Source organism: Mesorhizobium sp. C416B (assembly GCF_030323165.1).
Taxonomy (GTDB): domain Bacteria; phylum Pseudomonadota; class Alphaproteobacteria; order Rhizobiales; family Rhizobiaceae; genus Mesorhizobium.
The window spans coordinates 2,438,685-2,900,057 of record NZ_CP100471.1 but is presented as its reverse complement, the minus strand read 5'-3'; the positions used below and the strand labels follow the sequence as shown (position 1 = coordinate 2,900,057).

Annotated in this window: 365 protein-coding genes, 86 pseudogenes, 2 riboswitches and 1 other annotated feature (2 of these 454 running past the window's edge); of the genes and pseudogenes, 262 read left to right on the top strand and 189 right to left on the bottom strand. The window is 58.9% G+C overall.

Features of this window, described 5'->3' with window-relative positions; translation table 11 throughout:
- Positions 1-190, bottom strand: the beginning of a protein-coding gene (locus NLY43_RS14195; RefSeq protein ID WP_023699174.1) for an OmpA family protein. The gene continues 587 nt to the left of window position 1, outside the view; 190 of the gene's 777 nt are visible here — the first part of the coding sequence; its start codon is at positions 188-190; its stop codon lies off the left edge, out of view.
- An 85-nt stretch (positions 191-275) separates the two neighbouring features.
- On the bottom strand, positions 276-3,578 hold the full coding sequence (locus tag NLY43_RS14190) for a DUF6212 domain-containing protein (protein ID WP_023723636.1): 3,303 nt from the start codon (positions 3,576-3,578) through the stop codon (positions 276-278).
- Between the two features lie 128 nt (positions 3,579-3,706).
- On the opposite strand from NLY43_RS14190, the gene NLY43_RS14185 reads away from it, so the two are divergent.
- On the top strand, positions 3,707-4,720 hold the full coding sequence (locus NLY43_RS14185) for a glycosyltransferase family 2 protein (RefSeq protein WP_027049390.1): 1,014 nt from the start codon (positions 3,707-3,709) through the stop codon (positions 4,718-4,720).
- Between the two features lie 36 nt (positions 4,721-4,756).
- On the opposite strand, the gene NLY43_RS14180 is transcribed toward NLY43_RS14185, so the two are convergent.
- Positions 4,757-4,996: a hypothetical protein gene (locus NLY43_RS14180; RefSeq protein ID WP_023670631.1), complete on the bottom strand. Its 240-nt coding sequence runs from the start codon at positions 4,994-4,996 to the stop codon at positions 4,757-4,759.
- 201 nt (positions 4,997-5,197) lie between these two features.
- Positions 5,198-7,762 (bottom strand): DUF6212 domain-containing protein, encoded by a 2,565-nt coding sequence (locus NLY43_RS14175; protein WP_198022487.1) that lies wholly within the window; start codon positions 7,760-7,762, stop codon positions 5,198-5,200.
- Positions 7,763-8,098: 336 nt separating this feature from the next.
- Here NLY43_RS14175 and NLY43_RS14170 point away from each other — a divergent pair, with 336 nt between their 5' ends.
- From NLY43_RS14170 to NLY43_RS14160, 3 genes are all read left to right on the top strand, one after another.
- Entirely contained in the window at positions 8,099-8,617 is a 519-nt protein-coding gene (locus NLY43_RS14170; RefSeq protein WP_023746383.1) for a hypothetical protein, read from the top strand.
- Positions 8,618-8,892: 275 nt separating this feature from the next.
- Positions 8,893-11,379, top strand: coding sequence for a sulfatase-like hydrolase/transferase (locus NLY43_RS14165; protein ID WP_023713783.1), 2,487 nt, complete (start codon positions 8,893-8,895; stop codon positions 11,377-11,379).
- 229 nt (positions 11,380-11,608) lie between these two features.
- The gene (locus NLY43_RS14160; RefSeq protein ID WP_023699168.1) at positions 11,609-12,178 is read left to right on the top strand and encodes a DUF995 domain-containing protein; all 570 of its coding nucleotides are present in this window, start codon (positions 11,609-11,611) and stop codon (positions 12,176-12,178) included.
- Between the two features lie 64 nt (positions 12,179-12,242).
- Here NLY43_RS14160 and galE read toward each other — a convergent pair whose 3' ends face one another.
- The 3 genes from galE to NLY43_RS14145 all read right to left on the bottom strand — a co-directional run bounded on the left by galE (position 12,243) and on the right by NLY43_RS14145 (position 15,569).
- Positions 12,243-13,322, bottom strand: a complete 1,080-nt coding sequence (galE, locus tag NLY43_RS14155; protein ID WP_023713087.1) for a UDP-glucose 4-epimerase GalE — start codon at positions 13,320-13,322, stop codon at positions 12,243-12,245.
- Positions 13,322-14,359, bottom strand: coding sequence for a UDP-glucuronic acid decarboxylase family protein (locus NLY43_RS14150; protein WP_027049395.1), 1,038 nt, complete (start codon positions 14,357-14,359; stop codon positions 13,322-13,324). The genes galE and NLY43_RS14150 overlap by 1 nt, the downstream gene beginning before the upstream one ends.
- 769 nt (positions 14,360-15,128) lie before the next feature.
- Positions 15,129-15,569 carry a hypothetical protein gene (locus tag NLY43_RS14145; RefSeq protein WP_023713089.1) on the bottom strand — a complete coding sequence of 147 codons (441 nt, stop codon included), beginning with the start codon at positions 15,567-15,569 and terminating at the stop codon, positions 15,129-15,131.
- Positions 15,570-15,810: 241 nt separating this feature from the next.
- On the opposite strand from NLY43_RS14145, the gene NLY43_RS14140 reads away from it, so the two are divergent.
- The 8 genes from NLY43_RS14140 to NLY43_RS14095 all read left to right on the top strand — a co-directional run bounded on the left by NLY43_RS14140 (position 15,811) and on the right by NLY43_RS14095 (position 20,361).
- Entirely contained in the window at positions 15,811-16,368 is a 558-nt protein-coding gene (locus NLY43_RS14140) for a hypothetical protein (protein WP_245264083.1), read from the top strand.
- Positions 16,369-16,385: 17 nt separating this feature from the next.
- Positions 16,386-16,796, top strand: coding sequence for a phage holin family protein (locus tag NLY43_RS14135; RefSeq protein WP_023713090.1), 411 nt, complete (start codon positions 16,386-16,388; stop codon positions 16,794-16,796).
- Between the two features lie 4 nt (positions 16,797-16,800).
- On the top strand, positions 16,801-17,436 hold the full coding sequence (locus NLY43_RS14130; RefSeq protein ID WP_023699163.1) for a hypothetical protein: 636 nt from the start codon (positions 16,801-16,803) through the stop codon (positions 17,434-17,436).
- Between the two features lie 31 nt (positions 17,437-17,467).
- Positions 17,468-18,052, top strand: coding sequence for a hypothetical protein (locus tag NLY43_RS14125; RefSeq protein ID WP_156935604.1), 585 nt, complete (start codon positions 17,468-17,470; stop codon positions 18,050-18,052).
- A gap of 36 nt (positions 18,053-18,088) precedes the next feature.
- Entirely contained in the window at positions 18,089-18,583 is a 495-nt protein-coding gene (locus NLY43_RS14120) for a YidB family protein (protein ID WP_023682271.1), read from the top strand.
- Between the two features lie 55 nt (positions 18,584-18,638).
- The gene (locus NLY43_RS14115) at positions 18,639-19,049 is read left to right on the top strand and encodes a DUF4112 domain-containing protein (protein WP_023713092.1); all 411 of its coding nucleotides are present in this window, start codon (positions 18,639-18,641) and stop codon (positions 19,047-19,049) included.
- 324 nt (positions 19,050-19,373) lie between these two features.
- Positions 19,374-19,643, top strand: a complete 270-nt coding sequence (locus NLY43_RS14105) for a hypothetical protein (protein ID WP_023746390.1) — start codon at positions 19,374-19,376, stop codon at positions 19,641-19,643.
- A 526-nt stretch (positions 19,644-20,169) separates the two neighbouring features.
- Positions 20,170-20,361 carry a hypothetical protein gene (locus tag NLY43_RS14095; RefSeq protein WP_023712870.1) on the top strand — a complete coding sequence of 64 codons (192 nt, stop codon included), beginning with the start codon at positions 20,170-20,172 and terminating at the stop codon, positions 20,359-20,361.
- A 533-nt stretch (positions 20,362-20,894) separates the two neighbouring features.
- Here the strand turns inward: NLY43_RS14095 and NLY43_RS14090 are convergent.
- The 5 genes from NLY43_RS14090 to NLY43_RS14070 all read right to left on the bottom strand — a co-directional run bounded on the left by NLY43_RS14090 (position 20,895) and on the right by NLY43_RS14070 (position 23,528).
- Positions 20,895-21,188 carry a helix-turn-helix domain-containing protein gene (locus NLY43_RS14090; protein ID WP_084561206.1) on the bottom strand — a complete coding sequence of 98 codons (294 nt, stop codon included), beginning with the start codon at positions 21,186-21,188 and terminating at the stop codon, positions 20,895-20,897.
- A gap of 396 nt (positions 21,189-21,584) precedes the next feature.
- Positions 21,585-21,788, bottom strand: a complete 204-nt coding sequence (locus NLY43_RS14085) for a CsbD family protein (RefSeq protein ID WP_023673385.1) — start codon at positions 21,786-21,788, stop codon at positions 21,585-21,587.
- Positions 21,789-22,293: 505 nt separating this feature from the next.
- Positions 22,294-22,485 carry a hypothetical protein gene (locus tag NLY43_RS14080; RefSeq protein ID WP_023697149.1) on the bottom strand — a complete coding sequence of 64 codons (192 nt, stop codon included), beginning with the start codon at positions 22,483-22,485 and terminating at the stop codon, positions 22,294-22,296.
- Positions 22,486-22,564: 79 nt separating this feature from the next.
- Complete coding sequence (locus NLY43_RS14075) at positions 22,565-22,864, bottom strand: DUF1236 domain-containing protein (RefSeq protein WP_023669226.1); 300 nt, start codon at positions 22,862-22,864, stop codon at positions 22,565-22,567.
- A 379-nt stretch (positions 22,865-23,243) separates the two neighbouring features.
- Complete coding sequence (locus tag NLY43_RS14070) at positions 23,244-23,528, bottom strand: hypothetical protein (protein ID WP_156033689.1); 285 nt, start codon at positions 23,526-23,528, stop codon at positions 23,244-23,246.
- 813 nt (positions 23,529-24,341) lie between these two features.
- On the opposite strand from NLY43_RS14070, the gene NLY43_RS14065 reads away from it, so the two are divergent.
- Complete coding sequence (locus NLY43_RS14065) at positions 24,342-24,887, top strand: recombinase family protein (protein WP_023713768.1); 546 nt, start codon at positions 24,342-24,344, stop codon at positions 24,885-24,887.
- 46 nt (positions 24,888-24,933) lie between these two features.
- Here NLY43_RS14065 and NLY43_RS14060 read toward each other — a convergent pair whose 3' ends face one another.
- The 4 genes from NLY43_RS14060 to NLY43_RS14045 all read right to left on the bottom strand — a co-directional run bounded on the left by NLY43_RS14060 (position 24,934) and on the right by NLY43_RS14045 (position 29,637).
- Positions 24,934-25,917, bottom strand: coding sequence for a hypothetical protein (locus NLY43_RS14060; protein WP_023712874.1), 984 nt, complete (start codon positions 25,915-25,917; stop codon positions 24,934-24,936).
- Between the two features lie 896 nt (positions 25,918-26,813).
- Positions 26,814-27,914 carry a hypothetical protein gene (locus NLY43_RS14055; protein ID WP_023713770.1) on the bottom strand — a complete coding sequence of 367 codons (1,101 nt, stop codon included), beginning with the start codon at positions 27,912-27,914 and terminating at the stop codon, positions 26,814-26,816.
- Between the two features lie 6 nt (positions 27,915-27,920).
- The gene (locus NLY43_RS14050) at positions 27,921-28,232 is read right to left on the bottom strand and encodes a hypothetical protein (RefSeq protein WP_156935600.1); all 312 of its coding nucleotides are present in this window, start codon (positions 28,230-28,232) and stop codon (positions 27,921-27,923) included.
- A 550-nt stretch (positions 28,233-28,782) separates the two neighbouring features.
- A complete protein-coding gene (locus NLY43_RS14045) occupies positions 28,783-29,637 on the bottom strand; it encodes a DUF3616 domain-containing protein (protein WP_348531823.1) in 855 nt (284 codons plus the stop codon).
- A gap of 143 nt (positions 29,638-29,780) precedes the next feature.
- On the opposite strand from NLY43_RS14045, the gene NLY43_RS14040 reads away from it, so the two are divergent.
- Positions 29,781-30,689 (top strand): IS1595 family transposase, encoded by a 909-nt coding sequence (locus NLY43_RS14040; protein WP_032997009.1) that lies wholly within the window; start codon positions 29,781-29,783, stop codon positions 30,687-30,689.
- A gap of 591 nt (positions 30,690-31,280) precedes the next feature.
- Complete coding sequence (locus NLY43_RS14035) at positions 31,281-31,781, top strand: hypothetical protein (RefSeq protein ID WP_156935599.1); 501 nt, start codon at positions 31,281-31,283, stop codon at positions 31,779-31,781.
- Between the two features lie 383 nt (positions 31,782-32,164).
- On the opposite strand, the gene NLY43_RS14030 is transcribed toward NLY43_RS14035, so the two are convergent.
- The 14 genes from NLY43_RS14030 to NLY43_RS13965 form a co-directional block, all read right to left on the bottom strand.
- Positions 32,165-33,520 carry a ComEC/Rec2 family competence protein gene (locus NLY43_RS14030; RefSeq protein WP_023712881.1) on the bottom strand — a complete coding sequence of 452 codons (1,356 nt, stop codon included), beginning with the start codon at positions 33,518-33,520 and terminating at the stop codon, positions 32,165-32,167.
- Entirely contained in the window at positions 33,520-35,139 is a 1,620-nt protein-coding gene (locus tag NLY43_RS14025) for a gluzincin family metallopeptidase (protein ID WP_156935598.1), read from the bottom strand. The genes NLY43_RS14030 and NLY43_RS14025 overlap by 1 nt, the downstream gene beginning before the upstream one ends.
- Positions 35,140-35,412: 273 nt before the next feature.
- Positions 35,413-36,189: a hypothetical protein gene (locus NLY43_RS14020; RefSeq protein ID WP_023712884.1), complete on the bottom strand. Its 777-nt coding sequence runs from the start codon at positions 36,187-36,189 to the stop codon at positions 35,413-35,415.
- A gap of 918 nt (positions 36,190-37,107) precedes the next feature.
- Entirely contained in the window at positions 37,108-38,187 is a 1,080-nt protein-coding gene (locus tag NLY43_RS14015; protein WP_156935597.1) for a hypothetical protein, read from the bottom strand.
- 43 nt (positions 38,188-38,230) lie between these two features.
- Positions 38,231-38,815: a recombinase family protein gene (locus NLY43_RS14010; RefSeq protein ID WP_286460938.1), complete on the bottom strand. Its 585-nt coding sequence runs from the start codon at positions 38,813-38,815 to the stop codon at positions 38,231-38,233.
- Between the two features lie 180 nt (positions 38,816-38,995).
- Positions 38,996-39,760 carry a hypothetical protein gene (locus tag NLY43_RS14005; protein ID WP_023712887.1) on the bottom strand — a complete coding sequence of 255 codons (765 nt, stop codon included), beginning with the start codon at positions 39,758-39,760 and terminating at the stop codon, positions 38,996-38,998.
- A 135-nt stretch (positions 39,761-39,895) separates the two neighbouring features.
- Positions 39,896-40,813 (bottom strand): Kiwa anti-phage protein KwaB-like domain-containing protein, encoded by a 918-nt coding sequence (locus NLY43_RS14000; RefSeq protein ID WP_023712888.1) that lies wholly within the window; start codon positions 40,811-40,813, stop codon positions 39,896-39,898.
- Positions 40,806-41,393, bottom strand: a complete 588-nt coding sequence (locus NLY43_RS13995) for a KwaA family protein (protein WP_031199754.1) — start codon at positions 41,391-41,393, stop codon at positions 40,806-40,808. Before NLY43_RS13995 ends, NLY43_RS14000 begins: the two co-directional genes overlap by 8 nt.
- 184 nt (positions 41,394-41,577) lie before the next feature.
- The gene (locus NLY43_RS13990) at positions 41,578-42,969 is read right to left on the bottom strand and encodes a hypothetical protein (RefSeq protein ID WP_023713774.1); all 1,392 of its coding nucleotides are present in this window, start codon (positions 42,967-42,969) and stop codon (positions 41,578-41,580) included.
- 46 nt (positions 42,970-43,015) lie between these two features.
- The gene (hxsC, locus tag NLY43_RS13985; RefSeq protein WP_023712891.1) at positions 43,016-44,179 is read right to left on the bottom strand and encodes a His-Xaa-Ser system radical SAM maturase HxsC; all 1,164 of its coding nucleotides are present in this window, start codon (positions 44,177-44,179) and stop codon (positions 43,016-43,018) included.
- Between the two features lies 1 nt (position 44,180).
- Complete coding sequence (gene hxsB, locus NLY43_RS13980) at positions 44,181-45,638, bottom strand: His-Xaa-Ser system radical SAM maturase HxsB (protein WP_023712892.1); 1,458 nt, start codon at positions 45,636-45,638, stop codon at positions 44,181-44,183.
- On the bottom strand, positions 45,631-45,963 hold the full coding sequence (gene hxsD / locus NLY43_RS13975; protein ID WP_023712893.1) for a His-Xaa-Ser system protein HxsD: 333 nt from the start codon (positions 45,961-45,963) through the stop codon (positions 45,631-45,633). The genes hxsB and hxsD overlap by 8 nt, the downstream gene beginning before the upstream one ends.
- Positions 45,963-46,223, bottom strand: coding sequence for a hypothetical protein (locus tag NLY43_RS13970; RefSeq protein ID WP_127218519.1), 261 nt, complete (start codon positions 46,221-46,223; stop codon positions 45,963-45,965). Before NLY43_RS13970 ends, hxsD begins: the two co-directional genes overlap by 1 nt.
- Before the next feature lie 154 nt (positions 46,224-46,377).
- Positions 46,378-48,024, bottom strand: coding sequence for a RecQ family ATP-dependent DNA helicase (locus tag NLY43_RS13965; protein ID WP_245269860.1), 1,647 nt, complete (start codon positions 48,022-48,024; stop codon positions 46,378-46,380).
- Between the two features lie 113 nt (positions 48,025-48,137).
- Here NLY43_RS13965 and NLY43_RS13960 point away from each other — a divergent pair, with 113 nt between their 5' ends.
- On the top strand, positions 48,138-49,169 hold the full coding sequence (locus NLY43_RS13960) for a DUF4238 domain-containing protein (RefSeq protein ID WP_023712895.1): 1,032 nt from the start codon (positions 48,138-48,140) through the stop codon (positions 49,167-49,169).
- A gap of 79 nt (positions 49,170-49,248) precedes the next feature.
- On the opposite strand, the gene NLY43_RS13955 is transcribed toward NLY43_RS13960, so the two are convergent.
- Entirely contained in the window at positions 49,249-51,924 is a 2,676-nt protein-coding gene (locus NLY43_RS13955; protein ID WP_023712896.1) for a DUF927 domain-containing protein, read from the bottom strand.
- Positions 51,925-52,343: 419 nt separating this feature from the next.
- On the opposite strand from NLY43_RS13955, the gene NLY43_RS13950 reads away from it, so the two are divergent.
- Positions 52,344-52,793, top strand: coding sequence for a DUF6998 domain-containing protein (locus NLY43_RS13950; protein WP_023712898.1), 450 nt, complete (start codon positions 52,344-52,346; stop codon positions 52,791-52,793).
- On the opposite strand, the gene NLY43_RS13945 is transcribed toward NLY43_RS13950, so the two are convergent.
- Both NLY43_RS13945 and NLY43_RS13940 read right to left on the bottom strand, forming a co-directional pair.
- Positions 52,790-54,505, bottom strand: coding sequence for a DUF6538 domain-containing protein (locus NLY43_RS13945; RefSeq protein WP_023712899.1), 1,716 nt, complete (start codon positions 54,503-54,505; stop codon positions 52,790-52,792). The two genes, NLY43_RS13950 and NLY43_RS13945, sit on opposite strands and share 4 nt — an antisense overlap.
- A 416-nt stretch (positions 54,506-54,921) precedes the next feature.
- A complete protein-coding gene (locus tag NLY43_RS13940) occupies positions 54,922-55,332 on the bottom strand; it encodes a patatin-like phospholipase domain-containing protein (protein ID WP_023712900.1) in 411 nt (136 codons plus the stop codon).
- A gap of 483 nt (positions 55,333-55,815) precedes the next feature.
- Here NLY43_RS13940 and NLY43_RS13935 point away from each other — a divergent pair, with 483 nt between their 5' ends.
- Positions 55,816-56,562, top strand: a complete 747-nt coding sequence (locus NLY43_RS13935; protein WP_023699539.1) for a Crp/Fnr family transcriptional regulator — start codon at positions 55,816-55,818, stop codon at positions 56,560-56,562.
- 397 nt (positions 56,563-56,959) lie between these two features.
- Here the strand turns inward: NLY43_RS13935 and NLY43_RS13930 are convergent, their stop codons facing one another.
- The 4 genes from NLY43_RS13930 to NLY43_RS13915 form a co-directional block, all read right to left on the bottom strand.
- Positions 56,960-57,244 carry a PilZ domain-containing protein gene (locus NLY43_RS13930; protein WP_286460937.1) on the bottom strand — a complete coding sequence of 95 codons (285 nt, stop codon included), beginning with the start codon at positions 57,242-57,244 and terminating at the stop codon, positions 56,960-56,962.
- A 182-nt stretch (positions 57,245-57,426) separates the two neighbouring features.
- Complete coding sequence (locus NLY43_RS13925; protein WP_023669677.1) at positions 57,427-57,669, bottom strand: DUF982 domain-containing protein; 243 nt, start codon at positions 57,667-57,669, stop codon at positions 57,427-57,429.
- On the bottom strand, positions 57,669-57,899 hold the full coding sequence (locus NLY43_RS13920; protein WP_023669678.1) for a hypothetical protein: 231 nt from the start codon (positions 57,897-57,899) through the stop codon (positions 57,669-57,671). Before NLY43_RS13920 ends, NLY43_RS13925 begins: the two co-directional genes overlap by 1 nt.
- Positions 57,900-58,104: 205 nt before the next feature.
- On the bottom strand, positions 58,105-59,022 hold the full coding sequence (locus tag NLY43_RS13915) for an NADP-dependent oxidoreductase (protein WP_286460936.1): 918 nt from the start codon (positions 59,020-59,022) through the stop codon (positions 58,105-58,107).
- A gap of 242 nt (positions 59,023-59,264) precedes the next feature.
- On the opposite strand from NLY43_RS13915, the gene NLY43_RS13910 reads away from it, so the two are divergent.
- Positions 59,265-59,474 (top strand): DUF3072 domain-containing protein, encoded by a 210-nt coding sequence (locus NLY43_RS13910; RefSeq protein ID WP_023712903.1) that lies wholly within the window; start codon positions 59,265-59,267, stop codon positions 59,472-59,474.
- A gap of 16 nt (positions 59,475-59,490) precedes the next feature.
- Here NLY43_RS13910 and NLY43_RS32825 read toward each other — a convergent pair whose 3' ends face one another.
- A complete protein-coding gene (locus tag NLY43_RS32825; protein WP_245264092.1) occupies positions 59,491-59,607 on the bottom strand; it encodes a nuclear transport factor 2 family protein in 117 nt (38 codons plus the stop codon).
- Between NLY43_RS32825 and NLY43_RS32820 the strand changes: the two genes are divergently transcribed.
- The 5 genes from NLY43_RS32820 to NLY43_RS13885 all read left to right on the top strand — a co-directional run bounded on the left by NLY43_RS32820 (position 59,551) and on the right by NLY43_RS13885 (position 62,736).
- Complete coding sequence (locus NLY43_RS32820; RefSeq protein ID WP_023713853.1) at positions 59,551-59,751, top strand: hypothetical protein; 201 nt, start codon at positions 59,551-59,553, stop codon at positions 59,749-59,751. The two genes, NLY43_RS32825 and NLY43_RS32820, sit on opposite strands and share 57 nt — an antisense overlap.
- 98 nt (positions 59,752-59,849) lie before the next feature.
- Positions 59,850-60,002, top strand: a complete 153-nt coding sequence (locus NLY43_RS32580) for a GNAT family N-acetyltransferase (protein WP_352496840.1) — start codon at positions 59,850-59,852, stop codon at positions 60,000-60,002.
- A 486-nt stretch (positions 60,003-60,488) separates the two neighbouring features.
- Positions 60,489-60,722, top strand: a complete 234-nt coding sequence (locus tag NLY43_RS13895; protein ID WP_050591009.1) for a hypothetical protein — start codon at positions 60,489-60,491, stop codon at positions 60,720-60,722.
- Between the two features lie 664 nt (positions 60,723-61,386).
- Positions 61,387-61,629, top strand: coding sequence for a hypothetical protein (locus tag NLY43_RS13890; protein ID WP_156936204.1), 243 nt, complete (start codon positions 61,387-61,389; stop codon positions 61,627-61,629).
- 732 nt (positions 61,630-62,361) lie between these two features.
- A complete protein-coding gene (locus tag NLY43_RS13885) occupies positions 62,362-62,736 on the top strand; it encodes a VanZ family protein (protein WP_245267889.1) in 375 nt (124 codons plus the stop codon).
- 711 nt (positions 62,737-63,447) lie between these two features.
- Here the strand turns inward: NLY43_RS13885 and NLY43_RS13880 are convergent.
- Positions 63,448-63,672 (bottom strand): hypothetical protein, encoded by a 225-nt coding sequence (locus NLY43_RS13880; protein ID WP_023712906.1) that lies wholly within the window; start codon positions 63,670-63,672, stop codon positions 63,448-63,450.
- Between NLY43_RS13880 and NLY43_RS32575 the strand changes: the two genes are divergently transcribed.
- From NLY43_RS32575 to NLY43_RS13870, 3 genes and pseudogenes are all read left to right on the top strand, one after another.
- Complete coding sequence (locus NLY43_RS32575; protein ID WP_348626047.1) at positions 63,615-63,830, top strand: glycosyl hydrolase 108 family protein; 216 nt, start codon at positions 63,615-63,617, stop codon at positions 63,828-63,830. The genes NLY43_RS13880 and NLY43_RS32575 overlap by 58 nt on opposite strands.
- Before the next feature lie 163 nt (positions 63,831-63,993).
- Complete coding sequence (locus NLY43_RS32570; protein ID WP_023712907.1) at positions 63,994-64,194, top strand: DUF1515 family protein; 201 nt, start codon at positions 63,994-63,996, stop codon at positions 64,192-64,194.
- Positions 64,181-64,429: pseudogene (locus NLY43_RS13870) on the top strand (helix-turn-helix domain-containing protein); the annotation flags it as partial. The gene NLY43_RS32570 and the pseudogene NLY43_RS13870, both read left to right, overlap by 14 nt.
- 581 nt (positions 64,430-65,010) lie before the next feature.
- Here NLY43_RS13870 and NLY43_RS13865 read toward each other — a convergent pair.
- Together NLY43_RS13865 and NLY43_RS32815 are read right to left on the bottom strand one after the other, a co-directional pair.
- Positions 65,011-66,054 (bottom strand): annotated as a pseudogene (locus tag NLY43_RS13865) (IS256 family transposase); the annotation flags it as partial.
- Positions 66,055-66,578: 524 nt separating this feature from the next.
- On the bottom strand, positions 66,579-66,812 hold the full coding sequence (locus NLY43_RS32815; protein ID WP_084561226.1) for a Y4oE-related protein: 234 nt from the start codon (positions 66,810-66,812) through the stop codon (positions 66,579-66,581).
- 25 nt (positions 66,813-66,837) lie between these two features.
- Here NLY43_RS32815 and NLY43_RS13860 point away from each other — a divergent pair, with 25 nt between their 5' ends.
- From NLY43_RS13860 to NLY43_RS13845, 4 genes are all read left to right on the top strand, one after another.
- A complete protein-coding gene (locus tag NLY43_RS13860) occupies positions 66,838-67,047 on the top strand; it encodes a hypothetical protein (protein WP_023713153.1) in 210 nt (69 codons plus the stop codon).
- Positions 67,048-67,181: 134 nt separating this feature from the next.
- Positions 67,182-67,373 (top strand): hypothetical protein, encoded by a 192-nt coding sequence (locus tag NLY43_RS13855; RefSeq protein WP_023672259.1) that lies wholly within the window; start codon positions 67,182-67,184, stop codon positions 67,371-67,373.
- Positions 67,374-67,413: 40 nt separating this feature from the next.
- Positions 67,414-67,767 carry a hypothetical protein gene (locus NLY43_RS13850; RefSeq protein WP_155922557.1) on the top strand — a complete coding sequence of 118 codons (354 nt, stop codon included), beginning with the start codon at positions 67,414-67,416 and terminating at the stop codon, positions 67,765-67,767.
- Between the two features lie 1,341 nt (positions 67,768-69,108).
- Complete coding sequence (locus tag NLY43_RS13845) at positions 69,109-69,477, top strand: sunset domain-containing protein (RefSeq protein ID WP_023750018.1); 369 nt, start codon at positions 69,109-69,111, stop codon at positions 69,475-69,477.
- Positions 69,478-69,486: 9 nt separating this feature from the next.
- Here NLY43_RS13845 and NLY43_RS32810 read toward each other — a convergent pair whose 3' ends face one another.
- From NLY43_RS32810 to NLY43_RS13765, 15 genes and pseudogenes are all read right to left on the bottom strand, one after another.
- Positions 69,487-69,891 carry a PIN-like domain-containing protein gene (locus NLY43_RS32810; RefSeq protein ID WP_502882169.1) on the bottom strand — a complete coding sequence of 135 codons (405 nt, stop codon included), beginning with the start codon at positions 69,889-69,891 and terminating at the stop codon, positions 69,487-69,489.
- Entirely contained in the window at positions 69,888-70,490 is a 603-nt protein-coding gene (locus NLY43_RS13830) for a hypothetical protein (RefSeq protein WP_023713149.1), read from the bottom strand. Before NLY43_RS13830 ends, NLY43_RS32810 begins: the two co-directional genes overlap by 4 nt.
- 509 nt (positions 70,491-70,999) lie before the next feature.
- Positions 71,000-72,313, bottom strand: coding sequence for an HlyD family type I secretion periplasmic adaptor subunit (locus NLY43_RS13825; RefSeq protein WP_023713843.1), 1,314 nt, complete (start codon positions 72,311-72,313; stop codon positions 71,000-71,002).
- Complete coding sequence (locus tag NLY43_RS13820) at positions 72,300-73,835, bottom strand: type I secretion system permease/ATPase (protein WP_502882168.1); 1,536 nt, start codon at positions 73,833-73,835, stop codon at positions 72,300-72,302. Before NLY43_RS13820 ends, NLY43_RS13825 begins: the two co-directional genes overlap by 14 nt.
- Before the next feature lie 445 nt (positions 73,836-74,280).
- Positions 74,281-75,072, bottom strand: a complete 792-nt coding sequence (locus NLY43_RS13815) for a calcium-binding protein (protein WP_023713184.1) — start codon at positions 75,070-75,072, stop codon at positions 74,281-74,283.
- A 369-nt stretch (positions 75,073-75,441) separates the two neighbouring features.
- Positions 75,442-75,672 (bottom strand): annotated as a pseudogene (locus NLY43_RS13810) (HlyD family type I secretion periplasmic adaptor subunit); the annotation flags it as partial.
- Positions 75,647-77,362 carry a type I secretion system permease/ATPase gene (locus tag NLY43_RS13805; protein WP_286460934.1) on the bottom strand — a complete coding sequence of 572 codons (1,716 nt, stop codon included), beginning with the start codon at positions 77,360-77,362 and terminating at the stop codon, positions 75,647-75,649. The gene NLY43_RS13805 and the pseudogene NLY43_RS13810, both read right to left, overlap by 26 nt.
- A 398-nt stretch (positions 77,363-77,760) precedes the next feature.
- Complete coding sequence (locus tag NLY43_RS13800; RefSeq protein ID WP_023703124.1) at positions 77,761-78,735, bottom strand: LysR family transcriptional regulator; 975 nt, start codon at positions 78,733-78,735, stop codon at positions 77,761-77,763.
- A 64-nt stretch (positions 78,736-78,799) separates the two neighbouring features.
- Complete coding sequence (locus NLY43_RS13795) at positions 78,800-79,588, bottom strand: ABC transporter permease (protein ID WP_023687364.1); 789 nt, start codon at positions 79,586-79,588, stop codon at positions 78,800-78,802.
- A gap of 3 nt (positions 79,589-79,591) precedes the next feature.
- Positions 79,592-80,503: a nodulation factor ABC transporter ATP-binding protein NodI gene (gene nodI / locus NLY43_RS13790; protein WP_023685034.1), complete on the bottom strand. Its 912-nt coding sequence runs from the start codon at positions 80,501-80,503 to the stop codon at positions 79,592-79,594.
- A gap of 55 nt (positions 80,504-80,558) precedes the next feature.
- A pseudogene (locus NLY43_RS13785) lies at positions 80,559-80,792 on the bottom strand (carbamoyltransferase N-terminal domain-containing protein); the annotation flags it as partial.
- 37 nt (positions 80,793-80,829) lie between these two features.
- Positions 80,830-81,459, bottom strand: coding sequence for a nodulation methyltransferase NodS (nodS, locus tag NLY43_RS13780; RefSeq protein ID WP_023713711.1), 630 nt, complete (start codon positions 81,457-81,459; stop codon positions 80,830-80,832).
- Positions 81,460-81,472: 13 nt separating this feature from the next.
- A complete protein-coding gene (nodC, locus tag NLY43_RS13775) occupies positions 81,473-82,831 on the bottom strand; it encodes a chitooligosaccharide synthase NodC (protein ID WP_023687361.1) in 1,359 nt (452 codons plus the stop codon).
- Positions 82,832-82,844: 13 nt separating this feature from the next.
- Complete coding sequence (gene nodB / locus NLY43_RS13770; protein WP_023672235.1) at positions 82,845-83,504, bottom strand: chitooligosaccharide deacetylase NodB; 660 nt, start codon at positions 83,502-83,504, stop codon at positions 82,845-82,847.
- Entirely contained in the window at positions 83,501-84,094 is a 594-nt protein-coding gene (locus NLY43_RS13765) for a NodA family N-acyltransferase (protein ID WP_023694280.1), read from the bottom strand. The genes nodB and NLY43_RS13765 overlap by 4 nt, the downstream gene beginning before the upstream one ends.
- Positions 84,095-84,331: 237 nt before the next feature.
- Between NLY43_RS13765 and NLY43_RS13760 the strand changes: the two genes are divergently transcribed.
- On the top strand, positions 84,332-85,357 hold the full coding sequence (locus NLY43_RS13760; RefSeq protein ID WP_023712679.1) for a LysR family transcriptional regulator: 1,026 nt from the start codon (positions 84,332-84,334) through the stop codon (positions 85,355-85,357).
- An 80-nt stretch (positions 85,358-85,437) separates the two neighbouring features.
- On the opposite strand, the pseudogene NLY43_RS32805 reads toward NLY43_RS13760, so the two are convergent.
- The 3 genes and pseudogenes from NLY43_RS32805 to NLY43_RS13750 form a co-directional block, all read right to left on the bottom strand.
- Positions 85,438-85,665: pseudogene (locus tag NLY43_RS32805) on the bottom strand (IS1634 family transposase); the annotation flags it as partial.
- A 291-nt stretch (positions 85,666-85,956) separates the two neighbouring features.
- Positions 85,957-86,988: a LacI family DNA-binding transcriptional regulator gene (locus NLY43_RS13755; RefSeq protein WP_023672231.1), complete on the bottom strand. Its 1,032-nt coding sequence runs from the start codon at positions 86,986-86,988 to the stop codon at positions 85,957-85,959.
- Between the two features lie 304 nt (positions 86,989-87,292).
- Positions 87,293-88,621, bottom strand: a complete 1,329-nt coding sequence (locus NLY43_RS13750) for a dicarboxylate/amino acid:cation symporter (protein WP_023706359.1) — start codon at positions 88,619-88,621, stop codon at positions 87,293-87,295.
- A gap of 1,157 nt (positions 88,622-89,778) precedes the next feature.
- Between NLY43_RS13750 and nifA the strand changes: the two genes are divergently transcribed.
- The 3 genes and pseudogenes from nifA (at position 89,779) to NLY43_RS13735 (ending at position 94,048) form a co-directional block, all read left to right on the top strand.
- The gene (gene nifA / locus NLY43_RS13745) at positions 89,779-91,545 is read left to right on the top strand and encodes a nif-specific transcriptional activator NifA (RefSeq protein ID WP_023713710.1); all 1,767 of its coding nucleotides are present in this window, start codon (positions 89,779-89,781) and stop codon (positions 91,543-91,545) included.
- A 235-nt stretch (positions 91,546-91,780) separates the two neighbouring features.
- Entirely contained in the window at positions 91,781-92,920 is a 1,140-nt protein-coding gene (gene hisC / locus NLY43_RS13740; protein WP_023712677.1) for a histidinol-phosphate transaminase, read from the top strand.
- A gap of 88 nt (positions 92,921-93,008) precedes the next feature.
- Positions 93,009-94,048: pseudogene (locus tag NLY43_RS13735) on the top strand (LLM class flavin-dependent oxidoreductase).
- 554 nt (positions 94,049-94,602) lie between these two features.
- Here the strand turns inward: NLY43_RS13735 and NLY43_RS13730 are convergent.
- From NLY43_RS13730 to NLY43_RS13650, 17 genes are all read right to left on the bottom strand, one after another.
- On the bottom strand, positions 94,603-96,495 hold the full coding sequence (locus NLY43_RS13730) for an ABC transporter ATP-binding protein (protein ID WP_023712676.1): 1,893 nt from the start codon (positions 96,493-96,495) through the stop codon (positions 94,603-94,605).
- Complete coding sequence (locus NLY43_RS13725) at positions 96,495-98,363, bottom strand: ABC transporter ATP-binding protein (RefSeq protein ID WP_023712675.1); 1,869 nt, start codon at positions 98,361-98,363, stop codon at positions 96,495-96,497. Before NLY43_RS13725 ends, NLY43_RS13730 begins: the two co-directional genes overlap by 1 nt.
- Positions 98,364-98,448: 85 nt before the next feature.
- Positions 98,449-99,342, bottom strand: a complete 894-nt coding sequence (locus NLY43_RS13720; protein ID WP_023712674.1) for an SIR2 family NAD-dependent protein deacylase — start codon at positions 99,340-99,342, stop codon at positions 98,449-98,451.
- Between the two features lie 32 nt (positions 99,343-99,374).
- Entirely contained in the window at positions 99,375-99,587 is a 213-nt protein-coding gene (nifT, locus tag NLY43_RS13715; protein WP_023672220.1) for a putative nitrogen fixation protein NifT, read from the bottom strand.
- Complete coding sequence (locus NLY43_RS13710; RefSeq protein ID WP_023703134.1) at positions 99,584-99,904, bottom strand: nitrogen fixation protein NifZ; 321 nt, start codon at positions 99,902-99,904, stop codon at positions 99,584-99,586. The genes nifT and NLY43_RS13710 overlap by 4 nt, the downstream gene beginning before the upstream one ends.
- A gap of 98 nt (positions 99,905-100,002) precedes the next feature.
- Positions 100,003-100,197: a 4Fe-4S dicluster domain-containing protein gene (locus NLY43_RS13705; RefSeq protein ID WP_023672218.1), complete on the bottom strand. Its 195-nt coding sequence runs from the start codon at positions 100,195-100,197 to the stop codon at positions 100,003-100,005.
- Between the two features lie 31 nt (positions 100,198-100,228).
- A complete protein-coding gene (gene nifB / locus NLY43_RS13700; RefSeq protein WP_023703135.1) occupies positions 100,229-101,707 on the bottom strand; it encodes a nitrogenase cofactor biosynthesis protein NifB in 1,479 nt (492 codons plus the stop codon).
- A 373-nt stretch (positions 101,708-102,080) separates the two neighbouring features.
- Positions 102,081-102,395 carry a hypothetical protein gene (locus tag NLY43_RS13695; RefSeq protein WP_023672216.1) on the bottom strand — a complete coding sequence of 105 codons (315 nt, stop codon included), beginning with the start codon at positions 102,393-102,395 and terminating at the stop codon, positions 102,081-102,083.
- Between the two features lie 51 nt (positions 102,396-102,446).
- Positions 102,447-102,746: a ferredoxin family protein gene (locus NLY43_RS13690; RefSeq protein ID WP_023712673.1), complete on the bottom strand. Its 300-nt coding sequence runs from the start codon at positions 102,744-102,746 to the stop codon at positions 102,447-102,449.
- A gap of 11 nt (positions 102,747-102,757) precedes the next feature.
- The gene (locus tag NLY43_RS13685) at positions 102,758-104,065 is read right to left on the bottom strand and encodes an FAD-binding protein (protein WP_023712672.1); all 1,308 of its coding nucleotides are present in this window, start codon (positions 104,063-104,065) and stop codon (positions 102,758-102,760) included.
- A gap of 10 nt (positions 104,066-104,075) precedes the next feature.
- Positions 104,076-105,185: an electron transfer flavoprotein subunit alpha/FixB family protein gene (locus NLY43_RS13680; RefSeq protein ID WP_023685019.1), complete on the bottom strand. Its 1,110-nt coding sequence runs from the start codon at positions 105,183-105,185 to the stop codon at positions 104,076-104,078.
- Between the two features lie 17 nt (positions 105,186-105,202).
- Entirely contained in the window at positions 105,203-106,054 is an 852-nt protein-coding gene (locus tag NLY43_RS13675) for an electron transfer flavoprotein subunit beta/FixA family protein (RefSeq protein WP_023672212.1), read from the bottom strand.
- A gap of 183 nt (positions 106,055-106,237) precedes the next feature.
- Positions 106,238-106,618: a nitrogenase stabilizing/protective protein NifW gene (nifW, locus tag NLY43_RS13670; protein WP_023687348.1), complete on the bottom strand. Its 381-nt coding sequence runs from the start codon at positions 106,616-106,618 to the stop codon at positions 106,238-106,240.
- Positions 106,615-107,823: a homocitrate synthase gene (gene nifV, locus NLY43_RS13665; RefSeq protein WP_023712671.1), complete on the bottom strand. Its 1,209-nt coding sequence runs from the start codon at positions 107,821-107,823 to the stop codon at positions 106,615-106,617. Before nifV ends, nifW begins: the two co-directional genes overlap by 4 nt.
- Before the next feature lie 25 nt (positions 107,824-107,848).
- Positions 107,849-109,015: a cysteine desulfurase NifS gene (gene nifS / locus NLY43_RS13660; protein WP_023685015.1), complete on the bottom strand. Its 1,167-nt coding sequence runs from the start codon at positions 109,013-109,015 to the stop codon at positions 107,849-107,851.
- A 15-nt stretch (positions 109,016-109,030) separates the two neighbouring features.
- Positions 109,031-109,402: a hypothetical protein gene (locus tag NLY43_RS13655; protein WP_156935585.1), complete on the bottom strand. Its 372-nt coding sequence runs from the start codon at positions 109,400-109,402 to the stop codon at positions 109,031-109,033.
- Between the two features lie 55 nt (positions 109,403-109,457).
- Complete coding sequence (locus NLY43_RS13650) at positions 109,458-109,778, bottom strand: HesB/IscA family protein (protein ID WP_023672207.1); 321 nt, start codon at positions 109,776-109,778, stop codon at positions 109,458-109,460.
- 500 nt (positions 109,779-110,278) lie between these two features.
- Between NLY43_RS13650 and hemP the strand changes: the two genes are divergently transcribed.
- The 6 genes from hemP (at position 110,279) to NLY43_RS13615 (ending at position 116,275) form a co-directional block, all read left to right on the top strand.
- Complete coding sequence (gene hemP, locus NLY43_RS13645; RefSeq protein WP_023687345.1) at positions 110,279-110,419, top strand: hemin uptake protein HemP; 141 nt, start codon at positions 110,279-110,281, stop codon at positions 110,417-110,419.
- A 30-nt stretch (positions 110,420-110,449) separates the two neighbouring features.
- Positions 110,450-111,541, top strand: coding sequence for a hemin-degrading factor (locus NLY43_RS13640; RefSeq protein ID WP_023712668.1), 1,092 nt, complete (start codon positions 110,450-110,452; stop codon positions 111,539-111,541).
- 844 nt (positions 111,542-112,385) lie between these two features.
- A complete protein-coding gene (locus NLY43_RS13630) occupies positions 112,386-113,603 on the top strand; it encodes a cytochrome P450 (RefSeq protein WP_023727121.1) in 1,218 nt (405 codons plus the stop codon).
- A 40-nt stretch (positions 113,604-113,643) separates the two neighbouring features.
- Positions 113,644-113,835, top strand: coding sequence for a ferredoxin (locus tag NLY43_RS13625; protein WP_081725572.1), 192 nt, complete (start codon positions 113,644-113,646; stop codon positions 113,833-113,835).
- 329 nt (positions 113,836-114,164) lie between these two features.
- Complete coding sequence (locus tag NLY43_RS13620; RefSeq protein ID WP_023687343.1) at positions 114,165-114,776, top strand: nitrogen fixation protein NifQ; 612 nt, start codon at positions 114,165-114,167, stop codon at positions 114,774-114,776.
- A 1,001-nt stretch (positions 114,777-115,777) separates the two neighbouring features.
- Positions 115,778-116,275, top strand: coding sequence for a hypothetical protein (locus NLY43_RS13615; RefSeq protein WP_023715661.1), 498 nt, complete (start codon positions 115,778-115,780; stop codon positions 116,273-116,275).
- Between the two features lie 269 nt (positions 116,276-116,544).
- On the opposite strand, the gene NLY43_RS13610 is transcribed toward NLY43_RS13615, so the two are convergent.
- The gene (locus NLY43_RS13610; RefSeq protein WP_023702834.1) at positions 116,545-116,787 is read right to left on the bottom strand and encodes a hypothetical protein; all 243 of its coding nucleotides are present in this window, start codon (positions 116,785-116,787) and stop codon (positions 116,545-116,547) included.
- A gap of 22 nt (positions 116,788-116,809) precedes the next feature.
- Between NLY43_RS13610 and NLY43_RS13605 the strand changes: the two genes are divergently transcribed.
- Positions 116,810-117,478, top strand: coding sequence for a hypothetical protein (locus NLY43_RS13605; RefSeq protein WP_023702833.1), 669 nt, complete (start codon positions 116,810-116,812; stop codon positions 117,476-117,478).
- 55 nt (positions 117,479-117,533) lie between these two features.
- On the opposite strand, the gene NLY43_RS13600 is transcribed toward NLY43_RS13605, so the two are convergent.
- The gene (locus tag NLY43_RS13600; protein ID WP_023698275.1) at positions 117,534-117,737 is read right to left on the bottom strand and encodes a DUF6471 domain-containing protein; all 204 of its coding nucleotides are present in this window, start codon (positions 117,735-117,737) and stop codon (positions 117,534-117,536) included.
- A 90-nt stretch (positions 117,738-117,827) separates the two neighbouring features.
- Between NLY43_RS13600 and NLY43_RS13595 the strand changes: the two are divergent.
- The 6 genes and pseudogenes from NLY43_RS13595 to NLY43_RS32565 all read left to right on the top strand — a co-directional run.
- Positions 117,828-118,307, top strand: a pseudogene (locus NLY43_RS13595) (transposase); the annotation flags it as partial.
- A 284-nt stretch (positions 118,308-118,591) separates the two neighbouring features.
- On the top strand, positions 118,592-120,025 hold the full coding sequence (locus tag NLY43_RS13590) for a hypothetical protein (protein WP_023706372.1): 1,434 nt from the start codon (positions 118,592-118,594) through the stop codon (positions 120,023-120,025).
- A gap of 55 nt (positions 120,026-120,080) precedes the next feature.
- A complete protein-coding gene (locus tag NLY43_RS13585; RefSeq protein WP_023709441.1) occupies positions 120,081-120,836 on the top strand; it encodes a hypothetical protein in 756 nt (251 codons plus the stop codon).
- Entirely contained in the window at positions 120,836-122,149 is a 1,314-nt protein-coding gene (locus NLY43_RS13580) for a hypothetical protein (protein ID WP_023712786.1), read from the top strand. Before NLY43_RS13585 ends, NLY43_RS13580 begins: the two co-directional genes overlap by 1 nt.
- Positions 122,146-123,186, top strand: coding sequence for an OmpA family protein (locus NLY43_RS13575; RefSeq protein ID WP_031198374.1), 1,041 nt, complete (start codon positions 122,146-122,148; stop codon positions 123,184-123,186). Before NLY43_RS13580 ends, NLY43_RS13575 begins: the two co-directional genes overlap by 4 nt.
- Before the next feature lie 59 nt (positions 123,187-123,245).
- Positions 123,246-123,392: pseudogene (locus tag NLY43_RS32565) on the top strand (DUF4236 domain-containing protein); the annotation flags it as partial.
- Between the two features lie 1,037 nt (positions 123,393-124,429).
- Here NLY43_RS32565 and NLY43_RS13565 read toward each other — a convergent pair.
- A complete protein-coding gene (locus NLY43_RS13565) occupies positions 124,430-125,317 on the bottom strand; it encodes a thermonuclease family protein (RefSeq protein WP_084561205.1) in 888 nt (295 codons plus the stop codon).
- 476 nt (positions 125,318-125,793) lie between these two features.
- Here NLY43_RS13565 and NLY43_RS13560 point away from each other — a divergent pair, with 476 nt between their 5' ends.
- From NLY43_RS13560 to NLY43_RS32800, 5 genes and pseudogenes are all read left to right on the top strand, one after another.
- Positions 125,794-131,382, top strand: coding sequence for a DUF3320 domain-containing protein (locus NLY43_RS13560; RefSeq protein WP_023702828.1), 5,589 nt, complete (start codon positions 125,794-125,796; stop codon positions 131,380-131,382).
- Between the two features lie 71 nt (positions 131,383-131,453).
- Entirely contained in the window at positions 131,454-132,713 is a 1,260-nt protein-coding gene (locus tag NLY43_RS13555; RefSeq protein WP_023702827.1) for a metallophosphoesterase family protein, read from the top strand.
- Entirely contained in the window at positions 132,710-136,180 is a 3,471-nt protein-coding gene (locus NLY43_RS13550; RefSeq protein WP_023702826.1) for an ATP-binding protein, read from the top strand. Before NLY43_RS13555 ends, NLY43_RS13550 begins: the two co-directional genes overlap by 4 nt.
- Before the next feature lie 304 nt (positions 136,181-136,484).
- Positions 136,485-139,364 (top strand): DEAD/DEAH box helicase, encoded by a 2,880-nt coding sequence (locus NLY43_RS13545; RefSeq protein ID WP_023702825.1) that lies wholly within the window; start codon positions 136,485-136,487, stop codon positions 139,362-139,364.
- Between the two features lie 115 nt (positions 139,365-139,479).
- Positions 139,480-139,721 (top strand): annotated as a pseudogene (locus NLY43_RS32800) (recombinase family protein); the annotation flags it as partial.
- A gap of 202 nt (positions 139,722-139,923) precedes the next feature.
- Here the strand turns inward: NLY43_RS32800 and NLY43_RS13535 are convergent.
- The 3 genes from NLY43_RS13535 to NLY43_RS13525 form a co-directional block, all read right to left on the bottom strand.
- Positions 139,924-141,138, bottom strand: coding sequence for an MFS transporter (locus NLY43_RS13535; protein WP_286460933.1), 1,215 nt, complete (start codon positions 141,136-141,138; stop codon positions 139,924-139,926).
- A gap of 57 nt (positions 141,139-141,195) precedes the next feature.
- Positions 141,196-142,632 (bottom strand): RNA polymerase factor sigma-54, encoded by a 1,437-nt coding sequence (gene rpoN / locus NLY43_RS13530; protein WP_023713580.1) that lies wholly within the window; start codon positions 142,630-142,632, stop codon positions 141,196-141,198.
- 69 nt (positions 142,633-142,701) lie between these two features.
- Positions 142,702-143,235: a peroxiredoxin gene (locus tag NLY43_RS13525; protein WP_023702821.1), complete on the bottom strand. Its 534-nt coding sequence runs from the start codon at positions 143,233-143,235 to the stop codon at positions 142,702-142,704.
- Between the two features lie 1,640 nt (positions 143,236-144,875).
- Here NLY43_RS13525 and NLY43_RS13520 point away from each other — a divergent pair.
- The 9 genes and pseudogenes from NLY43_RS13520 (at position 144,876) to fni (ending at position 154,804) form a co-directional block, all read left to right on the top strand.
- Complete coding sequence (locus NLY43_RS13520; protein ID WP_023712792.1) at positions 144,876-146,078, top strand: cytochrome P450; 1,203 nt, start codon at positions 144,876-144,878, stop codon at positions 146,076-146,078.
- A 91-nt stretch (positions 146,079-146,169) separates the two neighbouring features.
- Positions 146,170-147,459, top strand: coding sequence for a cytochrome P450 (locus NLY43_RS13515; protein ID WP_023715665.1), 1,290 nt, complete (start codon positions 146,170-146,172; stop codon positions 147,457-147,459).
- Positions 147,443-147,586 (top strand): annotated as a pseudogene (locus NLY43_RS32560) (ferredoxin); the annotation flags it as partial. The gene NLY43_RS13515 and the pseudogene NLY43_RS32560, both read left to right, overlap by 17 nt.
- A 168-nt stretch (positions 147,587-147,754) precedes the next feature.
- Positions 147,755-148,597 carry an SDR family oxidoreductase gene (locus NLY43_RS13510; protein WP_023715666.1) on the top strand — a complete coding sequence of 281 codons (843 nt, stop codon included), beginning with the start codon at positions 147,755-147,757 and terminating at the stop codon, positions 148,595-148,597.
- The gene (locus tag NLY43_RS13505; protein ID WP_023702815.1) at positions 148,597-149,940 is read left to right on the top strand and encodes a cytochrome P450; all 1,344 of its coding nucleotides are present in this window, start codon (positions 148,597-148,599) and stop codon (positions 149,938-149,940) included. Before NLY43_RS13510 ends, NLY43_RS13505 begins: the two co-directional genes overlap by 1 nt.
- A gap of 147 nt (positions 149,941-150,087) precedes the next feature.
- A complete protein-coding gene (locus NLY43_RS13500) occupies positions 150,088-151,077 on the top strand; it encodes a polyprenyl synthetase family protein (protein ID WP_023715667.1) in 990 nt (329 codons plus the stop codon).
- Positions 151,078-151,222: 145 nt separating this feature from the next.
- Positions 151,223-152,773: a hypothetical protein gene (locus NLY43_RS13495; protein WP_023702813.1), complete on the top strand. Its 1,551-nt coding sequence runs from the start codon at positions 151,223-151,225 to the stop codon at positions 152,771-152,773.
- Positions 152,770-153,672: a terpene synthase family protein gene (locus NLY43_RS13490; RefSeq protein ID WP_023702812.1), complete on the top strand. Its 903-nt coding sequence runs from the start codon at positions 152,770-152,772 to the stop codon at positions 153,670-153,672. Before NLY43_RS13495 ends, NLY43_RS13490 begins: the two co-directional genes overlap by 4 nt.
- Positions 153,673-153,757: 85 nt before the next feature.
- Complete coding sequence (gene fni / locus NLY43_RS13485) at positions 153,758-154,804, top strand: type 2 isopentenyl-diphosphate Delta-isomerase (RefSeq protein WP_031198378.1); 1,047 nt, start codon at positions 153,758-153,760, stop codon at positions 154,802-154,804.
- Positions 154,805-155,751: 947 nt separating this feature from the next.
- Here fni and NLY43_RS13480 read toward each other — a convergent pair.
- A complete protein-coding gene (locus tag NLY43_RS13480; RefSeq protein WP_023727169.1) occupies positions 155,752-156,462 on the bottom strand; it encodes a toll/interleukin-1 receptor domain-containing protein in 711 nt (236 codons plus the stop codon).
- Between the two features lie 863 nt (positions 156,463-157,325).
- Here NLY43_RS13480 and NLY43_RS13475 point away from each other — a divergent pair.
- The 29 genes and pseudogenes from NLY43_RS13475 to NLY43_RS13350 form a co-directional block, all read left to right on the top strand.
- Positions 157,326-158,196 (top strand): annotated as a pseudogene (locus tag NLY43_RS13475) (IS3 family transposase); the annotation flags it as partial.
- 213 nt (positions 158,197-158,409) lie between these two features.
- Complete coding sequence (locus NLY43_RS13470; protein WP_023690557.1) at positions 158,410-158,736, top strand: helix-turn-helix domain-containing protein; 327 nt, start codon at positions 158,410-158,412, stop codon at positions 158,734-158,736.
- Entirely contained in the window at positions 158,711-159,967 is a 1,257-nt protein-coding gene (locus NLY43_RS13465; RefSeq protein WP_023715669.1) for a type II toxin-antitoxin system HipA family toxin, read from the top strand. Before NLY43_RS13470 ends, NLY43_RS13465 begins: the two co-directional genes overlap by 26 nt.
- A 472-nt stretch (positions 159,968-160,439) precedes the next feature.
- Positions 160,440-161,333 (top strand): nitrogenase iron protein, encoded by an 894-nt coding sequence (gene nifH, locus NLY43_RS13460; RefSeq protein ID WP_023712801.1) that lies wholly within the window; start codon positions 160,440-160,442, stop codon positions 161,331-161,333.
- A 98-nt stretch (positions 161,334-161,431) separates the two neighbouring features.
- Positions 161,432-162,934 carry a nitrogenase molybdenum-iron protein alpha chain gene (nifD, locus tag NLY43_RS13455; RefSeq protein ID WP_023712802.1) on the top strand — a complete coding sequence of 501 codons (1,503 nt, stop codon included), beginning with the start codon at positions 161,432-161,434 and terminating at the stop codon, positions 162,932-162,934.
- Between the two features lie 126 nt (positions 162,935-163,060).
- Positions 163,061-164,602 carry a nitrogenase molybdenum-iron protein subunit beta gene (gene nifK / locus NLY43_RS13450; RefSeq protein ID WP_023712803.1) on the top strand — a complete coding sequence of 514 codons (1,542 nt, stop codon included), beginning with the start codon at positions 163,061-163,063 and terminating at the stop codon, positions 164,600-164,602.
- A 56-nt stretch (positions 164,603-164,658) separates the two neighbouring features.
- Entirely contained in the window at positions 164,659-166,146 is a 1,488-nt protein-coding gene (nifE, locus tag NLY43_RS13445; RefSeq protein ID WP_023712804.1) for a nitrogenase iron-molybdenum cofactor biosynthesis protein NifE, read from the top strand.
- 9 nt (positions 166,147-166,155) lie between these two features.
- Positions 166,156-167,537: pseudogene (nifN, locus tag NLY43_RS13440) on the top strand (nitrogenase iron-molybdenum cofactor biosynthesis protein NifN).
- Positions 167,503-168,000, top strand: coding sequence for a nitrogen fixation protein NifX (gene nifX / locus NLY43_RS13435; protein WP_023715670.1), 498 nt, complete (start codon positions 167,503-167,505; stop codon positions 167,998-168,000). Before nifN ends, nifX begins: the two are co-directional and overlap by 35 nt.
- Before the next feature lie 17 nt (positions 168,001-168,017).
- Positions 168,018-168,497 carry a NifX-associated nitrogen fixation protein gene (locus NLY43_RS13430; protein ID WP_023713585.1) on the top strand — a complete coding sequence of 160 codons (480 nt, stop codon included), beginning with the start codon at positions 168,018-168,020 and terminating at the stop codon, positions 168,495-168,497.
- A gap of 27 nt (positions 168,498-168,524) precedes the next feature.
- Complete coding sequence (locus tag NLY43_RS13425) at positions 168,525-169,304, top strand: response regulator transcription factor (protein WP_023712808.1); 780 nt, start codon at positions 168,525-168,527, stop codon at positions 169,302-169,304.
- 98 nt (positions 169,305-169,402) lie between these two features.
- Positions 169,403-170,284, top strand: a complete 882-nt coding sequence (locus NLY43_RS13420; RefSeq protein ID WP_023712809.1) for a universal stress protein — start codon at positions 169,403-169,405, stop codon at positions 170,282-170,284.
- 193 nt (positions 170,285-170,477) lie between these two features.
- Positions 170,478-170,681: pseudogene (locus NLY43_RS13415) on the top strand (thioredoxin domain-containing protein); the annotation flags it as partial.
- 278 nt (positions 170,682-170,959) lie between these two features.
- On the top strand, positions 170,960-171,406 hold the full coding sequence (locus NLY43_RS13410) for a hypothetical protein (RefSeq protein WP_023723595.1): 447 nt from the start codon (positions 170,960-170,962) through the stop codon (positions 171,404-171,406).
- A 1,658-nt stretch (positions 171,407-173,064) separates the two neighbouring features.
- A pseudogene (locus NLY43_RS32550) lies at positions 173,065-173,268 on the top strand (thioredoxin domain-containing protein); the annotation flags it as partial.
- A gap of 278 nt (positions 173,269-173,546) precedes the next feature.
- The gene (locus tag NLY43_RS32545) at positions 173,547-174,221 is read left to right on the top strand and encodes a hypothetical protein (RefSeq protein WP_353621255.1); all 675 of its coding nucleotides are present in this window, start codon (positions 173,547-173,549) and stop codon (positions 174,219-174,221) included.
- A 207-nt stretch (positions 174,222-174,428) separates the two neighbouring features.
- Positions 174,429-174,876: pseudogene (locus tag NLY43_RS13400) on the top strand (NifX-associated nitrogen fixation protein); the annotation flags it as partial.
- A 24-nt stretch (positions 174,877-174,900) separates the two neighbouring features.
- Positions 174,901-174,993, top strand: a pseudogene (locus NLY43_RS32540) (CCE_0567 family metalloprotein); the annotation flags it as partial.
- 105 nt (positions 174,994-175,098) lie between these two features.
- On the top strand, positions 175,099-175,416 hold the full coding sequence (fdxB, locus tag NLY43_RS13395) for a ferredoxin III, nif-specific (RefSeq protein WP_023713036.1): 318 nt from the start codon (positions 175,099-175,101) through the stop codon (positions 175,414-175,416).
- A 29-nt stretch (positions 175,417-175,445) separates the two neighbouring features.
- Positions 175,446-175,769 (top strand): exopolysaccharide production repressor protein, encoded by a 324-nt coding sequence (locus NLY43_RS13390; RefSeq protein WP_023713037.1) that lies wholly within the window; start codon positions 175,446-175,448, stop codon positions 175,767-175,769.
- 101 nt (positions 175,770-175,870) lie between these two features.
- Positions 175,871-176,081: pseudogene (locus NLY43_RS13385) on the top strand (1-aminocyclopropane-1-carboxylate deaminase); the annotation flags it as partial.
- A 1,073-nt stretch (positions 176,082-177,154) separates the two neighbouring features.
- Positions 177,155-179,056, top strand: a complete 1,902-nt coding sequence (gene ectB, locus NLY43_RS13375) for a diaminobutyrate--2-oxoglutarate transaminase (protein WP_023716404.1) — start codon at positions 177,155-177,157, stop codon at positions 179,054-179,056.
- 10 nt (positions 179,057-179,066) lie between these two features.
- Positions 179,067-179,459, top strand: coding sequence for an ectoine synthase (locus NLY43_RS13370; protein WP_023713040.1), 393 nt, complete (start codon positions 179,067-179,069; stop codon positions 179,457-179,459).
- A riboswitch (glycine riboswitch) is annotated at positions 179,449-179,535 on the top strand. Its footprint overlaps the gene before it by 11 nt.
- 52 nt (positions 179,536-179,587) lie before the next feature.
- A pseudogene (locus NLY43_RS13365) lies at positions 179,588-180,837 on the top strand (D-amino acid dehydrogenase).
- Between the two features lie 121 nt (positions 180,838-180,958).
- Positions 180,959-181,222, top strand: a complete 264-nt coding sequence (locus tag NLY43_RS32535) for a hypothetical protein (protein ID WP_353621248.1) — start codon at positions 180,959-180,961, stop codon at positions 181,220-181,222.
- Positions 181,179-181,443 (top strand): annotated as a pseudogene (locus NLY43_RS32530) (hypothetical protein). Before NLY43_RS32535 ends, NLY43_RS32530 begins: the two are co-directional and overlap by 44 nt.
- 223 nt (positions 181,444-181,666) lie before the next feature.
- On the top strand, positions 181,667-181,894 hold the full coding sequence (locus NLY43_RS32525) for a hypothetical protein (protein WP_050592978.1): 228 nt from the start codon (positions 181,667-181,669) through the stop codon (positions 181,892-181,894).
- Between the two features lie 825 nt (positions 181,895-182,719).
- Positions 182,720-184,210 carry a M81 family metallopeptidase gene (locus tag NLY43_RS13355; protein WP_023713046.1) on the top strand — a complete coding sequence of 497 codons (1,491 nt, stop codon included), beginning with the start codon at positions 182,720-182,722 and terminating at the stop codon, positions 184,208-184,210.
- Positions 184,211-184,580: 370 nt separating this feature from the next.
- A complete protein-coding gene (locus tag NLY43_RS13350) occupies positions 184,581-186,071 on the top strand; it encodes a M81 family metallopeptidase (RefSeq protein ID WP_245264086.1) in 1,491 nt (496 codons plus the stop codon).
- 967 nt (positions 186,072-187,038) lie between these two features.
- On the opposite strand, the gene NLY43_RS13345 is transcribed toward NLY43_RS13350, so the two are convergent.
- Positions 187,039-187,287, bottom strand: a complete 249-nt coding sequence (locus NLY43_RS13345) for an Lrp/AsnC family transcriptional regulator (protein WP_156935606.1) — start codon at positions 187,285-187,287, stop codon at positions 187,039-187,041.
- A 314-nt stretch (positions 187,288-187,601) separates the two neighbouring features.
- On the opposite strand from NLY43_RS13345, the gene NLY43_RS13340 reads away from it, so the two are divergent.
- From NLY43_RS13340 to NLY43_RS13325, 4 genes are all read left to right on the top strand, one after another.
- The gene (locus NLY43_RS13340) at positions 187,602-188,231 is read left to right on the top strand and encodes a hypothetical protein (RefSeq protein ID WP_023723653.1); all 630 of its coding nucleotides are present in this window, start codon (positions 187,602-187,604) and stop codon (positions 188,229-188,231) included.
- 663 nt (positions 188,232-188,894) lie between these two features.
- Entirely contained in the window at positions 188,895-189,950 is a 1,056-nt protein-coding gene (locus tag NLY43_RS13335) for a GHMP family kinase ATP-binding protein (RefSeq protein WP_023713052.1), read from the top strand.
- A gap of 10 nt (positions 189,951-189,960) precedes the next feature.
- Positions 189,961-191,016: a cysteine synthase family protein gene (locus NLY43_RS13330; RefSeq protein ID WP_023713053.1), complete on the top strand. Its 1,056-nt coding sequence runs from the start codon at positions 189,961-189,963 to the stop codon at positions 191,014-191,016.
- Positions 191,016-193,709, top strand: a complete 2,694-nt coding sequence (locus tag NLY43_RS13325) for a lyase family protein (protein WP_023713054.1) — start codon at positions 191,016-191,018, stop codon at positions 193,707-193,709. Before NLY43_RS13330 ends, NLY43_RS13325 begins: the two co-directional genes overlap by 1 nt.
- Before the next feature lie 199 nt (positions 193,710-193,908).
- Here the strand turns inward: NLY43_RS13325 and NLY43_RS13320 are convergent, their stop codons facing one another.
- Positions 193,909-194,079 (bottom strand): hypothetical protein, encoded by a 171-nt coding sequence (locus tag NLY43_RS13320; RefSeq protein ID WP_023723662.1) that lies wholly within the window; start codon positions 194,077-194,079, stop codon positions 193,909-193,911.
- Between the two features lie 404 nt (positions 194,080-194,483).
- Here NLY43_RS13320 and NLY43_RS13310 point away from each other — a divergent pair, with 404 nt between their 5' ends.
- Positions 194,484-194,960 (top strand): Lrp/AsnC family transcriptional regulator, encoded by a 477-nt coding sequence (locus NLY43_RS13310; RefSeq protein WP_023723661.1) that lies wholly within the window; start codon positions 194,484-194,486, stop codon positions 194,958-194,960.
- 637 nt (positions 194,961-195,597) lie between these two features.
- Here NLY43_RS13310 and NLY43_RS13305 read toward each other — a convergent pair.
- A pseudogene (locus NLY43_RS13305) lies at positions 195,598-195,890 on the bottom strand (integrase core domain-containing protein); the annotation flags it as partial.
- Between the two features lie 147 nt (positions 195,891-196,037).
- On the opposite strand from NLY43_RS13305, the gene NLY43_RS13295 reads away from it, so the two are divergent.
- Positions 196,038-197,174: an aminotransferase class IV gene (locus NLY43_RS13295; RefSeq protein ID WP_502882167.1), complete on the top strand. Its 1,137-nt coding sequence runs from the start codon at positions 196,038-196,040 to the stop codon at positions 197,172-197,174.
- Here the strand turns inward: NLY43_RS13295 and NLY43_RS13290 are convergent.
- Positions 197,151-197,357, bottom strand: a complete 207-nt coding sequence (locus NLY43_RS13290) for a hypothetical protein (protein ID WP_023715285.1) — start codon at positions 197,355-197,357, stop codon at positions 197,151-197,153. The genes NLY43_RS13295 and NLY43_RS13290 overlap by 24 nt on opposite strands.
- Positions 197,358-197,460: 103 nt before the next feature.
- Between NLY43_RS13290 and NLY43_RS13285 the strand changes: the two genes are divergently transcribed.
- Together NLY43_RS13285 and NLY43_RS13280 are read left to right on the top strand one after the other, a co-directional pair.
- Positions 197,461-197,862 carry a hypothetical protein gene (locus tag NLY43_RS13285; RefSeq protein WP_156935610.1) on the top strand — a complete coding sequence of 134 codons (402 nt, stop codon included), beginning with the start codon at positions 197,461-197,463 and terminating at the stop codon, positions 197,860-197,862.
- Between the two features lie 343 nt (positions 197,863-198,205).
- Complete coding sequence (locus NLY43_RS13280; protein ID WP_023715284.1) at positions 198,206-199,441, top strand: ATP-grasp domain-containing protein; 1,236 nt, start codon at positions 198,206-198,208, stop codon at positions 199,439-199,441.
- 120 nt (positions 199,442-199,561) lie between these two features.
- On the opposite strand, the gene NLY43_RS13275 is transcribed toward NLY43_RS13280, so the two are convergent.
- Positions 199,562-200,629 (bottom strand): D-alanine--D-alanine ligase family protein, encoded by a 1,068-nt coding sequence (locus tag NLY43_RS13275; protein ID WP_023713062.1) that lies wholly within the window; start codon positions 200,627-200,629, stop codon positions 199,562-199,564.
- A gap of 153 nt (positions 200,630-200,782) precedes the next feature.
- Entirely contained in the window at positions 200,783-201,205 is a 423-nt protein-coding gene (gene panD / locus NLY43_RS13270; protein WP_023713063.1) for an aspartate 1-decarboxylase, read from the bottom strand.
- 440 nt (positions 201,206-201,645) lie between these two features.
- On the opposite strand from panD, the pseudogene NLY43_RS13265 reads away from it, so the two are divergent.
- A pseudogene (locus NLY43_RS13265) lies at positions 201,646-201,904 on the top strand (transposase); the annotation flags it as partial.
- A 106-nt stretch (positions 201,905-202,010) separates the two neighbouring features.
- Positions 202,011-202,271, top strand: a pseudogene (locus NLY43_RS13260) (IS30 family transposase); the annotation flags it as partial.
- A gap of 71 nt (positions 202,272-202,342) precedes the next feature.
- Here the strand turns inward: NLY43_RS13260 and NLY43_RS13255 are convergent.
- Positions 202,343-202,468, bottom strand: a pseudogene (locus NLY43_RS13255) (IS481 family transposase); the annotation flags it as partial.
- A gap of 150 nt (positions 202,469-202,618) precedes the next feature.
- On the opposite strand from NLY43_RS13255, the pseudogene NLY43_RS13250 reads away from it, so the two are divergent.
- A pseudogene (locus tag NLY43_RS13250) lies at positions 202,619-203,596 on the top strand (IS110 family RNA-guided transposase).
- 396 nt (positions 203,597-203,992) lie between these two features.
- On the opposite strand, the pseudogene NLY43_RS13245 reads toward NLY43_RS13250, so the two are convergent.
- The 3 genes and pseudogenes from NLY43_RS13245 to NLY43_RS13235 all read right to left on the bottom strand — a co-directional run.
- Positions 203,993-204,165 (bottom strand): annotated as a pseudogene (locus NLY43_RS13245) (transposase); the annotation flags it as partial.
- Positions 204,166-204,234: 69 nt separating this feature from the next.
- Positions 204,235-204,423: a hypothetical protein gene (locus NLY43_RS13240; protein WP_023713836.1), complete on the bottom strand. Its 189-nt coding sequence runs from the start codon at positions 204,421-204,423 to the stop codon at positions 204,235-204,237.
- Between the two features lie 1,747 nt (positions 204,424-206,170).
- A pseudogene (locus NLY43_RS13235) lies at positions 206,171-206,364 on the bottom strand (IS110 family transposase); the annotation flags it as partial.
- Between the two features lie 63 nt (positions 206,365-206,427).
- Between NLY43_RS13235 and NLY43_RS13230 the strand changes: the two are divergent.
- A pseudogene (locus tag NLY43_RS13230) lies at positions 206,428-206,837 on the top strand (transposase); the annotation flags it as partial.
- Here the strand turns inward: NLY43_RS13230 and NLY43_RS13225 are convergent.
- Positions 206,812-207,174: a hypothetical protein gene (locus NLY43_RS13225; protein WP_156935607.1), complete on the bottom strand. Its 363-nt coding sequence runs from the start codon at positions 207,172-207,174 to the stop codon at positions 206,812-206,814. The pseudogene NLY43_RS13230 and the gene NLY43_RS13225 sit on opposite strands and share 26 nt — an antisense overlap.
- Positions 207,175-207,223: 49 nt before the next feature.
- On the opposite strand from NLY43_RS13225, the gene NLY43_RS13220 reads away from it, so the two are divergent.
- The 4 genes and pseudogenes from NLY43_RS13220 to NLY43_RS13205 form a co-directional block, all read left to right on the top strand.
- Positions 207,224-207,679: an Lrp/AsnC family transcriptional regulator gene (locus NLY43_RS13220; protein WP_023713070.1), complete on the top strand. Its 456-nt coding sequence runs from the start codon at positions 207,224-207,226 to the stop codon at positions 207,677-207,679.
- A 328-nt stretch (positions 207,680-208,007) separates the two neighbouring features.
- Entirely contained in the window at positions 208,008-208,967 is a 960-nt protein-coding gene (locus NLY43_RS13215) for an aminotransferase class IV (protein WP_286460929.1), read from the top strand.
- Positions 208,968-209,032: 65 nt separating this feature from the next.
- Positions 209,033-210,217 (top strand): glycine C-acetyltransferase, encoded by a 1,185-nt coding sequence (locus tag NLY43_RS13210; RefSeq protein WP_286460928.1) that lies wholly within the window; start codon positions 209,033-209,035, stop codon positions 210,215-210,217.
- Positions 210,218-210,353: 136 nt separating this feature from the next.
- Positions 210,354-210,579: pseudogene (locus NLY43_RS13205) on the top strand (IS481 family transposase); the annotation flags it as partial.
- A 596-nt stretch (positions 210,580-211,175) separates the two neighbouring features.
- Here the strand turns inward: NLY43_RS13205 and NLY43_RS13200 are convergent.
- Complete coding sequence (locus NLY43_RS13200; protein WP_198025550.1) at positions 211,176-211,496, bottom strand: hypothetical protein; 321 nt, start codon at positions 211,494-211,496, stop codon at positions 211,176-211,178.
- A 41-nt stretch (positions 211,497-211,537) separates the two neighbouring features.
- On the opposite strand from NLY43_RS13200, the gene NLY43_RS32795 reads away from it, so the two are divergent.
- A complete protein-coding gene (locus tag NLY43_RS32795; RefSeq protein ID WP_245264088.1) occupies positions 211,538-211,846 on the top strand; it encodes a hypothetical protein in 309 nt (102 codons plus the stop codon).
- Positions 211,847-211,985: 139 nt separating this feature from the next.
- On the opposite strand, the gene NLY43_RS13190 is transcribed toward NLY43_RS32795, so the two are convergent.
- From NLY43_RS13190 to NLY43_RS13175, 4 genes are all read right to left on the bottom strand, one after another.
- A complete protein-coding gene (locus tag NLY43_RS13190; protein ID WP_023713097.1) occupies positions 211,986-212,168 on the bottom strand; it encodes a hypothetical protein in 183 nt (60 codons plus the stop codon).
- A gap of 346 nt (positions 212,169-212,514) precedes the next feature.
- Entirely contained in the window at positions 212,515-213,681 is a 1,167-nt protein-coding gene (locus tag NLY43_RS13185) for a mandelate racemase/muconate lactonizing enzyme family protein (protein WP_023713099.1), read from the bottom strand.
- A 111-nt stretch (positions 213,682-213,792) separates the two neighbouring features.
- Positions 213,793-216,210, bottom strand: coding sequence for a GcvT family protein (locus tag NLY43_RS13180; RefSeq protein ID WP_023713100.1), 2,418 nt, complete (start codon positions 216,208-216,210; stop codon positions 213,793-213,795).
- Positions 216,211-216,221: 11 nt separating this feature from the next.
- Positions 216,222-217,766 (bottom strand): trimethylamine methyltransferase family protein, encoded by a 1,545-nt coding sequence (locus NLY43_RS13175; protein ID WP_023715282.1) that lies wholly within the window; start codon positions 217,764-217,766, stop codon positions 216,222-216,224.
- Between NLY43_RS13175 and NLY43_RS13170 the strand changes: the two genes are divergently transcribed.
- A complete protein-coding gene (locus NLY43_RS13170) occupies positions 217,733-218,818 on the top strand; it encodes a LysR substrate-binding domain-containing protein (protein ID WP_156935608.1) in 1,086 nt (361 codons plus the stop codon). The two genes, NLY43_RS13175 and NLY43_RS13170, sit on opposite strands and share 34 nt — an antisense overlap.
- A 185-nt stretch (positions 218,819-219,003) precedes the next feature.
- Here the strand turns inward: NLY43_RS13170 and NLY43_RS13165 are convergent.
- Positions 219,004-219,413, bottom strand: a pseudogene (locus NLY43_RS13165) (transposase); the annotation flags it as partial.
- Here NLY43_RS13165 and NLY43_RS32790 point away from each other — a divergent pair.
- Positions 219,414-219,850, top strand: a pseudogene (locus tag NLY43_RS32790) (IS701 family transposase); the annotation flags it as partial.
- A 215-nt stretch (positions 219,851-220,065) separates the two neighbouring features.
- Positions 220,066-220,518, top strand: a pseudogene (locus NLY43_RS13160) (transposase); the annotation flags it as partial.
- Positions 220,519-220,727: 209 nt separating this feature from the next.
- Here NLY43_RS13160 and NLY43_RS13155 read toward each other — a convergent pair.
- A pseudogene (locus NLY43_RS13155) lies at positions 220,728-221,674 on the bottom strand (IS256 family transposase); the annotation flags it as partial.
- 97 nt (positions 221,675-221,771) lie between these two features.
- Between NLY43_RS13155 and NLY43_RS13150 the strand changes: the two are divergent.
- Both NLY43_RS13150 and NLY43_RS13145 read left to right on the top strand, forming a co-directional pair.
- Positions 221,772-222,053 (top strand): hypothetical protein, encoded by a 282-nt coding sequence (locus NLY43_RS13150; protein ID WP_023716378.1) that lies wholly within the window; start codon positions 221,772-221,774, stop codon positions 222,051-222,053.
- A gap of 437 nt (positions 222,054-222,490) precedes the next feature.
- A pseudogene (locus tag NLY43_RS13145) lies at positions 222,491-223,589 on the top strand (IS630 family transposase).
- Here NLY43_RS13145 and NLY43_RS13140 read toward each other — a convergent pair.
- A protein-coding gene (locus tag NLY43_RS13140) for an IS5 family transposase (RefSeq protein WP_502882166.1) occupies positions 223,586-224,351 on the bottom strand; the annotation gives its coding sequence in 2 pieces (ribosomal slippage) (positions 223,586-224,057 and positions 224,056-224,351; 768 coding nt in all). The pseudogene NLY43_RS13145 and the gene NLY43_RS13140 overlap by 4 nt on opposite strands.
- Before the next feature lie 105 nt (positions 224,352-224,456).
- On the opposite strand from NLY43_RS13140, the gene NLY43_RS13135 reads away from it, so the two are divergent.
- Positions 224,457-224,774 carry a DUF2251 domain-containing protein gene (locus NLY43_RS13135; protein WP_023712915.1) on the top strand — a complete coding sequence of 106 codons (318 nt, stop codon included), beginning with the start codon at positions 224,457-224,459 and terminating at the stop codon, positions 224,772-224,774.
- Between the two features lie 48 nt (positions 224,775-224,822).
- Here NLY43_RS13135 and NLY43_RS13130 read toward each other — a convergent pair whose 3' ends face one another.
- The 3 genes from NLY43_RS13130 to NLY43_RS13120 all read right to left on the bottom strand — a co-directional run bounded on the left by NLY43_RS13130 (position 224,823) and on the right by NLY43_RS13120 (position 227,002).
- Positions 224,823-225,536, bottom strand: coding sequence for a class I SAM-dependent methyltransferase (locus tag NLY43_RS13130; protein ID WP_023712916.1), 714 nt, complete (start codon positions 225,534-225,536; stop codon positions 224,823-224,825).
- Positions 225,537-225,735: 199 nt separating this feature from the next.
- A complete protein-coding gene (locus NLY43_RS13125; RefSeq protein ID WP_156935580.1) occupies positions 225,736-225,963 on the bottom strand; it encodes a hypothetical protein in 228 nt (75 codons plus the stop codon).
- 301 nt (positions 225,964-226,264) lie between these two features.
- Complete coding sequence (locus tag NLY43_RS13120) at positions 226,265-227,002, bottom strand: methyltransferase domain-containing protein (RefSeq protein ID WP_023712917.1); 738 nt, start codon at positions 227,000-227,002, stop codon at positions 226,265-226,267.
- Between the two features lie 236 nt (positions 227,003-227,238).
- Between NLY43_RS13120 and NLY43_RS13115 the strand changes: the two genes are divergently transcribed.
- Both NLY43_RS13115 and NLY43_RS13110 read left to right on the top strand, forming a co-directional pair.
- Positions 227,239-227,520, top strand: coding sequence for a hypothetical protein (locus tag NLY43_RS13115; protein WP_156935581.1), 282 nt, complete (start codon positions 227,239-227,241; stop codon positions 227,518-227,520).
- A 146-nt stretch (positions 227,521-227,666) separates the two neighbouring features.
- Positions 227,667-228,221: pseudogene (locus tag NLY43_RS13110) on the top strand (transposase); the annotation flags it as partial.
- A 20-nt stretch (positions 228,222-228,241) separates the two neighbouring features.
- Here the strand turns inward: NLY43_RS13110 and NLY43_RS13105 are convergent.
- A pseudogene (locus NLY43_RS13105) lies at positions 228,242-229,154 on the bottom strand (IS630 family transposase).
- Positions 229,155-229,232: 78 nt separating this feature from the next.
- Between NLY43_RS13105 and NLY43_RS13100 the strand changes: the two are divergent.
- Together NLY43_RS13100 and NLY43_RS13095 are read left to right on the top strand one after the other, a co-directional pair.
- Positions 229,233-229,738: pseudogene (locus tag NLY43_RS13100) on the top strand (transposase); the annotation flags it as partial.
- A 20-nt stretch (positions 229,739-229,758) separates the two neighbouring features.
- Positions 229,759-230,025, top strand: coding sequence for a hypothetical protein (locus NLY43_RS13095; protein ID WP_023712922.1), 267 nt, complete (start codon positions 229,759-229,761; stop codon positions 230,023-230,025).
- A 305-nt stretch (positions 230,026-230,330) separates the two neighbouring features.
- On the opposite strand, the gene NLY43_RS13090 is transcribed toward NLY43_RS13095, so the two are convergent.
- Entirely contained in the window at positions 230,331-231,419 is a 1,089-nt protein-coding gene (locus tag NLY43_RS13090; protein ID WP_023716376.1) for a D-alanine--D-alanine ligase family protein, read from the bottom strand.
- Positions 231,420-232,126: 707 nt separating this feature from the next.
- Here NLY43_RS13090 and NLY43_RS13085 point away from each other — a divergent pair.
- Positions 232,127-232,350: pseudogene (locus NLY43_RS13085) on the top strand (DUF6429 family protein).
- Here the strand turns inward: NLY43_RS13085 and NLY43_RS13080 are convergent.
- The 5 genes and pseudogenes from NLY43_RS13080 to NLY43_RS13060 form a co-directional block, all read right to left on the bottom strand.
- Positions 232,331-232,654 (bottom strand): hypothetical protein, encoded by a 324-nt coding sequence (locus NLY43_RS13080; RefSeq protein WP_031198720.1) that lies wholly within the window; start codon positions 232,652-232,654, stop codon positions 232,331-232,333. The pseudogene NLY43_RS13085 and the gene NLY43_RS13080 overlap by 20 nt on opposite strands.
- 60 nt (positions 232,655-232,714) lie before the next feature.
- Positions 232,715-232,826: pseudogene (locus NLY43_RS13075) on the bottom strand (transposase domain-containing protein); the annotation flags it as partial.
- 113 nt (positions 232,827-232,939) lie between these two features.
- Positions 232,940-233,395 carry a tyrosine-type recombinase/integrase gene (locus NLY43_RS13070; protein ID WP_198025537.1) on the bottom strand — a complete coding sequence of 152 codons (456 nt, stop codon included), beginning with the start codon at positions 233,393-233,395 and terminating at the stop codon, positions 232,940-232,942.
- Positions 233,396-233,761: 366 nt separating this feature from the next.
- Complete coding sequence (locus NLY43_RS13065; protein ID WP_502882183.1) at positions 233,762-234,055, bottom strand: site-specific integrase; 294 nt, start codon at positions 234,053-234,055, stop codon at positions 233,762-233,764.
- Positions 234,056-234,951: pseudogene (locus tag NLY43_RS13060) on the bottom strand (transposase); the annotation flags it as partial.
- Positions 234,952-235,438: 487 nt separating this feature from the next.
- On the opposite strand from NLY43_RS13060, the gene NLY43_RS13055 reads away from it, so the two are divergent.
- The 4 genes and pseudogenes from NLY43_RS13055 to NLY43_RS13040 all read left to right on the top strand — a co-directional run.
- Positions 235,439-236,938, top strand: coding sequence for a M81 family metallopeptidase (locus NLY43_RS13055; RefSeq protein ID WP_198025538.1), 1,500 nt, complete (start codon positions 235,439-235,441; stop codon positions 236,936-236,938).
- 84 nt (positions 236,939-237,022) lie between these two features.
- Positions 237,023-237,190: pseudogene (locus tag NLY43_RS13050) on the top strand (IS630 family transposase); the annotation flags it as partial.
- 519 nt (positions 237,191-237,709) lie between these two features.
- A complete protein-coding gene (locus tag NLY43_RS13045; protein ID WP_023712933.1) occupies positions 237,710-238,045 on the top strand; it encodes an IS110 family transposase in 336 nt (111 codons plus the stop codon).
- 668 nt (positions 238,046-238,713) lie between these two features.
- A pseudogene (locus NLY43_RS13040) lies at positions 238,714-238,836 on the top strand (IS110 family transposase); the annotation flags it as partial.
- Between the two features lie 314 nt (positions 238,837-239,150).
- Here the strand turns inward: NLY43_RS13040 and NLY43_RS13035 are convergent.
- A pseudogene (locus NLY43_RS13035) lies at positions 239,151-239,441 on the bottom strand (transposase); the annotation flags it as partial.
- Between the two features lie 401 nt (positions 239,442-239,842).
- Between NLY43_RS13035 and NLY43_RS13030 the strand changes: the two are divergent.
- The 8 genes and pseudogenes from NLY43_RS13030 to cuyB form a co-directional block, all read left to right on the top strand.
- Positions 239,843-240,026, top strand: a pseudogene (locus NLY43_RS13030) (IS3 family transposase); the annotation flags it as partial.
- Positions 240,027-240,361: 335 nt separating this feature from the next.
- Positions 240,362-241,957 carry an ABC transporter substrate-binding protein gene (locus NLY43_RS13025; RefSeq protein ID WP_023716375.1) on the top strand — a complete coding sequence of 532 codons (1,596 nt, stop codon included), beginning with the start codon at positions 240,362-240,364 and terminating at the stop codon, positions 241,955-241,957.
- The gene (locus tag NLY43_RS13020) at positions 241,957-242,898 is read left to right on the top strand and encodes an ABC transporter permease (protein ID WP_023712937.1); all 942 of its coding nucleotides are present in this window, start codon (positions 241,957-241,959) and stop codon (positions 242,896-242,898) included. Before NLY43_RS13025 ends, NLY43_RS13020 begins: the two co-directional genes overlap by 1 nt.
- 1 nt (position 242,899) lies before the next feature.
- Entirely contained in the window at positions 242,900-243,781 is an 882-nt protein-coding gene (locus tag NLY43_RS13015) for an ABC transporter permease (protein WP_023716374.1), read from the top strand.
- 1 nt (position 243,782) lies between these two features.
- Positions 243,783-244,790 carry an ABC transporter ATP-binding protein gene (locus tag NLY43_RS13010; protein WP_023712939.1) on the top strand — a complete coding sequence of 336 codons (1,008 nt, stop codon included), beginning with the start codon at positions 243,783-243,785 and terminating at the stop codon, positions 244,788-244,790.
- On the top strand, positions 244,787-245,824 hold the full coding sequence (locus NLY43_RS13005; protein WP_023712940.1) for an ABC transporter ATP-binding protein: 1,038 nt from the start codon (positions 244,787-244,789) through the stop codon (positions 245,822-245,824). The genes NLY43_RS13010 and NLY43_RS13005 overlap by 4 nt, the downstream gene beginning before the upstream one ends.
- Before the next feature lie 69 nt (positions 245,825-245,893).
- Positions 245,894-247,330 (top strand): CapA family protein, encoded by a 1,437-nt coding sequence (locus NLY43_RS13000; protein WP_023712941.1) that lies wholly within the window; start codon positions 245,894-245,896, stop codon positions 247,328-247,330.
- A 45-nt stretch (positions 247,331-247,375) separates the two neighbouring features.
- On the top strand, positions 247,376-248,245 hold the full coding sequence (gene cuyB, locus NLY43_RS12995; RefSeq protein ID WP_084561214.1) for a cysteate racemase: 870 nt from the start codon (positions 247,376-247,378) through the stop codon (positions 248,243-248,245).
- 273 nt (positions 248,246-248,518) lie between these two features.
- Here cuyB and NLY43_RS12990 read toward each other — a convergent pair.
- A pseudogene (locus NLY43_RS12990) lies at positions 248,519-249,714 on the bottom strand (IS256 family transposase).
- A 165-nt stretch (positions 249,715-249,879) separates the two neighbouring features.
- On the bottom strand, positions 249,880-251,373 hold the full coding sequence (locus tag NLY43_RS12985; RefSeq protein WP_023712945.1) for a M81 family metallopeptidase: 1,494 nt from the start codon (positions 251,371-251,373) through the stop codon (positions 249,880-249,882).
- Positions 251,374-252,070: 697 nt separating this feature from the next.
- On the opposite strand from NLY43_RS12985, the gene NLY43_RS12980 reads away from it, so the two are divergent.
- The 4 genes from NLY43_RS12980 (at position 252,071) to NLY43_RS12965 (ending at position 254,441) form a co-directional block, all read left to right on the top strand.
- A complete protein-coding gene (locus tag NLY43_RS12980; RefSeq protein ID WP_023712946.1) occupies positions 252,071-252,220 on the top strand; it encodes a hypothetical protein in 150 nt (49 codons plus the stop codon).
- Between the two features lie 303 nt (positions 252,221-252,523).
- Entirely contained in the window at positions 252,524-253,486 is a 963-nt protein-coding gene (locus tag NLY43_RS12975) for an aminotransferase class IV (protein WP_023715650.1), read from the top strand.
- 291 nt (positions 253,487-253,777) lie between these two features.
- Complete coding sequence (locus NLY43_RS12970; RefSeq protein ID WP_023712948.1) at positions 253,778-254,074, top strand: transposase; 297 nt, start codon at positions 253,778-253,780, stop codon at positions 254,072-254,074.
- Positions 254,075-254,165: 91 nt separating this feature from the next.
- Entirely contained in the window at positions 254,166-254,441 is a 276-nt protein-coding gene (locus NLY43_RS12965; RefSeq protein ID WP_502882176.1) for a transposase, read from the top strand.
- A 30-nt stretch (positions 254,442-254,471) separates the two neighbouring features.
- On the opposite strand, the gene NLY43_RS12960 is transcribed toward NLY43_RS12965, so the two are convergent.
- Entirely contained in the window at positions 254,472-255,236 is a 765-nt protein-coding gene (locus NLY43_RS12960; RefSeq protein WP_286460925.1) for a helix-turn-helix domain-containing protein, read from the bottom strand.
- Between the two features lie 76 nt (positions 255,237-255,312).
- Between NLY43_RS12960 and NLY43_RS12955 the strand changes: the two are divergent.
- The 3 genes and pseudogenes from NLY43_RS12955 to NLY43_RS32785 all read left to right on the top strand — a co-directional run.
- Positions 255,313-255,450 (top strand): annotated as a pseudogene (locus NLY43_RS12955) (IS110 family transposase); the annotation flags it as partial.
- A gap of 468 nt (positions 255,451-255,918) precedes the next feature.
- A complete protein-coding gene (locus tag NLY43_RS12950) occupies positions 255,919-256,332 on the top strand; it encodes a porin (RefSeq protein WP_502882175.1) in 414 nt (137 codons plus the stop codon).
- A pseudogene (locus NLY43_RS32785) lies at positions 256,260-256,412 on the top strand (porin); the annotation flags it as partial. The gene NLY43_RS12950 and the pseudogene NLY43_RS32785, both read left to right, overlap by 73 nt.
- On the opposite strand, the pseudogene NLY43_RS32780 reads toward NLY43_RS32785, so the two are convergent.
- Positions 256,395-256,685, bottom strand: a pseudogene (locus NLY43_RS32780) (hypothetical protein); the annotation flags it as partial. The pseudogenes NLY43_RS32785 and NLY43_RS32780 overlap by 18 nt on opposite strands.
- A 14-nt stretch (positions 256,686-256,699) precedes the next feature.
- Positions 256,700-256,897: pseudogene (locus tag NLY43_RS12940) on the bottom strand (transposase); the annotation flags it as partial.
- A 588-nt stretch (positions 256,898-257,485) separates the two neighbouring features.
- Between NLY43_RS12940 and NLY43_RS12935 the strand changes: the two are divergent.
- Positions 257,486-257,821, top strand: coding sequence for a hypothetical protein (locus NLY43_RS12935; protein WP_245264054.1), 336 nt, complete (start codon positions 257,486-257,488; stop codon positions 257,819-257,821).
- Positions 257,822-257,915: 94 nt separating this feature from the next.
- Positions 257,916-258,413 (top strand): ThiF family adenylyltransferase, encoded by a 498-nt coding sequence (locus NLY43_RS12930; RefSeq protein WP_198025539.1) that lies wholly within the window; start codon positions 257,916-257,918, stop codon positions 258,411-258,413.
- 1,229 nt (positions 258,414-259,642) lie between these two features.
- Here the strand turns inward: NLY43_RS12930 and NLY43_RS12925 are convergent.
- On the bottom strand, positions 259,643-260,884 hold the full coding sequence (locus tag NLY43_RS12925; protein ID WP_023715652.1) for an ATP-grasp domain-containing protein: 1,242 nt from the start codon (positions 260,882-260,884) through the stop codon (positions 259,643-259,645).
- 535 nt (positions 260,885-261,419) lie between these two features.
- Here NLY43_RS12925 and NLY43_RS12920 point away from each other — a divergent pair.
- Positions 261,420-262,001, top strand: a pseudogene (locus tag NLY43_RS12920) (integrase core domain-containing protein); the annotation flags it as partial.
- 26 nt (positions 262,002-262,027) lie between these two features.
- Here NLY43_RS12920 and NLY43_RS12915 read toward each other — a convergent pair.
- The 6 genes from NLY43_RS12915 to NLY43_RS12890 form a co-directional block, all read right to left on the bottom strand.
- Complete coding sequence (locus NLY43_RS12915; RefSeq protein WP_023712958.1) at positions 262,028-263,002, bottom strand: GlxA family transcriptional regulator; 975 nt, start codon at positions 263,000-263,002, stop codon at positions 262,028-262,030.
- Positions 263,003-263,647: 645 nt separating this feature from the next.
- Entirely contained in the window at positions 263,648-264,040 is a 393-nt protein-coding gene (locus NLY43_RS12910; protein WP_023712959.1) for a cupin domain-containing protein, read from the bottom strand.
- A 186-nt stretch (positions 264,041-264,226) separates the two neighbouring features.
- Positions 264,227-265,225, bottom strand: a complete 999-nt coding sequence (locus NLY43_RS12905) for a GlxA family transcriptional regulator (protein WP_023712960.1) — start codon at positions 265,223-265,225, stop codon at positions 264,227-264,229.
- Positions 265,226-265,274: 49 nt separating this feature from the next.
- Positions 265,275-266,513, bottom strand: coding sequence for an NAD(P)/FAD-dependent oxidoreductase (locus tag NLY43_RS12900; protein WP_023712961.1), 1,239 nt, complete (start codon positions 266,511-266,513; stop codon positions 265,275-265,277).
- Positions 266,510-268,201, bottom strand: a complete 1,692-nt coding sequence (locus tag NLY43_RS12895; RefSeq protein ID WP_023712962.1) for a hydantoinase B/oxoprolinase family protein — start codon at positions 268,199-268,201, stop codon at positions 266,510-266,512. The genes NLY43_RS12900 and NLY43_RS12895 overlap by 4 nt, the downstream gene beginning before the upstream one ends.
- Positions 268,198-270,252, bottom strand: coding sequence for a hydantoinase/oxoprolinase family protein (locus NLY43_RS12890; RefSeq protein WP_023712963.1), 2,055 nt, complete (start codon positions 270,250-270,252; stop codon positions 268,198-268,200). The genes NLY43_RS12895 and NLY43_RS12890 overlap by 4 nt, the downstream gene beginning before the upstream one ends.
- 409 nt (positions 270,253-270,661) lie before the next feature.
- Between NLY43_RS12890 and NLY43_RS12885 the strand changes: the two genes are divergently transcribed.
- The 7 genes from NLY43_RS12885 (at position 270,662) to NLY43_RS12845 (ending at position 280,328) form a co-directional block, all read left to right on the top strand.
- Complete coding sequence (locus NLY43_RS12885) at positions 270,662-272,137, top strand: aminobutyraldehyde dehydrogenase (protein WP_198025540.1); 1,476 nt, start codon at positions 270,662-270,664, stop codon at positions 272,135-272,137.
- A 55-nt stretch (positions 272,138-272,192) separates the two neighbouring features.
- Positions 272,193-273,758, top strand: a complete 1,566-nt coding sequence (locus tag NLY43_RS12880; RefSeq protein WP_023715655.1) for an ABC transporter substrate-binding protein — start codon at positions 272,193-272,195, stop codon at positions 273,756-273,758.
- 2 nt (positions 273,759-273,760) lie between these two features.
- On the top strand, positions 273,761-274,711 hold the full coding sequence (locus NLY43_RS12875; protein WP_023712966.1) for an ABC transporter permease: 951 nt from the start codon (positions 273,761-273,763) through the stop codon (positions 274,709-274,711).
- A 9-nt stretch (positions 274,712-274,720) separates the two neighbouring features.
- Positions 274,721-275,545 carry an ABC transporter permease gene (locus NLY43_RS12870; RefSeq protein WP_023712967.1) on the top strand — a complete coding sequence of 275 codons (825 nt, stop codon included), beginning with the start codon at positions 274,721-274,723 and terminating at the stop codon, positions 275,543-275,545.
- Positions 275,545-277,230 (top strand): ABC transporter ATP-binding protein, encoded by a 1,686-nt coding sequence (locus NLY43_RS12865; RefSeq protein WP_023712968.1) that lies wholly within the window; start codon positions 275,545-275,547, stop codon positions 277,228-277,230. Before NLY43_RS12870 ends, NLY43_RS12865 begins: the two co-directional genes overlap by 1 nt.
- 1,275 nt (positions 277,231-278,505) lie before the next feature.
- The gene (locus NLY43_RS12860; RefSeq protein WP_023712969.1) at positions 278,506-279,480 is read left to right on the top strand and encodes a threonine ammonia-lyase; all 975 of its coding nucleotides are present in this window, start codon (positions 278,506-278,508) and stop codon (positions 279,478-279,480) included.
- A gap of 392 nt (positions 279,481-279,872) precedes the next feature.
- Positions 279,873-280,328, top strand: a complete 456-nt coding sequence (locus tag NLY43_RS12845) for a RidA family protein (protein ID WP_050589770.1) — start codon at positions 279,873-279,875, stop codon at positions 280,326-280,328.
- 92 nt (positions 280,329-280,420) lie between these two features.
- Here the strand turns inward: NLY43_RS12845 and NLY43_RS12840 are convergent.
- The 4 genes and pseudogenes from NLY43_RS12840 to NLY43_RS12825 form a co-directional block, all read right to left on the bottom strand.
- A pseudogene (locus NLY43_RS12840) lies at positions 280,421-280,741 on the bottom strand (DDE-type integrase/transposase/recombinase); the annotation flags it as partial.
- Positions 280,742-281,035: 294 nt separating this feature from the next.
- A pseudogene (locus tag NLY43_RS12835) lies at positions 281,036-281,582 on the bottom strand (IS110 family RNA-guided transposase); the annotation flags it as partial.
- 1 nt (position 281,583) lies between these two features.
- A pseudogene (locus tag NLY43_RS12830) lies at positions 281,584-281,763 on the bottom strand (IS6 family transposase); the annotation flags it as partial.
- Between the two features lie 161 nt (positions 281,764-281,924).
- Entirely contained in the window at positions 281,925-282,854 is a 930-nt protein-coding gene (locus NLY43_RS12825) for an isopenicillin N synthase family dioxygenase (RefSeq protein WP_023712972.1), read from the bottom strand.
- 652 nt (positions 282,855-283,506) lie between these two features.
- On the opposite strand from NLY43_RS12825, the pseudogene NLY43_RS12820 reads away from it, so the two are divergent.
- Positions 283,507-284,039, top strand: a pseudogene (locus NLY43_RS12820) (transposase); the annotation flags it as partial.
- 864 nt (positions 284,040-284,903) lie between these two features.
- Here NLY43_RS12820 and NLY43_RS12815 read toward each other — a convergent pair.
- Entirely contained in the window at positions 284,904-285,296 is a 393-nt protein-coding gene (locus NLY43_RS12815; protein WP_023713573.1) for an MFS transporter, read from the bottom strand.
- Between the two features lie 29 nt (positions 285,297-285,325).
- On the opposite strand from NLY43_RS12815, the gene NLY43_RS32775 reads away from it, so the two are divergent.
- The 11 genes and pseudogenes from NLY43_RS32775 (at position 285,326) to NLY43_RS12765 (ending at position 292,525) form a co-directional block, all read left to right on the top strand.
- Positions 285,326-285,643, top strand: a complete 318-nt coding sequence (locus NLY43_RS32775; RefSeq protein WP_502882163.1) for a hypothetical protein — start codon at positions 285,326-285,328, stop codon at positions 285,641-285,643.
- Between the two features lie 62 nt (positions 285,644-285,705).
- Positions 285,706-285,949: pseudogene (locus NLY43_RS12805) on the top strand (transposase); the annotation flags it as partial.
- Positions 285,950-286,761: 812 nt separating this feature from the next.
- The gene (locus NLY43_RS12800; protein ID WP_023715660.1) at positions 286,762-287,979 is read left to right on the top strand and encodes a cytochrome P450; all 1,218 of its coding nucleotides are present in this window, start codon (positions 286,762-286,764) and stop codon (positions 287,977-287,979) included.
- A gap of 39 nt (positions 287,980-288,018) precedes the next feature.
- The gene (locus NLY43_RS12795; protein WP_023713636.1) at positions 288,019-288,252 is read left to right on the top strand and encodes a ferredoxin; all 234 of its coding nucleotides are present in this window, start codon (positions 288,019-288,021) and stop codon (positions 288,250-288,252) included.
- A 174-nt stretch (positions 288,253-288,426) separates the two neighbouring features.
- Positions 288,427-288,985, top strand: a pseudogene (locus tag NLY43_RS12790) (nuclear transport factor 2 family protein).
- A pseudogene (locus NLY43_RS32515) lies at positions 288,964-289,914 on the top strand (SDR family NAD(P)-dependent oxidoreductase); the annotation flags it as partial. The pseudogenes NLY43_RS12790 and NLY43_RS32515, both read left to right, overlap by 22 nt.
- Positions 289,915-289,970: 56 nt before the next feature.
- A pseudogene (locus NLY43_RS32510) lies at positions 289,971-290,051 on the top strand (hypothetical protein); the annotation flags it as partial.
- 223 nt (positions 290,052-290,274) lie between these two features.
- The gene (locus NLY43_RS12780) at positions 290,275-291,327 is read left to right on the top strand and encodes an LLM class flavin-dependent oxidoreductase (protein WP_023712665.1); all 1,053 of its coding nucleotides are present in this window, start codon (positions 290,275-290,277) and stop codon (positions 291,325-291,327) included.
- 107 nt (positions 291,328-291,434) lie between these two features.
- A pseudogene (locus tag NLY43_RS12775) lies at positions 291,435-291,616 on the top strand (ferredoxin family protein); the annotation flags it as partial.
- Positions 291,617-291,956, top strand: a pseudogene (locus tag NLY43_RS12770) (DUF269 domain-containing protein).
- 434 nt (positions 291,957-292,390) lie between these two features.
- Entirely contained in the window at positions 292,391-292,525 is a 135-nt protein-coding gene (locus NLY43_RS12765) for a hypothetical protein (RefSeq protein ID WP_280800306.1), read from the top strand.
- Between the two features lie 94 nt (positions 292,526-292,619).
- Here NLY43_RS12765 and NLY43_RS12760 read toward each other — a convergent pair.
- A pseudogene (locus NLY43_RS12760) lies at positions 292,620-293,334 on the bottom strand (IS630 family transposase); the annotation flags it as partial.
- A gap of 528 nt (positions 293,335-293,862) precedes the next feature.
- Between NLY43_RS12760 and NLY43_RS12755 the strand changes: the two are divergent.
- The 7 genes and pseudogenes from NLY43_RS12755 to NLY43_RS12725 all read left to right on the top strand — a co-directional run bounded on the left by NLY43_RS12755 (position 293,863) and on the right by NLY43_RS12725 (position 304,203).
- Positions 293,863-295,023: pseudogene (locus NLY43_RS12755) on the top strand (redoxin family protein).
- Between the two features lie 1,126 nt (positions 295,024-296,149).
- Positions 296,150-296,388 (top strand): annotated as a pseudogene (locus tag NLY43_RS12745) (IS110 family transposase); the annotation flags it as partial.
- A gap of 520 nt (positions 296,389-296,908) precedes the next feature.
- Positions 296,909-298,972, top strand: a complete 2,064-nt coding sequence (locus NLY43_RS12740; protein ID WP_031198309.1) for an oxidoreductase — start codon at positions 296,909-296,911, stop codon at positions 298,970-298,972.
- A gap of 330 nt (positions 298,973-299,302) precedes the next feature.
- On the top strand, positions 299,303-299,743 hold the full coding sequence (locus NLY43_RS32770) for a DUF6650 family protein (RefSeq protein WP_023713639.1): 441 nt from the start codon (positions 299,303-299,305) through the stop codon (positions 299,741-299,743).
- A gap of 345 nt (positions 299,744-300,088) precedes the next feature.
- A complete protein-coding gene (gene ectB / locus NLY43_RS12735; RefSeq protein WP_023712657.1) occupies positions 300,089-301,348 on the top strand; it encodes a diaminobutyrate--2-oxoglutarate transaminase in 1,260 nt (419 codons plus the stop codon).
- Positions 301,349-301,570: 222 nt separating this feature from the next.
- Positions 301,571-302,632 carry an agmatinase gene (gene speB / locus NLY43_RS12730; protein WP_023712656.1) on the top strand — a complete coding sequence of 354 codons (1,062 nt, stop codon included), beginning with the start codon at positions 301,571-301,573 and terminating at the stop codon, positions 302,630-302,632.
- Between the two features lie 326 nt (positions 302,633-302,958).
- Entirely contained in the window at positions 302,959-304,203 is a 1,245-nt protein-coding gene (locus NLY43_RS12725) for a LysR substrate-binding domain-containing protein (protein WP_198032067.1), read from the top strand.
- On the opposite strand, the gene NLY43_RS12720 is transcribed toward NLY43_RS12725, so the two are convergent.
- Positions 304,182-304,958 (bottom strand): methyltransferase, encoded by a 777-nt coding sequence (locus NLY43_RS12720; RefSeq protein ID WP_023715599.1) that lies wholly within the window; start codon positions 304,956-304,958, stop codon positions 304,182-304,184. The two genes, NLY43_RS12725 and NLY43_RS12720, sit on opposite strands and share 22 nt — an antisense overlap.
- 971 nt (positions 304,959-305,929) lie before the next feature.
- Between NLY43_RS12720 and NLY43_RS12715 the strand changes: the two genes are divergently transcribed.
- The 14 genes and pseudogenes from NLY43_RS12715 to NLY43_RS32755 all read left to right on the top strand — a co-directional run bounded on the left by NLY43_RS12715 (position 305,930) and on the right by NLY43_RS32755 (position 315,647).
- The gene (locus tag NLY43_RS12715; RefSeq protein WP_023712653.1) at positions 305,930-306,346 is read left to right on the top strand and encodes a ParB N-terminal domain-containing protein; all 417 of its coding nucleotides are present in this window, start codon (positions 305,930-305,932) and stop codon (positions 306,344-306,346) included.
- A 10-nt stretch (positions 306,347-306,356) separates the two neighbouring features.
- Positions 306,357-307,721, top strand: coding sequence for a type III PLP-dependent enzyme domain-containing protein (locus tag NLY43_RS12710; RefSeq protein WP_023712652.1), 1,365 nt, complete (start codon positions 306,357-306,359; stop codon positions 307,719-307,721).
- Positions 307,708-308,724: a PLP-dependent cysteine synthase family protein gene (locus NLY43_RS12705; RefSeq protein ID WP_031198314.1), complete on the top strand. Its 1,017-nt coding sequence runs from the start codon at positions 307,708-307,710 to the stop codon at positions 308,722-308,724. Before NLY43_RS12710 ends, NLY43_RS12705 begins: the two co-directional genes overlap by 14 nt.
- 216 nt (positions 308,725-308,940) lie before the next feature.
- The gene (locus NLY43_RS12700; RefSeq protein WP_023712650.1) at positions 308,941-309,738 is read left to right on the top strand and encodes an SDR family NAD(P)-dependent oxidoreductase; all 798 of its coding nucleotides are present in this window, start codon (positions 308,941-308,943) and stop codon (positions 309,736-309,738) included.
- 354 nt (positions 309,739-310,092) lie between these two features.
- A pseudogene (locus tag NLY43_RS12695) lies at positions 310,093-310,336 on the top strand (IS110 family transposase); the annotation flags it as partial.
- Between the two features lie 131 nt (positions 310,337-310,467).
- Positions 310,468-310,869: an IS66-like element accessory protein TnpA gene (gene tnpA, locus NLY43_RS32765; RefSeq protein ID WP_502882162.1), complete on the top strand. Its 402-nt coding sequence runs from the start codon at positions 310,468-310,470 to the stop codon at positions 310,867-310,869.
- On the top strand, positions 310,866-311,216 hold the full coding sequence (gene tnpB / locus NLY43_RS12680; RefSeq protein WP_023712647.1) for an IS66 family insertion sequence element accessory protein TnpB: 351 nt from the start codon (positions 310,866-310,868) through the stop codon (positions 311,214-311,216). Before tnpA ends, tnpB begins: the two co-directional genes overlap by 4 nt.
- 69 nt (positions 311,217-311,285) lie before the next feature.
- Positions 311,286-311,699: an IS66 family transposase gene (locus NLY43_RS12675; RefSeq protein WP_023712646.1), complete on the top strand. Its 414-nt coding sequence runs from the start codon at positions 311,286-311,288 to the stop codon at positions 311,697-311,699.
- A 36-nt stretch (positions 311,700-311,735) separates the two neighbouring features.
- Positions 311,736-312,353 (top strand): annotated as a pseudogene (locus tag NLY43_RS12670) (transposase).
- Positions 312,354-312,547: 194 nt separating this feature from the next.
- Positions 312,548-312,871, top strand: coding sequence for a cupin domain-containing protein (locus tag NLY43_RS32505; protein ID WP_084627237.1), 324 nt, complete (start codon positions 312,548-312,550; stop codon positions 312,869-312,871).
- Between the two features lie 492 nt (positions 312,872-313,363).
- Positions 313,364-314,092, top strand: a complete 729-nt coding sequence (locus NLY43_RS12665; protein WP_023712644.1) for a LuxR family transcriptional regulator — start codon at positions 313,364-313,366, stop codon at positions 314,090-314,092.
- A 90-nt stretch (positions 314,093-314,182) separates the two neighbouring features.
- Entirely contained in the window at positions 314,183-314,809 is a 627-nt protein-coding gene (locus tag NLY43_RS12660; RefSeq protein WP_023712643.1) for an acyl-homoserine-lactone synthase, read from the top strand.
- A gap of 135 nt (positions 314,810-314,944) precedes the next feature.
- Positions 314,945-315,061 (top strand): annotated as a pseudogene (locus tag NLY43_RS32760) (hypothetical protein); the annotation flags it as partial.
- Positions 315,062-315,215: 154 nt separating this feature from the next.
- Positions 315,216-315,647 (top strand): DNA -binding domain-containing protein, encoded by a 432-nt coding sequence (locus NLY43_RS32755; RefSeq protein ID WP_050589768.1) that lies wholly within the window; start codon positions 315,216-315,218, stop codon positions 315,645-315,647.
- 8 nt (positions 315,648-315,655) lie between these two features.
- Here NLY43_RS32755 and NLY43_RS12650 read toward each other — a convergent pair whose 3' ends face one another.
- Entirely contained in the window at positions 315,656-315,934 is a 279-nt protein-coding gene (locus NLY43_RS12650; protein WP_023712641.1) for a DNA -binding domain-containing protein, read from the bottom strand.
- A 92-nt stretch (positions 315,935-316,026) separates the two neighbouring features.
- On the opposite strand from NLY43_RS12650, the gene NLY43_RS12645 reads away from it, so the two are divergent.
- Together NLY43_RS12645 and NLY43_RS12640 are read left to right on the top strand one after the other, a co-directional pair.
- Complete coding sequence (locus NLY43_RS12645) at positions 316,027-316,353, top strand: helix-turn-helix domain-containing protein (protein ID WP_353621226.1); 327 nt, start codon at positions 316,027-316,029, stop codon at positions 316,351-316,353.
- Between the two features lie 125 nt (positions 316,354-316,478).
- Complete coding sequence (locus tag NLY43_RS12640) at positions 316,479-316,694, top strand: helix-turn-helix domain-containing protein (RefSeq protein WP_023712639.1); 216 nt, start codon at positions 316,479-316,481, stop codon at positions 316,692-316,694.
- A gap of 670 nt (positions 316,695-317,364) precedes the next feature.
- Here the strand turns inward: NLY43_RS12640 and NLY43_RS12635 are convergent.
- Positions 317,365-318,514: pseudogene (locus NLY43_RS12635) on the bottom strand (IS110 family RNA-guided transposase).
- Positions 318,515-318,868: 354 nt separating this feature from the next.
- On the opposite strand from NLY43_RS12635, the pseudogene NLY43_RS12630 reads away from it, so the two are divergent.
- A pseudogene (locus NLY43_RS12630) lies at positions 318,869-319,060 on the top strand (ArdC-like ssDNA-binding domain-containing protein); the annotation flags it as partial.
- A gap of 380 nt (positions 319,061-319,440) precedes the next feature.
- Here the strand turns inward: NLY43_RS12630 and NLY43_RS12625 are convergent.
- Complete coding sequence (locus NLY43_RS12625) at positions 319,441-320,121, bottom strand: OmpW/AlkL family protein (protein WP_031198690.1); 681 nt, start codon at positions 320,119-320,121, stop codon at positions 319,441-319,443.
- A 64-nt stretch (positions 320,122-320,185) separates the two neighbouring features.
- On the opposite strand from NLY43_RS12625, the gene NLY43_RS12620 reads away from it, so the two are divergent.
- From NLY43_RS12620 to NLY43_RS12600, 5 genes are all read left to right on the top strand, one after another.
- Complete coding sequence (locus NLY43_RS12620; protein WP_156935588.1) at positions 320,186-320,437, top strand: hypothetical protein; 252 nt, start codon at positions 320,186-320,188, stop codon at positions 320,435-320,437.
- An 847-nt stretch (positions 320,438-321,284) separates the two neighbouring features.
- Positions 321,285-321,425: an iron-sulfur cluster assembly accessory protein gene (locus NLY43_RS12615; protein ID WP_198025542.1), complete on the top strand. Its 141-nt coding sequence runs from the start codon at positions 321,285-321,287 to the stop codon at positions 321,423-321,425.
- 292 nt (positions 321,426-321,717) lie between these two features.
- Positions 321,718-322,980 carry a lysine N(6)-hydroxylase/L-ornithine N(5)-oxygenase family protein gene (locus NLY43_RS12610; RefSeq protein WP_245264065.1) on the top strand — a complete coding sequence of 421 codons (1,263 nt, stop codon included), beginning with the start codon at positions 321,718-321,720 and terminating at the stop codon, positions 322,978-322,980.
- Positions 322,981-323,485: 505 nt separating this feature from the next.
- Positions 323,486-324,265, top strand: a complete 780-nt coding sequence (locus NLY43_RS12605) for a phytanoyl-CoA dioxygenase family protein (protein WP_023712632.1) — start codon at positions 323,486-323,488, stop codon at positions 324,263-324,265.
- A gap of 322 nt (positions 324,266-324,587) precedes the next feature.
- On the top strand, positions 324,588-326,591 hold the full coding sequence (locus NLY43_RS12600) for a class I tRNA ligase family protein (RefSeq protein ID WP_023712631.1): 2,004 nt from the start codon (positions 324,588-324,590) through the stop codon (positions 326,589-326,591).
- An 800-nt stretch (positions 326,592-327,391) separates the two neighbouring features.
- Here NLY43_RS12600 and NLY43_RS12595 read toward each other — a convergent pair.
- From NLY43_RS12595 to NLY43_RS12580, 4 genes are all read right to left on the bottom strand, one after another.
- Positions 327,392-328,849, bottom strand: coding sequence for an NAD-dependent succinate-semialdehyde dehydrogenase (locus tag NLY43_RS12595; protein ID WP_198025543.1), 1,458 nt, complete (start codon positions 328,847-328,849; stop codon positions 327,392-327,394).
- A 171-nt stretch (positions 328,850-329,020) separates the two neighbouring features.
- Entirely contained in the window at positions 329,021-329,314 is a 294-nt protein-coding gene (locus tag NLY43_RS12590; RefSeq protein ID WP_245264066.1) for an insulinase family protein, read from the bottom strand.
- Positions 329,315-329,401: 87 nt separating this feature from the next.
- The gene (locus NLY43_RS12585; protein WP_023713645.1) at positions 329,402-329,605 is read right to left on the bottom strand and encodes a hypothetical protein; all 204 of its coding nucleotides are present in this window, start codon (positions 329,603-329,605) and stop codon (positions 329,402-329,404) included.
- 1,067 nt (positions 329,606-330,672) lie between these two features.
- A complete protein-coding gene (locus NLY43_RS12580) occupies positions 330,673-330,927 on the bottom strand; it encodes a hypothetical protein (protein ID WP_023671853.1) in 255 nt (84 codons plus the stop codon).
- Between the two features lie 344 nt (positions 330,928-331,271).
- On the opposite strand from NLY43_RS12580, the gene NLY43_RS12575 reads away from it, so the two are divergent.
- A complete protein-coding gene (locus NLY43_RS12575; RefSeq protein ID WP_023671852.1) occupies positions 331,272-331,484 on the top strand; it encodes a cold-shock protein in 213 nt (70 codons plus the stop codon).
- 227 nt (positions 331,485-331,711) lie between these two features.
- On the opposite strand, the gene NLY43_RS12570 is transcribed toward NLY43_RS12575, so the two are convergent.
- Positions 331,712-332,185, bottom strand: coding sequence for a Ros/MucR family transcriptional regulator (locus tag NLY43_RS12570; protein WP_023693512.1), 474 nt, complete (start codon positions 332,183-332,185; stop codon positions 331,712-331,714).
- 1,083 nt (positions 332,186-333,268) lie between these two features.
- On the opposite strand from NLY43_RS12570, the gene NLY43_RS12565 reads away from it, so the two are divergent.
- Entirely contained in the window at positions 333,269-334,351 is a 1,083-nt protein-coding gene (locus NLY43_RS12565; RefSeq protein WP_198026379.1) for a glycosyltransferase family 10 domain-containing protein, read from the top strand.
- Between the two features lie 136 nt (positions 334,352-334,487).
- On the opposite strand, the gene NLY43_RS12560 is transcribed toward NLY43_RS12565, so the two are convergent.
- Entirely contained in the window at positions 334,488-334,841 is a 354-nt protein-coding gene (locus NLY43_RS12560; RefSeq protein WP_023671848.1) for a hypothetical protein, read from the bottom strand.
- Positions 334,842-335,756: 915 nt separating this feature from the next.
- Between NLY43_RS12560 and NLY43_RS12555 the strand changes: the two genes are divergently transcribed.
- Positions 335,757-336,812 (top strand): cytochrome-c peroxidase, encoded by a 1,056-nt coding sequence (locus tag NLY43_RS12555; protein ID WP_023712626.1) that lies wholly within the window; start codon positions 335,757-335,759, stop codon positions 336,810-336,812.
- A gap of 433 nt (positions 336,813-337,245) precedes the next feature.
- On the opposite strand, the gene metE is transcribed toward NLY43_RS12555, so the two are convergent.
- From metE to NLY43_RS12525, 5 genes are all read right to left on the bottom strand, one after another.
- Positions 337,246-339,594, bottom strand: coding sequence for a 5-methyltetrahydropteroyltriglutamate--homocysteine S-methyltransferase (gene metE / locus NLY43_RS12550; RefSeq protein WP_023723603.1), 2,349 nt, complete (start codon positions 339,592-339,594; stop codon positions 337,246-337,248).
- 91 nt (positions 339,595-339,685) lie between these two features.
- Positions 339,686-339,885: riboswitch (cobalamin riboswitch) on the bottom strand.
- Positions 339,886-340,290: 405 nt separating this feature from the next.
- Positions 340,291-341,283, bottom strand: coding sequence for an adenosine kinase (locus NLY43_RS12545; RefSeq protein WP_023697198.1), 993 nt, complete (start codon positions 341,281-341,283; stop codon positions 340,291-340,293).
- 108 nt (positions 341,284-341,391) lie between these two features.
- The gene (metK, locus tag NLY43_RS12540) at positions 341,392-342,567 is read right to left on the bottom strand and encodes a methionine adenosyltransferase (RefSeq protein ID WP_023693516.1); all 1,176 of its coding nucleotides are present in this window, start codon (positions 342,565-342,567) and stop codon (positions 341,392-341,394) included.
- A gap of 53 nt (positions 342,568-342,620) precedes the next feature.
- Positions 342,621-343,958 carry a serine hydroxymethyltransferase gene (gene glyA / locus NLY43_RS12535; protein WP_023712858.1) on the bottom strand — a complete coding sequence of 446 codons (1,338 nt, stop codon included), beginning with the start codon at positions 343,956-343,958 and terminating at the stop codon, positions 342,621-342,623.
- Between the two features lie 622 nt (positions 343,959-344,580).
- Entirely contained in the window at positions 344,581-344,925 is a 345-nt protein-coding gene (locus tag NLY43_RS12525; protein WP_023690648.1) for a recombinase family protein, read from the bottom strand.
- Between the two features lie 391 nt (positions 344,926-345,316).
- On the opposite strand from NLY43_RS12525, the gene NLY43_RS12520 reads away from it, so the two are divergent.
- Together NLY43_RS12520 and NLY43_RS12515 are read left to right on the top strand one after the other, a co-directional pair.
- Positions 345,317-345,619, top strand: a complete 303-nt coding sequence (locus NLY43_RS12520; protein WP_023671839.1) for a hypothetical protein — start codon at positions 345,317-345,319, stop codon at positions 345,617-345,619.
- The gene (locus NLY43_RS12515; protein WP_023685624.1) at positions 345,616-346,092 is read left to right on the top strand and encodes a type II toxin-antitoxin system VapC family toxin; all 477 of its coding nucleotides are present in this window, start codon (positions 345,616-345,618) and stop codon (positions 346,090-346,092) included. Before NLY43_RS12520 ends, NLY43_RS12515 begins: the two co-directional genes overlap by 4 nt.
- Positions 346,093-346,893: 801 nt before the next feature.
- Here NLY43_RS12515 and NLY43_RS12510 read toward each other — a convergent pair.
- The 4 genes and pseudogenes from NLY43_RS12510 to NLY43_RS12495 form a co-directional block, all read right to left on the bottom strand.
- A complete protein-coding gene (locus NLY43_RS12510) occupies positions 346,894-347,388 on the bottom strand; it encodes a MaoC family dehydratase (protein ID WP_031198759.1) in 495 nt (164 codons plus the stop codon).
- An 864-nt stretch (positions 347,389-348,252) separates the two neighbouring features.
- Positions 348,253-348,797: pseudogene (locus NLY43_RS12505) on the bottom strand (thiamine phosphate synthase); the annotation flags it as partial.
- A gap of 21 nt (positions 348,798-348,818) precedes the next feature.
- Positions 348,819-349,068, bottom strand: a pseudogene (locus NLY43_RS12500) (thiazole synthase); the annotation flags it as partial.
- 33 nt (positions 349,069-349,101) lie between these two features.
- On the bottom strand, positions 349,102-350,244 hold the full coding sequence (locus NLY43_RS12495; protein WP_023712854.1) for a porin: 1,143 nt from the start codon (positions 350,242-350,244) through the stop codon (positions 349,102-349,104).
- 838 nt (positions 350,245-351,082) lie between these two features.
- Here NLY43_RS12495 and NLY43_RS12490 point away from each other — a divergent pair.
- From NLY43_RS12490 to NLY43_RS12480, 3 genes are all read left to right on the top strand, one after another.
- Complete coding sequence (locus NLY43_RS12490) at positions 351,083-351,631, top strand: type IV toxin-antitoxin system AbiEi family antitoxin domain-containing protein (RefSeq protein WP_245264068.1); 549 nt, start codon at positions 351,083-351,085, stop codon at positions 351,629-351,631.
- A gap of 485 nt (positions 351,632-352,116) precedes the next feature.
- On the top strand, positions 352,117-352,899 hold the full coding sequence (locus tag NLY43_RS12485) for a hypothetical protein (protein WP_023712852.1): 783 nt from the start codon (positions 352,117-352,119) through the stop codon (positions 352,897-352,899).
- A gap of 501 nt (positions 352,900-353,400) precedes the next feature.
- A complete protein-coding gene (locus tag NLY43_RS12480) occupies positions 353,401-354,243 on the top strand; it encodes an N-acetylmuramoyl-L-alanine amidase (protein WP_023712850.1) in 843 nt (280 codons plus the stop codon).
- A gap of 567 nt (positions 354,244-354,810) precedes the next feature.
- Here NLY43_RS12480 and NLY43_RS12475 read toward each other — a convergent pair.
- From NLY43_RS12475 to NLY43_RS12460, 4 genes and pseudogenes are all read right to left on the bottom strand, one after another.
- Positions 354,811-355,722, bottom strand: a pseudogene (locus NLY43_RS12475) (IS256 family transposase); the annotation flags it as partial.
- A 161-nt stretch (positions 355,723-355,883) separates the two neighbouring features.
- Positions 355,884-356,570 carry a hypothetical protein gene (locus NLY43_RS12470; protein ID WP_023713160.1) on the bottom strand — a complete coding sequence of 229 codons (687 nt, stop codon included), beginning with the start codon at positions 356,568-356,570 and terminating at the stop codon, positions 355,884-355,886.
- Positions 356,571-356,801: 231 nt separating this feature from the next.
- Complete coding sequence (locus tag NLY43_RS12465) at positions 356,802-356,996, bottom strand: hypothetical protein (protein ID WP_023713161.1); 195 nt, start codon at positions 356,994-356,996, stop codon at positions 356,802-356,804.
- A 50-nt stretch (positions 356,997-357,046) separates the two neighbouring features.
- Entirely contained in the window at positions 357,047-357,358 is a 312-nt protein-coding gene (locus NLY43_RS12460) for a hypothetical protein (protein WP_023713816.1), read from the bottom strand.
- Here NLY43_RS12460 and NLY43_RS12455 point away from each other — a divergent pair.
- On the top strand, positions 357,353-357,715 hold the full coding sequence (locus NLY43_RS12455) for a hypothetical protein (RefSeq protein WP_023713817.1): 363 nt from the start codon (positions 357,353-357,355) through the stop codon (positions 357,713-357,715). The genes NLY43_RS12460 and NLY43_RS12455 overlap by 6 nt on opposite strands.
- 432 nt (positions 357,716-358,147) lie before the next feature.
- Here NLY43_RS12455 and NLY43_RS12450 read toward each other — a convergent pair whose 3' ends face one another.
- Together NLY43_RS12450 and NLY43_RS12445 are read right to left on the bottom strand one after the other, a co-directional pair.
- On the bottom strand, positions 358,148-358,369 hold the full coding sequence (locus NLY43_RS12450) for a hypothetical protein (RefSeq protein ID WP_156935605.1): 222 nt from the start codon (positions 358,367-358,369) through the stop codon (positions 358,148-358,150).
- A 552-nt stretch (positions 358,370-358,921) separates the two neighbouring features.
- Positions 358,922-359,425, bottom strand: a complete 504-nt coding sequence (locus tag NLY43_RS12445; protein WP_156936505.1) for a hypothetical protein — start codon at positions 359,423-359,425, stop codon at positions 358,922-358,924.
- A 168-nt stretch (positions 359,426-359,593) separates the two neighbouring features.
- Here NLY43_RS12445 and hemN (NLY43_RS12440) point away from each other — a divergent pair, with 168 nt between their 5' ends.
- Positions 359,594-361,009: an oxygen-independent coproporphyrinogen III oxidase gene (gene hemN, locus NLY43_RS12440; protein ID WP_084627289.1), complete on the top strand. Its 1,416-nt coding sequence runs from the start codon at positions 359,594-359,596 to the stop codon at positions 361,007-361,009.
- 182 nt (positions 361,010-361,191) lie between these two features.
- Positions 361,192-361,398, top strand: coding sequence for an isopentenyl transferase family protein (locus NLY43_RS32495; protein WP_084561227.1), 207 nt, complete (start codon positions 361,192-361,194; stop codon positions 361,396-361,398).
- Positions 361,399-361,579: 181 nt separating this feature from the next.
- Here NLY43_RS32495 and NLY43_RS12435 read toward each other — a convergent pair.
- From NLY43_RS12435 to NLY43_RS12415, 5 genes and pseudogenes are all read right to left on the bottom strand, one after another.
- A pseudogene (locus tag NLY43_RS12435) lies at positions 361,580-362,121 on the bottom strand (transposase); the annotation flags it as partial.
- A 182-nt stretch (positions 362,122-362,303) separates the two neighbouring features.
- Positions 362,304-362,737, bottom strand: a pseudogene (locus tag NLY43_RS12430) (PfkB family carbohydrate kinase); the annotation flags it as partial.
- A gap of 191 nt (positions 362,738-362,928) precedes the next feature.
- Positions 362,929-363,120: a hypothetical protein gene (locus NLY43_RS12425; protein WP_023679698.1), complete on the bottom strand. Its 192-nt coding sequence runs from the start codon at positions 363,118-363,120 to the stop codon at positions 362,929-362,931.
- A gap of 932 nt (positions 363,121-364,052) precedes the next feature.
- Positions 364,053-366,587, bottom strand: a complete 2,535-nt coding sequence (locus NLY43_RS12420; protein ID WP_031198732.1) for a two-component system VirA-like sensor kinase — start codon at positions 366,585-366,587, stop codon at positions 364,053-364,055.
- Between the two features lie 641 nt (positions 366,588-367,228).
- A pseudogene (locus NLY43_RS12415) lies at positions 367,229-367,605 on the bottom strand (type IV secretory system conjugative DNA transfer family protein); the annotation flags it as partial.
- A gap of 696 nt (positions 367,606-368,301) precedes the next feature.
- Here NLY43_RS12415 and NLY43_RS12410 point away from each other — a divergent pair.
- Complete coding sequence (locus NLY43_RS12410) at positions 368,302-377,181, top strand: Ulp1 family isopeptidase (protein ID WP_286460914.1); 8,880 nt, start codon at positions 368,302-368,304, stop codon at positions 377,179-377,181.
- A gap of 152 nt (positions 377,182-377,333) precedes the next feature.
- On the opposite strand, the pseudogene virG (NLY43_RS12405) reads toward NLY43_RS12410, so the two are convergent.
- Positions 377,334-378,048 (bottom strand): annotated as a pseudogene (gene virG / locus NLY43_RS12405) (two-component system response regulator VirG).
- Positions 378,049-378,127: 79 nt separating this feature from the next.
- On the opposite strand from virG (NLY43_RS12405), the gene NLY43_RS12400 reads away from it, so the two are divergent.
- A complete protein-coding gene (locus tag NLY43_RS12400) occupies positions 378,128-378,403 on the top strand; it encodes an acyl carrier protein (protein WP_023679571.1) in 276 nt (91 codons plus the stop codon).
- A 114-nt stretch (positions 378,404-378,517) separates the two neighbouring features.
- On the opposite strand, the gene NLY43_RS12395 is transcribed toward NLY43_RS12400, so the two are convergent.
- The 3 genes and pseudogenes from NLY43_RS12395 to NLY43_RS12385 all read right to left on the bottom strand — a co-directional run bounded on the left by NLY43_RS12395 (position 378,518) and on the right by NLY43_RS12385 (position 380,027).
- Entirely contained in the window at positions 378,518-379,126 is a 609-nt protein-coding gene (locus NLY43_RS12395) for a hypothetical protein (protein ID WP_023707739.1), read from the bottom strand.
- Complete coding sequence (locus NLY43_RS12390) at positions 379,126-379,305, bottom strand: hypothetical protein (RefSeq protein ID WP_031194388.1); 180 nt, start codon at positions 379,303-379,305, stop codon at positions 379,126-379,128. Before NLY43_RS12390 ends, NLY43_RS12395 begins: the two co-directional genes overlap by 1 nt.
- Positions 379,302-380,027: pseudogene (locus tag NLY43_RS12385) on the bottom strand (IS6 family transposase). Before NLY43_RS12385 ends, NLY43_RS12390 begins: the two are co-directional and overlap by 4 nt.
- Positions 380,028-380,321: 294 nt before the next feature.
- Here NLY43_RS12385 and NLY43_RS12380 point away from each other — a divergent pair.
- The 3 genes and pseudogenes from NLY43_RS12380 to NLY43_RS12370 all read left to right on the top strand — a co-directional run bounded on the left by NLY43_RS12380 (position 380,322) and on the right by NLY43_RS12370 (position 381,857).
- Entirely contained in the window at positions 380,322-380,699 is a 378-nt protein-coding gene (locus NLY43_RS12380; protein ID WP_023690673.1) for a hypothetical protein, read from the top strand.
- A 234-nt stretch (positions 380,700-380,933) separates the two neighbouring features.
- Positions 380,934-381,097, top strand: a pseudogene (locus NLY43_RS12375) (DUF1403 family protein); the annotation flags it as partial.
- Between the two features lie 50 nt (positions 381,098-381,147).
- Positions 381,148-381,857, top strand: a pseudogene (locus tag NLY43_RS12370) (IS6 family transposase).
- Positions 381,858-381,985: 128 nt separating this feature from the next.
- Here NLY43_RS12370 and NLY43_RS12365 read toward each other — a convergent pair.
- Positions 381,986-383,905, bottom strand: coding sequence for a potassium transporter Kup (locus NLY43_RS12365; protein WP_286460912.1), 1,920 nt, complete (start codon positions 383,903-383,905; stop codon positions 381,986-381,988).
- A 197-nt stretch (positions 383,906-384,102) separates the two neighbouring features.
- Here NLY43_RS12365 and NLY43_RS12360 point away from each other — a divergent pair, with 197 nt between their 5' ends.
- A complete protein-coding gene (locus NLY43_RS12360; protein ID WP_023703136.1) occupies positions 384,103-384,252 on the top strand; it encodes a hypothetical protein in 150 nt (49 codons plus the stop codon).
- A gap of 155 nt (positions 384,253-384,407) precedes the next feature.
- Positions 384,408-385,298 (top strand): annotated as a pseudogene (locus NLY43_RS12355) (IS3 family transposase); the annotation flags it as partial.
- Positions 384,659-384,775: a sequence feature (AL1L pseudoknot), on the top strand. Its footprint overlaps the pseudogene before it by 117 nt.
- On the opposite strand, the pseudogene NLY43_RS12350 reads toward NLY43_RS12355, so the two are convergent.
- From NLY43_RS12350 to NLY43_RS32750, 3 genes and pseudogenes are all read right to left on the bottom strand, one after another.
- A pseudogene (locus tag NLY43_RS12350) lies at positions 385,277-386,410 on the bottom strand (IS30 family transposase); the annotation flags it as partial. The pseudogenes NLY43_RS12355 and NLY43_RS12350 overlap by 22 nt on opposite strands.
- Complete coding sequence (locus NLY43_RS12345; RefSeq protein WP_023713123.1) at positions 386,365-387,357, bottom strand: IS481 family transposase; 993 nt, start codon at positions 387,355-387,357, stop codon at positions 386,365-386,367. The pseudogene NLY43_RS12350 and the gene NLY43_RS12345, both read right to left, overlap by 46 nt.
- Positions 387,358-387,412: 55 nt before the next feature.
- Positions 387,413-387,740 (bottom strand): annotated as a pseudogene (locus NLY43_RS32750) (IS30 family transposase); the annotation flags it as partial.
- A gap of 43 nt (positions 387,741-387,783) precedes the next feature.
- On the opposite strand from NLY43_RS32750, the pseudogene NLY43_RS12340 reads away from it, so the two are divergent.
- The 3 genes and pseudogenes from NLY43_RS12340 to virD4 all read left to right on the top strand — a co-directional run.
- Positions 387,784-388,086 (top strand): annotated as a pseudogene (locus NLY43_RS12340) (integrase core domain-containing protein); the annotation flags it as partial.
- A 535-nt stretch (positions 388,087-388,621) separates the two neighbouring features.
- Positions 388,622-389,164, top strand: a complete 543-nt coding sequence (locus NLY43_RS12335) for a hypothetical protein (RefSeq protein ID WP_245264091.1) — start codon at positions 388,622-388,624, stop codon at positions 389,162-389,164.
- A 247-nt stretch (positions 389,165-389,411) separates the two neighbouring features.
- On the top strand, positions 389,412-391,157 hold the full coding sequence (gene virD4 / locus NLY43_RS12330) for a type IV secretion system ATPase VirD4 (RefSeq protein WP_023727267.1): 1,746 nt from the start codon (positions 389,412-389,414) through the stop codon (positions 391,155-391,157).
- Between the two features lie 692 nt (positions 391,158-391,849).
- Here the strand turns inward: virD4 and virG (NLY43_RS12325) are convergent.
- Positions 391,850-392,575: a two-component system response regulator VirG gene (gene virG / locus NLY43_RS12325; protein WP_023685159.1), complete on the bottom strand. Its 726-nt coding sequence runs from the start codon at positions 392,573-392,575 to the stop codon at positions 391,850-391,852.
- Positions 392,576-393,869: 1,294 nt separating this feature from the next.
- Here virG (NLY43_RS12325) and NLY43_RS12320 point away from each other — a divergent pair.
- The 14 genes and pseudogenes from NLY43_RS12320 to NLY43_RS12255 form a co-directional block, all read left to right on the top strand.
- Complete coding sequence (locus NLY43_RS12320; RefSeq protein ID WP_023713024.1) at positions 393,870-394,655, top strand: type IV secretion system lytic transglycosylase VirB1; 786 nt, start codon at positions 393,870-393,872, stop codon at positions 394,653-394,655.
- A gap of 74 nt (positions 394,656-394,729) precedes the next feature.
- Complete coding sequence (gene virB2, locus NLY43_RS12315; RefSeq protein ID WP_023673707.1) at positions 394,730-395,035, top strand: pilin major subunit VirB2; 306 nt, start codon at positions 394,730-394,732, stop codon at positions 395,033-395,035.
- The gene (locus tag NLY43_RS12310; RefSeq protein ID WP_023673706.1) at positions 395,035-395,361 is read left to right on the top strand and encodes a type IV secretion system protein VirB3; all 327 of its coding nucleotides are present in this window, start codon (positions 395,035-395,037) and stop codon (positions 395,359-395,361) included. The genes virB2 and NLY43_RS12310 overlap by 1 nt, the downstream gene beginning before the upstream one ends.
- The gene (virB4, locus tag NLY43_RS12305) at positions 395,361-397,730 is read left to right on the top strand and encodes a type IV secretion/conjugal transfer ATPase VirB4 (protein ID WP_023713023.1); all 2,370 of its coding nucleotides are present in this window, start codon (positions 395,361-395,363) and stop codon (positions 397,728-397,730) included. Before NLY43_RS12310 ends, virB4 begins: the two co-directional genes overlap by 1 nt.
- A 13-nt stretch (positions 397,731-397,743) precedes the next feature.
- Positions 397,744-398,427 carry a TrbJ/VirB5 family protein gene (locus NLY43_RS12300; protein WP_023673704.1) on the top strand — a complete coding sequence of 228 codons (684 nt, stop codon included), beginning with the start codon at positions 397,744-397,746 and terminating at the stop codon, positions 398,425-398,427.
- A gap of 58 nt (positions 398,428-398,485) precedes the next feature.
- Entirely contained in the window at positions 398,486-399,373 is an 888-nt protein-coding gene (locus NLY43_RS12295; protein WP_023673703.1) for a type IV secretion system protein, read from the top strand.
- A 27-nt stretch (positions 399,374-399,400) separates the two neighbouring features.
- A complete protein-coding gene (locus tag NLY43_RS12290; RefSeq protein WP_081731114.1) occupies positions 399,401-399,559 on the top strand; it encodes a type IV secretion system lipoprotein VirB7 in 159 nt (52 codons plus the stop codon).
- Positions 399,556-400,269, top strand: a complete 714-nt coding sequence (locus tag NLY43_RS12285; RefSeq protein WP_023685154.1) for a type IV secretion system protein VirB8 — start codon at positions 399,556-399,558, stop codon at positions 400,267-400,269. The genes NLY43_RS12290 and NLY43_RS12285 overlap by 4 nt, the downstream gene beginning before the upstream one ends.
- Complete coding sequence (locus NLY43_RS12280) at positions 400,266-401,150, top strand: TrbG/VirB9 family P-type conjugative transfer protein (protein WP_023713022.1); 885 nt, start codon at positions 400,266-400,268, stop codon at positions 401,148-401,150. Before NLY43_RS12285 ends, NLY43_RS12280 begins: the two co-directional genes overlap by 4 nt.
- A complete protein-coding gene (gene virB10, locus NLY43_RS12275; RefSeq protein WP_023679589.1) occupies positions 401,143-402,282 on the top strand; it encodes a type IV secretion system protein VirB10 in 1,140 nt (379 codons plus the stop codon). The genes NLY43_RS12280 and virB10 overlap by 8 nt, the downstream gene beginning before the upstream one ends.
- Positions 402,266-403,306 carry a P-type DNA transfer ATPase VirB11 gene (virB11, locus tag NLY43_RS12270; RefSeq protein ID WP_023673699.1) on the top strand — a complete coding sequence of 347 codons (1,041 nt, stop codon included), beginning with the start codon at positions 402,266-402,268 and terminating at the stop codon, positions 403,304-403,306. Before virB10 ends, virB11 begins: the two co-directional genes overlap by 17 nt.
- Positions 403,307-404,029: 723 nt before the next feature.
- Positions 404,030-404,716, top strand: a complete 687-nt coding sequence (locus tag NLY43_RS12265) for a response regulator (RefSeq protein WP_023673698.1) — start codon at positions 404,030-404,032, stop codon at positions 404,714-404,716.
- Positions 404,717-404,893: 177 nt separating this feature from the next.
- Entirely contained in the window at positions 404,894-405,055 is a 162-nt protein-coding gene (locus NLY43_RS12260; protein ID WP_023713020.1) for a hypothetical protein, read from the top strand.
- A 172-nt stretch (positions 405,056-405,227) separates the two neighbouring features.
- Positions 405,228-405,386, top strand: a pseudogene (locus NLY43_RS12255) (ATP-binding protein); the annotation flags it as partial.
- Positions 405,387-406,072: 686 nt separating this feature from the next.
- Here the strand turns inward: NLY43_RS12255 and groL are convergent.
- The 11 genes from groL to NLY43_RS12200 all read right to left on the bottom strand — a co-directional run bounded on the left by groL (position 406,073) and on the right by NLY43_RS12200 (position 418,062).
- Entirely contained in the window at positions 406,073-407,737 is a 1,665-nt protein-coding gene (groL, locus tag NLY43_RS12250; protein WP_286460910.1) for a chaperonin GroEL, read from the bottom strand.
- A 63-nt stretch (positions 407,738-407,800) separates the two neighbouring features.
- Complete coding sequence (gene groES / locus NLY43_RS12245) at positions 407,801-408,097, bottom strand: co-chaperone GroES (protein WP_019863563.1); 297 nt, start codon at positions 408,095-408,097, stop codon at positions 407,801-407,803.
- A 431-nt stretch (positions 408,098-408,528) separates the two neighbouring features.
- The gene (gene bioZ, locus NLY43_RS12240; RefSeq protein WP_023694886.1) at positions 408,529-409,512 is read right to left on the bottom strand and encodes a 3-oxopimeloyl-[acyl-carrier-protein] synthase BioZ; all 984 of its coding nucleotides are present in this window, start codon (positions 409,510-409,512) and stop codon (positions 408,529-408,531) included.
- Positions 409,509-410,774: an adenosylmethionine--8-amino-7-oxononanoate transaminase gene (locus NLY43_RS12235; RefSeq protein WP_023713017.1), complete on the bottom strand. Its 1,266-nt coding sequence runs from the start codon at positions 410,772-410,774 to the stop codon at positions 409,509-409,511. The genes bioZ and NLY43_RS12235 overlap by 4 nt, the downstream gene beginning before the upstream one ends.
- Entirely contained in the window at positions 410,774-411,409 is a 636-nt protein-coding gene (gene bioD / locus NLY43_RS12230) for a dethiobiotin synthase (RefSeq protein ID WP_023673640.1), read from the bottom strand. The genes NLY43_RS12235 and bioD overlap by 1 nt, the downstream gene beginning before the upstream one ends.
- Positions 411,406-412,557: an 8-amino-7-oxononanoate synthase gene (locus NLY43_RS12225; protein ID WP_023685573.1), complete on the bottom strand. Its 1,152-nt coding sequence runs from the start codon at positions 412,555-412,557 to the stop codon at positions 411,406-411,408. Before NLY43_RS12225 ends, bioD begins: the two co-directional genes overlap by 4 nt.
- Positions 412,554-413,567: a biotin synthase BioB gene (gene bioB, locus NLY43_RS12220; protein ID WP_031198739.1), complete on the bottom strand. Its 1,014-nt coding sequence runs from the start codon at positions 413,565-413,567 to the stop codon at positions 412,554-412,556. Before bioB ends, NLY43_RS12225 begins: the two co-directional genes overlap by 4 nt.
- A 92-nt stretch (positions 413,568-413,659) precedes the next feature.
- A complete protein-coding gene (gene nadC / locus NLY43_RS12215; RefSeq protein ID WP_023713016.1) occupies positions 413,660-414,514 on the bottom strand; it encodes a carboxylating nicotinate-nucleotide diphosphorylase in 855 nt (284 codons plus the stop codon).
- Positions 414,514-416,055: an L-aspartate oxidase gene (locus NLY43_RS12210; RefSeq protein ID WP_023713015.1), complete on the bottom strand. Its 1,542-nt coding sequence runs from the start codon at positions 416,053-416,055 to the stop codon at positions 414,514-414,516. Before NLY43_RS12210 ends, nadC begins: the two co-directional genes overlap by 1 nt.
- Positions 416,052-417,026: a quinolinate synthase NadA gene (gene nadA / locus NLY43_RS12205; protein WP_023713014.1), complete on the bottom strand. Its 975-nt coding sequence runs from the start codon at positions 417,024-417,026 to the stop codon at positions 416,052-416,054. Before nadA ends, NLY43_RS12210 begins: the two co-directional genes overlap by 4 nt.
- Before the next feature lie 67 nt (positions 417,027-417,093).
- Positions 417,094-418,062 (bottom strand): NUDIX hydrolase, encoded by a 969-nt coding sequence (locus NLY43_RS12200; protein ID WP_023673634.1) that lies wholly within the window; start codon positions 418,060-418,062, stop codon positions 417,094-417,096.
- Between the two features lie 162 nt (positions 418,063-418,224).
- Between NLY43_RS12200 and panB the strand changes: the two genes are divergently transcribed.
- The 7 genes from panB to NLY43_RS12170 all read left to right on the top strand — a co-directional run bounded on the left by panB (position 418,225) and on the right by NLY43_RS12170 (position 423,500).
- Complete coding sequence (gene panB / locus NLY43_RS12195; protein ID WP_023707031.1) at positions 418,225-419,085, top strand: 3-methyl-2-oxobutanoate hydroxymethyltransferase; 861 nt, start codon at positions 418,225-418,227, stop codon at positions 419,083-419,085.
- Positions 419,082-419,945 carry a pantoate--beta-alanine ligase gene (panC, locus tag NLY43_RS12190; RefSeq protein ID WP_023713013.1) on the top strand — a complete coding sequence of 288 codons (864 nt, stop codon included), beginning with the start codon at positions 419,082-419,084 and terminating at the stop codon, positions 419,943-419,945. Before panB ends, panC begins: the two co-directional genes overlap by 4 nt.
- 93 nt (positions 419,946-420,038) lie before the next feature.
- Entirely contained in the window at positions 420,039-420,764 is a 726-nt protein-coding gene (locus NLY43_RS12185; protein WP_023673631.1) for a LuxR family transcriptional regulator, read from the top strand.
- Between the two features lie 92 nt (positions 420,765-420,856).
- Positions 420,857-421,489: an acyl-homoserine-lactone synthase gene (locus NLY43_RS12180; protein ID WP_023707030.1), complete on the top strand. Its 633-nt coding sequence runs from the start codon at positions 420,857-420,859 to the stop codon at positions 421,487-421,489.
- 22 nt (positions 421,490-421,511) lie between these two features.
- Positions 421,512-421,886 carry a transcriptional regulator domain-containing protein gene (locus tag NLY43_RS32490; protein ID WP_352461172.1) on the top strand — a complete coding sequence of 125 codons (375 nt, stop codon included), beginning with the start codon at positions 421,512-421,514 and terminating at the stop codon, positions 421,884-421,886.
- 58 nt (positions 421,887-421,944) lie between these two features.
- Entirely contained in the window at positions 421,945-422,355 is a 411-nt protein-coding gene (locus NLY43_RS12175; protein ID WP_023713010.1) for a DUF2285 domain-containing protein, read from the top strand.
- Positions 422,356-422,534: 179 nt separating this feature from the next.
- On the top strand, positions 422,535-423,500 hold the full coding sequence (locus NLY43_RS12170) for a hypothetical protein (protein ID WP_023713801.1): 966 nt from the start codon (positions 422,535-422,537) through the stop codon (positions 423,498-423,500).
- A gap of 538 nt (positions 423,501-424,038) precedes the next feature.
- Here NLY43_RS12170 and NLY43_RS12165 read toward each other — a convergent pair.
- A complete protein-coding gene (locus NLY43_RS12165; RefSeq protein WP_023731597.1) occupies positions 424,039-424,794 on the bottom strand; it encodes a Crp/Fnr family transcriptional regulator in 756 nt (251 codons plus the stop codon).
- Between the two features lie 1,136 nt (positions 424,795-425,930).
- Positions 425,931-426,245 carry a hypothetical protein gene (locus NLY43_RS12160; protein WP_023707027.1) on the bottom strand — a complete coding sequence of 105 codons (315 nt, stop codon included), beginning with the start codon at positions 426,243-426,245 and terminating at the stop codon, positions 425,931-425,933.
- 1,017 nt (positions 426,246-427,262) lie between these two features.
- Between NLY43_RS12160 and bluB the strand changes: the two genes are divergently transcribed.
- The 5 genes and pseudogenes from bluB to NLY43_RS12135 form a co-directional block, all read left to right on the top strand.
- Positions 427,263-427,898 carry a 5,6-dimethylbenzimidazole synthase gene (bluB, locus tag NLY43_RS12155; RefSeq protein WP_023713007.1) on the top strand — a complete coding sequence of 212 codons (636 nt, stop codon included), beginning with the start codon at positions 427,263-427,265 and terminating at the stop codon, positions 427,896-427,898.
- 126 nt (positions 427,899-428,024) lie between these two features.
- Positions 428,025-428,267, top strand: coding sequence for a hypothetical protein (locus NLY43_RS12150; RefSeq protein ID WP_198025552.1), 243 nt, complete (start codon positions 428,025-428,027; stop codon positions 428,265-428,267).
- Positions 428,268-428,779: 512 nt separating this feature from the next.
- A complete protein-coding gene (glmS, locus tag NLY43_RS12145; RefSeq protein WP_023707023.1) occupies positions 428,780-430,600 on the top strand; it encodes a glutamine--fructose-6-phosphate transaminase (isomerizing) in 1,821 nt (606 codons plus the stop codon).
- A 451-nt stretch (positions 430,601-431,051) separates the two neighbouring features.
- Positions 431,052-431,306, top strand: a complete 255-nt coding sequence (locus NLY43_RS12140; RefSeq protein ID WP_031197535.1) for a helix-turn-helix domain-containing protein — start codon at positions 431,052-431,054, stop codon at positions 431,304-431,306.
- A 700-nt stretch (positions 431,307-432,006) separates the two neighbouring features.
- Positions 432,007-432,881 (top strand): annotated as a pseudogene (locus tag NLY43_RS12135) (IS1380 family transposase); the annotation flags it as partial.
- Between the two features lie 318 nt (positions 432,882-433,199).
- Here NLY43_RS12135 and NLY43_RS12130 read toward each other — a convergent pair.
- The gene (locus NLY43_RS12130; protein WP_023707447.1) at positions 433,200-434,405 is read right to left on the bottom strand and encodes a beta-ketoacyl-[acyl-carrier-protein] synthase family protein; all 1,206 of its coding nucleotides are present in this window, start codon (positions 434,403-434,405) and stop codon (positions 433,200-433,202) included.
- A complete protein-coding gene (locus NLY43_RS12125) occupies positions 434,406-434,681 on the bottom strand; it encodes an acyl carrier protein (RefSeq protein WP_023673543.1) in 276 nt (91 codons plus the stop codon). It abuts the gene before it with no gap.
- A 573-nt stretch (positions 434,682-435,254) separates the two neighbouring features.
- Between NLY43_RS12125 and NLY43_RS12120 the strand changes: the two are divergent.
- The 3 genes and pseudogenes from NLY43_RS12120 to NLY43_RS32740 all read left to right on the top strand — a co-directional run.
- Positions 435,255-435,356 (top strand): annotated as a pseudogene (locus NLY43_RS12120) (LysR family transcriptional regulator); the annotation flags it as partial.
- A gap of 174 nt (positions 435,357-435,530) precedes the next feature.
- Positions 435,531-436,126 (top strand): annotated as a pseudogene (locus tag NLY43_RS32745) (transposase); the annotation flags it as partial.
- A gap of 50 nt (positions 436,127-436,176) precedes the next feature.
- A complete protein-coding gene (locus NLY43_RS32740) occupies positions 436,177-436,440 on the top strand; it encodes a transposase (RefSeq protein WP_023708069.1) in 264 nt (87 codons plus the stop codon).
- 147 nt (positions 436,441-436,587) lie between these two features.
- Here the strand turns inward: NLY43_RS32740 and NLY43_RS12110 are convergent, their stop codons facing one another.
- Positions 436,588-436,752, bottom strand: coding sequence for a hypothetical protein (locus NLY43_RS12110; protein ID WP_023685557.1), 165 nt, complete (start codon positions 436,750-436,752; stop codon positions 436,588-436,590).
- Between the two features lie 56 nt (positions 436,753-436,808).
- Positions 436,809-437,198 carry a hypothetical protein gene (locus NLY43_RS12105; RefSeq protein ID WP_023673549.1) on the bottom strand — a complete coding sequence of 130 codons (390 nt, stop codon included), beginning with the start codon at positions 437,196-437,198 and terminating at the stop codon, positions 436,809-436,811.
- Positions 437,199-437,759: 561 nt separating this feature from the next.
- Between NLY43_RS12105 and queC the strand changes: the two genes are divergently transcribed.
- From queC to queE, 3 genes are read left to right on the top strand one after another with little or no spacing between them, the layout of a single operon-like run.
- Positions 437,760-438,458, top strand: coding sequence for a 7-cyano-7-deazaguanine synthase QueC (queC, locus tag NLY43_RS12100; RefSeq protein ID WP_023685556.1), 699 nt, complete (start codon positions 437,760-437,762; stop codon positions 438,456-438,458).
- The gene (gene queD, locus NLY43_RS12095; protein ID WP_023673552.1) at positions 438,458-438,814 is read left to right on the top strand and encodes a 6-carboxytetrahydropterin synthase QueD; all 357 of its coding nucleotides are present in this window, start codon (positions 438,458-438,460) and stop codon (positions 438,812-438,814) included. The genes queC and queD overlap by 1 nt, the downstream gene beginning before the upstream one ends.
- Positions 438,811-439,545 carry a 7-carboxy-7-deazaguanine synthase QueE gene (queE, locus tag NLY43_RS12090; RefSeq protein ID WP_023713158.1) on the top strand — a complete coding sequence of 245 codons (735 nt, stop codon included), beginning with the start codon at positions 438,811-438,813 and terminating at the stop codon, positions 439,543-439,545. The genes queD and queE overlap by 4 nt, the downstream gene beginning before the upstream one ends.
- A gap of 236 nt (positions 439,546-439,781) precedes the next feature.
- Here queE and hemN (NLY43_RS12085) read toward each other — a convergent pair whose 3' ends face one another.
- Positions 439,782-441,131 carry an oxygen-independent coproporphyrinogen III oxidase gene (gene hemN, locus NLY43_RS12085; protein WP_023716336.1) on the bottom strand — a complete coding sequence of 450 codons (1,350 nt, stop codon included), beginning with the start codon at positions 441,129-441,131 and terminating at the stop codon, positions 439,782-439,784.
- A gap of 152 nt (positions 441,132-441,283) precedes the next feature.
- On the opposite strand from hemN (NLY43_RS12085), the gene NLY43_RS12080 reads away from it, so the two are divergent.
- The 13 genes from NLY43_RS12080 to NLY43_RS12020 all read left to right on the top strand — a co-directional run bounded on the left by NLY43_RS12080 (position 441,284) and on the right by NLY43_RS12020 (position 455,447).
- Positions 441,284-442,030: a Crp/Fnr family transcriptional regulator gene (locus tag NLY43_RS12080; protein WP_023708062.1), complete on the top strand. Its 747-nt coding sequence runs from the start codon at positions 441,284-441,286 to the stop codon at positions 442,028-442,030.
- A gap of 554 nt (positions 442,031-442,584) precedes the next feature.
- On the top strand, positions 442,585-444,195 hold the full coding sequence (gene ccoN / locus NLY43_RS12075) for a cytochrome-c oxidase, cbb3-type subunit I (RefSeq protein ID WP_023716337.1): 1,611 nt from the start codon (positions 442,585-442,587) through the stop codon (positions 444,193-444,195).
- Positions 444,196-444,206: 11 nt separating this feature from the next.
- Complete coding sequence (gene ccoO, locus NLY43_RS12070) at positions 444,207-444,938, top strand: cytochrome-c oxidase, cbb3-type subunit II (RefSeq protein ID WP_023716338.1); 732 nt, start codon at positions 444,207-444,209, stop codon at positions 444,936-444,938.
- A gap of 11 nt (positions 444,939-444,949) precedes the next feature.
- Entirely contained in the window at positions 444,950-445,099 is a 150-nt protein-coding gene (locus NLY43_RS12065) for a CcoQ/FixQ family Cbb3-type cytochrome c oxidase assembly chaperone (RefSeq protein WP_023690689.1), read from the top strand.
- A 2-nt stretch (positions 445,100-445,101) separates the two neighbouring features.
- Complete coding sequence (gene ccoP / locus NLY43_RS12060) at positions 445,102-445,965, top strand: cytochrome-c oxidase, cbb3-type subunit III (RefSeq protein ID WP_023713180.1); 864 nt, start codon at positions 445,102-445,104, stop codon at positions 445,963-445,965.
- Positions 445,966-446,093: 128 nt separating this feature from the next.
- Positions 446,094-447,653, top strand: a complete 1,560-nt coding sequence (ccoG, locus tag NLY43_RS12055; RefSeq protein WP_023716339.1) for a cytochrome c oxidase accessory protein CcoG — start codon at positions 446,094-446,096, stop codon at positions 447,651-447,653.
- The gene (locus tag NLY43_RS12050; RefSeq protein WP_023713188.1) at positions 447,650-448,147 is read left to right on the top strand and encodes a FixH family protein; all 498 of its coding nucleotides are present in this window, start codon (positions 447,650-447,652) and stop codon (positions 448,145-448,147) included. Before ccoG ends, NLY43_RS12050 begins: the two co-directional genes overlap by 4 nt.
- Positions 448,144-450,432 (top strand): heavy metal translocating P-type ATPase, encoded by a 2,289-nt coding sequence (locus NLY43_RS12045; protein WP_023716340.1) that lies wholly within the window; start codon positions 448,144-448,146, stop codon positions 450,430-450,432. Before NLY43_RS12050 ends, NLY43_RS12045 begins: the two co-directional genes overlap by 4 nt.
- Positions 450,429-450,599 carry a cbb3-type cytochrome oxidase assembly protein CcoS gene (gene ccoS, locus NLY43_RS12040; RefSeq protein WP_023685546.1) on the top strand — a complete coding sequence of 57 codons (171 nt, stop codon included), beginning with the start codon at positions 450,429-450,431 and terminating at the stop codon, positions 450,597-450,599. The genes NLY43_RS12045 and ccoS (NLY43_RS12040) overlap by 4 nt, the downstream gene beginning before the upstream one ends.
- A 66-nt stretch (positions 450,600-450,665) precedes the next feature.
- Complete coding sequence (locus tag NLY43_RS12035) at positions 450,666-451,433, top strand: CBS domain-containing protein (RefSeq protein ID WP_023711850.1); 768 nt, start codon at positions 450,666-450,668, stop codon at positions 451,431-451,433.
- 80 nt (positions 451,434-451,513) lie between these two features.
- On the top strand, positions 451,514-451,645 hold the full coding sequence (ccoS, locus tag NLY43_RS12030; protein ID WP_081740647.1) for a cbb3-type cytochrome oxidase assembly protein CcoS: 132 nt from the start codon (positions 451,514-451,516) through the stop codon (positions 451,643-451,645).
- Between the two features lie 416 nt (positions 451,646-452,061).
- Entirely contained in the window at positions 452,062-453,243 is a 1,182-nt protein-coding gene (ubiM, locus tag NLY43_RS12025) for a 5-demethoxyubiquinol-8 5-hydroxylase UbiM (protein ID WP_023672363.1), read from the top strand.
- 293 nt (positions 453,244-453,536) lie between these two features.
- Entirely contained in the window at positions 453,537-455,447 is a 1,911-nt protein-coding gene (locus NLY43_RS12020) for a putative bifunctional diguanylate cyclase/phosphodiesterase (RefSeq protein ID WP_023711849.1), read from the top strand.
- A 94-nt stretch (positions 455,448-455,541) separates the two neighbouring features.
- Here the strand turns inward: NLY43_RS12020 and NLY43_RS12015 are convergent, their stop codons facing one another.
- A complete protein-coding gene (locus NLY43_RS12015; RefSeq protein ID WP_081731646.1) occupies positions 455,542-455,823 on the bottom strand; it encodes a DNA -binding domain-containing protein in 282 nt (93 codons plus the stop codon).
- A 104-nt stretch (positions 455,824-455,927) separates the two neighbouring features.
- Here NLY43_RS12015 and NLY43_RS12010 point away from each other — a divergent pair, with 104 nt between their 5' ends.
- The 7 genes and pseudogenes from NLY43_RS12010 to NLY43_RS11980 form a co-directional block, all read left to right on the top strand.
- Positions 455,928-456,161 carry a helix-turn-helix domain-containing protein gene (locus tag NLY43_RS12010; protein ID WP_023708050.1) on the top strand — a complete coding sequence of 78 codons (234 nt, stop codon included), beginning with the start codon at positions 455,928-455,930 and terminating at the stop codon, positions 456,159-456,161.
- 539 nt (positions 456,162-456,700) lie between these two features.
- Positions 456,701-457,663: an ArdC family protein gene (locus NLY43_RS12005; protein ID WP_023697813.1), complete on the top strand. Its 963-nt coding sequence runs from the start codon at positions 456,701-456,703 to the stop codon at positions 457,661-457,663.
- A 247-nt stretch (positions 457,664-457,910) separates the two neighbouring features.
- Positions 457,911-458,331 (top strand): annotated as a pseudogene (locus NLY43_RS12000) (DUF2958 domain-containing protein).
- A 192-nt stretch (positions 458,332-458,523) separates the two neighbouring features.
- Positions 458,524-458,793, top strand: a complete 270-nt coding sequence (locus tag NLY43_RS11995; RefSeq protein ID WP_352590764.1) for a ParB/RepB/Spo0J family partition protein — start codon at positions 458,524-458,526, stop codon at positions 458,791-458,793.
- Positions 458,736-459,563, top strand: coding sequence for a hypothetical protein (locus NLY43_RS11990; RefSeq protein WP_023830479.1), 828 nt, complete (start codon positions 458,736-458,738; stop codon positions 459,561-459,563). Before NLY43_RS11995 ends, NLY43_RS11990 begins: the two co-directional genes overlap by 58 nt.
- A gap of 1,103 nt (positions 459,564-460,666) precedes the next feature.
- Complete coding sequence (locus tag NLY43_RS11985) at positions 460,667-460,990, top strand: DUF736 domain-containing protein (RefSeq protein WP_023672372.1); 324 nt, start codon at positions 460,667-460,669, stop codon at positions 460,988-460,990.
- Positions 460,991-461,161: 171 nt separating this feature from the next.
- Positions 461,162-461,373: the 5' portion of a helix-turn-helix transcriptional regulator gene (locus NLY43_RS11980; RefSeq protein ID WP_023672373.1), read on the top strand. 58 nt of this gene lie beyond the right edge of the window; only the first 212 of its 270 coding nucleotides appear in the window; its start codon is at positions 461,162-461,164; its stop codon lies off the right edge, out of view.

Here is a 461,373-nt window from a genome sequence, read left to right as displayed (position 1 = left end):
TGACGAAAGCCGCAAGGGCCTTCGCGGATTCCTCGGATATCTTGCCGTCACCTTTTTTGAAGAGGACGCGATGTGCATTCCACTGCGTGCATTTAGACCCCACGTCGCGTTCCTGGGCGGCCGCGCCGAAAGACATTGCGCATCCGGTAATGACAATAAATGCCAGAACAAGGCCCAGCGATTTCTTCATTGTCTTGGCGCCTCCACGCGGACTTAATCTACTACCGCACTTAAACGTCGACAAGGCGCGACCGCGTCCCGACAACCCGCGCCCCTCAGTCCCACACCAGCAACAGCTTGCGCCAGAAAGCATTGGACGGCATCGGCTTCGAGCCGGATGGCAGCCGGATTGCCAGGTAGATCGTCAGCCACTTGCGATCGACCTCCCGGGTCGAAACTTTCAGGTCATGCAGTTCGAACGGTCTCGAGACGCGCGTCCATCCCGAGAATGACAGCGCGCCGACAGGTGCATCGTGTTTCCACACAAGTTTTTCTTCTTGCCTGCCGAGCGCCATGGCGAACTCGAATGGGGATGCTTCATCGTGGGCGATCTCCACTGTCGCGATGACACTTCTGGCAAAGGCCGGGAACGCCGAATTGAGGGCGGCAACAACCGGACCGTGCGTGTTCGGCCGCAGGAATATACCGCCATTGTCGCCCGCGATGAGCAGCGTCGGCAGCTCGGAGGGATAATCCGTCACAAGCGCCGCACGCTTCAGATCATCATTGGTCATTCGGCGCGTGCGTTGGCGCTGTTGGGGTGCGTTGAGGCGCGGGCGCCTGGCATCGTTCGAAACGACATGGCGGATATGGACGCTGGAAAAGCCGCCGAGGACGCGCGCCTCCGGGCGGCTGCCGCCGCATTTGACTGCCAACAACAAATCGCGTCGGCCGGTTGCCGGCGAACTGACCATCGCCCCTATCTCACGCGCCTCGTGCCGTCGGCTGACATCAGCCCAACCGCTCCCGCTGCCAACCTCAAGCAGCCGGGCGAGATTGCTGAAGGTCTGGTTTTCTGCGTCTACGATCGCGAGCTGAAACTGCGCAGAGCCCGTCAGTTCCTCGTCGAGGTAAACCCAACACGTCGCGCCTACGGTGCCCGGCGGGCAGACTCCCTTCAGCAAAGCCATGGTGACATTGCTGCCCCTGGCTTCGAGGAACAACTGGTCTGGAGACTGTTCGACATAGCTCAGCAGGTCCGGATCGGCATCCGGATACGAACCGACATGAGCCAGGCGCATGGGCTCGGCGGAAAGATACTGCTCGCGGTACAGCGAGGAATTCAACTCGGGCACCGTCTCTCCGGTCGCAGCGTTGAGTATTTCAACCACACCCACAGCAAAGTCGCTTCGCCCTGCACGGGCGAGAAGCGAAATTGCGGTATCCGCCCTGCCTTCGCGTGCCGCGATCTCGGCCAGCAACTGCATGGCGTCCGCGGTATTGGCGGGACCTGTACTCAACCTGAGATACCGCTCGTCGTTAACCCGCAGCTCCAGATTCCAGAGATTGAGCTCCTTCTCATGATTGTCGGTGTTCGAGCTGATGGCCAGTTGCACGAACATTTCCGTTTTCGCGAATCGATGCTTTCGAAAGACAGCGATGATCGGCTTGCGATTCCTCAGCCACTCGGCATTTCGATTCATGCCCGTCGGTGCCGACCGGTACCAATAGAGCGGCTCCGGGACAGGGACGATCTCCAGGCCTGCCAGATCCGCGCGAAGGAAAAACTCCCAGTCGCTTGCGGAAAACCCCCGCTCTTCGTTGAGGTAACCTATCTTGTCGAACACCTCACGCCGGAACATCGCATTGGCATCGCCATACGGATTGTTGAGCATGGCGATGTCCGTCGGCCCGCCGACCGGGAAGTAGAGCACATAGCCGCTCCTGGTGTCCGGCGGCACGAAGGGCTCGTTGAGCCACTTGGCGAAGGTCGTGCAGATATCGGCGCCGGAATTTTGCATGCCGGCGACGAACGTACTGACGGCGTTTGGGAACAGCACGTTGTCGTCGTCCAGGAACAGGATCAGCGAACCCCTGGCGGCGCGGATACCGGTGTTGCGCGCCTTGCCGAGGAAGCCGTTCTTCTGCTGGATGATCCGCCATCCTCGCTGCTCGAACTCCGGTTCGAGTTCCGCCAACAGGTTGATTGCATCGGGATCGGTGCTGCCGTCATCGACGACAATCAATTCGATGTTGGGGTAGTCCTGGCGTCGAACCGAGGCAATCGCCTGCGGCAACAGGTGCACCCGGTTGTAGTGCGCAGTGATGATCGAAACGAGCGGCCGTTGGCTCCGCCTGCGACTGGAGACCTTGCCGGGTTCGCGGGAGAATTTCGCGTGCAGCCCGCTCCAGGCTTTCTCGAGCGCTTCCCGCTTTTGCAGGGGCTTTGCCGGACGAAACGATCGGCTTTCCAGCACAGACGCAATTTTGGCCGCGATGGCGGAGGCCGACGCATCCATCAGGACGGCATCGGCCGACTTCGGATGGAGCACGTCACGAATGCTGCCGACATCTGTCGCAATGAACGGGATCTCTTCGTTAAGGCACGTCATCACTTCCAGCGGCAGCTGAGCCGCTGAGTGCGTCATCGCCACCAGAGCATGACTCTGCCGCAGGTATCTATAGATGTCAGGCTCATCTCGAATGGGCAGGAGCTTCAATTTGAACGGCCATTGCCGCGCACGCCGAACGATCATGCCACCCGAATGCTCGCCCAGGACATGACCAAACGCGCCGACTACCGTCACTGTCAGATCGGTGACGCCGCTGTCGGCCAGACGATCGAGCGCATCGCAGAACAGCGTCAGCCCATCGCGCGCCTCTGTGCCTGAAAAATGAATCACTTCGGCGGTTGGCCGATCCCGCGGCCTGTAGTGATCGACAGCGAAGTTGGAACGCCACTCCTCCGGCTCGAGGGGCGCAGCAATGTGATGGCTGGTGGGCAGCTTCCATCCCGCCTTGGCCATCCAGTCGAGCAGCGACTGGCCAGCGATGACAAGATGGTCGCACGTCTCGGCCGACCTCTTTTCCATGTGCGCGACGGTCATCTGCTCCTTGCGTTCGACCGCCCGTGAATTGGCTTCCAGCTTCCACACAAGGGTCTCATGTGCGAGCACGATGATCGTAGGAGGATCGGGAAAGACACCTGTGCGCTTCGCAAGGGTGGAGAAATGCGCCAGTCCGCCTTCAAGCGCAAAATAGACGACGTCGAATGCATTCTGCTTGAGGTAGTGGTAGGCGGCCAATGAGTTCTTGTCGCAGGACTCCGTGCCGCGCAGCAACTCGGGCGAGGGCGGCAACAATTCGAGCCGCACCAGGAAATTGTCGAAGCACCATTTGCCCAGCCTGACTATTTCCTGATCATCGGGCTGGCTGCCGAGCGGGCTCGGCGCCCAAAGCAGCGTCACGGTATCGCCCGTTCCGGCCAGATGCTGCGCCAGCGCGTAGGTTACCGACCCGTGATCGCCAGTCGCCGTCGAGCCGAACTCAACCTCCGAAACGACACACACATTGCGAGGCTTCTGGCTTGCCTGTCGCTTGCCCGTGGGCATGGCGCCTGCCTTGGAACCAATGCTCAATGCCCCCCCCTTGTCAGCCTGCTTCGTTCGAAACAGTCTTGCCAACAGTTGGATAACACTTTGATAATCGTTTCGCGGGACTCTCAGCAGCGTACCTGCCTTTCGCGTAAACTGGTTGATGACCTCGGATGGTTGAACTTCGATCCCCAAAACATCTCGCGCGACTGGACGACCGGCCCATTGACGTGACCGATGGCGAGATCTTGTGCTTTGTCGGACTGCGCAACGAAGCCCAATTGCTGCGGCAACTTCTCGACCACTACCGCGGCCTGGGCGTCGATCGGTTCTTCTTCCTGGACAATGGCTCCACGGATGGGACCCGCGAATTGATCCTGGAGCAGCCGGACAGCCACTGCTTCCACACGGAAGGATCGCATTTCGCTGAAAACATCGATCCGCCGCGATGGATCAACACGCTCATGAATGTGTTCGGCACCGGCCATTGGTGCCTTTCGATCGACGCCGACGAACTTCTCGTCTATCCCGATTTTGAGCGGGCAAATCTCCAGCAGCTTTGCAGCTACCTCGATTCGACCGGCGTCGACGCTGTCATAGGCTCCATGATCGACATGTACGCCGATGGCCCGTTGGCCGAATACAGCTATGATGGCAAGATCCCGCTTGTTGAAGCTTCACCCTACTTCGACCCGGAGCCGGGATGGCTGCGCCCGCGCGACGGTATGTACCCACCCGAGCAGATGTTCGGTGGCGTGAGGGAACGGGTCTTCTGGCACGGCCGGTTCAAGCAAACTTTTCCCCCGTGCCTGACAAAGGTGCCGATCGTGAAATGGGGGCGCGGCACGCGTTATCACGTCGCACAGCACACGATCAGCAAGGTCCGATTCAGCGAACTGCGCGTCGCATTGCTGCACTTCAAATTCGTCTGGGGATTCCGCCAGAAATCAGCGTCGTCTCTGAGTGAAAATGCGCAGCTCAAGGAAAAGACGCTTGAGGAGCGCGCTGCCTACATGGAGGCCTTGGAGCGCAATCCGAAACTCGCGCTTCGGAACCAAAGCTCCGTCTGCTATCGGGGTGACGGCGCGCAACTCGTCGAACTCGGCTGGATGAAGACCTCGGAGCCCTTCGCCGGTTTCGTTTCGACCCTGGCCATGCAACACCAGCGCAGCGACTACGCCACCTGATGTGCTCGAACTACTGAGGGAAAATCCGGCTGATGCTTATCCGCCGTAGCGGCCGCCGCCTTCACCGTGGCCTTTGCCCTCTTCACCGCCCGCAAACTGGCCCAAACTGTTGAGAGCAAGCGCCTTGCAGGCTGTCGGAGCGTTCGGGTACCGGTGCAGATAATCCTCAAGTGCCTCGATGGTGCCGGTTTTAAGGGCCTGCTCGCAGGCAAGCTCGGCTTCCTTGACGCCAACTTCGGTCTTCGCCTGCGCCGCGTCAGAAAAAGCGACGCTCAACCCCAGCAGACTAAGTCCACCCAACAGTAGAGAATGAATCCTACGCATAACGCACCCCACCTACTCAACCCACTGAAACATTAGCGTCTGTTAACGTTTTGTCAACCATTCTTGGAAGGTTCCACCAACGTGGTTAACGCGCACGACCGATGAACGGGCCTGGCTTGGGCTCGGATCTCCCTTGCCTGGTTGGATCGACGTTTAGTCGCTGAACAGTGTCAGCGTGCGGAAGAACGCATTCGTGGGAAAACCGTTGGAAGTTGCGGTGAAACGAACGGCGAGAACGATTGAAAGCAGCATCTTCCTTCGTGTGCGAAGCGTTGCCACCAAGTGATGACGCACAAATCTGTCTTCGATGCTCATCCAGCCTGAGAAGGCGATCGTTTGCTTGCCGATGTCCTGTTGCCAATCTATGGGCTGGTCGGGTCGAGCAAGGGCGAGAGCAAAATCCATCGCCGGCGCATCGGCATGAGCGATTTCGACGGATGCTTCAACCTTCCGGAAGAAGGCTGGAAAATGATGATCAAGCGATGCAGCGACCGGGCCGTCCGCATGCGGACGCAAGAACACCCCGCCGTCGTCCGGTGCGACAAGCAGCAGCGGGAGAGCCGAGACGCGCGGTGTAAGCAACCGCGCACTCCGCAGCATGTCGTAGTCGAGAATGATAGAACCGCCGCCGACATCAGGACGGTCGGCGGCATTGTGGTCTGTGGCGGGGCGCCCAAGCAAAGTGGCACCCGTATCGGGGCGGCCGATCGACCCAGCAATGCTGGCAAGCTTCTCTATGGCCGCATCGCTGTTCGGCTCGATGTCGCAAAGCTCCAGATATTTCCGATTGCCGGGGGTATATTTCAGGTTTTCGCGGGCACTTTCAATTTCAGACCGGTGCGCGTTCTGGGCAATGGGCAAATGATGCAGCAGGCGGGCGCCATCGGGCAGGCTCGACCTGAACGCCTCCAGGATGGGAAGCCGGTTGTCGTACCAGTTCGACGTCCGAAACATGCCATCCGGTTTCGAGCGATACCAGTATAGCGGCTTTGGAATCGTCCTGATCTTGAGACCGGCGAGAGAGGCTCGAGCAAAGAATTCCCAGTCGTGCATGGCGTAGCCCGGCTTTTCGATCAAGAACCCGATCCGCGAGAAGACAGACCGGCGCATCATCGCATTCGCGTCACCGTAGACGTTATGGATCAGGCCGAGCGCGTCGGGACCACCCAGAGGCAGGTACTGGATCAGCCCGTCGGCGCGATCTTCGGGCACGAAATCCTCGTAGAAGATCAGTTGGAACGCAGTGCAGATGTCGGCACCCGATGTAGCCATCGCACGCACGAAATGATCGACGGCCTCTGCAAACAGCGCGTTGTCGTCGTCGACGAACAGGATCAGCTCGCCATGCGAAGCGCGGATGCCGGCATTTCGCGCCGCACCGAGGTGCTTGTGCGGTCGGCGCAGAATCTTCCACCCGCGCTGACGGAAGGTCGGTTCCAGCGTATCCAGCAGTCGCCTGACTTCATCCAGGTCGCTTCCGTCGTCGACCAGAACCAGTTCCAGGTGATCATAGGTTTGCGCTTCGATCGCAGCGATTGCCTGTTTAAGATAGAGCGGCCGGTTGCGATGGGCCATGACAATAGAGACCAGGGGTGACGACCCGGCACTTTTGTCGACGCGCCAGCGCCTAGTTGGCGTCGGCAAGTTGCGCGTATCCAGCCAGGACTGCCGACATTGGCTCAGGCTGTCGACAGGCAGTGGGCGAGGCGGGTCGTCGAGCGCCGCCGAAATGGCCTGCGCCAACGCGGCGGCGTCAGGATCGACCAGCCGCGGCTGCCTCGCCTGCGCACTCCAGCGCTCGGCGTTCGCGTCGACATTGGTCGCAACGAAAGGCAATCCCGCCTCGATGCATGCGGCAACGGTGCCGCCCGTCGATGCGGCGTGGGCGGGGATGACGGCAATCGCGCCGGCCCGCGCGACGTAGTCGAGCTTTGCGGCGGGGCTTGCGTGCGCCAACAGGTTGACCTTGAACGGCCACCGCTCGGCGCGTCTCAGCAGCAGTCCACCGCTGTGCTCGCCCATGATCTTTCCAAATGGACCGAATGCGGTGACCGTCAGCCCTTTTGGCGCCATTGGCGCTATGATGTCGAGCGCGTCGCAAAGCAGCGTCAGGCCATCGCGGAAGCGCCATCCGGCCAAGACGGCAAGTTCTCCGCCCGTCGACGATCGCACACCGGCTGGAGCGAGACGATGCTGCAGCGGCAACATCGGCGTCACGATCGCCTTCTTCACCTTCCAACCCTTCGACAACATCCAGTGTCGCAAGGCTGCGGACACACAGATCGTCCGGTTCGCCATCTCGGCGCAGTATTTCTCCATATAGGCGACGGCAATCACCTCGGCGCTGTCGAAGAACGCCTTGTCGGCTTCATGTTCCCATTCTTCCGGAGCGTGAGCGACGACCACGATCGGCGGCGCGGCAAAAGCCGCAGTCTCGACAGCTAGCAGCGTGTAGTAAGGCAGCCCGCCCTCAAGGGGCGCGTAGACCAAATCGTGGCCGGACCGTTCGAGATAATGCAGCACAGCGGCGGACCGGCTCTCGGGTGTCGTCAGCCAAGGAAGCAGCTGATCGGACTTGTCGAGAATGACCAGCCGCACCGATGCGGCCTCCAGCTCGCGGTGGCGCGCGGCCTCCTCCGTTGGAGCATCCCTGCCTGGAACCCATAGCAGGGTGACGTCGTCCCCCTCTTCGGCAAAAAGCCTGGCCAACTCGACCATGGCGCCATCTTCGCCGCCATGGTCGATTGCATTCGTCACGACGCAGACGCGGCGAGGCTTGCCTTCCTTTGACCTCCTCCGCTCCTTGCCACCAACGGCCATCCGACTTCCTCTGATCCACATCCGCCGATTGCGCTACGCAGCACAGTCATCTGCAATGATGCCTGCGACAGGTTTACTTTTCAGTGATCATGCTTCTGCGTCATTGGTAAACCAAATCGTCAATCAGGTTCTAAAACGACTGCATAATCGATCGACTGATTCAAATTTAGCGACACGGAATATTCAATTTTTACGCCTCCCAGCTAGTCATTGACGGCATAGCAGGAGGCGCAAATGAAAACGACAATGAAGTTTCTCGGTGCGCTCGGTTTGATCGGCGCACTGGTCTCGGCAAGCTCCGCAGGAGAATTGCTGCGTCCGCGCATCAGCCTTGGCACGGCCAACGTCAAGACCATCAGTGGCGATCGCGGCGGCTATGTGATCGACTATGCCATTCGTGCGCTAAAAATGCGTCGCAGTGGCACTTTTGTGCGGTTCAACGGTTCGTGCGACTCGGCCTGCACGCTTTATCTGTCGATGCCCAAGAGCAAGGTGTGCATTACGCAGAGCGCGTCGTTCGGCTTTCACCTGCCGTATGGCGTTTCTGCGCGCGGCAATCAGGTGGCCGCGAATTTCATGATGAAAAACTACCCTGGCTGGGTTCGCGGCTGGATCGCCAAGCGTGGGGGGCTAAAGAGCTCCATCGCGACCATGACATACGCGGATGCGAGCCGCTTTCTGCCGACGTGTCCTTCCCAACAGCAGGGCATGACCGTCGCGAGCCTGAGCCCAACGCGTCTGCGCGGCGGCTGATTGCCTGCGCAGTACTGAAACGTCATGACGGCGGGCGGTCGACGGCGCCCGCCGTTCGTCAATTCATATGGCGGGTGCCCAGTTGATGGAACAGCTCACCTGGGCACAACGCCTCGCCGATTATCGCGTGGATTAACCAGTTCTCAAGAGACGTGGTTAACGCAAGCTCCATTTCATTGACTCTTTTTTAGCGCAAGCCGATTCTGCGGGTGGGGGTTTGAAGGCTGTCGGCCATTGTTTGGGGCCGAAGCGCAAACTGGCGGCGGGTAGTTTGTATGAGCATCGGCGGCAGTAGGGGGTCGGCGAGCCGACCTGAGAGCGGCCTTACGCAGTCGAAGGCGGGGACCGCTTCGGCGAAGAATGTGCGCTTCCGGCGCAGGAGCCTGCGGGTCATCTGCACGGGCCTGTTGTCGTGGCTGCTTTTGGGTGTCTACCGCGGCGCAATCATTGATCCGCAAACCACGGTTTTAGGCCTTTTGGCGGCCGTCCCCAAGGGATTGGCATCGAGCTACTATGACCTGATTGTCGTTACGTCCCTGACTGTGACGACTTTGATCCTGCTGTTCCTGGCAAAGGCGAGCCGTCTCGGCTCAGCAATCGTCGTCTTGCTCTTCTATGTTGCTATCGTGGTCTCTCTGGGCTGGGGATTTGCCAACATCAATCTCGTCAAAATGCTGGGCGAACCGTTCACGTTCCAGTGGCTGGTCTATGGCGACTTCCTGCAGAATGCCGATGCCAGGAACGCGATGGGCGACGCGCTCAACATCAAGGACTTCGCTACCCTTTCCGGGTCCGTCATCCTGGTGCTCATTCTTGGCTATGCCGCGGCCAGTTTGTGCCAGCGGCTGAGCGCCGCTGGCTACGGGGCCTTCCTGGGCGTGCTCGTTGTGTGTGTCGGCGCTGCCATCGCCGGTAGTGGACACCACGTACGTGCGGAAGCGCTGCCGGCGGCCGAGATCGACAATCCGATCCTGTATTTTGTTAAATCGGCCCTGCTCAATCCAACGCCGGTCGTGCTGACGATGAATGCCAGCACCAATGACCCGGATGTCGCCAGCGTCGGCGAGCGACCGCCGGAGACGTCGACCTTCAAGGCGCCGACGCCGAACCCAATCAAGAACGTGCTGATTTTCATGATGGAGTCGGTGCCATCCAAATACATCGAGACGTTTGGCGGCAAGTATCCGGTCACGCCGAATATGAAGAGGTATGCAAAGGACTCGATACGATTCGACAACATATATGCGCACGCACCGTCCACGCATTACTCGATATTTTCTCTGCTCACCTCGATGTACAACGACATTTCATATTATGGCATGACGGCAAGGTATCCCTATCTGCCGCTGGACTCGATCTCCAACACCTTGTCCAAGAACAATTTCCGCACAGGGTTTTTCTGGAGCGCGGATTCCCGATTCCAACGGGTCGATGAGTTTTTCCTCAACAAGGGACTGGATGTGGTCCAGGACTACCGGGGGCAGAAATGCGGCACCCCGACCTTCAAGCTCAGCTCCGAGCAGTGGAAAAACATGGACTACAACAGTGACCTTTGCACGGCGCAGTCGATCATCGATTGGATGAAAAAGGACGAGGCAAAACCTTTCTTCGGCATCATGTTCACGGCGATGACCCATTATCCCTACATCACCGACAGCCCGATGTTTTCAAAGATGGCGCCTTCCTCCGATGGCAACACGCTGGTCCACTACTCGGACGACCAGAAATTCAATGCCTATCTCAACGCCCTGAAGGTCGGCGATACGGCCCTTGGCGAGATCCTTGAATCGCTCAAGCAGTCTGGCAAGCTCGATTCGACGCTGGTGGTCATATTGGGCGATCACGGCGAAGCGTTCGGGGAGCATGGCGACTACATTCATGCCAGCGCGATTTACGAGGAAAACATCCACATCCCGCTCATCATGATCAACAAGCATCTCTTTCATGATGAAGTTGCTCACCCGGTCGGCGGCATCGTAGATATCGCCCCGACGATCTTCGACATACTCGGACTTGCGCTGCCCAAGCAGTGGCAGGGGCGCACTTTGTTCAGCGAGCAACGGCCAAACAAGACCTTCTTCTTCAATCCCTGGGCCGGTTTCCTGTTCGGCTATCGCGAGAACGATCGAAAGGTCATCTTCAACGCGACCACCGGCAAGGTGGAGGAATACGACCTCAAGGCCGATTCCGATGAGCGAACCAACCTCTTCACTGATGCCGGCGATCGAAACGCGCTGCTGCAGCCCATCGCCGGATGGGTGCAATCGCAGAGAGAGCGCGTGGCCGACCTGGTGGCCGCCGCGGCGAAAGAGACAGGACGTTGCGCCATCACCAGTCTGGAGGTAGACGCTGCCGGCATTAATCTCCGGGGCGCGCCTCGGTTCGACGTCGTGGTCGACGGAAGGACCACTGCCGAGATCGACGTCCCGGGCAAGGAAAGCGTCGCTTCGACGCCGGAAGCCGCCATGGCGGAGCTGATGCAGGCGTCAACCCTGGCCAAGCCGTTCCACATCGATCTCAGCAGCGTGCCTAACCCGAAGACGATCGAGCTTCGCTACAGCAACGACCTGTGGGGCGGAGACGGCAAGGCAGGTGATCGCAATCTGTTCATCAAGAGCGTCAAGGTGAACGGTCAGTTGGTGCCAAACACCAGGCTGCGTGTCGACGAGCAATCGCACGGCTACACCGACGACAACGGGACCGCCATGTACAGCAACGGCTCGCTATGGGTTAGCGGCCCGTTCGTCGAGGGATGTCTATAGCGTGCCGCGTGGCAGACCGTCGTCCTCGATTTGCAGCCCGTGCGCGCCGCGACAGACACTGACCGTCCTACCGGTTGACATCTTCGAGGGGTACTCACTAGCATGCGAAACACTGACGGTTGCAGCGTGGAGCCACTTGTCAGCGCAGGACGGACCGGGCCCGTTCTTGCGGTATGCTCGGCTGGTCGACGCCCGCTTGGGAAGCGAACATTGAATGCGACCGCTCAGCATGACGAACAGGACCGGATTGCCATTTGAGTCAGCGAGCCGGGCGAGGCGCCATCGACTTGCCATCTCGCTTGCGCCCGTCCTGGCCATTTGGTGCCAGATGGCGCTTTGCGGAGCCGCGCACGCAGCTGGTCCCAAAGACAGCGGCCCTGCAGATGCCGTTGCCGTTCCCACGGCTTTCCAACTTCAGCTTGTTTATGCTGACCGCACGTGGATATGGGATAACGGAGCGGCCTATTTCGGACAGAAGGATCGACCGGTCCGGGCCTGGACCTCCGAGCAAGACACGGCTTCTGTCGGCGAAGGCAGATGGCATCTGAGCAACGATGGCAAGATGTGCATGGATCTCGTCTGGCGGTCCAAGACCTACGCCGCAGCGCCGATCCGCACGTGTTTCAGCCACCGCTTCCGGAGTGGGACCCTCGAACAGCGCAAGGATCCGGACGGTGTCTGGTACAGTTTCCGGCACTCTCCGGGAGACCCTTCCGACGAGCAACGAAAGTTCGAGGAAGGCGATACAAAGGGCGCGCAGTTCGACAAGATCCGTACCTCGATCGATTCCAAAAGTTGAGGCTCGCCGAGAAGCTCACCCACCTCAATGAGCCCACGTCCCCGACAACGACAAACAGGGACGACTACCAGCTTTGCGAGCTGGTGATGTCCTCCAATGCATTTGGCATTCCTGGCGCAGTTGACCGGCGGCGCCTCGCCGTCGGCATCGGAATTGTGAACGCGGTGGCCTCCAGCCCGAAGAACGGGGCGGCTGTCCTGACGATGGTATCGATGTCGGAAAGTTCCGGCACGAAGCCCAGGTGTTCGCGCGCTTTGATCGGGTCCGCATAGAGCTCCGCCGGGTCTCCCGGGCGCCCGGGCCGGAAGACAACCGGAACCGATTTTGACGTCATCCGGGTGACCGCCTGGAGAATCTCCTTGATCGAAACCCCGCGCCCGGTGCCGAGATTGACCGACAGGTTTTCGCCACCCGCCTCCAGATGCATGAAAGCCCTCAGATGCGCGCGGGCCAGATCGCTGACATGGATGTAATCGCGCACGCAGGTGCCATCCGACGTGTCGTAGTCTGTGCCGAAAACCTCGATCTCGTCGATGGTGCCTGATGCGGCCATGAGCACGCGCGGGATCAGGTGCGTTTCAGGCGAGTGCCACTCACCGAGCTCGCCGTCGGGATCGGCGCCGCAGGCGTTGAAATAACGCAGGATCGCATATTTCATTCCGTAGGCGCTGGCATAGTCGCTGATGATCTGCTCGCCCATCAGCTTGGTTCGCCCATAGGGGCTGATTGGATTTTGCGCCGAGGTCTCTCGAATGGGCAGTGTTTCGGGCACGCCGTACGTCGCGCAGCTGCTTGAAAAGATAATGTTTTCGATAGAACTCGAGCGTGCCGCATCAAGCACCGCGATGGTACCCGACACATTGGTCGAATAATACTCTGCGGGCTCGTGAACAGACTCGCCCACATAAGCGAGCGCAGCAAAGTGGATGATCGCTTGCGGCTGGTAGGTGCTGATCGCCTGCTGTAGCGCCTCCCGGTCCCGGATATCGCCGACAACAAGCGGCCCCCAGGCAACGGATCTCTCATTGCCACGGCTCAGATTGTCAAAAACGACGGGCAGGTAGCCGGCAGCTGACAACAGCTTGCAGGTGTGGCTGCCGATGTAACCGGCCCCACCCGTCACCAGGATTGCCGGGCGGCTCATTACATCGCAGCTTCTTTGACGCGCCGGTTCGGGTAGAGAAGGGCGTCAAAATACGCCGTGGTATGCGCGAGCCCCTGGCTCAGGCTGATCTTTGGCTCCCAGCCAAGATTTTCCCGGGCAAATGAGATGTCCGGCCGACGCTGCTTGGGATCGTCGACCGGCAGCGGCCGATGCACGATCTTCGAACGTGAGTTGGTGTATTCGAGCACCTGTGTCGCCAGTTCCAGAATGGTGAATTCGGCAGGGTTGCCGAGATTGACCGGGTGCTGCGGTGCGCTCGGTGCGTTCATCAACTGGATAAAACCTTCGATGAGGTCGTCCGCGTAGCAGAATGAACGGGTCTGCCGGCCGCTGCCGTAGACGGTCAGGTCGTCACCGCGCAAAGCCTGGACGATGAAGTTCGACACGACGCGGCCATCGTCTGGTTGCATGCGGCGGCCATAGGTGTTGAAGATCCGTGCGACGCGGACATCGAGGCTATACGTTCTCGAATAATCGAAGAACAGCGTCTCGGCCGAACGCTTGCCCTCATCATAGCAGGATCGCGGACCGTGCGGGTTGACGTTGCCGAAGTAGCCTTCCGGCTGCGGATGTACCAGGGGGTCGCCGTAGACTTCGGACGTCGAAGCCTGAAATATCTTCGCATTGTTCCGCCGCGCGAGTTCGAGCAGGTTCAGCGAACCAAGCACGCTTGTTTTGAACGTATGGATCGGATTTGCCTGGTAATGCGGCGGGGACGCCGGACAGGCGAGATTGTAGATTTCATCGACCTGGAGATCCAAGGGCAGTGGGTCGACGATGTCGTGCTCGATGCACGTAAATCGCGGATCGCGCACGAGGGCGTTGAGATTGTATCTTTTGCCGGTGTGGAAATTGTCCAACACGACAACGTCGTAACCATCCCGCAAAAGACGCTCGCACAGATGCGAACCCAGGAATCCTGCCCCACCGGCAACCAGCGCGCGACCCCGATTGGAATTCGCGCCCCTTCGGGTGTTCCCGGCCCCGAGTTTCAGAACATTGACAGTTCTACCCATACTCCACCCCTTCGCCCTTACGCACTGCGCACACTACTGCCGGCCATAGCGTTGCCGGGCGACGTTCCTGAGAACGTCACAAACCTTCCGCTCCCGCGGAATCGTCCACTCCTGTTGTCTGTCGATTGCTTTTTGAGTTGCTGGGCGGTGCTACGCGGCTATTAGCTGCCGTTCAGCATCCGATACGCCCGAAACCGCGGTCACGCGCCTGATGCCACCATCGCCCATTGCTCGCCCAAATTGCACATCCCAACGTTTCGAAAATATACCTGTGCAAAACATAGTCAACTAAATTAGCGAATCGTTAACCGTGTTCATTCGGGAGTGGTTAATCGCGGGGCGGCAGCGCAGCCGCATAAAGCTGAGAATTGGGCTATAAATTTGAATGGACCACAGTAATATAAAGACCATTTTTCTGATTTTTCGACAGCCGATCGGCGGAAATTTGGCCATCAAGACACTCTCACCTCCGCAAAAAATAGGCAGATCTAAGACTAATACTTACTTTAGCAAAACTTATACTGACAGAGGTCTAGCATTTGAAAATATCGAAAATATTCGTACATGGGACCTTGTCAATAAAATCTTACAAGCTAATGCGGTTGGTTCCCAAAGCGTGCCGAACCCCCGCCAGGTCAGCCCTCAACTGCCCGACGAGATCTTGCGCGACGAGGCGGGCGTAATCGCAACCGATCGCCCGGGACGCCTATCTCTTTCACCGGCGGCCCGGGCTTGACGCACACAACCGCTCTCCGCAGCCGCAGCGCCTTCATTGGCAGATGCAGCATACCCAATAACCCGGTCCATTCTGAAGCGATCCGCGTATGGTTTGCGGATGTCGGAAGCAGAGATCCAGTCGAAGCCGCGCGAAAACGGTCGTCGTCCCTTCTGTCGAACGCCTTAGAAGCTGCGGTTGGGGCGTCGATCGCGCGGGACCGCTCGGCCCCGTCGCGCCGACGCCAGCCGGTCCCGTCGGCCCTGTTGATCCAGTCGGGCCGTCGCCACGCAGCAGCGCCAGGACGGCCGGAGAAAGACTGTCGACCGTTACCTTTGCGTTCGGCAGTGCCCCGTCGGCCCGCCGCACATCGGCCAGCGCGTCGATTGTTTCGTCGGCGCTGCGCACGAGCTCGGCCAAGTCGTTGTCGAGTTGCGTTCCGTAGGGCAGGTATTGGTAGCTGAAATCGATAGCGGGCTTCGTTGGATCGGGCATTTTGGTGCACCAAGAACGTCGCTTCCAAGATTGCATCGCGTGCTGGAGCAGTTCTCCGCACTCAGATTTCAGATGCTGGTTGGAAGTCCGTTGACGTTAGCCCGGCAAGATCCGAAGCGGTTGGTGCAGATGCCCGAGTTCTGCTCTGTTCCGGCAGCAGGCCAAATCGAAAATAGCATGTTAGAGCTACTAGTGAGACCTCGCGGCAGGAAAATTCGCTCTAGGCAGGAACAGGTTGCCATTGGCCGAGTTCACTTCACAACAACAGGAGTGGAAAACCGTGAACACATCAATCAGCGACGACCCCACTGGATCATCGAGCGACCTGAACTGGCTACACACTAACGATGCCGAGGTGGCCGACAGCAGCAAGGAAGCGCTCGGCAAACTAAAGTCGAGCGCTGCCGAAACCGCAGGGCATCTCAAAACCGCTGCCGCTTCGGTGACGACTGACGCGAAAAATTATGCCGGTTCGGTTGCGTCGGATGCTGCGGGCGCCTTCAAGGAAGCGGTGGAGTCGAACAAGACCGCCGGCGCCGACGCGATCGCCAACATTGCCCATTCCGTGAAGGAGGCGGCTGATGGAATCGAGAAGCAATCTCCGCAGGTTGCAGGCATGGTTCGGAGCGCGGCCGAAGGTGTCGAACGGATTTCGTCGGATATCAGGGACCGCAACGTGGGTGAACTGCTCGACTCGGTCACGAAATTCGCCCAGCGCCAACCGGCGGCCTTTTTCGGCGTAGGCATCCTGGCCGGCGTTGTGCTGACCCGGATCATGCGAAGCTCCGATCGGTCCTGACACGAAGAGCGTTCCAGATGGATGATGGTTCCAATCTCCGACCCTTGGGAAGCGTTTTCAGCGAAGGGTATAGCCATCTCGCTTCGCTGATGCGCCTCGATCTTCGTCTTCTCCAAGCCGAGATGAAGGTTAAGACGTCTACGATCGTCTCGTCAGGCGCGTGCGGCATCGCCGCACTGGTGCTCTTTGTCTTGGCTGCATTCGCCATGGTCCAGTTCCTGATCCTCGCTATGATCCACTTTGGTGTCGGTCCGATGGTAGCTTGCCTAATCGTCGCAGCGCTTCTGGGGGTAGGCGGCGTGCTGTTTCTCTATCTTGCGAAGCGAGCGCTCGCGGGATGGACCATCACACCTGTCGAAACCGTCAACCAGGTGCGCACTGACATCGCGGCATTGAAACAGGGGATGCGTTTTGGCTCAACCCAGTGAAGAGATGCGCGAGATCATGCTGCAAAGCCGCACAGAGCGGCAGGCTTTGTTTGAACCTGTCAGCGAGATAAGCCGGCGCCTGCAGCCCCGAAATCTGGTCGATGCGTCCACCCGGTACGCGAAGCAGAAGGTGGCGAAGGCGCTAGGCGGTGTGTCGGACGCCGTCAAGAATAATGGCGGCACTGCTGCCGCGGTCGCACTGGGTGCAGTTGCGGTGTTTGACGCCGGCAGGCGAAGCACGCATGGCCCGGCAGGCGCCGACGATATAGCTGTAGATAAGGTCGCCGGCGCCTCGCATTCCGACGCCGCGTCAATTCGTTATGAAGCCCATCCGCGCAAGGCGATCACAAACCTGTTTCGGGCCAAGGTGCTCGCTGGATCTGCGGGTGGCCTGCTGCTCGGCCACATAATCGGTAAGGCGTTTGAGCCCACAGCCAAGGAGCGCACCCTATTCGGCAAGGCTGGAGCTGAAGTTCAGGATGCGACGGATGCATTTATCGCCGAGCATGCACGCGGTGCGAAATTGGCCGCCGCGCAGGCCTTCGGGTTTGCCAGATATGCCGCTGCGTTCTTGGCCGTACTGGCCGCAGCTAGCGACTATCTCGTCCGCGCGGATGAGCACGAGCAGCGAAAGCACTGAGAGTGCGAAACTGAGCGTCAAAGGTATCCCCATGCATATCGTCGGAATCAACATTGGACAGGCGGCCGCGCCTTCCGGCCTGCCTCTTGTTAGAGTGGTGTTTGAGGGCCAGGGGGGTGAATCTATCGCGGTCGAAATGGCGCGAGGCGACGTCGCCGACGGCGCGCTGGGGGCAATCGACCGTGCAAAAGCCCTGCTTGTTCAGACCGCGACCTTCGAAATGCCTGTCGATAGAATTGGCGGTTTCAATAGGACACCGGAATCCGGCAATGTCCGCGGCCGGCAGAGCAATGTCTATACGTTCGAATATCGCGACGGCGACCAGGCTCGCCAGGTTCCGCCTGCCGTGATGCCAAGTTTTGAGGCTGCTCGCGCCGAAGCGATCCGTTGCGCGATCGACCTGCTCGTCCCTGCAACCCGGCGACGACGATTTGACTGGATGGCTGGTACGGATGCGCGATCAGGCAGGCAACGAGCTTTGCACGATCGACGTCGCCGAGGCCGAAGCCGCCCGGCAGGCCAACGACAACACGCCGCTTTAGGGACGACCGCTCACGTCTGTGTCGATACGCCAGCCCTTATTCAATTAGATCGTCGCCAGTCGGAACTTTTGTGATGTTGAGCCCTTGTCCATTGAACAGTGGAGGTACCAATGGCTAACCTGGGAAAATTGGCGATCGCGATGCTCGGCGTCTTGGCATACCAAAATCGCGACAAGATCGGCGACATGATCCGTGGAGCGGGTGATCGCAACCCAAATGATCCGCAAGGCGGGATTCTAGATCAGCTTTCAAAAGGCGTTTCGGGGACCGCGCTTGGCGATATTCTCGACCGGTTCAGAGGGGCAGGCGCCGGATCGAAGGTCGATTCGTGGGTAGGCACCGGGCCGAACGAGCCGATCCAGCCAAGCGAGGTGGAAGCAGCCATAGACGAAGACACCCTGACTTCCCTCTCGATGCAGACCGGCCTTTCGCGCGAGGAGCTCATTAGCCGGATCACGCGAGATTTGCCTGAGGCCGTCAGCAAAATGACGCCTACTGGTGAATTGCCCGTTGAGGCGCCGAAAAGCTCCGGTGAGACGACCTTGCTCGACGACGTGCCATCGCACAGGACGCAAGCGAATTCAGGCGGTCAAAGCGATATCTAAGGTGACGGCTATCCATCAGGGAGAGATACTAAATCGTACTGGCGCGCGAATTGGCATGATCGGGCAGGGCGGTCACGGTGGTGATACAGCAAACGCACTTGCCGAGTTGGATCTATTGGCCGCGCTACTCGATTCCCGCTGGCGCATTCCAGGCACATCAATTCGTTTTGGACTGGATGCGCTCGTAGGTCTGGTCCCCGTACTCGGAGATGCGGCGACGGGCATTGTCTCGGCCTACATCGTCTTGCGAGCTCGAAACGTCGGTGCCGGAAATGGGTTGGTCGCTCGCATGCTAGGCAACGTGCTGCTGGATACGCTCGTAGGAAGTGTCCCAATTCTCGGCTCGATCTTCGACGTCTATTTCAAGGCGAACAATCGCAACGTCAGACTGCTACGCCGGCACCTCAACAAGTACAGCGGACAGTGGCGTTCAGCAAAGTTACGAACGGCCAGCCCATCTGAGTGAGATGTTGAAGACCCTTTCAATTTCGCAATTGTGGGCACCGGTCTTAAAGCCCATGCTGTGCGGTGCGGTGCCACTCGGGCTGATTTTTGGCCTGTTGTTGTACGGCATCACTGGCTATGGCATGACAGCCCTCCGGGAACGGAGGCGCAAGCGACTGGCCAAAAAGGGGAGCCAGTTCCAGCAGCAGGAAGACATCGTTTTATCACCCCCTCTGCCCGCTCGACATCGCCGTTCTGGGGGGTGAATTGCTGGTAGGACAGCTGTGAATTGCCTCCGCTCGTCGGCAATATTTGGCGTTTACCATTGCCTTTTTAGGAGGATGCGATGGTTGCAACGCCCATAGATATCGCTCAAGCGGCCACTGCGACTACGGCTACCTTGCTGAAGTGGCAGAAGTCCATGGAGGAACGCGCCACGTTTCGCCAGAACATGGATCAATCGCGCAGGGCGATCCAAGCCTCACGCGATCTGCTGAAGCGCCTTCGCCAACGTCATCGCGACGACATGGCGGAAAGTTCGGAAAATGCCAACCCGTCTACTGCGCCGAATCGCAACGCGCCGGCAGCTAGCGGGAGGCGACCAGAGCCGATGTGAAGGAGAAAGTTTCAGTGGGCTGTTCCTGGGGTCGGCAACGAAGTTTAAGCCTTGTCAACCAGCGACTTTTTTCGCCCGCGTGGAAGTGCCACATGTCTTTCGACAAGGCGCACGTGCTCGGCCTCGACAGTCACCAATGGCCGGAGGCTGGCGGTTACCTTGTCCCCGTCGATGCGTGTGACAGGGCCGATCAATTCATATGCTGGCCAATCACAGTCTTCCAAGTCGGATCGACAACAGAATGCCGGAAGTCGTAGGAGGGGATCGTCACGCTTATGCGATCGGGCGTCACCCGGCCGCGCACAATCGCCGTGACTGCGACCTCGTCGCCAACTTTGATACTTCCCCGAGCGATGCCCAAGACTTTGGAGCAGCCGGCGCCGGCGTCAAGATGAGGGGGAGCTAATAAAACCCCTCCGCGCCGCGATGCAACATCCAGCGCTAATGCGGATTCCACCTTGAAAGATCGATTCCCCAGGTCTTATAAATCCATTAATTGTCCCGTTTGGCGGTGGAGGCAATTGCGATGGGCGGCACAGTTCAAAACACCGAAACTCAGACAGTGGTTGAGGTGGTCGAAGCCTGCGGAGAATGGTTCGTCCGCGTGGTAGAGAAGGGGAAGGAAGACAGCCGATCATTCGAGCTTGAATCCTATGCCCTGGCCTTTGCGGAAGGCCAACGGATCCGTCTGAATCTCGACAAGTTCGTGCGGATTTAACTTAACCGGTCGCGCGGCTTTGCCGGTCCTGTGCCATTCCACTGGCTGAACTGCGCGTTCTGGCCGGTGATACGAGCGTTTGAGCTGCGGCCGAGTATGGTGAGAGGCCACGGCGACGGATCGAGGGGCAAGGAACAGCTTGCCTGCCCCCGTCAACATTTGGACTTAGGTCTGATTCCTTCGCGTAAATGGCCGAGCCGCGAAACATTTCTCCTTCTACTTTGTTGCAGTGGCCGTGCCGCTGAGGAGAACATGCACAGTGCCTCTATCAAATGAACTGCGCGACGTACCTATAGAATTCCAATGCCCCTCCTGTTCGTGCCCAATGGTGAGAAGGGGATCCTGGCTGAAAACGATTGCCGGTTTCAAATGCGATAGTTGCAGGTCCAGAGTGCGGCTCGGCTACGAAGAGAAGCTGGCCATATTCGAGCGGCACCTCAGAAAGGTGAGCGCCAGCACAAAGTCAGTGAACAACCGCCCTTGTTAGCGGCCGCTTTAGAGATCGGGTGCAGAGGTACACGGGCTTTTCCCCTTTATCCTTTTTTCTCCCGGCCGCGCCACCGTCTATTATCGGCGGCTAGGCCGCTATCACCTTCTGAGCGGGTTAGCGATGGAGTGCCTTGGACGGTGAAAACGATTCCGGCATCCTCAAACGCTTTGCGGATGGCGGCCATGTTGTGGGGACGCGGTTTCCTGTATCCGTTCTCAAGATCGCTGATCACCATCTCGCTAAGATTGGCCTTGGCGGCAAGTCGCACACGCGGCCAGTTCAGTAGGGCTCGTGCCACTCTGACTTGATCTGCTGAGAGTACGGTTCGGCTGTCCATAAACAGTCGAACATTCAATATCGCTAAAATGTTCCTCTTGACCTTCTGCGATTTCTCTAACGGCGTGAGGCCGGCCTCTCGGGTAATGCGGCGGGGTTTTCGAATAACTTTGCGGAACGCTGATCTGCACGCCGCAACGTCTTCTTTTTCGGCTTAGTCTTCTCAATCAGATCTGACCTTTTCGCTATCAGGTAGTCAGCTCTGTTCGTTCGATAGTCTTCTTTGTGGATGGACATTGCTAGGACCTCCATTGTGGAGATCAACGCGGCTGGAAGCCGACACGTTCCCAAAAATCGCTTGTTCAAGGCCGAGCCGAACGGTGCACGGATGCCAAAACGCGAAAAGGGCGCGGTTCATGACGGCGCCCTTTATTTGAAAAGATTCAACTGTGGTATCCTACGAGTCTTGCCGACCATACCAGTCGTCGACGTCTCGCCGCACGCGATCCTTCTCAATGCCGTAGCGTTCCTGGATCGTACCTTCGAGCTGATCGCGGTTGCCGGCTATGCGGTCGAGATCATCATCAGTGAGCTTGCCCCATTGCTCTTTGACCTTACCTTTGAATTGCTTCCAATTTCCTTCGACGCGGTTCCAGTCCATGATGGCGATCTCCTTTCGTTGTCCTTTTGAATAACGGTCGTAGTGGCCGTCAGGTTCCGCTGCAGGTAAGCGCGCTTGCTGGTGGATTTAGCAATGGACCTAATGCCCGTCGACCGCTTGTGTGCGCCGGCCTTTTCCGTTTGGGAACACAGCCGGCCTTTTGCCGTTGGGTCCTATGGAACAGCTTCGCAAGGAAATGCACGTGCTCGCCGATCCGGGCATCTGGGTCGCGTTGGCGGCTGTGTTCATCCCTTATGGGGTCGGTGTCGCACTGCTTCTGTGGGTAGCCGGTTGACGGATCTGCCAGCTCTCGCGTCACGAGGAGCGGATTCCAATAGAAGCGTCTCAACGCTGATGTCGGGGTGCATTGCGTGGTTGCTAATGTGCATGTATCTTACGGGGCTTCAATTCCCCCGCCGCCACCGCGCCGGCCGTTTCTACGGCTGGGCAGGGTCAACGATCACATCTTGCGCCTCAGTCGCCCGCTGCAGCGAATGCGGCTCAGTCACTTAACCGTGTTGCCGACTAGGAACGATGCTGCGATCAGCTCGTCGCCGCGGCCGTCATCGATCATGGCTGCAACCTTTCGGAAGGTTGTTACATCGGCTCCAACAAGCCGTGCTGCCTGCATTCTTGCCTGGAGATCAGCCAAGCGGGCGACGAGGGCTTGCGTCGTCTCGAGTTCAGGGTTCGTCATATTCAGTTGTCCGGCTGAGTATCGTTTGAATGCACACACTCGCCACCCAAGGGTGGCGAGCGTGGGTTCGTTCGAAATCTCAGTCGTAAACTTTCACGATCTTGCGGGTGCCCGGATCGACCAGAACCGTGCGGTTGTCGACCACCACGTAACGGTATTTGACGTTGGGGACCTCGTGGATCTCCACAGTTTCCGGCAGAGCTGTCCCGACGTTCAATTCCACGCCGGGAAGGTTCACCGAAGCCAAGGGCTGCTTCTTGACATACTCACGGATGACCGTGTCCTGTTCCGGCTGGATGATAATGTCGTCAGCGGCGGCGGAGCCGATCCCCGCCAAGAGCAACATGGCTGCGGCGGTGTTCACGAAGTGCATCTTCATATCTTCTCTCCTGCAAGGACCGGCACACGACGATCATCGTCCCGCACTGCCCGGCAACCAACTTTGAACCGGGGTAAACGTTCCCGCCTACGCACCTTTGTCTAATCCGATTGGTCTAAAGTCCGACCGTACAACGCAATGGTCTTACCTTTGGACTAGGCGGAACGGATTAGGGCTTCAGGTTGTTGGTTCTCCACAACGGGAGAGAACAAATGGATCAAAGTGTTGGCCAGGCGCGATGGTTGCTCGCACCGATTTTTGCAACAGCCGTTACCTTTCTGGTAATGGCGGTCGTCCTTAGCTGACATGTCTTGGATCGGCGCAGCCAGGTCCCTTCCTGCGCTGATAGGATTCGCGAGTTGCTTGGCTGGCGAATCCTCTATTTTACCGTGCGCTGGGCCTGCTCCTTCAGCAGGCGGGGCGCTTCGTTCAGCTCATGTAACTTGGGAGGTTTACTATGGATCGGCGATCCTTTTTGACAGCGATATTTGGCGTTGCAGGGGCAGCAGCCTTTGCAAGCGCGGTCCGGCCTATCAACGCATTGGCCGGTGTTCCAGCGGCCAAAAGCGGCATTCTCGAAGAACTCGACGCGCCAGACGCCTTCGACAACGAAGGTACTCACGCGGAAGTGGAGCCGGTCAACCATCGGCGATACTTCGACCAAGATTACGACCCAGACTACTACCACCGGCGCCGCCGCCGCCGGCGGGGCTGGAGAAGAGTCTGCCGTAGTTACTGGCGACACGGGCGCCGTCGGGTCCGGTGCTATCGCCGACGTGGTCCTTCGGTCGTCTTGCGATTTTAGCCAGTTGGCTGTTTCTGCCCATGGCCCGTTCCGGCTGACGTGCTGAGAACGGGCCGGTACGACTCCTTTTTGGTGGCAAACGCAATCCATCTGTCCAAGGGCACTCATCAGCAGGGGCCGACTGGACCTGACTTAGAGCTTGGTGGTGTCGCTGTGGTGCCCCAGGGGGTCTTGTGCAGCGCTTCGGCTGCCGCCAGCCTGGGAAAGCTTTTCGGAAGGTTTGGTTCGGCCACCACGGGGCCAAGCTTAGCCATCAGGACACCCCGCAAGCGATGAGGAACGGGCCGGGTAAAGCCCGGCGACGTCCTTTTGACATACGGGGAAACCAAGAAGGGCGCCGAGCCTTACCGGCGCTGCTTTGAGGGAGACGACGCCGGACTGCTACGGTTTCTAACGCAACGCTACTGATGAGACGACAGGGACCAGCACGACAGGGACTAGCTCTCGTCGCGACACGTTGACAGAATTGACGGCATCGAACGGCAAGGGCAGGGGCACCATCAAGCGAATTTCAAAACCGGTGCCTTAGCCGAGGGGTGGGTAGTCGCTGATAACATCAGGGTATACCCCTACGTGACGTAACCGAGCGCTGACACGTCGGCGTAACATCTGGGTTGACATCGACTATTTGTGACAAGGTAGCCTCGAGCCTAAACCTCGAGGTGACAGGCCATGGCTCGCATTGGTTACGCTCGCGTCAGCACTATTGATCAAGATCTCGAAACGCAAATCGCCAAACTGAAGGCCGAAGGGTGCGGCATCATCCGATCGGAGAAGGTCTCTGGGGCCAGCCGCGATGGCCGGGCCGAACTGGCGACCATCATCGACTTTCTACGGCCGGGGGATGAACTGGTCGTGACCAGGCTGGACCGGCTCGGCCGCGACACCCGCGACGTCCTCAACCTGATTTACGAGTGTGAGCAACGAGGAGCATTTGTCACCGTGCTCGACCCTCATGTCTCGACCCGTGGCGAGATGGGCCACATTGTCCTGACCGTTCTTGGCATGGTCGCCCAGATGGAACGGCGGTTCATCAAGGAGCGGCAGCGTGATGGTATCGAAAAGGCCAAAGCATCAGGTGTCTATAAGGGTGGCAAAGGTCGCCTTGGCCGAACCCGGATGGCCGAAATGCACAGTGCGGGCATTGGGGTCTCCGAAATAGCGGGATATGTTGGATGCTCAAGGATGCAGGTTTACAGAGTAATTAAGGAAATATAATGCGGTTCTAACTGAATCTCTGCAATTTTGCCTGCGCCACTCGTTTTCACTTCTCTCCCCAGATATAGTACGATGCCGCAAATTCTATTAGACTGAAGTCGGAGATATCTTCGTTGGATATTACAACCATAAATGGGTGCATCGATTTTGCTCTGTCACAATTGAAATCCGTTATCTTAACATCTCCAAAAACATCGGCGGGACACCCCTTCTGCGTGTTACCGTCGTCGTCATTCAATTCAAATACGTTGAACAAAAAATCGAAATTTTTGTACCCGCCCGGCCGCCCATAATAGGCAGGGCCGACGGGGAAGTACCCAAAGCGCGCATCTATACGTAGTAGTGCAGCAGAAGAAGTATCCATCTGACTTATTGTATCGGGTAACGTGATGTCATTGAAGGATCCGAGATAAGTTATCGGACCAGCTATTTGCGGTGGGCTAGATTCGTCCTCATCCGCAACGATACCGTATGCGAGGTATTTCGCGCTCCCGTCAAGAAACACGAAAAGACGAACTCCTGCAGCCTCGAAAGCATCAAATTTCTTTGCCTTCCCGAGCTGACTGCCCTTTGCATCTTCGTCATCGAAGTTGTCAATCTCGCCTACCGGCTCGCCAAACACCTCCACAATTTTCTTCAGCGGGGTCGAATCGCGAAAATTCGATACGAATGCTTCTACCTCTTCTCTTTTCTTTACACCATCGTCGCTTCCCGACAGGAGTTTCTGCACACACTCGACATATAGTCGGTAGCCTTCCATCTTCATATTGTCTGGCAAGGACTGAAGGAATTGGGACTGTATCTCCAGATCAGCCTTTCCCTGTATCTTGTCTTTATTCCCTTCGTAGATGTCATTTATTGAACCTATTAAATCGGCCGAAAATCTTGTATTAGCGCCCGCAGCGCAGGTTGTAAGAGCGTTTCTAAACTCATTATCGGACGGCAAGGCCAATGCTGAAATACGCCAAAACCAAGCAAAAAGAAGCAACAGAAAAATGGCAGTCTTTTTGACGTGAATTCTATTGCTCATGAGAGCTACTCCCTAAGAACAACCGGAAGAGCGCCAGCTGCAGCTGTGTCTGCGAATTTGAATTCAGTGCTCCCTTTGGCGGCGGCTGTCCCTGAGAGATAACCTAAGAACGACGTCAAGACCATTAAAGAGCACAAGAAGCAAAAGAGAAGCATAGGCAATTGCACCAATTTCTGGGCACCTCAAGCCGTCGCTCGTCTGCCTGCACGCGATATTTTGGATCTATCCACGACAGCAATAGCGAAGCGCGTCATTGACGTCCAGAAGCGATTGGCCAAGCCGGACTGCCGCTACTCTGCTCCCGTATCTCGCCTGTTCTGTGCTCACGGAAACGACCTCGATCAGCCCTAACTGGCTGTTCTCCTACGCAGCGGCGGTGCCGTTCACTGAAGGTGATTGTCTATGATTCTAGCCAGTCATTAGACCAGCCTCGCCCGTTTGCGCAGGCACAAAAAAGGAGATGCGTGCACGCTGGTCCATGGGCAATCTCTATAGTCCCATCACAGGCTATGAGGCGTTCTGCCGGTGCCGCGCCTTGAGTAAGATCCTGAGCAGCCTGGGCCGCCGATTGATATCTACCCCAACTAGTTCGCCCGGTGGTCCGCAACACAGCTGGGCCGTGAGCTCGAGGTTGCCAATCTACGCTGTGGAAATGCCTACACCGCTGGCGCGTATAAAGGTAACGCGGTCTCCGTCACCACGAACAAACCGAACCCGCAGTATGGGTCATTGGCGGCAGTATGTTGGGATGGGCCTCGTTGCGTGGCGCCGGCAAGCAAGCTTCGCGGAGCCCAATCCCGCGACGAGCAACAAGGACCCAGACACAGGCGTTCAGCAGAACTTCCGGTTCGCGCTTAATAAGGGCCGCCCCAAGTGAAGTCAACCAACTTCTCTTGTCAATGGGCAGCCAAATCATCAAAATCCAACGGAAACGCGCCCAAGAACAATGCTTGGATTGAAACATCGCTATCCGATACACTATATTCCGATATCGCACAGGCGCCGGTAACGTCCCAAAATAGCTTCTCAAATTTTGAGGGGTCGGTGGACAGATTTTCTCTTAGAAAGTTTATTACTTCCTGGGAAGACGCCGCGCCACTAACATCTCCTGACGCTTTATCATCTGCAACCTCTTTCATGTGAAATAGAATGTCACTCATTGTACTAATGGTCTCGGGGAGCTCACACGCAAATGCCGCAACAAAGCCGTGCATCTCCGAGCATGAAAGAACCATTTTGGGGGCTTCAAGATTCCATCCCACCGAGCCACCCGTCACGAAGGGCTGACAATTTCCGCTAGTCAGCTCGTCAAGCTTTATTGTTCCAAGCGGCTTATGAGTTCCCCACGTTGCGCAGGTCGTGTCTTTTTCGCAGCCAAACCAAACCCAATATCCATCTAGCACTAAGGGTTTACGACTTTCCTTGGGATCAAGACTGACTGAAATAGCACCTATGGTTCCCGGCGAATAATGTAATTCTCCTGTATACTCATCGTCTGCGTCGTCCTGTCCATCGATTCCTTCGGGGAAATAATATACGCGAAAAACATACCCGCCGACCGGAAAAACGGCAACGTTACCTTTAACGACTTCGTATTCAGAACGCTCATCGGTACTGGGCTCTCCGAGCCTTTGCTTTACGAATTCGATCTTTGTCTTACCCACAACGATCTTGTTTAGGATGAACGGATCGAAGTGCGACGGATCCAACGCGCTCTGAACGCAAACAGTATAAAGTTGGTAGGCCGTCTCTCTATCGGACTTAGGAAATAAGTTTAAGAAATCTGTATTTTGCTCAAGAATGGCTTCGCCATTCGTTCCGTATCCGTCATACAGACTCTTGATTGATCCTACCAAGTGCGCAGATATCGTTATCTTTAGGTTCAATGCACAAGTTGAAAGCGCGCCAATGAACTGTTCTGTACTCGGGGCAGCACTAACCGGCGGCGCAAACAGCACGATAAGCAGTAATGTTATAATGAACCGCAGCGTGCGCATCCACAATCACTTAAGTGAGAGAGTGCTTTTTATGCAGTCAGTGTAGTCGGCCAGCATAGGTGCCGATATACCCGGCGATGCAGCGCTGATCATGGCCTTCAGCGTAGGTTCTATTGTTAGAAAGGCCTTGCCATTGGTTTCAGCGCCATCATACAGCGACTTCACGGAGCCAGCTAAATTGGCATCTATTTTCAAATTAATGCCGAGTCCGCAAACGGTTAAAGCATTCATGTAATCAGAGGTCGATGGCGACGCGCTTGCAACCTGCGGCAAAGAAATACTACAGACAAACGCCGCAGCAAACAGAGCTCTTTTCATTTATTTGATCCCAACAGTGTGGACAGTGCTCCAAGTAGAGCAGCTATCGTAAGCTTGATACCATCGGCGGAGACGTCCGCCAATTTTGAGCCGACGGACGGCCCCAACAGCAGGTCGGATGCTAGAGTTAGAACAACACAGCAGACGAAAATTAAGAAATACATCGAAACTATGATGATCTGCGTCTTATTCACACTACGGCTCCTCTCACGCAAGGTGACGAAACGATATATCTGACCATAGCGAGTATCGAGTCTGCACCATGCCAGAAACCGAGCAGAAGCGCCAGTGGCCGAACTCGCCTTGCCAGAAACCCTAAGATTGCGAGTACGCGCGAGCCGTCTGGCAATTCATTGACGGTTGCAGAGCCGGCATGCAAAAGGCAGACCGTTTGACAGTCAGGCGGATTGACGCTCGATCGTCAGCCGCTTCTTGCCGTAGGGAAGCTCTAAAAGCGGAGCGACGGGCCACCACGGACAATTCTGTTCCGAGTTCATGATTGACAACTCCAGCGGCGCCCGTGCGACGGTGTGCCCCACGGTCGTGCCGCTTATTTGAACCCAACCTCGATCGACGTCGGCTGACCACCGGCCGGGCCATCGAAAAATAGAAGCGCACGTATGCTGCCGTCGCTCTCGCCGATCGGCAGCAACGCTTCCGGCTTGATCTCGTTGCCATACCCTTCGAGATCGAGAAGTTTCTCGGCACCCTCGCCGTACGAGAACACCGTGTAGTCTCCCAGTTTTATAGGTTGCCCCTTGGGCGGGTCGTTGACAGGACCGGCGAGCACCAGCAGCCTTCCTTCGTAGACGAGGAGATCGCGCACGCCACGCGCATTGCCCATGCCGTCGACCCCCAACTCAGGCCTCAGCTGGGTCGCGTCGCCCGCCCCATGGTCGAACAACACGCTGAGCGGCACAGACAGGATGATGGCCCGGTGATCCTCCAGCACCGGCCCCCGTAGTCCGGCGTATAGGAAACCATCGCGCACCGCCACACCTTCCACAGTAACGCCATTTTCCTCAAGGGGGCTTTCAGCGAAGGGTGTCAGCTGGGCTCGGATTATGCCGGCCAGTTCCAGCGACCGCGTCTTTTCAGGCTGGGCCGTGAGCTTGCCGGTCTTCATGTCGATTGATCCGGGGGCAAAGCGAATGCGGAAGAGTTGGCTGCTCGCCTTGGCCCTCGCGTCGATCTTGGCGTTGTCATCTACGCCCGATTCATGCCGCGGCCGGCCATGCGAACCGATGATATAAAAGAAGCCGTCGGCGAATGCCGCTCCCTCCGCGTCAAGCTCGAGTGGCGTGCCGGCGAAACTATCGTCGATCAGCCGCACGAAATCGCCAGCGATTAGCTTCCCATCCTCCAGAATAACGATCTGCGCGCCTTGCGTCTCATCATCGGCAATGAGGCAGATACGGGGGAAGCCGGTCGTGGTCGCGCAGGCGATGCCGCTGACATCCTTGGAATGGGACCTATATACGAGTGTGACCCATTGACTTAGGTCACACTAGTACCTAAATTATGGCTATCGGGTTTGAAGCGATGGCCGTGATTAAGCAGTTCGACAGCCTCTTCGACATGATGGAAGCCTTTCCGGATGAGCAATCCGCGATAGATCAGCTTCGCTCAATCCGCTGGAAAGACGGCGCTTTCTGCCCCTACTGCGGTTCCACCAGAGTTTACAATTTCTCCGATAATCGCACCCACAAGTGCGGCGATTGCCGCCAGCGCTTTTCGATCAAGGTTGGAACGATTTTCGAGGACTCCAAAATCCCGCTGCGGAAGTGGTTCATGGCGGTTTGGCTGATCACTTCGCACAAGAAGGGCATCGCCAGCACGACCCTCGCCCGCGATATCAAAGTCACTCAGAAAACGGCTTGGTTCATGCTGCATCGCCTGCGTCATGCAGCCCGTACCAAATCCTTCAATCGCCCGCTGGAGGGAACGGTCGAGGTCGATGAAACGTTCATCGGCGGTAAGGAAAAGAACAAGCATGAAAGCAAGCGCCAGAACGCCGGTCGCGGCGCTGTAGGCAAGGCTGTGGTGTTCGGCGCATTGGAACGCAATGGCGAGTTCCGCGCCTTCCACATTCATTCTCTCAAGGGCGTGAAGGCAGCTGTAGAGGCACACGTCAGAGAAGGCTCAATCGTCATGACCGACGAGTTTCCCGGCTACAAGGGCCTGAGCAAGTCCTATTACCACCAGACTGTGAACCATTCGGAAGGCGAATATGTTCGCGGCTTCTACTTCCACACAAACTCAATCGAGGGCGCTTGGTCGCATATCAAGCGCCAGATTTACGGCATCCATCACTGGATTTCTGACAAGCATCTGGGCAACTATCTTTCCGAGATGACGTGGCGCTACAATCGTCGCGACATCGAGGACGGAACGCGCATGAACTCGCTGCTTGCACAGAGCGAGGGCCGTCTCACGTACAGGGAGCTAATTGCATGAGCAAAAAGCTGAAACGAGCATCGGGGCTTGAAGGTATGCCATTTGGGGAGGCCCTAGAGCGATTGTTCAGGGTTGACCCAAAGGAAGTACAGGCAGAGATAGAGCGGACGAAGCGTGAAGGGGAAGAGGTGGAGCGTGACGTCAGGGCGACCGAAGAGTCAATCGATAGAGGGGCCAGAAGAACAAAGCACCGATTCCGTCTATGACTTTCTTTATCACGACGCTCGTCGTGTAGCGTCGTTTCTTTCTCAATTTGACAAATTCGGTCACCTTACAGGGCTTACACGCGGCGAGTACGCCGAGCGGAGTAAGGGTGACAGCGGCAAGATAGAGGCTTCTGGCGGGTTGCCCGCTGTATTCACCGGCGGCGGATCGCATACTCACGAAACCGGAGCGGCAACATCGCGCGAAAGCTCTCGCACGTATGACCCTCTTTGGACGAACGCGCTAACGCTGCTTGACTAGCTCGATGAGCGCCATCTGATAAATCGAGACATTAGCAACGCGCGATTGGGGCAGTTTGTCCTAGGGTCTGGCAATCTTGATGTTCGGGACCTACGGCTAATCCAGCAGGCGATGGCCCTGCCATCAATGAAAGGCCAGATGGCGCAATCTGCGCCGCTTCAGCCTAGTTTTCACAAAGGTAAGGGCAAAGGCCACAACCCAGCACCAGCGCAGCCTGCTCAAAACCCGCAATTCGGGACCGAGTTTTTGTCGCTGTTACCCCATGCTGTGCAAGCGAAACTGCTCACCACGGATTGCAATCTTTGGTGCACGTTGAATGAGGACGGTCTTGTCGTGTCTTCCAGCGACCTGTTCTTGAAGCACGGGGTGCGAGTGCCGGGAGAATGGCACATGCTAGGTGTCTTGGATGCGATGCCTTCTGCCAAAGGTGACGAAGACCCCAACCAGGTTTTCGCTGAGGCGCAGTCGGCAATCCCAGGTGAAGGCTTCGGTTCGATATTCACCATTGTGACGCAAGGTATGGGCGGACTGATCGACGGCATTGTCCCGTTCACGCGGCTTCTACTTGGCCGAAGAGACAGTGAATACGGGATCACGCCGCTGCTGATATTCCGCAAAATCAGCTAGCCGGGTCACACTCGTATATAGGTCCCCTTGGAATTCTTGCTCTCCGATCCGTCGAGATTTTTCGGCTTGCCTATCAGCTTGCCAAAGATCTTCCAAGGTTGCGGAGCAGCAGTCTGTCCAAGTACTGCTCCGCTCCAGGCGGCCGTAGCCGATAGGCACGTCGCCACAATTGCCGCGCGGAGTTTGCGAGATTCAATGGGCCATTTCATGGTGCCCCCAAACTATCGACCCATTTCCCGAAAAATGGCCAAACGTGTGACTCTGCAGGCTGGGTGCAGGGTAGAATGCTTGTCAGCAGTGAATTGCCGCGGTTTGCCGTTTCCCCATTTTGAATAGCTCGCCTCTGGTACATCTCGAGGGAGACCACTCGCCTTGTTCCCCGGTCAAAAGGCGTAGTCAATGAACAGGTCGTTGGTTGGCGTTGCGAATGGGGGGCCAAGAGGTGTTGCGATCGCCGGCGCGCCGTCCACATCCACTTGATCGCTTCTTGCAAGCTGATGGTTGGTCTTGGCGTCCAGTGCAGCCATCAAAGGTTTGCGCGGAACCTCGCTTTTGTTTTCTTCGCTGCCATAGGCATGTTCGGCCGTCGAGCACATTGCAACAACGCCGTTCTTCATCGCCTCAAGGGCGTCAATCGGCGTCGCGTTGGTGCTACCATGATGGCCGACTTTATAGAAATCGATACTCGCAAGGATGTCTTTGGCTGTTTGAGTCAGACCTGTGTGGCCCGGAGTTCCCAGAGCACCACCGAACAGAAAATTAGACCAATTCCCCCACTGCGCGTCGCCTGCGAACAGCATGGACTTGCCGTTGTAGTTGAAGAGGATGACAAGGCTCTGGTTGTTGAGCGTGTTGTCGGCCTGGGCGGCCGCCGCGTGCAACATGTCAGGTTGCATTGATCCGAGAGCCTTCTGCAGCTCTAACGGCCCACCGGCACCGAATACGCTGGGATTATAGTTGTCCGCCGAGCCTCCAAAACGGGAGTCAAACACTGCCCCTGCGTGTTCCGAAGCGCCTTCCATCAGCGTATCGAGAGCCACGAGGTACTGATGGTTCCTATTGTCCATCTGTTTGACAAGATCTGTATCTCTCGGTGGCCCGAGCATCTTTGCCTGCAGGCCGATCGCCGCGAGAGCATCCGGGAGCTTTGGAACGTCACCTGATCCGTAGTAGTCCACAGGCGTCTTCGCCCCGGCAAAGCCGCTGTGAAGGACCGCAAGGGCTCGTTCATTCGACGAGCCACCACCTGTCGCAGCCATTCCACCTGTGATGTTACTCGCCATGCTCTGATATTGCTCATCACCCGGCGTGCTGCGCGCGGCAAGCGCTAGCTGAAGCCTTTGCGCCAGTGCAGTGATCCTGGCCTGAAAGCCGATCGCTGCGGGGTCCGCCCGGTTTTCAAACCAAGGCATCCAGACGCGCCCGACCTTGAATTTCGCGAAGATTTTGCTGCCAGAATCAAATCCCGATATGTGGTCGGCATGCCGGTGGGTCATGACGATCAGCGCAAGTTCGCCGCCGGTATCAATCTCAAGTTGTTGGATGGCTCTATCAATGCTGTTTGTAGGTTTTGCGTGAACTCCGCAATCGATCAGAATATGTACCGGCGCCCCGTCTTTCGCGCGTAGCGTCAGCAGAAAGAAGTCGCCAAATCCAACCCGATACATGCGAACACGTATGCCCGCGTCACCGCCCACCAAGGCGGTCGCGCTGGTTTTCTTGTTCGATCGCCTGGCCATTATAGCGCTCCATGAACGAGGCTGAAGTCGATACGGTGATCCTTGGTCATATAGGCGCCGGCGGCATAGGCAGTGCGCTGGCGCTGGACACGTTCATCGTCAACGTATCGAGGAATGACGTAGCGCACGATCGGATCTGGCCGGTTGCCGTCACTGAGCGCCTGGCTTGCGATCATAAGCGTCACGCCGGCGTGCACCTCGAATGTACCGAGCTCCGGACCGGCCTTGTCGAACGCTATCTCTCGCGTTTGAATGAGTTCGACAACCATGTCTATTCTTAGGACGCCGTCCTCGCCCAAGCGGAACATTGGATGAAAGGACGGTACCCCAATCTCGCCGTGTTCTGGGTTGAAACCGAGCAATTTGGCGTTGGTATTCGCATATCTGCGAAGCAATGGCCCGTTGATGTCCTTTTCCTCACGCGAGAGACCGTTTGGGTCGCCAAACACTAGTCCGGTGACAGCAGGTAAAGCGTCTGACGCCACGGGCCAACGGAGTGACTCTTCCGAAAAATAAAGAGCGCCTTCCGGGACAATTCCGCGGCGCCTGAACGCCTGCATGATCGCATCGCGCACTTCATGAGCATCTACCGGATAAAGGTCAGAGTCGGCGGTAATGAGCGCGCGCAGGAAGTCACCAAACGTGATGTCCACGGGAGGGCAGTAATCCAGTGCGCGGGCGCAGATCATGAAGAACATATCGGCGGTCTTGGAGGCCCGTTCGGCAAGCAGTTGCGCGAGAGGGCCCGGCAGATCGTCAGTTTCGGGGCGGCCTCCGCCGGCGCGGAACACTTTGAACAGATCGGCGGTACGACTGACGTATGTGGTGAAGAATGCGTCGAACATGGCCGCGACAAGGATTGCCCCACGTGCATGCGGTTCGGTGACGGTACGGATGTCATTCGCGTTCGATTTGCGGTCGAGCGCGCTTCTCAGGCCGCCGCTATGGCCTGAGACCTGGCCGAACTGACGTGCGAGTTCGACAAGCGGATTGTCCGAGGTGATCTCAGCGCCGATATTGGCGTGCGACCCTGGGCGCTGTGCGTCGGCAGCCAGGCTCGGGGCATACAAGCGACCGCCGGTTCGCTGGAGTGTATCGAGAAGCGCGTCCTGGTGCGAAAAGTGACGAAACAACGCCGCGAGATCCGCGAACGCTTCATGAAAAGCGGTCACATCGATGTTCGTCGGCTCTGTAAAATGCTCACGGATGCCGTCGATAACGGCGTGGGTCACTTCGTGCGCGATGATATCATGCGACAAACATGTGAAAACGGTTTGCTTCGGAAGGAAATCGCCGTCGGCAGTTGGGCGAGCGGGGAAATATCCGAACAGGATTCCATGGACCTCCCGGCTGTAATACGCATTTGCCTCGAGCATCGCGTGGGGGTGTAGATTCAGGCAGTTAGGACCATGTTTGGCTCGGTGCCAATGGATCTTGCGTCCAAGCGCGACCTCGAAGCGTTCCAGCGTCTCAGAGGCAACGGCATAGACCATCTGCTGGTGAAACCTCGGGTCGGATTCAGTAGGGTCAAGTCCGCCCCGCAAGAGGATCGCGCTATCGTCGAGATCGACCGGCGCATAGTAGGCCTTGGCATGACCATCATAGTCTATTACCGCCAAGCTCGCTCCGACGGGTCCGGGCAGCAGAGGCTCATAGGCTACCATCAAGCTGAGATGGTTGCCCAGCATATGCCCTAGGCTCGGATCAAATGCATAGACTTTTAACGGGCGCCGGGCTGGAAACGGAATTGGGTTAGACGGCGTGCTAGCAGACATGGTTCTGATCCCTGAAACTACGCATCGTATTGGCGGCTGGTGCCCAATCTAAACGGCACTCAATCAGGCGTAGTTACCAATATCTTGGGCTACACCCGCTGAGGCTAGGCCTCCAAGTTACAAGGCTTTTATAGCGGCCAGCACAGGCACTGGAATTTTGCCGTTGTCCGTATAGAAATGGCCTTCGGTAACGCCGAGTTTGGCCAACTCGGCACCGTAGTCAGCTATCTCTTGCGGCGTAACGACGTCCACTTCGCCTGCCATGGGCACGATCATCTTCGACCCAGCTTTGGGCTTCCAGGCTTGGACGCCGCGCTTGATGGATTTCGCCGGAGTTCCACCGTTGATCCCCCCGACAACGTCTTTTTTCTTGTTCGGGTCGAAGTGTGTCCATCGCCAGTATGTCTGCGGAAGTAGGATGTCGCTTGCGGCGAAGAATTCCTTAAACGGTATGTGTGGCTTACCGCCCGCGGATGGATAGGCGCAGCCGGAAGTCGTTCCGAAGACGAAGTTCTTGCCAGCCGCCTTCCTAATCGTGTTACAAAACTGCGTGGCGAGAGGGCCTAGATCCTTTTTCGGATTATTCCAGTCATTGCTTCCAGGCCCATCCGACTCCGGATCGACGATATAGCCGTCCAATCCTGCGGGTATAAGGTTCTGCGCTACTTTATTGGCCTCAGCGAGGGCCGCCGACTGGAGGGCCGACGGCCACCGCCACCCATACACCTCCATCCCGATCTTGTGAAACCTGTCTATTGCACCCTGGAGACGACTACTTGAGGTGCGAATGCAGACGGCCGTCGCTGAAACAGCCAAGGCGTGCTTGGCGAACATTTTCTCCGCTGCTTCGGTCTTAATGTCGACTACCCAGAGCGTCTTTTTTACCAGAGCCATTGCAGAACCGCCTTTATTAAAGTGGCGCAGCGAAGCTTCATCTTGAGCCAAAGTGCAACAAAACTCAATCGGTGCGCCGCACAATATCTTGGATTTGGTCGGGTCGCCAATTTACATCATATTGACTATCCATGAACAACAGATCCTGTGCTATAATCGGCATCGACTTGGGCGACGGTCAGCACAAAATCTTAGACGTCTTCCGTCGGCAAAGTCGCGCGCGCCATGGTCAAAGGCGCGGAGACGAGGTAAAATGGCCAACTAGCACCAAAAGCGGACCGTCGAATTCCAGCCAATTTCGGTCATCCAATGGCCGCAGTGCGAAGGCGCGACGGGTGATGTCGTTGTCCCGGGAACCAGGGGCGAACACTGCCCGGGGACCCGTTCCGTTCGATGCCGCTGCTGCCAGGTGCCTTAACTTCTCGTGGGGTAGTCGGGCGTCTTTCGGTCTATACTCGGTCTTTGCCACTTGCGGAGGTAAGACATGTCCATCGACCAAAATCGTTTAGACTTGGCGCTGCTCGGAGGGCGCGCCCAGCTAGTTGGCGACTCTGTGAACATGCAACGAAAAGGTTTGCGAACGTTCCGATTTAATCAAAATTGTTCAACCGCGCTGCCCGGGCCTTCGAAATCGAGAGCGTGGTTTCCGACCCCTTCCAGCCCCTCATCATACTGATGAGGGGATCCAATCCCGACCCCTTCCACCCCATCAGGCTCGCCGGGATCAAGGCCGAGGCAAGGTGGAACATAGCATTCTGGCGCCACGGGAGGTGGCGACGGCGCAGTTCCCAACACTATTGGCTGTTCCACCACTATTGGCGGCACAGTTACCGTTGGACCGTCCTGAGCGAAAGCGAAGCCAGGCACCGCAAATGAGCAGAATAAAGCAAGATATCGGACTGCCTTCATTTTGATCACTCACTTTGGTTTTGGCTTGGGCGGAAGTATGAAACTGATAGATTTAAAGCCAAAGACGAGGGGGCGTGGGAATTTTTCCTTGGTCTCTATGCGTGTTTCAAGTCCGTCAGAATATGATGCTGACGTTGAGGCAATGTCAATCTCGGCCTGAGTGCCATGCTGCTCATCTGGCTGCTTGGTCGATCCCTTCGGCACCGCCCCTTGGGCAATGTCGGTAGTCACGTTCCAAGTCCTTGTGACGTTGAGCTGGCGAGTCATGTATACCCTATTGACCAGTACAACTTTCAGCTGCGTTGTGTATTTTCCATTCTCCTTCGACAGAATTGCAGGGCTGACTGCAGACGCAAAGATATGCCGGGCATTGTCATCGACGCAAAATTTCGCAGTGTCTTGTGCTGAGCACCACTTTTCCAATGCTTCGATAGCCTCGAGTGAAGGCGTGCCATAGGTTTCCGCAATAGGAATAGAAACATCCTCTATTTGGTCGTCGTGGCGAGACGAGTTGAAAAGTCCTTCGAGAAACGACGTCTTAATCTCAGTTTTCGTAGCAATGTGAAGGCCTGGGTATGATATCATAGTCAGATTGATTGAAGGAGTAGAGGTATCAGTGGCGGGGATCAACTCTGCTTTCATGGTTCCGTCTGCGGCTACAACCGTTGAAGAAAATGATGGCATGTTAGAGTTGATTTTTATCTCTTCGGAGAGATCAATGTGGCCCACGCGAAATGCATGATCTTGGAGGGTCTTAACTTCAAGCGGCTTTGTCTTTCTTCCACCTCCAGTAGGGGCTGCGGAGGCCACTATCCAAATGTCACCAACTCGAAAATTCTCCTGCGGCGGATATAAGGGCTGAATCCCTAGTTTTTTTATTGCTGAATTCCAAGAGTTTGCCGCGTCTGTTTCGATGCCAGTGTGTTTCGTGCCAAATGGATCTATCCAGAAAACGATGAGAAGCGAGAGCGCGCCAAAAGCAATCTTCCAAATTCTGCTATAGATCCATAAAAAAACTTCTTTCCAACGGCCCTCCGAAATGTTTGAACTGTTTGAAGCAGACAATTGCTCACCTATATCGGCGGCCATGAAAAATTGATTGCGTTATTTAAGAGCCGAGGCGGCTCCAAAGTCAACAGACCGCGCTGTCGGTGGGTTCATGTTGAAGCTTAGCCCTCCCGTCTAAAATTCGATAAACCTGCATTCGAGAACAGCCAACAGCCTTCGCAATTTCAGTCGGTTTGAGGCCGTCACTGTGGAGTTGGATCACATGGTTGTGGTCTAAGCGCTGCTGGCCACCCTTATAGACACCTGATGCTTTGGCCTTTTCGATACCATCACGCTGCCGCTCCTTGATGAACCGCCGTTCCATCTGGGCGACCATGCCAAGAACGGTCAGGACAATGTGGCCCATCTCGCCACGGGTCGAGACATGAGGGTCGAGCACGGTGACAAATGCTCCTCGTTGCTCACACTCGTAAATCAGGTTGAGGACGTCGCGGGTGTCGCGGCCGAGCCGGTCCAGCCTGGTCACGACCAGTTCATCCCCCGGCCGTAGAAAGTCGATGATGGTCGCCAGTTCGGCCCGGCCATCGCGGCTGGCCCCAGAGACCTTCTCCGATCGGATGATGCCGCACCCTTCGGCCTTCAGTTTGGCGATTTGCGTTTCGAGATCTTGATCAATAGTGCTGACGCGAGCGTAACCAATGCGAGCCATGGCCTGTCACCTCGAGGTTTAGGCTCGAGGCTACCTTGTCACAAATAGTCGATGTCAACCCAGATGTTACGCCGACGTGTCAGCGCTCGGTTACGTCACGTAGGGGTATACCCTGATGCTTCGGCTGAGCGACCCCGCCGCGTTGAACTCCAGTGGTGGAGGGACGAGTTTTTAATTCTCTCAAATACTATTATAGTCGAACCTCTGGAACCTATTGGCCTGTTGAGAAAGGACGCTCCAATCGAAATCGTATTTTTCCGCGTCCGGCCAGTCATCCGGGAACTTGATGCGAAAGAGCGAACCGATCGCAGGCTGCATCTCATGATAGGCCTGTCCTGAGATGACTATCCCTTCGCTTCCAGAAGAAAAATCCTCTGTCCCAAACTGTGATGACAGCACGATCAGAAGCCCGGCGACAGCCGAAATCAAGCTTTCCATATTGGCTTTTTTGAATTCCTCATGCCTATCATGCTTGCTGGAGTTGTAGGCTTGATACCAAGGAAGCCCACCGCTCCCAGTCCACGCTGCAAACGGCTTCCACACTTTGCGGGGTCCATTCCAAATAGGAAGGATGACATCGTAGGACGAAAGTCGATGAGTCGCGTTGAGCTTCTTGTAAACCGTCATATTATAACATGAATTGCCAGATTTCGACGTATATGTATTCTCATGAAGAATTGCTTTGAAGTTTGCCTCGATCTCGATACACGTTCTCATAAGCAATTCATGAATACGATAAGAATATGTCTTCTCGCTCTCGGGGCTCGGCTCGATGTATTCAAAGATGCGCTGCAGGTCTGACTGTATGATACTGAACGCCCTAACGTAGTGCGTCGGTGACTTGGCGTAGTCCTTGTCGCGAATGTACCCCCATCCGCTATAGCCCGCGTTGGGGCCATCTTTGATGGCTCGATAATTACGATGAAACGGCCTGTCGTGGGGCATGGCATTCAAACCAAGTTGGATCCTGCAACGAGATCAACTCGTTCAGGAGGTATTTCTAACCCAAGCGACGACTTGATGTGCAAAAAGGAGCTACCCGGAGAGACTGCTAGACTGGCAGCCTGAAAGCGTCGCGAGTTATTCTGCGGCAGACACCTTCTGGCGACCGGACGCCCGGTAAGGATCGCCGCCATTGCCAGCCAGATCGAGATGGTAACGGCGGGCATCGAGCAGCTCAATGAGCTTGGCGTGATCCTGCACCCTGCACTGAAGACGGCCATCCTCCAGCTCCCTGAATTTGATACCGTGCTGCGCGGCCAACGCTTCTATCGGTGCCCGTTGAAATGCCGCCAGATTGGGGTTTGCGGCAACCGACGCAGCCTGCCTAGCTACCCGTGGATGTCCACCTATTTGGTCTCTGATCCTCGACAGGTCCAGAAATGTGATCGTGTCATGGATTACTTGGACCTTCGCGGCTGCGGTTGCGGCAACGTTAGCAACGATATTTGCGAGGTGCTCCATCGGGTTAACGTTTAGGATGTAGACGTGAGCATCTGTAACGATCAGGTCGAACTCTTGATCGAGGCGCAATACGTCCTCCTCGATCAGAACCAGCGTGTCGTCAACAAGCCGGACTAGACGGTTGCGAGCCTTTATCGTGCCCTTGAATCGCGTGGCCTTTCTAATCCCGACGGCTCGGCGGTTCTGGTCGTCCGTGAATTCCGCGAAATAATAATCTATGTCGCCGGTGTGATGTTGGAGGTTGGCAATATCATCAAGCGCGCCCGCATCGAAGATGGCCGATAAATCAGCCATGAACTCACTTGCCCTGTTTGCGTAAATCCGTCTACGCGCACCATAATCCTCGGAAATGTCGTAGGCCTCCCAGTCCGTCTGGATTCCTCCAAAGGCAGCGACCGTATCCCGGTAAATTGCCCGCAAAGCGTCCTTCGTGCCAACGTCGGTCGGAACAAAGTACATGTTTCCATTGCTGCGCAAGCAAACTCCAAAGTTGATTGTGTCGATTGCGCCGCCGTTAAACTCTGCGTCAATCATCGCGTTCCCTGTCTACAAGTACATGGCCGCCAAGGCGGTATCCCGTCAGAGGTTCACCATCGACCAGATAATGCCTGCGGGAAATAACCGCATAGGTCACCAGCCGTTCGCTTTCCCGATCTTTCTGGGTCGTTCCGCTTCGTGCCTCTACCGTGAATATCCGATAACCCCATAGCGCAAATATCAGATTCATGTAGTGGAGGCGCATATGCCAAAACAGAAACATGATGAATAGGAAGGCAATAGACATCGCGACAATCTCCCGTACACCAGAGAGGCTTGCCTGAAACAAAGGTATAAGCATGGCGAAGAGGTAAGTTAATAGATGCTCGCGTTGGTCGCGAGATGATGACACCGATATGGTTTTCTCGTTACGATTTGCTTTTGCACGGCGAAATATTAAAAAGATAATAGCCGTTGGAAGTATAAATAGAAAGGCACATGCGGGAACCCAGACTGAATCAGAAATGGGAGCAACACCTCGCACGGCCCACAGTAGGAAAACCGGGCTCAAACTAGACCAGACCAAAACAAATCGGACGAGACCGAGCCCCTCACTGTTCACACTTTTTGCGCTCAACCAATTTCCCCCAATCGACAATATCCGCGAGGGCTGTCCACAGATAACAACGATCGAAGTCTGCCGATGCTCGCCGTACTAGGTTTCGTATAGTCGATTTCGTCGCACAAACTAGGTCAGATGGAAACGCACGTCTACTGGAGGAGTCTTTGAGCCTTAGACAGCGTGTGGAAGAAAGCTTGGGTCAATTCGAGACTCTTACAAGCACTTGCTCAGGCGTGAGTTCTTCGCCCTGATCGAGGACTGGCAAGATGTCGGGGACGGGAACGGGGTCTGGTGGTTGGTCTCGCTTCACTGCGAAGGTCACTGTCCGGCCGCTTTCTATGACGGACCGGATCAGAGCTTCTAGCGCTGCCGACTGGGTGATTGTGGTACCTACCCACGAACCGGCCACGAGCGACACAAATTCCGTTCCGCTAAGTCTGCGGCCGACATTGCTATATGTGAGGACATTCCCGCCCCGCGGTCCTTTGAGCCGTTCGCTTGCTGCCAGAACCTTCCAGAGCCCATGTGGCAGATACAAGCCCGGAAACATACCTCGGTCATCTGGGTTGAAAACAATGCGCGAGCAAAATTTCAAAAAGAATGGGTTGCTGCTGAACCGGAAACCGTCTGGGTCTTTATCGGCCTCGATTTTCGCGATCTCATCCAGAAGCTGGTCCATCCGTTCTATCTCTCCCGAGAACTGATCGCCATCCAGCCACCGAAATTCGAGCTCTTCGTCGCGCTTCTCTAGGGCCTTGTATTGGACCATCACGAACGAGCGGTATTTCTCGTTGAAATAAATGAGATCGGCCCCCGTCTGCTGTTCCAGCGGAAGGCGATTGGCCATGACAATGGTCACGCGAACGGATGAATTTGTATCGGATTGGAATGTGCGCGAAGCGATATGGGGGGCTTCGAGAATAGCGTTAAATCCGGGAAGGCTCATAAGGTCAGCGTGAAGCATTACATCCTCACGGACTTGAGCGCCCGGAAGGCCCTCGAGAAAGGAAGTTCTCTCGCTAGTGGCTACAGGGCTCCAGTCCAAGACGTCATGAGTTCCCACACCGGCAATTTCTAAGGCTGCCGAAAGGGTCTCTTTCTGAATCGCAAGATTTTCCCTCTCACGTTCGCCTAGCTCCGCAATAAGTTGTGCGCGGCTCGCTGACATCCGGATAAGTTTGGTCCCCAATGCTGGGTCCATCTGCGATAGCACATCGACGACCGCCTTGAGCGTCTTCGGCGGCAGTACGCCACCATTTTCGATGACCCTCTTGAGTGGACCCCGAAATTTCTTCGGAACGCTGCCGACAATGCGGTCAAACGAAATGGGGTGTGCGAGTGCGTCCAAAGAAAGCATGTTGAGGCGCACTAGTCGGGTTCCAGCCGACGCGCCTTTGCGAGCATCGCCGACATGGGTAAGCCGTCCATCATCGAAAGAGGCAAGCACAACAAGTGGGGCGCGCCTGCTGTGGTTGAATGTTGGGACCGGCTCAGCGGCCTGCGGGCCGTTAAACCAGCCTTGCTTCGAATTTAATAAGGTCTCCCGACGATCAGGTCGAACATTCAAGATGTAAACTGAGGCCGAAGCCATCGTGAGCTTCCTAGCTTCGGAATCGCGTTGCGGGAGAATTTTGCATTTATTGGTGGTACGCCGAAATGTGCGAGCTTCGTGCTAGGCTGCTCGATGAAAAGAAGCCGCCACACGAGGCTCGTTTCGAGCACTTTTTGCACTCGTCTACATATTCATTTTTCCAATCGCTGATCGACCGCTTTGCGTACTGATGGATCGACCCGTCAAGAAGGCAAAGCTGGTGATTGTAGACCGAAACATTGATCCTAGCAGCAGCCAGATACTGCACGGCCGCCCGGAGTTCGTTCCTATAGTCGTACGGATCCATCCAGAGCTTATCCATGTTTGCCCGCGTGAACCCAGTGATCTCAAGGCCCATGAACGTCACGTGATCGACAAAGGTCAGGTTCCTAAAAATGAAATCGGACAGGTCCGCGAGCCCTTCGTAGGTCTGCTTGTGAACGACAACTCGTATCTCAACCTCAGCCCCGACGGACTTCAGGTTCATGATCCCGCGGATGGTCTCATCGAAAGCGCCTTTGGATTGAACGACATAATCGTGCACTTCCGGGTCCGCTGAGTAGATCGGTATGCCAACGGAAAGACGAGGATGTCCGATTGCTTGATAGCGATGCGAGAAGGCCTTGTCCTTAAATGTCCGGCCATTGGAAAGAATATGAACTGGCGTAGAAGGAAGGTGGTCACGAGCCGAGGACAAAATGTCAAAAAAGTCCTCACCCACCAGTGTCGGCTCACCGCCAGTGATCCCGAGAAACGGGGTCGTTGCGGGCAGCAAGGGCAGCACATCCAAAATCTCCCGCGCCAACCAGCGATCGTCAACGTCTTTGGGTGGCTGGGAGCACATCAAGCACAGGTGGTTGCACCGCTCCGTTACGAGGAAATAGTTCGCGTTGGCATCCTTTCTGAACAGGACACGCACTGCCTTCCGATCCGGCACAAAGCGGATAACGTCTCCCTCGCTGAGGTAGTCGAACTCGTGGGGCAGAACGACTAGTCGTCGGTCTGAAAACAGTCGCTCAGCCTCCGGCCGATGCTCCTCAAAGGTGACAACCCACTGGCATTCAGAACGAAACGCCTGCCCCTTGAAAAGATACGCATCATGTTCTGGGTTAGGCGCTTGATCAGCTTGGCCCGTCACGAGTCTAAGTGCCACTCGCTGTGAGAAATCACCGACGCTTGCTGACGCAGCGAAGCCACTCAGTCGCAACATCCTAATTCGCCCAACTTAGAAAGAGTTCTCGGGCGGTGACGTCCCTCTCCATAAGGTCGATCAGCCTCTTGAAGATCGACATGTTGCGATTGCAGAATCCCGAACGCGTTTTGAGGCCAACAAAGTCGCCCTGCGTTGCAGTGTGGAATACGGGATCAGACCCACAAAAAGGCTCGTAGGCGCATTCGGCGCACATCGGAGCGGACCCGGCAAAGGACTGCTCAATAGGATCGAGGAGAGCGTCAGACCCGAAAATCTCCGCGTACGTGTTTTGGTGGACGTTCCCGAGCAGAAATGTCTTGTCGCCCATCTCAGCCAACATGCGCGCTTCGTCGGATGCGTAGACGCTGGCGTCATAGTTATAGACAACGGCGGAGATACCGATGCCTGCCGGGCTCATCAGGTCCACATATCCCGGCTCGAAAGGCGTGAGCATCTTTGTAAGGATGGTGGCAGCGTAAAACTCCTTGCAAGGAATACCGTTCCGATTCAGTTCAAGGATGTAATTCAGCCCGTCGAAGTAGAAGTCGAGCCAGTGGTCCACGTCATAGGCAGCATACGATTTCGTCTTGACCGCGAAGCCGTAAGGGGAAAGCGGCCGAAGGAATATTCCGGGGAAATCTAGCCGCACGTATTCGTCAATGATCTCGCGCACCAGTGGAAGGCTGGCTTTGGTCGTCGTCATAAGTGCGCTGACGCGTTCATGGCCGAGAGCCAGTCTGGCCTTGCCGATACCTGCCACAGCCAATTCGTAGCTGTTCTTTCCCGGGCGCGGTCGATTGGCATTGTGAAGAGTGGCCGGACCATCAAGCGACGTAGAAATTAGGACGCTGTGCTCGCGGCAAAACTCCAAGATTTCGTCTGTAACGACAGCGAGATTCGTCGTGATAACGAATTGCAGCGACCGCCCGGCGACCTTGTTGATCGCTTCAGCCCGATGCACAACGTGTTGGATCAACGGGAAATTCAGAAGCGGCTCCCCGCCTTGGAACTCGATCTTGATAGCCGGACTTGGAGACTGGAAAATGAGCGCCAACGCCTTCTCGGCAGTCTCCTCTGACATATCAAAGGCTGAACGATCTTCGCTTTGGCGAGATACCTGACAGTAGGGGCAGGAGTGCTCGCAACGCAGCGATACGACCATTATGTGAAGCGATGTGAAGTTCTCCAGCCTTTTTGCCTTGGTCCGAACCTTCAGCGCCAGCAGCTCCTTGCCGATATTGGAGGATGCATCAAAGAGAAACTGCCTGCTGCGCAGGCGGGAGTAGGCAGGGTGTGTGCTGGGAAGCTCGTGCTTGACAAACGAAGCCAGCACGGCGCGCGGCAATACCAGATATTCGCCCGCTTGGTTGGTCAGCACATACCGCTCGTCGTCCAGCTGGGAAAAACGGAAGTACGCGAGCTGATATGTGTCGTCCAACGGTCGTTGGAACTCAGTTGCCGGAGCAAACTTAGTCATCGGACTGGAGGCCCGATCTGGAAAACGCCAGCGCCAGTATCGCGTTTCTAACCGTGGCGGTTTCGGCGGCGATGCTGCTACGGAGGTCCTGATCCAAGACCTCTAGCCGCAGCCTTTCTACCGCTGCGTCGGCCGAAGTTCGCGCGGCCGCCTTGCTGAAGTTGATCGTGCATACTGCGAAGCCGCCTTCGATCGTGATCTCAACCGCAGCGTTGCCGGTTACCCGATACGCTGCGCGCTTCACACAGTCGAGGCTGAAGACTGACAGATCAAACTTGACTTGGGCAGTCTGGACGAGCTCGCTCTCGCGAGAAGTGTCCGCCATCAACAATAGCTGTAGCCAGAGCAGTGAGACCCGTGACTAGCATGGCTCGAATGGCTGGTGTGGTACGCCATGATAACGTCGGTACCATTTGAGCGGTCGAGCACCTCACCGTAGCCGAGGTCCGCCGGGACAGTGCCAGCTTCAGCGAGCTTGGCCGAAGGCTGATTTGCCGATTCGACAAGAACTGCAGCCTGAACTTGGCCGCCGAGAATCATCGTGGCCGACAAGGCCATTGGTGACAGGAAATTGCGCTTCGACATTATCCAAACCCCCGTTTGTAGGGACTCATTAGCAAAACGGGCCAAGCCGGGCAAGTACCGATTGTGGAGAAGTGCTTAAGAGATCACTAAATGTTCGGACCAAATACTGTATTGTGGTGATGACGGGGTTCCGTCTTTTGAGCACAATCGATTGTCATTTTCGCCCTAAACGCGGGAATTCACCGCCCATGACCCGCGCAACATAAGCTATCGCGCCGTGCTTTTTGATTGTTGTGGAGTCGCAGCTATCGCAGCAAGCAGTGTGGTAGGTTGGCGGCGCACGTGTTCCAAAAACCCATTCGAGGATCCGCTCTGCAAGGCTCAGTCTGTGCCGTCCCTCGCTGTCGCCGAAATAGTTGCGAATCGACTTTCGGAAACAAGAAGTCGAGCGGAGCATCCCGGCCACTTGATCGATGTTCCGGTTCCGCTGCTCCAGCATGACTGCTCTTTGGTGTTCATCCCCCGGTGCATTCGAGACAGTCATCTCGGCCATGAATTTGAGGCGTCCCGTATCACCTCTGCCCTTACCGTCGTGGAACATGACCGAGACCGACGGCTTCCCATCTCTTCCAGCGCGGCCAAACTCCTGCAACAGGTCTTCAACAGATGCTGATTGTTGCCAGTGCACCACCAGCCGCACGTTAGGAACGTCGAGGCCCATGCCAAAGGCGTTGGTGCACACAATCTGATCGACCACTGGGCGGCTCTGCCCCAAGAAGCGCTTGACGAGTTCCTGCCGCTCCCATGCGGTTCCCAGCTTTGAATGATAGAATGGGATGTCCAACCCCATCGCCGACATAGCAGTCCGCAGTTCGTCACCCACTTTCACCGTAGGGACGAAAACCATCGCCTTCTGCCCCTTCAACTGGGGCAGCGCCAGCATGGATGCTATTTCTTGCGCCCGCCGTTCAGATCGGCAATGCAGTCGCAACATTGCGATGTTTGGCCTATCCACATCGCGGACGAACACCGTTGCATCCGGAATGCCAAGCGACGCGAGAATTCGGTCCTGCATTTCCTTTCCGGCGGTAGCTGTGAATGCCAAGACTGGGGGAGCACCCAGCTTTTCGCGCACTTCGCGTAGCCGACCATACTCAGGTCGAAAGTCCTCGCCCCAGCGGTCCACGCAATGGGCCTCGTCGATGATCAGAAAGGACGGCTCGCTGCGCTTGAGTTGGCTGCGCTCCGCATCGCTGCGAACGAAGAAGCGCTCCGGCGCTACGTAGAGGAGCTTGATGGCCTTCAGGGCAAGGAGAGAAAAGCGGGTCTCCTTCTCCTCACGGCTCAGATCACTGTTGATGAACGTTGCCGGTATTTTCTTGGCCAGAAGGTCGGACACCTGTTCGGACATCAGCGCCTTCAAGGGAGAAACAACGAGGGCAACTCCGCGTCGGAGCACCGCGGGGAGCTGAAAACACAGCGTTTTGCCGGAACCCGTAGGGCTGACGACCAGCACGGATTTTCCAGATAGCGCTGCCAGTATGATCGGCAACTGACCGTGACGAAATCGCTGCAGCCCAAACAGGCGTAGAGCAGGTCCAAAGTTACCTGTGGCTTCGGTCACCACTCCTTCCCGGTCCAGCCATCTCGCGAGCCTCACGGCCCATCTCTCGATCGCCCGTCTTGCGAGACCACCGGCCAAGTTTGGGTGATGGCGCGCGTGACAGCCGTCGCAGAGCGAGACCAAGTTCGACATTTCGTCGCTTCCACCCATCGAGCGGGGGAGCAGGTGGTGAATGTCTGCACTCGTCGATTTGAGCTGGGTGCTGCAGGAGACACACCGATAACCGTCCCGTTGCAGGACCTGCTGTCGCGTAAGGGACCAACTATCCGACGGTGCGCTCAGAACATGCTCTTTTCAACTACGATTTGCGATTTGTGGCAGGCGACAGTCCGAGTTGCTAGATTGTATGGATGGCAGCCCAGAATCACCACTACGTTCCTAAGTTCATCCTGCGCCAGTTTCTTTCCGACGAGAAGAACGAGCGGGTCTCGGTATTCGATAAGCACACCGGAAAGACATTTGTCACGTCCATTCGAAACATGATGGCGGAGCGCCGCTTCAACGACTTTACCTTCGACGATGAATGGATCGCATCCTTTGAGCCAATCGCTTGTGCCGCAGAGGATCAGGTCCTGCCGAGCTACCAAAAGGTGTTGAAGGACCGGCAGCTCGATCGCAGTCCTGAGCAGAAAGCAGCGTTGGCTATTATGCTGGCGTTCCAACTTTTGAGAACGAAGGCCACCCGCGATCAATGGCAGGCGATCGAGGAGGCGCTGGTCAAGAAGGTCGAAGAGAGTGGCGGTAGAATACAGGATGTTCGAGGGTGGGAAGACTGGCAACCTATGACCGAGGACAGGCTCAGGAGAGAACACCTGCTGAGCATTCAGGGCAGCATCGGGGACTATGCCGAACTCATTGCTGCAAAGGACTTTGTGCTCGCCGAGCCCGCGCCGGGTCGCAGTTTCTATCTAGGTGACAACCCGGTTTGCCTTGCTAACGCGCTTGATTTTGGCCCGCGTGGCAATCTCGGCCTAGCCGTTCAAGGTATCGAAATCTACATGCCGCTGGCATCGGACCTTATGCTTTGCGCATTCTGTCCATCCATCATCGAAGGCTTGAGGGAAACCCACAAGCGAACAAAGGACGCTTGGCAGGCAGAGGCAGTGTCGCGTCTAATGAAAGGTCAGCTTTCAGCAGCCGGGATGAGGCAGTTTCTGGATGCGGCAAAGGCCACAAAAAGGCCAGTCGAGGAATTGCTTTCGGCGGCTACGGACGGCCACCCTGTCTCGTCGAACGATGACAATATGGACTACTATAACTCGCTGCAAACTTCATACGCCTATCGCTACGTCGTGTGCCAGCAGGCGGATTTTGCATTGGCGAAAAGTTTCAATAGCGAGAACCCCGACTTGAAGCGGGGGCGCAGAATTCAAGTTGGATAGCGACATCTGGGGGTAAGGAGCGGCCAACCAAGTCGGGCATGGGTCTTGCCAAGACCCATGCCCGGTATCCAGCGCCAGTTCAGAGGCCGAGCGCGGCCAACCTGATGGCAAGGTAACGGGACCGAGGTAACCCACGCTGCTTCACTATGCTGCTCCTCGCTCCTGTTCCCCCATCCAGCGCTGTCAGATCGACCAGTCTCTTCATGATGATGTGTTCGAGGCACCAGTCATTGTCTACAAGCCTCTGGAGGGCGTCGTATTTGATGTAGAGTCGGGGGCCGTCCTTTTCGTTGCGCCGAAAGCCGTCGGTTGCTGCCGAAGCATCGGCTGGAGCCTCTCCTTTCACTAGCAAGGGGTATTGCTCAATCCCGGCGATGAACCGGTCCCAAGCCTCGTCATCGCGGCTTGAGGCCGAGACAAACTGGCCGATGACCAAGTTGTAGAGCCGGACCAGTGCGTTCTTGATCGTTTCGCGGGACAGAGGAATCAAACCAGCCCCCGAAGCGACATCGCCAGCAGCGAGGAGCAGGCAGAAGTGCTCAGCGATACGGCGATGCGCGCCGTCACTAGCGTCGATCGACTCCATGAAGATAAACCTATGTGCCGCCACCGAGAATTGCAGCGCTGGCAACCGCATAGACGACACGTACTTGATCCAAGCAGGGAAGATCGTGCCGTGCTGCCTCTCTAGAAATGACTGAAGCGTGGCTGCCAAGGTCGAAGGAGTGTCGCTCGGCCGCCTTCGGTTGTAGATTCCCCCATCCTCCCGTTTGGGTACAGGTACATCTATCAATCTGACCGCATCACCGTCCTGATATTCCAGATTTCCTTGACCGAAGAGTTCCGACATCGGCTTCTCGCTCGAGAGAAGAGGTATGCAAAACGATGCCGCTCTTAACCCCGTGGTGGCGGGGTTCTCACGGCCTTTGCCGGTCACAGCGTTGAAGACAGTGGTCTGTATTTTCTCGGCGACCTTCGAGCCCTTCTCGCTGGCAGCCTTCAAATCCGCAAAGGGGATGGCTAGACCCCCGTAGCTTGTAAGCTTGTTCGTGAGCGTGGCCGGTGCCGTATTGAAGTTAAAAAGAGAACGTTCGCTGGCCTTCGTGAGTAGAGATTGGGCCAAAACAAGCGCAGTCGTCTTGCCAGTGGAACTCTCGCCCGCGAGGTTCAACCCGAACGATTCCGACCGTCCAAGGCGAGACGCCATGCTTGGCAAAAGCGACGCTAGATATCCAAGAACTAAGTAGTCGGACCTCAAAAGCAGGGGGCGAATTCCGGACAGAAACTCCCGCTTGGTGCCGCTCACGCTTCTCCCAACAAACAGGCTCGGATCCAGCTTTACCTTGTCGGTGTGGGTTGGGTTCCCGAACACGCCGAACGGACAAATGAAGGCGTCGCCCACCCAACCGCCTTGCCGAACGACACGGATTTCTCGTGCAGAGGAGTCGTCGAGTATAGCGTCGCACCTGTCTTTGAAATTCTCGGGCAACAATGCACCCCGCTTGAGGAGCGCGGCCTTGGCATGGCCAGCATTGGAGAACGTAGCTCTCGGAAGGACAACCTCGCCAACCCCACTGCGGCGACTGAATTTCAGCGAATAGAAATATTCGCCGTCAGGGTCGTGAATCTCGACGTGGTGAAGTCTCAGAAAGCGCTTAGGTTCAGATGTACCGGAACGGTTTGGCGAGGCAGCCGTGACACGTGCGTCGCGAGGTGTGCCCTGTGCATTCATGTTAGATATCCCTTCGATGTTGGAGTTTCCCAACGCCGTGCACGAGGGCACGGGCCGGGCTGATGACGTGGTTGTTTGATGCTTAGGGAGCGGTTGAGGTGCCCAATTTCCGGCTTGTAGTGTTGTGACGATTGCTCCGATCAGGTTCAGCCACAGCTCGTTGGGAGGCCTCTTCTCGGCATCGGCAGGGTTGTTTGAGCCATCTTCGACTTGCGACTTCGCCGACATCGATTTCACATTGGAAGTCAGCTCGAACCGTCCGTGCTTGTACTGCATCCCAGCGAACGCCAGCCGTCCTGCCGTGCCGTGGGGACCGAGATTGCAGATCAGCTCGCCAAGCTCTCGCCGATTGGGAAACTGGCGTTCCTTCCTTGGGCCTAAGCCCCAGTAGGAGTATTTCCAGAAGGGCTGCTTCATCGTGTAGGTTGCGGCCTTGCAGAAATCTTCCCACCCCGCTTTGACGGCCTCGACTCTCAGTTCAGTAGCTACAGTGCGGTCGAGGTCAAATCCGCGAGCGCACTTCTTAATTTGCTCCTCAGATCGCCCACTAATCATGAAGTGCAGATGAAACGGCTTGCCCGTTGGTTCGTTATCGTTGGTGCGCCAGACCGTCTCTATTGCACCGAACAGCATCAGGGGATCAGGCACACTCACACGGTGTAGCCTCTGGATGAACGCCTTGATCGCGGGATGAGTGCCGAGTTGTCCAAACGCTCGGACATCGCCGGGCTCCTTCGTCCAACCACGCATGTATGCCGTGACGAAGAACCACTGGTGTTTGTCGAGCCGCTCTTGGTCTAGGAACTCAACAAAACGAACTCGAAGAGCACGGATGCACAGGGGGCACAGGCCCGAATTGCAACGTTTCTTCGGGCTGCATTTTTCGGCGAGATAGTGGGTGGTGGTCGGAGCCGCAGCCAACGCCTCGCACCGATATTCGCTGCAAGCCTTTATGGTTTCAAAGTTCGGCGGGAGGATTTTCTGCGCCTGTGCCCTGTGCACCTTCGAGGGACGCGCGTTCATTGCGCATCCTCCTTGTCGGACGAACGCAGCAGGCGCCCCAGATGAAGGAAGTCGGGCTCGACAAAAAACGCGATCAGACCAAGGATAGCTTGATCCGACCCAGTGTTTGGTTTTGGCATAGCTTCGCTCTCGGTTTGAGAGCGACGACGAGGAAGATGGGGATCGAAGCACCAACTGACCATCGCCACTCCCGGTTTAAGGGTGTGGATTTGACCAGATGATCCGCAATTGCGGCGGGGCCGTTCCCCCTTGGACTGCGGCAGTCCGTTGCCGGAGGCCGAGCTCGCTATCTGATTAGAAGGCTTTTTAGGCTTCTTCTTTGTGCATGGGATTTAGTGTGTGCCCTGTGTATCATGCAAGAGGGTAGCAAAAATATTCTCGCTCAGTCCTTGGCGGGAGGCATCTCGGGAAGGTTGGCAATGCGAGTGCAACTGCCTGAACCTGTTGCAGCTATTTACAGGGCTGTGGAGCTTTTGGAGGCTTGCTATCCGGGTCGAAAATTTACTCCGGATGGGCATCTCGTTGGATCGATAGGAGAGGTGGTCGCCGCCGAGGCGCTTGGACTTACCCTATATCCGGGCTCTCACCCCGGGCATGATGCCTTCGACAAAGATGGCGATGTCCAAATCAAGATGACCGGAGCCAAATCGATTTCGCTTTACGACACCTGCAACCGGCTCGTGGTCTTGCGCGTGGTTTCGCCTGAGTTTGCCGAGATAGTGTACGACGGGCCGGGCGAGCCAGCATGGCAAGCCGCGGGACCGGTTCAAAAGAATGGGCAGCGAGTCATCCGACTTAGCAAGCTTTTGGCGATAGCAAAGATATCTGCGGCCGCAAGGGAATCTTCGGGCGAGGAGATTGCCATCTAATCGCAGGCAGATTCTTCATTTGTTCCCGAGATTGAATAGAAGGGTAATTTTGAGATTTGTCCTGCTATGGTCTTAAGTGTAACTTCGCCGTAGGTGTCGGCGACCGTCCGAGCTGCCTGACCCTGTATCGCGTCTAGAATGCGGGGAGGGATACCGGCTTCCATGCCAACTGTTTTGAAGCGGTGACGCCAACCGTGGTTGGGCGCCACATTCGGGTCTGGCACGAAGGTTCGGCCGAATTCGGCGAGGCGGTTTTTCAAGCCGCGCAGAGCCCCGCGGATGTTTTCAGACGGATCGACTTTCAAAAAGAGATGTCCACTTGGAGCCTCTTGTACAAAAGCAGGGAATCCAAGGTCGATCACCTGCTGATGAAGGGGTACCTCGCGAGCTTCATTGGTTTTGACCGTACCGGCCTCGGGGGTGATTCGAATGACCCAAACACCGCCACGCAAGGTCACATCCTGCTTTCTCAGCTGGGCCAATTCGCCGACGCGAGCACCTGTAAACGCACACAACCACGGTATCCAACGCTTCGCCGCAAAGGTCTTCGCATTCTCTTGCCCTCGCTGATGAGATAGCGCGCCAGAAAGGATCGTTTTGGCCTCTTCATCAGAAAAGCCCTTCGATCTATGGCGAGCAGGTTTGCCGACCTTCAAGGTCACACCCACAGCTGGGTTATGAGCTACGACTCCGTTGGCGACCCCCCAGCCGAAGACGACTTTCAGAGCCGAGAGATTGCTATCCTTAAACGTCTTGGCGGAAATTATCTTTCCGGTTTTCGGCGACGGTGTGCTCAGTCGGTGATCTTTGAAGGCAATAATATCCTTGGCCGTAACCTTCGATGCATCGTTGTGTTTCAGAAACCGAGCAAGATAGGCAAACGCATCTCTGTAGCTCTCATAGGTACTCGGTTTTCTGCCCGCTGCCTTGCTCTCCTTCCACCAGCCGTCCACGAGCCCAGTCAAAGTCGCTGTGTCAGTGCTCTCCTTTGTCACCGCCGTCTTACGCGATCGACTGTCGGTTGACCGAGTATCTGTCGAGCGATGAAGCCACTCGGGCTCCTCTCCGGGCTCAAACTCGCCGCGTTCAAGCTTTTGCAGCGTTAAGCTGGCTCTCTGCAGGGCGGCCCCCACTGCACGTGCCGTCTTGTCGATACTCCACGAATCGTCGCTGAAGCTATTGCCAACAAGAATGTCCTTTGCCCGGCTGACGCACCCGGCCCGCATCGACTTCCAGAGTACGTTTTCTATCGGCATCTTTCCCGGAACGGGATCTGCGATACCTTCCACGCCCGGAACAGGATCAACTGAGGGCAGGGGATACTTTGTCCACATGCCTTCGTAGAGATCGGTGTGCCAGTGAAGCTGTTCACTCGGATTGTCGCGGAACCTTGCAATCCATTCGTCATGGACGGTTTGGGCAAAAACATGCGCCTCACGGTCTGTTATGAGACGTGGTGTGCCGTCAATGCCACCGTTAGGGTCGTCTCTTCGTGTGAGGCTGCCTCCGAGACGAATCCGCGCCCACTCGCGCTCAAATTCAGCGAGCACCTCTATATATTTCCGCTTGGCCTCCTCGGGGTCTTTTGTACCAAGGGTCTTGATGGCTTCCTTGCGACCCGTCAGCGCGGTTATGTCCGCTGGTACTCGCTTTCGGAACCAGTAAACGCCGGTCTTAGGATGTTTTGTTGGACGGCTCATAGCTAGGACCATGTGTAACACCTGTGTGTATCACTCGGGTAGCCCTAAGCATTTAATTTTGCTGGTTTTTCAGCGGCATCAACACCTTAGGTGGGTGATGGTGCCCAGAGGCGGAATTCAAGTGAAGAAAATCCCGTTTTGCTTTCAGATACTTAGGCGAATGTTAGCCGCATCTGCTACCAACATAAATACCAACAAAATATTCCTGTGGATTGGTTCGGTTCCTGCTATTTCTCTCAATGCCTTGCACCTGCACCTTGTCTCTTCCGGTTTAGTCTACATCCTTCTTGGTCATACCTCATCATGCGGGGTCGAGTGAAGACCACGGCTGGCCAAGACGACTTAATCAGAACGGATGGCCATTGCGCTCAATATCGGGATCGCTTTAGGCGGTTTCTGAAAGCCGACATCGTGCGAAGAACAGGTGGCTATTTACGGGTCCTGAGACCTTGGCCCATACACCGCTTTGTAGGGTGGACGCGGCGCAACGAAAAGCGCGGCCAGCCGTTCCTCATGTTGCTTGACCAGTGAGGCAGCAATAACAGGTAACTCTGCGGCGGACCGGTGTAGTCGTCGAGGTCGATCGGATTAGACTTCATAGGTGCTCCGTCGACGCGTAGTAGACGGTCTCGTCCTACCAGCAGCCCAGCTTGGCCCAGTGCATTCTGGCTTTGCAGGCGCATGGCGGCAGAAATGATCTCGCGCCAGTGCCTGATACCGCCCTTGGCGATTTGGTCCTTGGTGAAGGCGAACTCCAATTCAACGCAGCCGAGAGACAGGATGTCGATTTGATGTCGGTCAATTGCGTAGCAGGCCATGGCATCGACCAACGCTGTCATATAACTGGCATAGTAGGATCGGCGCCTCGGAGGTGCCGGGCCACATCCCACCCGCTTGGGCCGTCCCCAAGTCTGATATCTGTCAGGAGAGCCACAACTCGCTCCGGCTCACGATCGAAAGTCGCAATCGCTTGAAGGCCCTTTTAAGCCGGCGACCACCTCGAACCCGGCCTCCCGGAGAGAGTTCTCGACGTCTCCACGATCAGCACGGAACCCGATGACATTGAAAGCCTGCTTCGTGCGCCCCAACAGTTGAACGGCTGCGAACTCTTAAGGTTCCTAGCGCGCAATAGCACTCGTTAATCCGGTGGAAAGCAGGTTGTGATCCAGCCGTTTCGAACAGGTTGCGGCAGGCGAAAAGGATTGAGGACAGCTGAACTTTGCGCGCATCATCGACGCACTGACCATTGGCCTTCGTCTCCTCTAGGCAGCGGGAACATTAGCGCCAACTAAAAGTTGGGAGCAAACACGAACAGGTTCTTGATGGCACATGATCATTCTTTCAAAATGTTGATCCGCAAGCTCCAAGCCATCTCGGAACTCGCAGAATCAGACATTGCGACCTTGGGGAACATCTCGATTCAGGAGAAGAGATATCAGGCCAACGAAGACATTCTGCGCGAGGGCGATAAGCCGAGCCTTTCGTTCGTCGTTCTTGAAGGCTTAATAGGGTCGATCAAACTAACCGGGGAGGGGAAGCGTCAAATCTCCTCCTTTTTTGTTCCGGGCGACATTCCCGACCTGCATGGTTTGCATTTGTCGGTCATGGATTGCACTTTCACCCCTCTCATGCCCGCTAGGGTGGGCTTCATGCGGCACGACGAACTTCGCGCCGTTTGCGACCAGCACTCTTCGATAACGAGAGTGTTTTGGCGCTCGACGGTGATCGATGCGGCGATCTATCGAGAGTGGGTCACCAACGTCGGTAGGCGCGACGCCTACTCGCGTATGGCTCACATTCTTTGCGAACTCATTGTTCGCCTTCGCTCGGTAGGCCGCATTGAAGATCATGTGGCCTATCTCCCCATTACGCAGGCTGCACTTGGCGACGCACTTGGCCTCTCTACCGTGCACGTGAACCGAGTGCTTCAGGACCTTAGACGCGACGGTCTGATATCCACCGTTGGCTCGCGTTTTCATGCGACCGACTGGGCAGGGCTCGTTCGCGCCGCAGATTTTGACTCTACCTATCTTCATCAAAGGGCTGCGCAGACGGGTGCCGGTTTCTGATCCTGCTGGGTCGCTCATGATCCGTTGAGCCCTCGCGATCCTCAAAACCGAATCTCCTGTAGAACCCGCACTCCAACAGGAATGTCGATCACCGCTTGAGAACTGGACCGCAGACTTACCTAGCGACGGCATGGCTTCTCAAAGATACGACCTCAGGAGGGACTCGACGAAACCTGAGCGGTGTTTGACGCGTTCACTGGCCAACCAGCCGAGGCGTGGGGCGCTCCGGCTAAATATCTGGACGGGGAATATTCCCGCGATTTTGTAAGCCTTCTGACCGTGTCGACCTCAAGCGAAGTTTCGCCGGGGGGTAATCTCTAAAGTGCGACTGCCATGGAACACGTGCCGAGCGCCGGAGAGTGTCCAATTCCCCGGTCTGTGCATCCCGGGCACAAGCTCAGCCATAGTGGAGACGCGGCTTTGGCAACGTTCCTATAAATTGAACCCCAATTCGGTCGTTCCTGCGCCACCGCAGGACTGCTTGGTAGGCAACGCCGTCGGTCGGCACGTAAAGCACGAACCGCTCAGGGACACGCGCTTCCACCGGGACTTTGAGCTCAGCTCCGCCACTGTTTTGGTTCCGAATGGTGCAACTGATCTCGGAGTTTGTGATTCCGCTGATGATTGAGGCGCCTTTAAGCACCCGCTGCCTCCGTTCGCGGCGATGCTCTTCATCAACCATGTGACCTCCATCGGTCACCCGCGGCCCTATATGGTACGCGCACCGGCGAATAACTGTCCATCTAGGTCGTCGCTCGTTAGTGTCTCACTTTAAAGTTTGACGACGGAGACGGACAGCATAAATGCCCGTTGCGCCGGTGAATTCGCAACGCGAACAGACCCGAATGGTCCCGTCCAGCGGTGTCAATCCGGCAGCAGCATCTCCTCTTCATCGGCCGCGGCCTCGAACAGCAGCCGGAAGTCGTTACCGGGCATTTTGCCATCCATCGCAGATAGGCAAGCCTCGGCCGCCAGCCGCCACTTGGGGCCACGATTGGACCACTTTAGGAGCTCCTCGGCGGCGGCATCAACCCGGTTGACACCAAGGCGAAGCCCCGGGCGCTCAGTCTTCACATAAACCGGAGGGTTGAACCAACGGTGGGGCATCACGCCTCTCGAACGTCAAAGGCGATGAACAGTCCCCAAACGGAGGCTGATTTGACGATCATTTCGACTAACTGGCAGTCAGTTTCGAGAAGATCGCCGCCGCGCTCACGGACCGCTACAATGGTCGCTTTGACGGAAATAATGTCGCCGGGCTGAGAGCCCAACAGGACCTCGCGGACCAGCTCCTTGGCCGTTTGCTGCGTAGGCCGAACAGGTGCTTGAATGTCCATCCCATCCTCCCAGAGAGATAGAACCTCAATCAGCTATTCTGTGGGTCACTTTCCGAAAAAGGCAAGAGTCGGAAACGTACAAAGTAGGTTCCCGCAAACACCGCCCTACGATGGCTAAATCCCGCGACAGGCGCTGATTTGCACCTCACCGTGTCAGCTGCCGACGCGACCATAAGGAGCGAGGGCCCGCCTCTCTCCCAAGTTCTCACGGACGAACGCGGACAACGGTCTTGCCCGCGCGTCGGTCCGTTGAGTTGAAGGTGCCGATGGCATCATCCAAGCTCGAAACCTTGCCGATGTTCGTCCGCAGTCGTCCATCGCGGATCCGCTGCACTATCTCAGAAAGCTGGGCTCGATCAGCCTCGACGACGAAGTCAACCGCCAAGCCGTCTGCAGGTCGAATGTCCGTTGGTCCAACGACTGTGACAAGGATACCTCCGGCCCGGACGAGCGTTGCGGATCGCTTCTGGACATCGCCGCCGATGACATCGAACACCAGATCGACGCCGCCGACATCTTCAAGGGTGTCTTTTGCGAGGTCGAGGAATTCATTTGCACCGAAGTCGAGCGCTTTCTGGCGGTCGGCGGCCCGCCCGGTGCCGATCACATAGGCTCCAGCCTCCCTGGCAAGCTGCGCCACCATCGAACCGACGGCACCGGCAGCGCCATGCGCGAGAACGCTCTGCCCGGCCTTGATGCGGCCATGCTGAAACAGCCCCTGCCAAGCGGTTAGGCCGGAGATCGGCAGGCTAGCGCCCACCGTAAAGTCGACATCGCCGGGCAGCGGCGCGAGGTTACGGGCCTCCATGGCAACATACTCGGCGAGGATGCCGTCGCGATGCCAGTCCGCGAGGCCGAACACCCGCTGACCGATAGAAAGCCCTGTGGTGCCGTAGCCGAGCGCAGTGACCACACCAGCCAGTTCGTGGCCGAGGATCGAAGAGGTCCGGTCACGGAAGGCTCGGTCGGCCCACGTCGAGGGCCACTCCAGTTCGGTGTTGACGAATCCTGCCGCATGAACCTGTACGACCACGTCGTTAATTGCCGCCCGAGGCTCGGGCAACTCCACCAACTTCATCCCGGCCGTTCCTGCAGTCAGGTCCGTCGCTACGATTGCTTTCATGGGGCGTCTCCTCACCGTTGGGGTAAATTGCGGGCGCGGAGGGTCTTCGATGTCTCGCGCAGAGTTGGCGTTGAGTTCATCGTTGGCGACCGCGAGCGGAAGCTAAGCAATCTCGTCGGATTCTTCCAGCACGGGTAAACTTGCGTTCGTGAACACCTATGCCCTCGCAATTTCACACACTTCAAGCATGTGGAACAAAAGCAGATCAAATACGTTGTGCCGTTCCCAACACGGAGAGCGTCATGCAAACTTCACCCCGAGCCAAAAGCGCAACTATCAGCAAGGATCCTGACGAATGGACGACTGGTGACGAGCCAATGACTCCGTCGCAAGCTTCCTACTTGAAAACATTATGTGAGCAGGCGGGCGACGACAGAAGCTACGCCGAAGATCTAAGCAAAGCCGAGGCCTCGAAGCGAATCGACGCGCTAAGGAGTGAGCTCAAGCTCTAAAGGCGCTGGGAGAGACCTACGACAGGTTGAAGGTCGCCAGTTTCGCGGTATTTGGCCTGTGATCTGGACGGTCCAAATGGTGAAGGTGGTAGAGTTTGCTAACGATCTTCCACTCTCCTGCGATCTTGAGCAGGGAAAGATAGTCGTGAACCTTGTGGTTCCAAATTCGTCCTCAACCTTCACAGTGGCTGCATCGCCCGTAATGTCGAGCGATGCGACTGTCCAGTTGGGGCTGGTGTTCGGCGGCAAGCCCGCACCCATCACCTCGCCGACATAGGCATCGACACTCAGCCATGGAGCTCGAAGAGATCGCGGCTATCTACCCGCTCTATCAGCAAACCGGGTATGGGCGGAAAGTGGGCGTAGGCCGACCATGTGGTTGTCGACGCCGAGATGCGCAGTGCTGGTATCGGCGCCAAACTGATGGGGCGGATCGAGAAGGAAGCAGCGCGTTTCGGCTGCGACATCACCCGCATCTCGATACGAGCGCACACACAAATTCTACAGCCTAAACGGTTAGGCCGATGATGCGCTCGTTCTGGTCAGCCACTGAGTGCGTGGGCCGAGGCAGAGTTCCCACAATATGCTGCGCACAAAGTAGCGACAGAGCGGGCCTAGAAGCGACATAGCGCCGGGTGTGAACGCGAACGCAGCCGGCGCCCGAATGCGTTCAGCGAGCGCCGTCGCGTCCACCTTGCCTTTCTTTGACGGCCCTGTGTTCAGCTTCCCACGGCAACGCGTGGAAGTCGGGCTGGTGCCCCGCTTCACGGTAGCCAGCCTGAGTGAGTAACTTGCTTTGTCCCGCTCCACAACGCAAACAAACGGCGGATTCCCCAAGCACCTATAAACGCCTACAGCTTTTTCCATGCGACAGGTGTGCTGCGGGTGCTCGAAGATGTCGTCCTTCATTGCGATGACAGAACAGGGAGCGAGGACAACTCTTTTTTTGATTGCAGAGAGAGTCTGAGCGGGCTTACTAGTGAGGGGTTTGCCATCGCTTTGAGGGAGGCTGCGATGGTTGCAACGCCCATAGATATCGCTCAAGCGGCCACTACGGCCACCTTGCTGATGCGCCTTCGTCAACGTCATCGCGATGACGTGGCGCGAGGCTGGGAAGATGCCGACCCTTCTACTGTTGCCGTCTCCCGTACGCCTGAGTGTCAATGGCGCGATTTAGCCAAGGCCCTGGTGCACGATTGGTTCGAGCTGATCGAAACTGGCTTGGTGGATTGGATCGTCAGCAAGTAGCCGCTGCCCGCCAGCGGCCCAGCAGCCGTCTGCGGGACTTTGCAGCGGGCGCGCTGGGCCTGACCGGTGGGGCGGTGTGGTATCCGCCGGCTGGCGAACATATGCGCCTCCTCCCAACGCCAGCGAAACATCCAAACGAACGAGGCGATCTAACAGCGATCTCACCGTCCAGCCAACACATAGGCCTACAGCAAAGGCTTATAATCGCTGAGAGAACGAAAATGGCCGACGCCATGGTTGGGGAACCCGGGTGGGTAGGCGCCGGCCACAAGCGGAACAGGCCCGCCGCGCCACACACATGGCTGATTTGTCATCACGTGGTTATGGTGTGATCGCGTAGGGCTAGACCAGCGGAACCTAGTAAACGCCGCTTATTAAGCGATCCTCGACGCGATCGTTCATCGCCACGACGACCTGGGAAACTTGACGGTTGCAGCCCTCTGCCATGTCGAGCTCAAGTCATGAACATCGGCCCTCCGATCATGAGCAGGCATGCGCCCATCCTACCATATCGCGCTGCCGGTATCGCAAGGCGCCGGCAGCAAGGGGGAGGCGACCAGAGCCGATGTGAAGGGACTAGGCAGCTAATATTCGCTTGCGCTAATTTAAATGTGCCGTAACGTCAGGCTCAGCCTTTTTGGGGAGGCACAACGTGGGGAGTATGATGAGAGTAGCTGTGTTTTGCGCGGCGATCGTGATCGCTGTGACTGGTGTCGCTGTTGCCAAGGAGAAGAAGGTGGTGGTGAGTGACGCCACGGACCTTTGCTCTACGAAGCACTCGGCCAAGAAGCAGGTGCTCGAGCTGGACTGCAGGCCGACCGGAACCGCCAAATTGCCGGCCGGTGGAACGCCGGAAAAGCCGCGCCTCGGATACGACACCGATCCCTGGCTGGTTAAAGGCCTTTAGACACTAGGCGATGGCAACACAGCGCGGCTAAGGGGATTGTGCGCTGGCGGTGAAGCCTTCTTTGTTCATCGGTGGAACATTGTCGCCTGGAAACGCTTCGGACGGTGCACTGCCCCATCAGTGCAACGTTCCCTTCCTTGTTTGCACTGGCCGGCTGCCGAAAGGTGGCCGGCTTTTTTTGTATACAAGCGCAACCTGATGTTTGGAGCTTGTTGATTGGACAGCAGCGAGTGGCCGCTGCTGGCTTAGCGTCCAGGATTAGAATCTGTAAAGGCGAGATCACCAAGGCAGGGATGACCAGACTAAATAACGGTTTCGTCTGTTAGCCGCCACGCCGACGATAATTGAATTCAGAAGGGAGTCGGCCCGGCTGCCCAACATCAGGGTGCAAAAGACAGCCGGGCCAAGGCTGGAAAGAGTTCCGCTCCAGCCCAGCCGTGCCCGGCACGATACGCATCGCACCTGGGCGCAAGCGGTACCAATGGCTCGCCTATTCCGCCGCGCCTTTTCGGCAGGAAACCCTCGGCCTCATCACAATGGAGGGCGACATTCGCAGCGCCCTATGGAACCATCCAGAGTGACATAGGCTGTTTCATGAAACTTCCTGATGACATCAGGAGGCCTGTTAAGCATGCCAGTTGTTCGCGCTCGTAGCTCAGATGCAGGTTGGAGCTCTGCCTAGTGCACCAGTATCGGAAGCGAGAACTAGGAACCGGGAGTGCTGCGGATAGATTGCCGCAGTCGAGCTTTCATCAGAGCATGGCAAGGGCTGCCTTTCTCTCCACGTTGGCGGTCGTCCTGCTGCTCGCGCTATTGCCAGACCACCTGCTGCACGCCCTCGGATTGGCCTTTACGTCTCATCACGACAAGCTCAACCACGCCGCCGCGTTCGCCACCTTGTCGGCTTTGGGTAGCCTCGGCTGGCCCCAACAGGTGGTCCGGCTGGCGGTTCTACTTGCTTTAACGGGCGCAGCGATCGAAATCCTTCAATGCGTCACAGGGCGTGACATGAGTGTCTTCGACTGGTTTGCCGACTGCGCCGGCATGGCATACGGGCTGAGAACTATGAGCTGGGTAAAGGAGATTCTGGGCGAACCGGTTATTTGATCGCCACAGGCTCCGCCTTACCGCCGCCGTCTTGGCCCCACTTGCCAGCCTCACGCCGGGGCGCCTTTCGAACCCTCGCTTTTGCCATTCAATTCCGACGCAAAGGTCAATAGCAAGGCGAATAGGTTTCAGGGCCGCTCACCATTTAGACTTAGGTCCGATTCTTTCGCGCAAATGGCCGTAGCCGGAAACATTTCTCCTTCTACTTTGTTGCAGTGGCCGTGCCGCTGAGGAGAACATGCACAGTGCCTCTATCAAATGAACTGCGCGACGTACCTTTAGAATTCCAATGCCCCTCCTGTTCACGCCCTATGGTGAGAAGGGGATCCTGGCTGAAAACGATTGCCGGTTTCAAATGCGATAGCTGCAGGTCCAGAGTGCGGCTCGGCTACGAAGAGAAGCTGGCCATATTCGACCGGCACCTTAAGCGAGGCGCGCCGGATCTGGGCCGACGACCAATGGAGTGGGATCCCGGCAACGGTTCCTGAGAGTGTGTCGGCAATTCAAGCTCCAACTGCTTGCGGTCTGCCGCAAGTCCAAGCTTTCATCTGGTCGCAAGGTCAGGAGGCTCTTTCGTCCATACGGAACCGATGATGGCGAGAGGTTTCGATGCGCTCGGAGCACCGAGCAGGTCGACACGTTTCTGGTAGCGACCACCAATCTCTAGCTGACCGCTTCCACGTTCTGACGAGGTGCGAGCAACTTGATCTTCTATAGTCTTTTTCGAGCCAGCATGCTCGCCGCCTCTGCGATACGGTCTCCGTAAGCATCGGCGACGAATGATAGCGTCGACAGGTCGATAATGAGGTCGTCGATCGCGCCCGCCAAGACACTGGACCCGCGCCCAAATTGATGCACCAGCGCCCGCACTTCCTTAAGTGCCGTCGAGGCTTCACCCGCATCCAGCAGCGCCTCGATGTCATCGAAAACCTGCATCCCGACCCTCCCGCTTTAAAACGGTGGCAATTTCGCGCGAAAAGAAAGCGCCTGCCAAGGTGCTCACGCGCGAAGGCGGCTATTCAGACAACAAGAAAGACCCTGGTGGCCCAACGATGAAGGGCGTCCATGGAGGGCGTTCAGCGAGACGCAACTGAGATTCGGCGCGACATTAAAGGACGGCGATGCTTCAGCCGCGCTCTCTTACGAGCAATCCGAGCAGCGCCCAGCCGCCAGCCAATCGAAGATGTACGCCAAGACCGATAAGCTGGCGGAGCGTTTTGCCGAGACTGAAGACGCGGTGAATCGCTCAGCGAAGACATGACCGAGGTGGAGGCGGTCTCTGCCGAGGTGACCCGGTGGAAGTTGATGGGCCTCGGCGCATTGGGCGTCACTGGCATGGCAGCGGCGGCGCTCGCCTCGCTTAGTTACGCCCTGTTGGTCTATCTGGCGCGTGCTGCGCGGCGGATGACGAGCAGGCGGCATAGTCGACAGGCTCTCAAGATGACTGGTGATGTGTGATGATCGCGTCGACGGGAACAGCTTTGCGATTACGCACGAGTTCTTATCAGTTATGCTCGGTGTCAGGCGGCCCGGCGTCACCATAGCGCTGCAAACCTTGGAGGGCCAAGGTCTGATACGCTCAATGCGAGGAGAGGTAGTCATTCTTGATCGCGCGCGTCTAATTGCGCTGGCTGATGGGTCATATGGCAGGGCTGAAGCCGAATACGCTCGGCTAGTCGGCAAACTGCATTGACGGCAGACGCCGCCCGCGTGCACAGTGCCCCTGCAACAGCGCCCGCCGGCTGAGCCACGGGTGTTTTTGCGTCAGGCGGGAACATTCCCGCTCTGAGGCTGTTTGGCTACAACCGGCTCGTTCTTCAGCGGTCCGTGCCGGTGACCAAGATGCGTCCCTCACTCGTCATGGGATGGCCCGCGCAGCCTCGGAAGCAGGCGCGGGCCATCCCATCAAGCCCTAGCCCCACGGCAGGGGCTTTTTGCTGTTCGGATCTGATGCGGTCCTGGCGGGAGTAAACACTGTCACTCCGTGCCGAGGCGAGTTCCTCCCGGAAATGGTGCATGAGCGCTCGCTCTTCCGCCAGACATGATCGGAGCGACCGAGCCATTTCGATACAAACGGACGATTTTATTGCGTAATCTTTGCTCATCGTCGCATTCAACTCGCGCTGAGTCTGATTGTTCCATGAGCAAGACCGCCCGGCTGTTGAAAACCGAGCGACTTCTTTCGTTTGCCGACTTAGCTATTGCGCAAGAGCAACACCCAAACGTGAGGTATAGCTCCCTCAGCGCCTCTGGTTGACAATCGTTTCGGCCTGAGATTCCGACGAGCTCGGTGCGCCGCTTGATCTCGCCGTTGAGACGTTCGATCGGATTCGTCGAGTGGAGCTTGGCGCGATGTTCCTTGGGGAAGGTCATGTAGGCCAGCACGTCGGGCTCGGCGTCGTCCATGATTGTCGCCAGCTTCGGCACCTTCGGCCGGATCTGGTCGGCGACGGCGCGCCATTGTACGGACGCGGCCTCGGGCGTTTCCTGGGCGAAAGCGGTGGCGATGAAGGCTGAGACGACCCTGCGGCCGCTCTTGCCGGCATGGGCCAGCACGTTCCTCATGAAGTGGACGCGGCACCTCTGCCATGTCGCGCACAGCACCTTGGTGGCGGCCCCCTTGAGGCCTTCGTGAGTATCGGAGACGACGAGCTTGACGCCGCGCAGGCCGCGACGTGTCAGCTTGCGCAGGAACACTGTCCAGATCGGCTCGGCCTCCGAGGTGCCAATCTCCATGCCCAGGACCTCGCGCCGGTCGTCCGCGTTGACACCGACGGCGATGATAACGGCGACCGAGACGATCCGCCCACCGCGGCGGACCTTCAGGTAAGTGGCGTCGATCCACAGGTATGGCCAATCGCCCTCGATCGGCCGCTCGAGGAAGGCCTTCACCTTCCCGTCGATCTCCTCGCACAGCCGCGAGACCTGGCTCTTGGATATGCCGCTCATACCCATGGCCTTGACCAGGTCGTCAACCGACCGGGTCGAGATGCCTTGCACATAAGCTTCCTGGATGACGGCGGTTAGCGCCTTCTCGGCCATGCGGCGCGGTTGGAGGAAACCTGGGAAGTAGCTTCCCTTCCTGAGCTTCGGGATGCGCAGCTCGACCGTGCCGGCCCGCGTCTCCCAGTCCCGGTCGCGGTAGCCATTGCGCTGGGCGAGCCGCAGCGGGTTCTTCTCGCCATAGCTGGCGCCGGTGGCCGCGCCCACCTCCATTTCCATCAGTCGCTCGGCGGCAAAGCCGATCATCTCCCGCAGCAGATCGGCATCCGGGGTCTTCTCCACGAGCGTGCGCAGGTTCATCATGTCGTCGGTCATCGGTGGTCCTTCCGAAATGGGTTGGCGTCAACAACCAAACCCTACCGGAAAGCGCCGATGACCACCCACACCCCGCTCGCTCGCTACAGCGCTGCTAACGGCGCGCTCGTGAGCGGCTTCGCTACCGCCGAGCTACACCACCTGATGGGACATGACCTTTCATTTGCTTTAGGAACAACGCGTAAATGGAAAAGTTGGTCCACCGCAGCGCTCGTGAGGATGCCTTACCGCTGCCGGCCGGCGGCAAAGGGTCCGGCCCGCGCTTTCATTCCTAGTGTGACGTGGCCCTGAAGGCTGCCAAGTTGTTCCTGCCTCACTGATCCAGTTCAATTGGATCGTGATCTGGTTGCTCGTGCCACATCACCTGGCGGAAATCGCGTTTGTCGACCTGCTGACCGCAGATCGGGCATGCGTGAAATCGATCGTCGCAGTCCTGCGGTTGGTGTGGCTTGCCGGGGATAGGCGGTCCAAGGTCGGCTATTCTAGCCATGCGCGACCGAATAAGATGCTGCGGCAAAGTTCCGTCAGTTTGGTTTTCTCAGTTGGTGAAAGACATCGCACCAAAAGCGGTAGTCATCTGGTCGACCGTCGAAATGCGCCTCCAAAGCGCAGTGCGCCACGGCGGTCGGTGCTTCCATCCCATAAAGTTCGATCGCAGATTGAGCGGCCTGATCTCTGTCGACGAGATCGGCAATCTTCAAAGCGGCGAAATCAGCGCTCTGGATCGCGAGCCTCCGTGGACCAAATATTCCCAACACCTAAGGGTGACTATATGATCCCCTCATGGCAACTCTGCGGTACGACGAAAGGCAGGAACCGGATGGGACGTGGACGGTATTCGACGTGTTCACCGGCCAGCCGGCTATTGTAGCGGGCCACCCATCTGTCGACCTTCCCGACATGGAGTATGCCGAAGAGCTGGCCGCCATCCTGAATGCCAACGACCTGAAGCAGAGGCTATCTCACGGTAGGTTCCCCGGAGGGTTCGCCTGACCGAAGTGGCATTAGCCCCCGGTCGTATTGCCCATCCAGGTTGGTTCGTCCGATCCGAACAAGCAATTGTTATTGATCTACCGGCTACGACGGTTTTAAGTCGACTCGCCATTGCTTTTCGTAGGGAGGACGTGATGGGCAACGTGGTGCCAATCTGCAAGGCCGCGCCTTGCGTGGAAGTGGTCGGAGCCAGTGGCGAATGGGTCGTCCGCATCATTGAAACTGACCAGGAAATTACACGCTCATTCGCCCTGGAATCGTTCGCACTGGCCTTCGCAGAAGGCCAGCGGATACGCCTGCATCTCGACAAGGTTGTGCGGCTTTAGGACCCTCCTGCGGCTGGGTACCCTCAGGGCCGCGACGGTGATGGCCGATTGTTCCATTGCTGGTGAGGCTTGCGGTGTGACGTCTCTGTCGTCAGCCCGCGCGGCCGGAAGGGCGGCAGGCTTTTTATTGGTTGAGATCGAGCGGCTCGTGATCGGGCTGCTCGTGCCACATCACCTGCCGGAAGTCGTGTCGGTCTACCTGCTGGCCGCAGATGGGGCACGCATGGAAATGCTCCGGCCAGTCAGCGTCATGTGGCTTGCCGGGCTTAGGCGGTCCAAGGTCAACAATTTTCGTCATCACCAACGAACACGGCGACCCGGCAAAAGTTCCGGGGTGTGTGTGTGCATGCGTTCGAAGGCTGACAACAAGACCCCCACGCCGGAAGGTGAATGATGATCGCGACGCTAGCCTAGCCATTCCCCAACGGCTCGGACAAATCCGGTTCCCGGCGGCGTTCCCGTCGTTCTTCAAGGAACAGCTTCGGTGTGCTCGTCCCACTCAAGGGGCGTTGTCCCGCGCTCTTGACGAAACTTTCCAAACTCCTTGCGCAGGTCGGCAAGGTCCAATGCCCAAAGATGCTCACTGCTTCCGGGGTTCGACAAAGCGCTCACCAGTTCCGTCCGCTCTCTCGGAATTAAGTTGGCTTCGCGGTTGAGCCTTCAAGGTGGCATTGCGAGATAATTTGCTCGCTTGCTAATATGCCTATATCTTAGGCAGAGGAGTGGGGGTCTCATATCTTCCCGCAGTGGCCGGTGCGGTTAAGCCCCACAAGCACCCCCAACTGCACCGGCCATCTCCCACGGCTGGGTATGGTCTTTGCGCTCGGCATATCTTTTCAAGAGCTTCCGTGAAGCCTGACGCAAATTTGTTGCTGCTGCGAGCCGCACCCCCCGTTTGGCGGAGCTTCGTATATCTCTCGCTGTACGACGATCTTATCCGAAGTGATTAGGCGAGCTAGGCGCTTCAGCGAGCTGCCACTACCTCGTAGGCGTCCAAAGCTTCTTGGTGTGCCGATGCCGAAAAGCAACCCAGCGGCCGGTCCATAAACGGCCAGCAAGTCGAAGTCCTGGGCTCCATCCGTAGGATGGGTCGACGAGCGGGTCGAACAGTGGCGCGCGCGCCCCCGAGAGGAAGAGGGAATGTCTTATAACGGAGCGTCCGCAAGTGTCGGACGCTGACCGGGCTGCCCAGCGCAACCCTGCTGAACCCGACGCTTTGGTGTCACTTCCAAGTATACCCTGATGTGCAACAACAACATATGCGCAAATCGAAAGCCGTCCGGCTTACCGGTCAAGAACGGGAGCGCCGCTAAGACGAAAAAGCATCTCGCTGTAGGGTAGCCGAGCAAGGATCTTGCCGTGGTTGGCAATTGCCGCAGCTGTCATTCCTCTACATAGGAGACTGACGCCCCCTTGGGTTCGTTGGCAGATGGCATCCGGACTGTCAACGAGATGCAGATCCGGAACCCCATATACTATGGCAGTTACACCCTCAGGAATGGCTCCGATCGGTTGAACTACCAATATGCGCACACCGAGCAGCCACCCTATGATAATGGCGGCTACGCAATAGGGCCAGGCGCCAAGCGCCACCATCAGGAGGGAAGCGGTCGTGCCGACCATGTCTCGCGCCTGAGCGTCGCGGGCGCCGCATCAAGGAAGCGGGCTACAGCGCTGCGGCCTGATACTGGACTCCCGGCTTCAGACGATGCATTCTCGCCTCGGGGAAGGGATCATGGGCAATTCTGTTCATGCCAGGAGGTTGCAGAGGCGACGGCCTTGGTGGCGCTCGCTTTTCCGCTATCGTCTCGCCGCCGTTCTGGTGATGCTCGGGGCGACTTCCGCGGGCTATCTTGCAGTCGGCGACGATCGGCACGAGCTGCCGCGCGTTCACCATGGCGGCGATTCGTCGGCCAGCAACGCGGCTGTCCGCGAGGCGGGCTGCGATATCAAGGGCAACATTAACGAGCGCGGCGAGCATATCTACCATATGCCGGGGCAGGAATATTACTCTGCTACGCGCGTCAACCCAGCTCGAGGAGAGCGCTGGTTCTGCTCACAATGGGAAGCGTGGTGGGCGGGCTGGCGGAAAGCGAAAGTGTAGCGATTGCCTTTAGACTACACCTTCAGTTGCTCGATGCGCGTGCTCCTTATTGGAAGTTCGAACATCGCGCCGCCCGCGACAATTTCCGATTGCTTTTCGATCGTGCACCAAAGGGCGAGTAGCCGCTCCATTTGCTTGACGACCGGAGCCTTGTAGAGGCCCTTCGAAAGAAAAAACCCGACGAGCCGAGAGCTTCGAAATGCAGCATATTCGACCTTGTTCCGGGTAATGCGTCGATCGCCAGAGATGACGATCCAACGCCCCCTCCGTGCTCAGCTGGGCGATCCAGGCCACATCTTTCACGCCGGGGCCGAACTTCTCTCTGATATGGACGATCTCATGCTCCCCGGCGAACAGGGCATTTAGCGAACGGGCGAGAGCGGGCGACAGGTTTTCGTCGACCAGGGCTTTCACGCGGCACTCTGAAGGCTCTCTTCGAATTTCATGGCGTCTCTAACAGCGGCAGCTGAGACATCGAAAAGGCGTGCCACCTTTTCCATGGATCCTTCGGCTTCTACAGCTTGCGCAAGCGCCTCGGTCGGGACGCCATATTTGGAGGCGATCGGCTGACCGAACGAACCATGGGGGTCGATCACGATGGACTGCTTGCCATTGAAGGGCCGCCAGCGCGCCACCGCGTCATCCTCGATATCCAGGTCTTTGAACGTCCGCTCTATGACCTGGCGGAAAACATACTGCCGCCTCTTCAGGTCGAGTAGCTTGGTTTCACCGGAACGCTCTATTCCTTCGAGGAAGATCGTTCTGCCGTCAGTCTGGAAGCGCCTGGTTGAGAACGGGCGCTCGTCATTGACACACTCACGTGCGTACTCGATGCAATTTCTAACCGCCAAAAGGCCGACGCCGGCCCCTGTGAATGCTTTGACAAAGCGGAGCTCGATCAGGTCACGGAATCCGATCTCGAGATGATTGTCGATGATCGGCCACTGCGATGACCATAGCGGCGCGATTCGATGCTCAACTTCTTCGCGGCGGAGGTGTAGCCCTTCATCCACCTCGAAATGTTGAGCGCAGACGTCCCTATCAGGCGCGCGGCCTCTCCGACGGTGTAGGAGCCTACCCCGAAGAATTCTGCGTCTTGAATGTTCTGGCGTACCGACATGCCGGAAGAGTTATCCACTTTCATAGACCTTTGCGAAGCAGTGCTGGGTCCCCATTCCCGGCAAGCACCGAAACCGAGATGCGGCTTGGGATATGTTCGAGGCGATGTCAGCCACGCGGCACTGACTGACTTTCATTCCGCAGAAGAGAAACGAACAGCCCGCTGCGGCTGGTGGCGGGTTTTTCATGTCGCGTTTCATGTCGCGTCCATCAGCCGCGCATCAGTAAAAACCGTTGGAAACCAAGGACACTCAGTTGCAACATGGTGCAACATGAGCTGAATATTACAGAAACAAGCGGTGCCCAGAGGCAAGTAGGAAATGTCTGTGCTTCCAGATCTTACCACGCACAAAGCATGCGGACAACCAACAGAAATAGCAACAATAGATTCCTGTGGGTTATTTCATTCCTCCCGGAATGTCCGACTGATTTGGTCCGACAGCGGCTTCACGAAATAGGAAAGCGCCGTACGCTCACCCGTCTGGACCATCGCTTCGGCCGGCATACCGGGCACGAGCGTCAGGCCCTTGAGCTTCGTCAGTTCCGCCTGCGGAACCGACAGGCGCACCAGGTAGTACGAAATGCCGTTTTTTTCATCCGTCGCCAGATCGGCTGCGATCCGGCTGACATATCCGTTCAATATCGGCGTGGTTCTCAGATTGAAGGCTGACATCCGCAGCACGGCCTTGTGACCAAGCTGGATTTGGTCGATGTCCTTCGGGTTGATTCGTACTTCAAGCGCAAGATCGTCGCCTTCCGGCACGATTAGCATGATCGGATCGGCGGGCGTGATCACTCCGCCGACCGTATGAACTGCGAGTTGTTGAATGGTGCCTGACTGCGGCGCGACGATATCGATCCGCCGCAGTTCCTGTTCAACCGCCACCTTGCGCTCAACATACTCCCCGACCTGCGCCTGAACCTCTCTGAGCTCCTGGCCCACTTCCGACTTGAAATCCTGATCGATCTGCGGGATCTGCAGGCGCGTTTCGGCTATGCGGGCTGCCGTCTGTGCCTGATTTGCGATCTTCTCACCGCGTTCGCCACCGAAAGTGGCAACCTGGATCTTCAGGCTGTTCAACCGTTGGTCCGAGACAATGCCTTGGTTGCGCAGCCCACTTAGAACAGCAATTTCCTTTTGGAGAACCTCGATCATTTTTTCACAGGCAATTTCCTGCGCCTTGAGTCCTTCGATCTCGTGGTGATATTGAGTAATGCGTTCCGCCAATTGCGCCTGCTTCCCGTCGCGGGATTGCCTGCGGAATTCGAACAGCAACGTCTCGCTATCTATTGCCGAAGCTACGTCCGGAACATCTCTTCGGGCGAGTAGCCAGTCCGGGAAGGGGATTTCCGCGAGATCGTCACGCTCAGCATCGAGTCGTGCCAGGTAGGCGGCCAGCTCATCAAGCCGCTTGGTGACTATGGCGAGATTAGCGCGCGCCTGGGTGGCATCGAGCCGCATGAGGATGTCGCCGGCTTTTACCTTATCGCCTTCGCGCACCAGGATTTCTCCCACCACCCCGCCAGTCGGGTGCTGCACCTTCTTGACATAGGAAACGACGACAAAGTGTCCGGACGCTACAACCGCACCGGAGAGATTCGTGAAGTTCGCCCAGGCTCCGGCTCCTCCCACAAAGATCACGCTCGCCAGAAGGCCCGCCACCAGGTGGCGGCGAATGGAGCTTGAAACGTCATTGTTCTGATCAATGCCGGACACCGGTATCCTCCATGTCAGCGCGCTCTGCCACGTTATCCTGTGTAGACTCGATGGCCTTCAGGACTTTGGAAGGCGCACCGAATGATCGCTGCAGTCCACCTTCCATCACCAACACCAAATCCACGGCGCGGATGACGCTCGGCTGATGGCAGACAACAACCGCAATGCCCTTGCGCTCGCGCACGGAGGCGATCGCCTTAGCGACTGCAGCTTCGCCTTCCGCGTCGAGATGGATATTGGGTTCATCCAGCACAACAAGGAACGGGTCTCGATAAAGGGCACGGGCAAGACCGATAAGCTGGCGCTGCCCGGCGGAAAGTGCCGCTCCGACCTCACCAATCGGAGTTTCGTATCCGTGCTCAAATCGGAGGATCAGTTCGTGCGTGCCCGCTGCTTTCGCCGCGGCGACAATAGCCTCAGGGTCAGGATCATGTTCAAAACGAGCAATGTTTTCGGCAATGGTGCCGTCGAACAGTTCAACACCTTGTGGCAGATAGCCGATATGACGGCCTAGTGCTTCCCGGTCCCATTGATCGAGGCTTGCGCTGTCGATGCGAACCTTCCCGGCGACCGGCGTCCATGCGCCGACGATGGCGCGCGAGAGTGTCGACTTGCCCGAGCCCGATGGACCGATGACCCCGAGTGCGCTTCCCGCCTGAATGGCAAACGCAATGCCGGTCACGGTCGGCTTGCTTTCGCCGGGCGGAACAATTGTCACGCTTTCGAGGCGCAGTTCGCGTTCAGGTGCAGGCATAGGCACAACAGGAGCGGTTTCAGGAACCTTTTCCAAGAGGTCCTCCAGCCGCGCCCAACTCTGGCGCGCCATGAGGAAGGGTTTCCAGCTTGAAATGGCCAGATCGACCGGAGCCAGCGCACGCCCCATCATTATCGAACTGACAATCATGACCCCGGCCGTAGCCTCCTGCCTGACGACAAGGTACGCACCGACGGTAAGAATGGCCGATTGCACCTGCAGGCGCAAATCGGCATTGCAACGCGCTGCTTGCAGCAGACCATTGCGTGCCATGTTGTGGGCAACGGTATCGCTTATCGGCCCTTGCGAGAGAGTGTTGGCAAGGAGTGTCAGAGATGTGAGACCGACCGCCCCGATAAGTGCCGTCATGCCGATCCAGAAATGAAGGAGGAAGCAAATGCCGAGATAAAACAGCATCCATGGCAGATCGAAGAACGCTGTCGGACCGTTTCCACCTAAGAAGCCGCGAACATTGTCGAGATCGCGAAGCGGCTGCAAGCCGTCGCCCGGCATGCGCGTTGAAAGCGGAAGGCGAACGATCGCATCGTGAACGCGTCCGGAAAACTGTCCATCGAAACGCTCGCCAATCCGCAGCAGCACGCGGGCGCGCAAAATGTCGAGCAGGCATTGGAACGCATAAAGCCCCGCAGCAAGCACGACGAGCCCCACTAGCGTGGATACGCTGCCACTTGCCAGAACGCGGTCATAGACCTGAAGCATGAACAGCGGCGAGATGAGCGCAAGCACGTTGACCACGCCGCTGATCAACACAATGCCCCAAATCGCGGAAGTCAGAGGGAAGGGTCTCAAAGCTGAATCCTTTAAGGAATGGTTGTCACGTAAGTCTCCGCAGCTGGCGACCCAGCTCCCTATATTGCTCCCCGACCGGCAACCGACTGCATCCGCTCGCTGTTCAGGATCAGTGCTCCCGCCGAATATGTTTGGTCCCGGCATTTAATGGAGCGGGTCAACAACACCGTCCGGCTGAAGGTTTGGAAGGGATTCATCGTGGTCGGCCGCAAGGGCCCGAACAGGCTTCCGCCTCCACACCTTCAGGAGATTTCGGTCCACGACCAGCGCGACGCGCAGGGCTTCGTCACTGTACACGCTGACTGCTCCCAGGCGCCCCGGCCCATGGCAAGTAGCGGAAACGGACGGGAAAGCGCCCGCCCGGGGGGGCGGGGCGGGCGCGGTTCCGCATGGGTTTTCTGGATCAAACGAAGGTGAAGTCGGACGCGGTCAGGCCCAGGTCTGCCACGGTGACCACACCGCCCAGGTGGGCGAACTCGTGCGCGCTGCCGTCGGCGGTGACATAGGCCAGAGTTGCGAGTCTGTCGGTGTAGCTGCTTTGGTAGACAATGATGTCGCCGGCGTGCTCGCCGGAGATCGCACTCGCCGCCTCATTAGCAGAGTTGAAAGATTCGCCAGTGATCACTACGACGTGTTCGCCGTTCGCACCCGAGGCCGCACCGCTGTAGAAGCTGCTCACCGGGTAGCCGGACTGTATGCTGGCGTTGTTGACGAAGTTCGCGCCAAAACCATCGTTGTAGAGGCCCACCGCATCGAAGGCGAACTTGTCCTCCGCCGGGTTGAAATCGGTGATAGTGGTAATGTCCGACGTCGACCCGACAACCCCAGGCACCGGATTGTGGAACTGGAACACGAACGTGTCACTGTCGCTGCCCCCGGTCAACGTGTCCTGGCCGTCACCCACGTAGAGGACATCCTGGCCGGGTCCGCCGTTGAGCCTGTCATTGTCCTCACCGGAGACGCGCGCGTTGAAGCGGCCGTTGTCGCCGGAGAGATCGTCCCAGCCATCTCCGCCGAAGATGCGGTCGTTACCCTTGCCGCCGATGGCTCGGTCACTGCCCGCGCCACCCGAGATCTCGTCGTTGCCGCCACGACCGTCAAGCCAGTCACCGCCCTGGTAACCCTCGATCCAGTCAACACCCTCGGTGCCGAGGAGTGTTTCGGAACCCGGGCCACCTTCGATAATCTTTGCCATTGAAAATACTCCTAATGATGCCCCTGCCTGAGTCGTTCATATTCGTCATCGGACAATTGGAGAAATCGATTGCTTGGATAGGCATACATTTACGAAATGGATGCATTCTCGTTCACTTCGCCCTTCTGCTGAGCAGTTGCGGGCTCGCAGGCGGCGGGGACACGCCCCAGGCAATCGGCCCGAACATTCACACTCAAAGAACGGTCCAGGAAAACTTGGCAACCGGTCGTCCTGGTTGGGCCGCCCTCGGAAGAACGGGCATGGGGCTGTGTTGCCGAGTCGCGCCGGCACTGCCCATTGCGGGCAATGGAACGTTAGGGAGCGCGTTCGCGCGAGCCGAGATCGGAACCGACAGGCGCACCAGGTAGTACGAAATGCCGGGTTCACCAGGATTTCTCCGACCACCCCGCCAGTCGGGTGCTGTATCTTCTCACTAGGAAACCACGACAAAGTGTCCGGACGCTACAACCGCACCGGAGAGATTCGTGAAGGTCGCCCAGGCTCCGGCTCCTCCCACAAAGATCACGCTCGCCAGAAGGCCCGCCACCAGGTGGCGGCGAATGGACTCGAAACGTCATTGTTCTGATGAATGCCGGACACCGGGATCCTCCATGTCAGCGCGCTCTGCCACGTGATCCTGTGTAGACTCGATGGCCTTCAGGACTTTGGAACGCGCACCGAATGATCGCTGCCGTCCACCTTCCATCACCAACACCAAATCGACGGCGCGGATGGCGCTCGGCCGATGGGCGACGACAACCGCAATGCCCTTGCGCTCGCGCACGGAGGCGATCGCATTAACGACTGCAGCTTCGCCTTCCGCGTCGAGATGGGCATTGGGTTCATCCAGCACGACAAGGAAAGGGTCTCGATAAAGGGCCCGGGCAAGACCGATAAGCTGACGCTGCCCGGCGGAAAGTGCCGATCCGGCCTCACCAATCGGAGTTTCGTATCCGTGCTCAAATCGGAGGATCAGTTCGTGCGTGCCCGCTGCTTTCGCCGCGGCGACAATAGCCTCAGGGTCAGGATCATCTTCAAAACGAGCGATGTTTTCGGCAATGGTGCCATCGAACAATTCAACACCTTGTGGCAGATAGCCGATGTGACGGCCTAGTGCTTCCCGGTCCCATTGATCGAGGCTTGCGCTGTCGATGCGAACCTTCCCGGCGACCGGCGTCCATGCGCCGACGATGGCGCGCGAGAGTGTCGACTTGCCCGAGCCCGACGGGCCGATGACCCCGAGTGCGCTTCCCGCCTGAATGGCAAACGCAAGGCCGGTCACGGTCGGCTTGCTTTCGCCGGGCGGAACGATTGTCACGCTTTCGAGGCGCAGTTCGCGTTCAGGTGCAGGCATTAGCATAACAGGAGCGGTTTCAGGAACCTTTTCCAAGAGGTCCTCCAGCCGCGCCCAACCCTGGCGCGCCATGAGGAAGGGTTTCCAGCTTGAAATGGCGAGGTCGACCGGAGCCAGCGCACGCCCCATCATGATCGAACTGGCAATCATGACCCCGGCCGTAGCCTCTTCCCTGACGACAAGGTACGCACCGACGGCAAGAATGGCCGATTGCAGCAGCACGCGCAGCGACTTTGAAATGGCACCCAGCCCACCTGCCACGTCCCCAGCTTTCCGGTTGGCGGCCAGACACTTGGCATTGGCCTTTTGCCATCGGGCAGCGATCCGCTTTCCAAGACCGAGAGCTTGCACGACCTCGGCATTGCAACGCGCTGCTTGCAGCAGACCATTGCGTGCCATGTTGTGGGCAACGGTATCGCTTATCGGCCCTTGCGAGAGAGTGTTGGCAAGGAGTGTCAGAGATGTGAGACCGAACGCCCCGATAAGTGCCGTCATGCCGATCCAGAAATGAAGGAGGAAGCAAATGCCGAGATAAAACAGCATCCATGGCAGATCGAAGAACGCTGTCGGACCGTTTCCACCTAAGAAGCCGCGAACATTGTCGAGATCGCGAAGCGGCTGCAAGCCGTCGCCCGGCATGCGCGTTGAAAGCGGAAGGCGAACGATCGCATCGTGAACGCGTCCGGAAAACTGTCCATCGAAACGCTCGCCAATCCGCAGCAGCACGCGGGCGCGCAAAATGTCGAGCAGGCATTGGAACGCATAAAGCCCCGCAGCAAGCACGACGAGCCCCACTAGCGTGGATACGCTGCCACTTGCCAGAACGCGGTCATAGACCTGAAGCATGAACAGCGGCGAGATGAGCGCAAGCACGTTGACCACGCCGCTGATCAACACAATGCCCCAAATCGCGGAAGTCAGAGGGAAGGGTCTCAAAGCTGAATCCTTTAAGGAATGGTTGTCACGTAAGTCTCCGGAGGCTGGCGACCCAGCTCCCTATGTTGCTCCCCGACCGGCAACCGACTGCATCCGCTCGCTGGTTCAGGATCAGTGCTCCCGCCGAATATGTTTGGTCCCGGCATTTAATGGAGCGCGTCAACAACACCGTCCGGCTGAAGGTTTGGAAGGGCTTCATCGTGGTCGGCCGCAAGGGCCCGAACAGGCTTCCGCCTCCACACCTTCAGGCGCGTTCATATTCGTCATCGGACAATTGCAGAAATCGATTGCTTGGATAGGCACACATTTACGAAATGGATTCACTCTCGTTCGCTTCGCCCTTCTGCTGAGCAGTTGCGAGGTCGCAGGCGGCGGGGCATCGCCATCCATGCCTCCTCTCATAGTCGAGGGGGGGGCATTTTCTCAATTTGGGGACAACTGAGACGTCCGGTGCTCTTAGGCAGAGGAATCATACGAGATCCCTCCTGCAACATCATTTCCCGCATCCACAGGCTTGCCGGATCACTATTGTGGAGCGCAGGCCATTGAACGGCCTCCGTGAATGCGGGAGGAAGTGGCGGCGGAAGTTTGACAATCCGCAGGGGTGTTGTTTTTGCGAAATGCTGCGCCAGCCGTAAGGGCATGGTCCCGATGCGGCTGGTGCCTGATACAACGGGCGGGATCAGGCTAAAGCCGTGTACGACAACTTCGATACGTCTCTCGAAACCGTGCTCGAGCAAATACCATTCCTCCATGGAGAGCTGCCGGGTGTCCCCGAATTTGAACACAACCTGCCCCATCGATAAGTATCGCTCCAATGTAAGTGGCTCTGACAGCTGCTTGTTCGTGCCGCAGCCTACGCACACGAGCATATCTTCGAACAGGGCTGCGCGAGGATGTTTCGACATGAATACTTCCGGCATAATTAGAAAATCAACGTCGCCGCGCCGGAGAAGCTCCTCGGGGTCGTCGGAAATAGGGAGACATTCAAAGCGGACGGCGGGAGCTTCCCGCGCAGCACGTTCTACGATCTTCTTAAAAAATACGAGCGTGATGTAATCGGAAAGGATAATCCGGAAGCGACGATCCGATTGGGCTGGGTTGAAGGCGTCCCAGGAAATAATCGATAGCTGGATGTGCAGCAATGCCTCCCTGACTGCTGGGGCGAGCCCCTCAGCGCGAGGTGTCAAAATGAGCTCGCGGCCGCTCATCGTAAATAGCTCATCGCTGAAATAGGCGCGTAACCGAGCAACGGCGGCGCTCATTGCCGGCTGGCTCAGGTTAATACTGCGGGCCGCCGCGGTGACTTTACGTTCCCTGACCAGAGCGTCCAACACAACGAGGAGATTCAGATCGAGTCCCTTAAAACGCATGTCTTGATCTAGGCGGCGTGTGAATGGGTTGCGACCAAACATTCAATTCGAATGGTGAGTAGCGTCAACGCATCAGCCTTCGACGAAAAAGAGCAATCGAAAAGAAGAAGGGCAAAACTGTGTATATGCAAAGCGCGCCGATATGCAGGCCCATTTTGTCAATCGGACGGCCAAGCATCGCTGGACGAATGAGGTCGATTGCATGTGCGAGCGGTAATAAGGAGGCAGCATACTGAAAAGCGCCGGGCAATTGGTTGACCGGAAACATCGCGCCGCAAAGGAACAGCATGGGTGTAATAACAAGCGTATTATAAAATATGAAATATTCATAACTGGGCGCAAGCGCCGTGACGACCATCGCTAGACTCGCGAAGGCGAGGCCATTGAGAGCGATGACTGGCAGCAAGCAGAGGATGGATGGCCACGATGCGTAGCCGAGCGTGGTAGCAACAATAGTGATTGCTGTGCCCGCCATGAGGGCCTTCGTGGCTGCCCACGCCAATTCGCCGAGTAAGATATCGCCGAGCGTCAGCTGAGTGCATAGCATTCCTTCCCAGGTGCGCTGGTCGCCCATGCGGCCGAAACTCCCGTAGACCGTTTCAGCGGTCGCCGATGCCATCACGCTTGTGGCAACCATGCCAGCCGCGAGAAACGCAATGTACGAAGTGCCCTCAACAGGACCTATCATTGTTCCGATGCCAAAGCCGAGACCGAACAGATAGATCATCGGATCGGCGAGGTTGCCGAGAACCGATGCAAGCCCGATTTTCTTCCATCCAAGATAGTTGCGGCGCCAAACCGCGACCCAATTCCACGCATTGGCGGGCATGCCCGCCGCATAACGTTCGCCCATTGTTCAGTCCTCCATCTCGCGCCCGGTTAACCGCAAAAACACATCCTCGAGATTGGGGGGACGCTGCAGAAGGCGTAGACCCGTACGCCCGCGTAGCTGCGCCAGCACCTGCTCCGGATCGGGTGCATAGCAAAAAAGCGTCTCACCGCTCACCTCGATGCGCTGTGCGTACGGCCGGATCAGCGCACCTAGTTCATGCGGATTGCCGCCGTAGACCTCCACCACGTCACAGCCGATCTGCTCGTCAATGAGTTCGGACGGGCGACCTTCGGCGATCTTGCGCCCCTCCTCCATAACGCACAGCCGATCGCACAGCCGCTCGGCCTCTTCCATGAAATGGGTAGTCAAAAGAATAGTCTTGCCCCGCGCCAGCAGCGATCGCAGCCGATCCCAGATCAGGTGGCGGGCCTGCGGATCGAGGCCGGTGGTCGGCTCGTCCATCACCAGCAAGTGCGGGTCATTGATGAGCGCACGCGCGAGCGTCAGGCGCCGCTTCATGCCGCCGGACAGTTCGGCGACGCGCGCATCCGCTTTGTTCTCGAGGCGGGCGAACTCAAGCAGCGATGGTATGACCGCATCGATCTGGCGTCTGCTCATCCGGAAGTAGCGCCCGAACACCAACAGGTTCTCGCGTACAGTGAACGCGGCATCAAGATTGTCGAACTGCGGGACCACGCCGATGCGCATACGTGCCAAACGCGCGCGCGCCGGCACTGGAGCGCCGAGCACAGTAATCTTCCCCGCATCAGGCGATGTCATGCCGAGGACCATACGCGCAATCGTGCTTTTGCCCGCGCCGTTCGGTCCCAAGAGCCCGAAGCATTCCCCCGCCGCAACGCGGAACGACAGCCTGTCGACAACGAGCTTGTCATAAGTTTTGCTTACGTCAGTAAGGTCGATCGCTATCATGGACATGGGTTCATTTTACCGAGAGGGGACGACAAAACTGGCGGTCGCTTGGTTCCCTGCCGATCTGAAACTGTGACTCGTCTTCGCCATCCCCGCCGTCGATAACGAACTGATCGACATCACAAGGATCTAGCCGCTGCTCCGCTAAAGCGGCGACAATTGCGTCGAGATTATCGATGGATTGGTAACGCGGATCGTTGTGCCGCTTTTCCTGGTCATCGCAGAAGACGAGCCGTCCATCCTGGACAAGGGCGATCGCCCCATCATGGGTCAGCTTGGTACCACAGATGCGCATAGTGTCTCCACGTTAACGGCGATAGATTCGAGATTCATCAGGAAGCGGAAATCGGGTTCCGGAAACGGACGAGCAAGCAGTCTTCGTTGACCGACTCGCCCCGACACTCAAGCCGCTCTACCTCGATCAACGTTTCGTTCAGCATGGCGATGACCGGCTCAGCACCAGCGGCGTGACCCCAGCGACGGCAATTAGCATCCCTTGCCGATCCGAAGATCAGATGCCCGCCTGGCGCAAGCACCCGCACCAGGTTTTTGACGGCCGCGCGCATCTCGGCTATGTCTCCGAGGTAGTAGAGGACCTCCGCCACAACGATCACGTCAAACAACTCGTCGGTCGAAAACTGTTGAACATCGCAGACTATCCAGTTGATGCGCGACGGCTCCTTTATCCGTTGACGTGCTCGAGCAATCGCTTGCGCCACGACATCGATGACGGTGAGCCCTTGGCAGTAGGGGGCTAGTTTTTCCGTGAATGCGCCGGCAGCGCACCCGACTTCCAGGGCATTTGTAATGGAGCCTTGGGCAAGCGCCAGCTGGAGCATTTGCGTGTGGCGCTTCCGCTCGAATGGATTGCCGTCGAGGCGCCACGGATCGTCGGCGGCCAATTCCCGATCAAGCAACTGATGATTCACGTTCTGGGTCAAACTCGTGCACCTCTCGTCCATTAGGTATTTGCGATCAATCGTCGCCGCAAATGTTGTCCGACAGGACTAATTCCGAAGAATCCCGCGCAAGACTGAGCCTGCGAAGCGGAGCCGAATGGGGCGAGAGTTCTGCCCTGCTGGAACCAGTGATCGGAGCTTGGGTGGGGGCCTGTTTTCCCCCAGTGTTCGATGTAGCGACAGCAGAGCTTCGCGACAGCCAATCGCTATTGCTCAAGGTACACAGCGCGTAGGCCTTCAACGGAAGCAAGAGAAAGACGTTGATGAACGTGTGCAGCGAAAAGCCAAGAAATCGAAATTGTCGAGCACGAAATGCTACCACGCTGCATCGGAGCATGGTCATGGACACAATCATCAGTCCTGTCCACCAAGGCACAGTGCCTGTCAGTGCGAAATGTGCGAGGCCCGTTAATACCGATAGGGCGAGGAGTAGCGCGCCGAGATTCTGTCCGACCACGTCCAACGTGAGATAGCTATTTAGGCTAGGCAGCAAGCGCAGCCCAAGCAGTGTGTCCCGGAATGTGCTTCGTGCCCAACGGAGTTGTTGGCGCAGATACGGTCCGAGTCTGTTCGGAACGACTGTGGCCGCGATGGCGCTCGGAACGTATTCGGTTCGAAAGCCTGCTTTCAGCATCAGGATAGTGAGATGGCGATCCTCACCGAAGTCGCTTGGCTTGCCCCGAAAAAATTGCGACTCGTACTGGTCCAGTAACAAAAGGAGCGCAGACCGGCGGTACATGGCACATGGGCCGCAACAGCACATAACGGCACCGAAGCGAGCCTGTGCCGCGCGCTCCTCGTTGCAAGCCAGCCAGTACTCCATGTCTATCAGCCTGGTCAGCCAGCTCTCGGTTCGGTTACTGGCCGTCAACTGACCCATGACTGCGCCGACCGCTGAATCTCGCATCTTCGGTACAAGCTTGGAAATGACGTCGGGCGCGAGTACCGTGTCTGAATCAACGTTAAGCACCAGATCCCCTGATGAGCGTCGTATCGCGGCGATCTGCGCCTTGCGCTTTCCAACATTCTCGGGAAGCAAAATGATGTCGAACCTGGGGTCGCGCGCGTAGTCTTCATGGACAGTTCCTAAGGCTTCGCGATTTCCAGAACCGTCATCAACCAAATAGACCCGAAGTCTTCCGGCGTATTCTTGGTCTGCAATGGAAGCCAGGCACTCTGAAAGCGTGCGCGGATCCTCGTTGAAGCAGGGGACGATGACATCGACGCTGGGCAGTTTGTCGGAGCCGGCGAGAACCTCCAACGCCGACGAATCCTTTGTCGGCATAGCATAAAGCCCTTGCATGCTCTTATAGGCAGTCGAGAGCAGTGCATAAAGCGAAATGGCCACAGTGCTGGTTGTACCAAGAAGAGTCATGGGATCTCGTTGTTCAGTGATGTTGAGGAAGTGAGCGGATTACAAATCCGCGCTCACGCAGTGCTGGAATCAGCCGGGACAGCGCCGTGACCGTCTGGTCGCGCATGCCGGCGTGAGCGCCCTGGCTCAACTCGCCGGGAGGGCATCCGTCGTGCAAGAGTACAATTGCGCCCGGCCGGACGGAGGCGAGCACTTTGTCGATAATCGCCTCGACTCCAGGGCGAGACCAATCTCGAGGGTCGACGGACCAATGAAGGGCCGCCAGCCCGGCGATCTGTGATGCTGTGCAGACTTCTTCGCTCCAGGCGCCGTAGGGCGCGCGAACAAAGCGGACCGAGGCCTGCGGGCACGCTCTCATGATGGCGTCGTTCGCTTCAAAGACCTCACGTTGCACTTCGCCGAAACCGCATTGGTACAGATCCGGATGAGACATCGTGTGGTTGCCTACCTCGTGCCCTTCTGCGATCATCCGTTGGATTAGATATGGGTGCTCTAAGGCGTAGGCGCCGATGACGAAGAAAGTCGCCGGCACCCGCTGCTCTGCCAGCACGTCGAGAATCTCCGGTGTGAAAAGTGGATTGGGACCGTCGTCAAACGTCAGATAAACGCTTCGACGGCCGGTGCCGTCAGAGCACTCACGGCGCACTTCGTACAAGCAATCGGACCGGCTCATAGCTCTGGTCCGTTCCGATCTATCATCGTGCCCGTGGGCCATTCGCTGATCGGCCGTCCAACTGGCAGAACAATTGTGAGTGCGTCATCGATGCGTGTGGGCGGCAGGTCGAGGCGGGCCTCTGGTCGGGTGGAGCGCACGCGAATTCCCGACAAAACGGCCATAGGGCTGTATCGCCGTCCAAACCTCTCAACATGATTCCGCAGCGCGTCCCTGACCGTTCCGAAAGCGAATGGAACGCCAAGCTCCTGCAGTATTGGAAGCATGACATGGATTGAATGGGCGATTCCCAGACCCTCAAGGTCCGGACGTACCCCGTACAGGCCCAGTTCAGCCACCAACAGGTCGACCGCGTCGACCTTGATGAAACGGCGCAGTATGCCCATGTGAGCCGCTACACCGCTTGAATCATAGGCGATTACGCGGAGTTCAGGCCTGGCTCCGGCCCAGCTTCGACTACCTTCGAACGGTTCTGCGTTGGACGCCCCAGTCGGCCCGTACGTATCACGAAAGAACTCGGCGAGCTTAACGTGATCGGAGAGCTGCAACTCGTTTTCCCAGCACAACTTCCACTGCACCTGATGGCGCATTCAGGACCTCTCTTCATATTGGTTTTTGCGGCCGCATTACTCGACCAAAGCGGCGTTGTTGGCTGCACTCAGCCGTTGTCGTTGGCGAAGGTGAGCCAGACACTCTCTCGAGTTCCGGCCCGTGTCGTCGATTTGAGCTTGACGTCGCTCACTTTCCGTTCCTCTAATGCATGGCTCGTAAATTCGTAAAATTGATTGTTTGAATGATACGCATCCACACGTTGGATAGAACATGACATGCGTTTTAAAGGGCTGGATCTAAATCTCCTCGTTGTGCTGGACGCTCTGATGAGGGAGCGTAAAGTCACTGCCGCGGCTCGCAGTATCAACCTGAGCCAGCCGGCCATGAGCGCCGCCGTTGCTCGGCTACGCGCCTATTTCAACGATGAGCTATTTACGATGAACGGCCGCGAGCTCATTTTGACGCCGCGCGCCGACGGGCTCGCCCCAGCAGTCCGGGACGCATTGCTGCACATCCAGCTATCGATTATTTCCCCCGACGCCTTCAACCCGGCCCAATCGGATCGTCTCTTCCGAATCATGCTTTCCGATTACATCACGCTCGTATTTTTTAGGAAGATAGTAGAGCGCGCTGCGCGGGAAGCTCCCGCCGTTCGCTTTGAATGTCTGCCTATTTGCGACGACCCCGAGGAGCTTCTCCGGCGCGGCGACGTTGATTTTCTGATTATGCCGGAAGTGTTCATGTCGAAACATCCTCGCGCAGCCCTGTTCGAAGATAAGCTCGTAGGCGTAGGCTGCGGCACGAACAAGCAGCTGTCGGAGCCACTTACATTCGAGCGATACTTGTGCATGGGGCATGTTGTGCTCAAATTCAGGCACACCCGGCAGCCCACCATGGAGGAATGGTATTTGCTCGAGCACGGTTTCGAGAGACGTATCGAAGTTGTCGTACAGGGCTTTAGCCTGATCCCGCCCGTCCTGTCAGGCACCAGCCGCATCGGGACTATGCCCTTACGGCTGGCGCAGCATTTCGCAAAAACAACACCCCTGCGGATTGTCCAACTTCCGCCGCCACTTCCTCCTCCTGCATTCACGGAAGCCGTCCAATGGCCTGAGCTTCACAATAGTGATCCGGCAAGCATGTGGATGCGGGAAATGATGTTGCAGGAGGCATCTCGCCTGGCGCCTTTGCCTGAAATCATTGAGCGTCTCGGGCACGCCGATCCGACCTTTCGTTTCTTGGTACCGACTGCCACCTCGAAATCGCGTGCGAAGTCCCGGAAGATGTTGAGCCCCACCTAATCACCGCCTGTAAGACAGGCTGATCAGCATGTTCGACAAGCGCCGGCGCGGCGCGTGTTACCTACGTTCTGGGGCTGATCTCAGGCGAGTTGCTCGTCGAGGATGTGTGGCAGAGTGATGCCAGCTGCCTTGATTGCCCGCTTTGGCCGTAGGTGGTGACGACGCGAGCATTCTTTTCGATGGCGGCTTCTGGAGGCGGACGCGATCGCGTAGGAGCGGTTGCCCTTCGGGCGTCGGGCCTTTGGCCCGGCAGAGCGGCGCAGTTCCTTGCTAAGTGCGAGGGGCCGGAACGAGCAGAACACACGCCCGGGCTGCTACTGAATTGACTGCCGCCTCGATTTGCGTGCGAAGTCCCAGAAGATGGTTAGCCCGGTTAAATTCCTACCTTGCCGGCTGTGCCGCGGCTTTTCACGTGCAGCCAGGCGAGGAGATGGCGGTCGACGAGGTCGACCCCAAATGGACTGTGCTGGCCTCGCTCGGCTCTTGCCGTGCGGGATCATTGACCACACCCCCTGCACGAGAACGTGGGGCATGTTGGCAAGTGAAGCCGGTGGAGGTTGACGCTGCGGATCTAGGCAATCTACCTCGCGCTTCCGCCTTCATATATTTTCCGGCAGATGGATGTCGAACGGCAGAAATGTCTGTCCGGGTGTTTCAGCGGTGCCGGTCTCGATAGCCCGTGTCATCAGCGTTATCAGCTCCTGGCAAAGCCGGCGCATTGGCGTGGCGACCGCCATCGTGACGATGTTATCTGCAAGCGCTGCCCGAGACTCAGGTGTGATTTCATTCACGATCGCGACGAGATCCCGACTTTTGCCCTCTTCTCGGAGCGCGGAGATCGCGCCCTCCATGCCGCCGCCGGCGACATAGAAGCCGACGAGCTCGGGCTCCCGCTGCATGAGATCAAGCGTTGCCTCGTAGGTGATCTGCCGCTTCTCGAGGTTCATGACCGGATCCAGCACCTCGAACGTGGGCGCGTTCTCACGGCAATAGGAGCGAAAGCCGACGTCACGGAGCTCGTGCCCCTGGAAACGATGGCTGCCGACAAACACCGCCACTTTGCCGGGCCGTTTTGCGACCTTGGAAACCATCCAAGCGGCCGTGCGCCCCACCTTGCGGTTGTTGAGGCCGATATACCCCTGTCGCACGCCGGCGGCGAAGTCGGAAAGCAGCGAGAAAACCGGAATGCCCTTGGCCTTGAGGTCCTCAACCGCTGCTGTGATTTTCGGGTGGTCCGGTGCCACCATCGCGATTGCATGGCAGCGTGCGCCCAACTCCTTGAGCGGCGCGATCAGGTCGCTCGGCATATGTGACGGGGCGAATTCGACGAGCGGAATGCCGTGGAAGGACTGGGCCAAATTGACCGATGCTTCGACCTCGCGCGCAAAATCTTGGTAGAAATGCTGGGCCGGTTTTCTCAAGATGAAGCCCAGACGGTAGTGCGGTAGGTCTCGCCGCAACCGCTGCTTGATTAGCCCGGCAGCATGATAGCCGATCGCCTGGGCGGCGTCGTGGACCCGCCGCGCGGTCTCCTCGCGCACCGGATGGCGGGCGTTCAGAACCCGATCGATCGTTGCTACGCTGACTCGGGCTTCGCGGGCGAGATCGGCAATTGTGGGGCGCTTGGTCATAGGTCCTATTCTGATTGGTTTTTGACGCGGGCCGGCTCTCTGTCCGCCTAACGCGTTTCGGTTTCGGGTGGCAAAGTGAAGACGTCCCCATACGAATGGGCACAGCGTGTTGGACGAACATCATTGCAGACGTAAACCGGCCGGGTATACTGAAAGGCTCATTCGCTTAAAGGGCGGTGACGATTTGCACTCACACATTTAGCGCTTCTGATACATGGTCCGTGAGGAGCCGTTTAGAGGCTGCGGGTCGGTCGTTCAGTTATGTGACCAGCTAAGCGACTTCACAGGTCGTGGGCCGCCCACCTTACTTGCAGGAGGGTAGCCGGTTTGATGCCTCGGTAAGCTGATGACCGCTGAAGGCAGCTTTCATCTGTGCTCGGTCCAACTCTCCTTCCCAGCGTGCGACGACGAGGGATGCCACTGCGTTGCCGACGCAATTCGTCAGCGCCCGGCATTCGGACATGAATCGGTCGATGCCGAGTATCAGTGCCATCCCAGCAACGGGAACACTCGGAACTACCGCGAGCGTAGCCGCCAGGGTGATGAAGCCCGCACCTGTCACACCTGCAGCGCCCTTGGAGGAAAGCATTGCTACGAGCAGCAGCAGCACCTGATCGCCGATGGACAGATCCGTGTTCGTCGCCTGTGCGATGAAGAGAGCCGCTAGCGTCATGTAGATATTCGTGCCGTCCAGATTGAACGAATATCCGGCCGGGATGACGAGACCCACAACCGAACGCCTGGCGCCCGCCTTTTCCATTTTCTCCATCAGCGACGGGAGCGCCGCCTCCGAGGAGGACGTTGCGAGGACAAGCAGCAGCTCTTCCTTGATGTAACGAATGAGAGAACAAATCGAAAAGCCGTTGTAACGGCAGACTGCGCCGAGAACCCCGAACACGAAGAGGAAGGCGGTGAAATAGAACGTCGCGACCAGCATCGCGAGGTTGACTACCGAACCGATGCCATATCTGCCGATGGTGAAGGCCATCGCGCCAAAAGCGCCGATCGGCGCGGCCTTCATCAGAATTCCGACGAGCTTGAAGACAGGCACAATGAGCGCCTGGAGGAAGGAAACGACAGGCTTGCCCGTCTCTCCGGCCATCGCAAGCGCCATGCCGAACAGAACCGAGAAGAACAGCACCTGCAGGATGTCGCCTTCCGCGAAGGCACCGACGATCGTTGGCGGGATGATGTTCATCAGGAAGCCGGTGACCGACTGCGCTTTGGCTTTTGCGGCATAGGTATTCACGGCCTGGACATCGAGCGAGGCCGGATCGATGTTCAGGCCGTCGCCAGGCTGGACGACATTGGCGACGATGAGGCCGACGATCAGCGCGAGCGTTGAGAAGGTGAGGAAATAAACCATTGCCTTGCCGGCGACCCGGCCGACCTTATGAAGATCGTTCATGCCGGCAATGCCGGTCGCAATTGTCAGGAAGATGACAGGCGCGATGATCATCTTGACCAGCTTGATGAAGGCATCACCCAGCGGCTTCAGGCTCTCGCCGGTCTCCGGATAAAAATAGCCAATTGCGACGCCGAGCGCGATGGCGGCAAGCACCTGGGCGTAGAGCTTGGTGTAGAAGGGTTTGCGGGGCGCGGGACTCGCGCCGCGGACTTGTGCAGCTGACACTGTTTCTCTCTCCCTGACCGGATCGAGGTGGCGTGACTTCTCCCGGGCTTCTCCCTATCGCGGCGCTCCGGTCGAACGCTGCACCAACGCCGCCGCAATACCCATGCCAGATGAATCCGCATCACCTGAACTGATGTGGGCTCGCCAATGATGGAGGAATGCGGTGTCAGACCAGCGGGCAAGGCCGCGGTCCCAACGCCCTTGATGGTCTGTGGCAGAGTGCTGCCGGTCGATCCCTCTGGCTAGCGGTTTTGCTGCACAGAGCGTGGTGGGTTCCTCGTTAGCCGGCTTTGGACCGGGCCCCATCGTTGGCGCCAGCGGGTACCAATAAGTCGCCTGTTCAAGGCCGTCCAGATGACAGGCTAACTTACCCCTTTTCGGAAGCGCTCGTTTCTAGACAGCCTACGACCATGCAGCCACTGCAATCACAGAATAAATTCGGACGGCCTTTTGGACGACCCATTTTGCAAATCAACGCCCGCAGCACGGGCAGCCGTTTTCAAGCGGTCGCATCGTAATCTGTTCAGACTTTTCGATACGCTCATTGAGTGTGCCGATTTCGGCCCCAGGCCGGTGATGGTGCTGACCACGACGATGCGATTCAGAAGTTGCGAGCACCGCCTACGAAGTCGTACTCGACGCCAGCTTCGCGCCTTCACACGCGACATCGCCGCCGCCTGATCAACTCGAGAAAGATGGGGCTTGCGGCAACGGACCAGTGCCGTTGGCTGTTATTATCGCTCCCGCCCCTCCTTCGCGGGCGCTGGTGAATGGCACGGCCCCGCATTTGCACTCCGCGCGGTCAGCCGCTCGGGCAAGGCATGGCCGGCCCAGGTATTTCTGCTTCAACGCAAAGATAGAACTGATGAATCCTATCATAGGCCGCGAGGTTTCCTTTCACAGATGAAAGAAAGCTCGATTGACTATGCCGCCTCGCTCCAGTCTTTTGAAAACAACGTGTGTTTGCCCGGGGCAAGCCAATAACATGGCCAAGCCTCGTGAGGGAGTAGCCAAGCGATGCGTCAGGCTAGACCCGCTTTGCACTCGACCACACGGCGGCGGCACGAGTTCACGTCGGAGCATTTTCGCGCGTGCCCGCGACGTCGCGGGCGCACATGCCGCCAGCCTAGATTTGATGGCGCGAGATCGAGGATCACATGCACCACAACATTAGCAAGTCAGAACAGAATGCCCGCGACTGCGGCATATCGCTGCCGAATGCGATAAAGGGTTGTCCAAAGCCCGACACGAATCCTGCGAATGTGGCATTGCACGAGCGCGCGCTAACCGGCATCTTCGAAATATCGAAAGTACTCGCCGATGCCGCCCGGCTCGAACTCAAGTTGGCCAAGGTAGTCGATCTCCTGCACTCGTTTGTGCAGATGCGGCACGGCATCATCGCTCTCTGCGGTGCCGAGGGCGGACTGGACATCACAGTGGCCAGCGGCTGCGGCACGAACGGCAATGAGCCCTCCCGGTCGCGCCTGCCGCGCAACGCCATCGATCAGATTGTCACGACCGACACGCCGCTCGTCGCCGACGACATAGCGATGCATCCGACCTTCACTGCCACTGATATCGAAGTGCTTGGGGCCTCCGACGCCGTGTCGTTCATCGGCGTTCCCATTCGTGTTGATGGGAACGCCATAGGCGCGCTGACTTTGGACCGGGTTTTGGAAAGCAGGTCAAGCTATCGGCTCGACGATGATGTCCGGCTGCTCACCATGATTGCCAACATGGTGGGACAGACAGTCAAGTTGCATCGCTTCTCCGCGGCCGACAGCGAGCGAGCGCCGGAGCTGGAACATCGGCTGCAAACGAAATTTTCTGATGTTAAGCACCCTGCACCCCGGCGCAAAAAGGTTCACGTCGAGGGGATGATTGGTGACAGTCCGGCGATAAGCGCCCTGCTGGAGAAGATCGCGGTCGTAGCGAAGGCAAAAACCACAGTTCTGTTGCGAGGTGAGTCCGGTACCGGGAAGGAGCTGGCTGCCAAGGCAATTCACGAGTTGTCGCCGCGCGCCAAGCGGCCCTTCGTTAAACTCAATTGTGCAGCGCTCCCAGAGACAGTCCTGGAATCCGAATTGTTCGGTCATGAGAAGGGTGCCTTCACAAGCGCATTCAATTCCCGCAAGGGGCGCTTTGAGCTCGCTGACAAGGGGACGTTGTTTCTGGATGAGATTGGCGAGATCTCGGCCTCGTTCCAGGCAAAGCTACTGCGCGTGCTGCAGGAGCAGGAGTTTGAGCGCGTCGGCAGCAATCAGACCATCAAGGTCGATGTTCGCGTGATTGCCGCCACGAACAGGAACCTGGAAGAGGCGGTTGCAAGGAATGAGTTCCGCGCCGACCTATACTACCGCATCAACGTGGTTCCCTTGCTGGTACCAGCATTGCGCCAAAGGCGCAGCGATATTCCGCTCCTCGCAGCTGAGTTTCTCAAGAAGTTCAACAACGAGAACGGCTGTACGCTCACCTTCGATCCGCGTGCGATTGAAGTGCTGATGAAATGTGAGTTTCCCGGCAACATTCGCGAGCTTGAAAATTGCGTGCACCGGACAGCGATCCTGGCCGAGGGACTGTCAATCGGGAGAAACGACTTTGCCTGCTCCCAAGGCCAATGCTTTGCCGAGGCGCTGTGGAAGTGCAGATCGGGCAAGGCCGCGCTGCAACCACCGCCGATCCTGTCGGAGTCAGCGAATTTGGCCACGCCGCCGGACGCGGCCGCCAGTTCGGCCGCGAGTACAGTCCCGCTTGCCGGCGCAACCCACCCAATTGGGGCGAGGACGCCGGACATAGAGCGCGTCATTGCTGCCATGGAAAGATGTGGCTGGGTGCAGGCAAAGGCAGCGCGCCTGCTTGGGCTGACCCCGCGTCAGATTGGCTACGTGCTGAGGAAATATGGCGTCGAGATCAAGCGTCTTTGAAAGCATGACCCTGGGCATGAGCTGAGCCGCTTAGCGCCTTGGCGCCGCGCAGCGATGCAGATCCGCGTCCGCGTCAACTCGATTCGACCGAGGACAGCCTGGCCGAATTCCCATCTCAGCCGGCGCTGCGACCATTGTGTGAAAGGCAACCCTGCCATCGTCAATCTCGTCCGCCATGTTGCTCTCGTTGCGAGCTCATACGGATGCCCCCTGTGTGACTGAAACGGAGTAAAATATGTCCGATGCAAAACTGCAAACTGTGCTTTCGGCTCTTTCGCAAGTGACACGACAGTTGGATGCTCTGCCGTCCAACGGACCAGCGCCGGACGGAAATTTTATCAAGCTGAATACGAATGAGAACCCGTTTCCGTTGCCGCCAATCATAATGCAAAGTGCAGTGGCGGCCCTCAAGCGCCAGTATCTATATCCGGATGACGACAACTCCAGACTGAGGGAAACAGCGTCCAGCGCCTATGGCGTTTCCAGGGATCAGGTCATCGCTGGCAACGGGTCGTCTGAACTGCTCGGACTGATCTACAGAGCTTTCCTCGCACCCGGCGACAAGGTTGCGATGATGTCGCCAGGGTTTTCGTTCAACCGCAAACTTGCCATGCTCCAGGGCGCTGAGTTCCTCGAAATCGGATGTCAAGCTCATTCCCTGCCAATGGAGCAATTGCTTTCTGGTCCGGCAAAAGACGCCAAGTTTATTATGTTGGCCAATCCAAACAATCCGACCGGAACATTCCTCCCGATAAGCGATATCGAACGCCTCGTAGCACAATCGGACCGCTTGATTGTCCTCGATGAGGCCTACGTCGACTTTGCACCCGATCACGGACTGCGCCTCATCAACCGGTATTCGAACCTTCTGGTCTTGAGGTCATTCTCGAAAAGCTATGCCGCCGCCGGCATTCGCGTCGGTTTCGGTTTCGGTCACCCTGAAATTATTGGAAGGCTGCGAAACATCCAGAACGTCTTCAACATGAACGTGATCGGGCATGCCGTTGGTATCAGCGTGCTTGAGCATCGCGGCGCCTACGCAGACAACCACAAGCACATCAAGGATGAACGAGAGCGAGTGACAGTTGCACTATCGCAACTCGGATTTTCCGTAACACCCTCCCGCGCAAATTTCTTGCTGGCCCGTGTGCCCGCGGGACAGGACGGCTCATGGTGGCAAGCAGCATTGGAGAGGCAAAAGATACTTGTCGCGTTTTTTCCGGACAAAGGCTTGGAACACTGTATCCGCGTCAGCATCGGCACAAAAGAGCAGATGGATGAATTTCTTGCTGCCGCTGGCGACATTGCTGGAAGCTTAACGGTGCCAAGCTCCAGAGGCAGGGAAGCGTCAGGCTCTGCTTCTTCGTTACGCTGACGCTAATCGGCGATCACACACATCTCTTCCGACTTGCTGGTGATCCCAGCAAGAAAACAGCCTGCTTTTAAAATCGGGGACTTAAAGAGTGACAAACGTCTTTCCTTCAAACCTGGCTTTCGGCATCTTCGATCATTTGGATGAGGATGGCCGCGATATAGGCCGGCAGTACGAAGATCGCCTGATATTAGCAGAGGCGTGCGATCAGCTAGGGTTCTATGCCTATCATCTCGCAGAACACCACTGTACTCCCCATGGGAGAGGTCCATCGCCGAATCTGTTCTTATCGAGCGTCGCCCAGCGCACCCGGCGCTTGCGTCTCGGACCCTTGGTGATGCTGCTTGCGCTTTATCATCCGCTGCGTGCGTTCGAAGAGATCTGTATGCTGGACCAGTTGAGCGGTGGCAGGCTCGAACTGGGCATAGGGCGCGGTGCTCTCCCGACCGAATTGGGCTACTTCGGGATTGGTGCGGACGCGGTGCCGGGCCGTTATGCCGAAGCCAGCGAAATTCTTATGCAAATACTTGTGAATTCGAGGGAGGTCGGCACGCTATGCTATCAAGGCCGCCATTTTGATCTCAATGACGTTCCTTTGACGCTAAGACCTCATCAGCGTCCACATCCGCCCACATGGGTCGCTGCCAATCGACCCGAGTCCACAGCTTGGGCCGCTGCGAATGGAACAAATATCGCGTGTGTAGGACCTTCCTCTTCTGTTCGCAAAACTACTGATGCGTTCCGCGCCTATCGAGAGGACAACGCAGGCGGGGGGATCAAGGGAGATTTGTCGGATTGCTCCGCATGGTCGTGATTGGGCGTTGTGACACACATGCCTATTCGCTCGCGGCACCTGCTTACGCACGCTGGCTCAAGAGCTTCCAATTCCTTTACGAGCTTAACGCTATCCCCACTCCACCAAACTTGCCGCTAACCTTCGATGCGGCAGTCGAGAGTGAATTGTGCGTGGTAGGATCAGCAGAGTCTGTGCGAAAAGCTCTGCTAGATCAGTTGGAAGAGGCAGGTGCCAACTACCTGCTTTGTCAAATGGCATTTGGAAATCTGCCGCTAGATGCTTCCCTTTACACCGCGAGGACCATTCAGTCCGAAATCATGGCTCGACTTGGCTGACCATGTGCTCGAGCTTGCACGTGGTGGGGCGGGCAATCGGGAGGAGGCCAAACTGACGACGAGCAGGCGGCACAGAATACCAGCTTGTGCGTTGGCTGGCGTCTGGGCCATCGTGTGAACATGCACGATCCTAAGGAGAGGGTAGCCGAGCGCGTCACGATGCCGGCACGCGTCTGCTCGTCGCGCTGGCGCTAGTCGTTGCCCATAGCCAGCCGCAGGAGGTTCTTCTCGCCCGGGGCGGCGTCGGTGCGGCGCCCACTAAGCCAGCTTCATCAGCGGCCCGTCGGTGGCAAAGCCGTCGCTCGCTACGGCGCTATTGAGGGCGCGCTCGCGAGCGGCTTTGCGACGCCCAGCCAACACCTCCAGCGAGCTCGCCCGATGATGGTGGTGCACCGCGGTCGGATACGATGCTGGAGGAAATCGTTCGCAGCCGGTCTTCACGAATTGCGAGGAGTGCTCGTTCTTGAGTGCTGGCTGCTGGCCGGATGCGGTGGCCTGAGTGGTCTGCCGACACGCCCGAAAGTCAACGCCACTACCACAAGGCCGCCAAGATGTCAGGTCTGAGAGCCAGCTTGGACGGTGGTATCGTGTTCGGGAAGGTCGTCGAAGGAGGCGTAGTTGAGATAGTAGAGTTTGGAATACAGGCCGCCCATGGCTATTAACTCATCGTGGTTGCCAGTCGCAATAACTTGGCCATTCTGAAGCACGATGATGCGGTCGGCCCCCCGGACCGTGGCGAGACGGTGGGCGATGACGAGGCCAGTCCGCCCTTCAAGCAGCTTGATCAGAGCCTTCTGAATCTGCAATTCCGTGTAGCTGTCGATATAGGCGGTAGCTTCGTCGAGCACGAGGATCTTGGCGTCAGCGACGAGGGCGCGGGCGAAACTGATAAGCTGGCGCTGGCCGAGAGATAAGTTGTCGCCGCGTTCGCCAAGTTGGGTCTCATACCCGTCGGCGAGGCTCATGACGAAGTCATGCGCGCCGACAGCCTTGGCCGCCTCGATCACCTTGTCGCGCGTGGCTTCCGTCTTCTGGTATCGAATGTTCTCGAAGACCGTCCCGGTGAACAGGAATGGCTCCTGCAGCACCATGGCGACCTGGCGGCCGAGCGATTCCTGGGTGAGGTCGCGTACATCATGTCCGCCGACCAGCACCTGACCCTGCTGAACATCATAGAAGCGGTGGACCAGGGCCATCGCACTCGATTTGCCAGAACCGCTCGGTCCGACTAGTGCGACCGTCTCGCCCGGATTGACCTTGAACGAGACATTTTTCAGAACCGAACGGTTCGGATCGTAGCCGAAGGTGACGTCCCTAAACTCGACCGAGCCGTCCATTTCGGGCGAAAGCACCTCGGCATTGGGTTTGTCCTTAACATCGATCTTGACGTCGAGCACATCCGTCAGGCGCTTGCCTGAGGCCATGGCGCGCTGCATGACCGAATATTGCAGGGTGAGTGAGCGGATCGGGTCAAAGAAGCGCTGGATGTAAAATAGGTAGGCTACCAACACGCCCACATCTATACGGCTATTCATGACCATCGAGCCGCCGACCACAATAACGGCGGCCAAGGCGAGGCCGGTGATGCCATCGACGATGGGCACCATGACCAGTGCATATCTGGCAGCGATCAGGTGGGTCCTGAGGTTGGCATGGGCCCGATCGTCAAAAAGACTGAAATTCACCTGCTGGCGGTCCATTGACTGTATGGTCCGCACGCCGTGAATGGCTTCGGCCAGCGCGCCATTGACGACGGAATTGGTTTCGTGTGCAGCCATGAAGGCGTCGCGGGCACGCGGCAACCAGACAATGCGGACGATCACCAGGATCGGCAGAACCGATAGCGTCAGGAGGCCGAGGCGAAAGTCGAGCCACAGCATTACGAAAACGATGCCGAAGAGAAGCGCAACATCGCCTAGGGAATATACCGAGGTTTCCAGGAACTCCTGTATGGAGTTAACGTCGCCTTGCAGGCGCGACATCAGGCGTCCGACCTCGGTCTTGTCCATGAAAGAGAGCGAAACCTTTTGCAGATGGCCAAACATGGCGCGGCGGATGTCGAACAGGACAGTTTCGGCCATTTTCCCATCCAAGGCTTCCTGCATGTAGCCGGCGGCGAAATTGACCAAAATCGCCGAAAGGAACGCGCCGACGGCCGCAAGCTGGGCTGAGCGATCGGGCCTTGCCGGGTTCATGCCGAGGTCGATCGCGTAGCGGATGATCAAGGGGATGAGAAGCTGCGTCCCGGTGAAGATCAGCATCGCGACAATCGTGACAACTACCTTTGCCCGGTAGGGATGGACGAAGCCCCAGATGCGACGGAGGATGCTCTTGTCGAAAGCCCGGCCGAACATCTCCTCCTCGATCCGGTGCGAGCCGACGACCGCGCGCGGAGGGCGTCTCCCGTCGTCAGGTTCGGCTTCGAGTTCGCCGCGGCCCTGGTCCATCAGCGGGCGCCCCCATCCTGGCTAATAATGCTATCACCCGGGCACGTCTGGAGATCGTAAAGGGCCCTGTAGCGTCCCCGCTTCGCCAGAAGCTCTTCATGCGTGCCGCGTTCTACGATTTCGCCGTTATCGACAAAAAGGATTTGATCGGCATGCTTAAGCGCACTCAGCCGGTGCGCGATGATGATCGTCACCCGATCCTTTGCGAAGCGCCGCATCGCCGCGCGAATGCGCAGCTCGGTGCCGGCATCGATCGCGGCCATCGAGTCGTCGAAAATGATGACGGAGGGGCGCAGCATCATGGTGCGAGCAATCGTGAGACGCTGGCGCTGGCCGCCAGAGAGAGAAACGCCGCGTTCGCCCACGACCGTCTCATACCCTGCCGGGAGCCCGAGGATGTAGTCGTGGAGCTGGGCGAATTCTCCAGCGCGTTCAATTCGCTGTCTCTTCGCCCAGGGATCGCCATAAGCGATGTTGTTCTCGATCGTTGTGGTGAATAGGAACGCATCCTGCTGTACAACCGCGACCGCCTTGCGAAGGCTCTCGAGGGTGACATTGCGTATGTCCTGGCCGTCCAACGTGATGGCGCCACCGGTCACGTCGTAAAAGCGGGGGACCAGATGAGCCATCGTCGATTTGCCGGAACCCGGCGGACCGACGATCGCGATCGTCTCGCCTCTCCGGGCCTCAAAGCTGAGGTTCTTCAGAATGGCGCGGTTTTCGGCGTTGGGGTAGGCAAATGAGACATTGTGGAAGCGCAGAGTGCCGTCACTTATCTCAAGCGGTCTGGCCTCGAGAGCATCCCTGATGGTGATCTCCTGATCGAGGAGACCGAAAAGCCGCGAACCGCAGCTAGAAGCGCGGGCAAACGCATTGACCATGAGACCGATCTGGCGGACTGGCATTTGCAGCATGGTCATGAAGGTCAGGAAGGTCGCCATGGTTCCGACGCTGATCTCGCCAGCGACGAGCTTGTTGCCACCGATCCCAAGCACCAATCCCATTGCGAAAAAGTAGGACAAGGTCATCGCCGACGTGTTGGGTACGTAGATGTCAACGAGATCGTTGGCGAGGTCGAGCGCGTTCTTGGAAGCGCCGTCGAACTTCAGCATCTCATAGGATTGAGCCGCAAAAGCGCGGACCACACGGATACCTGCGAGATTTTCCTTCATCACGCGGCTTAGTACCGAAAGGCGCTCATAGAGGTCGAGCCAGGTGGCGCGCAGCCTAAGCTGTGTGGTCGATGAGCGCCAAGCGACAAAAGGCACGAAGCTGAGCGCGGCCAAGCCGAGCACGGGATCGGTCGAGATCATCATGTAAGCGCCAATCCCGATCAGCATCGTCAGCAGGAGCACCCGCATGAGCCCGGTGGAAAAATACATCCGCACGCCTTCGAGATCGAGCATTCCGGCGGTTATCAGATCGCCTGAATGGGCCCGGTCGTGAAAGGAAAAGCTTAGACGCTGGATCTTGTCGTAGTAGGCGAGCCGCAATTCGTACGCGACATGATGCCCGACGGCTTCGGCAAAATAGTTCTGCGCCATCGTGAAAACGCCGCGTAGCGCGCTGACGGCGAGCAGCAGGAGAGCCGGGGCCCAGAGCGCTTGTCCTGCCGCAGCCCCCGCGACACCGCCCCCGATAGCTGTCTGGGTCTGGTCGACAGCCCGGCCGAGAAGCTGGGGAATGAGCAACTGGAGGATTGCCGCCATGATCGTCGAGCCCATAGCGAGGGCAACCTGCCACGGATGGCGCAGATTCATACGCGTGATGCGCAACAGCGTACTCAAATCCCGGCCCCAGCGCGCCGCTTCAACATGGGCCAACGAATTCAGTGCGTTCGTTGCGCCGCTGACAGCTTCACTGTTCACGGGTGTATTCCCGACTGCATTTTGCGCCTTCGAGGAAAGCCGAAGCAGACATCATCAAAGGCATCCGCCATTGTTAATCCCGTCCTCAACCTGCAGCCGTGCCCGTTCCCACAAGCCGAGCCGCCGCTTGACTTAGTGGCATGTCGATCACCGTGATTCCGCTTGCCGCAAGAAAACGCGCTTCGTTTCTGGTCAGGGTTTCCGCGTCCATTACGGTGCAATAGGGACCGCGGGAGCGCTTCATGATCTGTCTGGCGTAGGTGCGCAGCATCTGATCGTTGAAGCGGCAGCCAACGAAGAAAAATCCACGGGTGATGCGCCGTTCCTTCACAGCGTCTGGGATCGGTGTCTGGATATCAATTTCGGACAGGACTTCGACGTAGTCGGAATCTGCGACGAGAAAGTTTTGCGCGGGCGTAATACTCCCGTGAGGTGAATAGAGAACCGTCTTGGCCCCCAATCGGGGGTCGAGCTCCCTCCCGGACAAATCGTAGGTTTTCGTCCAAATGTTGCCGATTTCATTCGCGCGCGTGACGCCTTGTATCTCAACGACGTCCGTTCGGCCGGTCTCTACCAGAGCCGTGCGCATCGCGCTGTCATACCAGCTGTCGATGATGAGGGAAAGTGGCAGCCTTGCGAGCCAGGCGTGGAAGGGGGTCGGCCCCACCGGCGCTGCGAATATGTCGGTCATCCAAGCTTGAAGCGTCCGGCGATGCCGGCGCTGTTCGATGAACTGCGCAACCGACCACATATTGGTGCGGATCCTGGAAGGCGCTGGAGCCCGTGCATTGAGTGCCGCGGCAACAACCTCCGGGGTATGCGGCACAGGCGGTTCCACACAGTTCAACTCAAGAAGACCCGGACCGAGATAGGGGATCACCTCATCGGCGGCGAGCGCTCCCTTCGCCAGGTCAAGCAGCTTTTCAGCAAAACTGTCCCGCACAATGACGAGGTGGCCCGATGTCAGGATCGTGTTCATCTCGTTTCCTCGCGACGCACCTAGGGGCAGCATCAGCCCTCTTCGGAAATCTTCCTTGCCTCGACGGTGATCGGCAGACGCGTATCATGTGGGAGATCGGGTAGGAGGAGCCGCCACCCGTTCCTGAGCGTGACCGTTCCGCCCCACAACTCTTCCTTCTCGAGTTTGATGATCGGCTCTTCGAGGTCCTTTTTGGGGACATACGCTGACAAACCAGCATCGGTCCTGCGGATCATGACTTTCATCTGGCCATCCCTTCATTGGTATTGCTTTCAGCACTGCAGGGCGCCTCGGCCTCGTCGAGGCTCATCAGTTCACGCGCTCGCATACCGACTACGGTGCCACGGTCGATCCACTCGACCGCATAGATGAAGAACTGCTGGAGAAAGGTGCCAATGTCGCGCACATATCCCTCGTCCCCCTTCCGCACGAGATTTTCGCCGATCTCCCTGCCAGGATAGGTGCCGTCATTCTTTATGTGGCGAGTGGCACGTACCCGCTCTCCCGGCATGAATCGTGGAGGCCTGCGGATTTCGATCTCCTCTTCGCGTCCGAGCGACATGTCCGTTCCCTGATTTCTCTTGCGGCTGAGATTGCGAACAAGGCGTTCCAGGCGTCCTGCGTAGGCAGCCCCCAACCATGTCGGCAGTCCAATGTCCGTTACGCAGGAACGCAGGTCTTCGGCACCGGACATACCGAGGCACATTGCTGCGCATCGAAGACCCCCTCGCATTCGGTGCACTTCTGTGACTCGATCACGTAGCTCTCGCCTTTGAACTTGATCGCGCCGGAAGGACATTCGAATTCGCAGGCGCCGCATTGGGTGCATTGGGATGCGATGATCTTGAAAGCCATTTTAACTCCTGGTCCGAATGAATGAGACAGCTCAGGCCGTCGCCGCGAGTGTGGGGGTCCCAGATGCGGCGATGTAAATCGCGCTGATTGCTGTCTCGATATAGTCATGGGCACAGGCGTCGGTGGCTCTGATTCCAGCCTCCGCGAGCTGATCCTGCGGGCAATTTCCAATCTTGGCGCACAGCACGATATCTATGCCTTGAAGCGCTGCGATGACGCCATCGAGGGCGGCTTCTGCGCCCCAGCCGCCAAGGCAATACTTGTCCACCTTCCGATGCCCGACGAAGCTGATCCCTTTCAGCGAGGCTTGATAAACCTGGAATTCCTTCGCATGGCCGAAATGCTCATTGACGCGGCCGCCGCCCTTGGTCGCCACCGCGAAGAGAAGGGACTTGCCGGGGCTCGCTGCCTTGACCAATCCGATCGCTTCTCTCCTAGCCTCGACGTGATCACGGCGCTCCTCCGCGACCAGCTCCCAATAGGCCTTGCGTTTGCTGGCATCGTAGGTGACCTCGCCGGGAATCCGGTCGACTGTGAATTCCTGGCCACGATCTTCTCCGAGCAGGCCCACGGCATCTGCCCGGCACTGCCGGCAGTGGCGCATCAACTGGGCGCCGTTTTCGACACGATCCTGAAGAGCCTTCATCTCCATTGCGTTTGGGCCGCGCTGCCCGCTCAGACCGTAGTGCGTGCCGTGGGCCGGGTCCGAAATCAGCGGCATAAGGTTGTGCAGGAACGCGCCTCGCTCCTTAATCCATCTATTCACCTCGATCAGATGCTCATCATTCACGCCCGGGATCACCACCGAGTTGATTTTGGTGAGGATGCCCCGCGCGGTCAGCATCTCCAGGCCCAACATCTGCCGCTGGTGCAGGATCCGGGTGGCTTCAATGCCGACGTAGCGGCGATGATCGTGAAAGATCCAAGGATAGATCTTTGCACCGACCTCAGGGTCGACCATGTTGATCGTGATCGTCACGTGATCGACATTCATGTCAGCAAGCTCATCGACATGGTCGGGCAGCGCCAGCCCATTCGTGGATATGCAAAACTTGATGTCTGGGATTTCCCTGGCGACCCTGGCGAAGGTCGCCTTCGTCTTCTTCCAGTCGTAGCAGGCGTCGCCCGGTCCGGCGATGCCGAGCACGGAAAGCTGCGGCACCTCATTGGCGACCGCGATCACCTTGCGTAGCGCCTGATCGGGCGTCAGCTTTTCAGAGGCCACCCCAGGCCGGCTTTCATTGGCGCAGTCATATTTGCGATTGCAGTAGTTGCACTGGATGTTGCAGCCCGGCGCGACCGCGACGTGCATACGCGCGAAATAGTGATGAGCCTCTTCTGAAAAGCAGGGGTGATCCTTGATCTTCTCCCAGACAGCCGGATCCGTGTCGTCGGGCTTTGTCGACGAGCCGCAGGACGAAGACGCGCAGCCCCCGAGTTTCATGGTGCCAAGCAACTGGTCACCGAATGTCGTGCTGAGGCTCTCAAGCGAAATTGCCGGTGCAGACATGAACGGCTCCGTTGCTGCGTGATGTCGCAGTTCAAAGCGCAAGAGCTATGCCAGCCCAAAGAGCTGTTTCGGTTCATGAATAGGCTTCCCGTGTCACATTCCTTCGGATTGCTCCGACACACCTGTCGGGCTTACGACAGTGGACAGGCAAATAGGGTCGCGAGGCTAGCAGCCTCGGGCGCGCAGAGTGTGAGCGAGACCACTCCGGGCTGCTTACGCTTGACGTCATCACGACGTCCCGAATTTCTTAACCTTGATACCATGCCGGCGCAGGGCGTAGCCGATTATCCAGGGCGTGAGGCCAGGGATACGAGCCGCCCTGGCAAAACCCAACCGGCCTTGTCAATCGCGTCGATCAGCCACTAGCGTTCCGTCAGATGCGGGCGACAAGCGGCATGGTTCGGACGCCGGCCGTAAGGGGAGATACCTTGCTGCGGAGGCGCCGATGCGACTGGCCGGCAGCCGCAATCCGCTCGATCTGGTACAGCCTGTGGTATGAGGCGGCGAGTGCCTGATTGAGGTGCGTGGGTGTTGCCGGCAGTGGCGGCAATCTCCGGCTCTCCTTCAGCGTCCAGACGACGACTTCTCCATCACCCGTCTGCAGAAACGTGGGCAGGACGTTCACGACAATTGCCCAGCGTATGGCGAGCGTAATCTCCAGCTCGCTTGGCGCGGTCAGCACCTTCACATATCGTAGAGTCCCTGAGCGCGGTATCTGCTTAGGGCATGCGTGCGCCGGTCATCCGAATTTGAAGAGGATTCCGAAACCGCCGCGTGGATAGTTCCACTCGATCTCACCAGTCGTCCCGCACAAAATACGGCAGGTGCCGCACTCCATGCAGCCGTCGGCAGTGATCTCCACTTGACCCTTGTCGTTCAACTCATAACATTTCGCCGGGCAGACGTGGGTCAGCGCGAGCAAATTCGCGCTCGGCTTCTGGTGCGGTCGCACTTTGATGTGCGGGCGGCCGGAATCCACCAAGTAGCGGTTCTGGTAAAGCTTGTCCTCGACACGTGACTTCGTCGCTGCGCTGCTCATTTCGTCTCCCCTCAGCGCCACGCCAATGCAAGGCGGACCGCGTCGCTGACCAGCCCCCAGCGCGAGCGCGCCTTGATGAAGGCCGCCGTGGTCGCCTTTTCCTTCTCGATCTTCGGCGTGCCGTCGACACGCATGAAGTTCTGCGCAGCTTGCGACATCAACCGCGGATAAGTCGTGAAATAATTGCATGAATTGGTGTGGAGCAAGGCCGGCATGTCTTTGTATTTCCTCAGGTCCTTGACCACGAAGGACTTGTCCAGCATGGCTTTGTAAAGGGCGAGATTCCGTTTGTTCATCGGACCGTTGCGGCTCTTGACCTCGACGATTGCCTCAGCCGCAATGCGGCCGGAGGTCATGGCGAGGTTCGAACCCTCGCGGTGAATGGCGTTGTTCAGTTGCGCGGCATCGCCGACCACGACCCAACCATCGCCAAAGAGCTGCGGAATAGCCTTGTAGCCGCCTTCGGGAATGAGGTGTGCGGAATATTCTTTCACTTCCGAGCCGGCGATCAGCGGCCGGATCGAAGGATGGCTCTTCAAGGCATCAAGGAGAACGTAGGGGCTCTCGACCATCGCCGCAAAATCGGAGACGAGGCAGCCAATGCCCAGTGAGATGGACTCCTTGTTGGTATAGAGGAAGCCGAGCCCGGCCATGCTGCGGGAGGTCGTGCCCACCGCCTCGATCACGCAGCCCTCATCGCCCTTTACGCCGAACCGCTGCTCAATGACCTCTTCGGGCAAGAAATGCATTTCCTTGACGGCGAGGGCCACGGTTTGCGGCTTTGGCATCTCGCGCAGGCCGGCTCGAGTGCCAAGCAGTCCGCAGACACCTTCTGCGAGAACGACCACGTCCGCGTAGATGGCTCCGCCCGCCCGGTCTGTGCGGACGCCGATCACCCTGTCATTGGCATCACGGATGAGTTCCGTCACGGTCGTCTCGCACAGAACGGTCGCGCCGGCCGCGCGCACCTTACGCGAAAACCATTTATCGAACTGGGCACGGATGATCGTGTACCGGTTGGGCTTCGCCTCATTGAAGTCGTCCGACCTATAGTGAATCCCTGTATGGGATGTGTCGTCCATCACCCAAAGCCGCTGTTCAACCAAATGCCGCTCGAGAGGCGCATCATCCCGGAAATCCGGGATGATCTTCTCCAGCATGTTCGCGTACATGATGGCACCCTGGACATTCTTGGAGCCCGGATATTCACCCCGCTCCAACTGCAGCACCTTCAGGCCATGGCTGGCCATGGTGTAAGCAGCTGCGTTTCCGGACATGCCTGCCCCAACAACAATGGCGTCGAAGTTTTCCTCGATCATGTCCATCCCCTTAGCTCGAAAGCTTATCGCGACTGTGGGGCGACAGCCGCCGGGTGAAGGCTTCCGTCAGTGCGGGCAGGAAGCGGATCGCGTCGGTGACGATTCCGAGGTGAGCGAAATCGAAAATCGGCGCGTTCGGGTCGGTGTTGATGGCCACGATGAGATCCGCCCCCTCCACGCCAACCCGATGCTGGACGGCGCCGGAAATCCCGGCCGCTATGTAAAGCTTCGGCCGGATCGTCTTGCCAGTTTGGCCGATCTGCCGATCAGCTGGCATCCAGCTCTTCTGGACTAACGGACGCGAACAGCCGTGCTCGGCGCCGATTGCTCGTGCGAGGTTCTTCACAAGCTGCAGGTTCTCCGCCGCGCCAAGACCAAGGCCTCCCGCAACCACGACGTCGGCATAGGCAAGGTTTGCCTTCGCCGACTGATTGTCCGGCAGGAAGCCGAGGACTTTGGTAGCGATCTCGTCCTCGGCAAGCGAAAGCTTGTGCCGGATGACACGCCCGACCGGTTTATCCGTCCGCTGCGGCATGGGCATGACCCTCGGCCGCACGGTCGCCATCTGCGGGCGGAAATTGAGCGTATAGATCGTGCACAACAAGGAACCGCCGAAAGTCGGACGCGTGGCGGCGAGCGAACTGTCGGTATCTACATCGAGTTCGGTGCAGTCGGCCGTGAGCCCCGTTTGCAAGGTCGTCGCCACGGAGCCGGCAAGATCCCTGCCCAGTGTGGTGGCACCGAGAAGAAGGATTTCGGGTTTGTGGGTATCGACCAGATCCGTCAACGCCTTGGTGAAAGGTTCATTCCGATAGTCGGCGAGCAGGGGCGCCTCGGCGATGTAGACAAGGTCAGCGCCATACGCGAATGCTTCGGCAACGGCGTTCCCCACGGCCTCTCCCGGCGGTCCAAGCACGACACCTGCAAGCTGGACCTGAAGCTTGTCTGCTAAGTTGCGGCCTTCGCCGAGCAGTTCGAACGATACCGGATGGACCTCGCCACGTTCGAGCTCGATGAAAACCCAAACGTGCCGATAGTCCTTGAAATGGGCGGGCAATTCCTTCTTTATGCCGGCGCGGCCGGCGGCAGGGCGAGGGGTTTCTCCGTTCGCGGTCGACATCGTTTTGCTCCTTGCCGTCACGCGCCGCCGTTAAAGGCGAGCTCATGTTCCAGCGCCGGCTGGCGGGTGAAGATTGCGGTGATGAGTTCGTCAGCGACATCGCGCAAGGCCTTCTCGGCGGTGTCGATTTGTGCCGCCTTTTCAGCTCGAGCAGGAGGGGCGAAAACACGTTTGACGACCGTCGGTGAACCGCGCAGGCCGCATTTGGTGAGATCCTCAATGCCGGCGTCGGCCGCGCTCCATTTCAAGACCTGGCTGCGCGCGGCGCACAAGGCGTCCTGGATCGAGCCCCGGCGGATCTCGTTTGTGCCTTCCAGCATGGTGATGAGGCAAGGGAGCCTGCTCTTCAGCATCTGTGTGCCGCCTTCGGAACGGCGCTCGACCTTGATCTCGCGTGCAGCAAGGTCGACAGAAGGGATCTTCGCGACATAGGTCAGTTGCAGGAGTCCGAGGCGCTTGGCGATGCCGGGCCCGACCTGGGCGGTGTCGCCATCGATCGTCTGCTTGCCGGTGAAGACGAGGTCTGGCGTGCCGAACGTCTCGCCAATCTTCGCGATTGCCTGGGAAAGGGCGAACGAGGTTGCCAGCGTGTCGGAGCCGGCAAAATAGCGGTCGGTCAAGAGCACCGCTCGGTCGGCGCCGTAACCGAGCGCCTTGCGCAGCGCGTCCTCTGCCATGGGCGGACCCATGGTGAGCACAGTGACTTCGCCGCCATGTGCGTCGCGCAGTCTGAGCGCTTCTTCGAGGGCGAACAGGTCGTAAGGGTTGATGATGGTCGGAACACCCTGGCGCATGATCGTGTTCGTGACCGGATGGACCCTTATCTGTGCCGAGTCCGGCACCTGCTTGATGCAGATTACGATGTGCATTGGCGGTTTCTCTAGGCTCCTGTCCGGGTCCGGCATTGCGGTTTCTCCTTTGTCCGCATTATTCGTGCCAAGTCTCTTGCGCTCCCCTTTCCTACAACTTCGGCTGGTTGCTTCTGACGGCGCTGTGGTGATGACCGCATTTGGCGGCTGCTCGACATTGTCGCGTCGCACCCTTGTCGCCGATCATTCCCGTCCGAACCGCTTCAGTACCGAGTCGAACGGAACAAAGGTGTGACCCGGCGCGGCAGGTTTGTTCGGATCGTGGTCCTTGAGCACCTTGAAAATCCGATGCGTGAGCGGCGAGGAAATCGCAAAGTCCTCGTAAGCTCGTTCGAGCGTCGCGCGCACCCTCGCGGCAATCACCTGGTCGGGCAGACCGGAGAAATCTTCTTCGGCGAGGTATTGGCCCACACGCTTCATGATATGGAGCCGCGAGACATTCAGTACCTTCGGGTCATAGGCGACGCCTAGGACTGAGAAGAATTCCTCTGCAGCCGACAAGCGCTTCAGTCGTGCGAGGATGTCGGTGACATCCATGGGGCGGCTGTCAGCGGAACAATTCATTGCATTCTTCCTGGTCGCAAAACTGTGGCCTCTGTGCGCTCGCGCACGGCTGACTTGGACCCGCACAGCTCGATGAGGGATGGCTCGCTGCACATTCCATCGTAGAGCTCGACCAGTCGAGTTGCAGTGACGGTCGATTTGGTCTCGGCCGCCTCGCGTCGGACGCGGGCCACCATCGCGGCTGCCAGATCCGGGTCGAGATCGCGACCGCTTTCGCTCAGCACATGGGCAATCGCAGTGGCGCCGGAATGCTTGCCGATGACGATCCGCCGGCAGCGGCCCACGAGAGTCGGATCGAGCCCCTGATAAGTACGCGAGTCCTTCAGCAGCCCTGCGACGTGAATGCCGGATTCGTGGGTGAAAACATCGGCGCCGACGACCGGCTTAGTGGCTGCGGTCTGCCGGCGGGCGGCCCAAGCCACCTGGGCGGCGAGGCCGGGCAATGCGGTCAGCTCAATGCCGGTGTCTGCGCCGTCGAAGACTGCCATTGCGGCGGCCACCTCCTCCAGCGCGGCATTGCCCGCACGCTCGCCGAGCCCCAGGACGGTGACGGAGGCATGGCGCGCGCCTGCGCGGATCGCCGCCAGCGTGTTGGCGCCAGCAAGTCCGAGATCGTTGTGCGCATGAAATTCAAGGTCGATTGGAGACTGCACCACGAGCTGGGCGACAAGTTCGAAGGTCGAAAACGGGTCGAGAACACCGACTGTGTCGGCCAGCCTCACGCGGCTTGCGCCGGCGCGTGCGGCCGTCTCGATGACGCGGGCGAGATGATCCCGATTGGCCCGCGAGGCATCCTCGCAGCCCACCGCGACGAAGAAGCCGGCATCGGCGGCGCGCCTGACCATATGATCGATGACCTGGAGCGCTCCCGCCTTGTCGAGGCCGAGCTTGGCGGCAAGTTGGATGTCCGACGCAGGCAGCGACAAATTGACCGCTTGGACGCCGCTCTCGATCGCTGCATCGAGATCCAACGACGTCATCCGGCACCAGGCCATGAGCCGAACCGGAAGACGCCGCGCTACCACGGCGCGAATTGTTTCCATCTCGTCGACGCCCATGACCGGCGTGCCGATCTCGATCTCTGTCACGCCAGCCGCCGCAAGAGACTCAGCGATCTCCAGCTTTTCCGTCGTGGTGAAGGCGACGCCCGGCGCCTGCTCGCCATCGCGCAAGGTCGTATCGTTGAGGGAGACATGACCGGTCATGACAGGCAGCCTGTTCTTCTGCGGCTCACGCATAGACCGGACTACCCGGCCCAGAACCGGAAAAGCTGCGCAGCTTCCCCACGATTCCCGGCATGACCTCGAGCACCCGGTCGATGTCCTCTTCGCTGTTGTCCCGCGCCAAGGAGAAGCGGACTGCCGCGTGTGGCGTTTTCATCGCGCTTAGGACATGGCTTGGTTCCAGAGAGCCGGAGGTGCAGGCCGAGCCAGAGGAACACGCGATGCCAATGCGGCTGAGGAGAAGTGGAATTCCATCACTTTCGACATGTTCGAAGGAGATGTTTGCGGTGTTGGGCAACCGTTGCAAGGGATCACCAGTGACACAGGTGCTTGGGATGCGCTGGAGGATCCCGCCCTCCAGGCGATCGCGGAGCGACTTTACCCGTGTGGTCTCGTCGTCCATGAATTTCAAGGCGAGTTCGGCCGCCGTGCCGAGCCCGGCTATGCCGGGCGTATTCTCGGTTCCAGCACGCCGGTTGTGCTCTTGGTGACCCCCCTTGATCAGCGAATGGAAATCGACGCCACGTTTTACGAAAAGCGCACCGATCCCTTTCGGCCCGTGCAGCTTGTGGCCGGAGAGCGACAGCATGTCGATTGCGGTCGACTTCAGGTCCATCGGAAGCTTGCCGACCGCCTGCACAGCATCGGTATGGAATAGGGCGCCCACTTCCTTGGCCAACTCGGAAAGCCTTGCCACGGGGAAGATCACACCAGTCTCGTTGTTCGCCCACATTATTGACACGATTGCAACCTGTGGGGTGAGGGCGGCCATATAGGCGTCGAGATCGAGCCGACCACGGCAATCCACCGGGATCCTGTGCACCTTGAGGCGGCGGGTCTTCTCAAGATGCGCGCAGAGCGTCAGCACGGCGGGATGCTCGACCGCGGACGTCACGATCTCGGTTCGGTTGGGCGCCGCCTCGAGCGCTGAAAGAAGCGCTGCATTGTCGCTTTCTGTCCCACCCGAGGTGAAAGTGATCTCATCCTCGAACTCCGCGCCGATCAGAGCTTGCAACTGCCTCCGCGCCTTTCTCACCGCCGCACTGACTGAGGCGCCAAGAGCGTGTGCCGACGAAGGGTTGCCGAATTGATCCCTAAAGAACGGCAACATCGCTTGCACGACCTCAGGATCGACCCGTGTGGTTGCGTTGTTGTCGAGGTAGACAGGCTTCATAGGTGCGATCCTCAGTTAAACAGAATGACGCGAGCGGTAGACCGACTCGTTGAGCCTCTGGCGCATGCCGTTGATGATCATTTGAACTGGCAGCGCGCGCAGGCGCCCGGAGTGTTTGACGTAAACCGGATCTCCGTCGATATGGACATGTTCGCAGTGGCCGTAGGTCAGCCCGCAGGTAAGGACGCCCGAACGCGATAACGCTACCGATGAGCCGAATTTGGCGCAGCGGCGCGATTTGTCCGCAAGCAGCTCGGGTGCCACCAGGAACCGAGCTGCTTCGGGAGGCGACGTTCTTTGAATCCTACTGGGAGCGAATGGCGGTCCCGAGATCGGCTTTGACCTTGTCTTTTTTTTTAGGACGGGGACATCTGTTGTGCCGGCCATATAAGTCTCCTCTGCCGCAAAATCACTCTGTCGGCCGCACAGACGCTTCGGGCGTTTAACTGAAGGACTTGCCGCAGCCGCACTTTTCGCGCGCATTGGGGTTATCGAAGACAAAACCGGAAGATTGGAGCCCGGTGAGGAAGTCGACGGTCATGCCGGCTACATGGGGTTGGGAGCCCGCGTCCACGAACAGCTTGACCCCATCTGTGTCAGTGATCGCGTCGCCCTCGCGCGACACGCTCTCCAGGCCCATTAAGTATTTGAAGCCTGCGCAGCCGCCGGCCTCGACCATAATGCGAAAGCCTTCCGCCGGCTCGCTGGCACGGCAAAGAGCAGTCTTGAAGGCGGCAACAGCGTTGTCGGTGAGCGTAATCATGGCTCCATTCTCCTCAGTCCGCGACCTGCTTGCCCATCACGTTGCATGCACCGTGCCAAAGCCAAAAAACGTTTCAACACAGCGCGGCATCTCTCGCACTGGTGCCTCTTGATTGCTGATAAGGTGTCGGCCAATCGACACGTGCTGTCGGGTTTGTCGGGTCCGGCACGAGGGATGTTGGCCTGAGTTCTTGGGTGAACTCACATCACCAAGGACAGAACTTCTTCTGAGCTTGCCTCGGCGCAATTGGCACGGTTTTTGAAGCTCCGTTTGGCGAGACGGCAAGAGCATGCCGATCCACAACCATGCCGTGGGTGCCATCGCGATGGATGGGGCGAAGCAAGGGAGTAACATGTCAGGACCGTGGTCAGATACGCGTTGTTGGCAAAGCAGCGCCGCTCGTGGCATCCGAATGCCCGCTTGGCCGATTGCGACAACATCCATACTGGCTCACCACCGCCCAGTAGCCGCCGACCGGCTCGATGGGATGCCATCGGCATGTGGCTGCTCGCCGGTTTTCGCATTGGTGCGACGCCGTGCGCACGCTGTCCAGCGACACCTTGTTCATGGGCCAGCAGCAGATCAGGATCGAGCATTTCGGCGCGCCTTATCGGCTGAAGGTTCCCGGGCAGGGCAGATGATCCTCACACGTCGTAGAAACAGGGGTAAGCATGGACCAACGCGAGAAACCGTCGCCCGACGAAATCCGGCGGGCGTGCAAAGACAATCCGAAGATCCGGGAGCATGATCTCGCCGCTCGATTGGGCATTTCGGAAGCCGAGTTGGTCGCGGCGCATTGTGGTCACGGCGCGGTGCGCATCGAGCCGCGCGTCGATGATCTGCTGACCGGCCTCGAAGCGGCCGGCGAGGTGATGGCGGTCACCAGCAACGAAAGTGCCGTGCACCAAAAGATTGGCGTCTACGGCAAAGTGGTCACCGGCAACCAGCATGCCATACTGCTCGGCGACGAGATCGACCTGCGCATCTTCCCGAAAGCCTGGGCGTATGGCTTCGCCGTCGAGAAGCGCGAGGGGGCCGAGATCCGCCGCAGCCTGCAATTCTTTGATGCCACCGGCGAGGCGATGCACAAAGCTCATCTCACGCCCGCCTCGAACCTGCAGGCCTATCAGGATCTGACGGCAGAGCTTGTATCCCCCGACCAGGAGCCGATCATATCGCTCGAGGCGAGCGGGGCGCGCGATAACGCAGTGAGTCCAGACCACGCCACCACGGTCGACGACCTACGCGAGCACTGGGGCCGGCTAAGCGACGTGCATCAGTTCTACCATATGTTGAAGACACTGAAGCTCAGCCGCTGCCAGGCGATGCGTATGGCCGACGAGGATGACGCCTGGCTACTCGACAATGATGCCATTGGCGCCCTGTTCCAACAGGCGGCCGAAGACGAGATGCCGATCATGTGCTTTGTCGGCAATCGTGGTTGCATTCAGATCCATTCCGGCCCGATCAGGTCGGTCAAGCAGATCGGGCCGCGGATCAATGTGCTCGAAGAGACCTTCCATCTGCATCTTAGGACCCATCGCATCCGCGAGGTCTGGGCCGTGCGCAAGCCGACGAGGGATGGTCACGTTACGTCCATTGAAGCCTATGGCGCGGACGGCAAGATGATCATCCAGTTCTTCGGCACGCGCAAGGAAGGCGAACGTGAGGGCAGCGACTGGCGGTTTCTGGCCGAGAGTCTGCCACGCGTTCCCGGTCCGACCTCCAGGGGTGTGTTGACTACCGACAGGTCCTCGGATTGAATTGGCCGCGATAGGACTCAGCACCACGTTCCGACAGCGGCTCGCGAGCAAATCTAGGTCCATGAGCGGAAAGGATGCCGTCGTAGCGCATGCGCATGGTCAGGTGATGCACGCCGGAATGGACCGCATCTATACAGTCAAGCTGGTCGCCGGTCGGCACCGGTGCGCACGAGTGCATCGCCGTCTGCCGGAAAAGCCTTGCAGCGCCTGCGAGCGATAAAACGCATACGCCATCAGCGCCGAACCGAAGCGCGGCTTGACCTTTTTGATATTTCCGATCGTCTCGCGCAAGCGCCGTCGGGTCTTCTCGGACCGCACCCGATCCTTGCGCTGGATCGCGTCATTGCTCAATCCGGGCCGTGCGAGCGATCTACTCGCTCGTCGACCGGCAGGCTGTGCAGCAACAGCCAAGCCGAACAGCCCGATGTCGCGGGCTCGACAAAACCGACCACGGATGTCGGTTGTCGGACGTTGTCATAAGAATGATGGACAGGTGATCATCAGCGGCAGACCCAGCGCAGGCTGGCATTGCTTGGTGCACCGCCATGGCTACCCTATCCGGCACGCGACTTGCTTCGACAATTTGATCAGCAGGGCAGAGGTGATTGACCAGTCTCTCAACCCTAACGGGGAAGCAGCCGCTTTGCTTCATGACCGGAGCGCGGCGGAGATGCCCCTCTGATCGACTTCGCAACCCATCTCATCCGCGCTGGTGCAGGTGGGCTGTATCAGGCGACAGAATCTAGAAGGCGCCCGACAAGAGACGTGCCCATGCTGGAAATCGACTTTATGAACAGCGGTGCAATCTCAATTGAGCCATGAACGCCAATGTAGAGAAAACAAAATGGCGACCAACCCCGTTCCAGATCATGTCCCGCCCGAAATGGTGAGGGACTTCAGCCTGTTTACATCGCCAGGGATGCCACCAACACCCAACGGGGATCCACACGCAGCTGTCGCTTGCGTACATGACGGGCCTCCGATCTTTTACTCCCGCTACAACACGCAAGATGGCCGGGGTACCTGGGTCATCACCCGTGCCGCGGACCAGCGGAAGGTGCTGCAGGACGCAGAGACTTTTTCCAGCCATCGCAGCATCTTCTCCTCCATACTGGGTGAGAACTGGCCGACGATCCCGCTTGAGCTCGATCCACCGGCCCATGGCGTCTTTCGCTCACTGCTTAATCCGCTGCTTTCGCCAAAGCGGGTGTTGGCTTTGGAACCGGCTGTCCGCGAACGGGCGGTCGAGCTGATCGAAAGGATCGCCGCGTCGCGCACAAGCTGCGACGTGATGAAGGATTTTGCCTTTCCTTTCGCGGTGAGCACCTTTCTTCGCTTTCTGGGGTTGCCTGATGACCGACTCGATACATTCGTCGGCTGGGGGAAAGATCTGCTCCACGGCGACGATAAGGAACGACCTGTGGCTGCCCGGACGATCGTGGCATTCATCGACGAACTTGCAGCCATGCGCCGCGATGAGGCGGTTGACGATTTCATGACCTTTATAGTGCAGGCACAGGTCGAGGGCCGCCGGCTGACTGACACCCAAGTCCGCGGCATCGGCGTGCTTGTCTTCGTCGCTGGGCTCGACACGGTCGCAGCAGCTATAGGCTTTGACTTGGCGTACCTCGCACGCAACCTCAAAGATCAGCAATTGCTGCGGAGCGAACCGGACCGCATCCCGCTCGCAACCGAAGAATTGCTGCGGGCCTATCCGCCCATTCAGTTGATCCGCGTGGCCACGAAAGATATCGACTTCGAAGGCGCGCCGATCCGGAAGGGGGACTATGTTTCCTGCGCCACGATGATTGCCAATCGTGACCCGGCGGAATTCGAATGCCCCAACACGATTGATTTGGAGCGGGAGGACAACCGCCACGCAGCGTTTGGCTATGGTCCCCACCGTTGCCTTGGCTCACACCTTGCCCGGCGCGAGATTGTCATTGGCCTGGAGGAGTGGCTGGCGCGCATCCCGGCTTTCAGGATCAAGCAGGGTACGGCGCCGATAACTTCTGGCGGCCATGTGTTCGGGATCGAAAATTTGATCCTGGACTGGTCTTAGGCCCGCCCCGAGCCCGGGCACAGACAATGGAGGCAGCGCCATGCGCATCATCGTCCAAAAGGCCAAATGCCAGGGCCACGCGCGATGCGCGGCGCAAGCGCCGGACATCTTTAAACTCGATAATGACGGTTACATCCTGCCTGGTGACATTGAAGTTGCGGAAGGGGAGGAACTGCCTGCATCACGAGGCGCGCGATCCTGTCCTGAACGTGCGCTGGAACTCACCCGCTGACGCTCTGGATGAGACGGCATTCAACCGTGAGTCTGGCTTGAACCATGTGGCCGCACTCAGCACGCGACCTCTGTCCCGCACGGTTCACGTCCAACTCTGCGGGGCAAATTCCGGCGCCAGTGTTCCCCGTGAGGCGCAAACGGCAGGGCCGGGGTTCGCGAACCTCTTCGAATCACAGAATTTGCGCCAGAGCCGATGGACCAGACGAGAATTGCCGAACTACTCGACGCGAGGCGACCCGGAGTGCCGTACCGAAGAACTGCCCGACCCATGTTGCGGCAGGCCGGGTCTCTGCATGATTTGATAGGGCGAAACCAGGAGAACGCACCATATTTGCCCAACATTATGCCCGGCTCAGCACCGGCCAATGGCCGCAGCTGGAGAGAAGGTTCGACCAGCATGTGCTTGCCTGTGTGCTTTCACGTGCGCTCGAGGAGATCGAGGCCGGCGAGGCGACGGCGACGGAGGCAACCGGACTTTCGCGCGCCGAGTTGCGCGATGTCCTGTCCCGCTGTTTCCCTGCTTTTCCTATCAACGCGTTTGCCTTGGAAGAGGGGAGCGAGCCTGAGCCGGATCTGGAAGAAGAACTTCTGCGCGGACTGCTGCTGGCGCATGCCCGGCCCGACGACAAGGCAAGCGCCCGCTTCGCCAAGATCATCGCCCGGCGTGCCATGCGCAATGACCACCTCTGGCAAGACCTTGGCCTTTTTAGTCGAAGCGACCTCGGCCGCCTGCTCGCCTCGCATTTTCCGACGCTGGCGGCCGGCAACACCCAAAACATGAAATGGAAAAAATACTTTTACCGAAAGCTCTGCGAGGCCGAAGGCTTTTCGCTGTGCAGCTCCCCCAGTTGCCGGGACTGCAATGATTTCGAAAGCTGCTTCGGCCCGGAGGAAGGCGAAAGCCGCCTCACACGGACCAAGGACAACGCCCAGGATTGAGAGCCGCTTGCGTCAGTCGTACAGCGTCAGAGCTCGCGCCGCGCCATCTGTCTGTTGTCAAATCTCGACGGACGCCTTGGGGGATTTGAATACTGTGCGCTCGCGATGCTCGCTTCGGCGGGTCGTCGTCATGGCAGGCGCGAGTCGAATGTTTGTTAGATGCCGCCACAACCTAAGCCGGCATCATCAATCGCTACAAGCGCAAGGAGTTGAAGGACACGTTGCGCGATCTTGAGCAGGCCGGACTTGGTGACCAGCTCGTTAGGTTTTCCAATTCATGAGTGGCTAGAGCGATGGCTGTACTGGCGTTCGATCTCGTTTATTTTTCCGGCCTGACGGCAGACCAACTGCTAGGCAGCGTCATCTCACTTCTGGCGTGTTTGCTCCTTTATAACGCTCTGGCTCCGGACCGAGTTAATCGATAGGTCGGCGGCCGCTCGGCGTCACTGCTAATGCCCTGATACGATTTTAGGAAACGGGGTCTGCAGTGTTTTCTTCCGCTTCGGCGCCACATAGCTTTCAACCAGGCGAAATGCTCGACGTCGACAGTTACCAGCGGCCGTAGGTTGATGGTCACCGTGTTTGGCGCTCAGAACTTCCTGCGTGCTAGTCAATGGCGAGCATCGGAAGCGATTTTGCAGGTTTTGCGCTGACGGGATTCTGGCTCGGCCCGCCGGTCGGGTTCGTCAAAAGGTGCTAATATAGCGTTGTATGTCCGATCGGCGGTAGTAGCCGCTTACTGATCGCCGGACGGTCATCCCTGAACCTTGTTGCACCGCACCTGGAGTGCTTAGGGAATGATATTATTTGACAAATGGAAAAATCACGTAGGAGCCAAAGTAAAATTTTATTATATCTGACTCCTGAGAATTACCAAGTACTGATCCAAGAACGAATCTTTCGCGGGCCGTTAAGTTGTTTTTCAACTCTAGTGCGTCACTATGGGGTCCGTAGGTCCCAAAAAATGTCCCATCCTTTGCAGGGCAAAAAGGAGGCGTACTATGGCAAGAATTTTTGAAATTCTTACGGGCAGTCTGACTGCCGGATCTGTTCTCGTAATTCTTTGCATGCCAGCGACTGCAGCTGGAATTAATGTCGGAGGCGTCGGCGGGGTATCCGTCGGCAGCGGAGGCGCCAGCGCTAATGTGGGCGGCAACAGCGGCGCTACGGCTAGCGTATCCCTAGGCGGTTCTGGGGCAAATGCCGCAGCCTCCGTCGGCGGCACTGGCGGAGCGACTGCTTCCATCGGCACCGGCGGCGCCAATGTCGGTGTCGTCACCGGGGTCGGTACCGACGTAAATGTCGGCGTTGGAACCAATCCAGCCGCCAACCCCAGCAACCCGACCGCTTCGAGCAACCCGAATCTGGCTAGCGTTGTCGGCGATATGTCGAACGCCCAGGTCACTCGGATGAAGAAGCGCTGCGTCGAAGTGCTTAGCAACGAAGATACCTATGATCGTGAGCTGCGCCGGCTCTGCTTGCTGATCTCGCGCCGCTAACCAGCGACCCCTTTCCGACCTGTCGGGGCTGTCGACATGACACTCTCCAGTTCCGGCAGTGGAAGCCCGCCCGCCGAAAGGTTGGCGGGCTTTTACAGTCAGCGTTTTTCCATCCGCAGCAGGCAGGATTTTTAGGCACTTTCGCGTATGTAAACGTTGACACTTAAGGCGCTTTCGCCTCGTAGGCAAGTTGTGTAACGCCTTGTTCTTGAACAAAAAATGTGAGAACGCCTAGTTGCTTAAGCGAAAAGCGCCTTACCGAGCGGATATCAAAAATAAACATTGTAGCGATCTTGCAACCGCCCGAGGCCGCTTTTACGCGTTCGGAGCAAGTCTAAGGCCGATAAGTCATCGTTTTGCTTATGTTTCTTCACGTCACGGTGGCGGTAGGTGTAGCCGGGAATGTCCTGCAAATGGAACGTATTGCCGGGAGGCGAGTAGCGGTAGATAAATCCGAATTGGTCGGTGATCCCGTTGACGCTCGAATAAGTGATCTCGCCATACAGATACATATGGAAGGGAACCCGCCCCTATGTGAGTATCGGACAGGAAAAGCTCATTCAGCACATTGTTTGTGATAGGGCCGCCGCGATCAAAAGCTGCAGGGCTAAGAGCATCGTCTGCCCCGAGCACCCGTTCAACGTCATTGATTTCTCCGGGATGGTAATGCGGAGTTGGCGGCAAGTTGCAAAGCCGGAGGCTCGCCCGAATCTCGTTTATGATGGCAGGAGTGCGTCCGAAATTCTTGATCGAGTATGCCGCTTCCGGAATTGGTCTTTTGTTGTCGGGCTTGTCAGCCCAATCGTGCGTCACCCCCACCAACGGTTTGGTGGCGGTGACGAACAAATACGGGCGCTCGATATCGAGCAAAGCCTTTTCGGCAATGTCGGCGCTGCGCTGGGTGTGCCTAGCAGCCTCTTTGGCGTAGTAAGCAGCGGCCATAGCAGCGGCGAGCGTGAAAGCACCCACGATAGCGCCAATGGTGGTCCAGTTCGCCGACTGTTGGGCAGCGTCGGCAGCGTTCCACTGGGCACACAGATCGGAACTGCGATCATCGTGACCTGCTTGGCATGGGTTAGTGTAACTTGGGGGTTCATTTGCCTGTTGGACTGGCGGAGGGCTTGCCGCAACAGGGTTGCCTATGGTCTCTTGATGCTGTTCGGAATGTTGGGGCTGAGTGCTCTTGCGCTCGTCTGGCGGTAAAGCCGCCCCGAGTAAAACTACTCCGAAAGCCGCAATGAGGATGCCCCGATAGCGTCTAAGCATTGCAGTAAGAACGCAGCGCTAAAGCCCCCGGGCTTATTTTGTTGTTCAAAATACGCTCGGTTTCGTGAATGTCCATAGTCGCCAATTTTTCGGCGAGTTGGGCATAGGTAACGCCCTTCCGCTTCAACTCTGACTTCAAAAGGTTCTTGGCTTTCGTCTCGTATTCGACGGTCTGCGGGTCGTCCTTGCCTGCCATAGCCTCGCCTCAAAAAATATCATCACAGTCGGTGGTACAGGCCCCTGTATTTGGCGATACAAGCCCCGCATATAACCGGATATGATGACAATAGCCCAACACTTCCTCCTTTCCGCCGAAAGCCGCTCCCTTTCTCTGAAAGAGATTTACAAGGGTGGCGAGGAAAAGGCTTACGACGCGTTCAAGCGCCTTCGCTGCGCTTCGACTCAAGGCGAGCCTGTTTGCCGGAAATGCGGGTGCCTGGATCATTACGACATTCCGACCCGTCGCAAGTTCAAGTGCGCCGCTTGCGGGGGCGCAGTTCTCGGTTACGAGGGCACGATCTTCGCCTTGGCGCAAGCTGTCGTTTGTCGATCTGCTCGCCGCGATCTGCCTGTTTGTTAACGGCGCGAAGGGCATGTCGGCGGTCCAGTTCTCTCGCGATCTGGACGTGCAGTACAAGACCGCCTTTGTGCTGGCTCACAAGCTGCGCGAAGCCTGTCGGCTGAAACCAAGAACGAAACCCTTGAAGGCGAGGTCGAGATTGACGGCGCTTACTTTGGTGGCGTGGTGCGCGCCGAGGGCGCGCGCTTCTGCTACTGCGCGAACGCCTCTGGAGTCGATTTTTAGCAGCTCATTGGCGTGATCTTCAGTTCCTTCGCCACAAAGCCCGGCGGAGAAGAGTATGCTGCCTGGCCTATTCATTGGCCCAAGTCCGCTTGCCACGGCAGCTATCGTTGTCATTTTTACATCAGACGATCGTCTCGTGAGCAGTGGACCGCAAAGTTGCGAAGACGCAGTTGCCCTTTGCTTCTACTGTGCATAGAAGCCATTTGTGCGGGCAGAGGTAAAAAAATGGGTGCGGTGCTGTGGGAATAAAATTCGAAAAGCTAAATAAACTGCGGGAGTCTCTACTAGAGGCAAATCACGATTTCCGCGCCAGCACCCAATTGTTCAATAGCTTGGATGTCGCGAAAATTGATCGCGAAATGGATCTTGAAGGTCGTGGAACGCAGCGAGGCGAGGCTAACCAGCCCCCGAAAACGGCCAAGAATTTCGACGATATAGAGCACACAGTTATCGAGAGGGTCGAGGACGAAAAGAAGGCCGCACATCACACACTCGAAGACAGCCTACAGCTACTCTCCGGCCGATTGGCTGGCCTCGACTTTGAAGAGCAGTTTGGTCTGATCCGTCAGGCGAACGCCGCCAGTGTTTCCGATTTCAAGGCCTCGATCGCGGTGGGCCTGGACGAACTTCACGGATTGCGCAAATCGCTCAACGATGCGGAGAAAGAACACGACTGGTTCAAACAGAAGCACGGGCTTGTCCGGGCTGTGAGGGTTCAACACGGAGCGGCCCATGTTTTCCGAGTGTCCCTGCTAATCTTCCTGTTCCTCATTGAAACGGCGATGAACGGAAATTTCCTCGCAAAGGGAAATGAACAGGGATTCTTTGGCGGGCTCCTCGAAGCCGCCGCTTTCTCGTTTTTGAACATCGGCGCCGCTCTGCTGTTCGCAATATTCTGTGCACGCCTGGTGACTCACAGATCGCTTTTTGTGAAGTTGATCGGCGCGCTGTCGATAGTGGCCTATATCGGCTTGGCATTGACCATAAACCTAGCGCTTGCGCATTACCGCGAGGTTAGCGGGTCCTTTGTGGACGGAGCCGGCGTCGAGGTCGTGCGCAGCATGCTCGCCAATCCGGCTGGCCTTATGGACGTGAAATCCTGGCTTCTGTTCGGCATTGGTCTCATGTTTTCGATCTTTGCGTTTATCGACGGCTGGTTCGTTCTCGACCCATACCCGGGCTATGCGGGTGTCGAAAACAGATTGGTGGCTCGCCGGGAAGACTACATCGAGCGCAAGAGCGAGCTCATCGAGGCTCTGCAAGAGGTGCGCGATGAGCACAACGAGAAGGTGGAGGACATCGTCAAGCGGCTGGGGAGCAGACGCAGGGAGCATCGAGCGATCATCGACCATCGGTCGAGGCTGCTGACGCTCTTTGCGCAGCATCAAGACCAGCTGGAGCGAGCCTGCAACCAGCTTCTCTCAAAGTACAGGGAGGCCAATTTCCAGGCCCGCACAGAGCCAGCGCCAAAACATTTTGCCACACCCTACAAACTTGAGCGCATAAAACCCCTGATATCGTCCGACGATGAATGGAGCGAGAAGGACCTGGGCGCCTCAATTCGTGACGCGCAGGAAGAACTCAACGCTCAGGTGCGGCTCATCGGGCTGGAATGCGAGCGCGGGATCGAACAGTACCGAGATCTCGACAAGCTTCATCCGGATAGCGTGAATGGCTAGGCGGGGTCGCAGAAGAAAGAAAGGCAGTGGCGGCACAATTGTCGCAGCAGCCGGATTGGCCGTACTGTCGGCTGTGATGCTGGCCGGTTTTGTTTGGATGTGGTCGAGATCCGGGAAGGACCAAATCGACATCAGCACGAATTGCCCACTGAACGGACCTGTGAGCCTGACAGCGGTCTTGATCGACGCCACCGACCCGATTTCGCCGATAACCATGGCGGATCTGAAGAATGAATTCCGCAAGACCATTGGGCGCGTCGAGCCTGGCGGCTATCTCAAGATATTGACGCTGGGCGCGAGGCCCGGCGACCTGACTGTGATGTTTGATGGATGCAATCCGGGCGACGGCTCGACGGTCGACAGCTGGACGAACAATCCGTCTCGGCGGCAGAAGAAATGGGAAGATGCGTTCGAGGACCCTTTGACGAACCTTCCCGACCAGATTCCCAATGGAGAATCCGCGAGCCAATCTCCGATCATGGCCGGAATTCAGAAAATCAAACTGTCGCTATTCGATAGCAGTTTGGCGAAAGAGAAGACCGCTAAGCGAATAATAGTCGCGTCAGATATGATCGAACATACGGCGCTGTACTCACAATATCGTTCGGGTCTCGATTATCAGAAGTACCTTGATAGCGCGGCTGACAGGACTTACGGGACATCGCTCGATGGCGTCGGGTTTACGATACTCTACGTCGATAGGGCGAAGAAGCCATTTGGCTCTTTCGAACATGCAGAGTTCTGGACCCGGTGGGTTCAAAGCCATCATGGTGATTTTGAGAAGCTGGTAGGGTTGGAGGGGTTAAACTAATGGCCAAGAAGCGAGGGGAGTCGTTCTTAGGACATCCGAGCCTGCCCCTTTTCGTCTTTGCGACGCTAACCCTGGGTGGCTGCGTGTTCATCGCAATAGCCAAGCTGTCGGGCGTAGACCCTATAATGGCGGCGAGCGCACCGGTGTGCCTGATGCTCATCTATCTTGCCGCGTCCGTCTTCACCGGCAAGCTACGGCTCCACGATGAGCAAACAGGCGACAATCTCTACTACATGGGTTTCCTGTTTACGTTGACGAGTCTCGGCGTATCGCTGTTTCAGTTTGGTTCCGAAGGATCCACCGACACAATCGTGAGGAACTTTGGTATCGCGGTGACGTCGACGATCACGGGCATTGCTTTGCGGATCTTTTACAATCAGATGCGCCGCGATCCTGCCGACATCGAACGGACGGTCAGGCACGAACTCGCGGATATGACGCGGCGTGTAAGAGCCGAGATGGAAAGTGTAACCAGGGAATTCGCTGACTTTCGCCGCGTAAGCAATCAGATGTTGGAGGAGGGTTTTGCCGAAATCGCCGTTCAAGCGGAGCGGAACGGAGAGCACATAAGATCGGCCCTGGATAAAATCGCGATGGAATCGATCAGACCAGTTCAAGAGGCCTCGGGAAAGCTCAGCAATGCTTTGAGCCACAATTTTGGGCAGATCGAAAGTCAGTTCTCGTCGATCGCACAGCGCGTCGAGGCGGCAGCCGATCTGCTCGACAAAGCCAACAGCTCAATGTCCTCTTCAGTTGGCAGACTGGGTGAACAGGCCGAAAGCGTAGCCACCAAGTTGGAGAAGGTTGTCGTCCCTGATGAGGTCCTTAAGAACGATCTGGCGCCGATGGTGAAACTTCTTGGCAGCGCGGTCGCTCAGTATGCTGTCAAAACAGAGACGGCTTCGCAGGAACAGCAAGCCCGCATGGCGGGCCTCGTTGATGCTGTGGCTAAAGTGGCCGCAGGTGTGGAAAAGGCTGTGGCAGCCGCAGAGCAAACAGCGGAGAGCGTCCAAGCGCAACAACGCTTGACCCAGGCGCTTGCCGCAGTGGTGCAAAAGCAAAGCAAGGACACCGGAGACCTTGTCGCAACCTTGGCAGGAAGAACCCTTCACGCGCCGAGGCCTGTTCCCCCTCTCAACGCTCCTATCGCGATTGAACAGCCACTGGCAGATCTGGCCGCAAATGACACCGTCGAGAGCGCACCAATTCGGGTCGAGCCTGAGCCCCAACCAGACGCTTTCCAAACTCTGGGAAGCGAGCCTCCCGCCGAACGAACGGAACCGCCTAAGCGAACCAGTTGGTGGGGCAGGTGAGTGACGCTGGCGGGACTTCGGTCGCCTTCGAGCGCAAGGGTTTTGGCCGCGGTTTGATACTGGGCCTGACCATGGCCGAGACGATGCTGCTTTTGGTGTTCTGCCTGTTGCTAGCAGCCGGTGCTATCATCACGAAAAAGCAGAAAGAGACCGATGAGGCACTGCGAGCCACTCAATCAAACAAGGAAAACGTGCAGAGGCTCGAAGCCGAGAACAAGCGGCTTCTGGCTCAGATAAAAGCGGTGTTTCAGCCCACGAGGGGAGGAACCGTTCCCGACGAACAATGGCGCGAGCTGGTCCTGGCCAAGGATGCTGTTAAGTCGGTCAAGGAAGCAGGTATTTCTCTGGAGGAGGTCGTGCGAAATGCCCCTGTCGCGAAAGTCCTTGCGGACAACGACATAAGCATTGATCAGACCAAGGCCATGATAGATGCGGCGAAGGTTTTGAGAGAATTCGGTTACGCCGGCACCGACAAAGGGCTGCAGGATCTGGCTGATGTGCTCAAGGAGGCTGCAGAGCCGACGCAAGCAGCAAAACCTCACGATTGGCCGCCGATCATCAGTCTCAGCGAACTGGATGGCTATAATTTCGATACCGGAAGCGCAGAGCTTTCGAATGCCTTCAAAACAAAGTTGCGCGATCTTGCGAAGACCATCGCCGGGACTGCGACCTCGTACGGTGTCGACGTGATTGAGGTAATTGGACACACGGACGAACAGGCAATGGCGGGCGAATCCTCCAACATGGACAAGGGGCTCCAACCGGTCCTGTCAGGGAAAGTGGAAATCGGCTCACTCCATCCCGCCGACAATGCCGGTCTTGGGCTGGCCCGCGCGATTTCAGTTACAAGTGTGCTCAGTGACATGCCCGCATTAAAGGGGTTTACGATTTTGCCGATGTCTGGTGGTCAGCTCATCCTGCCCGGCGATCATCTCACCGACGGAGCGCAGATTGGCGATGTACGGGCTCGAAGGCGCATCGAGATTAGGGTGAGGCAGCGATCAAAATTGGCGCCGGTTGGTGGCGCCAAGCCATGAATGGGGACGAGAGACTGGCGCCTTAGTCGGTACGGCAGTTGAGTTGGGGGGATTGGGCTATGGGGTTTTACGTTCGAAAATCGATCAGTGCGGGACCATTCCGCTTTAACTTTTCGTCCGGTGGGGTTGGGGCTTCCGTTGGCGTGAAGGGCCTCCGCATCGGCACTGGGCCAAGAGGTCACTACATCCACGCCGGCGTGGGTGGGCTCTACTATCGTGGCACTTTAGGCAAGGCCAGCGCGAAGAAGGTAGTTCAGCTCTCTCAGACCCCATCTGCGCCGCAACCCCGTCCACAATCCTCGCGCCCGGAATACGTCTCTGACGGCGTCGTGATGAGAGAAATCGAGTCCCGCGATGTGGTGGAAATGCGTGACGAGACATTCGCCAATGTGCTCGATGAAATCAATGCCAGGCAATCGCAGACGCGGCTGTCCGTAGCACTCGCGGTTTTGTTCGGGATTGCAGGTTTCCTTGTGGGGACCAAGCTCGGAGGTGCCGCACCGGTGCTGGGCATCTGTGCCTTTGTGCCGGGTATGCTCATTGGCAAATGGTTTGACAGTTACCGCCGGGTGAGCGTGCTCTATTACGATCTGGAAAAAGACGCGGAGGCCGCCTACGGGCGACTTGTCGGCGCGTTCGAAACTCTCACCGGCTGCGCAGGGAGATGGCATGTCGCTGCCGGCGGCAAGATAGAGAATCTGACTGCTTGGAAGCGAAATGCCGGGGCCAGCATGCTGGTCGACAAAAAGCCCACGACACTTACAAGCTCCTTGCCGAAGGTTGTACGCAGCAACGTTACTCCTCCTTCAATCCATGTGGGTCGGCAGGTGCTCTTCTTCATGCCTGACCTAGTGCTGGTGAAGGACGGAAACCGATACGGCGCAGTCGGATATGCCGATCTGCAGACCCAATTCGCCCCGAGTAATTTTATCGAGACCGGCAAAGTTCCATCTGATGCGGAGATCGTGAGCTACACCTGGGCTCACCCAAACAAAAACGGCGGGCCTGACAAGCGCTTCAAAGACAATCGGCAGATCCCTGTATGCCGCTACGAAGCGTTGCGGTTTTCTAGCCCGTCCGGACTTAACGAGTTGGTGGAATTTTCCAAGACAAACGTCAGCCAGCCCTTTTGCCAGGCTCTATCGGCACTCGCGCAATTGCATCGAAGCTCCGACCGCCAATTCATAACGCTACGCACACTAGGGAGTGATGGTTGGGGATGGGCTCAAAGCGTGAGCCCAGGTCAGCAAACGCCTTCGCACGGAATCCCGTCGCTATCTCGATCCAACTTGCTCCCCCATGAGCAGTTGGCGAGATACCAACGTGCTTCTTCGCAAGATGAAATCTGCGTGCACAAGCGGCGAGGTTGGCATGAGTAGCTCTGTGCTACTTGGCGACGGCTGACAAGCCCAAGGGGGCTTTTGGTTGGGCTCGCAGATTCGGCATGTTGTTCGCGCCAATCCCAAGGGTTGTCAAACGTCCCAATCCAGATTCCAACCTTTGCGGTTTCAGCATAAGTTTGCTGTTGCGCATAGGCGCCGTGGCTATAGCGGGGCCAGTCCAAGGCTTGGCCATGTTCGACCATCCAGGACGCGACGCTGACACCGTCCGCGCGCCGACAATCACCGACGAAGCGACGGTACCGATCCCATGAAACAAATGTGCATTGGACAGGCTGCGAAGCCGCAAGGAAATTTGCCAATGCTTCGGCCGCCCGGCGCCCGCAGGGGTATTGATGTGCGCTAGCGTCATTGCAGTATTGGCGGCTTTCGGGTGCATCGATGCCGTTGAACCGGACGCGCTGCCCGTGGATCTCTATCGTGTCTCCATCAATCACCGATGCTATGCCTACTATCGGCGCCCGTCTCAACCCGGCCGAGTTTGCTATATCGAGACCACGTAACTGGTCACCCGAGCCTGTAAAATAGTGGGTCGCGTAAGCAGCCAAGGCCACCACGATCACCAGGATCAGAGGCAAGCGCACATCTGGAGAGAAACGTCTGCGGACGATTGGTTCAGCGCCGCGCCTTGGTCGCGCGCGGCGACGATGAGAATAGCGATTGTTATTCAATTTCCGATCCTTTGCGAAACGCAAGCTGCATGATTTGTAACGTGCCTCTGCACCATTCATAGGCGCCTTTTTCGCTGGCGCTGGTTTGCCTTGTAGTTCGGCGCTTTGAACATCATGGTGCCTTCGCAGATCAGCCCGAAGTCACGACTTTGTAGTTACCTTTTCCGTAAACACGACCATCTTTCCGCGCTGGAGCCTACAAGTTTTCTCGGAATGAAATTAGGAGGCCGATTCAAAAAGAAGTCGGCTTGTGCGCCAGTTGGTCGTGGCCGGCGAGGCGGATGCCAGAGCTGCCAACACCTCGTCCACACGTATGATGGCATTTTGTCCGAAAGGGAACCTCGAGATCAAGGTGGGGATGCGAAGTGTTCGGAACATTAAACAAACATCCGCAATTTTTCCACCAAGCCGCAGTGCTCACAATACTAAACGATTGAAGTGTTGGTGGTTGCCATTCGAGGTTGAAAAACCAGCATTTTATGTTGCGGACAGCCCTTGTCTAGGCTCTATGTGTCCAGCCTATCAGGGGGGTGTGAGTGTCGGAAGTTGAAAAATCGGTCTTTCAAAGCGATCTGCCTTTAAAGGAAAAGCTCGAGCGAGCCAGGATGGAATTGCTCGACCTTTCTGCTCGCAACCGACTTTTGAATGTGCCACGGTTTTCAAAGAGCGCGAAGACGATCGATATTGTCGACGAGAGGTCGTCTGAGATCTATCGATTGCTGGTGAGCGAAGGAAAGGCTTTTACCTTCCTGGCCGGCAAGCCGGATCGGCCGAAGGCAGGCCAGGTTGAAAGCAGCCCTCCAGACGAGGAAATCGACTATTCCCCCGTTGCTCTTGCTCAGCCTGAGGACGAAGGATTCGACGATAGAGGGGTATCTGCGCGACATTCTGACACCAAGCTTCAGACGAGGATGACCCCAACGGGGCTGCAGCGCCGGCTCCTTGATCTCTACCACGATGCCCGCACACTTGAGGAAGAGCAGGGCGTCAATATCCTCTTTCTGGCCCTTGGCATGCTGAAGTGGATTGACCCGAGCAACAAAGAAAACATCCGCCAGGCTCCTCTCATTTTGGTCCCGGTACGGCTGGAGCGAGGGGCCGCTGGAGAAAAGTTTCGGCTGCGAGCTCGTACGGAAGATCTTACCGCAAACCTCTCCTTGGAACTCTATCTCGACCGCATTCACAAGCTCGCCCTGCCGCGTTTTGAAGTAGGAGACGACTTCGACGTCTCGGCCTATCTCGATGCCGTTGCCGAAGCAGTGTCGACCAAAGAGGATTGGCAGGTGCTTGCCGATGATATGGTGCTCGGCTTCTTCTCGTTCGCTAAGTTCTTGATGTACCGTGACCTGGATCCGGATCTCTGGCCGGATGGCGCAAAGATTATCGAACAACCGAAGATCCGCTCGCTTCTTTCAGATGGTTTCGAAACACGCGAACCGCTGATGTCGGACGACATTGCGATTGATCCGCATATCGCGCCTGCCGAAATGTTGCATATCGTCGACAGTGACAGTTCTCAGACGCTGGCGATCCATGATGCAAGAAAGGGTCGCGACCTCGTTATCCAAGGTCCTCCCGGGACAGGAAAATCGCAGACGATCGCAAACATTATCGGGTCGGCCGTTGCCGATGGAAAGACCGTGCTGTTCGTTGCGGAAAAAATGGCCGCACTTGAGGTCGTGAAGCGACGGCTTGACACTGCGGGGGTGGGGGACGCCTGCCTTGAGCTCCATAGCAACAAGGCAAACAAGCGCATGATGCTGGAGGAGTTGCGGCGCACCTGGCAACTCGGATCGCCTCGCGGACAGCTTGCTTCTTCCCTTACTGAACGCCTGCTGGAGGCTAGGGACAAACTCAATGCACATGCTACAAGGATGCATGTTCCATTTGGAACGTCCGAACTCACTCCATACCAAGTTCTTGGCCAGCTAACCCGACTAAGGCAGAACGGGCAAAAGCCAGTTGACATTGAACTTGAGGATGCCACCGCTTGGACGAATGACGGTGTCTCGCAACGTCGCAAACTTCTCGATGACGTGTCTCAGCGGATCAACGAGATCGGCTTGCCGATCCACCACCCATGGCGGGGAGTTGGCCTGGATGTCGTTCTACCAACGACCATTGAGAGGCTCGTCCCACGCATTGCGTCGTCGCTGGATCAAGCAAAGGCTCTGCACGCCAAACTGGCCGATATTGCTGAGCGGATCGAGGCGAAGCCTCCGCAAATCCTCAGCGACAGCGGCGAGGTAGAAGATCGCGCTGAGCTTCTCGCGTCCGCACCTGGACTTCCTGCCGAGGCGCTAGTCTCGCCGGTTTGGGATGAGCGTCCAAAGGACATTGCATCGCTTCTCTGGACAGGAACAGATTTCAACCGCAAATCCGAGGAACTGTCGGAGCAGTTGGTGGCGACGGCTATCGACACGCCACTTGAAGGTCTCGAGACAGAGCTTGCTAAGCTTCCTTCAGACTTTCCGAAAGATGGTTTCGTTCGTGCGCGCCAGCTAACCGTGTTGCTCCCACGCTTAAGAGAAGAAGCTGAGCGGCTAAATCAAGAACTGGGGTCTACGGTTTTACCGGACACGCTTGCAGGACTCCTCAGGTTAGTGATGACCGGCGAGAGAGTTGCGGCAGCCCCCGATGCGAGCCCTGAGGCATTCGCAGCCACAGTTTGGGACTCCGGGCTGGAACAGGCTGGTGACCTTGCCGACAGCGTAGCAACGCTAGAGACTGCTAGAGCCGAGCTTCAGGGCAAAGTTGTTGATGCCGCGTGGAGTACCAACGTGGCCGCGGCGCGGCAAGCGCTCGCCGAGCACACGGGAATATTGAAAGCATTGAATGGCGACTACCGTCGTGCCACTGCACTTGTGCGGACTATTTTGGTGGCCCCTAGCGCGCCTGCGGCGGAGATAGTGGGTCTCCTCGACATTCTAATGAAGGGCCAAGCGGCCGCAGCAAAAGTGTGCGAAGGCGACGCCTTTGGCGCTTCCGCCTTCGGAGCCGATTGGCGCGGTGAGAGATCGTCTTCGGCACCACTCCAGGCCTTAGTGGAGTGGATGCGCACGCTGAGGGGACTTGGCTCGGAACCGCGAATGATAGCCGGGCGGATGGCGGAGCGCTCTGAAGCGGGCGCGCGTGCGGTCCGAGTTCGTAAGGTGATCGACATCGGTCAGCCGATTATCGAGGGGTTTTGGAACGATTTAGGCCACCTTGCGTCGTCCATGCAAGGTGACGTGGCTTCCGCCGAGCGGGCCTCGCTGCAAATGATGGAAGCGAAGGCAAGCACTGTAGCTCAAGCCGATGACGCGTCACGACAGGTTCTGACTGACGTTCCAGATCTGATCAGTGAGCGGGTGGAGATACTGCGCCGACTAGGCAGACTACAAGCGCTTGATCAAGAGATCGAGGATGGGGAAAGCCTTGGCAAGTTCGCATTCGGCTCGTCGTGGCTCGGTCGAGGATCCGATTGGGCCGCTCTCGCGCAAGCCGAACTTTGGCTGAGAGAAAATGGCTCAATCCGGCATTTGGCTGCGCGGTTGCCTGAAAGAAAAGAGATCGCAAACTTGGCGCGTTCAGCGCGTGAAGCGGCCCAAGCGGCAGCGCGGGAATTGAAGGCGCTTGCAGGGGATTTGAAGGCCGATGCTCCCTCCTTGTTTGGAGTAGACGATTTTCCAGACGTCGCGATAGTCGAGGTTGTTTCTCGGCTGGAGGGGTGGCTCGATCATCAGGAACAGCTCTCGAAATGGGTTGCCTATGGAGAGCGATCCGAAACAGCCCGAAAGGCTGGACTGGGACAGCTGATAGACGGCCTGGCCGACGGCCAGATTACAACAGGATCGGCGCGATCAGTCTTCGATATGGCCTACTACGAACGAATGTTTCTAGCGATGGCGACCGATGAGCCGGAGCTGGCAAGGTTCGACGGGGAATTGCATTCCAGGGCTGTACGTGACTTCGCGGATCTGGACCGACAGAGGATCAAGGCCGGTGCCATCGAAGTTGTGACGGCTCATCACCGAAAAATTCCTTCAAGAGACGGCGGAGCTGGACCAGTCGGACTGCTTCGTTCTGAGATGGCGCGCAGACGGGGCCACATGCCTATCCGGCAGTTGATGCAGAAGGCAGGGCCTGCCATCCAGGCACTCAAGCCAGTGTTCATGATGAGCCCGCTTTCGGTGGCCCAATTCCTGTCGCCCGGCAGGATGTCCTTCGATCTTCTTGTGATGGACGAGGCGTCTCAGATACAGCCTGTGGACGCGCTCGGCTCGATCGCCAGGGCCAATCAGGTGGTCGTTGTTGGCGACGAACGCCAACTGCCACCCACGACATTCTTCGCCAAGGTGACAGGCTCGCAGTCTGAAGATGACGAGGGTGAGGGCGCGCAGGTCGCCGACATCGAAAGCATCCTCGGCCTGTTCACGGCCCGCGGCTTGCCGCAGCGTATGCTCCGCTGGCACTACCGTAGCCGTCACCAATCTCTGATCGCCGTATCGAACAGCCAGTTCTACGAGAGCCGGCTTTTCATCGTGCCAAGCCCCTATACCCAAGAGGCAGGCATGGGGTTGCGGTTTCATCATGTGCCAGAGGGGGTCTTCGATTCCGGTGGCACAGGAACCAATCCGGTAGAGGCGAGAGCAGTAGCCGAAGCGATCATCCGTCATGCGAAGGTGAACCCGCGAGAGACTCTAGGCGTTGCAACATTTTCGGTTAGCCAACGCCGCGCGATCCAGGATGAACTCGAAGGGCTGCGGCGACTAAATCCCGATACGGAGGAGTTCTTTCACGCGCACCCCAGCGAGCCATTCTTTGTCAAGAGCCTTGAAAATGTTCAAGGCGATGAGCGCGACGTGATCATGATCTCAGTGGGGTATGCCAAGAATGCGCAGGGGTACATGGCCATGCGTTTCGGCCCTCTTGGTGCGGAAGGCGGCGAGCGTCGGCTCAACGTCCTCATAAGCCGCGCCAAGCGCAGCTGCGAAGTATTCGCGTCCATCACAGACGAGGACATCGACCTGGAGCGTGGCAAAGGGAAAGGCATCTTCGCCTTCAAGCTCTTCTTGCACTACGCGAGAACAGGGCGAATTTCGCTTGCCCAGGCCACGGTTCGCGAAATGGATTCAATCTTTGAAGAGCAGGTAGCCAACGCGCTGATCGGAAAGGGTTACCAGGTTCATGCTCAGGTTGGCATTGCAGGCTTCTTCATCGATCTCGCGGTTGCTGATCCGGAGAGGCCAGGCCGCTATATTCTTGGCATCGAATGTGATGGCGCAGAATATCATTCATCGCGCTCGGCCCGAGATCGAGACCGGCTACGGCAGTCTGTTCTGGAAGACCATGGTTGGATAATCCATCGCATCTGGAACGCTGACTGGTTTCAGAGGCCACGCGAGCAGCTGGAGCGAACCATATTAGCGATTGAGGCTGCGAGAAAAGAGCTCGATGAGCGGGCCGAATTGGGGGTCCAGAGAAATCGTGCTGTAGCCGTGCAGGTTGTTACGGTCGACAGAGGCAACGTGACGGAAATCGGTCTCGAAAGCACAAAGGGATCCGAGATACCCAATCGAGCCTACGAAGAGGCCGAACTAAACCGACCGGGATCGTTCGAACTCCACGAGACGCCCAGCGGAATCATGGCCGGACTGGTCGAGCAGGTGGTGGCTATAGAAACACCAATCCATGTCGACGAAATAGTTTCGCGTATTCGGGGCGCGTGGGGTCTGCAGCGGGCCGGTGGCAGGATTCAGGATGCAATCGAGCGAGGGGTAGGCCTAGCGCAGAGAGGTGGTGCAGTAGCCCGTCGAGGCAGCTTCTGCTTCAAGCCAGGTGCTCCTGTTCGTCTCAGGGATCGCAGCGGCGTCGTGTCCGCTGGATTGCGCAAGCCCGAAATGATTGCGCAGGACGAAGTCGCCCAAGGCGCCATGGAAGTCGTGAAATCCAACCTCGGTGCGACGGAGGAAGAAATCGCAATAACCGTTGCGAGAATGCTGGGCTTCAAAGCCACAAGTGCACAATTGCGGCAGTTGATTTCAGCTGGGGTCGCCGATTTGATTGCCAAGGGCTTGCTGCGGCCCCAAGACGGTTTGTTGGTGGCCGGCGAGTCCGCGAGCGAGGCATTAGCTGAAGTGTGACCGGGCATTGTAGAGCCCTCGTTGCAATCTCTGTTGAAGCTCGGAACACCTCTTTTGCTGGCGGAGGCCGAATGGCATTTCGATTCGTACACACGGCCGATATTCATCTCGACTCGCCGCTGCGTTCGCTCGCGATGCGTAATCCCGATCTTGCCGGGCTCGTGGGCGACGCCAGCCGCCAGGCATTCGTTTCGATAGTGGATCTCTGCCTAGAGGAACGCGTGGATGCGTTGGTAATAGCCGGCGACCTATACGATGGTGATCAAACCTCGATGAAGACGGCGCGGTTCCTGGCAGCGCAGATGACACGCCTGCACCAGGCCGGCATCAGGGTTTTCAAGATCCGCGGCAATCATGACGCCCTGTCGCGGATTTCCAAACAGCTGGTGTTTCCTGACACCGTGACCATTTTTGGCGGTCGTGCTCAGTCGGTATTGCAGACAGCCGGCGGTGTGGACGTCGTTTTCCATGGTTTGAGCTTTGCGAACCCTAAGGCGCCGGACAGCCTGCTGCCCAAATATCCGGCTGCTCGCGAAGGAGCCGTCAATATTGGCATCATGCATACCAGTCTGGCCGGATCGCCCGGTCACGACGTTTACGCGCCCTGCAGCATCGCTGACCTGCACGCCCACGGTTTCGACTATTGGGGGCTTGGCCACATTCATCTTCGCCAAGTCCATTCCGGCGCAAGCACGGTGGTGATGCCGGGAATACCGCAGGGGAGGGATATCAACGAGGCCAGTGAGAAATCAGTCACCCTTGTGACGGTGCGAGACGACCGTTCGTTGGAGATCGAGGAAAGGCTGACCTGCGTTGCGCAGTTCGAAAGGGTCAGCGTCGACCTTACGGGAGCAGTGGAGTGGTCCGAGGCCGTCGCGCGTGTTCGAAACGCACTCGAAGAGATGCGGGCCGCCGTCCGGTCGCGTCATGCTGTGGCCCGCGTTGGCCTAACAGGAACATCACCATTGTTATGGGCGCTGATCCGCGACAGAGATCTCCTTCTTGCCGAAGCCGAACAGGCTGCGGAACAGCTAGGCCATACGTGGGTGGAGAAGCTCGAGCTTGACCTCGCGCCACCTCGGGCGGAGACGGCCGAGGATATTGCTGATCCGATTTTCGAACTCGAGCAATCCATGCGCGCCGATGCCACCTCGGATGCCTTCCGCGCCGAGGCGAGGGCGTTCGTCCAAAGGATGGTCGCCGACCTTCCGGCCGACGGACGGGATTTTGCTGGGAAGGACGAAGCCGGGCTGGAACGGTTCCTCGATCAGGTGCTTTCCAAGGGCGCAGACTTGGTGACTTCCCGCCTTAAGTCCGGTGGAGCGTCATGAGGCTGCAGCGCCTTGACCTCATTCGCTATGGAAAGTTCACCGATGGTACGATCGACTTCGGACCCAAACCGGAATCCGGACCTGATCTGCATATCGTGTTTGGCCTGAATGAGGCCGGCAAATCGACAGCGCTTTCCGCCTATCTAGATTTGCTGTTCGGCATCGAGGAACGGAGCCGCTACAACTTCCTGCATGAGTACAGCGCCATGCGCATCGGTGGGGTGCTGGAACTGGCCGGCTCCGAGCACACGTTCACGCGTACGAAACAGCGTACTAATTCGCTATTGAACGCGACGGGCCAATCGATGAGCGAGGTGGCGATCACGGCGCATCTCGCCGGACTGTCGCGTGACGCTTACACGACTATGTTTTCACTCGATGACGAGACGCTGGAAGCCGGCGGAAAATCGATCCTGGAATCGCGGGGCGACCTCGGCAAGCTCCTCTTCACGGCCAGCGCCGGTCTTGGGAACGCAAGCGATACGTTGAACGCCCTCGAGGCCGAAGCAGACGCGCTGTATCGGAAGCAGGCGCATGGCACCGAACTGGCGCTGCTGAAGAAGCGCCTTGTTGACGTGAAGTCGCGCAGGGATGCGATCGACACACTTGCATCGACCTATGAGGGGCTGGAGGCCGAACGTCTCGATGCATCGCAGCAGTACGGCCGAACCATCAGCGATCGGGCGGTGCTGGTGGCCAGGCTGGATACCATTGCTCGTTACGTACGTGCTGCGCCGATGCTGGCGGATATGCGCCGCAAGATTGCCCGGCTGGATCAGCTGCCGGACATCACCTCCCCAGCCCGGACATGGACGGGAAGTGTCACCGAACTAATCGAGGACGATGCCAGCCTCAGAACGCGACTGTCCGCAAACATCGATGAGGTCGAGCGGCTGTCGGCAAAAGTCACTGCGGTCGACGAGGACGAACGGATCCTGTCGATTTCCGAACGCATTCGCAGCCTGGCGGAGGGCAAGGTGCGCCATACCGCGGCTGGCTTTGACTTGCCCACTCGCAGGATGGGGCTGCAAATCCTCAACAACACCGTGGCAAGCTGCCTTGCCGCCTTGGGCCGGTCTTCCGAGCCGGATCCTGCCGCACTGCTTCTGCCTGCCGTCACAGTTGGCGTCGTTCGCGCTATGGTCGAGCAGAGGTCCGGTATTGCTACGGGCGCGCGCGCCGCCCGCGACGAGGCGGCGGCAGCACTCGATGCGTTGCAGGTGGCAAGGCAGCGGGTCGGCGAGGAAAGGGCGGTGCCCGAACCCGCCAGGGCAAGGCTGGGCTCGGCTTTGTCGAAAGCGCGAGCAAGCGGACACAAGGCAGAGATCAAGACGGCTCGCGAGGCGGGAGATGCGGGAACAATCCGATGGAAGGCATCGCTGGCTCGCTTGCGTCCATGGAACGGAGATGCCCTCGCTCTCGTCAACGTTGCGGTTCCGAGCGCCGGGCAGATTGCCGCCTGGAAGACAGTAGCGTCAGTACTGGCAAGGAACACCGCGGTACTTGCCGAACGCCTCGCCGAATACGAGGGCCACCATGCAATGCTCGCCGCACGATTGGATGCCCTTCGAGCCTCGGTCGACGTTGTCGACGATGAAGCGGCTGCCGCCATCCGCCGTCTCCGCGATGATGCGTGGGCAACGCACCGCGCAGTGTTGACTGGTGACACCGCTGACGATTTCGCCGTGGCACTGACGCGCGATGACGTTGCCAGCGCAGGCCGGCTGGCCGGCGCGGCGGATCTGGCCGAGATCCGGGCAATGACGCGTGCCCTGGCCGAGGCCACGGCCAACCTGTCACGAAACGGCATCCAAAGCCAACAGCTCGTCAAGGATGCGGATACCCAATTGTTGGAAATCCGTGTGGCCGCCAGCGACCTCCTCGGAGAAGCCCTGGAACCTTCGTCTGAGCGCCTGATCGAAAGGATCGAGGATCAGATCGAGGCGCGCAGCGATGCGCTCGCTGCTTGGGAGCAGATCGAACTTGCTCGCTTGAAAGCCGAGCGAGCCGCTGACGCCGGCGAGCAGATACACTTGGAAATGAGAGCGGCGCTGGAAAGTGTCGGCATAGTATCAGAGCCCGGCGACACCCTCGAAGCAATCATGGCCATCGCGGAGCTGTTTCTGGACCGGCAGCGCAAGGTGGACGCCGAGTATGCCGAGGCGCTCAGGATGGTGAGTTCCAAAGAAGAGGATCTAGCTGCCCGACGGGTTGCGGTAGGGGTGGCGGAGCGTCGCGAGGAGGAATGGCTGGCCGGCATTACCGAAGCGCTCAAGGGAACGTGGCTCGAAAGCGGTCTGTCCGCGTCAGGCGTTGGCGCTGTGCTCGATCAATTGGCCGAACTGTCAAGAAGCCTGCAGGAACGGGAGGATCTGCAGCTGCGTATCGACAAGATGGAGGCCGACAGGGCCAATTTTCTGGTCGAGGTCATCGCCGTTGCGGTCGAAGCCGACGAGCCGACGAAGGATGGCGAGCCGGAGCAGTTGGCCACCCGCCTTGCCGAGCGCCTGGAACGTGCCGAGCGGACACGTGAAACGAAGGCAAGCCTCGGCAACGAGCTGAAGCGCCTCAAGGAGGCGCGCGAAATCCTCGACACCGAGATTTCGGCACACGAACGCCGCAAGAATGAAGTGCTGGGCGTCTTTGGCGTCGCCACTCTGTCCGAGGTAGTCGAACGCGACGAGCTGCTGCGTGAGCGCGACGGCTTGCGCACTACCGTCGCCGAACTTGAGGAACGGGTAGTGGCGGAACTCGCAGTCGATGGATTCGACCAGGCACGCTCGATCCTGGAAGCGATCGATTTCGACAGCCTCGCGGTCGAGAAGGCTGAGGGCGAGCAGCGGCTTCGCCAGTTCGATGAAATCATCCAGCAACAGCTGATCCGACAGACCCGCGCGGCAGACAAGTTGGACGCCATCGGCGGTGACAGCGCGGTTGCCCGCCTGGATGCCGAACGGCGCACAACCCTGTTGGAAATCGAGGAGAAGGCCGTTCGCTACATTGAGCTGAAACTTGGTATCATGTCGGCTGGAAATGCTTTGCGGATCTACCGTGAGAACCACCGTTCGGGGATGATGGCGCGTGCATCGGACGCATTCAAGCTAATGACCGGTGGGCAGTATTCAGGCCTTACAACCCAGCCCGTGAAAGGCGGGGAGGTTCTCATCGCGGTGCAGCGCGACGGGCAATCCAAGCTCGCTGACGCGCTTTCGAAGGGCGCGCGCTTTCAGCTCTACCTCGCACTGAGGCTCGCCGGTTATTACGAGTTCGCGCAATTCCGGCCCTCGGTTCCCTTCATCGCCGACGACATCATGGAAACCTTTGACCATATTCGCTCGGAGGAGGTTTTCAGATTGTTTGGGGAGATGGCGAACACAGGTCAGGTCATCTATCTCACGCACCACAAGCACCTATGTGAGATCGCCAAGACTGTTGTGCCAGCATCTACCATCCACCAGCTGGGATAGGCTCGATTAGAATTCGCCTCAAACGATGCGGTTCAACTAACCAACTCGTCTGACATAGGAACTTTCGATCGAATTCCGTCTGACGTCCTTCGATAGAGGTTGAGAAATGCCTATCTTGGTCTGCCTATGTTGCGCGAGGCCATCCGTACCTTCGACACGACGGCGTTCCCGCTTCCCAGCTCACCTGTTAGCTTAGGTGCCACGGAGGTGCCGGGGGAATGCCCATTGTCCCCAGACAAATAACGAACCCGACTGGTTAAAGTTGAAGGGGCTGGTTATAGTCCGCCGATATTTGGGGGATAACATGCAGACGACGATTCCAGAAGATCACGGGCTCTCTGACAAAGTTTTAGGCAAGCCGGAACTTCTACCCGAAGCGGGTCTCATGCCGCTTCTTACGGATATTCAGTTTGAAGCGCTAGAAGCCGGAGTAGCTCGTGGCGAAAGCGTTCTGGTTAGTGCTCCGACATCTACCGGCAAGACGCTGATTGGTTGGTGGACTGTAGCCTCGGCTATTGAGGCAGGCCATACCGCCGTTTATCTCGTGTCTCACAGGGCATTGGCCAAACAGAAATTTGAGGAAGCGAAGAGGCTATTTCTAAACGACTTCCTAGAAAATGATCGATCTGCCATTGTCTGCGCGACAGGAGACAGTGTTGAAGATGCGGCAGGCAGGAAGACAAATGCCCCCCTTTCTTCGGTTATATTAGTTGCCACATACGAAAAATTTCTTGGCTGTCTTTCGGTTGGCGGACCGCCTCGCGACCTTACCAACATCTGCTTCGTTTGCGATGAGGTACAGTTGGTGGGGGACAAACAGCGCGGTCAAAATGCTGAGCTACTTCTCACGTTGATGCGACGAGCCGGGTGGCGACAGTTTGTTGGCTTATCGGCGGTTCTGAGCCCCGGTGACGGGCAGGCGCTAGCTAACTGGTTGGGCATACGGTTGCTCAGAAATCCCAATCGCGAGAAGGTATTGACGCTAGAGTGTAGGACTTCCTCGGCAACGTTGTCGGTGTCATCTGGCCCCGGCTTCGAAGGGTTGCGACAACACGAGCCAGCAAATCGAAACCGCGACGTGACGGCAATCGTCGGAGAGTTGCTTCAACAAAAGCGGAACCCCGTTATCGTATTTTGCATGAAGATCGATGACACTTATGACTTCGCAAGAGCGTGGGCGCAAAATCGTCCGACGATACAACTGGATGCGCCGGCGGGAGTGGACATCGAACAGCCCCTTCTAGAAGCGCTGCGCAGGCGAACAGCATATCACAACGCTGAGCTAACGGAGGACGAACGACTATTTGTTGAGGATCGCCTAGCTATGGGCGGCGTCGATGTCGTCTTCGCAACTTCAACACTCGCTGCCGGCGTCAACTTTCCCTTGGGGAGCGCGGCGTTTGCCAGCTGGAAAAGATGGGATTTTGACCGCCGAATGCATGTGCCAATTGACCGAGCCGAGTTTCAAAACATGGCTGGCCGTGTGGGCAGGATGGGGCAAGCTGCCGCTCAAGGTCATGTTGTGCTTGTGGCGGAAGGGATTCAGGATACCAAGCAGGCCCAGGTACTCATGGATCTTTCCACACAATCCCCACTGGGCCTCGGCATCACGCCAGAAGATTTTGGGACCCTTACGCTTCAGGTTTTCGCTGGGAAGTTGTGCACCAGTCGTGAGGACGCATTTGATCTAATTGGGTCCACACTCACAGCATCCAGAGAGCGCGAGCGGAATCGGAGTGGGATCGATCATTGGCGAGACAAGCTATTCGGCCAAATAGACCGACTTGTTGATATCGGCTGCCTTATAGAACTGCATGGCCAAATCACGGTGACCACGTTTGGTGTTGCCGTTGCGCAATCTGGTCTAAAGCCGGAAACGGCGATGTTCTTTATTGAGGGCCTGAAGAGGTCCGCCGCGCAACTCACGCAACTAATCGACCAAGCTGGTAACAGTGTAAGCGAAGACGATTTCGCCTTTGTGCTCAGCCATGCAGCAATTCGATCCCCGGAGTTCAACATAATTGGTGGTAAGGCCACGCGTAAACTCAACTGGCGCATAGGACAGAATGGTCCGGTGCCGAACCCTTATGCGACGAGATTGAACTCAATCTTGTTTGATCAGCCGTGGGTGGCGGATGCGGGAGCTGCCAATGGGGCCCTGCAGTTAACGGAGTGGGCCGCTGGAACGGTTCGGGGCCAAATTGAACGGATCGTAGCAGGTGTGAGATTAGGAACCGTTCAAGGGGTTGCTCGCGATGTGTCGTGGGTTCTCACAGGAGTGTCTGAAATTATCGCAAGCGTTACATCCCCCACTTTGGCAGATGAAAGCAAACCAGTCGCGCTCCGAGGAGACGCCGAAGACGTTCAAGCCGTGAGGCGGCTTGCCCGCGCTATCCGCCGCCAGTCGCTGAGGCTGGGAGTAGGGGTTCCCAGCGATGTGCTTTGGATGTCTGAATTACGGCTGCCCGGCCTTCAGGCACGTCTCCGGCGCGATGATATTATGAGCTTGAGAAGAGCAGGTCTTTGTAGGCCTCTAGATTTGATGGATGGTAGCGATCAAGCCGACGAACGCCGCCGTATTGCACTTGGGCTCAAAGAGCGTGGTGGCATAGCCAACCTCATTCGGAATGCCGCGCGGGCTTGGCGGCAGGACGACCGAGCCCACTCAAAAACGCTGCACCTTCGGCGGGCTGATCGGTTGATGAAACGCGATCAGATAGCAGCGCTGTATGAAAAGCGAGGAACCGATCTTGAGCATGCGTTCAGTATTTCGCTAGCGGGGCTTGGGATACCCTGTCAGGCACTCGATCAAACTGGTCGCCAAGGCTATCCCGACTTCCTCGTATCCGTTGAGAACTACATTCCGATTGTAGTCGAGGTGAAGTCCAAAATAAGCGAGGAAGAGACGGTTCCTTTAAACGCTGCTACCGAGGTTCTGGCGGCTTCAGAACTAGCCGGCCTTCGGAACAACCCTTGCGTCACTTTATGCAGCCCCGGTGTCGACCCCAGCGTTCCAACGTTTATCGAAGCAGCCAAGCGTCTTAGCGTCGTTGACATTTCCGATCTCAGCGAAGCCATCCTGCGATTGCACGAGGGGACGCTTACGAGGGGTGGGTTTTATAACTGGCTGACAACACCCGGCGTTGCGCTAGCCGAAACCTTACCTTCGCCAGCGACCCGCTAGCGGTCATTGGGAGACGCGATTTCGAAAGAGGATGCAGTCTTCGCGCGGATAGGCGCGGCTGCTTGGTTCTTAATAGCTATTCACAAATTGCCTGCCCTCGTTAGACTGTTTGGGAATAGCTCAGGAGCGAACCCGTGTCCAACACCGTCACCACCCCCTCTTCGTGTCCTATCTGCGCGTCTCAACGGCCCGCCAAGGCGCATCAGGCCTCGGCCTTGAGGCCCAACGCGAAGCTGTAGCCGCCTACATCCGAAGCCGCGCAGGGCCGCCGCTGAGCCGTTGAGGGAGTATGTCGAGGTCGAGAGCGGAAAGGCCAACGACCGGCCCCAGCTTCAAGCAGCCCTGCGCCACGCTAAGCATGATCAGGCTATGCGCGAGCCTCTAAGGTGGCTGTACGTTGGTTTTAACGGTGCGGCAGATGCCGGTGTCGGCCGCCATGGCCCGGAGGTGAAGCCGGCGAAGCGCTTCCGCTGGTCCATGCAAGCGGAGGATCGCGCCGCGCCGTGCATCGCATCTCTTGTCCCGCTGCGCTGCTGAGACCTCTCTCCTGTCAGGCGGTCTAGGTTTCGCGCTTCGGGCCGAGCACGAACACTATGAGGGCAGCGACGAACGTGGCAACAGCACTGTAGGCAATGGCGCTGGTAATCCCCGCATTCTCCACCAATAGTCCGCCGAAAATCGCGCCGGCGGCGATTGCCACTTGGAATACTGTGACCAGCAGCACACCGGCGCTTTGGGCCTGCTCGGGAACAGCCCTCCGTACCATCCACGTCTGCAATCCCACTGGCACCGCGCCGAAGGCAAACCCCCACGCGGCAACAGCAATCGCCGAGGCCAAGGCCGATGCTCCCGCCGTCAGCAGCGAAACAGCGGCTATCGCTATGAGCAGCGGTGCAAGGGCCGCGACTGCCTTGAGACTGTACTCGGCCAGAAGCCCGCCGGCCAGATTGCCGAAAAATCCGCCGATGCCAAAAGCAAGCAACACAAGCGAGATCGTTTCTACATCCAGCGCGGGAATCTTCTCGAGGAAGGTGCGGATATAGGTGATTCCGGCGAAGTGGCCGGAAGCGACCAGCAGGACGACCAAAAGCGCAATTTTGACCATCGGGATCTTGGCTACATCCAGCAGGCTGCGGAAGCTAGCCACTCCAATCGGAGGCAGTCTCGGAATGGTTATGAGTTGCACCAGCAGTGTAGCGGCGGCGCCGGCTGCGGCGAGCATGAAGGCGCTTCGCCATCCCCAGATATCGCCGACATAGGCGCCGATTGGAGCTGCGCAGACGGTAGCTACGGAAACGCCGGTGAGGATGATCGACATAGCGCGCGGCAGGAGGTGGCTTGGAACGAGCCGCATCGCCAGTGCTGCCGACATTGACCAGAAGCCTCCGAGCGCTATGCCGAGCACGACGCGTGCAGTCAGGAGAACCGCCAGCGACCACGCGCCGGCCGCCAGAACGTCCGACAGGATCAGCAGCAGCGTCATGGTCCACATGACGGTCCTGCGGTCCAGGCGCTTTGTGATGATGGCCACCGTCGGCGCCGAGATCGCCCCGACGATAGCTGTCGCCGTCATCGCCTGTCCAGCCGCTCCCTCGCTGATACCGAGATCACGCGCGAGGGGCGTGAGCAGGCTGACAGGCAGAAACTCTGCCGTGACCAGCCCGAAGGTGCCCAATGAAAGCGAAATGACCGCACCCCATGCGGGACCAGACGGTGGGACGGGCTTTTCTGGGTGCAGAACAGCGTCCATGACACCTGCTGCGGATTGGGTCATGAACGAAGTCTCCACTTTGATGCAATGCAACGTGATGTTGGCTGCCTTGACCCAAATCTAAAAACACAAGCGCATTTCCCGGCGGCGTTGCACGGAGGAGGGGATGTTCATTGCTTCGCGATATTTTGTGACGGTGCGGCGCGCAACATCGATGCCGGTTTCCTTCAGCCGGACAGCGATGTCCTCATCGGAAAGCACGTCGCCGGGAGATTCTGCGGCAATGATCGCTTTGATCCGATGCCGGACAGCTTCGGCGGAGTGCGCATCGCCGCCTTGGCAGGACGCGATCGCGACGGTGAAAAAATACTTCAGTTCAAAGACTCCGCGCGGGGTAAGCATGTACTTGTTCGAGGTCACCCGGCTTACCGTCGACTCGTGCACGCCGATCGCGTCAGCGACGGTTCTAAGATTGAGAGGCCGCAGGTGGGCGACGCCATTTTCCAAAAAGGCATCCTGCTGACGCACGATTTCAGCCGCAACCTTGACAATGGTCTTGGCGCGCTGATCGAGGCTGCGGATTAGCCAGTTCGCATTTTGTAAGCATTCGTCGAGAAATGCTTGATCTTTCGAATTTTGGGCAGTTTGACGCGAGACTTCGGCATAGTAGCTTTGATTGATCAGCAGCTTTGGCAGCGTGGCGGGATCAAGTTCGATCTGCCACCCGCCTTGCGGCGAGGGCGTGACCCAGACGTCGGGTATGATTGATTCAGACGCACCGGATTGGAATCGGTTCCCAGGCTTGGGATCGAGCGCCCGAATCTCATGCATCATGTCGAGAAGGTCTTCTTCATCGACGCCGCAATGCTGCTTCAGTGCCTCAAAATCGCGTCGTGCAAGCATTTCAAGATTGGCAACCAAAGCTGCCATTGCCGGGTCGAGCCGATTTCGCTGGCGCAACTGGATCTCGAGGCATTCTCTGAGACTTCGCGCAAAAACTCCCGGTGGATCAAATTGCTGCAAGGTTCCGAGAACCCGTTCCACAATAGCCTCATGGATATTCAGGCTCTCGGCCAGCTCCAACAGGTTTGCCCGAAGATAGCCAGTGTCTTCTAGATCGGCGGCAAGCTGGCCAGCGATCAGCCGCTCCTGTGGTGTGAACGCAGTGAGGGCGATCTGACGAGCGACATGGTCGTGCAATGTTTCGGCGAGGGTGGCAAACTCGTCGAGGGAAGGGCCACTGCCCGGCGGGTTGTTGGTCGTGTTGCGAAGTGATTTCCATTGCCCGAGCCGTTCAGGCGAGCCTGCCCCGGTCGGTCCTTCAACGGCGTTTGTGCCAGGGCCGACAGGCTGATCCGCTCCCGAAATCGAAACGTCGTCAAAAGGCCCGCCATCGCTTGATGCAGATTCCAAAAGCGGGTTCTTCTCGATTTCCCGCTCCACGAACTGATGCAGTTCAGTATGCGCCAGTTGCAGCAGGCGAATCGACTCAATGAGTTGAGGCGATGCGACCATGGATTGCTTCTGGCGCTGAAGCAGGCTTGCTGAGGATTGCATGGTGAGCGCGATAATCCTGTCGAGGAGCCTCTTGGGGCCGGCAATGGCACCAGTGAGACGTATTCTAGGTCATGCGGCGGCTTTCAGCGTTTCGAGAACGTTTTGCGGGGACGAGACGCCATAGGGATCGGCCTCGCAGTTGTCGGAGAAACCTTCCTCCTCGAACCAGTGCTCCACCACGCCATTGTTGATCAGGGCGGCGTAGCGCCAGGAGCGCATCCCGAAGCCGAGATTGTCCTTGGCGACCAGCATGCCCATTTTGCGTGTGAACTCGCCTGAGCCATCGGGGATGAGCTCGACCTGCTTCAGGCCCAAGGACTTCCCCCACGCATTCATGACGAAGGCGTCGTTGACTGAGAGGCAGTAAATCGCGTCAATTCCCTCCTTCTCAAACTCATCATAGAGCTCTTCGAACTGGGGCAATTGGTAGGTCGAGCAGGTTGGTGTGAAGGCGCCAGGCAGCGAGAACAGGATGACCCGCTTGCCGGCAAAGTAGTCGTTAGATGTCTTTTCTTCCCAGCGATATGGATTTGGCCCCTGGACTGACTTATCGTGAACGCGCGTGAGAAAGGTGACGAAGGGAACTTTCTTTTGATCTGTCATCAAGTTGCTCCTAAAGAAGAAAACTGGCGCTGAATTCTGGCAGAGGCTGGCGCAATTCCGAGCAAAGGCTCGTATGCTCGGGCACGGAATGAGGGCCTCGGCGGCTCGCAACCTCCTTTTCCCTCGCGACGTATGGGAACGTCTTGGCGGCTGGTCTTGGCCACCCGAACGCAATCGATCTGAGCGAGCTGGACACCGTCGAGCCGCTTGCTTTCCACGGCTATGGCGCCGGAAGCGGGATCGGTCACCCGCGATCGTGCCCGGGGAAAAGGGATAGCGGCCGGAAGTAGCCAATATCGCAAGCATGTGGGGGCCTGAAATGTCACTTCACGCAACAGACCCGCGTCACTGGACTGGTTCAGCGTGTTGTCGATATGTGGCAGTGACCCGCCGGCCTTGGCTTGGGTGACCCTTTGACGGGGCTCTTGGGCACTCACATGATGAACAGAACCGGTAAACGGCATTTGCGCGAGCGGCCCGTGTTGGCGTGCCGGCATCGGACCAGCCATGCGCAAAGCGGCCACCGAGAACGGACTTCCGGAGGAGACGATGTCCCGATGTTCAGCGGGAACGGGCAACGTCTCCTCAGGCCACTGTCTAGAGCTTCGCGCGTCTGGCATGGTTCAAGTCGCTTTCATCGTGATTTGATGGTGCTCTAACCAGGAGCAGCAAGCGGCGTGCCATTTGGAATAGAGGGGCTGTTGGACCGCCCCTCCTTCTCGAAGGCCGTGTCTTAGAAGATCGGGCGGGCGCTATAACCGCCTCGTCACACAGGCAACAACGATGCTGTATGGTGCGGATATTCGGCGCTTCAGCCCCGGCTGGGCAAAGACGAACCGGAAGCCGAGCCGATGCATTACCTGAGCCTGGAGGGCACTCCAGTCATTGCGTAACGTGTGGCGCTAGCGTTCATTGGTGCGCCGGCACGGCTATCGCGAACATGCGCCTGTCGCAGCGACCATGAGCGGGCGCTCTTGGGCAAGCGCCTTGGCCCCGTGAGGATCGAATTCCCCAATCGTGTCTGTTCGCCGCCTCTTATGTTCGAAACTGGACCAGAATGTCGCAAGCCCGACCTAAAGGTCGCCGAGGCGTTCTGTCCGACACTTTTCCGTCGCCTTTGTTGGCCCGCGACACCGGCCTATTTCGCCTAGCTCTTCTCTGGCCTCAGGCTAAGCCCCTAAAAGCATCACAGATTTTTTCTTCGGTTGGCCAAATTGGCACGAGTTTTGAAGCCGCTTCGTTGCGGGCCGGGAGCCGCCGACCGACTTTCATTTCGTGGATGGCACGAATGGAACGAAGAAAGAAAAGCAAAATGTCAAATCCGCGTCGGATAGCGTCTATGGGCATGGGGTCCTCGGCGAAACCGCCCTTACCCAACAGCTCGCCGCTCTTGTCGACCCTTGCGCAGGAAATCTTGGCCGGCGGCGAGTCAAAGGCCCACCACACCGACTTTATCCTGACCTCGAAGGTACAGGATAACGTTCTGCATCTCGCCGCGCGTTTGCCTAGGCAGTTAAGCGTTAGCCGATCCTGATAATCGGTCTGCCTTCCGACGACGTCGTCTACATGCCGTCTTAGGTCTTCTCTACCGCAGCGCCCGCCGGTCACCTTCCGCCCTCGCTATAGAGTGAAGTGCCACCATGTCCGAACAACCCTTGCCGACGCTGCCGATGTGGCGCGTCGATCACATTGAGCCATCCCCCGAGATGTTGGCGCTACGCGCCAATGGTCCGATCCACCACGTGCGCTTCCCGTCCGGGCACGAAGGCTGGTGGGTCACAGGCTATGACGAGGCCAAGGCGGTATTGACCGACGCGGCGTTCCGGCCCGCGGGAATGCCGCCGGCGGCATTCACCCCGGATTCGGTGATTCTCGGTTCGCCAGGATGGCTGGTCTCGCACGAGGGGGGCGAGCATACGCGGCTACGCACGATCGTGGCGCCGGCCTTCAGCAACGGCAGGTTGAAGCAGCTCGCGCAGCAGGTGGAGGCGATCGCCGCGCAGTTGTTCGAGACGCTGGCGGCCCAGCCCCAGCCCGCCGATCTGCGGCGCCACCTCTCCTTTCCGCTTCCTGCGATGGTCATTGGCGCGCTGATGGGCGTGCTCTACGAGGATCACGCCTTTTTTGCAGGGCTGTCCGACGAGGTGATGACGCACCAGCATGAAAGCGGCCCGCGAAGCGCGTCGCGCTTGGCCTGGGAAGAACTCCGCGCCTACATTCGCGGCAAGATGCGGGACAAGCGCCAGGATCCGGGCGACAACGTGCTGACGGATCTGCTCGCGGCGGTCGACCAGGGCAAGGCGACCGAGGAAGAGGCGATCGGCCTGGCGGCAGGCATGCTGGTGGCGGGGCACGAGAGCACCGTGGCACAGATCGAATTTGGCCTGCTGGCCATGTTCCGCCATCCGCAACAGCGCGAACGCCTGGTGGGCGATCCATCCCTGGTGGACAAGGCCGTGGAGGAAATCCTGCGCATGTACCCGCCGGGCGCCGGCTGGGACGGCATCATGCGCTATCCGAGGACCGACGTGACCATCGCGGGCGTGCATGTTCCCGCAGAGAGCAAGGTGCTGGTCGGCCTGCCGGCGACGTCGTTCGATCCGCGCCATTTCGACGACCCGGAAATCTTCGACATCGGACGTGACGAAAACCCGCACCTGGCGTTCTCCTACGGGCCGCACAGCTGCATCGGCTTGGCGCTAGCCAGGCTGGAACTAAAAGCGGTGTTCGGTTCGATCTTCCAGTGCTTTCCCGCGCTGCACCTGGCGGTGGCGCCCGAAGAACTGGAGTTGCGCAAGGAGATCATCACTGGCGGGTTCGTGGAGTTCCCGGTGCTCTGGTGATGCGCGGACGCCACGAGGAATCGCGATGTCCTCGAATTGCCGGCGCCCCTGCCGCGCGCCGATCAGATCAGCCAACCAACAGGTGACCAAGATGGACGTGCAAGAAACCACGGCAGCATGCCGGGACGCCTTCGCCGAACTGGCGTCGCCAGGGTGCATTCAGGACCCGTACCCATTCATGCGGTGGTTGCGCGAGCACGATCCGGTACATCGCGCGGCGTCGGGCCTCTTTCTGTTGAGCCGTCACGCCGACATCTACTGGGCGCTCAAGGCCACGGGCGATGCTTTTCGGGGACCGGCGCCGGGCGAACTGGCGCGCTATTTCCCGCGTGCGGCGACCAGCCTGTCGCTAAGTTTGCTGGCGTCCACTTTAGCGATGAAGGAACCACCAACGCATACGCGTCTGCGCCGGCTGATCTCGCGCGATTTCACCATCGGCCAGATCGACAACCTGAGGCCGACCATCGCTCGCATTGTCGCAGCGCGCCTGGACGGCATGGCGCCCGCGCTGGAGCGCGGGGATGCGGTGGACCTGCATCGGGAATTCGCGCTGGCCTTGCCCATGCTGGTTTTCGGCGAACTGTTCGGCATGCCCCGGGACGACATGTTCGGGCTCGTCGCCGGCATCAGCGCCATTCTGGAAGGCCTGAGCCCGCACGCCAGCGATCCCCAACTCGCCGCGGGCGACGCGGCCAGCGCCAGGGTGCAGGCCTACTTCGGCGACCTCATACAGCGCAAGCGCACCGATTCCAGCCACGACATCGTGTCAATGCTGGTCGGCGCACACGACGGCGATGCCGAGATACTGTCGGATGCGGAATTGATCAGCATGCTGTGGGGCATGCTGCTGGGCGGCTTCGCCACCACTGCCGCGGCCATCGGCCATGCGGTCCTGGCGATGCTGGCGTATCCCGAACAGCGGCATTGGCTGAAGGGAGATGCCGTGGGGGTGAAGGCATTCGTCGAAGAAGCTCTGCGCTACGACGCGCCCGCGATGTTCAGCTCCATTCCGCGTATCGCCCAGCGCGACATCGAACTGGGCGGCGTGGTGATCCCGAAGAACGCGGACGTGCGCGTGCTGATCGCCGCCGGCAATCGCGACCCGGACGCCTTCGCCGATCCCGATCGCTTCGATCCCGTGCGGTTCTACGGCACCAGTCCTGGCATGTCGATCGACGGGAAGATCATGCTGACCTTCGGCCATGGGATCCACTTCTGCCTTGGTGCGCAACTGGCCCGGGTGCAGTTGGCCGAGAGCCTGCCGCGGATCCAGGCGCGCTTCCCCACGCTGGCATTGGCCGAGCAGCCGACCCGGGAGCCCTCCGCGTTCCTTAGGACATTCCGCGCGCTGCCGGTACGGCTGCATGGGCAGGAGGGCTGAGATGCGCGTCGTGGTCGATCAGGATCTGTGCGGAACGACCGGGCAGTGCGTGCTGACGCTGCCGGGCACCTTTCGCCAGCGCGAACCGGACGGCGTGGCCGAAGTGTGCGTGGCGACGGTCCCGCAGGCGCTGCACGCCGCCGTGCGGCTTGCGGCCAACCAGTGCCCGGTCGCCGCCATTCGTGTCATCGAAAGCGACGCTGGCCATGACGAGCGCGCCAGCGCCGACCCTGCGCCCTCTCCGGTGGAGGCCGAGCGGCATGCTGCGAAAGACCAATGCAATTCAGGAGACACGATGGGACGGTTTGAAGGCAAGGTGGCCGTGGTGACCGGCGCCGGCGCCGGCATCGGCAAGGCATGCGCTCTCGCCATCGCGCGCGGGGGCGGCAGAGTGGTGGTGGCCGACATTGATGGCTCGGCGGCCATCGCCTGCACTGCGCAGATCGCGGCCGAAGCAGGCCACGCGCTGCCCATAGCCATGGATATCGCTGATGAGCAGGCGGTGGCAGCGCTGTTCGAGACGGCGGAGCGGCACTTCGGGGGGGTCGACCTGCTGGTGAACAATGCGAGCGCCGTGCATCTGACCCCGCGCGACCGCGCCATCCTCGAGCTGGACCTGGCGGTATGGGACCAGACCATGGCGACCAATCTGCGCGGCACGCTGCTCTGCTGCCGGCAGGCCATCCCACGGATGATCGCCCGCGGCGGTGGCGCGATCGTCAACATGTCGTCGTGCCAGGGGCTCAGCGGTGACACGGCGCAGACGTCCTACGCCGCGTCGAAGGCAGCGATTAACATGCTGTCGGCCTCGCTCGCAACCCAGTACGGTCACTCTCAGATCCGCTGCAACGCGGTTGCGCCGGGTCTTATCATGACCGAGCGTCTCCTCGCCAAGCTGGACGAGTGCATGCAACGCCATCTGCGTCGGCACCAGCTCCTGCCGCGCGTCGGCCGTCCCGAGGACGTTGCCGCGCTGGTGGCGTTCCTGCTCTCCGACGATGCTGCGTTCATCACCGGCCAGGTCGTGTGCATCGATGGCGGCATGCTGGCGCATGTGCCGACATACGCCGACGGTGGCAACAGCTGCGCCGCGCGCCCTGCCGGCGACACCGGATCGGCGGCGGCGGCGCGCTGCTGATGGACATGCTGCTCAACCCACTCAACCGTCGGCACCGGCTGCGATGCGACATCCCGGTCATGCCTGGCGCTTTCCCCCTGGTCGGGCATCTTCCTGCCATTGTCTGCGACCTGCCGCGCCTGCTGGAGCGCGCAGAACGGACGCTGGGCAGCCACTTCTGGCTGGATTTCGGCCCTGCCGGACATCTGATGACCTGCGTGGATCCGGATGCATTCGCACTGCTCAAGCACAAGGACGTGTCCTCGGCGCTGATCGAAGAGATCGCGCCCGAATTGCTTGGCGGAACGTTGGTTGCCCTGGACGGCGGCGCGCACCGGCAGGCGCGCGATGCCATCAAGGCAGCGTTCTTGCCCAAGGGGCTGACCCAGGCCGGGATCGGCGACCTGTTCGCGCCCGTCATCCGGGCGCGGGTGCAGGCATGGCGCGCTCGCGGCGAGGTACCCATCCTGCGCGAAACCGGCGACCTGATGATGAAGCTCATCTTCAGCCTCATGGGAATCCCCGCGCAGGACCTGCCGGGATGGCATCGCAAGTACCGGCAATTGCTGCAGTTGATCGTCGCGCCACCGGTCGACCTGCCCGGACTGCCTTTGCGGCGCGGCCGCGCCGCCCGCGACTGGATCGACGCGCAGTTGCGCCAGTTCGTCCGCGACGCGCGCGCGCATGCCGCGCGCACCGGGTTGATCAACGACATGGTGAGCGCCTTCGACCGCAGCGACGGTCCGCTCTCCGATGACGTCCTGGTCGCGAATATTCGCTTGCTGCTGCTTGCCGGTCACGACACCACTGCCTCGACGATGGCCTGGATTGTAATAGAGCTGGCGCGGCAGCCTCTGCTGTGGGACGCCCTGGTTGAGGAGGCGCAACGCGTGGGCGCGGTGCCAACCCGGCACGCGGACCTGGCGCAGTGTCCGGTCGCCGAGGCGCTGTTCCGCGAGACACTGCGCCTGCATCCGGCGACCACGCTCCTGCCGCGTCGCGCGCTGCAGGAATTGCAACTCGGCCAACGGCGCATTCCCGCGGGCACCCACCTATGCATTCCGCTGCTGCATTTCTCGACCTCGGTGCTGCTGCACGAGGCGCCTGATCAGTTCCGCCTGGCGCGGTGGCTGCTACGCACAGAACCGATCCGGCCCGTGGACATGCTGCAGTTCGGTACCGGCCCACACGTCTGCATCGGCTACCACCTGGTATGGCTGGAAATGGTGCAGTTCTGCATCGCCTTGGCGCTGATCATGCACAAGGCCGGGGTGCGGCCGCAGTTGCTGAGCGACGTCGAAAAAGGCCGGCGCTATTACCCGACCGCACATCCGTCCATGGCAATCCGCATAGGCTTCTCATGAGCTGGCATCGCATGCCCTGTGTGGCAAGGCAGCGGCGCCGGCGGGGCGCGGCATTGCTGCACTCAGCGCACGCACTCGTGTGACGCCGGCAACACCGTGACGACTTGCGCTCGCCGTGGCCATCTCAGCTACAAGGACATCAACAACATGCAGACCGGTTCCACTCCACGCGACCGAATTGGCGTTTCCACATTCGGCGGATTGGGCGCGCAGGCGCGCGGCGCCTCTGGCGGGCTGCTCCCGGAGATCTGGATGCACGACGGCGCAAAGCGGGTCGAACAGGCTCTGGGGCGTCTGCTCTGCGCCAAAGACGACGGTAAGACAGAGCTGATGGCGGCCATGCGCTACGCCACCTTGCATGGCGGGAAGCGCACCCGCGCCTTGCTCTGTCTGGCTGCCGGCGCACTGGCGGGCACGCCGGCGCCCATGCTCGACGACGTCGGTGCCGCGATCGAGATGATGCACGCCTGTACCCTGGTCCACGACGACCTGCCCGCGATGGATGACGACGTGCTTCGCCGCGGCCTTCCGACCGTGCACGTAAAGTTCGGCGAAGCCACTGCGATCCTGGTCGGCGATGCGCTGCAGGCCCACGCCTTCCTGACCCTGACGAGCCTGGATGCGCCGGGCGACAACCGTATCGCGCTCGTGCGCGAACTAGCGCAGGCGGTGTCCGCCGAGGGTGCCGCAGGCGGACAGGCAATGGATCTGTCCCTGGTCGGAAAGCACGCCGGGCTGGACAGGATCCTAGCGATGCACCGGATGAAAACCGGAGCGCTAGTGCGCGCGTCGGTTCGCATGGGCGCGCTATACTCCATCACGGAGGATGCCGCGCACGCTACGCTTTACTGTGCGCTCGATCGATACACCGCCTGTTTTGGCCTGGCGTTGCAGGTGGCCGACGACATTCTCGACGCGACGGCGGATACCGCGACTCTTGGCAAGACCCCCGGCAAGGACGCGGCGGCGCAGAAGCCGACCTGCGCGTCAATCATGGGGCTGCAGGCAGCGCGCCAGTTCGCGCTGTATTTGTTGCACGACGCCGGGGAGGCCATCGCCCCTCTGGGGCCGCGTGCGGAAGGGCTGGCTCAGATGCTGCAGCGGGCCAACGTCTATCTGTCCGCGCCATACGCATGAGCGCCCCATCCGTAAGTACTCGCCCCTGTGCTGGTGCGATCGGCCGGCGGGCGCTGCATGCTGCACTGTGTCCGTGTCGGCGGCGACGTGCGCGGCGTCTGCCCGTTTCTGTTCTCGTTAGCCCTCTGCAGAAGGAACATCCCGCGTGAACGCGCTGTCCGAACAGATCCTTTCCGAATTGCGCCACCTGCTGAACGAGATGAGCGACGGCGGCAGCGTCGGCCCGTCCATCTACGACACGGCGCGAGCTCTGCAGTTCCACGGCAACGTCACCGGTCGGCAGGACGCGTACACCTGGCTCATCGCGCAGCAACAGGCCGATGGCGGATGGGGAAGTGCGGACTTCCCGCTGTTTCGCCATGCGCCTACGTGGGCGGCGCTGCTGGCATTGCAGCATGCCGATCCTCTTCCCGGGGCTGCCGACGCAGTCCAGGCTGCAACCCGGTTCATCGAGCGCCAGCCCGATCCCTACGCGCATGCGGTGCCGGAAGACGCGCCCATCGGCGCGGAGCTGATCCTGCCGCAGTTGTGCGACGAGGCCGCATCCTTGCTGGGCGGCTTGTCGTTTTCGCGCCACGCGGCGCTGTTGCCGTTGCGGCAAGCACGCCTGTTCAAGCTGGGGGCTGTGGCGACGTTGCCGAGCGGCCATCCGTTGCTGCACTCCTGGGAAGCCTGGGGGACGTCGCCGGCCACCGCATGCCCGGACGACGACGGCAGCATCGGCATCAGTCCGGCGGCCACCGCCGCGTGGCGTGCGCACGCCGTCACACAGGGAAGAACGCCGCACGTCGGGCGCACGGGCGGGTATCTGCAGGCGGCATCGCGGGCGACGCGCACCGGCATCGAAGGTGTCGTTCCCAACGTCTGGCCAATCAATGTGTTCGAGCCATGCTGGTCGCTGTACACCCTGCATCTGGCCGGTCTGTTCGCGCATCCCGCGCTCGCCCAGGCGGTGCAAGTGATCATCGCGCAGCTCGACGCCCGCCTGGGCGTGCGCGGTCTGGGCCCTGCCTTGCACTTCGCGGCCGATGCGGACGACACCGCCGTTGCGTTGTGCGTCCTTCGCCTTGCAGGCCGCGACCCGGCGGCCGACGCCTTGCGCCAGTTCGAAACCGGCGAGCTCTTCGTCACCTTCCCCGGTGAGCGCAATGCCTCGGTGTCGACCAACATCCATGCCCTGCATGCGTTGCGAATGTTGGGAAAGCCCGCCGCCGGCACCAGCGCCTACGTCGAGGCCAATCGCAACCCGCACGGTCTATGGGACAACGAAAAATGGCACGTTTCGTGGCTATATCCCACCGCGCATGCGATTGCTGCGCTCGCGCAAGGCAAGCCCCAGTGGCGCGAGGAGCGCGCGCTGACAGCGCTGCTGCAGGCGCAGCGCGATGACGGCGGCTGGGGCGCCGGTCGCGCGTCCACATTCGAGGAAACCGCCTATGCGCTGTTCGCGTTGCACGTGATGGACGGGAGCGAAGAGCCGGCAGGACGCCGGCGCATCGCGCAGGCGGTGGCGGGTGCGCTGAAGTGGATGCTCGCCCGCCACGCAGCGCACTCACTGCCCCAGACACCGCTGTGGATCGGCAAGGAACTGTATTGCCCCACCCGGGTGGTGCGCGTGGCCGAACTCGCCGGGTTGTGGCTGGCGCTTCGTTGGGGGCGGCGCGTCTCGGCCGAGGGAGCAGGAGCGGGGCCATGATCCCGACCCATCGCGCGCTGCAACAGGTGCTGGAGTGGGGGCGTTCCCTGACCGGGTTCGCCGACGAGCATGGCGTGGAAGCAGTCCGGGGCGGCCAGTACATCCTGCAGCGCATCCAGCCGAGCCTGCGCGACACCAGCGCCCGCACCGGCCGCGACCCGCTGGACGAGACGCTGATCGTGGCGTTCTATCGCGAACTGGCGCTGCTGTTCTGGCTGGACGATTGCAACGACCTTGACCTGATCGCGCCGGAGCAGCTCGCCGCGGTGGAGCAGGCGCTGGGGCAGGGCGTGCCGTGCGCGCTCCCCGGATTCGAGGGCTGTGCCGTGCTGCGCGCTTCGCTCGCCGCGCTCGCCTACGATCGTCGCGACTATGCCCAGCTTCTCGAGGATACCCGGTGCTACTGCGCGGCGCTGCGTGCCGAACACGCGCAGGCGGCAGGGGCGGAGCGATGGTCCTACGCCGAGTACTTGCAGAACGGCGTGGACTCGATCGCCTACACGAACGTGTTCTGTTGCCTGTCGTTGCTGTGGGGGCTGGACATGGCGACCTTGCGCGCGCATCCGGCGTTTCGCCAGGTCCTGCGGCTCATCTCCGCGATAGGGCGCTTGCAGAACGATCTGCATGGACGCGAAAAGGATAGGTCGGCCGGCGAGGGAGTTAACGCGGCGATCCTGCTGCTGCAGCGCTATCCGGCTATGCCTGTGGTGGAGTTCCTCAACGACGAGCTGGCCGGCCATACGCGCATGCTGCACCGGGTGATGGCGCAAGAACGCTTTCCCGCGCCGTGGGGACCGTTGATCGACGCCATGGCGGCCATCCGAGCGCAGTACTACGAGACCTCAACCAGCCGCTACCGCAGCGACGCTGCGGAGGGAGGCCAGCGTGCGCCGGCCTGAACGCGCGGGAAGCGGCGGCTTGCGCGCGCTCCCGTCGGTCCGATCCGACGCAACGCCGTCGCCCGATGCGGCGGATGGAGCGAGCATCAGCGACACCAACCTGAGCCGGCGCAAGGACGACCACCTGGACATCGTGCTGGATAGTCGAACGGCACGGGCCAAGGCCGCCGGCTGGGAGTACATTCGCTTCGAACACTGCGCATTGCCCGAGTTGGATCTGACGCAGATCGACCTCAGCGCCTCGCTGCTGGGCAAGACCATGCGCGCGCCTCTGCTGATCAGCTCCATGACCGGCGGCATGCCACGCGCCGAGGCCATTAACCGGCATCTGAGCGAGGCAGCGCAAGCCTTGGGGATCGCCATGTGCGTCGGTTCGCAGCGCGTGAGCCTGCAATCCCGCAACTCCCAGGGGCTGACGCGCGCGCTGCGCCGCCTCGCCCCAGACGTTCCCTTGCTGGCCAATATCGGCGCCGCGCAACTGCGCCAGCCCGACGGCCTGGACCTTGCCCGCCGGGCGGTGGATGCACTGGAGGCCGATGGACTCATCGTCCATCTCAATCCGCTGCAGGAAGCGGTACAGCCGGAGGGCGACCGCGACTGGCGCGGCGTCCTGGCCCAGATCGCTCGCGCCGCACGTAGCGTCGGCGTGCCGGTCGTGGCCAAGGAAGTGGGGTCGGGCCTCTCTCCCTCGGTGGCTTGTGCGCTCGTTCAGGCGGGCGTGGCGGTGATCGATGTCGCCGGCGCCGGCGGCACCAGTTGGGCCGCGGTGGAGGGCGAGCGCGCCCGCGATGCCGCCGACCGCGCAGTGGCGATGGCGTTCGCCGATTGGGGGATTGCGACCCCGGCCAGCGTGCAGGCGGTACGTCGGGCGCTGCCAGCGGTGAAGCTGATCGCGTCGGGCGGGATCAGCGACGGCGTCGACGTAGCCAAGGCTATCCGCCTCGGCGCGGACATCGCCGGGCAGGCAGCCGGCGTGCTGCGCGCGGCTACGGTATCCACCGAGGCAGTTGTCGCGCATTTCGAGATCGTCATCCGCCAGTTGGCCGTCGCCTGCTTCTGCACCGGCTCGGCTGATCTGGGGGCGTTGCGCCAGGCCCGCTTATTGCCCTCGGCCCATCTGCCCGCCGGTTGATGCCGGCGTAGCCCGCAGGTGGCGGCGGGCGCATAGCCTTACTGAGTGAGAAAGTCTCGGAAGCGGGGACACGCTGGTCACGGGCTTGTTCGGGTGCTGCTTCGTCATCAGGGAAGCGCCCCGCCACGCCCGACTGGACAGCCGAGAGTAAAGCGGTATTCGACGGCTATGTCGATGCTTGATCAGGGTGGTCACGCCGATCGAGCCGAGCCCCTGAAAGGGCCGGAACACCAGGTGCGGCGGGAGACCGGCAGGAGCAGATGGCGCAAATCCATTGCAATGAAGGAGTATTCCTGCAAGCAACGGAGAAGGTAAGCCAGCCTCAATCCCTTGTGTTTGCTTGGCGTTACGCCAATTAGGCACCGATCCACATCTGCCCCGGTAGTGTGCTGAGAGTTCTGCAAATTCGCTGAGAGGGGGCGGTCATGGCAGGCTGGTGATTGTTCACGTCACCTGATTTCCCGCGAAGGAACGCCACCGTGACCAAGACTGACTAAGACCGCCGGCGCTTGCTGTCAAAGACATTTTGCTTTCGAACCCGGATGGATTGCACGAAGTTCTCCGTGCGGTGATGCAGGAGGTGCTCGAGGCCGAGATGGAATGCCGGGTGTTGGGCTGGGCTCCGAGAAACTCGTCACAGGCACCACACAGCGATGCTCAACCCCAACGGTACTGCTGCCAATGGCCGTATTGTGGGTTGCGGATATTGGTCGTGCCGTAGTCGGCCTTGCCCTTGACCCGTTCGAGCGGTGTCGGCATTCCCCAAATCAGGTTGGCGACTTCACGTTGCCCGTCTGCCGCATTGCGGACCACCGGACCGGGCTGGTTGGGGGCTGGTTGGGGTAGATGTCGATGGACGGTTCAGGTTGCCTGAGATGGTCGCGCAGAGCCCTGGTGCACTGGCGTATGGCTTCTTGCGACGTGGTGATGTTGTGCAGATTGCACATCTAGGAAGGAGCAACCCCGTTCTTTTTGGCAAGCATGGAAAGGGCTTTTTCCTTGATATCTGCCGCGACCAAAGTCAGAGCTTCGTCGCGGTCCTTGAAACTTGCGATCGATGTACCCTTGAGGGTCGCCTGAAAAGACCCGAAGAGCTCTTCCTGCCACAGGCAATTTCTCGCGATCACTGGAATAACAACCGTCGTGTTGTTGGCCTCTCTCTCCATCGCGTGAGTTAGCTCAATCTGGTTGCAATAACGCGAGTTGATAAAGTCAACGCTTATCAGGAGGATGATAATGTCGGCGCTCTCTAGATTGCCCTTGATGGCGTCCGCCCATTTGTCGCCAGTCTCGATTTCGCCATCGTGCCAAGCCTCGACAAGACCAAGTCGGCTCAGCGGCGTAAGGTGCTTTAGAAGGTCAACCTTGATAGCCGCATCTGCATGCGAGTAGGAGATAAACGCCTTGAGAGGCTTGGGACTGGGGCTAGCCGCATTTTGGGGGAGGGACATAGTCCCACCGGGACCTCCTCTTATCAGTCCATTCTTCCTCAGGCGGTCCTTAGTTGTCGTGTAACGTTCTTCTATCCAACCCAGTTTATTGAAAAGGGCTGCGTTCTTAACGCTCACTTTTCCGCCCCCCGACAATTCTCTAACGGCGTCCATAAACCGGTCTTCTAGAGTTCCAACGCGCTTCCGCGATTTTGCCTTGCTTGCCATTTTATGGAGCCCCCCGAATCTAGGTCGACACTTCCAGCGAAAGTCTTTTGCAGTCAAGTCGACGCTGGAAATTAAGCCGGGAAATCCTCTAATTGGGGAGCCGGCTTGTTGCCAGCAATAAACTCGAACGGGGCGTTGCGTCTTTGTGTTAGCTTGTCGGGTCGGAGGTCTAGCCAGCCTGAGTTAGAGCCTTCTCAAGCGCCGGTCTGGGCACCTCAAGCTGCGCCTTGTCGCCACCCCGTAGTCGTCCCCGACGCTGCGAGCCGTCCAAGGGTTATCAGCTTTGGTGATGCTGACACGGGGCCTAGCCTACGCGCTTACCGTCATCTCAGCCCCTGTCGGTTATGTCCAGGCCAGGGCATCGATATTCCGTCGAATTGCTCTCCCAGGTCGCACCGCTCCTTGGCTCATATCGCATCACCAAAGACTATCTCTGGAACCAGATTGACCGACCCGGGAACGCTCCAGGCCGATCCGAGCTAACCGGTCAATCCAAACAACTTCGAATTACCTTAGCGGGTATTATTCTAAAAATGCCCACGGTGCCCCGGTTGAAGGCAGCCCGCGAACGCGGGCGAAAGGGTGGACGCCGTCCGAAACAAACCCAATCAGCGCTCCGAAATCACTCGACTCAGCTAAATGAAGGCTGTGCGGCATCTGAAGCAGCCCGTCTCTTTAATAGGACCACCGTCGAGCGCATCGGCGCCGAGGTCAAATAGCCGTTGGCTGAATGTTCTTTCAGTTGGCCGTCTGCAGCGACGCATGCACTAGGCCTATTACGAAGAAAAGCCGGTGGACGGTGGCCACAGCAGCTGTATGAACCGTGCTCGCCGGCGTGCCTTCGGACGTGGCAACCGCATCGGGTCGAGCCGATCTGGAAGGTGCTGCCGATCGCCCCGTCGAGCTACCACGACCATGTCGCCAAGCGCATCGATCCTTCCCGGCTGTCGGCTCGGGCGAAGCGGGATGAGGCCCTGGCCTTGAAGGATGAGGTCCGACGCGTGTTCGAGGCCAACTTCCGCGTCTACGGCGTTCGCAAGGTCTGGCGGGAGTTACAGCGTGAGGGCTCGACGTCGCCCGCTGCACGGTTGCCCACTGATGAGGGCCATGGGTCTTGAGGGCATCATCCGCGGCAAGCCGATCCGCACCACGGTGAGCGACAAGGCCGCACCTTGCCCTCTCGATCACGTTAATCGCCAGTTCCATGCCCCGGCGCCGAACATGCTGTGGGTCTCCGACTTGACCTGCGTCGCGACCTGGACGGGCTCCGTCTATGTCGCCTTTGTCATCGACACCTATGCGCGAAGGATCGTCGGCTGGCGGGTGAGCCGGACGGCGCATGCCAGCTTCGTTCTAGACGCTCTGGAACAGGCTCTCCATGATCGGCGGCCCGTGCAGGGGGGCAGGCTGATCCATCACAGCGATAGAGGCCGCCCAATACGACTCTATCAGATACACCGAGCGCCTGGCGGAGGCCGGCGTTGAGCCTTCGGTAGGCAGCGTCGGCGACAGCTACGACAATGCTCTCGCCGAAACGATCAACGGCCTTTACAAGGCCGAGGTGATCCATCGACGCGGACCATGGCGCAACTTCGAAGCCGTCGAGTTCGGTAGCTCGATTGGGTCGATTGGTTCAACAATCGCCGGCTGCTGGAGGCCATCGGCAACATTCCGCCGGCCGAAGCCGAGGAACGCTACTACGCCATTCTGTATGACCCAGCCATGGCCGCGTGACTCAACGAAACGGCCTCCGGAAAACCCGGTGCGGTTCAGTTCTCGGAGGAACGACGTTGCCGCGCGGCGCTAAAGAGAGAGGAAGATTGAACTCTTTCCATATCATTTTCTTCACATATGATATGTAAACAGATCATAGAAGCATTGACTGCTCGCTGGATGAGATACCTTTGCGTACCATCGCGCATTGGAATAGATCGTATAGGTTGCGTTATGGACTCTCAATCGGAAATTCTTCGGGAAATCGGTGGGTTTTTCAGGCAGGCGAGGTTGGCCGCTGCGATGACGCAGGAGCAGGTCGCCGATTTGGCGGGTATATCCCGTCCCCGATATCGCGACATCGAAAAGGGAGCCGCAGCCGCGCGTGCGACGACGCTCATGAATATCGCTCGCGCGCTCGGTCTGGAAATGATGCTGGTTCCGCAAGCCATGGTGCCGGCTGTCCAGGCTCTATTGCGTCCGCATGATGATGACGATCGACCCGCCTTTGTTTCTCAACCTGACGATGACGATCATGGCTCCAGTCTTTCGCGCACCTAAGACGATCCCGTCACTGGACGTGCTCTTGAATGCAGTGAAGATCGGCACAATCGTCAGGACGCCGGGCGGTTTCAATGCGTTCAACTTCGATGACGCCTACCGCGCGACGGGCGGCTTTCCGGTTCTCAGCCTGTCGTTCCGGGCAGCGACGGGAGGATTGCGGAAAGATCCAAAGCCTCTGGCAGGCGCCTTGCCCGCTTTCTTCGCGAACCTCCTGCCGGAGGAGAAATTGCGGGAGGCGATGGAAAGGCATCACGAAGGCAATGTGCGGCCAGGCAATGATTTCGATCTTTTAGCGGCACTGGGCGCCGATCTGCCGGGAGCCGTACGGGCGTTGCCCAGTGACGGCGCGATAACGGTTTCGAAGGATGGCTCAAAGGATCACCCCAAGGCACGGTTCTCGCTTGCCGGCGTGCAGATGAAGCTGTCGGTCATGAAGAACATTGGAAAAGGCGGCGGCCTTACCTTGCCGATGGACGACGAGCAGGGCCGGTACATCGCCAAGTTCCCGTCGACGGCCTTTCCGGACGTTTCCGAGAACGAATTCGCCAACCTGGCGCTGGCAGCAGCAATCGGCATGCAGGTTCCTGAATGCGAACTGGTCGAGAAGTCCGATTTTGAGGGCGTTCCCGAAGAATTCAATACGCTGTCGGAAGGCAAGGTCCTTCTCGTCAAACGCTTCGATCGCGGCGCCGGTGGCGGGAGGATACACATCGAGGATTTCGCTCAGGTCTTCGGTGTCTACCCGTCGCGCAAATATGAGGGGGCTGCTTATCACGACATAGCCTTGGCTCTTGGTGTCGCCGTCTCGCCTACGGCGGCTCTCGAGTTCGTCCGCCGCCTGGCACTGACCGTCATCACCGGCAATGGCGACATGCACCTGAAGAATTGGTCTTTGATCTATCCGGGTAACGGCGACAAGCCGGCGCTTGCACCAATCTACGACGTCCTGTCCACCGTGCCATACATTCCCGCCGACGCCTTGGCGCTGTCGCTTGGAGGAGAGCGCTCGTTTAAGGCGCTAGCAGCACCGCGATGGAAAGCATTTGCGAACCGTGCACGGCTTCCGGAGCCGGCAGTCCTGAAGGCAGTGGTCGAGACGGTCAAACTCGTCAACGAACACTGGTGGCATCTGCCTGAGCGCGACCTTGTCGCTGCGAAAGTGCTCGAGCGGATCGACGAACATGTGAAGGCGATGACGCCGGTACTGAACTCCTGTGCCGACAAGTGAGCCGAGACCCCTCGGGTTGCTGATATAGCGGGACTATCCGCCTGTGGGACCGGATGAGTGGCCGCGGACCGATGGTATGCCGTCGCGCGCAAGATTCTACGCAGTGTCGACGAGGACACGAGAGACGAAGCACGTCAGCTCGCCGGAACAGAAGAGTTCGCAGCATCCCGCAGAGGGTCGAGATGCTGTTCCTCCACCTCAATACAACGATGCGGTTCAACCGAATGCGGTGACTGAGGATCGCGATCCGACGCTTTGTGTCGCCAATGTCGCGTCCGCTACACGGGCTGTTCCGACGATCTTTCTTGGAACTCAAGCTAAACCCCTGAAAAGCAACCTGAAATTATTCTTCGGTTGGATCAGGCAAATTGGCATGAGTCTTGAGATCCTTAGGTGCGAGGCGGCTAGAGCTGCCCGACCGGCATTCATGTCGCGGCAGCCGCGATGAATGGAACGAAGGAAGGAAAGCTACATGTCAGGTTTGCGTCAGATCGCCTTTTACGGCAAGGGCGGCATCGGCAAGTCCACCACCTCCCAGAATACGCTCGCCGCCCTTGTCGATCTCGGGCAGAGAATCCTCATCGTCGGCTGCGATCCCAAAGCCGACTCCACCCGCCTGATCCTGAACGCGAAGGCGCAGGATACGGTCCTGCACCTCGCGGCAGAGGAAGGTTCGGTGGAAGACCTGGAACTCGCGGACGTGCTCAAGGTCGGCTACAAAGGAATCAAATGCGTGGAGTCGGGCGGCCCTGAGCCGGGTGTCGGCTGCGCCGGCCGCGGCGTGATCACCTCGATCAACTTCCTCGAGGAGAACGGCGCCTACGACGACGTCGACTATGTCTCCTACGACGTGCTCGGGGATGTGGTGTGTGGCGGTTTCGCGATGCCGATCCGAGAGAACAAGGCCCAGGAAATCTATATCGTCATGTCCGGCGAGATGATGGCGCTCTATGCCGCCAACAACATCGCCAAGGGTATCCTGAAATACGCCCATTCGGGCGGCGTGCGGCTCGGCGGCCTGATCTGCAACGAGCGCCAAACCGACCGCGAGCTCGACCTCGCCGAGGCGCTTGCTTCCAGGCTCAATTCCAAACTTATCCACTTCGTGCCGCGCGACAACATCGTCCAGCATGCCGAGCTCAGGAAGATGTCTGTGATCCAGTATGCGCCGGACTCCAAGCAAGCCGGGGAATACAGGGCGCTGGCCGAGAAGATCCATGGGAATTCGGGCCAGGGCACCATCCCGACCCCGATCACCATGGAGGAGCTCGAGGACATGCTGCTCGACTTCGGCATCATGAAGACGGACGAGCAGATGCTTGCCGAGCTTCAGGTCAAGGAAACGGCTAAGGCGGCCGCACAGTAGCGACCGCTGCCGACATGAGGCGCCGCCTGATCTGGTGCGTCTTTCAAAGAACGGCGCCTCGTCGGTGAGGCGTCACCCTGAACCTTGAAAGGGGTCCCATGAGCCTGGAATACGAGAATGACGGTGGCCTCCATGCGAGGCTTATCGAGGAAGTGCTGTCGCAATATCCTGACAAGGCGGCGAAGCGCCGCAAAAAGCACCTCAGCGTCGCAAAAAGCGGCGACGAGGCTGGCGAGGAAAGCGAGGTCCTTTCCGAATGCGAGGTCAAATCGAACATCAAGTCCATCCCCGGCGTGATGACAATTCGCGGCTGCGCCTATGCCGGCTCGAAAGGCGTGGTGTGGGGTCCAGTTAAGGATATGGTCCATATCTCGCACGGCCCGGTCGGATGCGGGCAATATTCCTGGTCTCAGCGCCGCAACTACTACGTCGGCACGACCGGCATCGACACGTTCGTCACCATGCAGTTCACCTCCGATTTCCAGGAGAAGGATATTGTTTTCGGCGGCGACAAGAAGCTCGAACGGATCATCGACGAGATCGAGGAACTCTTTCCGCTGAACAAGGGCATGACTGTGCAATCCGAATGCCCGATCGGCCTGATTGGCGACGACACCGAAGCTGTGTCCCGCAACAAGGCCAAGCAGCACGAAAAGACAATCGTGCCGGTGCGCTGCGAGGGCTTCCGCGGCGTCTCGCAATCCCTCGGCCACCACATCGCCAACGACGCGATCCGCGACTGGGTGTTCGAGACGAAGGACCTCGAGTTCGAGGCCGGCCCGTACGATGTCAATGTGGTTGGCGACTACAATATCGGCGGCGACGCCTGGGCTTCGCGCATCCTGCTCGAAGAGATGGGTCTGCGCGTGGTCGGCAACTGGTCGGGCGACGCTACCCTGGTCGAAATAGAGCGAGCGCCAAAGGCGAAACTCAATCTCATCCATTGCTATAGGTCGATGAACTACATCTGCCGGCACATGGAGGAAAAGTATGGCATCGCCTGGATGGAGTACAATTTCTTCGGGCCCTCCCAGACCGAAGCCTCTCTGCGCAAGATAGCCAAGCACTTCGGGCCGGAAATCGAGGCAAAGGCCGAGGCGGTCATCGCCAAATACCGGCCGCTGGTCGAGGCGGTCATAGCCAAGTACCGGCCGCGCCTCGAAGGCAGGACGGTGATGCTCTATGTCGGCGGGCTGCGCCCCCGTCACGTCGTCACCGCATATGAGGACCTGGGCATGGTGATCGTCGGCACTGGCTATGAATTTGGCCATAACGACGACTATCAGCGCACCGGCCACTACGTGAAAAAGGGCACGCTGATCTATGACGACGTAACTGGTTACGAGCTGGAGAAGTTCATCGAGGGGATCCGTCCCGATCTCGTGGGCTCCGGCATCAAAGAAAAGTACCCGGTCCAGAAGATGGGCATACCGTTCCGTCAAATGCATTCCTGGGATTATTCCGGCCCGTATCATGGCTACGACGGCTTCGCCATCTTCGCGCGCGATATGGACCTGGCCATCAACAACCCTGTCTGGAATCTCTACGACGCCCCCTGGAAGAAAAAAGCCGAGCCGTCGGCGGCGATCGCAGCCGAATGAAACCCTGGCTTCCCGGAAGCCGGGAGGCCGCGAACGCCTGTGGCCGCTTGTCCGCGGGAGACCTGAAAACGTTTCGACGTCCCTGTGCCGCCGTATGGCGGGCCAGATGGAAAGAGGTAACCACCCATGCCGCAGTCGGCTGAAAAAGTTCTCGACCACGCGCCCCTGTTCCGCGAGCCGGAATACAGGCAGATGCTCGCCGAGAAGAGGCTGAATTTCGAATGTCCTCACCCGGACCAGATCGTTACCGACCAATACGAATTCACCAAGACGTGGGAATACCGCGAAAAGAACCTTGCTCGCCAAGCCCTGGTCGTGAACCCCGCCAAGGCCTGCCAGCCGCTCGGCGCGGTGTTCGCGGCCGCAGGCTTCGAGCGAACGATGTCCTTCGTCCACGGCAGCCAGGGCTGCGTGGCCTATTACCGCTCGCACCTTTCGCGCCATTTCAAGGAGCCTGCTTCGGCGGTTTCCTCCTCGATGACCGAGGACGCGGCAGTGTTCGGCGGCCTGAAGAACATGGTCGACGGGCTCGCCAACACGTACCAACTTTACAACCCGAAGATGATCGCCGTCTCGACCACTTGTATGGCGGAGGTCATTGGCGACGACCTGCACAGCTTCATCGAGAACGCCAAGGACGAAGGCTCGGTCCCGCGCGACTTCGACGTGCCCTTCGCCCACACGCCGGCCTTTGTCGGCAGCCATGTCGACGGCTATGACGTTGCGGTCAGGGGCATTTTGGAGCATTTCTGGAAAGGCGAGGAGCGAACGGAAGCCGAGGGGACCATCAACGTCATTCCGGGTTTCGACGGCTTCTGTGTTGGCAACAACCGGGAACTCAAGCGCCTGCTCGATCTGATAGGCGTGTCCTATACTTTCATCCAAGACGCCTCTGACCAGTTCGACACGCCGTCCGACGGCGAATACCGCATGTACGACGGCGGCACGAAGATCGCAGACGTGAGGAAGGCACTCAACGCCGAGGCGACACTTTCGCTACAGCATTACAACACCCGAAAAACACTGGAGTATTGCGAGGGGGTAGGGCAGGCGACTGCCTCCTTCCATTACCCGCTCGGAGTTCAGGCGACCGACGACTTCCTGATGGAGGTCTCCGCGATTTCCGGCAAGCAAATCCCCGAAGCACTCCGCCTGGAGCGCGGCCGACTTGTCGACGCCATGGCGGACAGCCAATCCTGGCTGCACGGTAAAAAATACGCCATCTACGGCGATCCGGACTTTGTCTACGCCATGGCCCGCTTCATCATAGAGACGGGCGGCGAGCCGACCCATTGCCTCGCGACCAACGGCACCTCGGCGTGGGAAGCGGAGTTGAAGGAGCTGCTTGCATCATCGCCCTTCGGCAACGGTGCTCAAGTCTGGGCGGGCAAGGACCTCTGGGCGATGCGCTCGCTGCTCTTCACCGAGCCGGTGGACCTGCTGATCGGCAACTCCTATGGCAAGTATCTGGAGCGCGACACGGGCACGCCGCTGATCCGGCTGACGTTTCCGATCTTCGACCGCCACCATCACCATCGGTTTGCGCTCATGGGCTACCAAGGCGGATTGCGCGTCCTGACGACGATCCTCGACAAGATCTTCGACAAGCTCGATCGCGAGACAAGCGAGACGGGCGTGACGGACTACTCGTATGACCTCACCCGCTAAGCATGACGGTCGGCTTTGGCCGGTCGTCTTCCCGAGGGACTTTGGAGACCGACGCAATGTCCTTGCTCAGAGCCAAAATCCAGGATGTCTTCAACGAGCCCGCCTGCGAGCAGAACCGCGGCAAGGATGCCAAGGCGCGCAAGGAGGGCTGTTCGAAGCCACTGACCCCCGGGGCGGCGGCCGGCGGCTGTGCCTTCGATGGCGCCAAGATCGTACTGCAGCCGATCACCGACGTCGCACACCTGGTCCATGGGCCGCTCGCCTGCGAGGGCAATTCCTGGGACAACCGCGGTGCGGCTTCGTCCGGGCCAACGCTGTGGCGCACGAGCTTCACGACCGACCTCACCGAACTCGATGTTGTGATGGGGCGGGGCGAGCGGAAGCTTTTCAAAGCGATCCTCGAGATCAAGGAAGCGTATGGGCCGCCTGCGATCTTCGTTTATCCGACCTGCGTGACGGCGCTGATCGGCGACGACATCGAGGCCGTCTGCAAGCGCGCGGCGGAAAAGTACGGCTTGGCGGTTGTACCGGTCAATGCGCCGGGCTTCGTCGGCTCCAAGAATCTCGGCAACAAGCTTGCCGGCGAGGCGTTGCTCGAGCATGTCATCGGCACGCTCGAGCCCGACGATGCCGGCCCTTACGACATCAACATTCTTGGCGAATTCAACCTCTCGGGCGAATTCTGGCTGGTGAAGCCGCTGCTGGATCGGCTCGGGATCCGGGTGCGCGCCTGCTTTCCGGGTGACGCCCGTTACGTCGACATTGCCTGCGCGCACCGCGCCCGGGCGGCTATGGTGGTGTGCTCGACCGCGCTCATCAATCTCGCCCGCAAAATGGACGAGCGCTGGGACATCCCGTTTTTCGAGGGCTCCTTCTACGGCATCACCGATACCTCGGATGCACTCCGGAACATCGCTGAGCTGCTCGTAAAGCAGGGTGCTGATCCGGAGATCCTCGGCCGCACCGAGGTATTGATTGCAGAGGAAGAGGCGATCGCCTGGAAGAAGCTAGCGGCCTACCGGCCGAGGCTCGCAGGCAAGCGCGTGCTGCTCAACACCGGCGGCGTGAAGTCCTGGTCGGTCGTCCATGCGCTGATGGAGATCGGGATCGAGATCGTCGGCACCTCTGTCAAGAAGTCGACCGTCGAAGACAAGGAGCGGATCAAGCAGATCCTCAAGGACGACAACCATATATTCGAGCAGATGGCAGCGCGCGAGCTTTACGCCATGCTCTCAGAACGCAAGGCCGATATTATGCTGTCGGGCGGGCGCACGCAGTTCATCGCCCTGAAGGCCAAGACACCATGGCTCGATATCAACCAGGAGCGCCAACACCCTTACGCCGGCTATGACGGCATGGTGGAACTCGTACGCCAGATCGACATCGCCATTCACAACCCGATCTGGGCGCAGGTGCGGGAGCCGGCACCATGGGATTGCCAGCCTGCCAGGGAGGAACGGCCGCGCACGAAAAGCGAGACCCCGACCTTGCATGTTGTCCAGGAATTCGCCGGCACGACGGCCGGTAATTTCGGCGATTGTTGAGGAAAGCCGATGGTCCGCATCCTTCCCCAGACCAAAGCGGCGGCGGTCAATCCGCTGAAGTCATCGCAGCCATTGGGTGCCGCCTTGGCCTTTCTTGGCGTCGACGGCGCGATGCCGTTGTTCCACGGCAGCCAAGGGTGCACCAGCTTCGCGCTCGTGCTCTTCGTGCGACATTTCAAGGAAGCCATTCCCTTGCAGACAACCGCGATGGACGAGGTGGCGACGATCCTCGGGGGGCAGACCATCTGGAAGAGGCGATCCTCAACCTCAAGGCCCGCACAAAGCCAACGCTGATCGGGGTTTGCACGACCGCGCTGGTGGAAACCCGGGGCGAAGACTGCGCAGGGGATGTCGCCAATATCAGGCTGAAGCGCATGGAAGAACTCGCGGGTACGGAGGTGGTGCTAGCCAACACACCGGATTTCGACGGCGCGATCGAAGAGGGCTGGGCCAAGGCTGTCACCGCTATGATCGAAAGGATTACGCGGCCCGGCGAGCAGGCGCGGCAGTCGAAGAAAATCGTGATCCTGCCTAGCTGGAGCCTCACTGTGGCTGACATCGAGCATTTGCGTGAGATGGTTGAAAGCTTTGGACTGAAGCCGGTGATTCTGCCGGACATCTCCGGCTCGCTCGACGGTACGGTGCCCGACCGCTGGGTCACGACCACCTATGGGGGCACCAGCGTCGAGGATATCCGCGAGCTTGGCACGGCCGAGCAATGTATCGTCATCGGTGAGCATATGCGCCGCCCGGCCGAGCTGCTGCGGAGGTTGACCGGCGTGCCTTACGTGCTGTTCCGGTCGCTGACCGGATTGAGGGACGCCGACCGGTTCGTCTCCCTGCTGTCCGCAGTTTCGGGCGAGGCGGCGCCGGCTGAGGTGCGCCGTCGGCGGGCGCAGTTGCAGGACGCGTTGCTCGACGGACATTTCCACTTTGGAGGCAAGAAAATTGCGATCGCTGCTGAACCAGACCAACTCTACCAACTCGCGAGCTTCTTCATCGCCATGGGCTCCGAAATCGCGGCGGCGGTCACAACGGCCGCTATGTCGAAAATTCTGGAGGAAGTACCGGCGCAGTCGGTTCAAATCGGCGATCTTGGCGATTTGGAAGCGCTTGGCGCCGGCGCTGATCTTCTCGTTACTCATTCCCACGGCCGCCAGGCGGCGCAGCGCCTCGGCATTCCGCTCATGCGGGTCGGCTTCCCGATCTTCGACCGGCTCGGGGCCCAGCACAAGCTCACAATCCTCTATCAGGGGACCCGCGACCTGATCTTCGAGGTTGCCAACATTTTCGAAGCCAACCGGCGCGCGCCCACGCCTGGGGCGCTTGATCCACTTCGTAAGCGAGAAATGCCAGATGAGCTCCGTCCGTCGCCTCTCGCTCGTCACTAACGAGGTTCACGTACCGACGCCGGAACGCCAAGCGGGCGCATTGCGCGTGGCGATCGCCACGCAGGACATGAAGAACCTCAACGCCCATTTCGGATCGGCCAGGCGCTTTGCTGTCTACGACGTGATGCGCGAGGAGTGGAATCTCGTGGAAGCCGTGGCCTTCGATGACGTTTCCGACGAGAGCGGGAAGCATCGAACTGAGGGCGATGACCGCATCACCCCGAAGGTGGAGGCGCTGAAGGGCTGTCATCTCCTGTTTTGTCTGGCGATCGGCGGACCTTCGGCAGCCAAACTTGTTTCCGCAAAGATCCAGCCGATCAAAGTGCCGCAGCCCCAGACCATCCAAGAGGTGCTGTTGCGCACGCAGATGATGCTCAGGACGTGCCCTCCCCCTTGGCTGCGCAAGGTGCTGGCGCAGGCAGGTGTCGCTGAACAGAAACCCTCCTTCGAGGACGAAAGCTGAAATGAGGAGTGGGCGAAATGTTTGAAGCCGCTGTTAGCCCTGCCGCCACCGAGGACGAGGCGGCCCTTGCCACCCCGTTCGTCAAATGCCTCGTGCGGCTGATCCGTGCCAATGATTCCCACGGGTCATGGGAAGGCAAATCGGACGCCGAGCTGCTGGGCGACTTCATCATCACCAGGGAACAGCGCCGTGCAATTCCAATCATCGGCGATCCCGATCCGGACGTGCTGTGGAGGCTCGATAAGTTCTACACCGCCGTCGGGCTTGCGATTGAGGAACGCTCCGGCCTGATGGCATCGCCGATGATTGAGATAAGCCACGAGGGCTTCGGGCGCGTGCTCTTCACGGCCGGGCGACTGGTCGTTCTGTCAAAGACCCTGCGCGACGTCCATCGGTTCGGCTTCGAGACGTTCTGGAAACTCGCGGCGGCCGGTACCCAACTGGCCGGCGATGCCACCGCAGCCATTGAGGCTTATCCCGAGGTGGCGCGGGCGTGATGGAACCGATTTTCGATCGAGGGGATCATGTCAGGCCTTGAGGACATGCGAGCCCTCTCAATCGAGGCGGTCGAGGCCGATGTGGTTCTTGGGGTAGCGCTGATGAAGCCAGTGGTACTGATCTGTTCGCAAGATGCGGAGTTGTATCTGTTCCTAAGCCACATTCTGGGGGTGGACGGCTTCACGAGTGAGCCGGCAGGCGGCGTGAAGGAAGCACTTGCATTGGCCCATCAACGGGAGCTCCAGGCGGTAGTCCTGGACTGCGGGCCAGCAAGCGCGGCAGGCTCCACAATCTGCGCCCGGTTGAAGGGGGAGCCCCGGACCGGCCGCCTGCCCGTCATTGCGTTGATCGCGCCCGGCGCCGAGAACCAGCACCTCGATCTCTTGAAGGCAGGTGTTGACGAGAGCTTTGTGCGGCCCTTCGCACCGGCCAAGCTGCTTGACTGTCTACGCACGAAGTTGGCGCTGCCACAGCCGGGTTCAAACGGGATAAAAAACGGCAGCTGGCTCTGTTGCGGCAGCCTTGAGATGAAGCTCGATGCTCACCGCGTTCGAGGTAATGGCCACGACATCCATCTCGGACCTCTCGAATTCAACCTGCTGCGGCAATTTCTTGAGGCTCCCGGCAAGGTCTTCAGCCGAGACGAGCTGATCGACGCGGCCTGGCCGGACAATATCCATGTCGGTGAACGCACTGTCGACGTCCATATCAGCCGGATCAGAAAGGCGCTGAAGGCGGCCTCGCCAGGTAGCGTCATTCATACTGTCAGGTCTGCGGGCTACTCGCTCGAGAAGCTGGACGACTGAATCGCGAACGGACGGTGTGCCACTCTCGATCTTCGTTGGAAGGCAAGTCTGCGGTTCGAAACGCGCACGGGCGCGGCATCTCAGGGGGAAGCAGTCAGATGGCCTTCAAGAAAATACTCAGTGTGACGGGAGCTGACCATTCCGATCAGGACGTCGCAATAGCTGCTCGCTTGTGCGCCGAGGTCGGCGCGTATCTTTCCGTATTAATTATATCGCCTCCGCCGCTCCTGATGTCGCCACCGGTTATTGGGTCCCCTCTGCCGTTGGGCGGTGGCATCGCCGAGTGGTCTACACATCGCGCACACCACATTGCCGCACGGGAATTTTCACAGGACATGGCCAACCTGGAAAAGACATCGAGGGAAATTCACAAAGTGCTGAGAGCCACGTGGCGCTGCTATGATGTCGACACCGAACACTGCGACAAGGCTGGCGTCGGTGACGCGGTGCGACAGCGGGCGCTCTGCACCGACCTGACAATCGTCGGCCCCGCACTTCTCAACGAGACTAGTCTCGGACCCCTTGTTATCAACGGCAGCTTGTTCGACACGGGAAAGCCGGTGCTTGTCGTACCGGAGGGCGCTGAGGCGACTCTGTCTCCACGGCGCGTGCTGGTCGGCTGGGATTCGCGAGTCGAGGCGTCCCGTTCGATTCGAGAAGCGCTGCATCTGCTAGCCGGTGCTGAGGAAGTTCGTGTCGCAGTCGTCGATCCGGAGGCGACCTGCACCGGAAACGGCGCCGAGCCGGGAGCCGACATCGCTGCCTATCTCACTCGGCACGGTGCTCGGGTTTGGGTCGACCGGCTGGCGAGCCGCGGCAAACCGGTGGCCAAGGTGCTCGCGCAGCACGCAATCGACACCTCTGCCAACATGATTGTCATGGGTGCCTATGGCAGCCGCCGGCTGCCCGAGCGGCTCTTCGGTGGCGTGACGAGATGGATAGTTGGCAAGCCGCCATTGCCGCTGTTTTTGGCTCGCTGAAACAAGCTCGCGCATAAAGTCGCGCAGCCTTTGGCGATAGCTTTGGAGAACAACATGACATTGCAGATGGAGTCACCGGCTTCTTCGATCCAAGTGGAGGACTGGCTGCGTGGCGAGCCCCTCACGAACTTCCAGCCCGGCAAAGTGTATATCGTCGATTTTGGGAACTTGGTGCGGACCATGTCTGGCGACGATGTCCCTTCTGGTGCAGCTCCAGGAGAAATACAAGGACAGCGGGCTTGAGGTCGTCGGAGTCGCCGCCGATGAACATTCTCCAACGGCCGTCGAGGCCCAAACCAGATTGGACGCGTGGTTGACCGAAAAGTGCTTGAATCTGAACTTTCGGATCGCGTTCAACTCCACAGGCGAAATCGACAAGCTTTGGATGGAACCCAGCTTTTCTCTTGGGATACCGACCTCGTTCGTGGTCGACCGAGACGGCCACATCGCCTTTATCGGCGAGCCGAGGCAATTCGATGAGGTTTTGCCAAAAGTCCTTAACGGCAGCTGGCGCACCAGCGATGAAGCGAAAGCCGCCGATAAGGAGCGGATTGCCAAAAGCGAACCCATAGCGCGCGAACAAGCGTTGAAGAAGCCGATCAATGACAGATTTGGGCGGGCGGTGGACGCAGAGGTTGGAAGACGGCGCTCTCGGCGATCGGAGAGGGCATTGCCTTGTTGCCGGACAACTTCGGTTTCTGCGTGTCGCATGCGCATCTGTTGCTTCACAGAATGCGCGACATGTGGACCGGTTTGCCCCTCATGCATCAACTGGTTCGCGACGCGATCGACAGAAACTCCGAGGACTGGATGGTCATGGCGCTAGGCCAACTCTTCCATCCGACCAATGACCATTCGCCCTTTCCGGCTGCTGAGCGCTTCGCGATGGGCAAAGAGCTGTCCGAACACATCCTGGCACTGAATCCCCCGCAAGGTGACGGCCCTAAGTTACGGTCTTATCCGGCGATCGCTCGGTACTACCACGAGAACAGCAACAAAGGTCGCGCGATCGAGTTGGTCGAGCTGGCAATTAAGTCGCTGATGATCCGGAGCCCATCCCGGACGAACGGAAACAGAACCTTCTACGGCATTTCTGCAGGTTCTGGCCAACTACAAGGGTGAGAAGGTTTGTTACGGCGCTCACTGTGCGGTTCCGCATCCCGAAGGTGCCAAAGCGGGGCCGGACGAGGAGGAAAGATAAAAAGGTTAAGCAGCACGCAATCGACACGTCTGCCGACATGATTGTCATGGGGTGCCTATGGCAGCCGCCGGCTGCGCGAGCGGCCCTTCGGTGGCGTGACGAGATGGATAGTTGGCAAGCCGCCATTGCCGCTGTTTTTGGCTCGCTGACGGGTTCTGAAGTAGCACCGATGCTGTTCGAGGCTCTACTCCCTAGTCACTGACCGTGATGCGAAGTCGGAGAAAGGTCGAGGCAAACGAGCAGGTTTCGCGAAGCTCCTCGAGCAACTTGCAAGCGCCGTCGCGAAGACGTTCCCCGGCGCCTCTAACGCGCGGTCGGGGTCTCGCTCGCCGAGCCAATCCGTAACGCGCAGACCAACGGCCTGCCCCGGCGTCCTCAATGCGCTCAAACACCGAAACTCGGGTCGGCGTCAGGTCGAGAAAGAGAGTCGTTCAGCGCTGCAGGCCGCGTTCGGGCCGTAGCCGCATCGTATTGGCGTTATCACGATGTCCCTGACCACTGGCCGGGAGCTGAACACGGCAACGACGGTGCAGCGGCCAAGGCGCTGACCTTCGAGTCGGGCGGTCGGGCTCTTGGCGGCCTCGGCGCGAACGATGGCATCAATCTCCTTGTCATCGCCTGGGGTGGTAGCCGGGTCAGCGGCGATGGCGGCCGCATCTTCGGCGTTTTAAGTCTGCCCGGCCCACCGCCTGGCGACCGAGCGGCCCTTGAGGCTGGTCAAATTCCGACAACGCTCGCATTCGCACCAGGCGGTCCCTTTAGCGCCTGAGCACAGGGAACACAGAAAATATAGGCAGAAAGCAGGAACCCTGGAGAGCTCACCAGCCGCACATGCCGGCACTCATCCTGATGGCGGTATTGGCGAGCCGAAGCTGGACCGGCTTATTCGTAAAATTCCGTGTCGCCAGCCAGTTCAATCGCAAGGCGGGCGAGGGAGCACATGCCGCGCTCGGATGGAGCAGCCCTTTGCAATCGCAAATGGCGAGATCCGCCGCCTGAGGGCCGGAACGGCAAGACGCTCAGGCCGGTGGCGTGAAGCGGACGATGATGACGGGCCTGGCGGCAGCCAACGCAGTCATGATGTCCATCTGCTCGGTCCCTCGGCCCGAATACATGTGGAGTTGTCCGTGGCCAGGCTTTCGTGCCGGCCCGAAGCGCCAAGGGCATGTCCAACACCGGACAGCGGCAGGAAAACATGTCGACTTCAATACAAACGGCCATCTTGGATTGGAGCTTTTCTAAGCCATTAATGCGCTTACTGCCCGCTGAGCGCGCTGGCACGGCCTTTGCGAAGTGTGATTCGGCAACACCGAGTGAAGGCTGGCTGCACGCAGACGCGCGTGACTCTCCTTTGCTTGAACCCGTGTGCCCCTCCCAGAGGGGGGAAACAAGCTCGCGCATAAAGTCGCGCAGCCTTTGGCGATAGCTTTGGAGAACAACATGACATTGCAGATGGAGTCACCGGCTTCTTCGATCCAAGTGGAGGACTGGCTGCGTGGCGAGCCCCTCACGAACTTCCAGCCCGGCAAAGTGTATATCGTCGATTTTGGGAACTTGGTGCGGACCATGTCTGGCGACGATGTCCCTTCTGGTGCAGCTCCAGGAGAAATACAAGGACAGCGGGCTTGAGGTCGTCGGAGTCGCCGCCGATGAACATTCTCCAACGGCCGTCGAGGCCCAAACCAGATTGGACGCGTGGTTGACCGAAAAGTGCTTGAATCTGAACTTTCGGATCGCGTTCAACTCCACAGGCGAAATGGACAAGCTTTGGATGGAACCCAGCTTTTCTCTTGGGATACCGACCTCGTTCGTGGTCGACCGAGACGGCCACATCGCCTTTATCGGCGAGCCGAGGCAATTCGATGAGGTTTTGCCAAAAGTCCTTAACGGCAGCTGGCGCACCAGCGATGAAGCGAAAGCCGCCGATAAGGAGCGGATTGCCAAAAGCGAACCCATAGCGCGCGAACAAGCGTTGAAGAAGCCGATCAATGACAGATTTGGGCGGGCGGTGGACGCAGAGGTTGGAAGACGGCGCTCTCGGCGATCGGAGAGGGCATTGCCTTGTTGCCGGACAACTTCGGTTTCTGCGTGTCGCATGCGCATCTGTTGCTTCACAGAATGCGCGACATGTGGACCGGTTTGCCCCTCATGCATCAACTGGTTCGCGACGCGATCGACAGAAACTCCGAGGACTGGATGGTCATGGCGCTAGGCCAACTCTTCCATCCGACCAATGACCATTCGCCCTTTCCGGCTGCTGAGCGCTTCGCGATGGGCAAAGAGCTGTCCGAACACATCCTGGCACTGAATCCCCCGCAAGGTGACGGCCCTAAGTTACGGTCTTATCCGGCGATCGCTCGGTACTACCACGAGAACAGCAACAAAGGTCGCGCGATCGAGTTGGTCGAGCTGGCAATTAAGTCGCTGGATGGTCCGGAGCCCATCCCGGACGAACGGAAACAGAACCTTCTACGGCATTTCTGCAGGTTCTGGCCAACTACAAGGGTGAGAAGGTTTGTTACGGCGCTCACTGTGCGGTTCCGCATCCCGAAGGTGCCAAAGCGGGGCCGGACGAGGAGAAGACAAAAAGGGGTGATGGTCGGGTTTACTGGCCAATTCCTCCGTTTCGCTGGCGTGACCACAGCAACGAGGGTCCATGCAGCACTTGGTCGATCGCTTGCAGCAGGATCGAGGCTCGAATCTGCATGGCCTGCGGCCGCCTTGCGGCGGAGGTGATGTTCCGCGCGAATTGGCGTGGAAGACTGCGCAGTCAAGGACGTGTTCAAGGTCGGCCAGAGGGGCATCTTGCGTGGAATCAGCCCGGCCAAGCCGGACGTCCGCTGGGCAAGTGTGCCCGAAGCAGGCGTCCCCGAAAACAGACATCGTGCTTCGAGGAAGAGGACTGAAATGAGGACAAGGCGAAATGTCTGACACCGCAATTAGCCTGCCGTCAACGAGGACGAGGCGGCCCTTGCCACACCGTTCGTCAGATGCCTCGTGCGGCTGAACCGTGCTCAAGACTCCTACTGGCTCGTGGGAAAGCAAATCGGACGCCGAACTGCTGGCCGACTTCATCGTCACCAGGAAACAGCGCCGTGCGATGCCGGTCATCGGCAATCCCGAGCCGGACGTGCTGTGGAGGCTCGACATCACACCGCCGTCGGGCTCGCGATCGAGGAGCGCTTCGGCCTGATGACATCGCCTATGACAAAGATGAAACCCATGGGGGCTTCGGACGATTGCGTTTCACGGCCGGGCGGTTGGTCGCTCTGTCGGAGACATCTACCGGTTCGGCTTCGCGACGTTCAGGAAGCTCGCGAGGCCGGTATCAAACTGGTCGACGATGCGACTGCAGCCATCCGAAGCCTATCCCGACGCGGCGCGGGCGTGAAGAAACCGATTTCGAGGAAGGATTATGTCAAAGCTAGATGAGATGGGGAAGAAAGTCCGAAAGCTTCAGCTGCGCGCGGCAATTGCCAAGATGAATTTGCGCGACCGTGCAGAGAATTTCCCGGGAAAATGGACGGAGATAGTGGAAGTTGCCGAGGAAACGTCGGCGGCTTGCCGAGTTGGATGGTGCCAAGAGAGAGTTCGCTGCGATGAAGAAGTTACGATGACGAGCACATTTACCACCCGCGACGGCTCTGGATGGGTGCCGGAATATCTCACCGCTATAGACGGCACGACCTGCATCGGCTGCGGCCGCTGTTTCAAAGTCTGCTCGCGCGAGGTCATGCATCTTTACGGCGTCGATGACGCGGGTGAAATCCTCGGCGCCTGCGACGGCGAAGACGATGATTTCGACGGTGAGCTCAATCGCATGATCATGGTCGTCGATCATGCCGGCCGCTGCATTGGCTGTGGAGCCTGCGCCCGCGTCTGCCCGAAGAACTGCCAGACCCATGTTGCGGCCGACCAGGTCGCAGCGTGAACTGAGGAGACAAAACCAGGAGAACGGCGTTGCCCTTTAGAATGTTTTGTCGCGTCCTCGGGCTGGTGCTGTGCAGCACCGCACTGACTGTCTACTTCGCTTCTCATTCCTTCGGCACAGTAGTCGTCACGACGCTGGCTTGTTCGATGCTCCTTCAGCTGGCGTATTTCGCAAGCGTGCTCTTTATGATCTGGCGGTCTGGCTCCGTTAGTCCAGTTGGCCAAAGGGCTGAGCATTTCGGCAGTTGCAAGGAAGTTCGATCCGAGCCGCCAGACCTTGATGAGGTGACGAATGAATCCGCAGATTTGCTCCAGCGCGATCAAATGCTGGCCATATCGCTGCTGCTGCCTTGAGGCCCCATGACAAGGTCAGTGCAGGACAGCGCCACTTTGGACCGACCATCAACAATGAGCAGATATTAGAAGGAATACTATGCTCGAGAAGTCGATGGTGACGCCTCTCCAAGCATCTGCGGGCAAGGTGGAAATCTACGCCAAACGCTAGGACTGCAACTCGGTCTCGCGTTCGGCGGAAACAAGCTCCGCAAGCTCGAATACATCATCCCCGACGCGATCGCGTCAAATGCTGATACGCTTGTCTCCGTCGGCGGCGTGCAGTCCAACTACACGCGGATGGTCGCCGCGACCGCCGCTGCCCATGGGGTGCCGAACACGTACTCAATAAGGCGGTGCTCGCACAAAAGGGACCCGCACCTGGACACCCAAAGCCATGCTCATCTGGTCCTTGTGGTCGAGCAACGTCGCAGGTTTCGTCATCATTTGGCTTCAACGAGTTGACGGGCTTGTCCAGGAGCCCTGCGCAGATCGAAGACGCATCTGGCGCACAAGTGCTGCGGCATCAGTTCGGTCGAGTCGGAGCAGGCAACCCCGCTTTGATGCGCCAACGAACCTTGCGATAGGCTCGATCAACATGGACTTTCGAGCCATGACATTGGAACATGTGCGGGCGATATAGTCGCCGAGTTGAGCGGCGCCGCGGCGGCTGAAGATCTTGCAACGGTGCCCGGGCGGATCGCTTAAGCTCTCCTACGTATACCAGAATGTACGCTCCCCGCGGTAGCGTCATTGGGGACAACCTCCGGGCGCAGGCAAGGAGAGGTCGGAGCGCGCGGGGTGAGGGGACGCGTAACAGCGAAGTATTCGATGAAGTTCTGGAACGATTGCGCCCCCGATCGACTCATTGGCTCCCTTTCAACCTTCACCAGCTCGAAGAGGATCTGCCTGGCCGTGGAACGGATGATTTTCCCACGAAATAGTGGATCTCACCAACTCTTTTGGGTGCGGCGCGGAGTGCACCAGCCTGCCAACTTGAACCTGCGATACCAACGTCATTTGCATGCAACTAGTCTAGATCGTCGCGCTACGCCCCCCATTCATGGTAGGACCCGTCGCCAAGCGCCAATGTGTCGCGCATCTGCATGCTACGATGGGGCTATCGGAGCGGCGGGCCTGCTGAGTCGTAAGCGCCGATCGGCAAGACGATCCGCTACCAGCCTAGTTGTTAAACCCTCGCCATTCCTGACCGGGACCGACTGTCGTGTTTGTCGAATCCGCGACACATTGCTTTGGGCCTGTCTGCCTGCTGCAGTCAGGGTCAAGTCATTGAACAAACTCAGAAAAATATTTTAAGCCTTCCTCGGCGCAGCTGGCATAACTTTTGAGGAGTCTTCTTCGCGAACCGCGACTCGAGGCGACACTGGTGTTCGCGGGGGGTTCGAATGGTCAGTGATAGCCAAAGCTTCTCGTTGCCACGCAACGTTCCGTTGCCGCGAGTGACATTCCGCAGCCCGACCGAGATTGATGCAGCAGTCGTATGGGACCTCATTGCGAAGTGCCCGCCACTGGACCGCAACTCGCTGTACTGCGAGCTCCTGCTCTGCACCGATTTCGCCGACACCTGCGTGCTCGCTGAGCGTGCCGGGGCGGTGGTTGGGTGGATGTCGGCTTATCGGCGGCCGAGCGAGCCCTCGACGCTCTTCATTTGGCAGATTGCCGTGCATCCTGAGAAACGCAGCACCGGGGTGGGCAAGGGCATGATCATCTCAGCCCTCAACAGGCCATCTTGCGAGAGCGTGACGCACATCAAGGCCACGGTGACGCTCAGCAACCGGGCGTCCAAGTTGCTCTTCGCAGGTGTGGCGCGGGATCTGCGCGCGCCAATCCGGCAGGCTCTGTGCTTCGACCGAGACTTCCATTTTAAGGGACAGCATGAGAGCGAGCACACGATAGCCATCGGCCCCATTGGACGCTCCATCTGCCCTGCCGGCATTCCCGCCGGTCTGCCTAGCCAATATCTAAATATGGAGGCAACGATGACTGATCGAAGCACACCAGATGGAGATGAGGAACTCGCGATCTTCAACCATCTCGAGTCCGAAGTTCGCAGCTACGCCCGCAGCTTTCCCGTTGTTTTCGCGAGGGCACGAGGGGCTCAGCTGTTTGCGCGAGATGGGACAGCCTATCTCGACTTTCTCATGGGCTGCTCAAGTCTAAATTATGGGCATAACCCCCCTGAGCTGAAGTCCGCGCTCGCAGACTACATAGCGTGTGACGGCATCACCCATGGCCTCGATCTGTATAACGAAGCCAAGGAGTCTTTTCTGCGAGAATTCCACGAGACGATCCTTAGGCCGCAACAACTAGACTACGTCGTGCAGTTTCCCGGTCCGACCGGTGCTAATGCGGTTGAGGCTGCTCTCAAGTTAGCACGCAATATCACTGGTCGGCCCAACATCATAGCCTTCACCAATGGCTTTCATGGCGCGAGCCTTGGCGCTCTTTCCTGCACCGGCAACCGATATCACCGCGCAGCCGCCGGCCAGCAGCTCGGTGGCGTCACACGGCTACCCTACGACGGCTATCTCGGATCCGCTGTAGACACTGCCGATTACCTTGATCAGCTACTCTCGGATCCCTCTAGCGGCGTGGACGCCCCGGCGGCGGTGATTCTCGAGACTGTTCAGGGCGAAGGCGGCTTGAATGTCGCCGGCACGGAGTGGCTGCGCAAGATGGCAGCCATTGCGCGCAAACACGGAACTCTGCTGATCGTAGACGACATCCAGGCCGGTGTTGGCCGGACCGATGCGTTCTTCAGCTTCGAAGCAGCGGGGCTCCGTCCGGACATCGTCACAATGGCCAAATCTATATCGGGCTATGGCCTGCCTATGGCCCTCGTCCTTATTGATCGACAACTCGACAGGTGGGAGCCCGGAGAGCACAACGGAACGTTCCGCGGCAACTGCCATGCTTTCATCACCGCGCGCGCAGCCCTGAAGCACTTCTGGCGAACGGACAGCTTGGCAGCGTCCGTCAGCCATAAAAGCAACCTGCTGAAGAGTCGCCTTGATCAGATCGCGCTGAAGTACGACCCAAGCCGAGTGTCAGCCAAGGGTCGTGGCATGATGCGGGGCATCGATCTCAAGTCTGGCGAGGTTGCGGGCCAGGTCATCAGAACCGCCTTCCAGAGGGGCCTCATTGTCGAGACCTCTGGTCCCAAAGACGAGGTCGTGAAGTGTCTGCCACCCCTCGTCATTGGGGAGGATCAGCTTAGCCAAGGCCTCGACATCCTCGAGGGCGCTATCGATAGCGTAATTGACGGCAAAGTGAACACGGCGGCTTGAGAGGTGACCCATGATCATCAGGGATTTCAATGAAGAGAAACTGACAGCCCGGCGGGTCCAGACGACGAGCTGGGAAAGCGTGCGGTTGCTCCTCAAGAACGATGGGATGGGCTTCTCCTTCCATATCACCACGATCCATTCGGGCGCCCGGCTCAAGATGCACTATCTGAACCACCTTGAGGCGGTCTACTGCATCTCAGGAACGGGCGCTATCGAGGATTTGCAGGCAGAGGAGGTCCATGTCGTGCGACCGGGCATCATTTACGCGCTCGACAAGCATGATGCTCACCTGCTGTGTGCCGAGACGGAATTGGTCCTAGCCTGCGTCTTCAACCCTCCGTTGACCGGCCGCGAGGTGCATGATGAGACAGGCGCCTATCCTCTGGACTCCGAGGCGATTTGATGTCGCCCAGGAGCGTCCACCGAAGGGGAAAGCCGGGCCACCCGGTTAAGCTCTCAGGTACAGTGACAGATTTGGGGAAGAGCCGCGGGTCGACTGGCCCAAACCCATTGACCTGTCTGGAGAGCGAAATGCCCAAGGTTGCTGTGATTGGTGCCGGCATTACCGGCGTGTCGACAGCCTATGCCCTTTTGGAACACGGCTATGACGTAACCGTGCTAGAGCGTCAGCGGTATGCCGCAATGGAGACCTCATTTGCAAACGGCGGCCAGCTCTCGGCGAGCAATGCGGAAGTCTGGAACCACTGGTCGACGATCTTAAAGGGCATCAAGTGGATGACAAGGCGCGACGCGCCACTCCTCCTGAACCTGGCGCCGACATGGCACAAGTACAGCTGGCTTGCGGAATTTCTTCCCAAATCGCGAAGTACCGTGAGAATACTGTTGGCACCACTCGTGTGGCTATCGCGGCGCGCAGGCACATGTTTGACATCGCTGTGCGTGAGGGCATCGGTTTCGACCACGTTTGTCGGGGGATTCTTCATGTCTATTGGGACAAGGCGGGCTTCGACCACGGCACGAAAGTCAATCAACTCCTCGTCGAAGGAGGCCTTGACAGGTGGCCGGTCACGGCTGGCGAGATCTCGTCCATTGAGCCGGCCTTGAAGGGCGCTTTCTATGGTGGGTTCTACACACCTTCGGACTCAACAGGTGACATCCACAAGTATACCACCGGCTTGGCCCGCGCATGCCAACGTCGTGGTGGAAGTTTGTTCTGCGACGCGTCGGTGACAAAGATTGAGCGACGCGGCCGCTTCCGGCTGGCATACTCGAGCCAAGCTGCCACGGCGCAGGTTATCGAGGCCGACGCGATCGTCGTATGTGCGGGCTCGAACAGCCGTGACTTCGCGGCGATGCTGGGCGATCGCCTCAACATCTATCCTGTCAAGGGCTACTCGGTCACGGTCCACCTGGAGGACAATGCGGCGCGGGAAGCCGCTCCATGGGTGAGCATCCTCGACGACCGGGCCAAAATCGTGACCAGCCGGCTTGGGGAAGCGCGCTTCCGAGTGGCCGGCACCGCAGAGTTCAACGGCCAGAACCGGGACATAAGGGATGACCGGATAAGACCTCTGGTAGACTGGACGCGCCAACTCTTCCCGGGCGTCAACACGAACCGCGTTGTGCCATGGGCTGGCCTCCGTCCTATGATGCCGAACATGATGCCGCGTGTCGGCAAAGGGAAGGCGCCGGGCGTTTACTATAACACCGGCCACGGGCACCTTGGCTGGACACTGTCTGCTGCGACATCAGCCATGTTGGCTGAGGCCGTCGCAAAAGATCTTCCTGTCGACAATCGTCTGGTGGCCTATGGGGGATGAGGTGGACAACCAGCAGCTAAACGTTGCCCGCGTCTAGATTGCCGGAGAAGATCGCTCGGGAGTTGCACGACTTCTTGCGTGACGAGGCGCTACCGGGCACGGGCACCGGCAATTCAGCCTTCTGGACGTCTTTCTCGTCGATCGTGCACGATCTCAGCCCCACAACCGGGAGCTGCTGGCATTCCGCGACGAGATCCAGGAGAAGATCGACCACTGGCATCGCCGAAACGGCCCGCCGGCGGATTTGGCGAAGTATAGGGACTTTCTGGCGGAGATCGGCTATCTGGTGCCGGAAGGGCCAGACTTCCGCGTTTCGACGACAAACGTCGGTCCAGAGATAGATCGCCTGGGCGCGCAAATTCCTCGACGAGAGCGTTCCGCTTAGCGGCGCTAGCTGGAGATCGCGCTGCGGAGGGCGCGCTGGCGCTGACGACAGTCGATGGCAAGGCGGTGAAGCTGAAGAAGCCGGAGCAGTTCGCCGGCTATCTGGGCGAGGCGGACACGCCGAGGCATTTCCTGCTGAAGAACAACCCAATCCATATTGAGATCGTCATGACCCGACCTCGCCTATCGGCAAGGCCGATGTCGCCGATATCTCCGACGTAAGTCGGGAATCGGCGATCTCCGCGATCATAGATTGCGAGGATTCGGTTCGGGCTGTGGACGCCGAGGACAAGGCCGCGTTCTATCGCAACTGGCTCGGCCTGATGACGGGCGACCTGACGGAGAAGTGACTGAGGCGGGCGGGCGGACATTCACGCGCACCTGTCGCCGGACATATCTATACCGCTCCAGCCGCTCGAAGTTCTCGCTTCGCCCCCGCTCGCTGATGCTGGTGCGCAATGTCGGCCACCAGGTGCCCGAAGAGCATCATGGACGCGATGACGGCGGCGATCGCGCTCCACGATATCGGCATAAGGGCGGGCGTCGGGCGAACTCGCCGGCCGGCTCCATGTATGTGGTCACGCCTAGGATGCATGGGCCGGCGGAAGTGGCCTTCGCGGTGGAGCTATTCAGCCGAGTCCAACAGGTGCTGGGCATGATGTTACTCCTTTAAAGAAGTGTCTCTGTGCCCACCGAATAATCCAGCTGCTATGTCGCCGTACCGGCGGCTCGTTCCCAGTCTGTCTTTCTCGCCAGGAGCTGGGTCGCCCGGTCGCTATGGGGAACGACATCAGGCCGTCCATGACCCGCATGACGACGTGGTGAAGCTGCGGCTGTAGCCGGCGATGATGCCGATCAGAACCCCGGGACAAGAGCCGCGCATTCCGCCGACAGCAATTCGACGATGAGGGCGGGCACCGAAAATCGTTCGCGCGAACACGTCCCGGCCCAGATTGTCGCTCACGAAACATATCTCGGCGGAACGGCGGCTGGAGGCGTTTACCCGAAGAGCAACAGTCGATGATTTCCTCGGGCTCAAAGCTGGCCGAAGACATCCGCTATGATCTCGCTCACTTGGGAACGGGCCGCTCGCTTCCGCGAACTGGACACCCACCTGGTCGAAACCTCATCCGGCCCGTATGCTTGACCAGAAAAAATGCCCTGCAAGCTACGAGCGGCTGAAAATTTGGAGTCGCTCTCATCCGTCGTGGCCACTTGCGGGCTTAACGACGTCAACGCCATCGCCTACCTTGCCGAAAACCTTGACGACGTAAGGCCTGCATTTTTGCAAAGTGCCTTTTCCGTCGGTATAGGCTTGGTGAGTGTCTCATTTCAAACCGCGCCGGTTTGCGCAATCAGCACTTCAACGAACAACACGTTTCGGCGCAAACTTTCCTCGCTTGGGTAGTATCAATCACCCGTTGTTGTCAAAACTAACGCCAAGAGTTTCCCCTCCCCCGGACCCTTGTCTCGGTCGCCATTCATCGAAGAGGTTCTCATGGGCTACCGCATCCTGACTGGCTACATCAACCAGGAGACAAACACCTTCAACAAAATACCGACCACGCTCGAACACTTACGGGCCTCGGGATTGCTGCGGGGCGACGAGATTCCGCCGGCGTGGCGCGGTACGCACACTTCACTGGGCGCTACATTCGAGGCGGCAGAGAAATTCGGCTGGACGCTGTCTCATCCGCTCGTCGCCTATGCGAACCCAGGGGGCATAGTGACGAAGGAAACATTTGAGCAGCTTTGCGACTGGTTCCTTAGAGGGGCCAAAGGCTGCGATGGAGCGCTCTTCGAGTTGCATGGGGCTATGGTTGCCGAGGGCTGCGAAGACCCGGAAGGCGAGATCCTTGCACGACTGCGTACTGTGCTCGGGCCGGACGCGCCGATCGTCGCTACGCTCGACCTGCACGCCAACGTCACGGCAAAGATGGCGGCAAACGCCTCAGCGCTGATTGCCGTGCGGACGTATCCTCACATTGACTATTATGAACGCGCCTGGCAGGGCGCAGAACTGCTCGACCGCGCTCTGCGCGGTGAGATTCGTCCCCGCACGGTCATCGCCAAGCGCCCGATGGTGTATGGTCTCGATGGCGGGCGTACTCAGGTAGGCCCGATGCGCGAGCTGATCAACCGCGGCGAGGCGTTGGAGGCCTCCGGAAAGGCACTGGTAGTCAGCGTCTGTGCTGGATTCGAGCTGAGCGACATTTACGATGTCGGGCCCAGCGTCACCGTTACTGCTGATGGCGACACCACCGCGGCGCAGCGCATTGCAGAGGAATTTATGGATTACGCATGGGAGACACGTGAGTTTGTCTCCTCCCCTTGGACATCAGCCACCGCTGTCCAAGCAGTGGAGCAAGCAAAAGCCGGCGAATTGCATGCCAAAAAGCCCTTGGTGCTCGCTGATAGCAGCGACAATCCGGGCGGCGGTGCATACGGAGACGCTACGGATCTGCTGCGCGTTATGATCGCAGCAGATCTGCGAAACGCGGCCTTCCATGCGATCTTCGATCCGGCGGCGGTTCAGGCCGGCATCGCCATCGGTGTGGGGAACAGGGGTCGGATCGCTCTTGGTGGCAAACATGCCCCTGAGATGGGCGGTGGACCGCTCGAAGTCGAAGCGCAGGTGGTATCAATAACTAGCGGACATTTCCGCTGCTATGGTCCTTCGTTTCTTGGCGGGGGCGTGTGGAACAGTTTCGGGCCCAGCCTGATGCTCCGTGTGGGCGGCATCGAAGTCGCGGTAATCTCGCGGAACAGCCAAGGAGTCGACCTTGCGCAACTTACCTCTCTTGGCGTGGACCCGCTTCACTGCGCGACTATCGCGCTCAAGTCGTCTCATCATTTCCGCGCGGCCTTCGAACCGATCGCGCGCGAAGTGCTCATGGTAGACGGGGGTGGGATGTTGGGTTCGGAACTCCTGTCAAGGTTGCGCCATGTCCGCCGTCCGATCTGGCCACTTGACGACATCAAACTCTAGGATATTGGCGAATTAAACTGGCCGCCAGAGCAGAGTTTGTCAGAAACGAACGAAAGAAAATTTGGGATGGTCGACTTCCACGGGCAGCGCTATTTTGACGGCCGCGTTTCCGATCCAAACGAACTCCATTGGATGCGCGGCACGCCGCCCCCGACGACAAGCGCATCACTTTCGAGTGATGTGGGACGTGATCTTGCCTCCGCCCGGACTATTCCCCAGCTACCGCTTCGAATCGGGATTTTCGCGGTCCTGCAAAGGATCTCGATAGTTTTGCGGGCCGCTACGCCTGACCGGATGGTTCATAAATCCTGCTATTTAGCAACAGGTTGGCAGGAGAGGCTGACCGAACGCGGAACTATTCGGAGACCGTATGATGCGCATTGTCATTGCTCGTCTTAATCATGAAACTAATACATTCTCACCCGTGCGAACCTCACTGGCTTCCTTTGATCCCAAATGGGGCGAGGAAGCTCGCGCCTTCGGCAGCGGGTCGAATACGGCGCTAGGCGCCTTTCACCATTATGCTCTTCAAAAGGGAGCGGAGGTCGTCACGCCGCTCGCGGCCACCGCCAATCCCAGCGGAATTGTAGAGGACGAGGCTTTTGAGCAAATGGCCGCCGCCGTTGTTGCCGCTGTCGAACGTGGATGCGACGCGATTCTTCTCGATCTGCACGGGGCCATGGTGACGCGCAGCTTCGATGACGGCGAGGGAGAACTGCTGGCACGCGTCAGAAGGGCTGCCTCTGACGTTCCTCTCGGGGTGGCGCTCGATCTGCATGGTAACATCACGCAGCGCATGGTGGACAATTGCGACTGCATGGTCGGTTTCAAGACATATCCCCATATTGACATGTACGCGACCGGCCAACACGTGGCGCGAATCATAGATGCAATGCTTAAGGATGGTTTGCGTCCTAGGCAGGCCTGGAGCCATCCACCAATGCTGGCGGCGACGCTGAAGATGAATACCAACGAAGATTGCGCGATGTCCGATCTGGTCAATCGAGCTCGCGCGGCCGAGGAGCGAGATGATGTGTACGCCGTTACCGTGTTTGGCGGCTTTGAGCTTGCCGATCTCGCCGAAACCGGCGTTTCCGTGGTGGCGGTGGCAAGGGACAAGGCAACCGCGCGCGCGGTTGCCAATGAAATTGCTAAGGAAGCTTGGAGGAGGCGCGAGGAATTCCTCTATTTGGAATTGCCGCTGGAACATTCCCTTTCCTCTGGGCGGGAGGCGGCTGGCGGGCCAGTGACGGGGCCGGTTCTGCTCCTTGACCATGGCGACAATTGCATGTCGGGCGGCACCTGCGACAACATAGATGTCCTTGCGGCCGCGCTTGCCTCAGGTTTGGACGGAATCGTTGCCGGTCCCATCTGTGACCCGCAAGTCGTCGCCGAATTGATCGAGGCCGGCGTCGGTGCGACAGCAACGATCAATCTGGGAAACAAGGTTACAGCGGACGGATTTGCGGCACCGCGCACTCCCGTACGATTGCGGGGCAAGGTTGTTGCTGTGAGCGATGGCAACTATGTCGTGTCCGGACCGATCTATTCCGGTCAGCTTTGCCATATGGGGAGGGCCGTCAAGTTTCAAACTGACGCGGCGATCGTGCTCATCACTGAACGTCCCCACGAGCCTTGGGATCTTGGCGTCTTTCAGTGTGTGGCAATAGATCCGCTAAAGGCACGCTACCTCATTCTGAAGTCAAGAATGTATTGCCGGCCTGTATTTGAAAGACACTGCAAAGGAGTCATAGAGTGCGCAAGCGGCGGCGTGACCAGTTCGAATCACAATCTGTTTTCTTTTCGGAAACTCGCCCGGCCGATCTATCCGCTCGACGGCGAAATTCACTGGGAGCCGTAGGACAATTTGCTTCTTCATGGAACCGGTCGGAAAGGCCTGAAGATCAAGCGCATAAAACTGTCGGGATCTCCCGGGAGAAGATGGCACCCGGCTGCCGAACGAACGGGCGCTCATGCAGCATTACGACTGCGCTAAAGGGCACGATACGCGAAAGCGTTGAAATGCCCGGAAGTGGAGGGATAGCTCGCTATGCTGCTCGCGCCCAACAGCGTACCCGAGATCCAGCCATTGTCGCCCGACGTCGCGTGCAGCAACTGCGGGACCAAGCGCTTGATCTCGCCCAGTTCACCTCCTGTTGACCCATTTCATTGCGCGACCATCGCGCTGAAGTCCTCTAATCGTTTCCGCGCGGGAGAGTGATTGGGATATTCATGGTGCCGGGCGCGACCGGCTGAGATGCTTGATGCTGACGCTTGGACAGATCCTGTCCGCATAGCCGCAGGCGCGCAGGCTCGAGTCATATCAGTCCATATCCTGCGACAGTGAAGTTCCTTTCTGCATTCTATGGGGAGACGAGATTGCAGATTTCGCCGACGGCCTATACAGGGCGTCATTGGTTGAGCGCAGCCATGCGCTCTTGGCACGAATCGCAGCTCGGGGACCGGACTCTCGTGGGCAGATTGTCGAGGATGACTACATCGCTGCGTTTTGACGTAGGTCTCGAAGATGCGCCATTTTCCTCGGCGTGTCGACGACCAAGGGGCGATGTGGCCATGGCAGCGTAGCCCGGCGATGAAGGTCCTTTGAGCGCAGCCCTTGGCCCTTCAGTCAGCGACACCCGCCGATACCAAGCCGCATCGGTTCAGGTAGAAGCTGGACGCGCAACGGGCACTTCAACAGCGGCTAGACCATGACTTCAGCGAAATCCGCCAAAAGCTATACTGTGGTCCTTTGCTCGAACTTGATATGATCAAGATTGATTATGCTCTTAAATTTTCGCACGTTGGGGTCGTTATAGAACTTGTTCTTACGAAGTCGTTAAGGCCTCGACGTCCTCGACAGTCATGATGAGGACGAAATCCACTTCGCCTGTAGCCATGTAGCATTGCGTGACCTCCTTGGCCGCGTGCATCGCGCGCCTGAAGTGGTGGCCAAGCTCCAGACGTTCTCGATCGAGCTCTACTGTCATAACAACGGTAATCGATTTGCAAAATGTTTTCGAATCGATCAGGGGCATATTCGAAACAATAACATCTTCAGCATGGAACTTGTTCACTCGATGGGTTATATAGAGAGACCGAAGAACCGAGTGCAGATTGTTTCTGTCTGGTCGGTTCTGTCAGGCACCAGCATACTGCTTCTGGAGCCCCTCCAAGTTGGCATCGTAACTCAAGTGCGGCGGCAACCCGGTTGCAGATCGGCTCCGCCTTAGCAGTAATCACGCCCCGACGCTGCGGCGTCTCCGTAGCGTCACTGTACAGGAACTACCGAAGTCACTGTACAGAACCTACCGAAAAAGATCCCATGAGATGACGGGCTGCGGAATTCAGGTAACGTTTCAGGATCGATACGTAACGCTGGAGACGTCTCATGAATCTCTCATCCGTTCCTCTGCCGTCCGTCGGAAAGAAGACTGCAATGATCTTCTTGGCGACGGAATTGAGCAAGTCGGCCTGGCTTAGCGCCCTGCGTTCGCCAGCAGCCGACAAGATCAGCCTGCATCGCCTGCAAGGCGGCGACACCGAAGGGCTTATGACTATGATCATACACAAGCGCGAACAGACGCAGGCCGCGCTGGCGCGTCCGGTGCGGGTGATGACGTGCTACCAGGGCGGCTACGACGGCTTCTGGCTGCATCGTTTCCTGTGCAACCACGGCATCGACAATCAAGTTCTGGGTGCGGCCAGCATCCTGGTTGACCGCCGGGCCAAGACGGATTGCCTCGATGCGGCGGGGGTGAATGCGCACGCTGATGGCGCCGGAACGCGGCGAGCCGAGGGTTTGCCGGGTTGTGCGAGTGCCGAGCCTTGGGCAGGAGAACGATCGCCGTCGCAGCGGGGAACGGGCTCGCAACGAACGCGGCCAGCATTCGAGCCGCATCAAGGGGCAATTGATGACCACAGGGCGTCCCTGACTTCAAACCGGCCAGACGAGACTGGCTCGAGGCGCTGGGCACGGCCGACGGGCGAAATCTGCCACCCTGCCTCAAGCGCGAGATAGAGCGCGAGTGCCGCCGCTTTTGGCAACTGATCGAGATTATCGCGGAGGTCGATATCGAACAGCGCCAAGCCGCCGAGTCCACGGCCCCGGACGTTCAGCTGAGCCAGCTGCTTGGCGTCGGCCTGACGATCGCAAGCGTGCTGACGAATGAGGTCTTCTTCAGCGATTTCCAGAACCGGCGTGAGGTCGCCGGCAATCTCGGACTTGCATCGAGTCCCTGGAGGCAGTGGCGAAGTCAGCCGCGATCAAGACATCCAGAGATCGAGCAACCCGCGTGCGAGGCGAACCGCCATCGAGCTTGCTTGGCTGTGGTTGCGCCACCAGCCTGATAGGGGTCTCGCGCGCTGGTTCCAAGAGCGCGCGGGCGCCGGGCACATCGGCCCGCCGGAGAGCGCCACGACGCCAAAATCGTCCCTTGAACGTCGCACCCACGTCGCCCTGCGCCCCAGTCATCAAACAGTGTAACAGATCCTACAAGTAACTTCACAGAATTTTTGCAACAGCTAATCCTGACCAATGTTACGTTCACCCACACTCGGGCTTAGGCAATCGGCATCCGGTTACTAGTAACTATCTCGAATGAAACATGAGGCGTGCTCTGATGGGCCAAGTCCTCGTGTCCTTGCAGCAACTCACATATCCAGCGCACCTAAGGAAAGTGACATGCCGACCCAGTATTACGCCAGTTCCATCGAGCCTGCAGGAGTCAGGGCAAGCAGCGCAACTAGAGAAATTAAAGAAGCGGCCGCCGATGAAGTTTGGAGGCCGCAGATGTATCACCAGACGTTCGATGGCGCAGATGCAACTGAGATTGTTGACGAGGACGGGCAGCAGCCAAGGATTCATTGCAGCGACGCTCTTTGTTGCGGCACATTCGGTGAGTTGCTGCAAGGCCAGTTGCCAATCGGCTCCCTTCCCCGTGACTCCCACTTCTTGGTCACGATGCCCATCGCGCTCTTTGCGCGAGCCCACTTCATGCCTGTCGCAGGGACACAATCCGTAACCGTTTGTCCATCACATAAAGTCAAAGCAAAACGACTGGCTGAGAATCTCGTGATTGCGCTCGGCGCCTCGGGAGGAATCCTCCTTTTGCAATCCGAGCTCCCCGAAGGCAAAGGGCTGGCGAGTTCGTCTGCGGATCTCGTTGCAACTGCACGGTCAATCGCCTGCTGCTTCAAACGTAGGGTCCGGACATCGTTGATCGAGAAGCTAATGGCGGAGATCGAGCCATCCGACGGGGTGATGTACCCAGGAGTGGTCGCATATCGGCAGCGAGCATGTAACCTTCTCTCGTTCCTTGGGCAAATGCCGCCGCTTGCAATCGTCGGTATCGATGAAGGAGGGACAGTCGAAACCGTCGACTATGATCAACGGCGAGGTGAAACCTCCGCCACTCACAGAGCAGAGTATCAGGAATTACTCCACCGCGCTCGCATAGCAATTCCACGCGGTGACACCGCCACGATAGGCAGAATAGCCACTGCCAGCGCCCGTTTGCATCAGGAGCGAGCTCCAAAGAAGCATCTGAACTCAATGCTGAAAGCATCCGAGGCCACTGACGCTCTCGGGGTCATCGTCGCGCACAGCGGCACAATGATTGGGATCCTGCTTGATCGAATGGCGGCTGACTTTCCACTGAAGCTTCGGTCCGTGCTCGCCCATGTATCGCCGTTCGGCAACTCGCCAAATATATATCTGACAATGACTGGCTGCCGGTGAGGTGCGCAATATGGACACTCTTCCAAAACGCCTGCCATTCTCCAGCTATTCTGATGCCTATGCGCTTCCCAGCATTATTAGGTGTGAGGCAAACCTTTATGTTGCGCAGTTCACGTTCATGAAGCTTCTCCCTGCGATGCACATCATTAAACAAGCGCTGGCGCGAGGGACTTTGACGCATGGCATGAAAGTTCTCGAGACCTCGAGCGGAACTTTTGCACTGGGTTTGGCCGTAGTTTGCCGGGAAGGTGGATTTCAACTCGAAATCTTCACAGACCCAGTGATGGACAAAGGCCTGGAAAACAGGTTGAACTCCTTGGGAGCTGACGTCTGCATCATTACTGAAAAGGCGAGGGAGGGTGGTTATCAAAGAAGCCGCCTAGATGCATTACACGCTAGGATGAGACAGTTGGGCCACTCCTGTTTCTGGCCCCGGCAATACGAAACACCGGACAACCCCGCAGCCTATAAGCTCTTCGCCGATCAGATATCGGGGATGTTGGACGCCGACGTAACGTTGGTCGGTTCCGTGGGGTCAGGCGGCTCTACCTGCGGAACAATAGAGCGCCTCCGCCAAAAAGCCCCTGGCGCGCGCCTGATTGGAGTGGACACCTTCAATAGCGTTATTTTTGGCCAGCAGGATGGCGAACGGAAATTGCGGGGGCTGGGGAACAGTCTTGTCCCCAAGAATGTGAAGCATGAGCTTTACGATGAGGTGCATCTCATCTCGGCTTCGCTCGCATTTGCTGCAACGCGAAGCCTCCACGAGCGGCACGCCATTTTCGCCGGTCCGACCTCCGGTGCGAGCTACATCGTGGGGCGCTGGCGCGCTCGGGAGCATCCAGAAGAGACCGTAGTCGTCATATGTCCTGATGAAGGCCACCGCTACGTCGAAGCTGTCTACGACCATAAGTGGCTCGTGCAGAACGAATCTCTAAATGCAGGTGTGCTCCTGGACGCGCCGGCAACCGAAAATCATCCCTCAACCGCCCTCCCTCCATGGAACCGATATCATTGGGATCGGAAAAGCCGGGAAGCTGTCCTAAGCCTTTTGGAGCAAGTGTGATGAATCGAGGCAGCTTCCTTTTCGTGGAAAGCAACACGACGGGCACTGGCGAATTATTGATGAAGCGGGCCCGTCTCCTGGGCTTTGAGACCTACCTCGTTACCCGCGATCCTGCGCGCTATCCGTTTCTTAAGGACTCTGTCGCGCAAGTGATCGAAGCTGAAACGCGTAGTCCGGACGAACTCATCGGTGTCGCCGTCAAATTAAGAAGCCTGGCAGGAATATACTCATCGTCGGATTATTTTGTGGAAGCAGCCTCAACTGCCGCGATGGCGATGGGGCTACCAGCAGCGAATCCGGAGCCTATAGCCACATGCCGCAATAAATGGAAGCAAGCGGCCGAGTTACAACGACAATCAATCGCCATACCTGAAACACGGCTGGCCACTTCCATCAGAGACGTCGAGAATATTCTTGCCCAGGCCACTCTACCGGTGGTCGTCAAGCCAGTGTCCGGAAGTGGTAGCAGCGGCGTAAGGTTGTGCGATAGTGCCGCCGCCGCCATCAAGGCCTTTGAGAGCGCAAGGGGCGCACTGCTCGATCAAGTAGATCTGCCGAGTCCCGACATCCTGATCCAGCAATATGTTGAGGGTAAGGAATACTCCGCAGAGATCATCGTGTATGATGGGACGCTGCACTGCCTGGGAATTCTTGCCAAGCATAAGGGACCGGCTCCTTGCTTCGTGGAGGTAGGGCACGACTTCCCGGCCCCGCTTCCCGAGGCATCCCTCCAGGAACTGGCCTCTTTTGCCGCGGGCGCGGTGTCGGCGCTAGGCCTGGAGTTCGGACCGGCTCATGTAGAGTTTGTGATATCCGAGCGGGGCCCCGTCATCATTGAGGTCAATCCCAGGCTGGCTGGAGGAATGATTCCAGTCATGCTCTCGCACGCCTTGGGTACGTCAGTCCTGGACATGGTAATCAAACTTTACGCGGGGGAAGCGTTCACGCTCTCCCGAGCGAGCGCCGCAAGGGCGGGAGCCATCCGGTTCCGACTTGCTCACACGTCCGGGAAGCTCAAACGTCTCGGCTTTTCTCGAAATCCGGACCCGACGGTGCCCGAAGCGGGGCTAATGAAATCTGAGGGAGACGAAGTTCAAATAAATGGCGACTTCAGAGACCGAATAGCCTTCGCCGTGGGCGTCGCTGATGAACTCAACGCCGCCGCCGCGGCAGCGCAACGGATGGTCGATTCCATTGTGATCGATATCGAGACAGCTGCTGGCGAACCGGACAAGCAAGACGCCAGCGAGGGCAGGTGGACCCTGCATCCCGAAGCGATGAAGTTGCTCGCTCCCCCTATCGAAATCACGCGCGATGGTCGCCTTCTGCGATACCAAGCGGCCATAGACGAAGCTCATCTGGTGATGCTTGCGGACCAGGGCTTGGTCAGCGAGGCAGGCGCGGCCGATCTCCTCAAGCACATCGTCGACCTCCAAGATGAGGGCTTTCAGTCTTTGGAGGGCCGCGATGCTCCGCGTGGCCTCTATCTGGCCTATGAGGCCGAACTTGCTGCCAGAGCTGGCCCGGAACAGGCCGGCTGGCTGCATCTGGCGAGATCTCGCAACGACTTGAACGCGACTATATCTCTTCTGGTCCTTCGGGAGGTCGTATGTTCCATCTCGCGAGAAACAGAGCTTTTGCAGGATACTCTCCTGCAGCGAGCGGAAGAGGCATCGAGACTTGTGGCTCCGCTGTACAGTCAATACCAGATCGCACTCCCGGGATCGCCAGGGCACTACCTGCTTGGGGTCTTCTTCGCTCTGGGGCGCGAGCGTCAGCGCCTCCATTGCCTCATGGAAGAGATTAGGAACTGCCCTATGGGAGCTGGTGCCGGCGGAGGCACCAGCATCCCTATAGATCCCTTGAAGACAGCAAGTCTTCTGGGCTTCGAACTGCCGTCGTTCAACTCACTTGATTCGGTCGCGAGCCGCGACCATCACCTACACGGGCTTTCACTCTTCGCTGGCGTTTCAATTCTGCTCAGCCGTGTGGCCCAGGACCTGCAGGTTTGGACGACGCGCGAGTTCGCGCTCATCGAGGTCCCTCCCAATCTTGCTGGGGGCTCTTCCATGCTGCCGCAAAAGAAGAATCCGTTTCTGCTTGAACACATCAAGGGGTCAGCAAGCACCGTGATTGGCGCATACGTTTCTGTGGCAACGGCAACCTGCAAATCGCCTTTCAGCAACTCGATCGAAGCGAGCAACTACGGCTGCTCTCCACTAGGGCTTGCGGAAGATGCCCTGAAGAGGGCCATTACCCTCACATCGCTCATTGTAAAGTTCATGTCTTTCAACGTGAAGTCGATGCGGGAAAATCTGGAAGACGGTTCAGCGATGACGGCCGTTGCCGCAGAACGGATGGCGTTGCGAGGCATCCCTTTCAGGAAGGCCCACACACAAATTGGCGAGATCGCTCAGCTCCTGTCTCAGGATAGCTGCGTCGCGCAGCGCCGAAGTGAGCTTGCCAGCCAACTCGCTGATGTGTTGCCGGCGAGTCTTGAAGAATGCAGGGACGCTCTGCAGTTCGGAGGAGGACCCGGAAAACGATCAATCGACGACCAGCTTTCCTTAGCAAAAACGGTTTTTCGGGACATGCAACTGAGATGCGCCGAGATATCGGAACCCTGGGTGCACGCTGAGGTGCACTGCAAAGGGAGGGTGAAAGGACTGATCGATAAACACCGATCCACTTGAAGGAGTGGAGTATGTGGTATGTGGCCAAAGTCAGGCGGGTTTCCAAGCGCCGGACAGGGGTTGCGGCCCAGAGCGTAACCCGACCTGATTGTATCGGGATTGAACGACGCCGCTGACTGGGGTGAGGAGAGCGGTCGCGATGATCCAGGCCTGGCCGCGGCACGTAGATTGGCCAAGGCCAGCCTTTGAGTTTAAGCGGTCAGCCCATGGCGTCAGGCTTGAAGCTCCAGGGCATGAGCGCTTCGGTCTCGGATACTGGCCTGCCTTGAGTGATGCGGGTCAAGGCCTGTGAGATCTCAATCCGCGTATGCATCAGTCGGGCCTCGGCGCCGCACATCATGGCCGGATCAGCAAGATCGGACGTAGCCATGCTCGCGATGCTCGTGGAAGCCGGCTGAGGAGTCGCCAAGGCGTTGGGTCCGTACAGTGTTCTTCGTCCCTATCCGGCCCAGGCGCGGCCTTCGGGTTTCTCAAACTGCTCGTAATTGCGGCGATGAACTCGCCGATCGACTTTTCGTCGTGTGTAGAGACCGCTTGCCATAGTATGCGGGGCGCCAACTTCCCATCGGCTGGACATCCTCTGCGACGCTGATACCAAGGGGCCGACAATGACGGACATGCTCCGCCTCTTGCCTGTCGACCTGAATGCGATTGTTTGTGTTCCTTTGAATGCTCCAATTCGAGCGCCTCCTTGCCGACCAGGCGTTCCAGGGCGACTTACTATTATGGCTCAGCATTTGCATTGAGAGCTATGTATAGGAGGAGCATGCCTACATGATGAAGGCTGGCAAAACGCGGCTGGACGATTTCGACATAAAACTCCTGCAAGTGGTGCAGTTCGACAACCTTTTGCAGCCGCGCGAAATTTCCAACCGTGCTTGCCTCCCGGCAGCGGCGGGCGCAAGACGTCGTAAACGGCGTCGTTCCGCCGAGATAATCAGAAAGGACGTTTCTAGCTTGAACGAGAGAGTGGTTGGGTGCCCTCAGACGGTCATCGTCGAGGTGACGGCTAAAAACGGAAAACTGGATCTGCTCGACGGGTTGAAAAGACGGTTCCTGAACTGCCCTCAGGTGCAGCAATGCTACCACGTTACTGGCGAGGCAGACTTCATCCTTATCATTAATACCAGAGACATGGACGAGTATGCGTCTCTTACGCGCCAGTTATTTTTCAAGAAAGGAAACGTGAAGAGCTTCCGAACTTGCGTCATAATGGAAAAGGTCAAGTCCGCTGGCCCAATCGCGCTGTAGCGATCGCTGTTTGGCGCCTCGGCTTCAGCTTCGCTGCTTCACGCTCAGGGCACTGGGTCAGTTGGAGAGTGTGAAAGGGTATTGCGAGAACGATCTGACCGCCGCGATGATCAGGCAACCGCCGGCAAAGGAAGCCACAATAGTCACAAATTCAGACGTGACCTACCTCGCGTGCAAGAACATTTTGCAAGCCAAACCTTTTGTCGTAGAAAGTAGCACCAGTGTCAAAAGCCAGAGGTTAGATAAAATCCCTAGCCCTTACATTATAGTCTTCAACAGTGGGCATCAGGCGCCTGACAGATGGACGGCTTGTCGAACTCCATTGAGAGACAATTCCAGTTGCCATTTTCCATATCTGTTGCCTTGGTATTCTAGCCAAACGCGAAGCTGTGCAAGTAATCATGCTTGGTGGGCTCATTCAGGCAAGGACGCTTTTTCACGTAGGACCAAGAAGCAAACTGTCTAATGGCTGGCTACGGTCAAATGGGTGCTCCAGGTCGGGGGCGCCCGTTCCCGTCAAGCTGGGAGAACACCAATTCCAAAGTCGACAAACTGTTCTTGCTCGGGCTCAAGCTCAAGTGGGCGACGTGGGCTCGATCAAAATGAGATAAAGTTTTCAGCGTCGCATGCATGCTAGCTACATAGCTGTGGAGCTCAACAGGTTGTCCAGGGTTAGAGCGAGGCGACTGATAGCTGTTTTGGACCGCAGGCTCCCGTGGGGGCGGTGGCAATTGTGCGATGCAGCCAGACCGGCAGCTCTGCGGCGCGGTGATCTGAAGTCGGATGGGCGATGGCATAGGCTTATTCGCGCAGCGCCGTCTGGATGACGCGTTCGGCCTTGCCATTGGTGTTGGGCGTGTAAGTCCTGACATGCTTGAGACCGTGATCGCGGCAGGTCTTTGCGAAGGCCTTCGATCTGTAGCAGGAGCCATAGCATCTAAGGAATGAAGGAGTGGCGGCAGCCGAGACAGCGGTGCGCTCAGCTTTTCGCCGCAGGCGCGCCGGTCGAGGCCGCCATGGCCAGTCAAAGTTTCTCTAGAATGTGAATGTTCACAACCCATTCCGGAGAGGCCAACCATGGCCACTTCAGATTCTACACCCGCCGCCGCTGTGCTGGTAGCGATCGACATTGCCAAGGTGCGCAATGAAGTTCTGATCGAAGCATCAGCCCACAAGCGCCGGCGTCGCCTTTTGGTCCTCAACACCCGTGCTGAGCACGACCATCTGATCGAAGTGCTGCAGGCGTACGGCCGCCCTGTGGTCTGCGCCTTTGAGGCGACCGGGAACTATCACCGGCCGATAGCATGGCGCCTGGCTGAAGCGGGTTTTGAGGTGCGGCTGGTGTCGTCGCTGGCGCTGGCGCGAACACGAGAAGCGTTGCAGCAACGGCACCGGGATCCACGGCATTATCCTCATGGCGTAGCCTTCATGGATGGTCAGTACCTGCCGATGTCCGAAGCCAAGGTGTCTGTCCTGGACTGGGGCTTTCTGCATTCCGATGCCACTTACGATACCGTTCATGTGTGGGAGGGGAGGTTCTTCAGGCTGGACTTGCACCTAGACCGGTTCTTCCGAGGGATGCAAAAGCTCCGCATGAAGCTTTCCTTCAACCGCACCGAGATCGAAATGATTCTGTCCAATTGCGTGGCGCTATCAGGGCACAGCTCGGCCTACGTCGAAATGATCTGCACGCGAGGTGGCTCGCCCACCTTTAGCCGTGACCCACGCGAGGCGGAGAATAGGTTCATGGCATTTGCGGTGCCTTTCGGCTCGGTCGCCAACAAGGAGCAGCTTGAGCGCGGCCTGCATGTCGCCATCAGCAACACCGTCCGGATCCCGCCCAAGTCGATCGATCCGACGATCAAGAACTATCACTGGCTCGATCTGGTGAAGGGCCTGTTCGATGCGTATGACTACGGTGCCGAAACTGCATTGATCGTCGACATCAACGACAACATTGCCGAAGAGCCTGGATTCAACGTTTTCACCGTTAAAAGCGGTCGCTTGAAGACACCGGCTTATGGCGTCCTTCCCGGCATTACCCGACAGACCGTATTTGATCTATGCGGCGAATTGGGCCTCTCCGTCATCGCCGGCGACATTCATCGTGACGAGCTGAAGGGTGCCGATGAGGTTTTTATCACGTCCACAGCGGGCGGATCATGCCAGTGTCCAAAATTGACGACACTATTATTCCTCAGTCTTCCTGAGTGACTTCTTTTGCCGCCTCATCGCTCGCTTGAAGTCGTCGACGAGGTCTAAGCGCTCGCGGTCGAGCTTGCTGCTTCGGCGCCCGAACTGTGAGCAGTCGAGCCTTTCAGTGACCACGACTGCCTCCTCGTGGAGCACGATTTTACCGGGCTCGTACTCCAAGGTAGGCTCAATGCAGAGCACCATGCCCGGCTGCAACACCGTATTGTCCTCCAGTCGGGGTGGCAGGCTAAAATGGACCTGAAAAACGTCTGATTAGCAGGAGGCCTCGCGCAGAATTGCGGGATGAATGGGCTCATTGCTGGCACCAAGAAATTTGAGAAAAAGTTTTGCCCACCTGCGTCGCATGATGGTGGCGCGGGGAGTTACCCTCTACATAGCCAGTCAGCAGCGAAAAGAAAAAGAAACTACTGGATCTTCAATTGCCAAGAAGAGGATCCTGGATGCAGGCAAACCCATCACGGAACAGCAAGCGAGGTTATACATGAGATTAAATACACCGCCGGAAAACGGCGGCAGCGATGTCTGGCTTAGCGTCCGTACTGGCTCTCGGCTTGCACCCCATGGCAGGCTTTCAATTGCGCACCATGCCCTTCAAGGGTTCAGCACGCCGGTATCAGTCCCCGTTCGGGATACTCGGCAGCCCGTCGATCGCGCCGCAAACCTTGCTCATGAAAAAACGCTCGTCTAGCACCGGAGGGTGTCTGCGTGAACCGGATTTACAAGTAACCAACCTTTCCGCCATCGGGTCAAGATCATGCAGGCCAGAGACTGGACTGGATAATAGGGCATCATTATGCAGGATCATTGACAAAAACAGGCGTCATTTGATATTCGCCGACAGGCTCTGTACCACACGGTCAATGTAAAAACTTCGCAACAATTCCCTCGACTATCTTTCACAAAATCTTTGCGACTGCCGATCGCGAATTAATTGTACCTTTACCACAGAGTCTGAGGTCAGGCCCGATAAACAGCTGATGCCGATTGACGCTCAGACCGCCACAGCACGGAAACACCGGAGTCAGCAGCCAATGGCAAGAAGAGCACTCATCCTCGTTGAAGGTCATAGCCGCCTCGGTCTGCAATACGTACAAGCCGCCCGGCGTCTTGGTCTTCATCCAATTACCCTGTCTGCTGATCCAACTCAGTACGACTATCTAGCGACGGAAAGCATTGAGGCCATCCGCATCAATACAAACAATCTCGATGCGCTGATCCACAAATGTTCCCGACTATGCGCGACCTATGACATTGCTGGCATCATTGGCTTTTCGCGCGCCGACGATTCGGCCTGTGTGACGGCTGGCAAGCTCTGCCGGTACTTCGAGCTACCGGGACCGAACCCTACATCGATGGAACGATGCTGCGACAAGTTTACTCAACGTCAACTCCTTGAGGGCGCGGGCGTTCCAGTACCTGCTTATCGCTTGGCAGCGAATGCGACTGCGGCTGAAAGCTCTGCTGCGGAGATCGGCCTCCCAGTGATTCTAAAGCCAGCGGTAGGCAGCGGCAGCAGCGGCGTCCGATTGTGCCGCAACCTCGATGAGCTGGCCGAACACACAACGTATCTGTTAGGCGGCAAGCATGTATGGCAGTCTTCGCCGAGGATACTGGTCGAAGAGTTCGCACAAGGTCCTTTCTACGTTGCTGATATAATGGGAAATGACGTCCTTGCGATTGGTGCCGCCGAGTTCGGCTCCCCACCCGATTTCGTCTTTCGTGAATTCACCTTTCCGGCCCCGCTGAATGATAACGACTATAAACGTGTCACCGACGTCTCGCTGAGCTGTTTGCGAGCTCTCGGCCTTGGCTGGGGACCAACGAACATTGAATTCCGGTGGACCAAGCGAGGCCCGGTCGTTATTGAAGTCAATCCACGTGTTCCTGGCACGCCCGATCCTGAGTTGGTTCAACTGGCTTACGGTGTTGATCTCATTTCCGAGCACATCAAGCTTGCCATCGGCAAGAAATGTGATTTGCGCAGAAAGCATTCCCACACTGCAGTCGCGCGTATGCTAGTTCCTGATCAAGATGGCACCCTAGATTGGATCGAAGGCGACGGTCGAGCGGCTGCTGTACCTGGCGTCGCCGAGGTCAAATTGTATGTCGAACACAACACGTCGATCCTCAGAAAAGGCGATTATCGGGATTTGATCGGCCATGTCATCGCCGCCTCGCCAAGCCCTGTTCAGACCAAGGCGATAATTCAGCGCGCCGTCGACTCGATCGATTGGGTGATCACTCCATTTCCGACGCTTGGAGAATAGGAATAGCCTGCGGCATTTACGAATGAAACATCTCACTTGGCGACCAAGCGGCGGCGCTGCCTGCTAAAACAGACGGCGGGCGAATTCGCGGAATATGATCACACCGCTAGGCTGCAGTCCCTAGCAGATACGGCTGGTCTCGATCTTGCGAATTTCCTCTCTGTGCCTTTGATACGCCTCGTTGGAGGCAGCTAACCTAATTACGTGGGGCAGGTCAAAGCCGGCTTTTGCGAGCATCTTAATGAACATGCTGCTTGCTGAGAGCCCTGGGACCACGTTGACCTCGAAGAAGTGAACACGTTGCTGCTCATCAACGATGAAATCAAGGCGACCAAATGTGTGAAGCCTAAAGTCCCGAGCAATCTTGGTCGAGATCGAGGCGATACGAGTGCGAAGCATGTCCTCTACGTTCTGGAAGCCAACAGAGACACCTTGCTTCTTCTGATCGTACCCGAGAAAGCCCGAGGGATTGTTGATTCGCGCAATCGGAAGCGGCATAATCTCATGGTGGTCAATTAAGATGCCGCAGGTGTATTCCGTTCCAATAATTCGCTGCTGGACCAAAAACGAGGCGTCATACGGAGAGATCCGTTTGGAATAGGAGCGGAGGCCGTGCTCTGAGAGTTCGTCGGTGCACTCGGTGAGGAAGGATTCTCCGAGCGTGTTCGGTTTGAGTACACACGGGCCAGCAAGATGGCGCAGGGCTTCTGTGATGCCGACTTCGAGATTGCCTGGCGAGACGTGGACCGTCGGGATGGGAGTTAACTCGGGGCAAAGTCGATTGGCAACTACGCCCTGCAGATACTTGTCTGCCGAGAGCATGGCCGCAGTCTTGTCGCCGAAGCTACCCGGAATGTCGTGGAATTGGGCAACAGCCTGAATTTGGCCATCCTCGCCGTCCTGGCCCTGAAGAAGTGAAAAGACGAAAAGGCCTTCGCTCTTGAGTAGGTGAGCAAGAGAAGTGAGTGGATGCTTTTCAGCGCGAGTTGTGAACTCCTCGTGCCTGGGAAGGCGATCCCGGTCAAGTGCGAGCCTGAGCAGATCCCCGGATCGGGAGATGTAGTAGATGGACACCGGTGAAATATTCGCATCGGATGCATTGTTGAGGACGTCGGCAAGGTGGTTGTACATCGCAATGGACCCGCCGTGCTCTACCGAGCGGCCGCCATACAAGAGCGCCAATTGCATCTTTGAATACCTTTCAGAATGAACTGCGGGTCAGCTTATGGCGGGTTTGGAACACAAAGAGCATCTGGATTAAGCGGGATGAGTAGGTTGGTGTCCTTCGCCGTCCAGTCCGGCCCGTGCGCTATCGGCGAATTGACAACTGGGATCGCTACGTCACCGCGAGGGAGAGCCCTCGCGAATCTCGAACTGCACCGTTCCATCATCCCTTATGCAGGCATCGTAGAACATCCGGTCACGGACAGAATTGTCCCGATCGAACGTCATCACTCGCGGCTTAATCTCTGTGATCTGATGTTCCTCAATATAAGTAGAGGCGCAAATTATCATCTCATCTCCGACCTGACATGTACGAGCAGCGGCTCCGTTCAGCACGCAGCAACGAGAACCCCTCTCGCCGTAAATGACGTATGTGCTGATTCGAGCGCCTGAAGACCTATTCCAGATTTCAACGAATTCCAGCGGAAGAATACCCACCTCATCGCAATGATCAGGGTCCAGAGTGATTGATCCGTGGTAGTTCAGATCCGAGCCGGTGACAGTGATGCCATGAAGCTTGGCCGCAACGAATTTTCTCATCTACAGGTTGCCTCTTCTTATCGTGGATCGCTAAGCCGCAGAACGAGGGCAGTGGCCTTTAACGCAGTGACAGGGCTTGGGCCACGTGCCGCAGCAAGTCGAGGAACAGACTTTCAGAAGGGAGCGGCGAAGTGGTTGTGAGCAGCATCATGCGATTTCTCCTCAGTTTGTGACGCATTTGCGGACAACCTCGCATGTGTCGTGCCAAATAAGAAAACCATTTAAACCATCTGAGATATTGAATCTGTGACGTTGCTTACCCGGCATTGTCGGACATTGGACAGCGCCGAACACGGTTGAAGGCATGAATCAGCTTTTCCCGCGAAAGAAGTTCTGCCGAGCGACTCAACACCGTTGAGCTTGCAGGTTCATGCCGACCCGCCGAACTATGCCGAGTGGCCTGCTGCCGGATTCGTGTTTGACGAAACTGGAGAGTTGGAATGCAGAGAAGGAAGTTCAGCCGAGAGTCCAAGCTTAAGGCGACGAGAGTGGTGAAGGATCGAGGCGTTGCGCTTGCGCCGGCCGGCCCGCGATCTTGATCTCCATGAGAACGTGCTGCCCAAATGGATCGGCGAGACGAGCGTTGATCCGCAGCATGCCTTTTCCGGTCATGGAAAGATGAAGCCGGAGCAGCTTGAGATAGACCGACTGCGCAAGGAAGTCGCAAAGCTGAAGTCGGAGCCCGACACCCTAAAAAGGCCGCAGCTTATTGCGGCCACGGCGAAGCTCCGCGCACGAAGAACGGGCCTGCGCTGGCGCGACACGGAGCTGAGGCAATGCGCAAATCACGCGCCCCATCAACGGCTTGCCCGAAGAACTGCGCCTTTCGCTGACTTGGCATCTGGGAGCTGAAATGGCTCAGCATGATTGTCTCAAGATTGATGCGGGTATCCTGGTCTACTTCTGCGATCCGCAAAGCCCATGGGCAGCGCGGCACCAACAAGAACACCAATGGACTGCTGCGTCAGCACTTTACGAAAGGCACCGATCTGAGCATGCACAGCGCCGGGGAGTCGCCGCCGTAGCGGCTGCCCTCAACGGCAGGTCGCGAAAAACACTGGACTAGGAGCGCTTGACGAATCGCTCTGTGGGTGGTCGCAATCATGGTTGCGACGACCGTTTCAACCTGCCCAATATCGAGAGCACCGTCGATCTCGGTTCCTTCGGACCAGTCGGTAGATCGGCGACCGAAGCTCGCCTCTTCCACTTTGCGACCGTCTTCTGGTTGATCCCCTAGCGCTTGGCCAGCTTCCTCAGGCTCTCTCGATGGGGTGGACGGCGCCCGCAACGGCATCATCCTCGTGAGTGGCGTGCCAAGATGGCTGCTGTCGAGCACTCATCTGAAGGAGCACCGTCCATGGAAAAGACTAACACCGATCTCAAACTGTAGCCACGATCGGCCTCGATCTGGCCATGCACGTCTTCCAGGTCCACGCAGTCGACGCTGCCGGCCGGGTCGTCACGAACCGAGGCTTAGGTGCAAAGATGTGCTGGCATTCTTCGAACGTCTGCCGTCATGCCTGATCGGCATGGAAGCAGCGGCTCGGCCCATCATTGGGCTCGCGAACTGGCAAAGTTCGGCCATGACGTGCGGCTGATGCCGCCAGCGTATGTGAAGGCCTATGTGCGTCGTCAGAAGAACGACGCCGCTGATGCAGCTGCCATCTGCGAGGCGATGACGCGGCCCTCCATGCGCTTTGTACCGGGTTCGATCGGTCGAGAACCAGGCTGCGCTCGTGCACCATAAGGTGCGCGAACCTTTGGTGGCACAGCGTACGAAACTGCTCCGCGCTGCGCAGCCATCTGGCCGAGATCGGGATCATCGCTGCACAGGGACCGAACAATGCCCGTGCTCTGGCGGTTCTCATCATGGAAGGCAACGACATGATCACGGCGATCGTACGCTCGGCGCTGTTGCCTGCTGTGCCCGGTTGAATGAACTCGATAATGAGATTAGGCAGAGCGATCAGGCGATTATGACCCTCGCCAAAGCTGATGAAACGGCACGCCGTCTGATGAGCACTCCGGGCATCGGTCCCGTTACCGCCTCTGCGCTTGTCGCAAGTATCAGGATTTCTCCGCGTTCTCAGGCCCGCGTGAGTTCGCGGCCTTCCTTGGGCTAACTCCCCGGCAAAGTTCATCAGGCAAAAATGAGCGGCTGGCGCGCGTTTCCAAGATGGGAAACCGATATCTGCGCAAGCTGCTCGTTTCGGCGCTCACGCGGTCCTCTTCCATCGCAGACGTTGCAGCGATGCGTTGAGAAGCTGGGCCGATCGCCTGATGGAGACCAAGCCGTTCAAGCTTGTTGCCGTGGCGACGGCCAACAAGCTCGCCCGCATCGCCTTCGCGCTCATGCGTGATGACGCACACTATGCCGGTACACCGGGGTAACGGAAAACGGCTGAGGCTGCGATCCAGAATCGAGGGTGACAATGATGTGATGGGAACAGACAAGGACATTATCCAAAAGCCTGCAGCATAGTCGCAGCTTCGAGCTCGTTCTCTTGATCAGGCCAAACGATCAGCGGACACCATCAGGGCCAGCGGTCACAGTACCGCAACAACAGGCCGGAGACATGTATGCTGTATCGCGCGACGGACCGCCTCTGTCGTTGTGGCGCTCCCATGCAGAACTTTGCCCATAGCGCATCCTTTGATTCGGAAGATAAGGATGCTCCATCAAAGCCTGGGATCAAACATCTAGGTGCGTCAAGTTCTTGTGTGGATGCCTGCCGTTTGCAAGGAAGACCTGAAGCATTGGACATGTGATCGGGTGCGGCCATGTGTCAGGACGTGCGGAGCGCGGCTCGACTTCTGCCGAGGGACCAGCCCGAGCAAGGCGGCGAAATCGCGACCGCACTTGAAGGCTTCCGTAGGTGGCGCAAAGGCTTCAATGGCAAGGGCAGCATAGGGCCGACACCGGGCATGGTTTGCAAGCACCGAGATGTTGCAGCTTGCTTGTACAGCATGGGTACGCCATCACAGCCGGGAACGGGCTCGCAACGAACGCGGCCAGCATTCGAGCCGCATCAAGGGGCAATTGATGACCGCAGGGCGTCCGTGACTTCAAACCGGCCAGACGAGACTGGCTCGAGGCGCTGGGCACGGCCGACGGGCGAAATCTGCCACCCTGCCTCAAGCGCGAGATAGAGCGCGAGTGCCGCCGCTTTTGGCAACTGATCGAGATGATTGCGGAGGTCGATATCGAACAGCGCCAAGCCGTCGAGTCCACGACTCCGGACAGTGCTTGATCGAATGGCGGCTGATTTTCCACGGAAGCTTCGGTCCGTGCTCGCCCAGGTGTCGCCGTTCTATAATTCGCCAAAAATATATCTGACCATGACTGGCTGCCGGGAAGGAAACAATATGGATGCTGTTCGCAAACGTCTGCCATTCGCCGGTTATTCTGATGGCCTATGCTTTCCCTCATTATTAGGTTTTGGGACAAACCTTTACTTAGCGCAGTTTGCGTTCATGAAGATTCTGCGTTCAAAATACATCACTGAACAAGCGCTGGCTCGAGGGACCTTGACGCACGCATGGAAGTTCTTGATACTTCGAGCGGAACCTTCGCGCTGCGTTTGGCTGTAGTTTGCCGGGAGCGTGGATTCCAGCCCGAAATCTTCACAGACCCAGTGATGGACAAGGCTCTGGAAAACAGGTTACGCTCCTTGGGAGCCGAAGTGTTCATAATAGCTTAAAAGGCGAAGCAGGGTGGCTATCAAAGAAGCCGCCTCGATGCATACACGCTAGGATGAGAAAGTTGGGGCCTCCTGTTTCTGGCCCCAGCAATACGAAACACCCGACAACCCCGCAGCGTATAAGCCCTTTGCCGGTCAGATATCTGGGATGCGGAACGACTGTCATAGGATGGCTGCGTCGCGGAGCGCCGAAGCGAGCTGACCAGCCACCTGGCTGATGTGTTGCCGGCGAGTCTTGAAGAGCCCAGGGATGCTCTGCAGTTCGGAGGAGGACCCGGAAAAAGATCAACCTCTACTTAGTAGCAAAAGCGCTGTTTCGGGACATGCAGCTCAAATGCGAGGACATACGGGAGCGCTAGGCGCGCGCTGAGATGCATCGCAAACAGAAGGTGAAAGGAACTCATTGATAAATATGGGTCCACTTGAAGGAGTGGAGTATATGGACAAATTCTGACGGGTTTCTGGGGGCCGGACAGGGGTTGCGGACCAGAGCGCGACCTGATTATATCGGGATTGAACGACGCCGCGCCGCACATCATGGCCTGATCAGCAAGATCGGACGCAGCCGCGCCCGCGCGATGCTGGTGGAAGCGCTTGGGCAACCGCCGAGGCATCGGGCCCGTTACAGCGTGCGTTCTTCGTCCCTATTCGGGCCAAGCACCGCCATTAGCGTACGCCTTCTGCTAGCGGTTGGGCAATGTCGCTCCCGAAGGCTTGCGCGATTTTCCGCGCGGTCGTCTCCAGTTGGGTCTCGGCGAAGTCGTGCAGGGTAGGGGCCAACGCGAGGACTGTTCCTGCCAGTTCGACTTCGTCGGCAATCGCATGTCTGGACGCCCCGACGAGTGCAAGAAGAATCTTTGGTGCAGGCTGCTGCGCGTGTTCGGTGCTGCCGAGTGTTCGGCCTCTCATCGCGGCCTTCTCATGGCCGCGCGCCCGTATGGGAGTTCGAGGATCAGGTTCACATCACCGGAACGCGCGCTCGAAGCGCTGCCATGCGCCTGGTTCTCCTGATCCCGCCTCTCCGACTTTGCGCCATACCTGTCCTTCGACCTTCTCACGCCCTCCCGACAGCCTTGACCGCTTCCCGCACTCAGGCGGCGACGGTCGAAGCTCGGTAGACTCCCCTTCGTCATCAGAGCCCATGCGATGCGCGCGGTCTTGTTGGCCAGCGCCACAAACACTAGCATCGGTGGCTTGCGCGCCAACATTCTATGAAGCCACGAGCCGGATTGCACGCCTTTGCGTTTGCCCAGCGAAACACGGCGATCTCGCGACCCCGGTAGTGCGCGACGGGGCAGGCCTCCATAGCCACAAGGCATGGCGGCTGCGCGGCGAAACAGGCCGGCACCTGCTCGCGCCGCACCTTCCTACGGAACACGACGTGCCGGCGGCATCTGCGCCATGGGCCTGGAAGATGTTCTTGGCCAAGTCCAGGCCAATGGTGGTAACTTGTGACATGGACGCCATCCTCCGGTGGTCAACGTTACCACCCTGGCACATTGATGCTGTCAGGAGCGTCCACCCCATCACTGGAAGACCACGACCTTCACCGGCGCGCTCAGGCTGACCGGAATGACCGGGCCCTTCGTCTACGACGGCGCCAACGGGGTCGTGTTCCCCGCCCATGTCAAGCAGGTGCTAGCGCCAACCGCTGGCGCCAGGCGACGTCGTCGCCATGGACAATTTGCCGGCGCACAAGTCCGGGGGCATGCGCGAGGCGATCGAAGCCGCCGGTGCAAGGCTGATCTTCCTCCCGCCCTACAGTCCCGACTTCAACCCCATCGAAAACGCCTTCGCAAAGCTCAAGGCGCTCCTGCCGGCGAGGGCCGAGCGGACAATCCCGGTCCTATGGGGCATCGTCGGCGCGCTCGTCGACCTTTACGCCCACAGGATGCGCAAACTACTTCAAGGCCGCAGGCTATGAACCGGATTTAGCCGGACGTGCTGAAGCTTGTCCGCAACGAACCGGGCAGTCAAATGCACAGCAAAGTCGAGATCGGGATGCAGATGAAGATGCCGGCGCCAGACTGTAACGTCGGCTAGTGATAAACCTTCTCGACTGAGTGCAGGCTGAGTCCATTCATCGATGTCTGGTAGCCGTCGTAGGGCCATGCGGCTGACTTCATGGGCAGAATTTGCCGAGAGCGTTTGGAAGAGTTCGGGCAAAACCCGCATTTGGGTGAAATGAAACAGTCTCGTTTCCGTGGCGATTGCGATAATAGCGCCTGTTGGATGGGCTAGCGTTTCATTGAGCGGATATTCTTGCAATGAACGTTCCAGATTGCTAATACGACGATGGTTTCGCATAGGTGCAGGTATGATAGATGATCTCGACCGGCGGATACTTGGCGCCCTTCAAAAGAACAACAGGCTGTCATTCTCCGAACTCGCGGATCTCGTTGGTTCGTCTGCCGCTTCATGCATGCGCCGTGTCAATAAGTTACGTACCGAGGGCGTTGTCACCGCTGATATCTCCCTGGTCGACCCGAAGGCGCTCGGGAAGTCGCTGACCGTGGTCGTAGCGGTGGAGCTCGATCGCGAGCGTTTAGATCTTGTCGATGACTTCAAGCGAGCGATGAGGGCGGCAAAAGAAGTCACTCAATGCTATATGATCACGGGCGATGCCGACTTCGTTCTTGTTGTAGCAGTGGAGGACGTCGAGGCCTTTGACGTCTTTGTAAAGACCAAACTCTACACAAATCCGAACGTACGTAAGTTCAAGAGCATGATTGTGTTGGACCGAGTGAAGTTTGAGCCCCGGGTGCTTGTGTAGCCGTTTTTTTGGCTGAACGTTTCCGCCACTCCCCTCGCGTTTTTGAAGCGCGCATTGCGGCCGGAGTGCCACTTTGATCGCAATCAGCGCACCGAACTCTGCCATTTAGTTGGATCGCCGGGTGACCGGCTGACCGCCACCAAAAGGCCTGTACCCTCGTTCAGGCGGCAATACATCGCGCTAATGACATCTTTCACGCGCGGCGTGCTGGCAGTCTGAGGTGCGCCACATTCGAACTGCCGGGACGTGGACTGCGGGGCGGTTTCCCGGAGGCAAATCGTAACCGGGTGTGCGGAGCGCCTGGATTGCGAGATTTGGAGACTCAGAGATGACACTTGATGCAACCGAACATGCAACGGCTCTCCCAGCAATAGAGCAACGGCACCGGGATCCACGGCATTATCCTCATGGCGTAGCCTTCATGGATGGTCAGTACCTGCCGATGTCCGAAGCCAAGGTGTCTGTCCTGGACTGGGGCTTTCTGCATTCCGATGCCACTTACGATACCGTTCATGTGTGGGAGGGGAGGTTCTTCAGGCTGGACTTGCACCTAGACCGGTTCTTCCGAGGGATGCAAAAGCTCCGCATGAAGCTTTCCTTCAACCGCACCGAGATCGAAATGATTCTGTCCAATTGCGTGGCGCTATCAGGGCACAGCTCGGCCTACGTCGAAATGATCTGCACGCGAGGTGGCTCGCCCACCTTTAGCCGTGACCCACGCGAGGCGGAGAATAGGTTCATGGCATTTGCGGTGCCTTTCGGCTCGGTCGCCAACAAGGAGCAGCTTGAGCGCGGCCTGCATGTCGCCATCAGCAACACCGTCCGGATCCCGCCCAAGTCGATCGATCCGACGATCAAGAACTATCACTGGCTCGATCTGGTGAAGGGCCTGTTCGATGCGTATGACTACGGTGCCGAAACTGCATTGATCGTCGACATCAACGACAACATTGCCGAAGGGCCTGGATTCAACGTTTTCACCGTTAAAAGCGGTCGCTTGAAGACACCGGCTTATGGCGTCCTTCCCGGCATTACCCGACAGACCGTATTTGATCTATGCGGCGAATTGGGCCTCTCCGTCATCGCCGGCGACATTCATCGTGACGAGCTGAAGGGTGCCGATGAGGTTTTTATCACGTCCACAGCGGGCGGGATCATGCCAGTGTCCAAAATTGACGACACTATTGTAGGTGACGGCAAGGTTGGTGCTCTGACCCGCCAGCTGACGAACTTCTATTGGGACAAGCATGCCGATCCGGCATGGTCGACGGTGGTAAAGTACGCATAGTACCGCAATATATGGTCGAGAGGTGCTCCCCAGCGTGTGGAGTCTGTGCTGCCGTGAGTTTGCCAATGACCGACGCCTTCATTTCTCATCTCTCGAACCAACTCGCCGGCCTGAAATCCGCCGGGCTCTACAAATCCGAGCGGGTGATCACCTCGACCCAGTCGGCTGAGATCGAGGTCGGCGGCGACAAGGTGCTGAATTTCTGCGCCAACAATTATCTCGGCCTCGCCGACAGCGCCGAATTGCGTAACGCAGCCAAAGGCGCGCTGGACCGCTATGGCTACGGCATGGCGTCGGTGCGTTTCATCTGCGGCACGCAGGAAGAGCACAAGCAGCTTGAATCAACGATTTCATCTTTCCTCGGCATGGACGACACCATCCTCTACGGCTCCTGCTTCGACGCCAATGGCGGCCTGTTCGAGACACTGCTCCGTGAGGAGGATGCGATCATCTCCGATGCGCTGAACCATGCCTCGATTATCGACGGCGTGCGACTGTCGAAGGCAAAACGCTTCCGCTACGCCAACAACGACATGGCTGATCTCGAAGCGCGGCTGAAGGAAGCGAAGGATTGCCGCTTCCGCCTGATCGCCACCGACGGCGTGTTCTCCATGGACGGCATCATCGCCAATCTGAAAGGCGTCTGCGACCTCGCGGAAAAATACGACGCCATGGTCATGGTCGATGACAGCCATGCCGTCGGCTTCGTCGGCAAAAACGGCCGCGGCTCGGCCGAGCATTGCGGCGTCGAGGGCAGGGTGGACATCATCACCGGCACGCTCGGCAAGGCGCTGGGCGGCGCGTCGGGCGGCTATACCTCGGGCAAAAGCCAGGTGGTCGACTGGCTGCGCCAGCGCTCGCGGCCCTATCTCTTCTCCAACACGCTGATGCCGGCGATCGCCGGCGCCTCGATCAAGGTGTTCGAGCTGATCCGAAATGGCGATGCGCTACGCGAGCGCCTCTATGCCAATGCGGCGCGCTTCCGATCCGAGATGGGCAAGCTCGGCTTCACGTTGGCCGGCGCCGATCACCCGATCATCCCGGTGATGCTGGGCGATGCCAGCCTGGCGCAGGAAATGGCGGTGCGCATGCTGAAGCGCGGCATCTATGTGATCGGCTTTTCGTTCCCGGTGGTGCCGAAAGGCCAGGCGCGCATCCGAACGCAGATGTCGGCGGCGCATTCCACCGCCGACATTGACCGGGCGGTTGAAGCTTTTGCGGAAGTAGCAAGGGAACTTTCGATCATATGACCTGCGGACTCTAACTACCGCACCGCCAAACGGGCCTTCTGACGAAAGCCTAGAACCCACATCAGCGTATATGCGCCAGATGTTTGATCTCGGGCTTTGATGGTTCGTCATCGTCGTCCAAATCAAAGCATGCGCTATAGGCCAGGTTCTGCATGGGAGCGCCATGACGACAGAGGCGGTCCGTCGAGCAATACAAGATAGTCAAGCGAGCATGAGAACGCTTTCGAAGCGCTACGGCATCAGCCCTAAGACGGCCGCGAAATGGAAGAAGCGGAGTTCGACCCGCCGATCTGCCCACCGGCGCCAGGGAGCCGAGTTCGACCGTTCTGTCTGTCGAGGAAGAGGCCGCTTTTGGCAAGCATCCGGTAGGGTTGGCGGAGGCCCTACCGGATGCTTACGGTTTGCAGCCGATGGGAGGCTTTCAATTGCCGCACGGCGCCATTCAAGGGTTCGGCGCGCCGGTATACCGTTCGGGACTCAGCAGCCCGTTGGTCGATCGCGCCGGAAACATTGCTCATGAAACCGCTAGCAAGGGCAGGCGGATCAATCGGACGGGCAAATAACAAAGCTCTAAGGGATCACTTCTTCAAGATCGCAGGCTATAGACTGAGTCACAACTGCGTCCTTTGATATATATGCCGGCGAGAAGGTCATTATTCTCGATCCGACGGACTGGCACGAAGCAGACAATGCCTCTCAGCTAGCGGCGGCGCTACAGAAGATTGGGGTCAACGCTGAGCTCGCGCCGGTATATTGGGGCACTCTCCACGTTCCGGGCAAACAAAGAGCTTGCACGCAAGAGGCAAGGGATCTGGCGGGACTTCGTCGGCGATGTGAGGTTGGGAAAATACATTCGCCGATCGCTCGCGGTTTGTTCTTTTCGGCTTCCAGGGTAAAGGGCACACTGATATCAGCGCCGACGTCGTCGGCTGTGTCTTCTGACGCTCTCGTGTAAGCGTCAAGGGTGTTTTTGCTGCTGTCCAGCCATAGGGATGACGATGACCTTCAAGCTGCGTTTCATATCGCATGCGATGGCGGTGTGGCGAATTTGAACGCCTGCCTTTGCAAGCCCATGCCATCGCATCCGGCGAAGGAGCTTCGTTTCCAGGTTCCGAATATCTTCGATCCGGCCACGAATGCAGTGGATTAGCTGGTTCCAGGCCCCAAGCCGTGCCAGTGTTTCGGCTTCATCCCGTCCCCACATACCGGAGGCGACGATGCGTGACGTCCCACCCTTGGCACGCACCGCGTCGCCGAAATGGTTGCCGCGAATAGGCAAGCATCTCGCCGGGGTTGTCAGGCAGAGCATCGGGACAAGCCTTGCCGTCGTCGATGTTGGCGGGCGTGATGGCGATCTCCTCGACCATAGCTGCACTGGGTGTCGGCACCGACATGGGCCTTGAAGCCATGGACCGCTGGTCGGCCCTTATGCTTGACCCAATGGCCCTCTTCGTCATCCTCACTGGCCGAGGCGATGATTGCCGCATCGACAAGTGTACCGGCCTTCATCTGAATCGCCTTGGCCTTGAGCTGGCGGGTGATCTCGTCGAACAGCGTCTTGTCAGACCATGGGCCACAAGGGCCATTCGAAAACGCACGAAAGCCGTTCGCTCAGGTGTTGGCTCTTGAACCGAAAGCCCGCAGAACCGTCGGAACGATCTCTGTCGTCCAGCGCCTTGACAAGCTGACGTCGGACAAGTCGTACCAGATCGACAGCTCGGCGACCTGGTCGCCAAGGCCGGCAACCTTCAGTTGGCTTGCTCCCTCATCACCGCGGTCGGTCGGTTGCCGGCCGTAACGGACGGGCAAGCACCGCTTCCAGCTCCGTCTCGAGCATCGTTTCGATGAAGCCGCGCACCCGCTCGCGCAGGCCAACTTCGATCAGATCAAACCAGTTGTCGAAAAGATAGTTCGTCGCCTCATCCCCAGGATGAACGGCTTCGGCATTCATGTTAGTCCTTTGTCAGGCGTGGTCTCCTGTCCGGCGCTCCAACGCCGGATGATTCGAGGTTAATCACCCCGGAGACTACGCCGACTCCCAATTCCAACCACTCCCGCGGCGGCAACAACGCCGGGCCATGATCGTCACCAGTCAGCTGCCCCAGATCATGTCCGCGGCTTTTGACCCAACCCTAACCATCATGGCTCTTCTACCACAGCAGCTTGGGCTGGTTGAGACCCGCTCCTGAAAGCCGATCCCGAGGGGCCCTACCCTCATCTTTCACGCAGCTTCTCATCATGTTGTCAGTTCAACATTGAACCTCCTTATGCTTGCTGCAGCACACTATGCACGGGAACTAGTTTAGCGGTATCCTGCGGTGTCGGATGGGAGATAGCGGGTCATTGAAATGATCGATCGGACCATGATCGGCGAAATGGCTACTCCAGTGACGGAGCGCCGCCTCGTCGATAGTGACTCCTAGACCGGGACCCTCGGGGACAGGAATCACGTTGTTTTTTTGACGGAATGGTCCGCCTTCGATGACATCCCCCACCTGCCAGCGGAACAGAGACTGGCTCGGCTCGCTGATCCACTGGGTTGCCGCTGAGACGTGCAGATATGCGGCCGTGCAGACTCCAGCGTCGCCCGAATAGCACCAGAAGCCGACCCCCATTGCCTCGCAGGCCCCGATAAAGCGGATTGCCCGGCCGATGCCGCCGAGCACCGCAAAATTGGTGACGATAAAATCTGGCGCGCCGAGTGCGACCGCACGGCGAATATCTGGAACATGCGTCGAAAAAGGAATGGCTGAATGCTGTCGAAGTGCCGCCATTTCCTCAAATGTAGCGACCGGATCTTCGTAGTTGCGGATGTTGAATGGTTCGAGTTCCCGGAGCACACGCCGCGCGGTCGTCAACGACCATTGCATGTTCGAGTCGAGACGCAACATGGCTTTCCAGCCGAGTTTCTCGCGGAGCGCCTTCACCGTCTCGATCTCAAGGTCCGGGTCGCCCAAGATGAGCTTGCCTTCAAAGAACGTGCTGCCATGCTCTTCTCTCATCCGCACGCAATAGTCGGCTACGGCTTCCGCGGTTTGCTCGCGGCCCGGTCGGAAGCCGAAATACTCGGTGAAGGGAATCTCGCTGCGCACCTTGCCGCCCAGAAGCTGGTAGAGCGGTTGATTCCATGCCTTGCCGCGGATATCCCAAAGCGCGATCTCAATCGCGCCGAACGCCTTCACCACCCGGGAATCATCCGTATTCTGAACAATCTGCCAGGGTGGAACGCAAACCCGCTCGCAGGCCGCGATGTCGAGCGGGTCAAGACCTGTCAGGGCCTCGCCCATGGCGGTAATCATCTCGACCACATCGGTGCTTGGCGCCTCGCCAAATCCGACAATGCCCTCGTCAGTAAAGACCTGGACGATCGTCTTGGAGGTGCCGGGATACAGACCGCCGGTCCACCACATTGGCGCTTCGAGCGGGATATTGACCGGGGTCGCCGTAATCGATCGGATCTGCATGGTCTGTTGCTCTGGAGGTGAGGAAGGTCAACGCGACGGCTTCCCTGTCGCCGGGCCTTGAGGCTGCGATAGTAAGCGCCGCTGCCAAGTTTAATGTTTCGACATCCTGATTTAGGCCCGCATTTTTGTACCGTCCGGGTCATACAGGGCTTGGGCCGTGACCTCGGCGTCGTAGAAATGACCGAGAAGTTCGACTTGTAGTTTCGTGCCGTCACCGGCGAGAGCCGCCGGCACGTAACCCATTGCGAGGCTCTTCCCGACGGTATGGCCGAAGCCACCGGAAGTGACGTAACCGACACATACGGCGTCGTGGAAAATCGGCTCGTCAGCGACGCAGTCGAGGTCTGCCGTCTTGACCACTAGCGTTACCAGCTTCTTGTTCGGTCCATGCTGGCGCTCAGCCTGCGCTGCCGCCTTGCCAACGAAGTCGGCCTGCTTATCGAATGCGACATAGGAGTCGAGGCCAGATTCCGCGGCGGTAAAATCGGGGCGAAAGTCCGTCGTCCAGACACCCCAGTTTTTTTCCAACCGCATGGACATCAATGCACGTCCGCCATAGGCGCGCAGCCCCAGATCCGCGCCCTCCCGCTCCAGAGCTTCGTACAAGGCGAGCTGAAAATGGGGCGCGCAGTAGATCTCATACCCGAGTTCGCCCGAGAAGGAGACGCGAGCGACCATGGCCGGGATATTCCCGACGACCATATTCCGGATATCGCGAAACTTCAGTGTTGTATTCGTGACATCGGCTCGGGTCAGCCGCGCCAAGAGCTCGCGGCTGCGCGGACCGGCAATTGCTATTCCGTGAAATTTGTCAGTTCGGTTCCGATACGCGACGCCGTCTGGCGGAACGTGCATCTCGAACCACCGTCGATGCACGTTCTGGGCTGCGCCGGATCCGAACAGGTAGAAGGTCTCGTTGTCGAGCCGGGCGACCGTCAGATCACCGTAAAGCTTGCCTTTCGGCGTCAGCATCGGCGTCAGCGCGATGCGGCCGTGCTGCGGCAAGCGGTTTGCCAGCATCCGGTCGAGGAAGACTTCCGCCCCCGGTCCACTGATCTCATGCTTGGAATAGTTTGCAATTTCGATGAAGCCTACAGCTTCGCGAACTGCGCGAACCTCTTCCGCCACATGACTGAAGGCATTCGAGCGGCGGAAGGTCGGGGTCTCGACCGCTTCGACAGGTGATCGCGCGAACCAGAGTGCATGTTCGAGGCCGTAGGACACGCCCATGACCGCTCCCTTGCCAACGAGCCGGTCATAAAGAGCGGTAGTCTTCTGCTTGCGTCCTGCCGGCAGAGTCTCGTTAGGATAGGTCAGGATGAACCGGCGCGAATAGTTTTCGGCCGACTTAATCGTGCCCCAGTCACGTGTTGCGAACTCGCCAAACCTCGCTATGTCCATCCCCCAAACATCAATCGACGGTTCGCCATGTACCATCCACTCTGCCATGCAGAGCCCGACACCGCCCCCTTGGCAGAACCCGGCCATGACGCCGACCGCCGTCCAGTAATTCCTGAGGCCTGGTACGGGACCTATGAGGGGGTTGCCGTCGGGACCAAAGGTGAAGGGCCCATTGATGACCTTTTTTACTCCGGCGCGGCCGAGCTCCGGCATGCGGTCAAACGCCATTTCCAAGCGTTCGGTGACGCGTCCCAGATCGTCCTGCAGCAGCTCATGCCCGAAATCGAGCGGTGTTCCAGCCACCGCCCAAGGTACGCAGTTCGACTCGTATGTCCCGAGCAAAAGCCCGTCATGCTCCTGCCGTGTGTAGGCATTACCTTCGTAGTCAACTGTGACGGCAACTTCCTTGCCGTGGTCGCGGACTTCGGGGATCGTTTCGGTGATCAGGTAATGGTGTTCCATGGGCTGCACGGGCAGATCAATGCCGGCGAGCCTTCCCACCTCGCGCGCCCAAAGGCCAGCCGCATTGACGACAATCTCGGCGTGGATCGTTCCGGTCGGGGTCACGACGTCCCAGCCTCCATCAGGCCGGGGATTTGTTTCGAGCACGGGCGTATTGCGATGAACTTTCGCGCCGTAATGGCGGGCGCCCTTGGCGTAGGCGTGCGTCACCCCTGACGGATCGACGTGTCCGTCCATCGGTTCGAACAGCGCCCCCAGATATTTGGAGGGATCGATCAGCGGGTTGAGGTCACGGGCGTGCTCGAGCGAGATAAAATCCGTCTCGAGGCCCATATAGCGGGCCTTGGCGCGCTCCTGTTTGAGATAGTCGAGCCGCTCGGGCGTGGATGCGAGGTAAATGCCGCCGGGCCGGTGGATGCCGCAGGACTGGCCGGTAAGCTCTTCGAGTTCCTTGTACAGGTTGATGGTGTAGCCCTGCAGCCGGGCGATATTCGGGTCGGAGTTGATGGTGTGGATGACCCCCGCGGCATGCCACGACGACCCCGAGGTGAGCTCGCTACGCTCCAGCAGCACGACATCGTGCCATCCCAGTTTCGCCAGATGATAAAGGATGGAGCAGCCGACGACTCCGCCGCCGATGACTACGACTTTTGCATGCAATTCCATGATGTCTTCCCTCAGTACCACTGGTCCGTTTGCTGGGACTTCTTCCGCGCGCAAAAATCGGCCAGCTCATGGTCGATGGCCGGATCAAGAGGGGGCGCCTCGTACTCTGCAAGCAGCTTCTTCCAGCGCGCGTTCGCGCGCACCAGGGCATCTTTTTCCCCCGCGTCGCGCCATTGCTCGAAGCTGTTGTTATCAGCAACTTCCGATTCCCAGAACGCCGTTCGGTAGTTCGCTATTGTGTGGCCGCATCCGAAGAAATGCTTCCCCGGCCCTACCTCGCGGAAAGCGTCGAGTGCCAGCTGATTGGGATTGACGGAGAGGCCTGCCATGTAGACATGCAGAGCACTGCAGAAGTCGGCATCCAGGATCAGCTTCTCGAAGCCCATAGTCAGCCCGCCTTCGAGCCAACCTGCCGAATGCAGGATGAAATTGGCGCCGCACTGGACCGCGGCCTGCATGGCGACCGCGCTTTCCACCATAGCCTGGGCGTCAGCCAACTTTGACGACGTGAACGCTCCCGAGCAACGCAGCGGCAGGCCCAGCCGCCGGGCGAGCTGGCCCACAACCAGCGATCCCAAAGCCGGTTCCGGCGTGCCGAAGGTTGGTGACCCAGTACGCAGGTCGGTCGATGACAGAAAGTTCCCGAAGATGGTGGGGGCACCAGGGCGCACGAGCTGGGTCAGGGCGCAGCCCACCATGGTCTCGGCAAGCGACTGGGCGATGGCGCCGGGCGTTGTCACCGGACCCATTGCGCCGCCCAGGATGAAAGGCACGATCACCGCCCCCTGGTTGGCACGGGCATAGACCTTGAGCGCGCCTGTCATGGTAGTGTCGAAAACAAGCGGAGAGTTGGCATTGATATTCGCAAGGATGACACAGTTCTGGTCGACGAACTCTCGGCCAAAGACGATGCGGGCCATCTCGATCGAGTCTTCGGCCCGTTCCACCGAAGTGACCGAGCCCATGAAAGGCTTGTCCGAATAGCGCAGATGGGCGGACACCATATCGAGGTGCCGCTTGTTCACCGGAATGTCGACTGGCTCGCATACCGTTCCGCCCGAATGGTGCAGCCAAGGGATGGAATAGGCGAGTTTGACGAAGTTTTGAAAATCGACGAGCGCACCGTATCGGCGTCCACCGTCCAGATCCCGCACGAAAGGTGACCCGTAGGCTGGCGCAAACACGACGTGCGGGCCGCCGATTCTCAGGGAACGCGCCGGGTTTCGGGCATGCTGCGTGAAAGTCGACGGTGCACTTTTCAGAATCGGGCCAAGCATCCCTCGTGGAAAGCGCACCAGCTCGCCATCGACCTGGGCGCCTGCGGCCCGCCACAGGTCTAACGATTCCGGATCGTCGCGGAATTCAATGCCAATTTCTTCCAAAATCACCGCGGCGGCGTCTTCGATTGACAGCAGGCCTTCCTCGGAAAGCAAATCGTAGGGCCGAATGCGACGCTCGACGCCGGCGAGGACAGCCGCTGCCTCGTGCCCCCCGGCTGGAGTACGTCGGTTCGAGCGGCCTCGTGCTCGAGTTGTCGGCGCCTCTGGCTCGGACATGCTTTTACGTCTTCCCTTTTTCTTTTCCTTCTATAAGTTTGATTGGTAAAAACATCTGGGTAAACCGCAATTATTCTGATGTCGGCATAAGTGGAAGTTATGCAATGCCTCGTTTAAGCATTCCGAGCCCCACCGGCCTGATCACCTTTGAGGCCGCGGGGCGGCATCTGAGTTTCACCAAGGCGGCCGAAGAGCTTCGCGTCAGCCAAGCCGCTGTGAGCTCGGCCATTAAATGCCTAGAGGGGGACCTTGGCGTTCACCTGTTCGTGCGGCAGCACAAACGGGTCGCTTTGACGGAAGCCGGCCAGCGCTTTTACAGCGATGTTGCGATGGGTCTCGGCCATATTGCCCGATCGGCCGAGGCTGTTAGGCGTACAACTGAGGACAAGCATGTTGTCTTGTCGTCTTCGACAGCGTTCGCCAGCCACTGGCTGATCCCGCGACTGCCCATTTTTCGGGCGCAGCATCCGGAAATCGAAATCCGCATCCAGACGGCGGATCGCGACACCGATTTGGGGCCGGACCCCTATCTAATAGGCATCCGTCGTGGGCTGGGCGATTGGCCAAACTACCGCGCGTTCCGTTTCGGCGGCGAGAACCTTATCCCGGTCTGCAGCCCCACCTACCTGACGCAATGCGGCCTGCCGCGTGATTTGCTAGATCTCACCAGGCGGACACTCATTCACTTGGATGAGCCTCACCGGCCGCGGCCGGCATGGAAGGAATGGTTTGCCCATTTTGGAGTTGAATTCGAAGACGGCGGTGAGGGCCTCCGTCTCAATGATTACAGCCTGGTGGTGCAAGCAGCCATCGCAGGGCAGGGAATTGCGTTGGGATGGACGCACATCATTGACTATCCGCTGAGCGAAGGATTGCTTGTCCCCGCGCTTGCCGCTAACTGGGAAACTGGGTATGCATTCTTCGTCGTCAGCAACCGTTCGGTCGACCTCGCTTCTGAGGCAAAGGCTGTGAAGGACTGGGTCCTGTGCGCGCGGGTGATCCCGTCTTCGCCGGAAAGCGCTCTTTATTCCATCCAGGACGAACCTATCTAGCCGCCTTGATGCATGGCGATGAGCTTATGGTGGCCTCAAGCGGCGATCTGGCCGCCGCTGCGGTGCTTTTTGGCGAGCCTCGTCAGGCGCCGGCGGTGATCCGTCGTGATGGCAGGCGGGGTCTGCAGGTTGCGGTCGGCGGGTTCGGTTCGGGGCGTCTGCGCCCCATCTTTATGTCGCGAGTTGGGGGGGCGATCGAGGACGATGCGCAGAATACGCTGGTCGGGGCACAATGTCGGCAGGTGCAGACGGATCTGGTTTCATCTCGACCACCGGCGCGGCGATTTTTGATGAGGCGCAGTCGCAGCGTGTCGAATCGGGCGACGGCAAAGCTCGAGCGCCTCGGCACCGCGGCCCGCAAGCCCCGGTTGGCCGTCGGTCTGGTGCAGGATGTGCGGTCGGCGGAAAGATGCGTCTTCCAAGACTTGATGTGGTTCTCGGCAGCGGCGCGCCGGCAGTAGGCATCCTCGTAGAGCGCCTTGGCCTAGGTGACGACGAAGCGGGTATCGGCACCTTGGGCGCCGACCTCGACCCGCGCGATAGTGCGCTCGACGCGGCTCCAACTGGCGGCGCTGTGAATGAACTCCTTGAAGCGGAAGCTCGCGAGCAGCCCTATGTCTTGGCGGGTCGAGGCGCTCACTTCATGCGCCGTGGAGGGATCGTCGGTTTGAGGGAACCTCGCCCGAGGAACTGGCCAGCGAGCTCGCGCCCGAGGACTGGGTCTGTCATGCGGCAGGTGAAGGTGCCAAAGGGCCTCGGCGCTACGACTGGGCACACATCCGCCGCCCTTGGACCTCAAAAGGCGGCTTTGAGCATTGGTCCGCCGCAAGCGATCGACATCCGGAGAAGAAGCCTACTACATGGTCTTCGCTCCGCCCGGTTCCTCCTTGGCCGAATTGGCGGCAGTGGCCGGCCTACGCTGGGCGGTCGAGGAGTGTTTTGAGCACGCCAAGGATGATTTCGGACTTGATCATTGCGAGGCTCGGTCCTGGGCACGGATGGCATCGCCATATAAGCTCGTCCCGAGCGTCCCCGAGATCCACTATCTCCTCGCCCCAATCCAGCCCGTCATCATCGCCTGGTCGTTATGGCGACGACGACATCAGGCTGCGCCACCATCTGTCACTACAAACGGCATGGGCATCCGCAACAGTAGTACTAGAGCACGTCCTGTGATCGATGAATCGATTGTGATGTGACGGGTGCGTTTTGTGCTGATTCAACATCCACCTCGATTGAGGTGGACGATGGGAAGAACATTGAGCCGGGATTTTCGGTCGCGAGTCTTGAAGGCTTCGGACGAGGGCATATCGGGGCGGCAAGCGGCGCAGTTAGGCGTGGGAGTGTCCAGCGCGATCCGCTGGATTGCGCGGGCGAAGATCGGCGAACTGGCGCCAGGCCCGCAGGGCCGCCGCCGCGCCTCCAGCCCCGATGCGCATGACGCCTTCATCGTCGGGCTGATCGAGGAGCGCAAGGACATCACGCTCAACGAGCGGCTCAGCGCCGAGCATTCGGTGCGGATCAGCCGCAGCGCCTTGAGCGCTGGCTTCGCGGCTACGGCTGGACATTCAAAAAAAGTGTGCGCACGCACTAGAGCAGGACGCCCCGACGTCCTGAAGCGGCGCCGGGACTGGTTCGACGGCCAGCTCGATCTCGATCCGGCGAAGCTAGTGTTCATCGACGAGAGTGTGCTGCAGAGTAGCAGAAGGAGTTCAACATGAACTAAGACCGAAGCGCAAAGCTGTGTGAATGATGGGACGGCCCTCCGGGATCGGCTTTCAGGAGCAGGTCTCAAACAGTCCAAGCTGCTGCGGCAAAGAGCCGTGGTGGTGAGCGTTGGGATCGTGTCCCGCGGCGTGGTGTAGCTGGCGGCATTAGTCGCCGTGCTCTCCGGCATGGGCCGGGCTGATCAGCGCGCCACGGCTGGCAGGCTGATCAGGGGATCATCGCTCATCTGGCTGATCGTTTCCAGAGTCATATCTCTGGCCCGCTGCACTGCCCATTCATCGTTCTGTTCGAGCAGGATTGCGCCGACGAGGCGCACGATCGCATCGTCGTTCGGGAAGATTCCGACGACCTCGGTGCGCCGCTTGATCTCGCCGTTGAGACGTTCGATCGGATTCGTCGAGTGGAGCTTGGCGCGATGTTCCTTGGGGAAGGTCATGTAGGCCAGCACGTCGGGCTCGGCGTCGTCCATGATTGTCGGCAGCTTTGGCACCTTCGGCCGGATCTGGTCGGCGACGGCGCGCCATTGCGTGCTTGCGGCCCCGGGCGTTTCCTGGGCGAAAGCGGGGCGATGAAGGCTGAGACGACCCTGCGGCCGCTCTTGCCGGCATGGGCCAGCACGTTCCTCATGAAGTGGACGCGGCACCTCTGCCATGTCGCGCACAGCACCTTGGTGACGGCCGCCTTGAGGCCTTCGTGAGCATCGGAGACAACGAGCTTGACGCCGCGCAGGCCGCGACGTGTCAGCTTGCGCAGGAACTCTGTCCAGATCGGCTCGGCCTCCGAGGTGCCAATCTCCATGCCCAGGACCTCGCGCCGGCCGTCCGCGTTGACGCCGACGGCGATGATAACGGCGACCGAGACGATCCGCCCACCGCGGCGGACCTTCAAGGTAAGTGGCGTCGATCCACAGGTATGGCCGATCGCCCTCGATCGGCCGATCGAGGAAGGCCTTCACCTTCCCGTCGATCTCCTCGCACAGCCGCGAGACCTGGCTCTTGGATATGCCGCTCATACCCATGGCCTTGACCAGGTCGTCAACCGGGTCGAGATGCCTTGCACATAAGCTTCCTGGATGACGGCGGTTAGCGCCTTCTCGGCCATGCGGCGCGGTTCGAGGAAACCTGGGAAGTTCCACGAGCGTGCGCAGGTTCATCATGTCGTCGGTCATCGGTGGTCCTTCCGAAATGGGTTGGCGTCAACAACCAAACCCTACCGGAAAGCGCCGATGACCACCCACACGCCGCTCGCTCGCTACAGCGCTGCTAACGGCGCGCTCGTGAGCGGCTTCGCTACCGCCGAGCTACACCACCTGATGGGACACGACCAGCGTTTGGATGAAAAGTTTGGACGAGATCCGAGCAGGTGGCTGTCCGAAAGACGAACGAAAGTGAACCCTTCGAAGACGCCTCGTTATGAACGTAAGTGTCGCCGAAACCAGGACCGTATCGTCATCCTGGGACAAGCCCGCCGGGTGCCTGATGACAGGGCGGGCGGCGACCGGCGTTGAGGGGGCGAGAGTCGGCCACAGGCTTTCACGCGGAAGTGCAGGAACCAGGCTCCTGATGCAAAGGGAGAAGCTCAAGCGGGCCAACTCGCAAGGCGAGAGTACCGATGCAGGAGACTGGGGCGGACCGGCCCGTATGAGCGTTGAAGGCGCTGTAATGGGCCGGAGCAAAGGGGTCGTATAAGGTGGTCGTATTGTGGAACAACTGGAAAGAGAGGATGCCTTCGGAGAATACGACAGACAAGCCGTTTCGAATTGTGAAACGACAAGTGTACAAAGCTTACAAAGCGGTCAAAGCCAACCAAGCAGACGAAAGTGAATCATAAAACAAAGCCAAATGCGGCTTTTGCAGCAGCCTGTTAAAGCTCACACCTAGTCACCTGGAACCAAAGTAAGGTTCATTTTGTTCGGCTTCTGTCACAAGAGCAGGAGTTTGATCGATGGTTGGCAGGCAGGCGGACGTCGTCGTTCTGAGCGACGCGGATAGAAGTTTTCTGGAATCTCAGGTGCGCCGGCATAGAGCGCCACGCTCCTTATCGGATCGATGTCGGATGATCCTTTTGTGCGCGCAGGGCTTGCAAAGCAAGGACGTTGCCGAACGCCTGGGTGTTCACGAGCACACGGTTGGCAAGTGGCGCCGCCGGTTCGTACAGGATGGTATTGAAGGGCTGACAGATGAATATCGTGCGGGTCGACCGCGAACTGTCTCCGATACCCAGGTTGCCCAGGTCGTCGAGCGTACGTTGAACACCACTCCTAAGGATGCCACGCACTGGTCCATCCGTTCGATGGCAGCCGACAGCGGCCTTTCGCATACCACCATCCGTCGGATCTGGACCGCGTTTGGCCTACAACCGCATCGTGCCGAGACATTCAAGCTTTCCTCTGATCCGCTCTTTGTCGACAAGGTGCAGGACATCGTCGGTCTTTACATGTCGCCCCCGGACCGGGCGGTCGTGCTTTGCGTGGATGAGAAGTCGCAAATCCAGGCCTTGGATCGCGAGCAGCCTGTGTTGCCCATGGCGCCGGGCGTCACCGAACGGCGCACCCATACCTATGTCCGCAACGGCACGACATCGCTGTTTGCCGCGCTAGATGTTGCCACCGGGGCGGTGATCGGTCAGTGCTACAAGCGTCACCGGGGCCACCGAATTCCTCGATTTCCTGAAGCGGATCGACGCCGAAATGCCCGATGGGCCGGACGTGCATCTGGTGATGGACAACTATGCGACCCACAAGACGCCGAGGATTAAGGCCTGGCTCGCGCGCCGCCCACACTGGCATGTTCACTTCACGCCAACGTCGGCATCCTGGATCAATCAGGTCGAGCGGTGGTTCGCCGAACTGACGCGAAAGCAGTTGCAGCGCGGCGTACACCGTTCCACCGCAGAACTGGAGGCCGACATCGACGCATTCATCGAAACCCACAACGAAAACCCCACCCCATACAAGTGGGTCAAATCCGCCGACCAGATCCTCGCATCGGTCAAGCGTTTCTGCCAGAAGACAATGAACCGAACTTCAGATTCAGGTGACTAGGCCGTAGACTCATAAGCGCGGAGCCACAGGCGCATTGAGGCGAGCTGGATCATGGCGAGGAAGTTGGCGGCGAGTTTGTCGTAGCGGGTCGCGACGCGGCGGAAGTGCTTCAGCTTGGAGAAGAAGCGCTCAATGAGGTTGCGCTCGCGGTAGAGCCGCTTGCTGAAGCAGGGCTTCCAGCGCCGGTTGCTTTTCGGCGGGATGTTGGGCGTCGCGCCCTGCTCCTGAATCAGTTCGCGGATGCGATCGGCGTCATAGGCTTTGTCGGCCAGCACGATGGTGCGCGGGCCAAGATGATCGAGCAGCCGGTCAACGACCTGCCCATCGTGCGTCTGCCCGGCGGTCAGGCCGAGCCGGATCGGGAGGCCCTGCGCATCGACGACGACGTGAATCTTGGTCGTGAGCCCACCGCGTGATCGACCGAGACAGTGATCTGGACCCCCCTTTTTGCCGTCGCTGCCTGCTGGGGGGGCGAACGGAGGTACTGTCGATCATCTGGATGGCGCCGTCGTAGGCGGCAGTGATGGCGTCCATCAGCCGGTCCCACACGCCTGCCTTCCGCCATCGCACGAAGCGGTTGTAGCAGGTGGTGCGCGGGCCATAGCGCTCGGGTAGGTCCCGCCATGGTGCGCCCGATCGCAGCACCCAGAAGATGCCGTTCAGCACGCGCCGGTCATCGACGCGCGGTACGCCTCTGGATTTGTTGGGCAGCAGCGGCTCGATCACACGCCACTCGACGTCGGTCAGATCATATCGGCTCATGCGAACGCTGAATCACAATCTGGCTCGCTTTGAAAGCGGCCTATCGGTGAACATCCAGCTTGCGAACATTCGTCGCGTTGGCCAAGTTTGCGAGGAGGAGCAGCTATGATCGATGTCTACGAAAGCGCGACTGACGACCTAGGGCGGTTCGGCGCCGTATTCGAAAGAGATGACGAAACAGCATACTTCTATTTGCTCGACATGAGAAAGCAGGAGGGCAAACGGATCGTCTCCGCTTTCAATGCCAAAGCTGTGACCGACTTGCCTGCTGACACGCCCGTTTCGATCCGGTGGAGCTCATCTGTGGCCGCAGTCGGGCTGTTCGTTGACGGCGTATTGTCAGCCATCTTTGATCTGCGCACAGCTGATCCGATAGGCAGCTGGGCCGATCTCGAGGATACTCACCTTTTCGCGGTGCATTGAACCAGAGCCTTCCGGGGCCGGCCGTCTCCCGTTTTACGAGTTCACGACCTAAGTCGAGCGGCGGCCCCTGATATCCGAGGGGATGAGGTCGCCGGAATCGAGCGCTGCCTGACGGCCCTTGGCACTGGCGACCATGCCCTCGGCCATTTCCGCGCCGATTGTCGCCGCAAGCGTCTGGCGTGCCGAACCCTCGAGCAGCGCTACCTCCTCGCGGTTGGCCTCTTGCAGTTCCTTACGGAAATCGTTGACGGTAGGTTCGGCGAAACCAGCGTCGATGAGCGCCTGGAGGGCGGTCGCAGGCGTCGTGAAGGCGAAGCCCGGTTGCGATCTCGAGAGCCATGCGTGCACGACGCGGCTCTCGGCGGCGCCCTCGGACCAGAGCCAATCCGCGCCAATGAACCAGCCGCCGGGCTTCAACACGCGCAGGATCTCTGCATAGATTGCTGGTTTGTCAGCCATGTGCACCATCGAGTCTTTGGAGAAGACCAGGTCGAAGCTGGCATCCGCAAACGGGAGCTTTCCCGGTGTGACCAGTTGGAAGATGACGCGTCCGGCGAGCCCCTTCTTCGCCGCCAGGTCGCGAGCTGATGTGATCAGTTGCGGCTCGACATCGATGCCGATGACCGAGGCCGCGGCGTGGTTGGTCGCCAGCAGCACGTCAATGCCGCCTAGGCCGGAACCGATGTCCAGCACGCGGTCGCCAGAAATGTCGATGCCCTCCAGCATCTGGGAGACCCTTATCAGTCCGCCCGGCGAAAGCATGCCTTCGCCCCAAATGAGTTCTAGGGCATCAGTCCACTGCTTAGGATACTGCATAGATTGCCTCTCCAGGAAGTTAAGAATTGGGTGATTTGTCTCGCCAGGCAGTATTCCGCGCAGCCGCCCAATAGAGTCTCGCTCGCTGGGGACGCGGACAGCCAGGTCAGAGCTGCGCCGAGGCGTCCATACTCCAGGTGACACGTCACAGATCAGGGCATCGCTCAGGGCCCGTGTCGGGCCCAAGACGCCTCGGCCTTTTTATCCAAGCGGGTTCTCCGACCGGGGACTTGAAGAACGGCAGCTGGATGTCGCTCAGCGGCACGTCGAGCGGAAATACGTACTTGCGTTTCGGTGCAATTTCTATCACGAATTCTTTATTCGCTGCATGCGGCGCGAAACGACGCTTGCCTTCAGCCTGTACAGCAGTCATTAGGATTCTCTCGTAAGCGATGGCAGTTTTACTTGACGTGCTACGTCGCTGGAGACTGCTATCCTGTTCGACGAAAAACATGGTAGTGAGCCACCTTGCTGGAATTATGCGCAGATCTGGCTATCTGAGCCCCACGGCGCGGTGAAGGTGGCCTGTCACTGACCATCGTTCACCTGATCCTCCACTCAACTTGAGTTCGCGTAAATAGAGAGATCGCAAAGCCATCGACGTTCTGCGAGTCACTGGCTTCTCTTCGCGGTCGGGGCCGGCCCCCGCATGACCTGCCTCGGTACGAGGCGAATTATAGGCCGTTTCTTCGGTAAACCGAGACATGACGTTTGGACTTCTCGGTGAACGCGCCTCCTGCCCAATCTTCCCAGCGCTCGGATAGCTTGAGCCCTACGCATTCGGCCATAGTGTCCAATTCCTGATGATAGACGTAACGCACGCGATGTGGCAAACGTTTGACGGGCGTACCAGAAAACCAGAGAAGTGTTGAGGTCAAGTTTTGCTTTATTGGATCATGGACATCCGCGATGAGGATTGTGTTCTCGTCATCCAAGAGGAGTGTACTGACTTTCTGGCCATTGACTATACCATCCAGCTCCGGCACAACGATTTCGATCACCAGGACCCCTTCACTGGATAACGCATCTGCGGCAGATCGGAGACAACATAGTTGACCTTCGCGCGTGTCAACAAGTGTAAAAGTGTTATATATGCAGAACACCAATCCGTAGCGTTGCTCTACCTGAAACTCAGAAATATTTCCTTTCCAAGCGTTGACCAAATCGGTGCTCTCAGAGAGAAGTTTCAACATGCTATTCGAGTTATCGATCCCATCAACCTTAACGCCAAGCTTACTCAACGGAACTGCTACACGTCCGTCACCAATGCCAAGTTCAAGAGCATTGCTTTCGCCCGCGTATCGATGAAGGAAAGTGACAGTCTCGTCCACTTCAGCGGTCCTCCCCCGTATACCGGTATATTTCTTGTAGATCGGAGCCCATTCTTCGCCCCACATTACCTCACCAGACATTGTCGGATCTCCTGTCGTAGAGTTCATCTTGCTAGTATCTTGACTATTGGCGAGTTTAACAATTCGTCATGGTCTTGACTGCCGCGGCATGCATTCATGGAATGCACGCCACTCTAGAGCCGGATCCTATCTCTGCTGACTGTGCGTCATCGATGATCACTCGACAAGCTCAGTGGGGGCATGTACGCCGAATTAGCAGTAAACGAGCCGATGCAGGACCTCCGCTGGTGCGATAGATGTCGCAGGTCAACTTGCAAGTGCTATGCCAAAAAAAGCATGTTTTAGTTCAATGTTTTTGGATTTACTGTCCGACCTTACGTGTATTTGCTGCGACACAGTTTCGTCAGGTTAATGACAATGATGACAGAATTGAGTGCGAAAGGCACCACGAGCGCGAAGAGGATTCCGGCGCGCCGGCGATGTCTCTTGCCGCTCGTGGTGTTGCTGATGTGGCTGCGTCGCTGACGGTCGGAGCTGTCCGGGCGGCCGGGCGGGGCAAGCCGACAGTAGTGTCGTAGCACCGGGAATTATCATAGTAAGCGAATGCAACCCGCCGCTACGCAAACCGACAGGCTCATCCTGACATAGCAGTCTGTTTAAAAAGTCACCCGCCGCCGAGCGATGAGCGTGATTCATTGGCTCCGAAGGGATTCGGAGGTGAAGGGTGCCAAGGCGACGAACTGGCGAGCTGTTCAGCTACGTGGACCTTGAGGCGCGGGTGCGACGAGATCATCCGTTGCGAGCCATTAGTGCGATCGAACGACGCGCTGTCGGCGCTGGACGGGAGTTGGCGGCGCTGTATTCGCCGAGCGGGCGGCCTTCGATCCCGCCGGAAAAGCTGCTGCGAGCAATGCTGCTGCAGGCGTTCTAATCGATCCGATCGGAGCGGCTTTTGATGGAGCGGCTGGAATACGACGTTTTGTTCCGCTGGTTTGTCGGTATCGGCGTCGACGACGCTTCGGTGTTCTCAAAGAACCGCGACCGGTTGCTGGAAGGTGACATCGTGGCTAAGGTCTTAGTTGCGGTGCTGGCGACAGCCCAAGGTAAAAAAGCTTCTGTCTACGGACAACTTCTCGGTCGATGGCACACTGATCGAGGCGGGGCGTCGATGAAGAGCGTTAAACCGAAGGACGGCTCGGGCGAGCCGCCGGCTGAAGGCGGCGGGCGAAACGCGGAAGCGGACTTCCATGGCCAACAGCGCTCGAACGACACACATGCCTAAACTAGAGCACGTCCGGTTTAATCCGGTTCATAGCCTGCGGCCTTGAAGTAGTTTGCGCATCCTGTGGGCGTAAAGGTCGACGAGCGCGCCGACGATGTCCCATAGGACCGGGATTGTCCGCTCGGCCCTCGCCGGCAGGAGCGCCTTGAGCTTTGCGAAGGCGTTTTCGATGGGGTTGAAGTCGGGACTATAGGGCGGGAGGAAGATCAGCCTTGCACCGGCGGCTTCGATCGCCTCGCGCATGCCCCGGACTTGTGCGCCGGCAAATTGTCCATGGCGACGACGTCGCCTGGCGCCAGGGTTGGCGCTAGCACCTGCTTGACATAGGCGGGGAACACGACCCCGTTGATGGCGCCGTCGTAGACGAAGGGCCCGTTCATTCCGGTCAGCCTGAGCGCGCCGGTGAGGGTCGTGGTCTTCCAGTGGCGTGTGGCACGCCTGCCCGGCAGCGTTCGCCGCGCGGCGCTCTTCCGCGCAGGCTAGCCATCTGGTCGACAGCCCGGCCTCATCGATGAAGACGAGCTTTGCCGGATCGAGGTCGAGCTGGCCGTCGAACCAGGCACGCCGGCGCTTCAGGATGTCGGGACGATTTGCTCCAGTGCGTGTGCGGACTTTTTTTAAACGTCCAGCCGTGTCCCCGCAGAGGCCGATGAGCATGAACCGCTCGGCCAAGAGCTGCTCCACCTCGTTCAGCGTGATGTCCTTGCGCTCTTCGATCATCCCGACGATGAAGTCGGCATCGGCGTCGAGACGCGAGCCGCGCCGTCGTCCCTCCGGTCGCGGCGTCGTCTCGCCCCTCCGGCCTCTGCCTATCCAGCGGATCGCGCTCGATATCCCGACACCCAACCGAGCCGCCGCCTGGCGGGCCGATGCTCATTCACCCGCCTTCACGACACGTGACCGCAGATCCTCACCAAGTGCTCTCGCCATCGTCCAAAGTGGGCGTTCAACCAGTCAAACCGATTCGCGTCACATCACAATCGATTCATCGATCCCCGGACGTGCTCTAGCGACCCGGATGCCCGGTTTATCGGAAGGGCGAAGGGAAGGAAACCAAGTTTGCTCATGGGTCATGGTTTGATGGAGAACCGCCATGGCTTTCTGGTCGACGCCTGCCTGAGACTGGCTGACGGGCATGCCGAACGGGGTAGCCGCACCGCACATGATCGTGTTGTCGGCGCCGAGCGTGATCGCCTGTGGCCGGTCGGCGCGAGGCAACGACGCGGAAGACTTCGTCAATGAGCTGCGCTCGATGAGGGGTGACGCCGCACGTGGCGCAGAACATGAGCGGCCGCAGTTCCGCGATCGGCGGGCGCACCACCCGGCATAGCGGCTATGTTGTCAGCCAGCGCATCAGGAAGCGCATGGAAGAGGCATTCGGTTGGATCAAGGTCGTGGCGGGCTAGCACAAGACCAGGTTCCGCTGCCGCGTCCGTGTCGGATGGGCCTTCACCTTCGCAGCCGCTGCCTACAATCTGGTGCAACTGCCAAAGCTCATGGTGGTGCCGACATAACTGCGCCCGCAGGCTGCCAGTTGATCAGCCGCGGGTGCATCGTCGAAGCCGATCTGTGGGATCGCAGCTATCTTAACCTCGGCGGCCTCACCATGATCACCATCGGCGGCGACAACAATGGCAAGATCGCCATTGGCGCCCTGCAGGCCGGCCTAGATCTCAGCTACAGCCCTTCGATGTTCACTTCACATGGGCCGGATGTGACCAGATGGACGAAGTCACGGACGACTGCCACGCCGAACTGCTCGACGACGGCTCGATCCAGATCGAGGCCGAGTGACGGTTGAGTGCTCAGCCATTCTAGCATGCATGAGCCGCCTGGCCTCCTGACGTGACGGGTCGTGGTCGAATAGCTCAGCCATTCGGCTTCGCCCTCACAGATCCGGGCGGGCGGATTTCCCGCACCAAATGTGTTCGATGCGTAATGTGGCTTCGGTAGAGATGTGGCGCCGGCCGCCGCGAGCCAGAAGCGGCAGGCCGGTGGGATACCGAGCGGTTCCTAAAAATAGGTGATCGGATTTTCCAGCTCGCTGGCGGGTCCGAGGCATGTTCGAGGACCTATTTGTGATTTTCATAGAACGAGGGCCCTGTTTTAAACCCGAATATGATCTTTTGCGCCGAATAAATTCGGGCTATTCAATATATAAGCGATCATATCTATCACCGTCATCCCGGCACCTTGTAGCATAGTCGGGAAAATTCCTCCCGTTCCCAAACCCGGAAGATAATTACACTCGAGAAAGTACACCTCGGACTCATCGTTAACTCTAAAATCAAATCGCGCTATATTATATAGGTCAACGGCACCCGCGATCTTATTGGTAATATCTTTTACCTTAACTGAGATTGGGTCACTGTCGTCCACAACCCTCAGACCATAAAGGTCGCTGCAATTTTTTTCTTTGCTGCCAAAGAAGCGCCTTTGTGTCTGAATTTCGACGACTGGCAGTAGCATTATGCCGGACGCATTCACTATACATCCGCAAGAATACTCGGAGCCAGGAATGTACTCCTGCAGCAACGCAGCTCTGTCGTATCTAAGTATTTCGCTAATCATCTCCGACATGTCGTCCTGAAGCGCGACCGGATCATCAAAAACTTCTGTAAGTATTGACGAGCCGAGTGAATTCGGCTTCACCACGACAGGACCTTGGATTGAGTTCGCAATCGGAATTTCGTGTTCTACAGTTTTGGGTTTTATTAACCTTGTCTTTGGAATTCTCACGATGTCAGGGGAAAGCTGAGAGGAGACAAATAGGGACATTGCATGCTTATTCATCGTCAGCGATGCAACGTGTGGGTCGCCGAATGTACCCTTCAATCCTAAAAGCGCCGCAAGCCACTGAATCCCTCCGTCTTCGCCGAACTGACCATGCAGTAAATTCACCAGATACTCTCTGCACGGGTCAACCGAACCAATAGTGCTTAGGAGTGGACCGCCGAGCGCGGCCACGTTACTTTCTATATATGCGTCGATATTTCGCGCATCAGAAACACCACTTAACGGTATCGTCCTGATAAGGCCGTCTTCCCTATTAAGGTGATAAATATTTTTTACGCCAAACGGTCTTTTGTTAACTGGAAGTTCTAAGTATGAAGAAATGATATTTCTTAAGGATGAGACCGACGAATCGTACTCGGTCGAGATGCCGCCAAATATGAACGAAACTTGTAGGCCCATTTTAGCGTCTCCTTGCTGCTGGTGGGATCGCTCCTGCACGAGCGAATACGTCAACGCAGGCAGATGAGCTCGATCATGCTCCCAAACTTCCGTACGTTGGGTAGTGTTCTGCTTAGGAATAAGTGCTTTGAAAGAGTCGGCGTCATCTCCCTTCCAACTACTATGACTCGGCACTGCTCGTGGTCCGGCAACACTGAGTTACTTTGCAACAGCTTGCATCCAGCGCTTGAATCTTTAGACAAGATCAAGAGACATTCGATCAAGTACCACTAGCACTCGACGAACATTTGCTGCCTCGGGCAAAATGTCCGCAACAACCTGCATTCTTGCCATGATGTTCTCTCCTACTATTCGGCAGCCCATAGACTACGCCGCTTGCGCCAAGCGGCATGATGGTGCAGACGCTCTGCTAAGAGCACTGCATTTGTTGTGCCAACGAGAACATTGGGAAATGGCACGATTGCTTCCGACACACTCCTGGCTCGGAGCTGACATTGTCGCATTTCGGACAGACGGGTCAGCGACCGCAAGCACGCGAGAATTACCTCTCGCCCATTGGCAGAGGATGGGTGCGATCGGCATCGCCTGGTTGTCCGGTGCCGGAATTCTTCCCATCGACATGGCCCACCGCGGAATGGTACGTGTGTCCATCTGGTCTGGCCCGGTCTGGGCCGCGGCAGACACCGTTTCCGTGCTAAACTGCGTTCATGGAGATCGACACCGACAAGATCGATGATGCTGCTCTGGGCTTGCTTTGGCTAACCCTGCATGACGCGCGCTTTGAAGGGTCTGGATTGGATGCGCTTGACTTGCACCAGAAGGGGGTGATCGCGAATCCTGCAAACAAGGCGAAGTCGGTGGTCTGGCAGATGAAGACCTGCGGCGTGCGGAGTCACTGTTCCGCACCCTGTTCATGCGGCGGGCGCCATGAGCGCTGGGCAGGCGTTCCAATTCCACGGCAAGCATCGCGCAGTGCCATGGACCCGGGGCCGCGGTTTACGATTTGGGGCGATGGTTCTTTGCGGTGGACAATATGCCGAAGAGTTTTCAATGCCGTCTTCGGTGAAGACCACGATGGTTTCGCTAAATTCAGACGCGGGATAGTCGTCGTAGGCGCTCAGGCAACTGTCTTCAGAGAACATCTCGATCGAGCAATCGCGCAAGAACTCTTCGGCTTCGTCGAGCATCTCGGCAACATATTTGGGCCTATAGAGAGCGGAGTTGCGGTATCCCATCGGACGTCTCATCTTCTGGTGAAGGCCCGGATCAGGCAGCTTTATCTGCTGCGATCGTCGGCTCCAATTCCACGGAAGTAGGTTCTCAAGCCGTGTGGTTGGCATGATCGGCGATGCGGGAGAGGACATTGGCAAGCCAGGCCTGCGGATCGACGTCGTTGAGCTTGGCAGTTTATGCGACCGCCGAACTATGCCGAGCGCCTCAGCCAATCATGGCGGCATGAAGCGCTTTGCCCGCCATTTCGACCGAGAACCGGTCGTTGACACTCGGCATAGTTCTCATGCTCAGAGGCGTAGGAATTCAAGAAGCCGGTCGGTTGGTCGAAATCGTTCGGCCCTTGCGCGTTCGTATGGCTTCAGCTTGGCAAGTGCGGATTCCTTCAGCCCAAGATGTGCGTGAAGATAGGTCAGCGTCGTTTCCACCGTCTCATGGCCCAGCCATAGGACGATGACCGAACAATCGACGCCCACCTGCAGCAGCTCCATGGCAGCGCCGTGCCTCAAAACATGAGGCGACACCCGCTTCGAGCGGAGGGGGACGCAGTGTTCGCGAGCTTGGCGACATATTTGTTCAGCAGCGCCTGCACGCTGTCGGCGCTCAGCCTGCCGCCGTGCATATTCGGAAAGAGAGCCGTTGCGCCCCCCTTCCTGGGCTCGTTGAGCCAGCCCCCAAGGGGCTTGCTGTGCAACCTTCGTGAGCGGCGTACTTCGCTCCTTGCAGCCCTTGCCAACCCATCGCACGTATCCGGACAGGCCAGGATCGCTTCAATCTCGGGCCTGGTGAGAAACTGAAGCTGTCGCTTGTCGCATCCTCGAACGACGCATATCTGAAGAAAGACCGAATGGCCGTGAGGCGGAGATTCCGGGTCCTCACTGAGGCGGACCGCAGTGTCTCGAGTTCCTCTAGGGAGGCCCGATGAAAGCGCGTCTAAATCCCGCGGTGTCAACTGCGACGGAGACCTGCCAAGGTGTGTCTGCGGGAACGCGAACAGGAGCCGGAAGGTGTCGCGGTAGGAGGCGATGGTGTTGGAGCTTACGCCTCTCGATGCCGCATGAGCCGATCGATGAACCACCGCTCGATCAGCACGGCCAGGTCGTTCGAGGCGCTCATGGGCGAGCCTCCCACCGCTTATCCAGCAGTCGCGCGGCATGGGTCATTAGCTCCGGCGCGGCGGATAGATACCAGTAGGTGTCGCGAACATTGGCGTCGCCGAGAAAGGTCGAGAGGACCGGCAGTCCCCGCTCGACATCTTCGCCCGCACGATACCAGTTGGTCAGGGCCTGGACAGCGAAACGGTGACGAAGATCGTGAATCCGCGGACCATTGCGCTGCCCGCGCTGCCGCAGACCGATCTGTCGCGACAGCTGCCAGAACACCCGGTGCACGTATTGGTGCAGCAATCTGCCGCCATAATAGAGTGCCGCCGGCGGAGCATGTCCGCCGAACGGCCGGTCATCCCTCAATAGGTCCAGATGCGGCCGGTGTCGGTCTTGCCCTTCGCCAGGATCGACACTGTGGTGTCATCGCCATGCATACGTTCGCCGGCAATCACATGCGCCTCGATCAGGTCATGCAGCGGCTTGAGCGCCGCGGCACAAGCACCGACCCTGGTCAGCCAGTGTGGAAAGGCTGAGGTCGATGTCCTCGCGGCCATAGCGCTCGCTCTGCCGGTTCAGCGGCTGATGCTGGGCAAAAACTTCGGGAACAGGATCATCGCCAAAAGGTTCAGCCCGGCAAAGCCACACGGCGCTACGTGGAAGGGCGCGGGCGGTTGCGTGATCTTCTCGCATTCGCGGCAACTGAACTTCTCGCTCACGGTCTGGATCACCTTCACTGGCGCGGGATCACCTCCACCGTCTCGGTAACGTCCTCGCCAAGCTTCGTCAGCTTACCCAAACGCAGCAATGGTTCGGCGATGACAACACGCTCGCGCGGCAGATGCTCAGGAAAAGGCTTCCTTGACGGAGGCCTGCGCGCTCGAAGGCTCTGACGATCGATGACCGCGCCGCCATCTCCGCCGCCATTTCGTCCTGGCTGGCGTCAGCCTCCAGCTCCTCGAGCTGCAATTCCATCTGCTCGAGAAGCCGGGCCTTGCGCTCCGAGCTGCTGCCATGGATCTCGCGCTTCAGCTTCTCGATCTCCAGCCGGAGCCGCGCGATCAGCGCATCCGAGTGCGAGTTCACGGCCTGCGCACGGGCTGCGAGTGCTAGCGCCTCATTGGGGCGGCACGCTCGGCCAGGATCATCGCGTGCGCGCTGGCAAGGTCGTCGGGAAGCTGATCGGCCGCATCGGTCATGGCGCGACGGAATCGTATTCGATCCCGCCATGCGGGCACGCCGATGAGGCCCGTGAGGGTCTCAAAAGCAACGCATGATGCTTCCGCGTACAGGTCTCTTAAGACGGCTGGGAGGGTTCCGCTGGGAGGTTGGTCGAGCTTGGCGACACGCGCTGGTGCGTCGAAGCCAGTCACGCCGCATGCCTCGGGACTGTTTCCAAAAGCTGCTGCGCAAATATCTGCCACCGTGCCGACTGACGACATCCGCATCCAGATGCTCGGCTCACCGACACAACTCACGATAGGAGCCGTAAGCGGCAATGCCGCACATACGAACTGACGCGGGGCGATGGGTAACGATCGTTCCTACCGGGACCAAAAGAATGACGGCACGTACTTCATTGGAAAGGGGATAAAATTGCAAACAACCCAATTCCACGAAATCTGCATTGCAGCGAAGGCAGTATTTAGACGGACATCGTTCCTCGGCCGGCGCTAGGTTTAGCCCTTGGATATTTCTCTAGGGAGATCGCTTTTGATGCGACTATTTGCTGCAACGCTTGGTACTGAAACTCATAGCTTTTCCCCGATGCCGACCGGCATTGCAGATTTCAAAGAGGGAGCCTTTCTTCGTCCCGGCGAGCTTCCCGAAGAGGCGCCAATCTGGTGTGCCGAGCCCTTGTGGGTCGCTCGCCGTAGGGCGGAGGCTGACGGCTTCACTTTGATCCAAGGTAGTTGTTTCTTTGCTGAAGCTGCGGGCCCGACAAATCGCCAAGATTACGAGTTCATGCGCGATGAGATCCTAGATCAGGTTAAAGAAGCGCTGCCTTTGGACGGCGTACTGCTAGGTCTTCACGGCGCAATGGTCGCATATGGCTATGACGACGTGGAAGGCGACCTGCTGGAACGGGTCCGATCACTTGTAGGTCCCAAGTGCGTCATTGGGGTTGAGCTGGATTCGCATTGCCACTTGACCATAAAGCGCGTCAACGTCGCGGATATCATAATTCTTTACAAGGAATACCCGCATATCGATCAGATCGAGCGTGCTCACGAGCTACTCGACTTGGTTCTGCGAACCATCCGAGGAGAAATCCAACCGGTAATGTCATTGTTCGATTGCCGGCAACTTCATTGGTATTTGTCAGAGACACCGCGGATGCGAAAACTTATAGATCGGATCCAGGATATGGAGGGCAAAGGCGGTGTACTGTCCGTTTCCCTTGGTCATGGGTTTGCGCTTTCAGACGTACCTGAGATGGGGAGCAGAGTCCTTGTCGTTACGGACAACGATAAAGCAACAGGAGATTTGCTTGCGAAGGAAATTGGCGTGGAATTTGTTTCGATGCGAGCAGATGCGCCCGATGCACCGATGTCAATTGCCGATGGCGTCACCTCTGCGATTTCTATGGTGGGTGCTCCCGTTGTCATAGTAGATGACCACGACAACGCCGGTGGCGGAGCTAGTTCAGACAACACAGATGTTTTGAAATATCTTATTGAAAATCGAGTGGAAGGCGCTGCTCTAGGTCCGTTGTGGGATCCTATCGCTGTGCGCCTCTGCTTTCAAGCGGGCGTGGGTGCCAGCTTTCCTCTGCGTATTGGTGGAAAAATCGGTATTATTTCAGGAGTGCCCATTGACGCGAATGTGTCGGTAATTGGACTGAAGCGGAAATGCTGGCAATATAGTGGCCCCACCCGAGCCTCGCTCGGCGACTGTGCCGCAGTGCGCATTGGTGGAGTAGATGTCGTGCTATCCAATGAACGAACGCAAGCGCTCGGTCTAGAGTTGTTCACCAACGTGGATATTGATCCCCTGTTGAAGAAGATCATCGTGCTAAAGACGAGCACCGCGTTTCTGCCGGCGTATGGTCCAATCTCTCAGAAGGTGATTTATGTTGCCAGTAGCGGATTGTTAGGCATGGGGGTCAAGGACCTTCCATACAAGGCTGTGAACCGGCCTATTTGGCCGTTAGACTATAACGCCACTCCGACCCTTCTTATCTAGAGCACGTCCGGTAATCAGTGAACTCGATTGTGATGTGACTGCTGCGTTGTGCTGGTTCAACATCCACCTCGATGGAGGTGGACGATGGGAGGAGCATGGAGTGAGGATCTTCGGTCGCGGGTCTTGAAGGTCGGACGAGGGCATGTCGGCTCGGCAGCGCGTTTTGGAGTGAGAGTGTCCAGCGCGATCCGCTCGATTGCGCGGGCAAAGATCGGCGAATTGGCGCCACGCCCGCACCAATGCTGGGATAGAGGTCGACCTGCGTGTGGCGACATGGGATTGTCAGGAATTCCGTGCGGGCGAGCGGTTGAACATTACGGCATTTTCTAGTCTTTCTCCGATCGGTTCAAGATCCGGTAGAGCAACTTGGTTGCCGCATCGCCTCTATTGAGTTCGTAACCGGTATGATCATAACGGTGCCATCTGATCCCCCGCTGGAGATGAGCGATTTTCGGCGTATGGTGCGACCATCCGGGACAGGGGCACCGGGAGCACGCCAAGTGCGGGCAGCCCGATGTATTTCGATGAGCTGCGAGCTCGCGTTAGTAGCTGGCCGCCCCTGCGACCTGCGCGGTTGCGCCGAGAGCGCGTATCCGTAGGTGTCGCGTCGCCGCCGGCTCCTGAGCGTTTGAGGAGGAGCGGATGAGACGATTGGCAGGTGCTTCCCGACGACGAGCGGGCTGCTATCGCTCGCCACTTCCGCGAGATCGACCGCCTGGCCGAGGATCTGACTGACCTCGATCGCGACATCTCCGGGAAGCGGTTGGTGATGTGCAAGTCCCGCGGCTTCAGACGATCACCGGCGTCAACGCCATCGTCGCGAGCGGTATCATCGCCGCCGACGGGGACATCCGGCGGTTCTGCGAACCACAGAAGCTGGTGAGCTACTTCGGCCTCAATCCGCGTGTGCGCCAATCCGGTCTTGGCATCGCCCAGTATGGCCGGATCAGCAAACATGGGCGTTCCCATGCCCGCGCCATGCCGGTCGAGGCCGCCTGGGCGGCGGCGAAGGCGCCCGGGCCGCTCAGGCTTTCTTCCTGCGCATCCGCAACAAGCGTGGTCATCAGGTCGCAGCCGTGGCGGTCGCCCGCAAGCTCGCCGTGCTGATCTGGCATCTGCTGACAAAGGAGCAGGACTACTTCTGGGCTCGCCCGGCGCTGGTGGCGGCAAAGCAGAGGCAGCTCGCTCTCAAGGCCGGCGCCGGGCGAGCGCGGTGTCCGTCGCCGCGGTTCGGCTTGCGCCTACAACGTGAAGGAGTTGCGAAACAGCGAGAAAGCCGCGGCCGAGAATGCCGAGCGTGCCTACCAGTTGATGGTTCGGTATTGGCGGCCACGCGCCGAAGCGGCGCACGGACGCCACAAAGGAGGAACGACTATAACGGCTGCGTGGCGGCACTCTCATCCTCTAGCACCACTCTTTGCCACGTGGTCGTCCGTGCCGGACAAATATAGCACAAGGAAATCTGCCGGCACGACCGCCGCCTCGGTCCGCTCCAGACTGGCGCAGTGCTCGATGCCGTCAAGGCGTGGCCCGGAAACCTCGCAGCCCGCGGTGCCGCCATCGCTCCGGCCAGCCTTGACCGCGTCTTGACATGCCCGCACGGAAATCCTGTGGGCCGGGACGAAGAAAACACACTCACCTGAGCCGAACAAAGAAACGCAATAGGAGTCGAAAAGCCGAACTCGGGCTTGTCGGTCTCATCCGTGGTGTAAATGATCCGACGGACGTCGTCAGGGAACGCGAAGAATGGAATGACCTCGCACGAACGCGTGATGCGCAAGCAGGGGCGCCTCCAAAAGACAACCATCGTCGCCCTTGCAAGGAAGCTGCTCGTGGCGCTGTGGAAATACGTGACTGCGGGCGTCGTCATCGAAGGTGCTGTCATGAAGGCCGTCTGACGAGATCACACCGGTACACTCATCCCTCGAGGCCTGATCAGCTCGGCGGATCCAGGAGGCGACCGAGATCCCAGCTGGCTAGAATGCGGTATCAAAGACGTGTCTCGCCTTCTAGCCCCTGCCGCAGCAAGCGGGATATTGGTGCAGCCGTCTCAAGCGGCGACCGTATGTGAGTTTGATTAGGCTCCATTGACCGAGCCGTGTCACGCAATCGAGCCCAGCTCTGGACTCCGCCATCAATAGGGATACGATGCCGCCCTAACACATCGCTTGACCTCAGCATCGTCACGTGAGCCTGGAAACCGGCGCTGCTACTTGGCAATCAGCTGCGGATCGAAACTCGACTGGCGGTCGCGCGGAACATCGATCTCCATCTGGCCGGTCTCGGTCGTCACCGTCTTGCGGCCATAGCCGTTACGCGTATTGCCAGCGTCTTCGCCGCTCGCCAGATGGTGGTCCATTTCCGCGTTCAGCGCGCGCTCTGTCAGAGCCTTCTTGAGCGTATACAGCAGGCCGCCCTGTTCGAAGGCAGCACTGGCTGCGCCTCCTGCCAGCAGTTGGTCGAGAAGATCATTCGGCATTGCGGATTCTTTGGGTCGGGCCATAGTGGGCATCCTTTTTACCCATTATGCCCGCCGGCACACAGAAATCCTGACAGTCCCGGCGACATCGTCGCGCGCCAGTTGGATAAACTCTTCGTTCAGCACCCCATCTTCGCGTCGAACTCCTTCCATTCGGGTCGCAGCCCACCAATCAGCTGACGCATGCGGGGCGACAAGGTCTCAAGGTCTCATTGCCCTCCGCAAGCATGCCATCCAAATCAAGCTCAACTTTCGCCTGCCAGCCGGGAAGGTCACCCAGCGTTCCAGCAAGATCGCTCGCAACTGGTTGAGGAGGTTGTTTCTTTCGGCTACCAGGCGCGAACGCACTCGATATATTGTCTGGAGTTCAACTGCTCCTGGCTCTCGAGCGCGTTGACGGTCGTGGTGGCGGCCTCGGCGATCTTCGGGCGAGCATCGTCTGGGATAATGCGGCCATGTAAAGCTTCTTCTCTCGCTCAAGACAGTGCGCACAGTTTACAGGACCCGAGATGCCGCCGGGGTCGATGTCTCGACTAGATCGAGCGCTTCTACAATCCCCGACGGCACTCGACACTGGGCTATCTGAGTTCGAGCAACGAGCCATGTTAGCTGCTGCGGCGCCGATCGGCGTCTCTCATAGGCCGCCCAGCGTTGCTCCCGAGTGCATGTGCAGGTTTTGTTCTGGCCCGGATACGAGGCTAAATGGCTTGAGACATCGAGTGGCTTGAGTGTCGGGGGACGAGCCGCCGATTGCGTTCCAGAGCGCCAAGACATTTCAGACCACGCGGCTTGGTGCGGCTCGCATTTCAGCAGCCGTCCCGTTTTGACGCAAATTTTCTCACCCAAGTGGTAGCATTCCCAGTATGTCGCCGCCAATTGTGGCATCGGCAGACGCAACAATTGGCGAATCAACCGCCAATGGCTCTAAAAAGGGGAATTGAAAGATGACGATTTCTCGACGCAATCTCTTCAAGGCGGGTATCGCCGTCGGAACTGCTTTATCGTTCCCGCCGGTCCTGCGGGCACAGACATCGCCAAGCGCCGATCGGACAGTCCACATGGTGAAGGGTGATTTGACCATCTTCGATCCGGTTGTGACCACGAGCAACTTAACCTTGGACCATGCCTTAGCCATTTACGATACGCTGTTCTCAAACGACTCCACGTTCGTGCCGCAACCTCAGATGGTGGGAAAGTGGGGCGTTTCGGATGACAAGAAGACCTATACGTTCGAGTTGAGGGATGGCTTAGGCTGGCACGACGGCGCCTCTGTCACGGCGGCCGATTGTGTTGCGTCGATCCATCGTTGGGGGGAAGTCAAACCCGGTGGGCAATTACTCATGACGCGTGCAAGCGACATTTCCAAAAAGGACGAGAGGACGTTCAAGATAGTCTTAAAGGAGCCTCTGGGGTTACTTCCCACTATTTTGACTCAAGATCTCTATGTAATGCGAGAAAAAGATGCCTCTACACCGGCAACCGACCCAGTGAACGCGAACATCGGATCAGGGCCTTTTGTCTTCAATCATGCCCTGGCGAAGCCCGGGGTCAGTGTTGTCTATGACCGGAATGAAAAATACGTGCCACGCAGCGAGTCCTCTGACGGGTTCGCTGGCGGGAAGATCGCAAAGGTCGATCGCATCATCTGGGATGTTATCGCCGACCAGCAGACCGCTTTGGCGGCTTTGCAGGCGGGCGAGATTGACTACCTTGAGGCGCCACCCGCCGATCTTTACCCTGTCATAGACAGTGATCCGAATTTGGCGCTCCAAGTTCTCAATGCATCTGGCTGGGCTTATTTCCTGCGTATGAATTGTCTGCAAAAGCCGTTCGACAATGTCAAAATGCGCCAAGCAGTGCTTCACCTTGTAGATCAGGAAGCTTTTCTGCAGGTCATTTCCCCCGGCCCTCAATTCGCGAGTACCGTCAAGTCATTCTTTGGCGGCGGTAACCTCGTATCTAATGACGAAAATACCGGATGGTTCAAAAAGGGAGGCAATCCGGAGAAGGCGAAGCAACTCCTTAGCGAGGCTGGTTATACAGGCGAGAAGGTTATCATTCTGCAGCCGACAGACTGGGCAGAGGCAAGCAACACCTCCCAAGTTTTGGCGTCCGAGTTGCGGAAGATCGGCGTTAATGCTGAGCTTGCCGCGATGGATTGGGGTACGCTCGTCACACGCCGGGCAAATAAAGGCCCAGTCAACGAAGGTGGCTGGAGCATCTTTATTACAAGTGAGTCCGACTTCTCGCGGGGGGATCCGATAGGTACAGCTGATCTCTCTATGAATGGGGAGAAAGGTTATTTCGGTTGGCCGAGCAGCGACGAATATGAGGTTCTTCGCGCGAAATGGGCCGTTGTCCAAACGATGGAGGAGCGCAAAACGCTCGCAGGCAAAATGCAGCAAATTGCTTGGGATCTCGTTCCTGAGGTCCTTCTAGGGCGGGTTGTTGCCCCAATCGCACGCCGCCAGACGCTTAACGGCCTTATCGGCATGCCGGATTATGTTCCGATGTGGAACATGCAGAAAGCCTCTGCCTGATGGGTGCGTACATCCTTCGCAGATTGGTTTCGACCATCGCTGTCATGGCGATGGTCGGGATCTTCGTCTTCCTGCTTCTCAGGCTGGCGCCAGGCGATCCAGCGGCGATTATCGCCGGCAAGTCGGCCACGGCGGAGATAGTCGCCGGCATCCGCGAAAAGCTGGGCCTGAACGATCCCATGCCGGTTCAGTTCATACGTTGGGTGCGCGACATGCTCAGCGGCGATTTCGGCACCTCGATCTTTGCCGGGCGACCGGTTCTCGAGCTCATGTCGCAGCGGCTTGAGCCGACTCTATCCCTATCGATCTTGACGATGGTCCTCTCGGTGACGGTGGGGGTCTCATTCGGCATCGTTGCCGCGTGGCGAACAGGCGGGCTCGTCGACCGCCTCCTCGCCGCCTTTTCGGCACTTGGTTATTCCGTCCCTGTCTTTGTCATCGGTTATTTTTTCATATATTTCTTCGCCATCAGGATGCATTGGCTGCCGGTCCAGGGATACGTCCCGATCGATGGTGGCCTCGGCCCTTGGTTTGTGCACCTGATCCTGCCAACCGTAGCGTTGGGCCTCGGCTACATTGCGTTCATCGCGCGGGTTACGCGGGCGAGCATGCTTGAGGTGTTGTCGGAAGACTACATGCGAACGGCCGCCGCCAAAGGCGCTTCATCCTATGCCATGCTTTTTCACCATGCCTTGAAGAATGCCGGCGTCCCGATCCTGACCGTAATCGGCATAAGCTTCGCCTATCTGATCGGCGGGGTTGTCCTCACCGAAACGGTGTTCAACATACCCGGTATCGGTCGTCTGGTCGTCGATGCGATCAACAATCGCGACTATCCCATAATCCAGAGCGTACTCATCCTGACTTCGGGTCTGTACGTCCTTATCAATCTCGCGGTCGATCTGGCCTATACGCTTATCGATCCACGGATACGGTACTGATATGAGCCTCATCTTCGCACCAGCTGAATCCGTGCCGATGGGTCGGCTCCAGCTATCCGACCTTCCACGCCTGGCAAGGCGGCACCCGCTGGTCCTGGTCGGCGGCGGCCTGTTGGCGCTCCTGATCATTCTGGCGCTCGCCGCCCCCCTTTATGCCGGAGATCCGGTGAACATGGATCCATTCAAGCGCCTCCAGCCGCCTTCCGCCGAGATGTGGTTCGGGAGCGACAATCTGGGCCGGGACGTGTTTGCCCGAACGATCTTCGGTGCTCGAATATCCCTCATGGTCGGATTGCTGTCGGCGGCATGCGCGGCTCTTGCCGGGGCTCTGATCGGTGTTATCGCCGGCTACAGCCGCAGCTTCGACAACGTCGCCATGAGGGTCATGGACGGCCTGATGTCTATCCCGACCATTCTGCTGGCGATTGCGCTCATTTCTCTGACAGGTCCCGGCATCGGCATCCTCATCGTCGCGATCGCGATCCCCGAGACGCCAGCCGTCGCGCGGCTTGTTCGTTCGGTGGTTTTGGGTGTTCGCGAGCGTCCCTATGTGGAGGCCGCGATCTGCGGCGGTGCGCGCCTGCCCAAGGTGCTGTGGCGGCATATCCTGCCGAGTACCATTCCTGCGCTGATGGTCCAGGGCGCTACTGTATGCGCCAGTGCGATCCTGACGGAGGCGGGGCTGAGCTTCCTCGGCGTGGGCGTGCCGCCAGAGATTCCGAGTTGGGGCAACATGATCGCCAGTTCGCGCCTATACCTCGCCATCGCCCCATTGACGATCTTCGCCCCCGGAATCTGCCTTGCCGTCGCGGTGCTTGCCGTCAACCTGCTCGGCGACGGCCTGCGCGACCTGTTCGACCCCCGCGCGAAGCGGAGGCGCTGACATGCAGATGCATCAAACCGTAGGGAACGATGTGCTTCTCGACGTTCGAAACCTTGAGACCCACTTTTACGGCGAAGAAAGTGTCACGCGCGCCCTGGGCGGCGTCAGCTTCCAGGTCATGAAAGGCGAGACGCTCGGCGTCGTGGGCGAGTCGGGCTGCGGGAAGAGCGTCACCGCTCTCTCCGTCCTTCGCCTGCTGCCGAAGCTGAGCGCCAGGACCGTCGGCGGCGAGGTTCGCTTCCACGGGCGCGACCTGCTTGAGCTGTCCGATCGGGAGATGCGAAAGGTCCGCGGCGACCAGATCGCCATGATCTTCCAGGAGCCGATGACGAGCCTGAACCCGGTCTATACCGTCGGTCACCAGATCGCCGAGGCGGTTCAGATCCACACCAAGGCCTCGCGGTCCGTTGCCATGGCAAAGGCCGAGGAGATGCTTCGTCTCGTCCGCATCGCGGACCCCGAGCGTCGCGTCAGCAACTATCCTCATGAAATGTCGGGTGGCATGCGCCAGCGCGCAATGATCGCCATGGCTCTTGCCTGCTCACCGGAACTATTGATTGCCGACGAGCCGACGACCGCGCTTGACGTCACCATCCAGGCACAGATCTTGCGTCTGATCGTGGATCTGAAAGAGCGCACGGGAACGGCTGTCATGTTCATTACACACGATCTGGGTGTTGTGGCGGAGACATGCCAACGCGTGATTGTCATGTATGCTGGCCGCATAGTCGAGCAAGCGAACGTGATAGATTTGTTTGCTCGCCCGGCGCATCCCTATACTCAGGGTCTCATGCGATCGGTGCCTGACCGGCGGCGTGGCCGACAGCGCAGCCTTCCGGAAATCCCCGGCATCGTGCCGAGCCTGCGCGAACCCATTATGGGCTGCAGCTTTGCTCCTCGCTGCCCGTTCGCGATCGATATTTGCCGCGAGAAGACACCCATCCTAAGTGATGTCAGGCCGGGTCACGCTGCGGCTTGCTGGCGCGCCGAAGAGGTGATAGCCGCATGAACGGTCCTCTGCTGAAAGTCGAGAGTCTGACCAAGCATTACCCGCTCGGTGCGGGAATCTTCAAGAAAAGCATCCCGGTGATCCGGGCGGTGGAGGATGTATCCTTTTCCGTCGAGGCGGGCGAGACGCTCTGTATCGTCGGCGAATCCGGTTGTGGCAAGTCGACAGTGGCGCGGCTCCTGATGCGGCTCGTGGAGCCGACGGGCGGGCGCGTGCTGATCGATGGGACCGATATTGCCGGTTTCAAGAAGGACGCGCTTCACGCGTGGCGTCGTCGGATGCAGATGGTCTTTCAGGATCCCTACTCGTCACTCAACCCGCGCCTCACCGCCGAACAGATCATCACTGAACCCGTCGAGAATTTCGAGCGCCTCAGCCGCAAGCAACGCCAGGCACTTGCCGCGGATCTTCTCCGAAAGGTCGGAATGTCGCCCGAGATGATGAACAGGCTGCCATCCGAATTGTCGGGCGGTCAGCGCCAGCGGCTCGGCATCGCACGCGCCCTGTCGCTTAAGCCCTCGCTCATAATCGCCGACGAAGCAGTCTCAGCCCTTGACGTATCCGTGCAGGCACAGATCTTGAATCTGCTTCTGGATCTCCAGCAGCAGATGGGCATTGCCTTCGTCTTCATCTCGCATGACCTTAGCGTCGTGGAGCATATCGCGCATCGCGTCGCGGTCATGTATCTGGGGCGGATCGTCGAGCTTGCGCCGTGCGACGCGCTCTTTGCCAAGCCAGTTCATCCTTATACCGAGGCGCTGATCGCGGCAGCTCCGGTTCCGGATCCGACGCAGGTTCGGCTGGACGCACCGGTCGAGGGCGAAGTGCCAAGCCCCATCAATCCGCCGAGCGGATGCGCGTTTCATCCGCGCTGTCCGCTCGCGGTCGAGCGTTGCCGCATCGACGTGCCGCCTTTGGTGCCGATAGCCGACGGACGGATCGTAGCCTGTCATGTGCGCGCTCCAGCTACAGATATCCCGAGACACCTGGCTGAAGCGAGCGATTATCCGCCTACTAGCGTGGCTCGGTTCTGATCCGGCATAGCATATCGGAAGGCACAAATATTGCGACAGGTGCAACATCCACGCGAAGCAGGAGATGATATGGATACTCACGAACATGGCCACCCTGCCATCCTGCGGGATGGTGGTTTTGATGCGGTGGGTTCAACCGAAACGAACGTTGAAGACGGTTTCACCGTGGCTGCAACCGGCGACCTTCTTTACGCGCGGCCCGTAACAAATGGCTATTATCCGGGCTTTGCCGAGGTTCTCAGGCTCTTCGACGGAGCTGACGTGAAATTCGGCAACTTGGAAACCAACATCTTGGACGTTCATTCTAAGGGCTGCCCGCAGGCCGAGTACGGCGGTGCGTATTTGATCGGTGCTCGGGAATTAGGACCTGACTTAAAGGCCATGGGCTTCAACATGGTCAGTCGGGCGAACAACCATACGCTTGACTGGGGCGTCGAAGGTATGCGCGAGACGACCAGGGCGCTTGATGAGAACGGGATCGTTCATGCAGGTGCGGGCGAGAATCTCGCGCAGGCCCGCTCCGCTCGCTTTTTGGAGACCCCTCGCGGCCGGGTAGCGTTGGTGTCCTTTGCCACGACGTTCGAGCCTATGGCACGTGCATGCGACCCGGCCGGCGAGGCGCCAGGCAGACCAGGACTCAATCCCCTTCGCTTGGCAAAAAGCATCGTGGTTCCACCAGAGATACTTGAGAACTTGAGGCAGATGCGCGAGATGCTTCCTTGGTATGCACCTCCCCCGAAAGATGCATCCCGTGTAGCAATTGGCGAGATAGTCTTCGAAGTAGGTGAGAGACCAGGATACAGCTTTAAACCCAATCCGCGCGACGTTGACGGTATTCTGCACAACGTGCGTTGCGGCAAGCAGCTGTCTGATTTCTGTATCGCCACGAATCACGGGCACGAGCCGGAGGAATTCACCAACCAACCGCCGGATTATGAACAAGCGTTTGCGCGGACGACCATCGATGCCGGAGCAGATGCATATATAAATCACGGGCCGCATCATGTTAGGGGCATCGAAATCTACGATGATCGGCCCATCTTTTACGGCTTGGGGAATTTCTTCAATCAAGACCTGAGAACCCCGGTCGGGGCTGACATGTTCGACGCACACGGCAAGGATCCGCGGGTCGATACGGATGCGGACGTAACAGCTCATGAAATGGCAATAGGCTATCCATACCCAGAAGGATTTATACCACTCTCGGCCTCAGTTTATTATGAGAGCGTCATCATCGTGGGTCGGTTCGAGAAAAACCGCCTTGCTGAATTGAGGCTCCATCCTATTGAACTTCGCCGCTCGGAGAGGTTAGCAAATCGGGGAGTGCCGCGCCTGGCTCCCGCGCCGCAAGCAAAGGCCATTCTGAAGCGGATACAGAAGCTGTCGAAGCCATTTGGCACCCAAGTCGAGATTGAAAACGAAGTTGGAGTAATCCATGTCCGGCCCAGCTCGGCGACTCCGGTATGTAGCGAGACCAGCACTGCCCCGGCATCTAATGCGAGGTGAGGACGACGGATGGGAGCTGCCGTACAATAAGGACAGAGTGCCACCATGGCCGCGCATCCAATTGGCCGCCTTTCGCTGCCGCCTTGGATGCTGAATCCCCTTTCCTCGATGTCGCGTACCGGCGTTTCGGCGGTGAAATGCAAAGGTGAGTATTCGGGCGGCAACAGAGCGCGCTCCCGGCGTCCGGTCGTGTCCATAAGACTTCGAGGTTTTGTTATGTCGCCAAAAACGGTCGGAATTATCGGCGGGCTCGGTCCCATGGCCACCGTCGCCTTCATGAATTCGGTTCTGGAGCATACGCCGATAAAGAGCAATCGCGACCATCTGCACATGATCGTCGACTGCAATCCCAAGGTTCCTGATATTAACGCGGCCATCCTCGGCACCGGGCCGAGTGCGGCCGCTGCACTTGCCGCGGGCGGTAGGCGCCTCGAAACAGCTGGGGCCGATTTAATAGTTATGGTTTGCAATGCTGCTCACGTTTATGAGGACGAATTGCGACGGGCAGTTGCGGTTCCCTTCATCAGCATGATCGAGGAGACAGTGAGAACAATCCGATCCGATACGCCGCAGTGCAGGCGTGTAGGATTGCTGGCGACAGACGGCTGCCTTAGGTCTAACCTTTATCAGGAACGTCTTGCCAGTGTTGACCTAATCCCGGTTTTACAAACGGACGATGAGCTTGGCCGGTTGATGCTCGCTCTCAGCCGGATCACCGCTGGCGACATAAGTCACGCAATCCGATTCGAGATCCTGAGCCTCATCGATGCGTTGGCAGAGCGGGGAGCGGAAACCATCGTCCTCGCCTGCTCGGAAATTGCCCTTGTCGGCCTGGATGCAGGAATCGATGTACCGGTGATTGATCCTTGCCTTGTGTTGGCTAAGACGACCGTTCGTACGGCGCTAGGCGGATAATAACGACGCGCCGCTTGTTAGTCTAAAGATTCCCTCCGAAATGCCATGTTCCCCGCCGTCACGAGCTGCAGCCCGATGAGCGCCGCGCCGTCACATGCTATGAGGAAAGCGCAAGGATTGCGCAATGGGTTTTAAAAGGTCGGCGGCTAGCAATATAGGGCGGATCATCCTCCGTGGCGAGTGGATGAGGTGCCCGTTTCTCCTTCGGTCGTCATGGAGGAGAAACGGGGTTGTGTGCGTCAAGTTCTGCAAAATGGGCGATCATGAAACTGGTCATGCGGCTTGGCGTAGAGCGAGCTTCTTGTGCTCGCGCAGATCATCCATGTTGATATAGCGGTTGGCCTCCATCCAGTTTTCGTTGGTTTCGACGGCCAGCGCCCTGACTAGGCGCAGGCAGCTTTCGGCGTTCGGGAAGATGCGCACGACATAGGTGCGCCGGCGGATTTCCTCGTTGAGCCGTTCAAGCATGTTGGTGGACTTGAGGTGCTTGTGATGCTGACGCGGCAGCCGGAAGAAAGTCAGCGTCTGTTCTATGGCTTCTTCCGCCCAGGTGGTCAGCCGCGGGTAGCGGGCGGACCATTTGGACAGCCACGCGGCGAGATCGGCCTTGGCCTCGGCGAGATCGCGCCGGTCGTAGAGCCAGCGCAGTTCCTGCAGACAATCGTCGCCGTGCTTCCTGGGCAGGTGATCGAGCGCGTTCCTGAGGAAGTGGACGTAGCAGCGCTGCCATGCTGCTTCCGGGATCACCTCGCCGATCGCCGCGACCAGGCCGGCATGGTCGTCGGACACGGCCAGTTCGACGCCCTTGAGACCGCGTCGTTTCAAGCCGACGAGGAAGTCCTTCCAGGCCGAGCGGCTCTCGCGATTGGCCATCTCCACGGCCAGGATCTGCCGCGCCCGTCCCAGTCGATGCCGATCGCGATCAGCACCGCCTGGCTCATCACGATGCCGGCTTCGCGCACTTTCTCGTAGCGGGCATCGAGAATGAGGTAGGGGAATGGCTCCTGAAGCGGTCGTTCGGCAAACGCCTTCAGGCTCTCGTCCAAGCGCTTGTTGATGGCCGAGATCGACGAAGCCGAGAACGCATGACCGCACAGCTCTTCCGTGATCGCCTTGACCTTGCGGGTCGACACGCCCTGCACATACATCTCCGCAAGCGTCGCAACCAAGGCCCGCTCCGAACGCTGGTAGCGCTCGAACAGCTCGGTGGAGAAGTGACCCGCCCGGTCCTGTGGAACCCGCAGCTCAAGCTTGCCCACCCGGGTGACCAGGGTGCGGCCGTAGTAACCCGAGCGATACCCAAGGCGCTCAGGCGTGCGTTCGCCCTTCGAAGCACCCAGCGCCTCCTCCATCTCGGCCTCGAGAACCTCCTGCATTACCGCACGGATCACTTCGTGCAGCCCCTCCGGGTTCGAAAGCAGAATGTCTTTGACGGCAGCGCTGGTCGATTTACCTTCTGTCTTGGTCATGGTGGCGTTCCTTCCAGGGAATCGGTGACGTTGAACATCACCAGCCTGCCATGACCGCCCTCTCTCAGCGAATTTGCAGAACTCTCAGCACACTACCAGAAACGGGTGCGTCGGCGCCTCTGTGCTTGGTATTTGGGGTGTATTTGGGGTGAGGCAGTACCCGACTCAAATGCGCATGTCGCGATCAAGTGGGAAGATTGGCCGCGGCACATTCTGATAGGGCAGTTTTTCCCAATTCGGTGTGGTGAGAGCGCCACTATCGCAAACAATGACTTTGCCGGCAATTGCCTCGAAGGCAGCGCGGAAATGCTGCATTGACTTCAGGCCGACTACAGTCTTTGCGGCGGGATCAATCCCAAATGCACGAAATTGCTGCAGGTCCAGTATTTGAGCTGGCTCGCTCACCACGAGAATGTCGATTCCCTTGACGCGCAAGACTGCAGTTCGACCCCAGGAAAAACTCAATCCGCCTTGCATCTCGCCGTCGCAAGTATAGGAACCATTGCTGATCAGGCAAATCTCGCCTTCGATTTCCAAGGGCCCCCCCCCGAAGCGCGGATCGAACTTACCGCCCAGCTTTACCTGCACACGGTCGCCCACTGTGTTGCCATGCAGCTTCTTAGCTGTTTCTGCATCAACCATTGGTCCAAAGGCCGCGTCGGTAATTCCGGCGTCCATCAACGCCTTCAACAGATTTGTCGAATCGCCATAGCCACCACCACCGGGATTGTCAGCATAGTCGGCTATGATTAGGGGGCCTGCACCCCGCCCGTAAGCCTTTGCGAAATCCGCCGCCTCCTCGACCGAGATATAGGAATTCAAAACTTCAAAACGCTTTTGCCATATATCATCGGCGATCGCCTCAGCGAAGGCGCGGTGCTTGGCCTCGTTGCCCTCATAGGTTATCGTGACCGTCGGTCCGATCTCGCGAATATCGGCTTCGGCGAACCCGGTATTGATGCTGACTGCGAAGACACCAGGCTCTTTCTCATAGGCAATGGATTTGGCTATCCTATCGACCATCGGACCGACATCGGTGCGGCCGCAATTCACTTCTTCCAACATTGGACGGTGTACCCGCAATGTGCGTGGTCGAATTTCTCCCTTCATAGTGCGGTGAAGAATCGCGCTGGCATGCCGACCGCACTCGCGCATATCTAAATGGGGATAAGTCTTGTAAGACACGATTATATTGGCAAGCTCACACATCTTCCGCGTCACGTTTCCATGGTGATCGAGCACGATTGCAATAGGCATGTCCGGTCCGACCACTGGACGCAGCCGCTCCAGCAACTCGCCTTCTCCGTCCTCGCAAAACTCGGTGACCATGGCGCCATGTAGCGCAAGCAGGATGCCATCCAACTTCTCCCTGTGTTGACCGGCGGCTTTTACGATGGCTCCGCCCAAGCGATCAAAAGCATCACGAGTTACGGCACCGGCCGGTTCGGCGGCAGCGCTCAGAACATGCGTTTGCTTCCAACCGAAGTCGCGCGCGCAGTCGCAAAAACCGGCCAGCTCGGTATTAACTTGGCCGCGCTCCTTGATGGCGTCGTCGCCGAAATAGACGAAGCACCTCTTGAATGCCTCGTAGCCGGTGGGGTTCTTGTTGAAGGTATTGGTCTCGTGGCTGAACTCGGCGGTAAGAACACGGTATGACATGATAAGCCCTTGTTGGCATATTCCAAATTACCGAGCGCAGCTCTAATAGATGCGCTCGAATTCCGAAGGTTAAGGTCGTCCCCTACCGCTTAAGTATCGTCGAACAGATTTGGCTCCTGCCAGGTGCATTTCGAGAACGATGGTCTCGCTCGCCCGAAGGTCTCGGGGCCCCGGCATGAGCAGTCCGTCGAGGCTCGCCGTCGCAGGATCGAACTCCCCCGCCGGCGATTGCAGCTGCGCGGCTACCGGCGATTGTTCGCTTGGGCCCTGAGGCGAACCACACTGGCCTTCCCGGAGTCGGGCTAGCTATAGGGTGGTATGCTATCTGCAAGTCACGCGCTCTTTGAAGCAAACGATCCGGCTTAACGAAATGGCAGAGCAGAATTTGCGACTTCTTTGCAATAAAGGCACCATTCGCCCCACCTCACAGCGCCTCCGGCATGACGCAGCTTCGACCGCATCCTCTAGACCAGTCGACAATCATCGGCTCCAGATGATTGCGGCGGCGAGAGACATGAAACATAGCGGATAGTCTGCAATCGAAGCGTGTGCGAAGCGCCGGAAGTGTTCAGCTTGTCGAAATATCGTTCGACGAGATAACGCCGCTTATAGACCGATGCGCTGAACGGGAAACTGCCTGTCCGGGTTTCCTCGACGGGATGTCGCCCATGTCTTGCGCTCTGCCGCCAGCACTCGAATGACATTGCTGGCAGTCCGCGAGCAGGATCGCATCGGGCTGGAGAGCGTGCTGGCAAACGCGGAAGGAGCTGTCGATCATGATGATCTCGCCGTCATATTGGCGGTCGTCAAGCTGTATTCAATTTTCTTGTTTGCAGAATCCGATTGATGCGTTTTCATCAACCCGAGCACTCTTTTGAAGCGCGTTTTGCGTGTGCAGCGTCTCTTTGATCACATTCTATGCGCAGATACTGCGATTACTTCTGCGCGGCCAACTTGCACGTCTGGGCGGAAAAATTTGGCTTAAGTCTGCCGGTGTGGACAGGCTGGTAATTTATATCGCGTCCGAGTTAGGGGAACTGTACCGACACTCTACGTGACGACCTTCGAAGGCTGAAGAGCCTTCAACGCGGGGCTGCAGGATGACCGGGTGCCTGGACCGGCCAACCCAACACGGATTGAAGGATGAGAAATGACACTTGCAGCAACCGAACCCACAATGGATTTGCCGGTCGTCGAGGAGCGTCACCGAGACCGCCGGCAATACCCCAACGGTGTGGCTTTCATGGACGGACAGTATCTGCCGATGTCCGAAGCCAAGATTTCCGTTCTGGACTGGGGTTTTCTACACTCCGACGTTACTTACGATACCGTCCACGTATGGGACGGTCGGTTCTTTAGGCTCGACCAGCACCTCGACCGCTTCTTGCACAGCATGAAGCGGCTGCGCATGAAACTGCCCTATGATCGGGGCGAGATTGCGGCAATCCTTGCGAACTGTGTCTCCCTATCGGGACATAACTCCGCTTATGTCGACATGATCTGCACGCGTGGTGCATCGTCAACTTTTAGCCGTGACCCGCGCGAAGCCGAGAACCGCTTCATAGCTTTCGCGTTGCCATTCGGGTCGGTCGCCAACAAGGAGCAACTCGAGCGCGGCCTGCACATCGCAATTAGCGAGACTGTGCGCATTCCCCCGACCTCGATTGACCCGGCGATCAAGAATTGCCACTGGCTGGACCTTGTGCAGGGGTTGTTCGAGGCATACGATTATGGCGCGGAAACAGCGTTAGTCGTCGATACTAACGGCAACATTGCTGAGGGGCCCGGCTTCAATGTGTTCGCCGTCAAGGATAGCCGTCTCAGGACCCCGGCACACAGCGTCCTACCCGGCATAACGCGCCAGACTGTTTTCGACCTCTGCAGTGAACTTGGCATGTCCGCCATGGCCGACGATATCGGGCCCGGCGAGATTAAAGCTGCGGACGAGGTGTTCATCACCTCCACCGCCGGCGGGATCATGCCGGTGACGCGAATCGATGCCGCATTGATCGGAGACGGAAAAGTCGGATCTGTCACACGGGAATTGACTAGCCTTTATTGGAAGAAGCACGCCGATCCTAGCTGGTCTACTTTAGTTACCGCCTTAGTTTAATGCAAGATTTTCACACGTTGCTGATGCCGGCTCCTCTCCGCCTCAGGGAGGCAAACAAAAGTCGATCAACGCAGATGAACTGCTAGGAAGAAAAACAGGTAGTTTCTTCCATGTCTTTAGGGAGCGTCGCAGGGGCGGGTCACTGGTCGAGCCGGAGGGGATCGGCACCCTGCTTCGCGCGATTGGCGGCCCCTACAAGCGCGTCGGCCTTGAGGCCGGTCCACTCTCGCAATGGCTCTACAGTGGCCTGTCGGCCGCAGGCTATCCGGTGATCTGCGTCGAGACGCGCACATGAAGGCCGCGCTCTCGGCTCAGATCAACAAGACCGATCGCAACGATGCCCCCGGCATCGCACAGATGATGCGCGTCGGGCTCTACAAGCCGGTTCATGTCAAGAGCGTCCGGAGCCAGGAGATCCGGATGCTGCTCACTGCGTGCAAGTTCGTGCAGACGAAGATTCTCGATGCGGAGAACAACCTGCGAGGCCTGCTGCGCAACTTTGGCCTCAAGGTCGGAGCCGTGACCCGGCTCAGTTCGAGCGGCGCATTATCGAGTTGCTCGAACAATCCCCGCATCTGCACTTGGTGATCGGCCCCCTGCTGGAAGTCCGTCACGTTTTGAGAGAGCAGTTCCAGCGCCTACACAAGGCAATGGAACGGCTGGCCGAGAGTGACGACACCTGCAAACTGCTCATGACTGCCCCGGTGTCGGACCGATGGTCGCCCTGAGTTTCCGAGCGGGCGTCGACGAGCCGGCGCGGTTCAGCCGGTCGCGCTCCGTTCCAGCCCACTTCGGATTGACGCCCTCGCGCTATCAATCCGGCGAGATCGATCAGGATTGCGGCGATGCCGGGATTCGATGGGTATTGATTGAAGCCGCCGGGATTCAACTGCGAATCTCGAAGCGGAGTTCGCCACTGAAGGCGTGTCCAGCCGATAGATGGGTAACACTTTGAACCGGATACATAGGTGACACTTCTCTCCCCCTATGCGTCCGCCGCAGCGCCAAGCGGATTGGTTGGCGCGGCGCTGCGGCGGACAAGCTTCATGTGCCGTGTGTCGATGATGCCGAGCGGGTGGGCATGGAATGAGAGTGTCCATTGTCCGTCTTCGGTCTCCAACGCAGCGACCGGTTCGCCCGCCAGCGCTTGCGAGACATATATGAAGCCGCCATTCCATCGGATCTCGCCATTGTGGCGCACGCGGCGGACCGAGGCCTCGGCCGGATAGCGGCTCGATGCATCCATCACCGTCAAGGGTTCGCAACGGCACCCGTCACGGGTCCGAAACCAGCCCTTGTGATCGCCAGTCCACACCGCGTTCGGCTCCAGCGGCTGTGGCCATGGTCCATTGCCGCAGGCCCGTAGCCGTGGCCGCTTGCGGGCGCTGACAAGCCCATGCCGCGCAAGGATCGCGCCGACCGTCGAGGCTGAAGGCCACATGAACTCGGGAGCCGTGCGCCTGAGCCGTGCCACGATCTTCTTTGGACCCCAAAGCGGATGCAGCTCCTTGGCCGCCAGAATCCGCTCAACCAGGTCCTGAGCTGTTGCACGGCCTTGATTGAGCGGTGCTCGCGGCAGGTCGTGCAAACCTTCCGGGCCGAACTCCCGATAACGTCCGAGCCATTTGTAGCCGTTCTTGCGTGAGATCCCGTAGGCCGCACAAAGCGCAACCATCGTCTCATCCCCAGAAAGACACTCCACAACAAACCGTAGCCGCTCGTCCATGATGCCAGTCTCTCGCCAAACCATCGCCGGTCCTCCGGCGAACAAGAAAACTGTCACCCATGCTATCGGTCCATTCTGTTACCAATCTATCCGGTTCGGACAGGCGTGGGGTCTCTCCGTCGCTTGCCGGCGAGGTATGGCGAAGGCTACCGTGGCGGTGGCACGGCGTCTGGCGATCATCCTGCATCGGATGTGGGTCGACAACACACCCTATCGCTGGGAGGCCAATGCCGCCTGAGAGATCGAATTAAGGGTTCCGCGTCGCCGCGCGGATAGAGGTCCCGTTCAGGGACGAGTGGGTAGGCAATCTCGAGGCGGGCTTGGACGTCAGCTCGGACTGATAGTTTCGCAAAAAAGATTGAGATGCCTCTCCATCCGACCCGATCATGAAGCGGTCACGCGCCGACTTGAAGAGAAGCCAGACCCCTGGCGGGCACTCATCATCTCCGGCGCATCAAAACCGTTACGCATCAGCCATCCAGGCGACGACCAACGCCGCGCCTGCTATCCACGGTGAGTACCCCTTTGCTTGACAAACCCAGCCCCAAAAGAGAAGTCCCGCCGGAACGAACCGGCGGGCGAGACGGAAAGAAACGGGCCTAACTGGAATCAGGCGGCCTGAACGGAACTCAGTTCGACCAGGGCGTAGCCAAGCTGCGACGTTTACGGCTCGGGCTACGTCTACATTTTAGGCACTGATACCTGCGTGCGCATCGGCGGCTATGTCCGTTACGACGTCGGCTTGGGCCATGTCGGATTGTTTGACCACGCAAGAACCTCGGATGTGAGGACTGGTGAGGATCAGGGCACATCGCAAAAAAACACGCGCTTCACATTGAAAACTTGGACCGGCCAGGAGACCGAACTCGGCACGTTGAAGACCTATACCGAAACCCGCGTGAACTTCGGCAACCGAGACACTTCGGTTTCCGACAGTTCTCGGTCCTATGCCTTCAATGGAGGCATCACCTTGACTTCCGCCTGGTCCAGCCTGGTGGCCTGCGAGTTGGTAAGGACTGGTCGGCCATCGGCGACTTCAATGCAAACGTGGTTCGGTATTACATTGACGCGAGTGATGGCTTTTCGACTGTGGTTTCACTCGAAGAAAGCTCGGGCGTAGTCGGCACTATCGACAGCTATGTTCCGCACGTAGTCGGCGGCGTGAAATACACGCATGTCTGGGGCGCGATCACCGGCGTTGCCGCTTATGATAGCAACCGCGAATCGTTGGCCGCCAAGTTCCGTGTCGACATCAATTTGCCAACGCTGGCCGCCAGCTTCGGCACCTTCGGGCCGGATCTGGTCGGCGACCGCGCGCCACTGGGCACTGGCGGCTTTGGGGGTCTCTCCTGCGCGAAGGCGGTGGCGATGAGCCGAGACGACGCGGCGGCCGCTCTTACCGGCGTGCACCAGCACGTTCCTCATGAATCGGACGCGGCAGCGCTGCCATGTGACTGAGAGTACCTTGGTCACGGCGGCCTTCAGACCTGGATGACGGCTGCCAGCGCCTTCTCAGCCATGCGGCGCGGCTCCAGGAAGATGGCGAGTAGGAGCCCTTTCTGAGCTTGGGGATGCGCAGTTCGACCGTTCCGGCCCGCGTCTCCCAGTCCCTGTTCGCGGTAGCCATTGCGCTGGGCGGTCCGCAGCGCGCTCTTCTCGCCGTAGCCGGCGGTGCCCGTCGCGGCACCACAGGAGATCGGCATCGGGGGTCTTCTCCACGAGCGCGCGCAGGTTCATCATGTCGTCGCCCATCGGTGGTTCCTTCGAATCAGATTGGTGTCAGCAACCCGACCATAACGGAAGAACATCGAGACTACCGCTGCGCCGCTCGCGCCAAGCCGCATGACCAGCATCATGGCCGCCCCATTTTGCAGAACTTGACGCACACAACCCCGCACGCTCCGCCGAGACCAGTTGGCTCTGCATGATCCCCTACGCCGATCTTAAATCCCAAGAGGTACCGAAATGGGAAGAAAACCCAGTCAACCGCAATCGTATGCGGGCCGAATTTGGATCATCTTTTCCATTTCGTCGGTAACACACTTCTTGTCGATGAAATAGCGTTGGTGCACGGCGTGCTCCATGTCGAGTTTCAGTGGCCTCTGCCGGACGGGCGCGTAATCGACCTCGAAGCAATATACCCGGACTCTTACCCGCGGCTTCGGCCTCACGTGATGCTCCGGTGCGATCCAGAGCAATATCCGTCGCGTCACTGTGCCCCCGACGGCAGCCTGTGTCTGCTCGGTCGCGAGAGCGGCTTATGGCAGAGCAGGATGACTTTGTCCGACATCTTGTATTCCAATCTGGCCAAGGCGCTTGACGCTTCGACGGATGAGGACCCTCAGGGTGAGCCAGCGGAGGTGTGGTGGAACGAGACCGCCGATCGGAGTAGCGGCAACTGTGTGCTGGTTGACAGCTCCTGGAACTTGGCGGGTTTCGATCAGGGCTTGTTTGAGATCGAATTCGCAGTGCATTGGGGGAAAGACCGTCCGGCGATCCAGGCTGCCGTTTTAAAGGTGTGGAGCGACACCGAAGAACTGCTCCACCGTCCCAATCACCGTTGGTCGAAGAAGGGAAGCTGCGGTATTTCCTTGGAAGCGGGACGATGACCTTCCAATGGCGACGCAGCAGGAGCTACCGAGCCTGATGAAGCGTCTCGGTCCCGGAGCGCGGTACGTCAGTACGTCCGAGGGTGATATTCGCATGTCTGCCACGCTCAAGAAATCAGAATTGCAGTTCCAGAAGTATGGCGACGCGTGGGTGTTCGTGCTGACATATAGAAAGAACGTCCTTCGGCGCACCAGGAAAGGCTTTCAGAAGGCCAAAGAGGCTGCATTCGTCCTCCCTACATACCGAGCCGGAGCTAACGACATTGGTAGCCGTGTTCCATCTGTTGCAGCCCTGGGAAGCAAGACCGTTGCTATAATTGGACTCGGATCTCTAGGTTCGCCGGCGGTCGCCGAGTTGGCCAAGAACGGTTGTCGAAAGCTAATCGTGTGGGATTGCGATTATGTTGAGCCGGGGAACTCCATCCGCTGGGCTGCAGGTGCTTCAGCCTGGGGCAGACGAAAAACGGAGTTCATCAAGGAAAATATCGAACTTGAATACCCTTGGACCACGGTGCAACCATTTTTCACAGGATTGGCGGCGCCTATCCAGGTGCGGATGGCGTCGGAGACCACCAGCTACTTACCGCCTTGATGGAGGCAACGGATCTGGTGATCGATGCTGCCGCCTCGACGCGGAGTGTCGTTTCTGCTGGCGGATTGGTGCCGAGACTACAATGTTCCCATGATATCGGTCTATGGATCGACAACGCTGAAGGGAGGGGTCGTCGCCTACCATCATCCGGAATCCGGCTGCCCAGTCTGCAAAGAGATTGCCCACGCCACTGGCGCAATCGTTCGAGCGCCCGGCAGCGGGGTGCCCAGGGGATCATCCAGCCGCCGGGTTGCTCGGAGGCAACCTTCATAGGTGCTTCGTTCGATCTCTAGGAACTTACCCTAGAAGCCGTTCGGATGGCCGTCGACGTTCTTTCCCGCCCACAGGACTTCGTGGTTTCGCTCGTTCATACCCTCACATTGTATGATGGCGCGAAGCGGATGCCGCCAGCTTGGAAGGTTAACTAACTGCATCCCAGTCCGGAGTGTGGCGCTGCAGTTTTCTCCCGAACCAAGATTGGCAGCAGGCCGAACTCGCAAAACAGTATCATCGATCAGGCAGGCTCGACGCCTACCTCGGCGACTGGCATACTCACCCGGACTGACCGGCTGAGTGGAACAGACCGAGCCTGTATTAGGAATCTCATCAAAACTTCGTCTGCACGGGCTTCCACCCCTATCATGATGCTGGTGTGCGGCAAGTCAGCCAATTGGATACTTCACGGCTGGGTGTGCGAACTGAGGCCACGTTTCGGCTGGTTCAAAGGCCTATGCGAGTGGGAGGCCGATGTCGCGGTTTATGGCTGAAACGGTGATTGGCTCGGCAACAGATTGATCGTGCCATTCCTCCACCATGTCCTGAGCCGCAGGGCGCGTGGGCGTAAAGAGCCGGCAGAAAGCGTCACTTTGAAAATTGGGAAGGTCCTCACAAAACAGAACGATCCGTGTACCGCTGATCAGCCGGCCCGCGACCGCGCGGCGGATCCTTTCGAGGGCGCAGATGTGGTTAGAATTTGCAGACTATAGCGCTTCTGCTTGCCCAGGGCGGCAATGTGTTGATGGCGGCGAACTTCACTTCCAGCCAAGTCGTTCTCGTCTGATCAAGAGATGACGTCTCGGCCAAGGCGTCCGCCGCAAGTTGGGCCGGTGAGCAGGATAGTGTGGGGCAGCATCGCCAGGCCGCTCGGCCAGCCTGTTCGTCTGCACGCCCGAGCAAGAATACGGCCATCCTCACGCGCTGGTGTGGAGAAGGAGAAAAAGTGGCGCAGGCTATTCCGTTTCGCCAAGGGCTGGAAATGGAGTGATCGCCCAATCGATCGACTCAACGGCGCGCTGAAGTATCGCCTCGGTCTCGGCGCGGGTGGCTGAAACGGCTATCACATGTCCGATAGTGTCTCGGTAATCGCCTTTTCTGACGATCGGCGCCTTAGGTTCAACATAAAATTTGACCTCGGCGACACCAGGTATGGCAGCCGCCCGGCTATCGCCGTCAATCCAATCGAGGGTGCCATCGCGATCAGGATTTAGACACCGCGCGGCCGCGGTCTGCGAATGCATTCTGCGTAAATCGCATTCTTCGCCGATGACAAGTTTGATGTGCTCGGTGATGAGATCGACACCGTAAGCCAGCTGAATCAGTTGGGGAGTGGGCGCGCCATGAAGCCGCGGATTGACTTCAATGACGACTGGACCACGCGTGGTCCATCGGAATTCTATCCCCGTTGGCCCCCAGCCAAGTGCCAGAGCTCGCAAACAGCTCAGCGAAAGATCGGCGATACGCTCATGCTCGTCATCATTCAGAGGGGCTGGAATGGTCGCTTCACGAGAGACGAAATGCGGTGGAGGGCCGAAGTCCCAGGTGCCAATCCCAATCACCTCATTTCCCATCATTTCAACGGTATACAGAGGGCCTTGTGCGAATTCTTCGACAAGTATCCTTGGCGAGGGCTGCCGTATGTGCTTTCCGCACAACAGATAGGTCGTATGCTCGGCCAACTCATCAACGTTGCGGCACAATCGGATGCCGATACTGCCGCTGCCTATGGCTGGCTTAAGAACCACCGGCAATCCGATCACCGCGGCAAAGTTTTCTACTTCTGTCGCATTCGCTGCCAGGCGATAAGCCGGTGTTGGAATGCCGGCCTGCGCAAGGAGCTGACGCTGAGTGAATTTGTCGCAGCATCGTTCAATCGATGTAGGGTTCGGTCCAGGTAGACCGAAATGCCGGCACAGCTTGCCAGCCATCACACAGGCCGACTCATCAGCGCGCGAAAACCCAATAATGCCAGCAATCTCATAGGTTGCGCATATTCGGGAACATTCGCGGATCAGCGACTTGAGATTGTCCGTATCGACACGAATTGCCTCAATGCGTTCCGCCGCAAGATAGTCGTACTGAGCTGGATCAGCCGACAGGGTAATTGGATGAAGACCAAGACGTCGGGCTGCTTGGACATATTGCAAACCCATGCGGCTATGACCTTCAACGAGGATAAGTGCTCCTTTTGCCATTGCTGCCGACTCCGATGTTCCGCGCTATGCCGTGGTCTGACCGTCAACAGCATCAGCTGTCATTCGTGCCTGATCTCGGACTTGTGGTAAAGGTACCATTGTTCACAATCGGCAGTCGCGAAGATTTCGTGAAAGATAGTTGAAGGAATTGTTGCTAATTTTTGACATATACTGTGTGAGGCGGGTCATTCGACGAAGATCGAAAAGGACGCAATTTGACCAATAACTCTGCACCGTACAGTCTTTAGCCTGCGTGAGCTTTAAGATGTGGGAGCTGATCGTTGCTGGTCCGATTAATCCACCTGTCCTTGCAAACGTTTTTCATGAGTAATGTTTGCGAAGCGATTGATGAGCAGAGCCGCTGAGTATCCCGAACGGGAGGTGATATCGGCGCGCCGAACCCTTGAAGGGCGCGGTCCGGCAATGGAAGCAAAACCCCTCGCCTGTACTGACGCTGAAGCCAGACATCGCCGCCGTTTCCCGGCGGTATGCCCTGCCGGGCGATGTAACGTTCGAGCATGGGGACTGCCGTGCCTGGGCGATCGAGAACCAGGGGTATTCGCAGCGTCGGTCCTGCGGGCTCGGGGGCATTGAGCCGCGGGTCCACCGCTACTGTCCATCGCGACCAGATGAGCCGGTTTGCGGAAGCGGCTGCGGAAGTTTCCGCCGAACGCCGGCGCTTTGGCTACCGTTGGCTGCACCTGCTCCTGAAGCGCTGGGCACCAGGGCACCGATAGCAGTCCGCAGGGCGCCAACCAGCGCTGGAGCTCGACTTCGTCTCCGACACGCTGACCGATGGCCGCCGCTTCCGGGTCCTATGTATCATCGACGACTTCAGCCGGGGGTGCCTGGCCGTGGTCGACAACTCGACTCTCGGGTGAGCGTGTCCGGGAACTCGACATCATCGCCGAGCATCGCGGCTACCCCTGTATGATTCGTGTCGGATAATATGGCACCGAGCTGACCTCGAATACCTGGTGCGGCAGGAGGATCGGCATCGAATGGCACTACATCGCACCGGGCAGGCCGATGCAGAATGGCTTCGTGGAAAGCTTCAATGTCGGCTACGCGATGAGTGCCTAAACGAAGGCTCTTCACCAGCTATCGGCACGCCCGCCTTGCCGATCCGATTCACCTCAACTATTACTCCACCGACTCAAGCTGCAGCCTTAGGCTGCTTGGGGGATACCCGAAGTACTCCCGGAACGATCGCGAAAAGTGTGATGGGTTATCGAAGCCTGTCTCGATTGCAATTTCAAGCATCGATGCTTGCGTCTCAAGAACGAGCCGTTTCGCACGCTCCAAGCGCAGTATCCGGTAAACCGCCGCAGGTGAAGAGTGTAGTTTTGTATGGAAAAGGCGTTCGAGCTGGCGCCTGGATAATCCGATCTCCGCAGCCAAACGCGAAATTGACACGGCATGTTCGGTGTAGCTTTCCATGAAAATGAGAGCTGCCTTGATCCGCTGATCAGTGCCGCCATAAAGCGGCGGACTTCCAACTTGTACGTGAGAAGCGGGTCTTGTTCTGTCGATCTGAAGAAAGTTCAGGGCGTTCCGTTCCGCCCTCGCGTTGATGTGTCGCCTCACTATTGTTGCGGCCATGTCGACGACACCACTTCCACCAACACATGAGCCTCTCCGCCGATCTAAGTGGAATAGGCGATCTGGACGCGCCTGTTGATCCGGGAATCGCATCTGGAACTCGGCAAAGTGGAGCCAGCTCACACAGGTGCTATGGTCATGCAAGAGGCCGGCTTCCGCTAATATGAATGTTCCCGTGCATATGCCGATTAAGGGGATCCGAGCATTATCAGCCTGCTTTAGATAATCTATGGTCGCAGCATCAACAGGTTCCGCCACTCTGAGAAGACCCCCCACCACAACTATGTAGTTGAATTTGGTAGGATCCGTGAACCGGGAGGTGGGGGTCACCTCGACCCCGCAGCTCGAGATGATCGGGTTCCTCATGTTCGCCAGCACCTCCCAGTCGGCGTAAACCCGTCCGGATTTATCCAGAACATCACTTGCTAGGCGAAGTGTATCCACAAACAAGGCAAAGGCCGAAAGAGTGAAGGACCGGGATAGGATAAAACCTACAGTCAATTTTGACTTTTGCATCCGGCGCGGTCCTATTCAGCACGTCAATGTCGCTTCAGCAAGTCTAAACAGTAATAACGGTGAGTTCAGTTGTGGGTCAGGATGTTATCAGAAACGGCGAACGTCGATATGCAGTCGGGATTTGCTAGCCCGTCCCGAGCCCTACCTACGATGTTTACTTGGAACATCCATGCATCTGGTATCCCGAAACGAGTCGAGCATTCAACTGCTGCGTTTCCTCCCTCGCGGATCGAGAGTTCCATTAGCCGATGCATTGCATGACGAAGTCCAATAATCGCCTGGCTTTCCATCGTCGAATGAACCTGATTTTCGCGCATGGTTCGCGTCCCGTTCTTGAACTCGGCTATTGAGACGACCAAGCCGGACCCCCCTTATTGCTGCGAATTCCCCTGATTCAGAGTTTCTCCCGAAGGCGCACCTCACCTGCGAAAAAGCTCCTGCCAAAGAATTCGCGACGATGAAAGACTCCACCGGCGCGGAACAGCAAGTAAGACGTGCAATTGGGCGAGTTACACCGGCAAAATGAACAGCAACAGACTGGGGACGAACACATCGGTTCTGACTGCAATACGAACTGCTGCGGAGCCGATGCCAGATTGTCTATAATACAAATACCAGGCGTCTGACCCGCGTCCATCCGATCATTCAGCCCCCCACGGATTCATCAAAAACCATAAAGTATTTCTTTATTGTCTCAGTCTGCTTCCAGACGCCGTTGAATCCAGATGGCATGAAGAAGCTATCTCCAGCCACGAACGTTTCTTCCCGTCCGTCATCATGGATGATGGTGACGGATCCTTCGATCACATGCATGAACTCGTCCTTCGGATAGCTATCGATCTTCTCGCTGTACGCAGTAGCTTCCGAAACCCCGACGCGTACCTGTCCCCCTGATCGATCGCCGACAAAAAACTTGTGTCTGCGAACCTTTGCTTCTTTCCCCGCAAGCACGCGGCGAGCCGGAATATCTTCCCAATCAGAAAGGCCCTGGACATCGTCCCCGTCGGGTGAGAGACGGATAACGCGAAGATTTGACATGCTAAGCTCCTTTGTAATTTCTAGCGCAAGATAAGGGCTAGGACGGTAGATTTGGCGAGCACGAACTGTTTAACGCGCCCGACGGGCGCGTGTAGACGTTCCCGATCGATCCGAACGAGTGTTTCTTATCCTCGCGTTCGCGAATACGCTGTAATCGGCCAGTTAGTGGCACTATTCTGCCAAACTTCAGAGAGTAACGCTCTGACCGATGACGTTGACGATCAACGAGGCACTGGGCTGAAAAAACATCGCCAAACGGTTGACGGAACGGGATTTGCCCGTCGCGAGTCGCACGCGTTCTTCCAATGGTGTAATTCCATAAAACGACTTGTAGGCCTTGCCAAACCACGACGCTGACGAGTATCCGCACGCAACTGCTATGTCAGAGAGAGGGAAGGCAGAATTCAGCAGCAGCGACTGAGCTTTCTGTAGCCGTAACGCAGTGTAAAACTTTCCCGGCGAAACTCCAAATTCGGCTTCAAATTTGCGATGCATTTGCCTGAAAGATATGTTCGCCCGCGCGGCAATGTCCTCTAGTGGCAGGACGACGGATGTTGCCTGGCGCATGGCATCCACAGCTGCGAACAGCCGCTTGTCGCGAACCAGGAGACTGGTATCTGCGTCTTTGAGAAAGAAATGTTGCCGAACAAGTTGCGCCACTTCCTCACCTTGATATTCAGACAAAAATTCGAGCGTCATATCCAGTACGGCCATACCGCCACAGCAGGTAAAAATTCGCCCGCTTCGTTCGATGCCAGAGCCGCGAAAGTCGACGTCCGGAAAGAGCTCTCGCGCGCTTTCAAGGTCATCCCAATGGATTGTAGCCCGCTTACCCATTAGTAAGCCCGCCTCGGCAAGTAGCAAAGGTGCAGTATCGACCGCAAGTATCCACGCGCCATGCCGACGAGCAGATCGCAGCCAGTTAAAGAGCTTGTCAGACCGAGCCTCCTCGGGAAAGTAAGATACATTCAAAAAAACAATTTCAGCGGGCGCAACAAGCCCGTCAATTTGCGACTGAGCTTCTAGCGTGAAGCCATTACTAGCGCGGGGTGAACCAGACTGAACCCCTTTGATCTTCCAGTCGAAAGCCCTCCGGCGATGGACCAGGTTGGCAAACCGCAACGCTTCAAGAAAGAGGGTGGCTGTCAACATAGAGAAGCCATCCGCTAAGACGACATCAACCATGGTGCTCTTATTCGTTAGCTCTGTCTGAAGACGGTTTTCCATTCGCAACCTAGATGAAACGGCGAGAGCTGAACGGTGTTAGATCGTAGCTACTACGGCCCATAACAATCAAGTCGCACATTGTCTTTCCGATGATCGGCCCTATGCCAAAGCCGTGGCCACTCAGACCTGCAGCGACAAACAGACCACTCGGGTGCTGCAATTCATCCAGGACCGGCAGCTCGTCAGGCATGTAGTCAATAAAACCAGCCCACGCTCGATCATAGGAAATAGGGCCAGCCCCAGGATATTCCTCCAGGAAAAGTCTAGCTGCCTTCCAAAGGCCCCTCAAGTCTGGTTTAGGATCAAGGGTGCGATGAGTTGTGAAGTCGGAAAACTCTCCTGTGAGGCTCTGCAGCAGCGGTTTGCCAATACTGAACCGAACATTTCGCCAGTTGCGTCGTGCAAGCGGCAGAAACCTGAAACCAGTGGTCAGGCTTTCTAGCATGAGATCATGGAAGCCATCTTCTGCAACTGCAATATTCAAGCGGCCGTCGGGACGTTGACGATAGGCGCACTTGCCCCAAACGACGAGCTTCCGCATTTCGATAGGAAGCACACCTGTTCGGCCCACAGAGCCGCGTATCCATAGGCTGGGGTGGAAGACGCCAAGAGGTTTCAAAAGGCGACTAGTCCACGCTCCAGAGGCTAGGAGGATTGTCTCGCTTTCTAGTCGACCCTGCTCTGTTTCCACTGCACACACCGCCCCGTTTGTGGTCTCGATCGCCTTGACCGCAGTGTAGTCCATAATGACAGCGCCGTTTCTCGCAGCCCCTCGCGCGAAGGCTGGTGCCGCCTTTTCGGGCTCCGCATTCCCATCTGTTGGTGTGAACATGGCTCCGTCGCATTTGCTGGCATCAAAATGTGGCAGCAAGTCACCAACTTGGCCCCTGGTAAGGAGTTCGGTCGTGAGACCGAACTCCTTAGCTATGGGAAGGAAAGCTTCAGATCGTTCCCTCATCTCTTTGTCGTAGATGACCCGCATCTGTCCCTGCTGTCGCCAGTCGACGCTTTCGCCCAGCTCCTTTTCGATGCCTCTCCAGATGTCAAGGCAGTCGAGCATCATCGGAATCTCACTCGCATCACGCCCTTGGCTCCGAACAGCCCCCCAGTTACGGCTGGATTGCTCTCCCGCTATCCGCCCTTTCTCCAAAAGAGCAACGCGCTTACCAGCCTTGGCGAGATAGTAAGCGGCCGTCGTACCAACAATGCCGCCACCCACCACTACGGCGTCATACTGGGCCTTCATTGAGCGGCCGCCTTACAGGCTGACTCCGGATAGTGCTCGTCAGCGAAGCCACGCGAGATGAAACCATCCCGTACACTGCAGTTAACTTCAGTTCGTGAGCGTTCTTCGGGCGGGCCGAATCCAGCGCCACCCGGCGAAATAAGTCGAACGGCGTCGCCCTTAGCCATGATCCTGTCAACGACGAACATTTCAAGTTCTTCGACTTCTCCATCGGCTCGATGATATTCGAGCGAGGAGCGCCCACCATCCCCACCCCCGAAGATGCCCGGGGCGGGGCTCTTCTTGCCGTCGGCCTTGGTCGAGACCGACACCCCGTCCACTAGCGAGCCGATGTCCCGGATTATGGCAGCACCTCCCTGGGTTCTACCGGGGCCGACGGTGTCCGTGGCAAGACCATATTCACGGACGATAAGCGGGAATTCGATTTCCAGTGACTCTGCTGGAGTGTTTGAAGTGTTGGTGGTCCCCACCTGTGTTCCGTGCATGCCATCCTTATGAAGGGTGGCGCCTACGCCGCCCGCTACGGTTTCGACGTAAACAAATGGCTCACCGGACTTACGCATCCCGTAAAATGCCATCCCAGTGTTAATATCGGCCGATGGAGCGACTGCACGATCTCGAGGCAGTACCTGTGCAAAGGCAAGAGTGATTGCACGAACAACGCGTTGCGCGGTATATTCGCGGTTGCCAATAGCTGCTGGAAACGTCGGATTTAAGATTGTTCCCATTGGCGCGTTGATACGAACAGGTTGAAACATACCAAAGTTTGCAGGAATGCTCGGATCAACCATCATGTTGATACCGCAGAAGGCTGCCGCCAAGAGAGGATACTTGCCCATATTGATAGCGCCTTTGGCTTGTGTGTCTGTGCCTTCGAAGTCTAGGGTAAGGTCGCCATCTAGAATCCGAACCGTAAGGCAGATTTTCTTCCGCGGACCGGGGACGCCTTCATCGTCAGTCCAAGCAATAGATCTGTACTCACCATTCGGTAGCTCTTTCAGCCGCTGGCGCATCCGCCGTTCGGTGTACGTCAGAAGATCGGCCATGCTTTTCTGTACACGTGCAAGGCCGTATCCGTTCGACAGCTTGCGCAGACTCTCCGCACCTTGGCTATTTGCAGCAATTTGTACCTTGAGATCGAGAATTCGCTCCATAGGATCGCGCGTATTGTGGGCGATCATATAGAGAAGATCTTCATCAAGTTGACCTTCCCGCACGATCCGAACATGAGGGATGCGAATCCCTTCAGCAAATACGCTTGTCAGGATGTGGTCCGTGGAACCAGGGATAACTCCCCCAACGTCCGAATGGTGACCAATGTTGCCAATGAAATATTCAATCTTGCCTTCGATGAATACTGGGGTGATGATCGCAATGTCATTATTGTGGGAACCGCCAGCGAGGTAGACGTCATTGCATATGAACACATCACCCTCACGAATATCCTCCAACTTGCGGGTTTTTAGCAGCGTTTCAACGCCTCCCATCACGCCAGACAGAAGCATCGGAATGTAGAGAGCTTGGCAAATAAGCCGGCCCTTCTTGTCGAAGATCGCCACGGAAGCGTCTTTGCGCTCCTTGATGTTCGTCGAGAACGAAGAGCGGATGAGAGTATTCATGACTTCGTCGGTTATCGACAAAAGGCGATTGTTGAATACTTCCATGTCAATTGCATTGATCTCAGTCATGCGTCCAGCCTTTTCCGGGTCAGAATGATGTTGCGCCAATTGTCGACTCTCGCGGTCCAGGTGGCAGGTAGGACCGTTGTGGCCGTAAGTTCTTCGATAATGGCAGGGCCACTAATCGTCGCGTCGACCGGGAGGCGAGCGCGGTCGAACACCACTGCCTCCGTCCACCCGCCATTGTCGTCGCCCATGTGCACGGACCTCGTGCCAAGTGTTGCGTCCTCGACGGTAGAGGTGACTACCGGCGGCTCTTCAAGCGGGTTCGCTATTTTTCCGATTGCTTCGACGCGCGCATTGACAATCTCGATGTCACGATCTTCAACGTGGTAGCCATAAACGTCATCGTTTACACGGTAGAAGGCGCGGATGAAGGCTTCTTTGTCGTCCGTGTCCGCCTCTACGCGAACTTCGAAGTTCTGTCCGATGTACCGGGCTTCAATTACTCGTATGTATTGTCTCAGCTGATCCGGAACTCCTTCGCTGACCAACCACTCTTCTGCTTCAGCGGTCAGTCGCGCGGCTTCCTTAAGGACTTTCCCCCAGCTTTCCTCGGACAATGCGATCACGTGTGACTTAACAAAACTGCGCGAAACGTCCGAAAGCAGCACCCCGCGAGCACACATCGTTCCTGGCGCCTCAGGCACGAGCACGGTTGGAATGCCCACCTCGTCCGCCACGAAGGTCGCATGCAATGGACCCGCCCCACCAAAGGCGACCAGAGCGAAGTCCTTCAGGTCGCAGCCGCGCTCGACCGAAATCGACCGGATAGCGCGCGCCATATTTGCCACCGCAATACGCAGGATGCCATCAGCTGTCTCGTCGGCCGAGGCACCTATCTTCGCCGCGATATCCGCTATTGCCCCTTTGGCTGCTGCTTGGTCGACCGGCATGGCACCGTTGAGGAGAGCAACAGGATTCAGCCGTCCCATGTGAAGATTAGCATCGGTTATGGTCGGCTCGGTGCCTCCGAGCATGTATCCCACTGGACCTGGCACTGCCCCAGCTGAATGAGGGCCTGCCTTGAGTGCTCCAGCATCGTCAACCCATGCTATAGATCCGCCGCCGGCGCCGATGACATGGACATCGACCATAGGGCAGCGAACAGGATAGCCCGCTACCTCCCGAAGCGGCGTGTACGCTCCTCTCCCGTTAAGGATCAAGGAGACATCTGTGGAAGTTCCTCCGACGTCAAAGGTCACCGCGTTGGGAAAGCCTGCGGCTAAGGTCACCTGCGCAGATCCAACAACTCCCGCTGCTGGACCGGACAAGCATGTACGGACAGGGTATGCCTTAGCGGTGTCCATCGACATCAGGCCCCCGTTTGAATGTACCGTGTGCGGAACGGCGCGGATGCCTAATGCCTGAGTCCGCCGCATGAGACGATCGAGATAACCGGCCATCTTAGGCGTCAGGTACGAGTTCATAACGGTGGTAGAAAAACGTTCAAATTCGCGGAATTCCGGCTGCACGTCGGAGCTCAGGGAAATTGGAACGTTGGGTAGTTCCTGCTGAAGAATTTCTCCGGCCCGCTTTTCGTGCCCGTCGAACCGATAGGCGTGGACGAAGCAGACTGCAACTGCGGCTACGCCCGCCTCCCGGAATTTGGCCGCGGCCGCGCGTACCGCGTCCTCGTCGAGGGGGATTATCTCGTCGCCATCCGCAGTAAACCGCTCGGCGATCTCAAGCCTTAACCAACGTTCCACCAAAGGAGCAGGTCTGTGGATAGAATAGTCGTAAAGATGCGGCCGCTGCTGACGCGCAATCTCCAAGGTGTCTCTGAAACCCTTCGTTGTGATAAGGCCGGTCAGAGTCCCCTTCCGCTCGATTATCATATTGGTCGCGACGGTTGTGCCGTGCCCGAAGTGCGCAATGGTGGCGGGATCGACACCTGCCGCAATCACCTGCTTTAGTCCATTCTCGATCGCCTCTGACGGGTCATGAGGCGTTGAGGGAGTTTTGAAGTTGTAAACTTCACCCGTATCTTCATCTATGAGCGAGAGATCGGTGAACGTTCCGCCGACGTCAACGCCGACCCGAAATTGCTTCTGTGCCATAATAGTCCCGAACCTGATTGCAGCGCCCCAAGAAATTTGGGGTTACGCTATGATTTCCGATCCTGCAGCGAGCGACAGCACGATTCTGGCCATTCGATAGCGGAATCTGGTCGACAGTTGTCAGTGCGACGTGCAGCCATGTCCGGGGTCAACAGGTCCCTGGCGCGGAACTGCGTCCGCGCGTCGAGGCAGTAGCTATGTCTATATAATTCCATAAAATGGCAATTTACTAAGTTCCCCACCTGGTTCAGCGCGCCGAATATCCCTGACTTGAACAGGAGAAGCGGCCATGCCTGTCCGTACCTCCCTATCGAAGGGTTTGCAGGTAGCTCCTTTTCAAAATTTCAAGCGGGTGGCCAACGTTTGGTCTGAGGCAGCGTCGGGGGAAGTCATGTCTGGATCGACTAACATGACTGACGCCAAAAATAGAGCGAGAGAGGGATTCTACATGAATAATAGAGAATACGTTCGCAACTTCATCGGCGGTGAATTTGTTGAAGCAGTGAGCGGCGAACGTTACGAAATTATCAATCCTTCCGACGAGACGATTATCGCTTCCGCCCCTCAGTCAGGCGCCGCTGATGTTGAGATTGCCGCGAGGCGGGCGAGGGACGCATTCAAGGAATGGCGGGATACGACGCCGTCAGACCGTTCCAACATCCTACTCGAGTTGGCTAACCGCCTCGGCGAAGGCAAGGACCGCCTAGCTCAGCTTGAGATGTTGAATGTTGGCAAGCCCTTAGCGATGGCTAAAGGCGAAGTCGACATTGCAATCGATAATCTCAAGTTTTTTGCAGGCGCTGCAAGGGTTCTCGAAGGCAAGTCCGCTGGTGAGTATCTTCGCGGCTATACATCGATGATCCGGCGCGAGCCTATTGGTGTCATCGGGCAGATTGTTCCTTGGAACTACCCTTTGATGATGGCTATCTGGAAAATTGCCCCGGCATTGGCGGCCGGAAATACGATCGTTCTTAAACCGTCCGAACTCACTCCAATAACGACTTTTGTAATGGCAGAGCTATGCAAAGGTCTGCTTCCGGATGGCGTGCTGAATATCATCTGTGGAGACGGGGATCCTGTAGGATCTTCGATTTCCTCGCACTCCGATATCGACATGGTTGCACTGACAGGCAGTGGTCGATCGGGAAAGCATGTTGCAGCGTCTGCGGCCAACAGCTTTAAGCGCGTCCACCTTGAATTGGGCGGCAAAGCCCCTGTTTTGGTTTTTGGTGACGCCGACCTGGCCCTCGTCGCCTCTACGGTCAGGATCATGGGGCTTTGGAATTCCGGCCAGGAGTGCGGCTCTCCCTGCCGGATCATCGCCTCGGAAGGCGTTTACACGAAGCTTCTGGATCTCTTGGGAACTGAGTTGTCTTCCGTAGCCTACGGCAATCCCGTGAGTGACGAAAGCATCGCCATGGGACCAGTTATCTCGCGCCAACAACGGAATCGCATTCACGGATTTATCGACAAGGTAGACCCCAAGAACATTCTTGTGGGCGGGACAAGCGTTGCGCAACAGCGGGGATTTTTCGTTGCTCCCACCTTAATAGCGGGCGTGTCTCAATCGGATCAGATCATTCAAAATGAGGTGTTTGGACCGGTCGTCACACTGCAGAAGTTTAGCACCGAAGCCGAAGCCATCAAGTTGGCGAACGATGTCTCTTACGGACTGGCTGCGTCGGTTTGGACACGGGATGTAGCGCGCGCTCACTCGTCCATCAGGAACCTGAATTTTGGAACAGTGTGGGTCAACGATCACCTACCTTTTGTTTCGGAGATGCCTTGGGGAGGCTTCAAGCAGTCCGGATACGGCAAAGACCTGTCCCCATACTCGCTGGAGGATTACACCCAAATCAAGCATGCAATGGTTAAGTTTGCCTAATGTTTGAAGACGCCACCGAGCGTGTTCTCGTAACCAAAGTAAAAAGGGGAATGCAATGACTAGCAAGTTTCCAAATGAAATCGTCCATGGCTCAACGCGCAGGCAGTTCCTTAAAACGTCTGCGGCGTTGGGAGCGTCAGCCATGATATGTGCAGCGTTGCCAAGCATCGCGTCCGCTGGTCCCGTGCGAGGAGGGACGCTTAAGGCCGGTATGGTAGGTGGCGCGACGACGGACAGTCTTGATCCTGCTGTGTGGACTAGCAATGTGCCGACCTTTCTGGGCCGGCATTGGGCGGAGCAATTGGTGGAAGTATCCCCATCCGGTAAGGTAGAGCCTGCTCTCGCAGAAGCTTTCTCGTCTTCGCCAGACGCGATGGTTTGGACTTTCAAGATCCGCAAGGGGGTGCAGTTTCACGATGGCAAGGAGATGACGCCTGCCGACGTGGTAGCTACGCTTGAACGACATTCGGATGCCAAATCGAAATCTGGTGCGTTGGGGCTCTTGGGGGCGATCGACAAGATAAGTGCCGTTAATCAGGACGTTGTTATTTCTTTAAAAGCGCCGAACGCGGATTTTCCATATCTGATGGCCGACTACCATCTAATGATCCAGCCAAATGGTGGGAAGGACAACCCGACAGCTGGTATCGGAACTGGCCCATATCACTTTACTGTCAACGAGCCGGGGGTCCGACACGTAGGCGAGCGTTTTGCCAATTATTGGCGCACGGATCGCGGTTTTGCCGATCGGATCGAAATTATCATCATCAACGACTCCTCGGCGCGTATGGCGGCCTTACAGGGTGGAATCGTTGACATCGTCAACCGCGTCGAGCCGAAGGTCGTCGATTTGATCAAGCGTGCACCTGGGGTGACGATCCGCGACGTAGCGGGTAGAGGTCATTATTTGTTCGCTGCCCACTGCAACACAGCTCCTTTCGACAACAAGGATCTTCGTCTCGCGTTGAAGTACGCAATTGATCGCCAGGAAATGGTAGACAAGATCCTTATGGGCTACGGATCAGTTGGCAACGACACCCCAATTAACAAGTCCTATCCATTTTTCACCGACGCAGAGCAGCGATCATTCGATCCCGATAAGGCGAAGTTTCACTTCAAAAAGTCAGGATACGATGGAGCGATAACATTGCGGACATCCGACGTCGCGTTCCCCGGCGCCGTCGATGCTGCGCAGCTTTATCAGCAGAGCGCTGCGAAGGCGGGGATTACGCTTGATATCAGACGCGAACCGGGAGACGGCTATTGGGCCGAAGTTTGGAACAAACAGCCATTTTGCGCATCCTACTGGGCAGGCCGACCGACGCAGGACCAAATGTTCTCGACGTTGTATTATTCCAAGGCCGACTGGAACGAAACCCGCTTCTTCCGGGATGACTTCGATAAAATGCTGCTGGCAGCGAGAGGCGAGTTGGATCAGGAAAAGCGCAAAAAGCTCTACGCGGACATGAATGAAATCCTACGTGATGACGGCGGCGCCATCATTCCAATGTTCAACGACTTCATTGACGCGACTGGGCCAAGGGTTGGCGGTTGGGTCGATGACGGGAACCAGGAAATGATGGGAGCCTACGCTCTATCCAAGTGCTGGGTCCAGGCCTAAGCATGATCTTGAAACTGATAGCCCAGCGCATTGCGCTGGGCTTCGTTCTCCTGTTGGCCGTTTCGGTCCTGATCTTCGCCGGCACCCAGATCCTGCCCGGCGACGTCGCGCAAGCCATCCTCGGACAATCGGCGACGCCGGAGTCGCTCGCCAATCTGCGCGAGCAGCTCGGCCTCAACGATCCCGCTTATATCAGGTACTTCCACTGGCTTGGCGGAATCCTGACCGGCCATCTCGGTACCGCAATGTCGACAGGACAGGATATCGGGACCGCTATCGGGGGCCGACTTTCCAACACACTCGTTTTGGCATTCACCGCCGCAATCGTCGCCGTGCCGCTGGCAATCATCCTCGGCCTGATCGCGGTGCGCTACCGCAATGGCTGGATCGACAAGCTTATCTCCGGACTGGCGCTGGCCTCGACCTCGTTTCCCGAATTCTTCATCGGCTATGTGCTCGTCTATTTCTTCGCCGTGAAGTGGCAGATCTTCCCGGGCATCTCGACCGTCTATGACGGCATGCCGTTCGGCGAGCGCATGCAGGCGATCGCGCTTCCGGCCACGGCGCTGACACTGGTGGTGCTCGCCCATATGATGCGCATGACGCGCGCGGCGATCCTCAACGTCATGCAGTCGGCCTATGTCGAGACGGCGGAGTTGAAAGGTCTCTCGGCCTTCAACGTCATCCGCAAGCATGCCTTCCCGAACGCCCTTGCGCCGATCATCAACGTCGTCATGCTCAACCTCGCCTATCTCATCGTCGGCGTCGTCGTGGTCGAGGTGATCTTCGTCTATCCGGGCATGGGACAGTATCTGGTCGACCACGTCACCAAACGCGACGTGCCTGTCGTGCAGGCGGTCGGCCTGATCTTCGCCGCCGTCTACATCAGCCTGAACATCATTGCGGACATTGCGGCGATCGTCGCCAATCCGCGTCTCAGACATCCGAAATAGGGGGCGGGTATGCTCGATATCAAACGCATTCCCATCCCCGCCCTGATCGGCATCGTGCTGACCTCCCTGTTTGTGCTGGCGGCGATCTTCGCGCCCCTGATTGCACCACACGGCAATGGCGAGATCGTCGGCGACGTCTGGGAACTGATGTCGGCCGCACACTGGCTCGGCACCGACAATCTCGGTCGTGACCTGTTGTCGCGCATGATCTACGGCGCCCGCATCACGCTGTTCATCGCGGTGCTTGCCACCGCGCTATCGTTCTCGCTCGGCGCCATCCTCGGCTTCTCGGCGGCGGTGTTCGGCGGCTGGTTCGATACGCTGTTATCGCGACTGGTCGACCTCCTGATGTCGATCCCGACGCTGATCATGGGCCTGGTCGTGCTCTCCGTGCTGCCTACCAATCTGGTGACGCTGATCCTGGTGATGGGCATTCTGGACTCGACCCGCGTCTATCGTCTGTCGCGGGCTGTTGCTGTCGACATCAACGTCATGGACTATGTCGAGGCGGCGAAGCTGCGCGGCGAAGGCGAGGTCTGGATCATCTTTCGCGAAATCCTGCCCAATGCGCTGTCGCCGCTGGTTTCGGAACTCGGCCTGCGCTTCATCTATGCCGTACTGTTCCTGTCGACGCTGTCCTTCCTCGGGCTTGGCGTGCAGCCGCCGGACGCCGATTGGGGCGGCATGGTCAAGGAAAACAAAGATGGCATCGTCTTCGGCATAGGCGCCGCCCTCATTCCGGCGGCGGCGATCGCAGCGCTGGCGATTTCGGTCAATCTCGTCGCCGACTGGGTGCTCACCCGCACGACAAGCCTGAAGGGAGGACGCGGGTAATGGCTGACAAGCAACCGAAGCCCGGGCAACCGAAGCCCGGGCAACCGAAGTCGGGCGTGCTGCTCGACATCCGCAATCTGCGCATCGAGGCCACGGTATATCCGCCGGGTGAGGCGCCGAAGAACATCGTGCTGGTGCACGATGTCTCGCTGACGCTCGAAAAGGGCAAGGTGCTCGGATTGATCGGCGAGTCCGGCGCCGGCAAATCGACCATCGGCCTGTCGTCGATGGGCTACGGCCGCGGCGGCGTGCGCATCACCGGCGGCGAGGTCATCCTCAATGGCCGCGACATCCTGAAGGGCGGCAACGAAGGGTTTCGCAAATTGCGCGGCCGTGAGGTCTGCTATGTCGCGCAATCGGCGGCAGCCGCCTTCAATCCGGCGCACAGGCTGATGGACCAGGTGGTCGAGGCAGCACTCCTGCACGGCACGGCGACGCGGGCCGAAGCCGAAAAGCGCGCCGTGGCGCTGTTCAAGAAGCTCAGCCTGCCGAACCCCGAAAGCATCGGCGAGCGCTTCCCCCACCAGGTCTCGGGCGGTCAGCTGCAGCGCGTGATGACGGCAATGGCGCTGTGTTCCGAACCCGATTTGATCGTCTTCGACGAGCCGACCACGGCGCTCGACGTGACGACCCAGATCGACGTGCTCGCTGCGATCAAGGAGGCGATCCGGGATACCGGCGTCGCAGCACTCTACATTACCCACGATCTCGCTGTGGTCGCGCAGGTCGCCGACGATATCCTGGTGCTGCGCCATGGCAAAATGGTCGAGAAGGGCACGACCAACCAGATCATCAAGGATCCAAAAGACGCCTATACACAGGCCCTCGTCTCGGTGCACAAAATAGCGCATGAGGAGAAGCGGCCGACACCGACGCCGATCCTGTCGGTGAAGAACGTTGCGGCCGCTTATGGCAATGGCATCGTCAAGGTGTTGAAGAATCTCTCCGTCGACATCCATCCCGGCCAGACACTGGCGGTGGTTGGCGAGTCCGGCTCCGGTAAGTCGACGCTGGCGCGCGCGATCACCGGACTCCTGCCACCGCAGCAAGGGGAAATCACATTCGACGGTCGCCTGCTGTCGAACCGGCTTGGTGATCGCACCAAGGAAGATCTGCGCCAACTGCAGATGATCTACCAGATGGCCGATGTCGCGATGAATCCGCGCCACACTGTCGGGACGATCATCGGCCGGCCGCTGACCTTCTATTTCGGGATAAGGGGTGCCGAACGTGACAAGCGGGTGAAGGAACTACTCGGGGAAATCGAGATGGGCACGGGCTTCATCGACCGTTATCCTGCCGAACTGTCGGGCGGCCAAAAACAACGCGTCTGCATCGCCCGCGCGCTCGCGGCCAAGCCCAAGCTGATCATCTGCGACGAGGTGACATCGGCGCTCGATCCGCTGGTGGCCAATGGCATCCTGAAGCTCTTGCTCAATCTCCAGCGGATCGAGCAGGTCGCCTATCTCTTCATCACGCATGACCTGGCGACGGTGAAGTCGATGGCCGATTCCATCGCCGTGATGTATCGCGGCGAGGTGGTGCGCTATAGCGCGAAGAGCCAGGTGCTGACGCCGCCCTTCGATGACTATACCGATCTACTGCTGTCGTCCGTGCCGGAGATGGAAATCGGCTGGCTCGAAAGAGCGATCGCCGGGCGAAAGATGGGAAGTGCAGGGAACTAGCGATGAAACCTTGGCGATCCGCCAGTTCTATGAGGTGTCCCTGCGCCGATGACTTCCTTTACCTGCGGAAGCTTTCTGGCGGCGTTGCTCGAACCGCGCATTGGGCAGTTTTCACCTACTCGCCACCCTCTCAAAAGGCGATCGATCTCGCCTACGGCGAGCGGGCGGACGCGAACCTCGGGAGCCATATACACTGCGCTCAATTGACGGCAGCCAGCATCAGGCCGAGGTCGCCGCCCGGCACTTCTGTGACCCGACAACAAGCGGCAGGAGAAGTAACATGGCTGCGATCTCACGAAGCCCCTTCGCCGCTCGCACAAACGCATGTTCCCTGCGAACTCAAGAACGTGCTCATCCATGATTACACGCCCGTCGGTCGGACAGGGTTCAAGGAAGCAGGGACAAGGGCAAGGAGGAGTACCTCATTCTCAATGATCGCAACTCGACGAGCGAGATCTGTGGCGAATTTAACGCGTCCTCGGCTTCGGATAGTGTCAAGCCTGGTGCCGGTATGCGCTATCCGCTTCCACGGGCCGACAGTCATAGCAAAACCTTCGTGTTCCCGGTAGCGACAGGGACCGGCGCTAACGGTCTTGCGCTTGGCGCCGTGACGACCATCATATGGCACGATTTTCTGTCATGAACGCGCGCATATCGTGACGACGGAAGGCGGCGCCCCGAATTCTACAGCGCGGTGCTCGAATGACATTGCATCGGGGCGCACACAACGAGGTCCCACGGCGAATCTGGAAAAGGCATTGCGAGAGGATGGGATTTGCAATGTTCATCACATGGCAGCAAATGCGGCCAGCCTCACCCAGGCGACCGAGGCCAGTGTTATCTATTCAAAGGAAGAACTTACAGAGTGCTACATGTCCGCGCAACTTCTGAGTTTTTTCGAAAATGATTTCTGGCGTTTCAAAGGATCCAAGCGAACTGGAACAACTCTCGCATTGAAGCGGCCTAGAAGTGATGCAAGCGCGTTGTCTTCCCCCATCCCATGCAAATGAACGAGGTTTTTGTGATCCTGCCGCCGCGGCTTTCCCGAGCCCCTGCGGGAGTAGGGCATGCATCTGTGGCGGGGGGAGCTGGGGGGCGATGGTGACGAATTTCAGGATGTCGTACTGCGACAGTGCCGAAGATATCGAACTCTTGGATTTGCCGCGAGGGCGCGCTTCAGAAAATGTCGGCCAAGAAACGCCCGCTCCCGCTCAGCCTGGTTCGGATTAGCAAAAAGTCCAAATACCCCATTGCCTCAGCTCAGGAAGTAAGAAGATGCTTGATTTCGACATGATAGCCAAGGCTGCCCGCACCCTAAAAGGCGTGACGCGTGTCACGCCTTTGTTGGAGTCTGAACTCCTCAACAAACGATTCGGTTTCCGCCTCCTCGTCAAAGCTGAATGCCTTCAGCGCACTGGCTCCTTCAAGATCCGTGGGGCCTATGTAAAGATTGCTTCTTTGACCGAGGCAGAGCGAGCAGCCGGCGTCGTCGCCTTTTCATCCGGCAACCACGCCCAAGGCGTCGCTGCGGCCGCTTCGGAGCTTGGTGTCACGTCCACCATTGTGATGCCAGATGGTGCTCCTGCGGTGAAGCTGCGCAACACTGCCGAATACGGCGCTAAGGTCATCACCTATGATCGGGTCACCGGTGATAGAGCCAAGATCGCCCGCGATGTGGCGGCGGAAACGGGAGCAGTGCTTATCCCTCCCTATGACGACTACGTCTTGATGTCAGGACAAGGCACGATCGGGCTCGAAATTGCTAATCAGTTGGCGCAACGAAATACGACGGCAGATTCCCTTGTATGCCCGGCGGGTGGGGGTGGTTTGATTGCTGGCATCGCAACTGCGATGTGGGAATTAGCTCCTCAAACTCTTGTCTACTCCGCCGAACCTGAAAACTTCGACGATACCAAGCGATCGCTCATCGCTGGCGAGCGGATCGGAAATGAACCTGGTCACAACTCAATCTGCGATTCGATCGTAACGCAAATCCCAGGAGAGAAGACGTTCCCGATCAACAAGAAGCTCTTGGCTGAAGGGTTCTCCGTGTCTGAGGCGGACGTGATCTCTGCCATGCAAGCACTCGCAAACGACTTAAAAATTGTCACTGAGCCTGGGGGCGCTGCTGCTGTTGCAGCAGTTCTGCGTGATCGCGAGAGATGGAAGGGAAAGACTGTCGTGGCGGTAGTTTCCGGCGGGAATGTCGACCTCGATACCTTTTGCGAGATTCTGAAACCTCGCGCTTGATGCCAAGTGAGGCAGAGACTCTCGCGAGCTGAACCCTGATGAACCGCTGATCTGGATTCCTGTTGACCCTATCCGCCCATAATGAGCGGACGATGTCCTACAACCTTTCGAAGGTAAGCAATGACCACGTATGTCCTCACCGCAACTTATCAGTCGACAAGAGGTATCGTAGTAGCCCTCTCCGGTTTCTTGTGCGAGCTTGTACGAGATGGGTGCAATATCATCGACAGCTAGCAGTTGATGACCTGAGTACCCTTGGTCCTGGAGGCGTCGGTCCCATGAAGATCGCCATGCTTATGGCAAATACGATCACCGCATCCTATCGATCAGTGGGGCGAGAATTCGAACTTAACGGATTGTAGCACATCAAAGCTGATGGAGAGAGATCAAAGATGGGAGCGGAAGCCACGGGTGGGTCGTCTGGCGGGCGAACCATTGTGCCACATGGAAACTACGTTCTTGCTAAACGCCATCGTGACTTGGTGTTTACGGCGGGCATGACCCCGCGGAAAAATGGTATTCTAACTCACACTGGCACCTTCACCAATGACTTTGATCTGGAAGGCTGCAAAGAGACAGTAGAGCTCGCCGCATCAAATGCGCTAGCGGTAGCGCGGAGGCTGCTAACCGATAAAGAGAGGATCGACAGCATACTGTCTATGACGGTTTTCGTGTCAGCGAGCGGCGATTTCAATCAGCACTCGCGCATCGCCGACCACGCTTCAAACTACTTTTTCCAGGAGCTTGGTGAAAAAGGGATTGGCGCTCGAGCAGCAGTTGGAGTGGCGTCTCTGCCTGGCGCCGCTGTCGTTGAAATCCAGATAATCGCAACCGTGGCGGAAGACTAGCAATATATGGCATCGAAACGTGGATGAAAAGACCGCCGGGTTCCGTTGCAAAGTTTTGTCTGGTCAGAGAATTTGCCAGAGTGGTGACAACCTTATGCGGCAGCGAGGATTTCGAACTGCTCTGCGAGAGACGGGTTCGGATTGAAGGCATACCGCGCCTGTCGTTTGCGCATCATGTGGACCATCTCGATGCCCGACAGGGTGGCGGCGGCGGTGTGCGTCGATTTGAAACCGAGCATCGGCCGCACCCGGCGCTTGATGCGCCGATGATCCTGCTCGATGCGGTTATTGAGGTATTGGCTTTGGCGGATGCGGGTCGGCTTTGACCGGCGCCGGGAGCAATCCTGCAATCGACTTGTGGCATCGCAGGAAACAATGTCTTCCCGGTTGGTCTGACTGCCGTCGATGACGATGCTACGATGCGATCGGGACGGCCCTCTAATTTGATCGCCACTGGATGACAGGCCTCCGCGTGGCAAGGGCTTTCTGACATTGATGACAGGTCGGTCGGGTGCAGGCATGTATTCGGCCTTTGAGTGCGGCCTATTCATGCCGCTGGCCCTGATGAAGTCCGCGGATCGGATCCCAGACAGGTCAACGCGCTTTTTGAGCGGCACCCACTGAGCGGGTTTGTCCGATCCCGGTTCGACCGTTCACCATCACACCATCAGCACCTCACCGATCTCTGCGTATCCCTTGCGACTACGTCACGCTGCCGGCGAAGTTGCGAAGCGCTTGCCCGTAGTTATCAGCGCCCAGACGATCCGCGCCGTCTTGTTCGCAAGAGCAACGGCGACGACATTATAGGGCTTCTTCGTCAGAAGCTCGGCAGCCCAGCGGGTAGGCGCTGTTTTGCCCTTGCGGCTGAATCTGAGGACGGCATGTGCGCCAACGACAAGCAGTCGGGGTATAGGGATCGCCCTGCTTGCTGATCCGGCCGAGCCTATCCTTTCCTCCAGACGAGTTCTGTCCAAGCCAAGCCGCGAGTTGCCGGCCGGATTTGAACAGGGAGGCGTCTGTCACGGTTGCAACGATCGCGCTGGCGGTGATTGTACCGATGCCGGGGATCGTTTCCAGTGGCCGGCTCAGTTCATTCGAGCGTTGCCAGGCGTGAATCTGATGATCGAGCTCACGGACCTTCTCGTGCGCTGCCCGTAGCTGCTCGACCAAGGGAACAAGCGCATCTCGGGCAAGCGGCGGGATAAGCGCGCTATTCTCGTCTTCGGCGAGCCCGATCAGGATCCCGACGCCGGCATTTGCCGGTCACGGGGCGCTTGCGTCGGTTAAAGCGTTCTATCAGCAGCGGCGCGAAATGAACGACCCAGCGATGGATCGTTGAATGATCGATACTAATGCCACGCTCCGCCAATCATTGCTCGAAGATCACGTAGGCTTAGCCCGTAGGCCAGATACCAGCGATGCAAAGCAAGATCACGGATTGGTCGAAATGGCGCCTTTGAACATCTCAACTCTCCGGGGAACACCGGAGCCCAATGCCATGCGCCTGGTTACCAAAAACCTTGCAACACATCCTTGATTTGCGTACACCTCGTCGACGTGTGCCGCGTCGTCGCCCCAGTTTACGCACGTCTCAAACTACTGCAACTCTCGCGCACGTCCGGCGCCATTCCCGTTTTCCTGTGACGTGGCGTTGCGCAGCATCACTTCTGCGACACTGAAGGTGTACTTCCCTTGCCGCGAGATCAGCCGAGCGTCGATGTTGGGAAAGATAAAGAACGGCAGCGAAATCCTGTCGGTCGAACCGTTGTGTACGACCCGATGCGGCGTACTTTTGAATCGGTCGTCGCTCAAGGCCTGAAGCATGTCGCCCAAATTGACTACTAGACTGTCGGGCAGGCTCGGCGCCGGCGTCCAGCGCCCTTTGAACCACACCTGCAAGGAGCGCGTAGGGAGTTCCTCCTGCAGGAGTAGCGTGAAGAAGCCAGTGTCGGTATGCTTGCCGGCCACGCCGCCGCTAGCTGGATACCGGATCACCCGTTGCAGGACTGTTGGCGGGCTGAAATGGCGTTGGAACCAGCCCTGTTCCATATCGAGCAGGTCGGCAAGCGCGTTCCCAAGCTGCGGGACAACCCCGTTAAGCACAGTAGCCTGCAAAGCAAGCAGGCTTCGCGCGAAACCAGGAGCCAGGGCGTCATCCGGGAAGCGCGTGAGTCCGCCATATGGACGCCGGTCGTATTCGTCCTCGACTCCGAAGTCGAACAGTTCCTTTGGATCGGGGCCGGTGTCGGGATGTAGCACCTCGCCGTGAAACGGACTGTATCCACGGGCGGTAGCGGGGTACACGTCTTGGGCAGCTTGACCATAGCGTTCCTTGACCGACTGTGGCAATTTGAAGAACCGCCGGGAAGCGTCGATCGCTTCTGCGATCTGTTCCTTCGGGATTCCGTGCTCGATAAGGTAAAAGAACCCGTACTCCTCGCAGGTTGCGCGTAAGTGCTGTTGCTCTTCACGTCGCGTTGCATCGGCTGACAGTTTCGCCAGTGATATTTGCGGTAGCGTGGTCATAGTCACTCCTCTTTCGTGCTTTGCCCCTGTGGGGCTTCTGAAAAACGTTGTAGTGCACATTGTTGATCGCAATGTATCTTCCGTCGTCCAGACAGTGTGCTCACATAGGAACGGCCGTATGTTGCAGGCGGCTCATCTCGTCATCCAAGAACGTGGCGTCTGATAGCTGTTACGGGCACAGTTCGCCCTGATGTGTTTGGAGAGCGACTGAAATGCGAGTCTGTCGGACCTATCGCCCATCTCTTTCGTGCTCGCGGTTGGTTGAATTAGAAGTGGGGTATCACTTCCCAAGTAAGGTTATGCTCACGGTTGTATATCCGTTCTTATCTGTCCTTGCATGGCAACATATATTGTATTACTTGTGGATTCAAGGCTATAAAAATTAAGAATTGATCAATAATTATTGCAAAAGTGTTTGGACTTTTATTCCGAGATTTCACAGAAACGTCACAATTGCTTGAGCGTAACCCGTCTTATGCGCGACAGTGTGGTTGAGAGGCTGGCGGATGTAGCTTAAGCGGTTGATTTAGCGTAAGTTCGGTTGCTTAGGCATCCCTTCCACGAGATCTCGCGAGATCCTATGGGGGAGGTGGATAGCGACGGCGCTATGGCAAAGTGAGGTCGCTGAAACATCTCGCTCTGGAGGCCGAACGTGCCCGTCGCAGGTCGTCAACCCGAAGCGCCGACCGCCATCCGCACCGATCTTGGCGCAATTTTCGTCTCATTGGAATTGTCCCGCTCGAAATGGCTCGTCACGTCGCTCTCGCCGGGCGGTGGCGAGAGGATGTTCGAAGCACATGGTGGCGGTTGGCGATGTCGCCGGGCTGCTGGCGCGCTTTGCCGAGCTCAAGCGGAAGTCTGAGCTCCGGACCGGGCGATGCTTTCCGCTGGTCGTCATCCAGGAAGCCGGGCTCGACGGCTTCTGGATCCACCGGGTGCTGGAAGCCGAGGGGATCGAAAGTCACATCATCGACCCGGCCTCGATCGCCACCTCGCGCCGCCGGCGGCGCGCCAAGACCGACAGGATCGACGGCGAGGCGCTTGGTGCGCGCACTGCTCACCTTATAAAAGGGGTGAGCCGCGGGTTTGCGCGGTGCCCCGGGTTCCCACGCCGGAGGAAGAGGACCGGCGGCGTCTGGCGCCCAGCGTAAGGCCTTGACGCATGAGCGCACGCGCCACGTCAGCGGCTGCGAACGACGCTCGTTCAGCTTACCTGGCTGTGGGTACGCCATCAACCGCGCTCGGCCCTCACCTCGTGGTTCAAGGAGCGGGTGAAGCAGAACAACGGGCGGCTGAAGAAGACGCTGATTGTGGCTCTTGGCCGCAAGCTGGTCGTGGCGCTGTGGAAATAAGTCAATGCGGGAGTCGTCATCGAGGGGGGCGGTTATGACGGCCGCCTGATACGCCACTCCCACCGAATGCTGCCATCTTCCAGGAGCTGATCAGTCCTGGCGGATCCAGGTGGACGAACCGAGCCTCTGATTGGCCTCAAATGCCGTGAGTCAGAATGGTCTCGTCATTCTGAGCTCTTGTTCGCCGCAAGCGGGATGTTGGTGCAGCTGTTGTCAACAGCGACCCTATATAAGTTGGATCTGGCTGGGGGACCGAGCCGCGTCATGCCATCTGGGCTCAGACCATGGAGGGCCGTCAACAGCGCAGGAACAACCTCCGCTCCTCGCGCGGGGGGCTGGATCACCACGCTTCGTCTCCGACCGGCAAGCTTGCCGCAGTGCTCGCGCCCGTTAAGGGCACGTCGCTGCGCGATGGCCCTACGGCCACCCCTGACCGCCGCTGCGCGCGCGGCAAGCACAACCATGGGCCGGGGACGCAGGGATGGGGCGCCGCGGTCGAACATAGGGATATCCCCGCTCACCATCGCCCTATTACTGAATCTGACAGAAACAACCCAACCTCAGACAACCGCCCGAACCATCCTATTGACAATCCTCATACAAGCCATACCCGCCGTGACCGACGATACGTTGCCGCCGTTGTGTTTTCCAGCCGTCGGACGCAAGAAGATCACAGCTGCGTTTGATGGCGGACGCATCACATCGGTTGGCGGCACGTCGCCAGCGCTGCCGAAATAGACCAGAAGCCCCTCAGCGCTATGCCGAGCGCGACGGGTGCCGTCAGGAAAACGGTAGCGACCACGCGACTTCTGATAGAACGTTGGACAGGATCTGCAGCAGCGTCATCGCCCACACGACGCTCTGTAATAACGGCCATCGTCGGCGCCGAGATCGCCCCGGCGATCGCGGTCGCCGTCAGCGCCTGTCCAGCCGCACCATCGGTGACACCGAGATCATGCGCGAGCGGCGTCAGCACGCCGCCGGCAAAAACTCTGCCGTCACCAACCCGAAGGTGCCCAAGGCAAGCGCAAATACCGCACCCCATGCTGGACAAGGCCGTAATCGGGCTTTTCTGGGTCGTGGCGAACACCGTCCATGAGGCCTGTCGCGGATTCGGTCATGAATAAGCTCTCCGGGTTGGATGCGCTACAACATGAGGTGGCTGCGTTGACCCGCATTAAACTCAGAAGGGGCCGCCTTCCCGGCGGCGTTGCACGGAAGAGGGGTGTTCATCGCTTCGCGACACGTCGTGACGGTGAGGCGTGCAACATCGATGCCGATTTCCTTGAGCCGGACGAGGATGCCATCGTCCGAAAGCATGTCATCGAGCGATTCTACGGCGACCATCGTCTCGAATCAGCCATGCGCAAACAGATACCGAGCGCGACGGGAGGGACGATGTCGCGATGTTCGGCGGGAACGAGCGCGGACTGCTAAGGCCGTTTGGCATGGGAAAATTGGGGATTTCGGCGGAGGCTGGTTTGTGATTCAAGCTGTGGATGTGGACGAACAGAGCCGTGGCCGGATGGCCAAGATCGCCAGACGACCAAGCGCTCCCCGTCCGATCTGACGGATGAAGAGTGGAAACGGATCGCTCCGCTGATGCCCAAGCCTGAGCGTCGCGCGAGGCCGATTTCTGGTGATCAAGTGATCAACGCGGGTTGCGGCTGGCGGATGCTGCCGATCCATTTCGGCGCCTGGCAGGCGGTCTACCGCTGGTTTCGCGATTTGGCGCGGCGCTTTCCGAGGGCGATGCCCTGAATGGCCGTGGGGAACGATTGGCGAGGCGATCTCATCGAGAGTCCCGAACCTGCCTGTCAAACATGCGGCGGCCAGGGCGCCGACGCGAAGAGAAGCGAGCGACCTGCGGGACGGCCCAGAAAAGAGTGCAGGAGCATCTTACCAAAACGACCGCAATCAGAGAGGCCTCTTAGTTTAGGAGCTTGTAAGGAGCTTCGCGCTCACCATGGCTCCGTTTGACCTCTCTTTTGCGTCTTGATCAGCTCCAACTATGAGAGCAAGCGTGCCATGGCATTTCATTTGAAGGCACCGGATCGACCACCTTTTTCCAGACCCTTTCGGCTGAGCAGGAGCACACTGATGCAGAGACCGAGCACCCCGCGCAACCGCTGAGCCGCCTCATACCAAGCAAGCGCGCTGCCGCCATTGCTGCTCCCGCTCTTTGGAGGAAGTCTTTGAGATCTTCCGACTTCTTGAGCAAGCGCGCACCGCTCCGGACGCGGTGAGATCGCGCTCATCGCTCATCCGCAAATCTCCCTGTGTCCGAAGCCGAACAAGAATGTCGAAAGCAGACGAAAAAGGGCCGCCAAGGCCGGGGCTCCGGTGCGGGCAAGTGGTGCAACGCAGACGATGCGCCAATCGGCACGCAACTTGCTCCGACAATTTTGTCAGGGTGGACGCGTCGGCAGCGCTTGATGGAGCTCAGCGCTCATTGACCGATTGTACGGCGCCTGAGACGGCACGACCACCTTGCTGGCAGTCGAGACAGCCGTGCGATCCCAATCGAGCGCAAGACGGACGTTCAGGAGAAACCAATGGCGATTAACCCCGTTCCAGATTATGTCCCGCCCGAAATGGTGAGGGACTTCAGCCTGTTTACGTCACCAGGGATGTCACCGACGCCCAACGGGGATCCACACGCAGCTGTCGCTTGCGCCCATAACGGGCCTCCGATCTTTTATTCCCGCTACAACACGCAAGATGGCCGGGGTACCTGGGTCATCACCCGTGCCGCGGACCAGCGCAAGGTGCTGCAGGACGCTGAGACTTTTTCCAGCCATCGCAGCATCTTCTCCTCCATACTGGGTGAAAACTGGCCGACGATCCCACTTGAGCTCGATCCACCGGCCCATGGCGTCTTTCGCTCACTGCTCACTCCGCTGCTTTCGCCAAAGCGGGTGAGGGTGTTGGAGCCGGCTGTCCGCGAGCAAGCGATCATGCTGATCGATAGAATTGTCGCATCGGGCACAAGCTGCGACGCGATGAAGGATTTTGCCTTTCCTTTCGCGGTGAGCACCTTTCTGCGCTTTCTGGGGTTGCCTGATGACCGACTCGATACATTCGTCGGCTGGGGGAAAGATCTTCTCCACGGCGACGATAAGGAACGACCTGTGGCTGCCCGGACGATCGTGGCATTCATCGACGAACTTGCAGCCATGCGCCGCGACGAGGCGGTTGACGATTTCATGACCTTTATCGTGCAGGCACAGGTCGAGGGCCGCCGGCTGACGGACACCCAAGTCCGCGGCATCGGCGTGCTTGTCTTCGTCGCTGGGCTCGACACGGTCGCAGCAGCTATAGGCTTTGACTTGGCGTACCTCGCACGCAACCTCAAAGATCAGCAATTGCTGCGGAGCGAACCGGACCGCATCCCGCTCGCAACCGAAGAATTGCTGCGGGCCTATCCGCCCATTCAGTTGATCCGCGTGGCCACGAAAGATATCGACTTCGAAGGCGCGCCGATCCGGAAGGGGGACTATGTTTCCTGCGCCACGATGATTGCCAATCGTGACCCGGCGGAATTCGAATGCCCCAACACGATTGATTTGGAGCGGGAGGACAACCGCCACGCAGCGTTTGGCTATGGTCCCCACCGTTGCCTTGGCTCACACCTTGCCCGGCGCGAGATTGTCATTGGCCTGGAGGAGTGGCTGGCGCGCATCCCGGCTTTCAGGATCAAGCAGGGTACGGCGCCGATAACTTCTGGCGGCCATGTGTTCGGGATCGAAAATTTGATCCTGGACTGGTCTTAGGCCCGCCCCGAGCCGGGCACAGACAATGGAGGCAGCGCCATGCGCATCATCGTCCAAAGGGCCAAATGCCAGGGCCACGCGCGATGCGCGGCGAAAGCGCCGGACATCTTCAAGGGCTACATCCTGCCCGGTGACATTGAAATCACGGCGGGGGAGTATCTGCTTGCGACACGAGGCGCGCAATCCTGCCCCGAAAGTGCGCTGGAAGTCGACTGCGAGCCCGCCGCGCAGCCTCAACCGAACCTCAGTCAAAAGAGCGTCAGGCGGGCTTGAACCAAGGTCGACCCATGTGGCCGCACGCTGGCAAGCATGGCATGCGGCCCTCTGTTTCCACCGACCTCGTCCTCCTGCACAGACGATACCCTCCCAAGGTATCCACATGACGCGCAAACGGTAGGCGGGTTCGCGAAACACCTTCTTCCAATTTCAGCATTTGCGACAGAGCCGATGGACCAGGAAAAAATTGCCGAACTACTCGACCGTGAGGCGATCCGCGACTGTCTCTGTCGGTACTGCCGCGGGGTAGACCGTGCGGATGAGGCGGCGATCCGCAGCTCGTACTGGTCCGATGCGCATGACGATCACGGGGCAGCGCTCGGTGTCTTCAAGACCGGACCGCGAAACGTCCATCAGATCACGAACATCCTGATCGAATTCATCAGCCCGGCAGAGGCCGCGGTCGAGAGCTATTTCTCGGCAATGCAACGCGGAAAGGACAAAGATGGAGAAGTACGCCAGATGCTGCGTGCGGCCGCTACTGTGATCTGTTTCAGAAGAGGGAAGGGAGTGGCGGATTGCCGAACGGACGGTGGTCTACGATTGGCTCGAGGAGCAGATCCCATCAGCTGTCCCTAAGGCAGAACGGTTCGGGTCCCGGCAGCCGATCGGCGCACCTCATCCGGATGACCCGGTCTATGCGCTTGCGAAGGATCGCATTCCTCTTGGCCAGGAAGCCTGCAGACGTTCCGAACGGGGGAGCCGGCAATGGAGACAAGGTCTATGGTGATTTTGCAATGGTACAGCGATCCCGGTGAAAGCCTGCCCGGGAAGGACGTAGCCGAGAGGATTGCTTTTCTGCTCCGCAGCGGCCTGACCGCGACAACGGTCTGCTCCGTTAAATTTGCCGCACAGGAACAGGACTGTATTGCGCGGCAGTCTCCGAGGTCCAAGCTCGGCCGGCGGATGGGTTCGCAAAAGTGGCTTGCCCTGGGTCGCATCGCCTCTCCCCGAAGGGTCCGTCGCCTGCGTCGCCCTGCCAATCGAGAGTCGGACCGCTGCGGGAACGCACGACGGATCTGGGGCAGTAACGGGCCGTCACCAGCAGGTCGCTGTATTACCGCGGCGCATCATCCCGGCCCCCAGCGTTGGCGGGCAGAGATTGCTGAGGCTCGCGGAGAAGTTCTCATGAAACAGGCTGGACGCATCGTCATCACTACAGGTGCCGCGGGCGGGATCGGACGTGCCTTGGCCGAGATCCTTGTCGGGGATGCGGACACTGTTGTTGCTGTGGACCTCCCGGGCAGCGGCGTGGTTGAACTGGCCCGTGGCCTCGGCCACCCTCATCTCGGCCTCGAATGCGACGTCTCGCGAGAGGGGGAAGTCCGCGCGCTCTACGGCTGGGTCGAAACGCAGTTCGCACGGATCGAATTCCTCATCAACAACGCGGCTGTCGGACCGACCATGACTGCGACTGTCGACACGGGCGTCGAGGCCTTGCCGCCGCGGCCTGGTAGTAAACCTGCTTGTGCCGTTCATCATGGCCCGCGAAGCGGCGAGACGCATGGGGCCGGCCGGCGCAATCGTCAACATCGCTTCGATGGCGGGCCTGGTAGCAATCCCAAGCGAAACGCCCACGCCGCCTCCAAAGCGGGCCTGATACCGTTAACGAAATCGCTGGCTTGCGAGTGGGCTTCGCGCGGCATTGGGGTTACGGCGGTTGCGCCGGGCTGTATGTGCACGTCGATGATCGCAGAACTGGAGCGGCGGGCACAATGGACCTCGCGGCGATGCGCCACTGCATACCGATCGGGCGAATGGCGCAGCCCGACGAGATCGCCCGGGCCGTGCGCTTTCTCGCCAGCGCGCAAGCGAGCTACATTACCGGGTCGGTGCTGGCGTGCGACGGCGGCTGGATGTCATTCAACCAGCCGGGGGAGGCGCAGCGCGCGGTGCACGGGAGGCCCAGACCCGAAATCTCCTGCCAGGGCGAACGCACCGATTCAGCGGCAAAGCAATCTATGCGCACGCCGAGCGCGGCCCTGACCGGCCAACTCCACCTGGAAACAAGGAAACACCATGGAATTCGCGACCTTCATCCTGGCCGCCCAGCGCGGCTATCGCCAATCGTCCGACAGCGTCATCCGCAACTCCATCGAACAGGCGGTGGTATCGGAGCAAGCCGGCTTCAACACAGCCTGGTTCGCCGAGCACCACTTCAACAATTACAGCCTCATTCCGTCGCCCTTGATGATGGTGGCACACTGCGCCGGCGTGACGAGCACCATTCGCCTCGGCACTGCCGTCTGCGTCCTGCCGCTCTATCAACCACAGCGCCTGCTGTCCGAGATCGGCTTCGCCGACGTCGTTGCAAACGGCCGTCTCGAGCTCGGCGTCGGCGTGGGATACCAGCAATTCGAGTTCGATCGCTTCGGCGTCAATATCGATGAGGCGCTAGCCGTTTTTTCGGAATACTTGGACATCCTTCTGAAGGGCCTCAACCAAAACATCTTCGAGCATGACGGCCAGTGTGAGAAGATACCCCCGACGGCGATTTCGGTGCGCACCGTCCAGAGGCCGACCCCGCCGATCTGGATGGCCGGCGGGCCGGCGCGCATGGGTCGGGCCTATCGCGAGGGGCACAATTTCTTTGTCACAGCATTCCACGACGGCCTGGGGACTTTGCGCACGCTGCGCGAATCTATCGAGAAGGCGGCGGCTTCCGAGCGCAGGAATGTCACGGATGCCAAGATATCGTTGCTGCGCTGCTGCTATGCCAGCGACGACGAGGCAGAGATCAACAGCTATCTCAACAACGCCCGCTTCCAGCGCCGGCTGTCTGAAGCACTGCATCAGCGCCGCCAGCAGAGCCAGGACGGCTATCTGCTCCAGGAAAGTCCGACGCAGCAGGATCTGTCGTTCGAGATTATGCGCGAGAACCTGCCGATCGGCAGTGTAAATCGCGTGATTGATCGCCTGCTTGAAGAGATGGACATCTTGAAACCCGACCAGATCGCAATTCAGATCCAATTGGGGGATTTCGACCAAAAGACGATACTGCGCCAGATCGAGCTCTGGGGCGACAAGATCATTCCAGCGATCAACAAGTCGCTGGGTCATGCGCAGGTTTGAACTTCGTGACGGCTTCTACTTTTTGTCTCGGCTGCATAATGGTTTAAGCAGGATAAGCGAACGGTTCAACGGCAGGGGTATCGGGCGGAACCTCAAGCTGCTTTTCGATGAAAAGCGCTTTCGTCAGTGTGACCAGGTGCAGATGGATGCCGCAATATCTCACCGCTATCGACGGCACGACTTGCATCGACTGCGGCCACTGTTTCAAAGTCTGCTCGCGCGAGGTCATCAGCCTTTTTGGCGTCGATGACGCAGGCGAAATCCTCGGGCCTGCGAAGGCGAGGACGACTTGCCGGCGAGCTCGAGGACGAGGCGGGCCCTTGCCACACCGTTCGTCAGATGCCTCGTGCGGCTGATCCGTGCTCAAGAATCCTACGGCTCGTGGGAAGGCAAATCGGACGCCACGCTGCTGGGCGACTTCTTCGTCACCAGAAAACAGCGCCGTGCGATCCCTGTCATCGACGATCCCGATCCCAATCCCGACATGCTGTGGAGGCTCGACATCTTCTATACCGCAGACATCCACCGGTTCGGCTTTGAGACGCTTGGAAACTCACTGAACCGGTACGAAACTGGTCGACGATGTCACCGTAGCCATTGAAGCCTATCCCCCTGTGGCGCCGGCGTGATGAAACCGATTTCGAAAGGATCTGTGCAAATCCAGGAGATGCAGTCCGAGCGAGGAGTGGAGCCTCGCGGTATTGTACAACACGACGACAGAAGGCCCATTGGATCGTGGAGCACGAGCTTTTTCACCCGTGGCATTTTGGGCCGGGAGCCTGGCCCATATTCATGAGGTGGTCGAGAAGAAGGCTGGTAGAGAGGTTTTCCGTTGCAGCCTCTCTGGTCGGGGATCCGATCGGTGGCTGAAGATTCTAGCCTGGATGTTTGATCGGGCGGCTAGTGCCGCCTTGCAGATTGGCGCCGCTTCCCATGTCGATATTGTTGCGCTACGCGTCTCGGCGACGCGCTGCAGGATGTAACACCCGCTTCGGGCACCCATCGCAAATGCGAGATTCGAGCGCAGCATTGGGCTCTCACGACGCGAATCGGGGAGATGTCCATGCCGCGCCAGCTCACCACGTATCAGTTCGATCTGTCCTCCGATCCGCGCGATGTCGAGACGCCGCGGACGCCGCATTGGCAGACGCTGCCCGCCGAGACGCGCCGGACGCTGACGACGCTGATGAACGCCTGATCCTCGACCACGCCGACGGCGATCAGGCCGCACCATCTGGAGCGCAAGGCGATCCTGTATGTTCGGCAATCCTCGCCCCATCAGGTCCTCCACCGGTGAAGCGCTGATGGCGATCGGGCCAGGCACGCACCTTGGGATGCTTGTGAGCGGCGTGGTTGTCGAGGATGTCATGGACGGCCTTGCCGGCCGGCACTTCGGCGTCGATGGCGTTGAGGAAGCGGATGAACTACTGATGGCGGTGGCGCTGCATGTTCTTGCCGATCACGGTGCCGTCGAGCACGTTGAGGGCGGCAAACAGTGTGGTCGTGCCGTTGCGCTTGTAGTCGTGGGCCATGGTGCCGAGCCTTCCCTTCTTCATCGGCAGGCTCGGCTGGGTGCGTTCAAGCGCCTGGATCTGACTCTTCTCGTCGACCGACAGCACGATGGCGTGAGCTGGCGGATTAGAGGCCGACGACGTCACGCAGTTTGTGCACGAACTGGAGATCGTTGGAGAGCTTGAACTGCCGCCAGCGTTCGGGCTGCAGCCCGTGCGCGTTCCAGATCCGACGTACTGCGCTGGCGCTGATGCCGGCAGCCTGCGCCATCATGTCGGCGGTCCAGTGCGTCGTCTCATCGGGGAGGGTCTGCGCGACGCAGGTCTTGGACTTGCCGGTCTACCGCATGACTTCGATCGTGGCGGCCCCGTCGGCGCTCAACCGCACGATCTCGGCGCGCCAGACATGCTTCTGCGGGCTGTTACGGTCTTTGACCAAGGCAACCAAACGCCGATAGTCGGAAGGCGAGACGGTGAGAGATGTTCGTGTGCGCATGCGCATGACTCGCACGCGCGCAGCCAAAAGGGAATCCCGAGCCGGACTCTTATGTTAGGCGGGAACCACTAGGATCGACCGGCCCGTTGCAATTTCAACCGGCGAGACCCGTCCCCGGTCCGGATGGGCCAGAAGCCCAAGCCAGATGGCGGGCAGGGGGCGCCGATCACGAGCCTAGCGTTTGGCCAAGGTCGTCATGACGTCGTTTCCATGTTGGGTCGTCGTGGCCAAGCTTTTAGCGGCGCAAAGCACGTGGTGAGTGTCCAAAACCGGACAGGAGAGAAGACATGACGGGTTCAAGACAGACGAACCATCATGGCACATCGACCGTTTTCTATAAGCGAATCATGCGCATACGGCGCCGAGCGCGATGGCACGGCCTTTGCTAATTGACCTTTGCTGATTGAGACACGTCAACACTGAGTGAGGCTACTGCATGCAGATGCGCGACACGAGAGCCGCTCCTGTCTTGATGCGTTGTGGGCCTCTACGAAGTCGCGCGACCTGACAATAGCTTTGGAGAGCAGCATGGTATTGCGGATGGATTCACCGGCTCCTTCGATCAAAGTGGAGAACTGGCTGCGTGGCGAGCCTCTCACGAACTTTCAACCCGGCAAAGTGTATATTGTCGAATTTTGGGCAACTTGGTGCGGACCATGTGTGGCGGCGATGCCCCATCTGGTGCAGCTCCAGGAGAAATACAAGAACAGCGGACTTGAGGTCGTCGGAGTTGCGGCTGATGAAGATGCTTCAACAGCCCATGAGGCTCGCACCAAGTTGGACGCGTGGTTGAACGAAAAGTGCTCGAATCTGAACTTTCGGATCGCGTTCGACTACACAGGCGAAATGAACAAGCTTTGGATGGAACCCAGCATTTCTGTCGGGATTCCGACCTCCTTCGTGGTCGACCGAGACGGCTGTATCGCCTTTATCGGCCATCCGATGCAACTCGATGAGATTTTGCCGGAAGTGCTCAACAGCAGCTGGCGCACCAGCGATCAAGCGAAAGCTGTCGATACAGAGCGAATTACCACTCGCCAGCGCATAGCGCGCGAACTAGCGCTGACCAAGCCGATATACGCCAAACTTCGGCCGGCGATGCAGGCCGAGGACTGGACGGTGGCGCTCTCGGCTGTCGAAGAAGGCGTCGCCTTAATGCCAGGCAATTTCAACTTCCGCGAGACTCTTGCGGATCTACTGCTTCACAAAATCCGCGACATGCAGGCCGGCATGCCGGTTATACGCAAATTGGTTCGGGACGCCATCCGCAAGAAATTCGAGGCCGAGCATTGGATGGCTATGGCCCTGAACCAGCTCTTCGGTCCAGCGAAGCACAACTCCCACCTCCCCCGTACTGAGCGCTTTGCCATGGGCAAGGAGCTGTCCGAACACATCCTGGCACTGAATCCCCCGAAAGGCGACGGCCCTAAGTTCCGGTCATATCCGGCGGTCGCCCGGTAATATTACGAGAACGGCAACAAAGATCGCGCGATCGAGTTGCTCGAGCTGGCGCTGAAGTCGCTGGATAGTCCGTTACCTATCTCGGGCGAATTGAAGGAGCACCTTTTACCGGATTTGCTGCAGACCCTGGCCAATTACAAGGGCGAGAAGGTTTGTTACCGGCGCTCTCTGTTTTGCCACAAAACACCTCCTGAAGGTGCCAAAGTGCCGCCGACGGAGAATACATAAAAACGGGTCATGTCGGAATGCTTACTGATAAAGTCGCCTAATTCCCCGCGTCACGCAAGTAAATTCTATGCAGAACAAGAGAATTGTTTGGAGAAGCTCCCAGGGTCAAATCTTGGAATGACCTCCGGTTGCATCGCGGTGGAAGTGGCGTTGGACGCGAATCCACTTGTAAGGCTCCTCGTGCCCACTGGAGTACATGCTATGGAGCGAGCGGCGAGGGTGTGGCAACCTTAGGCGCTGTTGGATCCGCCATCAGAAGGAGGGCCCCCGTGTCGCAGTCTTTTGACGCGAGCCGGTACCGGGTCTCAAGCGCCAGCCCCTCAAGAAGATCGATGCTGACGCACCCTCACTGTTGAAGCTGCTGCAGCGCTGGCGCGACGAAGTCGGCCAGGCCGGGCACACGCTCCAGCGGATCCCCGTCACCTATGAGGCCGCCAGCGACGGCTTTTGGCTGGCGCATTGATTGTAGGCGCGCGACATGGAGGCCTATGCCATCCACCCCGCCAGCGTTGCGGTGTTGGGTGAGCACCGGCACGCCAAGACCGATCGTCTTCGACACCGAGCTTTTGATGCGCGCCTTTCCGGGCCGGCTGCGCGGCGAGAAACCATTGCAGTATGGCGGCAAGATATCTGCGAACGCTTCTTATCCATGGCGCGAGAGCTATTGTCGGAACGCTGTTCCGCAAGAACGTGACGCCTCGTCCATGGCTGCTTGCACTCGCGGCACGCAGACCGACGAACGTCACGGCTGTCGCAGTCGCACAAAACGGCTCGTGCATTGTGGGTAATGCTGACGCGTGATGAGAAGTACCGCAAACCAATTGCTGCGACACCGTCCGCATAATAGCTTCCAGCACTGTTCACATGGCCAGTACTGGCTTGCGAGAGTGATTGAATGTGATGGTAAGCCGGTATGATCCGGGTTCGGCAAAAGCTCATGGAATGATGCGAGTCAAATGAGCTCGCCATTTGTCTGGCCGCGATCCGCGAATACCATCAGGGCCTGCGACCGAGGGGCTCGCATAACCAGGCCGGATACACGACGGCAAGCACCGTGTCTGCCGTTATGCTCAATTTCACCTTGCAAACAGGGAGCGGTCCATACACATCATTCAAGCAGCAACACGCCGGCGAAACCGACATCCAGGGCAAGGTTAGCCGATGCGGTGACCAACGTGCTCGCACCCCGCTTTGAAGCGGCCCATACACTACTCGTACGCAGCAAGAAATGGTCAAGCTTGCGCGTGTGGGGCGTGAACATCGCCAGGCGAGGCGGCATGGCGCGAGCCCGGGTCGCAGTCGCCCGCAAGCTCGGCCGTCACCCTGCGTCGCATATGGCTCGACGCGACCGAGTTCGCCCACGGTACGGCAAACAACCGGTCTCCGCAGCGGCGACATGAAATGAAAGAACTGGAAGAGCAAGAAACACATATTCGCCCGCAAGTTGATGCCGGATCGTGACGTGGGGATGATGGGCAAGGCAATCTCGGTGAAAGACCCGAGCCTTGGAGCCTCAGCCTTCAAAGATCGTGAAACAGATTGAGACGCCTTGCTCTCCTGAACCCATCATGCGGCGGCCTAACGCCGACCGTGAAGAGAAGCGCGTGACCCGCGGGCGACACGATCCGGAAAAAAAGAACAGGATTTCTCCCGGAATAGTCTTCCTCGATCAGAGCCTCGACCCCGGTATTGCGAGCCTTTGCGTTTGAGACGCACGCGGCACACGGCATGGCGATTGCACAGCGGTGCAGGAGCCATGCACAGGTCAGTCACAATGGGGATTGCCGCGAAGTTGGCTCAGCTAATTGACTGGTGACCACGCGGTCGACCGCCGAGGCTACCAGCGGCTGCACAACTCTCGTGACCGCAAAGAGGGTAATCCAAGATGAATAGAAATTCCGCGTTCGATATCCTGTTCGAGCCGATCAAGATCGGTCCGGTAACAGCGCCCAACCGATTTTACCAAGTTCCTCATAACGCCGGCTTCGGCTATTTATATCCTAATGCATCGGCTCACTTTCGCGCCATGAAGGCCGAAGGCGGATGGGGCGTTGTTTCCACTGGCGCTTGCGACATCCACTACACTTCCGACCATATGCACAGACCCTACGACCGGCTATGGGATGATAGCGACATTCCGGCCCATGCGATGATGGTGGAACGTGTTCATAACCACGGAGCTCTTGCCTCGGTGGAACTGAATCATTCCAGCATCAACTCAATTTCGTTCTATAACCGCACGTCTAATCTGGCTGTGGCGTCACTAAAAGGCACCGCGGTGGAAGTACCTATGCAAGCCCGAGCAATGGACAGCGAAGACATCCGAAACTTTCGCGCCTGGCATCGCGATGCGGCCCTGCGCGCAAAGAAAGCGGGCTACGATGTAGTCTACGTCTATGCGGCGCATGGCGCGCAGATGCCGCGCAGCTTTCTGATGTCCGAATACAACCAGCGTACCGACGAATATGGCGGTTCGCTCGAGAACCGCACACGATTGCTGAAGGAATTGCTGCTCGACACGAAGGAAGCGGTCGGCGACAAATGCGCCATCGCCCTGCGCCTTTCCCTCGCCGACAGTTCCTTGGAAGGAGACACGTACCGGCAGGAGGTGCGCCAGCTCGTCGAGATGCTTGCCGAGCTCCCAGATCTTTGGGATGTGAATGTTGCCCCATGGTCCGACGACACCCTGTCTTGCAGATTCGGTCAGGAAGGGCATCAGGAACCATTCGTGTGCTTCGTGAAGAAGGTTACTTCGAAGCCGGTCGTCGGTGTGGGACGCTTCACCTCGCCCGACACCATGGTGGCGCAGGTCAAGCGCGGCGTCCTCGATCTTATCGGCGCCGCGCGGCCGTCTATCGCAGATCCCTTCCTGCCGATGAAGATCAAGGAAGGCAGGCTCGACGAGATCAGAGAATGCATCGGCTGCAACATATGCGCGGCGATGGACATGAGCGCTGCCCCGCTTCAATGCACGCAGAACCCGACCGTCGGCGAGGAATGGCGGCGCAAGTGGCATCCAGAGAAGATCGCGCCGCGCAAGTCCAACAGACGCATTCTCGTGGTGGGTTCTGGGCCGGCCGGCCTCGAATGCGCAACAGCCCTCGGCAGGCGCGGCTATGACGTCGCGCTGGCCGAGAAAAGCCGCGAACTCGGCGGCCGCGTCACCTTGGAAAGCCGCCTGCCAGGCCTCTCGGCCTGGGCCCGCGTCAGGGAGCATCGGCTCCAGCTGCTGCAAAAGCTCGGCAATGTAGCGATCTTCCGCGAAAGCGAGCTCTCAGCGCAGGACATCCTCGATCTCGGATATGACCACATCGTGCTGGCGACCGGCGCTGCCTGGCACAGGAACGTAGCAGGCGGATCGAGCCGGCTGGGCATTGCCGGCGTCGAAGCGGGAAAGCCCTACACGCCCGACGACGTCATGGCCGGCGCCGACCTGCCCGAGCCCGTCGTCATTTATGACGACGACCACTTCTACATGGCCAACGTGCTGGCCGACTTGCTTGTCCAGCAGAACAAAAAGGTCATCTTCGTCACACCGCTCAACGAAGTCGCATCCTGGTCGCGCCACACGCTCGAGCAACCGAAGATTTATGCCCGCCTTATCTCGTCCGGCGTGCAGGTGCATCTGCGCAAAAAGCTGACCGGCTTCGAAGATGGCGCCGCTGTCCTTACCTGCCCCTATACCGGGCAAAAGGAGCGGATAGAAGCCGCTTCCATCCTGCTGGTGACGTCACGCGAACCTTCCGACCGGCTTCATCGCGAACTTCAGACGCGCCAGACCGAATTCCAGGATCACGGGCTGCAAAGCGTAACGCCGATCGGCGATTGCGTGGCGCCAGCGCTGATCGCTACCGCCGTCTTCTCCGGACACGAATTCGCCAGGAACTTTGACGAGCCAAAACCAAACGGCCTACCCTTCCTGCGCGAACCAACAATCGCCCTCGCCTGACTACAATCGCGCGGCCGGATCGACGATGTCCTGCCGTGGGCCCGCGTCACAAAGCCAGACGTCAAGGCCGTGGCCTGAGAACAGTCCGCTGTCAAGGTTTGGGCTGCGGGTGCCCGGTCGATCCGAGGAGCGGTAGTCGCACAGGGTGGAGGCGGAACTGAAAGACATTGGTGATCAGGCTCTGATGTGCGGATTGGCTACCCCATTCCAGATTGTGCGTCCGGGGTTGGTCCTACCTTACTGCCTTACTGCGGGCATCGGCCGAACTGCCGGCGACAAAGCGTCTGACGGGCATTCTCCTGCCATGGTCTCGCCTCCGCCCCATGGGCGATGAGAATGCCAATCGGCCCTGATCAGATGGCGCGTGCCTGTGGCGACAGCCCACATGAAGCCTACAAGTTCACGGCGATTGCTGTGCACACCAACGTCGTTCGTTTACCTCGCGAGGCCAGTTGGCGGGGGAGCCATGCCCATCCGGCCTACTTTGTGGCGTTGGGAGCGTTCCGGGCTACCGTAGGGCACCAAGTGGCGGCGCTGGCAGCTCGTTACGGGATCGATGTCGAAGGCCCCGTGGCGTCCATCATGCCGACCTTGGGGAGGCGTCACAGTTGGCTGAGGAGTACCACGGCCTACGGCATCGGACCTTACATCGGCCGTGTCGGCGTTCAGCCCCGTTCCGATTTTACAGCGCCCTTTTACGCTGCCGTCACGCCCGACCTCGACAAAGGCGCGCAGTGCGCGATGCAATCAGACTGCCCTTCGGCTAGCTAAACAGGTACCCCCGGGAGCGGGGTGGCACATCGCGTTGCAACAAATCAGTCAAAATAGTTTCATAAATCTTTGCCACCGCAAAGCACTGACACTGGTAATATGTTCATCGCGAACTCGGAGTTGGGCACGGCCAAAAACTGATGCCGGTTTAAACTATAACACGCAGACCGCCGCTGAATGGAGCCATTACCGGAACTCTCGCTCCCCGCTGAACACAATGACCGGCGAGACGCGCGCACCATCGGTCGCATGCCCAAAGGTCCCGCACCAGAAGCGTACTTGTTTATTTCAACCACTAGCTGGCGGAGAGACACGATGGATAGAGTGACTGACGAGCCACGTACTATGCAGACTTTCGAAGCCCTGGAATCGAAGGTCCGCTGGTATTCACGCTCGTTTCCAGAGATTTTCATTCGAGCGAGCGGTTCCTGCATGGAAACCATGCATGGGCGAAAGGTAATTGACTTCTTCTCTGGCGCCGGGGCATTGAATTATGGGCACAATAATCAGGAAATAAAATCTGTTGTCACCGAGTATATCGAGTCAAATGCCATAATTCATGGACTTGACATGGCAACTCCTGCAAAGCTTGAATTTATGGAGACCTTCAGCTCTGTCATAAATCAGGCTAGGGGGTTGCAATACCTATTTCACTTCACGGGGCCAACAGGTGCTAACGCCGTTGAAGCGGCCCTAAAGCTCTCACGGAAACTCACAGGACGTCAAAACATCATTTCGTTTACCGATGGATATCATGGGGTGAGTTTAGGGGCGCTTGCCGCGACCGGCAATCGTCTTTGCCGTAGAGCCAGCGGCACTCCTTTGTCTGGTGTTACTTTCATGCCCTATGATGGCTATTTGGGGCCATCGGTTGATACGGCCCAGTACTTACGACAGTTACTGCAAGGCGAAAGCAGTGGAATTGATCTTCCCGCCGCCATTCTCGTTGAAACCGTTCAGGGAGAAGGAGGTATAAACGTGGCTAGCAATGAATGGCTGAAATCAATTGAGCGTATAGCAAGAGATTTTGGGGCCATATTCATAATCGACGAAATTCAGATGGGCTGTGGCCGCACTGGCGAATTCTTTAGTTTTGAGAGGTCGGCGTTGTCACCAGATATCGTGGTAATGTCGAAATCGTTAAGCGGGTACGGCTTGCCGCTGTCGATCTTGTTAATCAAGGAGGGACTCGACGTATGGCAGCCAGGAGAACACTCAGGCACGTTTCGAGGAAACAACCTCGCACTCGTAGCTGCAACCGCAGCCATAAATATCTATTGGCGCAGTCAGACGTTCTCGGAAGGAGTTCAGTGCATTGGGGAATATATGCGGCGCCGACTTGAGGCCATTGCGTCTAAGCATGGAAGCAGTTTTGCTGTTCGAGGACGAGGCATGGCGTTGGGGGTCGATTGCCAGACGGGCGAGACCGCAGAGGCTACGACACGCAGGGCATTCAAGAAGGGCTTGATTATCGACCGATGCGGCCCGCTCGATCAAGTTGTAAAATTCTTGCCTGCACTCACGATCGACATTCAAACACTAAATGATGGCCTTGAGATATTCGAGGAATCTTTGGCCGAAACACTGAATGGGGTAGGATCTTAGTGACCTGACCGACTGTTTATCCAGACGAGGCCAAAGTTGGGCTTACGATCGTCCGAACTGCGCCGAGGGATCATCGGGTGATGCCGCGGCGGCTTGCTGTCTAAGGCGGAGAGGGGGCTGCGGCGTCACTTCAAGCTGGATTGTTCGCCCCATGCCCTTGGTCCGCAGGAATTCCCCCTGCCCAGCACTGTTCATTTCCCAAAATCGATGGAGCGACTTCCCATGGCATGGAGTGAGAAAGAATTAGAAGAGCTTCTCGCGCGCTACGGCTCCGGCCATGGCGGCGGTGAGTGCATGGATCCCCGCTTCCGCAAGTTGGCTGACCGGATATTCTCCAAGGAAGGCACCTGTGCCACCCCCTATGCCGGAATCCCGACCTTTCTTGCGGCGCCTTACCTAGCGGTGGACCAGGAGTCTCCCGATTTTCGAGACCTGCAGGTGGCGATGATCGGTATGCCCATTGATCTGGGCGTCTCGAACCGGCCGGGTTCCCGGTTCGGGCCGCGGGCGCTGCGATCGATCGAACGGATCGGTCCTTATAACCACGTGCTCGACTGTGCGCCTGTCTTCGATCTAACGGTGGCCGACATCGGTGACGTTTCCTTCGCCAGCCGCTACCGGCTCGAGCAGAGTCACGAGGACATCGAGAGGCGGATCGGCCAGATCGTTTCAGCCGGGATCATCCCGCTTTCCGTTGGGGGTGATCATTCCATCACCCATCCGATTTTGCGCGCGGTCGGCAAGAAGAGACCGGTCGGCCTGATCCATATCGATGCCCACTGCGATACGGGTGCACCGTTCGACCAAACGAAATTCCATCACGGAGGCCCTTTCCGTAACGCCGTCTTCGACGGCGTACTCGACCCTACGCGCACAATCCAGATAGGCATTCGGGGCTCCGCGGAATATTTGTGGGAATTCTCCTACGACTCCGGCATGACGGTTATCCACGCCGAGGAAATTGCGAAAATGGGCATTGATGCCGTGATCGAGAAGGCGAAGGCGATCATCAGCGATGCACCAGCCTATCTATCGTTCGATATAGACAGTCTCGACCCTGCTTTCGCCCCCGGCACCGGGACGCCAGAGATCGGTGGCCTTACCACGCGCGAGGCGCAGGCGATCCTGCGCGGCATGAAGGGCATGAATTTGGTTGGCGGCGATGTGGTGGAGGTCGCGCCGCAATATGACGCCACCGCCAACACGGCCCACGCCGGCGCGCAGATGCTGTTCGAGATACTGAGCTTGATGGTCTTCAGCCCAGCGGTGACGAAAGGCAGCTGAGCTGTCGGCTAACTGAGAATGCGCCCGCCTGACGACTTGGAGACTGCGCTCATTGGTTCGCTGCGTGAAACGCTTTCCGCTCGATGGGTAGGTGAAGCCCAACGCTGCCAACAAGCTGCGTCAGCAGCACTTGGCGCATTGTCGACGCCGTTGCCCAGCACTGAGAACTAATGGGCGGGAGCGTATGCTGGTTCTGACTTCCAGGCCCCTCGCGAGGATGTCGACCGCATCATCAGCGAAGTGGTGAAGATCAGGCCGCGCAGAGTGGCGATGATCGCCCCGTGCGTGGAATGGTATCCAAGGAGACTGGAAAAAAGTCGGAGGACTTGACCGGCCACCCGAAAGCAATGAGCCATTCCGATACCGTGATCCCGGAAGCCGCCGGCTTCTGCCGGTTAGGTGCTCATGAAAATCTCACAGTAGGAGACAAAGCATATATGTCCAACGATACGTCGAAGCTCCCTCCGCTAAATTCGCTCAAAGCATTTGATGCTGTAGCCCGGTACGCCAATATGTCAAAAGCCGCAACAGCGTTGAATATTGCTCCCTCTTCTGTGACCCAACACTTGCGCAATCTCGAAGCGTACATTGGCGTAAAGCTGTTGACTCGCACGGCAAATTCGATCGCCCTAACTCAGGAAGGGAAGCGCTACTCAGCTGCCGTTCGCCCGGCATTCGACATCTTGGCTGCGGCAACCAGCTCTCTGCTCAGTCAAGACGACGATGGGCCGCTGCGCGTGAGTTGCGTGCCAACGCTGGAGAATTCGTGGTTCGCGGCACAGCTCGCGGCGCTGGAGGAGCGTATGCCAGGAGTATCCATCCAATGTGATTTTTCGCCGGTCCCACTTAACTTCGATCGCGATCACGTCGATTTTGCGATCCGCTATGGGGCCGGGACCTATCCGGACGCCGACTCCGAATTACTGTTCATAGATAAGGTGGCACCGGTCTGCACGCCTTTGACCGCACGCCTCATTAAGACCGCAGATGATCTACTAAAAATCGCGCGGCTTTCAAGCCCAGATGTGACAGCCGAGGGCCACTCGACATGGTACTATTGGGCAAACGCGTGTTATGGTTCCGAATTCGCCCAAACAATTGATGGTTTCAAGGGACTTATGCTGAACAGCTCGCGGTTTATAATCGAGGCGCTAAAGGTTGGGAAAAGCGTAGCGATAACCGACCATATAACCGCGAGTCCCGACCTTCGGCGAGGCCTACTGGTCGCTCCGCTTGGTCAATGGATTGACGCGCCGTACGGATACTACCTCTTGACGCCCAAGCGGCGGATGCCGCGGGTTGCCTCCAAGCAGCTCAAAGCTCTGCTGAAAAAGACTGCACACTTGCTGAAACCGCCACAACCTACTGAATTACCAAGCCATCTGACGACAGACGTTGCCGATAGCTGCGACTATGCCGGCGGTGGAAACGCCCTTTCTCATTCCTCCCAAAGAGCGATCAGCATCCATAGGCCTGACGGCGGCGCTATGGGCAACCTTCTCTGCCATCGCCCCTGCACTACAACGGATTGGCGGCCGGACAACGATCCTTATGGCTCAATCACGATGTAACCGAAATCACCGTTACGGACGTGCTCGCAGCGGCTGCAGCTCGAAATCGCAGGATCTAGTCGCCACTTATCCAGATAGCCGGTCTCCAGGTAAATTCGTGAGCGCCACTGCCGATTCTGGATGGAGGCCACCAAACCCACGAGCGGGGCAACGACCCCTTCGGAATCGCAAATGGCGATCGGCGGCATCTGTTCCCTCTCCTCGAGCTCACGTGCGGAGTAATCAGCATCGCCGCCATAGGGAAGGCTGGCCACAACAAACTCAGGTTCGGCGATCGCTACGTCGTCAACAAAAAAGCTCTCGTGAAAAGTCATATCAGCACCATGTCGCATGGCGTTTTCCCTGGCAAGACACAAGGCGTTAGGATCTATGTCGCACGCCGCGACTTTAAGGTCCGGCCTCTCGCATTTCAGCGAAATCGACAGCCATCCGCAGCCGGTTCCGACCTCTAGTATCCTCCCACCGGGAGGTGCATCGCGGATGACGCGTTCAGCCAACTCCCGGGTGTAATCATCTGGGATATAGCAACGGCGGTCGAGGCGGAATTCGCGCCCAAAGAAGCGAGTATGTCCGCGCAAATAGGCGTTTGGCTCTCCAAATCGCTTTCTGATCGTCAAGCGATAAAGTCGTGCGTCATCTGGTCCCGCGAGACGTAATAATTCCTCAATTTCTGCAGCCGACACATTGTGGTTTTTCAGTATTTCCAAAGACAATTCTCGCTTATTGACTGTTTCTGGAAGTGCCTCAGCATTCATTTATATTCTCCTTACTTTTTGGACACAGCGGTGCTGGACAACAAATTAGGGGCGGCGCAGAAGAGTGCCGGCAATTTTCATTGGCTGGAAGCGCTTTCACCAACGATATGTCCCTAGTGCCGACCACGATGGCGACGAGTGTCGGGAGCCAAATTTGTGCAGCCTTTATCGAAAAGGCTCCCCATAAGTTGCTAAATCTTACTTATGCCATCACGTTGTGGATTACAGCTGCTCCTTTTGCGAATGAGCATAGGTAATATCTAATGTTGCTCCAACCTTTTCCCATGTATCAAAGAGCTGAGGCCGAACCTAGTGATGCCAGTTGAGGTGACTTAATTGAAACTCAGACGTGATGCGCGAATTGCCCTCACGAATTTCAGCAATCGCCGGTTGAACCCTGGTGTCATATTGGTGTTCGGCATGCGTGATCCTATCGCGTGGCGCGGCTACGAAACTGGTCCTCACGACTCGCGGCTCGTGCCGCTGTACGCTACGGCCATCTCCGTAGTTGCCATCCGCCAAGGGCGTTTTGGCAATATTGTCCATGTATGGAGCCATTCAGAGTCTCCGTGCAGAACGCTGGTCGAGCGATGTCTAGGGAAATCTCATCTATTCTGCTGTTCGATTCATTCAACAGCTATCGGAGGGACCGCTCGACACACGATCATTGCAGGCGTTTCGAGTTTGACCGGAGTTCACGGCGACCACAAATTCGGGTTCCACAAGCGCCTGATGCCGTCCGCTGAAAATGGCTCTCCGCTACCTGTTCGCGGCCGGAGTCCTGCCGACAAGAAGTCCCATCCCAACCGAATCGCCGCTCTGCGGTCGCAAGCGCAAACGTACACTCTCCTTCCGAGAAAATTCCCGCAGGCAACCCTGCTGGGTGGTGACGGGGAACTTAGAAGGATCGACATGTATTGCACCTTTAAACTGTCCCAGAAAAGGTGCGCCAACCGAGGCAAGGACAGAAAGTGAGCGGTAAAGCAAAACTCATCTCGAACTACACCGTCGTTAAACTGCCGGTCAGCCAACTCCGACCGAGTGAGGAGATCAATATTGACCGCGGGGGGACGCTGGCCAAGATGATCGCCGAAGAGGGACGCTGGACGCGGCCAATCTTAGTCGAACACCGCCATTTGGTGATCATGGATGGCCATCATCGCCTTTTCTGTGCCATCCGGCTAGGACTGTCGTTTGTTCCATGCGTGTTGCTTTCGTACGACGATAAAAACTTGCATGTCACCTCCTGGTATGACTCTGCGCCCTTCGCTGTGGACCGCATCATTCAGGCCGGGCTTTCCGGGAACCTGATGAGCTTCAAGATGACCCGACACAAGTTACAGGTCGCGCTGCCAAACTGCTCAGTTGATCTCGATGACCTGAGATAACGGACGCTCAATGAACCAGGAGCATTCTCCCGACGAACCGGCCCCCCTGCGCAGCGAGTGGACGGTCGATTTGCTCAACAGTGGATGCGAACTGGCCGCTTGGGTCGACGGATTCGGGTCGCCTTTGCACGTAGTGTGTCCGGACCAAGCCGCCCAAAACTACCGCCAATGGCTTAAGGAATTGCAGACCATCTATGGCGATTGTCAGGTCCAGTTCGCGTTGAAGTCCTGCAAGTCTGCTTCGCTCTTGCGTGCATTCGCGATGGCCGGCGCTGGCGCTGACGTTTCATCTGCCTATGAGATGACTGCGGCCTTCATGAATCTGGTTCCAGCGCAGCGCATGTCGATGACCGGTCCGGCCAAGTCCGATTACGAAATCAATCTCTGCATCCGCCATCAGGTCGCCATCCATATCGACTGCATCGAAGAGCTGAAACGTGTTCTCGCATTGGCGGACGCTGTAGGCGGTGTCGGTCGTCTGTTTCTTCGGACCCGTCCCCTAAGCGAACCCGGCTCTCGCTTTGGAATGACCGACGATCAATTGATAGCGTGTTTGCCGCTGCTCGAATTGGCCAAAGTGGAGCGGATTGGTGTTTCTTTTCATATAAACGACTACCAAGTCCAGACGCGCGCAGAACAATTGCGTTTCTGTATCGCATTCCTACAGTGCCTCTGCGCCAGGGGTCTCACGCCAGGCGGCATCGACATGGGTGGTGGATATCCCATGCGCTACCTCGAGAGGTTCGATTCAGCTGCATACGGTCGTGGCGTCCATTGGGGCGGCACAGCAAAGCCCGGCAACTATCCTTACGCTACTGAGATTGCTGGGGCCCGTCACGCAGCTGCGGTGATTCAGACCGCTTTAGCTAATCCGGCCGATCTTGACTTCCTCCACCGTTATCGGCTGCCGATCCTGCTGCAGCCTGGACGCTCGCTTCTCGACCAGTGTGGGCTTAGCGCTTTCTATGTGATCGACGTCAAGGACCTTGGAGACGGTCGGTTCGGGGTGGTGCTTGATGGCATGTCCTTTTCACTCTCCGAAACCTGGTTTGGTGCTGATTTCGTGCCTGCTCCTGCGATTCTGCGCCGAGAAGGGCGCGCGGTGCCGCGACACAATGCGCGATATTTTCTCCTCGGGCGGAGCTGTCTTGAATCCGATGTCATCCGCTGTCGCGGCCTAGCAGCGGAGGGTGGTGTCGCCCGGGGCGATCTCGTCGTTTTCACCAATACCGCCGGTTACCAAATGGATTCGAATGAGAGTTCATTCCACCAAATTCCCTTACCCAAAAAGCTGGCAGCGGTACGGCGCGCGAGCGGTTGGAAGATCTTAGCCGACGAAACACCTTCAAAGGGATTGCTCTATGATCGTCAATAGCATTCTTGAAACTATCGGACGGACGCCCATGCTCCACATTCCTTTACGCAGTGGGGAGGTCGACCTCTATATCAAGCTAGAAATGTTCAATCCTACGGGGTCGATGAAAGACCGGATGGCGTTGAGCATGGTCGAGCGGCTAGATGAGGCTGCTATCGCTATTGTCGAGTCCTCGTCAGGGAATACGGCCAGTGCATTGGCCATGATCTCCGCCGTGCGCAGACTCAGATTCACTGCCCTTATGGACTCCCATGCAAGCGTCGACAAGGTCCTTACTGTGCGTGCATTTGGCAGCAACGTCCGAGTCGTTGGAAGTGACGATGGCGGCCTCGCCACAGACGAGCGTGACAGGGAAGCGAGGCGGATTGCGATCGAAGAGGACGCTTACTGGACCGAACAGCACAACAATCCAGCCAACGCGGCTGGCTACATCGGGCTGGCGACTGAGTTGCTGGATGATCTTGGCCCGACAATCACGCATTTTGTGTCGGCCATAGGTACCGGTGGGTCGGTTTGCGGGACGGCGGCTCAACTGAGGCTGCGTATCCCCGGGCTCCAAGTGATTGGCGTCGAACCTGTCGGAAGCGTCATCTTTGGCGGTCAAGGTGGACGCTATCGCCAATCGGGTACTGGTACGCCCCAAGGCGCCAACGTCGGCATGGTGATCGATTACGACGTGATGGATTGGGGTCGCAAGGTGGGCGACGACGAGGCTTTCTCGATTTGCCACTACTTGGCGCGCCGGCACGGGTTGCTCGTCGGCGGCTCGACCGGCGGAGCTATCTACGAGGCACTCAGCTTGGCCCGTGAAGTGCCGGTTGGATCGCGCATCGTTGCGTTAGCCTGCGACAGTGGCGCAAAGTACCTAGACACAATCTTTGATCAGGGCTGGCTCTCGACTCATGATATCCACATAATTGACGTTGAGACGCAATTTGCCAATCTTCTGGCGAATACACCGGCTGTGCCGGATACGCCAATCTGTCCAGATCCACTTCAATGAGTGTCGGTTACCATCGCCTTGGCGCGTTTTCAGACAAGACAAGCCCGGGCAAAACTTGCGATGAACGGGCGCGACATCGTAACGACTTGCCGACAGGGCTTCTTTGCAGAGGGCAAACGACGCTGCTAGAGATCCATAGATTAGTTTGGCTAATGCGTAATGCTCTTTTTCGAACAGTGACGTCGCACATAAAGTCTTGGACGAACGGAGGAAAATGTGAAAGCGGAATTAGCGGGTCGAGTGGCCTTGGTTACAGGTGCTGGATCAAAAAACGGGATCGGCCGGACCACAGCGCTGTGTCTAGCAGACGCCGGCGCGGATGTTGCCGTTACAGATATCACCCTTTCGCCAGAGCTCGAAGAGCTGGCCTCTGAGATCAGGTCAAAAGGTAGACGGTCTACGGGGGTCGCGCTGAATGTGATGTCGAGCGTCGAAATTCGCGCCTGCGTCGATGCTGTCGCTCGTGCGCTCGGGGGCATCAACATTCTCGTCAACAACGCTGGGACCACCGTCGGTGCGCTTCCTTTTCTCGACATTTCCGAAGCCGATTTCGACCTAAGCTATTTCGTCAATCTGCGTGGGCCTGCCCTACTTTCGCAGTTATGCATCCCGATCATGCGTGCTTGCGGAGGTGGGGCGATCGTCAACAACGTGTCAACGGCCGGCCTTGGCGCGGAGCAAGGGTTTGGCGCCTACACGGCCTCGAAGCACGCCTTGATCGGCCTGACCAAGACGATTGCCGCGGAATTCGGTGCATTCAACATAAGGTGCAATGCCGTCTGCCCCGGTTATACGGCGACCGACATGCACTTGGAAGTAAATGAACGGCTTGCCTCGCAAGCTGGCGTTTCACTCGCCGAAATTGCGCGACAACGCTATGCGAAAATTGCCCTTCTCAGGGCAGCTGAGCCTTCAGAAGTAGCCGACGCAATAGTTTTTCTGGCCGGTCCGCGGTCAGCATATATTACCGGCGTCGCGTTACCACTCGCCGGAGGGAGCCCCTACGGAATCTAGTCGCCAATGGAAGCCGCTTTCTTGACATGCCTCACCGCATGCATGCGAAAGTTCGTGACAGGCGCTGGCCCCAGCCCGAGGCGCAAATCCCCATACGCAATCGTCTGCGGCCCGCGGGTTCCTGCATGAGAGACTTGCGTATAGTAATCGCGGTGAGCCGCTTCGTCTGCATACGTGATGAATAGCGGGCGACAGGTGGTTGCTCCCCGATATGATTGAAGAGACGGGCTTACGATTGGCGCCAGGCCCGGTATCGGAGGGAGAACAATTATGGGTGGGTTTATCCGGCTTGATGTACCTTTGAAAGAGCGTTTCCATTCCGCGCGCAGGCTACGCTACTAGCGGAGTTGATCCGATGTCGAACGGGTGGTGTTCGAAACCGGCCCGCTGTCAGTCTGGTTCTATCATGAACTGATCCGGCAAGGGGTGCCGGCGATCTCTATCGACGCCCGTCACGCCAAAGCGGCGCTGGACATGGCGCCGAATAAAAACTGACGCGAACGACGCCGACGGCTTAGCGCACCTGGCTGAGGTAGGTTTCTATCGGGAACTGCGGGTGAAGGGCTACGACAGCATGCTGATACGCACTTTGGTTGCTGGACTACAAAGGTAAGCGATGTTCCGACGGCACCTTTCGGGGATCGGCGTGAAGGACGATGTTCGGAGCCTTTGAGGGCTTCGACATATGACAATTCAGAGCTTACGCTTAAGTCGAACGATTTGGAGCCGGTGCGCCGGTTCGAGGTGTTCACGGGCTCCGGCCGGCGACGCGAGGGGCCTCCAGAGGAGAAGGCGCGGATCGTTGCGGAGAGCTACGAGGCTGGTGAGACGGTTTGTGCTGTAGCTCGCCGATATGCGCTTTCCCCGCAGCAACTGTTTGCCTGGCGCCGAGCTGCGCGTCAGCGCTCGGCAGAGGCGACGGCACCAGAATCTCTGTTCGTTCCTGCGGTGGTTGCAGCGTCCTTGCCGGAACCGGTGGCGCAGCGCCCAGCACGACGACGGAAGCAGAAGACGGTCCGCGACGTCGGCCTGATCGAGCTTGAGATCGACGGTGTCGCCATGCGCGTTGGCCGTGGCGCCGATTCCAAGACGGTGGCTGCGGTAATCCGCGCTCTTAAGGCAACGACGTGATCGGGCCGACGGGTGCGGTCAAGGTAATGGTGGCGACAAAGCCAGTCGACTTCCGCAAGGGTGCGGAGGGGCTGGCGGCGCTGGTGCGCGAGACGATGGGAGCCGATCCGTTCAGCGGGGCCGTCTACGTCTTCCGGGCGAAGCGGACGGACCGGCTCAAGCTGATCTTCTGGGGCGGCACTGGCGTCTGCCTCTATGCCAAGCGTTTGGAGGACGGCGAGTTCCGCTGGCCGAAAGTGCATGACGGCATGATGACGGCCGCGCAGCTCTCGGCGCTGCTCGAAGGTCTCGACTGGCGGCGCGTCCATGAGGCGCGCCGGACCCGTGTTCCAGTCCAGGCCAGCTGACCCGCGACGAAGTGAATCAGCCTGGATTCCGCTGTCGCGGGCTGTCGGCGAATATGGTCTGATCCGATCATGGCGATGACGGCGGACCTGCTTCCCGACGATCCGGACGCGCTGAAGGCGATGGTCCTGGCTCGCGACGTCGAGAACGCCCGGCTGATCCAGATCATCAAGGAATTGCAGAGCCACCGCTTCGGCCGTCGTGCTGAGACGCTGCCAGAAGACCAGCTGCTGCTGGGACTTGAGGAAGCCGAACAGATCGAGGCGGCCGGCGGGGAGGAGAACGAACAGGCTGCTCCCGCGGAGCATCAGGCGCGTGTCGCCAAGCGCCGAGCGAACCGGGGCGCGCTGCCACCCCATTTGCAGCGCGTGGAGATGGTCGTCGACATCGAGGATCAAGCCTGCCCGTGCTGCCGCAATGACCTGCACCGGATCGGCGAAGACGTGAGCGAGCGGCTCGATATCGTTCGGCGCAGCTGCGTGTGATCGTCCTGCAAATATGCCTGCCGCGCCTGCGAGGGCGTGGTGATCCAAGCTCCCGCACCCGCCCGGCTGATCGAGTGCGGGCTGCCGACCGAGGCGACGGTCGCCCTGTTGCTGGTCTCCAAATATGCCGATCATCTGCCGCTCTATCGTCAGGCGCAGATCTACGCCCGGCAGGGCATCAATCTCGACGGTGCACGCTCGCCGACTGGGTCGGCCGTGCCGCCTGGCACCTGCGTCCGGTGCACGAGCGGCTGCTTGGCCAGCTGAAGACTTACCAAAACTCTCGCCGACGAGACCACGGCGCCGGTGCTCGATCCCGGCCGCGACAAGACCAAGACCGGGCAGCTCTGGGCCTATGCCCGCGATGACCGACCATGGAATGGCGGCGACCCGCCGGGCGTCGCCTATGTCTATGCGCCGGCTGGCCCATTCCGAGAACAGACGTTGCACAGCCAAGCCATCTTGACGCGTGCGCATCGTACAGTGGAAGGGCACGTTCCCGTGCGGAAACCCGGTTGGCGATGTTCTTCCAACCGAATTCGAACCTTTTGGTCAATATCCTTGGCCAGGACGTGTCGCCTTAGGTGCGGACCACGGCCGGATACTGCCATAGATTGGCGAGTTTCGCAGTTTTTCGGCTGCGCTATGGGCTGAATAGTAGCTACGAACCGATGGAGAACAATCAAAATGTCGTAGCAACTCGCGTTATAGGTCTGACGCCGGACCGGGATCCTGCCATCGCATGAATTCCTGGGAGACAATCTCGCATGATGGAGTAGTCGCTGGCGAACCAAAAGATAGCAGACATCGTTTCTGCGTAGGTGATCGTCTGAGGCCCGGCCAAGTCCGTGTCGGTCTTTGGAAAGCAACAGCGTACATTGAAAAAATTGAACCATCCGAAGGACGAGTTTATGCATGTAATCGAGGGCTCGGCTGTTGTAGAAGAAGATGGGCGCGAAAAGACCTTTTCGAAAGGCGATAGCCTCTTCATCCCATCGGGAGTCACTAGTCTGTGGAGGCAAGAGGAACAATGGAGAAGTACTTCATGGTTTTCGACACCTCAGAAAGCAGTGACTAACGCCTTGCGCCACCTCTGGGCGGCGGGGAGGGCACAAGCGGCATGGTATAGCAAATCCGGGCCGTCGCCAGCAGGATCGGTTGTATTCGACTGAGTTGCGTCTGGGGGCTTTCTCGGTGCCTTTTGCCGTAACCGCACGATAGAGTGGGTAATGCAATGTCGACGCAAATCAGTATGACTGACCCTAAGGGCCATGAGGTCGCATTGTGGCCGTCGCCAAGGACCCCAACGATCCCCATGGTATTTTTATTTCGGGCTGCGGGGATGTGGAAGACAATATGACCATTCCTTTAAGCTGTGGCTCACAATGGAGACAGCTCAATAGGCCGCAAGCCGACACCCCTACCGTAATGAAGTGCAAACCCAAGAGGAAAACTGTGACCTGCTAAACAGATGGCTGGAATGAGGTCTCGGTGTCGATAAGAGCGCCGTCTAAGCACAATCGCCCTCCCAAGGCGCACCGGGCCCGGCACGGAACTCAGTCTCCTGCCGGGCCTTCTTCCGTGAATGGCTGCGCTTTGGTAGACCCGTCTGGGCTCCGATATGTGGGGCCAGAAGCCGTGGGCAAACTCACTGCAGTTTAGCTATGCAAGACGTTTTTCACAGATTTGTAGAGCAAATCGCAGACAGCGCTGACGCGACTGACCTGCGCAACGCTCTTGGGGAGATTGCCTCTTCGCTCGATTTGCCGTCTTTTGCCTATCTTTTCCCTTCTTCTGGCAAGGGCCGCAAGGTGCGCCTGATATCCACCTATCCTCAATCCTGGACATCTCACTACCTTCACAGTCGGTATGAAAAGATTGACCCAGTAATTCATCAAGCGCGTGGTGGTCAGGAACCATTCAACTGGGATGCGCACGGTGCTGATCTCGAACTGTCGACGCAGCAGCGACAATTGATGGATGAGGCGACGCAATTTGGCATTCACTGCGGCTTCACGATCCCGATCCATGACAGCACCGGTAATTTTGCAGCACTGACCTTCGCCTCCGATGAAAGGCGACCACCGTTCTTTCGCCTGATTAATCGATATGACCGCGCGCTCGAACTCATCGCGATCTTCTTCCATCTTCATGCCTGTCGCAAGCTGGCCGACGGCAGGACCGTGGATGGCGTTACCCTATCTCGAAGGGAAATGGAGTGTCTGAAGTGGGCGGCTCGGGGCAAGACGGCGTGGGAAATCGGCCGCATCTTGGGAATCAGTCGGAGCACCGCAGCCTATCATCGGGATAACGCCAGGAAGAAGCTTGGCGTGAAGACGGCTATCCAGGCAGCTGTTCGGCTTGCACTGTCGCGGCCATCTCTCTTCACCTGACCTCCCGGAACCTGGGCACATACACAGGTTGTTTCAACTCCAGCCTTTGCCTTCAATCGCAGGTGCTATCCATGCGAGGAGAAGGCCATCATGTTGCAGTTGATCACGCCGGGTTGTTACGCTGAGTTCAGCGACGAGCTCGAGCAGATGCATCGCTTGCGGTATCGCGTTTTCAGGGATCGACTTGATTGGGACGTTTCGTTCAGCGGCGGCTTTGAGGTCGATCCGTTCGATGCGCTTCGTCCCCATTACCTATTGCTGCGTGCGCCCGCCGGACGCATCGACGGCTGCGTGCGCCTGTTGCCGACTACAGGACCGACGATGCTGCGTGATAGCTTCTTCGCTCTTCTTGCCGACCGTCCAACGCCGGAAGATCCACGTGTTTGGGAAAGCAGCCGTTTTGCGCTTGATCTGCCGCCTTCCGCGCCCAAACAGGCGGGCATCGCAATTGGCACCTACGAGCTGTTTGCCGGAATGGTCGAGTTTGGTTTGTCACGCGGTCTGCGCAGCATCGTCACCGTAACCGATCTGCGCATAGAGCGGATTTTGCGTCGCGCCGGCTGGCCACTCGAACGGTTGTCCAATCCGCAAACAATTGGCAACACACGCGCCGTTGCCGGATATCTCGACGTCTCGAGAGAGAGCTTGGAAGCCCTCCGCCGCAATGGCGGGCTCAAGGGCCCGGTCCTGTGGACCCCGGTCATTAAGATCGCCTGAGCCTGCAATCCGACCTTTTCTGGAAATGATGCAATGGACGAAACAAAACCTGGCCCTGCTTGGCCGGACAGGGAAGATGATCGTGCCTATGTCGACCAGCTCACCAGCCGAGGCTGGGCCTGAGAATTCCTCAGGCGCAATCCGGACTTCCAAAAGGATCTGGCGAACGCGCTACGCGGTGCCGAACGCACGAACGCCCGGTCCATGCACATTATCAGCCTCGCTTCGAATACTGTTGATCTGTCGCGCTAGGGCCTTCTCTTTTGCAAGCTCAAAAGGAACTGATGCGAGCGTCTTTTGGTGCCCCTGCCAATGTCCGCATGTTTTGCCCGTTGTGGTCGAAACGGCGGCGCGGCCGCGCGGGGTCGGCTTGCTTGATCTCGCCCGGCACTCCTGCCACATCTCCATGCTCGTCACGCGGGACGGGCATCAGCACCTCCTGGTCGAGGACAGTGGCAGGAGCTTGCAGCTGGCTGCTTCCGGTGTCAGCATCCTCGAACCTGTGCGATTGACATCTTCGGTCCTCTGGTCGCCAGAGGAACTGAAGCAGCGCCTGAACGCGTTGGAATGTCTGAACAGCCTCTGTTGGACCGGCAGGCTGCAATCAGGATTCTTTCCGACCGAGCCCCGTTGCTCGCGGTTGCGCCGAGTCTTGCATGCCCTCGACGGCTTCATCGCTGGCGTATCACACCGCGAAATCGGCCTTGCTCTCTTCGGCAGAGCCCGTGTCGAGCAGAACTGGGCCGTCTCCGGTGACCATCTTCGAGACAGCGTTCGCCGTGCAGTCAGACGCGGGCGCTCGCTAATGAACGGTGGTTATAAGCGTCTTCTTCTATAACGCCACCATCAGGCCTTTTGGCGGCCAGAGAACAGCTCCTTGTACCCCGCCACCACCAGCCAGTGGGCGCGCGCGAGATGGCTGCGAACAGCCCTTTGGGCGCGCGCTGGCTCTTGCACCGGATCGATTCCCAATATCGCCTGGGCCATCTCTTCTTCGCTGGCATTGCCGGCGCATGCGTCCAAGAGCTTCAAATATGTCGTGAAGTTCTCATCGTCGTATGCGGTCAGGCTCTCCGCCCATGGGACCTCGTCGGCAACAGCAGGTTTTAGCATTCTGTCTATCATTTCATCTCTCGCTGTAAGACTTATCGCGCGCCGCGCAGATCTTTGACCGCACAATATCCTAAAATAGGATAATCCGAAACTGGGATTAGTCCATGAGCCGGTTCCTTCTTGGCCCGGTTCGTCTGATGCCGAAATCACTTCGATCAGCTCGCCAGCGCCGGCTGCTACAACGGCTGATTGCGGCGCGCAAAACCAAAGGGGCCACCCAGACCCGGGTTGCCGATATGTTGGGCCGCCCACAATCCTTCGTGGCCAAGTACGAGGGGGTGAGCGTCGGCTGGACGTCATTGAGTTTCTCGACGTCGCCGAGGCTCTCGGTGTCGATCCTTGCGAGCTTCTGGCACAATTGCGTCGCGCTCGTGACCTGTAGATGGCGTGCGTTTTGTTTGGCTGCCAAACTTCACGATTTCCGTCCCTGAGTTCACGGCTCAGGGGATTTGCCCTCGCGAAATGATGCCGTGCAGCCGCTCGCCCTTTGTTGTCTCTGATCTTTGTAGAGAATACTCCGTGGTGAAATCCTCGACAAGAGGGTGGCTTCTCGTGCATGGAAATCCGAGAGGTCTTTGCCCGCAATCTGCGTAGGTATCGTCAAAAAAAGAAATTGTCCCAGGAAGCGCTGGCGCATGAGGCTGGCGTTGACCGAACATATGTCAGCGCACTTGAGCGGTCGGTCTATGCCGCCAGCATTGATACGGTGGCGAAACTCGCCAGAGTGCTCGGAATCGATCCGGCCGATCTACTCAACCCTCATTCTGAATAAATCTGGAAGCGGGGACGAAAACGCGGTTGATGAGACTCGGCCAGAAGGTTTTCAGGCATTCATGCTGCTGACAGGAACGCCCGCGCGCCTTCGCAGCCGGTGCTCGTGAACCGAGCCCGCTTTTCTTCGGCAAGCTCAGGCGGTCTCGGCCATTCGGCTTCGCCCCTTGGCGTGGGCAGCCCTTCGGCCTGTGACGGCCGCCGCCTTTGCGGGCGGCGCGGTTTGTCTGTTGGCCTTTCGGCGGGGCGGGCGGCACTCCCTTAGACCCGCCGCGGCAGCCCGCAACCCTTCGCGTGCCGCTCAGGGTCCTCCTCTTCGTTCCGGTCCTTCGGATGCGGTCCGCCTACCACGGCGGGCCTTTCCGGTCGCGACTCGCCGCCCACCCCGCTCACATGGGGATTTTGTCGTCAAGACTGTCTTCGCATATCCACCTCAATGGGTTGTGATCCAAGGTCCGAGCCTGTCATCTTGGCGCGGTGACAACAGCGGTCCAAACTCACATACGGTCGCTGCTCTGCGGCAGCTGCACCAACATCCCGCTTTCGTCGGTAAGGCTAGGGGAACGCGACCAATCTTCCGGACGGCATTTTAGGCCAAATGGGGGGAAGGTTCGTTCGCCCAGGATCAGCCGGGAGCGATCAATCCCGGCCGATGGAGAAGAGTGCGTTGATCATGCCGGCTTCATAACAGCGCCCTCAATGACAGCACCATGATGAACGTACTTCCACAGCGCGATCCGAAGTTTTCTCGCGAGCGCAATGATGGCCGGCTTGCGGCACCTGCCGCCGTCGATCGCGACTCGCTCCTGGAACCATTGTGCCAAAGCCGATCGAGGTTGATGCAAAAGCCAGAACCACGACAATTGCACCATCACGGTCCTCAGCCTCGGATTGCCCGCCTTCGATACGCCCTGTTCCCGGCTGATCGATCCGCTTTGCCACGGTGTCGGTGTCAGACCGGCATAGGAGGCAAGCTGCCTTCGATTCGCAAATTCGCGATACAGACCCTCGGACCAAAGCACCTCGGTAAAGTCCGCTCCCACGCCGCGCAGTTGCTTGAGCATCGACATTCCATTGGCGACTTTTGAAGGCTCGCATTCTTTGCGAGCCGCTTCGTCGCTCGCTGCCTCCACGTCCTTGATTTGCCGAAGCACGAGCTCGATCCGGTCCAGTGCACGGACAATCTCCGCTTTGAGATTCGACGGTAGTTCACGACCGTCTCCGGTCCTGAGTTCTTCCAGTCGAGTGCGCCGGTTCCGCTTCAGCGGCTAAAATCCAACGATGCCCTGTGAGAACAAGAGCCCCTTGATCCGGTTCACAATCTTGATCCGCTCCGCGATGAAAGCGCGTCGCTCGCGGCTGTCGCGCTTTCGGTCCTCTTGCTCGGGCGTTGGCGGAACGACCATAGCGCATACCCGCGGCTCGCCGCGCTTGTAGGCAAGCAGGGCGCGAAGGAGGGTCTCGCCGTCCAGCTTGTCTGTCTTCGCCCGGCGTTTCCTGCGTGACGTGGCGATGGATGCCGCATCAACAACATGGCTTTCGATGCCATCACGCTCAAGGATCCGATGTATCCAGAAGCCGTCCAGGCCAGCCTCCTGGACTGCGATCACCGGCACGTCACGGCCCGTTCTGCGCCGAACTGTCGCCTTCAGCTGGCGGACAAGGTCGAACGACGATGCGCTTTGACATCTTCGCTCCGTTGCACGGCAACAAACTTGTCACCAACCAGGTCGAGCGACTGAGTTCCAGGGACAGGAAGATAGCGCCGAGCGTCGTATGGACGGCATCGGTTTCAATCTCAGTCGCGTTTTCAGCCTTCATGTGTTCTGTCCCTCCAAGTTGTTCATGAGCAATGCGTCGGTCAAAGCGAGTTGATCGCAGCTGCGGTCATCGCTTCGCGATGTGGTTTTGGTTGTTGCCTGCCCCCGCTCGCGGGGTGGGCGACGCTCCTTTCTAGGCCCGCTGCGGCAGGCCGCAATGTTCGCTCCGCTCACATCCTCCACTCCGTTCCGGCCCTTCGGGTGCAGCCTGCCTCGTTCAGCGAGCCAAGCCAGTCGCGGTCTGCCGCCCACACCACTCACGGGGCAGGCACGCGAGATCGGGATCGAGCGCTGCCTCCACACCCATGGGATCTTCCGGGGAAAGGCGCGGCGATTGGTGAGCGGAGGATAAGACATGCGTGCAAACAGCGAGCGTTGTGCCAGCACAGAGGCTGGCGCAGGCAAGGGCGGGCGCCCCGGCGCCAGCCTCTATCAGGAGATCACCGACCGCATCATTGCCGAGCTGGACCGCGGTACCGTGCCATGGGTCAAGCCATGGGGCAGCGCAAAAGCAGGCCTTGGCCTGCCGAGGAATGCGTCAGCGGGCGCCAGCCACCGCTCCTGCAGCAAAAGACCAGTAGCTGTCGCAGCAGGCTGAACAAGGCATTTTATCGGCGCCGAGGGGGGGCCGTGCTCGCCTTACGCAGGCGCATAGCTCTGACATGACGTCCGGGAGATTGATGCCGGGCAGTCCATCAACAATACCCAACAACCATCCTGATTCGAAGCGCATCTAAGCACGTCCATTTCAGGCGTTAGTCGAGGCCGCATTGACCAGGGGTACCTTCTTGGTCCGCTGGAGGTGGGCGGCCGCCCGTCGACAACGGCTTCTTCAAATGTCGCCCGTGCAGGGACGACCGTAAAAAAGGGCGCACGAGGCGCCCTTATTTCCGATCGGCGATCAGCAGCCGCCTTCACCTTTCGTTGTTAGAAGCGGTAGGTGACACCTGCGCCTATCAACCAGGGATCGAGCTCCGCCTTTCCCGTCAGCTTCGCGCCGTCGACAGTGACGTCGAAGTCTGGCTTGAGGAAAAGCTTCTTCACGTCGAAGTTGACGCCCCAGTGCTGATCCACCATGTAGTCGAATCCGACCTGCAGCGCAGTGCCGAACGTATTCTTAACCTTGAGAGCATCGGCACTGCTGGCACCCTGGTTATAGAAGATCGTGTAGTTCACGCCGGCGCCTACATAGGGCTTGAACGCGCCTAAATCGGTAAAATGATACTGCAATGTGAGCGTGGGGGGCAGCAGCCAAACCTTGCCGATATTGCCCAGCCCGCCGATCGTACCTTGGCCCCCGATGTTAGCATAGGTGGTGCCGAGTATGAGCTCGGCGGCGATGTTGTCCGTGAAGAAATAGGAGATATCGAGTTCCGGCGTCACGGTCTTCGAATACGAAAGATCGGAGCCGGGCACCGCATTGACGTAGCCCGAATCCTCAGTGACGACCCCCAACGCACGCAGGCGGATCTGCCAAGGGCTAGGCGCTTCCGTGACCGAGGCTCCCGCCTGCGGGACGCTCGCCGCTTGCGCAAGGTCCGCCGCGACGGCCTGCTGTCCCATCACAATGAGGACAACGGCCGCTGTTACTCCCCGCGCCGCGCGCATTTGGTTTCTCGCCATGATATTCTCTCCTTGCTCTTCAGAAATGTGGACTGAATTACGAAAAATCTTGCTCGAATTGCTCGATATTGGCGGAGCGCTCATGCCCAGTTTGCTTCGCGGCTGCGACCGCATGTTCGGGGCGCATGATCATGGGATGATTTCTCCTCTTTCCGTGCCGCAGCGCGTTTTGCGGAGTGCGCTGCAGGTGTCGTGCCAAATGAGAAAATCATTTCGTAACAATGCGATCACCCTGATGGCGCTGTGTCTCATGTCCGACATCGTCGAAGATGCGACAACGAAAGCAGCCGTAACCGCCTGATAGAACCTCCTGTGCCACTCGGTGGGCACTGCGGAATAAGCAGTGAAGCTCACCGCGAAACTGCCCGAGCTTTGGATCGACATCGGGGACGGGGCCATCGACGACCACTACGTCGCCGGTGTCGGGCGCGGCACAGCCTGAAGACTCTGCGGCGGCGATCTTCGAATAACTGCGTTTACGACAGGTCCATCCTGGCCCACCGGTGGGCGCGCAAAAGCTCTTTGCGGCCTCATCCCTCCGCCTGGATTGAGTCGCATGGACCGAATGGCGCACGTGGTTGTGGAACCGGCAGAGTGGTCATAACGCGATTGTCTTCCAACTCTCTTTACAGAGATTCGACAATTCAGTTGGTGAAGGTCCCATATCGCGCAATTATTGATGCGCTTAGGTCTGGGCATGAGCCCATCCGAAACCATCTGATCAAGAGCATCGATCCGACACCAACATAGAGAATTGCTTCCCCATGAGAGAGGCCTCGCTGCGTCGGGATCGAGCCAGTGCAACGGCACTTTAGGGCGAAGGATCTGGTAGCTCTTGCAACTGCCGATCTCGATGGACAAGGCATATCGCGATCTGTCCGGCAGAGACACACGGTTCTGCACTGTCCCTTCATGAAGACTTCGTGCTGGTCTTCATAAGAGAAGTATTTTTGGTGCAGAAGGTGCCCGATTAGCTATTCGGAAAAAGGGGATATCGACGTGCAAATCGGGCGCCGCCGTGAGGCGTCCCCCTCAATGTCGGATTTCCGACAGGATCGCAAATCCCACAACCCACTGTTTAATAAGTTTTTCCTTCTCTGGCACGGCCCATGCATTGGACTCTGCGAACGCTTCAGTGAGACGTCTCCATGATCATGCGCACCGAAAATGCCATCGCAGTGAAAACCGCGCTCTCGCCTGCCATCAAGCCGCCGAAAGGCCGGCGCGTCATGGTTGAGGCGGACGATTGCGCCGGCTTCAAACACCTCGGTGGGCTGCGTCTCCCGTGACGGCGACGCGGGCATCCAGACGGGCGGATAAGACATGCGTCGTTGCCCCACGTCGCCGGCCTGACCCCTCGATTGTCACCGCGCTGGAATGCTCGGGTCTACAATCGACGACGCGAACGCGCTGGACAAATTCTCGCAAACCCGGTCGGGACTGGGGGCTCCGAAAACGTCCGCGAGGGGCTCAATGGTTATGGCCGATATTCCCCGAGAACAAGCCACCTAGTGGGAAGACTCTATAGGAGGAAAGCAAGTGGAGTTATCTTGCGTTGGGGTCGGTGCTGGGCCGTCTAATTTGAGCCTTGCGTGTCAGATATACGAGCAAGTTGGGCAAGGGGCACTGTTCCTGGATCGGCAGGTCGACTTCCGCTGGCATCCAGGCATCGCATTCGATTCCTCGGAGCTCCAGGTCAGCCACTTCAAGGATTTGGTCACACTGGTGAATCCGCGATCAGCCTACACTTTCGTTAACTTCCTGCACGAGAACGGGCGTTTGTACCACTTCCTGAACGCACAGTTCGAGGCTGTGTTCAGAGCTGAGTTTGAGCAGTACCTGAACTGGGCCTTCCACAGGAACCCACTTGTCCATGGCGGCGAGACCGTGCACGAAATCCGCTTTGACGGCGCGTTTCGGGTGCGGACCGATAACGCGGTTCTCGGCGCCAGAAACGTCGTGGTCGGCATTGGCAAGCAGGCGCAAATTCCGCCTCAATTTCAGGGCTGGATTGGACGCAACCTGTTCCACTCATCGGTTTTACTGCACATCCACCCTGAGGTGCGGAGAAAGCATGTCTGCGTGGTCGGCGGAGGCCAGTCGGGAGCCGAGGTGATGTTGCACCTTGTCGGCCTGCCGAACGAACGGCGGCCTGCCTCGATCACTTGGGTCTCGCAGCGCGAAAACTATCTGCCTCTGGACAACAGCCCGTTCACAAACGAGTTGTTCATGCCCTGCTTTTCGGATCGTTTCGCGGCGATGAGCGAGTCGCAGCGTAAGCTGCTCCTGCGGCGTTTCGTGCTTGCCTCGGACGGCATTTCGGAAAGCACGTTGCGCGCGATCTATCAGGCGCTCTACCGCCACGCATTTTTCGAGCCAAACCGATCCGACATCACACTACGGCCTGGCTGCACCGTCTCGCACTGCATCAACGCCGGCGCGGGTCACAGGCTGACCCTGCAGCACGGCATGGTCGAGGTCGAAGAAGTCACGGCTGACATCGTCATCCTGGCCACCGGTTACGAGAACGCGGTGCCAGACTTCTTGGAACCCATCGCGCACCGGCTGGAGCATATCGACAGTGAATTAGCTATTCGCGAGGACTTTTCGGTGAGCTGGGACGGACCGCGTGACAGACGCATCTTCGTACAAAACGCGAGCCTCGGGCAGCGCGGCCTGGCCGATCCGAACCTAAGCCTGCTGGCCTGGCGCGCGCGCCGCATCCTCGATAGCCTTCTTGGGCGCGCGCCATGCGCGAACCCGGAGCATCCTGGCTTCATCAGCCATACCTCGATCGAGAGCTGGCCCGCCCCCGTAGCCGAAGAAATGGGCAGCGGGATATGACTCTTAAACTTCTGATCATCGGCGGTGGCATCCTGGGAATGATGTCCGCCTCCGCTGCGGCGAAGGCCGGAGGCTTCTCCGAAATCATCGTGACCGAACAAGTTCTTGGACCAAGCGGAGCATCGCATTATTCTGGGGGCGTTCATTTCCCCTACGGTTGGCAAGACCATACCAGGTCGCTCACTCGAAAGAGCGGCGTGGTCTTGGCGGCCATGGCTGGGTCGGCGGTCAGCGAATGGTGCCGGCCTTTAGCGATGCGTGTCGCGGCTGGACCGGGTGAACCGATTGATCCGGGCCAGTTTACCGAACTCCTGGATCCGGCTGAGCCTGAGATGGGAAGTCTCGCGCCGAGCTTCTGCGGACAACATCCGTCGGAGCGGAATGCACTTAGCATCCCCATCCCACATGCGTGGGACCGTCTCCGTGGACCCGCAACTTGCCCAGCGCCCGACTGCCCTAATTGGGATGTCCGACCAACCAGTCTTTCCAAAAGGAGGCCTTTCGCATGTTGACTGATACACAAAGAGACAAGTGGCAGAAAGACGGATACGTCAGGCTCGAAAGCTTCTTTGCGCCAGCGGCTCAGGAAGATATCTCTAATTTTGTCGAAGATGTGTCACGCTGGGATGTCAGCGATGATAAATGGCTCATGTGGTTCGAGAAGACGACGGGCAATCGAAAGATCATATCGAAGATCGAGAATTTTCTCGATTTTCATCATCCATTGCGTCGTTTGCTATTAGAAGATCAGCGCATAAAATCAGCGGTTGAAGAGTTGCTTGGCGAAGATTCGCGCAGGCTCAAGGAGTTGCTTATTTTCCACTACCCAGACAGCGGCGGCTATCTCCCGCATCAGGACATTTATCACATTCCACACAAACTCCCCGACCGGATGGTCCATGCGGTGGTTGCCATCGGCATCGACGATTCCGACCCGGAAAACGGCGGGCTTTTCTTCAGCCCCGGCAACCACAAAAAGGGGGTCTTTCCCATGGATGCCGGTGGGGTGATCTATCCTCAAGTCGCCGAAACGTTCTCGTGGGAACCCGTAGTATGGAAGGCTGGCGACATCTTCATCTTCGACGATTACGCACCGCACTACTCACGACCGAACAAAAGCAATCGTTCTCGGCGGACACTCTACTTGGTGTTCCAGCGTGCCTCAACCGGTGGGCCGACCCGCGCTGAATATAACGTGCTTAAGCGCGCCCTTAACCCGCCCGAGGGCAAAGTGGCCGATCTTGACAATCTCAAGCCCCCAAATGGGATCTTCTATCGCGATTGAGCTCACGCAGCCAGGCGGAGGCATGCACACGAAACTGATCGACCGCTCAAAAATGCGCGGACGGTATGGCGGTCTGATTTGCGGGCTCGCGTAGCATCGGACGCTTTGGCACGTGGCTTGTGGAGGTGGTCGCAAGCGATCTTCTGTGTGCCTACAGCCCGACTAGCGCCCCCTTGGTCGCCCGCCTGCCGGCCCAGAGCTGCACTATCCTGGCCGGGCCGCCAACGGGTCGGACTGCCGTTTCTCTCCGTGAAGTGCACTTGAGGCTGTTCGTTGGCAGCCGAAGGTCCGTCCCACTCTTCAACAGCTTAGGTTCGTTGTCATGCGCAAATACACCTTTTCTCGAACGGAGCTGTCGCGGGCGTTCGGTATCGACACAGCCACGCTTGGAACGGGCAGCGCTCGCACGGGGTTTTCGTTCGGAAAGGTTGGACCCGGGGTCACATCCGAGCCCCACCGTCACGACGAAATCGAGGCCTTCGTGGTCCTGTCTGGTGCGGGCAAGGTCACCACCGACCTTGGGGAAATCTCGGTCGGGGCCGGCGACGTCGTTCTGTTCCATCCTTTTGAAGCGCATGTGCTGCGCAATGACGGGAACAAAGACCTGGATTTCGTCGATGTCTACTGGCGGGACGGCGAGGCCGCCCTTGATGCCGCTGCAAAGACCACGGCTCCACGCGGGCCGACCTTCGTCTTCTCCGCGCCACCAACGCCAAATGGCGATCTGCATCTGGGGCATCTTTCTGGCCCCTATTTCGGCGCCGACGTCTATACCCGTTTCCTGCGCATGAAAGGAGTCGAGGCGTATCACCTGACCGGAAGCGACGATTACCAGAGCTACGTCGCGACACGCGCCGCTACCGATCAATGGACGCCTGCAAACGTGGCGCGCTACTACTCCGACGAGATTCGCGCCACGCTTGCAGTTCTCGATTGTGACGTCCACAGCTTCCAAGCCACAATGGGCGATGACGGTTACCGCGAATTTCAGGCCGCGTGTTTCCGAACTCTTCTGAGCAGCACGGCGGTAGATCTGCGCCAGAGCCCTGCGCTTTTCGATGCTGTGACAGGCCACTATCTTTATGAGCCGGATGTTAGAGGCCTCTGCCCCGATTGCGGCGGCTCCGCCGCAGGCAACATCTGCGAGGAATGCGGCGCCCCAAACCTTTGCCACGACCTGGGTGCAGCGCGGTCACGGCAGTCTGCCGAAGCGCCGCTGGTCGGCTCCCTCCGCCGTCCGGAACTTGCCCTGGACCGCTGCTACGACAATATCGACCGGCATCTAAGGGCATCAGGCGTTCCACTACGCATCTTGGATCTCTTCGCGCGCCTACGCCAACGCGGCGAATTTTCAGTCCCCATTACCCACCCCTCGGACTGGGGCCTGCCGGCCGAAGGGTTCCCGGGGCAAGTGATCTGGGTCTGGCCGGAGATGGCCTTCGGTTTTCTTTACAACATCCAGGCGCTCGGCCGCTCGCTGGGTCGCGACTGGAAGGCGGAGGTGCCCGGCAGCGACTGGCAGATTGTCCATTTCTTCGGCTTCGACAATTCCTTCTACCACGCGCTACTCTACCCCGCTCTTTACGCCGAGGTCTTCTCCCACTGGACGCCGCGCATCCACTATCACGTCAACGAGTTCTACCTGCTCGACGGCAAGAAGTTCTCAACCAGCTGCCGCCACGCGGTCTGGGGCAAGGACGTTCTGAGCCCAAAGACAGTCGACGTCGTGCGCCTCCATTTGGGCCTGACACGCCCGGAAGGGGAGCGGACGGATTTCACGCTGGACGGGCTGCGCCGCACCGAGAAGGAGGTCTTCCAAGGGATTTGGCTGAACTGGCTTGATGCGTTGGACCAGGAAATCAAGCAGGATTTTGCCGGCCGTGTACCCGATGCAGGCGACTGGAGCCCAGTCGACCGCGCCTTCTTTGCTCGGATAGAGATCTATCGCGCGGCGATGGAGCGGGCATATTCGGACGAAGGCTTCTCGGTCCGGCGCGCGGCCGCTCAGGCCTGCGATTTCGTGCGCGATTGCGTGATCTACCGTCGGGCGCGAGACTATGCGGCTGCGCGATGTTTCTACCCCGCCCGCAATCGAACTTCGCTAGCCCTTCAGACGACGGCCGCTGCGATCATGGCACCGACAGTCGCTCCGTTAATGCCCCGGTTCGCCAGAACGCTGGCGCGAGGCATCGATGGCGTCTCAACCGAAACATGGCCCCGGTCCGTCCAGCGCCTTGCACCCGGGACGCGCTTTGATCTCAGACCCGTGTTGGTGTTCTACGCCAAGTCCGGCAATCCTCATCTCGATGAGGAGGAAGCACTATGAGCCCGAAGGTGCACCAGTGAGCTGTCCCAATCTCGACCAGATTTGCGCGGCAACCAAAGCCGACCATGCCAAATATGCTGTCACTGGGGCGACCGAAGCCGCTATCAAACGGTAGAGACCAGATTAGCGGCCCTGAACCAGCGCGTCGTCGACAACCCTGGCCCGCGCCTTCGAGGACCGCTCGGCCGATCGCTTCCCAGCCCTTGCTGTTCGTGCCGCAATGCCGTGTGGGCTCGACTGCGCTGACAACCTCTGCGGCATCGGCATTCCGTCCTCCAGCCGGTCAAGGCTGTCATGCGATTCGACCCGCTTGGTCAACCTGGCGCCCTGGAACGTGCGCCGATCACCAATGTGAATGCGAATGCCTGCGTGATGCTATCTTCTATTCTGTCCGAGACCGTACCAACGCGGCATTCAGCCGAAGAACAACTGAGCTACTGACAATCGGAATGTAGCAGGTTCAAATTCGGGTCCGAAACAGGATATTGCTCACAACCAGCGTTCAGCATCCGGCATGGTGCACAAGCTTCCAATCAGACCCGCGCAACGCACAGCCCTTTGCCTGAAGTATTCGGCGAGGGCTGCCAAATCGCAAGCGTATCCTCCTTAACATTCACGAGGTCTTCGCCGAAAATGCAGACGCTTGTCGCGGGAGAGATAGATGCCTAAATTATTAGGGTGCTCCTCAGGATTGCGTGTTTGCTCCGGTATGACGGCCCTAACCGAGGAGCGATTCTACAATTTACATGTTTGGGGATCGCTCGCTAGGTACTCGGCCTGTGACCCGGCAAGCCGATGCTTCAGATGCCGCCCATGCAGAGATATTTCATTTCGAGGTAGTCCTCGAGGCCATGGCGGGAACCCTCCCGCCCGATTCCGGACTGTTTTATCCCACCGAACGGCGCCGCTTCCGAAGACATCCGGCCGGTATTTACCCCCACCATTCCATATTCCAAGGCCTCGGCGACACGCCAGACACGCTTCAGGTTGGACGCATAAAAATAGGCCGCGAGGCCGTAGATCGTTTCATTGGCATCACGCACGACCTGATCGGCATCTTTGAAGTGAATAATCGGTGCGAGCGGCCCGAATGTCTCTTCGCGCGCGACGGTCATCTCGCTGGTGACACCGGTCAGGACCGTTGGTTGGAAAAACGTGCCATTCGTGCCGATGCGTTTACCCCCGCATCGAATCGCGCCGCCTTTAGCTACGGCATCGGCAATATGGGATTCAATCTTGGCCAAAGCCTTCTTGTCGATGAGGGGTCCTATGTCCACTCCGAGCGCGAAACCGTCACCAACTTGAAGTTGGCGAGCCCGTTCAACGAATTTCTCGACGAACTCGTCATGAACGCCCGACTGGAGGTAAAGTCGGTTCGCTGAGACGCAGGTCTGGCCGGCATTGCGGTACTTCGCCTGGATGGCACCATCCACCGCGGCATCGATATCGGCGTCATCGAAGACGATGAAAGGTGCATTGCCGCCGAGCTCTAGGCTGACTTTTTTGATCTGGTCCGAGCACTGGCGCATGAGTAAGCGCCCGATCTCAGTAGACCCGGTGAAGCTGATCTTGCGGACCTTGGGATTTGTGCAAAGTTCGCGGCCGACCGCGTCACCTTCGGATGCGTAGATCAGGTTGACGACGCCTTCGGGAAAGCCTGCCTGATGGGCGAGGGCGAACATTGCTCCAGCCACCAGCGGCGTCTGTTCAGCGGGCTTGAGGACGATCGTGCAGCCCGCCGCCAAGGCTGGCGAGATTTTGCGCGCCACCATCGACACCGGGAAATTCCATGGTGTTATCGTGCCCACGACCCCGATGGGCTGCTTGATCACCAGCATTCGGCGGTCGGCCGATGGTGCGGAGATCGTCTCGCCATAGACGCGATTTGCCTCCTCGGCGTACCATTGCAGATACGCCGCAGCATGCGATATCTCCGACTTGGCTTCCGCAAGCGGCTTGCCCATCTCCGCGGTGAGAATTGCAGCGAGATCGTCGGCCTGGTCGATGATCAACTGATGCCATCGCCATAGAACGTCGCTGCGCTCACGTGCGGTAAACCCTGCCCATCCAGGCTGCGCGACATAGGCCTTGTCGATCGCAGCGCATGTCTCCTCGACACCCATATCGGGTAGTTCTGCCAGCACTTCGCCGGTCGACGGGTTGAGAACCTCAAATGTCCGCTCGCCCATCCGCGTGCCAAGTGCCGGCAGGCGATCGATGGGTCCAAACAGGTCAGGGGATCGCAGGTGACGGATCATCGGCAGGCACAGGGGCAATATCCGATTCCTCCTCAACGCGGCAGGTGTCCATAGCAGGTGCGGTGTGTATTCCGGACGTAAAGGTTCCTTATAGGGCCTCGGCCATACAGCTAGCAGACCACGGTACCCAAGTGGGAGGGAGAATACGCTACAAGACGCCTAGCGGTTCTACTAGTCGGGCTCGACCGGTCGGTTGCGCGGTGGCAGGTCCGGCCCGCGCGCAACCTTGCCATAGGTCTTCGCGGCCAGCGCCTTCACCGTCTCAGGCTCTGCGTCGCCGGCCACCACCAGCACGGCGTTGTTCGGTCGGCGGTATTCGTTGCACATCGTGAACCGATCGGTGCCGTTCAGCTTCTCCATCTCCTGCGTCCAGCCGTTCACCGGAATGCGGTAGGGCTGATTCGGCCGCAACGTCGCGTTGACCTCCTCGTCCACCAGACCTGAGGGTCCGTCTCTCTGCGCCAACGGCGCTCCTCCAGGATCACGTTTCGTCGGTCTCGATATCATCGTCGTTGAGAATGAGGTTGAACATGCGATCGGCCTCGAAGCCCATCATCTCGCCCAAAGCGATTTATAGGCAATGAGGGCGGTATTGTAGCCGCTGACTGAGACGGCTCCGTCGAACTCGCTGTCGGGGCGGTTGGGCGTCGCCCTGAAGATCAGACGCTCGAGGGAAGGGGCAAGTTCCGTTTTGCCCGGTGGCTCGTCGGCGCTGCGGACCTTGTGACATGTGAGTGACGATTTGCGCGGGGTCATGTCGACCGTTCCATGCCATCATCGAGCAGGAAATCTTGCCGCCGTCGGTGGCGGCCAGAGCCGGAGCGGTCGTCGCCAGGCCAGGGCGGTGGCAGTGAACGGCTTGCGCAGCCAGGGGGTGATCGATGGCTCCGGTTGGAAAGGCAAGTTTCGAGGCAGTGATTTGTTCCTCATTTTCATGAACGGGCTGCGTCTTCGATCCCGTGGGAGGATCGCGGGCAGGCCGAGCCAGATGAATCATGCGGCCAGGGCTCACTCGAGCCTCATCTTGGGATGAGCCCAGGAGACCGGCGGCGGTGTTCTTGGGGGGATGGTCATTGGAGGGATTTTCCTTGATCCGCGACGCCTTGCGGACGACCACGCATGCACCGTGCCAGATCAGAAAACATTCGAGGCATGTGGACAAGCCAGTCTGACATGTTGTGCATCCGACATTGTGGGCCATCGAACAGGGCTGAAGGCGACGCGAGCACGGCTGAGAATATCTTCTTCATTGGAAGACGATTGGGCGCGCTGCTGGGGAAGGGGGACGGGATGCGCTTCGAAGGCCGCTGCACCGACGGTCAGAATTGAAATGTTGTCGCTCCAGCGGACCGATGTCCTCGACAGTCAGACCGGGCGGTGCTGAAGGGTAGAGGCGTGAGCAGCGTAGCTAAGTGGGCGCGGACCCAGCTCGCGCGCGAAGACGGACCTGAAAAAAACGGCGGGTGGCGACATTCGCGTGGCGCTGGAAAACGAGGTCGTAGGACCGGGCGGGAAAAACGATGCCGTTGCTGTCTTCTGGCGTCATGGCCTGCCGCGAGGCGGTTGAACAGTGATGAGTTGCTGCGGAAAGGGGAGTGTTTTCGCGGGACCTTGGTCAACGCAAGAAACAAACGTCGAGCTCGCCTTGGATGGGGGCATGCAGCACATTTGCCGCTGCAGGACAGCAGCACGGAAGCTGTCCGCGCTTGCCGTCGTCCATGGGAACCAAACAGCAGAATTTAGCGGTCGCGATTGATTTCATGTGCATAAAATACCCCTGGTGCGCTCGGCTGCAAATGCACCCTGGCGAGTGGTCGCTTAGGTCAAGAGCATCGCGTGAGTAACAGCCTTACCTTGCTCAACCTGATGCGCGCTAACCGCCTCGCCGGATTGTGGAACTGCTCGCGGGTGGCTTCTACCACAAACAGCAAGGTCATGAAATCAAGCAGGAAGTCGTCAATCGCTTGGGCGATTGTTTCTGACTTGCCCTTGAACTGGTCCAGCAAAACGCGCGCGCTATCGATCGCTTCCACGCTGGTCGCATCGATCAACCCCTCGACCCTCTTGAAACAATCCAACTCGAAACTCCTTAAGGCGCTCCCAAGGTGTTATGCACGAAGGCAGCTCCGTGAACTACCCGGCCTTTTGACCTGGCGGCACGAGCAGCGGTCGGCCTTACGTCCCGCGCCTCCAAACACGAGCCATCGACGTGGCGCTGAGGAGCGTTGGAGGAAATTGGGCGCTTCCGGCCACGCTCGAGCGGTAGTATAGGACAGTGCTTGCTGGCGGCTACGCCCACAATGGAGTGCGCCAGCTGATCGGGGCTTAACAATTTTTCGCTTTTTGCTGCGCCCAACTCTCGGCTATGACTCGGACAGGCCTAATGGCCGCCCACGTGCATTGTAGAAGAAGGAACAAGTATATGACGACTGGAACGGTAAAGTGGTTCAACAGCACCAAGGGGTTTGGATTTATCCAGCCCGACAATGGCGGTCCGGATGTTTTCGTCCACATTTCCGCTGTCGAACGCGCGGGCCTCTCGACCCTCGCTGACGGCCAGAAGATCAACTATGAGATCGAGCAGGACCGCCGCACTGGCAAGTCCTCAGCTGGCAGCCTGAGCAAAGCTGGTTGAAATTTTCTCCTGCGAAGTCGCAAGAGTGGGCGTGTAGGCCCGGAAGTGCTCACTGCCGCTCGATAGGGACGAGCAAAAAGTGAGGGCAGCAGATTGCTGCATGGGTCGCGAATTCCTCATGAAACAAGTTGTTGGAAAGGAAGGCGGGGTTGGCCCCGCCTTTTTTATGCGACGGCCAGATTAAGCCGACGGCTGCAACGCTGCAGAAGGAATTTCAATTGCCGCAATCAAGCCGCGACCTTCTTGCGAGTTCGCTTCGTCGGCACCGGCGCTTCCGGCTCTCTCGGCGCTTTCGGTTTGCGGCCGAGCCCCATCGTTTTCGCCAGTGACGAACGCTTCGCGGCGTAGTTCGGCGCCACCATGGGATAATCCACCGGCAGGCCCCATTTGGCCCGATATTCACCCGGCGTCAGCCCATAGTGGGTCGACAGATGGCGCTTTAAAGATTTGAATTTCTTCCCGTCTTCAAGGGAGATGATGTAGTCCGGTGTCACCGACTTCCTGATCGGGACTGCAGGCGTAAGGGCAACCGGCTCTTGTGCAGAGATACCTCCGGCCGTCGCTCTCAGAGCCGCATGCACTTGGCCGATGAGGGCAGGGAGATCCCCCACCGGGATCGGATTGTTGGACACGTAGGCCGACACGACATCGGCGGCAAGCTCAATGAGGGTGTCGACGTTTTTTCCGGCTTCTTCTGTCATGAAACTCTCCAGGCGGTGAAACATAGTCAGCGAAGCGTCGCTTCATAGGGCCGGTTGCCGCTGAAAGCAACAATGTCTCTGACTGCGTTATTGCCAATGCTCGTCCAGAAGCGACATCGATGCGCCATATTTCGCGGCGTGACCGCTGAGCCACTCGTTGTTGGCGACCCTGCCGAGGTGCGTGGCGCGTGCCGCTCTAACTTAGCCCCGAAATCGCTAGTAGCCTCGAGGCTAAGCGCGCTGTTTTTGTCTCGCTTTGCTTCTTTGGACTGTGAAATCGAGCGATAGTGGTCGCTTGATGGTGGGCGTCAGGGACGATGGAACAAACGTTCATTGGCAATGGCCAAAGTGATGTAAGTTCATCGCCGGTGAGCCGCTCTTGCAAAGGGGCTGGGAACCGCCGCTGATAAACCTAGGACATCAATGTATTTCGAGGCGTTTCTTAGCCGGTCCTGGAGAGGCGGCAATGGCTGCGGATGACACCTGTTCCACGATATCAAACAGCGCGGCGACCGGCAGCTTCTCGAATCTGGAGCGGCTTCTCGCAAGTTGGCGCCGCGCCGAGAGGCCGGGCAAGGACAGTGAGCCGCCTGCATCAATCATACGCATCAACCAGCCAGCGACGCGTCCTCATACAGAATGCCGCGACCGGCCGTGTGATCTCGCCGGTAGTCGCCGAGGCCCTCTGCATGAAGCCTCCGGATGTGCTGACGATCAACCAGGCCAGAAAGGTCGACGTCCTGAAGCAGGGATGACATGAGTTTGCCACTATGCGCAGGCTTGCCTTGCCCTTCCGCGGCATTTTGCGGGGCCTGTGAGTTGGGCAAGCTCGGCACTTCGATCGACTTGGCGTCACCCGGCTCATCGCCATCACGCGTTTCGGTCTGGTCCTACGCCGTGACGTTGACTCCGTTCGCGATGCCATTGAACTGCCGTGGAGAACGGCCGAGGCGGAAGGGCTGATCAACCGCCTGAAGACGATCAAACGTACCATTAGGCAGCGCCGGCTGCGAACTCCTTAGGCACGCATGCTGCCACTCAGCCGGCCTAATCACCACACGAAGCGAGGAAGAACCTGGTCAAGTGCAAAGCGACAATTGCCTCGACAGCAGGTCCCGGAAGGTTTATGCTGCCCGATGTTACCGCAATCCTGAATGGCGATTGAGTACCTTCACGAGTGAAGGGAGTGGAACTGCTTTGTCGGCCAAATTGTTGACGGAACGCCCGGCGCCCATTGTTGCTACATGTCTAGATTCTTGGGGCGTTTTGGATGATGCAATCCACCACCTCACTCCAAAGGGCAGTGGAATCTGGAACAATGTCGCTTTTGTACGCACGACATCCTTCGTGCCCGATTGGCATATTATCTTTAACTCTGCTTCTCTTTTTGGGCTCCCTGTTGATATCGAGGCGAGCCCCAACAGGACAATTTTTGCAATCGGCGAACCGCCGACGAAAGCTCATCGTGCATTTCATGAAGGGCAGGGGAAAAATACTATCGTCCTGACGTCTGACGCAGAGCTGGTTGCTCGGCAGAATGCAGCTCGCCGATTCGTTTTGTCTCCACCGATCACTCGGTCTTGGTCTGTAAACAAGACATATGACCAACTTCTGGTCAGCGAAGTCATGGATAAGCCACTTCGGCTCTCATGGATTACCAGTAACATCGCCCTGCTTAAAGGACATCGGTATCGGCTGGCGTTTCTGGAACGGCTAAGAAAGGAGCTCGATTTTGACCTGTTCGGCCGAGGTTTTCGGCTGATTGGAGATAAATGGAACGCACTCGCACCTTATCGCTACAGTATAGCGTTCGAGAATACTCGTGCTGATTACTATTTTACAGAGAAGCTTATGGACTGCTTCGTCGCTGAAACAATGCCGATCTATTACGGCAGCCCGGCAATCACGAGGTTCTTCCCTTCGGACTCTATGGTTCTGATTGACCCAGAGGACAAGAACGTAATCCAAAAAATTCAAGAAATTATCAACTCAGACCTCTGGAAGGAACGTCGCGGCGCAATAAGAGAGGCGAAGCGGCTAGTCCTCGAGAAATACAATACGTTTGCCTATCTCGCGGGCTTCATCGAAAGCGTTCAGGATAAACCCTTACCGCCAGAAATTATACACATCGAATCGCCTGAAGTTGATTTTTCGATAGACGAATGAAGTACTCCAGCGCTCGCTCCGCGTGCCCGGCGGTTGGTGGTCTCACGAGATCGGTGCGGAACGCCCGGCGGAGAATGCCTGCTGCGCAAACGGGCCGGCACGGGCGCACAAGGTCATGCGCCCCGGCTGCCGCTAATCAGACGAACTGGGGAAGGCCAGGAACGGAATTGAGGACCTCGTCCACGAGTTCGTCGCCGGCATGTTCCTTGGCGCAGGCGATCGTCTCGTTGGCGAGGGCGGCGATCTTTGCCATGCTGAGACCCTCACTCATCAATTGCTGCCCGAGCCCCATAAGGCCGCCACCCTCTGGGTCGTCCCCATGATACTTCGCTACTAATTCCGAAGCTCCCGGAATGGCCTCGATCATGCGCGCGCCGGGACCGTCGGCCGCGTGGCTCCGCAGGAAACCCAGCATTAACCCAACGGCCTTCTCTGCGACAGCCGGGCCGATGCCGGCACCAGTGGCGATGCGCGGTAAGATTTCTTCCATGCAGGGTCTCTCTCTCTCTCTCTGATTACGTTTACAAGGGGCCGGTCCGGCGCCCCGCGCCTTTGGCCGAACCACAATTGAACTCCACAAAATAGGCCAGCGGAGGTGCTATTGCGCCTAAAACCGCCTCTGTCAACGCAAGCTGCGTCGGACGTGCGTGTTTCCCAAACCGAAGATCATTCCAATTCACTTCATTACGCACTGGCAACCGCACAGTTTGCCGTGGCTCGCTTATGAGCCAATGCCCCGCGCCCGTCAAATGATGACGACAACATGGTCATCGCCTAGGATCTGTGGATCAAGGTGTGAGGCAGTTGCAGCGGGTGGACCTGCTCAAGCGCCGCGCCATCCTCGCGTGATGGGATGTTCGTAGAAGCGGAGCTATATGCCGGTGTGACGATCGATGAAGGCAGAACGGCTATTCCGCTACGACCTCCATACTGTCGCATAGACCGTCGCTGCTTAGGTATTGAAACCGCCATCGCTGGTGACATCACAATGTGCAGTCGGCGGGTGTCGACAAGGCCGATTCACGCAATCAGCAGGTCAGGAGGAACGAATGAACCCTGACGTTTCAGAAGCTCACTTTTCGCAAGGCGTGCAGCGCATATCGTGCAAGAGATTGCCAGTCTTGCGGATGCTGTCGACTTTCTCAACCTTGGCTGGAAGATCGCAGTGACCGAATCTACGAAGCCGCCCTCAGGGCGTGCTTTGATGCATAAAACCGGTTGCCAACCAGGGATACTCCTCCTCCCTGAAGTCCAATCGAGAAGAGCGATCACTTCCAAGAGGGTCCCAGCTCAGCTGCGAAAACAGGTGTGAGACCCCGTCCTCTCCCTCAAGCTGATCTAGCTCAGGGCGTTCATGAGCCGCAGATCGCATAATGGCTGCGTGGACGACGCAGGAAGACCAATTATGAAAATCCTATTCAGTACGATGGCTGTCACCTTGCTGGCACCCACCGCCTTTGCTGCGGATTGGATCCCCACCGACCTCAGAGATACGGCATTGGCCACCTTCACGGCTTTGCCATCCACCACGCCGACAGTCGCCAATAACCCGATCACCCCGGAAAAGATCGCTCTCGGCAAGGCACTGTTCTTCGATCCACGCGTCTCGGCGTCAGGCATCTTGTCGTGCAATTCATGCCACAACCTGGCCACCGGCGGCGACGACAATCACGAAACCTCGATTGGCCATGGTTGGCAGAAGGGACAGCGCAACGCGCCGACTGTACTGAACGCTGTCTTCAATATCGCCCAGTTCTGGGATGGTCGTGCCGAAGACCTGAAGGCTCAGGCGAAGGGACCGGTCCAAGCCGGGATCGAAATGGCCAATACACCGGGCCAACTCATCGCCACTCTCAAGTCCATGCCGCAATATGTCGAGTGGTTCGATGCAGCTTTTCCGGCTGAAGCCGATCGGGTCACCTTCGACAACTTCGCCAAGGCGATCGAAGCCTTCGAGGCGACACTGGTCACACCTGCCCCGTTCGACAGCTTCCTGAATGGTGATGAGGTTGCCATGACTTCCGAACAGAAACAGGGCCTGGTGCTTTTCATGGACAAAGGCTGCTCGTCCTGCCATGCCGGCATCAACGTTGGTGGGCAAGCCTATTACCCATTCGGCCTCGTGGAACGGCCCAGCGCCGAAGTCCTGCCGGACAAAGACAAGGGCCGATTTGAGGTCACCAATGCAGCCGACGATTCCTATGTCTTCCGCGTGGCGCCGCTGCGCAACGTTGCACTCACCGCGCCATACTTTCATTCGGGCAAGGTTTGGGATCTGAAACAGGCCGTCGCCATTATGGGGACCACCCAGCTCGGCGTAGTACTGGCGGACGAAGAAGTTGACCTGCTTGTTGCCTTCCTCAACTCGCTGACCGGAGAGGCACCTGACGTCGCCTATCCCATCTTACCCTCAGAAACGGCGACAACGCCCCGGCCTGTAACGCAGATCTCAGGAAAATAAGGGCCAACTGGCCGCGGACTCGCAATCGAAAATGATTGGCGATTTTTACTTGGCGACACGAATTGCGACGTCCATCTCCGAATTGGCGGGACGCTAGCGATACCCGAACCCTGCCACCTCGCCCGTAGTCTGCGCGATCAACTGGGGGCGGACAGACGCAGCACCATATATTGTCCTGAGCGAACGCGCCAAGCAGTCTACTTTGAGAAACGACGCGTGTCCGATTTGTTCGAGGCGCGGGGCCTGTATGTCCCCAAGGAACCAATATTATAGCGTAGTGCCACATTTATATTTCTGCGGGATTAAGACACGTGCCGTAGGGAAATTGCACATTTGCGCCGAGTGGCTCATTTCCAAGAGTGTGCCGGTTTGGCATGTTCACGGCCGACAGGAGCCAGCCGGTAGCTCACCACACGGTGAGGAAGGAGAAGCCTCAGGCCACTTTCTCCCGGAGCGCGCGCGCTGCAGCGACCATGTTAATGAGGGCAGGGCGGACCTCCTCCCACTTGCGTGTTTTGAGGCCACAGTCCGGGTTTACCCACAGTTGGCCGTCGGACAGTCGCTCGCGGGCAAGCATGATTAGGTCCGAAATCTCGCAGACCTCCGGCACACGTGGTGAGTGAATGTCATAGACGCCGGGACCGATCTCGTTCGGATATTTGGAGCTCGTGAAGGCGTCCAGCAGTTCCATCTTGGAGCGCGACGTCTCAATCGAAATGACATCCGCATCCATTCCAGCGATCGCGTCGATGATCTCGTTGAACTCCGAATAGCACATGTGGGTATGGATTCGAGTCGCGTCCTTTACACCCGTTGAAGCGATCCGGAAGCATTCGACAGCCCAGTCGAGATAGGCTTTCCAGTCAGATTGGCGCAGTGGCAATCCTTCGCGAAACGCGGCCTCATCGATCTGGATCATCCTTGCGCCGGACCTTTCGAGATCCGTCACTTCGTCGCGGATGGCGAGCGCGATCTGGCGGCAGGCTTCGGAGCGGGGTACGTCGTCTCGAACAAAGGACCAGTTGAGAATGGTCACTGGGCCTGTGAGCATTCCCTTCACAGGCTTTTCCGTAAGCGACTGGGCGAATTGCCACCAGCGCACCGTCATCGGATTGCGCCTCGATACGTCCCCGAAGATGATGGGGGGACGCAGGTAGCGCGACCCATAGCTTTGCACCCAGGCATGCTGAGTGAAGGCGAAGCCGGACAGCTGCTCGCCGAAATGCTGTACCATATCGTTTCGTTCGAACTCACCGTGCACCAGCACGTCCAGCCCGATCTCTTCCTGCCAACGAATTGCTGACTCGATCTCCTTCTTCAGGAAAATCTCGTAGTCGACATAACTGAGCTGGCCCTTCGCATGAGCGGACCGCGCGCGGCGTACCTGCGGCGTCTGCGGGAAGGACCCGATTGTCGTCGTCGGGAACGGCGGCAGCCCGAGCGTGCCGGCCTGGACTCTGGAGCGCTCGCCAAAAGCGCTCTCTCGTCGTTTCATGCTATGGTCAATGCTGGCGATCCGCCCCTCAACAAGCGGGTCATGGATCTTCGTGGACGTCAAGCGAGTGGCGGCAGCCTCGGCAGAAGCTTTCAACGCGGCTGCCACCGCATCCCTGCCTTTGGAAAGGGCCCGGGCCAGCAAGACCAGCTCGTCGGTCTTCTGGGCCGCGAAGGCGAGCCACGACCTGATGTCGGCCTCGAGTTCCGTCTCCATGCGCAGGTCAATCGGCACATGCAGCATCGAGCAAGAAGGCGCGATTTCGACGCGGTCCAAGGGCCAGCCGGCGACGATCGGTTTGATGCGGTCGAGAATGGCGGGCAGGTTCGCACGCCAGACGTTGCGGCCATCGATCAAGCCGAGCGAGAGCACCAGATCCTTCGGAGCGAGCCGACCCACCATTTCCAGCTGCTCGGGAGCGCGCACGAGATCAATATGCAGGCCGGCCAGGGGCAGAGAAACCGCGGTTTCGAGATTGTCTCCCAGCGACCCGAAATACGTAGCCAGCATGATCTTCAGCTCGGGCGCGGCTTTCGACAGCTGGCCATAGGCGAATTCGAACGCAGCTCGTTCGTTCGGGTTCAGATCGAGGACAAGCGCTGGCTCATCGATCTGCACCCAGTCGGCTCCCGACAGCTTCAGCCTCTGCAGGACTTGCTCGTAAACGGGCAGCAGCCGCGGTAGGAGCGCGATGGGACCGAACCCTTCGGCACGCGATTTCGCCAGCTTGAGGAAGGTGATGGGTCCAAGGATGACTGGGCGTGTGTGAATGCCGAGAGCTTTAGCCTCGAGGAAGTAATCGACCGGCTTCGATGACGAGAGGGCGAACGTCTGATCATCATCGAGTTCCGGCACAATGTAGTGGTAGTTGGTGTCAAACCACTTGGTCATTTCCATCGCGGTTACACCAGGTCCATGAGCCTCCTCCTGGTGACCAGCGTGTCCACAATCCTCCGTCTGACCCTGGTTGCCGCGCGCCATTGCGAAGTAGATGTCAAGTGGGACCTCGCCGCTATTCCAGCCGTACCGGGATGGAATGGCCCCGACCATGGCTGCGGTGTCGAGCACATGGTCGTATAGCGAGAAGTCGTTCGACGGGATTTTCGACACGCCGCGATCGCGCTGCTCTTCCCAGCTAGCGGCTCGGAGCGCCTTCGACGTCGCAAGAAGGTCGCCAGCGGACGATGTTCCGGACCAGTAGCTTTCGAGGGCGCATTTCAGTTCTCGCCGACGACCGAAGCGCGGCACGCCGAGCGTTGCTACAGGAATTTGCTGAGAGACAGTCATGTCATACCCCGATGGTTGGGGGCGTCGGTGACAAGGAAGGCGCTAGCAGGCCGGCACGCCGGTTGCAGCGGCCACCGAGACACCCCGCCCGTGGACGTAATTCGCCGTGGCAGGTCTCTGGCTCGCGGGGTCATAGCCTCTACCCGTCTTCCCGAGGGTATTCGCCTCAGTGACATGAGTGGATTGGCTCGCCGCTAACAGTTGCGGGGGCAGCGCCGGCATCGCACCGGCTTCCCTCTTAGCTCCGCTGCGGCAGCACCGTACGCGAGAACCACAACAGCAGACAATCACAGCAACCCGCTCTTTGTCAATAACGCATAATGAAATGTTTATGTGGTTATATGGTCGCGTTTTACGCCTTTGTCTAGCATTGTGAAATATTCAGTCTGCTGCCCGCATTCGGCATCGTGGGACGTGATCGCAAGTCAAGTCCGACGGACGCCGCGAGTTCTCCGTTACCTCAGGAACCTTACTGGCCTTCCCCAAGCTGAGCTTCTGGAAAATGCTGGTGACGATCTGGATGACGGTGAATGCCGTCATGGCAAGCACGCCTTGCACCGCTCCTCCAGCGAGCTTCACGGCAGCAGCACGGGTCAGTTCTCCGAAGCGAATGGCTGTCGCTATCAGCGAGCTTTGACACAGTTCCGCCACTGCGGTCATCGCGTCAGTAGGGCGGCTGATTAGTTGCCCGCGCATCTACAGCAACCCAGCCCCTTCCGCCTCGCGGCGCAAATTCTGCCTTGGCCTTGGGCCGATCTGCTGGATCACCAGGCCGGCCGCCAGCGAGCCAAGGTCGCCGCAGGTCTTGAGGTTGCGGCCCTGCGTGTAGCCATGCAGGAAACCGGCGGCGTAGAGGTCGCCGGCGCCGGTGGTGTCGACCAACTCCTTGATGGCGGTCGCCTCGATGACCACGGTCTCGTCGCCGCGCACGATCACCGAGCCTTTTTCGGAACGGGTGACGGCGGCAATCTTGCAGTCCTTGCGGATCTGAGCCAGCGCCTCGTCGAAGGATTTTGTCTGGTAGAGCGACTTGATCTCGTGGCTGTTGGCAAAGACGATGTCGACAGTGCCCGAGCGCATCAGCTCGAGGAACTCGTCCCGGTAGCGGTCGACGCAGAACGAATCCGACAACGTCATCGACACTTCGCGTCCGGCCTCGTGTGCGAGCTTCGCCGTCTGCCGGATCGCCTCCTTGGCGCGCGGCGGATCCCACAGATAGCCCTCGAAATAGGTAACCTTGGCGCCGGATGCCTTGTCGGCCTCGACGTCTTCCGGGCCGAGTTCGACGCAGGCGCCGAGATAGGTGTTCATCGAACGCTCGCCATCGGGGGTGACGAATATCATCGAGCGCGCCGTCGGCGGCTCGCCCTTGAGCGGCCTGGTGTCGAAGGCGACACCCTGTGCATGGATATCGTGCGCATAGATTTCGCCCAGCGCATCGTTGGAGACCTTGCCGAAGAAGGCGGCGCGTCCGCCGAAGCTGGCTACGCCGGCCGCCGTGTTGCCGGCACTGCCGCCGGAGGCCTCGATCGCCGGGCCCATGCGGCTGTAGAGCAGTTCGGCGCGGCGCGTGTCGATCAGGTTCATCGCGCCCTTGATGATGCCGTTGATCTCGAGGAATGCCTCGTCGCACTGGGCGATGATGTCGACAATGGCATTGCCGATGCAAAGCACGTCATAATCCGGCATCAATGTCTCCGCCAAAAAACCCGAGCCGGCTTCTCGCCACGCCTGCCAGGCGCGGGTCTGCCCGGTGGAAATGGGCTTTCCGCTTGCCAATCCGTTCGCCGGCGGCTCTCACGGGGCGGCGAGTCCTGCCTCGCGACGCAATTCGTCCGCCCTGTCTGTCTTCTCCCAGGTGAAATCAGGCTCTTCACGGCCGAAATGGCCATAGGTCGCTGTATTGCGATATATAGGGCGTAAGAGATCAAGCATCTTGATAATGCCTTTCGGTCTGAGATCGAACAACTCAAGAATGAGGCGCTCGATCCTGCTTTCCTCAACCCTGGCTGTCCCGAACGTGTTGACCATGACGGAAACCGGACTGGCCACGCCGATTGCGTAAGCAAGCTGCACCTCGCACACGTCCGCAAGTCCGCTAGCGACGATGTTCTTTGCGACATAGCGGGCTGCATAGGCAGCCGAGCGGTCAACCTTGGACGGGTCCTTGCCCGAGAAGGCGCCGCCGCCATGACGACCCATCCCGCCATAGGAATCGACGATGATCTTGCGTCCAGTGAGACCGCAGTCGCCGCGCGGCCCGCCGACTACGAACCGCCCCGTCGGGTTGACCAGAATTCTGATGCCTTCCGTCTCCAGGTGGGTCGGCAGGACAGGCTTTATGATTTCCTCAATGACGCCCTCGCGGACAGTCTCTTGCGAGACCTGCTCGTCATGTTGCGTCGACACGACGATGGTATCCAGGGCGACCGGGCGCAACCCCTCATAGCGCACTGAGACTTGGGATTTCATGTCAGGACGCAACCAGCCAAGCTGTTGTGCCTTCCGGACATACGCCTGCCGTTTCGTCAAGCGATGAGCGAGCTGGATCGGCAAAGGCATCAGGGTATCGGTTTCGCGGCATGCGTAGCCGAACATGAGGCCCTGATCTCCCGCTCCCTGCTGGAGGTCTTGCCCTCTTCCCTCGTCAACGCCTTGGCTGATGTCGGGCGATTGCTCGGTGAGGGCATGAACGACGGAGCAACGCCGGCCGTCAAAGCCGACGGCCTCGTCGTCGTACCCAATGTCGAGAATCGTATCGCGCGCAACTTGGCTGTAATCCACCTGGGCATCGCTGGTGATCTCGCCAGCCAGAACGACTATCCCTGATTTTACCAACGCTTCACAGGCGACGCGCGCCTTGGGATCTGTGCGGAGGATGGCATCGAGGATGGCATCCGAGATGTTGTCGGCCAACTTATCCGGGTGCCCCGCGCCAACCGATTCGGAAGAGAACACGAACTGCCTAGCCATGAATACCTCGCTTCGGATGTTGGATGTGGTATGGGCATTTTGCTTGGCCCACCTTACTTGTCGGAGATGCCCGGGACCTCGAACGCAGCGCACAAGTCGGCAACGTCTCTTCGCACGCAGGCATGGAGATCTTCGTCGTCTGGCCGCTGGAGGACGGAGTCAATGAAGCCAGCAATTTGCACCATTTCCACATCGCGCATGCCCATTGACGTCACTGCTGGCGCCCCCAGGCGAATTCCGCTTGTGACCGCCGGATGCCGCGGGTCGCCAGGCACCATATTAAAGTTTGTGATGATTCCTGCCTTTGCTAGTCGCTCGGCATAGGCCTTGCCCGATAGTGGCCGATCGCGAAGATCAAGGATCAGCATGTGATTGTCCGTCCCCCCGGTAACCAGGTCATAACCTCGCTCAAGCAGTGCATGTGCCAGAGCCTTGGCATTCTTGACCGTCTGTTGGCCGTAGCTTCGGAAGGACGGGTTCGCGGCTTCGTGCAAGGCAACCGCTAGCGCAGCGATGGCATTCATGTGAGGTCCGCCTTGCAGGTGAGGGAAGACCGCCCGGTCTATTCGTCTGGCGAGATTGTATTTGCTCTTTGTATGATATAGCCGCTGATAGCGATCTTCGTTCCTTGACAAAATGAAGCCACCGCGGGGACCGCGGATCGACTTGTGGGACGTGCTGCTGACCACGTCGCAATGGCCCACGGGATTCGGGTGCGCTCCCGCGGCAATCAGGCCGCTGATGTGCGCAATGTCGGCTACGAGATAGGAGTTCGCTTCCAGGGCAATTTCTGCCATTGCCGCGTAGTCAAAGACACGCGGGTAAGCGGTTCCGCCGACCCAAATGAGCCGCGGCCGTTCCCGCTTGGCTGTCTCGCGCAAGCGGTCATAGTCAATCTGCTGTGTCTTTTCATCTAGTCCATAGGGCACGCGTTGATAGTCAGTTCCGGAAAAGTTGATGGCCCAACCATGAGTCAGATGGCCCCCTTCCGGAAGGGGCAAGCCCATGACTTTGTCACCGGGACTCAAAAGCGCACGATAGACAGCCTGGTTGGCCGGCGAGCCGGAATAAGGCTGGACGTTGGCATGCTCGCTGCCAAATAGCGTTTTCAGGCGCCCAATGGCCAGATCCTCAAGCTCATCAACGATCTCGTTTCCAGCGTAGTAGCGCGCCCCGGGGTACCCCTCGGCGTACTTGTTCGTGAAAATTGAGCCGTTCGCTTCCAGCACGGCCGAGGACGCAAAGTTCTCTGAGGCGATGAGCTTGAGGGTCGTCCGCTCCTGCCGCTCCTGTCTCAGAAGCAGCTCGTGGACGCGGCAATCAACCGCGGCCAAGGAAGACCGCCCGTGGGTGTCCGGCTGTGCGATCGCGCCGTCTGCGGAGTTGTCCATGGTAGCTTCGCGCTCCAATTGGATTGACCTATTTCACGATCAAGCACGCGGTCCCTTTCGGCCGCGTGTCTCGTACCGCTTCGAGCCGCTGCAGGTCCTGTTTATGATAGCCGTCGCGATGGGGCAGGAGATCGACCAATAATTGAACCAGCCCGCCGTCGTTGGATCCTGCGTTGAGATGGTACGAGCGCCACGGAGGCTGTTCGTTGCAGCAAAGAAAGTCGGCTCTGGCGAGCAGCCGGACGTGTCGCGCAACCCGCTCTCGACACACGCTCAGAATCTCCGCTAGCTCGCAGACAGTTAGGTCCGCATGCGCACAAAGGCCCAGGATTCGAAGGCGGTCAGGATGCGCTGCCATGCGTAGGCGACTAACCAGTGTCATCATGGCTCAGGACCAAGTCCTACCGAATTTCTCATTTCGCGTTCTCCGCAGAAGTTGCGATTTCGAAGGGTTGTCCAACGACCGGACAAATCTCGGTGGCCGTGACGACCGTCGATATCCTGTGTCGAACAAACAAATGGGCGCTCTTCTTGCCTTTAGCCGAAATTGCAAGCAGGTCGGCCAGTCGAAGACAAGCGGGGCCACGGTTTGGAACCACTGACCTCAGACGTTGCAATAAGCCTACCATTCACAGCGAGCCGGAGTTGCTAAGAGTCTATGAATTTCCTTGAAGGATCTGTTGCAACGTTTGCCCAGCCTGGCCTGCTCCCGGTTTGCAGCGGTCATGGTCAGGCGATCCATCGCCTCTGCGAGCACGATCAGGAATTTGCCCTGCATCGCATCGCTGATCAGCTCCTGAAGGCCGGGACGCAACAGCGACCCGCCGCAGATCGCGCGGTGGGTATTGCTGTCGACGACTGTCCAGCCTTGCTTTTCAGCACGCAAGCAGCAGAGCCGCAACTGATCCTCGATCGAGGCGTCTCGGTGATTGTCAGTTGAGTAGCGAGCGCCAAGCGCGACCTTCATGAGGCGGCCCCTTACTCCGGGACGCGGTCTCGCGTCTGGCTATCCGTTTCGGCTTGAACGAAATCCCGTGCGGCCTGTCGCGCCAGCAGCCGGACCAGATTGACGAAGCGTCGATCGGGCTTCGGCGACGCAGACACAGCCGATTCGCGGGCCGCGCCGGCGACCACACGAAGCTTTTCGGCTGTTGCCGTTTCGGCGCGCTATGATCGCGTTCCTGTCCTGACGCGAAATACTCCGTTTCGCGACAATGATGCCAAGTCACAGTGCTTGGACAAGCTGGAATTCTATCAATAACGCGCGTCGCGCAGGAGCCAGTGCTGGCCGATGACGGGGCACATTGTGCTCCGAAGAAGCCATGGCTATATATCCGGATAGAGAACGGAGGCACGCGATGGGCAACACTGCACAGAAGAGAGCCATCGAGAATTATCGCTCTCGCCTGGCTGAGCGCGGCATCGCGCGGTTCGAGATCCAGGCCTTCGACGCAGACCGCGATCTACTGCGAACTCTTGCCCGAAAATTAACGGAGAGCGGGCCGGATGCCCGACAGCTTCGTCGGACCATACAGCAAGCCGTGGCGGGTGAGCCACCGAAAGCGGGCAGCATTCTCGCCGCGTTGCGTCGCTCGCCTCTGGTTGGCTCCAATCTCGACCTCAGCCGGCCGCGCGAAGAGGGGCGCAAGATCGACCTGTGACGCGCTACCTTCTTCATACCAATATCATCAGCAACGTCATAAAGCCGGAGCCTTCGGGCTCGTTGCTGGCCTGGATGGGCGCGCAGAAGGACGAAGACCTCTTCATTGCTTCGCTTACTGTCGCCGAAATTCGCCGAGGCATCCTAGAGAAGCCGAAGGGGAAAAAGCGCAGCAGCCTTGAAACTTGGTTCGAGGGCTCCGAAGGCCCGCAAGCGCTGTTCGCTGGCCGCGTGCTATCGTTCGACGAGAAAGCTGGCCTCGTGTGGGCGCGGCTGATGGCCAACGGCAAAGCCAGAGGCCGTTCGCGGAGCGCCCTAGACACAATCATTGCCGCTGTAGCCGAAGCCAACGAGTGTGTTGTAGTGACCGACAATGAAAAGGACTTCGAGGACGTTCAGATAATCAACCCGCTCCGTAGCTCTGGAAGCCAAGCGGGTGATGATAGCTCCAACGGTCCGGCCGTTTCAATTTGAGGATTTCAGCGGCACGGAGTCCGAACGTCTCGTGTTCGCCTACCTTTAGCGATGGCTGGATTGATCTTACTTAGTTCGGCCAGGGACGTCTCTTCCAGTTCCGCTTTAATGCCATCCCGGTTCATCTAGTCAGCTCGATCTACCAACAGTTCGCACGCACGAGCGCCGCGAACAAGGCGCGATCGCAGGGACTGCGCGATACGCGTGTCGAGCTCGTCCATCTTACATTCGATCTCGTCTTCGAAGGCCCTCTCGCCAAACGCCACTGTAGTCCATCCCGCGTGCGCCTCGGGGGCCTTCTCATCGAGGGTTTCTCGCCACTGGTCTGGCGCGCTACCAATGGCAAGTTCGCCCGCTGGGAACTCGTCGGTCTGCACTCCCAGCTCTGGGCATCCACATCAACTGCGGAGCTCTTCATAGCCGTGTTCTTCCTTTAGCTGGCAGCTCTCGAGCTCGACGAGCAGCCGATCAGCGACATCCGCGACCTCAAGTTCGACCCGGTTGACTCGATAACACCCTATTGGCAGAGTCAGTCGGGGAGGATCTGCCCACTCCGATCACAAGCCGATCTTTCGACCCCGTGGTCGGGAATTCTCCATGGACCTTCGTGAAGAAGGAATGCAGCGCCGAAAGCCGAAGCGCTTCCGATACATCGAAGCCCCTTCCGAGTCGGAGCCCCGATTAGGCATTCCTGCCACTCTATCTAGCCGACCCCCGTGGCCGCGTTGCCGATCGGTGCGCTAGTCGACTACATCGCCCCGGCACGTTGAAGATCGTCTCTGCTGATGCTCGTTGAGCAATTCAGGCCGCCTCCGGCTGGCGTTTGATCAGCGTCAGCGTCAACCAGCGCGCGGTCAGCGCCGGCTTTTTCGAGCCCTCGATCTCAATCGTCACGCCCAGCGCCGTCTGCACCCAGCCCGACGGCCTGACCTTGACGTCGGCCAGTACGAAACGGGTGCGGATGCGAGATCCGGTTTTCACCGGCGCCAGGAAGCGCAGCGATTCGAAGCCATAGTTGACACCCATCTTGCAGTTTTCGAGCGGCCGCATGGTCTCGAAAGTCATCGCCGACAAAAGCGAAAGCGACAGGAAGCCATGTGCGATGGTGCCGCCGAACGGCGTCTCGCGCTTGGCGCGCTCCGGATCGCAGTGGATGAACTGGTGGTCATCGGTGGCCTCGGCGAACTGGTCGATCATCTGCTGCGAGACCACCCGCCACGGCGACACGCCGATTTCCTTGCCGACGCTGGCCAGAAGTTCGTCGAGACTGATCGGTTCCACGCTAATGTCCTCCATTTCAACCGTCCGAAGCGCGAGCGGCTTCATTCCGAACAGTGTCAGCCCATGCTGCACCGACTGCCGGCCATCCATCGGCAGGATGGCGCCGGTGAGATGACTGCCGTCACGGCTGTACGAATAGAACGTTCCGCCGGCAATCTCATCGGCGCACCGATGCGCCCGATCCGAACATGGCCGCAGACGGGCTGGCTTGTACCTCGGTCGCGGTGCGCGTCCTACAGGCCAACGAAACAGCTCGTCTTGCTACCGGTGATCATTCCGCCGGCGCCGCTATGCGGTATTGTCGCAGATTGATAAAATCAATTGTCTGGATAGTAACCATCCGTGTTTCGAATTTGGAGGAGTCCAGCAGACGGGGTGGCTTGTGGTCCTTGTTGAAGCGCGCCGGCCTCATTCACCGGTAGCACTGAGCCGGCAAGAAGCGCCAGTTCAATGACATTGGGTGTCGACACGGCAAAGCGGCATCAGATGCTACTTCATGATGCGGGATGGCGCTTGCTTCAAGAACGCTCGGCCTGACGTGGAAGCCAGCACCGGATCTGGATTGTCGGTGCGCGGATATTCGCGCAGCACAGCGGCAACCGCAGCGACGATCGATCTCAGCCGTTGCGAGCATGCCGATCTTGGTGGCGGCCACTCTGTTAGGCTGAAGCGTAGCGCGCATCCGATCCGCCACCGGACGGGGTTGCGTAACTTGGATTTCCAGGCGTGTTCATGGGTTTGCACCGTCAGCGCGCTGACAGCAAGGCAGGTGCGCACGCCACTGGAAGCGATCGTCTGGATCTCGCGGGCAATTCCAGCCCCCACCGCTGGTGTCTGACCCGACAGCAACGAGCACATGTGGTTCTCGCCTCGGCGCCATTGCTCTGGTCTTTCGATCCATTCTCGCGTGCGCGCTTCTGGGGCGTCGTTCAGCGCAAAGTCGGTGACCACGGCTGCGCTTTCCGCGCCAGCCTCAAAAAACGCCTTCGAGACGGTCAGGTTGAGGCCGCCGATGCAGACCAATGGGATCGGCGCGACCTGGTGCTTCCACCGCTGATCCGCTCGAGTCCTCGCGACGCCCATTCATCTTCTTGAGGCTGTTGGATAGACTGGGGCGAGCGCCACATACTCCGGTTCCGCCACTGGCGCCGTTTCCAGTTCGGTGTGATCGTGGATCGACAGGCCGAGCTTCAATCCGACGTATTTCATCGCCAGCATCGGCGGCAGCCAAATCCTTTTGACCAAGATGGACGAAGTCGCAGCCTTCCTCGATTGCCGTGCGCCAAATGTCGTTGACTCACTTGGCAACCATGGACCGCGCAGGCGTCGTTCGCGCGGCGGATTTCCGTCTGCAGTCCTTTCTCGTCCATATCCTTTATCCGGAGCTGCACCAGACGGACGCCGAGCGGCACCAGCCGGTCAATCCAGCCGGCACGTCCACGACTTCATGAGAAGACGGCCCTGCCGATCGTCGGTGGGTAGCGCCGTTCGAGCATTCCCGAGCTGAAAGCTTCACGACCGGCATCGACCGCTTTGCCGAACGCACGCGCCATGCCGACCGGATCGGCCGCCCTCGGGACCGCCGTGTTCAGGAGCACGGCGTCAAACCCGAGCTCTATGACGGTCGCCGCGTACGACGGCCGTCCGAGCCGTGCATGCATCAATCAACGGAATGTAGGGGGAATGTCCGCGCATCAACTGGACCTCGGAGCTCAACGCTTCATCGCATTAGAATGAGCGTTCGAAACGCAGGATACCGCCGACACTGCTCTTCTTGTTGGCATTGGTCCAGTTCACTTCGGAAGCTTTCACCTTTCCGACGGCGGAGCCTCCGTAGCGGTCATAGTCGAGTTCAGCCGTAACTGTGAAATCGGGAAGGAACGCATAGGCGACGTTCGCAGCGACACCATAGTTGTTGAGCTGATCACCCGAGAGCTGAAGGTTGAACGAAGCTGACTCGGTGAGCTCGTAACCGGCGCCAGCCCAGAAACCCCAGTTCCCACCCCAAGGTTTATAGAAACCGCGACCATGAGCGTCTACCGAATTCGTCGAGCCGTAGTTGAGCTGGCCATGGGAACCGTAGCCCAACATTCCGGATAGCAATAGTTCGTTGGTGACATTGATGTCGACACGGACCTTGGCGGCCACCGATTCGTAGTTGCTATCATAAGCTGCAACGCCGGTGATCGCTCCCCAGCCATGTGCGTATTTCAAGCCGCCTACTATGTGGGGAGCGTAGCTGTCGATTGTGCCGACCACGTCCGAGCCTTGTTCCAGCGAAACCACGGCCGAAAAGCCGTTCCCTGCGTCCAAGTAGTACTGAACCACATTGGTATCGAAAGCGCCGTACGGAGCCGGCGTCTGGTTCAGTACATCACCCGCGCAGCCAATAAACATGTCGAAAGCCGACCGGTCCTTACCAACTCGCAGGCCACCAAGCTGAATCCAGGCGATAGTCAGGCCGCTGCCTCCGTTCAAGGCATAGGACCGAGAACTGTCCGAAACCGATGTCTGGTGGCTGCCGAAGTTCACGCGGGTTTCGGTGTAGGTCTTCAACGTCCCGCGTTCGGTCTCCTGGCCGGTCCAGGTTTTCAATGTGAAGCGTGTGTTGTTTTGCCACGCGCTCTGATGCTCACCAGTCCTCACATCCGAGGTTCTTGAGTGGTCAAACAATCCGACGTTGTAACGGACAGAGCCGCCGATTCGCAGGCAGGTCTCGGTGCCTGAAATGTAGACGTAGCCCGAGCCGTAGACGTCGCAGATCTTGACGTACTCAGTCGGGTCAGGCTCGGCGGCGGTGCTGACGGCGCGAGCGTTGGAAACGGCAATCAGTGCCGCAGTTGAGCCGAGGAGGAGGCTCCTAATGGTCATTGTCGATCTCCGCTTTAATAATAAAGTGATGGACGCGAGTGATTCTGTGAACAGCTTTGAAACGTGCGCAGTTTTGCTGCGCCGTCAGCTAAGCCCTGAAGGAAATCCTAGAATGTACTCTGGTGATTGTTGTCCAATATTTGGTTTTAGCTGCCGATAACATAATTTTCGCCGAAATGGAGGTATGCAAAATTTTGTACAATCATCACAGTCAACTCAGCTGGTAGAGGTAGGCGTCACAAAGGGTCCTGCATTCGACCGCAAATGACGTGCCAGCCTGACGACCAGCTGCGGCTTGAAGCTCAATTGTGCGGGCGGACCTTGGTTCGCACTTCCTTGTTTTTGCCTTGCGGATCCACCCAAGCACGAACGGAAAACGTTCGGCTACAGTTCGACTGTTCGCTTCGCGACAGTTCCGTTCAATGGGGACAGCATTGTTTGTGGTGAGCCCGACGTTGAGGCATCATGCGGCGGCACCGCTCGGCACGACGCCGTCATGATGGCGAGCTGATGCTCGACAACTACGCGCTGCAGCCTTGCACCAAACAGCGCTCGGCAATAAGTCTCGACCAGCGCTCAAAGTCCCGATAGGTCCGGCCGTTAGGATGGAGTGCGCAGGCCACCCCTTCACGCTGGAATTCTTCGAATGTGATGGCGATACGCTTTATCGCGTGAAGATCATCTGTTCGCGGATTGTCGAGCAGAAGACCGAAGTTCGGTGTCGTTACAAGCGCGATTCCAAGTTCCTTTGTCCCCCTAATGATGGCGGTGCGCTGCTCGCCAAGGGTCCACCACTATGTGCGACAGAGGTTTCGCGCGTTTCGAAGTGAAGCTTCCCGTGTTTGAAATCGATGAGATCGGGCAAGCGCCAGGCGAACACTTTGCCAGCGAGCGGCGTCGTTCGACTGCTTCCATGGTAGATGAGCGGCACGATGTCCGCGCTCAATTGGGCAGAACAAACTGCCGTGCGTGGAATGTCCTCAAATCCGAAGCCGCCAACCTCGCGCATCTGCTGCACAAAGAGCTGCGGCTTATGCCGCCGCCAATGCTCACGATTGGCCAAATCTTTGGAAGTTGGCTCTCCGGGATCGATGAATCTGAGAAATACGAATTCGCCATAGCGCTACTCCGGGACGCGGCACTGCCGCATCAAATGCGAAAACGTGATCGGGACCGCGCGGAAGCGCTACACCTCGCAGGTGGGCGTCCACCATCGCTCCGGAATCGCGCCGTTGCTCTGGCGCAAGAACGCGGCGAGGTACGGACTCGCGATCTCACCGACGTCGGCATCCCACGGTGCTACCTCTCCCGGATGTGCGAGGAAGGGCTGCTCGTGAAGGTCGGCTATGGGCGGTATCGAGCCGCTGCCTACGTTGAAGCGAACTGAGCTGGCTAGGCGAGTGACTTCAGGATGACCCCGGAAGTATTATCAAAGAGATCGTTGCGGAAAATTCAGATTGGCATGTGCTCAAACGTGATCCAGAATTTCCGTTGAGCAAAGTTGGTAGTGAAAGCGCGTGACCTCGTCGGCGTGTGGCAGAAGGCGATTTCAGCTGTGATTGACAAGACCGCGCCTGCTGGTCGCTGAACGGTCAGCGACAAGAGGCCTGGCACACTAGCACACGTGAGTTCAGGGCTCATGAAAGGGTAATGCTCAACAATCCTGCTCAATGAACGTCGTAATGAATGACGAGCTTGTTCTGAGTATTTAACAGGTGAGCGATTTCAGGGGCGTGAATTCGGTTCATTCAGGTTTGAAGGTCCAAAAAGGTTGCAACTTACTACCGACACCGTCCCGTCATCGCGCAATTGCAATTCGATCTAACCGGCTTATTCTGAGCTGTCGGGGAAATGTTACAGCGGAGGGAAACCGTGAACGATTTGCTGACCAAACCGGCTACGCCCAGGTCAAGACATTTCAATCTGAAACTGGCTGTCGCAGCCGTGTCTATCACTTACGCGCTTTTCGGCGTCTACGGCAAATCCTTCGGCGATGCATTCTTCGGCATCATTCTGGCGCTCATAGCCTTCCTCGACGAGTATGGATTTGACACGAACCGTTATGTCGATGCGGCGCGGCAAAAGTTGCAAAGGTTCTATCGGCAAGGTGATAAGATCGCGCGGGTTCTCGTCTTCACTATCGGAGTCGGTGGAACCGCTCTGATCGTGGACTGGATATTCAATCTCAACGTCATCCCGATCGATGCGGTCGATCCATGGATAAAGCGTCTGGCGCCGGCGCTGGTCATTGCCGCGACAACGCTTTTTCTCGTGACTTTCTTTTCCAAGTTTTTCTATCAGCTCAACGTCACCGTCGCGGATCGAATATCGAACCGGATTGAGATCACGCTCTACCTGGCCACATCGCTCTTTATTGTTTCGAACATCGTCTTCTGGATCGGGATTAATGTCGAAAACGCGCTTCCCTCCTCCTCCACCGATCTGAACAGGTATGATCCAGGGCAATGGGCAGATATTTCTCCGTGGTGGCAGAATTTGCTTCTGTCCCTTGTCCTAATCTCCCTGGTTTGGCTGACCGCCAGCTTCATTTGGGCCTTCTCGCGCTACGCGGAATATTATTGGCGCGACGTACCGCTGAACTCCAAGCCCAAGAGGGCTCAGAACCAGGACGGCAGAAGTACGAAATCCAAGTAACAGCCGCAGGTTGGCGGCAGCGATTGATCATGCTCGACCGGAATCGCCGGTGTTAGATAGGAGTGGCTTCTTCGATGTAAAAATGAGCGAACTTCTTGTGGTTGCGTGGAGCCTGAGGTCGGTAAGGTCCGAACCCGGCGCACTGCGGGACGTCGCTGAACTCAAAGCGTGCGTCGACGGTGGGATGGACTACAGCCTCCGGATTGATCTCTCGGAGTTTGGCCTTGTAGCCTAGTTTGGCGGTCAACCATGAGAGCCACGTAGGGGTCCGGCAAACAAAGGCCTGTGATCTTGAGCCGAATCCAGGGCTTGTTGGCTCACTTGGCTTCGCCCAGTTCCAGCCTCAGCTTGTGCAGGAAGGTTTCGAGAGTGCCCTCGTCTTTCGGCCAATCCGTTGGCATAGACGGTCTTTAAGGCGGAGTCCTTGTAACGGACCGTGCGGCTACGAGCCGGCCTAGGCTACTATGCTAGTATCGGGGATTTATTTGCTAGGAGTGGGACATGGGCATTAACGATATTTCGACAGATCCATTGGCTGACCTCGAGGACGCTTGTGACCTTATGGATGGCAGTTGCGCCGGGCGCACTCACTTCATCCTCCACCAGACCGTGGACGGAAAGCTCACCTACGACACAGTGAAGCCTTGGATTGGGAAAAAGCGTAACAAGTCGCACGCGGTAATTCTCAAAACGGGAGAGGTGGTCCATTTGTGGCCATTCCAAGAGACGAACGTGTGGGCGACGAAGGCAGAGTCCGGCTTGAAGCCAAAGAACGGAAAGCTGCCTAAGTTCGACCTTAAGGGCAAGGCAATTAACATTGAAATAGACTACGAGGAGGGGGGCTCTCCGAACTCGGCGCAGTACACGAGCCTAGCGGCTTGTTATATTGGCGCTTGCCGTACGGTCGATCGAGTTCTCACGATCGTGCCACATATAGAAATCGATCGCGGGATTCCGGACGGCCACAGTGACCCGCAGAACTTCAATTACACGGGATTCTACGAGCGATTGAACGATCTGGGCGTGGACATGGATCGGGTTCCTCGGTTCGACCATAACCGATATTGGGCAAAGGAGTCGTACAAGGTCCCGTACGCGGATGATTGGTTTTCATGGCCACCGGTGCTGACCGGCGACCCGCATGCCAAACCCAAGGGGGTCGAGCGAGTGGCGAGCCCGCACGGCGATCAGCGCGAGTGGGCAGGGATGCTGTCGAAAGATGCCAGCTTTCACCTCGTTTCAACTGGCGCGATTGGGGTCAAAGAGTTCGATCGCCTTATTCGAAGACTTGAGCAGGAGAGGGAGATTCTTGCCGAGGAAACCGAGGAGCGGGATGAAAACTGAGACGACCACGCGCCACGATCTTCCAAACGCTGATCATTACTGGGGCAGCGGCATTCTGAGGCGAGCCAGTGCTCGAGAAGGGTTCGCCGTTCTGCGCGGGCAATCGGGTGTATTTTGGGAATGGGCACGAATGGCGGACGGGAGCTAGCATCTTGTGAGTCATCTAGGAATTGCTGAAACTCCGAGCGCAAAGATGCCACAGGTGGGCTGCTGATAGCTACGCCTGAAGGAGCGCACTTCAGACAGTCGCTTATCGATGTATGAAGTTAGGTCCTTGAGATAAACGCCTTTGGCACTCTTCTGGCTTCTTTCCTGCTCTGGCTAGCGGAAGCTCAATTTTTCCAGCGCTCACTGTACGAAAAAATTGGTGAGCGTCTGTTGTTCGGCAGCCATCGGCAGGCGCTCAGAGGCGCCGAAGGCGCGTTCGTCATGTTGCTCCCATCTGGGCGCCGTCGCCCGATTGCAAAGGAGCAAAGGGCGTGATCGCAAGCTAGTCGAGGCGCTCGGCAAGGCAGCTCCGCCGGTTGTGTGCGTCAAGTTCTGCAAAATGGGCGATCATGAAACTGGTCATGCGGCTTGGCGCAGAGCGAGCTTCTTGTGCTCGCGCAGGTCGTCCATGTTGATGTATCGGTTGGCCTCCATCCAGTTTTCATTGGTCTCGACGGCCAACGCCCTGACCAGGCGCAGGCAGCTTTCGGTATTGGGGAAGATGCGCACGACATAGGTGCGCCGGCGGATTTCCTCGTTGAGCCGCTCCAGCATGTTGGTGGATTTGAGATGCTTGTGGTGCTGTCTCGGCAGCCTGAAGAAGGTCAGGGTTTGTTCGATGGCATCCTCGGCCCAGCCTGTCAGGCGCGGATAGCGTGCCGACCATTTGGCAAGCCATGCGGCAAGATCAGCCCTGGCCTCTGCGAGATCGCGCCGGTCGTAGAGCCAGCGCAATTCCTGCAGGCAGTCGTCGCCGTGCTTCCTCGGCAGATGATCGAGCGCGTTCCTGAGGAAGTGCACGTAGCAGCGTTGCCAGGCGGCTTCGGGGATCACCTCGCCGATCGCTGCCACCAGGCCGGCGTGATCGTCGGACACAACCAACTCGACGCCCTTGAGGCCGCGCGCCTTGAGGCCGACGAGGAAGTCCTTCCAGGCCGAGCGGCTCTCGCGATTGGCTATCTCCACGGCCAGGATCTGGCGCCTTCCGTCCCAGTCGATACCGACCGCGATCAGCACCGCCTGGCTCATGACAACACCGGCTTCACGCACCTTCTCGTAGCGCGCATCGAGGATGAGGTAAGGAAACGGCTCTTGAAGGGGGCGCCTGGCAAAGGCAGCGAGGCTCTCGTCCAAGCGCTTGTTGATGGCCGAGATCGACGAGGCCCAGAACGCATGACCGCACAGTTCTTCCGTGATCGCCTTCACCTTGCGGGTCGACACGCCCTGGACATACATCTCGGCCAGTGTCGCCACCAATGCCTCTCCGCCGCGAGGAGGGCAGGGCGCTGAACAGCCGCGCTGCGAAGGCGAGGCCGCGTTCGAGTCGCATCGAGCACCCTAGTGCGATGGCATCAGCAAAAATCAAGGTCGCTCGGCTGCGCCTCTCGTTGCGTTTCATGATTGGAATCGCACTGGCCACGTGCAACTCACCATTAGCTCGCCGGCGGCGTTGTCCAATTGATATGCACCGCATGATGGGCCGAGGGCACGTCAGTGTGCGTGAAGCCCTTGAGAAGTGGCGCGAAGTCACGCCTTGGCATAGTCGGGTCGGACGGCATGGGCGCCAAATGTACGCGCGGGATCTCCTCGATGCGCTCCTCAATCTGATCGTTCAGCTCGGCCCTTGCGTAGCGCGGATGAAGGTCCGCTCGCAGTTGGATCACCATGCCAGAGACCGCGTACTGCCCCAGTCGAACACGATCGGGGTTCCACAGAGGAAGCCGCCCGAAACCCGATGCGGTGAATTGGGCGTCAACGGCTGTCCCAACCTGATCGCCGTAGTCGAGGGGAGTAGTCATATCTTTCTCGAGGAACTCGCCAAGCGTCAGCTTCGCAGCCAATTGAACTGCCTCGGCTGGCAAGCCCAGTCCCTCGCTGTCGCGCAAATCAAGGAGCATCGGCTCGCGCCCATGACTGCTCCAGCTGGAGAATTCCCCGATCATCTGGAACAGCGGGTTGATGTCGGGCAGCTTGTCGTCGTTGACGTCCGCCTTGTTGCGCTCGATCCGGACCCGCACGCGCGCGTAGCGCCAGGGTTCGTCCAGCACAACCACCCTCAGCACAAAGCGATCCTGCGGCTTTGGATCGGCATCGAGACCCATGATTTCGGCGGCCAGCACCGCGCCAATCCCTTGCGGCCATTGATTCTCGAGCCGCTGCGCGGCATCCGACTTGCTGGGGCGTGAAGCCGGCCACGACAGTCGTGCTGTTACCCTTCTGCGATGCTCGCTTGCCGGAGTCCACGACCGGCGGCGCCGGGACCAGGAGCCCATCGTCGGCAGTCGTTGGGGCCAGCCAGTCGCGGAGCTGCTTCTCAAGGTTAGCACGCGAGATCTTGGCGGGCTTCGGGATCACGCCGTTTGGCTTGCGACCCGCAGACGCTGGTATGCGAACCAGTCGCCGAGTTCACCCTCGACGGCGTATCTCTTTGGCGCGACGGCATCCTCGTCCACGAACGGGCTGTCGCCAATCTCGACCTCGATGCGGATGCGGTCATTGTGGAATGGGCCTTTGGAGCCCGAGGACTCCTCGTCACCCTCCAGCACGAAATAGTGCTCGGAGGCATAGCTCTCGAGATGCCACCAGCCGGGCGCGGCTAGCCCATTGCTGTCGGCTGGATCAGCCCTGTCAGGGTTGGATTGCGGCGCTTCGCTCTTAGCCCTGTGCCGCCCGAGCCGTAGGCCACCATCTTCTTATCATCGAGACAACCTTTCAGGAGGTCGGCCAGCTGATCGTTCAGGGGCCGCATGGGCGTTGTCAGATTCACCGGCAGCGGCGCGCGAGGCGGTCCGCTGTCGGCGCTGGGCTTCTGCTTCACTGGCGTCGCGGGCCGACGTCGCGAGGGCAGCAGGTAGAAGCGCCGGGTGTTCGGGGCGACCGGTTTGGTCCAGTTCGGGTTCCAATGCACGACATCGGCTTCGATCTGGCGGGCCGGGGCGAGGCCATCGTCGAAGCGATTATGCTGCTCGATGACGTCCTCGCCGCTGCGCGCTTGGGCATCGCCGCGCTGGCGCAGTTTCGCGCCGCCCGACCCAAGCACAACGCCAGGTCCGCCGCGTGTCCACAGCGGCCGCGGCGGGTCAAAAACGCTCCCATCGATCTCGAACTCGTCATCATATCGGGCGTCGTCGAGTATATCGACAACGTAACCCCCCGCCGCAGCGTTGTGGAACAGAGGAAAGAGGAAACGGTCGACATCAAAGCGCTAGCGGTCTCGCCTGGCGCGGGTGCGGGATGGATCTGCTTACGCAATTGCAAGGAGTAGAGCCGTTGGGTCCAGGAATCGGGTTCGAAGATCGCCACTCCGAAGCCCTTGGTCGTGGCGAAGAGCCCGGGGGTCGTGATGAGCAGGCTCTTCAGCGTCATCGAAAGATGGCCGGCCAGCTCTGCCGAAAGGTCCTTGACGTGTTCGAACAGCGCGTCGGTACCCGAAGCTGGGTCGTCATTGTGCACATAGGTCACCAGCGCGGCCATGCGTGCGGCCACGTCGGGCAGGAGAGCCCGCACGGTGTTGCGCAGGCCAAACGCGTCGGCGGGCGAGTCGGAGCGGCGAGCGCAGCGCGGGCGCGGCCCGGATCGCAGGCAGCCAGTCGAGGCGTTCGCGCAGTGAGGTCTTCATGCTGGCCGAGACATATTTGCCCAGCTCTGTGGCCGCCCCGTCATGCAGATCGGCAAAGGTGTCGCCTTGCAGTTCCGGTTAGATGGCGACCTCGTTCTTGTCGACTGCAAGGCCGAATCCAGGCGTGGCCTGCGGCCGCATTGGGTCGGCAATGCCCGCCGGCACCACCGCATCGCTCGGGCGCTCCAGGCGAAGGCCGAGGCGCAGCACGTCGCTGTCGTCAGTGACAGGGCTTGCGGAACCCAGTCCGCTCCATCCAGCCGGGCACGGTATCGTGATCGTCAGCCAGTCGTCTTTCACGCCAGAGGCGAAGACCTTGACGGCGGCTGGAACTTGTCGAGCGGCTGGCGCAGCAAGTCCCGAAGGATCTTGAATTCATTAGGTGAATCAGACGCTTTTAGCGCGCGCTTGTGTGTTCCAACCTTTGCCACGTTTGCGGTGAGGGCGCCGCTCTGCGACGGCACGCCCGCGCGCGGGCATCGGCCTCATAGGCCCAGCGCTGCAACACCAGTTCGGCGCTGCCGCGGTCCACGGCCAAAATCAGGTCCGCCAGCGGTTCATAAATGGAGCGGAGCGCGGTTGGCCTTGCCTCGCCATTGTCAGCCGGCGCCAGAGCCTTCTTGAGGTATTGCCGCAAGAAACCAAGTTCGAAGCGCGCAGGCGAGAGATAGAACGCCAGCCCATCAGCGGCAGTTCGCTGCCATGGTAGTCCCGCAGCGCAGCTGCGGCAGGGGTTTGGATATCGGTTGCAAGCGGCAACATCACCGTCGGGGCCGTCAACGGGTAGCGCTACGTGTATTGATGTTGCAGGTATCCGTGGAGCGTCCAAGCCAAATTGCGGGGTCAGGTAATTTATGAAGCGCAGCGTTTCGCTCGCCAGCCGCTCCGTCTCGGCGTCGCGCTCCTCGCCGCGGGCGTCCTGTGTGAAGAATGCGACAGGAAATAGCCAAAGAACCGCCCGCTCGGAGGAGGCGCTGCGACCAGCCAAGGCGCCGTGGCGGGCAGGTAGCCCGCGGAAGGCATCGGCACCGCCGCATCGGGATAGGTGAGGAAGGTCACGACACGTCCGGAACGGCTCAGTTTGGGCGCGCGGGCGATGACTTCGGGATCGTCGCTCGCCAGCGCAAGCTTCAGCTTGTTGAAGTCACTCAGCTGTGCGAGCACGGGCCGGTTTGCAGGTGCATTATACGGGGAGGGCGTGTAGGCGACTTCAAAGCGGTCGAGCACGCGATCGGTCGAAGCGCTCCATCGGCTGGTAAACGCGCCTTTCAAGATGCAGATCGGGGCTCGTTCCGCGCCACCGGTTTTGAGGGGCGCCAGTCCCCCCAGGATCCGATTGAAGAGCGGATCCGTCACGCTTGCCACCGGCAACACCAAATCAACGCTGGCGCCCTGGTCAAGGAGGTCCTTGCCCCCCCGGCGTCGGCGCGAAGTTCGAGCCCAAACGGAACGGACTGACATAGCGCAAGGACCCAGGCGGGCGCGGTGGGTAGGGTTGGTTGTTATCAGTATGGGATTGTGCCTTTGCAGACCACGAAATTTCGAGAGGCCCGGCTGCCTTGGTACACTATCTATCCGGCTGTGTCGGAGTTCTCCGGGGCGGTCGGCGCCGAGGCTTATGAGGCATGGCTCAGGAACCTGCCGGCTGAGGATCCGGTGTCACTCTATCTGCACGTTCCGTTCTGCCGATCAGCCTGCTGGTATTGCGGCTTCCCAACCACCATCACCCGCCATGATGCGCCCATCCTCAACTATCTGGCGGCGCTGCGTGACGAGATCCGTCTGGTTTGCGAGCGAGTGCCGAAGACGCTGCCCGTGAGCGACATACATTTCGGCGGCGGAACGCCGTCTCTCATCGGACCAGCCGAGTTCCTCGCTCTGATGGAGTTCCTGCGATGCCGCTTCGCCATCTCGAAAACAGCTACGGTCGCCATCGAGATCGATCCGCGCACGCTCACGCCCGAGATGGCGGAAGGCTTGGGAGCGGCCGGCGTGAACCGTGCGAGCCTGGGCGTACAGAGCTTCGATCCCATTGTTCAAAAAGCGATCAACCGAATCCAGAGCGAGGCCCAGACGTCGGCTGCCGTGGAAATGCTGCGCCGGCATGGAGTAAACCGGATCAACTTCGACCTCATCTACGGCCTGCCGCGTCAAACGGTGGAGTCGTGCGTCGAGACGGCGAGGGCGGCGGTCGCCATGCGCCCCGACCGGCTTGCCTTGTTCGGCTACTCGCATATCCCATCCCAAATAAAGAACCAGCGCCTCATCGAGGCGGAGTTTCTTCCCCACAGCGCTGCCCGCGCTGAACAGCATGCGGCTGCCGCCGTGACGCTGGTTGCCGCCGGCTACCGAGAGATCGGGCTCGACCATTTCGCCTTGCCGCACGACGAGCTCGCGCTGGCACAGGAAACAGGTCGCCTGCGACGTAACTCGTTGGGCTACTCTGCCGATACCTGCAGAACCCTGATCGGTTTCGGCGCGTCGGCTATCGGCCGCATCAGCCAGGGGTACGTTCAAAACGAAGTTACACGGGATTTCTACATCCGGCACATCGCAGCTGGCCGACTGGCGACATCGAAGGGCCATCGCCTCACAGACGACGACCGCCTGCGAGCCGCAATCATCGAGCGATTAATGTGCGATTTCGAGGCTGACGTGCCGGCAATCTGTGTCGCCCACGGATCTGATTTGATCCGTCTTCGCGGTTCAGATGAGCGTTTGGCGATGCTGGCCAAGGACGGAATAGTGGACTTCGAAAACGGTTTTGTCCGCGTACGGCGGGAGCATCGCTTTGGGATTCGCGCTGTCGCTGCCGCATTCGATGCTTTTAGGGATGGCCTTCCGTATCCCGCAGGTGAGGGCAAGCACACAACACGGAAGCTAACACAGGGAGTATCTTTTGCCGGAGAGAACGAGCTGCCATCGTGCGGTGCCCGTTAGTAGTGAAGCGCCCTAAAATGTCGACATAGGCGTTGGTGAACTGGACCGAACCACGAGAACAGCCTATCCAGTTTGTTGTCGGCAGTTAGTTCGAAAAACAAGGGCTTCTAAGCGGTAAACACATGCTAATCCATTTGATTTACGGGCCGACCTGCAGCGGCAAGACAGACGTTTCAATTTAAATTGCACGAGAGACCGGACGGCCGGTCATTGCGTTGGATCGTGTACGATGCTGTCCTCAAATCGCTACGGGCAGCGGGCGTGCCTCGGATCCCGAACTGCAATCTACCCAGCGGGTTTACTTGGATACGCCTCCTAACCGCGGGCACATCCACGCCGTGACTGCCCGTCGTAAGCTGATCATGCACGTGGATGAGCTTAGATCTTAGCCTGGGCTCACTCGAAGCCGGCTCGATCTCCCTTCTCAATTCACATGGCGCGAGTCAGCATCGGGCTGGCGCTTTCAGTGGCATGTAAGGCGGTTGCGGCTCGGCAACTCCGATGCCTTGTAGAGAGAGCAAAGCGGGTTGTGTGCGTCAAGTTCTGCAAAATGGGGCGGCCATATGCTGGTCATGCGGCTTGGCGCAGAGCGAGCTTCTTGTGCTCGCGCAGGTCGTCCATGTTGATGTATCGATTGGCCTCCATCCAGTTTTGTTGGTCTCGACGGCCAACGCCCTGACCAGGCGCAGGCAGCTTTCGGTGTTGGGGAAGATGCGCACGACATAGGTGCGCCGGCGGATTTCCTCGTTGAGCCGCTCCAGCATGTTGGTGGATTTGAGATGCTTGTGGTGCTGTCTCGGCAGCCTGAAGAAGGTCAGGGTTTGTTCGATGGCATCCTCGGCCCAGCCTGTCAGGCGCGGATAGCGTGCCAACCATTTGGCAAGCCATGCGGCAAGATCAGCCCTGGCCTCTGCGAGATCGCGCCGGTCGTAGAGCCAGCGCAATTCCTGCAGGCAGTCGTCGCCGTGCTTCCTCGGCAGATGATCGAGCGCGTTCCTGAGGAAGTGGACGTAGCAGCGCTGCCATGCTGCTTCGGGGATCACCTCGCCGATCGCTGCCACCAGGCCGGCGTGATCGTCGGACACAACCAACCCGATGCCCTTGCTTTGACGGCAGCGCTGGCGGTCTTAACTTCAGTCTTGGTCATGGTGGCGTTCCTTCGCCGCAATCGGTGACGTGAACAATCACCAGCCTGCCATGACCGCCCCCTCTCAGCGAATTTGCAGAACTCTCAGCACACTACCCCGACGTACTCACCCGGATAGTCCCGGCGATCCAGACGACCTGCTGCTGCCGTGCCGGAGCGGATCAGCTCGACGAACTCGTCGCGGTAGGGGTCGACGCAAAACGAATACGACAGCGTCATCGACACTTCGCGCCCAGCGGCATGCGCCAGCCGCGCGGTCTGCCGGATCGCTTGCTTGGCGCGCGGCGGGTCCCCCAGATAGCCCTCGAAATAAGTGACCTTGGTGCCCGAAGCCTTGTCCGGTTCGACTTCGTCGGGCCGAGTTCGAAGCAGGCGCCGAGATAAGCGCTCGCCATCGGGCGTTACGAAGATCATCGAGCATGCCGTCGGTGGTTGTCCCACTAGCGGTTCGGTGTCGAAGGCGACGCCCTGGGCGTGGATGTCGTGGGCGTAGATCTCGCCGAGCGCGTCGTTCGACACCTGCCGAAGAAGGCGGCGCGCCCGCCGAAGCTGCCTACGCCGGCGGCGGTGTTGCCGGCGCTGCATTGCCGATGCAAAGAACGTCATAGTCCGGCGTCAATGTCTCCGCTTGGGAACCCGCCGGCCTTCTTACCACGCCGGCCGCGCGCGGGTCTGGCAAGTGGGCTTTCCTTTTGCCAATGCGTTCGTTCCCGGCCTCACGGGGCGGCGAGTCCCTGCCACCTGAGGCTACATGGCGGCCGTGGAGATTACCTCAGCAGCGGCGCCCGATCGGAAACCTTAGCACCTCCGCGCTTTGGCGTGGCTGCTTGAACTCTTCGACGGCAACCGCCTCGATTAGCAGATCCAAGGCTTCGCGGCCCCTTTGACTCATCGGGTCATCCCCACAAAGGTAGTCATACGCTCGATCTAAATGCCCTCGTGCGGCGGAAAAATCGCTTGTCATATTATAGAACCCTCTCTATCCGCCCGCATTGCCGTTTACGAGGTGAAGGTAGTGCAATCGTCAATATATACAGACAAATTTGAATTAAATCGGTGATAATCAAGAGGTCAAGTCCCCGACCTGATAGCGCCATCGAGCCCGCCGACGACCACTCGCTGGCGCTCACGGGCGCGGCGCTGAGTAGTGAAGCGCCGTAAAATGTCGACACAGGCGTTGGTGAACTGGACCGAACGACGAGAACAGCCTATCCAGTGTGTTGTCGGCAGTTAGTTCGAAAGTCCTGCTACACCCGACCCGATGCCTCTCAACGCCGAGGCCGCACCTCCGTGCCGAACCCGGCCTCCCCAATGGTGGGTCGAGCCTTCGCTTACCCCATGCTTGCCTCACAGATCCGCGACCGAGAACCCAGCCTCATGCTCCCGCCCTGCCGGGGCCTAGGTCCATCAAGCATGAAAGGAACACGTCGGAACCTGGGATATCGCTTGCCCGGCCGGGCGGCGATAGCCTTGCCGGGGCAGGCGAGGAGCCGTAGCCGAGTGATGAGCGCACAGGAGAAGTCTGGCGTGAATGGGGCGATGATTGTCAAGCTTTGCTTTTCGTCAACCATCTTGCATGACCGATTGGCGACCATCTCCTCGTCCCGACCTTATATTACCCGTCGCCTGTCGCCGCCAGCGCGCAGTGACTTGTCAAGGATGGAGACCCGCAGACCCCATCGCGCGGCGACTTGTCCTTGACGGTCACGAGCACGGCGGCAGGTTTGCCGTGGTCGGGGAGCCCTTCCTTGGGCGGAAGCCGACGACAGTGTTCGAGGGGAACTCGCCATGAGCCGGGTGCGCAGAGATCGTCCGACGCTCTTGTATTTGCTGGATCCCAGCCGGCTCCGCCTCCGATTGCCTCGGTAGCTCGGTAGCCTGAGCGCGTCGGCGGCATCATGCCATTATCATCCTACGAATCGCATGCTCCATCGTCCTGGACGAGACCGGTTTGGCTAGCCAAAGGACGAAGGCCTGATTACCAGATGTGATCGGCATGGGGTCGCTTCCACCAACGACGATGATGGGCACCGTCATCAGGGTGGTACGTACGGCTTCGGGCTGTCCTGGCCCGAGGAAAGTCGCTTGATCGAAAATTAGGAGGTCGGCTGCCTTCCCGCTCTCGATCCAGTCGCAAAGACTTTCGAAGGTCGCGAAGCCGACAGGCTTATAACCAAGCGCGGCGATCTTATCGTTGTAGATCTCCAACGCTGCTGGATCGGGCTCCACGACTGCAATGATTTCTCCATTGGCAAGTGATCCATCGTATGGACCGGAAGCGCTATCAGCTCTGACCTGCTCCTCAGCGCAGGCCGGTAAGTAGAGATCGAAGCGTGTACCTCGGCCAACAGCCGAGGTGACGTCAAGGCATCCTGCGAGCGCGCTCACATGGCGGTCCACTGCAGCAAGACCCAGTCCGGTCCCGCCGACGAGAGAGCGCGTGGTAAAAAAGGGCTCAAAGATGTGCGGAAGCACCGAACTTGCGATTCCTTGGCCATCGTCGCTGATGGAGAGGAGAACGTAATCTCCCGGTTCCAGGATGCCCTTAGCCACGGGCTTCGTTTGACGGACGTGAGCGCGAGAAACGCTAATCTCGACACGGCCCTCATTCAAGAGAGCCTCCGACGCGTTCTTGCATAGATTCATAACGATTTGCTGTATCTCGGTCGGGCTGCCCTCGATCACCGTTTGCCACTCGTTGATCTTGAAGTTTAACTGAACATCCGCACGAAGTGTAACCCGCAGCAATGGCGCGAGATCCATTACACTCTCCGAGACGTCGAAAGGCATCGTCACGCGCTTCCGAGTTCGGCTTAGTGACAAAATTTGGTCAATGATCAGCTTGGCTCGGTTGCTGGCCAAGATAATTTGGCCGATGTGGCCCCGAATTCTCGAGGGGCGGCGCACAAGACCTTTAGCCATCTCTGCGTAGCCGACTATTGCTCCTAGAACATTATTGAATTCATGTGTAACGCCGCTTGCGATTGTGCCGACAGCCGTCAGCCTTTCCGCATGCTCCCATCGACTCTCAAAAAGGTTACGTTCCGTGTGTACACGTTGCATTTCAAGATGGTTGCCTAAACGCACAGTAGCGCTCGCCAGAACCAGGAGGTCGTCTGTGGAGGGTGGTGAACGATCTCCTTCAAAAACAAGGATACAAACCGCAGCCTGCTGATCGGAGGCCCGGCAACCAACAATTTGACAAACACCGGTAGTGCCTACGGCAGTCCGAACCACTTCCGACGCCGGAACGACGCGAAACACTGGCTGTTCCGGGTGTACAAGTGAGACGACTTCATGGATTAGCGTGGCGTTCCAGACGCGCATGCGCTTGTTCGCGACAAAGTACTCGGTATTCCTGCTGACACTCGGATCCACCAGAGCAAGCGCGCATTGATCCGCATCGAAAACGCATTGAATGAGTCTAAGCGCTGCTTCGGTGGAGAAGCGCCGCGAAGCCTTCGTTGCTTGACTGTCGATGAAACAAGCTTCGATCTCACTCATCGCCGCTTCAAGCTCTAACCGCCTTTCCAACCGGTTCGTCCGCACATGCAGCGTGGAGGCTCGAATGGTCGCAAACAAGCAGAGGCATATGGACACCAAGCCAAAGAAAAGTCGTGTACGCTGCGCTTGCGCGCTGGCGAAGCTGTAGGCTTTCAGATGCTCTCGCTCCAATCCGGCAGCCTTGGCGAACGTGTCGAAGGATGGGATCCGATTGACAGCGCGGTCCAACCTCAACATTGAGGACAGGATAGCGCGGCCCTCGCGGGCAACATCCTCCGTGACTTGGTCCTGGCTAGGAGGAAGTCGGCGGAGAGACTGATCGATTTGTAATGCGAGGCTGAATCCCGGTCTGGCCGAAAATTGAAGGATCAGATTGGAAAATTCAGGCCTGTTCGACACTCCCCCCCGAAGGCGATTAGCCGAGCGAGCAAAGCGTACCAGAGAGCTTTGCAGAAGCTCATTTTGCGCGGCCGAGGCCGAGATGGCAGCTTCTGTGTTTTCGAGGGAATTTTTGAGCTGTGCAACCAACCTGGAGTGCACCCCGGAGCTCTCATTGGGCGAGATCTCAACAAGGCGTTGGTAGTTTTGAAGGTTCCTTTTTAATGCTTGCCCGGTAGAAGCAACGGAACGGAAGTCCAATACCATGTCTGCGCGGGCGACGTCTCGCTGGAGCAATGCGTAGTTGATCTGAATCGTCCGCAGTTCGCTTAGGACCGCCTCGTTGATCTGGGGGTCTTGCCACTGTATCGCGACCAAGAGCGCGACCGAGGCCACTAGGGCCATTACAGAAGCTTTGTCGGTACTGAGCCATTTTTCCCAAACGAACGGCGTTTGATCCGCGGTGCGTGCCTTGCGAAGGTCCGATTTGAATTCTAGCTCCCCATCGCGTCGGTGTGCGGCCGGATGCTGCTGGAACAGGAAAGCCAAGTGTACCTCTCCCCTCAAATAGGCGGTGTAGACGCCGTTGCACTCTGCCCCCATGGCCCGCTGACCTTCCATTGATTCGCGGGCGTTTCGACCTCGACGGCGAGGCGGCAGCACAAGGCGGGCAACTGATCGCAGTTTTCGGAACTGGTCTTCCGAGAGATCATCGAAGGGGCATACAAGCGCACGCCTGCAGCAGCCGAGGATGATACCGGTCGGTCAAACGCAACTGGCGAGGGCCGGATCTGCTGTTGGCTGGCAGCTAACACTGGCGGGGCGGCGGCCTCAACTCCGGCGTGCCTAGAGCCGGCTGCTGCGAAAGCGTCCGACACGCTTCCCTTGGGGTCATCCCGTCCGGCGGGCATCCTTGGATCGCTGAAAAAAGACGAGGCGGCTTGATGATCCTGCCCTCGCTGAAGCACCTCGCGAAACCCCTTTTCCAGTCGCAGAAGCTCATCTGGACCGGTAGGCGGCTCGTCAGCTCGACCATCGAACAGCGGCCGGAGCGCCTCGGACACGTGCTGCTCAAAGCCCACTCGCCGGGCCTGGACCGCTTGCCCGTCTTCCAAGCCGGCGTCCTGCACCTGCGACAAAGCTGTTACACGGGATGGATTACTATTTCGCGGGTTCATACTAGCCTCACATCAAACTGTATCGTCAAAGTCCTGCGCCAATTCACACAGCGGGTCATCGAGTTGAGATTCTGCGGAGAGCGCCTCCTCTGCTCCCGTCAAGGGCGCCGGCTCCGGGAGGGCGCCTGTCTGGCTTTCAAAGATGCGTTTCAGAATGCGATCCGAAAATATCGCACCTTCCTCAATTTTAATGGTGGCAGACCTTTGATGAGAACAATCTCGTAGTCGTCATCGAGCAGCCGAACCTGTTCGGGACGCAATAGCGGTGCACCTTGATGTGAATTCTGAATGTTCCAATCGAACGTTCGCGCCTGGCCGTAGGAAATCGATTGGGCTTGAAATGTGAATCCACCGATAGCTTTGGAAATGTAGTTCGGAGTCTCGTCATCTACCTCGATGTTCCTAGAAGCGCGCCGGCAGCCCGGGCGGGGGGCTTGGGGTTAGACTGCCAGCGCACGCCACTCATAAAGAGCGGCCTCTTTTCGCGGTTCGGACACCCATAGTCAACCCGGCAACGTCTGGATGCCCGCTGTGCTTTTTGCAGAGCGGCGATGCCGGGCATATCGGCCGATCCTGTCTAGGATGGTGTGGCCACTCTCGTCGGCCGAGTTGATGCTCCAGCCAGTATCGCCTTGCCGACCAGCATGAGTTCGCCGTTAGCAATCCATCGTTGCGAGCCGAGACCGAGGTAAAAAGCGCGTGTTATCGACTATGTAGCTGACGCTCCCGCTGACGCAGGGTTCCCGCCATTGCCTCGAGGACTACCTCGAAATGAAATACCTCTGCACGGGCGGCATCTGAAGCATGGGCTTGCAGGGGCTCGCAGACCGGTAAACCAGCGAGCCATCTCCAAATATGTGAATTGTGGATTGCTCCTTGACGGGAGCTGAGGGGCGGCTCCGCAAGCCTTACGACGCTCTTTGCGAGCCGTAGCTGCCGAGCTGGCAAAAGGCCGGGCTACGTCGCGCCAGCGCAATCGGCGCGCAGAAAATTAGGCCTACCCGCTCCGGGACCGCGGACCTCGTCAGCTTCTCGTAAGTATGCCCGAGTAGGTTGCTCAGCTGATCTGTGGACGTGAGGCTAGCGTGAACCGGCACAAATTTGACCTATCCAATGTAACAGGTTGGCGGCAGGTGCAGCCCCCGGCAACTCAAGAGCAAGCGGCACAGGCCGGGCAAGAGGGCTTTGAGCAGCGCTCGGGCGAGGCGCGCCAAGCCGCTGCCCAAATTCCCGCCCCCGGCGTTCCGGCTCTGCCAGACCCGTTCCATCCTCATCCGTCTCAGGGAGACCTGAGCCTCATCGAAGGCGCGGCCCCATGGGAAGCGCAGCCCATGATGCAAGGGAGCGGACAAGAACACGCCGCGGCGCCGTACGCCGGAGGCAGTGGGTCGATGCTAGGTGCCTCGGTGCTGCAGCCGGGTCACTCAACGGCGCGCCATCATCATGCGCCGGATTCGTCAGTGGGTGATCTGAATCCTTCCGCACCGTTCGAGTTGCGTGACCATGCTCGTTCCCCCGTGCCGGCGGCGGTGCAGCCAGATCCTCCAGTAGTGGTCTCCGACGGTCGCGGCTGCAAGCGTCCTCTTTATTCCAACGATGCGACCGTTGTCGAAGGGCTGAGGTCACTCTACGCGGGTAAGGCCAAGGAGGAAACGGTCAAGCGCCATGTAAATTCTCTTTACGGCTTTGGTCGTTGGCTCTTTAAAAATAACAAGCCGGGATTTGCTGCTCGGCTTCACGAGGAGTCGCTGGATGAAGATCTCAAGGAGTACGAGAGCAGTGGTGGCTCCTCGACTGTGGCTGTGGCACTGCGTCGTCTCAGAGAGTCGGCGGGCGGAGTGCCAATGGTGGGCCGCGCTGTCCTGAATCCCGACCCTGCCGACGCCGTGCTCATCAAAGAGTACAAAGCGGCTCTCATCAAAGAGTACAAGGGAGCGCCTGCGACCGGGCCGAATCGCCAAACCATTCACGACTATGGAGCTACTCTTAGACGTTTCAGTGAATACCTGGTTGAAAACAACAAGCCGGGGATTGCGGCTCGGCTTCACGAGGAGTCGCTGGATGAAGATGCCAAGCGCTATAAGGACTCCAGTGGTGACCGGAGGATCATTGCACTAGCTCAACTCCGGAAGTTCCTGCCGTCCGCCGCACTCGGGCGCGAAATTGCCCTTGCTGCTCGTCCGGAAGACGCAGTCGGCATGGAGGCTCGTGCCATTGGGGACGCCGCTGCGCAGCACCGCGGGCCGCAGAAGGCATTGGGTCGGCCAGAGAAGCTCCCTGGGGAAGCTAATGAAGACGCCGCTGTTCTGCCATCGTCTTTCGTACCAACTGGGCACCATCACCAAGCCTCGGATCCCGCAGAGTCCTTTCGTCCCCTGATCTGGCGCGACGGCGACCAGCGCGCGCCGGACGAGCGGATCGCTGCACAGGACAGGAGCAACCTGCTACCAAGCGAGGAGGTGCCGCTGAGGCCACCGGAATTCGCTCCGCCCAGCTTGCGGGCGGAGAATTCCGCCTCGCCAGAGCTCTTTCCTGAGGGGATGTCCCCCGCGGTCGAAGGGTTTTTTGGTGTTTTCGGCGACCCCAGCGGGCGGGTGCTCGGCGCATTGCAATTGCTAGGCGACGAACATATCCACAGGGATTACCAGCTCCTGGAGCAGGAGTTGCAGGGGAACAATCCAGAACTCGCCGCCCGGACGCGGTTCGTGGATCCCCTCGTAGCCAATTATCATCTGCGCTTGGGCTCCGAGAGCGACAAGCTAAGCGCATTCCAGCGCATCGTCCATAATCAGAACGGTAACGACACAGCCGACTTCCTGTTCGTGCCAGTGAGCGATGGCGGTAAGACTCTTGCGGAGCGCGGCAAACATTGGTCGCTGCTGTTCGTTGATCGCAGCGACCGGGAACGGCCGGTTGCCTATCATTATGACTCCGTCAGCGGATGGCATGACAAGCTTGCAAAACACCTCGCAGAAAGGCTGGGCGCCAGCCTGGAGACCCGCGTGGACTTACCCCGCATCGCCCAGCAGAGCAACGAGTGGGATTGCGGAGTCTACGTGGTGGACGGCACGCGGGCGCTGGTTGGGCGATTGCAAAGATGGCAGCCAGACCTGCCAGACCTGCCAGACCTGAACCTCAACAACCTCGTCGTCAATCGGCAGGCACTACAAACCCGACTCATGGGTGACGATACATCTGGAACGGCAAATTATCTCACGAACTTTGAACTCATGGACCGACAGGCGCGAGACGCGGTTAAGGAAAGCCCCGTTGGGACGTTTCACCAGCGGATCAAGCGGCTCGGCCAGTCAGCGCGAGCGTTGCACGACAGAGCCCTGGCTCCAGTCGCGCCGGACCAAGGCAACCCAGACTCGGTGTTCGTACGGGACGTTGTTCCCGGGGAAACACGCCATCATCATGCGCCGGATTCGTCAGTGGTTGATCTGAATCCCCCCGCACCGTTCGAGTTGCGTGACCATGCTCGTTCTATGCCGGCGGCGGTGCAGCCAGATCCTCCAGTAGTGGTCTCCGGTCGCGACAAGCGTCCTCTTTATTCCAACGATGCGACCGTTGTCGAAGGGCTGCGGTCAGCACTCTATGCCGGTAAGGTCGGGGAGCGCACGGTCACGGACCATGTAAATTCTCTTCTCGGCTTTGGTCGTTGGCTCTTTGATAATAACAAGCCGGGATTTGCTGCTCGGCTTGACGATCCGTTGCTGGATCAGGATCTCAAGGAGTACCAGCGCGAGAGTGGCTCCTCGAACGTGGCTAGAGCACTGGGTCGTCTCAAAGAGTCGGCGGGCGGAGCGCCAATGGTGGGCCGCGCTGCCCTGAATCCCGACCCTGCCGACGCCGTGCTCATCAAAGATTACAAAGCGGCTCTCATCAAAAAGTACGAGGCAGAGCCTGCGACCGGGCCGAATCCCAAAACCACTCAGGACTATGCGGCTACTCTTAGACGTTTCAGTCAATACCTGCATGAAAACAACAGGCCGGGGATTGCGGCTCGGCTTTACGAGGGGTCGCTGGATGAAGATGCCAGGCGTTATTTGGACTCCAGTGGTAACCGGTGGATCAGTGCACTAGCTCATCTCCGGAAGTTCCCGCCGTACGCCGCACTCGGGCGCGAAATTGCCCTTGCTGCTCGTCCGGAAGACGCAGTCGGCATGGAGGCTCGTGCCATTGGGGACGCCGCTGCGCAGCACAGCGGGCCGCAGAAGGCATTGGGTCGGCCAGAGAAGCTCCCTGGGAAAGCTAAGCAGCTGAGCGAGATCGGCAATTCAGGCGCTCGCGTGCTGATGCAGGCCCCCACCCATCAAGTGGGTGCATTGCCATGGGAGGCGCAGCCCATGATGCTGGGGGACGAGCACCTGGCACCGCATACCGGAGGCAGTGGGTCGATGCTGGGTGCCTCGGTGCTGCAGCCGGGTCACTCAAGGGCGCGCCATCATGATGCGCCGGATTCGTCAGTGGTTGATCTGAATCCCCTCGCACCGTTCGAGTTGCGTGACCATGCTCGTTCTGTGCCGGCGGCGCCTGCCGGGCCAGCGTTCGCCAGGGCTGAGGAGACGCCCTCCGCGGTTGGCGAGGCCGCGGTGGCCGAAAGGTGGGCTCGGTTGCAAAAGCAAATGGACGAACCAGTGCATGATCCCGGCCCTCAAGTGGATACATCGCCATGGGAGGCGCAACTCATGGTGCAAGGGAGCGGACAAGAACACGCCGCGGCGCCCTACGCCGGAGGCAGTGGGTCGATGCTGGGTGCCTCGGTGCTGCAGCCGGATCACTCAACGGCGCGCCATCATCATGCGCCGGATTCGTCAATGGTTGATCTGAATCCCCCCTCACCGTCCGAGTTGCGTGACTCTGCTCGTTCTGTGCCGGCGGCGCCTGCCGGGCCAGCGTTCGCCAGGGCTGGGGAGACGCCCTCCGCGCTTGGCGAGGCCGCGGTGGCCGAAAGGTGGGCTCGGTTGCAAAAGCAGAAGGTCGACGCTGATTTGTCGGGATATTTCGACTCGATTCCGCACGCGGACCTTCTACGATCGCCATGGGAGGCGCAACTCATGACGCAAGGGAGCGGACAAGAACACGCCGCGGCGCCCTACGCCGGAGGCAGTGGGTCGATGCTGGGTGCCTCGGTGCTGCAGCCTGGTCACTCAACGGCGCGCGATTCGTCAGTGGTTGATCTGAATCCCCCCGCACCGTTCGAGTTGCGTGACCATGCTCGTTCTGTGCCGGCGGCGCCTGCCGGGCCAGCGTTCGCCAGGGCTGAGGAGACGCCCTCCGCGGTTGGCGAGGCCGCGGTGGCCGAAACGCTGGCTCGGTCGCAAAAGCAGATGGTCGACGCTGATTTGTCGGGATATTTCGACTCGATTCCGCACGCGGACCTTCTACCATCGCCATGGGAGGCGCAACTCATGCAAGGGAGCGGACAAGAACACGCCGCGGCGCCCGACGCCGGAGGCAGTGGGTCGATGCTGGGTGCCTCGGTGCTGCAGCCGGGTCACTCAACGGCGCGCCATCATGATGCGCCGGATTCGTCAGTGGTTGATCTGAATCCCCCCGCACCGTCCGAGTTGCGTGACCCTGCTCGTTCTGTGCCGGCGGCGGTGCAGCCAGATCCTCCAATAGGGGTCTCCGGTCCCGACAAGCGTCCTCTTTATTCCAACGATGCGACCGTTGTCGAAGGGCTGAGGTCAGCATTGGAGAGCACGGTCAAGCGCCATGTAAATTCTCTTCTCGGCTTTGGTCGTTGGCTCTTTGATAATAACAGGCCGGGATTTGCTGCTCGGCTTCACGAGGAGTCGCTGGATCCGGATCTCAAGGAGTACGAGAGCAAGAGTGGCTCCTCGGACGTGGCTAGAGCAGTGGGTCATCTCAAGACGTGGGCGGGCGGAGCGCCAGTGCTGGACCGCGCCGCTGTCCTGAATAATCCCGACCCTGCCGACGCCGCGCTCATCAGAGATTACACAGCGGCTCCCATCAAAGAGTACAAGGCAGCGCCGACCGGGCCGAATCCCGCTACCATTCAGACCTATGGATCTGCTCCTAGACGTTTCAGTGAATACCTGGTTGAAAACAAAAAGCCGGGGATTGCGGCTCGGCTTCACGAGGGGTCGCTGGATGAAGATGCCAAGCGCTATAACAACTCCGGTGGGATCAGTGCACTAGCTCATCCCCGGAAGTCCGAACTCGGGCGCGAGCTCCCTGGGAAAGCTAATGAAGACGACGCTGTTCTGCCATTGTCTTTCGTGCCAACTGGGCCCCATCACCAAGCCTCGGATCCCGCAGGGTCCTTTCGTCCCCTGATCTGGCGCGACGGCGACCAGCGCGCGCCGGACGAGCGGATCGCTGCACAGGACAGGAGCAACCAGCTATCAAGCGAGGAGGTCCTCATCAACCGTGAGCATGATACAGCGGAGTTGAGACCAGCGAAGAGGCAAAGGCCCCTGAACAGTCGTCTGCAGGACGTTGCCACTGAGCCGCAGCTGAGCGAGATCGGCAATTCAGGCGCTCGCGTGCTGATGCAGGCCCCCACCCATCAAGTGGGTGCATTGCCATGGGAAGCGCAGCCCATGATGCAAGGGAGCGGACAAGAACACGCCGCGGCGCCGTATGCCGGAGGCAGTGGGTCGATGCTGGGTGCCTCGGTGCTGCAGCCGGGTCACTCAACGGCGCGCCATCATCATGCGCCGGATTCGTCAGTGGTTGATCTGAATCCCCCCGCACCGTCCGAGTTGCGTGACCATGCTCGTTCTGTGCCGGCGGCGGTGCAGCCAGATCCTCCAATAGGGGTCTCCGGTCGCGACAAGGGTCCCCTCTATTCCAACGATGCGACCGTTGTCGAAGGGCTGAGGTCAGCTTACGCGGGTAAGGTCAAGGAGAGCACGGTCAAGCGCCATGTAAATTCTCTTCTCGGCTTTGGTCGTTGGCTCTTTGACAATAACAGGCCGGGATTTGCTGCTCGGCTTGACGAATCGTCGCTGGATCAGGATCGCAAGGAGTACGAGAGCAGGGGTGGCCCCTCGGAGTACGAGAGCAGGGGTGGCCCCTCGATCGTGGCTAGAGCACTGGGTCGTCTCAAGACGTTGGCGGGCGGAGCGCCAGTGGTCGACCGCCCTGTCCGGAATCCCTACCCTGCCGACGCCGCGCTCATCAGAGATTACACAGCGGCTCTCATCAAAGAGTACAAAGAAGCGCCTGCGACCGGGCCGAATCGCGGTACCATTCAGGTCTATGGATCTACTCTTATACGTTTCAGTGAATACCTGCATGAAAACAAAAAGCCGGGGATTGCGGATCGGCTTCACGAGGGGTCGCTGGATGAAGATGCCAAGCGCTATGTGAACTCCGGTGGTAACCGGAGGATCAGTGCACTAGCTCATCTCCGGAAGTTCGCACCCGGGCGCGAAATTGCCCTTGCTGCTCGTCCGGAAGACGCAGTCGGCATGGAGGCTCGTGCCATTGGGGACGCCGCTGCGCAGCGCAGCGGGACGCAGGAGGCATTGGGTCGGCCAGAGAGGCCCCCTGGGAAAGCTAAAGACGGGCGGGTGCTCGGCGCATTGGAATGGCTAGGCGACGAACATATCCAGAGGGATTACCAACTCCTGGAGCAGGAGTTGCAGGGGAACAATCCAGATCTCGCCGCCCGGACGCGGTTCGTGGATCCCCTCGTAGCCAATTATCATCTGCGCTTGGGCTCCGAGAGCGTCATGCTAAGCGCATTCCAGCGCATCGTCCATCAGAACGGTAACGACACAGCCGACTTCCTGTTCGTGCCAGTGAGCGATGGCGGTAAGACTCTTGCGGAGCGCGGCACCCATTGGTCGCTGCTGTTCGTTGATCGCAGCGACCGGGAACGGCCGGTTGCCTATCATTATGACTCCTACAACGGATGCAATGACACGCTTGCAAAAGAGCTCGCAGAAAATCTGGGCGCCAGCCTGGAGACCCGCGTGGGCGTATCCCGCATCGCCCAGCAGAGCAACGTGGTGGATTGCGGAGTCTACGTGGTGGACGGCACGCGGGCGCTGGTTGGGCGATTGCAATCGCAGCCAGATAACCTGAACCTCAACAACCTCGTCGTCAATCGGCAGGCACTACAAACCCGCCTCAGGGGTGACAATACATTCGGAACGGCAAATAATCTTACGAACTTTGAACTCATGGACCGACAGGCCCGAGACGCGGTTAAGGAAAGCCCCGTTGGGACGTTTCACCAGCAGATCAAGCGGCTCGGCCAGTCAGCGCCAGACGTTGCTCCCGGGGACCCATTTAAATTTCAAAGTCTTGAGAGCAAGGGGGACGCCGCTGCGCAGCGCAGCGGGCCGCAGGAGGAATACAGTTGGCCAGAGTATCTCCCCCCTGGGAAAGCTAATGAAGACGACGCTGTTCTGGCATCGTCTTTCGTGCCAACTGGGCCCCATCACCAAGCCTCGGATCCCGCAGGGTCCTTTCGTCCCCTGAGCTGGCGCGACGGCGACCAGCGCGCGCCGGACGAGCGGATCGCTGCACAGGACAGGAGCAACCAGCTACCAAGCGAGGAGGTCCTCATCAACCGTGAGCATGATACAGCGGAGTTGAGACCAGCGAAGAGGCAAAGGACCCCGAACAGTCGTCTGCAGGACGTTGCCACTGAGCCGCAGCTGAGCGAGATCGGCAATTCAGGCGCTCGCGTGCTGATGCAGGCCCCCACCCATCAAGTGGGTGCATTGCCATGGGAGGCGCAGCCCATGATGCAAGGGAGCGGACAAGAACACGCCGCGGCGCCGTACGCCGGAGGCAGTGGGTCGATGCTGGGTGCCTCGGTGCTGCAGCCGGGTCACTCAACGGCGCGCCATCATCATGCGCCGGATTCGTCAGTGGTTGATCTGAATCCCCCCGCACCGTCCGAGTTGCGTGACCATGCTCGTTCTGTGCCGGCGGCGGTGCAGCCAGATCGCCCAAAAGTGGTCTCCGGTCCCGACAAGGGTCCTCTTTATTCCAACGATGCGACCCTTGTCGAAGGGCTGAGGTCAGCACTCTATGCCGGTAAGGTCGGGGAGATCACGGTCAAGCGCCATGTAGATATTCTTTTCGGCTTTGGTCATTGGCTCGTTGAAAATAACAAGCCGGGGATTGCGGATCGGCTTCACGATTCGTCGCTGGATCGGGATCGCAAGGAGTACGAGATCTGGGGTGGCGGCCCCTCGGCCGTGGCTGGGTCACTGGGTCGTCTCAAGACGTGGGCGGGCGGAGCGCCAGTGGTGGGCCGCCCTGCCCTGAATCCCCACCCTGCCGACGCCGTGCTCATCAGAGAGTACACAGCGGCTCTCATCAAAGCGTACGAGGCAGCGCCGACCGGGCCGAAACCCCGTACCGTTGAGGTCTATGGGTCTGCTCTTAGACGTTTCAGTCAATGCCTGGTTGAAAATAAAAAGCCGGGGATTGCGGATCGGCTTCACGAGCGGTCGCTGGATGAAGATGCCAAGCGCTATATGAAAACCGCTGACATCAGTGCACTAACTCATGTCCGGAAGTTCGCACTCGGGCGCGAAATTGCCCTTGCTGCTCGTCCGGAAGACGCAGTCGGCATGGAGGCTCGTGCCATTGGGGACGCCGCTGCGCAGACCGCGGCACAAGCTCATGGCCACGCAGGAGAGCAGGGACCCATCTCTCGAGCTCAACAAGTCGCGCCAGCGCCGCTTGAACGGCACTTGGGCAAGAAGCGTGAGGCCCAGGACGGACTGACGAGTACACTTGACAGGAGCAACCTCGTGAACAGCGGGGGCGTCATCATAAACAATGAACATTACACAGCGCTGTTGAGACCGGCGAAGAGGCAGAGGACTGATAATCCGCAAAGCCGCGCCATGGGGCGGCAACTGAGCGAAGCAACCACGACGTCCATCAGCCAAGCCTCCGATCAAGCCCGAGCGGACCTAATGGCTTCCTTCAGAAGCAGGGAGCGCTCCGACGCGGGGCGTTGAGCTCCATGGCTGGGGTCAAGCAGAACAGCTCTCTTGACGACAGAGGCGCTGATGCGATCTCCGGACCGGTAGCTCTCGCTGTAATTGATCAGGCTGGTACTGTTGGAAGGCTTGATCAGCCTCGTCACCCCAATCTCCAGCATAGCTCACTGTCACGCGGCCAACGTGCCTCCGTAGCTAACATCTACGTCAGCGTTGAAGAAGTACCCTGCGGCACGGGATGTTTTGACCAGGCGAGGGTTGGCCGCATCAGCCTCCAGCTTTCGGCGCAAGCGCATGATTAGGACATCGATACTTCGATCGTACACCTCTTCTCCACGCACACGGCTCGCGAGCAAAAGCCGTTCTCTGGATAGCACGTTGCGGGGGTTCTCCAGAAATGCGATCAAGAGATTGAACTCACATGCGGTAAGCTTGACCTCGCCACGCTCCGCACAGATCAGTCGCCGCTGCTTCACGCTGAGCTTCCAGGCCCCAAAGCGAAATGAGCGCTGCTCTCTGGTTCGCGGACTAGAAATGCGCTGGCGTAGCGCTACTCGAATGCGGGCCAAGAATTCGCGCATCCCGAAAGGCTTGGGAATGAAATCGGTTGCGCCGAGCTCCAGTGCAACCACTTTTTCCGCCTCATCAAGCCGGTCGCCGCTGATCACTATGATAGGAACATCCGATTTTGTCGCCAGATTGCGGACGATCGCAAGTCCATCCTCCCGGCCTAGGTTAAGGTCAACAACCACGAGATCGACTGGCTCACGTGAAAGAACATAGTCAAACTGCTTGCTATCGTGGACTGCGGTTACCTTCAGGGCATGCATCGGCGATGAGGCGCCGCATTGCGGCATCATCGTCAATGACAAGAACATGTTTCAACGGCACACCTCGTTTTGGGGGTTGCGCCTCGATCAGGGTTGCATTACCTGAATCTGCAAGCAAAAGGCATGTATTACTGATGACATTACTTGAAATTGAACAACTGGTTCTCAAAACCCTCAACGCTCTAGTTGCCGAAAAAGTAGAGGTGTCGATGACAACCAGAATGCGGGATCTCGGCCTCGACAGCCTCGACTATAACGAGCTTGCTACGGCGATCGAGAGCCGACTTGGCTGGTTTGTCGACGATTACAAGCTCTGGCAATACGAGTCCGTAAGGCATGTCGCCGACGCCGTCGCCAGTCAGGAGTTGCGCACCGCGGAACCACCAGCAGTGCGACAAGTGCTGGAGTAGTGCTGTAGGCACAGGTTACGGTGAGGGCAGCTTGGGCGGCGGTAGCTATTGCCATTGCTCCGCTGTGGTTTCTATTCGTGACTGGTGTGTTTGAGAACTGTTGGGTCAGCCCGGTCAATGTCGCAGTGCCGATGCCCCCTTGGTGGCGTTGCCCGCAATTGCGATCGCTGCGCCCAGGGCACCAATGCTGACGGTCGTTGTCAGGCCACCCGTTGAATTGTTGTCAGAGGCAACAGTGCCCACCACACCATCCCAATTGGTGGTCGTATAGACCGACATGTAGTCACGGAACACGCTCTCACTATACGTGGTCACGATCGTTGCCGTCGTACCGGTTGGCACGAGGGCCGACCACACTGACAGATAGACCACACCAGAATTGAAGATGCTTTCCACCTGAGCGAGAAGGGTGGCAGCCACACCCCCAATCGTCATACTGTTGACGGTCACTGCACTTTCGGTGTCAGTGGTCTCAGTTGTCACGATGACACGACGATTAGCGTGTGGCGCGACAAGAAGCGGAATGCTGGTGTGGGTGTAAACGGTCGTGGCAGTCGAGTCTTCGTGAGTGCCATTGAAGACCAGATCTATCGGGAACATTTTCTCCCAGACGCCCGAGCTGCGCACATAGACCTGTCGAGCCTTGGTCCAGAGGCTTGAGATTTTCACCCATACGGCGCTAGCCGCCCCCCAGACCCCGGAGGCTTTGACGTAAAGGGCCATTACGGCTGCACCCAGAAATCACCGTCCACGCCGCCAGAAGGGGCAGCGGCCGAGATCGTGACGCTGCGATTTGCCATCGTGCCGACGCCGAGAAGCGCCTTGGTCTGGGCAATGGACTGCGGTCGACGATAATTGTCCCCGGTGCCGTCACTGGACACGCGACCGACGAAGCTCGTCACAGCGTCGGCACCTGTGGCGTAGGTCGAGCGGTACAAACGCGTCGTGATATCACCAGCGCCATCGCGCTGAGGCGATGAACATGTATGGCGAGAGCAGAACGTTTGGGGCGGGACGAAGAGGTTGCGGAGGGCTGACAAGGTCGAGACGAAGCGTTGCAGGCCTCCCGGCGATCGGACCTCTGCATCATCCGCTCCCGTTTTCGCGGCGGCACATGGGAATTCTCCGCTCCGTTGTTCAACCCCTTGTGCGACCGGTGCTTGACGTCCGGCATCACCTGTCGCTTTGCCGCTCCATACGAGCGCAGCTAGTCGGTGATCATGCGCTTCGGCGCGAGCCCCTGCTTCTTCAACGGCCGCGTCAGCAAGCGCTTGGCGGCCTTGGTGTTGCGGCGGTTTTGCACGATTTCGTCCAGCACATATCCATCCTGGTCGACGGCGCGCCACAACCAAAGCTTTTTGCCGGGCGATGGTGACGACCACTTCGTTCAGGTACCAGACATCATTCCGGCACGGCGGCTTGCGGCGCAAGCAGCGAGCGCAGTCCAGCCCGAACTTAGATGCCCACCGGCGACTTGTCTCATACGAAACCACGATGCCGCGTTCCAGCAGCATTTCCTCAACCAGGCGCAGGCTCAGCGGAAACCGGAAATAAAGCCAGAGCGCGTGGGCGATAATAGGCGGCGGAAATCGGGGGGCGTGTAGCTGACGGCGGGCGTATTCATGCCCCCCGGCGTCCATGTCGCAAATCTTGACGATTGCTTTGTGTGTCAAGCCCGCCGCAGGTCTCAACGCGTTCATATGCAGACATTGTGAAAATCGCCCTATTCCGCCTTTTTTTACCGCCCCTTAAGTCCCCCGCTCGCATGCTTGTCGATGCATTGAACTCATAGCCATCGGCCAAGGATTTTGGAAAATATGTTTCCGCTCGCAGCAGAAAACGTGAGAGTCGCTGTAGGCCTAACGTCAAGGGGAGAGAGCGGTTTGATTGGACGAAATGGGTACCGGAGTACCGAGTCATGAAGCCACGAGGTAATCTGGTCCGACTGAAGCAATTTCAGGTGAATGAGAAGCGACGACAGTTGCACCAGCTAGACATCATGATTGCCGATTTCGAACGCATGGCGCGAGAACTGGAGTTCCAGATAAACGCCGAGGAAACGAAGGGCGGCATCTCCGATGTCAATCATTTCGCTTATCCGACGTTCGCCAAGGCCGCTCGCCTACGTCGTGACAACGTCAAGAATTCGCAATCGGACCTTCTGCGGCAGAGAACCGCAGCCGAGCCATGCCTCGCCGAGGCTGAAGCAGAGCTCTCCAAGGCGCAATTGCTAGAATCGCGCAGCGGCAGAGGCCACGACCTCGAACCCGGCAACCGAAGCGCCATGATCGGCTGAGCCGGACGGCTTCAGCGCGCCTCAATTCGCGACACCGACTGGCCGTTGGCGCGCGAGAGGCGTGCGGGCACTGTAAAGATATCAGCGTCTTGATGCAGCGATAGCTGGTCGGGACGGCTGTCATGCTGCGGCGACATACGCGATTTTGTCCAGATTTGCATAGCGGCGTTACGCAGGTATGGGGGAAAGTGGAATTGGTTGGCAATCGGATCATCGGTGGAGACGAACCGCTGCCGGCGGACCGGCGCCTGGCGGCAACGCCTGGCGCTTTCGGCGGCGGCGGTAACGGCAAAGCAGGCTGGCCGCGTCGAGGATGAAGCGGCCCCTGCGTGATGCCGTTCTGCTCACGGCCGGGAGACGGGGTCGGCCCCGCCGGCCGGATGCTGCTCGCTTGGCGCGGCACCGTAAAGTCAACCGACAGCTTATGAAGATGTGCTTACATTGGGCCATGTCAGAAGTTGCTCGTGGTCCGCTCTATGATCGCCACCGCTTTCCCCCGAGATCATTGCGCACGCGGTATGGCTCTACTTTCGCTTTCCGCTCAGCCTGCGCATGGTTGAGGACATGCTGGCGGCCCGCGGCATCATCGTCACGCATCAGACCGTTCGAAGCTGCGCGGAGAAATTCGGACGGCATTTCGCCCAGGAGATCAATATCAGCCGGCTGCCTGGGCGACAAATGGCATCTCGACGAATGTGTCGTGGCTATCAGTGGCAAGAAGCAGTGGCTCTGGCGTGCCGTCGATCAGGACGGCTTCGTCCTCGAAGTGCTGGTACAAAGCCGCCGAAATGCGAAGGCGGCAAAGCGTCTGATGCGCAAGTTGCTGAAAGCTCAAGGGCGGACACCACGGATCATGATCACCGACAAGCTCCGATCCTATGATGCCGCCATGCGCGACCTCTTGCCCGGCGTCGAACACCGGTCGCACACAGGCCTGAATAATCGAGCGGAAAATTCGCACCAGCCGACCCGACGACGCGAAAGGATCATGAAACGCTTCAAGTCGGCACGCCAGCTTCAGCGGTTCGTTTCCATCCATGATCCGATTGCCGACCTGCTCACTTTCCCTGCAATGCGCTGTCATCGGCTCAACATCGAGACCTGCGTAACGCCCCCATGCAAATCTGGAACAAAATCGCGTGTGTCGCCACAGCGTGACAGCCGTCCCGGCCAGCTATCGCGTGCATCAAGCCGCTGAAACTTACAGTGCCGGGCGCGCTGCTACCTGAATTTCCTTAACGCTCATTCAATGTGACAGCACCGATTCTTCTCAACCGCGACATGCCCTAAATCGTCACTTGCGTTCCGATCTCGACGACGCGTCCGGTCGGGATCTGGAAATATTCGGTCGCATCGGCGGCCGTGCGTGCCAGGCCGATGAACAGCTTGTCCTGCCACACCGGTATGCCGGAATTGGGCGAGGCTTTGAGCGAGCGCCGCGACAGGAAGAACGACGTCGTCATGATGTCGAACTTCCAGCCCTGCTTGCGGCAGATCGCCAGCGCGCGCGGAATGTTGGGCTGCTCCATATAGCCGAAGGTCAGCGTCACCCGCATGAACAGCTCGTTGACTGTCTCCATCTTGACCCGCTCGCTGTCGGGCACCAGCGGCTGCGGTGCGGTGACCACCGACAGAATGACGTTCTGCTCGTGCAGCACCTTGTAGTGCTTCAGGCTGTGCATCAGCGCTGTCGGCGCGCTTTGCGGATCGCTGGTCAGGAACACGGCGGTGCCGGACACCAGCTGCGGCTTCTTCTTCAGCAGATTGCCGGCGAGGAAATCGAGCGGGATTTCGTTGCGCCGGGTCTTGTCGAACAGATAGCGGCTGCCGCGCACCCAGGTCCACATCGCCAGAACGATGGTGAAGGCCACCGCAAGCGACGCCCAGCCGCCCTCGAACACCTTCACGATGTTGGAGGCGAAGAAGCCGATGTCGATGAAGCCGAACAGCGCCGTCATGGCGACCGCCACCCACAGCCGCCATTTCCAGATGCGGGTCATGACGACGAACAGCAGCACCGTCGTCACCAGCATGTTGCCGGTCACCGAGATGCCATAGGCGGAGGCGAGCTTGCTCGATTCGCCGAAACCGACGACCAGCAACATCACCGCCAACGCCAGCAAAACATTGACGCGCGGCATGTAGATCTGGCCCGACTGCCGTTCCGACGTGTGCAGGATTTCGAGGCGCGGCAGCATATTGAGCTGCACCGCCTGCCTGGTCAGCGAGAAGGCGCCCGATATGACCGCCTGGCTGGCGATGACCGTCGCCGCGGTTGCCAATACCACCATCGGGATCAGCGTCCAGCCTTCGTTCATCTCGAAGAATGGATGGCCGACGTGACCGTTCTTGGCCAGCACGAAGGCGCCTTGCCCGGCATAATTGAGCAGCAGGCAGGGAAACACGATCGCCAGCCAGGCCAGCACGATCGGCTTGCGGCCGAAATGGCCGAGATCGGCATAGAGTGCTTCGGCGCCGGTGACGGCGAGGAAGATGGCGCCGACGGTGACGAAGGCGACGTCGGGCGAATTAATCAGGAAGGCGACGATGTAGTGCGGGCTCACCGCCCACAGGATTTCTGGATCGGCGATGATGTGGTTGAGACCGGAAAGGCCAATTGCCAGGAACCATACGGCGGTCACCGGGCCGAACACCAATCCCACCCCGCCGGTGCCAAAGCGCTGCACCGCGAACACCATGGCCAGGATGACCAGTGTCAGCGGCACCACATAGGGCTGGAAGGTCGGCGTGACGACGTTCATACCCTCGACCGCCGACAGCACCGAAATCGCGGGCGTGATGACCGCGTCGCCGAAAAACAGCGAGGCGCCGACGATGCCGATGCCCAGGATCACCGCCGACCGCTTGGGGAAACTGCCGCGCGCTAGCGCCATCAGCGACAGCACGCCGCCCTCGCCGCCGTTATCGGCGCGCAGCACGAACATGATGTACTTGATGGTGACGATGATAGTCAGCGACCAGATGATCAGCGACAGCACGCCGAGGATATCGCCGCGCTCGGCGACATTGCCGCCCGACGACGCCACCAGCGCCTCACGGAACGCGTAGATCGGGCTGGTGCCAATATCGCCATAGACAACGCCGAGCGCGCCTAGCATCAGCACCTTGGTGCTGTCCTGTTCGATTTCGGGATGGCTCGATTGTTCGACGGGTTCTGCCTCGCTACCAGCATTGGTAAGGGCCATGGACGACACTCCGATAAGGGGCGGCCCTCTACCTTTGCTGCACTGCAATATCAAGTGCCGCGACGTAATGGCTCCGTATGCGGACCGCATTTGTCGCCGCACCGGCGGATTGTCTCATACGAAACCACGATCCCGCTCCCAGGCCATTTCCTCGACGAGACACAGGCTCAAGGGGACCTGAAGGAGGGCCAGACCGGATGGGCGATGATCTGCGGCAGGAAACGATGGCGCTGCTTGTAGCTGACGGCATATCTTTCTCCTTTGTGTGTCTGCCAGACGAGCGGGCGGGCACGGAAGTGGTCGCGCTCTACTGCCAGACATACTCGTCCAACCTGATGAAAACCTGACTTGTACACCCAGCCCAAACAGGTGCGAGGGGTCGGTCTATTACCAAAGGCTCTGAGGGCTGATTCTCTAGGGTTCCCGCCCAGATTGATCCGTGACCCTTGTTGTGTGCCGCCCCGGGTTGATCGGAGGCTCCAACTCCTGAGAAGGTGAAACCATGACAAGCAAGGCGACCAACAAGTTCTCTCCCGCGGTCCGGACCCCCCGCGGTGCGGCTGGTTCTGGATCACGAACGCGAGCATACGTCGCGGTGGGCGGCGGTTTCATCGATCGCCGCCAAGATCGGCTGCAAGAAAGCCGAGCGTGACGGCGGCGTGCGCGCCGGAGTTCCCACGGATGCTGCGACGAAACTGAAGGCTCTGGAACGCGAGAGCCGCGAGCTTCGCAGGCCAACGAGAGCAAGGCTTCCGCGTATTTTGCCCAGGCGAAGCTCGACCGCCGGTTCAGGCCACGATCGCGTTCATCGACGATCACCGCAAGGCGCATGGGGTTGAGCCGATCTGCAAGGTGCTGCCGATCGCCCCGTCGACCTACCACGACCATGTCGCCAAGCGCGTCGACCCCTGCCGGCTGTCGGCTCGGGCAAGATGGGATACAGCCTCGAAGGATGAGGTCCGACGGTTTGAGGCGAACTTCCGCGTCTACGGCGTTCGCAAGGTCTGGCGGCGGTTGCGTCGCGAGGGCTTCGACGTCGCCCGCTGCACGGTTGCCCGCTTGATGAAGGCCATGGGCCTCGAAGGCATCGTCCGCCGATCCGCACTACGGTGAGCGACAAGGCCGCACCTTGCCCTCTCGACCACGTCAACCGCCAGTTCCACGCTCCGCGCCGAACATGCTGCGGGTCTCCGACTTCACCTGCGTCGCGACCTGGACGGGCTTCGTCTATGTCGCCTTTGTCATCGACACCTATGCCCGTCGGATCGTCGGCTGGCGGGTGAGCCGGACGGCGCATGCAGCCTTCGTTCTCGATGCCCTGGAACAGGCTCTCCATGATCGGCGGCCCGTGCAGGGAGGCGGGCTCATCCATCACAGCGATAGAGGCAGCCAAGGCGGATTCAACCGGATCGTCGCAACACCGGCATCATACTGTCCCCCAAGGAGCTGGTCGAGGAGTTCGGCAGGTGTTTTCCAGCCGAGCGTTTTGCGCGGTCTTGTGTTGATAGCATGGGCGACTGCGTCCAGTTCCCGGGCTGTGTGCCGACTGAGATCCGTGCCCTTTGGAAAGTACTGTCTCAGCAAGCCGTTGGTGTTTTCGTTGGAGTCTCGCTGCCACGGGCTTGGGGATCGCAGAAGAAAATCTCGAGCCCGGTGTCGATGCGCAGGTCGGCTGCTGCGCCATTTCCGCTCCATGGTCCCAAGTCAGCGACTGACGCAGTTGCTCGGGAAGTTTGCCCATGGATCGGGCTATGGCTCTGCGGACTGCTTCAGCGCCGTGGGCGGCAAGTGGTGGACCGTTCTTGATGCGCAGGCTCTGCTGATAGCCATGCATGCGCGGCAGGTGAAGCACGCATTGTGAAGCGTGAACTTCGTTCCACGAGCGTACGATCGCCTAGCTTCCGAGGCCAAGGATGAGGTCGCCTTCCCAATGTCCGGGGACAGCCCGATCGGCAATTTCGGCCGGACGGTCGCTTATTATAAGGGCGTCTCCAATGAAGGACTTGTTGCGAACTCGGGCCCGTTCGCGCGGTACGCGCAACGCTCGGCTAACGCAGACATGCGGTCAGTCCTGGGCGCAATGCTCCGCGTCCTTGAATGTACAAGGACTGATAGATCGTCTCGTGGCTGATCCGCATGGTTTGATCCTCTGGGTAATCGATCTGAAGCCGATTTAGCGATCTGCTCGGGGCTCCAGGCTGCCGACCACCTCCGGCTCTGTCGTTTTTTCCATACCCACCTTGGGGCCCTCGAATGAGGCGCCATTGGGGTTGGTGACTTTGCCGGCCAAGCGCTCCTCAACATATTCACGCAGAGCCGGATTGACCGCCAGCTTGCCAGGAGGCCGCCGGGACTCACGATCGGCGTGCCATTGTGCGGCACTGGCCGGTAATCCAGATTGCCGCTGCGCGTCGCGGCATTGCGCCTGATCTCCCGCGAGATTGTGCTCGGCGGCCGACCTAGTTGTTTAGTCCCAAGGTTTGATGGGTTGGATCGAGCCTGAATCGTTCGGGCTCTTTTGTCCAGATTTTGCAGATGTATTCAAAGGGCGTGAGGCCCTTGAGGGTCTTCAGTCGACGGCCGAAATTATAGGCTAAGACGAAATCGGCGAGATGCTGGCGCAGTTGGTCATGGCTCTCGTAGTAGAAGCGTTTGACGGTCGCATCCTTGATCGTGCGGTTCATGCGTTCGACCTGGCCGTTGGTCCATGGGTGCCTTGGCTTTGTCGTTCGGTGGTCGATATCGGCCTTGGCGCAAGTATGTTCGAAGGCGTGCGCCCATATGATTTCTCCCCCCGCCATGGCTTCCTTGATCAGTGGAACGGCCGAGCCGCCGGCACCTGGGGTCGTGAACTGAATGCCGTTGTCGGTAAGCACTGTGTGGATCTTGTAAGGGACAGCATCAAGAAGATGGCGCAGGAAATCGGCGGAGACCGCTGTCGTTGCCTTCTCGTGCAGCTCGACGAAAGCGAACTTCGAGGTCCGATCTATGGCCACGAACATATGCAGCTTGCCCTGCTCGGTTCGGACCTCGGCGACGTCGATATGGAAGTAGCCGATTGGATAGGCCTTGAACTTCTTCCTTGCCGGCTTGTCGCCCTCGACATCCGGCAACCTGCCTATCCCGTGACGCTGCAGGCAGCGATGCAAGGATGACCGCGACAGATGCGGGATCGTCGGTTGGAGAGCATAGAGGCAATCGTCCAGTGGCAGCAGCGTATAACGCCGAAAGGCGACGATGACCGCCTCTTCCTCAGTCGATAGCACTGTCGACTTCGGATCTCTGGGGCCAGTCGGAAGATCGGCGGCCGACGTCCGGTTCCTCCACTTCCTAACCGTCTTCTGATTGATGCCGTAGCGCTTCGCCAGCGCCCTCAGGCTCTCTTGACTATGCTGTATCGCTCGACGGATCGCCTCTGTCGTCGTGGCGCTCCCATGAAGAACCTGGCCCATAGCGCATCCTTTGATTCGGACGAAAAGTATGCGCCATCAAAGCCTGGGATCAAACACCTAGTTTACAAGCAATGGCCCGGATGCCGATTCCCTTGGCAAGCTCAAGCGCATATCCTCGCGCTCCCGAAAGAAAGATATCGCCCCGAAGGCGGCTTCGCCCACGGCGCCAAATGCGTTGGCGGCATCCCTCCTGCACTCCGAAACCAGCGCGGACCAAGAGGCGTTGATGTACCGGCATCCAGTGCGGCCTCCTCGCTCGAATGTCCCAAGGCAATAGCTTGCCAGAACCGGAAGCGATTCTCACTCTGCCAGGCAGGCGGACGCCCGGGCGAATCTAGCTTCTTTCGAGTGCACCGATCTGAAGCGCGTTGGTGAACCGTCATTGCAACCTCCAATCCCTTGGTGTTGCGACGACCGGTTGAATCCGCCCAACACGTCAGCATTCAATACACCGAGCGCTTGGCGGAGGCCGGCGTCGAACCCGCAGTGGGCAGTGTCGGCGACTCTTTCGATAATGCTCTCGCGGAAACGATCAACGGTCTTTACAAGGCCGAGGTGATCCATCGACGCGGACCCTGGCGCTCATTCGAGGCCGTCGAGTTCGCCACGCTCGAATGGGTCGACTGCTTCAACAATCGCTGGCTGCTGGAGCCCATCGGCAACATCCCGCCGGCCGAAGCCGAGGAACGCTACTACGCCATGTTGGATGAACCAGCCATAGCCGCGTGACTCAAACGAAACGGCCACCGGAATGCCCGGGGCAGTTCACATCGCATTTGGTGCCAGCTTCATCGTATTTTCTTCGGCTTGGACGGGCACTTGGCAGACCCACAGAGCTGGGAACCTTTTGCCATACTACAACTGTAACATCATATCGGTTTAGCAGGTCAAGCTTCGGTGGTAACCTCATTGGGTAGAATAACTACTTTGGAGGCGAGCAATGGATCGCGATAACAAACGGGCACGTGCAGCTGCAAGATCATCTCAAGGCGTGGGGAGCAGTAGCCTCCGTGACGTTCCAGAGGGGCCATTGAGCGATGTTGCAGAACGGCTGGTAACCGCTAACCCGCGCGATACAGCGCGAAATCTTGGGGGCTTCAAAGGCCTCGGGACGCACGAGCGAACAGCCGTTCGGGGCACTCAACCCGGGCCAGAAACTGACCTCGCGAGATTTGAAAGGCGGACCAATCGGCTTGGACGATCAGCCATCAACCTGGCCGCGACATTAACAGCCGAATTGGGGTACAGCACGGATGACATAGCATTGCAGAAAGTCGGAGCGGCCAGTAATCTAGGCGATTACCTAACGCCAGGGCTGCAAGATGCTATTGTTAATCGCATTGGCAACATGGATCCGCCGTCGCAAGCTCTCGGAGCTTATTACGTTGCGCCACACTTCAGTAAGTTTACTGACGAAAACAAATCTCGCATTCTTGATCAGGCCATTGGATTGGCTTCTTCTGATCCGGATGGCAATGTCAGAAACATGGCATCCAATGCTATTCTCAACATGTATCACCAGTTCGACGCAAATCAACAGGCCCAAGCTCACTCAGTTTTTCCCGGCATGCAAGACATCTTGCCGCACATGCCGCCGCCGCAGCATGCAGCAGAGGAACGGAGTGCGAATCTGGACGGCCACATAGCAGGTATTGAGGCTGCAGTCCGTGATACAGTAGGCCCGCAAACCTCCTATGAACAGCTGCAGCGGGGTGCTCAAGTCGGGCGGTCCATAAGCCAAGCCTACAATCACGCCCGAGAGGACCTAATGGAGGCCACCAGAAGCAGAGATCGCTCCGGCCGTTGATGTCTCGGCCATGGTACAGTGACGCTTTCTCTCCCGAATTCCGTCTACGGCCTTGCCGTTTCCAATTCGCTGGCCGTTGACGTACCTGCTTAGTGTAACTTTCAAAAACCACGTCTGCCGGGTGATGCGCTGCAAGCATCGCACCACCCACTGCGGCATCGATCTGTCGAGCGGCGACATCGCGCGACGCCGGTTCGGTCTCTGAAGCACGCGCAGCATTAGCTACGGCTAATCCGGCAATGGAACAATGCTTTCAACAAAAACGACGCCCCCCAACATAGCCATTAGCATCGCGTGCTCACTCGCCGTGGGCTTCTGTGCGGCAAGTCTTTACGCAACCTTCCGCCACGGCGGCAGCGGCGAGGCTCTGATGGCGTTTGATGTCCGTGCCTTTTGGTTTGAAACGCCCTTCTATTTGGGTTTCGCAACCCCCGTTTTCTATCGGGGCGCGGCTATCGTGCTCTCGACGTCCGCGGTCGTCTTGCTGATTCAGCAGATCGTATTGCGCCGCAAGCTCGAACACCACGGGACGGCTCGTTGGGCTCGAGTGGATGAAATGCGACGCACGGGATATCTGCGACGATACCGTGGCGTGACAGGGCCGGTGTTTGGGAAGACAAGTGGCCCTTTCTGGCCTGGCTACTTCCTGACCAATGGCGAGCAGCCTCACAGCCTCATCGTTGCACCGACCCGCGCTGGCAAGGGCGTCGGCATAGTCATTCCAACGCTACTTACATTCAAAGGCTCGGTGATAGCTCTGGACGTCAAGGGGGAGCTCTTTGAGCTCACCTCGAGGGCGCGCAAAGCCGCAGGTGACGACGTGTTTAAATTCGCGCCGTTGGATTCGGAGCGGCGCACAAACTGCTACAATCCGCTGTTGGATCTTATAGCGCTGCCTCCACAGCAGCAATTCACCGAAGCCCGCCGCTTGGCGGCAAACCTGATTACGGCCAAGGGGGAGGGCGCGGAAGGTTTCGTCAGCGGCGCGCGAGATATCTTTGTCGCGGGAATCCTTGCCTGCATCGAGCGGGGCACGCCAACAATCGGCGCCGTCTATGACCTCTTCGCCCAGCCGGGGGAGAAGTTTAAGCTCTTCGCGCGACTCGCCATGGAGACTCAGAACAAAGAGGCACAACGCATCTTCGACGACATGGCGGGGAACGATACGAAAATCCTAACCTCCTACACTTCCGTGCTCGGCGATGGCGGGCTCAACCTGTGGGCGGATCCCGCTGTAAAGGCGGCCACAAGTCGCTCGGACTTTTCGGTCTATGATCTTCGCCGTCGCAGAACGTGCATCTATCTTTGCGTTGGTCCGAACGACCTTGAGGTGATCGCGCCTTTGATACGCTTGTTTTTTCAGCAAATCGTTTCAATTCTGCAGCGGTCGCTGGCCCGCCGGGATGAAAAGCACGAGGTTCTCTTCCTGCTCGACGAGTTCAAGCACTTGGGTAAGCTTGAGGCGATCGAGACCGCAATCACGACTATCGCGGGCTACAAGGGGCGTTTCATGCTCATCATCCAAAGCCTTTCGGCACTGACGGGGGCTTATGGAGAGGCTGGCAAGCAGAATTTTCTCAGCAATACCGGACTGCAAGTGTTCATGGCCACGGCTGATGACGAGACTCCGAACTACATTTCCAAGGCCATCGGTGAATACACCTTTGAAGCAAAATCGATTTCCCACAGCCAGGCGCGAACGTTCGACTGGACCATTCAGAATTCACATCAAGGTGCACCGCTATTGCGTCCCGAACAGGTTCGGCTGCTCGATGACGACTACGAGATTGTTCTCATCAAAGGTCTGCCACCATTAAAATTGAGGAAGGTGCGTTATTTCTCGGATCGCATTCTGAAACGCATCTTTGAACGCCAGACAGGCGCCCTCCCGGAGCCGGCGCCCTTGACGGGAGCAGAGGAGGCGCTCTCCGCCGAATCTCAACTCGATGACCCGCTGTGTGAATTGGCGCAGGACTTTGACGATACAGTTTGATGTGAGGCTGGTGTGGACCCGGCGAAATAGTAATCCATCCCGTGTAACAGCTTTGTCGCAGGTGCAGGACGCCGGCTTGGAAGACGGGCAAGCGGTCCAGGCCCGGCGAGTGGGCTTTGAGCAGCACGTGTCCGAGGCGCTCCGGCCGCTGTTCGATGGTCGAGCTGACGAGCCGCCAACCAATCCAGAGGAGCTTCTGCGACTGGAACAGGGGTTTCGCGAGGTGCTTCAGAGAGGGCAGGATCATCAAGCCGCCTCGTCTTTTTTCAGCAACCCAGGGATGCCCGATGGACGGGATGACCTCAACAGAAGCGTGTCGGAGGCTTTCGCAAGCTCTGGGACGCCGGAGTTCGGGCCGCCGCCCCCAGTCTTGGCTGCCAGCCGACAGCAGATCCGCCCTTCGCCGGATGAGCTTGACCATGCAACCACCTGCCACCCGAGTGAGTAGTCCCAACAATGAACATTCCACAGCGCTGTTGTGGCCAGCGCAGACGCAGAGGGCCCTGAATGCGCCGCAAGCCGTCGCCATTCAGCAGCAGCTGAGCGAAATCGGCAATTCAGGCGGCCGCGTGCATATGCAGAGAGGGGCTGATGCGATCTCCGGACCGGTAGCTCTCGCCGTAATTGATCAGGCTGGTACTGTTGGAAGGCTTGATCAGCCTCGTCACCCCAATCTCCAGCATAGCTCACTGTCACGCGGCCAACGTGCCTCCGTAGCTAACATCTACGTCAGCGTTGAAGAAGTACCCTGCGCCACGGGATGTTTTGACCAGGCGAGGGTTGGCCGCATCAGCCTCCAGCTTTCGGCGCAAGCGCATGATTAGGACATCGATACTTCGATCGTACACCTCTTCTCCACGCACACGGCTCGCGAGCAAAAGCCGTTCTCTGGATAGCACGTTGCGGGGGTTCTCCAGAAATGCGATCAAGAGATTGAACTCACATGCGGTAAGCTTGACCTCGCCACGCTCCGCACAGATCAGTCGCCGCTGCTTCACGCTGAGCTTCCAGGCCCCAAAGCGAAATGAGCGCTGCTCTCTGGTTCGCGGACTAGAAATGCGCTGGCGTAGCGCTACTCGAATGCGGGCCAGGAATTCGCGCATCCCGAAAGGCTTGGGAATGAAATCGGTTGCGCCGAGCTCCAGTGCAACCACTTTTTCCGCCTCATCAAGCCGGTCGCCGCTGATCACTATGATAGGAACATCCGATTTTGTCGCCAGATTGCGGACGATCGCAAGTCCATCCTCCCGGCCTAGGTTAAGGTCAACAACCACGAGATCGACTGGCTCACGTGAAAGAACATAGTCAAACTGCTTGCTATCGTGGACTGCGGTTACCTTCAGGGCATGCATCGTGAGATACTCGGCGATGAGGCGCCGCATTGCGGCATCATCGTCAATGACAAGAACATGTTTCAACGGCACACCTTCAATCTTGAATCCCCTTGTCTAAACCTGTTGCCGAGCAACCCTGGGGCACCGACCTACCCAGAACAGCTGCTCCTTGATACCACTCGCCGTTGCGTGCGGCCAATGTGAGGCCGTGCTCGTCCTGTTCTTTTCATCCCCAGCGAATTGACCGCACCAAGGCAGCCCGTGGCCACCAGACAGGTCCAAGCGCCGACATGACCCTGCCGTGTGGTCCTTCGCTTTTTCGCTTCGAGCTCCCCCGTTGGTGCAGGCCTGCCAATATCACTCAAGTTCGACCTCATGGATGCCAAGTTTCCTGCTATGCCCTTGCATCCTGGTCATCCTGGAGTTTGCGGATCTGGATCATCTCGATATCCTCCGGCTCGTGGATCCAGCTCGGACACGGTTGAGCAGCGCGGCGTTTGGCTTGATCGGAGAGGCGGTCGGCGGAAGAAGACCGTGATTCGCTGCAGCGGCCTTGTGCAAATAGTGTGTCTCCTGCCAAGCCGGCTTCGTCCAAGGTGGCCGGCGGCCTCAAATGCTGTTCGGCGACCGGCAGGTCGCCGGTTGCGGTGAACGTCCGGGCTAACATTTCTCAGTTAATGCAACTCCTCCATCTTGAGCGTGTGACTATGCTTGTCCATTGCGCCGTCGGACTCCGTCAATGACGTGCGGTTATCTGCCGATTGGACTGTGCGTGATCCACCCTTTGGCAGCGGCGGCCGAACAGCTGAACGAGGCTCGCACCAGGATGGGCTGCGCCGCCACGTCTTCCCAGTTGACCCTCGCCGCCGCGGATTTGCGCCTTCGAGCCAGCTTCGCGGACGAGCTCGCGTCTCAAGCAATGATCTGAGTGTGCAGGGCCGCGCATGGCTGCTCTTTAAGGATCGGCAGCATACCGGCAAAGTTGGGCCGCTTTATCGCCTTAGTCGATTCCCCACGGTGATCCCGAGCCTGAACAAGCCCGCCAAGCTCCCCATTTTGTCCTTGGCTTGGCGCTGACAGAAGTACCATCCATGACGCCAAAGTCGTGGCCCACACTCCAGGAGCAACGGACGGCCGGGACGAGCAATCCTGTACAGGAGTCATTGTACCAAGATGCTCCGGATGTCGCTGGCTGATCGGGCCCGCGCCACCCACGCATGCGCAAGATGCTCACCCACGCTGATACGAACACGGTCTTTGCTTCAATTGAAACCGAAAAGCTGAACTTGAACATCACACAGTAACAAACCTCCCCGATAAGCGCGTGCCGGACAGGGCCAGAACCCGTCCGGCGGCTTGGAAAGGTAGGTGATAGGGAATGTTTATTGCAGCTTGGCCGCTGGCCATCGTCCTGATGACATCCATGTCACTCCCAGCCGAGCCCGCGCCACTTTCTCCGCGTGAGTTCCGCAGCCTGTCGCGCAAATGCGCCCCCTGGGTTGCGCCGTCCACCCTGGCCGCGATTGCCAAGATTGAAAGTGGCTTTGAAACGCTGGTGGCTCATGACAACACCACAGGTGAGCAGCTTCGCTGGATAGACCACCTGGAAGCCACGCGGGGCATCAAGGAACGCCTCGAAGCACAACATTCTGTCGATGTTGGATTGATGCAGATAAACAGCAAGAACTTTGCCATGCTCAATCTCACGCCGGAAAGGGCTTTCGAGCCCTGCGCCTCGCTTTCGGCTGCCGCCCACCTGCTTGAAAGCCGGTATGCCGGCGGCACCACTGCTGTGGCACAGCAACTGGCGCTTCGCCGTGCCATCTCGGCCTATAACACGGGCGACGTCACGCATGGCTTCGCCAACGGTTATGTACGCAAGGTCGAGTCGGCCGCAAAGGACATCTCAAGTCTCCTTGAGAGAACGCTGGAGCCGACTGCTCGAGATGTGCCGCACCTTGAGGCACCCGGTCGGAAAGCCGTGCCGCCTCTGCTCCAGCAGAGCCAACAGGCCAATAGAAAGAAGCAGCCCAACCAAGATTCTTGGGACATCTGGGGCTCGTATCAGCCAGACCGCTCCGGGGTCGATCCCTCCGATCCGACAGGCAGCCAGGCTGCGAAAGCACGGGAACTCGCGAACCCGAACAAACTCGTATTCGATTGAAACATGGAGATGCAATGATGACGCCACTCAAGATACTTCGTGCGCTTAAAACGCGTGTTCCTTCGCCTTTTTCCATGCTGCGCATGGCGGCTGAATATGTACCGGCCGCTGCTGCAGGCGCGGCGTGGACGGTCTTCTACAGCGGGCCAGCCGCGGCTCAGGTGACGGGAGGGACGGATCCTGCCAAGATGGTCCAGAATATCTGCACGTTCATACTTGGCCCCTTTGGACAATCACTGGCCGTGCTCGGGCTCGTAGCCATCGGTATCTCTTGGATGTTCGGTCGTGCTTCACTTGGCCTGGTTGCGGGTGTCGTTGGAGGGATCGTCATCATGTTCGGGGCCAGCTTCCTGGGCAAGGCGCTCATAGGCGGCGGCTGATGAGCGACCGGTTGGAAGTGAGCACCCTCTATGTGGCGGCGACGCGCCCCGCACTGTTTCTGGGGGTGCCGCTGACGCTGGCCGGATTGCTCATGATGTTGGCTGGGCTTGTTATCATTATCCTTCAGAACCCGCTCTACGAAATCGTTCTCGTGCCACTCTGGTTCGGAGCACGGCTGGTTGTTGAGCGTGACTATAACGCGGCAAGCGTCGTGCTGCTCTATTTGCAGACGGCCGGCAGAAGCGTGGACGGGCCGGTCTGGGGAGGCGCAAGCGTCAGCGCCAATCCGATCAGAGTGCCGAAACGCGGAAGAGGAATGGTGTAATGTTCGGCGCCAGCGGCCGGACCGAGAGGTCTGGCGAGATCTACCTTCCGTATGTTGGTCACGTAAGCGATCAGGTTGTCCTTCTGGAAGACGGATCGATCATGGCCATGGCACATGTGAACGGTGTGCCCTTTGATTTGGAAGACGCTGAGATGCGCAACTCGCGCTGCCGCGCGTTCAACACTCTCTTGCGCAACATCGCCGATGACAATGTCTCGATATACGCTCATCTTGTGAGACACAACGATGTGCCGGCGCCGGCGCCGCGCCAGTTTCAAAGTACATTCGCTGGCAGTCTGAGCGAGGCCTACGAGCGTCGTGTGCTGTCGGGAAAGCTCTTTCGCAACGATCACTTCCTCACTTTGATCGTGTCCCCCCGCACCGCAATCGGCAAGATCGGCTTGCGGATTGCCAAGGCCCGCAGACGGAATGAGCACGATCTAGCCACCCAAATGCGGAGCCTGGAAGACCTCTGGCACATCACTGCTGGCGCACTCGGCGGTTACGGTCTGCGCCGGTTGGGCATTCGTGAGAAAGGCAACGTGCTCTTCACGGAAATCGGCGAGGCGCTTCGGCTCATGATGACTTGCCGGTTTCTTCCGGTTCCGATGGTTACCGGCTCACTTGGCGCCTCGATCTACACTGACCAGGTCATCTGCGGGAAGCGGGCGCTTGAGATTCGAAGGCCCGGGGATAGCTCCGTCGGATCATTGTTTTCGTTCCGTGAATATCCGGCGACGACCCGGCCGGGCATGCTAAATTCCTTGCTGTCCGCCAACTTCCCGCTTGTCCTGAGCCAGAGCTTTTCCTTCCTCACTCGCCCACAAGCTCATGCCAAACTAAGCCTTAAGTCCAGCCAGATGACGAGTGCCGGCGACAAGGCTCTCACCCAGATCAATGAACTTGCCGAGGCAGAGGACGCACTGGCAAGCAACGAATTCGTGATGGGTTCGCATCATCTGAGCCTGTGCGTCTATGCCGACAGCCTCAATAGCCTTGCAGATCGCGCAGCAAGTGCCCGCGCACGGCTGGCCGACGCGGGCGCCGTTATCGTCCAAGAGGGCATCGGCATGGAGGCCGCATATTGGTCCCAACTTCCGGGGAACAACAGGTGGCGCACGCGCCCGGGGGCGATCACCTCACACAATTTTGCCGGGCTCGTCTCATTTGAGAACTTCCCAAGCGGTTCCAGTTCCGGCCACTGGGGCAATGCTGTTGCGCGCTTTCGCACAAACGGTGGAACTTCTTTCGACTACATCCCCCATGAGAATGACGTCGGCATGACGGCAATATTCGGGCCCGTTGGCAAAGGCAAGACGACGCTGATGACCTTTGTCCTCGCGATGCTTGAGCAAAGCTTGGTCGATCGCAATGGTGCGATCGTCTTCTTCGACAAGGATCGGGGTGGTGAACTGCTGGTGCGAGCCACGGGAGGGACATATCTTGCGTTGCGCAGAGGCGCTCCGAGCGGCTTGGCCCCTCTGCGTGGACTGGACAACACCTCCGCCTCCCGGGACTTTCTGCGCGAGTGGTTGATGGCCCTGATCGAGAGTGACGGCCGTGGTCCGATCTCGCCGGAGGAAAGCCGTCGGCTGGAACGCGGCATTGTTCGTCAGCTTTCGTTCGAACCCCCTATGCGCTCACTTGCGGGCCTGCGCGAGTTCCTATTGCACAGCCCCTCCGAGGGCGCAGGAGCACGGCTGCAGCGGTGGTGTAGAGGGGGGGCGCTTGGATGGGCCTTTGACGGCGACGTGGACGAAGTAAGGCTGGATGCCTCCATTACGGGCTTCGACATGACGCAGCTCCTGGAATATGAGGAGGTCTGTGCACCGGCCGCCGCATACCTTCTGCATCGAGTGGGCGCTATCGTCGATGGTCGTCGGTTCGTCATGAGCTGCGACGAATTTCGATTCTATCTACTCAACCCCCAATTCTCGGCCGTTATCGACAAGTTCTTGCTCACGGTCCGCAAAAACAACGGCATGTTGATACTCGCAACGCAGCAGCCTGAACACGTTCTGGAATCGCCTCTCGGAGCTAGTCTCGTTGCGCAATGTATGACGAAAATTTTCTACCCATCACCGACGGCGGACCGCTCTGCGTATGTCGATGGCTTGAAGTGCACTGCGCAGGAGTTCGAGGCAATCCGCCAGGGTATGGCAATCGGCAGCCGCAAGTTTTTGCTCAAGCGCGATAGCGGGAGTATTGTTTGCGAATTCGATCTTGGGCATATGCGCGAGTACGTAGCCGTACTCTCGGGGCGGGCCAACACAGTGCGCTTTGCCGACCAGCTTCGTAACCAGCACGGAGACGCCCCAAGTGGGTGGCTCGACAAGTTCATGGCCCGGTACCACGAAGTTCAAGACTGACGGAGGAATATTCATGAAATTTGCCAAACTTGCAGTAACGACCCTTGCTGCTTCCCTTCTGCTTCACGGACAGGCCCGTTCGCAATTTATCGTCAGCGACCCTGTAACAGAAACACAAGCGACCTTAACAGCGCTTTCCAATGCGGCGATCCTTGAGAGGTCAATCGAGACGCTCGCTACCACGATTGAAATGGTGACAATTCTAACGTCGTCATTCGCTGTCACGGGACTGCTAAGCTCACTTAACCAAGGAAATCACTACCCGTCGAGCAATAAGCTGGAGGAGCAGATGTTTGATGCTCGGGCGCCAGCTTCGATTATGGCCCGTAACATTGCGAAGGACCCAAATCGGATAGTCAACGGCACCGATTCAGAAGCGAAACTGTTACAGGGACAAATCGCCGGGGCCGCCAATGCCGCAGCTATTGCAGCCGACACTTTGGGCATGATGGACAAGCGCCTTAAGGATAACGCCGGCACGCTTGGTCAGCTTTCCCGCTCGGGAAATATTATGCAGGCCACCGTGACCAACGGTCTGGTCCTCAAGCAGATTCACGATGCGATGATCCAAAATGTCCAGGCCACGAGTCTGCTGACAATGGCCACTGCACAAGGGAGCCTTCACGCCGTGGAGGAGGCCGCCACGCAGCGTCGCGAACATCAGGACACCGCTAATATGTTTAGCATCCTCCCGTAAACCACACAGAGTTCATCAGGCTCAGCTGCGCTGATCAGGGACACATCAGGCTCACGCCATGAATTTCAAAATTCCCGCGCCATTCACGACTATACACACGATCTTTCATGGGGCCTTCACGTCCGGGCTGCACAAAGTGCTTGAAAACGTCCAAGCGGCGGTCAGTGCGCCTCTGGTTGCGTGTGTCACGCTCTGGATAATAATCCAAGGCTGTCTGGTCATGCGTGGTCAAGTCGATGCGCGCGGGGGTATCTCGCGCGTAATCATGGTGTCGATTGTCGTCGCCCTTATCTTAGGGCAGGCCAACTATCAGCAGTACATTGAAGCGCTCTTCGACGACACGATTCCGAGGTTGGCTCACGACATCAGTGGCAGCGACTTGCCCTTCATCGGAATCCCCCAGAAGCTCGATCTTATGTTTGCTTCAAGCCAGTATGTCTTTCAGCTGATTGCTTCCGAAATTGGGCCTATGAACGGCCAGGACATACTTGCTTTCGAGGGAGCGCAATGGATTTTCTACGGCGCGCTGTGGACAGCGTTCGAGATCTACGATGCCGTTGGAATTCTGACGAAGGTGCTCTTGACGATCGGCCCCCTGGTCCTTGTAGGCTACCTTTTTGATCACACTCGAGACATAGCCACCAGATGGATCGGCCAACTGCTCTCGTACGGGCTGCTGCTTCTCCTCCTCAACATCGTTGCAACGATAGTAATCGCTGCCGAAGCAGTCTCGCTGGCAGCCATGCTTTTGATGATCAAATTCTCGGGCACGACAGCAGCCAAGATCATCGGGCTTTACGAGCTCGACATGCTTTTCCTAGCTGGTGACGCTCTGATCGTCGCGCTTCCGACGATCGCCAGCAGCATCGCCGGCGGCTCTTGGGGAGGTGCGAACCGACCTCTTAACAGCCTCAATCGCCACTTTGCCAAAACGGCGGGTGCTTAATCAATCGACAAGCTCGGTGCCAAAAACATGAAATATTGCCTACTTCTGTCAATCCTCGCTTTGGCCGCCTGCAAGACGAGCCATGGGCTTGCGACATGCGCGGGTGCCCCATTCCAACTGAACGTGGGACAATGGGAAACCACCCCTGAGGATCTTCAGGTCGAATGCGCGGAAGAGCCAAAGTGAAAGTTCCTGAACATGCCCTTCTGGTGGAGAGAGAAACGCTAGCCGCCCACTATAAGAAGGTGGAAGCGTTTCAAACTTCACGAGCGAAGTCTGCGCGGCGCCTGTCAAAGGCCCTGATAGCCTTTGCCGCAGCGGCGGTCCTAGGAAATGTTGCCCAGGCATTTACCATTGCTGCCATGGTCCCGTTGGCCAAGCTCGTACCTGTGTTCCTCTGGGTCCGGCCGGATGGGACCGTCGACAGCGAAGTGTCAGTCTCTCGACTGCCGGCAACCCAAGACCGAGCCGTCATAAATGCTTCGCTGTGGGAATATGTACGCCTGCGCGAGGGGTACACAGCAGATACAGCCCAATACGCCTATGACCTCGTATCCAGTTTCAGCGCGCCGGCTGTGCGACAGCAATATCAAGATTTCTTCAACTATCCGAATCCCACCTCGCCGCAAGTCACGGTCGGCAAACGCGGCAAGCTCGAGGTCGGGCATATTTCTTCAAACGACATCAGTCCGGACGTTCAACAGATCCGTTACAAACGTTCGCTTGTTGTCGATGGGCAGATGCCGATAGTGACCACCTGGACAGCTACCATCCGCTACGAGCGCTTGACGGGTCTGCCTGGGCAATCGAGGCTCACCAATCCGGGAGGTCTACTCGTCACTTCCTATCAAAGCTCGGAAGATAGCGTATCGAACCTGGGCTATGTGCAGCCATGACAAAAAGAGCGTTTCTCGCGCTGGTCTGTTCATTCTTCTTAACGATGGAAGCGTCCGCGGAAGACACACCACTTGCCGGCAAGCACGATGCGCGCATGCGCTACCTGGCTTACCGTCCTGACGAAGTGGTGCGCCTGTCTACCGCAGTGGGGGCAACGCTGGTTGTCACATTCGCGGCCAACGAGACAGTCGCAGCCGTGGCCGTTTCCAATAGCAAAGACCTGGCTGCGCTCCCGCGCGCCAACTATCTCTTTTTTAAGGCTAGCCGGATGCTCCCGCCGCAGCCGGTCGTCGTGCTGGCCGAGAGTGAGTCCGGTACACGGAGATACGTCTTCAGTATTTCAACGAGAGCGATGCCAAAACTCGATGAGCAGCAACCTGACCTATACTACAGCGTGCAGTTCACCTATCCTGCTGATGAGGCTGCTGCTCAGAGAAAGGACGCAGAAAGGCGCTCCATTCTTGGTCAGGCCCGGGCGAAAGTGCTGCGCGACGAGAGAGTTCAGGATTTGTTGAATCGGCCCGCCGCAACTACCAGTCCGGACGAAAGCAATTTTCACTACGTCGCAAAGGGCGATCGATCGCTGGCGCCGCTGGAAGTTTTCGATAATGGCTTTACCACCGTATTTGGCTTCGCAAGCAATTCCCGCATACCCTCCCTCTACATTATCAATCCCGACGGCAAGGAAGCCGCTGCCAATTACACGGTCAAAGGAGACTATGTTGAAGTATCCGCAGTCGCCCGGGAATGGCGTCTGAGAGATGGCAATACGGTCTTGTCCATTTTCAACAGGGCTTATGACCCTGTGGGACGAGCGCCAGGGACCGGTACAGTGACACCCGACGTGTGGCGCGTTTTGAAAGGCCCGGCCGATGAATGAAACCGGCCCACAGTCGGGACATGATGTCCATGCCTCAGGATCGATGGTCTCGGAGCCGGCCCGCCGGCATGTTTCGGGATTGCAGAAGTTGGCCGTCGCTGCTCTCGTTCTCATCTCATCTCTATCGCTCATCTGGCTCGGCGGTCGTCCCAGCACACAAGACGAGCCAACTCAGCCCAAACCTCCAATTGTCGCCGACGCCGAGCCATTCCGCCCCGTGCCGATTGAGATTGCTCCCGAAGCTCCAGCACCCGTACAGGCGGCGCAGGCAGGAGATCCTGCGCCATCCACGCCGCCTCCGGCGCCAGCTGATCCGCCGCCGGAGGAAACACCAATTTTCGCCTACAGTGGCAGCGGTCAAATGCCCAACGACGGTCAGCGGAGCGAAGACAACCATAGGGATGCTCCCGCGACCTCGCATGAGATTTCAGACGCTGGCGATCTGACGGGCCGATTGAAGCCAGATATACAGGAGCCAAGCCGGGCCACACTTTTGCCGCACCCTGATCTCGTGATTACCCAAGGAACGATAATTCCCTGCATTTTGCAAACGGCAGTCGACACAAATTTACCGGGTTATGTGAAGTGCGTCTTACCTAAAGACGTCCGCGGCGCCACCAACAACGTGGTGCTTTTGGATCGCGGGACGACCGTGATTGGCGAGATCCAGCGTGGTCTCCAACAGGGGGATGCGCGTGTCTTCGTGCTGTGGACGCGCATCGAAACGCCTGACCATGCCCTCGTTTCGCTAGCGTCGCCGGGCGCTGACGAGCTCGGCCGCTCCGGAATGCCTGGCACGGTGGATAATCACTTCTGGCAGCGCTTTGGCGGAGCAATGCTCATGAGCGTCATTCAAGGCGCGTTTCAGGCCGCCGGTCAATACGCTGGCAGCTCAGGTGGAGGAAGCGGCATCAACAGCTTCCAGAGCAACGCCGGACAAGCCGTTGACACGACCCTTAGAGCAACGATCAACGTTCCGCCAACTCTGAAGAAAAACCAGGGAGATGCTGTATCCATCTTTGTGGCTCGGGACCTCGATTTCTCAGATGTATACGATCTTAGACCGATCGCCGTGGCGCCAGCCCCCCAACATCGCCAACGCCGGAGAGACAACAATGCGACCGGAGGCTGACCCTCAATTGCGTTTGCTTCTCAACCCTGTTTTGAAATGGCTTGAGGAGCCAAGGACCGAAGAGGTCGCTATCAACCGGCCTGGGGAAGCCTTTGTCCGACAGGCCGGCGTTTTCACGAAACATCCGCTGCCGCTATCTTATGACGATCTGGAGGACATCGCGATCCTCGCTGGAGCGCTGCGCAAGCAAGATGTCGGACCGCAAAGCCCCCTCTGTGCGACTGAGCTGCCGAACGGAGAGCGGCTGCAGATCTGTTTGCCGCCCGCTGTTCCCTCAGGAACAATAAGCCTGACGATACGGCGTCCCTCAAGTCGTGTGACCGAACTCAAGGAAGTTTCTTCTCGCTACGAATACTCGCGTTGGAATCAATGGCGGTCACGAAAGGAGCGCCAAGAGCGGCAGGACGAAACGATTCTTCAGCACTACGACCATGGTGACTTGGAGCAATTTTTGCGAGCATGCGTTTGCGGGCGGCTCACGATGCTGCTTTGCGGACCTACTGGAAGCGGCAAAACGACAATGAGCAAGACTTTGATCAACGCTATACCCCCGCAAGAGAGGCTGATAAGTATCGAGGACACGCTCGAACTTGCAATCCCGCACGAGAACCATGTCCGGTTACTTTATCCGAAGGACCGAGCAAGCGTAGGTGCGGTGACAGCCGAGCAACTGTTGCAAGCCAGCTTGCGCATGCGCCCTGACCGAATATTGCTTGGCGAGATGCGCGATGATGCTGCTTGGGCCTACCTTAGCGAAGTCGTCTCCGGCCATGCGGGATCAATATCAACGATTCATGGGGCGGATCCGGTCCAAGGCTTTAAAAAGCTCTTTTCACTCGTCAAGAGCAGCCCGCAAGGAGCTGCTGTGGAAGACCACACGCTTCTTGACCTGCTGTCGGCTGCCATTGACGTCATTGTGCCGTTCAGTACCCACGGCGACGTGTATGAGGTGGGGGAGGTGTGGCTCGCCGCCGATGCCCGGCGACGCGGAGAGACAGTAGCCGACCTTCTTAACAAGCACTAAGGCTAGCGCTAGAGCACGTCGGGGATCGGTAAGTCGTTTGTGATACGACGGCGTAATTTGTTCAGATTGAACGTCCACTTTGATTTGAAGGAGGTGGATAATGGGAGGAGGACTGGGCGTAGACCTTCGTTCACAAGTCTGAAGTCTTCGCGGGCCCTGTCGGCGCGGCAAGTCGCGGCACGATTCGACTGGGTGTATCGAGCGCGTCCGCTGAATTGCGCGGGCGACGCTCACCGAGCTGGTGCCGATGCCTGCTTCAAAAGCGGCATCGACACCGGCAGGTCGTACCCTTGATTTACCTAGCCGCGCGCAATGAATGTCTTCAAAGCCGCCGAACGTGGTTCGGAATGACCGGTGGTAAATCGGGAAGTGCCATATAGGGAATCCTCCTGGTATTGCCTCCAGGGGGTCCTCTCAATGAACAAAGCCGCAACCTGCCCTTGCGACCTCAGCTGGAGTTTGCGACGCAACCCATAGGAGGATCGATGCGCAGAGAAATCGCAGGCAGAGTCGGTGGCATTGTGGGCTGGCCGACCGACGGTTTCAGCCCGTCAACAGGTCTTCACGTGTTCCATCCCCGACTATTGCAGGCGTGCGGCTTGCATGCTCCCGCGATCACCCACCGGAAAGAGCGTTACGAACACTACGAAGAGTTGAGCGACTTCCGCTGTCGCCCCGGTCTTACAGTGGACGGTGACCTGTCCGACCTTGATAGGACGTGAAATGCGAACGCTGCTCATTGATCATCATGTGGATCTTACGCGCGCTGTGCGAGTTGCGCTCGGGGATAGCGGTTTTGCCGTTGATGTAGTTGGCAACCTGGAACAGGCGTCGAGGGCATTTTGTTGCGCAACCTATGAAATTCTCCTGCTGGAGTTGGCTCTGCCAGATGGCGATGGCTTGGGCTGGCTGAGACAGCTAAGGAGCAACGGGCATTCAGTTCCAACCCTCATTATGAGTAGCATCAACGATCTCGAGAAGCGGATTGCAATTTTCAACGGTGGCGCGGACGACTTTCTGCTCAAGCCCGTCTCTTTCGATGAGCTCATCGCCAGAATGAGAGCCATTCTGCGCCGGTCGACACAGGTGACCGACCCCATCGTTGTATTTGGCAATCTCAATTTCGATCCGATCGGCCGACAGGTTTCCGTCTCGGGTCATCCTCTGAAGATCGCACGCCGCGAACTATGTATTTTGGAGCATCTGCTTATCCGTGCAGGCCGCATCGTGCCTCGTGCGCAGTTGGAAGATCACCTCTATTCGTTCAACGACGAGGTATCTGCCAACGCGCTTGAAGTCGGAATCTATCGCTTACGTGGACACCTGAGAAGGTCAGGTGCAACGCCACGTATCACGACCATGCGCGGCATTGGTTACATTCTTGAATTGACTGAGGCGGCATCCGCATAGTTGGTCTAAATTGAAAGAACAGACTGCCTGCCCGTCGTCAGGGTGATCTTGTGGCCATAATGGACATCGCGGCCGCCCTTGACGATGGTGTCGGCATGCGGTTCGAACGGCTCTGTCGCAAACCTTTTTGTAAGCGAGCATGGCAAGAAAAACGCCTCAGCTGTGGAGGAGCACGTGATGTTCAAGGGCCGCCATTTCGACCAGGCTATCGGCTTCAAGTCGCATGCGAACGGCGTGGTTATCCTCTCCGGCATCGAGATGATCCACATGATGGGCAAGCGACAGGCGAGGTATGCCTACAAGGCTGTCGATCGCTGTTTCGATCTCCTCGCTGCCTGACGGACAGGCCGAAATGGCCGTTCACAACCCCATTTCCAGGTTTGCGACAGAGCCTTTTGTCGGCGTTGCCGGCTTCGAAGGGCCGGTGCGCGCCGAGCGGATCAAGATCACCCCCGGCCACCTTGCTGCGGCCACTCGCCGAGTACGAAGCGGCGGCCGGAGGGAGCTGGTGATGACGACCCTAGATCATGACCTGCTGATCGCAATCCTGGATCGGCTGAAGTTGACGGCGATCCGCGACCAGCTCGACACGCTCATGTCGAGCAAGATCGCGCAGTTCCCGTTTGTCCGCGAACTCGACGGCTTCGGCTTCGACGCGCAGCCATCGGTCTGCTTCAGCCAAACGTATTCATAGGTATGGGACAGGCTGCTATGTCCGCCACCCACGCCTGCTCCGAGGCCCTCCAGGGCAATGGTCTGAGACCTGGGCTCAAGCCCTTCGGCGAGGAGGATGAGACGCTGAGGCGTTGCGACTATCATCGCGGCGACACGCAGCTCTTGATTTGTGTGCGAAATCCTCAGCAGATCCATCGGGCTGAGCCGCTCAGCAATTATCAACGAGAATGTCCAGCGGCAGATCAAGGATACTCAGAGGAGGAAACGCTCTTGAGGCTCAGAGCGCGTCTGCTCCACTATAGATCAGGATGATTCACCGGGCCCTTCAACGCCAGCCGCCGGTTCCGACGAGAGAATTGTCCCTGATATCACGCTCGAGATGGGCGCCTTGCCACGCTCCTCAATGCCCCTCATGATTCACCGCCTATAGCTACCAACTGAATGAATCATCGTGATTGTCGCGCAGCGGAATCCTCAAGGATCGGGCAGTTCGTAGGGGGCGCCGGTTTGACCAGGTTGAGCCCGCGAATTGCTCGATCGGACAAGATCCTAATTCTCGACCATGCGGTGAGGCTCGAACGAGATCCTCGGGACGCACTCCAAGGTTTCGATCATGTTCGGCACACAAGGAAAGGGCGGCATTGCTGCCGCCCTGTCCGCTGTAAGTTGATAGGGGCTGGATTAAAAATCCATACCGCCCATCCCGCCCATGCCGCCCATACCGCCGCCGCCCATGCCGCCAGGCATGCCGCCGCCAGCTGACTCCTTCTTCGGAGCCTCCGCGATCATGGCTTCGGTGGTGACGAGCAGGCCGGCGACCGAGGCCGCGTCCTGGAGGGCAGTGCGAACGACCTTGACCGGATCGACGATACCCATGGCGATCATGTCGCCATATTCGCCGGTCTGGGCGTTGTAGCCGTAGGTCGCGCCCTTGTTGTCGAGGATCTTGCCGGCAACGATCGAAGCTTCCGCACCTGCGTTCGAAGCGATCTGACGGGCCGGAGCCTGCAGTGCACGGCGAACGATGTTGATGCCGGCAGCCTGGTCGGCATTGACGCCGGTGACCTTGATGTTGGCCGAAGCGCGCAGCAGTGCGACGCCGCCGCCTGCAACGATGCCTTCTTCCACGGCCGCACGGGTCGCGTTGAGGGCGTCATCGACGCGGTCCTTCTTTTCCTTGACTTCGACTTCCGTCGCGCCGCCGACGCGGATCACCGCAACGCCGCCGGCGAGCTTCGCCAGACGTTCCTGCAGCTTCTCCTTGTCGTAATCCGACGTGGTCTCTTCGATCTGCTGCTTGATCTGGGCAACGCGGCCCTGGATCTCGTCCTTCTTGCCGGCGCCGTCGACAATGGTGGTGTTCTCCTTGGAGATCGACACCTTCTTGGCGCGGCCGAGCATGTTGAGGCCGACATTCTCGAGCTTGATGCCGAGGTCTTCCGAAATGACCTGGCCACCGGTGAGGATGGCGATGTCTTCCAGCATGGCCTTGCGGCGATCACCGAAGCCCGGCGCCTTGACGGCGGCGATCTTCAGGCCACCGCGCAGCTTGTTGACGACCAGCGTGGCCAGAGCCTCGCCTTCGACGTCTTCCGAGATGATGAGCAGCGGCTTGGAGGTCTGCACGACGGCTTCGAGAACCGGCAGCATGGCCTGGAGGTTGGACAGCTTCTTCTCGTGCAGGAGGATGTAGACGTCCTCGAGCTCGGCAACCATCTTGTCGGCGTTGGTGACGAAGTAGGGCGAGAGATAGCCGCGGTCGAACTGCATGCCTTCGACGACTTCCAGCTCGGTCTCGGCGGTCTTGGCTTCTTCAACCGTGATGACGCCTTCATTGCCGACCTTCTGCATCGCTTCGGCGATCATCTTGCCGACCGACTCGTCGCCATTGCCGGCGATCGTGCCGACCTGGGCAACTTCCTCGGAGGTCTTGATCTTCTTGGCAGCGTTGCCGAGAGCCGCGACGACTTCGGTCACGGCCAGGTCGATGCCGCGCTTCAGGTCCATCGGGTTCATGCCGGCGGCAACCGCCTTGTTACCTTCCTGGACGATCGACTGCGCCAGAACGGTCGCGGTCGTGGTGCCATCACCGGCGATGTCGTTGGTCTTCGAAGCAACTTCGCGGATCATCTGCGCGCCCATGTTTTCGAACTTGTCGGAAAGTTCGATTTCCTTGGCGACGGTGACGCCGTCCTTGGTGATGCGCGGTGCGCCGAACGACTTATCGATGACGACGTTGCGGCCCTTGGGACCGAGGGTCACCTTCACCGCGTCGGCGAGGATGTTGATGCCGTGAAGCATGCGCTCGCGCGCGTCGCGGGAGAATTTTACGTCTTTGGCAGCCATTTTTTAGCTCCTGGCAGGGGCTTGCGATCAAGCCCGAAATTCAGTTGACGGTGAGGCCGATAATCAGCCGATGATGCCCATAATGTCGGATTCCTTCATGATCAGAAGGTCTTCGCCATTGAGCTTGACTTCGGTGCCCGACCACTTGCCGAACAGGATGCGGTCGCCGGCCTTGACGTCCAGCGGGACCAGCTTGCCGGCTTCGTCGCGAGCGCCGGAGCCGACGGCGATGATCTCGCCTTCCTGCGGCTTTTCCTTCGCCGTATCCGGGATGATGATCCCGCCGGCGGTCTTGGATTCGGATTCGACCCGGCGTACGACCACGCGGTCATGCAGCGGCCGGAAATTCGACTTTGCCATTTTTGGATTTCCTTGGTGCGGATGTTGAACGGTGCTCCGTTGCCGGAGCATGCCTAGCACTCAGCCGAAGCGAGTGCTAACGCGGCAATAGATAAGCCGCAGGCTCCTGCTAGTCAAGACGGAAGAGCAAAGAGCAAAGAGAAAAGAGAAGACAGCAAAGAGCAGCCAGCAAAGAGCGTGTAAGCATCGAGCCTTTTATGTGAACAATGTCGGGTATCCGACATATATGGGGCGGATCACCCTTTGTAATTGAGCTTTATTCAGATGGTACGATTGGTGCAACGGGTGTTGCATTTGAACTCATCCAGAGGCTCGCACGGGTCGTGCTGCGTCAGCTTGGTCATGTCGAGCTTCAGAAGGCCATTTTTTGGCATTGGTTCTGTTGCTCCTATTGCCATTCATGACCAATCCTGCGCGCGTGAGCCGGCCGGCTAGATTCCAACCACGAGAGCGCCGCCGCTGAGACCCGCACCCGCCGCCGCCAGAAGGATTTTCTCTCCTGGCTGGAATGGCTTCATCTGGTTGGCGAGCGAGAGCGACAGCGGGACCGTCGCGGCCGAAGAGTTGCCGTATTCGGCAATCGTCTTGACAATTGCTTGGTCCGCAATGCCGAGGTTTCTTCCGACCGCGCCGAAAATCCGAGTATTGGCCTGATGCGGCACAAACCGGCCGACATTGTGTGGCCGCACTCCCGCAGTGGCTAGCGCGGCTGTCGAGCAATCGGTCATCATCTCGACGGCCTTTGCGAACACTTCGGGCCCGTCGGTCATCGTCATCCGGGTCTGCCCGAGGTCGAGGTCGCCATGGAACGGCGTGTTGCTTCCTCCTGCGGGAATCTGGATCAGCCCGTAGCGCGAGCCGTCCGAAGCTACCGAGGCACCGAGAATGCCCCGATCAGCATCATCGCACTGACCGATCACCAGGGCGCCGGCGGCATCGGCGAACAAGGCTGAGCTCGCGCGCTCGGCTGGATTGATGCGGCGGCTGAGGATGTTGGCGGCGATGACCAGCGCTGGTTTGCCATGCAGGCGGGTGAACCCGTCCGCAAACATGAGCGCATAGATGAAGCCGGCGCAGGCGCCGGTCAGATCGACCGCGCCTGCGCGGCCAAGGCCAAGCTTGTGTGCGACCAGCGGCGCGCTTGGCGGCAGAAGATGGTCGGGCGTCGAGGTGGCAAGCAACAGCAGACCGATGTCGTGGCGCGCAATACCGGCGTTCACCAGCGCCATGTCGCCAGCCCGGGTGGCAAGACCCGACAGCGTGTCTTCGTCCGTTGCCCAGAAGCGCGAACGGATTCCGGTACGCCTTTCGATCCAGCCCGGCTCGAGGCCGAGATTGCTCTCGATCTCGGCATTGGCCACCTTGCGCCCAGGCACGTGATGGCCAAGTCCGAGAATGCGCGACGACTTGCTCATGGCCTTGACCCGAAGCGTTCCCCAGCCTCCTCGATGGCGTCATAGAGTCGTTCGAGCTCGTCGCCTGCGATGCAATAGGGTGGCAGAAGGTAGAGGACATTGCCGAGCGGGCGCACAAGCAGGCCGCGCTCGAGGAAGAAAGCGCGCAGCTTCGGACCAATCTCGGCGAGATAACCTGCTGAACCGGTTCGCAGGTCGAGCGCCGCGATCGTTCCCGTGGCTCGACAGTCGACAAAATATGGATTGTCCCGAAAGCGTTGCAGCCCGACGGCCTGCATCACGCTCAAGGCCGTGATCCGCCCGGCCACTGGCTCGTCGCGCCAGATCTCGACATTGGCGAGTGCTGCCGCACAGGCAATCGGATTGGCGGTGTAGGAGCTCGAATGGAAAAACGTCTTCTTCCAGTCCTCGGAATAGTGCGCCCGGAAGATGGCATCGGTGACAAGCGTTACGGCCAGCGGGATGGTGCCGCCGGTCAAGCCTTTGGAGGTGCACAGGATATCTGGAGAAATCGATGCCTGCTCGCAGGCGAACATGGTTCCGGTGCGTCCCCAGCCGGTCATCACCTCGTCGGCGATCAGCAGCGAGCCGGAGGCCTCAGTGATCTTCTTCAATTCGGCCAGAACCGATGCTGGATACATCAGCATGCCGCCGGCGCCCAGCACCAGCGGCTCGACGATCAAGGCTGCGGCTCGTCGATCGCGGGTCACAGCCTCGAAACGATCCAGCGTCTCCTGCTCGTGCCCCGCGGCCGGAAAGGGGATGATGTCGACCTCGAACAGCAAGGGTTCATAGGCGGCGTTGAACACGCCACGCGCACCGACGCTCATCGTTCCAATCGTGTCACCATGATAGCTGTGCTCCATGACGACGATGCGCGAGCGCGGCGCGCCGATGTTGCGGAAATAACCGAGCGCCATCTTCAGCGCGACTTCGACTGAGGTCGAGCCACTGTCGGAATAGAACACCCAGTCGAGTCCAGCGGGAGCGAGGCCGACAAGCGCCTTGGCCAAGCGCTCTGCCGGCTCGTGCGTGAAGCCCGCAAAGATAATCTGGTCGAGGCTCGACGCGGTTGTCTCGATTGCCTTCATGATGCGGGGATGGCGGTGGCCATGTGTGACGACCCACCAGGAGGAGATGGCGTCCAGGATGCGGGCGCCGTCGGCCCTGTGGAGATAGGCGCCCTCAGTCAGGACGATTTCTGGGATCGCAGGCTCGAGTGCGTGCTGGGTGAAGGGGTGCCACACATGAGACTGCGACATCAGTCACCTCCAGTAATCGAGGCGAAGGCGAAGCCGGCAACCATTGCGTCCCTCAGTGTTTTGCCCGTCAGCACATCGAGGTGCGGCAGCCTGCCGAGCTGCGGGGCACCGCTGAATTCCACGATGGTCCGTTGCGTATCGGCCATCTCATCGCCGATGAAAGCGATGCCCGCCAACGGGATGGAGCGGGCGCGGAGCGCCTCGACCGATAGCAAGGTGTGGTTGATGGTGCCGAGTGTGGTGCGGGCGCACAGAATAACGGGCAGCCGCCATTCAGCGAAGATGTCGATTAACCTTGTGCGCCGGTTGAGCGGCACCATTAGGCCGCCGGAGCCTTCGATGACGAGCGGCGTCGGTAGGACGGGAAAAGCAAGATCGGCAGCCTTGATCGCCACGCCGTCGATCTCGGCCGAACGATGCGGCGACAGCGGGCTCCGCAAGCGGTAGGCTTCCGGCAGCACGCGCTCTGAGGGCAAGCCGGCAAGCCGCGCGACAACCTCGCTGTCGGTCTCGCCGTCGAGGCCCGATTGCACCGGTTTCCAGTAAAAGCCGTCCAGCAAACCGGCGAGCCCAGCCGCAAACACGGTCTTGCCAACTCCGGTATCCGTTCCGGTGATGACGATGCGTTGGGTCATATCGCCTCCGGTGATGTTTCGGCGAACACCTCGACCAGCGCCTCGACCATGGCGGAAATGTCGGCTTCGCCAATATTGAGCGTCAGTGAGATGCGCAGCCGCGACGTGCCCTCGGGCACGGTCGGAGGACGAACGCCGCGTATGTCGAAGCCGCGGGCCTGCAGGCGCGCCGCCACTGCCATGGTGCGCCTTACATCGCCGATTACTAAGGGCTGGATCTGAGAGCCACTTGGTGTCACACCCCAGCGATTGACCAACCGGCCGGCGCTGGCGACGCGTTCATGCAGCTGAACACGCCGCATAGGCTCGTCGGCGAGCATTGCGAGTGCCTCGCGCGCCACGACCGCCATCAGTGGCGATGGCGCGGTTGCGTAGATGAATGGCCGGCAACGGTTGATCAGATATTCGCACAGTGCCCTCGGCCCGGTGACGAGCCCACCAGATGCGCCGAGCGCCTTGCCGCAGGTGTGGAGCGCTATGATGTTGTCGCGGCCCTCGAAAGCGGCGGCAAGCCCCCGGCCATCCGGTCCCCAGACGCCGGTGGCATGCGCCTCATCAATGACGATGAATGCGCCGTGCCGATCGGCAAGTGCGACCAGGCTCTCCAAAGGCGCGCAGTCGCCATCCATGCTGTAAAGGCTTTCCACCGCGATCCAGACGCATCCCATGCCGCCTGCGACGCGCCAACGTGTAATCGCATCCTCGACAGCGGTGGCGTCGTTGTGCGCGGCCAGCACGAACTGTGCGCGCCCGGCCTGCGCACCCTCATGCATGCTGGCATGGGCGAGCTCATCGACAACCAAAAGATCGCCCTTCTGCGGCAGGGCGCTCAGCAGAGCGAAGTTGGCGATGTAGCCGCTGCCGAAGAACAGCGCGCGGTCGGCTCCAAAGAATGCCGCCGCGTCTGCCTCGAGCTGCTCGTGTTCCGGTGCATTGCCGCGCAACAGCCGCGACCCGGTGGCGCCAACCGGCGTGCCCCGCGCAATCGCCGCCACAACCGCATCGCCAAGTCTTCTGGACGCGGCCAGCCCGAGATAGTCGTTCGACGAGAAGTCCAGCCCGGCGCGGGGCGAAAGCGTCCGCAGCCGGTCCTTGCGCGCTAGCCCCTGCAAGGTCGCATCATAACGGGCAAGCGGCGCCCCGTTCATTGCGCCTCGAGTTCCATCGGATCGATGCCAAGGCGCCGGAACAGCAGGGTATCCTTGTCCTCACCGGGATTGTCCGCCGTCAGCAGCGTGTCGCCGAAGAAGATCGAGTTGGCGCCGGCAAAAAAGCACAGCGCCTGCATCTCGTCAGTCATCGCGGTGCGGCCGGCGGACAGACGGACATGCGATTTCGGCATCATGATGCGCGCCAGCGCGATCACGCGCACGAATTCGATCGGCTCAATGGGCTTGGCGTCTGCAAGCGGCGTACCGGCGATCGGGATCAGCATGTTGATCGGAACGCTTTGCGGATGTTCCGGCAGATTGGCCAGCGTCACCAGCATGTCGATCCGGTCCACCGGCTCCTCGCCCATGCCGACAATGCCTCCACAGCAGACCTTGATGCCGGATTTGCGAACGTGGTCAAGCGTCTCGAGCCGCTCGGCAAAGCTCCGCGTACCGATGATCTCGCTATAGTAGCGTTCTGACGTATCGATGTTGTGGTTGTAGTAGTCGAGGCCCGCCTGCTTCAGTCGAGCGGCTTGCTCAAGATCGAGCATGCCGAGTGTCATGCAGGTCTCCAGGCCCAGCGCCTTGACGCCTTCGACCATCGCCACCACCGCATCCATGTCGCGCGCCTTGGGGTTTCGCCAGGCCGCGCCCATGCAATAACGGGTGGCGCCGGCATGACGCGCCTTGGTCGCTTCGGCGATGACGCGCCTGACATCCATCAGCTTGGACGCCTCCAACCCGGTTTCGTGACGCGCCGACTGGCTGCAATAGCCACAATCCTCCGGGCATCCTCCGGTCTTGATGCTGAGCAGCCGGCTGAGCTGGACCTTGTTTGGATCGAAATTCTGGCGGTGCACCGTTTGCGCCAGGAAGAGGAGATTGTTGAAGGGGGCATGGTAAAGTGCCTGAGCCTTCTCCAAGGTCCACGCTCCAGGGTCAGGGGGGTCAAGAGATTTGGCCTGTGGCGATGTCTGCGTTGAACTTGCCGTTTGCATCTCCATGCTGTTCCTCCGGTCTGTCTTGCGGGTCTTTGCTATCTGACTATGATGATCGGAAAGGACAGTTGACCCAATCCTGTTCGTTACTCAGACAATCATGAGCCCCGATGGTCGAGGCCGATATCCAGGATCGGCGCGCTGTGGATGAGTCGGCCGACCGAAATCAGATCAACGCCGGTCGCGGCAACCGCTCGCGCTGTATGCGACGTGATCCCGCCAGAAGCCTCGGTGATAGCGCGGCCACCGACCATTGCGACGGCGCGGCGAAGATCGGGGAGGGACATGTTGTCGAGCAGAACCGCATCGGGAGCGAAGCCAAGTACCTCCTCCAACTGGGCCAGAGTATCGACCTCGACTTCGATCTTGACGAGATGACCGGCCGCTCTTCGTGCTCGCTCGAGCGCTGGCCGGACGCCGCCTGCGATGGCGATGTGGTTGTCCTTGATCAAAATTGCATCGTCCAGGCCGAAGCGGTGATTGGACCCGCCACCTGCGCGCACGGCATACTTTTCGACTGCCCGCAATCCGGGCGTCGTCTTGCGGGTGCAGACGATCTTCGCGCCATATCCACGAACCGCAGCGACGATCGATGCCGTTGCTGTGGCGATGCCGCTCAGATGGCACAAAAAATTGAGTGCCGTCCTTTCGGCTGTGAGAATGGCCCGGGCCGGGCCAACCACTGATGCAATGACCTCTCCATCCACGACATTGCAGCCGTCTGCCCGCTCCACGGAGATTTCGACACCAGGATCAATCAAGCCGAAAGCGAGCATCGCCAGATCGATGCCGGCGACAACTCCGGACTGTCGCGCCACCAACACGGTTCCCGCTTGGCATTCCTTCGGGACGATGGCGTCCGTGGTCAAGTCGCCGGCTCTGCCAAGGTCTTCAAGAAGAGATGCCCGTACAAGCGGCTCAAGCAGGACCGTGGGGAGCGGTGAGAGCATCATCACTTTGCACCTTCGGAGCTTGGCGAGTGTCCGAGTTCCCGCGCAGCCGCCAAGGCGGCTTCGAGCGTGATTTCGGACCGTCGGGCGGCAGTCGCATGATGAGGAAAATCTGTCCGGTAATGAGCGCCGCGGCTTTCTTCGCGCAACAAGGCGGCAACAGCAATCATTAGCCCGACAGCCGCCGGATCCGAGACCGCATCCTTGCTTTCGGCGAGCGGCAATAAGGCACGCGCGGCTGCTTTCAACGCTTGACCATCCCGGACGATGCCGAGTGCGCGCGACAGAAAAACGCGCACGGCTATCGGAGCGGGCGGTGGGTAAACGTTCGCAAACGCAGGCCTTGTTCTGCGCGCAGGCGTTCCGGCGACGCTTTCAGCGACCCAGCGGGCGCACACGATTGCCTCCGTCAAGGAATTGCTGGCGAGCCTGTTGGCGCCATGCAGTCCTGTCGAAGCGACTTCGCCGCAGGCCCACAGCCCCTTGACGGAGGTCCTGCCCGAGCTGTCCACGGCAACGCCACCCATGTGGTAGTGTTGGGCCGGACGAATGGGGATGAGATCGCGCGCGGGATTGATGCCCGCTCCAAGGCAGGCTGATGCGATTGTCGGGAAATGTCGAGCGAATGCCGGGCCTGGCCGTTGTCGGGCATCGAGAAAAACATGGTGGCCGTCCGCAAGATGGTTCCACACGGCGCGGGCCAAGACATCGCGAGGCGCAAGTTCCGCCCCGGGCACGCTCTCGAGAAAAGCCTGGCCGGTTTCATCGATCAGGGCAGCACCTTCGCCTCGCACAGCCTCGCTGACCAGCGCCATAGGGCGTTCTGGGCCGTCAAGCGCGGTCGGGTGGAACTGAATGAATTCGAGGTCGGCTAGGACAGCTCCAGCGCGGGCCGCAAGCGCAAGGCCTTGTCCGCAACTGCCCCAAGGGTTCGTGGTGTCGAGAAACAGTCCCCCGATGCCACCGGTGGCGAGGACGACCCGCCGTGAGCCGAAGAAGAAAGGTGCGATCGAACAGCTCGCCCAGACGCCTCGGATCGCATTCTCTCGCACGGCGAGCCGGCGCGCTTCCACGCCCTCCACGACAACTATCGACGGAGTGGAACGCACAGCCGCGATCAGCGCACGCATGATCTCACGCCCGGTGCCGTCCCCATGCGCATGAACGATGCGACGTCGGCTGTGTGCGGCCTCCAATCCGAGGCACAGTGATCCTTCCGGCGTGCGGTCAAAGCGAACCCCAAAGCCCGCAAGCCCCTCTATGGCCTTAGGCGCGGCTTTGAGGATGCGGCTCGCCACGTCTCTGTCGCAGAGACCATCCCCGGCAGCAACCGTATCGGCCAGGTGCACTGCCGGATCGTCGTCTTCGCCGAAACTTGCAGCCAGGCCCCCCTGGGCCCAGGTGCTCGAGTTGTCAGCTCCCAGCAGCGACCTTGACAGAAGAAGCACCGGCTCCGGCGACAGTTGAAGCGCGGTCATCAGTCCGGCGATGCCGCCGCCGATGATGATGGGCCGCCCGAAGAAGCTGCGGGGGTCGGCGCTCAAACTGCCAGCATCCGTTCGACCGCTAGCCGCGCGCGCCCGGCGGTCCCGGGTTCGACGGTTACGACATGGTGGTTCTGCTCGAGCGCCGTGCGGATGTTGGCAAGCGTGATCCGCTTCATATGCGGGCACAAATTGCAGGGCCGGATGAACTCGACCTCTGGGTGCGCTAACGCGACGTTGTCGCTCATTGAGCATTCCGTCATCAGCACGACACGTGGCGGCCTTTGCCTTTCGACATAGTCGGACATGGCAGCCGTCGAGCCGGAAAAATCGGCTTCAGCCACGACGTCGGGCGGGCATTCGGGATGGGCGAGCACGACCACGCCGGGATGGCTTTCGCGCAACTCGCGGATGTCGGCCGGTGAAAAGCGCTCATGCACCTCACAACGCCCTTTCCAGGCGATGATCTGCACATCTGTCTGGGCGGCGATATTCTGGGCCAGATATTCATCCGGCAACATGATCACCTGGGGAACCCCAAGGGATTCGACGACCGCCTTGGCGTTGCCGGATGTACAGCAGATATCCGACTCGGCCTTCACTCCGGCGGACGTATTTACATAAGTGATGATCGGAACGCCGGGATAACGCTGGCGCATCAAGCGCACGTCTTCTGCCGTGATTGAGTCCGCCAACGAGCAACCGGCGCTGAGATCCGGAATGAGCACGGTCTTGCCCGGATTGAGGAGCTTGGCCGTTTCGGCCATGAAATGGACGCCGGCCAGCACGATGACTTGCGCCTCGACCGTCGCAGCCGTGCGGGCTAGTGCCAAGCTGTCGCCGACGATGTCGGCCACGCAGTGGAAGATCTCGGGCGTCTGATAGTTGTGCGCCAGGATGATCGCGTTGCGCTCGCGCTTCAGCGCAAGGATCGCCTCGATATCCTCGGCGAAAGCCGGCCATTCGCTCGGCGGGATCACTCGTCGGACGCGCTCGTAGAGCAACGCGGCCGTAGGCAGCATGGCGCCCATCGACCCCCTCCCGCTTATACTCTAACTGAAAATAACCAGCATATACTTGCTGTGAGTATAAGGGATGTCAACCCCGCGCCAGCGGCAATTTTGTCCCGGCGATGAGCCTATCGTCGAGAACGGCGTGGCGGAAACGGAAAAGCTTCGCTGGCCGGCCGCCGGTCTCGGTGGTGGCCTCTCCGGTCTCCTCGACCAGCTCCTGCTGTTCGATCAGTCGGCGAAAGTTCGGCTTGTGGATGAGCCTGCCGGCGAGCGCCTCCACGGTTCGCTGCAGCTGCAAAAGCGTGAAGACCGGCGGCATCAGCTCAAAGACGACTGGGCGGTATTTGATCTTGGAGCGCAGCCGCGCAATGCCGGTCGCCACGATGCGGCGATGATCGGCGACCATGGACTTGCTGGGCACCAGCGGCGGGGGTCCTGCGTCCCGCCCTCTTACGGCCTCTTGGACCAGGCCTGCTTCGTAGACTAACTCATAGCGTTGAAGCGTGAGTTCCTCGTTCCAAAGGCGGTCGTCGAAGCCAAAGGCTATCGTCGCCCGCTGCCAGCGTTCACGTCGCGTGGCCGAATCGCCAACCCCGTTTGCCCATTCGATCAGGCGCGGCCGCAGAACGTCCAGCACGACCGCAGGCGTGCCGGAGCGGTGGTCCTCCCATGGAAAATATTCATACCAACTCTGCCATCCGCACTTGGGCGAGCCCGCTGCCTGTTCCTTGCGCGTCAATGCCAGATAGCTGATGGAGATGACGCGCTGCTGGCGCTCGGCGCCGATGCGATCCCGATCCGCGAACGTGTAGAGTTGCTCAATGTACCCCAGCCGATGGCCGGTTTGCTGCTCGACCCACCCCCTCAAGCCGGATTGCAGCGATCGGTGCTCAAGCGCAAAGGGACCGGAGGGCAAGGTGTCCGCCTGGCCGATGGTGAGGACACAGGGTTGACTGCCGTTTACGGCGACCACAAAGGCGATCAAGTCCACTTTGACGTTGTCGGCCTTGCCGGCGGCTCTGTCTTTCCTGAGTCCTATTGCCTGATCGTCCATTATTTGGCCAACTCGGGGGCACCTTAATCGATTTAGTGTAAGCGTGCCAATTGGCACGTCAACACCCCGCAGCTGCATGGCCATTTTTTTGCTCTTCGCACCTGCACAAAAATGTGCCAAAGGCGACAGCCGCAGCTGGTAACGTAGGGGAAGGAGGGTCCCATGAGCGCTTATGGTGACACCAGGGCGATCACACCGCCGGATATTCGTTCGCGCAAAGGTGGGACGCCGCTCGTCTGCCTTACCGCCTACACCACCCCAGTCGCCCGGCTTGTCGATCCCCATTGTGATGTGGTGCTCGTCGGCGACAGCGTCGGCATGGTTCTCCACGGCCTGCCCTCGACGCTCGGTGTCACGCTGGAGATGATGATCACGCACGGCCAGGCGGTGCGCCGTGGCATCAAGCAGGCGCTGATGGTGGTCGACCTGCCGTTCGGTTCCTACGAGGAAAGCCCAGAGCAGGCTTTCCGCAATGCCGCGCGCGTCATGGCCGAGACCGGCTGCACGGCCGTCAAGCTCGAAGGCGGCGAAGCGATGGCAGAGACGATCGGCTTCCTCGCCGCACGCGGCGTGCCCGTCATGGCCCATGTCGGATTGACGCCGCAGGCCATCAACACCATCGGTGGATACCGCGTACAGGGCAGGGGCGGGGATGCCGAGCGCATCAGGCGCGACGCAATTGCGGTGGGCGAAGCGGGCGCCTTTGCGGTCGTCCTGGAGAAGGTTCCTGAGGCGCTCGCCCGCCGGATCACCAAGGAGGTGGCGACCCCGACCATTGGCATCGGTGCCTCGGCAGCCTGTGACGGCCAGATTCTCGTCGTCGACGACATGCTGGGCCTCTTCGGCGACTTCCGGCCCAAGTTCGTCAAGCGCTATGCTGAACTCCGGGAGGCGGCTGCGGCTGCGATCGCTTCCTATGCGCGCGAGGTGAAGGAGCGCCAGTTTCCCGCCGCAGAGCACGTGTTTGCCGATGCGCCCAAGCCCGCCGACACGGACGCCACCAAGAGCGGAGAAGCAGCGTGAGCGTGCCGATCGTCAGGAGCGTTGACCAGCTTCGCGAAAGCGTCGCCGCATGGCGCTGCGAAGGTGTGAGGATAGCCCTGGTGCCAACGATGGGCGTCCTGCATGAGGGCCATCTCAGCCTGGTGCGCGCTGCACTCGAGAAGGCAGACCGTGTGATAGTGACGCTCTTCGTCAACCCGAAGCAATTCAACAGCCAGGCCGATCTTGCCGCGTTTCCCCGCACCGAGGACGAGGATGCCGCCAAACTGGCACCGGTTGGCGCGCACCTGCTTTATGCGCCAGATGCAGAGGAGATGTATCCGGCGGGCTTCGCCACCACCGTTTCGGTTTGCGGTGTCAGCGAAGGCCTGTGCGGTACATTCCGGCCGGGGCATTTCGTCGGCGTGGCGACCGTCGTCGCCAAGCTCTTCCTGCAGACCAGCGCTGACTTCGGCTTCTTTGGCGAAAAGGACTTTCAGCAAATTCACCTGGTCAGGCGCATGGCCCGGGATCTGGATATTCCAATCACCATTGTTGCCTGTCCGACAGTCCGTGAAGCCGACGGTCTTGCGCTATCATCGCGCAATGTGCGGCTCTCGCCAGCGGAACGCGCTGTTGCTCCCAAGCTATCATCGGTCCTGCTCAAGACGGCTGAGCGGCTTGAGCGCGGCTCACCCATCCTGCCAACGCTTGCAGAATCTCGCGCAGCAATTCTGGCTGCAGGCTATCGCGAGGTCGAATACCTGGAACTTCGCGATGAGGCAGATCTGCACCCGATAACAAGCCTCGATCGACCGGCACGGTTGCTTGCCGCCGCCTGGCTCGGCGGCACACGGCTCATAGACAACGTCAGACTATTTCGGATTGGTTCAACAGATTAGCCACGTTCTCGGCACGCGCCGTATTCGTCCGGGATCATCTAAAACAAGGTCTCTGCCTGGCATTGAGCGTTACGGAGGTTACGCACAGGACACATGCATCGCGTGTTTGAGAACTTCGTCGAGCAACTGTCTGCAAGTGTTGATGCTGCCGATCTCTGTGAGGCAATGGCCTCCGCTGCAGCCGGCTTCGACTTCCCGCTATTCGCCTATTTCACCTACCCGTCAGCCTCCGGCGACGCCCCCCAATTGATTTCAAACTATCCTTCATCCTGGACGTCACGTTATCTGCAACAGCGGTACCACAGTCTCGATCCGGTCATCCTGCGCGGGCTGCAAGGCTGGGATACATTCGATTGGGGTGTGGATCGCGCTCGGCACGGTCTGCCGAATTCGCAGCAACAAATTCTAGAGAGTGCGGCTGAGTTTGGCATCTGCGGCGGCCTGACGATGTCCATGCATGATCATCTCGGCCGGTTTGCTGCCCTGACCTTTGCTTCCGACGAGTCCCGTCCGCCTCTGTTGCGGTCACTGGCACGTTACGAAAAAGCATTGCAGCTGGTGGCCATCAACTTTCATATCCATGTCCGGCGAAGGCTCGCCGATCATCGCGTGGTGGATGGTGTAACGCTCACCCCGCGGGAGTTCGAGTGTCTGAAATGGGCGGCGCGCGGCAAGTCGGCTTGGGATACTAGCCAGCTTCTCGGCGTCTCAAAGCGCACCGTGACCTTTCATCTGGAAAACGCCAAGGCAAAGTTTGGCGTTCGAACGATCAACCAAGCCGTTGCACGAATGGCTGCCTCCGGCCTGACGAGATCCTGATTCTCAGCCACGATACCTGTAAACCTCTACAGGCTGCATCGCTGTCAGCTTTGCCCTTCGATGGCGGGAACACATCCCACATGGAGGCGACCATGATGCAACTGATAGCACCAGACTTTTACAGTGATTTTGCAGGCGAGCTCAAAGAGATGCACGGGCTCAGGTTTCGGGTGTTCAAGGAAAGGCTCGATTGGGAAGTTGATACCGAAGACCAGATGGAATCCGATCCGTTTGATGCTCTCAAGCCTGTCTATCTGCTCCTCAAAGGATCCGACTGGCGAATTCGCGGTTGCGTGCGTCTTTTGCCCAGCACCGGACCCACAATGTTGCGCGACACCTTCCCGGTGCTGCTGGGTGCTGACGTCGTGCCCTCGACCACCGACATATGGGAGAGCAGTCGTTTCGCGCTCGATCTTCCTCCGTCGGCGCCCAAGGCAGCGGGCGGGCTGGCTCAGGCGACCTACGAGCTCTTCGCGGGCATGATCGAGTTCGGCTTGGCCAAGGATCTGACCCGGATCGTAACGGTGACGGACACGCGCATGGAGCGGATCCTCCGCCTTGCTACGTGGCCATTGTCGCGCATCGGAGAACCCAAGTGCGTCGGCAAAACGGAGGCGGTGGCTGGGTTTCTCGAGATTTCCCACGCGAGCCTTTTGCGCATCCGCAGCAGGGGACGTCTGAGCGGACCGGTACTGTGGCAACCGGTTCTAGGCCCGTCAGCATAGCGCCATTGTGGACACCTGTGCCATGAAGGATGCTGGTTTGCCCAAGGAAGCGACGGTCGGCCTTGTATGCTGGCCGGACTGGCGTCGCCAGGACGCTTACCACTACGCCAGACGATTGCCACGCACTGGCTGGGCCTGGGAGTTTCTTCGGCGCAATCCACAATTCCAGCGCGACCACGCCAAAATGGCACCGTCCGCCTGCTTCGTCGGAACCCAGGCCGACATGAAGATAATCGAGTTGACGACAGAATCAGCTTTCCTAAGACAATGGAGCCTCCTTTTTCGCGGACGCGCCACAGTCGGACGCTACATCGGCGAGGGTCTTTTGGGATCCGCGCGATTGCGCCTGTATTCTACGAGCGGCCGCGGAGCCGCTGGGGCTCGACCACGATTTTGAACCGCTTCACCTTTCTTCGCTCTCATGCTGCAAGGACATCCTGCTGACAGCTGCGGGCATGCAGCACGTGCTGCTGAGGGAGAACTGCCGGAGTCTGCAGATCGCCGTTTCCGGTGCGTCCGTCCTCCGCCCGTTGCGGCTATATGTCGACGCAATCCTTCAGCCGAAGCACCTCAAGTTCCATGTCGCTGCCCTTCAGTTCCTGAACGACATCAATGATTGCCGCCGCGTGTCAGCTGCTTGCTTTCCGCCGGAACACCGCGGAGCGCGTCTGCGTATTGTACTGCAGGCTTTGGATGGCTCGCTGGCGGGAGCATCTCATCAGGAGGTCGCCATTGCCTTGTTCGGGAGACGCCGTGTCGAAGAAGATTGGCGTCATCCAGGCGGCCATCTTCGCGATCAGGTACGTCGCGCCATCCAACGCGGCCGCTACCTGATGGGCGGCGGCTACAGACAGTTCCTGAGGTAATTGGAGTGGTTGCGATTGTCTTATACGAACGCGCAACCTCCATTTTCTCACTGCAATGGTGCGTTGCACAAAACGTGGCAAGCGCCTAGTTCTTCCGCGGCGAATCGGGTTTCGGCGAAACACCGGGACCCAACTTCGTCGATAAGTGCATTCATGACCTGAGGACCCCGATGACCGTTATGAACTCCGACAAAGCCGGCGCTGCAAGCCTTGAGACAATCGCGCGAAACGGCAGCATGCTGCGTCGCATAGCCGTACGCATTCCGACCTACCTGTCGGATATTCGCGAGAACCCGGCGTGGCTGCCCATGTTCATGTTAGCGCGCACCATGCCGGCACGGAGAATGCACTGGCGTGGTGCAAAGCCGGTCCGAAGGCCGCAAAGAGCCCAGGACACCATGTTTGCCGGTGTCAATTGCCACGACGTTATCGACGCGCTGCGGATGGATGGGCTTTTTCCCGGCCTTGTCCTGCCTGCAATGGTGGCTGAAGATGTAGCCGCATTCGCCAGGTGCACACCTTGTTTCGGCAATTTCGATCGCCGACTCGAGTTCATGCCGGCGGAGCATGCGGAGGCTGAGGCGCGATTTGGCCGTCCGTTGCTCAGCGGCCATTATTTCGAGCGCATTCTGGGCTGTAAGTCGGCCGTTGCCATCCAAAACGATCCGCTGCTCATGGATATCGCGGCGCACTATCTCGGCGGCCAGGCGACGCTGATCACGACGCGCGTCTGGTGGAGCTTCCCGACCGGCCAGGCGTCTGACGCGGACAAGAACCTGGCTTCGCTCGGCAAATACCACTTCGACCTGGACGACTGGCGGATGCTGAAGTTCTTTTTCTATCTGGTGCCCGTCGACGAGGGGACCGGCCCGCATATCTATGTTCGAGGCAGCCATGATCGCCGTGCCCTCAAGCACCAATTTACGCTTGTCGTCGGCCATCCAGCGCAAGAGATTCTGGACGTCTACGGCAAGCAGAGTCCGGTCACGCTGACCGGCATGGCCGGTTTCGGTTTCGTCGAGGATCCGTTCGGGTTCCATATGGGCACCGTGCCGTCGCACAGGCCACGGCTGATGATGGAAGTTGGCTTCGGCGTTTCTCCTCCATCGCGCCGCCGCTTCCATGGCGAGCCTGTGATCCGCTGATTTCGAAAAGTCCCGAAACAGCCTTCCCGTTGTGAGGGAAAGATAAGGCTATGCCGCCAATCGATCTGTTCCGGGCCAAAAGCGGTTGTCTGCACATGCCCTGAACTTGGCTGGTGCAATGAGTCTCGCCATTGCTCCAGCCAGCGCATCAGTGCCTGTTTAATCGAGGTTAGATGGCAGTGCGCCCAAGAGATCCTCCTCGATATCGCCTGCCGCGCGAAGCCTCAGATGCTCTTCGAAAACCTCCTTTACGGACCAAGTCGTCTCGGGTCTCCTTTGAGTGGCCGGAAGGTGGTGCACAGCCGTATCGTGCTTCGGGATCCTGAACGAAGGCGAGGGGCGGTTTGTTCCTCGCGGGGCGCATGCAGCGGTGCCGGCATGACAGCTTCGTCTTGGATCCCGATGCTCGGCAACGTCGGCGGTGAAGGCTCTGTCTAGGCGGCTTACGTGACTCCAATGCAGGAGATCGACCATCTCCTGTCGAGCACATTCGTTGGCGATCACCGTCGCGGCGCTACGGACGCCGCGGCGCCTGCGATCAATGCAGTTTGCCGACTAGCCGAGCGTATTCGGCTTCAGCCCTGCCATATGACCCATCTGCCAGCGCAATTAGACGCGCGCGATCAAGAATGACTACCTCTCCTCGCATTGAGCGTATCAGACCTTGGCCCTCCAAGGTTTGCAGCGCTATGGTGACGCCGGGCCGCCTGACACCGAGCATAACTGATAAGAACTCGTGCGTAATCGCAAAGCTGTTCCCGTCGACGCGATCATCACACATCACCAGCCATCTTGAGAGCCTGTCGACTATGTTCATCCGGGCATTGCTGAGCGCGGTGAAGCTTGCCTGGAGGTGAAAGTAGTGAACGTAGCGGAGCAGAAAGGTTCGCAAGGTTGGGCTTGTCAGAAGCGCCTTGGTGAAGAGGCCCGCGTCGATAACAAAGGCTCGGGCTTCTAATTGGACGTAACAATCGTGCGTTGACCGGTCATCGCCCATGATAAGCGCTGAGCCGGTCATGCCCTCACAACCAATGATTCCGATCTCAGCTTCGATACCAGGCCGCAGCTCGCCCACCACTGACCCGAGACCGCTCTCGAAGAAGTACACGGTGCTGATTGGTGACCCCGCCACTTCGAGATGCGTCTTCAGCCCAAGGGAGACGCTTTCGAAATGAGGTTGCAGCAATGCCAAATCTGCCGAGCACATTCGTAGCAGCAGCGAATTGCGATAGATCGAATTTTGGCCGGTGTCGCGTTGCGCGGCAGTGTGAGTTTGTGAACTGGAGTCTGTCATAGCTCCCTCTCCCTATTGGGGCGGAAGCATGTTGATCGCTCACAGCCGACGGACGCCCTTAGAGTTGCCGTCGATGGCACACTGTATGCCTGCCGACCGCGGATGTCCCATTTTTTAATCAATTACGTTAATCGGCCCGAGCCAAGCTTTGGCGCACCCGCTCTAACGCGGCATTCAGATGCTCCAGAAATTCGTCATCGCTTTTGGTCGCCAAGCCGACTTGTCGAGCGCGAGTTACAATGCGCTCCTGGAGTGAAACCGCTGTCTCATAGTGGTCCACGATCATCTGAAATGAAGCGCTCATTGGGGCGGATTGAAAGGGCTGTGCCATAGCACAACCCTAGCTCCACGAGGATGAGAGTTCCATGCCGGCCGCCGCTTGGGTAACAATCGTACAATATACCCAAGACTGACCGCGCTCTTTGGTTATCCTCCCAGAAATCCGGTAGCCTTGCGTGGCGCAGCTTCTCTTCGCTCTTCGACCTCCTGACCCGGCCGACCAGTCCCGGCTTCAGCCATTCCGCCTTGTCCTTCTTATGCTCATTCGGGACCGGGACGCCGACCTCGCCCTGCACACGATCCCACAGCGTTTGCCTTTTGTCGGCCTTGACGGCTAACATCGCCCGCCCTTGTAGGACCGCTTTCAGCCATGATCACCTCGGGGGCTGAACGAAGCGCGTGGTTGTCGACTCTGTCGGTCGTCGCAGACGCTTACGGAGGCCTCACCGCAGAGGGAGATGCGCACTCCGGCTCGACGACGGCTGTCGAAAATCAGACTGATGTGGATGCACTACCATCGATCGGCACTAAGATTCTCGACCTCGGCAATAAGCTCCTCTGTACAGCAAGCGACCTTCCTGCCTCGCAATATCAAAAGTCAAACCCCGCCGCAGATGCATATGCCTGGCAGCACGCGTCGGTCTTTGGCCGCGCATCTGCCAAACCGAAATCAAGTAGCCCGCCATCGCGCGACCCTCAACGCGATCTTGATCATTGCAGTGGGGCAATAACTTATCTCTTTGGAGCTTGGTGGTGATATATAGGCGCCCAAGCCAGCGCTAATATTGCATGGAGCTAAAATGCCCGCTAAGATTTCTTGGGTGTTGGCTGGCGGGTGTTTGATGCGGTTTCATCGTCTAGGCGCGGTCGCTCTGGGTCTGGCGTCCTTCATCAGCAGCGCTCATGGCCAAGAATCCTGCGACCCTAACTACACAGGCGCCTGTGTTCCAATCGCCAGCGATGTCGACTGTTCCTCCGGAAAGGGCAATGGTCCCGCATACGTACACGGGCCGGTCTCTGTCGTAGGCACCGATATCTATGATCTTGACCGAGACGGCGACGGAATAGGTTGCGAAAACGGCTAGAGGAGGAAAGTCGCCCTCCAACTTCATGACGGCACCAGCCCATCCGCTGTTGATGGTAACGGTCACCTCCGAGTTGAGGGTGAGCAACGTTCCCAGCCATTTGCATCAAATATCAGGACCTCGTAAATGCGACTTATGGCGACTCTGCGGTACGACGGTCGAACACCTTCCACGTCTCAACCGTCTCCTGCCTTACGTTTTGTCAATTGGTAGCTGATTGTAGAATGTGCCAGTAACTGGGATGCTCATCTCGTTCCACATGCGCGAGCCCTGATGCGCGTCAGTTATTTTTACTCTCCGGTCACGATTGAGACCACTGGCCCGGGCGATGTTCCCCGAGAAGAACAAAGAGGTAGATGGTGCCGGCATGGTCCCACCAATGCTCTCCCCTTGTGAACGGCATCCAAACTTTTCGGCGGGCTTGAACAGCGGCCACCTTTGGCGGCTGTCGAGGGCTGATGATAGATTCCATTCCAGCTCTTTCTAATGTGCCGTCCGAACAGTGAACGAAAGTAGAACATATAGTTCAAGCGCGAATCGACTGTGAGAGGGATGAGCTCCAATTTGGGTCATGCCTGACGCTGGTGGAAGACGAAATTGCGGTGGCGACTGGAAGCTCAGCGATGCACCAAATGGAACTGGGCAGCTGGTGCTGTCCGCTGCGGCGCTATGACGTCAGACGATGGTATCTGCCGAATGACCTGGGGAATCTTCGGGGACGTCGAGGCCGACGTGGTCGGAAGCAAACTGAGTTGCGGGCGATGCGGCAGGAACGAGTATATGCAAGCTGAGATGCCTGTCGCTGTCTCCGCGTTCCAGGCCGACGTTCTCTGCATTCGGAGGCCTGGTGAGCGATACGGGTGCGCCTGAGTGTCAATGGCGCATTTAGCAACGGCCTGGTACACGATTCACCGCGGTGCGAGCTGATCGAAACTGGCTTGGTCGATTGCATCGTAATAGCGCCGCCCACGAGGAAAGATTTTTCTATCGTTTGCGGTCGGGGTCGCATGACGCGATTGTCGGACGCAACAAGCCAGCTTGGCAATAGGCAGAGGCTGTCCACACTGTACTCCCTAATGCCAATCCATACCTAACGAGACCGCCATGCCGTCACCTCCAGATTTCACCGACGATTTTCGCGCCGAGCTGATCACGCTGCTGCGCTGGCGCAGGGATGTGCGGCGCTTCGAGCCGACGGCTCTGCCAGAGGGTACGCTGGAACGCCTGCTCGAGCTCGCCAGCATTGCGCCCTCCGTTGGCCTCAGCCAGCCCTGGCGCTTCGTAGTCGTCGAGAGCCTCAAGCGGCGCACTGCCGTGAGAGACTGCTTCGAGCGCTGCAATGCTGAGGCGCTCACGCGCTTTTCGGGAGAGCGCGCCGCACTCTATGCCCGGCTGAAGCTTGCCGGGCTCGACGAGGCGCCCTGTCAATTCGCGGTCTTCGCCGACCGCACGACCCGACAAGGCCATGGGCTCGGTCGCATGACCATGGCGGCGACCATCGACTATTCGGCCGTCATGGCAGTGCACACACTGTGGGTGGCGGCGCGGGCGGAGGGCATCGGCATGGGCTGGGTGTCGATCCTCGATGCGACCGAGATGGCCGAAATTCTCGACACGCCGCCCGAATGGACGCTGATCGGCTATTTCTGCCTTGGCTATGCCAGCGAGGAGCACGACATGCCGACCTTGGAACGCGAATGCTGGGAACATCGGCGGCCGCCGGTGGTGATCAGGCGATAGTGGGGCTGCTCATCATTCGCCTCTTCCCTGGCGATGAGCTTGACGCAGATCGGGTCGCCCTTCGCCACATTGCCATTCCAACCGAAGCCGAGGTTCGTGTTCTTGCAAAGGCCAGGAAAGAGCAGCATGACAAGCGCGACCGCAGCGAAGATGGCGCTTGCGACAACCGGGCTGAAGCCGGGCATGGAGGTGGTCGACCTCTGTTGCGGGGCGGCTGTGCCGATCGCCACGATCACCCGCCATGTCGTCGCACTACGCCGACCAGCTGGAGGCCGCGCAGCGCCGGCTGACCGGCGCCGGCGCGACCAATTGCGAATTCGTCGCCGGCTACGCGCTACGAACTCGCTACTCTGGTGTCACGCCCCGTGAGTCTTCACGGCCAACGCCTTCGACGGCGTCCCGGACCGACCGCGGCTGGCACGTGCCGTGCGCGAGGCGCTCGCCCCCGGCGGACATTTGTTATCGTCAACTGACACCGGCAGCCGCGCGAGACGACGACGGTCCTGAAGCGAACTCAGGCTGTCGCCAAGACAGACCATCGCCGATGCCCAAGTCGGCGGCACCATGCTCCTAGATGCCGACTGCCTGACAAGGGGCCGCAGGCCCGTCGTCCGTCCACTGTCCAAGGCCTCCTGGCCTTTCCGAGGCCGTGATCCTGCCGCGGGTGTGAGTCTGCGATCCTCATAAGAGCGTCAGGCGCGAATAGAAGTTTGGGTCGTGGCTCCACAGCGGCCGACCTATCCATCGGGTGGATGGTAGTTATCACAACAATCAATTTTACCAATATTATGGAATTCTACTACAAGGCCGCCACTTAAAGCGGCCGGACGGGTATCCGTCTCGCGTGGGCTGGTGCTGCCCGCAAAGATGCGGAGACGAACATGTGCGGGATTGTTGGCATCGTTGGGCAACAGCCGGTGTCGGATCGGTTGATCGGCGCGTTGAAGGGTTTGGAATATCGCGGCTATGATTCCGCCGGCGTTGCGACGATCATCGAGGGTGCCTTGCACCGCCGGCGCGCCGAGGGCAAGCTCGTCAACCTCGAGAGGCGACTGAAGGAAGAGCCGCTGAGCGGCAACGTCGGCATCGGCCACACGCGTTGGGCAACCCACGGGGCCTCGACCGAACGCAATGCGCACCCGCACTTTAGCGACGGTGTCGCCGTAGTCCATAACGGCATCATCGAGAACTTCACCGAGCTGAAGGACGAATTGGCGGCGGATGGCGCCGAGTTCCAGACCGACACCGACACCGAGGTCGTTGGGCATCTCTTGGCAAGATACCGCCGAGAGGGCATGAGGCCGCAAGAGGCCACGCGTGCCATGCTGAAACGCGTCAAGGGCGCCTATGCGCTTGCCATCCTCTTCGAAGATGAACCGTCGACCATCACGGCGGCGCGCAACGGGCCACCGCTCGCGATCGGTCACGGCGACGGCGAGATGTTCCTGGGCTCCGACGCGATCGCCCTTGCTCCCTTCACCAATGAAATTACCTATCTCATCGACGGCGACTGGGCCGTTGTCGGCAATTCGGGCGCCCATATCTTCGATGTCGACGGCCGTCCCGTCGAGCGTCCGCTCCATATCTCCACGGCCGCGGCCGATCTGGCCAACAAGGGCAACCATCGCCACTTCATGGAGAAGGAGATTTACGAGCAGCCCGAGGTCATCGCCCATGCTCTCCGTCATTACATTAACATCATAGACAGTCGCGACATGGTTCCTGGCATTGATTTCGCCAAGGTCCCGAGCTTGGCGATCTCTGCCTGCGGAACCGCCTATTTCGCCGGACTGATCGGAAAATACTGGTTCGAGCGCTATGCGCGCCTGACGGTTGAAATCGACGTTGCGTCCGAATTCCGTTACCGCGAGATCCCGTTGCCGCCGCAGTCGGCAGCTCTTTTCATCTCGCAGTCCGGCGAAACCGCCGATACGCTTGCGTCATTGAGGTACTGCAAGGAGCGTGGGCTGAAAATTGGCGCTATCGTCAATGCCTGCGAATCGACCATCGCTCGCGAGGCCGATACGGTTTTCCCGATCCTTGCCGGACCGGAGATCGGCGTCGCCTCTACCAAGGCTTTTACCTGCCAGCTTGCCGTTCTAGCAGCACTCGCCATCGGCGCCGCCAGAGCCCGCGGGACGGTCCCCGAAGACGAGCTGCAGGAGCTCGTCAGGAGCCTCGCCGAATTGCCGCGCGTGATGGGCCACGTACTCGAGAGCATCCAGCCGGAAATCGAGTTCTTGTCGCGCGAACTGTCAAAGTGTCGTGACGTCCTGTATCTCGGCCGTGGCACCAGTTTCCCGCTAGCGATGGAAGGTGCGCTGAAGCTCAAGGAGATTTCCTACATCCATGCCGAGGGCTATGCAGCGGGTGAATTGAAGCACGGGCCGATCGCCTTGATAGACGAGAACATGCCGGTGATCGTCATCGCGCCCCATGACCGTCTTTTCGACAAGACCGTTTCCAACATGCAGGAAGTGGCTGCCCGTGGAGGGCGGATTATCCTCATCACCGATGAAAAAGGGGCAGCCGTATCGAAACTCGAAACCATGCACACGCTCGTGCTGCCGGTTGTCGACGAGATTATCGCGCCAATGATCTTCTCGCTCCCGATACAGCTTCTAGCCTACCACACGGCGCTCTTCATGGGGACGGATGTAGACCAGCCGCGCAATCTCGCAAAATCGGTCACGGTCGAATGATTGTGAACCTGTACAGGTGGCGATGCGCCTCCAGGAAAGCGGTACCCCTTGTCTGGATCCGAAGCCCGGATGAAACCAGATGACCATTGTTTGCTGCAATTGCGAAACTCGGTAGCGGTTACGAGCGGGTCTTTCGCTGCCTCGCCGGTGGAGATTGCCGAAGGAAGCAGTGTCCGTGCCGAAAGTTCGAGTTGCTGTTCAAGAAAGCCATCGGCGAGAATGGTCCACGAAGGATCGCAGGTCGCATGCGCTACGCCGACCAGGCTCTCAGCACGGGCAGTCTTGATACTTGATCAGAAGCAGGTGAGCCGCCATATTCCAGCCCGGCCAATTCAGCGGCCCATCCCATGCATGAGGCCGGTTCGGCCGAATGGACGACCATTTTTTTTATTTGCTAGGTGTGCGCCTCGGGAGGAATCTCCGAGGGAGCTCCCAGTTCTTGGAGATGTTTATGAAGGATTCGCGCATTCCCGAACCAGTCTTGACGGCTATGTCCCAGGGAACCCACATCGTCCGCGCTTATCGCGAGCACCTTGGATATTCGATCGACGACCTGGCCGTCGCGTGCGGGCTGGCCGCTGAGGAAATCCAAAACATCGAGCGAGGTCTGAGGTACAGCAAGGGCTATCGGGATCGGATAGCGAAATCGCTTTCCATACCTGTGGGAATTCTTGAGTCGGAGTTGGACATTTCGGACGCCGCCTGAACAGATCGGATGATCTGCAATGGGTGGACTAGCTGTTGTGATGTGAAGCTTGCGGCTGATGTCGACGCTTGATTGATTGATGCGATGCCTTCTGGCGCAGCTCACCGAACAACAAAGCGATATAGCCGCCCGGAGTGCTACGAAACGTGCACGACGGCATCGGCTCGCGACGAAGGACTAACGGCGAACTCTTCCTAGTTCGGCAAGGCGATGCTGGCTTGAGCATCAACTCGGCCTACGAGAGTGGCTACTCCTAGGCTGAATCGTCCACCATGGCGAAGTCGCGCCGCTCTGAAAGTAACATGGCGGGCATCCTGACGTTTCCGGGTTGACTATGGGCGTTCGAACCAGGAAAAGGGGCCGCTCTTCGTGAGTGGCGTGCGCCGGCAGTCTGACCCCCAAGCCCCCCGCCCAGGCTGCCGGCGCGCTTCTAGAAAGATCGAAGTAGGGACTCGCTTGCGCTCTGCCCGCTGACACCTTGTGGTTCCTCCTGCGGGTCCAGCGGACCACCTTGGGTGTCGCCAGTTCTGGTGGTCACGCGCCTCCATTTGCGATCTCGTGTCAGTGAGTGCACCGCAAGCACCCTCTCTGCCAGCCTGAAAAATTCATGGGGGTTGGTGGATGTGGCGCAAGCCCGTTGAAATGACGTAGGATTTGGTTGCTTAAGCCGATCCGAAATTTCCCGGAGACCACACGCACCATGAACGATCTTGCGCTGCCGCTGAGCGGTTTGTCATCAGTCGGCGGCTAGTCCGTCGTCGCCCGTTTCGACGGCGGCATGCTGTCGTCCAACAGCGGCGTTCTGGCCTTGGCCGAGGTGGAAAAGCGGTTGCGGGTGGCCGAGCGTCTGGCGCGTTGCATCGACGATCCGCGCTGCCCGGACCAGGTCGTCCACAGCCTGGCGGACATGATCGACTTTCGCATGAAGATGATCGGCGCCGGCTACGAGGACGGCAACGACGCCAACCGGCTGCGCCGCGATCCGGTCTTCAAGATGGCCCAGGATGCGCTGCCGTCGGGTCGGGATCTGGCGTCGCAATCGACGCTGTGCCGGCTGGAGAACCTACCCGGGGTGCGGGAGCTGGTCGCGATGGGACGGGCGATGGTCGATCTCTATTGCGCCTCGTTCCGGCAAGTGCCGAAGCGGATCGTACTCGACATTGACGACACCTTCGACGCTGTGCACGGAGGCCAACAGCTTCGCCTGTTCAATGCCCACCATACGAGTACGGCTTCCAGCCGATCGTCGTGTTCGATGGTGCGGGACGGTTCGTCAGCGCGATCCTGCGACCGGCCAAGCGGCCGAGTGGGGCTGAGATCCGCCCCCACCTGCGCCGTCTGGTGCGGGCGATCCGGATCAACTGGCCGAACATTCGAATCCTGCTCCGCGGCGATAGCCATTATTGCAACCCAGGTCATCGACTGGTGCTGCGCGTCGACTTCATCTTTGGCCTCGCGCCCACCACGACCCTGCGCAAGCATGTGGCGGATCTGGAGGCCAGCACGACAGCACGCCTGGAAGCGTCGGCCAAGAGAGGCAAGGTCCGCATGTTCAAGAAGTTCGTTGACGGCGCCCGCGGCGCGGCCGGGCCGGCAGCACTCAGGCGACTATAACGGGCGCAGAGCCGACCCTGCGGCTTCCAGACATTGTCGTGTACAGCTTCAGACCCTCAAGCCGAGCCCGCATGGCCTCGCTTACCTTTTACGGGGCGGCGGTACGTCCAAGCCGGTTCAACAGTTAAGAATTCCGCAAAGACGATACCCCCGGATCCTCGATCTTCCGCTGCCACTTCCCGCATTCGCCGAGGCGGTCAATGACCCGCCCTTCACAAGGTTATCCGGCAAGCATCTGGATGCGAGAGATAATGTTGCCGGAAGCATCTTTCATGGCTTCTACACCTGCCTGAACGCCAGAACCGCGTTCGTGCCGCCAAAGGCGAAGGAGTTGCTCAGTGCCACGCGCACCTTGCGCTCGCGTGCCACATTGGGCGTGACGTCGAGATCGCAATCGGGGTCCAGCTCACGATAATTGGCAGTCGGCGGGACGACGCTCTCGCGGATAGCCATCACGCAGGCGATCAACTCGAGCGCGCCGGACGCGCCGAGGCAATGCGCGTGCATGGACTTGGTAGAAGAAATGGACATTGAGAAGGCGTGCTGACCGAAGACGCGCTTGATCGCCGCCGTCTCGATCTGGTCGTTGGCCTTGGTGCCGGTGCCGTGCGCGTTGAGATAGTCGACATCCTCGGCGTCCAGCCTGGCATCGGCAAGGCAGGCCCGCATTGCTGCCTCCGGCCCCTCGACAGTCGGCGCGACGATGCCGGACGCATCGGCGGAAAGGCCGACACCGGCAATTTCGGCAAGGATGGTGGCGCCCCGAGCCAAGGCATGCTCGTAGCTTTCCAGCACCGCCATGCCGGCGCCTTCACCAAGCGACAGGCCCTGGCGATCGGCCGAGAATGGCCGGCAAGTATCGGGCGAAAGCACGCGGATCGCTTCCCATGCCTTCAGCACACCCCATATGAGCGGCGCTTCGCTGCCGCCGGCAAGCATCACGTCGGCCCGGCCGAGCCTGATCTGGTCCACCGCGCAGGCAATCGCATGGTTTGCCGAGGAACAGGCGGACGTGACGCCGAAGACCGGCCCGCGCAGGCCGAGACTCATGCTGACCTGGCCGGCAGCGGCACCCGGCATTGCCTTGGGTACAGTCAAGAGAGCGGCACGCTTACCGCCCAGAAGGATGGCGCGGTAGGTTTGCTCGATCGCATCCCACCCGCAGCCGCCCACGCCCACCGTCGCACCGAAGCGATAGCTATTTCCCTCTTTGGAGGAAAGTCCGGCCTGACGCATGGCTTCGCGCGCCGCAAGCACAGCGAGCAGGCTGAAGCGGTCCATGGAGATGAGTTGCTTGCTATCGATGTCATGCTCCGGCAGGGCCTTGATCTCGGCACCGATCCTGACCCTCAATTCATGGAACTCGGAGTTGACGATTGGGCCGATGGCGGAGCGGCCTTCTCGCATCTCTGTCCAAATGGCGGCGGCGTTGGTTCCAAGCCCGCAAATCCCGCCAATCCCAGTAATCACGACGCGCCTGTCCATTCACACCCCCGTAGGGAGCAAGCTGCGCACGGCTTCCACCATGCCCCCAACGTTCTGGAGATCCGACCATGCCTCGGCCGTATTCATCTCGATCTCGATGCCGTAGGCCTGCTCCAGGTCCCAGAGAACGTCCGCCAATCCCAGTGAATCGATACCGAGCGAAGTCAATCCCGTGGCAGCCGTTATTTCGCCGCCCGTGGCAGGCGCTATGCCGCCCTCCGACGCGGCGCGCTTCTTGATCATTGCGATTATTTCGTTGGCGAGTTGATCTGCCATCTTGTTCCTTTCCAGCTTGCGTTTTCAGCGTCGTTCAAAACCCGAGTCGCGTCGCGTTGCCAAAATTGCCCCTCATAGAGCCTGTGCGCCGACCAAGCCCAATGCCCATAGGAACCGGACGAGTTCCGGCTTCTGCGGCGTCAGCCCGATGACGAAGAAAAGTCGCCGGCCTCCCGCTTTTGCGCCAGCACATCAAGAATCTGCGTGTAAATGGATAGGAACCGTCGTCAAACGTCAGCTAAACGCTGCGACGGTGGGTGCTGTCAGCGTATTCACTCGGCACCTCATATGTAATCGAGATGTTTCATAGCTCCGGACCAGTTGCGATCAACTATGTACCGGTCGCCATTCGTCGGAGAGTTCGACATGATTTGGAGCGCTGCCTCTCATTCCCAGTACAATCTCCACCGCACGCGACAGATTTCCTCTTTCGGGCTCTTCTCAAGGGACTCGCCACGCGATAGAGGCAGTGATCGGCGCACGTGAGGTCCTGCCAGGTCCATGCGACATTCCGGAAAATTGGTAAAATCGTTTGTTTCAATCAAATTCATCCACGCTATGGATAGCTAAGACATGCGTTTCAAAGGGCTCGATCTGAATCTTCTCGTCGTTCTCGACGCGCTGCTTAGCGAGCGCGGCCTCACGGCGGCGGCACGCAGCATCAACCTAACCAAATTCATGGGGGTTGGTGGATGTGGCGCAAGCCCGTTGAAATGACGTAGGATTTGGTTGCTTAAGCCGATCCGAAATTTCCCGGAGACCACACGCACCATGAACGATCTTGCGCTGCCGCTGAGCGGTTTGTCATCAGTCGGCGGCTAGTCCGTCGTCGCCCGTTTCGACGGCGGCATGCTGTCGTCCAACAGCGGCGTTCTGGCCTTGGCCGAGGTGGAAAAGCGGTTGCGGGTGGCCGAGCGTCTGGCGCGTTGCATCGACGATCCGCGCTGCCCGGACCAGGTCGTCCACAGCCTGGCGGACATGATCGACTTTCGCATGAAGATGATCGGCGCCGGCTACGAGGACGGCAACGACGCCAACCGGCTGCGCCGCGATCCGGTCTTCAAGATGGCCCAGGATGCGCTGCCGTCGGGTCGGGATCTGGCGTCGCAATCGACGCTGTGCCGGCTGGAGAACCTACCCGGGGTGCGGGAGCTGGTCGCGATGGGACGGGCGATGGTCGATCTCTATTGCGCCTCGTTCCGGCAAGTGCCGAAGCGGATCGTACTCGACATTGACGACACCTTCGACGCTGTGCACGGAGGCCAACAGCTTCGCCTGTTCAATGCCCACCATACGAGTACGGCTTCCAGCCGATCGTCGTGTTCGATGGTGCGGGACGGTTCGTCAGCGCGATCCTGCGACCGGCCAAGCGGCCGAGTGGGGCTGAGATCCGCCCCCACCTGCGCCGTCTGGTGCGGGCGATCCGGATCAACTGGCCGAACATTCAATCCTGCTCCGCGGGGATAGCCATTATTGCAACCCAGGTCATCGACTGGTGCTGCGCGTCGACTTCATCTTTGGCCTCGCGCCCACCACGACCCTGCGCAAGCATGTGGCGGATCTGGAGGCCAGCACGACAGCACGCTTCGAAGCGTCGGCCAAGAGAGGCAAGGTCCGCAGGTTCAAGAAGTTCGTTGACGGCGCCGCTAGTTGGAGCCGCGTCGAGCGCATCATCGCGCGGGTCGAGGTCGGCGCCCACGGTGGCGATATCCGCTTCGTCCCCCGCCTGCCATCACGCCGGAGCAATCCCGGCGCCTGACGAGGCGCGTGGAAAAGCACCGCAACGGCGACCACAGCGTCGCTTCAGGCCGTCAAAAGCTTATCGCCGTGCATCAAGGCGGCTAGATGGCAACGAGGCTTATGCCGCCCGAGCATCGCAGCTAAGTATGCATGAGGGGTCGTCCCTTCAAAATACTTGATACATTTGCGCTTGCGTAGCTCCTTGCATGCGCTCGATGCCAGGAGGAGACCTCTGTTCTAAACGCTCGCATCGATGCAACGCCGTTGACACCATCATCGCGGCGACCGCTTTGCCGCGGCCGCCGCAGCCCTTTTCGAGCATGACGATCATGCCGGCGCCATCGCAGTGATGCACTTGCAAATTCAGAGATGCACTCTGGCCAAATGCTAGGTGCCCAGCATATGTCCGGCATCCCGCAACGCCGCTACGAAGAGACGGGCATTGCCGTTGGCATCCATCTTGGCCTGCATCGACAGGGGCATCCTGTGCCAGCTCTCCAAGGCCGCAATGTAATGTGAGAACATACCGTTAACGATGCAATAGTGGGTAACTAGGCCGTGTCCGTCTAACGCCAGCACGCCGAATTGGCCGCCGTGATATCGGATGGCTGCGACCCGCTGGACCTGCGCGTCACCGTCGATCCGCACGTTGAAAAGCAGGCTGCCGCGGCTCCTGGTGGCTATCTCGGCGGCTTTTTCAGCGAAGCTCAACGAGAGCGAGCGGACGCTTTCGACTGCCATCTGTAAAACCATCAAGTTCAGTTCATCCACTGCCATAAGGTACCTGTGCGCAAGACATGGGTGATTGCAATCGACCACACCGCTTGTTCACAGATGTCGGCTCACGACCGGTTATTCAGGGTTCGCCGGTTATCCATTGAGGGCGTGCTCATCAAAATGATCCTGACGTGGAATGCGCTGCATCTACGAAGCGCGACGAGCAGGCCAGCCAAAGCTGTCGCGACAATTGATCTCATAATCCACCCCGATATCTGGATTTCGGCATCGCTGAACATCCCTGGTAAGTGAGCTGTTTGCGGCAAGCCCATCTCGGCTTTGTACTCCGAAACCGTTGCAATGGCGTCGCTCGGCGCTCGGGACCGACAGGCTCTGCTCGTCGAGAACTTTGTCCCCGAGAAGCGTTCGACTTTGAGCATTCCGCTGAAGGGTGACGTCTCGTCAGTCCGTGTCCTTGCAGCTCACCGCGAAGGCTTTTTGCGCATCGCACGCAAGCGCACGAATTGGTCTCCGTTCACTTCACAAAATGGTTTTCCTGAAGTACTGGAGCGCAGAGAAATCTCCGGTCGCAGCCTACCCGGTTAAAACAAGGACCCAACGATGAAGACTCTCGTCGTCTGCTCCGGCGGATTGGATTCCGTTACTCTTGCCCACAAGGTGGCAGCGGAGCACCAGCTGACCGGCCTGCTATCGTTCGATTACGGCCAACGGCATAGGAAGGAATTGGGCTTCGCCACCCTTTGCGCGGAGCGCCTGAGTGTCCCGCAGCGAATCATCGATATCCACGAGATCGGCGGCGACCTTTCCGGCTCCGCGCTGACCGACAATGTGGACGTGCCCGACGGGCACTATGCCGAAGACACGATGAAGATAACGGTGGTGCCCAACCGGAACGCCATCATGTTGGCCATTGCCTTCGGCCTCGCCGCAGCGCAAGACGCTGACGCAGTGGCGACGGCCGTGCATGGTGGGGATCACGTTGTCTATCCCGATTGCCGTCCGGCCTTCATCGACGCTTTCCAGATGATGCAGGACCACGCGCTCGACGGCTACGCGCAGATTCGCCTTTATGCACCCTATGTGAACCTGACGAAGGCGGACATTGTTACGGATGGAGCCACATACGGCACGCCGTTTGCGCAGACCTGGTCCTGTTACAAGGGCACCGAGCGTCATTGCGGGAGGTGCGGGACCTGCGTCGAGCGGCGTGAGGCGTTTCACATCGCTGGGCACCCGGACCCAACCGAGTATGAGGACTCCGACTTCTGGCTCGGAGCGCTGCGAAGGACCACCGCGTAATGTTCCGCATCACCAAGGAATTCCACTTCTCAGCCTCGCATCAGCTCACCTCATTGCCACCCGATCACCAATGCGCGCGCCTGCACGGACATAACTACATCGTCGAAGTGGAGCTTTCAGCGGATGGACTGGACGATCACGGCTTCGTGCGCGACTACCACGACTTGGCGCCATTCAAACGCTACATCGACGAGAGCTTCGACCACCGGCATCTCAACGACGTGCTGGGACACGAGCAAGTCACGGCGGAATATCTGGCCAGACATTTCTACGACTGGTGCAAGGCACGCCTGAGCGAAACCGCGGCCGTGCGGGTGAGCGAAACGCCGAAAACCTGGGCGGAATACCGGCCATGACGAATACTCATCCCGCAATCCGCGTTAGCGAGATTTTCGGGCCGACGATCCAGGGCGAGGGCGTGCTCATAGGTTTGCCGACGATCTTCGTCAGAACCGGCGGGTGTGACTATCGCTGTTCCTGGTGCGACAGCCTCCATGCTGTGGACAATCAATTCCGCCATGAATGGGAGATGATGTCCGTTGGGGCGGTGTGGAAAAATGTGCTTGCCCTTTCCGGTGGCCGCCCGCTGATGGTGTCGCTATCAGGCGGCAATCCGGCCATCCAGCCGCTCGGCGCGCTCATCGACCGGGGCCATGGTGACGGTTACCGTTTTGCGCTGGAAACCCAAGGGTCGCTTGCCAGGGACTGGTTTGCGCAGCTTGACGTGCTGATCCTCAGCCCAAAGCCGCCGTCAAGCCAAATGACGACAGATTGGGCCGCTGTCGAGGCGTGCCTCCAGGCGGCACAAGGCAAGCCCCAAGTCGTGCTCAAGCTCATTGTTTTCGACGAAAGGGACTACACCTACGCGAAAGACGCCGCTGCGCAATTTCCGCAACTTCCGATCTATCTGCAGCCCGGCAATCACACGCCGCCACACCCCACAAATGATGACGCGCCTGTCGACCTTGACGGAATATTGAAGCGCATGGAGTGGCTGGTTGACAGCGTGACCCGCGACAGATGGTTCGAGGCCCGCGTGCTGCCGCAGCTGCACGTTGTGCTCTGGGGTAACAAGAGAGCCGTCTAGCCCAGGCCCTTTCCACTGGAACTGCGCCGGCAGAATTCGGGTGAACGGGTGGTTCAGGTCGAAGGGAGCTGTCGCCGACAACCATGATCCGACAGGCAGGGCTCGAGCGGACGATATCGTCGCTGCGCCAAGACGCGTCTGGTCCGCTCAGAATCTTGTCTCGATAGACGGTCGCCGATCAACAAACGTACCGCGGTCCATGATCGACTGAGAGGCATGACCGTTCCTCTGAGTGCTCAGACTGCCGCCGAGTGCCTGGCCGTTCCAGCTTCGAAATATTTGTCGAACCTGGCCGCGATGCTTCGGACGAAAGGGCGACTTTCAGCCGGCACAACGAATCTGTCGCCATCAAGTTCAAGCAATCGAACCGGATCGTGGAGGGCCATGGAACTTGACTGAAGGAGGAGCCTCTGGCCGGCCTCGCCGAAGCGTTCCACCAAATCGATGGCCGAGAAGGCGAAGTCGCACATCAAACGTTCGATGATCCAGCCGCGAACGCGGTCGTCGTTGGAAAGTGCGATACCCCGAACAGCGGCCAGCCCGCCGTCATCAACCATGCGTCTATATTCGCTGGTTGAAGGCATGTTCTGCGCATAGCCTTGCCGAAACTGGCTAATGGATGACGGGCCGAGCCCGATCAAGATTTCGCAGCAATCGTCCGTGTAGCCCTGAAAGTTCCGGTGCAAAGTCCCGGTGTGTGCCGCAATCGCCAGCGCATCGCCTGGTTTGGCGAAATGGTCGAGCCCGATTGCCTCGTATCCATTGTCTACAATCGCCTGTGCAGCCAGTTGCGACTGGGCAAAGCGCTCCGCCGGACCCGGCAACCAGGCCTCGTCGATCATCGTCTGATGTTTCTTGAACCACGGTACATGCGCGTAGCCAAACAGTGCGATCCGATCCGGTTCCAGGGTCAGTGCCTGCGTGACCGTAGAAGCGACGCTTTCCCTGGTCTGGTGCGGCAGACCATAGAGCAGGTCCAGATTGACGGATTCGACGCCGCGCGAACGAACGCCGTCGACGACCGTCTTGGTCTGCAGGAAGCTCTGCTCGCGGTTGATCGCCTTTTGCACCTTCGGATCGAAATCCTGAACGCCGAGGCTCGCACGGGTCATGCCGATTTCGGCAAGCGCATCGAGGCGGGCATCGTCCATATCGTTGGGTTCGATTTCAACGCTGATCGTGGCGCCGGGAAGAAAGCCGAAGCTGTTGCGCAGGGCGGTTCCCAGCGCCACCATATCTTCGGGCTTGAGCATGGTCGGCGAACCACCGCCGAAATGGACGGCACGCACACGACCTTTGCCTCCAACAAGACCGGCGACGGTAGCGATCTCGGCATGCAATGAGCGGAGATAGATCGTCACCGGTTCGTAATGGCGTGTCTGCTTGGTATGGCAGGCACAAAACCAGCAAAGCTTGTCGCAGTATGGGATGTGCAGATAGAGCGAGATTTCGTCGCCCTCATCGAACCGCTGTAGCCAGCCACGACAAACGGTAGCGTCAACGCTTGCATTGAAATGCGGCGCGGTCGGGTAGCTCGTGTAGCGCGGGACGTTCTCGCCAAATCTGGCAACTAGCTTTTGTCGCATGTCGTGGTCCACCGTGTTTGCCTCGCCCGAACTGTGGATGCTTGGATGAGCCTAAGCCCTGATTTCGATCAACCTTCAGCACGGACAAACTGCCGCAAGGATTTTTCTACCGTGGATGCTATCCTGCCCGCACGGAGCGGTAGAGCGATCGAATGACATTACGGCAGGATATTCACAGTTCCGGCATCCCCGTTCTTTGCCTGTCTTGCGAGGCACGGCGCCGCGGTGTCTGTGGCGCGCTAGAGCCAGACCATTTGGCTCAGCTCGCCAAGACGTCGTCGCGGCACAATATCGAGCCGGGGGTCGAACTGATCGGCGACGCCGAGGCGGTCGACTGTTATTCGAACGTGCTTTCAGGCGTGGTGAAGCTCACGAAGAGCCTGTCAGATGGACGCCAACAGATTGTCGGCCTGCAGTTCGCCCCGGATTTTCTGGGTCGGCCCTTCAAGATGAAAAGTGCGATCAATGCGGAAGCGGCAACAGCTGTCTCGCTATGCTCGTTTCCCAGAGCGGCCATCGAACGGATGATGAAGCAGTCACCCGAATTTGTGCATCGCCTGCTCAAGCAGGCGCTGAACGAACTTGACGAGGCACGCGAATGGATGGTGACTCTGGGGCGCAAGACCGCACCAGAGAAGGTGGCGAGCTTTCTCCTCATGATTGCCCGGAACATCGACTCCAATGTTGACCCGACGGCTAGCTCGACGTGCTTCGAGCTGCCGATGACGCGTGCCGACATTTCTGATTTCCTTGGAATCACAAACGAGACCGTGAGCCGTCAGCTGACCAGCCTGAGAATGGACGGCGTGATTCGGATCGAGAACAACCGCCGCGTCACCGTGGACAGCATGAGCCGGCTGGAACGGCGCTGCGGCGGCCGAGGCGCTACAGCCGTTTGAATGACGCAGAAGCTGCATGGCCCCCGTCACTTACTTCATCCGGGGCAGGGCATGCTCGCGTTGGGCTCAGAAGAAGTCGCGTAGCGACAGCCCGTTCTCCATCCGATCGTATGCGCCAGTTGCCTTTCGGCTCGTCGGCGAAGCATCCACACTTGGCCGAAGTCAATACGCCTCATCCGCAGGGGAAAATCGCCGTCTCCCCAAGCCACGAATGTCACGACGGCAGCGTAACGCTGGAGCTGGCTGTTCCAAGGCATTGAACGCGGGGTTCGGTAAGGCGTCGACCTGCTTTCCAGCGTCGCAGAAGGTGCGCTCCCCCACACGCCCGCGGTCGCCTCCGCACCCGGGGCCCGACCGGGGACGCCAGGTCCCATCCATAAACGAGCGGCCGGTGGTGCGCTTCCACATTCGATTGTCGCAGTCTGATCGCACCGAACTCGATGCTGCTCGAGCAAAATGGTGCGGCTCTGACATGGATCAGGGCGAGCAGGCGACGGCTGCGCAATAAGACACCGCGGTTTGGCATCCGCCGGAATTGGAAATCGGGGCTTGCGATGAAATTCGGCAAAGAAATCGTGCTTCTAAGCCTGTTCGCATTCGCGGCTTTGGTGGCGGCTGGCGCTGGGGTGGATGAACCCTTTCGCCAGCATATGTGGGTCTTGTTCTTCGCCTTGGCTGGCTTCACTGCGATCCTACTGCGTAACACTGAGTTCAAGCCTGCCGCTCCGATCGACCCGTCCGCTTACATGGACGGGCCAATCCGCTACGGCGCCATCGCCACCATGTTCTGGGGTGTGGTTGGCATGCTGGTCGGGGTGGTCATCGCGCTGCAGCTTGCCTATCCCGATCTCAACATCCAGCCCTGGTTCAACTTCGGCCGCTTGCGGCCTCTGCACACCTCGGGCGTCGTCTTCGCCTTTGGCGGCAACGCGTTGCTTTGCACGTCTCTCTATGTCGTCCAACGCACCTGCCGCGCTCGGCTGTTCGGTGGCGATCTCGCCTGGTTCGTGTTCTGGGGCTACCAGCTCTTCATCGTCATGGCCGCGACCGGTTATCTGCTCGGCATCACCGAGAGCCGCGAATATGCGGAACCCGAATGGTATGTCGACATCTGGCTGACCATCGTCTGGGTCGGCTACCTGATCCTGTTCCTGGGCACGATCCTGAAGCGCAAGGAACCGCACATCTACGTCGCCAACTGGTTCTACCTTTCCTTCATCGTGACCATCGCGATGCTGCATGTGATCAACAACCTGTCGATGCCGGCCTCCTTTCTCGGCTCCAAGAGCTATTCTGCATTTTCCGGAGTCCAGGACGCCCTGACGCAATGGTGGTACGGCCACAACGCCGTCGGTTTCTTCCTAACCGCCGGCTTCCTCGGCATGATGTATTATTTCGTGCCCAAGCAGGCCAACCGGCCGGTCTATTCCTACCGCCTGTCGATCGTCCATTTCTGGGCAATCATCTTCCTCTACATCTGGGCCGGGCCCCATCACCTGCACTACACCGCCCTGCCCGATTGGGCGCAGACGCTCGGCATGGTGTTCTCGATCATGCTGTGGATGCCGTCATGGGGCGGCATGATCAACGGCCTGATGACGCTGTCGGGCGCGTGGGACAAGCTGCGCACCGATCCGATCATCCGCATGATGGTGATGGCCATTGCCTTCTACGGCATGTCGACCTTCGAGGGCCCGATGATGTCGATCAAGACGGTCAATTCTCTGTCGCACTATACCGACTGGACCATTGGCCACGTTCACTCCGGTGCGCTCGGCTGGGTCGGCATGATCTCGTTCGGCGCGATCTACTTTATGGTGCCGAAGCTGTGGAACCGTGAACGGCTCTACTCGCTTCGCCTCGTTACCTGGCACTTCTGGCTGGCGACGCTTGGCATCGTTGTCTACGCCGCTGTCATGTGGGTGTCCGGCATCATGCAGGGCCTGATGTGGCGCGAATACGACGAACAGGGCTTCCTGGTCTACTCCTTCGCCGAAACCGTGGCCGCTATGCACCCTTATTACATCATGCGCGCCATCGGTGGAGCCATGTACCTCTCCGGCACCCTGATCATGGCCTGGAACATCGCAATGACCATCCTCGGCTACCGGCGCGAGCAGGATCCGATGCCGCGCTCCACCCCCGCCCTCCAGCTTGCGCGATGATGAGACAGAAAATGAGGTTGATGAACAGACACGCGGTCATCGAGAAGAACGCTACACTTCTCCTCCTCGGGTCGCTGCTGGTCGTGACAATCGGCGGCATCGTCGAGATCGCGCCGCTCTTCTATCTCGATAATACGATCGAGAAGGTGGAAGGCATGCGCCCCTACTCGCCGCTCGAACTTGCCGGGCGAAACATCTATGTCCGCGAGGGCTGCTACCTCTGCCACAGCCAGATGATCCGCCCGTTCCGTGACGAGGTCGAGCGCTACGGCCACTACAGCCTGGCGGCCGAGTCGATATACGACCACCCCTTCCAGTGGGGATCGAAGCGCACCGGACCGGATCTCGCCCGCGTTGGCGACCGCTATTCCAACCTGTGGCACGTGGATCACCTGACAGATCCACGGTCCGTGGTGCCGGAATCGATCATGCCGAGCTATGCCTTCCTGAAGGACAAGCCGATCGCGGTGAAGGACTTCTCGACGCATCTGGTCGCCAACAGGCGCGTCGGCGTCCCCTACTCCGACGACATGATCGCTAACGCCAATGCCGATTTGATGGCGCAGGCTGATCCCAACGCCGACACATCCGGCCTCGAGGCCCGCTACCCCAAGGCCAAGATCGGCGACTTCGACGGCAACCCGCAGCAAGTCACCGAAATGGACGCGCTGGTTTCTTATCTCCAGATGCTGGGCACGCTGGTCGATTTCAAGAACTACGATGAGACCGCCGGCTACCGCTGAGGACAATGGCCATGACGTACAATTTCATGCGGGAGTTTGCCGACAGCTGGGGCCTACTTGCCATGGCTCTTTTCTTCATCGGATCTGTTGCCTTTGCAGTTCGTCCCGGAAGCCGCAGGCAAGCCGGCGAAGCAGCTCAAATTCCTCTGAAGGAGGACTGATCATGAGCAGCGATCACATCGACGAGGTTTCCGGCATCTCAACCACCGGTCATGAGTGGGACGGCATCCGGGAGCTCAACAACCCGCTTCCGCGCTGGTGGATCTGGACGTTCTACATCATCATAGTCTGGGCGATCGGCTACACCATCGCCTATCCGGCATGGCCTCTGCTGCACACGGCAACCAAGGGGGTGCTCGGCTACTCCAGCCGCAACGATGTCGGGAACGAGTTGTCCGCGGCTGAAGCGGCCAAGGGCAAATATGTCGCCGCGATAGAAGCGAAAAGTGTTTCGGAGATCGCGGCGGACGACACGCTGCGCGAATTCGCCGTCGCCGCCGGCGGTGCCGCGTTCAAGCTCAATTGCGTGCAGTGCCATGGTTCCGGCGCCCAGGGCTCCAAGGGCTTCCCCAACCTTAACGACGACGACTGGCTGTGGGGCGGCAAGGCGGACCAGATTCAGCAGACGATCACCCATGGCATTCGCTTCGCCTCCGATCCGGATACGCGCCTGTCGGAAATGCCCGCCTTTGCCGACATCATCACCGCCGACCAGATCAAACAGGTCAGCGCCTACGTCGCCAGTCTGTCGGGGGCCGTCGTCAATCAAGCATTGGTCGCGCCGGGCGCAAAGGTCTTTGCCGAAAACTGCGTGGCCTGTCATGGCGACAATGCAAAAGGCAACAAGGAACTCGGCGCTCCAGATCTGACCGACGCCATCTGGCTCTACGGGTCAGGCGAAGCGGCCATCGCCGCCCAGGTAACCGCACCGAAACACGGCGTGATGCCGGCTTGGGGCGCGCGCCTCGGCGAGATCAAGGTCAAGGAACTGGCGGTCTACATCCATTCGCTTGGCGGCGGAGAATAGGAAAGCAGCCTATTCTCGTCCTCCCCCTCCCGCCAAGCGACGAGGCCCGGCGCAAGCCGGGCCTCGGCATCATCCAGAACCGATGAGTCGGCTTCCGGCGAAATCGTCGCTGGTGACTGGAGCTTCTCGTGCTCGATAACACGCAAATAGAACGGATCGAACCCACGACGTTCAACTCCGCCAAGGTGCGCCAGCCAATGTATGCCGCGCGCAGGAAGATCTTCCCGAAGCGGGCCTCTGGCAGCTTTCGCCGATTCAAATGGATCGTGATGGCGATCACGCTCGGCATCTACTATCTCACGCCGTGGCTGCGCTGGGACCGCGGTCCGTTTGCCCCCGACCAGGCGGTGCTGCTTGATGTCGCCAACCGGCGCTTCTATTTCTTCTTCATCGAGATATGGCCCCAGGAATTCTACTATGTCGCCGGCCTTCTGGTCATGGCCGGCGTCGGTCTTTTCCTGATCACGTCAACCGTCGGCCGTGCATGGTGTGGCTACACATGCCCACAGACCGTATGGGTCGATCTGTTCCTGGTCGTCGAGCGCGCGATCGAGGGCGACCGCAACGCGCGCATGCGGCTCGATGCCGGTCCATGGACCACCCGCAAGCTCGTGCTGCGGGCATCGAAACACGTCATCTGGCTGGTCATAGCCGCAGCGACTGGTGGCGCATGGATCTTCTATTTCGCCGATGCGCCGACGCTGGTCGGCGAACTCTTCACCGGCACGGCAGCGCCTGTCGCCTACATCACCGTCGCGGTTCTGACGGCGACGACCTACACGTTTGGCGGGCTGATGCGCGAACAGGTCTGCACCTATATGTGCCCTTGGCCGCGCATCCAGGCAGCCATGCTCGACGAGAGCTCGCTCACCGTCACCTACAATGACTGGCGCGGCGAACCGCGCACCCGTCACGCCAAGAAGGTTCTTGCCGCAGGGCATCCCGTCGGCGATTGCGTCGACTGCAATGCCTGTGTCGCCGTCTGTCCGATGGGGATCGACATACGCGACGGTCAGCAACTCGAATGCATCACCTGCGCGCTCTGCATCGATGCCTGCGACGGCGTAATGGATAAACTCGGCAAGGAGCGAGGACTGATCTCCTACGCGACGCTCTCCGACTACAACGCCAACATGATGCTGGCCACCGCAGGCGGCGCCAGCTCGGTCGATCCATCACTGGTCAGGACGGATGACGGCGTGTTTTCGGACAGGGTGGCGCATTTCCATATCCGCAAGATCTTTCGGCCACGAACCTATGTCTACATGGCCATGTGGTCGCTGATCGGGCTGGGCCTGCTCTTTTCGCTGCTGACGCACGACCGGCTCGAAATCAATGTCCTACACGACCGCAACCCGCAATTCGTGACGCTCTCGGACGGCTCGATCCGCAATGGCTATACCGTCAAGCTCTTGAACATGATCCCCGAACCGAGAACGATTATCGTCACCCTCGGGGGTTTGCCAGGCGCGGAGATGAGCATCGTTGGCGTCGATCTCCCCGCCGATCGCTCCTTTGCAGTCCAGGTCGAACCCGACCGGCTGAAGATGTTGAAGGTTTTCGTGCGCCTGCCCGCCGACCAGATTCATGGCCAGGCGCAGACCTTCACATTCCGGGTCGAAGACAAGGTCAGCTTCGAGTCCAACGAATACACCGCCACCTTCAACTCGCCGGAGATCGCCAGATGAACGCCACCACGCGAAAACCCCGCGAGTTCACCGGCAGGCACATGTTGGCCACCGTCCTTGCCTTTTTCGGCGTTGTCATCGCGGTCAATCTCACGATGGCGACGCTTGCCAATACAAGCTGGACCGGCCTTGTCGTCGAAAATACCTATGTGGCGAGCCAGCAATTCAACAAGAAGGCCGAGGAAGGCCGTGCGCAGGCAGCGCTTGGCTGGACCGGCCAGCTGACCATCGCATGGGGCGAAGTCCGCTATCGCATCATCGACGCCGCGGGCAAACCGGTTTCCCTGCATGGCGTGAAGGTGCTGTTTCGCCATCCGGCTTACGAGAAAGAGGATGAGTCCGTCACGCTCGCCCTGGTCTCTGGCCAGGAGTTTGCAGCACAACACGTGCCAAGGGATGGTGTCTGGATCATCGAAATAGACGCCGATGCCGGCCTGGCAAATCCTTATCGCGACGTGCGCAGGGTCATGATTTCCCAAGGGGTGCTGAAATGAGCTGCTGCGCGCCGGGCGCTGAAATGGCGCTGGATCTGGTCAGCCCCGCTTCGGTCCTGCCGTCAAGCCAGGAGGTCAGGCTGGCGAGCCGGTCGCTGGGCGATGACCTTCATCAGACCGACCTTTCGGTGCCGACCGTTCATTGCGGCGCCTGCATCCAGACGATCGAGACGGCCTTGGGAAAACTCGGTCACGTCGAGGCAGCTCGCGTGAACCTGTCAACCAAGCGGGTCTCAGTCCGCTGGCGCGGCGACGAGGCTCCACCTTTGGTCGCTGTGCTCGGCCGGCTCGGCTATCAGGCGCATTTGTTCGAAGCCGAGATTGATGCAAAGGACAAGATGCTTTCGGAGCTTATCCGCGCCGTCGCTGTTGCCGGCTTTGCTGCGGGCAACATCATGCTGCTCTCGGTATCGGTCTGGTCCGGCGCCGAAGGCGCCACCCGCGATTTGTTCCACTGGGTCTCGGCGCTCATCGCCATTCCTGCGCTGGCCTTCGCCGGCGGGATCTTCTTCAAATCGGCGTGGAATGCGCTGCGCCACGGCCACATGAACATGGACGTGCCGATAGCCGTCGGCGTGTCGCTGGCCTACGCCATGAGCCTCTATGAGACGATCACCCATGGCGACCACGCCTATTTCGACGCATCGGTATCCCTGCTGTTCTTTCTCCTGATCGGTCGCACGCTCGATCACGTGATGCGGGAACGCGCCCGCACCGCTGTGAAGAGCCTGTCACAATTGGCCGCACGCGGTGCCATGGTGCTGCGCGGCGATGGCGCTCGGGACTATCTGCCGGTGGGCGAGATCGAACCGGGCATGCTGTTGCTGATGGCCGCCGGCGAAAGGATCCCCGTCGATGGCAAGATCGCGCGCGGGACATCGGACGTCGACTGCTCCCTGGTCTCCGGCGAGAGCACGCCCAGTAGCGTGGCGCCGGAAGACACCGTGCAGGCCGGTGTCCTCAACCTCACCGGTCCGCTGACGATTGAGGCGACAGCGGCCGCCAAGGATTCGTTCCTGGCGGAAATGGTTCGGTTGATGGAGGCCGCCGAAGGTGGTCGCGCCCGGTATCGCCGTATCGCCGACCGCGTGTCGGCACTCTACGCCCCCGTGGTTCATCTCACCGCATTGGTAACATTCTCGGGCTGGATGGCGGCGACCGGCGACTGGCATCGGGCGATGACGATTGCCATCGCTGTTCTCATCATCACATGCCCCTGCGTGCTTGGCCTCGCCGTCCCAATCGTTCAGGTGGTCGCCGCGCGGCGCCTGTTCGAGAACGGCATCATGGTGAAGGACGGCTCGGCCATGGAGCGCCTGGCAGCGATCGATACAGCCGTGTTCGACAAGACCGGCACGCTCACGCTTGGCCAGCCCAGGCTCGTCAACACGTCGTCGATCGATCCCGCCATGCTGGCAATCGCTGCCGACTTGGCCGCGCATTCGCGTCATCCATATTCAAAGGCCATTGCCGGCTTTGCCGTCAGCAGCAGCCAGCACAAATTCGATGCGGTGACCGAGCACCCGGGTTTCGGGATCGAAGCCACCGCCGCCGGTATCACCTGGCGGCTGGGTCGACGCGGATGGGCTGGCTGGAAGGCGCGAACCGGCGGCGAAGGCAAACATGGCTATGGCGGAACAGTGCTGACGAAAAACGGCATGATTGTCGCGTCCTTCGTTTTCGAAGATGCGCTACGCCTCGACACCAGGGCAGCGATCGATCAACTGCGCAACGCTGGTATGTGCGTGGAAATGCTGTCGGGCGATACCGCGAAAGCCTGCGCCGAGATTGCGGACGTGCTCGGTGTCGATGACTTCGTTCCCTGCCTGCTCCCGTCCGGCAAGGTTGAACGCATCGAGAGTCTGGCGAGAGACGGGCACAAGGTTCTGATGGTTGGCGACGGGCTCAACGACACACCGGCGCTGAGCGCCGCGGATGTCTCGATCGCACCCGCCACGGCGGCCGACATTGGCCGCAATGCAGCCGACTTCGTTTTTCTGCGCGAAAGCCTCTTGGCGATCCCGCTGGCGCTGGACGTGTCGCGCAAGGCGGGAAGCCTGATCCGACAGAACATAACAATTGCTATCGTTTACAATGCTGTGGCCGTGCCGATCGCCATTCTGGGTCATGTTACGCCTCTGATCGCGGCGGTCGCGATGTCTGCCTCGTCATTGCTTGTGATTGGAAATGCGATGCGTCTGCAAGGCTTCGCAACGGGTGCGTCGTCCGAAACTGCGCGGCAGGACAGGCCCGCGCGGGCCGGCACCTTGGTCCGATCCTCATGACGACGCTCGCCTATCTCATTCCGGTGGCGCTGTTCCTTGGCGCACTCGGCCTGTCCGGCTTCCTGTGGGCGTTGAGAAGCGGCCAGTACGACGATCTCGATGGCGCGGCGGAGCGCATTCTTATCGACCGCGACGACGGCGCGGAGAATGCTCCTCGTTCCAAGTGACTCAGATCAACGCGCCGCGGGTCGGGATGTCCTATCGTCGTCCGACGAAAGATCAGGAGGGTGAGGATGCAAGCCGAATCCATAATGACAAAGCCAGTCATCACGACGGATGCGAACGCGACGATCGCGCAAGCGATCGAGCTCATGCTTTCAAACAAGGTCAGCTGCCTGCCGGTAGCAGACAGCGACGGCACCCTGATTGGTATTGTAAGCAAAAGCGACTTCTTGCGCCGAGAAGAACTTGGGACCCAGCGTGTGCGTCCGCGCTGGCTGGAGTTTGATCTTGGCCCGGGCACAGTCGCCAATGACTATGCGCGCTCGAACGGACGGATCATCCATCAGGTGATGACCACACCCGTCATCTCGGCGCCTCCTGGCGCCTCGATTGCAGATATTGTCGACCTGATGATGCAACATCGCATCAACAATCTTCCGATTGTCGATCGGGACAGGGTCATCGGCATCATCACGCGAACTGATTTGCTGCCTGTCCTGATCCGCGCCATGCCGAAACAGGGAACCACGCCACCCGATGACGACCTGATCCGCAAGGCTATCCTTGCCGAACTGCAGTCACAAACCTGGAGCGGTGGTGACTTGATCGATGTGAGGGTCAGCGACGGCCTTGTCGAACTGAAGGGGGCGATTGTCGACGAGCGTCAGCGGAAGGCAGCGATCGTTGCGGCTGAGAAGGTTGCCGGCGTCGGGCAAGTCAAGGACGGCCTCCTCCTCAGTACGGATCCGTTCGGTGAAGGTTTCATAGCTGCGGAAAAGGCGGGGACGCGGAGCAGAGTCCCTTTGGTTCTGCTCCCTTCCCACATCACTTGGACATGAGGCCGTCGGCGAGTTCCTTCAGCGTCTAGCGCCCGTAGCGGAGAGTACGCTGTCGGCAGCAAGATGCCCGTCCTGACGGAATGCGATGGCCGCTGCCTGTTTTGGTGGGGCTTGGACCGGCGCTTCCTGTGGATCTGAAGAGCGGCCAATACGAAGATCTCGACGGCTCCGCCCAGCGGATCCTTATCGATCGGGAAGAGCCGCGAGGCTGAACCGGTTGGCGGCGCCCAACGACTGTGCGGATGCTGGTCGTCAGTCGACCGAGTCTTTGCTGGATTGCCTCGTCATGATGATATCGGCGCGCGTGCGAAGAACGGATCAGCCACAATACGTTGCCGAACCTTTGGCCAGTAGGGGCACGCGATTGGGAAGCCGACCATTCAGAATGCCTAGACATGCAAACGTTTTCACGGCAATCGACCACTCGACCGTGAACCCGCCGTTGCCGGGTTATCGAGCCTGGTTGATCCAGATCAGCGTTATCTCTTCGTCGGCGTGGTTTCATTGACCAGGCTTCCAACGGAGAACGCATGTCTATCGACGATGGGGAGATGAGCGGCAAACCGTGGGTGATTGCGATGCTTCAAGAGCGCTTCGTATCGCAGATAGCCGCTATGGCGGCACGCTGATGGCCGGCTCTGTCGACACATTCGACATCATTGTCGTCGGAGCTGGGCCGGTCGGACTTGCCTTCGCAGCATCGCTCGCCCTGAGCCGACTCAAGGTGGCAGTGGTTGAACGGCAGTCGCTCGACAGCCTGGCGAATCCGGCTTTCGACGGTCGCGAGATCGCGCTGACGCACGCTTCGGTGAGAATCCTTCGCGAGCTCGGCGCCTGGGACGCCATGCCCGCATCTGACAAATCACCGCTTCATGGCGCGCGCGTGCTCAACGGATCGAGCCCTTTCGCCCTGTGCTTCGATACTCGCAGCGGATCTGGGGAACCACTCGGATTTCTGGTCCCAAATTGTCGGATCCGCGATGCCCTGTTCAAAATTGTCTACTTCCAGGATCATGCCCGGCTGCTGTGCGGCAACTCGGTCGTGAATGCAACAACCAGCGACGACGAGGCGGTCATAACGCTTTCTGATGGCAGGCAATTGGCCGCTCGGCTGCTCGTAGCAGCGGATTCGCGTTTGTCCGCGATGCGCGACCTGCTCGGCATTGGCGCCAACATCCATCCGCTTGGCCACTCCATGCTGATTTGCCGAGTGAGGCACGAGCGCTTCCATCGCCAGATCGCGGTCGAATGGTTCGACCACCATCAGACCATAGCGATGTTGCCGCTCATGGAAGGCGTGTCGTCGCTGCTTCTGACTTTGCGCTCAATCGAGGCCGATAGACTGTCTGTTCTCGATGACGAATTGTTCCTCATGGAATTGATGAACCGGTGTCGAGGACGCCTCGGGCAGTTGACCCTGGCAAGCACCCGCCATGCCTATCCGCTGGTCACGACCTGGGCGCACAAGTTCTCGGCACCGAGTGCGGCACTTATAGGAGACGCTGCCATCGGCATGCACCCGGTGACCGCGCATGGCTTCAACATCGGCCTCAGCGGCCAGAAGCAACTCGCTCATAAAATACTGACAGCATGTCGCGCACGCCGCGACATTGCCGATCCCGACATGCTCGGCAGATATGAAAGCCGGCTGCGGCTGTCGGCGGCGCCGCTCTATCATGCCACCAACATGCTTGTCGGTCTTTACTCAAGCGAGCACCCGGCGGCACGGCTTGCAAGACATGCTGGGCTCCGCTTTGCCCAACATCTTCCCTTTGTCCGCCATGGCATTTCGGCCATGCTCAGGCGGTGAATCGCACAGAGCGCTACCGCTCTGGAGTGCTGTCTCGGCGCGGCTTCTTTGTCTTGCTGGCTCGCAGCGTCGCGGGCAAGGCTGCTTCCTGGTGACGTTGCCGATCATGGCATGATTCGGATCAAGGCACGCGCGCGGGCGAAACCTTGATGATTCGGCAATGCTAAGCCAAAGGTGTGACCCGAAGCATGGTGAGCGCACCGGTTACCCTCGCTGGGTAGTTAACCCGTCCTTCAGTGGGCTTGCATAGGTTTGGTCCTCGCGAACAATGACGGAAGCAAGCTGGTCCATTCATGGCACCCCTAAAGAAAGAAGAATCGCTGGAGGCCAAAATCCGTCAGGATCAGCTTGCTGACCTGAGGGCCGGGCTCTTCGTGTCGATGCCGATAAGCGCGATCCTGTCAGGCCTGATTTGCGGGGTGCAGGCCCTTTCTGGCGGCGGCTTTGCCGCTGCAAGCTGGTTCCTGGTCGTCAATGCGCTAAATGCCGCCCGGCTTGCACTCGCCCGTTTTCAGCTAAAGGAAACGGGGCGCCATCAGGATTCGCTTGGCGTTTTGCCGCGCCTTCGCATGTTTGGCGTCCTTGCCCTTCTGGCAGGGTTTGCCTGGTCCTTCCCGGCCGTGCTGACTGTTGGATACACAACACCTCAAGCACCGATGCATCTGGTCATACTGGCGGGCATTTCAGCTGGTGCGGTTACATATGGCAGTTCGTATGCCGCGGCGGCGACCAGCTTCATCACACCTCCACTCCTCATCACGGTGGCGTGCCTTTTGGCGAAAGGCAATTTTGAACGCTACATTCTGGCTTTCACCGTTCTGCTCTTCATGGGCGGCTTGGTCCGAGCTTCGTTTGTTGGGCAGGCGCGCTTCCGCGAAGCAAGCCGCCTGAGACATGAGGCAGAGCGACTTGCGTCGGAAATGGAGCGCAACTCCAGGGAGGACCATTTGACCGCCCTTCTCAACAGGCGGGGCCTTGAACACGCCATCGGTCGGTTCAAGACCGCGGATGGCCCCTTCGTGGCAATGCTGATTGATCTGGACGGCTTTAAATCTGTCAACGACACCTACGGTCACAGGACCGGTGATGAACTGCTTGTCATGATCGCCCGCCGCATAGAGCAGGAAGCGCCGGAAGGCTCAACGCTAGCTCGTATCGGCGGCGATGAATTCGTGCTGGTTTTTCCCTCAACGAGAGCTTCGCTTTCTGCCAGTGATCTCGCCTCCAATATCATAGCCAAAATTGCTCGCCCCTATATCGGGGTCGCGTCCGTGCGCGTCGGGGCATCGATAGGGATATACTTGGCGCAGACGTCGAGCCTGACTGAAATGCTGTTGCGGGCCGATATCGCCCTTTATACGGCCAAGCGCCATGGCAGGAACGAATTTTGCCTGTTCGATGCCGAACTCGACCGGGAACTCCAACGCCGCCAGTCCATCGAACGGGACCTTCATTCGGCGATAAAGACGGGAAGATTGCAACCTTGGTTCCAGCCGATCGTGAAACTCGACACCGAGGCCGTGGTCGGTTTTGAAGCCTTGCTGAGATGGTCCCATCCGACACATGGTGCCATCTCTCCACCCGAAATCATCACAGCCGCACGCGAAACCGGAATGCTTCAGCTGCTGACGCAAACCGTATTCGCCGACTGTTGTGCTTTTATCGACGGCTTGGTGAAAGCTGACTGTCGTAACATTCGTGTGGCGATGAATGTTTCCCCGCGCGAACTGGAAGCCGGCGATATCGACGACATGGTTCTGGATGGTCTGGCCGCAAGAGGCCTGCCTGCGACGATGTTCGAAATCGAGATTACCGAAGAATCGCCGGTGGATCCGGACAGAGTGGATGAAAAGCTCGGACGGCTTTCGCATGCCGGTATTTCCATCGCGCTCGACCACTTCGGCACCGGCTTTTCTACCTTGGCATCTCTCAAGGACCGTCGGATACGCAAGGTGAAAATAGACCAAGGCTTCATTCGCGGCTTGGCCAAGTCCCGAGAGGACCGACTGCTTGTCAAATCCGTCATCGAACTCGGTGACATGCTCGGGATCGAGGTCATGGCCGAGGGCGTCGAAACAGAGGCGGATCGGCAAACCCTGCACAAGCTTGGTTGCCGAACCGCTCAAGGCTTCCTCTTCTCCAAGGCTGTGCCTTTGATGCAAGCACTGGAAATGGCAGTCAAACAGTACGCGAACCAGTTGTGACCGCTCCCGCAGCGCCCGCTGTCGCGGCCGTGCGCTGCCGAATTTGGCTACAGAGACTTGCCTACTCGAAACACGTGGCATTGGGCGCTGTGCATCAGCCGGCGAACAGTTCCTTGTAGCCGGTCGTCACCATCCAGTTCGCACGGTCGATATGGCTGCGAAGAGCTTTGCGGGCGCGGACCGGGTCAATGGACGGGTCGATGCCGAGGATGCGCTCGGCCATCTCCTTTTCGCTGGCATTCTCGGCGCAGGCATCCAGGATCCGCAGGTAGATCGTGAAATGCTCCCTGTCGTAGCTCGTGAGGTTCTCCGACCAGGGGACTTCATCGCTCAAACTTGAGCTTCGAGTCTCATCTGTTCCCATTGGTCCATTCATGCCTGCGAACCTCGCCTGTGAGCGCAGGCAGTATATCCCAAAATGGGATAATCCGAAACCGGGATTAGTCGCTGATCCGGTCTTTACCCGACCGGTTCGCCTCCATGCCCAAATCCCTTCGATCGCCCCGCCACCAGCGGTTCCTGGCCCGGCTGGTTTTGCTGCGCAAGGCCAAAGGCCTGACCCAGAAGCAGCTGGCTGACAAGCTTGGTCGTCCCCAATCCTTCGTGGCCAAGTACGAGGGCGCAGAGCGGCGTCTCGATGTCATCGAGTTTCTCGACATAACTGCGGCCCTTGACGCTGATCCGTGCGAGATTCTCTCCAGCCTCCGGTCCTAGCGGGCGCGCCGCATCCATCATGATCACGGACAGGAATATTGAGTGGGACAACGCCTCAATTTGTTGAAAGGCGAGCGCTGGTTTTCGGAGGAAGCCGCGCGCACGGCGCCGATGCCTTTTGGTTCTCGACGTAACTGCGGCGCCTGACCATGTGCGAAAAAACTTGGCGGGCGCCCGCGCGCCTGACGACGCGCACTAGGTGCTCGTGAACCGAGCCCGCTTTTCTTCGGCAAGCTCAGGCGGTCTCGGCCATTCGGCTTCGCCCCTTGGCGTGGGCAGCCCTTCGGGCTGTGACGGCCGCCGCCCTTGCGGGCGGCGCGGTTTGTCTGTTGGCCTTTCCCGGTGGCGCGGGGCGGGCGACACTCCCTTCTAGACCCGCCGCGGCAGCCCGCAACCCTTCGCGTGCCGCTCAGGGTCCTCCTCTTCGTTCCGGTCCTTCGGATGCGGTCCGCCTACCACGGCGGGCCTTTCCGGTCGCGACTCGCCGCCCACCCCGCTTCCGGGGAAAGGCGCGGCGATTGGCGAGCGGAGGATAACACATGCGTGCAAACAGCAAGCGTACCACCAGCGGAGAGGCTGGCGCAGGCAAGGGCAGGCGCCCAGGCGCAAGCCTCTATCAGGAGATCACCGACCGCATCATTGCCGAGCTGGAGCGCGGCACCGTGCCATGGGTCAAGCCATGGGGCAGCGCAAAAGCAGGCCTCGGCCTGCCGAGGAATGCGTCCACGGGGCGCACCTATTCCGGCATCAATATCCTCATCCTGTGGGGCGCCGTCATCGAGCGCAGCTATCCCAGCCAGAATTGGCTGACCTTCCGGCAGGCGCTTGCCCTGGGCGGCAATGTCAGGAAGGGCGAGCGCGGCACGACGATCGTGCATGCCGACCGCTTTGTCCCAAAGAACGAGAAGGAGCGCGCACGCCACGAGGGCGATGCACCACAGGCCGTGCCTTTTCTGAAGCGCTTTACCGTCTTCAATGTCGCGCAATGCGACAATCTTCCGGAACACCTCCATGCCCCTGCCGAGCCGCTGCCACAGTGCGAGATCGTGCCGCAGGCCGAGACGCTCATTCTCGCCAGCGGTGCGGATTTCAGGGTCGGCGGCGATCGCGCTTTCTACATGCCGTGCAGCGACCACATTCAGGTGCCGCCGCAGCCAGCGTTCCATCAGCAGATCGACTATTACCGGACCTGCTTTCACGAGCTAGGCCACTGGACCGGCCACCCGACGCGGCTTGCTCGCGACCTCTCCGGCTCGTTCGGCTCCAAGGCCTACGCGCGTGAAGAATTGGTCGCCGAAATCACTGCCGCCTTCGTCTGCAGCAATCTCGGCATCGAGCCGACCGTGCGTCACGCCGATTACATCGGCTCATGGCTGAAGGTGCTGCGCGAGGACAACCGCGCTATATTCCGTGCCGCCAGCCTAGCTTCAAAGGCCGCTGATTTCCTGTTTGGCCTTCCGGCCGATGCGGAAGGCGAGGCGCAAGAAGGGATTGCGGCATGACGATGCGCGATCCTCAACTGACCGCGACCGAGCCGACGCCGCAAAGGAGCAGACGCTCATTCCCGGCGTCCAGCCGATCACCACGCGGGCAAACCCTCCTGATGGACGCGCCGATGTGTCCGCGCGCGGCGCAAAGCTGCTCGAGGTCGGTCTCTAATGGGGAGGCGGATCAGAGGAAGGTCCGGTGAACCTTTCTCCCGCCGGACGCAAGAAGTCAACGCGACCCGTTCTGACAAGGAGTCTTTCCATGATCCTGATCACCAATCCACTGCGCGCACGACTGCTCGCCCATGGCGCCGCCGGCGCCGACATCGACCATTTTCCCGTTGTGAAACTGTTTGATCCGACAGGTGCCGCGACCTCGCTTCTGAGCGAACTCGACGCCGATGGCGACACGCTGTTCGGTCTTTGCGATCTCGGCTTCGGCTTCCCCGAACTTGGCAGCGTCAGTCTGGCCGAGCTTGCATCCGTAAAAGGGCCGCTTGGCCTCGGCATAGAGCGCGACCTGCATTTCCAGGCGCGCTTTCCGATCTCCGTCCATGCCGAAGCCGCCCGCACTTTGCGGCCACGTCACCGAGGCCGAGCGACTGCTGCGGCAGGCAGCAGACGCCCTATCAAAGCCCCATTCCGAGCTTCCGCCCGACACGGCGGAACAGCAGCGCCGATAGGCGCAAAAACCGTCCCGCCGCGTCGGCCTTCGGCCTCCGCGGCGGGGACAACCTTAACCAAAGCGAAAGGAGAGTAACCATGCAGCTTGCCCACATTCCCTTGGATCAGCTCAACATTCCGCTCAACATCCATGGAAAACCGCGCCCGACATATCCGACATCCTGCCCTGCGTACGTGCGCGCGGCGTGCTGGTGCCACTCCTTGTAGGGCCGAACGGCCAGCCGGAAACCTTCGAGATCGTCGCCGGCAGGCGGCGCTATTTCGCCGCGAAATCGCTTGCCGACGAGCGCGGTGAAGGCGATCCCTTGCCCTGCGCCATCATGGAGGACGGTGACGACGCCGATGCGCTGGAAGCTTCGCTGATCGAAAACCTCGCCCGCCTCGATCCTGACGAAGTATGGCAATGGGAGACGTTTCGCGGCTTGTCAGGCAAGGCCGCACCGTTCTCGACATCGCTGTGACCTTCGGCACCACTGATCTCAAGGTCAAACGCATTCTGGCGCTTGGCGACCTCTTGCCCAAAATCCGCGAAGCCTATCGGCGCGAGGAGATCGACACCGAGCCGGTGCGCCATCTCACCATGTCTTCCAAGGCGCAGCAGAAGGACTGGCTGGCACTCTGTGCCGATCCCGATCAATACGCGCCGCGTGGCTATCAATTGAAGCAATGGCTGTTCGGCGGCCAGTCGATTTCCACCAAGGTGGCACTGTTTGCCATCGAGGAGTATCCCGGCCTGATCACCTCGGACCTGTTCGGCGAGGACAGCTATTTCGCCGATGCCGACCTGTTCTGGCAAAAGCAGAACGAAGCGATTGCCACCAAACGCGACACCTATCTCAACGAGGGCTGGAGCGAGGTTGTGCGCTGGAACCGGGCCAGTATTTCCACGCATGGGACCACGAGAAGACCCCGAAGAAGAAGGGCGGCAAGATCGTCATCACTGTCTCGCATCGCGGCGAGGTCGAGTGTCACGAGGGCTGGCTGTCACGCAAGGAAGCCCGCCGCGCCCGCGAGGGCGGCGAGCAAGAAGAAACAGCCGCCAAGCTGCCGCGCCCCGAAGTCACCGGCCCGATGCACAACTATATCGATCTGCATCGCCATGCCGCCGTGCGCGCGGCCATGCTCGACCATCCCGCCGTGGCGCTGCGCCTCGTGGTGGCGCACGCCATCACCGGTTCGGGCCTGTGGCAGGTGCGGCCTGAGCCGCAGCGCGCAGCCAACGAGACGGTGACTGCCAGCCTTGCCGGCTGCAAGGCTGAAGCCGCATTCGGCAAAAAGCGGCGCGAGGTATTGGCCCTGCTCGGATCACCGGATGAGGATAGCTTGGTCGCCGGCGGCAATGGCGACGCCGTTGCTATCGCCGGCGTGTTCGCGCGCCTCTTGGCTCTCTGCGACGACGATGTCATGCGCGTTCTCACCCTTGTCATGGCCGAGACGCTTGCAGCCGGCAGCGCCGTCGTCGAGGCGCTCGGCAACCACCTGAACGTCGACATGGGCATATGGTGGCAACCGGACGATGCCTTCTTCGACCTCTTGCGCGACAAGGAAATCGCCAATTCGATGCTGGCCGACGTCGGCGGCAAGCTGGTCGCGGACGGCAATGTCGCCGAGAAGGTCAAGACGCAAAAGAACATCATCCGCGACTTCCTGGCGGGCGAGAATGGCCGCCCCTGGGTCGAGACCTGGCTGCCGCGCTGGATGAAATTCCCGGCCGAAAGCTACACCAGCCGCAGCGGCTCCGCACCGCCGATCAGTGGACACAAGTGCAGCCGCTGTTCGTGCGCGAATAGTCGATCAGGGCCCGAGCGGCGGTTCTCTCGATTACCGCCGCTCAGGTCGCGCGCGCCGCTACGGGCCACGCCGGCTGCCGATTGGGCGTCTTGTCGAGCCAGTGCCGCGCGCGAGAAATTCCGACGCCAGTTCGCCCCATTTCGGCAGCCCCGCACCGCGCCGGGTTGCTTGCTGAGGCGCCAAAGGCCCATGGGGCCAATTGTCCGATCCGGTTGCCGACAGAGCCCGCGCAGCCGGCGCTCTGCATTGCGGCCGGCTTCTTGTGTCACCGATCGCGCCACCTGTCTCCATTGTGTCTCGGGGACCATTCCCTGCGGCTGGCTTGTCGACCTATGGGCGGATCAGGCCCGCCCGAAACCCTCGCCGGCAGCTTTTTTCCCCGCCGTGCGGCGGCTTCCTCGCGCCGCTTCGCTTCAAAAAAGCTGCCCGCGCGGGTCCTCCGCTATCGCTGCGGCCGTCCCGGTTCCGGCGGTCCGGACGCGCCCATCACGGTCCGCCATCGCAGGGGAATGGTCCCTTGCGAGCACCAAGAGGAGACTGGAAATGACCGCGATCGGATACGTCACCAAACAGGAAAACGGCGGCTACAAGGGCCAGCTCAAGACGCTCAGCGTCCGCGCCGACATCGATATCGTGCCCAATCAGGCAAAGAGCGCCGACACCCATCCCGACTTCCGGGTGCTGACGCAAGGGGTCGAAGTGGGTGCGGGCTGGATCCGCACCGGCGAGACCTCCGGCAAGGACTATGTGAGCCTGTCGATTGCCGCCCCCGAGTTTGGCCCCCGCAAGCTCTACGCCAATCTCGGCCGCGCCGCCGGCCAGGATGACGACGACACTTACGCCATCATCTGGAACCCGGTCGACTAACCGGCCGATCCGGAAAGCCCCGCGCCGCCACCGGCGCGGGGTCCTCTCTCAGGACCCGTGAGGCTGCCGAAGGGGGCGGCGAAAACTCGCCCCCCACTCTTCGCCCGTCCCCAAAACGATCTCGCTCGCCGATCCTCGCCTTCGCTTGTCCGTAGCGAAACGAGGATCATCATGGACGACGAAAACGAACGCGCAGCGCGCGCCAAGAAGGGCAGTCCGTTTCTCAATACCGCGCAAGCGGCCTTCTATATCGGGCTGTCCCAGCGCACGCTGGAGAAGATGCGCCTCAAAGGCGGCGGCCCGCAATTCCGCAAGCACGGCCGCTATGTCCGCTATCACATCGACGAACTCGACGATTGGTCGAAGGGGCACGCGCAGGAGAC

Excerpts from the sequence above, each read along its gene's own strand:
- NLY43_RS14185 (WP_027049390.1), top strand. The coding sequence starts at position 3,707 with ATGGTTGAACTTCGATCCCCAAAACATCTCGCGCGACTGGACGACCGG.
- NLY43_RS14175 (WP_198022487.1), bottom strand. The coding sequence starts at position 7,762 with ATGGTCGAGTTGGCCAGGCTTTTTGCCGAAGAGGGGGACGACGTCACC.
- NLY43_RS14170 (WP_023746383.1), top strand. The coding sequence starts at position 8,099 with ATGAAAACGACAATGAAGTTTCTCGGTGCGCTCGGTTTGATCGGCGCA.
- NLY43_RS14165 (WP_023713783.1), top strand. The coding sequence starts at position 8,893 with ATGAGCATCGGCGGCAGTAGGGGGTCGGCGAGCCGACCTGAGAGCGGC.
- NLY43_RS14160 (WP_023699168.1), top strand. The coding sequence starts at position 11,609 with ATGACGAACAGGACCGGATTGCCATTTGAGTCAGCGAGCCGGGCGAGG.
- galE (WP_023713087.1), bottom strand. The coding sequence starts at position 13,322 with ATGAGCCGCCCGGCAATCCTGGTGACGGGTGGGGCCGGTTACATCGGC.
- NLY43_RS14150 (WP_027049395.1), bottom strand. The coding sequence starts at position 14,359 with ATGGGTAGAACTGTCAATGTTCTGAAACTCGGGGCCGGGAACACCCGA.
- NLY43_RS14145 (WP_023713089.1), bottom strand. The coding sequence starts at position 15,569 with ATGCCCGATCCAACGAAGCCCGCTATCGATTTCAGCTACCAATACCTG.
- NLY43_RS14135 (WP_023713090.1), top strand. The coding sequence starts at position 16,386 with ATGGATGATGGTTCCAATCTCCGACCCTTGGGAAGCGTTTTCAGCGAA.
- NLY43_RS14130 (WP_023699163.1), top strand. The coding sequence starts at position 16,801 with ATGCGCGAGATCATGCTGCAAAGCCGCACAGAGCGGCAGGCTTTGTTT.
- NLY43_RS14125 (WP_156935604.1), top strand. The coding sequence starts at position 17,468 with ATGCATATCGTCGGAATCAACATTGGACAGGCGGCCGCGCCTTCCGGC.
- NLY43_RS14120 (WP_023682271.1), top strand. The coding sequence starts at position 18,089 with ATGGCTAACCTGGGAAAATTGGCGATCGCGATGCTCGGCGTCTTGGCA.
- NLY43_RS14115 (WP_023713092.1), top strand. The coding sequence starts at position 18,639 with ATGATCGGGCAGGGCGGTCACGGTGGTGATACAGCAAACGCACTTGCC.
- NLY43_RS14105 (WP_023746390.1), top strand. The coding sequence starts at position 19,374 with ATGGTTGCAACGCCCATAGATATCGCTCAAGCGGCCACTGCGACTACG.
- NLY43_RS14095 (WP_023712870.1), top strand. The coding sequence starts at position 20,170 with ATGGGCGGCACAGTTCAAAACACCGAAACTCAGACAGTGGTTGAGGTG.
- NLY43_RS14090 (WP_084561206.1), bottom strand. The coding sequence starts at position 21,188 with ATGGACAGCCGAACCGTACTCTCAGCAGATCAAGTCAGAGTGGCACGA.
- NLY43_RS14085 (WP_023673385.1), bottom strand. The coding sequence starts at position 21,788 with ATGGACTGGAACCGCGTCGAAGGAAATTGGAAGCAATTCAAAGGTAAG.
- NLY43_RS14080 (WP_023697149.1), bottom strand. The coding sequence starts at position 22,485 with ATGACGAACCCTGAACTCGAGACGACGCAAGCCCTCGTCGCCCGCTTG.
- NLY43_RS14075 (WP_023669226.1), bottom strand. The coding sequence starts at position 22,864 with ATGAAGATGCACTTCGTGAACACCGCCGCAGCCATGTTGCTCTTGGCG.
- NLY43_RS14065 (WP_023713768.1), top strand. The coding sequence starts at position 24,342 with ATGGCTCGCATTGGTTACGCTCGCGTCAGCACTATTGATCAAGATCTC.
- NLY43_RS14060 (WP_023712874.1), bottom strand. The coding sequence starts at position 25,917 with ATGAGCAATAGAATTCACGTCAAAAAGACTGCCATTTTTCTGTTGCTT.
- NLY43_RS14055 (WP_023713770.1), bottom strand. The coding sequence starts at position 27,914 with ATGCGCACGCTGCGGTTCATTATAACATTACTGCTTATCGTGCTGTTT.
- NLY43_RS14050 (WP_156935600.1), bottom strand. The coding sequence starts at position 28,232 with ATGAAAAGAGCTCTGTTTGCTGCGGCGTTTGTCTGTAGTATTTCTTTG.
- NLY43_RS14035 (WP_156935599.1), top strand. The coding sequence starts at position 31,281 with ATGAAAGGCCAGATGGCGCAATCTGCGCCGCTTCAGCCTAGTTTTCAC.
- NLY43_RS14030 (WP_023712881.1), bottom strand. The coding sequence starts at position 33,520 with ATGGCCAGGCGATCGAACAAGAAAACCAGCGCGACCGCCTTGGTGGGC.
- NLY43_RS14020 (WP_023712884.1), bottom strand. The coding sequence starts at position 36,189 with ATGGCTCTGGTAAAAAAGACGCTCTGGGTAGTCGACATTAAGACCGAA.
- NLY43_RS14015 (WP_156935597.1), bottom strand. The coding sequence starts at position 38,187 with ATGGCCGCCGATATAGGTGAGCAATTGTCTGCTTCAAACAGTTCAAAC.
- NLY43_RS14010 (WP_286460938.1), bottom strand. The coding sequence starts at position 38,815 with ATGGCTCGCATTGGTTACGCTCGCGTCAGCACTATTGATCAAGATCTC.
- NLY43_RS14005 (WP_023712887.1), bottom strand. The coding sequence starts at position 39,760 with ATGCCCCACGACAGGCCGTTTCATCGTAATTATCGAGCCATCAAAGAT.
- NLY43_RS14000 (WP_023712888.1), bottom strand. The coding sequence starts at position 40,813 with ATGATTGACGCAGAGTTTAACGGCGGCGCAATCGACACAATCAACTTT.
- NLY43_RS13990 (WP_023713774.1), bottom strand. The coding sequence starts at position 42,969 with ATGGCTTCGGCCTCAGTTTACATCTTGAATGTTCGACCTGATCGTCGG.
- hxsC (WP_023712891.1), bottom strand. The coding sequence starts at position 44,179 with ATGTTGCGACTGAGTGGCTTCGCTGCGTCAGCAAGCGTCGGTGATTTC.
- hxsB (WP_023712892.1), bottom strand. The coding sequence starts at position 45,638 with ATGACTAAGTTTGCTCCGGCAACTGAGTTCCAACGACCGTTGGACGAC.
- hxsD (WP_023712893.1), bottom strand. The coding sequence starts at position 45,963 with ATGGCGGACACTTCTCGCGAGAGCGAGCTCGTCCAGACTGCCCAAGTC.
- NLY43_RS13970 (WP_127218519.1), bottom strand. The coding sequence starts at position 46,223 with ATGTCGAAGCGCAATTTCCTGTCACCAATGGCCTTGTCGGCCACGATG.
- NLY43_RS13960 (WP_023712895.1), top strand. The coding sequence starts at position 48,138 with ATGGCAGCCCAGAATCACCACTACGTTCCTAAGTTCATCCTGCGCCAG.
- NLY43_RS13955 (WP_023712896.1), bottom strand. The coding sequence starts at position 51,924 with ATGAACGCGCGTCCCTCGAAGGTGCACAGGGCACAGGCGCAGAAAATC.
- NLY43_RS13950 (WP_023712898.1), top strand. The coding sequence starts at position 52,344 with ATGCGAGTGCAACTGCCTGAACCTGTTGCAGCTATTTACAGGGCTGTG.
- NLY43_RS13945 (WP_023712899.1), bottom strand. The coding sequence starts at position 54,505 with ATGGTCCTAGCTATGAGCCGTCCAACAAAACATCCTAAGACCGGCGTT.
- NLY43_RS13940 (WP_023712900.1), bottom strand. The coding sequence starts at position 55,332 with ATGACAGCGTTGGTCGATGCCATGGCCTGCTACGCAATTGACCGACAT.
- NLY43_RS13935 (WP_023699539.1), top strand. The coding sequence starts at position 55,816 with ATGGCACATGATCATTCTTTCAAAATGTTGATCCGCAAGCTCCAAGCC.
- NLY43_RS13930 (WP_286460937.1), bottom strand. The coding sequence starts at position 57,244 with ATGGTTGATGAAGAGCATCGCCGCGAACGGAGGCAGCGGGTGCTTAAA.
- NLY43_RS13925 (WP_023669677.1), bottom strand. The coding sequence starts at position 57,669 with ATGCCCCACCGTTGGTTCAACCCTCCGGTTTATGTGAAGACTGAGCGC.
- NLY43_RS13920 (WP_023669678.1), bottom strand. The coding sequence starts at position 57,899 with ATGGACATTCAAGCACCTGTTCGGCCTACGCAGCAAACGGCCAAGGAG.
- NLY43_RS13915 (WP_286460936.1), bottom strand. The coding sequence starts at position 59,022 with ATGAAAGCAATCGTAGCGACGGACCTGACTGCAGGAACGGCCGGGATG.
- NLY43_RS13910 (WP_023712903.1), top strand. The coding sequence starts at position 59,265 with ATGCAAACTTCACCCCGAGCCAAAAGCGCAACTATCAGCAAGGATCCT.
- NLY43_RS32820 (WP_023713853.1), top strand. The coding sequence starts at position 59,551 with ATGGTGAAGGTGGTAGAGTTTGCTAACGATCTTCCACTCTCCTGCGAT.
- NLY43_RS13895 (WP_050591009.1), top strand. The coding sequence starts at position 60,489 with ATGGTTGCAACGCCCATAGATATCGCTCAAGCGGCCACTACGGCCACC.
- NLY43_RS13890 (WP_156936204.1), top strand. The coding sequence starts at position 61,387 with ATGAGAGTAGCTGTGTTTTGCGCGGCGATCGTGATCGCTGTGACTGGT.
- NLY43_RS13880 (WP_023712906.1), bottom strand. The coding sequence starts at position 63,672 with ATGCAGGTTTTCGATGACATCGAGGCGCTGCTGGATGCGGGTGAAGCC.
- NLY43_RS32570 (WP_023712907.1), top strand. The coding sequence starts at position 63,994 with ATGACCGAGGTGGAGGCGGTCTCTGCCGAGGTGACCCGGTGGAAGTTG.
- NLY43_RS13860 (WP_023713153.1), top strand. The coding sequence starts at position 66,838 with ATGGCAACTCTGCGGTACGACGAAAGGCAGGAACCGGATGGGACGTGG.
- NLY43_RS13855 (WP_023672259.1), top strand. The coding sequence starts at position 67,182 with ATGGGCAACGTGGTGCCAATCTGCAAGGCCGCGCCTTGCGTGGAAGTG.
- NLY43_RS13850 (WP_155922557.1), top strand. The coding sequence starts at position 67,414 with ATGGCCGATTGTTCCATTGCTGGTGAGGCTTGCGGTGTGACGTCTCTG.
- NLY43_RS13845 (WP_023750018.1), top strand. The coding sequence starts at position 69,109 with ATGGGCAATTCTGTTCATGCCAGGAGGTTGCAGAGGCGACGGCCTTGG.
- NLY43_RS13815 (WP_023713184.1), bottom strand. The coding sequence starts at position 75,072 with ATGGCAAAGATTATCGAAGGTGGCCCGGGTTCCGAAACACTCCTCGGC.
- NLY43_RS13800 (WP_023703124.1), bottom strand. The coding sequence starts at position 78,735 with ATGCGTTTTAAGGGACTCGATCTGAATCTCCTCGTTGTGTTGGACGCT.
- NLY43_RS13795 (WP_023687364.1), bottom strand. The coding sequence starts at position 79,588 with ATGGGCGAACGTTATGCGGCGGGCATGCCCGCCAATGCGTGGAATTGG.
- nodI (WP_023685034.1), bottom strand. The coding sequence starts at position 80,503 with ATGTCCATGATAGCGATCGACCTTACTGACGTAAGCAAAACTTATGAC.
- nodS (WP_023713711.1), bottom strand. The coding sequence starts at position 81,459 with ATGGACGAGAGGTGCACGAGTTTGACCCAGAACGTGAATCATCAGTTG.
- nodC (WP_023687361.1), bottom strand. The coding sequence starts at position 82,831 with ATGACTCTTCTTGGTACAACCAGCACTGTGGCCATTTCGCTTTATGCA.
- nodB (WP_023672235.1), bottom strand. The coding sequence starts at position 83,504 with ATGAGCCGGTCCGATTGCTTGTACGAAGTGCGCCGTGAGTGCTCTGAC.
- NLY43_RS13765 (WP_023694280.1), bottom strand. The coding sequence starts at position 84,094 with ATGCGCCATCAGGTGCAGTGGAAGTTGTGCTGGGAAAACGAGTTGCAG.
- NLY43_RS13760 (WP_023712679.1), top strand. The coding sequence starts at position 84,332 with ATGCGTTTTAAAGGGCTGGATCTAAATCTCCTCGTTGTGCTGGACGCT.
- NLY43_RS13755 (WP_023672231.1), bottom strand. The coding sequence starts at position 86,988 with ATGACCAAGCGCCCCACAATTGCCGATCTCGCCCGCGAAGCCCGAGTC.
- nifA (WP_023713710.1), top strand. The coding sequence starts at position 89,779 with ATGCACCACAACATTAGCAAGTCAGAACAGAATGCCCGCGACTGCGGC.
- hisC (WP_023712677.1), top strand. The coding sequence starts at position 91,781 with ATGTCCGATGCAAAACTGCAAACTGTGCTTTCGGCTCTTTCGCAAGTG.
- NLY43_RS13730 (WP_023712676.1), bottom strand. The coding sequence starts at position 96,495 with ATGGACCAGGGCCGCGGCGAACTCGAAGCCGAACCTGACGACGGGAGA.
- NLY43_RS13720 (WP_023712674.1), bottom strand. The coding sequence starts at position 99,342 with ATGAACACGATCCTGACATCGGGCCACCTCGTCATTGTGCGGGACAGT.
- nifT (WP_023672220.1), bottom strand. The coding sequence starts at position 99,587 with ATGAAAGTCATGATCCGCAGGACCGATGCTGGTTTGTCAGCGTATGTC.
- NLY43_RS13710 (WP_023703134.1), bottom strand. The coding sequence starts at position 99,904 with ATGTCGCTCGGACGCGAAGAGGAGATCGAAATCCGCAGGCCTCCACGA.
- NLY43_RS13705 (WP_023672218.1), bottom strand. The coding sequence starts at position 100,197 with ATGGCTTTCAAGATCATCGCATCCCAATGCACCCAATGCGGCGCCTGC.
- nifB (WP_023703135.1), bottom strand. The coding sequence starts at position 101,707 with ATGTCTGCACCGGCAATTTCGCTTGAGAGCCTCAGCACGACATTCGGT.
- NLY43_RS13690 (WP_023712673.1), bottom strand. The coding sequence starts at position 102,746 with ATGAGCAGCGCAGCGACGAAGTCACGTGTCGAGGACAAGCTTTACCAG.
- NLY43_RS13685 (WP_023712672.1), bottom strand. The coding sequence starts at position 104,065 with ATGATCGAGGAAAACTTCGACGCCATTGTTGTTGGGGCAGGCATGTCC.
- NLY43_RS13680 (WP_023685019.1), bottom strand. The coding sequence starts at position 105,185 with ATGTCGACCGCGAACGGAGAAACCCCTCGCCCTGCCGCCGGCCGCGCC.
- NLY43_RS13675 (WP_023672212.1), bottom strand. The coding sequence starts at position 106,054 with ATGCACATCGTAATCTGCATCAAGCAGGTGCCGGACTCGGCACAGATA.
- nifW (WP_023687348.1), bottom strand. The coding sequence starts at position 106,618 with ATGAATTGTTCCGCTGACAGCCGCCCCATGGATGTCACCGACATCCTC.
- nifV (WP_023712671.1), bottom strand. The coding sequence starts at position 107,823 with ATGACCGGTCATGTCTCCCTCAACGATACGACCTTGCGCGATGGCGAG.
- nifS (WP_023685015.1), bottom strand. The coding sequence starts at position 109,015 with ATGAAGCCTGTCTACCTCGACAACAACGCAACCACACGGGTCGATCCT.
- NLY43_RS13655 (WP_156935585.1), bottom strand. The coding sequence starts at position 109,402 with ATGGCCGGCACAACAGATGTCCCCGTCCTAAAAAAAAAGACAAGGTCA.
- NLY43_RS13650 (WP_023672207.1), bottom strand. The coding sequence starts at position 109,778 with ATGATTACGCTCACCGACAACGCTGTTGCCGCCTTCAAGACTGCTCTT.
- NLY43_RS13640 (WP_023712668.1), top strand. The coding sequence starts at position 110,450 with ATGGACCAACGCGAGAAACCGTCGCCCGACGAAATCCGGCGGGCGTGC.
- NLY43_RS13630 (WP_023727121.1), top strand. The coding sequence starts at position 112,386 with ATGGCGACCAACCCCGTTCCAGATCATGTCCCGCCCGAAATGGTGAGG.
- NLY43_RS13625 (WP_081725572.1), top strand. The coding sequence starts at position 113,644 with ATGCGCATCATCGTCCAAAAGGCCAAATGCCAGGGCCACGCGCGATGC.
- NLY43_RS13615 (WP_023715661.1), top strand. The coding sequence starts at position 115,778 with ATGGCAAGAATTTTTGAAATTCTTACGGGCAGTCTGACTGCCGGATCT.
- NLY43_RS13610 (WP_023702834.1), bottom strand. The coding sequence starts at position 116,787 with ATGTATCTGTATGGCGAGATCACTTATTCGAGCGTCAACGGGATCACC.
- NLY43_RS13600 (WP_023698275.1), bottom strand. The coding sequence starts at position 117,737 with ATGGCAGGCAAGGACGACCCGCAGACCGTCGAATACGAGACGAAAGCC.
- NLY43_RS13580 (WP_023712786.1), top strand. The coding sequence starts at position 120,836 with ATGGCCAAGAAGCGAGGGGAGTCGTTCTTAGGACATCCGAGCCTGCCC.
- NLY43_RS13565 (WP_084561205.1), bottom strand. The coding sequence starts at position 125,317 with ATGAATGGTGCAGAGGCACGTTACAAATCATGCAGCTTGCGTTTCGCA.
- NLY43_RS13555 (WP_023702827.1), top strand. The coding sequence starts at position 131,454 with ATGGCATTTCGATTCGTACACACGGCCGATATTCATCTCGACTCGCCG.
- NLY43_RS13550 (WP_023702826.1), top strand. The coding sequence starts at position 132,710 with ATGAGGCTGCAGCGCCTTGACCTCATTCGCTATGGAAAGTTCACCGAT.
- NLY43_RS13545 (WP_023702825.1), top strand. The coding sequence starts at position 136,485 with ATGCAGACGACGATTCCAGAAGATCACGGGCTCTCTGACAAAGTTTTA.
- NLY43_RS13535 (WP_286460933.1), bottom strand. The coding sequence starts at position 141,138 with ATGACCCAATCCGCAGCAGGTGTCATGGACGCTGTTCTGCACCCAGAA.
- rpoN (WP_023713580.1), bottom strand. The coding sequence starts at position 142,632 with ATGCAATCCTCAGCAAGCCTGCTTCAGCGCCAGAAGCAATCCATGGTC.
- NLY43_RS13525 (WP_023702821.1), bottom strand. The coding sequence starts at position 143,235 with ATGACAGATCAAAAGAAAGTTCCCTTCGTCACCTTTCTCACGCGCGTT.
- NLY43_RS13520 (WP_023712792.1), top strand. The coding sequence starts at position 144,876 with ATGTCCGAACAACCCTTGCCGACGCTGCCGATGTGGCGCGTCGATCAC.
- NLY43_RS13515 (WP_023715665.1), top strand. The coding sequence starts at position 146,170 with ATGGACGTGCAAGAAACCACGGCAGCATGCCGGGACGCCTTCGCCGAA.
- NLY43_RS13510 (WP_023715666.1), top strand. The coding sequence starts at position 147,755 with ATGGGACGGTTTGAAGGCAAGGTGGCCGTGGTGACCGGCGCCGGCGCC.
- NLY43_RS13505 (WP_023702815.1), top strand. The coding sequence starts at position 148,597 with ATGGACATGCTGCTCAACCCACTCAACCGTCGGCACCGGCTGCGATGC.
- NLY43_RS13500 (WP_023715667.1), top strand. The coding sequence starts at position 150,088 with ATGCAGACCGGTTCCACTCCACGCGACCGAATTGGCGTTTCCACATTC.
- NLY43_RS13490 (WP_023702812.1), top strand. The coding sequence starts at position 152,770 with ATGATCCCGACCCATCGCGCGCTGCAACAGGTGCTGGAGTGGGGGCGT.
- NLY43_RS13480 (WP_023727169.1), bottom strand. The coding sequence starts at position 156,462 with ATGGCAAGCAAGGCAAAATCGCGGAAGCGCGTTGGAACTCTAGAAGAC.
- NLY43_RS13470 (WP_023690557.1), top strand. The coding sequence starts at position 158,410 with ATGGACTCTCAATCGGAAATTCTTCGGGAAATCGGTGGGTTTTTCAGG.
- NLY43_RS13465 (WP_023715669.1), top strand. The coding sequence starts at position 158,711 with ATGGCTCCAGTCTTTCGCGCACCTAAGACGATCCCGTCACTGGACGTG.
- nifH (WP_023712801.1), top strand. The coding sequence starts at position 160,440 with ATGTCAGGTTTGCGTCAGATCGCCTTTTACGGCAAGGGCGGCATCGGC.
- nifD (WP_023712802.1), top strand. The coding sequence starts at position 161,432 with ATGAGCCTGGAATACGAGAATGACGGTGGCCTCCATGCGAGGCTTATC.
- nifK (WP_023712803.1), top strand. The coding sequence starts at position 163,061 with ATGCCGCAGTCGGCTGAAAAAGTTCTCGACCACGCGCCCCTGTTCCGC.
- nifE (WP_023712804.1), top strand. The coding sequence starts at position 164,659 with ATGTCCTTGCTCAGAGCCAAAATCCAGGATGTCTTCAACGAGCCCGCC.
- nifX (WP_023715670.1), top strand. The coding sequence starts at position 167,503 with ATGAGCTCCGTCCGTCGCCTCTCGCTCGTCACTAACGAGGTTCACGTA.
- NLY43_RS13430 (WP_023713585.1), top strand. The coding sequence starts at position 168,018 with ATGTTTGAAGCCGCTGTTAGCCCTGCCGCCACCGAGGACGAGGCGGCC.
- NLY43_RS13425 (WP_023712808.1), top strand. The coding sequence starts at position 168,525 with ATGTCAGGCCTTGAGGACATGCGAGCCCTCTCAATCGAGGCGGTCGAG.
- NLY43_RS13420 (WP_023712809.1), top strand. The coding sequence starts at position 169,403 with ATGGCCTTCAAGAAAATACTCAGTGTGACGGGAGCTGACCATTCCGAT.
- fdxB (WP_023713036.1), top strand. The coding sequence starts at position 175,099 with ATGACGAGCACATTTACCACCCGCGACGGCTCTGGATGGGTGCCGGAA.
- ectB (WP_023716404.1), top strand. The coding sequence starts at position 177,155 with ATGGTCAGTGATAGCCAAAGCTTCTCGTTGCCACGCAACGTTCCGTTG.
- NLY43_RS13370 (WP_023713040.1), top strand. The coding sequence starts at position 179,067 with ATGATCATCAGGGATTTCAATGAAGAGAAACTGACAGCCCGGCGGGTC.
- NLY43_RS32525 (WP_050592978.1), top strand. The coding sequence starts at position 181,667 with ATGCTGGTGCGCAATGTCGGCCACCAGGTGCCCGAAGAGCATCATGGA.
- NLY43_RS13355 (WP_023713046.1), top strand. The coding sequence starts at position 182,720 with ATGGGCTACCGCATCCTGACTGGCTACATCAACCAGGAGACAAACACC.
- NLY43_RS13350 (WP_245264086.1), top strand. The coding sequence starts at position 184,581 with ATGATGCGCATTGTCATTGCTCGTCTTAATCATGAAACTAATACATTC.
- NLY43_RS13340 (WP_023723653.1), top strand. The coding sequence starts at position 187,602 with ATGAATCTCTCATCCGTTCCTCTGCCGTCCGTCGGAAAGAAGACTGCA.
- NLY43_RS13335 (WP_023713052.1), top strand. The coding sequence starts at position 188,895 with ATGCCGACCCAGTATTACGCCAGTTCCATCGAGCCTGCAGGAGTCAGG.
- NLY43_RS13330 (WP_023713053.1), top strand. The coding sequence starts at position 189,961 with ATGGACACTCTTCCAAAACGCCTGCCATTCTCCAGCTATTCTGATGCC.
- NLY43_RS13325 (WP_023713054.1), top strand. The coding sequence starts at position 191,016 with ATGAATCGAGGCAGCTTCCTTTTCGTGGAAAGCAACACGACGGGCACT.
- NLY43_RS13320 (WP_023723662.1), bottom strand. The coding sequence starts at position 194,079 with ATGGCTACGTCCGATCTTGCTGATCCGGCCATGATGTGCGGCGCCGAG.
- NLY43_RS13310 (WP_023723661.1), top strand. The coding sequence starts at position 194,484 with ATGATGAAGGCTGGCAAAACGCGGCTGGACGATTTCGACATAAAACTC.
- NLY43_RS13295 (WP_502882167.1), top strand. The coding sequence starts at position 196,038 with ATGGCCACTTCAGATTCTACACCCGCCGCCGCTGTGCTGGTAGCGATC.
- NLY43_RS13290 (WP_023715285.1), bottom strand. The coding sequence starts at position 197,357 with ATGGTGCTCTGCATTGAGCCTACCTTGGAGTACGAGCCCGGTAAAATC.
- NLY43_RS13285 (WP_156935610.1), top strand. The coding sequence starts at position 197,461 with ATGGGCTCATTGCTGGCACCAAGAAATTTGAGAAAAAGTTTTGCCCAC.
- NLY43_RS13280 (WP_023715284.1), top strand. The coding sequence starts at position 198,206 with ATGGCAAGAAGAGCACTCATCCTCGTTGAAGGTCATAGCCGCCTCGGT.
- NLY43_RS13275 (WP_023713062.1), bottom strand. The coding sequence starts at position 200,629 with ATGCAATTGGCGCTCTTGTATGGCGGCCGCTCGGTAGAGCACGGCGGG.
- panD (WP_023713063.1), bottom strand. The coding sequence starts at position 201,205 with ATGAGAAAATTCGTTGCGGCCAAGCTTCATGGCATCACTGTCACCGGC.
- NLY43_RS13220 (WP_023713070.1), top strand. The coding sequence starts at position 207,224 with ATGATAGATGATCTCGACCGGCGGATACTTGGCGCCCTTCAAAAGAAC.
- NLY43_RS13215 (WP_286460929.1), top strand. The coding sequence starts at position 208,008 with ATGACACTTGATGCAACCGAACATGCAACGGCTCTCCCAGCAATAGAG.
- NLY43_RS13210 (WP_286460928.1), top strand. The coding sequence starts at position 209,033 with ATGACCGACGCCTTCATTTCTCATCTCTCGAACCAACTCGCCGGCCTG.
- NLY43_RS13190 (WP_023713097.1), bottom strand. The coding sequence starts at position 212,168 with ATGAATGCCGAAGCCGTTCATCCTGGGGATGAGGCGACGAACTATCTT.
- NLY43_RS13185 (WP_023713099.1), bottom strand. The coding sequence starts at position 213,681 with ATGCAGATCCGATCGATTACGGCGACCCCGGTCAATATCCCGCTCGAA.
- NLY43_RS13180 (WP_023713100.1), bottom strand. The coding sequence starts at position 216,210 with ATGGAATTGCATGCAAAAGTCGTAGTCATCGGCGGCGGAGTCGTCGGC.
- NLY43_RS13175 (WP_023715282.1), bottom strand. The coding sequence starts at position 217,766 with ATGTCCGAGCCAGAGGCGCCGACAACTCGAGCACGAGGCCGCTCGAAC.
- NLY43_RS13150 (WP_023716378.1), top strand. The coding sequence starts at position 221,772 with ATGACCACCCACACGCCGCTCGCTCGCTACAGCGCTGCTAACGGCGCG.
- NLY43_RS13135 (WP_023712915.1), top strand. The coding sequence starts at position 224,457 with ATGATCGATGTCTACGAAAGCGCGACTGACGACCTAGGGCGGTTCGGC.
- NLY43_RS13130 (WP_023712916.1), bottom strand. The coding sequence starts at position 225,536 with ATGCTTTCGCCGGGCGGACTGATAAGGGTCTCCCAGATGCTGGAGGGC.
- NLY43_RS13125 (WP_156935580.1), bottom strand. The coding sequence starts at position 225,963 with ATGACTGCTGTACAGGCTGAAGGCAAGCGTCGTTTCGCGCCGCATGCA.
- NLY43_RS13120 (WP_023712917.1), bottom strand. The coding sequence starts at position 227,002 with ATGTCTGGTGAGGTAATGTGGGGCGAAGAATGGGCTCCGATCTACAAG.
- NLY43_RS13115 (WP_156935581.1), top strand. The coding sequence starts at position 227,239 with ATGTCGCAGGTCAACTTGCAAGTGCTATGCCAAAAAAAGCATGTTTTA.
- NLY43_RS13090 (WP_023716376.1), bottom strand. The coding sequence starts at position 231,419 with ATGGGCCTACAAGTTTCGTTCATATTTGGCGGCATCTCGACCGAGTAC.
- NLY43_RS13080 (WP_031198720.1), bottom strand. The coding sequence starts at position 232,654 with ATGGGATACCGCAACTCCGCTCTCTATAGGCCCAAATATGTTGCCGAG.
- NLY43_RS13025 (WP_023716375.1), top strand. The coding sequence starts at position 240,362 with ATGACGATTTCTCGACGCAATCTCTTCAAGGCGGGTATCGCCGTCGGA.
- NLY43_RS13020 (WP_023712937.1), top strand. The coding sequence starts at position 241,957 with ATGGGTGCGTACATCCTTCGCAGATTGGTTTCGACCATCGCTGTCATG.
- NLY43_RS13015 (WP_023716374.1), top strand. The coding sequence starts at position 242,900 with ATGAGCCTCATCTTCGCACCAGCTGAATCCGTGCCGATGGGTCGGCTC.
- NLY43_RS13010 (WP_023712939.1), top strand. The coding sequence starts at position 243,783 with ATGCAGATGCATCAAACCGTAGGGAACGATGTGCTTCTCGACGTTCGA.
- NLY43_RS13005 (WP_023712940.1), top strand. The coding sequence starts at position 244,787 with ATGAACGGTCCTCTGCTGAAAGTCGAGAGTCTGACCAAGCATTACCCG.
- NLY43_RS13000 (WP_023712941.1), top strand. The coding sequence starts at position 245,894 with ATGGATACTCACGAACATGGCCACCCTGCCATCCTGCGGGATGGTGGT.
- cuyB (WP_084561214.1), top strand. The coding sequence starts at position 247,376 with ATGGCCGCGCATCCAATTGGCCGCCTTTCGCTGCCGCCTTGGATGCTG.
- NLY43_RS12985 (WP_023712945.1), bottom strand. The coding sequence starts at position 251,373 with ATGTCATACCGTGTTCTTACCGCCGAGTTCAGCCACGAGACCAATACC.
- NLY43_RS12980 (WP_023712946.1), top strand. The coding sequence starts at position 252,071 with ATGACATTGCTGGCAGTCCGCGAGCAGGATCGCATCGGGCTGGAGAGC.
- NLY43_RS12975 (WP_023715650.1), top strand. The coding sequence starts at position 252,524 with ATGACACTTGCAGCAACCGAACCCACAATGGATTTGCCGGTCGTCGAG.
- NLY43_RS12970 (WP_023712948.1), top strand. The coding sequence starts at position 253,778 with ATGAAGGCCGCGCTCTCGGCTCAGATCAACAAGACCGATCGCAACGAT.
- NLY43_RS12960 (WP_286460925.1), bottom strand. The coding sequence starts at position 255,236 with ATGGTTTGGCGAGAGACTGGCATCATGGACGAGCGGCTACGGTTTGTT.
- NLY43_RS12935 (WP_245264054.1), top strand. The coding sequence starts at position 257,486 with ATGACTTTGTCCGACATCTTGTATTCCAATCTGGCCAAGGCGCTTGAC.
- NLY43_RS12930 (WP_198025539.1), top strand. The coding sequence starts at position 257,916 with ATGTCTGCCACGCTCAAGAAATCAGAATTGCAGTTCCAGAAGTATGGC.
- NLY43_RS12925 (WP_023715652.1), bottom strand. The coding sequence starts at position 260,884 with ATGGCAAAAGGAGCACTTATCCTCGTTGAAGGTCATAGCCGCATGGGT.
- NLY43_RS12915 (WP_023712958.1), bottom strand. The coding sequence starts at position 263,002 with ATGCAAAAGTCAAAATTGACTGTAGGTTTTATCCTATCCCGGTCCTTC.
- NLY43_RS12910 (WP_023712959.1), bottom strand. The coding sequence starts at position 264,040 with ATGTCAAATCTTCGCGTTATCCGTCTCTCACCCGACGGGGACGATGTC.
- NLY43_RS12905 (WP_023712960.1), bottom strand. The coding sequence starts at position 265,225 with ATGGTTGATGTCGTCTTAGCGGATGGCTTCTCTATGTTGACAGCCACC.
- NLY43_RS12900 (WP_023712961.1), bottom strand. The coding sequence starts at position 266,513 with ATGAAGGCCCAGTATGACGCCGTAGTGGTGGGTGGCGGCATTGTTGGT.
- NLY43_RS12895 (WP_023712962.1), bottom strand. The coding sequence starts at position 268,201 with ATGACTGAGATCAATGCAATTGACATGGAAGTATTCAACAATCGCCTT.
- NLY43_RS12890 (WP_023712963.1), bottom strand. The coding sequence starts at position 270,252 with ATGGCACAGAAGCAATTTCGGGTCGGCGTTGACGTCGGCGGAACGTTC.
- NLY43_RS12885 (WP_198025540.1), top strand. The coding sequence starts at position 270,662 with ATGACTGACGCCAAAAATAGAGCGAGAGAGGGATTCTACATGAATAAT.
- NLY43_RS12880 (WP_023715655.1), top strand. The coding sequence starts at position 272,193 with ATGACTAGCAAGTTTCCAAATGAAATCGTCCATGGCTCAACGCGCAGG.
- NLY43_RS12875 (WP_023712966.1), top strand. The coding sequence starts at position 273,761 with ATGATCTTGAAACTGATAGCCCAGCGCATTGCGCTGGGCTTCGTTCTC.
- NLY43_RS12870 (WP_023712967.1), top strand. The coding sequence starts at position 274,721 with ATGCTCGATATCAAACGCATTCCCATCCCCGCCCTGATCGGCATCGTG.
- NLY43_RS12865 (WP_023712968.1), top strand. The coding sequence starts at position 275,545 with ATGGCTGACAAGCAACCGAAGCCCGGGCAACCGAAGCCCGGGCAACCG.
- NLY43_RS12860 (WP_023712969.1), top strand. The coding sequence starts at position 278,506 with ATGCTTGATTTCGACATGATAGCCAAGGCTGCCCGCACCCTAAAAGGC.
- NLY43_RS12845 (WP_050589770.1), top strand. The coding sequence starts at position 279,873 with ATGGGAGCGGAAGCCACGGGTGGGTCGTCTGGCGGGCGAACCATTGTG.
- NLY43_RS12825 (WP_023712972.1), bottom strand. The coding sequence starts at position 282,854 with ATGACCACGCTACCGCAAATATCACTGGCGAAACTGTCAGCCGATGCA.
- NLY43_RS32775 (WP_502882163.1), top strand. The coding sequence starts at position 285,326 with ATGAATAAGCTCTCCGGGTTGGATGCGCTACAACATGAGGTGGCTGCG.
- NLY43_RS12800 (WP_023715660.1), top strand. The coding sequence starts at position 286,762 with ATGGCGATTAACCCCGTTCCAGATTATGTCCCGCCCGAAATGGTGAGG.
- NLY43_RS12795 (WP_023713636.1), top strand. The coding sequence starts at position 288,019 with ATGCGCATCATCGTCCAAAGGGCCAAATGCCAGGGCCACGCGCGATGC.
- NLY43_RS12780 (WP_023712665.1), top strand. The coding sequence starts at position 290,275 with ATGGAATTCGCGACCTTCATCCTGGCCGCCCAGCGCGGCTATCGCCAA.
- NLY43_RS12765 (WP_280800306.1), top strand. The coding sequence starts at position 292,391 with ATGCCGCGCCAGCTCACCACGTATCAGTTCGATCTGTCCTCCGATCCG.
- NLY43_RS12740 (WP_031198309.1), top strand. The coding sequence starts at position 296,909 with ATGAATAGAAATTCCGCGTTCGATATCCTGTTCGAGCCGATCAAGATC.
- NLY43_RS32770 (WP_023713639.1), top strand. The coding sequence starts at position 299,303 with ATGAGAATGCCAATCGGCCCTGATCAGATGGCGCGTGCCTGTGGCGAC.
- ectB (WP_023712657.1), top strand. The coding sequence starts at position 300,089 with ATGCAGACTTTCGAAGCCCTGGAATCGAAGGTCCGCTGGTATTCACGC.
- speB (WP_023712656.1), top strand. The coding sequence starts at position 301,571 with ATGGCATGGAGTGAGAAAGAATTAGAAGAGCTTCTCGCGCGCTACGGC.
- NLY43_RS12720 (WP_023715599.1), bottom strand. The coding sequence starts at position 304,958 with ATGAATGCTGAGGCACTTCCAGAAACAGTCAATAAGCGAGAATTGTCT.
- NLY43_RS12710 (WP_023712652.1), top strand. The coding sequence starts at position 306,357 with ATGAACCAGGAGCATTCTCCCGACGAACCGGCCCCCCTGCGCAGCGAG.
- NLY43_RS12705 (WP_031198314.1), top strand. The coding sequence starts at position 307,708 with ATGATCGTCAATAGCATTCTTGAAACTATCGGACGGACGCCCATGCTC.
- NLY43_RS12675 (WP_023712646.1), top strand. The coding sequence starts at position 311,286 with ATGGCGATGACGGCGGACCTGCTTCCCGACGATCCGGACGCGCTGAAG.
- NLY43_RS12665 (WP_023712644.1), top strand. The coding sequence starts at position 313,364 with ATGCAAGACGTTTTTCACAGATTTGTAGAGCAAATCGCAGACAGCGCT.
- NLY43_RS12660 (WP_023712643.1), top strand. The coding sequence starts at position 314,183 with ATGTTGCAGTTGATCACGCCGGGTTGTTACGCTGAGTTCAGCGACGAG.
- NLY43_RS32755 (WP_050589768.1), top strand. The coding sequence starts at position 315,216 with ATGCTCGTCACGCGGGACGGGCATCAGCACCTCCTGGTCGAGGACAGT.
- NLY43_RS12650 (WP_023712641.1), bottom strand. The coding sequence starts at position 315,934 with ATGATAGACAGAATGCTAAAACCTGCTGTTGCCGACGAGGTCCCATGG.
- NLY43_RS12645 (WP_353621226.1), top strand. The coding sequence starts at position 316,027 with ATGAGCCGGTTCCTTCTTGGCCCGGTTCGTCTGATGCCGAAATCACTT.
- NLY43_RS12640 (WP_023712639.1), top strand. The coding sequence starts at position 316,479 with ATGGAAATCCGAGAGGTCTTTGCCCGCAATCTGCGTAGGTATCGTCAA.
- NLY43_RS12625 (WP_031198690.1), bottom strand. The coding sequence starts at position 320,121 with ATGCGCGCGGCGCGGGGAGTAACAGCGGCCGTTGTCCTCATTGTGATG.
- NLY43_RS12615 (WP_198025542.1), top strand. The coding sequence starts at position 321,285 with ATGATCATGCGCACCGAAAATGCCATCGCAGTGAAAACCGCGCTCTCG.
- NLY43_RS12605 (WP_023712632.1), top strand. The coding sequence starts at position 323,486 with ATGTTGACTGATACACAAAGAGACAAGTGGCAGAAAGACGGATACGTC.
- NLY43_RS12600 (WP_023712631.1), top strand. The coding sequence starts at position 324,588 with ATGCGCAAATACACCTTTTCTCGAACGGAGCTGTCGCGGGCGTTCGGT.
- NLY43_RS12595 (WP_198025543.1), bottom strand. The coding sequence starts at position 328,849 with ATGATCCGTCACCTGCGATCCCCTGACCTGTTTGGACCCATCGATCGC.
- NLY43_RS12585 (WP_023713645.1), bottom strand. The coding sequence starts at position 329,605 with ATGACCCCGCGCAAATCGTCACTCACATGTCACAAGGTCCGCAGCGCC.
- NLY43_RS12575 (WP_023671852.1), top strand. The coding sequence starts at position 331,272 with ATGACGACTGGAACGGTAAAGTGGTTCAACAGCACCAAGGGGTTTGGA.
- NLY43_RS12570 (WP_023693512.1), bottom strand. The coding sequence starts at position 332,185 with ATGACAGAAGAAGCCGGAAAAAACGTCGACACCCTCATTGAGCTTGCC.
- NLY43_RS12560 (WP_023671848.1), bottom strand. The coding sequence starts at position 334,841 with ATGGAAGAAATCTTACCGCGCATCGCCACTGGTGCCGGCATCGGCCCG.
- NLY43_RS12555 (WP_023712626.1), top strand. The coding sequence starts at position 335,757 with ATGAAAATCCTATTCAGTACGATGGCTGTCACCTTGCTGGCACCCACC.
- metE (WP_023723603.1), bottom strand. The coding sequence starts at position 339,594 with ATGACTGTCTCTCAGCAAATTCCTGTAGCAACGCTCGGCGTGCCGCGC.
- NLY43_RS12545 (WP_023697198.1), bottom strand. The coding sequence starts at position 341,283 with ATGCCGGATTATGACGTGCTTTGCATCGGCAATGCCATTGTCGACATC.
- metK (WP_023693516.1), bottom strand. The coding sequence starts at position 342,567 with ATGGCTAGGCAGTTCGTGTTCTCTTCCGAATCGGTTGGCGCGGGGCAC.
- glyA (WP_023712858.1), bottom strand. The coding sequence starts at position 343,958 with ATGGACAACTCCGCAGACGGCGCGATCGCACAGCCGGACACCCACGGG.
- NLY43_RS12525 (WP_023690648.1), bottom strand. The coding sequence starts at position 344,925 with ATGAAGGTCGCGCTTGGCGCTCGCTACTCAACTGACAATCACCGAGAC.
- NLY43_RS12520 (WP_023671839.1), top strand. The coding sequence starts at position 345,317 with ATGGGCAACACTGCACAGAAGAGAGCCATCGAGAATTATCGCTCTCGC.
- NLY43_RS12510 (WP_031198759.1), bottom strand. The coding sequence starts at position 347,388 with ATGGAGGACATTAGCGTGGAACCGATCAGTCTCGACGAACTTCTGGCC.
- NLY43_RS12495 (WP_023712854.1), bottom strand. The coding sequence starts at position 350,244 with ATGACCATTAGGAGCCTCCTCCTCGGCTCAACTGCGGCACTGATTGCC.
- NLY43_RS12480 (WP_023712850.1), top strand. The coding sequence starts at position 353,401 with ATGGGCATTAACGATATTTCGACAGATCCATTGGCTGACCTCGAGGAC.
- NLY43_RS12455 (WP_023713817.1), top strand. The coding sequence starts at position 357,353 with ATGCACGACATCGGCTTCGATCTGGCGGGCCGGGGCGAGGCCATCGTC.
- NLY43_RS12425 (WP_023679698.1), bottom strand. The coding sequence starts at position 363,120 with ATGACAAGCGATTTTTCCGCCGCACGAGGGCATTTAGATCGAGCGTAT.
- NLY43_RS12400 (WP_023679571.1), top strand. The coding sequence starts at position 378,128 with ATGACATTACTTGAAATTGAACAACTGGTTCTCAAAACCCTCAACGCT.
- NLY43_RS12395 (WP_023707739.1), bottom strand. The coding sequence starts at position 379,126 with ATGGCCCTTTACGTCAAAGCCTCCGGGGTCTGGGGGGCGGCTAGCGCC.
- NLY43_RS12380 (WP_023690673.1), top strand. The coding sequence starts at position 380,322 with ATGAAGCCACGAGGTAATCTGGTCCGACTGAAGCAATTTCAGGTGAAT.
- NLY43_RS12365 (WP_286460912.1), bottom strand. The coding sequence starts at position 383,905 with ATGGCCCTTACCAATGCTGGTAGCGAGGCAGAACCCGTCGAACAATCG.
- NLY43_RS12360 (WP_023703136.1), top strand. The coding sequence starts at position 384,103 with ATGGGCGATGATCTGCGGCAGGAAACGATGGCGCTGCTTGTAGCTGAC.
- NLY43_RS12345 (WP_023713123.1), bottom strand. The coding sequence starts at position 387,357 with ATGGGCCAGGTTCTTCATGGGAGCGCCACGACGACAGAGGCGATCCGT.
- virD4 (WP_023727267.1), top strand. The coding sequence starts at position 389,412 with ATGCTTTCAACAAAAACGACGCCCCCCAACATAGCCATTAGCATCGCG.
- NLY43_RS12320 (WP_023713024.1), top strand. The coding sequence starts at position 393,870 with ATGTTTATTGCAGCTTGGCCGCTGGCCATCGTCCTGATGACATCCATG.
- virB2 (WP_023673707.1), top strand. The coding sequence starts at position 394,730 with ATGCTGCGCATGGCGGCTGAATATGTACCGGCCGCTGCTGCAGGCGCG.
- NLY43_RS12310 (WP_023673706.1), top strand. The coding sequence starts at position 395,035 with ATGAGCGACCGGTTGGAAGTGAGCACCCTCTATGTGGCGGCGACGCGC.
- virB4 (WP_023713023.1), top strand. The coding sequence starts at position 395,361 with ATGTTCGGCGCCAGCGGCCGGACCGAGAGGTCTGGCGAGATCTACCTT.
- NLY43_RS12300 (WP_023673704.1), top strand. The coding sequence starts at position 397,744 with ATGAAATTTGCCAAACTTGCAGTAACGACCCTTGCTGCTTCCCTTCTG.
- NLY43_RS12295 (WP_023673703.1), top strand. The coding sequence starts at position 398,486 with ATGAATTTCAAAATTCCCGCGCCATTCACGACTATACACACGATCTTT.
- NLY43_RS12290 (WP_081731114.1), top strand. The coding sequence starts at position 399,401 with ATGAAATATTGCCTACTTCTGTCAATCCTCGCTTTGGCCGCCTGCAAG.
- NLY43_RS12280 (WP_023713022.1), top strand. The coding sequence starts at position 400,266 with ATGACAAAAAGAGCGTTTCTCGCGCTGGTCTGTTCATTCTTCTTAACG.
- virB10 (WP_023679589.1), top strand. The coding sequence starts at position 401,143 with ATGAATGAAACCGGCCCACAGTCGGGACATGATGTCCATGCCTCAGGA.
- virB11 (WP_023673699.1), top strand. The coding sequence starts at position 402,266 with ATGCGACCGGAGGCTGACCCTCAATTGCGTTTGCTTCTCAACCCTGTT.
- NLY43_RS12265 (WP_023673698.1), top strand. The coding sequence starts at position 404,030 with ATGCGAACGCTGCTCATTGATCATCATGTGGATCTTACGCGCGCTGTG.
- NLY43_RS12260 (WP_023713020.1), top strand. The coding sequence starts at position 404,894 with ATGTTCAAGGGCCGCCATTTCGACCAGGCTATCGGCTTCAAGTCGCAT.
- groL (WP_286460910.1), bottom strand. The coding sequence starts at position 407,737 with ATGGCTGCCAAAGACGTAAAATTCTCCCGCGACGCGCGCGAGCGCATG.
- groES (WP_019863563.1), bottom strand. The coding sequence starts at position 408,097 with ATGGCAAAGTCGAATTTCCGGCCGCTGCATGACCGCGTGGTCGTACGC.
- bioZ (WP_023694886.1), bottom strand. The coding sequence starts at position 409,512 with ATGAGCAAGTCGTCGCGCATTCTCGGACTTGGCCATCACGTGCCTGGG.
- NLY43_RS12235 (WP_023713017.1), bottom strand. The coding sequence starts at position 410,774 with ATGTCGCAGTCTCATGTGTGGCACCCCTTCACCCAGCACGCACTCGAG.
- bioD (WP_023673640.1), bottom strand. The coding sequence starts at position 411,409 with ATGACCCAACGCATCGTCATCACCGGAACGGATACCGGAGTTGGCAAG.
- NLY43_RS12225 (WP_023685573.1), bottom strand. The coding sequence starts at position 412,557 with ATGAACGGGGCGCCGCTTGCCCGTTATGATGCGACCTTGCAGGGGCTA.
- bioB (WP_031198739.1), bottom strand. The coding sequence starts at position 413,567 with ATGGAGATGCAAACGGCAAGTTCAACGCAGACATCGCCACAGGCCAAA.
- nadC (WP_023713016.1), bottom strand. The coding sequence starts at position 414,514 with ATGATGCTCTCACCGCTCCCCACGGTCCTGCTTGAGCCGCTTGTACGG.
- nadA (WP_023713014.1), bottom strand. The coding sequence starts at position 417,026 with ATGGGCGCCATGCTGCCTACGGCCGCGTTGCTCTACGAGCGCGTCCGA.
- NLY43_RS12200 (WP_023673634.1), bottom strand. The coding sequence starts at position 418,062 with ATGGACGATCAGGCAATAGGACTCAGGAAAGACAGAGCCGCCGGCAAG.
- panB (WP_023707031.1), top strand. The coding sequence starts at position 418,225 with ATGAGCGCTTATGGTGACACCAGGGCGATCACACCGCCGGATATTCGT.
- NLY43_RS12185 (WP_023673631.1), top strand. The coding sequence starts at position 420,039 with ATGCATCGCGTGTTTGAGAACTTCGTCGAGCAACTGTCTGCAAGTGTT.
- NLY43_RS12180 (WP_023707030.1), top strand. The coding sequence starts at position 420,857 with ATGATGCAACTGATAGCACCAGACTTTTACAGTGATTTTGCAGGCGAG.
- NLY43_RS32490 (WP_352461172.1), top strand. The coding sequence starts at position 421,512 with ATGAAGGATGCTGGTTTGCCCAAGGAAGCGACGGTCGGCCTTGTATGC.
- NLY43_RS12175 (WP_023713010.1), top strand. The coding sequence starts at position 421,945 with ATGCAGCACGTGCTGCTGAGGGAGAACTGCCGGAGTCTGCAGATCGCC.
- NLY43_RS12170 (WP_023713801.1), top strand. The coding sequence starts at position 422,535 with ATGAACTCCGACAAAGCCGGCGCTGCAAGCCTTGAGACAATCGCGCGA.
- NLY43_RS12165 (WP_023731597.1), bottom strand. The coding sequence starts at position 424,794 with ATGACAGACTCCAGTTCACAAACTCACACTGCCGCGCAACGCGACACC.
- bluB (WP_023713007.1), top strand. The coding sequence starts at position 427,263 with ATGCCGTCACCTCCAGATTTCACCGACGATTTTCGCGCCGAGCTGATC.
- NLY43_RS12150 (WP_198025552.1), top strand. The coding sequence starts at position 428,025 with ATGACAAGCGCGACCGCAGCGAAGATGGCGCTTGCGACAACCGGGCTG.
- glmS (WP_023707023.1), top strand. The coding sequence starts at position 428,780 with ATGTGCGGGATTGTTGGCATCGTTGGGCAACAGCCGGTGTCGGATCGG.
- NLY43_RS12140 (WP_031197535.1), top strand. The coding sequence starts at position 431,052 with ATGAAGGATTCGCGCATTCCCGAACCAGTCTTGACGGCTATGTCCCAG.
- NLY43_RS12130 (WP_023707447.1), bottom strand. The coding sequence starts at position 434,405 with ATGGACAGGCGCGTCGTGATTACTGGGATTGGCGGGATTTGCGGGCTT.
- NLY43_RS12125 (WP_023673543.1), bottom strand. The coding sequence starts at position 434,681 with ATGGCAGATCAACTCGCCAACGAAATAATCGCAATGATCAAGAAGCGC.
- NLY43_RS12110 (WP_023685557.1), bottom strand. The coding sequence starts at position 436,752 with ATGATCGTCATGCTCGAAAAGGGCTGCGGCGGCCGCGGCAAAGCGGTC.
- NLY43_RS12105 (WP_023673549.1), bottom strand. The coding sequence starts at position 437,198 with ATGGCAGTGGATGAACTGAACTTGATGGTTTTACAGATGGCAGTCGAA.
- queC (WP_023685556.1), top strand. The coding sequence starts at position 437,760 with ATGAAGACTCTCGTCGTCTGCTCCGGCGGATTGGATTCCGTTACTCTT.
- queD (WP_023673552.1), top strand. The coding sequence starts at position 438,458 with ATGTTCCGCATCACCAAGGAATTCCACTTCTCAGCCTCGCATCAGCTC.
- queE (WP_023713158.1), top strand. The coding sequence starts at position 438,811 with ATGACGAATACTCATCCCGCAATCCGCGTTAGCGAGATTTTCGGGCCG.
- hemN (WP_023716336.1), bottom strand. The coding sequence starts at position 441,131 with ATGCGACAAAAGCTAGTTGCCAGATTTGGCGAGAACGTCCCGCGCTAC.
- NLY43_RS12080 (WP_023708062.1), top strand. The coding sequence starts at position 441,284 with ATGACATTACGGCAGGATATTCACAGTTCCGGCATCCCCGTTCTTTGC.
- ccoN (WP_023716337.1), top strand. The coding sequence starts at position 442,585 with ATGAAATTCGGCAAAGAAATCGTGCTTCTAAGCCTGTTCGCATTCGCG.
- ccoO (WP_023716338.1), top strand. The coding sequence starts at position 444,207 with ATGAGGTTGATGAACAGACACGCGGTCATCGAGAAGAACGCTACACTT.
- NLY43_RS12065 (WP_023690689.1), top strand. The coding sequence starts at position 444,950 with ATGACGTACAATTTCATGCGGGAGTTTGCCGACAGCTGGGGCCTACTT.
- ccoP (WP_023713180.1), top strand. The coding sequence starts at position 445,102 with ATGAGCAGCGATCACATCGACGAGGTTTCCGGCATCTCAACCACCGGT.
- NLY43_RS12050 (WP_023713188.1), top strand. The coding sequence starts at position 447,650 with ATGAACGCCACCACGCGAAAACCCCGCGAGTTCACCGGCAGGCACATG.
- NLY43_RS12045 (WP_023716340.1), top strand. The coding sequence starts at position 448,144 with ATGAGCTGCTGCGCGCCGGGCGCTGAAATGGCGCTGGATCTGGTCAGC.
- ccoS (WP_023685546.1), top strand. The coding sequence starts at position 450,429 with ATGACGACGCTCGCCTATCTCATTCCGGTGGCGCTGTTCCTTGGCGCA.
- NLY43_RS12035 (WP_023711850.1), top strand. The coding sequence starts at position 450,666 with ATGCAAGCCGAATCCATAATGACAAAGCCAGTCATCACGACGGATGCG.
- ccoS (WP_081740647.1), top strand. The coding sequence starts at position 451,514 with ATGCGATGGCCGCTGCCTGTTTTGGTGGGGCTTGGACCGGCGCTTCCT.
- ubiM (WP_023672363.1), top strand. The coding sequence starts at position 452,062 with ATGGCCGGCTCTGTCGACACATTCGACATCATTGTCGTCGGAGCTGGG.
- NLY43_RS12020 (WP_023711849.1), top strand. The coding sequence starts at position 453,537 with ATGGCACCCCTAAAGAAAGAAGAATCGCTGGAGGCCAAAATCCGTCAG.
- NLY43_RS12015 (WP_081731646.1), bottom strand. The coding sequence starts at position 455,823 with ATGAATGGACCAATGGGAACAGATGAGACTCGAAGCTCAAGTTTGAGC.
- NLY43_RS12010 (WP_023708050.1), top strand. The coding sequence starts at position 455,928 with ATGCCCAAATCCCTTCGATCGCCCCGCCACCAGCGGTTCCTGGCCCGG.
- NLY43_RS12005 (WP_023697813.1), top strand. The coding sequence starts at position 456,701 with ATGCGTGCAAACAGCAAGCGTACCACCAGCGGAGAGGCTGGCGCAGGC.
- NLY43_RS11990 (WP_023830479.1), top strand. The coding sequence starts at position 458,736 with ATGGGAGACGTTTCGCGGCTTGTCAGGCAAGGCCGCACCGTTCTCGAC.
- NLY43_RS11985 (WP_023672372.1), top strand. The coding sequence starts at position 460,667 with ATGACCGCGATCGGATACGTCACCAAACAGGAAAACGGCGGCTACAAG.